Origin of the sequence: Nonomuraea polychroma (genome assembly GCF_004011505.1) — a bacterium.
GTDB lineage: Bacteria > Actinomycetota > Actinomycetes > Streptosporangiales > Streptosporangiaceae > Nonomuraea > Nonomuraea polychroma.
This window is the reverse complement of sequence record NZ_SAUN01000001.1, coordinates 6,324,089-6,781,251: the sequence shown is the minus strand read 5'-3', so window position 1 is coordinate 6,781,251 and position 457,163 is coordinate 6,324,089. Positions and strand designations below refer to the sequence as shown.

At 69.5% G+C, this 457,163-nt stretch carries 411 protein-coding genes, 6 tRNA genes, 3 rRNA genes, 1 other RNA gene, 5 pseudogenes and 1 riboswitch (2 of these 427 running past the window's edge); of the genes and pseudogenes, 215 read left to right on the top strand and 211 right to left on the bottom strand.

The annotated features are described in order from the left end of the window. The 10 genes from EDD27_RS30920 to pepN form a co-directional block, all read right to left on the bottom strand. Window positions 1-738: the 5' portion of a serine/threonine-protein kinase gene (locus EDD27_RS30920; RefSeq protein WP_127935511.1), read on the bottom strand. 546 nt of this gene lie to the left of the window's left edge; the window shows 738 of its 1,284 coding nt (coding positions 1-738); its start codon is at window positions 736-738; the stop codon falls past the left edge of the window. Between the two features lie 76 nt (window positions 739-814). Then, window positions 815-3,643, bottom strand: coding sequence for a TIM-barrel domain-containing protein (locus EDD27_RS30915; RefSeq protein ID WP_127935510.1), 2,829 nt, complete (start codon window positions 3,641-3,643; stop codon window positions 815-817). Next, window positions 3,640-6,915: a TIM-barrel domain-containing protein gene (locus tag EDD27_RS30910; protein ID WP_127935509.1), complete on the bottom strand. Its 3,276-nt coding sequence runs from the start codon at window positions 6,913-6,915 to the stop codon at window positions 3,640-3,642. The genes EDD27_RS30915 and EDD27_RS30910 overlap by 4 nt, the downstream gene beginning before the upstream one ends. Window positions 6,916-6,927: 12 nt before the next feature. Continuing rightward, complete coding sequence (locus EDD27_RS30905; RefSeq protein ID WP_127935508.1) at window positions 6,928-9,225, bottom strand: glycoside hydrolase family 31 protein; 2,298 nt, start codon at window positions 9,223-9,225, stop codon at window positions 6,928-6,930. Then, complete coding sequence (locus tag EDD27_RS30900) at window positions 9,222-10,304, bottom strand: glycoside hydrolase family 15 protein (RefSeq protein WP_127935507.1); 1,083 nt, start codon at window positions 10,302-10,304, stop codon at window positions 9,222-9,224. The genes EDD27_RS30905 and EDD27_RS30900 overlap by 4 nt, the downstream gene beginning before the upstream one ends. Window positions 10,305-10,322: 18 nt before the next feature. Continuing rightward, window positions 10,323-11,585 (bottom strand): ABC transporter substrate-binding protein, encoded by a 1,263-nt coding sequence (locus EDD27_RS30895; protein WP_127935506.1) that lies wholly within the window; start codon window positions 11,583-11,585, stop codon window positions 10,323-10,325. A 13-nt stretch (window positions 11,586-11,598) separates the two neighbouring features. Next, window positions 11,599-12,471: a carbohydrate ABC transporter permease gene (locus EDD27_RS30890; protein WP_127935505.1), complete on the bottom strand. Its 873-nt coding sequence runs from the start codon at window positions 12,469-12,471 to the stop codon at window positions 11,599-11,601. Next, complete coding sequence (locus tag EDD27_RS30885) at window positions 12,464-13,402, bottom strand: carbohydrate ABC transporter permease (RefSeq protein ID WP_127935504.1); 939 nt, start codon at window positions 13,400-13,402, stop codon at window positions 12,464-12,466. The genes EDD27_RS30890 and EDD27_RS30885 overlap by 8 nt, the downstream gene beginning before the upstream one ends. Further along, the gene (locus tag EDD27_RS30880; protein WP_127935503.1) at window positions 13,399-14,646 is read right to left on the bottom strand and encodes an ROK family transcriptional regulator; all 1,248 of its coding nucleotides are present in this window, start codon (window positions 14,644-14,646) and stop codon (window positions 13,399-13,401) included. Before EDD27_RS30880 ends, EDD27_RS30885 begins: the two co-directional genes overlap by 4 nt. 133 nt (window positions 14,647-14,779) lie before the next feature. Continuing rightward, on the bottom strand, window positions 14,780-17,344 hold the full coding sequence (gene pepN / locus EDD27_RS30875; protein ID WP_127935502.1) for an aminopeptidase N: 2,565 nt from the start codon (window positions 17,342-17,344) through the stop codon (window positions 14,780-14,782). Window positions 17,345-17,434: 90 nt separating this feature from the next. Between pepN and EDD27_RS30870 the strand changes: the two genes are divergently transcribed. Together EDD27_RS30870 and EDD27_RS30865 are read left to right on the top strand one after the other, a co-directional pair. Next, complete coding sequence (locus tag EDD27_RS30870) at window positions 17,435-18,055, top strand: mycothiol-dependent nitroreductase Rv2466c family protein (RefSeq protein ID WP_127935501.1); 621 nt, start codon at window positions 17,435-17,437, stop codon at window positions 18,053-18,055. 130 nt (window positions 18,056-18,185) lie between these two features. Next, entirely contained in the window at window positions 18,186-19,589 is a 1,404-nt protein-coding gene (locus EDD27_RS30865) for an aldehyde dehydrogenase family protein (protein WP_127935500.1), read from the top strand. Here the strand turns inward: EDD27_RS30865 and EDD27_RS30860 are convergent. Beyond that, window positions 19,586-20,317: an SDR family oxidoreductase gene (locus tag EDD27_RS30860; protein WP_127935499.1), complete on the bottom strand. Its 732-nt coding sequence runs from the start codon at window positions 20,315-20,317 to the stop codon at window positions 19,586-19,588. The genes EDD27_RS30865 and EDD27_RS30860 overlap by 4 nt on opposite strands. Window positions 20,318-20,326: 9 nt before the next feature. Next, entirely contained in the window at window positions 20,327-20,812 is a 486-nt protein-coding gene (def, locus tag EDD27_RS30855; RefSeq protein ID WP_127935498.1) for a peptide deformylase, read from the bottom strand. 90 nt (window positions 20,813-20,902) lie between these two features. Between def and EDD27_RS30850 the strand changes: the two genes are divergently transcribed. Next, complete coding sequence (locus EDD27_RS30850; RefSeq protein ID WP_127935497.1) at window positions 20,903-21,370, top strand: ribose-5-phosphate isomerase; 468 nt, start codon at window positions 20,903-20,905, stop codon at window positions 21,368-21,370. Here the strand turns inward: EDD27_RS30850 and EDD27_RS54650 are convergent, their stop codons facing one another. Both EDD27_RS54650 and EDD27_RS30845 read right to left on the bottom strand, forming a co-directional pair. Then, the gene (locus tag EDD27_RS54650) at window positions 21,371-21,520 is read right to left on the bottom strand and encodes a hypothetical protein (RefSeq protein ID WP_164903853.1); all 150 of its coding nucleotides are present in this window, start codon (window positions 21,518-21,520) and stop codon (window positions 21,371-21,373) included. Between the two features lie 10 nt (window positions 21,521-21,530). Next, window positions 21,531-22,757, bottom strand: a complete 1,227-nt coding sequence (locus EDD27_RS30845) for a GNAT family N-acetyltransferase (RefSeq protein WP_127935496.1) — start codon at window positions 22,755-22,757, stop codon at window positions 21,531-21,533. Window positions 22,758-22,875: 118 nt separating this feature from the next. On the opposite strand from EDD27_RS30845, the gene EDD27_RS30840 reads away from it, so the two are divergent. The 3 genes from EDD27_RS30840 to EDD27_RS30830 all read left to right on the top strand — a co-directional run bounded on the left by EDD27_RS30840 (window position 22,876) and on the right by EDD27_RS30830 (window position 25,836). Then, window positions 22,876-23,991: a PP2C family protein-serine/threonine phosphatase gene (locus EDD27_RS30840; RefSeq protein WP_127935495.1), complete on the top strand. Its 1,116-nt coding sequence runs from the start codon at window positions 22,876-22,878 to the stop codon at window positions 23,989-23,991. Between the two features lie 177 nt (window positions 23,992-24,168). After that, window positions 24,169-25,473: a M50 family metallopeptidase gene (locus tag EDD27_RS30835; RefSeq protein WP_127935494.1), complete on the top strand. Its 1,305-nt coding sequence runs from the start codon at window positions 24,169-24,171 to the stop codon at window positions 25,471-25,473. Window positions 25,474-25,479: 6 nt separating this feature from the next. Further along, window positions 25,480-25,836, top strand: coding sequence for an MmcQ/YjbR family DNA-binding protein (locus tag EDD27_RS30830; RefSeq protein ID WP_127935493.1), 357 nt, complete (start codon window positions 25,480-25,482; stop codon window positions 25,834-25,836). A 115-nt stretch (window positions 25,837-25,951) separates the two neighbouring features. On the opposite strand, the gene EDD27_RS30825 is transcribed toward EDD27_RS30830, so the two are convergent. Together EDD27_RS30825 and EDD27_RS30820 are read right to left on the bottom strand one after the other, a co-directional pair. Beyond that, a complete protein-coding gene (locus EDD27_RS30825; protein WP_127935492.1) occupies window positions 25,952-26,296 on the bottom strand; it encodes a VOC family protein in 345 nt (114 codons plus the stop codon). 175 nt (window positions 26,297-26,471) lie between these two features. Further along, a tRNA-Pro gene (locus EDD27_RS30820) sits at window positions 26,472-26,548 on the bottom strand. An 89-nt stretch (window positions 26,549-26,637) separates the two neighbouring features. Here EDD27_RS30820 and EDD27_RS30815 point away from each other — a divergent pair. The 4 genes from EDD27_RS30815 to EDD27_RS30800 all read left to right on the top strand — a co-directional run bounded on the left by EDD27_RS30815 (window position 26,638) and on the right by EDD27_RS30800 (window position 29,228). Then, window positions 26,638-26,711: transfer RNA gene (locus EDD27_RS30815), tRNA-Gly, on the top strand. Between the two features lie 139 nt (window positions 26,712-26,850). Beyond that, window positions 26,851-27,099 (top strand): hypothetical protein, encoded by a 249-nt coding sequence (locus EDD27_RS30810; RefSeq protein WP_127935491.1) that lies wholly within the window; start codon window positions 26,851-26,853, stop codon window positions 27,097-27,099. A gap of 107 nt (window positions 27,100-27,206) precedes the next feature. Then, a complete protein-coding gene (locus EDD27_RS30805) occupies window positions 27,207-27,854 on the top strand; it encodes a nucleoside/nucleotide kinase family protein (protein ID WP_127935490.1) in 648 nt (215 codons plus the stop codon). A gap of 63 nt (window positions 27,855-27,917) precedes the next feature. Next, on the top strand, window positions 27,918-29,228 hold the full coding sequence (locus tag EDD27_RS30800; protein WP_127935489.1) for a TrpB-like pyridoxal phosphate-dependent enzyme: 1,311 nt from the start codon (window positions 27,918-27,920) through the stop codon (window positions 29,226-29,228). A 57-nt stretch (window positions 29,229-29,285) separates the two neighbouring features. Here the strand turns inward: EDD27_RS30800 and EDD27_RS58925 are convergent, their stop codons facing one another. Next, window positions 29,286-29,363: a 50S ribosomal protein bL37 gene (locus EDD27_RS58925; protein ID WP_372513659.1), complete on the bottom strand. Its 78-nt coding sequence runs from the start codon at window positions 29,361-29,363 to the stop codon at window positions 29,286-29,288. A gap of 146 nt (window positions 29,364-29,509) precedes the next feature. Here EDD27_RS58925 and EDD27_RS30795 point away from each other — a divergent pair, with 146 nt between their 5' ends. From EDD27_RS30795 to EDD27_RS30775, 5 genes are all read left to right on the top strand, one after another. Continuing rightward, window positions 29,510-30,289 carry a DeoR/GlpR family DNA-binding transcription regulator gene (locus EDD27_RS30795; protein ID WP_127935488.1) on the top strand — a complete coding sequence of 260 codons (780 nt, stop codon included), beginning with the start codon at window positions 29,510-29,512 and terminating at the stop codon, window positions 30,287-30,289. After that, a complete protein-coding gene (galT, locus tag EDD27_RS30790) occupies window positions 30,286-31,359 on the top strand; it encodes a galactose-1-phosphate uridylyltransferase (RefSeq protein ID WP_127935487.1) in 1,074 nt (357 codons plus the stop codon). The genes EDD27_RS30795 and galT overlap by 4 nt, the downstream gene beginning before the upstream one ends. A 68-nt stretch (window positions 31,360-31,427) precedes the next feature. Then, window positions 31,428-31,564, top strand: a riboswitch (cyclic di-AMP (ydaO/yuaA leader). A gap of 5 nt (window positions 31,565-31,569) precedes the next feature. Continuing rightward, a complete protein-coding gene (locus EDD27_RS30785; RefSeq protein ID WP_127935486.1) occupies window positions 31,570-32,532 on the top strand; it encodes a coiled-coil domain-containing protein in 963 nt (320 codons plus the stop codon). 104 nt (window positions 32,533-32,636) lie between these two features. Continuing rightward, the gene (locus EDD27_RS30780; RefSeq protein WP_127935485.1) at window positions 32,637-32,825 is read left to right on the top strand and encodes a hypothetical protein; all 189 of its coding nucleotides are present in this window, start codon (window positions 32,637-32,639) and stop codon (window positions 32,823-32,825) included. 127 nt (window positions 32,826-32,952) lie between these two features. Continuing rightward, window positions 32,953-33,453: a DinB family protein gene (locus EDD27_RS30775; RefSeq protein WP_164903852.1), complete on the top strand. Its 501-nt coding sequence runs from the start codon at window positions 32,953-32,955 to the stop codon at window positions 33,451-33,453. Between the two features lie 26 nt (window positions 33,454-33,479). Here EDD27_RS30775 and EDD27_RS55860 read toward each other — a convergent pair whose 3' ends face one another. The 4 genes and pseudogenes from EDD27_RS55860 to EDD27_RS30760 all read right to left on the bottom strand — a co-directional run bounded on the left by EDD27_RS55860 (window position 33,480) and on the right by EDD27_RS30760 (window position 35,772). Next, on the bottom strand, window positions 33,480-33,767 hold the full coding sequence (locus tag EDD27_RS55860; protein ID WP_206641731.1) for a hypothetical protein: 288 nt from the start codon (window positions 33,765-33,767) through the stop codon (window positions 33,480-33,482). 67 nt (window positions 33,768-33,834) lie between these two features. Further along, a pseudogene (locus EDD27_RS58920) lies at window positions 33,835-34,347 on the bottom strand (VOC family protein); the annotation flags it as partial. Between the two features lie 70 nt (window positions 34,348-34,417). Further along, window positions 34,418-35,113, bottom strand: a complete 696-nt coding sequence (locus tag EDD27_RS30765; protein ID WP_241564341.1) for a TetR/AcrR family transcriptional regulator — start codon at window positions 35,111-35,113, stop codon at window positions 34,418-34,420. 179 nt (window positions 35,114-35,292) lie between these two features. Next, the gene (locus EDD27_RS30760) at window positions 35,293-35,772 is read right to left on the bottom strand and encodes an ATP-binding protein (protein WP_127935483.1); all 480 of its coding nucleotides are present in this window, start codon (window positions 35,770-35,772) and stop codon (window positions 35,293-35,295) included. A 267-nt stretch (window positions 35,773-36,039) separates the two neighbouring features. Here EDD27_RS30760 and EDD27_RS30755 point away from each other — a divergent pair, with 267 nt between their 5' ends. From EDD27_RS30755 to obgE, 29 genes are all read left to right on the top strand, one after another. Next, window positions 36,040-36,906 carry a helix-turn-helix domain-containing protein gene (locus EDD27_RS30755; RefSeq protein ID WP_127935482.1) on the top strand — a complete coding sequence of 289 codons (867 nt, stop codon included), beginning with the start codon at window positions 36,040-36,042 and terminating at the stop codon, window positions 36,904-36,906. Between the two features lie 168 nt (window positions 36,907-37,074). Continuing rightward, entirely contained in the window at window positions 37,075-38,457 is a 1,383-nt protein-coding gene (gene tig / locus EDD27_RS30750; protein WP_127935481.1) for a trigger factor, read from the top strand. Window positions 38,458-38,999: 542 nt separating this feature from the next. Then, on the top strand, window positions 39,000-39,632 hold the full coding sequence (locus tag EDD27_RS30745) for an ATP-dependent Clp protease proteolytic subunit (RefSeq protein WP_127935480.1): 633 nt from the start codon (window positions 39,000-39,002) through the stop codon (window positions 39,630-39,632). An 11-nt stretch (window positions 39,633-39,643) separates the two neighbouring features. Further along, window positions 39,644-40,267 (top strand): ATP-dependent Clp protease proteolytic subunit, encoded by a 624-nt coding sequence (locus tag EDD27_RS30740; protein WP_127935479.1) that lies wholly within the window; start codon window positions 39,644-39,646, stop codon window positions 40,265-40,267. Between the two features lie 184 nt (window positions 40,268-40,451). Beyond that, window positions 40,452-41,735 (top strand): ATP-dependent Clp protease ATP-binding subunit ClpX, encoded by a 1,284-nt coding sequence (clpX, locus tag EDD27_RS30735; RefSeq protein ID WP_127935478.1) that lies wholly within the window; start codon window positions 40,452-40,454, stop codon window positions 41,733-41,735. Window positions 41,736-42,251: 516 nt separating this feature from the next. After that, a complete protein-coding gene (locus EDD27_RS30730; RefSeq protein ID WP_127935477.1) occupies window positions 42,252-42,749 on the top strand; it encodes a pyridoxamine 5'-phosphate oxidase family protein in 498 nt (165 codons plus the stop codon). A 123-nt stretch (window positions 42,750-42,872) separates the two neighbouring features. Continuing rightward, complete coding sequence (locus tag EDD27_RS30725) at window positions 42,873-43,280, top strand: YciI family protein (RefSeq protein ID WP_127935476.1); 408 nt, start codon at window positions 42,873-42,875, stop codon at window positions 43,278-43,280. 6 nt (window positions 43,281-43,286) lie between these two features. Further along, on the top strand, window positions 43,287-44,432 hold the full coding sequence (locus EDD27_RS30720; RefSeq protein ID WP_127935475.1) for an RNA polymerase sigma factor: 1,146 nt from the start codon (window positions 43,287-43,289) through the stop codon (window positions 44,430-44,432). Window positions 44,433-44,497: 65 nt separating this feature from the next. Next, complete coding sequence (locus EDD27_RS30715; RefSeq protein ID WP_127935474.1) at window positions 44,498-44,794, top strand: hypothetical protein; 297 nt, start codon at window positions 44,498-44,500, stop codon at window positions 44,792-44,794. A gap of 2 nt (window positions 44,795-44,796) precedes the next feature. Beyond that, the gene (locus tag EDD27_RS30710) at window positions 44,797-47,370 is read left to right on the top strand and encodes a valine--tRNA ligase (RefSeq protein WP_127935473.1); all 2,574 of its coding nucleotides are present in this window, start codon (window positions 44,797-44,799) and stop codon (window positions 47,368-47,370) included. 429 nt (window positions 47,371-47,799) lie between these two features. Continuing rightward, window positions 47,800-49,320: ribosomal RNA gene (locus tag EDD27_RS30705) — 16S ribosomal RNA — on the top strand. 298 nt (window positions 49,321-49,618) lie between these two features. Beyond that, window positions 49,619-52,724: ribosomal RNA gene (locus tag EDD27_RS30700) — 23S ribosomal RNA — on the top strand. An 81-nt stretch (window positions 52,725-52,805) separates the two neighbouring features. Further along, a 5S ribosomal RNA gene (gene rrf / locus EDD27_RS30695) occupies window positions 52,806-52,922 on the top strand. The 16S, 23S and 5S rRNA genes sit together here, the layout of an rRNA operon. A gap of 141 nt (window positions 52,923-53,063) precedes the next feature. Next, window positions 53,064-54,353, top strand: a complete 1,290-nt coding sequence (locus EDD27_RS30690; protein WP_127941070.1) for a bifunctional folylpolyglutamate synthase/dihydrofolate synthase — start codon at window positions 53,064-53,066, stop codon at window positions 54,351-54,353. Between the two features lie 43 nt (window positions 54,354-54,396). Beyond that, entirely contained in the window at window positions 54,397-54,741 is a 345-nt protein-coding gene (locus EDD27_RS30685) for a DUF4233 domain-containing protein (RefSeq protein WP_241564340.1), read from the top strand. Between the two features lie 11 nt (window positions 54,742-54,752). Next, complete coding sequence (locus EDD27_RS30680; RefSeq protein WP_127935471.1) at window positions 54,753-57,023, top strand: MFS transporter; 2,271 nt, start codon at window positions 54,753-54,755, stop codon at window positions 57,021-57,023. A gap of 160 nt (window positions 57,024-57,183) precedes the next feature. Beyond that, window positions 57,184-57,594 (top strand): nucleoside-diphosphate kinase, encoded by a 411-nt coding sequence (ndk, locus tag EDD27_RS30675; RefSeq protein ID WP_127935470.1) that lies wholly within the window; start codon window positions 57,184-57,186, stop codon window positions 57,592-57,594. Window positions 57,595-57,919: 325 nt separating this feature from the next. Further along, a complete protein-coding gene (locus tag EDD27_RS30670; protein WP_127935469.1) occupies window positions 57,920-58,951 on the top strand; it encodes a rod shape-determining protein in 1,032 nt (343 codons plus the stop codon). Continuing rightward, window positions 58,951-59,829: a rod shape-determining protein MreC gene (gene mreC / locus EDD27_RS30665; protein ID WP_127935468.1), complete on the top strand. Its 879-nt coding sequence runs from the start codon at window positions 58,951-58,953 to the stop codon at window positions 59,827-59,829. The genes EDD27_RS30670 and mreC overlap by 1 nt, the downstream gene beginning before the upstream one ends. A 366-nt stretch (window positions 59,830-60,195) precedes the next feature. After that, window positions 60,196-60,660 carry a rod shape-determining protein MreD gene (mreD, locus tag EDD27_RS30660; protein ID WP_127935467.1) on the top strand — a complete coding sequence of 155 codons (465 nt, stop codon included), beginning with the start codon at window positions 60,196-60,198 and terminating at the stop codon, window positions 60,658-60,660. Next, entirely contained in the window at window positions 60,657-62,702 is a 2,046-nt protein-coding gene (gene mrdA / locus EDD27_RS30655; RefSeq protein ID WP_127935466.1) for a penicillin-binding protein 2, read from the top strand. The genes mreD and mrdA overlap by 4 nt, the downstream gene beginning before the upstream one ends. Then, a complete protein-coding gene (gene rodA / locus EDD27_RS30650; RefSeq protein WP_127935465.1) occupies window positions 62,699-63,865 on the top strand; it encodes a rod shape-determining protein RodA in 1,167 nt (388 codons plus the stop codon). Before mrdA ends, rodA begins: the two co-directional genes overlap by 4 nt. Window positions 63,866-63,868: 3 nt before the next feature. Then, window positions 63,869-64,087 carry a hypothetical protein gene (locus EDD27_RS30645; protein ID WP_127935464.1) on the top strand — a complete coding sequence of 73 codons (219 nt, stop codon included), beginning with the start codon at window positions 63,869-63,871 and terminating at the stop codon, window positions 64,085-64,087. A gap of 121 nt (window positions 64,088-64,208) precedes the next feature. Next, a complete protein-coding gene (locus EDD27_RS30640) occupies window positions 64,209-66,119 on the top strand; it encodes a TIGR03960 family B12-binding radical SAM protein (RefSeq protein WP_127935463.1) in 1,911 nt (636 codons plus the stop codon). Between the two features lie 153 nt (window positions 66,120-66,272). After that, a complete protein-coding gene (locus EDD27_RS30635; RefSeq protein WP_241564339.1) occupies window positions 66,273-67,025 on the top strand; it encodes a TIGR03936 family radical SAM-associated protein in 753 nt (250 codons plus the stop codon). Between the two features lie 146 nt (window positions 67,026-67,171). Beyond that, complete coding sequence (locus EDD27_RS30630) at window positions 67,172-70,279, top strand: Rne/Rng family ribonuclease (RefSeq protein ID WP_241564338.1); 3,108 nt, start codon at window positions 67,172-67,174, stop codon at window positions 70,277-70,279. Window positions 70,280-70,492: 213 nt separating this feature from the next. Next, entirely contained in the window at window positions 70,493-70,795 is a 303-nt protein-coding gene (rplU, locus tag EDD27_RS30625) for a 50S ribosomal protein L21 (protein WP_127935461.1), read from the top strand. A gap of 16 nt (window positions 70,796-70,811) precedes the next feature. After that, window positions 70,812-71,069: a 50S ribosomal protein L27 gene (gene rpmA, locus EDD27_RS30620; RefSeq protein ID WP_012893687.1), complete on the top strand. Its 258-nt coding sequence runs from the start codon at window positions 70,812-70,814 to the stop codon at window positions 71,067-71,069. Between the two features lie 105 nt (window positions 71,070-71,174). Beyond that, window positions 71,175-72,527: a GTPase ObgE gene (gene obgE, locus EDD27_RS30615; protein ID WP_127935460.1), complete on the top strand. Its 1,353-nt coding sequence runs from the start codon at window positions 71,175-71,177 to the stop codon at window positions 72,525-72,527. A gap of 657 nt (window positions 72,528-73,184) precedes the next feature. On the opposite strand, the gene EDD27_RS30610 is transcribed toward obgE, so the two are convergent. Further along, window positions 73,185-73,955 carry an SDR family oxidoreductase gene (locus EDD27_RS30610; protein WP_127935459.1) on the bottom strand — a complete coding sequence of 257 codons (771 nt, stop codon included), beginning with the start codon at window positions 73,953-73,955 and terminating at the stop codon, window positions 73,185-73,187. Window positions 73,956-74,034: 79 nt separating this feature from the next. On the opposite strand from EDD27_RS30610, the gene proB reads away from it, so the two are divergent. The 4 genes from proB to EDD27_RS30595 all read left to right on the top strand — a co-directional run bounded on the left by proB (window position 74,035) and on the right by EDD27_RS30595 (window position 78,644). Beyond that, window positions 74,035-75,153 carry a glutamate 5-kinase gene (proB, locus tag EDD27_RS30605; RefSeq protein ID WP_206641730.1) on the top strand — a complete coding sequence of 373 codons (1,119 nt, stop codon included), beginning with the start codon at window positions 74,035-74,037 and terminating at the stop codon, window positions 75,151-75,153. 32 nt (window positions 75,154-75,185) lie between these two features. Continuing rightward, on the top strand, window positions 75,186-76,460 hold the full coding sequence (locus EDD27_RS30600) for a glutamate-5-semialdehyde dehydrogenase (protein WP_127935458.1): 1,275 nt from the start codon (window positions 75,186-75,188) through the stop codon (window positions 76,458-76,460). Window positions 76,461-76,510: 50 nt separating this feature from the next. Continuing rightward, the gene (locus EDD27_RS54645; RefSeq protein ID WP_164903851.1) at window positions 76,511-76,687 is read left to right on the top strand and encodes a hypothetical protein; all 177 of its coding nucleotides are present in this window, start codon (window positions 76,511-76,513) and stop codon (window positions 76,685-76,687) included. 82 nt (window positions 76,688-76,769) lie between these two features. Then, window positions 76,770-78,644, top strand: coding sequence for a serine/threonine protein kinase (locus tag EDD27_RS30595; RefSeq protein ID WP_127935457.1), 1,875 nt, complete (start codon window positions 76,770-76,772; stop codon window positions 78,642-78,644). Between the two features lie 96 nt (window positions 78,645-78,740). Here the strand turns inward: EDD27_RS30595 and EDD27_RS30590 are convergent, their stop codons facing one another. Beyond that, the gene (locus EDD27_RS30590) at window positions 78,741-79,772 is read right to left on the bottom strand and encodes a M48 family metallopeptidase (protein WP_421916039.1); all 1,032 of its coding nucleotides are present in this window, start codon (window positions 79,770-79,772) and stop codon (window positions 78,741-78,743) included. Window positions 79,773-79,859: 87 nt separating this feature from the next. Here EDD27_RS30590 and nadD point away from each other — a divergent pair, with 87 nt between their 5' ends. The 3 genes from nadD to EDD27_RS30575 all read left to right on the top strand — a co-directional run bounded on the left by nadD (window position 79,860) and on the right by EDD27_RS30575 (window position 81,590). After that, window positions 79,860-80,477: a nicotinate-nucleotide adenylyltransferase gene (gene nadD, locus EDD27_RS30585; protein ID WP_127935455.1), complete on the top strand. Its 618-nt coding sequence runs from the start codon at window positions 79,860-79,862 to the stop codon at window positions 80,475-80,477. A gap of 91 nt (window positions 80,478-80,568) precedes the next feature. Beyond that, window positions 80,569-80,964 carry a ribosome silencing factor gene (rsfS, locus tag EDD27_RS30580; RefSeq protein ID WP_127935454.1) on the top strand — a complete coding sequence of 132 codons (396 nt, stop codon included), beginning with the start codon at window positions 80,569-80,571 and terminating at the stop codon, window positions 80,962-80,964. Continuing rightward, a complete protein-coding gene (locus EDD27_RS30575) occupies window positions 80,961-81,590 on the top strand; it encodes a histidine phosphatase family protein (RefSeq protein WP_127935453.1) in 630 nt (209 codons plus the stop codon). The genes rsfS and EDD27_RS30575 overlap by 4 nt, the downstream gene beginning before the upstream one ends. 124 nt (window positions 81,591-81,714) lie before the next feature. Here EDD27_RS30575 and EDD27_RS30570 read toward each other — a convergent pair whose 3' ends face one another. Then, window positions 81,715-82,929, bottom strand: a complete 1,215-nt coding sequence (locus EDD27_RS30570; protein ID WP_127935452.1) for an FAD-dependent monooxygenase — start codon at window positions 82,927-82,929, stop codon at window positions 81,715-81,717. A 149-nt stretch (window positions 82,930-83,078) separates the two neighbouring features. Between EDD27_RS30570 and EDD27_RS30565 the strand changes: the two genes are divergently transcribed. Together EDD27_RS30565 and EDD27_RS30560 are read left to right on the top strand one after the other, a co-directional pair. Further along, window positions 83,079-84,254, top strand: a complete 1,176-nt coding sequence (locus EDD27_RS30565; protein WP_241564336.1) for a TetR/AcrR family transcriptional regulator C-terminal domain-containing protein — start codon at window positions 83,079-83,081, stop codon at window positions 84,252-84,254. Window positions 84,255-84,320: 66 nt separating this feature from the next. Then, a tRNA-Ala gene (locus tag EDD27_RS30560) sits at window positions 84,321-84,393 on the top strand. Window positions 84,394-84,720: 327 nt separating this feature from the next. On the opposite strand, the gene dctA is transcribed toward EDD27_RS30560, so the two are convergent. The 5 genes from dctA to EDD27_RS30535 all read right to left on the bottom strand — a co-directional run bounded on the left by dctA (window position 84,721) and on the right by EDD27_RS30535 (window position 90,864). Beyond that, window positions 84,721-86,028: a C4-dicarboxylate transporter DctA gene (dctA, locus tag EDD27_RS30555; RefSeq protein ID WP_206641729.1), complete on the bottom strand. Its 1,308-nt coding sequence runs from the start codon at window positions 86,026-86,028 to the stop codon at window positions 84,721-84,723. A 232-nt stretch (window positions 86,029-86,260) separates the two neighbouring features. Then, on the bottom strand, window positions 86,261-87,310 hold the full coding sequence (locus EDD27_RS30550; RefSeq protein ID WP_127935449.1) for a glycosyltransferase family 2 protein: 1,050 nt from the start codon (window positions 87,308-87,310) through the stop codon (window positions 86,261-86,263). 246 nt (window positions 87,311-87,556) lie between these two features. Continuing rightward, window positions 87,557-88,831 carry an extracellular catalytic domain type 1 short-chain-length polyhydroxyalkanoate depolymerase gene (locus tag EDD27_RS30545; protein ID WP_127935448.1) on the bottom strand — a complete coding sequence of 425 codons (1,275 nt, stop codon included), beginning with the start codon at window positions 88,829-88,831 and terminating at the stop codon, window positions 87,557-87,559. A gap of 154 nt (window positions 88,832-88,985) precedes the next feature. Beyond that, on the bottom strand, window positions 88,986-89,828 hold the full coding sequence (locus tag EDD27_RS30540; RefSeq protein WP_127935447.1) for a hypothetical protein: 843 nt from the start codon (window positions 89,826-89,828) through the stop codon (window positions 88,986-88,988). A 58-nt stretch (window positions 89,829-89,886) separates the two neighbouring features. Next, window positions 89,887-90,864, bottom strand: coding sequence for a helix-turn-helix transcriptional regulator (locus EDD27_RS30535; RefSeq protein ID WP_127935446.1), 978 nt, complete (start codon window positions 90,862-90,864; stop codon window positions 89,887-89,889). A gap of 46 nt (window positions 90,865-90,910) precedes the next feature. Between EDD27_RS30535 and EDD27_RS30530 the strand changes: the two genes are divergently transcribed. Continuing rightward, a complete protein-coding gene (locus EDD27_RS30530; protein ID WP_127935445.1) occupies window positions 90,911-91,348 on the top strand; it encodes a hypothetical protein in 438 nt (145 codons plus the stop codon). Here EDD27_RS30530 and EDD27_RS30525 read toward each other — a convergent pair. Beyond that, window positions 91,335-91,643 (bottom strand): hypothetical protein, encoded by a 309-nt coding sequence (locus EDD27_RS30525; RefSeq protein WP_127935444.1) that lies wholly within the window; start codon window positions 91,641-91,643, stop codon window positions 91,335-91,337. The two genes, EDD27_RS30530 and EDD27_RS30525, sit on opposite strands and share 14 nt — an antisense overlap. Before the next feature lie 80 nt (window positions 91,644-91,723). On the opposite strand from EDD27_RS30525, the gene EDD27_RS30520 reads away from it, so the two are divergent. Further along, on the top strand, window positions 91,724-92,497 hold the full coding sequence (locus tag EDD27_RS30520) for an SDR family oxidoreductase (RefSeq protein WP_127935443.1): 774 nt from the start codon (window positions 91,724-91,726) through the stop codon (window positions 92,495-92,497). Here the strand turns inward: EDD27_RS30520 and EDD27_RS30515 are convergent. From EDD27_RS30515 to EDD27_RS30500, 4 genes are all read right to left on the bottom strand, one after another. Then, complete coding sequence (locus EDD27_RS30515; protein WP_127935442.1) at window positions 92,481-92,924, bottom strand: hypothetical protein; 444 nt, start codon at window positions 92,922-92,924, stop codon at window positions 92,481-92,483. The genes EDD27_RS30520 and EDD27_RS30515 overlap by 17 nt on opposite strands. Before the next feature lie 37 nt (window positions 92,925-92,961). Next, window positions 92,962-94,758, bottom strand: a complete 1,797-nt coding sequence (gene nhaA, locus EDD27_RS30510; RefSeq protein WP_127935441.1) for a Na+/H+ antiporter NhaA — start codon at window positions 94,756-94,758, stop codon at window positions 92,962-92,964. A gap of 28 nt (window positions 94,759-94,786) precedes the next feature. Continuing rightward, window positions 94,787-95,476, bottom strand: coding sequence for a GAP family protein (locus EDD27_RS30505; RefSeq protein WP_164903850.1), 690 nt, complete (start codon window positions 95,474-95,476; stop codon window positions 94,787-94,789). A gap of 154 nt (window positions 95,477-95,630) precedes the next feature. After that, complete coding sequence (locus tag EDD27_RS30500; RefSeq protein WP_127935439.1) at window positions 95,631-97,001, bottom strand: Dyp-type peroxidase; 1,371 nt, start codon at window positions 96,999-97,001, stop codon at window positions 95,631-95,633. A 200-nt stretch (window positions 97,002-97,201) separates the two neighbouring features. Between EDD27_RS30500 and EDD27_RS30495 the strand changes: the two genes are divergently transcribed. Further along, window positions 97,202-97,639, top strand: coding sequence for a hypothetical protein (locus EDD27_RS30495; RefSeq protein WP_127935438.1), 438 nt, complete (start codon window positions 97,202-97,204; stop codon window positions 97,637-97,639). Here EDD27_RS30495 and EDD27_RS30490 read toward each other — a convergent pair. Then, a complete protein-coding gene (locus tag EDD27_RS30490; protein WP_127935437.1) occupies window positions 97,584-98,078 on the bottom strand; it encodes a 2-thiouracil desulfurase family protein in 495 nt (164 codons plus the stop codon). The two genes, EDD27_RS30495 and EDD27_RS30490, sit on opposite strands and share 56 nt — an antisense overlap. A gap of 60 nt (window positions 98,079-98,138) precedes the next feature. Between EDD27_RS30490 and EDD27_RS30485 the strand changes: the two genes are divergently transcribed. From EDD27_RS30485 to EDD27_RS30455, 7 genes are all read left to right on the top strand, one after another. Continuing rightward, on the top strand, window positions 98,139-98,501 hold the full coding sequence (locus tag EDD27_RS30485; RefSeq protein ID WP_127935436.1) for a hypothetical protein: 363 nt from the start codon (window positions 98,139-98,141) through the stop codon (window positions 98,499-98,501). Further along, window positions 98,498-98,884: a hypothetical protein gene (locus EDD27_RS30480; protein ID WP_127935435.1), complete on the top strand. Its 387-nt coding sequence runs from the start codon at window positions 98,498-98,500 to the stop codon at window positions 98,882-98,884. The genes EDD27_RS30485 and EDD27_RS30480 overlap by 4 nt, the downstream gene beginning before the upstream one ends. A gap of 31 nt (window positions 98,885-98,915) precedes the next feature. Beyond that, window positions 98,916-99,521: an SRPBCC family protein gene (locus EDD27_RS30475; RefSeq protein WP_127935434.1), complete on the top strand. Its 606-nt coding sequence runs from the start codon at window positions 98,916-98,918 to the stop codon at window positions 99,519-99,521. A 118-nt stretch (window positions 99,522-99,639) separates the two neighbouring features. Further along, window positions 99,640-100,878 carry a CynX/NimT family MFS transporter gene (locus EDD27_RS30470; RefSeq protein WP_127935433.1) on the top strand — a complete coding sequence of 413 codons (1,239 nt, stop codon included), beginning with the start codon at window positions 99,640-99,642 and terminating at the stop codon, window positions 100,876-100,878. Between the two features lie 4 nt (window positions 100,879-100,882). After that, the gene (locus EDD27_RS30465; protein WP_127935432.1) at window positions 100,883-101,722 is read left to right on the top strand and encodes an alanyl-tRNA editing protein; all 840 of its coding nucleotides are present in this window, start codon (window positions 100,883-100,885) and stop codon (window positions 101,720-101,722) included. A gap of 122 nt (window positions 101,723-101,844) precedes the next feature. Continuing rightward, window positions 101,845-102,060: a helix-turn-helix domain-containing protein gene (locus EDD27_RS30460; RefSeq protein WP_127935431.1), complete on the top strand. Its 216-nt coding sequence runs from the start codon at window positions 101,845-101,847 to the stop codon at window positions 102,058-102,060. A gap of 4 nt (window positions 102,061-102,064) precedes the next feature. Then, window positions 102,065-102,595, top strand: a complete 531-nt coding sequence (locus EDD27_RS30455; protein ID WP_127935430.1) for a Clp protease N-terminal domain-containing protein — start codon at window positions 102,065-102,067, stop codon at window positions 102,593-102,595. Window positions 102,596-102,598: 3 nt separating this feature from the next. Here EDD27_RS30455 and EDD27_RS30450 read toward each other — a convergent pair whose 3' ends face one another. Next, on the bottom strand, window positions 102,599-103,492 hold the full coding sequence (locus tag EDD27_RS30450; protein ID WP_127935429.1) for an RNA polymerase sigma-70 factor: 894 nt from the start codon (window positions 103,490-103,492) through the stop codon (window positions 102,599-102,601). Between the two features lie 74 nt (window positions 103,493-103,566). On the opposite strand from EDD27_RS30450, the gene EDD27_RS30445 reads away from it, so the two are divergent. The 3 genes from EDD27_RS30445 (at window position 103,567) to EDD27_RS30435 (ending at window position 106,835) form a co-directional block, all read left to right on the top strand. Then, window positions 103,567-103,639, top strand: a tRNA-Ala gene (locus tag EDD27_RS30445). 166 nt (window positions 103,640-103,805) lie between these two features. After that, the gene (locus EDD27_RS30440) at window positions 103,806-104,783 is read left to right on the top strand and encodes a hypothetical protein (RefSeq protein WP_127935428.1); all 978 of its coding nucleotides are present in this window, start codon (window positions 103,806-103,808) and stop codon (window positions 104,781-104,783) included. 66 nt (window positions 104,784-104,849) lie between these two features. Then, window positions 104,850-106,835, top strand: coding sequence for a sensor histidine kinase (locus tag EDD27_RS30435; RefSeq protein ID WP_206641728.1), 1,986 nt, complete (start codon window positions 104,850-104,852; stop codon window positions 106,833-106,835). On the opposite strand, the gene EDD27_RS30430 is transcribed toward EDD27_RS30435, so the two are convergent. Next, the gene (locus tag EDD27_RS30430) at window positions 106,832-107,440 is read right to left on the bottom strand and encodes a response regulator transcription factor (RefSeq protein WP_127935427.1); all 609 of its coding nucleotides are present in this window, start codon (window positions 107,438-107,440) and stop codon (window positions 106,832-106,834) included. The two genes, EDD27_RS30435 and EDD27_RS30430, sit on opposite strands and share 4 nt — an antisense overlap. Before the next feature lie 100 nt (window positions 107,441-107,540). Here EDD27_RS30430 and EDD27_RS30425 point away from each other — a divergent pair, with 100 nt between their 5' ends. Together EDD27_RS30425 and EDD27_RS30420 are read left to right on the top strand one after the other, a co-directional pair. Further along, the gene (locus tag EDD27_RS30425; RefSeq protein ID WP_127935426.1) at window positions 107,541-108,272 is read left to right on the top strand and encodes an ABC transporter ATP-binding protein; all 732 of its coding nucleotides are present in this window, start codon (window positions 107,541-107,543) and stop codon (window positions 108,270-108,272) included. Continuing rightward, window positions 108,272-110,605, top strand: a complete 2,334-nt coding sequence (locus EDD27_RS30420) for an FtsX-like permease family protein (protein WP_206642227.1) — start codon at window positions 108,272-108,274, stop codon at window positions 110,603-110,605. Before EDD27_RS30425 ends, EDD27_RS30420 begins: the two co-directional genes overlap by 1 nt. A 50-nt stretch (window positions 110,606-110,655) precedes the next feature. Here the strand turns inward: EDD27_RS30420 and EDD27_RS30415 are convergent, their stop codons facing one another. The 5 genes from EDD27_RS30415 to EDD27_RS30395 form a co-directional block, all read right to left on the bottom strand. After that, the gene (locus EDD27_RS30415) at window positions 110,656-111,114 is read right to left on the bottom strand and encodes a P-loop nucleotide/nucleoside kinase family protein (RefSeq protein WP_206641727.1); all 459 of its coding nucleotides are present in this window, start codon (window positions 111,112-111,114) and stop codon (window positions 110,656-110,658) included. A gap of 174 nt (window positions 111,115-111,288) precedes the next feature. Continuing rightward, window positions 111,289-111,810, bottom strand: coding sequence for a nucleoside-triphosphatase (locus EDD27_RS30410; RefSeq protein ID WP_127935423.1), 522 nt, complete (start codon window positions 111,808-111,810; stop codon window positions 111,289-111,291). Between the two features lie 12 nt (window positions 111,811-111,822). Then, entirely contained in the window at window positions 111,823-112,233 is a 411-nt protein-coding gene (locus EDD27_RS30405) for a VOC family protein (RefSeq protein WP_127935422.1), read from the bottom strand. A gap of 170 nt (window positions 112,234-112,403) precedes the next feature. Beyond that, window positions 112,404-112,592 (bottom strand): DUF4236 domain-containing protein, encoded by a 189-nt coding sequence (locus EDD27_RS30400; RefSeq protein WP_127935421.1) that lies wholly within the window; start codon window positions 112,590-112,592, stop codon window positions 112,404-112,406. Between the two features lie 65 nt (window positions 112,593-112,657). Beyond that, complete coding sequence (locus EDD27_RS30395; RefSeq protein WP_127935420.1) at window positions 112,658-112,861, bottom strand: DUF4236 domain-containing protein; 204 nt, start codon at window positions 112,859-112,861, stop codon at window positions 112,658-112,660. Between the two features lie 182 nt (window positions 112,862-113,043). On the opposite strand from EDD27_RS30395, the gene EDD27_RS30390 reads away from it, so the two are divergent. After that, window positions 113,044-113,802, top strand: coding sequence for a metallophosphoesterase (locus EDD27_RS30390; protein ID WP_127935419.1), 759 nt, complete (start codon window positions 113,044-113,046; stop codon window positions 113,800-113,802). Window positions 113,803-113,848: 46 nt separating this feature from the next. Here EDD27_RS30390 and EDD27_RS30385 read toward each other — a convergent pair whose 3' ends face one another. Continuing rightward, a complete protein-coding gene (locus tag EDD27_RS30385; RefSeq protein WP_127935418.1) occupies window positions 113,849-117,241 on the bottom strand; it encodes an alpha-L-arabinofuranosidase C-terminal domain-containing protein in 3,393 nt (1,130 codons plus the stop codon). Window positions 117,242-117,472: 231 nt separating this feature from the next. On the opposite strand from EDD27_RS30385, the gene EDD27_RS30380 reads away from it, so the two are divergent. The 12 genes from EDD27_RS30380 to araA all read left to right on the top strand — a co-directional run bounded on the left by EDD27_RS30380 (window position 117,473) and on the right by araA (window position 132,470). Beyond that, a complete protein-coding gene (locus EDD27_RS30380) occupies window positions 117,473-118,453 on the top strand; it encodes a LacI family DNA-binding transcriptional regulator (protein WP_127941067.1) in 981 nt (326 codons plus the stop codon). Between the two features lie 76 nt (window positions 118,454-118,529). Next, the gene (locus tag EDD27_RS30375) at window positions 118,530-119,516 is read left to right on the top strand and encodes an ABC transporter substrate-binding protein (protein WP_206641726.1); all 987 of its coding nucleotides are present in this window, start codon (window positions 118,530-118,532) and stop codon (window positions 119,514-119,516) included. 331 nt (window positions 119,517-119,847) lie between these two features. Then, the gene (locus EDD27_RS30370; RefSeq protein WP_127935417.1) at window positions 119,848-121,359 is read left to right on the top strand and encodes a sugar ABC transporter ATP-binding protein; all 1,512 of its coding nucleotides are present in this window, start codon (window positions 119,848-119,850) and stop codon (window positions 121,357-121,359) included. Further along, window positions 121,356-122,369 carry an ABC transporter permease gene (locus tag EDD27_RS30365; protein WP_127935416.1) on the top strand — a complete coding sequence of 338 codons (1,014 nt, stop codon included), beginning with the start codon at window positions 121,356-121,358 and terminating at the stop codon, window positions 122,367-122,369. Before EDD27_RS30370 ends, EDD27_RS30365 begins: the two co-directional genes overlap by 4 nt. Beyond that, window positions 122,366-123,349, top strand: coding sequence for a galactofuranose ABC transporter, permease protein YjfF (gene yjfF / locus EDD27_RS30360; protein WP_206641725.1), 984 nt, complete (start codon window positions 122,366-122,368; stop codon window positions 123,347-123,349). The genes EDD27_RS30365 and yjfF overlap by 4 nt, the downstream gene beginning before the upstream one ends. Before the next feature lie 199 nt (window positions 123,350-123,548). Beyond that, window positions 123,549-124,658, top strand: a complete 1,110-nt coding sequence (chvE, locus tag EDD27_RS30355; protein WP_127935415.1) for a multiple monosaccharide ABC transporter substrate-binding protein — start codon at window positions 123,549-123,551, stop codon at window positions 124,656-124,658. A gap of 58 nt (window positions 124,659-124,716) precedes the next feature. Then, window positions 124,717-126,276 (top strand): multiple monosaccharide ABC transporter ATP-binding protein, encoded by a 1,560-nt coding sequence (gene mmsA / locus EDD27_RS30350; protein WP_127935414.1) that lies wholly within the window; start codon window positions 124,717-124,719, stop codon window positions 126,274-126,276. Beyond that, complete coding sequence (gene mmsB, locus EDD27_RS30345; RefSeq protein ID WP_206641724.1) at window positions 126,273-127,532, top strand: multiple monosaccharide ABC transporter permease; 1,260 nt, start codon at window positions 126,273-126,275, stop codon at window positions 127,530-127,532. Before mmsA ends, mmsB begins: the two co-directional genes overlap by 4 nt. A gap of 142 nt (window positions 127,533-127,674) precedes the next feature. Then, complete coding sequence (locus tag EDD27_RS30340; protein ID WP_338324671.1) at window positions 127,675-128,691, top strand: LacI family DNA-binding transcriptional regulator; 1,017 nt, start codon at window positions 127,675-127,677, stop codon at window positions 128,689-128,691. Window positions 128,692-128,749: 58 nt separating this feature from the next. Beyond that, on the top strand, window positions 128,750-130,369 hold the full coding sequence (araB, locus tag EDD27_RS30335; protein WP_127941062.1) for a ribulokinase: 1,620 nt from the start codon (window positions 128,750-128,752) through the stop codon (window positions 130,367-130,369). 2 nt (window positions 130,370-130,371) lie between these two features. Then, window positions 130,372-131,019: an L-ribulose-5-phosphate 4-epimerase gene (locus tag EDD27_RS30330; protein ID WP_127941061.1), complete on the top strand. Its 648-nt coding sequence runs from the start codon at window positions 130,372-130,374 to the stop codon at window positions 131,017-131,019. Next, the gene (araA, locus tag EDD27_RS30325; protein WP_127935413.1) at window positions 131,016-132,470 is read left to right on the top strand and encodes an L-arabinose isomerase; all 1,455 of its coding nucleotides are present in this window, start codon (window positions 131,016-131,018) and stop codon (window positions 132,468-132,470) included. The genes EDD27_RS30330 and araA overlap by 4 nt, the downstream gene beginning before the upstream one ends. Here araA and EDD27_RS30320 read toward each other — a convergent pair. Next, a complete protein-coding gene (locus EDD27_RS30320) occupies window positions 132,467-132,814 on the bottom strand; it encodes a PLD nuclease N-terminal domain-containing protein (RefSeq protein ID WP_127935412.1) in 348 nt (115 codons plus the stop codon). The genes araA and EDD27_RS30320 overlap by 4 nt on opposite strands. Window positions 132,815-132,894: 80 nt before the next feature. Here EDD27_RS30320 and EDD27_RS30315 point away from each other — a divergent pair, with 80 nt between their 5' ends. The 5 genes from EDD27_RS30315 (at window position 132,895) to EDD27_RS30295 (ending at window position 136,567) form a co-directional block, all read left to right on the top strand. After that, entirely contained in the window at window positions 132,895-134,103 is a 1,209-nt protein-coding gene (locus EDD27_RS30315; RefSeq protein ID WP_127935411.1) for an FAD-binding protein, read from the top strand. Window positions 134,104-134,192: 89 nt separating this feature from the next. After that, the gene (locus EDD27_RS30310) at window positions 134,193-134,972 is read left to right on the top strand and encodes an LLM class flavin-dependent oxidoreductase (RefSeq protein ID WP_127935410.1); all 780 of its coding nucleotides are present in this window, start codon (window positions 134,193-134,195) and stop codon (window positions 134,970-134,972) included. 36 nt (window positions 134,973-135,008) lie between these two features. Next, entirely contained in the window at window positions 135,009-135,401 is a 393-nt protein-coding gene (locus EDD27_RS30305) for a DUF3224 domain-containing protein (protein ID WP_241564335.1), read from the top strand. A 307-nt stretch (window positions 135,402-135,708) separates the two neighbouring features. Continuing rightward, window positions 135,709-135,963 (top strand): hypothetical protein, encoded by a 255-nt coding sequence (locus EDD27_RS55855; RefSeq protein WP_206641723.1) that lies wholly within the window; start codon window positions 135,709-135,711, stop codon window positions 135,961-135,963. Between the two features lie 58 nt (window positions 135,964-136,021). Further along, a complete protein-coding gene (locus tag EDD27_RS30295; RefSeq protein WP_127935408.1) occupies window positions 136,022-136,567 on the top strand; it encodes a DUF4262 domain-containing protein in 546 nt (181 codons plus the stop codon). Window positions 136,568-136,855: 288 nt separating this feature from the next. Here the strand turns inward: EDD27_RS30295 and EDD27_RS30290 are convergent, their stop codons facing one another. From EDD27_RS30290 to EDD27_RS30260, 7 genes are all read right to left on the bottom strand, one after another. Further along, window positions 136,856-137,296, bottom strand: coding sequence for a type II toxin-antitoxin system VapC family toxin (locus tag EDD27_RS30290; protein ID WP_127935407.1), 441 nt, complete (start codon window positions 137,294-137,296; stop codon window positions 136,856-136,858). A 7-nt stretch (window positions 137,297-137,303) separates the two neighbouring features. Continuing rightward, window positions 137,304-137,543: a ribbon-helix-helix protein, CopG family gene (locus EDD27_RS30285; protein ID WP_241564334.1), complete on the bottom strand. Its 240-nt coding sequence runs from the start codon at window positions 137,541-137,543 to the stop codon at window positions 137,304-137,306. Between the two features lie 457 nt (window positions 137,544-138,000). Next, window positions 138,001-138,073 (bottom strand) — tRNA-Ala (locus tag EDD27_RS30280). A 113-nt stretch (window positions 138,074-138,186) separates the two neighbouring features. Continuing rightward, entirely contained in the window at window positions 138,187-139,671 is a 1,485-nt protein-coding gene (locus EDD27_RS30275; RefSeq protein WP_127935406.1) for a vWA domain-containing protein, read from the bottom strand. Between the two features lie 142 nt (window positions 139,672-139,813). After that, on the bottom strand, window positions 139,814-140,359 hold the full coding sequence (locus EDD27_RS30270; protein WP_127935405.1) for a TIGR03086 family metal-binding protein: 546 nt from the start codon (window positions 140,357-140,359) through the stop codon (window positions 139,814-139,816). After that, window positions 140,356-140,868 carry an isoprenylcysteine carboxyl methyltransferase family protein gene (locus tag EDD27_RS30265; RefSeq protein ID WP_127935404.1) on the bottom strand — a complete coding sequence of 171 codons (513 nt, stop codon included), beginning with the start codon at window positions 140,866-140,868 and terminating at the stop codon, window positions 140,356-140,358. The genes EDD27_RS30270 and EDD27_RS30265 overlap by 4 nt, the downstream gene beginning before the upstream one ends. Next, complete coding sequence (locus tag EDD27_RS30260; RefSeq protein WP_241564333.1) at window positions 140,865-141,869, bottom strand: type III polyketide synthase; 1,005 nt, start codon at window positions 141,867-141,869, stop codon at window positions 140,865-140,867. Before EDD27_RS30260 ends, EDD27_RS30265 begins: the two co-directional genes overlap by 4 nt. A gap of 57 nt (window positions 141,870-141,926) precedes the next feature. Here EDD27_RS30260 and EDD27_RS30255 point away from each other — a divergent pair, with 57 nt between their 5' ends. Next, window positions 141,927-142,913 carry a helix-turn-helix domain-containing protein gene (locus EDD27_RS30255; RefSeq protein WP_127935402.1) on the top strand — a complete coding sequence of 329 codons (987 nt, stop codon included), beginning with the start codon at window positions 141,927-141,929 and terminating at the stop codon, window positions 142,911-142,913. Here the strand turns inward: EDD27_RS30255 and EDD27_RS30250 are convergent. Continuing rightward, window positions 142,885-143,970 (bottom strand): methyltransferase, encoded by a 1,086-nt coding sequence (locus EDD27_RS30250; RefSeq protein ID WP_127935401.1) that lies wholly within the window; start codon window positions 143,968-143,970, stop codon window positions 142,885-142,887. The two genes, EDD27_RS30255 and EDD27_RS30250, sit on opposite strands and share 29 nt — an antisense overlap. Window positions 143,971-144,065: 95 nt before the next feature. Between EDD27_RS30250 and EDD27_RS30245 the strand changes: the two genes are divergently transcribed. Then, entirely contained in the window at window positions 144,066-144,968 is a 903-nt protein-coding gene (locus EDD27_RS30245) for a bifunctional helix-turn-helix transcriptional regulator/GNAT family N-acetyltransferase (RefSeq protein ID WP_127935400.1), read from the top strand. Here the strand turns inward: EDD27_RS30245 and EDD27_RS30240 are convergent. From EDD27_RS30240 to EDD27_RS30225, 4 genes are all read right to left on the bottom strand, one after another. Further along, on the bottom strand, window positions 144,907-145,824 hold the full coding sequence (locus tag EDD27_RS30240; protein WP_127935399.1) for a pyridoxamine 5'-phosphate oxidase family protein: 918 nt from the start codon (window positions 145,822-145,824) through the stop codon (window positions 144,907-144,909). The two genes, EDD27_RS30245 and EDD27_RS30240, sit on opposite strands and share 62 nt — an antisense overlap. Then, a complete protein-coding gene (locus tag EDD27_RS30235; RefSeq protein WP_127935398.1) occupies window positions 145,825-146,268 on the bottom strand; it encodes a VOC family protein in 444 nt (147 codons plus the stop codon). A gap of 90 nt (window positions 146,269-146,358) precedes the next feature. Continuing rightward, window positions 146,359-146,928: a CGNR zinc finger domain-containing protein gene (locus EDD27_RS30230; RefSeq protein ID WP_127935397.1), complete on the bottom strand. Its 570-nt coding sequence runs from the start codon at window positions 146,926-146,928 to the stop codon at window positions 146,359-146,361. Window positions 146,929-146,937: 9 nt separating this feature from the next. Continuing rightward, on the bottom strand, window positions 146,938-147,156 hold the full coding sequence (locus EDD27_RS30225; RefSeq protein ID WP_127935396.1) for a hypothetical protein: 219 nt from the start codon (window positions 147,154-147,156) through the stop codon (window positions 146,938-146,940). 6 nt (window positions 147,157-147,162) lie between these two features. On the opposite strand from EDD27_RS30225, the gene EDD27_RS54640 reads away from it, so the two are divergent. Continuing rightward, a complete protein-coding gene (locus tag EDD27_RS54640; protein WP_164903849.1) occupies window positions 147,163-147,303 on the top strand; it encodes a hypothetical protein in 141 nt (46 codons plus the stop codon). A gap of 1 nt (window position 147,304) precedes the next feature. On the opposite strand, the gene EDD27_RS30220 is transcribed toward EDD27_RS54640, so the two are convergent. Further along, on the bottom strand, window positions 147,305-148,132 hold the full coding sequence (locus tag EDD27_RS30220; RefSeq protein ID WP_127935395.1) for an SAM-dependent methyltransferase: 828 nt from the start codon (window positions 148,130-148,132) through the stop codon (window positions 147,305-147,307). Window positions 148,133-148,217: 85 nt separating this feature from the next. Beyond that, window positions 148,218-149,168 carry a GlxA family transcriptional regulator gene (locus EDD27_RS30215; RefSeq protein ID WP_127935394.1) on the bottom strand — a complete coding sequence of 317 codons (951 nt, stop codon included), beginning with the start codon at window positions 149,166-149,168 and terminating at the stop codon, window positions 148,218-148,220. Between the two features lie 71 nt (window positions 149,169-149,239). Here EDD27_RS30215 and EDD27_RS30210 point away from each other — a divergent pair, with 71 nt between their 5' ends. Further along, window positions 149,240-150,538: an MFS transporter gene (locus EDD27_RS30210; RefSeq protein WP_127935393.1), complete on the top strand. Its 1,299-nt coding sequence runs from the start codon at window positions 149,240-149,242 to the stop codon at window positions 150,536-150,538. Window positions 150,539-150,600: 62 nt separating this feature from the next. After that, window positions 150,601-151,254, top strand: coding sequence for an aminoacyl-tRNA hydrolase (locus EDD27_RS30205; RefSeq protein ID WP_127935392.1), 654 nt, complete (start codon window positions 150,601-150,603; stop codon window positions 151,252-151,254). Here EDD27_RS30205 and EDD27_RS30200 read toward each other — a convergent pair. Continuing rightward, window positions 151,244-152,209: a DUF3616 domain-containing protein gene (locus EDD27_RS30200; RefSeq protein ID WP_241564332.1), complete on the bottom strand. Its 966-nt coding sequence runs from the start codon at window positions 152,207-152,209 to the stop codon at window positions 151,244-151,246. The two genes, EDD27_RS30205 and EDD27_RS30200, sit on opposite strands and share 11 nt — an antisense overlap. A 170-nt stretch (window positions 152,210-152,379) precedes the next feature. Between EDD27_RS30200 and EDD27_RS54635 the strand changes: the two genes are divergently transcribed. The 6 genes from EDD27_RS54635 (at window position 152,380) to EDD27_RS30165 (ending at window position 158,479) form a co-directional block, all read left to right on the top strand. Continuing rightward, entirely contained in the window at window positions 152,380-153,141 is a 762-nt protein-coding gene (locus tag EDD27_RS54635) for a hypothetical protein (protein ID WP_164903847.1), read from the top strand. A 36-nt stretch (window positions 153,142-153,177) separates the two neighbouring features. Then, window positions 153,178-155,088: an ATP-dependent zinc metalloprotease FtsH gene (ftsH, locus tag EDD27_RS30185; RefSeq protein WP_127935390.1), complete on the top strand. Its 1,911-nt coding sequence runs from the start codon at window positions 153,178-153,180 to the stop codon at window positions 155,086-155,088. An 84-nt stretch (window positions 155,089-155,172) separates the two neighbouring features. Next, entirely contained in the window at window positions 155,173-155,826 is a 654-nt protein-coding gene (locus EDD27_RS30180) for a DUF937 domain-containing protein (RefSeq protein ID WP_164903846.1), read from the top strand. 49 nt (window positions 155,827-155,875) lie between these two features. Continuing rightward, a complete protein-coding gene (locus EDD27_RS30175; RefSeq protein ID WP_127935388.1) occupies window positions 155,876-156,457 on the top strand; it encodes a nucleoside triphosphate pyrophosphatase in 582 nt (193 codons plus the stop codon). Window positions 156,458-156,467: 10 nt separating this feature from the next. Beyond that, window positions 156,468-157,223, top strand: a complete 756-nt coding sequence (locus tag EDD27_RS30170) for an EI24 domain-containing protein (RefSeq protein ID WP_164903845.1) — start codon at window positions 156,468-156,470, stop codon at window positions 157,221-157,223. 128 nt (window positions 157,224-157,351) lie between these two features. Further along, window positions 157,352-158,479 (top strand): DUF4192 domain-containing protein, encoded by a 1,128-nt coding sequence (locus tag EDD27_RS30165; protein ID WP_127935387.1) that lies wholly within the window; start codon window positions 157,352-157,354, stop codon window positions 158,477-158,479. Between the two features lie 211 nt (window positions 158,480-158,690). Here EDD27_RS30165 and EDD27_RS30160 read toward each other — a convergent pair whose 3' ends face one another. Beyond that, a complete protein-coding gene (locus EDD27_RS30160; RefSeq protein WP_127935386.1) occupies window positions 158,691-159,035 on the bottom strand; it encodes a hypothetical protein in 345 nt (114 codons plus the stop codon). A gap of 133 nt (window positions 159,036-159,168) precedes the next feature. Here EDD27_RS30160 and EDD27_RS30155 point away from each other — a divergent pair, with 133 nt between their 5' ends. Then, window positions 159,169-159,762, top strand: a complete 594-nt coding sequence (locus tag EDD27_RS30155) for a DUF1707 and DUF4870 domain-containing protein (protein WP_241564331.1) — start codon at window positions 159,169-159,171, stop codon at window positions 159,760-159,762. Window positions 159,763-159,881: 119 nt separating this feature from the next. Here the strand turns inward: EDD27_RS30155 and EDD27_RS30150 are convergent, their stop codons facing one another. The 3 genes from EDD27_RS30150 to EDD27_RS30135 all read right to left on the bottom strand — a co-directional run bounded on the left by EDD27_RS30150 (window position 159,882) and on the right by EDD27_RS30135 (window position 164,303). Beyond that, window positions 159,882-160,493: a septal ring lytic transglycosylase RlpA family protein gene (locus EDD27_RS30150; protein WP_127935385.1), complete on the bottom strand. Its 612-nt coding sequence runs from the start codon at window positions 160,491-160,493 to the stop codon at window positions 159,882-159,884. Between the two features lie 1,053 nt (window positions 160,494-161,546). Beyond that, entirely contained in the window at window positions 161,547-163,070 is a 1,524-nt protein-coding gene (locus EDD27_RS30140) for an ATP-dependent DNA ligase (RefSeq protein ID WP_127935383.1), read from the bottom strand. A gap of 858 nt (window positions 163,071-163,928) precedes the next feature. Beyond that, window positions 163,929-164,303, bottom strand: coding sequence for an FKBP-type peptidyl-prolyl cis-trans isomerase (locus tag EDD27_RS30135; protein WP_127935382.1), 375 nt, complete (start codon window positions 164,301-164,303; stop codon window positions 163,929-163,931). A 78-nt stretch (window positions 164,304-164,381) separates the two neighbouring features. Between EDD27_RS30135 and EDD27_RS30130 the strand changes: the two genes are divergently transcribed. Then, window positions 164,382-165,143 (top strand): SDR family NAD(P)-dependent oxidoreductase, encoded by a 762-nt coding sequence (locus EDD27_RS30130; protein ID WP_127935381.1) that lies wholly within the window; start codon window positions 164,382-164,384, stop codon window positions 165,141-165,143. A 584-nt stretch (window positions 165,144-165,727) separates the two neighbouring features. Here the strand turns inward: EDD27_RS30130 and EDD27_RS30125 are convergent. Further along, complete coding sequence (locus EDD27_RS30125) at window positions 165,728-167,167, bottom strand: GuaB1 family IMP dehydrogenase-related protein (RefSeq protein WP_127935380.1); 1,440 nt, start codon at window positions 167,165-167,167, stop codon at window positions 165,728-165,730. Window positions 167,168-167,264: 97 nt separating this feature from the next. On the opposite strand from EDD27_RS30125, the gene EDD27_RS30120 reads away from it, so the two are divergent. After that, on the top strand, window positions 167,265-167,717 hold the full coding sequence (locus EDD27_RS30120; protein ID WP_127935379.1) for a GyrI-like domain-containing protein: 453 nt from the start codon (window positions 167,265-167,267) through the stop codon (window positions 167,715-167,717). On the opposite strand, the gene EDD27_RS30115 is transcribed toward EDD27_RS30120, so the two are convergent. Further along, the gene (locus EDD27_RS30115) at window positions 167,714-168,235 is read right to left on the bottom strand and encodes a TetR/AcrR family transcriptional regulator (protein ID WP_127935378.1); all 522 of its coding nucleotides are present in this window, start codon (window positions 168,233-168,235) and stop codon (window positions 167,714-167,716) included. The two genes, EDD27_RS30120 and EDD27_RS30115, sit on opposite strands and share 4 nt — an antisense overlap. Window positions 168,236-168,319: 84 nt before the next feature. Here EDD27_RS30115 and EDD27_RS30110 point away from each other — a divergent pair, with 84 nt between their 5' ends. Continuing rightward, on the top strand, window positions 168,320-169,540 hold the full coding sequence (locus EDD27_RS30110) for an FAD-dependent monooxygenase (RefSeq protein WP_127935377.1): 1,221 nt from the start codon (window positions 168,320-168,322) through the stop codon (window positions 169,538-169,540). Here EDD27_RS30110 and EDD27_RS30105 read toward each other — a convergent pair. Next, entirely contained in the window at window positions 169,518-170,669 is a 1,152-nt protein-coding gene (locus EDD27_RS30105; protein ID WP_127935376.1) for a cytochrome P450, read from the bottom strand. The genes EDD27_RS30110 and EDD27_RS30105 overlap by 23 nt on opposite strands. Next, window positions 170,666-171,787 (bottom strand): CaiB/BaiF CoA transferase family protein, encoded by a 1,122-nt coding sequence (locus EDD27_RS30100; RefSeq protein ID WP_127935375.1) that lies wholly within the window; start codon window positions 171,785-171,787, stop codon window positions 170,666-170,668. The genes EDD27_RS30105 and EDD27_RS30100 overlap by 4 nt, the downstream gene beginning before the upstream one ends. A 109-nt stretch (window positions 171,788-171,896) precedes the next feature. On the opposite strand from EDD27_RS30100, the gene EDD27_RS55850 reads away from it, so the two are divergent. The 4 genes from EDD27_RS55850 to EDD27_RS30080 all read left to right on the top strand — a co-directional run bounded on the left by EDD27_RS55850 (window position 171,897) and on the right by EDD27_RS30080 (window position 177,223). After that, window positions 171,897-173,423: a serine/threonine-protein kinase gene (locus tag EDD27_RS55850; RefSeq protein WP_206641722.1), complete on the top strand. Its 1,527-nt coding sequence runs from the start codon at window positions 171,897-171,899 to the stop codon at window positions 173,421-173,423. Further along, a complete protein-coding gene (locus tag EDD27_RS30090) occupies window positions 173,420-174,406 on the top strand; it encodes an NAD(P)-dependent oxidoreductase (RefSeq protein ID WP_127935374.1) in 987 nt (328 codons plus the stop codon). The genes EDD27_RS55850 and EDD27_RS30090 overlap by 4 nt, the downstream gene beginning before the upstream one ends. 203 nt (window positions 174,407-174,609) lie before the next feature. Beyond that, window positions 174,610-175,959 carry an FAD-binding oxidoreductase gene (locus tag EDD27_RS30085; RefSeq protein WP_127941056.1) on the top strand — a complete coding sequence of 450 codons (1,350 nt, stop codon included), beginning with the start codon at window positions 174,610-174,612 and terminating at the stop codon, window positions 175,957-175,959. Window positions 175,960-175,963: 4 nt separating this feature from the next. Next, a complete protein-coding gene (locus EDD27_RS30080) occupies window positions 175,964-177,223 on the top strand; it encodes a class I SAM-dependent methyltransferase (RefSeq protein ID WP_127935373.1) in 1,260 nt (419 codons plus the stop codon). A gap of 405 nt (window positions 177,224-177,628) precedes the next feature. Here the strand turns inward: EDD27_RS30080 and EDD27_RS57955 are convergent, their stop codons facing one another. The 3 genes from EDD27_RS57955 to EDD27_RS30065 form a co-directional block, all read right to left on the bottom strand. Further along, window positions 177,629-177,754 carry a hypothetical protein gene (locus EDD27_RS57955; protein WP_277750762.1) on the bottom strand — a complete coding sequence of 42 codons (126 nt, stop codon included), beginning with the start codon at window positions 177,752-177,754 and terminating at the stop codon, window positions 177,629-177,631. 90 nt (window positions 177,755-177,844) lie between these two features. After that, a complete protein-coding gene (locus tag EDD27_RS30070; protein ID WP_206641721.1) occupies window positions 177,845-178,786 on the bottom strand; it encodes a phosphotransferase in 942 nt (313 codons plus the stop codon). A 154-nt stretch (window positions 178,787-178,940) separates the two neighbouring features. Then, window positions 178,941-180,479 (bottom strand): long-chain-fatty-acid--CoA ligase, encoded by a 1,539-nt coding sequence (locus EDD27_RS30065; RefSeq protein ID WP_127935372.1) that lies wholly within the window; start codon window positions 180,477-180,479, stop codon window positions 178,941-178,943. Between the two features lie 125 nt (window positions 180,480-180,604). Between EDD27_RS30065 and EDD27_RS30060 the strand changes: the two genes are divergently transcribed. The 3 genes from EDD27_RS30060 (at window position 180,605) to EDD27_RS30050 (ending at window position 184,460) form a co-directional block, all read left to right on the top strand. Next, window positions 180,605-182,146, top strand: coding sequence for a GMC family oxidoreductase (locus EDD27_RS30060; RefSeq protein ID WP_127935371.1), 1,542 nt, complete (start codon window positions 180,605-180,607; stop codon window positions 182,144-182,146). Window positions 182,147-182,179: 33 nt separating this feature from the next. Further along, complete coding sequence (locus EDD27_RS30055; protein ID WP_127935370.1) at window positions 182,180-183,433, top strand: cytochrome P450; 1,254 nt, start codon at window positions 182,180-182,182, stop codon at window positions 183,431-183,433. Window positions 183,434-183,620: 187 nt separating this feature from the next. After that, a complete protein-coding gene (locus EDD27_RS30050) occupies window positions 183,621-184,460 on the top strand; it encodes an alpha/beta fold hydrolase (protein ID WP_127935369.1) in 840 nt (279 codons plus the stop codon). A gap of 3 nt (window positions 184,461-184,463) precedes the next feature. Here EDD27_RS30050 and EDD27_RS30045 read toward each other — a convergent pair whose 3' ends face one another. Then, a complete protein-coding gene (locus tag EDD27_RS30045; protein WP_127935368.1) occupies window positions 184,464-185,597 on the bottom strand; it encodes a TRM11 family SAM-dependent methyltransferase in 1,134 nt (377 codons plus the stop codon). Window positions 185,598-185,826: 229 nt separating this feature from the next. Between EDD27_RS30045 and EDD27_RS30040 the strand changes: the two genes are divergently transcribed. Next, on the top strand, window positions 185,827-187,068 hold the full coding sequence (locus EDD27_RS30040; RefSeq protein WP_127935367.1) for a cytochrome P450: 1,242 nt from the start codon (window positions 185,827-185,829) through the stop codon (window positions 187,066-187,068). A gap of 3 nt (window positions 187,069-187,071) precedes the next feature. Here EDD27_RS30040 and EDD27_RS30035 read toward each other — a convergent pair whose 3' ends face one another. Beyond that, window positions 187,072-188,724, bottom strand: coding sequence for a hypothetical protein (locus EDD27_RS30035; RefSeq protein ID WP_127935366.1), 1,653 nt, complete (start codon window positions 188,722-188,724; stop codon window positions 187,072-187,074). 556 nt (window positions 188,725-189,280) lie between these two features. Between EDD27_RS30035 and leuS the strand changes: the two genes are divergently transcribed. Further along, complete coding sequence (gene leuS / locus EDD27_RS30030) at window positions 189,281-191,761, top strand: leucine--tRNA ligase (RefSeq protein WP_127935365.1); 2,481 nt, start codon at window positions 189,281-189,283, stop codon at window positions 191,759-191,761. 38 nt (window positions 191,762-191,799) lie between these two features. On the opposite strand, the gene EDD27_RS30025 is transcribed toward leuS, so the two are convergent. Both EDD27_RS30025 and EDD27_RS30020 read right to left on the bottom strand, forming a co-directional pair. Beyond that, entirely contained in the window at window positions 191,800-192,768 is a 969-nt protein-coding gene (locus EDD27_RS30025; RefSeq protein ID WP_127935364.1) for a TIGR03557 family F420-dependent LLM class oxidoreductase, read from the bottom strand. Window positions 192,769-192,818: 50 nt separating this feature from the next. Continuing rightward, window positions 192,819-193,172, bottom strand: coding sequence for a hypothetical protein (locus tag EDD27_RS30020; protein WP_206642224.1), 354 nt, complete (start codon window positions 193,170-193,172; stop codon window positions 192,819-192,821). 99 nt (window positions 193,173-193,271) lie between these two features. Here EDD27_RS30020 and EDD27_RS30015 point away from each other — a divergent pair, with 99 nt between their 5' ends. Then, the gene (locus EDD27_RS30015; protein ID WP_127935363.1) at window positions 193,272-196,418 is read left to right on the top strand and encodes a S41 family peptidase; all 3,147 of its coding nucleotides are present in this window, start codon (window positions 193,272-193,274) and stop codon (window positions 196,416-196,418) included. A 666-nt stretch (window positions 196,419-197,084) separates the two neighbouring features. Here EDD27_RS30015 and EDD27_RS30010 read toward each other — a convergent pair. After that, on the bottom strand, window positions 197,085-198,095 hold the full coding sequence (locus EDD27_RS30010) for a MalY/PatB family protein (protein WP_127935362.1): 1,011 nt from the start codon (window positions 198,093-198,095) through the stop codon (window positions 197,085-197,087). 165 nt (window positions 198,096-198,260) lie between these two features. On the opposite strand from EDD27_RS30010, the gene EDD27_RS30005 reads away from it, so the two are divergent. The 3 genes from EDD27_RS30005 to EDD27_RS29995 all read left to right on the top strand — a co-directional run bounded on the left by EDD27_RS30005 (window position 198,261) and on the right by EDD27_RS29995 (window position 201,990). After that, complete coding sequence (locus tag EDD27_RS30005) at window positions 198,261-199,100, top strand: aminoglycoside adenylyltransferase domain-containing protein (RefSeq protein WP_127935361.1); 840 nt, start codon at window positions 198,261-198,263, stop codon at window positions 199,098-199,100. A 95-nt stretch (window positions 199,101-199,195) separates the two neighbouring features. Continuing rightward, entirely contained in the window at window positions 199,196-200,551 is a 1,356-nt protein-coding gene (locus EDD27_RS30000) for a glycoside hydrolase family 43 protein (RefSeq protein WP_127935360.1), read from the top strand. Next, window positions 200,548-201,990: a family 43 glycosylhydrolase gene (locus EDD27_RS29995; protein WP_127935359.1), complete on the top strand. Its 1,443-nt coding sequence runs from the start codon at window positions 200,548-200,550 to the stop codon at window positions 201,988-201,990. Before EDD27_RS30000 ends, EDD27_RS29995 begins: the two co-directional genes overlap by 4 nt. A 342-nt stretch (window positions 201,991-202,332) precedes the next feature. On the opposite strand, the gene lexA is transcribed toward EDD27_RS29995, so the two are convergent. Continuing rightward, on the bottom strand, window positions 202,333-203,040 hold the full coding sequence (lexA, locus tag EDD27_RS29990) for a transcriptional repressor LexA (RefSeq protein ID WP_127935358.1): 708 nt from the start codon (window positions 203,038-203,040) through the stop codon (window positions 202,333-202,335). Between the two features lie 1,041 nt (window positions 203,041-204,081). Here lexA and EDD27_RS29985 point away from each other — a divergent pair. The 3 genes from EDD27_RS29985 to EDD27_RS29975 all read left to right on the top strand — a co-directional run bounded on the left by EDD27_RS29985 (window position 204,082) and on the right by EDD27_RS29975 (window position 208,360). Next, window positions 204,082-204,396 carry a LysM peptidoglycan-binding domain-containing protein gene (locus EDD27_RS29985; protein ID WP_164903843.1) on the top strand — a complete coding sequence of 105 codons (315 nt, stop codon included), beginning with the start codon at window positions 204,082-204,084 and terminating at the stop codon, window positions 204,394-204,396. Between the two features lie 692 nt (window positions 204,397-205,088). Then, on the top strand, window positions 205,089-205,544 hold the full coding sequence (nrdR, locus tag EDD27_RS29980) for a transcriptional regulator NrdR (protein ID WP_090941385.1): 456 nt from the start codon (window positions 205,089-205,091) through the stop codon (window positions 205,542-205,544). After that, window positions 205,541-208,360 (top strand): vitamin B12-dependent ribonucleotide reductase, encoded by a 2,820-nt coding sequence (locus EDD27_RS29975; protein ID WP_127935356.1) that lies wholly within the window; start codon window positions 205,541-205,543, stop codon window positions 208,358-208,360. Before nrdR ends, EDD27_RS29975 begins: the two co-directional genes overlap by 4 nt. A 139-nt stretch (window positions 208,361-208,499) precedes the next feature. On the opposite strand, the gene EDD27_RS29970 is transcribed toward EDD27_RS29975, so the two are convergent. After that, complete coding sequence (locus EDD27_RS29970; RefSeq protein WP_127935355.1) at window positions 208,500-209,327, bottom strand: glycerophosphodiester phosphodiesterase; 828 nt, start codon at window positions 209,325-209,327, stop codon at window positions 208,500-208,502. Between the two features lie 162 nt (window positions 209,328-209,489). On the opposite strand from EDD27_RS29970, the gene EDD27_RS29965 reads away from it, so the two are divergent. Then, window positions 209,490-210,884 (top strand): MFS transporter, encoded by a 1,395-nt coding sequence (locus EDD27_RS29965; RefSeq protein ID WP_206641720.1) that lies wholly within the window; start codon window positions 209,490-209,492, stop codon window positions 210,882-210,884. Here the strand turns inward: EDD27_RS29965 and EDD27_RS29960 are convergent. Both EDD27_RS29960 and EDD27_RS29955 read right to left on the bottom strand, forming a co-directional pair. Further along, window positions 210,844-211,245: a TIGR03618 family F420-dependent PPOX class oxidoreductase gene (locus EDD27_RS29960; RefSeq protein ID WP_127935354.1), complete on the bottom strand. Its 402-nt coding sequence runs from the start codon at window positions 211,243-211,245 to the stop codon at window positions 210,844-210,846. The genes EDD27_RS29965 and EDD27_RS29960 overlap by 41 nt on opposite strands. Before the next feature lie 86 nt (window positions 211,246-211,331). Further along, window positions 211,332-211,730 carry an ester cyclase gene (locus tag EDD27_RS29955; RefSeq protein WP_127935353.1) on the bottom strand — a complete coding sequence of 133 codons (399 nt, stop codon included), beginning with the start codon at window positions 211,728-211,730 and terminating at the stop codon, window positions 211,332-211,334. A gap of 67 nt (window positions 211,731-211,797) precedes the next feature. Here EDD27_RS29955 and EDD27_RS29950 point away from each other — a divergent pair, with 67 nt between their 5' ends. Together EDD27_RS29950 and EDD27_RS29945 are read left to right on the top strand one after the other, a co-directional pair. Then, complete coding sequence (locus EDD27_RS29950; RefSeq protein ID WP_421916006.1) at window positions 211,798-212,979, top strand: amidohydrolase; 1,182 nt, start codon at window positions 211,798-211,800, stop codon at window positions 212,977-212,979. A 60-nt stretch (window positions 212,980-213,039) separates the two neighbouring features. Further along, on the top strand, window positions 213,040-214,125 hold the full coding sequence (locus tag EDD27_RS29945; protein WP_127935351.1) for a PrsW family intramembrane metalloprotease: 1,086 nt from the start codon (window positions 213,040-213,042) through the stop codon (window positions 214,123-214,125). On the opposite strand, the gene EDD27_RS29940 is transcribed toward EDD27_RS29945, so the two are convergent. After that, complete coding sequence (locus tag EDD27_RS29940) at window positions 214,126-214,989, bottom strand: alpha/beta fold hydrolase (protein ID WP_206641719.1); 864 nt, start codon at window positions 214,987-214,989, stop codon at window positions 214,126-214,128. Window positions 214,990-215,045: 56 nt separating this feature from the next. On the opposite strand from EDD27_RS29940, the gene EDD27_RS29935 reads away from it, so the two are divergent. Then, the gene (locus EDD27_RS29935) at window positions 215,046-215,633 is read left to right on the top strand and encodes a winged helix-turn-helix transcriptional regulator (RefSeq protein ID WP_127935350.1); all 588 of its coding nucleotides are present in this window, start codon (window positions 215,046-215,048) and stop codon (window positions 215,631-215,633) included. Next, window positions 215,602-216,225, top strand: a complete 624-nt coding sequence (locus EDD27_RS29930; RefSeq protein WP_127935349.1) for a pyridoxamine 5'-phosphate oxidase family protein — start codon at window positions 215,602-215,604, stop codon at window positions 216,223-216,225. The genes EDD27_RS29935 and EDD27_RS29930 overlap by 32 nt, the downstream gene beginning before the upstream one ends. A 51-nt stretch (window positions 216,226-216,276) precedes the next feature. Here EDD27_RS29930 and EDD27_RS54630 read toward each other — a convergent pair whose 3' ends face one another. From EDD27_RS54630 to EDD27_RS29920, 3 genes are all read right to left on the bottom strand, one after another. After that, window positions 216,277-216,426, bottom strand: a complete 150-nt coding sequence (locus tag EDD27_RS54630) for a hypothetical protein (RefSeq protein WP_164903386.1) — start codon at window positions 216,424-216,426, stop codon at window positions 216,277-216,279. Window positions 216,427-216,765: 339 nt separating this feature from the next. Further along, on the bottom strand, window positions 216,766-217,209 hold the full coding sequence (locus EDD27_RS29925; protein WP_127935348.1) for a carboxymuconolactone decarboxylase family protein: 444 nt from the start codon (window positions 217,207-217,209) through the stop codon (window positions 216,766-216,768). 90 nt (window positions 217,210-217,299) lie between these two features. Continuing rightward, window positions 217,300-217,749: a hypothetical protein gene (locus EDD27_RS29920; RefSeq protein WP_127935347.1), complete on the bottom strand. Its 450-nt coding sequence runs from the start codon at window positions 217,747-217,749 to the stop codon at window positions 217,300-217,302. Window positions 217,750-218,360: 611 nt separating this feature from the next. Here EDD27_RS29920 and EDD27_RS29915 point away from each other — a divergent pair. Beyond that, window positions 218,361-218,612, top strand: coding sequence for a hypothetical protein (locus EDD27_RS29915; RefSeq protein WP_127935346.1), 252 nt, complete (start codon window positions 218,361-218,363; stop codon window positions 218,610-218,612). A gap of 24 nt (window positions 218,613-218,636) precedes the next feature. Here EDD27_RS29915 and EDD27_RS29910 read toward each other — a convergent pair whose 3' ends face one another. The 8 genes from EDD27_RS29910 to EDD27_RS29875 all read right to left on the bottom strand — a co-directional run bounded on the left by EDD27_RS29910 (window position 218,637) and on the right by EDD27_RS29875 (window position 230,952). Beyond that, the gene (locus EDD27_RS29910; RefSeq protein ID WP_127935345.1) at window positions 218,637-219,764 is read right to left on the bottom strand and encodes a winged helix DNA-binding domain-containing protein; all 1,128 of its coding nucleotides are present in this window, start codon (window positions 219,762-219,764) and stop codon (window positions 218,637-218,639) included. A 378-nt stretch (window positions 219,765-220,142) separates the two neighbouring features. Further along, complete coding sequence (locus tag EDD27_RS29905) at window positions 220,143-221,810, bottom strand: ABC transporter family substrate-binding protein (protein ID WP_127935344.1); 1,668 nt, start codon at window positions 221,808-221,810, stop codon at window positions 220,143-220,145. Between the two features lie 39 nt (window positions 221,811-221,849). Continuing rightward, window positions 221,850-223,865, bottom strand: coding sequence for a dipeptide ABC transporter ATP-binding protein (locus tag EDD27_RS29900; RefSeq protein ID WP_127935343.1), 2,016 nt, complete (start codon window positions 223,863-223,865; stop codon window positions 221,850-221,852). Continuing rightward, complete coding sequence (locus EDD27_RS29895; protein WP_127935342.1) at window positions 223,862-224,764, bottom strand: ABC transporter permease; 903 nt, start codon at window positions 224,762-224,764, stop codon at window positions 223,862-223,864. The genes EDD27_RS29900 and EDD27_RS29895 overlap by 4 nt, the downstream gene beginning before the upstream one ends. After that, entirely contained in the window at window positions 224,764-225,747 is a 984-nt protein-coding gene (locus tag EDD27_RS29890) for an ABC transporter permease (protein WP_127935341.1), read from the bottom strand. Before EDD27_RS29890 ends, EDD27_RS29895 begins: the two co-directional genes overlap by 1 nt. A gap of 140 nt (window positions 225,748-225,887) precedes the next feature. Continuing rightward, a complete protein-coding gene (locus EDD27_RS29885) occupies window positions 225,888-228,236 on the bottom strand; it encodes an AAA family ATPase (RefSeq protein ID WP_127935340.1) in 2,349 nt (782 codons plus the stop codon). Between the two features lie 64 nt (window positions 228,237-228,300). Next, on the bottom strand, window positions 228,301-229,197 hold the full coding sequence (locus EDD27_RS29880; protein WP_127935339.1) for a haloalkane dehalogenase: 897 nt from the start codon (window positions 229,195-229,197) through the stop codon (window positions 228,301-228,303). A 15-nt stretch (window positions 229,198-229,212) separates the two neighbouring features. Beyond that, entirely contained in the window at window positions 229,213-230,952 is a 1,740-nt protein-coding gene (locus EDD27_RS29875) for a tetratricopeptide repeat protein (RefSeq protein WP_241564330.1), read from the bottom strand. Between the two features lie 253 nt (window positions 230,953-231,205). Between EDD27_RS29875 and EDD27_RS29870 the strand changes: the two genes are divergently transcribed. Both EDD27_RS29870 and EDD27_RS29865 read left to right on the top strand, forming a co-directional pair. Beyond that, window positions 231,206-232,735, top strand: coding sequence for an MFS transporter (locus EDD27_RS29870; RefSeq protein WP_127935337.1), 1,530 nt, complete (start codon window positions 231,206-231,208; stop codon window positions 232,733-232,735). 35 nt (window positions 232,736-232,770) lie between these two features. Next, window positions 232,771-233,442 carry a DoxX family protein gene (locus EDD27_RS29865; protein ID WP_164903842.1) on the top strand — a complete coding sequence of 224 codons (672 nt, stop codon included), beginning with the start codon at window positions 232,771-232,773 and terminating at the stop codon, window positions 233,440-233,442. 82 nt (window positions 233,443-233,524) lie between these two features. On the opposite strand, the gene EDD27_RS29860 is transcribed toward EDD27_RS29865, so the two are convergent. Continuing rightward, window positions 233,525-234,448 carry a DMT family transporter gene (locus EDD27_RS29860; protein ID WP_206641717.1) on the bottom strand — a complete coding sequence of 308 codons (924 nt, stop codon included), beginning with the start codon at window positions 234,446-234,448 and terminating at the stop codon, window positions 233,525-233,527. 134 nt (window positions 234,449-234,582) lie between these two features. Here EDD27_RS29860 and EDD27_RS29855 point away from each other — a divergent pair, with 134 nt between their 5' ends. Both EDD27_RS29855 and EDD27_RS29850 read left to right on the top strand, forming a co-directional pair. Then, window positions 234,583-235,614 carry a LacI family DNA-binding transcriptional regulator gene (locus EDD27_RS29855; protein WP_127935334.1) on the top strand — a complete coding sequence of 344 codons (1,032 nt, stop codon included), beginning with the start codon at window positions 234,583-234,585 and terminating at the stop codon, window positions 235,612-235,614. 116 nt (window positions 235,615-235,730) lie between these two features. Beyond that, the gene (locus EDD27_RS29850; RefSeq protein WP_206641716.1) at window positions 235,731-237,575 is read left to right on the top strand and encodes a ricin-type beta-trefoil lectin domain protein; all 1,845 of its coding nucleotides are present in this window, start codon (window positions 235,731-235,733) and stop codon (window positions 237,573-237,575) included. 13 nt (window positions 237,576-237,588) lie between these two features. Here the strand turns inward: EDD27_RS29850 and sthA are convergent, their stop codons facing one another. Continuing rightward, entirely contained in the window at window positions 237,589-239,001 is a 1,413-nt protein-coding gene (gene sthA, locus EDD27_RS29845; protein WP_127935332.1) for a Si-specific NAD(P)(+) transhydrogenase, read from the bottom strand. A 60-nt stretch (window positions 239,002-239,061) separates the two neighbouring features. Between sthA and EDD27_RS29840 the strand changes: the two genes are divergently transcribed. Then, window positions 239,062-239,892 carry a PhzF family phenazine biosynthesis protein gene (locus EDD27_RS29840; RefSeq protein WP_127935331.1) on the top strand — a complete coding sequence of 277 codons (831 nt, stop codon included), beginning with the start codon at window positions 239,062-239,064 and terminating at the stop codon, window positions 239,890-239,892. Here EDD27_RS29840 and EDD27_RS29835 read toward each other — a convergent pair. The 6 genes from EDD27_RS29835 to EDD27_RS29810 form a co-directional block, all read right to left on the bottom strand. Next, window positions 239,870-240,718 (bottom strand): 5-oxoprolinase subunit C family protein, encoded by an 849-nt coding sequence (locus EDD27_RS29835; RefSeq protein ID WP_127935330.1) that lies wholly within the window; start codon window positions 240,716-240,718, stop codon window positions 239,870-239,872. The genes EDD27_RS29840 and EDD27_RS29835 overlap by 23 nt on opposite strands. Next, window positions 240,715-241,320, bottom strand: coding sequence for a 5-oxoprolinase subunit B family protein (locus EDD27_RS29830; protein ID WP_127941052.1), 606 nt, complete (start codon window positions 241,318-241,320; stop codon window positions 240,715-240,717). The genes EDD27_RS29835 and EDD27_RS29830 overlap by 4 nt, the downstream gene beginning before the upstream one ends. 5 nt (window positions 241,321-241,325) lie before the next feature. Then, on the bottom strand, window positions 241,326-242,081 hold the full coding sequence (locus tag EDD27_RS29825; protein WP_127941051.1) for a LamB/YcsF family protein: 756 nt from the start codon (window positions 242,079-242,081) through the stop codon (window positions 241,326-241,328). A gap of 24 nt (window positions 242,082-242,105) precedes the next feature. Then, the gene (locus EDD27_RS29820) at window positions 242,106-242,876 is read right to left on the bottom strand and encodes a thioesterase family protein (RefSeq protein WP_127935329.1); all 771 of its coding nucleotides are present in this window, start codon (window positions 242,874-242,876) and stop codon (window positions 242,106-242,108) included. 11 nt (window positions 242,877-242,887) lie between these two features. Next, on the bottom strand, window positions 242,888-244,378 hold the full coding sequence (locus tag EDD27_RS29815; protein WP_241564860.1) for a hypothetical protein: 1,491 nt from the start codon (window positions 244,376-244,378) through the stop codon (window positions 242,888-242,890). Window positions 244,379-244,587: 209 nt separating this feature from the next. After that, entirely contained in the window at window positions 244,588-244,812 is a 225-nt protein-coding gene (locus EDD27_RS29810) for a hypothetical protein (protein WP_127935328.1), read from the bottom strand. A gap of 154 nt (window positions 244,813-244,966) precedes the next feature. Between EDD27_RS29810 and EDD27_RS29805 the strand changes: the two genes are divergently transcribed. The 3 genes from EDD27_RS29805 (at window position 244,967) to EDD27_RS29795 (ending at window position 249,745) form a co-directional block, all read left to right on the top strand. Next, the gene (locus tag EDD27_RS29805; RefSeq protein ID WP_127935327.1) at window positions 244,967-245,536 is read left to right on the top strand and encodes an HhH-GPD-type base excision DNA repair protein; all 570 of its coding nucleotides are present in this window, start codon (window positions 244,967-244,969) and stop codon (window positions 245,534-245,536) included. 217 nt (window positions 245,537-245,753) lie between these two features. After that, window positions 245,754-247,847 carry a SpoIIE family protein phosphatase gene (locus tag EDD27_RS29800; RefSeq protein WP_127935326.1) on the top strand — a complete coding sequence of 698 codons (2,094 nt, stop codon included), beginning with the start codon at window positions 245,754-245,756 and terminating at the stop codon, window positions 247,845-247,847. A 242-nt stretch (window positions 247,848-248,089) separates the two neighbouring features. Next, entirely contained in the window at window positions 248,090-249,745 is a 1,656-nt protein-coding gene (locus EDD27_RS29795; protein ID WP_206641715.1) for an RNA polymerase sigma factor, read from the top strand. A 150-nt stretch (window positions 249,746-249,895) separates the two neighbouring features. Here EDD27_RS29795 and EDD27_RS29790 read toward each other — a convergent pair whose 3' ends face one another. After that, a complete protein-coding gene (locus tag EDD27_RS29790; protein ID WP_164903841.1) occupies window positions 249,896-250,633 on the bottom strand; it encodes a YaaA family protein in 738 nt (245 codons plus the stop codon). A 544-nt stretch (window positions 250,634-251,177) separates the two neighbouring features. On the opposite strand from EDD27_RS29790, the gene EDD27_RS29785 reads away from it, so the two are divergent. After that, on the top strand, window positions 251,178-251,885 hold the full coding sequence (locus tag EDD27_RS29785; RefSeq protein ID WP_241564329.1) for a GNAT family N-acetyltransferase: 708 nt from the start codon (window positions 251,178-251,180) through the stop codon (window positions 251,883-251,885). A 97-nt stretch (window positions 251,886-251,982) separates the two neighbouring features. Here EDD27_RS29785 and EDD27_RS29780 read toward each other — a convergent pair whose 3' ends face one another. After that, entirely contained in the window at window positions 251,983-252,213 is a 231-nt protein-coding gene (locus EDD27_RS29780) for a DUF7455 domain-containing protein (protein ID WP_127935324.1), read from the bottom strand. 249 nt (window positions 252,214-252,462) lie between these two features. Here EDD27_RS29780 and EDD27_RS29775 point away from each other — a divergent pair, with 249 nt between their 5' ends. Continuing rightward, a complete protein-coding gene (locus EDD27_RS29775; protein WP_206641714.1) occupies window positions 252,463-254,529 on the top strand; it encodes a DNA gyrase/topoisomerase IV subunit B in 2,067 nt (688 codons plus the stop codon). Between the two features lie 117 nt (window positions 254,530-254,646). On the opposite strand, the gene EDD27_RS29770 is transcribed toward EDD27_RS29775, so the two are convergent. Next, window positions 254,647-255,141, bottom strand: a complete 495-nt coding sequence (locus EDD27_RS29770) for a beta-class carbonic anhydrase (protein WP_127935323.1) — start codon at window positions 255,139-255,141, stop codon at window positions 254,647-254,649. Window positions 255,142-255,281: 140 nt separating this feature from the next. Here EDD27_RS29770 and EDD27_RS29765 point away from each other — a divergent pair, with 140 nt between their 5' ends. Beyond that, window positions 255,282-255,599 carry a hypothetical protein gene (locus EDD27_RS29765; protein ID WP_127935322.1) on the top strand — a complete coding sequence of 106 codons (318 nt, stop codon included), beginning with the start codon at window positions 255,282-255,284 and terminating at the stop codon, window positions 255,597-255,599. 188 nt (window positions 255,600-255,787) lie between these two features. On the opposite strand, the gene EDD27_RS29760 is transcribed toward EDD27_RS29765, so the two are convergent. Then, entirely contained in the window at window positions 255,788-256,351 is a 564-nt protein-coding gene (locus EDD27_RS29760) for a thioredoxin family protein (protein WP_127935321.1), read from the bottom strand. Window positions 256,352-256,388: 37 nt separating this feature from the next. Here EDD27_RS29760 and EDD27_RS29755 point away from each other — a divergent pair, with 37 nt between their 5' ends. Further along, window positions 256,389-256,763, top strand: coding sequence for a VOC family protein (locus tag EDD27_RS29755; protein WP_421915996.1), 375 nt, complete (start codon window positions 256,389-256,391; stop codon window positions 256,761-256,763). A gap of 339 nt (window positions 256,764-257,102) precedes the next feature. Here the strand turns inward: EDD27_RS29755 and EDD27_RS29750 are convergent, their stop codons facing one another. After that, complete coding sequence (locus tag EDD27_RS29750) at window positions 257,103-259,625, bottom strand: DNA gyrase/topoisomerase IV subunit A (RefSeq protein ID WP_241564328.1); 2,523 nt, start codon at window positions 259,623-259,625, stop codon at window positions 257,103-257,105. 329 nt (window positions 259,626-259,954) lie between these two features. Between EDD27_RS29750 and EDD27_RS29745 the strand changes: the two genes are divergently transcribed. After that, window positions 259,955-260,779, top strand: coding sequence for a TauD/TfdA dioxygenase family protein (locus EDD27_RS29745; RefSeq protein WP_127935319.1), 825 nt, complete (start codon window positions 259,955-259,957; stop codon window positions 260,777-260,779). Between the two features lie 368 nt (window positions 260,780-261,147). Beyond that, complete coding sequence (locus tag EDD27_RS29740) at window positions 261,148-263,262, top strand: RecQ family ATP-dependent DNA helicase (RefSeq protein ID WP_164903840.1); 2,115 nt, start codon at window positions 261,148-261,150, stop codon at window positions 263,260-263,262. Window positions 263,263-263,298: 36 nt separating this feature from the next. Here EDD27_RS29740 and EDD27_RS29735 read toward each other — a convergent pair whose 3' ends face one another. Continuing rightward, window positions 263,299-264,192 (bottom strand): carbohydrate kinase family protein, encoded by an 894-nt coding sequence (locus tag EDD27_RS29735; RefSeq protein WP_127935318.1) that lies wholly within the window; start codon window positions 264,190-264,192, stop codon window positions 263,299-263,301. Between the two features lie 183 nt (window positions 264,193-264,375). Between EDD27_RS29735 and EDD27_RS29730 the strand changes: the two genes are divergently transcribed. From EDD27_RS29730 to EDD27_RS29715, 4 genes are all read left to right on the top strand, one after another. Further along, the gene (locus EDD27_RS29730) at window positions 264,376-267,159 is read left to right on the top strand and encodes a bifunctional acetate--CoA ligase family protein/GNAT family N-acetyltransferase (RefSeq protein WP_127935317.1); all 2,784 of its coding nucleotides are present in this window, start codon (window positions 264,376-264,378) and stop codon (window positions 267,157-267,159) included. Between the two features lie 130 nt (window positions 267,160-267,289). Further along, window positions 267,290-267,880, top strand: coding sequence for a DUF5998 family protein (locus EDD27_RS29725; RefSeq protein WP_127935316.1), 591 nt, complete (start codon window positions 267,290-267,292; stop codon window positions 267,878-267,880). Window positions 267,881-268,251: 371 nt separating this feature from the next. Continuing rightward, window positions 268,252-269,403, top strand: coding sequence for an alkaline phosphatase family protein (locus EDD27_RS29720; protein ID WP_241564327.1), 1,152 nt, complete (start codon window positions 268,252-268,254; stop codon window positions 269,401-269,403). Window positions 269,404-269,440: 37 nt separating this feature from the next. Then, on the top strand, window positions 269,441-270,280 hold the full coding sequence (locus EDD27_RS29715; RefSeq protein ID WP_127935314.1) for a sulfurtransferase: 840 nt from the start codon (window positions 269,441-269,443) through the stop codon (window positions 270,278-270,280). Here EDD27_RS29715 and EDD27_RS29710 read toward each other — a convergent pair. The 4 genes from EDD27_RS29710 to EDD27_RS29695 all read right to left on the bottom strand — a co-directional run bounded on the left by EDD27_RS29710 (window position 270,220) and on the right by EDD27_RS29695 (window position 275,045). Beyond that, on the bottom strand, window positions 270,220-272,928 hold the full coding sequence (locus tag EDD27_RS29710) for a CHAT domain-containing protein (protein ID WP_127935313.1): 2,709 nt from the start codon (window positions 272,926-272,928) through the stop codon (window positions 270,220-270,222). The genes EDD27_RS29715 and EDD27_RS29710 overlap by 61 nt on opposite strands. Window positions 272,929-272,969: 41 nt before the next feature. Next, a complete protein-coding gene (locus tag EDD27_RS29705; RefSeq protein ID WP_127935312.1) occupies window positions 272,970-273,434 on the bottom strand; it encodes a carboxypeptidase regulatory-like domain-containing protein in 465 nt (154 codons plus the stop codon). Continuing rightward, complete coding sequence (locus EDD27_RS29700; RefSeq protein WP_241564326.1) at window positions 273,431-273,961, bottom strand: RNA polymerase sigma factor; 531 nt, start codon at window positions 273,959-273,961, stop codon at window positions 273,431-273,433. The genes EDD27_RS29705 and EDD27_RS29700 overlap by 4 nt, the downstream gene beginning before the upstream one ends. A gap of 70 nt (window positions 273,962-274,031) precedes the next feature. Further along, window positions 274,032-275,045 (bottom strand): S8 family peptidase, encoded by a 1,014-nt coding sequence (locus EDD27_RS29695; RefSeq protein WP_127935311.1) that lies wholly within the window; start codon window positions 275,043-275,045, stop codon window positions 274,032-274,034. A gap of 175 nt (window positions 275,046-275,220) precedes the next feature. On the opposite strand from EDD27_RS29695, the gene EDD27_RS29690 reads away from it, so the two are divergent. Together EDD27_RS29690 and EDD27_RS29685 are read left to right on the top strand one after the other, a co-directional pair. Next, entirely contained in the window at window positions 275,221-275,715 is a 495-nt protein-coding gene (locus EDD27_RS29690) for a DUF3145 domain-containing protein (protein WP_127935310.1), read from the top strand. A 327-nt stretch (window positions 275,716-276,042) separates the two neighbouring features. After that, entirely contained in the window at window positions 276,043-276,651 is a 609-nt protein-coding gene (locus EDD27_RS29685; RefSeq protein ID WP_127935309.1) for a dihydrofolate reductase family protein, read from the top strand. A 134-nt stretch (window positions 276,652-276,785) separates the two neighbouring features. Here the strand turns inward: EDD27_RS29685 and EDD27_RS29680 are convergent, their stop codons facing one another. From EDD27_RS29680 to EDD27_RS29640, 9 genes are all read right to left on the bottom strand, one after another. Next, entirely contained in the window at window positions 276,786-278,210 is a 1,425-nt protein-coding gene (locus EDD27_RS29680) for an acyl-CoA carboxylase subunit beta (RefSeq protein ID WP_127935308.1), read from the bottom strand. After that, window positions 278,211-279,443 (bottom strand): beta-ketoacyl-ACP synthase II, encoded by a 1,233-nt coding sequence (gene fabF, locus EDD27_RS29675; RefSeq protein ID WP_127935307.1) that lies wholly within the window; start codon window positions 279,441-279,443, stop codon window positions 278,211-278,213. Between the two features lie 40 nt (window positions 279,444-279,483). Beyond that, window positions 279,484-279,723: an acyl carrier protein gene (locus EDD27_RS29670; RefSeq protein WP_127935306.1), complete on the bottom strand. Its 240-nt coding sequence runs from the start codon at window positions 279,721-279,723 to the stop codon at window positions 279,484-279,486. A gap of 75 nt (window positions 279,724-279,798) precedes the next feature. Further along, a complete protein-coding gene (locus EDD27_RS29665; RefSeq protein WP_127935305.1) occupies window positions 279,799-280,755 on the bottom strand; it encodes a beta-ketoacyl-ACP synthase III in 957 nt (318 codons plus the stop codon). After that, window positions 280,752-281,648: an ACP S-malonyltransferase gene (locus EDD27_RS29660; RefSeq protein WP_127935304.1), complete on the bottom strand. Its 897-nt coding sequence runs from the start codon at window positions 281,646-281,648 to the stop codon at window positions 280,752-280,754. The genes EDD27_RS29665 and EDD27_RS29660 overlap by 4 nt, the downstream gene beginning before the upstream one ends. 103 nt (window positions 281,649-281,751) lie before the next feature. Further along, window positions 281,752-282,876: a PucR family transcriptional regulator gene (locus tag EDD27_RS29655; protein WP_127941044.1), complete on the bottom strand. Its 1,125-nt coding sequence runs from the start codon at window positions 282,874-282,876 to the stop codon at window positions 281,752-281,754. 91 nt (window positions 282,877-282,967) lie between these two features. Beyond that, window positions 282,968-283,399 carry a DUF350 domain-containing protein gene (locus EDD27_RS29650; RefSeq protein WP_127935303.1) on the bottom strand — a complete coding sequence of 144 codons (432 nt, stop codon included), beginning with the start codon at window positions 283,397-283,399 and terminating at the stop codon, window positions 282,968-282,970. Window positions 283,400-283,424: 25 nt separating this feature from the next. Then, complete coding sequence (locus tag EDD27_RS29645) at window positions 283,425-284,570, bottom strand: glutathionylspermidine synthase family protein (RefSeq protein ID WP_127935302.1); 1,146 nt, start codon at window positions 284,568-284,570, stop codon at window positions 283,425-283,427. Window positions 284,571-284,573: 3 nt separating this feature from the next. Next, window positions 284,574-284,963 (bottom strand): hypothetical protein, encoded by a 390-nt coding sequence (locus EDD27_RS29640; RefSeq protein WP_127935301.1) that lies wholly within the window; start codon window positions 284,961-284,963, stop codon window positions 284,574-284,576. Between the two features lie 101 nt (window positions 284,964-285,064). Between EDD27_RS29640 and EDD27_RS29635 the strand changes: the two genes are divergently transcribed. Further along, window positions 285,065-286,087 (top strand): PHP domain-containing protein, encoded by a 1,023-nt coding sequence (locus EDD27_RS29635; RefSeq protein WP_127935300.1) that lies wholly within the window; start codon window positions 285,065-285,067, stop codon window positions 286,085-286,087. On the opposite strand, the gene EDD27_RS29630 is transcribed toward EDD27_RS29635, so the two are convergent. Further along, complete coding sequence (locus tag EDD27_RS29630; protein WP_127935299.1) at window positions 286,084-286,449, bottom strand: YciI family protein; 366 nt, start codon at window positions 286,447-286,449, stop codon at window positions 286,084-286,086. The two genes, EDD27_RS29635 and EDD27_RS29630, sit on opposite strands and share 4 nt — an antisense overlap. A 354-nt stretch (window positions 286,450-286,803) precedes the next feature. Here EDD27_RS29630 and EDD27_RS29625 point away from each other — a divergent pair, with 354 nt between their 5' ends. Beyond that, window positions 286,804-287,532, top strand: a complete 729-nt coding sequence (locus tag EDD27_RS29625) for a helix-turn-helix transcriptional regulator (protein WP_127935298.1) — start codon at window positions 286,804-286,806, stop codon at window positions 287,530-287,532. A 77-nt stretch (window positions 287,533-287,609) separates the two neighbouring features. Further along, window positions 287,610-287,966, top strand: a complete 357-nt coding sequence (locus tag EDD27_RS29620) for a VOC family protein (protein WP_127935297.1) — start codon at window positions 287,610-287,612, stop codon at window positions 287,964-287,966. A 474-nt stretch (window positions 287,967-288,440) separates the two neighbouring features. Here EDD27_RS29620 and EDD27_RS29615 read toward each other — a convergent pair whose 3' ends face one another. From EDD27_RS29615 to aceE, 3 genes are all read right to left on the bottom strand, one after another. Next, the gene (locus EDD27_RS29615) at window positions 288,441-289,178 is read right to left on the bottom strand and encodes a maleylpyruvate isomerase family mycothiol-dependent enzyme (RefSeq protein WP_164903839.1); all 738 of its coding nucleotides are present in this window, start codon (window positions 289,176-289,178) and stop codon (window positions 288,441-288,443) included. Window positions 289,179-289,188: 10 nt separating this feature from the next. Continuing rightward, the gene (locus EDD27_RS29610) at window positions 289,189-290,685 is read right to left on the bottom strand and encodes an alpha/beta hydrolase (RefSeq protein ID WP_127935295.1); all 1,497 of its coding nucleotides are present in this window, start codon (window positions 290,683-290,685) and stop codon (window positions 289,189-289,191) included. 156 nt (window positions 290,686-290,841) lie between these two features. Continuing rightward, complete coding sequence (aceE, locus tag EDD27_RS29605) at window positions 290,842-293,589, bottom strand: pyruvate dehydrogenase (acetyl-transferring), homodimeric type (RefSeq protein WP_127935294.1); 2,748 nt, start codon at window positions 293,587-293,589, stop codon at window positions 290,842-290,844. Between the two features lie 889 nt (window positions 293,590-294,478). Between aceE and EDD27_RS29600 the strand changes: the two genes are divergently transcribed. The 7 genes from EDD27_RS29600 (at window position 294,479) to EDD27_RS29570 (ending at window position 297,767) form a co-directional block, all read left to right on the top strand. Beyond that, window positions 294,479-294,661 carry a DUF1918 domain-containing protein gene (locus tag EDD27_RS29600; protein WP_127935293.1) on the top strand — a complete coding sequence of 61 codons (183 nt, stop codon included), beginning with the start codon at window positions 294,479-294,481 and terminating at the stop codon, window positions 294,659-294,661. Window positions 294,662-294,670: 9 nt separating this feature from the next. Beyond that, window positions 294,671-295,084 carry a secondary thiamine-phosphate synthase enzyme YjbQ gene (locus tag EDD27_RS29595; RefSeq protein ID WP_127935292.1) on the top strand — a complete coding sequence of 138 codons (414 nt, stop codon included), beginning with the start codon at window positions 294,671-294,673 and terminating at the stop codon, window positions 295,082-295,084. Between the two features lie 117 nt (window positions 295,085-295,201). Next, on the top strand, window positions 295,202-295,630 hold the full coding sequence (locus EDD27_RS29590) for a DUF3052 domain-containing protein (protein WP_127935291.1): 429 nt from the start codon (window positions 295,202-295,204) through the stop codon (window positions 295,628-295,630). Between the two features lie 52 nt (window positions 295,631-295,682). Then, window positions 295,683-296,144 (top strand): peroxiredoxin, encoded by a 462-nt coding sequence (locus EDD27_RS29585; RefSeq protein ID WP_127941043.1) that lies wholly within the window; start codon window positions 295,683-295,685, stop codon window positions 296,142-296,144. A gap of 14 nt (window positions 296,145-296,158) precedes the next feature. Then, window positions 296,159-296,476, top strand: a complete 318-nt coding sequence (locus tag EDD27_RS29580) for a hypothetical protein (protein ID WP_127935290.1) — start codon at window positions 296,159-296,161, stop codon at window positions 296,474-296,476. 230 nt (window positions 296,477-296,706) lie between these two features. Beyond that, on the top strand, window positions 296,707-297,675 hold the full coding sequence (locus tag EDD27_RS29575) for an ROK family protein (RefSeq protein WP_127941042.1): 969 nt from the start codon (window positions 296,707-296,709) through the stop codon (window positions 297,673-297,675). Window positions 297,676-297,692: 17 nt separating this feature from the next. Further along, a tRNA-Val gene (locus tag EDD27_RS29570) sits at window positions 297,693-297,767 on the top strand. A gap of 68 nt (window positions 297,768-297,835) precedes the next feature. On the opposite strand, the gene EDD27_RS29565 is transcribed toward EDD27_RS29570, so the two are convergent. From EDD27_RS29565 to EDD27_RS29515, 12 genes are all read right to left on the bottom strand, one after another. Then, window positions 297,836-299,002 (bottom strand): tyrosine-type recombinase/integrase, encoded by a 1,167-nt coding sequence (locus tag EDD27_RS29565; RefSeq protein WP_127935289.1) that lies wholly within the window; start codon window positions 299,000-299,002, stop codon window positions 297,836-297,838. After that, the gene (locus EDD27_RS29560) at window positions 299,002-299,175 is read right to left on the bottom strand and encodes a helix-turn-helix domain-containing protein (RefSeq protein ID WP_164903838.1); all 174 of its coding nucleotides are present in this window, start codon (window positions 299,173-299,175) and stop codon (window positions 299,002-299,004) included. The genes EDD27_RS29565 and EDD27_RS29560 overlap by 1 nt, the downstream gene beginning before the upstream one ends. Before the next feature lie 73 nt (window positions 299,176-299,248). Further along, a complete protein-coding gene (locus EDD27_RS29555) occupies window positions 299,249-300,853 on the bottom strand; it encodes a replication initiator (protein WP_206641713.1) in 1,605 nt (534 codons plus the stop codon). Beyond that, on the bottom strand, window positions 300,850-301,488 hold the full coding sequence (locus tag EDD27_RS55845; RefSeq protein ID WP_206641712.1) for a hypothetical protein: 639 nt from the start codon (window positions 301,486-301,488) through the stop codon (window positions 300,850-300,852). The genes EDD27_RS29555 and EDD27_RS55845 overlap by 4 nt, the downstream gene beginning before the upstream one ends. 25 nt (window positions 301,489-301,513) lie before the next feature. Then, window positions 301,514-302,002 carry a GIY-YIG nuclease family protein gene (locus EDD27_RS55840; protein ID WP_206641711.1) on the bottom strand — a complete coding sequence of 163 codons (489 nt, stop codon included), beginning with the start codon at window positions 302,000-302,002 and terminating at the stop codon, window positions 301,514-301,516. Then, complete coding sequence (locus EDD27_RS29540; protein ID WP_127935287.1) at window positions 301,999-302,301, bottom strand: hypothetical protein; 303 nt, start codon at window positions 302,299-302,301, stop codon at window positions 301,999-302,001. The genes EDD27_RS55840 and EDD27_RS29540 overlap by 4 nt, the downstream gene beginning before the upstream one ends. Window positions 302,302-302,415: 114 nt before the next feature. Continuing rightward, window positions 302,416-302,625: a hypothetical protein gene (locus EDD27_RS29535; protein ID WP_127935286.1), complete on the bottom strand. Its 210-nt coding sequence runs from the start codon at window positions 302,623-302,625 to the stop codon at window positions 302,416-302,418. Window positions 302,626-302,666: 41 nt separating this feature from the next. Continuing rightward, the gene (locus EDD27_RS29530) at window positions 302,667-303,527 is read right to left on the bottom strand and encodes an FtsK/SpoIIIE domain-containing protein (protein WP_127935285.1); all 861 of its coding nucleotides are present in this window, start codon (window positions 303,525-303,527) and stop codon (window positions 302,667-302,669) included. A gap of 110 nt (window positions 303,528-303,637) precedes the next feature. Beyond that, window positions 303,638-304,606, bottom strand: coding sequence for a hypothetical protein (locus EDD27_RS29525; protein ID WP_127935284.1), 969 nt, complete (start codon window positions 304,604-304,606; stop codon window positions 303,638-303,640). A gap of 354 nt (window positions 304,607-304,960) precedes the next feature. Continuing rightward, entirely contained in the window at window positions 304,961-305,134 is a 174-nt protein-coding gene (locus EDD27_RS54625) for a hypothetical protein (RefSeq protein ID WP_164903837.1), read from the bottom strand. Window positions 305,135-305,265: 131 nt separating this feature from the next. Continuing rightward, window positions 305,266-305,577 carry a hypothetical protein gene (locus EDD27_RS29520; protein ID WP_206641710.1) on the bottom strand — a complete coding sequence of 104 codons (312 nt, stop codon included), beginning with the start codon at window positions 305,575-305,577 and terminating at the stop codon, window positions 305,266-305,268. 129 nt (window positions 305,578-305,706) lie between these two features. After that, the gene (locus tag EDD27_RS29515) at window positions 305,707-306,498 is read right to left on the bottom strand and encodes a GntR family transcriptional regulator (protein ID WP_241564325.1); all 792 of its coding nucleotides are present in this window, start codon (window positions 306,496-306,498) and stop codon (window positions 305,707-305,709) included. Between the two features lie 59 nt (window positions 306,499-306,557). On the opposite strand from EDD27_RS29515, the gene EDD27_RS29510 reads away from it, so the two are divergent. Beyond that, the gene (locus EDD27_RS29510; RefSeq protein ID WP_127935282.1) at window positions 306,558-306,986 is read left to right on the top strand and encodes an NUDIX hydrolase; all 429 of its coding nucleotides are present in this window, start codon (window positions 306,558-306,560) and stop codon (window positions 306,984-306,986) included. Window positions 306,987-307,012: 26 nt separating this feature from the next. Here the strand turns inward: EDD27_RS29510 and EDD27_RS29505 are convergent, their stop codons facing one another. Continuing rightward, window positions 307,013-307,924 carry a hypothetical protein gene (locus tag EDD27_RS29505; protein WP_127935281.1) on the bottom strand — a complete coding sequence of 304 codons (912 nt, stop codon included), beginning with the start codon at window positions 307,922-307,924 and terminating at the stop codon, window positions 307,013-307,015. Window positions 307,925-308,679: 755 nt separating this feature from the next. Here EDD27_RS29505 and EDD27_RS29500 point away from each other — a divergent pair. Together EDD27_RS29500 and EDD27_RS29495 are read left to right on the top strand one after the other, a co-directional pair. After that, window positions 308,680-309,225: a hypothetical protein gene (locus tag EDD27_RS29500; protein ID WP_127935280.1), complete on the top strand. Its 546-nt coding sequence runs from the start codon at window positions 308,680-308,682 to the stop codon at window positions 309,223-309,225. A gap of 301 nt (window positions 309,226-309,526) precedes the next feature. Then, on the top strand, window positions 309,527-309,799 hold the full coding sequence (locus EDD27_RS29495) for a hypothetical protein (protein WP_127935279.1): 273 nt from the start codon (window positions 309,527-309,529) through the stop codon (window positions 309,797-309,799). A 363-nt stretch (window positions 309,800-310,162) separates the two neighbouring features. Here EDD27_RS29495 and EDD27_RS55835 read toward each other — a convergent pair whose 3' ends face one another. From EDD27_RS55835 to EDD27_RS29465, 8 genes and pseudogenes are all read right to left on the bottom strand, one after another. Further along, on the bottom strand, window positions 310,163-310,780 hold the full coding sequence (locus tag EDD27_RS55835) for a tyrosine-type recombinase/integrase (RefSeq protein ID WP_206641709.1): 618 nt from the start codon (window positions 310,778-310,780) through the stop codon (window positions 310,163-310,165). Then, window positions 310,752-311,318: an N-terminal phage integrase SAM-like domain-containing protein gene (locus tag EDD27_RS55830; protein ID WP_206641708.1), complete on the bottom strand. Its 567-nt coding sequence runs from the start codon at window positions 311,316-311,318 to the stop codon at window positions 310,752-310,754. The genes EDD27_RS55835 and EDD27_RS55830 overlap by 29 nt, the downstream gene beginning before the upstream one ends. Further along, window positions 311,318-312,015 (bottom strand): annotated as a pseudogene (locus tag EDD27_RS58405) (replication initiator). The gene EDD27_RS55830 and the pseudogene EDD27_RS58405 overlap by 1 nt, the downstream one beginning before the upstream one ends. A gap of 25 nt (window positions 312,016-312,040) precedes the next feature. Next, window positions 312,041-312,871, bottom strand: a pseudogene (locus EDD27_RS58400) (replication initiator). 202 nt (window positions 312,872-313,073) lie between these two features. Continuing rightward, window positions 313,074-314,492: an FtsK/SpoIIIE domain-containing protein gene (locus EDD27_RS29480; protein ID WP_127935278.1), complete on the bottom strand. Its 1,419-nt coding sequence runs from the start codon at window positions 314,490-314,492 to the stop codon at window positions 313,074-313,076. Between the two features lie 84 nt (window positions 314,493-314,576). Further along, window positions 314,577-314,891 (bottom strand): hypothetical protein, encoded by a 315-nt coding sequence (locus EDD27_RS29475; RefSeq protein WP_127935277.1) that lies wholly within the window; start codon window positions 314,889-314,891, stop codon window positions 314,577-314,579. Further along, window positions 314,888-315,154: a hypothetical protein gene (locus EDD27_RS29470; protein ID WP_127935276.1), complete on the bottom strand. Its 267-nt coding sequence runs from the start codon at window positions 315,152-315,154 to the stop codon at window positions 314,888-314,890. The genes EDD27_RS29475 and EDD27_RS29470 overlap by 4 nt, the downstream gene beginning before the upstream one ends. Then, window positions 315,154-315,567, bottom strand: coding sequence for a plasmid replication, integration and excision activator (locus tag EDD27_RS29465; RefSeq protein WP_127935275.1), 414 nt, complete (start codon window positions 315,565-315,567; stop codon window positions 315,154-315,156). The genes EDD27_RS29470 and EDD27_RS29465 overlap by 1 nt, the downstream gene beginning before the upstream one ends. Before the next feature lie 158 nt (window positions 315,568-315,725). Here EDD27_RS29465 and EDD27_RS29460 point away from each other — a divergent pair, with 158 nt between their 5' ends. Then, on the top strand, window positions 315,726-316,139 hold the full coding sequence (locus EDD27_RS29460; RefSeq protein WP_127935274.1) for a hypothetical protein: 414 nt from the start codon (window positions 315,726-315,728) through the stop codon (window positions 316,137-316,139). Between the two features lie 12 nt (window positions 316,140-316,151). Here the strand turns inward: EDD27_RS29460 and EDD27_RS29455 are convergent, their stop codons facing one another. Next, window positions 316,152-316,868 (bottom strand): GntR family transcriptional regulator, encoded by a 717-nt coding sequence (locus EDD27_RS29455; RefSeq protein ID WP_206641707.1) that lies wholly within the window; start codon window positions 316,866-316,868, stop codon window positions 316,152-316,154. 269 nt (window positions 316,869-317,137) lie between these two features. Next, window positions 317,138-317,407, bottom strand: a complete 270-nt coding sequence (locus tag EDD27_RS29450) for a hypothetical protein (protein ID WP_127935273.1) — start codon at window positions 317,405-317,407, stop codon at window positions 317,138-317,140. Between the two features lie 357 nt (window positions 317,408-317,764). Here EDD27_RS29450 and EDD27_RS29445 point away from each other — a divergent pair, with 357 nt between their 5' ends. Then, on the top strand, window positions 317,765-319,054 hold the full coding sequence (locus EDD27_RS29445) for an NsdA family TPR-like regulatory protein (RefSeq protein ID WP_127935272.1): 1,290 nt from the start codon (window positions 317,765-317,767) through the stop codon (window positions 319,052-319,054). A gap of 77 nt (window positions 319,055-319,131) precedes the next feature. On the opposite strand, the gene EDD27_RS29440 is transcribed toward EDD27_RS29445, so the two are convergent. Then, entirely contained in the window at window positions 319,132-320,835 is a 1,704-nt protein-coding gene (locus EDD27_RS29440) for a pentapeptide repeat-containing protein (protein WP_127935271.1), read from the bottom strand. Between the two features lie 1,407 nt (window positions 320,836-322,242). On the opposite strand from EDD27_RS29440, the pseudogene EDD27_RS58395 reads away from it, so the two are divergent. Together EDD27_RS58395 and EDD27_RS29435 are read left to right on the top strand one after the other, a co-directional pair. Further along, window positions 322,243-322,740: pseudogene (locus tag EDD27_RS58395) on the top strand (IS110 family transposase); the annotation flags it as partial. 3 nt (window positions 322,741-322,743) lie between these two features. Then, a complete protein-coding gene (locus EDD27_RS29435) occupies window positions 322,744-323,346 on the top strand; it encodes a transposase (protein WP_338324762.1) in 603 nt (200 codons plus the stop codon). Between the two features lie 44 nt (window positions 323,347-323,390). Here the strand turns inward: EDD27_RS29435 and EDD27_RS29430 are convergent, their stop codons facing one another. Next, window positions 323,391-323,858 carry a DUF4279 domain-containing protein gene (locus tag EDD27_RS29430; protein WP_127935270.1) on the bottom strand — a complete coding sequence of 156 codons (468 nt, stop codon included), beginning with the start codon at window positions 323,856-323,858 and terminating at the stop codon, window positions 323,391-323,393. A gap of 101 nt (window positions 323,859-323,959) precedes the next feature. Between EDD27_RS29430 and EDD27_RS29425 the strand changes: the two genes are divergently transcribed. From EDD27_RS29425 to EDD27_RS29405, 6 genes are all read left to right on the top strand, one after another. Beyond that, a complete protein-coding gene (locus EDD27_RS29425; protein ID WP_127935269.1) occupies window positions 323,960-324,331 on the top strand; it encodes a hypothetical protein in 372 nt (123 codons plus the stop codon). A gap of 725 nt (window positions 324,332-325,056) precedes the next feature. Further along, on the top strand, window positions 325,057-325,368 hold the full coding sequence (locus EDD27_RS29420) for a hypothetical protein (RefSeq protein WP_127935268.1): 312 nt from the start codon (window positions 325,057-325,059) through the stop codon (window positions 325,366-325,368). 210 nt (window positions 325,369-325,578) lie between these two features. Further along, entirely contained in the window at window positions 325,579-325,761 is a 183-nt protein-coding gene (locus EDD27_RS29415; protein WP_127935267.1) for a hypothetical protein, read from the top strand. A gap of 405 nt (window positions 325,762-326,166) precedes the next feature. After that, window positions 326,167-326,553 (top strand): hypothetical protein, encoded by a 387-nt coding sequence (locus tag EDD27_RS29410; protein WP_127935266.1) that lies wholly within the window; start codon window positions 326,167-326,169, stop codon window positions 326,551-326,553. Between the two features lie 70 nt (window positions 326,554-326,623). Next, window positions 326,624-326,746, top strand: coding sequence for a hypothetical protein (locus EDD27_RS57950; protein ID WP_277750761.1), 123 nt, complete (start codon window positions 326,624-326,626; stop codon window positions 326,744-326,746). Between the two features lie 579 nt (window positions 326,747-327,325). Next, window positions 327,326-327,730, top strand: a complete 405-nt coding sequence (locus EDD27_RS29405; RefSeq protein ID WP_127935265.1) for a hypothetical protein — start codon at window positions 327,326-327,328, stop codon at window positions 327,728-327,730. Here the strand turns inward: EDD27_RS29405 and EDD27_RS58915 are convergent. Both EDD27_RS58915 and EDD27_RS57000 read right to left on the bottom strand, forming a co-directional pair. Further along, window positions 327,704-327,991 (bottom strand): excalibur calcium-binding domain-containing protein, encoded by a 288-nt coding sequence (locus EDD27_RS58915; protein WP_127935264.1) that lies wholly within the window; start codon window positions 327,989-327,991, stop codon window positions 327,704-327,706. The genes EDD27_RS29405 and EDD27_RS58915 overlap by 27 nt on opposite strands. A gap of 197 nt (window positions 327,992-328,188) precedes the next feature. Further along, a pseudogene (locus EDD27_RS57000) lies at window positions 328,189-328,914 on the bottom strand (IS5 family transposase); the annotation flags it as partial. A gap of 155 nt (window positions 328,915-329,069) precedes the next feature. On the opposite strand from EDD27_RS57000, the gene EDD27_RS29390 reads away from it, so the two are divergent. Continuing rightward, a complete protein-coding gene (locus EDD27_RS29390; RefSeq protein ID WP_127935262.1) occupies window positions 329,070-329,864 on the top strand; it encodes a dihydrofolate reductase family protein in 795 nt (264 codons plus the stop codon). Next, a complete protein-coding gene (locus tag EDD27_RS29385) occupies window positions 329,861-330,934 on the top strand; it encodes an RNA polymerase subunit sigma-70 (protein ID WP_241564322.1) in 1,074 nt (357 codons plus the stop codon). The genes EDD27_RS29390 and EDD27_RS29385 overlap by 4 nt, the downstream gene beginning before the upstream one ends. 308 nt (window positions 330,935-331,242) lie before the next feature. Here the strand turns inward: EDD27_RS29385 and EDD27_RS54620 are convergent, their stop codons facing one another. Beyond that, window positions 331,243-331,389: a hypothetical protein gene (locus tag EDD27_RS54620; RefSeq protein ID WP_164903835.1), complete on the bottom strand. Its 147-nt coding sequence runs from the start codon at window positions 331,387-331,389 to the stop codon at window positions 331,243-331,245. A gap of 140 nt (window positions 331,390-331,529) precedes the next feature. On the opposite strand from EDD27_RS54620, the gene EDD27_RS29380 reads away from it, so the two are divergent. Both EDD27_RS29380 and EDD27_RS29375 read left to right on the top strand, forming a co-directional pair. Continuing rightward, window positions 331,530-333,452, top strand: a complete 1,923-nt coding sequence (locus EDD27_RS29380; RefSeq protein ID WP_241564321.1) for a hypothetical protein — start codon at window positions 331,530-331,532, stop codon at window positions 333,450-333,452. A gap of 90 nt (window positions 333,453-333,542) precedes the next feature. Continuing rightward, window positions 333,543-334,520: an aldo/keto reductase gene (locus tag EDD27_RS29375; protein WP_127935261.1), complete on the top strand. Its 978-nt coding sequence runs from the start codon at window positions 333,543-333,545 to the stop codon at window positions 334,518-334,520. Between the two features lie 24 nt (window positions 334,521-334,544). On the opposite strand, the gene EDD27_RS29370 is transcribed toward EDD27_RS29375, so the two are convergent. From EDD27_RS29370 to EDD27_RS29360, 3 genes are read right to left on the bottom strand one after another with little or no spacing between them, the layout of a single operon-like run. Further along, complete coding sequence (locus EDD27_RS29370) at window positions 334,545-335,459, bottom strand: carbohydrate ABC transporter permease (RefSeq protein ID WP_127935260.1); 915 nt, start codon at window positions 335,457-335,459, stop codon at window positions 334,545-334,547. After that, complete coding sequence (locus tag EDD27_RS29365; RefSeq protein WP_127935259.1) at window positions 335,456-336,439, bottom strand: carbohydrate ABC transporter permease; 984 nt, start codon at window positions 336,437-336,439, stop codon at window positions 335,456-335,458. The genes EDD27_RS29370 and EDD27_RS29365 overlap by 4 nt, the downstream gene beginning before the upstream one ends. A gap of 12 nt (window positions 336,440-336,451) precedes the next feature. Beyond that, window positions 336,452-337,771 carry an ABC transporter substrate-binding protein gene (locus EDD27_RS29360; protein WP_127935258.1) on the bottom strand — a complete coding sequence of 440 codons (1,320 nt, stop codon included), beginning with the start codon at window positions 337,769-337,771 and terminating at the stop codon, window positions 336,452-336,454. Window positions 337,772-337,989: 218 nt separating this feature from the next. On the opposite strand from EDD27_RS29360, the gene EDD27_RS29355 reads away from it, so the two are divergent. Further along, on the top strand, window positions 337,990-339,003 hold the full coding sequence (locus EDD27_RS29355) for a LacI family DNA-binding transcriptional regulator (protein ID WP_127935257.1): 1,014 nt from the start codon (window positions 337,990-337,992) through the stop codon (window positions 339,001-339,003). Window positions 339,004-339,021: 18 nt separating this feature from the next. Further along, a complete protein-coding gene (locus EDD27_RS29350) occupies window positions 339,022-339,495 on the top strand; it encodes a GNAT family N-acetyltransferase (RefSeq protein WP_127935256.1) in 474 nt (157 codons plus the stop codon). A 53-nt stretch (window positions 339,496-339,548) separates the two neighbouring features. On the opposite strand, the gene EDD27_RS29345 is transcribed toward EDD27_RS29350, so the two are convergent. After that, complete coding sequence (locus EDD27_RS29345; RefSeq protein ID WP_127935255.1) at window positions 339,549-339,839, bottom strand: hypothetical protein; 291 nt, start codon at window positions 339,837-339,839, stop codon at window positions 339,549-339,551. Window positions 339,840-340,042: 203 nt separating this feature from the next. On the opposite strand from EDD27_RS29345, the gene EDD27_RS29340 reads away from it, so the two are divergent. Genes EDD27_RS29340 through nirD form a run of 5 tightly spaced genes read left to right on the top strand, consistent with a single transcriptional unit; the run spans window position 340,043 to window position 347,514 of the window. Then, window positions 340,043-341,353: an MFS transporter gene (locus EDD27_RS29340; protein ID WP_127935254.1), complete on the top strand. Its 1,311-nt coding sequence runs from the start codon at window positions 340,043-340,045 to the stop codon at window positions 341,351-341,353. A 2-nt stretch (window positions 341,354-341,355) separates the two neighbouring features. Then, window positions 341,356-343,377, top strand: a complete 2,022-nt coding sequence (locus EDD27_RS29335) for a molybdopterin oxidoreductase family protein (RefSeq protein ID WP_127935253.1) — start codon at window positions 341,356-341,358, stop codon at window positions 343,375-343,377. Then, window positions 343,374-344,771 (top strand): FAD-dependent oxidoreductase, encoded by a 1,398-nt coding sequence (locus EDD27_RS29330; protein WP_127935252.1) that lies wholly within the window; start codon window positions 343,374-343,376, stop codon window positions 344,769-344,771. The genes EDD27_RS29335 and EDD27_RS29330 overlap by 4 nt, the downstream gene beginning before the upstream one ends. Beyond that, entirely contained in the window at window positions 344,768-347,197 is a 2,430-nt protein-coding gene (gene nirB / locus EDD27_RS29325) for a nitrite reductase large subunit NirB (RefSeq protein ID WP_127935251.1), read from the top strand. The genes EDD27_RS29330 and nirB overlap by 4 nt, the downstream gene beginning before the upstream one ends. Next, entirely contained in the window at window positions 347,194-347,514 is a 321-nt protein-coding gene (gene nirD, locus EDD27_RS29320; protein WP_127935250.1) for a nitrite reductase small subunit NirD, read from the top strand. Before nirB ends, nirD begins: the two co-directional genes overlap by 4 nt. Window positions 347,515-347,579: 65 nt before the next feature. On the opposite strand, the gene EDD27_RS54615 is transcribed toward nirD, so the two are convergent. Next, window positions 347,580-347,729 (bottom strand): hypothetical protein, encoded by a 150-nt coding sequence (locus EDD27_RS54615; protein WP_164903834.1) that lies wholly within the window; start codon window positions 347,727-347,729, stop codon window positions 347,580-347,582. A 177-nt stretch (window positions 347,730-347,906) separates the two neighbouring features. Here EDD27_RS54615 and EDD27_RS29315 point away from each other — a divergent pair, with 177 nt between their 5' ends. Beyond that, on the top strand, window positions 347,907-348,449 hold the full coding sequence (locus EDD27_RS29315; protein ID WP_127935249.1) for a YybH family protein: 543 nt from the start codon (window positions 347,907-347,909) through the stop codon (window positions 348,447-348,449). A 17-nt stretch (window positions 348,450-348,466) separates the two neighbouring features. On the opposite strand, the gene EDD27_RS29310 is transcribed toward EDD27_RS29315, so the two are convergent. After that, window positions 348,467-348,712, bottom strand: a complete 246-nt coding sequence (locus tag EDD27_RS29310) for a hypothetical protein (protein WP_127935248.1) — start codon at window positions 348,710-348,712, stop codon at window positions 348,467-348,469. A gap of 126 nt (window positions 348,713-348,838) precedes the next feature. On the opposite strand from EDD27_RS29310, the gene EDD27_RS29305 reads away from it, so the two are divergent. Continuing rightward, on the top strand, window positions 348,839-349,606 hold the full coding sequence (locus EDD27_RS29305; RefSeq protein ID WP_127935247.1) for a hypothetical protein: 768 nt from the start codon (window positions 348,839-348,841) through the stop codon (window positions 349,604-349,606). Here the strand turns inward: EDD27_RS29305 and EDD27_RS29300 are convergent. The 3 genes from EDD27_RS29300 to EDD27_RS29290 form a co-directional block, all read right to left on the bottom strand. Next, window positions 349,603-354,276: an SCO7613 C-terminal domain-containing membrane protein gene (locus EDD27_RS29300; RefSeq protein ID WP_127935246.1), complete on the bottom strand. Its 4,674-nt coding sequence runs from the start codon at window positions 354,274-354,276 to the stop codon at window positions 349,603-349,605. The genes EDD27_RS29305 and EDD27_RS29300 overlap by 4 nt on opposite strands. A 114-nt stretch (window positions 354,277-354,390) precedes the next feature. After that, complete coding sequence (locus tag EDD27_RS29295; protein ID WP_127935245.1) at window positions 354,391-355,050, bottom strand: FadR/GntR family transcriptional regulator; 660 nt, start codon at window positions 355,048-355,050, stop codon at window positions 354,391-354,393. Between the two features lie 46 nt (window positions 355,051-355,096). After that, complete coding sequence (locus EDD27_RS29290; protein WP_127935244.1) at window positions 355,097-356,125, bottom strand: ADP-ribosylglycohydrolase family protein; 1,029 nt, start codon at window positions 356,123-356,125, stop codon at window positions 355,097-355,099. Window positions 356,126-356,200: 75 nt separating this feature from the next. Here EDD27_RS29290 and EDD27_RS29285 point away from each other — a divergent pair, with 75 nt between their 5' ends. Further along, window positions 356,201-358,123: a Xaa-Pro dipeptidyl-peptidase gene (locus tag EDD27_RS29285; protein WP_127935243.1), complete on the top strand. Its 1,923-nt coding sequence runs from the start codon at window positions 356,201-356,203 to the stop codon at window positions 358,121-358,123. Between the two features lie 39 nt (window positions 358,124-358,162). Here the strand turns inward: EDD27_RS29285 and EDD27_RS29280 are convergent, their stop codons facing one another. The 6 genes from EDD27_RS29280 to EDD27_RS29255 all read right to left on the bottom strand — a co-directional run bounded on the left by EDD27_RS29280 (window position 358,163) and on the right by EDD27_RS29255 (window position 363,526). Next, the gene (locus EDD27_RS29280) at window positions 358,163-359,977 is read right to left on the bottom strand and encodes an RNA polymerase sigma factor (protein WP_127935242.1); all 1,815 of its coding nucleotides are present in this window, start codon (window positions 359,975-359,977) and stop codon (window positions 358,163-358,165) included. Between the two features lie 15 nt (window positions 359,978-359,992). Then, window positions 359,993-361,162, bottom strand: a complete 1,170-nt coding sequence (locus EDD27_RS29275; RefSeq protein WP_127935241.1) for an FAD-dependent oxidoreductase — start codon at window positions 361,160-361,162, stop codon at window positions 359,993-359,995. After that, entirely contained in the window at window positions 361,159-361,923 is a 765-nt protein-coding gene (locus EDD27_RS29270) for a maleate cis-trans isomerase family protein (RefSeq protein WP_127935240.1), read from the bottom strand. The genes EDD27_RS29275 and EDD27_RS29270 overlap by 4 nt, the downstream gene beginning before the upstream one ends. A 20-nt stretch (window positions 361,924-361,943) precedes the next feature. Next, window positions 361,944-362,132 carry a hypothetical protein gene (locus tag EDD27_RS29265; RefSeq protein ID WP_127935239.1) on the bottom strand — a complete coding sequence of 63 codons (189 nt, stop codon included), beginning with the start codon at window positions 362,130-362,132 and terminating at the stop codon, window positions 361,944-361,946. 12 nt (window positions 362,133-362,144) lie between these two features. Next, the gene (locus tag EDD27_RS29260; RefSeq protein WP_127935238.1) at window positions 362,145-362,747 is read right to left on the bottom strand and encodes a hypothetical protein; all 603 of its coding nucleotides are present in this window, start codon (window positions 362,745-362,747) and stop codon (window positions 362,145-362,147) included. A 68-nt stretch (window positions 362,748-362,815) separates the two neighbouring features. Continuing rightward, window positions 362,816-363,526: a hypothetical protein gene (locus tag EDD27_RS29255; protein WP_127935237.1), complete on the bottom strand. Its 711-nt coding sequence runs from the start codon at window positions 363,524-363,526 to the stop codon at window positions 362,816-362,818. A 219-nt stretch (window positions 363,527-363,745) separates the two neighbouring features. Between EDD27_RS29255 and EDD27_RS29250 the strand changes: the two genes are divergently transcribed. After that, window positions 363,746-365,002 carry a Scr1 family TA system antitoxin-like transcriptional regulator gene (locus tag EDD27_RS29250; RefSeq protein WP_164903833.1) on the top strand — a complete coding sequence of 419 codons (1,257 nt, stop codon included), beginning with the start codon at window positions 363,746-363,748 and terminating at the stop codon, window positions 365,000-365,002. A 183-nt stretch (window positions 365,003-365,185) separates the two neighbouring features. Beyond that, window positions 365,186-366,019: an SAM-dependent methyltransferase gene (locus tag EDD27_RS29245; RefSeq protein WP_338324669.1), complete on the top strand. Its 834-nt coding sequence runs from the start codon at window positions 365,186-365,188 to the stop codon at window positions 366,017-366,019. Between the two features lie 6 nt (window positions 366,020-366,025). On the opposite strand, the gene EDD27_RS29240 is transcribed toward EDD27_RS29245, so the two are convergent. The 4 genes from EDD27_RS29240 to EDD27_RS29225 are packed head-to-tail and all read right to left on the bottom strand — an operon-like array spanning window position 366,026 to window position 370,430. After that, window positions 366,026-367,627, bottom strand: a complete 1,602-nt coding sequence (locus EDD27_RS29240; protein WP_127935235.1) for an MFS transporter — start codon at window positions 367,625-367,627, stop codon at window positions 366,026-366,028. Window positions 367,628-367,646: 19 nt separating this feature from the next. Next, window positions 367,647-368,066 (bottom strand): hypothetical protein, encoded by a 420-nt coding sequence (locus EDD27_RS29235; RefSeq protein WP_127935234.1) that lies wholly within the window; start codon window positions 368,064-368,066, stop codon window positions 367,647-367,649. Then, entirely contained in the window at window positions 368,063-369,580 is a 1,518-nt protein-coding gene (locus tag EDD27_RS29230) for a hypothetical protein (protein WP_127935233.1), read from the bottom strand. Before EDD27_RS29230 ends, EDD27_RS29235 begins: the two co-directional genes overlap by 4 nt. A 31-nt stretch (window positions 369,581-369,611) precedes the next feature. Continuing rightward, window positions 369,612-370,430 carry a DUF4253 domain-containing protein gene (locus EDD27_RS29225; protein WP_127935232.1) on the bottom strand — a complete coding sequence of 273 codons (819 nt, stop codon included), beginning with the start codon at window positions 370,428-370,430 and terminating at the stop codon, window positions 369,612-369,614. Window positions 370,431-370,538: 108 nt separating this feature from the next. On the opposite strand from EDD27_RS29225, the gene EDD27_RS56995 reads away from it, so the two are divergent. After that, complete coding sequence (locus EDD27_RS56995) at window positions 370,539-371,117, top strand: HAD family hydrolase (protein ID WP_241564320.1); 579 nt, start codon at window positions 370,539-370,541, stop codon at window positions 371,115-371,117. Window positions 371,118-371,253: 136 nt separating this feature from the next. Here EDD27_RS56995 and EDD27_RS29215 read toward each other — a convergent pair whose 3' ends face one another. Next, window positions 371,254-372,291, bottom strand: a complete 1,038-nt coding sequence (locus EDD27_RS29215) for a TIGR03118 family protein (RefSeq protein WP_164903832.1) — start codon at window positions 372,289-372,291, stop codon at window positions 371,254-371,256. Window positions 372,292-372,520: 229 nt separating this feature from the next. Between EDD27_RS29215 and ppgK the strand changes: the two genes are divergently transcribed. The 3 genes from ppgK (at window position 372,521) to EDD27_RS29200 (ending at window position 378,032) form a co-directional block, all read left to right on the top strand. Then, window positions 372,521-373,237, top strand: coding sequence for a polyphosphate--glucose phosphotransferase (ppgK, locus tag EDD27_RS29210; RefSeq protein ID WP_127935230.1), 717 nt, complete (start codon window positions 372,521-372,523; stop codon window positions 373,235-373,237). Between the two features lie 84 nt (window positions 373,238-373,321). Next, on the top strand, window positions 373,322-377,191 hold the full coding sequence (gene hrpA / locus EDD27_RS29205) for an ATP-dependent RNA helicase HrpA (protein ID WP_127935229.1): 3,870 nt from the start codon (window positions 373,322-373,324) through the stop codon (window positions 377,189-377,191). 187 nt (window positions 377,192-377,378) lie between these two features. Continuing rightward, the gene (locus tag EDD27_RS29200; RefSeq protein WP_127935228.1) at window positions 377,379-378,032 is read left to right on the top strand and encodes an HAD family hydrolase; all 654 of its coding nucleotides are present in this window, start codon (window positions 377,379-377,381) and stop codon (window positions 378,030-378,032) included. On the opposite strand, the gene EDD27_RS29195 is transcribed toward EDD27_RS29200, so the two are convergent. The 6 genes from EDD27_RS29195 to EDD27_RS29170 all read right to left on the bottom strand — a co-directional run bounded on the left by EDD27_RS29195 (window position 378,025) and on the right by EDD27_RS29170 (window position 382,998). Beyond that, window positions 378,025-378,348 carry a DUF5709 domain-containing protein gene (locus tag EDD27_RS29195; protein ID WP_241564319.1) on the bottom strand — a complete coding sequence of 108 codons (324 nt, stop codon included), beginning with the start codon at window positions 378,346-378,348 and terminating at the stop codon, window positions 378,025-378,027. The two genes, EDD27_RS29200 and EDD27_RS29195, sit on opposite strands and share 8 nt — an antisense overlap. Before the next feature lie 33 nt (window positions 378,349-378,381). Then, complete coding sequence (locus EDD27_RS29190; protein WP_127935227.1) at window positions 378,382-378,960, bottom strand: hemerythrin domain-containing protein; 579 nt, start codon at window positions 378,958-378,960, stop codon at window positions 378,382-378,384. A gap of 30 nt (window positions 378,961-378,990) precedes the next feature. Further along, window positions 378,991-379,305, bottom strand: a complete 315-nt coding sequence (locus tag EDD27_RS29185) for a MerR family transcriptional regulator (RefSeq protein WP_127935226.1) — start codon at window positions 379,303-379,305, stop codon at window positions 378,991-378,993. 58 nt (window positions 379,306-379,363) lie between these two features. After that, window positions 379,364-379,795: an Hsp20/alpha crystallin family protein gene (locus EDD27_RS29180; RefSeq protein ID WP_127935225.1), complete on the bottom strand. Its 432-nt coding sequence runs from the start codon at window positions 379,793-379,795 to the stop codon at window positions 379,364-379,366. Window positions 379,796-379,906: 111 nt separating this feature from the next. Beyond that, window positions 379,907-381,160: an MFS transporter gene (locus tag EDD27_RS29175; protein WP_206641703.1), complete on the bottom strand. Its 1,254-nt coding sequence runs from the start codon at window positions 381,158-381,160 to the stop codon at window positions 379,907-379,909. 104 nt (window positions 381,161-381,264) lie between these two features. Further along, window positions 381,265-382,998, bottom strand: coding sequence for an ABC transporter ATP-binding protein (locus tag EDD27_RS29170; RefSeq protein WP_127935224.1), 1,734 nt, complete (start codon window positions 382,996-382,998; stop codon window positions 381,265-381,267). Between the two features lie 68 nt (window positions 382,999-383,066). Here EDD27_RS29170 and EDD27_RS29165 point away from each other — a divergent pair, with 68 nt between their 5' ends. After that, complete coding sequence (locus tag EDD27_RS29165; protein ID WP_127935223.1) at window positions 383,067-383,492, top strand: MarR family winged helix-turn-helix transcriptional regulator; 426 nt, start codon at window positions 383,067-383,069, stop codon at window positions 383,490-383,492. 12 nt (window positions 383,493-383,504) lie between these two features. On the opposite strand, the gene EDD27_RS29160 is transcribed toward EDD27_RS29165, so the two are convergent. Next, entirely contained in the window at window positions 383,505-384,470 is a 966-nt protein-coding gene (locus EDD27_RS29160; RefSeq protein ID WP_127935222.1) for an amidohydrolase family protein, read from the bottom strand. Window positions 384,471-384,713: 243 nt separating this feature from the next. Between EDD27_RS29160 and EDD27_RS29155 the strand changes: the two genes are divergently transcribed. Both EDD27_RS29155 and EDD27_RS29150 read left to right on the top strand, forming a co-directional pair. Beyond that, complete coding sequence (locus tag EDD27_RS29155) at window positions 384,714-386,810, top strand: M6 family metalloprotease domain-containing protein (protein WP_241564318.1); 2,097 nt, start codon at window positions 384,714-384,716, stop codon at window positions 386,808-386,810. A gap of 138 nt (window positions 386,811-386,948) precedes the next feature. Continuing rightward, window positions 386,949-389,438, top strand: a complete 2,490-nt coding sequence (locus EDD27_RS29150; protein ID WP_127935221.1) for an ATP-binding protein — start codon at window positions 386,949-386,951, stop codon at window positions 389,436-389,438. Window positions 389,439-389,583: 145 nt separating this feature from the next. On the opposite strand, the gene EDD27_RS29145 is transcribed toward EDD27_RS29150, so the two are convergent. Next, a complete protein-coding gene (locus tag EDD27_RS29145) occupies window positions 389,584-390,456 on the bottom strand; it encodes a hypothetical protein (protein WP_127935220.1) in 873 nt (290 codons plus the stop codon). A gap of 73 nt (window positions 390,457-390,529) precedes the next feature. On the opposite strand from EDD27_RS29145, the gene EDD27_RS29140 reads away from it, so the two are divergent. Next, the gene (locus EDD27_RS29140; protein ID WP_338324668.1) at window positions 390,530-391,312 is read left to right on the top strand and encodes a tyrosine-protein phosphatase; all 783 of its coding nucleotides are present in this window, start codon (window positions 390,530-390,532) and stop codon (window positions 391,310-391,312) included. 16 nt (window positions 391,313-391,328) lie between these two features. On the opposite strand, the gene EDD27_RS29135 is transcribed toward EDD27_RS29140, so the two are convergent. Together EDD27_RS29135 and EDD27_RS29130 are read right to left on the bottom strand one after the other, a co-directional pair. Beyond that, window positions 391,329-392,369: a Gfo/Idh/MocA family protein gene (locus EDD27_RS29135; RefSeq protein ID WP_127935218.1), complete on the bottom strand. Its 1,041-nt coding sequence runs from the start codon at window positions 392,367-392,369 to the stop codon at window positions 391,329-391,331. Window positions 392,370-392,667: 298 nt separating this feature from the next. Beyond that, window positions 392,668-393,576, bottom strand: a complete 909-nt coding sequence (locus EDD27_RS29130) for a proteasome assembly chaperone family protein (protein WP_127935217.1) — start codon at window positions 393,574-393,576, stop codon at window positions 392,668-392,670. 113 nt (window positions 393,577-393,689) lie between these two features. Here EDD27_RS29130 and EDD27_RS29125 point away from each other — a divergent pair, with 113 nt between their 5' ends. After that, the gene (locus tag EDD27_RS29125) at window positions 393,690-394,067 is read left to right on the top strand and encodes an ankyrin repeat domain-containing protein (RefSeq protein ID WP_421915963.1); all 378 of its coding nucleotides are present in this window, start codon (window positions 393,690-393,692) and stop codon (window positions 394,065-394,067) included. A gap of 34 nt (window positions 394,068-394,101) precedes the next feature. On the opposite strand, the gene EDD27_RS29120 is transcribed toward EDD27_RS29125, so the two are convergent. After that, window positions 394,102-395,118: a terpene synthase family protein gene (locus EDD27_RS29120; RefSeq protein WP_127935215.1), complete on the bottom strand. Its 1,017-nt coding sequence runs from the start codon at window positions 395,116-395,118 to the stop codon at window positions 394,102-394,104. Between the two features lie 115 nt (window positions 395,119-395,233). Beyond that, window positions 395,234-397,375 (bottom strand): ATP-binding protein, encoded by a 2,142-nt coding sequence (locus EDD27_RS29115; protein ID WP_241564317.1) that lies wholly within the window; start codon window positions 397,373-397,375, stop codon window positions 395,234-395,236. Window positions 397,376-397,659: 284 nt separating this feature from the next. Between EDD27_RS29115 and EDD27_RS29110 the strand changes: the two genes are divergently transcribed. Beyond that, entirely contained in the window at window positions 397,660-398,061 is a 402-nt protein-coding gene (locus tag EDD27_RS29110; protein ID WP_127941030.1) for a GNAT family N-acetyltransferase, read from the top strand. A 43-nt stretch (window positions 398,062-398,104) separates the two neighbouring features. Here EDD27_RS29110 and EDD27_RS29105 read toward each other — a convergent pair whose 3' ends face one another. Then, window positions 398,105-398,803: a hypothetical protein gene (locus EDD27_RS29105; protein WP_127935214.1), complete on the bottom strand. Its 699-nt coding sequence runs from the start codon at window positions 398,801-398,803 to the stop codon at window positions 398,105-398,107. Between the two features lie 191 nt (window positions 398,804-398,994). On the opposite strand from EDD27_RS29105, the gene EDD27_RS29100 reads away from it, so the two are divergent. Together EDD27_RS29100 and EDD27_RS29095 are read left to right on the top strand one after the other, a co-directional pair. Next, on the top strand, window positions 398,995-400,971 hold the full coding sequence (locus EDD27_RS29100) for a sensor histidine kinase (protein WP_206641701.1): 1,977 nt from the start codon (window positions 398,995-398,997) through the stop codon (window positions 400,969-400,971). Then, a complete protein-coding gene (locus tag EDD27_RS29095) occupies window positions 400,968-401,612 on the top strand; it encodes a response regulator transcription factor (RefSeq protein WP_127935212.1) in 645 nt (214 codons plus the stop codon). Before EDD27_RS29100 ends, EDD27_RS29095 begins: the two co-directional genes overlap by 4 nt. Window positions 401,613-401,913: 301 nt before the next feature. On the opposite strand, the gene EDD27_RS29090 is transcribed toward EDD27_RS29095, so the two are convergent. The 3 genes from EDD27_RS29090 to EDD27_RS29075 all read right to left on the bottom strand — a co-directional run bounded on the left by EDD27_RS29090 (window position 401,914) and on the right by EDD27_RS29075 (window position 406,240). Beyond that, window positions 401,914-402,762: an ABC transporter permease gene (locus EDD27_RS29090; protein WP_127935211.1), complete on the bottom strand. Its 849-nt coding sequence runs from the start codon at window positions 402,760-402,762 to the stop codon at window positions 401,914-401,916. After that, window positions 402,759-405,722 carry an alpha/beta fold hydrolase gene (locus tag EDD27_RS56990; protein WP_241564316.1) on the bottom strand — a complete coding sequence of 988 codons (2,964 nt, stop codon included), beginning with the start codon at window positions 405,720-405,722 and terminating at the stop codon, window positions 402,759-402,761. Before EDD27_RS56990 ends, EDD27_RS29090 begins: the two co-directional genes overlap by 4 nt. Before the next feature lie 110 nt (window positions 405,723-405,832). Beyond that, window positions 405,833-406,240, bottom strand: coding sequence for a PaaI family thioesterase (locus EDD27_RS29075; protein WP_206641700.1), 408 nt, complete (start codon window positions 406,238-406,240; stop codon window positions 405,833-405,835). Window positions 406,241-406,550: 310 nt separating this feature from the next. Between EDD27_RS29075 and EDD27_RS29070 the strand changes: the two genes are divergently transcribed. Together EDD27_RS29070 and EDD27_RS29065 are read left to right on the top strand one after the other, a co-directional pair. After that, window positions 406,551-407,348, top strand: a complete 798-nt coding sequence (locus tag EDD27_RS29070; RefSeq protein ID WP_127935210.1) for a class I SAM-dependent methyltransferase — start codon at window positions 406,551-406,553, stop codon at window positions 407,346-407,348. 46 nt (window positions 407,349-407,394) lie between these two features. Beyond that, window positions 407,395-408,573 carry a hypothetical protein gene (locus tag EDD27_RS29065; RefSeq protein ID WP_241564315.1) on the top strand — a complete coding sequence of 393 codons (1,179 nt, stop codon included), beginning with the start codon at window positions 407,395-407,397 and terminating at the stop codon, window positions 408,571-408,573. Here EDD27_RS29065 and EDD27_RS29060 read toward each other — a convergent pair. Both EDD27_RS29060 and EDD27_RS29055 read right to left on the bottom strand, forming a co-directional pair. Continuing rightward, window positions 408,531-409,562 carry a copper resistance D family protein gene (locus tag EDD27_RS29060; protein ID WP_127935209.1) on the bottom strand — a complete coding sequence of 344 codons (1,032 nt, stop codon included), beginning with the start codon at window positions 409,560-409,562 and terminating at the stop codon, window positions 408,531-408,533. The two genes, EDD27_RS29065 and EDD27_RS29060, sit on opposite strands and share 43 nt — an antisense overlap. Continuing rightward, window positions 409,559-410,299, bottom strand: coding sequence for a copper resistance CopC family protein (locus tag EDD27_RS29055; protein WP_127935208.1), 741 nt, complete (start codon window positions 410,297-410,299; stop codon window positions 409,559-409,561). The genes EDD27_RS29060 and EDD27_RS29055 overlap by 4 nt, the downstream gene beginning before the upstream one ends. Window positions 410,300-410,383: 84 nt before the next feature. On the opposite strand from EDD27_RS29055, the gene EDD27_RS29050 reads away from it, so the two are divergent. Next, on the top strand, window positions 410,384-411,148 hold the full coding sequence (locus tag EDD27_RS29050; RefSeq protein ID WP_164903831.1) for a class I SAM-dependent methyltransferase: 765 nt from the start codon (window positions 410,384-410,386) through the stop codon (window positions 411,146-411,148). Between the two features lie 35 nt (window positions 411,149-411,183). Here EDD27_RS29050 and EDD27_RS29045 read toward each other — a convergent pair whose 3' ends face one another. From EDD27_RS29045 to EDD27_RS29035, 3 genes are all read right to left on the bottom strand, one after another. Beyond that, window positions 411,184-412,173 carry an AurF N-oxygenase family protein gene (locus EDD27_RS29045; RefSeq protein WP_127935206.1) on the bottom strand — a complete coding sequence of 330 codons (990 nt, stop codon included), beginning with the start codon at window positions 412,171-412,173 and terminating at the stop codon, window positions 411,184-411,186. Window positions 412,174-412,236: 63 nt separating this feature from the next. After that, window positions 412,237-412,836, bottom strand: a complete 600-nt coding sequence (locus EDD27_RS29040; protein ID WP_127935205.1) for a TetR/AcrR family transcriptional regulator — start codon at window positions 412,834-412,836, stop codon at window positions 412,237-412,239. Between the two features lie 152 nt (window positions 412,837-412,988). Beyond that, entirely contained in the window at window positions 412,989-414,176 is a 1,188-nt protein-coding gene (locus tag EDD27_RS29035) for a sensor histidine kinase (RefSeq protein ID WP_241564314.1), read from the bottom strand. A 159-nt stretch (window positions 414,177-414,335) separates the two neighbouring features. On the opposite strand from EDD27_RS29035, the gene EDD27_RS29030 reads away from it, so the two are divergent. The 3 genes from EDD27_RS29030 to EDD27_RS29020 are packed head-to-tail and all read left to right on the top strand — an operon-like array spanning window position 414,336 to window position 417,999. Beyond that, complete coding sequence (locus EDD27_RS29030) at window positions 414,336-415,502, top strand: acyl-CoA dehydrogenase family protein (protein ID WP_127935204.1); 1,167 nt, start codon at window positions 414,336-414,338, stop codon at window positions 415,500-415,502. Further along, complete coding sequence (locus EDD27_RS29025) at window positions 415,499-416,521, top strand: acyl-CoA dehydrogenase family protein (protein WP_127935203.1); 1,023 nt, start codon at window positions 415,499-415,501, stop codon at window positions 416,519-416,521. Before EDD27_RS29030 ends, EDD27_RS29025 begins: the two co-directional genes overlap by 4 nt. Beyond that, window positions 416,521-417,999: an AMP-binding protein gene (locus EDD27_RS29020; RefSeq protein ID WP_127935202.1), complete on the top strand. Its 1,479-nt coding sequence runs from the start codon at window positions 416,521-416,523 to the stop codon at window positions 417,997-417,999. The genes EDD27_RS29025 and EDD27_RS29020 overlap by 1 nt, the downstream gene beginning before the upstream one ends. Here the strand turns inward: EDD27_RS29020 and EDD27_RS29015 are convergent. The 6 genes from EDD27_RS29015 to EDD27_RS28990 form a co-directional block, all read right to left on the bottom strand. Further along, window positions 417,966-419,081 (bottom strand): C45 family autoproteolytic acyltransferase/hydrolase, encoded by a 1,116-nt coding sequence (locus tag EDD27_RS29015; RefSeq protein ID WP_206641699.1) that lies wholly within the window; start codon window positions 419,079-419,081, stop codon window positions 417,966-417,968. The genes EDD27_RS29020 and EDD27_RS29015 overlap by 34 nt on opposite strands. A gap of 35 nt (window positions 419,082-419,116) precedes the next feature. Then, window positions 419,117-420,073, bottom strand: a complete 957-nt coding sequence (locus EDD27_RS29010) for a helix-turn-helix transcriptional regulator (RefSeq protein WP_127935201.1) — start codon at window positions 420,071-420,073, stop codon at window positions 419,117-419,119. Between the two features lie 17 nt (window positions 420,074-420,090). Beyond that, a complete protein-coding gene (locus EDD27_RS29005) occupies window positions 420,091-421,911 on the bottom strand; it encodes a zinc-binding dehydrogenase (protein ID WP_127935200.1) in 1,821 nt (606 codons plus the stop codon). A 39-nt stretch (window positions 421,912-421,950) separates the two neighbouring features. After that, window positions 421,951-422,097: a hypothetical protein gene (locus EDD27_RS55815; RefSeq protein WP_206641698.1), complete on the bottom strand. Its 147-nt coding sequence runs from the start codon at window positions 422,095-422,097 to the stop codon at window positions 421,951-421,953. A gap of 243 nt (window positions 422,098-422,340) precedes the next feature. After that, window positions 422,341-423,777: an Nramp family divalent metal transporter gene (locus EDD27_RS28995; protein ID WP_127935199.1), complete on the bottom strand. Its 1,437-nt coding sequence runs from the start codon at window positions 423,775-423,777 to the stop codon at window positions 422,341-422,343. Between the two features lie 65 nt (window positions 423,778-423,842). Next, window positions 423,843-424,628, bottom strand: coding sequence for a GNAT family N-acetyltransferase (locus tag EDD27_RS28990; protein ID WP_127935198.1), 786 nt, complete (start codon window positions 424,626-424,628; stop codon window positions 423,843-423,845). Window positions 424,629-424,756: 128 nt separating this feature from the next. On the opposite strand from EDD27_RS28990, the gene EDD27_RS28985 reads away from it, so the two are divergent. Continuing rightward, entirely contained in the window at window positions 424,757-425,158 is a 402-nt protein-coding gene (locus tag EDD27_RS28985) for an SSI family serine proteinase inhibitor (protein WP_127935197.1), read from the top strand. Window positions 425,159-425,200: 42 nt separating this feature from the next. Here EDD27_RS28985 and EDD27_RS28980 read toward each other — a convergent pair whose 3' ends face one another. Continuing rightward, on the bottom strand, window positions 425,201-426,229 hold the full coding sequence (locus EDD27_RS28980; RefSeq protein WP_127935196.1) for a dipeptidase: 1,029 nt from the start codon (window positions 426,227-426,229) through the stop codon (window positions 425,201-425,203). 31 nt (window positions 426,230-426,260) lie between these two features. Beyond that, window positions 426,261-427,736: a flavin-containing monooxygenase gene (locus tag EDD27_RS28975; protein ID WP_127935195.1), complete on the bottom strand. Its 1,476-nt coding sequence runs from the start codon at window positions 427,734-427,736 to the stop codon at window positions 426,261-426,263. 117 nt (window positions 427,737-427,853) lie between these two features. Between EDD27_RS28975 and EDD27_RS28970 the strand changes: the two genes are divergently transcribed. The 5 genes from EDD27_RS28970 (at window position 427,854) to EDD27_RS28945 (ending at window position 432,206) form a co-directional block, all read left to right on the top strand. After that, the gene (locus tag EDD27_RS28970) at window positions 427,854-428,654 is read left to right on the top strand and encodes a Nif3-like dinuclear metal center hexameric protein (RefSeq protein WP_127935194.1); all 801 of its coding nucleotides are present in this window, start codon (window positions 427,854-427,856) and stop codon (window positions 428,652-428,654) included. Between the two features lie 2 nt (window positions 428,655-428,656). Continuing rightward, window positions 428,657-429,397 (top strand): zinc ribbon domain-containing protein, encoded by a 741-nt coding sequence (locus EDD27_RS28965; protein WP_127935193.1) that lies wholly within the window; start codon window positions 428,657-428,659, stop codon window positions 429,395-429,397. Next, window positions 429,394-430,686, top strand: coding sequence for a bifunctional RNase H/acid phosphatase (locus EDD27_RS28960; RefSeq protein WP_127935192.1), 1,293 nt, complete (start codon window positions 429,394-429,396; stop codon window positions 430,684-430,686). Before EDD27_RS28965 ends, EDD27_RS28960 begins: the two co-directional genes overlap by 4 nt. Before the next feature lie 145 nt (window positions 430,687-430,831). Continuing rightward, an RNA gene (gene rnpB / locus EDD27_RS28955) (RNase P RNA component class A) lies at window positions 430,832-431,221 on the top strand. A 523-nt stretch (window positions 431,222-431,744) separates the two neighbouring features. Next, window positions 431,745-432,206, top strand: a complete 462-nt coding sequence (locus EDD27_RS28945; protein ID WP_241564313.1) for a GNAT family N-acetyltransferase — start codon at window positions 431,745-431,747, stop codon at window positions 432,204-432,206. Between the two features lie 400 nt (window positions 432,207-432,606). On the opposite strand, the gene EDD27_RS28940 is transcribed toward EDD27_RS28945, so the two are convergent. Then, window positions 432,607-433,335, bottom strand: a complete 729-nt coding sequence (locus EDD27_RS28940; protein ID WP_127935189.1) for a LysR family substrate-binding domain-containing protein — start codon at window positions 433,333-433,335, stop codon at window positions 432,607-432,609. Between the two features lie 55 nt (window positions 433,336-433,390). Between EDD27_RS28940 and EDD27_RS28935 the strand changes: the two genes are divergently transcribed. The 5 genes from EDD27_RS28935 to EDD27_RS28915 all read left to right on the top strand — a co-directional run bounded on the left by EDD27_RS28935 (window position 433,391) and on the right by EDD27_RS28915 (window position 437,181). After that, on the top strand, window positions 433,391-433,762 hold the full coding sequence (locus EDD27_RS28935; RefSeq protein WP_127935188.1) for a DUF5997 family protein: 372 nt from the start codon (window positions 433,391-433,393) through the stop codon (window positions 433,760-433,762). Window positions 433,763-434,068: 306 nt separating this feature from the next. Beyond that, window positions 434,069-434,482, top strand: a complete 414-nt coding sequence (locus tag EDD27_RS28930; protein WP_127935187.1) for a TOBE domain-containing protein — start codon at window positions 434,069-434,071, stop codon at window positions 434,480-434,482. 10 nt (window positions 434,483-434,492) lie between these two features. After that, entirely contained in the window at window positions 434,493-435,299 is an 807-nt protein-coding gene (gene modA / locus EDD27_RS28925) for a molybdate ABC transporter substrate-binding protein (RefSeq protein WP_241564312.1), read from the top strand. Between the two features lie 5 nt (window positions 435,300-435,304). Then, the gene (locus tag EDD27_RS28920) at window positions 435,305-436,153 is read left to right on the top strand and encodes an ABC transporter permease (protein WP_127935186.1); all 849 of its coding nucleotides are present in this window, start codon (window positions 435,305-435,307) and stop codon (window positions 436,151-436,153) included. Beyond that, complete coding sequence (locus tag EDD27_RS28915) at window positions 436,150-437,181, top strand: ABC transporter ATP-binding protein (protein ID WP_127935185.1); 1,032 nt, start codon at window positions 436,150-436,152, stop codon at window positions 437,179-437,181. Before EDD27_RS28920 ends, EDD27_RS28915 begins: the two co-directional genes overlap by 4 nt. 49 nt (window positions 437,182-437,230) lie before the next feature. Here the strand turns inward: EDD27_RS28915 and EDD27_RS28910 are convergent, their stop codons facing one another. The 5 genes from EDD27_RS28910 to EDD27_RS28890 all read right to left on the bottom strand — a co-directional run bounded on the left by EDD27_RS28910 (window position 437,231) and on the right by EDD27_RS28890 (window position 444,089). Next, the gene (locus EDD27_RS28910; RefSeq protein WP_127935184.1) at window positions 437,231-438,157 is read right to left on the bottom strand and encodes a serine hydrolase; all 927 of its coding nucleotides are present in this window, start codon (window positions 438,155-438,157) and stop codon (window positions 437,231-437,233) included. Window positions 438,158-438,424: 267 nt separating this feature from the next. Further along, the gene (locus EDD27_RS28905; protein WP_127935183.1) at window positions 438,425-439,456 is read right to left on the bottom strand and encodes an NAD-dependent epimerase/dehydratase family protein; all 1,032 of its coding nucleotides are present in this window, start codon (window positions 439,454-439,456) and stop codon (window positions 438,425-438,427) included. Window positions 439,457-439,461: 5 nt separating this feature from the next. Next, window positions 439,462-441,705, bottom strand: a complete 2,244-nt coding sequence (locus tag EDD27_RS28900) for a SulP family inorganic anion transporter (protein ID WP_127935182.1) — start codon at window positions 441,703-441,705, stop codon at window positions 439,462-439,464. 77 nt (window positions 441,706-441,782) lie between these two features. Continuing rightward, the gene (locus EDD27_RS28895; RefSeq protein ID WP_127935181.1) at window positions 441,783-443,363 is read right to left on the bottom strand and encodes a hypothetical protein; all 1,581 of its coding nucleotides are present in this window, start codon (window positions 443,361-443,363) and stop codon (window positions 441,783-441,785) included. 183 nt (window positions 443,364-443,546) lie between these two features. Continuing rightward, a complete protein-coding gene (locus tag EDD27_RS28890; protein ID WP_241564310.1) occupies window positions 443,547-444,089 on the bottom strand; it encodes a YbhB/YbcL family Raf kinase inhibitor-like protein in 543 nt (180 codons plus the stop codon). 653 nt (window positions 444,090-444,742) lie between these two features. On the opposite strand from EDD27_RS28890, the gene EDD27_RS28885 reads away from it, so the two are divergent. Together EDD27_RS28885 and EDD27_RS28880 are read left to right on the top strand one after the other, a co-directional pair. Further along, window positions 444,743-445,264 carry a PH domain-containing protein gene (locus EDD27_RS28885; RefSeq protein WP_206641697.1) on the top strand — a complete coding sequence of 174 codons (522 nt, stop codon included), beginning with the start codon at window positions 444,743-444,745 and terminating at the stop codon, window positions 445,262-445,264. Next, window positions 445,261-447,009, top strand: a complete 1,749-nt coding sequence (locus EDD27_RS28880; RefSeq protein WP_241564309.1) for a PH domain-containing protein — start codon at window positions 445,261-445,263, stop codon at window positions 447,007-447,009. Before EDD27_RS28885 ends, EDD27_RS28880 begins: the two co-directional genes overlap by 4 nt. Window positions 447,010-447,202: 193 nt before the next feature. Here the strand turns inward: EDD27_RS28880 and sepH are convergent, their stop codons facing one another. From sepH to EDD27_RS28850, 5 genes are all read right to left on the bottom strand, one after another. After that, window positions 447,203-449,668 (bottom strand): septation protein SepH, encoded by a 2,466-nt coding sequence (gene sepH / locus EDD27_RS57945; protein WP_277750760.1) that lies wholly within the window; start codon window positions 449,666-449,668, stop codon window positions 447,203-447,205. A 163-nt stretch (window positions 449,669-449,831) separates the two neighbouring features. Beyond that, complete coding sequence (locus EDD27_RS28865; RefSeq protein ID WP_127935179.1) at window positions 449,832-450,779, bottom strand: S8 family serine peptidase; 948 nt, start codon at window positions 450,777-450,779, stop codon at window positions 449,832-449,834. A 96-nt stretch (window positions 450,780-450,875) separates the two neighbouring features. After that, window positions 450,876-452,153 (bottom strand): D-arabinono-1,4-lactone oxidase, encoded by a 1,278-nt coding sequence (locus EDD27_RS28860; protein WP_127935178.1) that lies wholly within the window; start codon window positions 452,151-452,153, stop codon window positions 450,876-450,878. A gap of 47 nt (window positions 452,154-452,200) precedes the next feature. Next, entirely contained in the window at window positions 452,201-452,923 is a 723-nt protein-coding gene (locus tag EDD27_RS28855) for a polysaccharide deacetylase family protein (protein WP_127935177.1), read from the bottom strand. A 54-nt stretch (window positions 452,924-452,977) separates the two neighbouring features. Then, window positions 452,978-454,183 carry an MFS transporter gene (locus tag EDD27_RS28850; protein WP_127935176.1) on the bottom strand — a complete coding sequence of 402 codons (1,206 nt, stop codon included), beginning with the start codon at window positions 454,181-454,183 and terminating at the stop codon, window positions 452,978-452,980. A 92-nt stretch (window positions 454,184-454,275) separates the two neighbouring features. Between EDD27_RS28850 and EDD27_RS28845 the strand changes: the two genes are divergently transcribed. Next, on the top strand, window positions 454,276-455,442 hold the full coding sequence (locus EDD27_RS28845) for a lytic transglycosylase domain-containing protein (RefSeq protein WP_127935175.1): 1,167 nt from the start codon (window positions 454,276-454,278) through the stop codon (window positions 455,440-455,442). Here EDD27_RS28845 and EDD27_RS28840 read toward each other — a convergent pair. After that, on the bottom strand, window positions 455,433-456,383 hold the full coding sequence (locus EDD27_RS28840) for a ferrochelatase (RefSeq protein ID WP_127935174.1): 951 nt from the start codon (window positions 456,381-456,383) through the stop codon (window positions 455,433-455,435). The two genes, EDD27_RS28845 and EDD27_RS28840, sit on opposite strands and share 10 nt — an antisense overlap. A gap of 165 nt (window positions 456,384-456,548) precedes the next feature. Between EDD27_RS28840 and EDD27_RS28835 the strand changes: the two genes are divergently transcribed. Continuing rightward, window positions 456,549-457,163: the 5' portion of a S9 family peptidase gene (locus tag EDD27_RS28835; protein ID WP_164903830.1), read on the top strand. It continues 1,434 nt past the right edge of the window; only the first 615 of its 2,049 coding nucleotides appear in the window; it begins with the start codon at window positions 456,549-456,551; its stop codon lies off the right edge, out of view.

The window sequence follows — 457,163 nt, the reverse complement described above, 5'->3', positions numbered from 1 at the left end:
CACCACCTGCCGCGGCCCCGGCGGCACGTTGCCGGGCAGGGGCGGGACGGGAGAGTTGAGGTGCTTGAAGATGATCTGTACGGGCGTGTCGCCCTGGAACGGCAGGTATCCGGTCAGGCACTCATACGCCACCACGCCGAGCGCGTAGACGTCGACCGCCGGCGTCACCTCGCTGGCGGTGGCCATCTCTGGAGCGCAGTAGCCGGCCGAGCACAACATCGTTCCCGTGGCCGTCAGGTGGCCGGCCGAGACCGAGTGGGCGATGCCGAAGTCGGTGAGGGCCACACCGCCGTCCGGCCTGATCATGAGGTTGGCGGGCTTGACGTCGCGGTGCACGATGCCCTGCGCGTGTGCGGCGGCCAGCGCGTCGCCGACCTCCGCGACCAGGCGCATGGTGGCGTCCGGGCCGAGCGGCCCGCGGCGCAGCACGCGGTCGAGCGACTCGCCCGGCACGTGCTCCATGACCAAGAAGCTCACCCGGCGGCCGTCGACGTCGGCGACGCCGTAGTCGTAGACGTCGACCACGCCGGGGTGGGTCAGCGTGGCCATGGCCCTGGCCTCGTTCTGGAAGCGCTGGGCGAACGTGGGGTTTTCGGTCAGCGCCGGGATGAGCACCTTGACGGCGACGGTGCGCCCCAGGACCGTGTCGTCGGCACGCCACACCTCGCCCATGCCCCCGCTGCCCAGGCGGTGGGCCAGCACGTAGCGGTCATTGAGGGTGGTCCCCGCGCCTAGCACGCCATCGAGGCTAACACCGGGGCTTCGATGACATGGCCAAACACGGGGGCACGTAACGGCGATGTCGCCGTCGGTATCAGAATGCGCCCGTGGTCGTGCCGCCGCTGCCGGTGGCGGGGGTGGTGAAGGAGGTGTTGGCGCCCGGTTGCCACTGGTCAGCGGTGTCCGGGAAGCCAGTTTCCTGGCGCTTGACGCACTTCCACTCGACGGCGGTGTTCGGCGGGAGTTTGCCGATCGTGCCGGTCCAGGCCGGATAGGCCGTGGGCGACAACTTGACCGCACTCGCCACCGACCAGGAGCCGAGCTGCGGGACGCTGCCGACGGCGTAGACCGACTGGCCGGGCGTGGTGGCGCCGTTGTCGCACCTGAACGTCATCGACGCCGGCGCCTGCCCGAGCGTGAACGCGAACGTCTTTGCCGTGGTGACGCTCGCGCTCGCCGCCTTGGCGACGATCAGGTTGCCGCCCGCGTTGTACCAGCCGCTGGCCGCCGCGTCGAAGGCGCTCTTGGTTGCGTGCTGGGTGAGCGGGGAGCCGTTCAGCGTGACGGCGGACGCCTGGGTGTCGGCGACCAGCTCCACCACGGTCGCCCTGCCGGCGGGTGCGCCGGTGTGGGTGCCGCTGGAGGCGGCGACGGTGACGGTGGCCGTGGTGCCGCTGAGCTGCTGGCTGATCTGGGTCGTGCGGACGGAGCCGCTCTGGTAGGCCGTCGTGGCCCCGTCGTCCTCGTAGAGGGTGAAATCGGTGGACGTGGTGTGCGGGTACACGCGCGCGATCAGCTCGTTCCTGGTCGTGCCGTCGGTCCGCTTGCCCATCACGTTCATGGTCTTGTCGTCCACGTGCGCCTTCGGGATGATCGCCCCCGCCCTGGCGAAGGCAGGCAGGCGGAACACCCCGTTCACCCACAGCGGGCGGTCGGTGAACCACTGGCCGGAGCTGGTGAGCTTCTCGCCTGTGGCGTAGTCGTACCAGGTGCCGACGGGCAGGTAGATGTCGCGGTCGCGTTCGCCCGCGCCTGCCACGACGCCGACGAGCAGGTCACGGCCGATGAGCTTCTCGTGGCCCGTCTCGCGCACGTTCGGGTCGTTCTGGTAGTAGTGCACCAGCGGCGGGACCACGGGCTCGCCGTAGCGGTGGGCGCGGTGGGCCAGCGAGTAGTAGTAGGGCGCGAGCTCGTACCGCTGGCGCAGGTTGGCCAGGTTGCTGGCCTTGTGGCCAATCTTGTCCGGCGAGGTCTGGGCGCAGTTGCACAGGTTCTCCGTGTGCGGCCGCACCGGCACCTCGAACCAGGAGCCATTGGCGAACCACTGCGTGTAGAGCTCGTTCAGATCCGAATTGAGCATCTCCCTGCGGAAGCCGCCGATGTCGGAGCCGAAGTAGTCGATGCCGGACATCGACATGTGCATCTGCACGTTCTGCTGCTGGGCCAGCGCGGTCAGCTTGGAGCCGATGTCGGCCGACCACATGGCCACGCCGTGCCGCTGGATGCCGGCCGCGCCGGAGCGGGCGAGCATGAACGGGCGCTTGGTGCCGGAGGCGTAGCCGCGGGCCACGCTCTCGGCCCACTTGAGGTTGTAGACGTTGTGGTAGTCGGCGTGGGCGTGCTTGCCGGGCAGCACGCCGGAGGCCCAGTCCCCGGCGTCGTACATCTCCGGCTCGCCCAGGTCCAGCCAGTGGCCCTGGACGCCCTGGTCGGCGAGGGGCTGCCGCTTGAGCGTGTGCCAGTAGTCGGCGGCCGCGTCCTGCGTCCAGTCGATCATGCCGCCCCGGCCCCACCAGTCGTTGGTCGTCAGGTAGACGGGGGCGCAGCCGGAGCAGCCCGACCTGACGAGATAGCCGCGCGCGGCCAGGTCGGCGTGCTCGGGCAGGTTCTTGCCGACGTACGACTCCTCGATGGTCATCAGGCCGATGCCCTTGTTGGTCGCGTAGTCGTTGATCGTGGCGGAGGTGTTGGGGAAGGCGGTCGTGTCCCAGGAGAGCGTGCCCATGCGGGTGTTGTCCGAGCCGGCCGTCACCCCGCCGAACCAGGGCAGGTCCAGCACGAACCCGTCCACCGGGAACGCGTCGGCACGGAGCCCGCTGAGCCGGTTGTCGATCTCGGCCCAGTTGTCGTAGCCGAACTCCGACACCCACATGCCGAACGCCTTCTTCGGCGGCACCGGCGGCCTGCCGGTCAGTTCCATGTAGTCCTTGCGCAGGTCCGGCAGGTCGGGCCCGGTCATCGTGTACCACCTGAGCTGGTCGCCCCAGGTGTCCACCGTCCAGGGATCGCCCGTCAGGTTCCATTGCTGCTTGTAGACCTGGTCGAGCAGCAGGCCGTAGTTGAGGTTCGACGCACCTACCGCGAACAGGACCGGGATCTGCGTGTTGCCGACCGGGCCGTTGTCGGTGTCGAAGACCATGGCGTTGCCGTACGTGCCGCCGGGGGAGCGGGTGCGGCCCACCCAGTCGCCGTCGGCGCTGCCGCCCATGAAGAACTGCTCGCCCAGGCCGTAGGCGTTCTGCGTCGAGCCCTTCGTGATGGTCAGGCCCTTCCACGGCTGGGCGAGGTTGCGCGGGCACGCCTCGTACAGCAGCCGCGCCGGGTCGGAGACCTTGACGCACAACGTCCCGGCCGTCACCTCGACCTTCATGGCGGGCGTGGTGAGCACGTTGCCCGACTGGGTGAAGTCGCTCGGGCCCAGGTAGTCCTTCTTGGCCACTTGGGGGGTGGTGAAGATCGAGGTGTTCACGCCGGGACTCGTCCCGGCGGCGAGCTCGAAGTGCACGAGGTCGTCGTCGAGGAACTCCACGATCAGGTACGCCGACCCGCTGGTGAACTCCACGCGCTGGACCGCCGCCTGGGCGGAGGAGGCCACCAGCGAGGGCATGAGCAATGCCGCTAAGAAGACGAGCGCGCGTGTCATGGCCGGGCCACCACCAGGTTGTCGAGGTTGATCCCGCCGGTGTTCGCCGCCTCATAGGCGATCTTGACGGTATGGGCGCCTGCCGTCAGGGACGTCGTGAGCGTGGCCGTGCCCCACGTGTCCCAGTTCGCCAGCGCGGGCAGCGAGAGCGTGCCGGCCGGCACGCCGTCCACGTAGACGGTCCTGGTGGCGTTCACGGTGGTCGAGTAGCGGAACGTGAGCTGGTGGCTGCCCGCCGCGTCGGCCTTGACCTGGAACGTGACCGCGTCGCCCGGAGTCGCGAAGCCGTCCGCGAAGCCGGTTCCCGTGTAGCCGGAGTGATCGGTGTTGGTCGAGGTGCCGGTGCCGGTCGCGAACTCGGCCTCGTAGGCGCTCTTGTGCACGCCGTTGAGCGTGACAGTCCTGGTGGCGGCGCTGCTCGCCAGTTTGACGTGGGTGAGCTGCTGGACCGGGTCCCACCACCAGCCCTCGGCGGCGGCCTTGAGGTCGGCCAGGGTGGCACGCGCGGTCGCGCCCGTCACGGAGGCGGGCTTGGTGCTCGCCACCTGCAGGGTGCTGGTCGTGGTCAGCGGCGGCACGGTGACCGTCACCGCGTGCCCGGCCCAGTTCTCCGCCGAGGTGATGGTGCGGGTGGCGTTCGCGGCGTCCTCGAAATAGGCGTAGGACGTGGTGCCTGACGGATAGATGCGGAAGGTCAGGTTGGTGTAGGTGGCCACGCTGTTGCCGATCTCGCCGCCGAGCAGGTAGTCGGCGTTGAGGTTGAGCGGGATGATCGCGCCCGGCTTGGCGTAGACGGGGATCGTGTCCAGGCCGGCGTTGTAGGTCTTGGTGCCGGGGCCGGTGAAGCGGCCGCCGTTCCACAGGTCGTACCACTCGCCGGCGGGCACGTACACGCTCTTCGACGTCGCGCCCTGCGTGGTGATCGGCGCGACGAGCAGCTGCGAGCCGAACATGTACTGCTGGTCCAGGGCCGCGGCCGTCGTGTCGCCGGGGAAGGCGAAGCTCATCGCGCGCATCATCGGCACGCCCGTGGTCGCGCTCGCCTTGGCCTCGGTGTAGAGGTAGGGGATCAGATTCATGCGCACGTTGGCGAACCGCCGGAAGGCCGGCACGACGCTCGTGTCACCGGTGCGTGCCTGCACGTTCCAGGGGGTGCGGGCCTCCGACGTGCCCGGATTCGCCTTCTCCGAGTGATACTGCATGATCGGCGAGAACGTCGCCTGCGCCGCCGAACGCAGGTAGAGCTCCGCGCTCGGGAAACTCCCGGTGAAGCCCGCCAGGTCCCAGGCCGTGTACGGCACCCCCGACTGGCCGGCGCTGAGCTGCGCCCTGACCGCCTCCTGGAAGGCGGAGAAGCTGGAGTTCTGGTCGCCGGCCCAGAAGATCGACCTGGTCTGGGCGCCTGCCGTGCCGGCCCGGCTGAAGACCGTGCCGTCCGGCCTCTTGCCCTTGACGTAGGAGTTGTATGCGCCCGTGTAGCTGTTGGGGTAGGCGTTGTGCATCTCGTCGCCCTTGCGGCCGTCGGCGAACTGCACACCCCGGCCGAAGATCGCCTCGCTGCCGTCGGTCTTGAAGCCGTCGATGCCGATCTCGTCGATCAGGTAGTCGCGCTTGCTCATCCACCAGGTGGTCGCGGCCGTGCTGGTGAAGTCGGGGACCATGCTGTCGCCGAACCACTGGCCGGTCGGGATGCGGTAGGGGCCGTTGGCCGGGTTCTTGGCGACGTAGCCCTGTGCCTCCGCGTACGCCTTGTCGTTGAGGTGCTGCTGCGGCGCGGTCGGCGGGTTGGTGTCGAAGTTCTCCTTGAACACCGGGATCTGCCAGAGGATCACCTTGATCCCCTTGCTGTGGGCGTTGTCCACCATGGCCTTCGGGTCCTGCCACGCCGTGCCGGCGGGGAAGGTCAGATCGCGGTAGGACAGCTTGCCGCTCCCCGGCGTGGGTGTGTACGTCGCGCCGTGCCAGACGTAGAACGTCGCCTCGTCGCTCCACTGCTCCAGCACCATCGCCGTGTGCGGGATCTTGTACGCCGCCACGTCGGCCAGCGCGGCGTTCACCTCGGCCTGGGTGTTCCACTCGTTGGCCGACATCCACACGCCGAAGGCCCACTTGGGCGGGAGCAGCGGACGGCCTGAGGCCGCCGTGTAGTCGTCCAGGATCTCGGCCGGGGTGCCCGCGTAGAAGTGGTAGTCCAGCGTCGAGTCGAGGCCGCCGCCGGTGTCCACGGTGAACCCGGCCAGGTCGCTCAGGTGCGTGCCGAGGTTGAAGATCGCGTACCGGCTGGTCGGGATGTAGATCCCGTAACCGGCCGAGTTCAGGAAGAACGGCACGCTCAGGTAGGTGCGGCGGGTCGCGCCCTGGTCCCGGTACTGGTTGTAGACGTAGTTGTGCACATCGGTGCCGCGCTGGTCGAGCCGGTCGTAACGCTCGCCGAAGCCCTCGAAGCGCTCGCCGGCCGGGGCCATGAAGTGGTCCTCGATCTTGGTGATCGTCGTGGCGCCGTCGCTGGCCCAGCCGATGTTCCTGAACGTCGCGGGGTCGTACTGGCGGGTGATCAGCGTGGTGCCGTCGCCCTTGTAGACCGACAGCCGGTACGGCGACTTCTGGATCTTCAGCACGAGCGAGCTCGTGGAGATCGTGAGCGTGCTCGCCGAGTTTGTCACCGTATATCCAGACACGCCGGAAATGTTCAGACCCTGCCCGCTGGGCGCGATCTGGGTCCTGAACCGGTCGAGCGCCGGGAACGCGAAGCGGATCTTCGGTGTGAAGCTCCCGGCGCTGTCCCCGGTCGTGACGTCCACCGACGTGCCGTTGTCGGTGAATCCGGTCACGTTCGTCACCGTGCTCCAGGAGGTGACCGTGAACGAGAACGGGCCCGCGCTCTTCTGCCCGCCCCCGTTCACGTCCGCGTGGACGGTGTAGGAGATCTTGTCGCCTCGGGCGAACGTGCCTAATCCGATCTTCCAGTAGCTGTTGTTGCCGCTGTTGTAGTCCCAGGCCGCGCCGATCGGGGTCTGGTCCGCCCCGTTCTTGGTCCAGGTGACCCAGACGGTCTGGCCCGGCTCGATCGGCCACGTCGTCGCCTTGATCTGGACCGCCTCGCCGGCCATCGGGTCACGCGGCACCCGTTCCGTCGGCTCGGCCGAGTAGAGATCGTCGATTCCGGTCGGATTGTGGTACACGCCCGCCAGCGCCAGAGCGGCGGGAACGGAGACGAAAGACGCTGACAAGGCGATCACCACCACGATGACGGCCGACCGTAACCGGCTCACGGATACTCCTTCTCAGAGAGCGAACACGGGGGAGAGGCGGGCCCAGTGCTCGGCCGCGCAGAGGACGGGCGGGCGGTCGAGCGGCGCGGGGAGGCGTACCTCCTGGCCGCCGGCCAGCGGGCGTCCCGTCCAGACGTCGATCCACTTACCTTCCGGTAGATAGACGGAAATTTCTGAAATGTCGGGCTCGGTCACGGGCGCGACCAGCAACGCGTCCCCGAGCTTGTACTGCAGCGGATACCGCCACACGTCCGGGTCGTGCGGGTGGTCGAAGAACAACCCGCGCATCAGCGGCGCCCCGCCGCCCACCGCCTTGCGTGCCTGCTCCGCCAGGTACGGCACCAGCCGCTCACGCACCTCCACCAGCCGCCTGAACACCGGGATCACCCGCTCGTCCCCGGTCCGGTCGGCGACGTTCCACGGCGTGCGGTCCCTGATGGGCGTGCGATGGTGGTTGAACTCCGAGTGGTACTGCATGATCGGCATGAACGCCGCCGCCCCGGCCGCCCGCAGGTACAACTCCGCGCCCGGCACCTCGCCGGAGAACCCGGCCAGGTCCCATCCCCAGTAGACGATCCCGCAGGCCGAGGCCGTGATCCCGGCCTTGACGGAGGAGCGGAACGCCTCCCACGTCGAGTCCTCGTCACCGGCCCAGAAAGCCCCGTGCGGCTGCGACCCGGCGAACCCGGCCCTGCTGAAGGTCACCGGCGCCTTCCCGCACGCCCGGAGCAGATCGCCGAAAGCGCGGGCGTAGTGGACGGGGAACAGGTTGTTGCCCTCCGCACCGTCCCGCCCGTCCGCATACCGCAGGTCGTGGCCCCAGGCGTGCTCGCCGCCGTCGGTCTTGAACCCGTCGATCCCGACCTCCTCGACCAGGTAGCGGCGTTTGGCCGTCCACCAGTCGCGGACCTGCTGCGACGACAGGTCGGGCATGAGCGCGAGCGGGAACCACCACCCGCGATTCCGGTACGGGCGGCCGTCCGCCTCACGCACTCCGTAGCCGCGCTCGACGAGCTGCCGGGCGTCCACGGCGGCCTGATGCCGGGGATGCGGGCGCATCTTCTGCAGCGGAATCTGCCAGAGCAGCACCTTGATGTCGCGCTCGTGCAGCTCGTCCACCATGCCCTTGGCGTCGGGCCACGGCCCGTCGGCAGGGAAGGTGTAGTCGGCCAGGCGATGCGGCTCCTCCGACGCCTCGTACGCGGCCCCGCGGAAGGCCGTGAACGTCGTCTCGTCGCTCCACGCCTCGATGACCAGCGCGCCGACGGGGATCCCGTGCTCGCGGTGCCGGTCCATCTCGGCCATCACCCGCTCCTGCGTGTTCCACTCGTTGCCGCTGGCCCACAACCGGAACACCCACGACGGCAACTCGGCAGGCCGGCCGACCTCGTCCAGGAACGCGCTGAGCACGTCCGCCGGCTCGGGCCCGTCGTGGAAGCGCACGCCGAGCACGCCGTCCCGCCCCACCTCCGCCTCCACGCGCAGCCGATCGCCGACGTCGTACCAGGTCCGCCGCGAGGTCGCCACATGCAGGCCCCAGCTCGCCTCGCCCCCCACGACCAGCGCGAACGGCATCGGCAGGTACGTGCGCCCGTGCCGCCCCTGCGCCTTGTACTGCTCGAAGACGACCGCGTCGAGCCGAGCTCCGTCGCGCCCACGCTGGTCCACGGCGTCGAACCGCTCGCCGAACCCGACCACGTGCTCCTCGGGCCGGAGCGCCACGTCGAACCGCACCCGCAGCACGCCGTCGGCGTCCGCGAGCCACCGCACGCTCCCGGGCACGAGCCGGTCGGCCCCCTGGACGTCCAGCTTCCCGCCGTCGCCCGACCAGCTCGCCGCCGACACCTCGAACCATCGGCTGGTACGGCTCCCGCCACCGGCCAGGCCGGCCCGGAAGCGGTAGGAATAGCGGCGCCCGGCCTCCAGGACCGGCGTCCGCACGGCCCACGATCCGGCCGCGGCGCGAGCGGCCCTGGCCTGAGCGGCGGCAAGATGGCCGCCGTCGACCGCCGCGCCCGACCCGCCGTCCGCTGCCGGCTCGGCCTCTGCGCCTGACGCGGTGCCGGCTCCGGACTCCGCCGGCGCGCTCGCCTGCGGTTCGGCCCCAGCCTCGGGGTTGCGACGACCCAGCGGCAGCTCCACCGGCGCGTCCCCGTCCACGGCCCACTCGCACACCACCGACTCGACGCTCGCCGAGGCCCGGACGCGCAGCTCCACGCTCTCGCCGTCCAGGGGCCTGGCGGGCACCCGCTGGTCCTCGGTCGCCGCATACGGATGCCCCGACCCGAACGGCCGATGCCTCATGCTCATGCCCGCACCCCCAGCTCGTCCGCGAGGATCAGATACATGCCGTGCGACCACAGCAGCGGCGTCGCCACCGGGCCCCACCGGTCGAGCCACTCCTGCAGCCGCCCGGGCGCCAGCAGCAGGTCCGACACCTGCTCCGGCAGATCCCCCTCCGGCGTCGCCTGACCGGCCATCCAGTCCAGATAGCGGCGGGCCTCGGCGGGCCGTCCCGCGGCCGCGTGGTTCCAGCCGAGAAACCCGGCCAGCAACACCCACCGGCCTCCGCCGTAGAAGGTGTCGTCGAGGTAGCGGTAGACGCCGCCGTCCCTGGCCAGCTGCCGCTCGACCTCGGCGACCGTCGCCGCCCCGACCGGATGCCCGGCCGGATACAGCCCGAACGGCTCCACGCACGCCAGCAGGCTGCCGTCCACGGCGTCGCTGCCGAGCCACTTCCGCAGCCGCCCGCCGGTGACACCCTCCCGCTCGACCAGCTCGGCGACGGCCTCGACCGCCTCCAGCGCGGCCGCCTCCTCGGCCGCGCTCAGCACGCCGAGCGCGACGGCGGCCCGCAGGCCCGCGTGGATGGAGCCGAGCGTGGCCACGTGCCGCTGCTCGACGTGCTCCTCCCACCAGTCGTAGCAGGGCAGGTGCCAGAACGCCGTCAGGTAGCGGGCCGCCGCCCTGGCCCCCTTCTCGACGCCGGGCACCACCCTGCCGTGGCGGGTGGCGTGCTCGCGCAGCGCCCAGAGCCACGTGCCGTACCCGTCGAGCTGGAAGTCCCACCACTCGTCCGCGCCCTCCACCCCGTCGAGCGTGAAGCGGGTCGGCAACATCTCGGCGACGGGCACGCTCTCGCCGCGCGCGGCCCGGGAGACGAGCGAGTCCACCTGGCCCGCCCGGTCCCCGACCACGCGGGCGCACCAGGCGTGGAAGGCGTCCGCCCCGGCCACGTCGCCGTGCCTGCTCACCCCCTCGGCGATGAACGCCCCGTCCCGCAGCCACGAGTAGCCGCGGTAGGCGGAGAAGGTGGGCGAGGCGGGATAGGCCCCGGTGGGCGACTGCAATCTTCTGATCACGTCGAGGCTGTGCGCGACGAGGGACAACGAATCTCTCCTAGATTTCTATCCGAGCAGGGCGTCGACGTCGGCCGCCGCGGCCTTGAGCGCGTCCTCCACGGACGTGCGGCCGGCGGCGGCCTCGGTGAGGTGCTTGGTCACCGCGTCCTGCATCTCCTGCTGGCGCTTGATGACCGGCGGCAGCGCGATCGACTTGAGCGAGTCGAACACGGCCTGCCGGTTGGCCGGCTTCGGGTCCTTCAGGTAGCCGGAGAGCACCTGCTGGTCGGCGACCGGCGGAAGCTCCCAGGACGACTGGATGCGCGTGGTGGCGGCGACGTTCGACGACGACAGGAAACGGGCCCACGCGTAGGCCTCCTTGCCCGCCTTGGTGCTCGACGAGACCGCGACGGCGTTGTGGAAGACCGCGCTGGCCTTGCCGGCATCACCGGGCTCGACGACCACGTCCCACTCGAACGGCACGTCCTTCAGCCCCGCGAACTGCCAGATGCCGTTGTGCCACATGGCGAGCTTGCCGGACTTGAACAGGTTCGTGTCGTAGTCCGCGGTGCCGCCGATCTCGGCCTCGGTCGGCATCGTCTTGCCCACCTTGCCGATCAGCCACTTAGCGGCCTTGATCCCCTCGGGGCTGTTGAACGTGGACTTCTTGCCGTCGGCCGACAGGAACTCGCCGCCCGCCTGCTTGAGCGTCTTGTAGAACTCGAAGAACTGCACCGGCTGGAAGTCGCCGTAGACGCCCTTCTTCCGGTCCGTCAGCTTGGCCGCGGCGGCCTGCTCGTCGGCCCACGTCCAGTCCGCCGTGGGCGGCTCCACCCCGGCCTTCTCGAACAGGTCCTTGTTGTAGAAGAGCACGACCGTGGAGAAGGAGGCCGGCACGGCGTACTGCTTGCCGTCGCGCTTGAACGCGTTGAGCGACTCCTGCGCGTAGACCGTGGTGTCGCCGTCACCGGCCACCGTGCCGAGGTCGAGCAGGGAGCCGGCGCTGGCGTAGGTGACGAAGTTCTCGTAGTTGAGCTCGAACGCGTCCGGCGCGGTGCCGCCGGCGATGCTGGTCTGGAGCTTGGTGAAGTACTCCTCGAAGGGCGCGGTCTCCACCACCACGTCCACCTTCGGGTTCTCCTTCTCGAAGGCCTTCTCGATCGTGTCCAGGTCCTTGAGGTGGTCGGGGGCCGCGGAGAACGTGAAGTACCGCACGGTGGTCTTGCCGTCGGCGCCGGTGGTGGCCCTGGTGGCCGACCCCTGCGAGCAGGCGGAGGCGAGCAGCGCTATGGCCGCCACAGTGGCAGTAATGACGGTTTTTCTTGACATAGGGGGGATTCCTTTACTTGAGCCCGCTCTGCGCGACGCTGGCGATGACGTGCTTCTGCGCGAAGACGTAGAGGATGAGGATCGGTACGACGCTGATCACCGACCCCGCCATGACCACGTCCCACTGCGTGGTGAACTGGCCGTGCAGCGTGGCCAGGCCCAGCGGGAGCGTCATGAACTCGGGCGACTTGATGATGATCAGCGGCCAGAGGTAGCTGTTCCAGCTGGCCATGAAGCCGAAGATGGCGAACGTGGCCAGCGCCGGCCGGATCAGCGGCAGCACCACGTACATGAAGATCCGGAAATGCCCGGCGCCGTCCAGGACGGCCGCCTCGTCGAACTCCCGCGGCACCTGGTTGATGGCCTGCCGCAGCAGGAACACCCCGAACGCCGAGGCGATCGTCGGCGCGAGCAACGCGAAGTACGTGTCGACGAGCCCGAACGTGCGCATCTCGATGAACAGCGGCACGACCAGCACCGGCAGCGGCATCATCAGCGTCGCCAGGTACACCGCGAACAACGCGCCCCTGCCGGGGAACGGCAGCCGGGCGAACGCGTAGGCGGCCATGGCGCTGGTGATGAGCTGCAGCACGGTGGAGGCCGCGCCGATCCAGGCGCTGTTGAGCACGATCCGCCAGAACGGCAGGGTCTCCAGGAGCTTGCCGTACGCGTCCAGGCTCGCGCCCTCGGGCGTGAAGTCAGGTGGCACGGCCAGGACGGCGTCGCCCGGCGTGACGGAGGTGATCACCGCCCACCCGAACGGGAACAACATCACCAGCGCGCCCAGCCCGACCAGCAGGTAGCGTGCTATTTGGCCGAGCTCCGCTCGGCGGGCTCCGATGGATGTCCTCGCTTCGCTGCGGATCCATCCTCGCGCTCTACCCATAGGTCACCCACCGCTTCTGGCCACGGATCTGGATGATCGTCACGATCAGCACGACCGCGAACAGCAGCCACGACAGCGCCGAGGCCGCGCCGGCCCGGCCGTACCTGAACGTGAGGTCGTAGATCTGCGACACCACGACCTGCGTCGCCCCGCCCGGCCCGCCACCAGTCATGATCTTGACCTGGTCGAAGACCTGGAAGCCGTTGATCAGCGAGATCACCACCACGAAGAACGTCGAGGGGGACAGCAGCGGGAGCGTGATGTGCCGGAACCTGCGCCACGGCGTGGCGCCGTCGACCATGGCGGCCTCCTGGTACTCGCGGGGGATCGCCTGCAGCCCGGCCAGCAGGATGATCATCACGAAGCCCAGGTCCTTCCAGGCCGAGGCCAGGATGACCGAGGGCATCGCCCAGTCCGGGTCGGTCCACCAGCCGGGGCCGCTGACCCCGAACAGGCCGAGAGCCCAGTTGACGATGCCGCTGGCCGGGTTGAGCAGCCACTTCCACATCAGCGCCACGACCACCCAGCTGGTGATCACCGGCAGGAAGTAGATGCCCCGCAGCAGGCTGCGCCCGGCCATCGCCCGGTTGAGCAGCATCGCCAGCCCGAGCCCGCCCGCGTAGACGAGCGGCAGGTAACCGGCGATGAAGGAGAGCGTGTGAAGGAAGGCCGCCCGGGTCTCCGGATCGCCGATCAGCTCGATGTAGTTGCCGAGGCCGACCCAGCGCATCTCGGTGATGAGGTCCCATTCGTGCAGGCTCGTCCAGAGCGAGCCGAGCATCGGGATGATCGTGTAGAGCGTCAGGGGGACGAGGCTCGGCAGCAGGAACACCGCGACGGTGCCGGCGTACCGCCAGCCCTTGCGTTGCTTCCGCGGGGCCGGCGGAGCCGCCTTCGGCCGGGCCGGGGCCAGCGTGTCAGGGGCGGTCATGACGTCGCCCCTATCAGGCGGGCGCGCACCAGGCGGCCCTGCTCTCCCGCGGCGCCTGCCGCGTCGAACGGGGTGGCCAGCACCAGCGCCGCCGCGCCCTGCGCCCAGCTGGTGTCATCCCAGCTCTCCACCTCGATCGAGATGTCGCGCCGCCCCGGATAGAGCTGAGCCCTGAGCGCCCGCTCGAAGCCGTCCTGCCAGAGCGGCCAGTCCGCGGTGCCCTCGCCGAGCACCACCACCACCTCCGGGTCCACGACGTTGATCAGCCCTGCCGTGGCCCGCCCCAGAATGGCCCCGGCCTCCTCGAACACCCCCCGCGCCACAGCGTCTCCGGCCGTGGCGGCGCGCCCGAGCGCCGCCACCGCCCCGAGCGGATCACGCCCGTCGCCGTGCCCGTCCCTCCCGTCGGGCACGGCGCGGACGTCCCCACGGTCGGCGGTCTTGGCGTGGGCCGCCGCGAGCAGGCCGGCCGAGCCCACGAACGCCTCCAGACAGCCACGGGCGCCGCAGCCGCACACCGGGCCGTCCGGGGCCACCGGAAGGTGGCCGAACTCGCCGGCGCCGCCGCGCGCCCCCCGGTACACCCGGCCGTCCGCGACGATCGCGGCGCCGACGCCGCGGCCGATGGTCACCACGAGGAAGTCCCGGTGCGTACGCCCCCGCCCGTAGAGCCGCTCGGCCGCCGCCAGCGCGTTCACGTCGTTCTCCACCAGCACCGGGAGCCGCAGCCGGCGCCGCAGCTGCTCGCCGACCGGCATCGCCTGCCAGCCGAGCGTCGGCGCGTTCACCGTGCCGACCGCCTGGTCGTCCACGCTGCCCGGCACCCCGACCCCGACCCCGAGCAGCGGCGGCCCGTCGCCCGGCACCACCGACTCCACGGCCGCCGCCAGCTCGTCGAGCGCGTCCGCCGAGGACGGGTCGAACGGCCGCTCCCACGACCCCAGCACCTCGCCGTCCAGCCGCACGTCCACCAGCACCAGGTGATCGGCCGTCACCTTGACGCCCAGCGCCCGCCCGGCCCCGCCGACCAGCCCGAGCCGCACGGCGGGCCGCCCGCCACGCGACGGCTTGAGGTCGAGCTCCTCCACCATGCCCTGTCCCATGAGCTCGCGGGTGAGCTGCGTGACGGTGGCGGGGCTGAGATCCAGTTCGCGTGCGATCTCAGTGCGGCTCAGCGGCCCGCCGGTGCCCAGCAGGGCCAGGATCGCCGTCCTGGTGAGGTCGCCGCGATCAGTGGCTGCCATCAAGGTCCAGACTTTCTTTAGAAGTAAAGTTAGTACCGAAATATGGGACTACCGGGCTCCGCTGTCAAGAGCCGGAAATGTCACGGAAACGCAAAGGCCCCCGCCGGCGTGGCGGGGGCCTTCAGGGCGAGGATCAGGCGGAGGCGGCGTCCTTCTCCCGGTTGCGCAGCGCGCGGCGGACGCCGTCGGCGCCCTCCAGGATCATCCTGCGCAGCGCCTGCGGCGGCTGCTCGGCCGCCAGGTAGTCATCCGCGGCCTGCACGGTCGCCTGCTCGATGAGCAGGGAGGGGAAGCAGCCCACCGCGAACGACGACGCCTGGTCGTACGTCCACTCCTTGTAGACGCGCCCGACCTCGGCGAAGTACTTCGCGCGGAACGGCTCCAGCAGCTCGGGGTGGTGCGGGTCCTGGAAGCCGCCGATCGTGGCCCTGGCGATGTGGTTGGCCAGCTTGCCGCTCAGGATCCGCTCCCACGCCGCGTTCTTGGCCTCGGCCGCCGGGATCGCGGCCCGGCAGTGCGCCGCCGACCGCTCACCCGTCGCCGTGGGGTCGCGCTCCAGCTCGGCCGCGATGTCGGCCTCGCCCATCCGCTCGCCGGTGACCAGCGCGTGCACCAGCGTCCAGCGCAGGTCGGCGTCCACGCTCAGCCCGAGGGGCACGTCCGTGCCGTCCAGGATCCCCTGGATCACGTCCAGGTCCTCCGCCGACGTGGCCACAGGCGCGAACGCCTGCACGTACGCCAGCTGGCGGTCCGACCCCGGCTCGGCCGCCCGCAGCAGCGAACGCAGCTCCCCGGCCAGCAGCGCCATGCCCTCCGGCCGCCAGGCCGGGTCCGCGTACTGCTGGGCCGCCATGCGCGCCTGCCGCAGGATCGTCTGCAGCACCGTGATGTCCGTGACCGTGCCCGCGCCCGAGACGACCAGCCTGACGTAGTCGCGCGTGGACATCTCGCCGTCGCGGGTCATGTCCCAGGCCGCCGACCAGCACAGCGCGCGCGGCAGCGACTCGGTGAACTTGACGATGCCGCCGTCCACCAGCGTCCGCAGCGAGTCCTCGTCGAGCCGGACCTTGGCGTAGGTCAGGTCGTCGTCGTTGAGCAGCACCAGGTCGGGCTGCTCCTCGCCGACCAGCTCGGCCACGCCGGTCCGCGCTCCGACCACGTCCAGCTCGACCCGCTTGGTGCGCGTCAGCTTGCCGTCCACCAGGGAGTACAGGCCGATCGCGATGCGGTGCGAGCGCAGGGTCGGGTAGTCGGCCGGCGCCTCCTGCAGGACCTCGAACCTGGTGAACCGGCCGTCGGACACCTCGAACGACGGGCGCAGCGTGTTGACCCAGGAGGTCTCCAGCCACTCCTTCGACCAGGCGGACAGGTCGCGTCCGGAGGTGCGCTCCAGGGCGTCGAGCAGGTCCTTCAGCTCGGTGTTGCCCCAGGCGTGCTCGTTGAAGTAGTCGCGCACGCCGGCCAGGAAGTTGTCCAGCCCCACGTACGCGACCAGCTGCTTGAGCACCGAGGCGCCCTTGGCGTACGTGATGCCGTCGAAGTTGACCTCGACCGCCTGCATGTCCGGGATGTCCGCGGCGATCGGGTGGGTGGACGGCAGCTGGTCCTGGCGGTAGGCCCAGGCCTTCTCCACGTTGGCGAACGTCGTCCACGCGCCCTTGCCCCACCGGGTGGCCTCGGCCTGGGCGAGCACGGACATGTAGGTGGCGAACGACTCGTTCAGCCACAGGTCGTCCCACCAGCGCATGGTGACGAGGTCGCCGAACCACATGTGCGCCATCTCGTGCAGGATCGTCTCGGCGCGCCGCTCGACCACCGCGTCGGTGACGCGGGAGCGGAAGACGTAGTCCTCCAGGAACGTCACACAGCCGGCGTTCTCCATGGCGCCGGCGTTGAACTCCGGCACGAAGGCCTGGTCGTACTTCCCGAACGGGTAACGCACGCCGAACACCTGGTGGAAGAAGTCGAAGCCCTGCCGGGTGAGCTCGAAGAGGTTGTCGGCGTCGAGGTGCTCGGCGAGCGAGGCCCGGCAGTAGAGGCCGAGCGGGATGCCGTCGTGCTCCGAGGTGACCTTGTGGTACGGCCCGGCGACCAGTGCCGTGATGTAGGTCGACATGACCGGCGTGACCGCGAACTCCCACCGCTTGGCCGCCTGCACCGTGCCGTGCTTGCCGGCCTGCTCCGGCAGGTGCTCCACGTGGACGGCGGCGGCGTTGGAGATCACCTCCCAGTCGGCGGGGGCCAGCACGGTCAGCCGGAACGTGGCCTTGAGGTCGGGCTGGTCGAAGCACGCGTACATGCGGTGGGCGTCGGCCGTCTCGAACTGGCTGTGCAGGTAGACGCGCTGGTCGACGGGGTCGACGAACCGGTGCAGGCCCTCGCCGGTGCGCATGTAGGCGCAGTCCGCGTCGATCCGCAGCTCATTGGACTCAGCGAGCGAGGGGAGCGGGAAACGGCCCTGCTCCGCGTCGTATTCGGCCACGTCGAGGTCCTGGCCGTTCAGCGTCACCTTGCGCACGTGCGCGCCGTGCAGGTCGATGAAGGTGGACGCCCCCGGGGTGGCGCTGCTGAAGCGGACGGTCGTGACGCTCTCGAAGCGCTCCTCCCCTTCCGTCAGGTCGAGTGCGACCTCGTACGACTCGACCTTCAGCAGCCGGGCGCGCTCGCGTGCCTCGTCCCGGGTCAGATTGCCTGCCAAGTTGCGCTCCTTTTCACCACTTCGTCGGGGTCGTCCGTCATCCTGTCACGGTGGGAATAGGACCCGAACCCCTTCAGGTTATGGCCAGACATGGCTGAGAAGATTCCCGTGGACCTCTGGTTCGACCCCGCGTGTCCGTTCGCCTGGGTCACGTCGCGGTGGCTGCTCGAAGTCGAGCAGGTCCGCCCCATCGAGCCCCGCTTCCGGTTCATGTCACTGCACTTCCTCAACGAGGACAAAGACGTTCCGGAGGACTACAAGGCCCGGGCCGCCAAGGCCATGGGATCGGTCAGGGTGGTGGCCGCGGCCGCGGCCAAGCACGGCGAGGAGTACGTCGGCCGCCTCTACACCGAGCTCGGCACCCGCCTGCACAACCAGGGAATGAGCAAGGAGCCGGAGCGCCTGCGCGAGGTCAACGAGGCCGCGCTCGAGGCCGTCGGCCTCGACAAGAACCTCGCGGACGCGATGGAGTCCGAGGAGTGGGACGAGACCATCCGCGCCTCGCACGACGAGGGCATCACGCTCGTCGGCCAGGAGGTCGGCACGCCGATCATCCGCGTCGGGGCCAACGCCTTCTTCGGGCCGGTGATCACCAAGATCATCCGCGGTGAGGAGGCAGGCCGGCTGTGGGACGGGGTGCTGGCGGTCACGGAGTTCGATGACTTCTTCGAGTTGAAGCGCACCCGGACCCGACGTCCGGCTTTCGACTGACAAATCGATATTCGTCAGCGCAATAGCCATACCCTGACGGGGGAAAAGAAGCAGGTGGCGGTGTAGAAGACTTATCCCGCGCTCGGACAGGCCCTCGCGGCCGGTCTGAAGCACTGTCAGGATGGTGGCCATGCGTCAGCTGTATATCGGCGGCTCCTGGACCGCGTCGGCGTCCGACGAGCCCATCGAGGTCGTGAACCCGGCCACGGAAGAGATCATCGACCGCGTGCCCGCGGGCTCCCCCGACGATGTGGAGTCGGCCGCCGACGCCGCGAGGCGAGCCTTTCCCGCCTGGTCGCAGACGGCGGCCGCGGAGCGGGGCAAGCTGCTCGGCGACGCGGCGGAGCTGCTCAAACAGCGCTCCCACGAGATCGCCAAGACCATCGCGACGGACATGGGGTCGCCGCTGGGCTTCGCGCTCAAGGTCCAGACGCTGATGCCGGCCGGTGTGCTGGCCTCCTACGCCCAGCTCGCCGAGAGCCACCCGCGCGAGTCCCGTGTCGGCAACTCGCTGGTCGTCAAGGAGCCGATCGGGGTCGTCGCGGCGATCACGCCGTGGAACTACCCGCTGCACCAGATCATCTGCAAGGTCGGTCCCGCGCTGGCCGCCGGCTGCACCGTCGTGCTCAAGCCGAGCGAGGTCGCGCCGCTGGCGGCGTACGCGCTGGCGGAGATCTTCGACGAGGTGGGCCTGCCCCCAGGCGTGTTCAACCTGGTGAGCGGGCGTGGCCCGGTCGTCGGCGAGGCCATGGCCGCCCACCCCGAGGTGGACATGGTCTCCTTCACCGGCTCGACGGCGGCCGGCCGCCGGGTCGCCTCGCTGGCGGCCGAGTCGGTCAAGCGGGTCGCGCTCGAGCTCGGCGGCAAGTCCGCCAACATCATCCTGCCCGATGCCGACCTGGAGACCGCCGTCAAGGTCGGCGTGGCCAACTGCTTCGTCAACGCGGGCCAGACCTGCTCGGCGTGGACCCGCATGCTCGTCCACCGCGACCAGTACGACGCCGCCGTCCGCCTGTCGGTCGAGGCCGCGGGCAAGTACGCCGTCGGCGACCCGTTCGACGAGTCCACCAGGATCGGGCCGCTGGTGTCCCAGGTCCAGCGCGACCGCGTGATCCGCTACATCAACCGGGGCCAGGAGGAAGGCGCCCGGCTGGTGGCCGGGGGGACCGAGCGGCCGCACGAGCGCGGCTACTACGTTGAGCCCACCGTGTTCGCGGCCGTGGAGCCGGGGATGACGATCGAGCAGGAGGAGATCTTCGGCCCGGTCCTGGCGCTGATCCCCTACAGGAACGAGGACGAGGCCGTCCATATCGCCAACGACACCAAGTACGGCCTGGCCGGCGCCGTCTGGTCGGGCACCGAGGACCACGCGGTCGCGGTCGCCCGCCGGCTGCGCACCGGCCAGGTCGCCGTCAACGGCGGCAAGTTCAACCCGCTGGCCCCCTTCGGCGGCTACAAGCAGTCCGGCGTGGGGAGGGAGCTCGGCGGGTACGGTCTGGAGGAATACCTGGAGATCAAGTCACTCCAGCTCTAGACGATCAACCCGCCGCTGGCGAGGAGATTGTGGCCGGTCACCCACCGCCCGTCGGGACCGGCCAGGAACGCGACCACGGCCGCGATGTCGTCGGGCCTTCCGAGCCGCTGCAGGGCCGTGAACGCCCGGGTCTGCTCCAGAGCCTCCGGCGGATTGGCGTTCCGCAGCATGTCGGTGTCGGTGGCGCCGGACGAGACGACGTTGACGGTGATCCCGCGCCCGCCGAGCTCCCGCGCCGCCACCTTGGCGAACTGCTCGATGGCGCCCTTGCTGCCGCAGTAGAGCGACAGCGCCGGCGCGGGCACCTGGGTGTTGAGCGTGGAGATGTTGACGATGCGCCCGCCGTCCCGCATCACCCGCGCCGCCCACTGCATGGCCAGGAACACCGCGCGGGTGTTGACCGCGAACGCCCGCTCGTAGTCCTCGTCCGTGATCTCCGCCATGGGCTTCTGCCCGCTGGTGGTGGCGGCGTTGTTGACCAGGACGTCCAGCCCCGGCAGCCGCGCCTCCGCCTCGGCGAACAGCCGCTCCAGGTCTTCCTTGCTGCCGAGATCCGCCCGCACGGCGTGCGCGCCGGTCTCCTTGGCGACCTGCTGCGCCGCTTCCTCCGAGTGCTCGTAACAGAAGACGACCTCGGCGCCGTCCTCCCTCAGCCGCTCCACGATGGCCCTGCCGATGCCCCTGGAGCCCCCTGTGACCAATGCGCCCTTTCCAGAAAGTACGCTCATGGCCCCAACCTATGCTTTCAGGACGATCTTGCGTGCTTCGTTCTTGGGGAGGCGGTCGACGTACAGCTTGCCGTCGAGGTGCTCGGTCTCGTGCTGGAAACACCGCGCCAGCGAGCCGCGGGCCTTGATCCGCACCGGCCGCTGCAGCCGGTCGAGCCCTTCGACGGTCACGCCCGCGGCCCGGGCGACCGGGGCATAGATCGGCAGGCGCGTCTGGCGGTCCGGCACCGACAGGCACCCTTCCTCGTCGACGATCTCCTCGGGGTCGTCGACCGTCAGCGTCGGGTTGATCACGTGGCCCTTGCGCTTGTTGATGTCGTACACGAACAACCGCCGCGACACGCCGATCTGCGGGCCGGCCAAGCCGACGCCGTTGACCGCGTACATCGCCTGGAACATCTCATCGATCAGGCGGCGCAGCTCGCGGTCGAAGTCCGTGACCGGCTCGGCGGGCGTGCGCAGCACCGGATCTCCGATCACGCGGATCTCTCGCATGGGCTCCTGCTTCCGTAAGGACTGGGCGTCGGGTCAGGTCCTTACTCTAGCCCGCGAGCCCCAGCGTCGGGGCTGTGGAAGACTGGTCGGGTGCGTGTCTACATCGGTGCCGACCATGCCGGCTATGAGCTCAAGAACCACCTGGTGTCCTGGATGAAGGACCACGGGCACGAGGTGACCGACTGCGGTCCCTTCGTCTACGACGCCGAGGATGACTATCCCGCGTTCGTGCTGCGTGCCGCCGAGGGCGTCGCCGGCGACCCCGCCAGCCTCGGGGTGGTGATCGGCGGCTCGGGCAACGGCGAACAGATCGCCGCCAACAAGGTGCGCGGCATCCGCGCGGCCCTGGCCTGGAGTGAGGAGACGGCCAGCCTGGCGCGCGAGCACAACAACGCCAACGTGATCAGCGTCGGCGCGCGCATGCACTCCATCGAGGACGCCACCAGGTTCGTCGAGGTCTTCCTGACCACGACGTTCTCCGGCAGCGAGCGGCACAGCAGGCGGATCGCCCAGCTGGCCACCTACGAGACGATCGGCCAGCTGCCCTCGCTGCCGTAACTATCGCCCCTTGCCCTTGGACTCGCGCCGGGGCATCTCGTCGCGCAGGGGCCGCCGGTCGGCGGCCTCCTGCTGCTCCTTCGACGGTCGCGACACGTCGCGGGCCCGCATGGCGATGGTCGCGGTGATCTGCAAGCTTTGCAGCGCCATGCCGTTCAGGTTAGAACACTCGACCGGCCCATGGCTTCGGACTCCAGGACATCGCGGTGGCCAGCGCGAGCACCGCGCCCTGCCGGCGCTCGCGCACCAGCCCCGCCTCCAGCTGCTGGACCAGCTGCCCGTCGCCCATGTACGCCGACCCGAGCGCGGCCACCGGCACGGTCACGTCGGGCTCGTCGTCGACCGGCTTGCACTCGGCGCCCGTGGTGTCCGCCGTAAGGCGCCAGCGGCCCGCGTTCCACGGGCACACGTCGTCCTCCACCTCGATCACCACGTCGACCGGCGCGGCATAGGCGCGGCCGGCCAGCGCTCGCTCGACGTCGACCAGGCGCACCCACAACTCGTCGCTCCAGCCGGCCCGCAACTGCCGCTGGTCGGCCAGCAAGGAGATCAGCGGGTCGTCCACCGGCCTGGCCGCCCGCACCGTCGTGATGAGGTCGCGATCGAGGACGCTGCGCCACAGCAGGGCGTAGGCCGCCGGGTCCGTCGCCTCCAGCTCGTGCAACTGCAGCTCCCCGGTGGGCAGGTCGTTGTCGTCCCAGGAGCCCTTGACCCTGAACAACGCGTATCCGCGCACGCCCCGATCGTCCTCCGCCAGCACCGAGCGCAGCGCACCCGCCCCTCGCTGGTCGAACTCCTCATCTGCCAGCGTGCTGTCCCAGAAGGCCGCGTTGCGCTCGTAGCGTCCCGGGCGCGCGGTCACCACGGACGCGAACACCTTCTCGAGATCGGCGCGCACGTCGGCGGGCTTGGCCACCCTGATCCTGAGCGAGGGGTCGACCGGCGCGTTCTTGACGAACGCCGAGCTGCGCTTGGGGATGCGGAACGACAGCAGGCTCGCGGCCCTGCCGTACCCGAACCTGCCGTAGATCACCGACTCGGAGGCGTACAACGCGGCGACCGGCTCGCCGCGCTCGCGGATGTCGGCGAGCTGCTTGCGCATCATCGACGACAGCACTCCGCGGCGGCGGTGCGAGGGCAGCACGCTGACGGAGGTCACGCCGCCGACGGGAAGCTGCCCGCCGGGAACCGTCATCCTGAAGCTGAGGACCGAGGTGACCCCCACCATGAGATCGCCGTCGAAGACGGCGAGGGTGCGGTCGAACTCCGTCTCGGCTTTCCAGCGCTCGGCCTGCTGGGCATGCGGAGTCCAGTTGAATGCCTCCTCGAGAACCCCGAGGAACGCGGGCCACTCGGCCTCACCGATGGGACGGATCGGATACGTCATCAGTCCACCGTAGGAGCGGGCGAAGGGGGAGGGCCACTGAATATCCGTGCTTAATGATCAAGGCCTTGGTCAAGTGGGCTGCCCAAACACGGGCCAGACCGATACAGTCAAGCGCATCATGAGTTCCCGTCCGGCGCCGCTGATCCCGCCACGGGTCCGTGCGGTCCTGGTGCGGGTGCCCTTTCTCGTGTCCATTGTCCGCTTCGTCCGCCGGGGTCCGCTGGCCCGCGACCGCAATCTGCTCATCGCGCTCTCCACACTCTCGGTCATCATCGGCGTGCTGGCCGCGAGGGTCTCGACCGAGTGGTTCTCGCCTTCGCTGCTCATCCTCGTCACCTTGGTCGGCGGGCTCCAGCTGCGGCTGCGCAGCCTGATCAAGCTGCTCGTGGCGGTGGGCGCAGCGCTCGGCTTCATCGCGATCACGCTCGGCCTGTCGCGGATCGGGCTGGGGCTGACCGTGACGATCGGATTCACCACCGTGCTCGCGCTGCTCATGGCCCGGACCAGGGGCAAGCTCGGCGTGCAGGGGCTCCGCGGCGACGCGATGCTGCTGGAGCTGCGTGACCGGCTCAAGAGCCAGGGCGAGCTGCCCCCGCTGCCCAAGGACTGGGGCGGCAAGGTGGTGCTCAAGCAGGCCGGCGGGTCCTCGTTCGGCGGTGACTTCCTGGTCTCCATGCGTGACGGAAACACCGTGGAGATCGCCCTCGTGGACGTGTCCGGCAAGGGCGTGGACGCGGGCACCAGGGCGCTGCTGCTGTCCGGCACGTTCGGCGGCCTCCTCGGCTCGGTCGACGACTTCCTGCCCGCCTGCAATGCGTACCTGCACCGCCAGCGGGGCGACGAGGGTTTCGTGACCGCCGTGCACGTGCGCCTCGACCTGGCCACGGGCGACTACACGATCACCTCGGCCGGGCATCCGCCGGTGGTGAAGTTCGACGCCGGCACCGGCAACTGGCAGGTCGCCTCGGCCAAGGGCGTGGTCCTCGGCGTGGTGCCCGATCTGCACTGCGAGCCCGACAGCGGCACGCTGCGCAAGGGCGACGCGCTGCTGCTCTTCACCGACGGGCTGATCGAGCAGCCGGGCCGCGACATCGACGCCGGGCTGGACCGGCTGCTCGGGGAGGCGGAGCGGCTGCTGCCGTCCGGGTTCCGCGACGGCGCGAGAGCCCTGGTCAACGCCATGGCCTCCGGCCACAACGACGACTGCGCCCTGGTCCTGATCTGGCGGCCGTAGCGGCCGGTCGTGCGGCGCTTCCTGGGGCGCCTGGTAGGACGCCTGGTGGGGCGCTTTTCGGGGCGCTTTTCGGGGGCACCGAGCCATGCCTGGCTTCACTGGCACCACGTCGCGTCGTGGGAGTTCGACTACCCTGGGGCTGTCGGGACCGTCCGCCTTGCCCTGGAGCGCGCATAGATGAACTGGCTCTTTCTGGTGGGGATCCTCATCTTCCTGGTCGGGTTGATGCTCTCCATCGCCTTGCACGAGCTGGGCCATCTCGTGCCCGCCAAGCTCTTCGGCGTCAAGGTGACCCAATACATGGTCGGCTTCGGCTCCACCGCGTGGTCACGGCGTAAGGGCGAGACCGAATACGGCATCAAGTGGATCCCGTTCGGCGGCTACATTCGCATGATCGGCATGCTGCCGCCGCGCCCCGGCGATGAGCCGGGGAAGGTCAGGAGCACCTCGACGGGCCCGTTCCAGGCCCTCATCGAGTCGGCCAGGGACGCCGCCCAGGAGGAGGTCCGGCCCGGGGACGAGGATCGCGTCTTCTACCGCAAGAAGTGGTGGCAGAAGGTCATCATCATGTCCGGCGGGCCGCTGATGAACTTCGTGCTCGCGTTCGTGTTCTTCAGCATCCTGCTGGTCGGCATCGGCCTGCCCAGCTGGGCTCCGGTCGTGTCCCCGGAGACCAACACGTGCGTGATCCCGATCGCGGAGCAGCGCACCACGTGCAAGCCCACCGACCCGCTGACCCCCGCGGCCCAGGCCAAGTTGCAGCCCGGCGACCGCATGGTCTCCTTCGACGGCCAGAAGATCAACACCTGGGAGGACGCCACCCGCCTCATCCGCGGCCACGGCCCCGGCCCGGTCAAGCTCGGCATCGTCCGCGACGGCAAGCCGATGACGCTCGACGTCACCCTCATTGCCCAGGATCGCCCCAACCTCCAGGATCCCCAGAAGATCGACAAGAACGTCGGCTTCCTCGGCGTCCTGCCGACGGAGGTCATGGAGCGCCAGAGCATGGGCGAGGTCGTCGGCTACATGGGCGAGCTGACGGCCCGCGTGGCGCAGTCCCTGCTCAACCTGCCGGAGAAGATGGTCGGAGTCTGGCACGCGGCCTTCTCGGGCGACGAACGCGACCCTGAGGGCCCGATCGGCGTCGTGGGCGCAGGCCGCTTGAACGGCGAGATCCTCGCCTCCGACCTGTCCAACGAGAAGAAGCTCGCCTTCGTCGTCAACATACTGGCCGGCTTCAACCTGGCGATCGGCATGTTCAACCTCATCCCGCTGCTGCCGCTCGATGGCGGCCACGTGGCCGGCGGGCTCTGGGAGGGCATCAAGCGGGCGTACGCCAAGATCATGCGCCGTCCCGAGCCGAAGTACGTGGACATCGCGAAGGTGCTGCCGCTGACGTACGCGATCGCCATCGTCATGATCATCATGGCGAGCTTGCTGGTCTACGCCGACCTCGTCAACCCCCTCACGCTGACGGGCTGACCGGCCGTGGACGCCTCCCTGGACCGGCTGCGCGCGCTCTGCCTGGCCCTGCCGGAGGTCACCGAACGGCTCAGCCACGGAGAGCCGACGTGGTTCGTCCGGGGGAAGAAGACGTTCGTGATGTTCGCCGACCACCATCACGACGACCGCCTGGCCTTCTGGTGCGCGGCCCCGTCGGGAGCCCAGGAGGAACTGGTGTCCGAGGACCCCGAGCGCTTCTTCCGGCCACCGTACGTGGGGCATCGCGGCTGGCTCGGCGTCTATCTGGACGTGCCGGAGGTGGACTGGTCGGAGGTGGCCGAGATCGTCGCCGACGCCTACCGCCAGATCGCCCCGAAGTCCCTCATCGCCCGCATGCCCTGAGGGTGGAGAACCGTCACCCGGACCGGCCCGCACCGCGCAGGGCTCGGACATGACTCGGGGGACCTGGGCGGTGGGCGTTGGCATGGCACGGGCGAACGCAGCACAGCTTGACCGGCTACTGGGCGGGTGCCTCCGCGAGCGACAGGCTGTTGCCGTCCGGGTCGAGGACTTCCACGTGGCGGACGCCGTTGCCGTAGGTCTCCACGGGCTCGTGCTCGATGCCGTGCGCGGCCAGCCGGGCCAAGATGTCGTCGAGGTCGGTCACGCCGAGCGTGATCATGGTGCCGCCCACCCGTGCGGCCCGCACGCGCCGGTCGTCGATGACAACCCACGCGTTCTCACCGACCTGCCACAGGTACTCCTCGCCGATGATCTCGTCCGCCGGCCGCCCGAAGAACACTTCGAACCATTTCTGCGATGTCGCCCGGTCACGCACGCACACGACGCTGTACAAGTCCACGGAACCGCTCCTTCCAGCCGTTTCGCAAGAGAGACCACTCCCGCTGTCGAAACTCATCGGCCGTTGACAGCCCGGGGCGGTAGCGATGGATCGCATCGTCGGAACATCCGGGGAACGATAGACAAGCAAATAGACAAGCAACAGGCCCCTTCCATATCGGAGGGGCCTGTTGAGCTGGTCGGGGCGACAGGATTTGAACCTGCGACTTCTTGCTCCCAAAGCAAGCGCGCTGCCAAGCTGCGCCACGCCCCGTCTCGCCGAGTGCGCATACGCTCCGGGACTCCGGTACGCTTACGCCCTGACGACCGGATGAAGTCTAGACCAGACTTCGACCGGTTCGCGCGGACGTAGCTCAATGGTAGAGCCCTAGTCTTCCAAACTAGCTACGCGGGTTCGATTCCCGTCGTCCGCTCCAAGGGCAAAGGCCCAGGTCAGGGAGATGATCCCGAGCCTGGGCCTTACTGTTGCCCGATCTTGATTATTTGTCGTGCCACTCACGTGCCATCCGCCTTGCCGGCGTGGTGTGGGGCCGAGAGCGGCTCTATGATCAACTCATGCGCGGCGGGTACAGCGAGCCATTGGCGATGCTCGGCTACGTGGTGGGGATGCTGATCACGCCGATCGCTGGACAGTGGGCAGCCGCGGTCGGCGATGGCGCCCTGCTCAGCGAGCTGCTCTTCATGTGCGAGGCGCTGTTCTCCATCGCGTTCCTCTTCGGCCTGGTTCGCCTCCTGCTCCGGGCCGTGCGATGGCTTGTCAGGGCATCGGTACGACCCGGACGGAGTCGCGAAGCGTCACCCTGATGGTCGACGCCATGAGCGCCACATGTCATCGACGTGCGGCAGCGCTGACGGCTCGCGGACGGGCCGTGGGCTCCTGCGTGGGTGGCGGCGCTCGTAAGCTGTGGGGGATGCGTGCGCGACCGATCTCCCGTGACGTCCTCGTCGAGGAACTGGCCGAGCTCGTCTTCGGGCGGCCGCGGGACGAATGGGTTCGGGTGGCCGTGGACGGGGCGCCTGCCACGCGCCCCGAGACGCTGGCAGACGAGCTCGTCGCGCCGCTCCGGCTGCGCGGGCGGCCTGTGGTGCGGGTGTCGGCGGGTGACTTCCTCCGGCCCGCCTCCCTGCGCCTGGAGCACGGCAGGACCGATCCCGACGCCTTCTACGAGGACTGGCTCGACGTGAAGGGCCTCCGGAGGGAGGTGCTCGAGCCGCTGGACGCGGGCGGGCCGGGACGGGTGTTGCCGGCGCTGTGGGACAGCCGGGTGGATCGGGCGTACCGGGTCCCGTACCAGGAGCTGCCCGAGGGCGGGGTGGTGCTCGTCGACGGGACGTTGTTGCTGGGCCGCGGATTGACGTTCGACCTCAGCGTGCACCTGTGGCTGTCGGCCAAGGCCCTCGAGCGCGGAACGCCCGACGGCGAGCGGTGGCGGCTGCCCGCCTACGAGCGGTACGAGCGGGAGGCCCGCCCTCAGGAGGCGGCGGACGTCGTCGTCCGGGCCGATCATCCCGATCGGCTCGCCATGCTGGTCGCCGACGATCGAGAAGAACGCCTGTGAAGTCCTTCAACCAACTGGCGTGGAATGCTGGAATGGGGCGCGTTCCAGGCGCAGACTGGGGCGATGATCCCCAGCAACTGGTACAACATCGTTCCCGACCTGCCCGCACCGCCGCCTCCGCCCCTTCATCCCGGGACGCGGCAGCCCGTAGGACCGGACGACCTCGCTCCGCTCTTCCCCATGGAGCTGATCGCGCAGGAAGTCAGCGGGGAGCGGTTCGTCCCGATTCCGCCCGAGGTGCTCGACGTGTACCGGCTCTGGCGGCCCACGCCGCTGATCCGGGCACGCCGCCTGGAGAAGGCGCTCGGCACGCCGGCCAGGATCTACTACAAGTACGAGGGCGTCTCGCCCGCGGGCTCGCACAAACCGAACACGGCCGTGCCACAGGCGTACTACAACGCACAAGAGGGCGTGCGGCTGCTCACCACCGAGACGGGCGCCGGGCAGTGGGGATCGGCGCTGGCGTTCGCCTGCGCCCAGTTCGACGTCGAATGCCAGATCTGGATGGTACGCGCCTCCTACGACCAGAAGCCGTACCGCCGCTCCCTCATGCAGGTGTACGGCGCCACCGTGCACGCCAGCCCGTCGACCCTGACGGGCGCGGGCAGCAAGGTGCTGGCCGACCACCCTGACTCGCCGGGCAGCCTGGGCATCGCGATCAGCGAGGCCGTCGAGGTGGCCGCCGCGACCCCCGACGCCCGCTACGCGCTCGGCTCGGTGCTCAACCACGTGCTCATGCACCAGACGGTGATCGGCGAGGAGGCGCTGCAGCAGCTCCCCGAGATGCCCGACCTGGTCATCGGCTGCACGGGAGGCGGCTCCAACTTCGCCGGGCTGACGTTCCCGTTCCTCCGCGAGAAGCTGGCGGGACGGATCTCGACCGTGTTCCGCGCGGTCGAGCCCGCCGCCTGCCCGTCGTTCACCCGTGGCGTCTACGCCTACGACTTCGGCGACACGGCCGGGCTCACGCCGCTGCTCAAGATGCACACGCTGGGGCACTCGTTCGTGCCCGACCCGATCCACGCGGGCGGCCTGCGGTACCACGGCATGTCGCCGCTGCTGTCGCACATGTACGACCTCGGCCTGTTCGAGGCGGTCACCCGCGCCCAGAGCGAATGCTTCGAGGCCGGTGTGCGCTTCGCCAGGACGGAGGGCATCGTGCCGGCCCCCGAGCCCACGCACGCGCTCGCCGAGACCATCGCCGAGGCGCTGCGCTGCAAGGAGAGCGGCGAGGAGAAGGTCATCCTCACCGCCCTCTGCGGCCACGGGCACTTCGACCTGGCCGCCTACGATCGCCACCTGGCCGGGCGGCTGGAGGACTACACACTCCCGCAGGACCGCATCGACCAGGCCCTCACCGAGCTGCCCGCCTGAAACCAAGACAGGCGGCGGGAAAACCGGGTGGCCGCCGGACTCAGGCGGCCACCCGCGTCAGCGTGCGGTGGGCCGCTTGCCGTGGTTCGCCTTCTTCTTCTTACGTGCCCTGCCCTTGCGTGCGCGCCTGGCCATACGCTCGCCTCCGATGATCGCGTGCTCCGGCATTGATCCTTCACCGTCTCTCGCCTGCGCCGACGAGGCAAGCGACACCAGCCGACCTAACAAACCCCAAACATATTCGTGTCATAATTTGGTGGAATCTGTTGGAAGGAGCGGGCGTGCTAGCACAGCAACGTCAGCAGGCCATCCTCGAGCGTGTCCGCATCGACGGCGGCGTCCGGGTGGCGGACCTCGTCCGCGAGCTCGGCGTCTCCGACATGACCATCCGCCGCGACCTCGAGGTGCTGGCCGAGCGCGGCCTGCTGGAAAAGGTGCACGGCGGCGCGACCGCCGTCGGCCCGGGATCGACCGAAGAGCCGGGTTTCACCGCCAAGTCCGCCCGCCAGCAGCAGGAGAAGCAGGCCATCGCGCGCCGCGCGGCGCAATTGGTGCGCCCCGGCACCGCCGTGGCGCTTTCTGCCGGCACCACGACGTGGGCGCTGGCGCACCACCTCATCGGCGTGCCTGAGCTCACCGTGATCACCAACTCCATCCCCGTTGCCGACGTCTTCCACCGCAACCCGCGCTCCGACCGCACGGTGGTGCTGACCGGCGGCGTACGAACGCCATCGGACGCCTTGGTGGGCCCGGTGGCCGTGGCCGCCATCCGCCGCCTGCACGTGGACACGCTGTTCCTCGGCGTGCACGGGATGAGCGTGCGGGCCGGGTTCACCACGCCCAACCTGCTCGAGTCGGAGACCGACAGGGAACTGGTGGCGGCCGCGACCCGCCTGGTCGTCCCCGCCGACCACACCAAGTGGAACACGGTGGGCATCAGCACCATCGCCGAGCTGACGGAGGCCGACGTGGTCATCAGCGACGCGGGGTTGACCGAGCAAGCACGTACGGAGCTGGCCGACAGGGCCGGAGAACTGATCATCGCGGAGGCCTCGCTTTGAAGCGCACCATCACCCACTTGGCCGACGGCCGGGAGCTGATCTACTTCGACCGGCGGGACGACGCCGAACGGAGTGCGATCGACCGCCGTACGCTCGACCCCCGGCCGTTGGCCTCCGAGCTGCGCTACGACCCGCTGACCGAGGAGTGGATCGCGATCGCGGGCCACCGACAGACGCGGACGTTCCAGCCGAAGGGGACGGCGGCCGAGTGCCCGCTGTGCCCGTCGTCCGAGACGCGGTCGACGGAGATCCCGGCGTACGACTACGACGTGGTGGTGTTCGAGAACCGCTTCCCCTCTTTTTCCGGAAATTTCGGGACCTATGAGGATGTAGGTGGACTGAGCGAGGTCCGTCCGGCGGTGGGGCGGTGCGAGGTGGTCTGCTTCACCTCTGAGCATTCCTCGTCCTTCTCCCAGCTGTCCGACGCCCAGGTCGAGCTGGTCATGGAGGCGTGGGCCGACCGCACGGCCGAGCTGTCCGCCATCGAGGGCGTGGAGCAGGTGTTCTGCTTCGAAAACCGAGGCTCGGAGATCGGCATCACGCTCGCTCACCCGCACGGCCAGATCTACGCCTACCCGTACGTCACCCCGCGCACCAAGCTGCAGCTGGGCGCCGCCTCCCGCTACAAGGGGAACCTGTTCGCCGACGTGCTGGCCGCCGAGCGCGCCGCCGGCACGCGGGTGGTGGCCGCCAACGAGTCGTGGACGGCGTTCGTGCCGGCCGCCGCGCGCTGGCCGTTCGAGGTGCACATCTATCCGCATCGGCAGGTGCCCGACCTGGCGGCGCTGACGGAGTCGGAGCGGGCCGCGTTCGCGCCGCTCTACACGTCGGTGCTGAAGGCGTTCGACGGGTTGTTCGGGGTCGTGATGCCGTACATCGCGGCCTGGCACCAGGCGCCGGTGCGGGAGGGCCGCGACCTGGCGTACCTGCACCTGGAGCTGTTCAGCATCAGGCGGGCGCCGGAGAAGCTGAAGTACCTGGCGGGGTCGGAGTCGGCGATGGGGGCCTTCGTCAACGACGTGCTGCCGGAGGAGGCCGCGCACATGCTTCGATCACAAATAGATCACTAATAGATTTCTCCTTAAGGTCGCATGACTCGTGATCTACCACTAATATCCCGATAAGCACCGACCGTAACGGCCGGTGCCCGCCTAATCCCGGGCGTGTTGCCCGGGAGCCGGGGACCCATCGCAATTGGGGTGAATCCACTTCGGTGGTAGGGACCTCCCATTCCCGAACCCGTCAGCTAACCCGGTCGGCAGAGGGAGAGGAACATCTACGTGGCGGCTTCGTCCCCCGCGAGTCTTGCCATCGGCCTCATCACCGCCGCCGTCGCTCTTTTCCCGGCGACACAGGCGACCGCGGCGGCGTCAGCGCCCAAACCCTCGGAGTCCGAGCTCCGCACCCAGCTCAAGAAGCTCACCAGCAAGGTCGACAAGCTCATCGAGCAGTACAACCTCAAGCGCGTCGAGCTCGCCAAGGCCCAGGAGGCCGCCAAGAAGGCCGACGAGCGACTGGCCACCGCGGAGCAGACGCTGGCCGCGGCCCAGCAACGGGTGGCCGAGATCGCCCGGCTGCGCTACCAGAACGGCAATCCGCCAGTGCCGAGCTTCATGCCGCCGGAGAACGGCGGCAGCGCGGCCGTGCTCAACCAGCTGACCACCGAGCAGCAGGCGTTCGTTCAGGGCGTGGCCAAGGCCCGCGACGACAAGCAGAAGGCCGCCGAGGAGGCCGCCGAGCTGGCGGCCGGCATCCGCCGGGACACGGCCGAGGTCGACAAGCAGCGCGATGAGGCCGAGGACGTCATCGACGACATCAAGAAGAAGCTCGCGGACCTCGTGCCGTACGGCACCGGCCGCAACTCCGACGGCAGCTGGGCCCCCGAACTGCCCTCCGGCTCCGACAACATCACTCCCCGCACCCGGCTCATGCGCGAGCAGGTGCAGAAGAACTTCTCGCTGCCGTACGCGGTGGGCTGCTTCCGCTCGGGCTCCGGCGGCGAGCACCCGCTCGGGCGCGCCTGCGACTTCATGATGAGCACCGGCGGCGCGATGCCGACGGCCGCCAATCTCGCACTCGGCGACCGGATCGCGGAGTGGGCGATCAAGAACATTGACAAGCTCGGCATCAAGTACGTGATCTGGAAGCAGCGCATCAACCACGGCTCGGGCTGGAGCACGATGGGGAACCGGGGCAGCATCACCGAGAACCACTTCGACCACGTGCACATCTCAATGCAATGAAAAGGTGCGGCGCGGAGGCCCGCTAGTATGCAGGGCACCACGAAGGCGGCCACGGAGACGTACATCAGGGCCCTCGTCGGCTGCCTCGCCGACGACTGGTGCTCGTGGAGCAGGAAAGACGGTACGCCTATCAGCAGGCCTGCCTGACAGGCGCCGCCGCCAAGGCGCTCGGCCGCCCGGCCAAGGGCTGGAAGCTGAAGGGCAACGAGCTCTACTGGTTCAACCAGGGCTACAAGGCAGGCGGCCCGAGCGCCTGCAACACCTGGAAGGCCCCAACGTCCAAGGCGGCCTGACAGACCGCGACCATGGCAGGCTCCCCGGCGAGTGGGAGGCCGCGCGGGAGAAGTAGACGAATCCGTGTGCGAATCCGTCTACCGGCCGCTCCAAAGCACACACCGGGCCGAAGTAAGGTCAGAGTTCGTGACTGACTCCCGAACCCCTCCACCCCTCACCGGCGACGAGCTGACGGTGCTCAACAACTGGCTCGAATGGCACCGCGCCACCCTCGCCGTCAAGTGCGCCGGCCTGTCGGACGAGCAGCTGCGCCTGCGCTCCGCGCCGCCCTCGACCCTGTCCCTGCTCGGCCTGGTCAGGCACATGGCGCACGTCGAACGTGCCTGGTTCCGCCGTGTGCTGAACGGGGAGGACATCCCCAAGCTGTGGGACAAGGACCGCGACAACGACGCCGACTTCAATGAGGTCGACACCGCCTCGGTCAAGGAGGCGTTCGCCACGTGGCAGGACGAGATCGCGCATGCCCGCGCCATCTCGGCCGCCAAGCCGCTGGACGCCGTCGGCGACCGCAACGGCCAGGACTGCACGCACCGCTGGATCCTCGTCCACATGATCGAGGAGTACGCCCGTCACAACGGTCACGCCGACCTTCTGCGCGAGCGTATCGACGGCGTGACCGGCGAATAGCGGCCCCGAGCCACCCTTCTCCGCCGTCAGCCTGCCTGGCGGAAGATGATCGCGACGCCGAGTGCCTCGGGCGCGGGCACGAAGACCTCGCCCGCGGAGCTCTCGCGGACCGGCACCCCGGCCTCGCGGAGGAACCGCTCGGTCGCCGCGACGTCCCGCACCGCCACCGCGTACGCCGCGAACCCGGGCAGCGCCGCCATGCCCTCGCCCGGCAGCAGCCCGACCAGCCCCGACGCGCCGACCCAGCGTGACGCGAGCCCGCCCGTCGCCCAGGGCGAACGTTCGTGAGGCCCCGTCCCGCGACGCCGCCGCACTCCCCACATAACGGGCATAACGCCGTTCGGTCTCGTCGAGCTCGTCGTCGGCCACGCACAACACGCATTCGACCAGTTCGACCGCGCCGTTGGGATGGTCGGCGGCGTCATGCGCGGAGGCGTTCTCCGCCAGCCCGACCCGCCCCTCCGCGACGAGCCCGCGCCGGACGCCGTCGATCTCCAGCCACCGCACGGGCTCCATCCGCACTCCGTCCACCGTCTCGACCGGCCGCTGGGCCACCTGCACCCCGCCGTGCCCGACGCCGCTCGCCGCCAGCCGCGCGGCGCCGCCGTCGATGTCGGGCGAGTCGAGCATCAGGATGTGCACGCCCTCGAAGCGCCGCAGGCATGACTCCAGGTTCGCCGCCGTACCCTGGACGGCTTCCTTGAGCGCGGGCAGCCGGTCCGCGGGCACCCGCAGCGGGATCAGCCGCGCGTCGTCGGGCACCCGCCCCGCCCCGGCGACGGCGACCAGCTCGACGAAGTTGCCCTCGAAGTACGCATGCGTGTTGCCCACCCCGACAGGCTCGGGCGGCTCGCCCACCACCGGGTACGCGGGCCCCGGCAGCGCGAACCCCATCCGCCGGTACCGTTCGAGCGCCTGCCCCATGTCGTGGACGATGTGCCCCACATGGTGCAGTCCACGGATGTCATGTCCCATCGCTACCTCCGTACGCCGCGTCGCGGAAGTCACGGGCGAGCCCTTCGAAGATCTCGATCGCCCGCTCGGCCGCCGGCGCGCAATCGGGCAGCCGCTCCGGCTCGAACGTCCTGCGCAGCGTGTCGGCAAGGAAGTCCGCCTTCTCCTCCAGGCCGAGCGTGACCTCCTCCGGCAGCAGCGGCTCGATGGCGAAGAACCCGAACACGATCGTCGGCAGCGGATAGTCCAGGTCCTCGGGCCGCAGGCCCGCCCGCAACAACCCGTGCCGGGCCAGCAGGCCGAGGTATTCGCGTGAGGCGAGCAGCTTGGCCCCCTCGAGCGGCTTCCTGGCCGGGCTGGTGAGGAACTTGTCGAGCGTCTCCGCATCCCTGGTGAAGATCGCGCGGAGCACCGGCCGACCCATCGCCTCCAGGAAGAACCGGCGCATGTACCGGTGCAGCGCGATCTCACCCGGATCCGCCCGCATGCCGGCCACGACCGCGTCCAGCATCGCCACCGCCTCCCTGGCGCCGACCGCGAAGAACAACTGCTCGCGGGTGCGCCAGTGCAGGTAGATCGTGCCCTTGCCGACCCCGGCGCGCTTGGCGATCTCGTCGATCGTCACCCGCCGGTATCCCCAGCGCAGCAGCAGCTCCTTGGCGGCGTCGAGAATCCGGTCGGCCCGCCCGCGGTGATCGGCATGCACCAGTGGCCTCCTCGTGACTGTTGACCGATGACCACTCTAGCATTTTGGTCACGAACGAACCCACGGAAAGGCCCACGAGATGCGCCGTAACGGCGGCGCGCGTGAAGGGGCAGTGCGGCGGGTGGTGGCTCACTCGGCGAAGCCGTAAAAGAAAGGGGTCTTAAAGGGAAAAGGAAGGGTCAGGCTTCCGTGCGGAAGAGCGCCCAGACGGCCTTGCCGCCGCGGTCCAGCGGGTCCCAGCCCCAGCACTGGCTGTACGTCTCGACGATGTAAAGACCGCGCCCGTTCTCGGAGATGAAATCTGGCTCCTTGCGCCGCGGCGCCTCGTCGCTCGGGTCGGCCACGGCCAGCAGCACGTGCGGGGCGACCCGCATCAGCAGCAGCTCGATGTCCCGGTGCCCGGCCGCGCGCATCGCGTACCTGACCGCGTTCGTCACCAGCTCCGACACCACGAGCGCGGCGTCGTCGCTCAGGTCGTGCAACCCCCAGCTCCGTAGCGTGGAGCGGGTCACGTCCCTGGCGGTCTTGACCGAGTCGGCCTGGAAAGGCAAGGGGCACGCGGTCGTGTACGGCTTGCCGCCGCCCATGAGAAGGTGGTCGAAGCCCACTTCGCGGGTGATCTGCAGGCAATCGGCAGTGGTCAGAGGATCCTCCACCATGCCGCCGATACCTCCCCGTTCAGCCTTGATTAGTGCATGTATGGCCCAATATGCACTAAGCCATCATGGGTCACGACCGCTGCGTCTGCAAGACCCAAATGCACGTGCAGCTGCAATGTGCAATAGCAAGCACCGTTTTGGGGGATAGATCTCGGAATCGGTTCGGTGTGGTCCCGCCCGGAGAGCGGCTCGCAGACACGAGGTTGAGACCTTGTCATTCGAGCCGAAGAGGTGTCACTGTGTGTGCGGACCTTGATAGGAGGCAAAGTGACGCAGAACCAGCCGGGTTCCGGGCCGACGGCGCTGCGCATCCTCCTGGGCTCCCAGCTGCGCAAGCTCAGGGAAGCGAAGAACGTCACTCGTGAGGAGGCGGGCCACCTCATCCGTGGCTCAGAATCCAAGATCAGCCGCATGGAGCTGGGACGAGTGGGGTTCAAAGAACGCGACGTGGCCGACCTGCTCACCCTGTACGGGGTCGTGGATCAGCAGGCCCGCTCCGCCGTGCTCGACCTGGTCGCCACCGCCAACGAGCCGGGTTGGTGGCACCGGTTCAACGATGTCCTGCCCACGTGGTTCCAGGCGTACGTCGGCCTCGAAGAGGCCGCCGCCAGGATCAGGACCTACGAAGTCCAGTTCGTGCCAGGACTGTTGCAGACCAAGGAGTACGCACGGGCTGTGGTGACCGCCGGCGCGGCGGGCATCGGGGCCGAGGAGATCGCCAGGCGGGTCGATCTCCGGCTGGAGCGCCAGAGGATCTTGGAGAAGCCGGAAGGGCCGGTCTTCTGGGCGGTGATCGACGAGGCCGCGCTCCGGCGGCCGATAGGCGGTACGGAGGTGATGAGGGCCCAGCTGGAGCACCTCATCGACCTCATGCGCCAGCCGAACATCACGATCCAGATCATGCCGTTCAGCTTCGGCGGGCACAGTGCCGAGGGCGGGGCCTTCAGCATCCTGCGCTTCCCCGATCCCGACCTGCCCGACGTGGTCTACGTCGAGCAGCTCGCCAGCGCGCTCTATCTGGACAAACGTGAGGACGTGGACCGATACACCGAGGTGATGGAACGGCTGTGCGCCGTGAGCACCACCCCGGACGAGACGATCGAGCTACTGCGGACGATCTCGGAGGAATTCTGACGGCGGCGGGGCGTCGTTGTTGGGTGTGCTTCTGCCCTAGACTGGACCATCGGCGTTGGATCCCGCCGTGGCGGAGCATGCCCAACACCGCTCATGTGGGCGCGGCGCGTGAGCCGTACCGATGGACGCGCCCGCGATCACTCGTAGCTTGATCAAGGAGACCATTCCGTGAAGACCGCTGTCGAGGAGCTCAGCCCCACGCGGGTCAAGCTCACTGTCGAGGTGCCGTTCGACGAGCTGCGCCCGAGCATGGATGCGGCGTACAAGAAGGTCGCGCAGCAGGTGCGCGTCCCCGGGTTCCGGCCTGGCAAGGTTCCGGCCCGCATCATCGAGCAGCGCTTCGGCCGGGCGGTAGTGCTGGAGGAGACCCTCAACGACGCGGTGCCCAAGCTGTACGGCCAGGCCGTCGACGAGGTCGATGTCTTCCCCGTCAGCCAGCCCGACATCGAGGTCACGAAGATCGACGACGGTGAGCAGATCGAGTTCACCGCCGAGGTCGACATCCGGCCCAACTTCGAGGTGCCCGACTTCGCCGGCATCGAAGTGACGGTCGACTCCGCCGAGGTCTCCGACGAAGACGTGGACGCGCAGCTCAACGCGCTGCGCCAGCGCTTCGCGACGCTGACCGGCGTCGAGCGGCCGGCCGCCAACGGCGACTTCGTCGTCATGGACCTGCGCGCCGAGATCGACGGCAAGAACATCGAGGAGCAGCAGGCCAGCGAGGTCTCCTACGAGGTCGGCGCCGGCTCCGTGCTGCAGGGCCTCGACACCGCGCTCGAGGGCATGTCCGCGGGCGAGGAGAAGAGCTTCAAGACCGAGCTCGTCGGCGGGGAGAACGCCGGCGAGGAAGCCGACGTGATCATCACCGTCAAGTCGGTCAAGGAGAAGGTCCTGCCGGAGCTGGACGACGAGTTCGCCCAGCTGGCCAGCGAGTTCGACACGCTCGACGAGCTCAAGACCAGCATCCGCGAGCAGGCCCGCCGCAACAAGCTCATCGACCAGGTCGTGCAGGCCCGCGAGAAGGCGCTCGACGCGCTGCTCGAGCAGATCGACATCCCGCTGCCGGACAGCGCGCTCAAGGCCGAGATCGACGCCCGCAAGCACAACCTCGACCACCAGGTGGCCGAGAGCGGCCTGAGCCGCGACGCCTTCTTCCGCCTCTACCAGACGACGGAAGAGGAGCGCCTCGCCGAGTTCGAGAAGAACTCCGCCCGCGCCATCAAGGTCGGCTTCGTGCTCGACAAGATCGTCAAGGCCGAGGAGCTGGGCGTCTCCGAGCAGGAGCTGACCAACTTCGTGGTGCGCCGCGCCATGGAAATGGGCGTCCAGCCCAACGAGCTGGCCAAGCACCTGGCCGACAACGACCAGCTCACGCTGGCCATGGTCGAGATCGTCCGCGACAAGGCCAAGTCCGTGATCGGCGACTCCGCCAAGGTCGTGGACACCGACGGCAACGAGGTCGACCTCAAGGCCATCTACACCGAGATCAACGGTGAAGAGCCCGTCCAGGAGGAGGCCGCGGCCGAGGCCGAGGACAAGCCCGAGGCGTAAGCGCGTCCGCCTCGTCAGGCGACACGAAGCCCCCGGATCAATCCGACTCCGGGGGCTTCCCCGTTTCCCGGCCCACGGGCCTTCTGACTGGCCGACCTCGCCGGCGCGGCTTCGGGACCCGCCTGCCGTACACGGCGACACCTCGCCACCGGCTTTCCAAGGGAAACCGGCTCCCGGGGTGCTGCTCGGCGGTGCCCGCTGGTTTGCCGGGAGCAAGCCCACTGCGAATGTGCAGTGCCGCGCGACACGGCTAGGAAAACCGCTGGGAGCCCGGGCATCGTTTGAGGCGCTCAGACGGCTCATGAGGAGCGCTGAGAGGACGAGGCCGCCCCGGACTGCCGCACCCGGCCCGCTCCGCCAGCACGGCCGTCTCAGGGCGCGCCAGGGGCGTCGTCGTCCCCGGGACGGCGCCGCCGGACGGCGGCAAGGGCCGAACATGCGCCGTCAGCGAACAGTACGGGGGACCGGGCATGACCTGTGCGCAGCGCGCGTTAAGGTCACAAGCAAAGCCAATCGATTACGACGCATCGGAAGGTGACGCTGTGACCAGCCCGCCGACCTTCTATCAGCCTGAGTCTCGAGGCCGTGAGAACGGCTCCGCCTTCCGGCTTGAAGACCAGCTTTACCAGCGCCTGCTCAGGGAGCGCATCATCGTGCTCGGGCAGGAGGTCAACGACGAGATCGCCAACCGGATCTGCGCCGAGCTGCTGCTCCTCGCGGCCGACGACCCTGAGCGCGACATTTCGCTCTACATCAACTCACCGGGGGGCTCGGTGAGTGCCGGCATGGCGATTTACGACATGATGGAATACGTGCCGAACGACGTGTCGACGGTTGTGATGGGCATGGCCGCCTCGATGGGGCAGTTCCTCCTCACCGCCGGGGCCAGGGGCAAGCGCTACGCGCTGCCGCACGCCCGCGTCATGATGCACCAGCCGTCGGGCGGCATCGGGGGCACTGCGGCCGACATCGCCATTCAGGCCGAGCAGATGCTCTACGTGAAGAAGACGCTAGCTGAGCGGATCGCCTTCCACACGGGGCAGCCGCTGGAGCAGATCGAGGCCGATTCCGACCGCGACCGCTGGTTCACGGCCGAGGAAGCCAAGGACTACGGCTTCATCGACCACGTCGTCCGGAGCGCGCGTCAGGTGCCCTCACACGGCCCGGTCTCCTAGGGGGAGCTGACATGAATATCCAGAGCCGTTACGTTCTCCCCTCCTTCGTCGAGCGCACGTCATACGGCGTGAAGGAGATGAACCCGTACAACAAGCTCTTCGAGGACCGCATCATCTTCCTCGGAGTGCAGATCGACGACGCGTCGGCCAACGACGTGATGGCCCAGTTGCTGACGCTGGAGTCGCTCGACCCCGACCGTGACATCAGCATCTACATCAACTCGCCCGGCGGCTCCTTCACGGCCATGACGGCGATCTACGACACGATGCAGTTCGTCCGGCCGGAGATTCAGACCGTCTGCCTCGGCCAGGCCGCGTCCGCGGCGGCCGTGCTGCTGTCCGGCGGCACGCCGGGCAAGCGGTTCGCGCTGCCCAACGCCCGAGTGCTGATCCACCAGCCCTCCACCGAGGGCGGCGGCCAGGGTAGCGACATCGAGATCCAGGCCAGGGAGATTCTGCGCATGCGGACTCTCCTCGAGGACATCGTGGCCCGGCACACGGGCAAGTCCTCCGCCGAAGTCCGCAAGGACATCGAACGCGACAAAATTCTCAACGCGGACGAGGCAAAGGCGTATGGTCTGATCGATGACATCATCCCGTCCAGGAAGAAACGAGCTCAGGCCGTGGCTTCCTAGACGAGACGTGACGCACCGGGGCGCTGCCCAATAGGGCACGTTCCGGTGCGACTCGCCGCTAGGGGGCTCACTGAGGGCCCAGAAGACGGTAACGTCGAAACCTGAGCGGTTCGGCCAAGTCCGGAGGATGTCCGGAGACACTGCTCGCAAGAGCAGGGCGGTCCCACGCAAAGGAGTATCTGGGGTGGCACGCATCGGCGACGGGGGAGACCTGCTGAAGTGCTCTTTCTGCGGAAAGAGCCAGAAGCAAGTCAAGAAGCTCATTGCCGGTCCAGGCGTCTACATCTGCGATGAGTGCATCGATCTCTGCAACGAGATCATCGAGGAGGAGCTGTCGGAGTCCTCCGAGCTCAAGTGGGACAACCTGCCCAAGCCGAGGGAGATCTACGAGTTCCTCGATGCCTATGTCATCGGTCAGGACAAGGCGAAGAAGGCGCTCTCGGTGGCGGTCTACAACCACTACAAGCGGGTGCAGTCCGGCGACCGGGGCAGAGACGACGGTCTGGAGCTGGCCAAGAGCAACATCTTGCTGCTCGGGCCGACCGGCTCAGGCAAGACACTGCTGGCGCAGACCCTGGCGAAGATGCTCAACGTGCCCTTCGCCATCGCCGACGCCACCGCGCTCACGGAGGCGGGCTACGTCGGCGAGGACGTGGAGAACATCCTCCTCAAGCTCATCCAGGCCGCCGACTACGACGTCAAGAAGGCCGAGACCGGCATCATCTACATCGACGAGGTCGACAAGATCGCCCGCAAGAGCGAAAACCCGTCGATCACGCGTGACGTCTCCGGTGAGGGCGTCCAGCAGGCGCTGCTGAAGATACTGGAGGGCACCACGGCCTCGGTGCCTCCGCAGGGCGGTCGCAAACACCCGCACCAGGAGTTCATCCAGATCGACACGACCAACGTGTTGTTCATCTGCGGCGGCGCGTTCGCGGGCCTGGAAAAGATCATCGAGTCGCGCATCGGCAAGAAGGGCATCGGCTTCAACGCCATCATCCGGTCGAAGGAAGAGGTCGACACGGCCGACGTCTTCGCCGACGTGATGCCGGAGGACCTGCTGAAGTTCGGAATGATCCCCGAATTCGTCGGCCGCCTGCCGGTCATCACCTCCGTGCACAACCTCGACCGCGAGGCCCTCATCCAGATCCTCACCGAGCCGCGTAACGCGCTGGTGAAGCAATACCGCAAGCTGCTCGAGCTCGACGGTGTGGAGCTGGAGTTCACCGACGGCGCGCTCGAGGCCATCGCCGACCAGGCCATCCTGCGCGGCACCGGCGCGCGCGGCCTGCGCGCGATCCTGGAGGAGGTGCTCCAGTCGGTGATGTACGAGGTGCCCTCCAGGCAGGACGTCGCCCGGGTGGTCATCACCCGCGAGTCGGTGCTCGAGCACGCGATCCCGACCCTCGTACCACGTGACCAGCTGGCTGCGAAGCAGCAGCGCACGCCTCGCGAGAAGTCGGCCTGAGCCGCCTTTCCCGCACACCGAGCGCCCCGTGGCAGTCCGCCACGCGGGCGCTTTCGGCGTATTGAGCCTTCTTCTGCCCAGGGACGACCGTCACCTTGGGGGGTGACGACGCCGGCCCAGCAGGGTTCCTTGTCGCGGGATCGCTATCGACTGTCCCAATCCCCAAGGCCAACGGCGCCCTCAGGCCGCAGATCGCGATTGGCCATAACAGCTCCAAGCCACCAGGTTGCTCCGCCGTGGCGGCACCAAGGCGCCAGGTTGCTCCAGATCGCGATCCTGGGTCGTACTCACACGCTCCACGCCCGCGCCAGCCCACCAGCACCTGGACCCGGCCCCCATCGGCAGCGACCACCTCCCGACCGCGGCCGGGCTCACGCTCCGCTGAGCACGGCGCTTCCACTCCGGAAGCACATGAGAGAAATTCGGCACGCTTGAGGATGTCGAGAATGCTCTCCCGGCTCCGTCCCAGGGACATCAGCGGCCATCAGGGGCCGCTGCGGACGGAGGAGAGCCACCATGACCCCGCACGAGATCACCGACATCCTGAACCGGCCGATCAGCCAGGAGCTGCTCGCCCGCGACCTGACCCGCTTGGCCTACGTCGCCAAGGACGGCACCCCCCGAAATGTCCCGATCGCGTTCACCTGGAACGGCTCGGAGGTCGTCATGTGCACGACGAAGAACGCCCCGAAGCTCCCGGCCCTGCGCGCGAACCCGGCGGTCGCCCTGACGATCGACACCGAGGTGCACCCGCCCAAGATCCTGCTCATCCGCGGCCGGGCCGAGCTGGACGTCGTCGAGGGCATCCCGGACGAGTACCTCCAGATGAACGGCAGCTACCAGATGACGCCCGAGCAGCGGGTCGAGTGGGAGGCGGAGGTGCGCTCGCTCTACGACGGCATGGTGCGGATCGTGGTGACCCCGACGTGGGCGAAGCTGATCGACTTCGAGACGACCCTGCCGAGCGCGGTCGAGGAGCTCGTCCGGCAGCGCGAAGAACGCCGGAGCGCCTGAGCGGGATCCGCGCACACAGCCGCCGGAAAAATGTCGGGGCGGGATGTCGAGAACCCGCGCGCGACTCCGTCCCCGCAGTGAACACCGGCCACAATGGGCCCGTACCGCACAAAGGAGAACACGATGGCAAAGTACCTGCTCCTCAAGCACTACCGGGGCGCGCCGGCAGCGGTCAACGACGTGCCGATGGACCAGTGGACGCCGGAGGAGGTCTCGGCCCACATGCAGTACATGCGGGACTTCGCCGCTCGGCTCGAGAGCACCGGCGAGTTCGTCGACAGCCAGGCGCTCTCCCCGGAGGGCACGTTCGTCCGCTACGACGGCGAGGGGCGTCCGCCGGTCACCGACGGCCCGTTCGCGGAGACCAAGGATCTGATCGCCGGCTGGATGGTGATCGACGTCGAGAGCTACGAGCGGGCGCTCGAGCTGGCCGCCGAGCTGTCCGCGGCCCCGGGCGCGGGTGGCAAGCCGATCCACGAGTGGCTCGAGGTGCGCCCGTTCCTGTCCGCGCCCCCGACCATCACGGAGTGACGAACGGTGGACGAGTCCCTGCTGCGGACCCTCACCCCCACGGTGATCAGCATCCTCGTCCGTCGCGGAGCCGACTTCGCGGCGGCCGAGGACGCCGTGCAGGACGCCCTGATCGAGGCCGTACGCGTGTGGCGGGACGACCCGCCGCGTGACCCCAAGGGCTGGCTGGTCACCGTGGCCTGGCGCAAGTTCCTCGATGCCGCCCGCGCCGACACCTCCCGGCGGCACCGCGAGGTGCTCGTCGAGGCCGAGCCCGTGCCCGGCCAGGGCGAGATGGCGGACGACACGCTCCAGCTGTACTTCCTGTGCGCGCACCCGTCCCTGACACCGGCCTCGGCCGTCGCGCTGACGCTGCGCGCGGTCGGCGGCCTGACCACGCGTCAGATCGCGCAGGCCTACCTCGTGCCGGAGGCGACCATGGCCCAGCGGATCAGCCGGGCCAAGCGGACCGTCTCGTCCGTCCGGTTCGACCAGCCGGGTGACGTGGCCACGGTGCTGCGCGTGCTCTACCTCGTCTTCAACGAGGGCTACTCCGGCGACGTCGACCTCGCCGCCGAGGCGATCCGGCTCACCCGCCAGCTCGCGGCCAGGACCAGGCACGAGGAGGTGGCGGGGCTGCTCGCGCTCATGCTGCTCCACCACGCGCGGCGCCCGGCACGGACCGGTCCCGACGGCAGGCTCGTCCCTCTCGCCGAGCAAGACCGCAGCCTGTGGGACACCCACCTGATCGCCGAGGGCGTGGACGTGCTGCAGGCCGCCCTCGCCCGCGACCGGCTGGGCGAGTTCCAGGCTCAGGCCGCCATCGCCGCGCTGCACGCCGACGCCCAGACGGCGGAGGAGACCGACTGGGTGCAGATCGTCGAGTGGTACGACGAGCTGGTACGCCTCACCGGCAACCCGGTGGCCCGCCTCAACCGGGCCGTCGCGGTCGGCGAGGCCGACGGCCCGCGGGCCGGCCTGGCCGCCCTCGCGGAGCTCGACCCCTCCCTGCCCCGCTACACCGCCGCCGCGGCGTACCTGCACGAGCGCGATGGTGACCTGGTGACCGCGGCACGGCTCTACGCCGAAGCCGCCCGGTCAGCGCCGAACCTCCCCGAACGCGACCACCTCACCCGGCAGGCCGCCCGCCTCAACGCGAAACACCGCGGTTGAGCGGTCCCCTCAAGGTCTGAACATCCGTCCAAGACACCCGCGCGTGGCAACGGTGACAGGGGTGCATGAGCCACGACATCGTCCAGAACGCCTTCCAGGCGCTCCCCGGCAACGACCCCGACCGCATCGCCACGCTCCTCACCGAGGGCTTCCTCCCGCCTGTTTCCCTGCCAACGCCGGCCTGTGCCGCCCTGCGCTGCGCGGTGCCGCGCCACGTCCCTAGCTGCGTGGAGCCCCCTTTGGCGCGCCGCCTCGGGCCCGAGGTCCTGGTGTGGGCGGGGCGTGGCCTGGCCTGGTCGTGGAGGGTCGGCCGTGGACCGGCTTCGGGGCTTGGGGCCTTTTCCGCTCGCACGCCTCCCTAGAATTGGTCACTGTGACAACGCCAGAGCTGCCTACGCAATACACACCGGCCGACGTCGAGACCCGCAGCTACGATCGCTGGGTATCCGAAGGCTACTTCGGCGCCGACCCGGGCAGCTCGCGCGAGCCATACAGCATTGTCCTGCCGCCGCCCAACGTGACGGGCGTCCTGCACATCGGGCATGCGCTCGACCACTCCATCCAGGACGCGCTCACCCGCCGCGCCCGCATGCAGGGGCGCGAGACGCTCTGGCTGCCCGGCATGGACCACGCCGGCATCGCGACGCAAAACGTCGTCGAGCGTGAGCTGGCCAAGCAGGGGCTGTCGCGGCACGACCTGGGACGTGAGGCGTTCGTCGAGCGGGTCTGGCAGTGGAAGGAGGAGTCCGGCGGCCGCATCCTCGGCCAGATGCGCAAGCTGGGCGACGGCGTCGACTGGTCGCGTGAGCGCTTCACCATGGATACGGGCCTATCGCGCGCCGTGCAGACGATCTTCAAGCGCCTGTTCGACGACGGGCTGATCTACCGGGCCGAGCGCATCATCAACTGGTGCCCGCGCTGCCTCACCGCGCTGTCCGACATCGAGGTCGAGCACAGCGACGACGAGGGCGAGTTGGTCTCGATCCGCTATTCCGACGAGATCGTGGTGGCCACCACGCGAGCCGAGACCATGCTCGGTGACACCGCCGTGGCCGTCCACCCCTCCGACGAGCGTTACGCCCACCTGATCGGCACGATGGTCGAGCTGCCGCTCACCGGCCGGATGATCCCTGTGGTCGGTGACGAGCATGTGGATCCGGCCTTCGGCACCGGCGCGGTCAAGGTCACCCCGGCCCACGACCCCAACGACTTCGAGATCGGACGACGTCATTCGCTGCCGTCGCTGACCGTCATGGACGAGCGCGGCGTGATCACCGCGCATGGGCCGTTCCAGGGACTCGACCGCTTTGAGGCCCGGCCGGCCGTTGTCGCCGCGCTGCGCGCGGATGGCAGGATCGTCGCCGAGAAACGCCCGTACCTGCACTCGGTGGGCCACTGCTCGCGCTGCAAGACCGTTGTCGAGCCGCGGCTGTCGCTGCAGTGGTTCGTCAATGTCGGGCCACTGGCCAAGGCCGCTGGTGACGCCGTTCGCGACGGGCGCACCCGCATTCACCCGCCGGAGCTGGCCAAGCGTTACTTCGACTGGGTCGACGACATGCACGATTGGTGCATCTCCCGTCAGCTGTGGTGGGGTCACCGCATCCCGGTCTGGTACGGGCCCGATGGCGAGGTCGTGTGCGTGGGCCCCGACGAGGAGCCACCCGCCGGCTACACGCAGGACCCCGACGTCCTGGACACCTGGTTCTCGTCCGCGTTGTGGCCGTTCTCGACGATGGGCTGGCCGGACGCCACGCCGGAGCTGGCCCGGTTCTACCCGACCTCCGTGCTGGTCACCGGCTACGACATCCTGTTCTTCTGGGTCGCCCGGATGATGATGTTCGGGCTGTACGCCATGGACGGCGAGCCGCCGTTCCGCGTGGTGGCGCTGCACGGCATGGTCCGCGACCAGTACGGCAAGAAGATGTCCAAGTCGTTCGGCAACGTGGTCGACCCGCTCGACTGGATCGAGCGGTTCGGCGCCGACGCCACGCGCTTCACCCTGCTGCGCGGTGCCAACCCCGGCGCCGACGTCGCGGTGAGCGAAGAGTGGGCGGCCGGCTCACGGAACTTCTGCAACAAGATCTGGAACGCCACCAGATTCGCGCTCATGAACGGCGCGGCCGTCGGATCGCTCGAAGGCGCCGAGCTGACCGCGGCCGACCGGTGGATCCTGTCGCGTCTTCAGTCCGTGGTGAGGGCCGCGGACGCCGCCTTCGAGGAGTTCGAGTTCGCCAAGGCGGCAGACCTGCTCTACCACTTCGCGTGGGACGAGGTGTGCGACTGGTACCTGGAGCTGGCCAAGATCCAGCTCGGCGAAGGACTCGACCACACCAGACTGGTGCTCGGCCACGTATTTGACGCGTTGCTGCGGCTGCTGCATCCGTTGGTGCCGTTCGTGACCGAGGAGTTGTGGCGGGCTGTCACGGGCGGCGAGTCGATCGTCGTGGCACCGTGGCCGGTCGCCGACCCCCGCTACACGGACGCCACCGCCGAGGCCGAGATCGGCGCGCTGCAGGAGTTGGTGACCGAGGTCCGCCGGTTCCGCTCGGACCAGGGTCTCAAGCCGGGCCAGAAGGTGGCCGCGCGACTCGGGCTCGCCAACACGCCCCTGGCCGGCCAGGAGATTGCCGTTCGTGCCCTGCTGCGCCTGACGGAGCCGACGGAGTCGTTCAACGCCACAGCGCGGCTCTCGGTGGGCGACGTGACCGTGGAGATCGACACGGCCGGCGCCATCGACGTCGTGGCCGAGCGCAAGCGGCTGGAGAAGGACCTTGCCGCCGCGCGTAAAGAGGCGGCGCAGGTGGCGGCCAAGCTGGGCAACGAGCAGTTCATGGCCAAGGCTCCGGATGACGTGGTGGCCAAGGTCAGGAGCCGAGCCGAGCAGGCGTCCGCCGACATCGCGCGGCTGGAGGCACAGCTCGCCGGGCTCGGTGTTTGAACCCTACGGACGATGGGAAGGTCCATTCGTTACCGAAGATGGACCTTCCACGCCGTTGAGACTGCTACAGTCTTCAACGCGGGGCTGCTGAGCCCTGACATCCCTGTGATCGAACCCCGGCTTCGGGTTGCGTCCGCCAGGTGGTTGGACAAGGGCCGAAAGTTAGGGTAAGTTAGCAGGGTTGCCTCGAAGAGGGGCAAGTCCGGAAGATCCCGGAACGGGCGGTTTGACAAGATTCGTCCGGATCTGGTAGTCTGAAGAAAAAGACGTATGAGGAGCCTCCACATCAGGGTCTCAAGAGATTCTGATGGGATGACGCGTCCGTTTCTTGAGAACTCAACAGTGTGTTAAAAGCCAGTGCATGTGCATCACATGTATGACCCCGTCATATTTGACGGTTTTGCTTGGATGATTCATCCGGACAGATATTGTTTGGAGAGTTTGATCCTGGCTCAGGACGAACGCTGGCGGCGTGCTTAACACATGCAAGTCGAGCGGAAAGGCCCTTCGGGGTACTCGAGCGGCGAACGGGTGAGTAACACGTGAGCAACCTGCCCCTGACTCTGGGATAAGCCCGGGAAACTGGGTCTAATACCGGATATGACCGCCTTCGGCATCGGATGGTGGTGGAAAGTTTTTCGGTTGGGGATGGGCTCGCGGCCTATCAGCTTGTTGGTGGGGTAGTGGCCTACCAAGGCGACGACGGGTAGCCGGCCTGAGAGGGCGACCGGCCACACTGGGACTGAGACACGGCCCAGACTCCTACGGGAGGCAGCAGTGGGGAATATTGCGCAATGGGCGGAAGCCTGACGCAGCGACGCCGCGTGGGGGATGACGGCCTTCGGGTTGTAAACCTCTTTCAGCAGGGACGAAGTTGACGTGTACCTGCAGAAGAAGCGCCGGCTAACTACGTGCCAGCAGCCGCGGTAATACGTAGGGCGCAAGCGTTGTCCGGAATTATTGGGCGTAAAGAGCTCGTAGGTGGCTGGTCGCGTCTGCCGTGAAAGCCCGCAGCTTAACTGCGGGTCTGCGGTGGATACGGGCCGGCTAGAGGTAGGCAGGGGCAAGTGGAATTCCTGGTGTAGCGGTGAAATGCGCAGATATCAGGAGGAACACCGGTGGCGAAGGCGGCTTGCTGGGCCTTACCTGACGCTGAGGAGCGAAAGCGTGGGGAGCGAACAGGATTAGATACCCTGGTAGTCCACGCTGTAAACGTTGGGCGCTAGGTGTGGGGGTCTTCCACGATCTCCGTGCCGGAGCTAACGCATTAAGCGCCCCGCCTGGGGAGTACGGCCGCAAGGCTAAAACTCAAAGGAATTGACGGGGGCCCGCACAAGCGGCGGAGCATGTTGCTTAATTCGACGCAACGCGAAGAACCTTACCAAGGTTTGACATCACCCGGACAGGTCTAGAGATAGATCCTTCTTCGGACTGGGTGACAGGTGGTGCATGGCTGTCGTCAGCTCGTGTCGTGAGATGTTGGGTTAAGTCCCGCAACGAGCGCAACCCTTGCTCCATGTTGCCAGCACGCCTCTTCGGGGGTGGTGGGGACTCATGGGGGACTGCCGGGGTCAACTCGGAGGAAGGTGGGGATGACGTCAAGTCATCATGCCCCTTATGTCTTGGGCTGCAAACATGCTACAATGGCCGGTACAGAGGGTTGCGATACCGTGAGGTGGAGCGAATCCCTAAAAGCCGGTCTCAGTTCGGATTGGGGTCTGCAACTCGACCCCATGAAGTCGGAGTCGCTAGTAATCGCAGATCAGCAACGCTGCGGTGAATACGTTCCCGGGCCTTGTACACACCGCCCGTCACGTCACGAAAGTCGGCAACACCCGAAGCCCGTGGCCCAACCCGTAAGGGGGGGAGCGGTCGAAGGTGGGGCTGGCGATTGGGACGAAGTCGTAACAAGGTAGCCGTACCGGAAGGTGCGGCTGGATCACCTCCTTTCTAAGGAGCATTTTCACGCGGTCTCGGCGAACGCCCGGGACGCGTGACAGCTCACTAGTGGAGCACTGGCTACTCAGCAGGGATGCATTGCCTGTCCGTTAGTACCGCCGCTGGTGACAGCGGAGTGGGAACGGGGATTGCGGGAGTGCGTGCCGGTTGGACACACTGTTGGGTCCTGAAGGAACGGGCATGGCTCGTCTTCTTCGGACACAGGACCGGTGAACAGCTCGCGTTGCGGGCTGGGATCCGGTTGCTGTTTGTTGTTTGAGATTTGCATAGTGGACGCGAGCATCTTTGTGGCCAAGTTTTTTAGGGCACACGGTGGATGCCTTGGCATCAGGAGCCGATGAAGGACGTGGGAGGCTGCGTTAAGCCTCGGGGAGTCGCCAACCAGACGTTGATCCGGGGATGTCCGAATGGGGAAACCTAGCACCAGTCATGTGGTGTTGCCTCCGCCTGAATGTATAGGGCGGTTGGTGGTAACGCGGGGAAGTGAAACATCTCAGTACCCGTAGGAAGAGAAAACAAGAGTGATTCCGTGAGTAGTGGTGAGCGAAAGCGGATGAGGCTAAACCGGGCGTGTGTGATAGCCGGCAGGCGTTGCACGTTCGGGGTTGTGGGACCTTCTTGGAGTGGCTGCCGCTGCTCCGGGCAGTGATAAATCGATGGGGTAGTTGAAAGCTCTGGGAAGGGCTGCCGTAGACCGTGAGAGCCGGGTAGGCGAAACCTTGTCGACTGCTGGAGGGGATCCCAAGTAGCACGGGGCCCGAGAAATCCTGTGTGAATCTGCCAGGACCACCTGGTAAGCCTAAATACTCCCTGATGACCGATAGTGCACGAGTACCGTGAGGGAAAGGTGAAAAGTGCCCCGGTGAGGGGTCGTGAAATAGTACCTGAAACCGTGTGCCTACAAGCCGTAGGAGCTTAGCCGTTCTTCGGGACGGCTGTGATGTGACTGCGTGCCTTTTGAAGAATGAGCCTGCGAGTTATGGTGTGTGGCGAGGTTAACCCGTGTGGGGTAGCCGTAGCGAAAGCGAGTCTGAAGAGGGCGTTTGAGTCGCATGCTGTAGACCCGAAGCGGAGTGATCTACGCATGGGCAGGTTGAAGCTCAGGTAAGACTGGGTGGAGGACCGAACCCACCAGGGTTGAAAACCTGGGGGATGATCTGTGTGTAGGGGTGAAAGGCCAATCAAACTCCGTGATAGCTGGTTCTCCCCGAAATGCATTTAGGTGCAGCGTTGCGTGTTTCTTGCCGGAGGTAGAGCACTGGATGGCCGATGGGCCCGACAAGGTTACTGACGTCAGCCAAACTCCGAATGCCGGTAAGTGAGAGCGTGGCAGTGAGACTGCGGGCGATAAGGTTCGTAGTCGAGAGGGAAACAGCCCAGATCACCGACTAAGGCCCCTAAGCGTGTGCTAAGTGGGAAAGGATGTGGAGTCGCAGAGACAACCAGGAGGTTGGCTTAGAAGCAGCCACCCTTGAAAGAGTGCGTAATAGCTCACTGGTCAAGTGATTCCGCGCCGACAATGTAGCGGGGCTCAAGCACACCGCCGAAGTCGTGGCACTCAGACCTATGCGGTCTGGGTGGGTAGGGGAGCGTCGTGCAGCCGGCGAAGCAGCAGAGTGATCTAGTTGTGGAGGCTGTGCGAGTGAGAATGCAGGCATGAGTAGCGAATCGAGGGTGAGAAACCCTCGCGCCGGATGACCAAGGGTTCCTGGGGCAGGCTAATCCGCCCAGGGTAAGTCGGGACCTAAGGCGAGGCCGACAGGCGTAGTCGATGGACAACGGGTTGATATTCCCGTACCCGCTTCAACGCGCCCATATCGAACCCCTTGATACTAAGAGTCCTTAAGTCCGCTGGTCCTTCGGGACTGGTGTGAGGCTGAACGCTCGGCCTGATTGGGTAGTAGGTAAGCGATGGGGTGACGCAGGAAGGTAGTCCAGCCCAGGCGATGGTTGTCCTGGGGTAAGCATGTAGGGAGCGAGGTAGGTAAATCCGCCTCGTGTGTATCCTGAGATGTGATGCCGAGCCGATTGTGGTGAAGTGGATGATCCTATGCTGCCGAGAAAAGCCTCTAGCGAGTGTTGTGGCGGCCCGTACCCTAAACCGACTCAGGTGGTCAGGTAGAGAATACTAAGGCGATCGGGTGAACTGTGGTTAAGGAACTCGGCAAATTGCCCCCGTAACTTCGGGAGAAGGGGGACCTCTGCTGGTGATCAGGCTAGCTCTGTGAGCTGGTGGGGGTCGCAGTGGCCAGGGGGAAGCGACTGTTTACTAAAAACACAGGTCCGTGCGAAGTCGTAAGACGATGTATACGGACTGACGCCTGCCCGGTGCCGGAACGTTAAGGGGACCGCTTAGCCAGCTTCGGTTGGCGAAGGTGAGAACTTAAGCGCCGGTAAACGGCGGTGGTAACTATAACCATCCTAAGGTAGCGAAATTCCTTGTCGGGTAAGTTCCGACCTGCACGAATGGCGTAACGACTTCCCCGCTGTCTCAACCACAGACCCGGCGAAATTGCACTACGAGTAAAGATGCTCGTTACGCGCAGCAGGACGGAAAGACCCCGGGACCTTCACTACAGCTTGACATTGGCGTTTGGAGCGTCTTGTGTAGGATAGGTGGGAGACTGGGAAGCTCGGACGCTAGTTCGGGTGGAGTCATTGGTGAAATACCACTCTGGTCGTTTTGAACGTCTAACCCTGGTCCGTGATCCGGATCGGGGACAGTGTCTGGTGGGTAGTTTAACTGGGGCGGTTGCCTCCTAAAGGGTAACGGAGGCGCCCAAAGGTTCCCTCAGCCTGGTTGGCAATCAGGTGTCGAGTGTAAGTGCACAAGGGAGCTTGACTGTGAGACTGACGGGTCGAGCAGGAGCGAAAGCTGGGACTAGTGATCCGGCATCGGCATGTGGAAGCGGTGTCGCTCAACGGCTAAAAGGTACCCCGGGGATAACAGGCTGATCTTCCCCAAGAGTCCATATCGACGGGATGGTTTGGCACCTCGATGTCGGCTCGTCGCATCCTGGGGCTGGAGTAGGTCCCAAGGGTTGGGCTGTTCGCCCATTAAAGCGGTACGCGAGCTGGGTTTAGAACGTCGCGAGACAGTTCGGTCCCTATCCGCTGCGCGCGCAGGAGACTTGAAAGGGGCTGTCCCTAGTACGAGAGGACCGGGACGGACGAACCTCTGGTGTGCCAGTTGTATCGCCAGATGCACGGCTGGTTGGCTACGTTCGGAAGGGATAACCGCTGAAAGCATCTAAGCGGGAAGCTCGCCTTGAGATGAGGTCTCCCTCCCTGTGAAGGGGTAAGGCTCCCGGTAGACGACCGGGTTGATAGGCCGGAGGTGGAAGCGCGGTAACGTGTGGAGCTGACCGGTACTAATAGGCCGAGGACTTGACCACAAAGCAGACTTTTCTGGAAGTCGTTGCTCGCGTCCATTATGCGATTCTGAGACAGCAAACGACTGTGCTGTTTCTCAGGGTTACGGCGGTTATGGCGGGAAGGAAACACCCGGTTACATTCCGAACCCGGAAGTTAAGCTTCCCAGCGCCGATGGTACTGCACTCGGGAGGGTGTGGGAGAGTAGGTCACCGCCGGACAATCTTTGAAGGGAAGGGCCCCGACACATGTGTCGGGGCCCTTTCTTGCGTTGTGGGGCCGGAACCAGGGGCTGAGTACTGACTACCCCCGGCGGTCAGTAGTGTTGAGGTGTGGACTTTCGTGCGGTTGAACGCGCGATCATGGAGCGCGGCGTCGAGTGGGATTTCGAGCCGACGCTCGACAGGATCGCGGCCCTCCTGGATGTGCTTGGCTCGCCGCAGCGGGCGTACCCGGTCATACACATAGCCGGCACCAACGGAAAGACGAGCACGGCGCGGCTCACCGAGGCGCTGCTCAAGGAGCGCAACCTCCGCGTGGGGCGTTTCACCAGCCCTCACCTGGTGTCCGTGCGCGAGCGGATCACCGTGGACGGGGAGCCGCTGAGCGAGGAACGGTTCGCCGAGGTATACGAGGAAATCATCCCGTATGTGGAGCTGACCGACACCCAGGGGCGGCGTATTCAGTTCTTCGAGCTGCTGACCGCCATGGCGTTCGCGGCGTTCGCCGACACTCCCGTCGACGTCGCGGTCGTCGAGGCCGGGATGGGCGGATCGTGGGACGCCACCAATGTCGCGGACGGGCTCGTGTCGGTCATCACGCCTATCTCGCTCGATCACACTGACCGGCTGGGGCCGGACATCCCCAGCATCGCCTCCGAGAAAGCCGGCATCATCAAGCCCGGCGCCACGACCGTCCTGGCTCAGCAGGAGCTGGCCGCGGCCGAGGTGCTGATGCGCCGGGCGGCCGAGGTGGGTGCCGTGGTGGCGCGCGAAGGGCTGGAGTTCGGGGTCATGAGCCGAGAGGTGGCCATCGGCGGACAGCTGCTCACGCTGCGTGGCCTCAAGGGTGTATACGATGAGGTCTACCTGCCTCTCTACGGCGCTCACCAGGCCAGCAACGCGGCCTGCGCGCTGGCGGCGGTCGAGGCTTTGACCGGCGGTGACGAACCGCTCGACGTCGATCTCGTACGGCAAGCCTTCGCCCAGGCGTCCTCGCCCGGGCGTATGGAGGTCGTGCGCCGGACGCCGACCGTGGTGATCGACGCCGCGCACAACCCCGGAGGCATGCAGGCCACCCTCGAGGGGCTGCACGAGGCGTTCGACTTCGCCAAGGTCATCGGTGTGGTCGCGGTCATGCGCGACAAGGACGTCGACGCCCTGCTCGAGCTGCTGGAGCCCATGCTTGACGAGATCATCGTCACGCGGAACTCCTCACCGCGGTCCATGCCGGCCGAGGAGCTGGCGTCTCTCGCCGAGCCTCTCTTCGGCGAGGACCGGGTGCATGTCGAAGAGCGGCTCGACGATGCCATCGACAAGGGGATCGGCATCGCCGACGCGGAAGGCGAGTTCAGCGGCACTGGAGTGCTGATCACCGGGTCCGTCGTCACGGCCGGTGACGCGCGGCAGTTGCTGAAGGCGGATGGTTCCTGATGGCCGGCCATGTCACGACAGTGACGAGGGTGGGTGGTTCTCGATGAAGAACTTCCAGGTCACGCCAGGGATGCGCAGGCTCGGTGCGTCGGTGCTCGGCATGGAGGCCATCGTGGCGGGACTGATCACGCCCGTGGCGATCACCGTGGGCGGCGTGGCGCCCGCGCTCGCCGTGACCGTCGGCATCGGGCTGGCCGTGTTGTGCGTGGTCGCCGCCGGCCTGCTCAAGAGGCCATTCGGCTACGTGCTCGGCAGCCTCGTACAGGTGCTGGCCATCTGCACCGGCTTCCTCGTGACGGCCATGTTCTTCCTCGGAACGATCTTCGCGGCGCTCTGGATCACTGCCATTATCGTCGCTCGCCGTGTCGAGGGCGCTACAACGCGCTAAAGTCGGCCTACATGGCCGTCCCCCCGATCCAGCGGTCGCCTCGTCCGGCAGACGTCAGGCATCCCTGGTTGCTCGACACGGTGCTCGGGCTGCTCGTCGTGGCCGCGCTGCCGCTGGCGATCATCACGATCCCCAACACGCTCTCCGTCGTCGCCAAGCTGTTGCCCGGCGACATTGACCAGGTCGGCTTGATGCGCATGCACGGGCTCGCCCTGCCCGCGCTCATGCTGGCCGTCCCGCTCGGGGCCGTCGCGCTGCGGCGGTTCAAGCCGGCCCATCTCATGCTCGCCGGGCTGGCGCTGATGGCGCTGTCCGACGCCGCAGGTGGATACGCCGCCTCCGAGCTCGTCGTCGGGGCCGTACGCGTGCTGCGCGGCATCGGCGCAGGACTCGTCGTCCCCGCCACGCTCGCAGCCGTCTGGCACCGAGCGCCGGTGCTGCGCGCCCTGTGGGTGGGAGTGTTCAGCCTGAGCATGCTCGCGGCCGAGGCGTTCGCGCTCTGGCCGCTCGACGAGGTGAGCAGCTGGAAGGTGACGCTCCAGCCGTACCCGCTGGTGACGGGGGTGGCGCTGGCCTTGGCGGCCGTCTACCTGATCGCCTGGATGCTGCTGGGCCGTCCTGCCGAGCCCCACCTTCACGTACGGGAGCGCAGCCGGCTGGTGCTGGCGGCCGTGCCGGCCGCCGGCATCGCCGTCGTGGCGATCAGCACCGCGACCGAAGGGTGGCGGGCCCTCCCCGTGATCATGCTGGCGGGCACGGCGGTCGCCGGGTTGCTGGCGTTGGCCTCGATCGGCACGAGAGAGAGCCGCACGCTGGCGTACTCGATGGTGGCGGTCGGCGTTGTGCTGGTCCCCAGTGCGGCGCAGGTCACGCTGGTGGAGATGGGCGGGCTCGGCGGGCCCGGGCTGCGCGGGCTCTGGATCCCGTACGGGGTCGCCGGGCTGCTGGCGGTCGGCGCGTCCGTCGTGGTGCGGCTGTCCGCGCGCGCCTCCGGGCGGTGGCTGGCGCCGCTCGGGCTGTTGTCCATGGTGGTGGGGTTGTGTTCGGTGCGGGTTGTGGTGCCGTCGGCCGACGGGCTCGTTTTGGCGGTGCCGTTCACGCTGCTCGCTGTGGGGGCGGCAGTGGCGTTGACGGCCACGCTGCAGGAAGTGAGCATCGGGACGGCGGCGTTCGGGTTGTCGCTGTGCTTCGCCGGGGTGCTGGCGGGTTTTCTGCTGGGCACGGGCGTGCAGATGGCCATGCTGGACGGGGTGAAGTCGGCTCAGGAGCTGGTCGACAACTTCGTCGGGGCGTTGCACTGGTGGGCATTGATCGGCGGCTTCCTGGTGGTGGCGGTCATCGTGCTCGCGGCTTTGATGGCGCGGCGGCCTGGCGACGAGGCGACGGCCGGGCCGGATGACGGTCCATCAACCGCAGGACCAGGGGCGGAGGACTGCAGGGATGCTCCTACCGGCGACGACGGTGGCGACCCGCGTGATGGCGGAGACGCGTTGCCCGTGCCGGGCCCCGCGGGAGATGGTGCGGGCTTCTCGCAGGATGACGCCCAGGGCGGGCCGGCCGGTGGGGGCGTGGAGTCCTCCGGCGTGGGGGGCGGGCGTAAGTGGGGGGACGTCCCGAGCGCTGATGGCGTAGGTAGCGACGCGGCTCCTCGCGGGAGCACGGGAGACGTAGTCGATCGCGTGGGCTCGGAGGCTGTCGGCGGGCTTGATTGCGCAGTCGGTGGGGCTGCGGTCGGTGGCGGTGATCGCGGAGATGGCGGGGCTGCGGTCGGTGGCGGTGATCGCGGAGACGGTGTGGGTGCGGTCGGCAGAGGGGATCGGGTGGATGCCCGGATTGCCGGGCGTGGCGGCAAGCGGGCCTCCAAGGGAAGCGAGGGCCGTGCCGACCGGAAGGCTGCCGGGCGCGGCGACCGCACGAGCGCCGGGGCCACTGACGGCAGTGCTGATCTGACCGCTGGAGCGGCTGCTGATGGTGGAGAGCGGGGTGCACAGGGTGGCGTGGAGGCGGGAAGCGCGGCTGAAGCGGGAGCGGAGGCCGGAAGTGCGCCTGGTGGTGGCGCTGATGCCGGAGCTCGAAGACTTGGCGGTGGTGAGGCGGCGGGCGGTGGCGACGAGGATGGGCCGACCGGGATCGTTCCGCGGATCGTGCTGCCGGTGTCGTCTCAGGGGGCCTTCGACAAGGTGAGACCGCCGAGCGGCGGCGACGAGCCGGCCGACCCTGAGGGAACGGCCCCGGCTGTGCCGCCGCAAGGGAATTCGCCCGAAGACGCCGCATCCCCATAGACGGCCCAGATCCCCACGGGAAACGAGGATACGGGCGCGGGGCGGTAAGCTGAGGGCCCAGTTACGGCGACGCGCGGGCCCACGGCCCCGTGAAGCGTTCTCGCGGTGAGGCCGGACGCCGACAAGCCGCGACCCCAATCTGTTCGAAGGAGAACTCCAAGTGTCCGAGCGCACTCTTGTCCTGATCAAGCCCGACGGGGTTAAGCGCGGCCTCATCGGTGACGTGATCGCCCGTGTGGAGCGCAAGGGCCTCAAGGTCGTGGCGATGGACCTGCGCACCCTCGACTCCGACACCGCCAAGCTCCACTACGCCGAGCACGCCGAGCGGCCGTTCTTCGGCGAGCTCGTCGAGTTCATCACGTCGGGGCCGCTCGTCGCCATGGTGCTCGAGGGCCCGCGCGCAGTCGAGGCCTTCCGCGCGCTCGCCGGCGCCACCGACCCGGTGAAGTCGGCGCCCGGCACGATCCGCGGCGACCACGCACTCGAGATCGGCGAGAACGTCGTGCACGGCTCCGACTCCCCCGAGTCCGCCGCCAGGGAGATCAAGATCTTCTTCCCGGACCGGTTCTAGTCGTTTCGCGCTCCGCCCGCGCCCGCGCAGCTGATCAGCTGCGCGGGCACGCGGCTTTTCGGCGGCGGGTGGGTAGCGGATTCTGTCGGTGGGCTGCCGTACGGTGTGAGGCGGCTACTTAGGGTGACTAGTTGAGCGTCCTGGAACGTTCCAGACGCTGGTCGGATGTTGTGGTGCAATCCGGGCAAAATTGCGGTTGAGGTTGGGGCTGGAGATTTTTGACGGGCGCGGAGCCTGATCGCACCCATCGGTGGGTACGTCACGTTACGATTCGAATTCGATCCGTAGTCATTTGCGACGACGTTTACGGAGGGCTCCGTTCCCCATGGGCAGCAAGCTCGCGTTCCTCGGCCGTGACATGGCGGTCGACTTGGGCACCGCCAACACGTTGGTCTACGTGCGCGGCCGGGGCATCGTGCTCAACGAGCCGTCAGTCGTGGCGATCAACACCACTACGGGCAAGATCGTTGCGGTTGGCATCGAGGCCAAGCGAATGATCGGTCGTACGCCTGGCAACATCATCGCCATGCGTCCGTTGAAGGACGGCGTGATCGCCGACTTCGACATCACCGGGCGAATGTTGCGCTATTTCATCCAAAGGGCGCACAAGCGGCGGCATTTCGCCAAGCCGCGCATCATCATCGCCGTGCCCAGTGGCATCACCAGCGTCGAGCAGCGGGCGGTGAAGGAAGCCGGCTACCAGTCGGGCGCCAGAAAGGTCTACATCATCGAGGAGCCCATGGCTGCCGCCATCGGGGTGGGGCTTCCGGTGCACGAGCCGACCGGCAACATGGTCGTCGACATCGGCGGCGGCACCACTGACGTGGCGATCATCTCGATGGGGGGCGTGGTCACCAGCCAGTCGATCAGGGTGGGCGGTGACGAGATCGACCAGGCGGTGATCGCCTTCGCCAAGAAGGAGTTCTCGCTGATGCTGGGCGAGCGTACCGCCGAGGAGATCAAGATGGCCATCGGCTCGGCCTTTCCTGCCGACGAGGGCTCGCATGTGGAGATCTGCGGGCGCGACCTGGTCAGCGGGCTGCCTAAGAACGTCATCATCTCGAGCGAGGAGATCAGGAAGGCCATCGAGGAGCCGGTGAACATGATCGTGGACGCGATCAGGGTCACGCTCGACAAGTGCCCGCCCGAGCTGACCGGCGACATCATGGATCGTGGCATCGCGCTCACCGGAGGGGGCGCTCTGCTCAAAGGGCTAGAGGAGCGGGTCAAGGCCGAGACGGGCATGCCGGTGCATCTCGTCGACAACCCTCTCGACTCGGTCGCCATCGGATCGGGCAAGTGTGCCGAGGAGTTCGAGGCGCTGAAAGAGGTCCTGGTGCCGGAGTCGCGACAGTGATGAGAGACTCGCGCCGGGCCCGGCTGATCCTCGGAGTGCTGCTGACGGCGGCTCTGGTCATCCTGACCATCGACCACCGGACCGGCGACAACTCGCCGCTGCGCCCACTGCGTGCGGCGGGGGCGTGGGTCTTCGGCACGGCCGAGCAGTTCGGCGGTGGGCTCCTGCGGCCCGTCGGCGCGTTCGTGCAGGCCATCCTGTCCGCGCCCAGCGCACAGGAACGCATCAGGGCCCTCAGGGAGGAGAACGCGAAGCTGCGCACGGGGCTGCTCGCGGGAAAGCTCGACACGGCTCGCTCCAATGAGCTCAAGAAGCTGCTCGGCCTTGCAGGGGCGGGCGGATACAAGATCGTCCCGGCCAACGTGGTCGCGAGGCGCGGGCAGCCGGGGTTCGAGGACGCCGTCCAGATCGACGCGGGCACCGCTGACGGGGTGCGGACCGAGATGACCGTGCTCAATGGCGACGGGCTGGTCGGGCGGGTGATCCACGCCGCCGCCCGCACCTCGACGGTGGTGCTCCTCAGCGACCCGGCCTCCGCCGCTGGGGCACGGCTGGAACGCGGCAAGGAGATCGGGGTCGTGCACGGGGTGGGAGAGCACGGGAGGCTCGTCCAGTTTCGGCTCCTCGACTCCACGGCGCCGCTGACCAGGGGCGGGCGCATCGTCAGCTTCGGCTCCCAGAACGGGCGGCCTTACGTGCCCGGGGTGCCGATCGGGGTGATCGAGCGGGTGGAGTCGACGCCCGGGGAACTGACCCGCATCGCCTATGCCCGGCCGTACGCCGATCTGACCGCGCTCGACGTGGTGGGTGTGGTGGTGGACGGGCCCGAGCGGGATCCCCGTGACACGGTGCTGCCTCCCAAGGAGAGATCCCGATGACCCGGCGGCGTGCACACGGTGAGCTTGAGGTGTTGCGGAGCTGTGTGCAACATGCGGCGAATGTGGCCGCAGGGACGGAGTGGAGCGGGCGGCGTGCGGTCGTGGTGACCCGGCGGTCTGGGCTACGTGCTGTTGCCGGGACGGAGTGGAGCGGGCGGCGTGCGGTCGTGGTGACCCGGCGGTCTGGGCTACGTGCGGTTGCCCGGACGGAGCGGTGTGGGCGGCGTGCGGTCACGGTGACGCCGGGGTGGGAGCGGGCTGCGGTCGCGGTGACGTGGCTGTTCGGGGGAGTGCAGGTGAAGTGGCCGGGCACTGCGGGCCGGGAGGGGACGCGGTGAGTGGAAGGGCCGGTCGGAAGGGGGCGCAGTGATCGGCGGGGTCTCCGTGCTGCTGGCGTTGCTGGCGCAGGTGATGCTGGTCAATAGGGTGCCGCTGCCGGCCGGTGGCGCACCTGACCTGGTGTTGCTGGCCGTCGTCGGCGCCTCGCTGGGGCGCGGGGCCGCGTCCGGGGCCATGCTCGGGTTCTTCGCGGGGCTGCTGGTCGACATCATGCCGCCGACCGCCCATCTGTTGGGACAGTACGCGTTCGTGCTGGCGCTCGTCGGCTACATCGCCGGGCGCGGCGCGGGCGGACCGGTGACGACCGTGGTGTTGTGCGTGCTGCTGGCGCCGCTACTTGCCGCCACCGTGGGGATGCTGATCTCCGATCCCCGGGTGACCCTGTCCACGCTGATCGAGCAGGTGCCCGTCACCGTCGTGTACACACTGGTCGTCTCCCCGATCGTGATCTGGCTGACCACACGCGGCAGACAGCCGAGGTATTCGACATGATGAGGATGCGAGCCCGGTTGCTGGTGCTGCACGTGCTGGTGGTGGCAATGCTCGTCGTGCTGGCCGTGCGCCTGTGGCAGGTGCAGGTCGTACGCGGGCAGGAGTTCGTGACGCGGGCGACGGAGACCAGGACACGGGCCGTGATCGTGCCGGCCGTGCGCGGGCAGATCCTCGACTCGTCGGGACGGCCGCTGGTGCGCAACAAGACTGCGCTCGTCGTGTCCGTGGACCGTGCCAGGCTGTCGCGGATGCGCGACGAGGGCGTGACGGTGCTGCGCAAGTTGTCCGCGGTGCTCGGCACACCGGTGGCGGACCTGCAGCAGCGGATCACGCCGTGCGGGCCGGGAGTGGGCAAACCGTGCTGGACGGGGTCGCCGTACCAGCCCGTTCCGCTGGACGAGAAGATCGACCCGCGGAAGGCGCTGCAGATCCTGGAGCGGCAGGAGGAGTTTCCTGGCGTGACGGCGGAGATCCACTCGGTCCGGCAATACCCCGGCGGCCGGGCGGGCGCTCAGATGCTCGGCTACCTGCAGCCGGTGACCGAGCAGGAGCTGGAGAAACGGGAAGGGCTCAAAGCCAGCTTCTCGGGCGTGGACCTGGCCGGGCGTGACGGGCTCGAATACGTCTACGACGACGCGCTGCGCGGCAAGTCGGGGCTGCGCCGGGTTCAGGTCGACCGGATGGGCAAGGCGCTCGGTGTGGAGGAGCAGGTGACGCCCATCCCCGGGGATCACCTGGTGACCAGCATCGACTCACGGATTCAGGCCATCACCGAGAGGGCGCTGAACAAGGCGATGAAGAGCGCGCCCGCGGCCGACGGCGGCGCCGGGGTGGTGCTGGACGCGCGCACGGGGCGGGTGGTGGCGCTGGCCAGCGCGCCCGGGTACGACCCGGCGATCTGGGGCGGAGGGATCTCGGCGCGTGGCTACCAGTGGCTGCTGTCGGAGAAGTCGGGCAAGCCGCTGGTGTCGAGGGCGATCAACGGCCAGTTCGCGCCGGGGTCCACGTTCAAGATCTCCTCCGTCGCGGCGATGTTGCGGGCGGGCTATCCGCTCAACGGCAAGTACGGCTGCCCCGGCTCGTACACGGTGGGCGGCCGGGCCTTCAACAACTTCCGCGGCATCGCGCTGGGCACCCTCGACCTGCACACGGCGCTGGTCAAGTCGTGCGACACGATCTTCTACCGGGCGGCCTACGAGCAATACCTCAAGGATGGCGGGCGACACCCGAAGAAGAAGCCGAAAGAGGTGTTCGCCAACATGGCGAGGGCGTTCGGGTTCGGCAGTCCGACCGGCGTGGACCTGCCCGGCGAGTCCGCCGGCCGCATCCCCGACCGGGCCTGGAAGAAGGACCTGTGGAACCAGACCAGCGCCACCAACTGCGAGCGGTCGCGCAAGGGATATCCCGAGGTGAAGGACCGGGCGCGGGCCGAGTTCCTCAAGCGGCTGGCGCTGGAGAACTGCACCGAGGGTTTCCTGCTGCGGCCCGGTGACTCGGCCAACTTCTCCATCGGGCAGGGCGACGTGCTGGTCACGCCGATGCAGCTGGCCAGGGCGTACATGGCGCTGGTGAGCGACGGGAAGCTCCGCAGCCCGCGCATCGGATGGGCGCAGGTGCGGCCCGACGGCAAAGTGGTCAGGACCTTCCCCGTGCCGGTGGTCGGCAAGCTGCCGCTCAGCGAGAAGGAACGCCTCTACATCAAGAACGCACTGAGCCAGGTCGCCCAGGATGGCACCGCGGCGGGTGCGTTCGCCGGATTCCCGATGGACAAGGTCCGCATCGGCGGCAAGACCGGCACCGCGGAGGTGTGGGGCAAGAAGGACACCTCGTGGTTCGCGTCGTTCGCACCGACGAAGAACCCGCAGTACGTGGTGGTCGTCATGGTCTCCCAGGGTGGGATGGGCTCGCAGACCGCGGCGCCGGCCGTACGGGAGATCTATGAGGGCATTTACGGCATCAAGCGTCCGGCGGCCGTGCCCGGCGGGAAGCTGACGACCAAGCTGCCGACGTTCCGTCCGGACGGGACGGTGATCCCGGGATGAGCACCCGTACCGCCGTCGTCCGGCGCCCCTCGCTCCTTCGGCGGATGGCGCAGGAAAACTCGAAGGTACGCAGACTCGACGGGTTGATGCTGGTCGCGGTGGCCGGGCTGTGCGTGATCGGCACCCTGCTCGTGTGGTCGTCCACCAGGACTTGGGCGCCTGGAGCCACGGGCCTGGTGAAGAAGCACCTGCTCAATGAGATCATCGGGGTGGTGCTGTGCGCCGTGGTGGCCACGGTCGACTACCGGGCGATGCGGGCCTACGCGCCGCTGGTGTTCCTGCTGTCGTTGGTGGGGCTGGGGCTGGTGCTCACGCCGCTGGGGGCGACGATCAACGGGTCGCATTCGTGGATCCTGCTGGGCGGGGGATTCGCGGTGCAGCCGTCGGAGTTCGCCAAAGTGGGCCTGGTGCTGATCATCGCGATGCTGCTGGCGCAACCGGCCGAAGGCACTGATCGGCCGCGCTGGCTTGACGTGGTGCTGGCGCTCGTGGCCTCGGCGATCACGATGGGGATGGTCATGCTCCAGCCCGACCTCGGCACGGCCATGGTGCTGGCCGTGATCATGGTATCGGGGCTGATCATCGGGGGCGTGCGCAAGCGGGTGATCGCAGCGATGACCTTGGTGGCCGCCGCCGGGGTTTTCGTGGTGTTCTATTTCCAGATGCTGGAGCCGTACCAGGTGGCGCGGTTCACCGCGTTCGTCGATCCGAGCGTCGATCCGCGCGGCGTGGGCTACAACAGCACGCAGTCGCTGATCGCGATCGGCTCCGGGCAGTTGCTCGGCAAGGGGTTGCTCGGCGGCGGACAGACGACCGGCAGGTTCGTGCCCGAGCAGCACACCGACTTCATCTTCACGGTGGCGGGGGAGGAGTTCGGGTTCCTCGGGTCGGTCACGGTCGTGTTGCTGCTGGGCGTGGTGCTGGTGCGCGGGCTGAAGATCGCCAGAAGGTGCGAGGACCGGTTCGGGACGCTGGTCGCGGGGACGATCGTGTGCTGGTTCGCGTTCCAGTCGTTCATCAATGTCGGAATGACGATCGGGATCATGCCGATCACCGGGTTGCCGCTGCCGTTCGTGTCGTATGGCGGAACCGCGACATTCGCGAATCTCATTGCGGTTGGGCTGCTTCAAGCCATCAAGGTGCGCGGACAGTCGTTTAATTGAAGTATGTTCCTGGCCTATTGCGATGAGTGCGAGGACCGCTTTCTGCTGCCGGCGAATCACGTCGTCGCCGTGCACAATCTGGAAAGCGGCCTGATCGCCGTGGAGCTGACCTGCTACGAGGGGCACCACATCCTGGTGCTCAGCGGAAATGAGGAAGGGACGCCGACAAGAAGTCTGCTCGTCGGCCTGCCGCCCTATGGTCGCGACCGATCGAGGCCGTAGGCGCACGCCCCGCCGCCTATGGCGGACCGCTGAACGCGGCCCACCATAGCGACAGTCCACCTGGCATGTTTCTCATCGGCCCCGGACCTGCCACCGTCTGACCGCCGCTACCCTGGACGGTATGCCTGTCGAGTCGATTTTCCACCGTCTGGAAGCGCTGCTGCCCAAGGTGCAGAAGCCGATCCAGTATGTCGGGGGTGAGCTCAACTCGACCGTCAAGGACTGGGACTCCGCCGACGTGCGATGGGCGTTGATGTACCCGGACGCCTACGAGGTCGGGCTGCCCAACCAGGGCGTGGCGATCCTCTACGAGATCCTCAACGAGCTGCCCAGGACCCTGGCCGAGCGCACCTACGCCGTCTGGCCGGACCTCGAGGCACTCATGCGGGCCGAGGGCGTCCCGCAGTTCACCGTCGACGCGCACCGGCCGGTGCGGGCCTTCGACGTGCTCGGAGTGTCCTTCTCCACCGAGCTCGGCTACACCAACATGCTGACCGCCCTCGACCTGGCCGGCATCCCGCTGCGCGCGGTGGACCGGGGCGAGGACGATCCGATCGTGATCGCGGGCGGCCACGCGGCCTTCAACCCCGAGCCGATCGCCGACTTCCTCGACGCGGCCGTGCTTGGCGACGGCGAGCAGATCTCCATCGCCATCACCGAGGTCGTCCGTGAGTGGAAGGCCGAGGGCCGGCCCGGCGGCCGGGACGAGCTGCTGATGCGGCTGGCCGAGTCCGGCGGCGTCTACGTGCCCAAGTTCTACGACGTCGACTATCACCCGGACGGGCGCATCAAGCGTGTCGCGCCCAACCGGCCCGAGGTGCCGTGGCGGGTGCACAAGCACACCGTGATGGACCTGGACGAGTGGCCTTATCCGAAGAAGCCGCTGGTCCCGCTGGCGGAGACGGTGCACGAGCGGTTCAGCGTGGAGATCTTCCGCGGCTGCACCCGCGGGTGCCGGTTCTGCCAGGCCGGCATGATCACGCGCCCGGTGCGCGAGCGCTCCATCACCACGATCGGCGCGATGGTCGAAAACGGCGTCAAGGAGTCCGGTTTCAACGAGGTCGGTCTGCTGTCGCTGTCGTCGGCGGACCACTCCGAGATCGGCGACATCGCCAAGGGCCTGGCCAACCGCTACGAGGGCACCAACACCTCGCTGTCGTTGCCCTCGACCCGGGTCGACGCCTTCAACATCGACCTGGCCAACGAGTTCTCCAGGAACGGCAGGCGCTCGGGCCTGACGTTCGCACCCGAGGGCGGCTCGGAGCGGATGCGTAAGGTGATCAACAAGATGGTCACCGAGGAGGACTTGATCCGCACCGTCACCACCGCGTATTCGCAGGGGTGGCGGCAGGTCAAGCTCTACTTCATGTGCGGGTTGCCCACTGAGACCGACGAGGACGTGCTCGGCATCGCCGACCTGGCCAAGAAGGTCATCAAGGCGGGCAGGGAGGCCACCGGCAGCCGCGACATCCGCTGCACCGTCTCCATCGGCGGCTTCGTGCCCAAGCCGCACACGCCGTTCCAATGGGCGGGTCAGGCCGACCACGAGACCGTCGACCGGCGGCTCAGGGCGCTGCGTGACGCGCTCAGGAGCGACAAGGAATACGGCCGGGCCATCGGCTACCGCTACCACGACGGCAAACCCTCGATCGTGGAGGGCCTGCTGTCGCGTGGCGACCGCCGGGTCGGCGCCGTGATCCGCGCCGTCTGGGAGGACGGCGGCAGGTTCGACGGCTGGAGCGAGCACTTCTCCTACGAGCGCTGGATGGCGGCCGCCGAGAAGGCCGGCATCGACGTGGACTGGTACACCACGCGCGAGCGGGAGGAAAACGAGGTCCTTCCGTGGGACCACCTCGACGCCGGGCTCGACCGCGAATGGTTGTGGCAGGACTGGCAGGAGGCGGTCTCCGGCGGTGAGGTCGAGGACTGCCGCTGGACTCCGTGCTACGACTGCGGTGTCTGCCCGACCATGGGCACCGAAATCCAAATCGGCCCCACGGGGCGAAAACTCCTTCCTCTTACGGTGGTTTAGCGCGCTCAGTGGGCGAGCCATGCCTCGGCGTACACGTACATACGCTGGGGCGGCTTATCCTGAGACGAAGGAACTCTTACAAGGGAAGGACGACAAGCTCTGAAACCTGTTCCCGAAGGGCCTCCGCCCGCGCCCACGGTGCAGCGCCTTCGCGTGCGTTACGCCAAGCGCGGCCGCCTGCGCTTCACCAGCCACCGCGACATCTCGCGGGCCGTCGAGAGGGCGGTCCGCCGTGCCGGTATACCGGTGGCCTACAGCGCGGGCTTCTCGCCCCACCCGAAGATCTCCTACGCGGGCGCGGCGCCGACCGGTGTCGCGAGCGAAGCCGAATACCTCGAGATCGGTGTCACCACGCCGTGCGACCCCGAGCAGGTCAGGTCCGGTCTGGACGCGTCACTGCCGCCGGGGCTCGATGTGCTCGACGTCGTGGAGGCGGGTCAGGGTGGGCTGGCCGACCGCTTGGAGGTCTCCGACTGGGAGGTGCGGCTGCCTGGTGCCGATCGCGAGCTCGCCGAGGTGGCGGTGGAGAAGTTTCTCGCGGCGGGCACCGTGGAGGTCGAGCGCCTCACCAAGAAGGGCCCCCGTCGCTTCGACGCGCGAGAGGCCGTCCTGGGGCTGACGGTGTCCGAGGGAACAGACAGAACTGCAGCTCAAGTGCCTGGACGACCGTGTGTCATACTGCGCATGGTTGTTCGGCACATGACGCCTGCCGTTCGACCCGACGATGTGCTCACAGGGCTGCGCCTTGTGGCCGACTTCGCGCCGCCGGTTCCCCCCGAGGTGACCAGGCTGGCGCAGGGGCCGCTCGACGTCAGCACCGGTGCGCTTGCCGACCCGCTCGACCTGGACCGCGACAAAACGCGCGGCGGCGAGGCGGGCCCGGCGGGTGAGCACGTCGCCGGTTAAGGACGCGCCCAGCCGTGAGCCGGGCACGACCGCTGACAGGACTTGGCGCCGGCGCCTTCGACATGGAGGTGCTGGCGGACAACTGAGACACGAGGGCTCCTGCGCGGCGCGGCGACGCGCCCGGGAGCTGACGGGAGAGCGCCCGCATGCTCGATAACGAGCCCAACGCCGGGGCCACTGGCCCTGACGGGGAGACAACTGAACAGACCAAGGTGACCACGCGCCGCCGCTCCGCCAGCCGTCCGGCCGGTCCGCCGCCCGAACCGCCCGAGGAGCCGGCGTCCGTTCCGGTCACCGTTATCGCCGCGCAGACCGCGCCTTCGGTCGTCGAGGGGCCGCCGGTGCAGCGCACCGTCGCGCAGCGTGCTGCCGGCGAGCCTGATCCTGACATTCTCGCTGCCGCTGAGGGTGCCAACGGCGCCGTCGGCGCTACGTCCGTCCCCGTTGCCGGCACGACCGGTGGCGAGGTCGCCGGTGCTGGTGAGGCCGAGGTCGAGAGCCCGGTCGAGGGTGTCCTGGCCGAGGCCGTCGCCGAGGCCGAGGAGAAGCCCAAGAGGGCCACGAGGACGCGGTCCACCGCGACCACATCGCGGCGGCGCACTACGAAGGCAGCCGAGGCCCAGACCGAAGAGGCGGCAGCGCCCGCCGAGGCCGGTTCCGAGGCGCCCGTGAAGCGGCGCAGGACCACGCGCAAGAAGGCAGAGCCGGAAGAGATCGTGGCACCCGAGGCTCCCGCGGCCGTCGAAGAGGCGGTTGCGGAGGAGTCGGCCGGGGCCCGTGACGTCGAGGCCGCTGTAGCCGCGGCCGCGTCCCTCGCTGCGCCCGAGGTGGCGCAGGCCGGTGAAGCGGCGGCCGAGGCCGCTGCTGACGCGGAGGCGGGGGCGCCAAGGGCCCGTCGCACGAGGACGCGGGCCGGTCGCGGCGCTGCGGCGCGGGCGGTGACCGGTGCCGAGGAGCCCGAGGCGGCGGTCGCCGGTGCCGAGACGACCAAGGGCGCCGGTGAGGTCCGGGCTGCGGATTCCGGCGCCGGCGTCGAGGACGAAGAGGACATCATCGAGATCCTTCCCGAGGACGAGCCGCTCGACGACGAGCCCGCGGGCGAGGACCTCGACGAGGAGCCCGTGCGTTCGAGCCTGCTCGCCGACCCGTTCGGACTGACGGCACGCAGGCAGGACGAGCCGGGCACCGCGTTCCAGCGGCCGGCTGCCATCTTCGCGCCGCTGTTCCAAGCGCCCGACCCGAGCCAGGCCAAGCCCGCGGCGGTCAGGCGGCCCGAGCCGCAGCCCGCCGTCAGCGCAGAGCCCGAGGAGGCGGAGGAGCCGGTCGAAGAGGTCGTGAGCGAGGACGAGGCCGACGTCGACACCTCCGATGAGCTGGAGGAGGAAGGCGGCGGCAGGCGCCGTCGCCGCCGCCGTGGCGGCCGCGGCCGTGGCAAGGCCCGCGAGCGCGACGAGGCCGAGGACAGCGAGGAGTCCGAGGAGGAGACCGACGAGGAGCAGGGCGAGGAGGCCCAGGACGAGGAGTCCTCCACGTCGCGTCGCCGCCGTCGCCGTCGCCGTCGCGGCTCCGACGAGATCCCCGAGCCGGCCAGCGACGACCCGCCGAACACGGTGGTGCGCATCCGCGCGCCGCGCTCCGGCCGTGCGACCTCGCTCGACACCGCCACCGACGGCGTGCAGAGCGTGCGCGGCTCCACCAGGTTGGAAGCCAAGAAGCAGCGCCGCCGCGAGGGCCGTGAGCTGGGCCGCAGGCGCCCGCCGATCATCACGGAGTCGGAGTTCCTGGCCCGCCGCGAGTCCGTGGACCGGATGATGGTGGTGCGCCGCAACGGCGACCGCACGCAGATCGCGGTGCTGGAGGACGGCGTGCTCGTCGAGCACTACGTCAACCGCGAGGCCAGCCAGTCCTATGTGGGCAACGTCTACCTCGGCAAGGTGCAGAACGTGCTGCCGTCGATGGAGGCGGCGTTCGTGGACATCGGCAAGGGCAGGAACGCTGTCCTGTACGCCGGCGAGGTCAACTTCGACACCGCCGGAATGGAAGGCCAGCCCAAGCGGATCGAGTCGGCGCTGAAGTCGGGCCAGTCCGTGCTCGTGCAGGTCACCAAGGACCCGATCGGGCACAAGGGCGCGCGGCTCACGTCGCAGATCAGCCTGCCCGGACGCTACCTGGTCTACGTGCCCGACGGCTCGATGACCGGCATCAGCCGCAAGCTGCCCGACAAGGAGCGCACGCGGCTCAAGAGCATCCTGAAGAAGGTCATGCCGGAGAACGCCGGCGTGATCGTCCGCACCGCGGCCGAGGGCGCCTCCGAGGACGAGCTGGCCCGCGACGTGGCCCGGCTGTCCGCCCAGTGGGAGAGCATCCAGAAGAAGGCCAAGTCGGCGAGCCCGCCCGAGCTGTTGTCCGCCGAGCCCGACCTGACCATCAGGGTCGTGCGCGACGTCTTCAACGAGGACTTCACCTCGCTGGTCGTGCAGGGCGAGGAGGCCTGGGACACGGTCGACGACTACGTCAAGTACGTCGCGCCGCACCTGGCCGAGCGGCTGTCCAAGTGGGACGGCGAGCAGGGCGGCGGCGACGTCTTCGAGTCCTACCGGATCGACGAGCAGCTCGCCAAGGCAATGGACCGCAAGGTGTGGTTGCCGAGCGGCGGCTCGCTGGTGATCGACCGCACCGAGGCGATGACCGTCGTCGACGTCAACACCGGCAAGTTCACCGGCCACGGCGGCAACCTCGAGGAGACCGTCACCAGGAACAACCTGGAGGCGGCCGAGGAGATCGTGCGCCAGCTCCGGCTGCGCGACATCGGCGGCATCATCGTGATCGACTTCATCGACATGGTGCTGGAGTCGAACCGGGACCTGGTGCTGCGACGGCTCCTGGAGTGCCTGGCGCGCGACAGGACGAAGCATCAGGTGGCCGAGGTCACCTCGCTGGGACTGGTGCAGATGACGCGTAAGCGGGTCGGTCAGGGCCTCCTGGAGGCCTTCTCGACGCCGTGCGAGTGCTGCAACGGGCGTGGCCTGCTGATCTCCGCGGAGCCGGTCGAGACCAAGCCGGAGCCGCGCGGCACGCAGGGGAAGATGGCCGTCGAGAAGGCGGTCTCCGACAAGGTTTCCGCGGCCAAGGACTCCGCCGGTCGTGATACGGTGACCGGTGCGCTTGAAGACGTCCCGGCTGAGGACGACCAAGCCGGTCAGACTTCCGGCAGGGGGCGGCGACGCTCCCGCCGAGCCAAGTCCGCCGAGTAGCCCTCGGCGGACGTCCGACGATCCGTCCGGTTCGCCTAGGGGACCGTTAATCCGGTACCCTGGTGAATCGGTGCGTCAGGTGACGTGCCCTGTTGGCGCGCGCTACTCGGATCGTCGGTTCCAGACAGGACCGAATGACAAGGCGCAGCATTCGGCGGCCATCCCCGTTGGGGGGTGGTCGTGGCAACAGCGAGTCAGTAGAAGGGTTCCGCGGTGTACGCGATCGTTCGTTGCGGCGGCAGGCAGCAGAAGGTCTCCGTCGGTGACGTCCTCGAGGTGGACAAGGTCGCCGGCGAGGTCGGCTCTTCGGTTTCGCTGCCGACGGTGCTCGTCGTCAACGATGGCGACGTGACGACCGAGGCGGGCAAGTTCACGGTCAGCGCCGAGATCATCGGCGAGACCAAGGGCCCCAAGATCCGCATTCTCAAGTACAAGAACAAGACCGGTTACAAGAAGCGCCAGGGTCACCGCCAGCGGTACACCCAGGTGAAGATCACCGGTATCGACCAGGCCTGATCGGGGAGTTTGAGAGATGGCACACAAGAAGGGCGCGTCGTCCACCCGGAACGGCCGTGACTCCAACGCTCAGCGCCTGGGCGTCAAGCGTTTCGGTGGCCAGCTGGTCAACGCGGGCGAGATCATCGTCCGCCAGCGTGGCACCCACTTCCACCCCGGCGACAACGTGGGCCGTGGTGGCGATGACACGCTGTTCGCGCTGGCCGCCGGTCACGTGCAGTTCGGCGTCAAGCGCGGCCGCAGGGCCGTGAGCATCGTTCCCGTCGCGGAGTAGCTTTTCCTGCTCCCGACCGGGGACTGTCTGGGGTGGATCGAGCGGATTCGATCCACCCCTTTTTGCGTTGTATGGGAATTATGAAAGGCCATAGAGGAGTGAGGCATGCCGGACTTCGTGGACCAGGTGGTCCTACACATCAAGGCCGGTGACGGGGGGAACGGGTGTGCCTCCATCCACCGGGAGAAATTCAAGCCGCTCGGCGGCCCCGATGGGGGGAACGGGGGGCGCGGCGGCGACGTGATCCTGGAGGTCGATCCCAACACCGCGACCCTGCTGGACTACCACCGGCGACCCCACCGCAAGGCCGACAACGGCAAGCAGGGGCAGGGCTCGAACCGGGACGGCGCCAACGGGGAGGACGTCGTCCTGCCCGTGCCCAACGGCACTGTCGTCAAGGACGCCGCCACGGGTGAGGTGCTGATCGACCTCGTGGGGGCCGGCACCCGGTACGTGATCGCGCAGGGCGGGCACGGCGGCCTGGGGAACGCGGCCCTGGCCAGCACAAAGCGGAAGGCGCCCGGGTTCGCGCTGCTCGGGGAGCCGGGTGACGAGCTCGACGTCATGCTCGAGATGAAGAGCGTCGCGGACGTGGCGCTGGTGGGGTTCCCGAGCGCGGGCAAGTCGTCGCTGATCGCCGCTCTCAGCGCGGCCAAGCCGAAGATCGCCGACTATCCGTTCACGACCTTGATCCCCAACCTGGGGGTGGTGACGGCGGGGGACAACGTGTTCACCGTGGCGGACGTGCCGGGGCTGATTCCCGGGGCGTCGGAAGGCAAGGGGCTCGGGCACGAGTTCCTGCGGCACGTGGAGCGGTGCGACATGCTCGTCCACGTCATCGACTGCGCCACCATGGAGCCCGGGCGCGATCCGATCACGGATTACGAGGTGATCGAGGCGGAGCTGCGGGCGTACGGGAAACTCGACGACCGGCCGCGGATCGTCGTGCTCAACAAGGCCGATGTGCCGGACGCGCGGGAGCTGGCCGAAATGGTCACGCCCGAGTTCGAGGAGCGGGGGCTGCAGGTCTTCACGATCTCGGCGGCCACGCATGACGGGCTGCGGGAGCTCACGTTCGCCATGGGCGAGTGGGTGGCGGCCGCGCGGGCCAACAAGCCGATCGAGGAGCCGACGCGGCTCGTGATCCGGCCCAAGCAGCTCGGCGACACCGGGTTCCGGGTACGCCGGGTCAACGAAAACCTGTTCCAGGTCACTGGTGAGAAGCCGGAACGGTGGATCAGGCAGACGGACTTCACCAACGACGAGGCGGTCGGGTACCTCGCGGATCGGCTGGAGCGGCTCGGGGTCGAGGAGGAGCTCGCCAAGGCAGGTGCCACCGCGGGGGCCGAGGTGGTCATCGGGTCGATGGAGGGCGGGTACGTCTTCGACTGGCAGCCCACGCTGAACGCCGAGTCGATCCATCGCGGGCCGCGCGGCTCCGACAACCGGCTCGGCTAGGGCGAGAGATACGGCCCTGCTGGCTTGTGGCCCCGGGCCGCACGCCGGCCGGGCACCCGGGGTCCCCTCTCGGCCGGGTCCGCCGATGGTGCCGGGCACCCGGGTTCCGCTCTCGGCCGGGTCCGCCGATGGTGCCGGGCACCCGGGTTCCGCTCTCGGCCGGGTCCGCCGATGGTGCCGGGCACCCGGGTTCCGCTCTCGGCCGGGTCCGCCGATGGTGCCGGGCGTTGCCGATGGCTACGGCCTGCTGAGCTGCCGAGCGGTTGGGGGCGACCCGGAAGGAAGTGCGGGGACAGTCGGGCGTGCAGGGCGCCTAAAGGACTGCCCCACAGGGTGGGGCAAACGGCGTCGTGGGGCTGGGGACGATTGGGCCGGCTCTGGCGGGCCGGCCCCGCGGCGCCGGCGCGCTGGGCCCCGAAAGCGCGGGCAGGCTGACCCCGGCAGCGTGTGGCGGGCTGGGCCCGGCGGTGCCGGCCGGCCCCATGAGAGGTTCGCCGGGGCTCCGGGAATGTCGGCCGCACTGTGGGTCGGCTTGGCCGTGTGGGTCGGCCGGGCCACGAAACCGGTGATGGCGATGTGGGCGGAGCGGGCACAGGGCGCGGTGGTGGTCTGTGCGGTTGGCGGGCCTTGTAAGCGTGGCCGGCGGGCGCGGGCGGGTTAGGAGTTGAGGGTGGCTTCGGCGCCGCCGTCCGCGTACAGGATCTGGCCGGTCATGAAGGAGTTGCCGGCGCTCACCGTCCACGCCAGCAAAGACGCGATGGCCGAGACCGGACCAGGGAAACCGAGGGGCTGCGGCATCGTGGCGGCCACGAGGTCGCTCGTGGCCGGGTCGGCCAGGAACGTCCTGCGGGCGGTCTCCGTGTCCACCACGCCCGGCGCCACCGCGTTCAGCGGGATGCCGGCCCCTGCCCAGTCAGAGGCGACGGCGGCGCTTCTGAGCCACTGGTTGAGCGCCAGTTTGCTGGACGGGTAGACGATGCGGCCCCGGCCCGCTTCCACGGCCGCCGCGGCGGCGGCAGCGGCGGCCTCCTCGTCCAGGGCGAGGCAGGCTTTGACGATGCGCTCGTCCGCGGCCACGATCGCGCTCAGCGAGGACACCGCGACCGCGCGGGGCCGGTCTGACTCGATCAGGAGCGGGCGCAGGCCTTCCAGGGTGGCGAGGGTGCCGAAGAAGTTGAGCCGCACGGTGAGCGGGGACGGCAGGCCGACACCGGCGACGGCGACCACGCCGTCGATCCTTCCGCCCGACACGGCCCTGACCTGAGAGGCGAGCCGTTCGCGGCCCTCCGGGACGGCCAGGTCGGCGATCACCTCGGCGGCGCGCACGTCGCAGCGGATCACTCTCGCTCCCGCAGCCGCCAGATGGTCCGCCGTGGCGGCGCCTATGCCCGAGGCGGCGCCGGTGACTACATAGGTTCGTTCACTCATGAATGAATGACTACATCGAATGAAGTGATGCAGTCAATGTAGTAATGTGCGGAACCCTGGCTCGGATAGGCTTCGAGACGTGCGGGAACAGATCAGCTCAGCGTCGAAGGTCGTTGTCAAGGTCGGCTCCTCCTCGCTCACCACCTCCCAGGGAATGATCGACGTCGATCGTGTGGACGCCCTGGTGGACGTGCTGGCGGCGCGGCGCCGTACCGGGACGCAGCTCATCCTGGTCTCCTCCGGGGCGATCGCGGCGGGCCTCGGCCCGCTCGGGCTGAGCGCGCGACCGCGCGACCTCGCCACCCAGCAGGCGGCCGCGTCGGTCGGCCAGGGTGTGCTGGTGGCCCGCTACACCTCCTCCTTCGCCCGGTACGGCCTGCGCGTCGGCCAGGTCCTGCTGACCGCCGACGACATGATGCGGCGCGCCCACCACGTCAACGCCCAGCGCACGCTGACCCGGCTGCTGGAGCTGGGCATCGTGCCGATCGTCAACGAAAACGACACCGTCGCCACGGACGAGATCCGCTTCGGCGACAACGACCGGCTGGCAGCGCTGGTGTCGCACCTGATCAGGGCGGACGCGCTGGTGCTGCTGTCGGACGTGGACGCGCTCTACGATGGCCCGCCCAGCCGGGGAGGGGCGCGCCGGCTGGCCGAGATCCGCGGTGCCGAGGACCTGGCAGGGGTCGAGCTGGGGAGGAACGGCGCGAGCGTCGGCACCGGCGGCATGGTCACCAAGGTGCAGGCCGCCAGGATCGCCACCGGGGCCGGTGTCCCCGTGGTGCTCACCGCGGCCGCTCACGCGGCCCAGGCGCTGAGCGGTGCAGACGTCGGCACCTACTTCCACCCGGGCGGCCGTCACCCCGGCACGCGCCTGCTGTGGCTCGCGCACGCCACCACGGGGCGCGGCCGGCTCCACCTCGACCAGGGCGCGGTCGAGGCCATCGTGACGCGCCGCAAGTCGCTGCTGCCGGCCGGGGTGACGTCCGTGGAGGGTGAGTTCGCGGCAGGCGATCCCGTGGACCTGTGCGGACCCCAGGGGCTCGTGGTGGCCCGCGGGCTGGTCAACTTCGACGCCGTCGAGATCCCTGACCTGCTCGGACGCTCCACGAGAGAGCTGGCGAGCGCCCTCGGTCCGGAATATGAACGCGAGCTGATCCACCGTGACGACATCGTCATACTGGAAGCCCACAGCTGACCCGTCAAGGCTTTGAACAGCGGAGCGTAGCCATGAGCACAGAGTTCCTGAAGGTCGCCCAGGCGGCACGAGAGGCCGCCGCCGAGCTGGCCCCGTTGCCGCGGGCGCCGAAGGACCGGGCGCTGCGCGCCGTCGCCGACGCCCTGGTCGCGCACGCGGCCGAGATCGTCGAGGCCAACGCCAAGGACGTCGAGCAGGCGAGGGCCCAGGGCACGTCCGAGGCGATGATCGACCGGTTGCGGCTCGACGAGGCCAGGATCGACGCGATCGCCGAGGCCGTGCGGCAAGTGGCCGACCTGCCCGACCCGGTCGGCGAGGTCATCCGCGGCTCCACCCTGCCCAACGGGCTGGAGCTGCGCCAGCTCAGGGTGCCGCTGGGCGTGATCGGCATCATCTACGAGGGCCGTCCCAACGTCACGGTCGACGCTGCCGCGCTCTGCCTCAAAAGCGGCAACGCCGTGCTGCTCAGGGGCTCCTCCAGCGCCTACTCCTCCAACACGGCACTGGTCAGGATCATGCAGGACGCGCTGCAGGACACCGAGGTGCCCGCCGGGGCCGTTCAGCTGGTGCCCGGGCAGACCCGAGACTCCGTCAAGGAGCTGATGCGGGCTCGCGGCCTGGTCGACGTGCTGATCCCGCGCGGGGGCGCGTCGCTGATCAACTCGGTGGTCGAGGAGTCGACGGTGCCGGTGATCGAGACCGGCGTCGGCAACTGCCACGTCTATGTCGACGCCGAGGCCGACGTGGATCTGGCCGTGCAGATCCTGGTCAACGCCAAGGCGCAGCGGCCGTCGGTGTGCAACGCGGCCGAGACGTTCCTCGTGCACGAGGGCATCGCGGACACGTTCGTGCCCAAGGCGCTTGAGGCGCTCGCCGAGGCAGGCGTGACCGTGCACGGCGACGAGCGGATCGCCCGCTACGGCGCGGGCGTCGTGCCCGTCACCGAGGACGACTTCTACGCGGAATACCTCTCGCTCGACATCGCCGCCGCCGTCGTCGGCTCGCTGGAGGAGGCGGTGGCGCACATCAGGCGCTACGGCTCCGCGCACACCGACGCCATCGTCACCCGGTCGCAGAAGGCCGCCCGCAGGTTCGTGGCGCTCGTGGACTCGGCGGCCGTGGCGGTCAACGCCTCGACCAGGTTCACGGACGGAGGCGAGTTCGGCTTCGGGGCCGAGATCGGCATCTCCACGCAGAAGCTGCACGCGCGCGGGCCGATGGGGCTGCCCGAGCTGACCTCCACCAAGTGGGTCTACACCGGTGAGGGGCATATGCGCACGTCAGAAGGCACGGTGATGCCGTGCTGACCGGCGTGTCGGCCTGACCGGCGCCGTTCGCGGCGGCTTGACTGGGAGGCATGGAGATTGTCGTCGCCCTCGTCTTCTCGGCCGCTGTGTTGTTCGGCGCCGACCGGTTGCTGCTCTGGCTGGAAAGCCGCGGCCACGTCAACTGGCGCAGGAAAGGCCGCAGACGGCTGTCGGACGAGCCCGTGGGCCGGCTCGACAGCATGCTCTCCGACCACACAGGCCGATAAACCATCGGCGTGCCGCAAGCGGCAACTCGTTTCCCGGCGCTAGGGTTGTGTCCCTTATGGGCGCGCCCGGCGGGGAGGGACGGTGAGCAAGCTCGGCAAGGTCGGGCCGTACACCCTGGTCGAGCGGCTCGGCCGGGGCGGGATGGGCGAGGTCTACCTCGCGACCACCCGCCGGGGCGAGCGCGTCGCGCTCAAGGTTCTGCACGACCTGGTAGAGGACGAGACCTCGCGTATCAGGCTCGAGCGCGAGGTCCGAGCGCTGCGCAGGGTCGAGAGCCCGTACGTGGCCAAGGTGCTGGACGCCGACCTGGACGGTGCGCGGCCGTACCTGGTCATGGATCACATCGAGGGTGCCACGCTGCTGGAGCGGGTACGCCAGAGCGGCCCTCTCGACGTCTCTGACCTGGTCGACCTGGCACAGGGCATCGCGACGGCGCTGGCGATCATCCATGCGGCCGGAGTCGTGCACCGCGACCTCAAGCCGGGCAACATCATCATGGGCTCCGGCGGGCCCGTGCTCATCGACTTCGGGATCGCGCAGGTGCTCGACGCGACCCGGCTGACCATGACGGGCACGTTCCTCGGCACTCCCGGCTACACCGCTCCGGAGATCTTCGCCGATGAGCACGTCGACTCGCCGGCCGACGTGCACGCGTGGGCCGCCACGGTGGCGTTCGCGGCCACCGGGCGGCCGACGTTCGGGCGGGGCACGGCCGAGGCCCAGATGTACGCGGTGCTGAACGGGCAGGCCGACCTGAAGGGCGTGCCCGTGCAGTTGTTGCCGCTGGTGCGGGCCGCGCTCAACCGGGAGCCGGGCAAGAGGCCGACGGCGGCGTTGCTGGCCGACCGGTTGTCGCGGCTGGCCAAGGCCACCAGCGCCACGGAGACCGAGCCGGCCGCGCCCTCCGACACGGCCGAGGAAGCAGGCCGGGCGACACCCGTGCGCAGCCGTACCGCTGAGGACACCGGCGCCAAGTCCGCCCGTGGCCGGCCCAACAACACAGGCGCGGACGGGAAGGTGCCCGCGCCACGGCGGCGTCCGGCCGCCGACGCCGGTCGTGCCGGTACGGACGGCAAGGCGGCCACGGCACGCAACCGGACGGGGACTGACGGAGCCGCGGCGCGCGGCGGGCGCACGGGCACTGACGGAGCCGCGGCACGCGGCCGTACAGGGTCTGACGGAGCCGCGGCACGCGGTCGCACGGGGGCCGACGGGACCGGGGCACGCGCCAGGACGGGTGGCGCGGACGGGGTCGTGGCGCGCAGCCGGATGGACGGAGCCGTGGCGCGGGCCAGGACGAGCGCGGAAGGCAAAGTCCCCGCGCCCCGCGCCCGGGGAAGCGCGGAGGGGAAGAACACGGGGCCGCGCCAGCGTGCTGCGGCGGCCGTCCGGAGCAGGGCCAGGCCGCAGAGCAAGCGCACGACGGAGTCGCACACCACGCTGCCCGCGGGCAACGGCGCCCTGCTGCTCCTCGCGGTGCTGGCCGTGCCGTGCGTGGTGACCTCGGTGATCTGGCCGATCGCCTCCATCGCGATCACGACCGTATTCGTGGTGCTGACCAGGACGTTGTGGATGAGCCACTGGCTGATCAGGAACCGCAGCTCGCCGCGTACGCGGGTGGCGCTGCGTGTGCTGCTCTTCCCGCTGGCGCTGACCGGGGCGGCGGGGACCGCCGTGGTGTGGCCGGGCGTGCCCGTCGCGGTGGCGTCGGGCGGGGCGCTCTGGGTGACCGGCGGCGGTGAGATCTCCGGCGACTGGTGGCAGCAGCCCGCGCCCGTGACGGTGGCGGGCGTGGTGTTCGGGATGCTGTGCGGCGGCATCACCGGGCGCGAGATCGAGCGGATCGGCGGCCGGCTGCCGGATCTGCGCAGGGAGGGTTTGCGGGCGCTGGCCGTGCTCGGCGGGTTCGTCGCCCTGTGCGCGGCCGCCGTACGCGCGATCGCCCTGCTGCTCTGACCTGGGTCAGCTCGTTCCGGGCCCGCCGCCCGGTAAGGGCGGGCGGCGGGCCGGACGCGGTCGATCAAGCGGGATCGGCCGCGTGCGGCGGTCGGTCTAGCCCTGCCCGCCGTCGCGGCGCGAGAAGCGGTTGAAGATCCGCTCGCCCGCGTTGACGGCGCCCTCGGCCACGTCGCGCAGGACGCCGATGAACGGGTCCTGCGACTGCGACCAGGACGCGCGGTAGGACTCGGCCGCCGCCTTGATCTCGTCGGTCACTCGTGCGTTGGGGTCGTCCTCCCTGCGAGGGTAGTCGCCGCCGATGATCCGGTCGTACTCGCCGCTGCGCTGCCACTTGTCCAGCTCGGCCACGCGCACCACGGCGAACGGGTGCGTGGTGCCGAGCAGGTTGAGCACCTTGAGGAAGCCGTCGCGAAGGTCGCCCGCGGTGTCGTATTCCTGGTACTGCTCCAGGAACGCCTCGATGTTCATCTCGTGGGTGTAGTCGCCGCCGGCGAGCTTCATCAGCGCCCTCTTGCCCGCTTCGGGGTCCTGGCTGACGAGCAGGCCGCCGCGGTCGGAGGACAGCTCCGACTTGCGGTACCACTCCTCCAGACCCGCGACGATCGCCCGCAGGCCGATGTAGCCGAGCGGGATCCACGCGACGCGGGCGGCGAGCATGGTGAGGATGTCGAGCATCGTGCGGTAGACCGCGTGCCCCGACAGGATGTGCGCGGTCTCGTGGCCGATGACGAAGCGCTGCTCCTCCTCGTTCATGAGGTTGAGGAGACCGGTGGTCACGACGATGAACGGGTCGTCGAAGCCGATGGCCTTGGCCTGGACTCGCGGGTCCTGCTGGATGTAGATCTCCGGGATCCGGTGCAGGTCCAGGATGTAGGCGGCGTCGCGGCCCATGTCGTAGACGGAACGGAACTGTGTTTCGCTCACGCGCACGGCCGACGCCAGGTACATCAGGCGAAGGCGGCGTTCGCTTACGAGGCCGGACATCTGCTTGAGAACCGTGTCGAACCCACTCAACTTACGCAGAGCGACCAGCGCGGACCGGTCTGCGGGGTGTTCGTAGGCTCGGGACGAGATGCCGGGCAGTTGGACGCGGTTGCGGTCCGGGGTGGTCGTCATGCCCGGCATGCTACGTCCGCAACGGAAGCGATGCGCGGGCATCGTCAAGGGGGGTGCCATCATGTTGTCGTAAGGTGTCCGCGTAAGGTCCGTTTCATGATGAATGCGCCTGGTGTGCAAGGGATTAGGCGAGTAGGAGTGATGGGCGGGACGTTCGATCCCATCCATCACGGGCACCTGGTCGCCGCCAGCGAGGTCGCCCACCATTTCGAGCTCGACGAAGTCGTCTTCGTGCCGACCGGACGTCCGTACCAGAAGTCGGAGCGCGAGGTGTCGGCCGCCGAGGACCGCTATCTGATGACGGTGATCGCGACCGCGTCGAATCCGCGGTTCTCCGTGAGCAGGGTGGACGTGGATCGGCCGGGGCCGACCTTCACCATCGACACATTGCGCGATGTTGCCGAAATCTACGGTCCCGACGTGGAGCTCTACTTCATCACCGGCGCCGACGCGCTCGGCGCCATTCTCGGCTGGCAGAACGCCGATGAGTTGTTCGAGCTTGCTCACTTCGTCGGCTGCACGCGCCCAGGCCACACGCTCCACGATCCGGGGCTGCCCGAGGGCAGGGTCACGTTGCTGGAAATTCCCGCCCTCGCCATCTCCTCGTCGGAGTGCCGGCAGCGGGTGGCCAAGGGCGAACCGATTTGGTATCTGGTGCCCGACGGAATCGTCCAGTACATCAACAAACGCGGGCTGTATCACAGCCACGGATGAACGTCTCCGTGCCGTAGGTGAGGGGTTTCGGGGCGGAAGGGTACCCTCAACATAAGGGCATGCTGCCGACACAGGAGGACAGACCCGCATCGTGACCGCATCTGACAGATCCGTCCAGCTCGTGCGCATCGCCGCGGAGGCGGCGGCCGACAAGCTGGCCGATGACATCCTCGCCTACGACGTGAGCGAACAGCTCGTCATCACCGACGCCTTCCTGCTCTGCTCCGCCACCAACGACCGCCAGGTCCGCGCCATCGTCGATGAGATAGAGGAGCGGCTGCGCACCGAGGCCGACGCCAAGCCCGTGCGCCGTGAGGGCGAGCGCGAGGGCCGCTGGGTGCTGCTCGACTACATCGACATCGTCGTGCACGTCCAGCACGAAGAGGACCGCACGTTCTACGCGCTCGAGCGCCTGTGGAAGGACTGCCCGGCCATCTCGCTGCCGGAGAGCGTCATGCAGGCCAACCTCCAGCGGGCGCGCACTTGAGCAAAAGGATCGTATGTCTGCGGCATGGGCAGACTTTGTGGAACGTTGAGCAGCGGTTCCAAGGACACTCCGACATCCCGCTGGACGAGACCGGTGTCGCACAGGCTGCGAGGGCCGCGTCGCTGCTGGCCTCGCTGCGGCCTACCCTCATCGTCTCCTCCGACCTGCAACGGGCCAACGACACCGCGCTGGCGCTCGGGCGTGTCGTCGGGCTCGACGTCGCCGTCGACAAGGACTTCCGCGAGCGCGGCGGCGGCCAGTGGGAAGGGCTGACGCGGGAGGAGATCGCCGCACGCTGGCCCGTGGAGTACGCCGCCTGGGAGGCCCCGGACGGCGAGCCGGTCACGGACGTCGCCGCACGTGTGGCGGCGGCCATGCGGCGGTGGGCGGGCCGGCTCGACGACGACGGGCTGCTGGTCGTGGCCTCGCACGGCGCGGCGCTGCGGCTGGGCATCTGCGAGCTGCTCGGGCTGCCCGAGGAGTTGTGGCCGGCGATCGGCGGGCTGGGCAACTGCTCCTGGTCCGTGCTGCAGGAAGGGCGCAAGGGCTGGCGGTTGCTCGAGCACAACGCCGGGACCCTGCCGGAGCCGATCCACAGCGACGACCGGCCGGACGCCGAAGCATAACCATCCCGTACGGCTCGGGGGCCGTACGGCGGCGGATCTCGGGCGAAGGAATCGGCGACAGCGACGGGGCGTGGCGGCCGGGTTCGACGTGCACCCGCCGCTCGGCCCGGTGACACGGTGATGATCAGCGTGGAGCGCCTGGGCGCGCAGCGGTGCCGGGTCGTGGAGGGGCGGGGGCCGGGGGCGCGGCGTAGTCCTTGAGCACGATGGCGTTCGGTGCCGTCAACCTCCTGATGAGGCCCTTCACCGGCAGGTGCGACAGGACGCGCATGGCCTGGTTGCGCCGCCAGATCTGGGACCTCTTCCGGGGGACCAGGTAATCGGCGGCTCCCCGCGCCTGCTTCTGGCACGTTTCGACGTAGGGGCGTAGCTCCCGTTCGTAGCGGTCGAAGGCGGTGCGGTGGTCGGGCGCCGCCGCGAGCTCCCCGGCCAGCACGTACGCGCCGATCATGGCCAGGCCGGTGCCCATCCCGCCCGGGCCGGGGGCGTGCGCCGCGTCGCCCAGCAGGACCACCCGGCCGGACGACCAGCGCGGCAGCACAACCTGGGCGGCGGGGGCGAAGTAGAAGTCCTGCGCCGTCCACATCGCTCTGAGCAGGGACGGGATCTCCCAGCCCAGGCCGTCGAAGGCGGTCGCGATCAGCTCGCGCTGGCGTCGCCGGTCGCGGTGGTCGTACGCCTGAGGGGGTGAGGCGAAGTCAAGCGCGGCCCTTGTCTCACCGCCGGTGCGCATGATGGTGGCGCAGCGGCCGGGGGTGCTGTACATCAGGCCCTCGTGGTCCAGGCCGTACGTGCCCGGGACCGAGAAGATCGCACCGTGCATTCCTAGGTGGCGCAGCTCGGCGGGTTCGTGGAAGGCCAGGTCGCGAACGGTGGAGTGGCTGCCATCCGCGCCCACGACCAGGTCGAACGTGCGGGGCGGCGACTTCTCGAAGGTCACGTGCACGCCGCCGTCAGTCTCGGTCACTGTGGCGATGGAGTCGTCGAAGATCCACTCGGCGTTCGACGTGCCGTGAAGGATGCGGCTCAGCGTGCCGCGAAGGATCTCGACGTCGCCGCTGAACACGACGGACGGGAGGCTCGACAGGCGCTTGCCGTGAGCGTCCACGATCATGATGTCGCCCATGCGGGTCTGGACGTCCTCGACGGCCTGGCGGATGCCCATGCGCGTCAGGATCTCCACCTGCGTGGCGCCGCGGAAGTCGACCGCCTGGCCGCCGGGGCGGAGGGTGGGGGCTCGTTCGATGATCGTGGGGCGGTTGCCGTGGCGGGCGAGCCAGTGGGCGAGGGCCGGTCCGGCGATGCCGCCGCCCGAAATGAGGATGTCGAGGTCGCGCATGACGGGCTCCTAGGCAGCGAATTTACGATGTACGCGGACCATAAGATGCTGGCGCATGATGCGGCAATACGCGATGTATCGCACTAGTGCACCTGATGTCTCCCATGTGGTTGGATGTGGGCTGGTGCACTAGGGCGGAGGAGGCCAGCGTGAAACGGCCGGACATTCCGTACCTCCGGATCGTCGAGGAGATCCGGCGCCGGATTACGAGCGGGGAGCTGGCGGCGGGCGACAAAGTGCCCTCGACCCGGCAGATCGTCCGCGAGTGGGGCGTCGCGATGGCGACCGCCAGCAAGGTGCTTGGCCGGCTCCAGGAGGAGGGGCTGGCCCGGGCCGTGCCGGGAGTCGGGACCGTGGTGGCCGGGGCCGAGCGGCGGCCGCCTCCGGAGGACCTCACCAGGCAGCGCGTCGTGCGGGCCGCCATCAAGATCGCCGACGCGGAGGGTCTGGCCGCCGTCTCCATGCGGCGCATCGCCGCCGAACTGGGTGCCTCCGCCATGTCCCTCTACCGGCACGTGGACGGCAAGGACGAGCTCATCCACCTCATGGCCGACGCCGTCTACGGCGACGACCCGCCCCCCGCGCCGGCGATGAGCGCTTCGCCACACGGCCACCCCGTCAGCCCGCAGACGGCGCCTGCCCAGCCACGCAGCGGTCGGACGCAGTCGGAGACCCGCGCTGTGATGCCGGGTGGACGGGTGCAGTCGGAGACCCGCGCTGTGATGCCCGGTGGACGGGTGCAGCCGGAGACCCGCGCTGCGATGCCCGGTGGACGGGTGCAGCCGGAGACCCGCGCTGCGATGCCCGGTGGACGGGTGCAGCCGGAGGCGGGACGTGCGGTGTCCAGCGGGCCGCGTGGCTGGCGGGCGCAGGTGGAACTGGTGCTGAGGCAACAGTGGCGCATCCACCGCCGCCACCCCTGGCTGACGCAGGCCGTCTCCCTGACCAGGCCGCAGTTCGTACCGAACGGCATGGCCCACACCGACCGGCTGCTGCGCGGGCTGGACGGGCTCGGCCTTGACGCCAACACCATGCTGCACGCCGCCGTCTCCCTCATGAACTTCGTCCGCGGCACCGCAGTGAGTCTGGAGGCCGAGGAGCAGGCGCGGACGGAGACGGGGATCACGGACGACGAGTGGATGCGGGCCCGGGAGGCCGAACTGGGTGAGATGCTCGCCTCCGGCGCCTACCCGACACTGGCCAAAGTGCTGGCACAGCCGGGACTTGACATGGACCTGGACTCCCTCTTCGAGTTCGGCCTGCGCCGCCAGCTCGACGGGCTGGCCGTACTGGTGGCCAGAGCGCGGGACGGGCGGCGCGATTAGGCGAATCGGAGCGGATGGCTATATGCTCTCGGAGCGCCGCAACGGGTGGACTCGGAGCGGTGACCAGGGGCTATAGCGCAGTTGGTAGCGCGCCTCCATGGCATGGAGGAGGTCTGGGGTTCGAATCCCCATAGCTCCACCCACGCTCGATATTCGATCGTGTCGAGCAGATCGTCGAAGGGAGGTCGGAAGGCGCTGTCGCCGATCCGGCCGCCCTTGATCTTTATGTCGACGAAGATGGCCTCGAGCCCGGCCGCTCGGCCCTGTTCCAGCCGACAGCAGTTGCCCCAATACTCGGATCATCAGCATGGACCAGGCAGATCATGCGGTGTCCGGTGATCATCGCCGAGCGTGTCTTGCCGGATTTTCTGGTGCGCAAGCACAGCCGAGCTGGCGGGAGATGTGCTTCGGGCGGGGGCTTATGTCCACTCTGGTCATGGGTTCTCCTGTGGACCGGGCGGCGGTCCTACGCCGGTACGGTCGCCGGCTCGTCTTCTGGACCGGCCGCGGGGACCTCCTGGCCGTCCAGGACCTTCGCGGCGCGGTCCTTGTCGATGTCGCCTTCCCAGGCGGCGATGACCACGGTGGCCACCGAGTTGCCGAGCAGGTTGCCGGCCGCCCGGGCCATGCCCATGAACCAGTCCACGGACAACACCAGGACCAGACCCGCGACCGGGATCGTCGGAATCGAGGCGAGTGTGGCGGCGAGCACCACGATGGCCGAACCGGGGATGCCGTGTGCGCCCTTGGAAGTGACCAGAGCCACGAGCAGCACCACCAGCAGGTCGCCGATGGACAGCGGCACGCCGGTGGCCTGACCGATGAAGACGGCGGCGAGGGTGAGGTAGATCGAGAAGGCGTCCAGGTTGAAGGAGTAGCCGGTCGGGATGACGAGGCCGACCGTGGACTTCTTGATCCCCATGTGCTCCAGCTTCCGCATGACCTGCGGGAGCACGCTGTCGGACGAGGCCGTGCCCAGGACGACCAGGACCTCCTCGCGGAGGTATCCGATCAGCTTGAAGATGTTGAACCCGGCCAGCTTGGCCACGAAACCGAGGATCACCACGACGAAGACCACGACCGCGGCGTAGAACAGCACGACGAGCCAGCCCAGCCGGACCAGAGCGTCGCCACCCGAGTTGCCCGCGGTGACCGCCACCGCGCCGAGCACGCCCAGCGGGGCGAGCCGCACGATCAGCGAGACCACCTTGAACAGCACCTCAGTGGTCGCCTCGATGAACTGCCCCACCGGGCGGGCCTTCTCCCCGACCAGCAGCAGCCCGCAGCCGAACAACACGGCGAACAGCAGCACCTGGAGCACGTTGCCCTCGGCGAAGGCGCCGACCACCGACGAGGGGATGAGCCCGAGGACGAAGCCGACAGGGCCGCCCTCGGCGAGCTCGGCGGCGTTTTCCTGCTGGGCCGCGAGCTTGGAAGCGTCGAGGCTGGCCGGGTCGACGTTCATGCCCGCGCCCGGCTGGAAGACCAGGGCGAGCACCAGGCCGAGCACCAGCGCGATGGTGGTGATGACCTCGAAGTAGACGATCGTCTTGAGGCCGACCCGGCCGACCCGCTTGAGCTCGCCCGCTCCCGCGATGCCCGCGACGACCACGCAGAACACCAGCGGTGCGATGACCATCTTGATGAGGGTGATGAAGCCGTCGCTGAGCGGTTTGAGCTCGGCAGCGAAGGCCGGGAAGAGCAGGCCGATCACCGCGCCGATGACGGCTGCGACGAGGACCTGGCCGAACAGAGACGTGACGAACCTTCGCACGGTGCTCCCTATGCCACACGCCCGCGGCCCCGCCGCGCGCACGCTCGGAAGTGGCCGCTCGAGCGCCATTGCTGATCGGGGGTTACGACGGGAGTACGGAATGTGACTTTCCCGTCGTGGACAGCACCCTACGGACGGGCAAATGCGTCGTCTAGGGGACGAAACCCGCTCGAAACGCAGATAACAGCGAATTTACGTAACTCGACAAACCGGGTGCCGGAGACGGGCATGGTCAGCGGCCTTTCTCGTAGACGAGGAGACCGGGGGACAGGCCCAGGGGGACCATGATCAGCTCTACCGTCATGGCCTTCCAGGCGTAGTAGAGGTTGACGGCCTTGTTCAGGTAGACGAAGGGGAGGTTGAACAGGACCTGGCGCAGGGGGAGACGACGGCGTCTGGCCGCGTAGAGGAGGGCGGGGGTGGTGAGGAGCAGCTCGCTGCCCGCCCACCAGGCCATCGTGCGTGCCACCGGCTCGTGCAGGCCCAATGTCAGGATCAGCGGGGTGGCCCACCACAGCGGGGCCAGGAGGATCTCCAGGAGTGCGACCACGATCCAGGTCGCCAGCATGGGCTTGCCGGTGAGGAGACGGGGGAGATGCAGGCGGACGTTCTGCATGAAGCCCGCCATCCAGCGCCACACCTGCTTGCGGAAGTAGGTGAGGGTTTCCGGATCGGCGGCCCAGGCCATGGCGTCGGAGACGTAGACCGCCCTGCGGCCCTCCAGTTGCCGGCTCCAGGTGAAGTCCATGTCTTCGACGATGGTGCGCTCGGGGAAGCCGCCGAATGCGGTGAGGCTGGCGCGTCTGAACACCGAGCAGCAGCCCGAGCAGACCAGGGGACTGTTGGCGAGCTGTTGGATGGGACGGTGCCAGTGGAAGCCGAAGAGGTATTCGGTGGATCTGCCGCGCTCCCAGGGGGTGCGGGTGAAGCGGGCCTGTACGTTGCCCGCGGCCACGCCCACCTCCGGGTCGTCGAAGGCGGGCTTGATGCGCTCGATGTAGTCGGGGGCGAGCACGGTGTCGGCGTCCACGGCCAGGACCAGGTCGGTGTCGCAGTGCGGGAGCGCATAATTCTGCGCCTTGGCCTTGCTGCCCAGGTTGTGGGGTGGGCGCAGGACCGTCACGCCGTGGGCGGCGGCCACCTCGCTCGTGCGGTCGGTTGAGCCGTCGTCGACGACGATGACCTTCTCGGGCGGGACGGTCTGGGCGGCCATGGACCGGAGGGTTGCGGGGAGGCCGTGCTCCTCGTTGTGGGCCGGGACGATGACGGTCAGGGTCTTCACCTGCGCCTCCTGCGCAGCTTGAGCGCGATCAGGGTCGCCAGGCCTACTGTGGCGTAGATGATCAGGCTGAACCCGAGCATGGGCGGGCCTCCGGGCATCTCGTCATTCCTTTCGACGGAGGGTGGGTGGGTCCGAGGATGCCGGGTTGGGCAGGCTCGCCGTCGCGCCGAATCGCATTCTGTGGAGGACGCGACACAACCGCCCGGCGCCCGTGTGATCAGGCGCCGGGCGGACAAGAGGCGATCGTCAGGTGCAGGCGGCGCCGTTGAGGATGAAGGCCGGCGGCTTGGACGTGTTCCCGTTGTGGGTGGCCTGGAAGCCGAACTGGGTGGAGGCGCCCGGTGCGAGGGTGCCGTTGTAGCCGGCGTTCCTGGCCGTGACCTGACCGGAGTCGGGGGAGATCGTCGCATTCCACGCGGAGGTGACCGTCTGGCCCGCGGGCAGCGTGAAGCCCAGCGACCAGGACGAGAGTTGCGTGCTACTCGTGTTGGTGATCGTGACGGCGGCAGTGAAGCCGGTGTTCCACGTGTTCATCGTGTACGTGACCTTGCACGCCCCCGGAGGCGGCGTGGTCGGGGGCTGCGACGGGCCGCCGCCCCCGGTGTTCAGCCCGAGGAACGCGATCGCGGCCGCGGCCATCCCGCTCTGGGGCACGTTGTGCCCCACGCCCTGCAGGCTGATGCCCTCGACCGCGACGGTCGTGCCGGTGCCGCCGTACCTGGTCCGCGTCCAGTTCGGCTGGGGCTGGTCGGTGAGGCTCGGGGTGTGGCTCAGGCCGTGGACGTTGGTCCACTGCTTGATCTGCTCCTGGAAGTTCGGGTAACGCAGCGTGGAGTCCTCGGTGCCGTGCCACACCTGCATACGCGGGCGGGGGCCGCTGTAGCCGGGGTACGCGGCGCGTACCAGGTCGCCCCACTGCTGCGGGGTCATGATGCGCTGGCCGTTGGCGCACTGGCTGTTCCAGCTCGACCCGTCCGTGGTGGCGAAGCAGCCGAAGGGCACGCCTGCGAAGGCCGCGCCGGCCTTGAACACGTCGGGGTAGGCGCCCAGCAGGACGTTCGTCATCATGGCGCCGGAGGACGCGCCCGTGGCGTAGGTGCGTTCGGGGTCGGTGTTGTAGCGCTGCTGGACGTACCTGACCATCGAGACGATGCCCACCGGGTCGCTGCCGCCGTCGTGCCGCAGCGCCTGCGGCGAGGAGACGTCGTAGCAGGAGCCGCTCCTGGTCGCCGACGGGTAGATCACGATGAACTTGTGCTGGTCGGCCAGTGAGGCGAACTCCGTGCCCGAGAAGAAGGCCGGGCCGGAGCCCGTGCAGTAGTGGACGGCGACGAGCAGCGCCGGGCGGGCGGGAATGCCGTCGGGGACGTAGAGGTGCATCCGTAAGTTCGTGGGGTTCGTGCCGAAGCCGGTCACCTCCGTCAGCTGCGCCGAGGCGGCCGGCGGCGCTGTGATCAGGCTCGCGGCGACGAGCGTCAGCGCGGCGATCACGGCGCCCGCGATTCGGGCTGTCACCTTCATGGGACTCCTTCCTGTCGTGAAATATTGCGACTAGACAATGAAAGTTTCATGGTGGCAACATGCCTGATGGGATCCCTGTGAGTGTCTCTTGTAGGCCGGACGAGGGCAGGGATCGAGCGGTGAGCGGTTAGAAACTTTCGGCGAGCGGTCGTCCTCAGGCCGTCAACTCCCGCCACCACCGCTCCCGGTGCGTGCTGCGCAGCAGCCGGTTGTGCAGGCGGTGCAGGACCTTGGCGTTGTGGGTGTTGACCTCGATCTCCTCCGCCGAGGCCAGGCGGCGCAGGGGGCGGCCACGGCAGGTGGAGCAGTCGCACGTGCCGTCACTGAGCCGCTCGACCGGCACGAACTCCAGCCGCTCCGGCACGAACGCGCTGCGCGCACCACCGCGCCGCCAGCCGCCACGAATTTCGTGAGGTTCCGGGTAGAGGTGACGCAGCACCTCGCGCACGCCGATCGCGGCCCACTCGGCGCCGTGCGCCAGCGCGGCCAGTGCCGGCACGCCCGCCGAGAGCAGGGGGAGCGGCAGCGGCCGGTACGGCGGCCCGTCCTCGACGACCAGCGCCACCGGCGTCCCGTAGTCGGCGATGGTACGCAGGAGAACCGGCCGGTCCTCGGCGACCCACCGCGGGTGCACGGGAAGCACGGCGATCACACTGTCCCACTGGACGGCCTGTTCGAGGGTGGCGTGCAGGGATTCATGATCCCCTTTGCCGATATATCCGGAATCGGTGAGCGGGGCCGTCGCGCCCGCCTCCACCTGGTCCGCGATCCAGTCCGCGGACAGCCGGGCCGTGCCCCGTACTCGCGCCGACCCCGCGTAGCGCCGCCGATCGGCGAGCAGCGGCCCGTCATAACCGCTCCTGCGCGCCATGCGGACGGCGTCGTGCCCGGCCTGTCCGGTGAAGACCAAGCCGGAGCCGGGATGCCCGGCCAGCGTCACCGCGTCATAGACGTCCCTGACGCTGACCTGGACCAGCAGGCGGTCGCGCAGGTCCATGGCGCCCTATCCGGGGCGGGGGAGTCTTTAGAGCGAAATATCCCCATAAATGAGGGGTTCAGGCGCTCCCGTATCGTTCCGCGAGCACCTTCGCCGCGCCCGCCAGCCGATCACGCAGCTCGCCAGGAGCCAGCACCTCGGCGTCCACGCCGAGCCTGAGGAACTCCCCCATCGCATGCTCGATCGACTCGATCGGCACCGTGACCTGCGTCCAGCCCTCATCGTCCGGCGGCCGCGCGGTCTGCCGCGCCGCCGCCACCACGCCGGGCGTCATCAGGTCGGCCAGGCGTTCGAGGCCGCGCGGCGACAGCCGGACCACCGCCTCGCCCCATCGCAGCTTGGCCTCGAACTCGGCCAGGTACCCCTGCCAGTACGCCGCCAGGTCGAAGCCCTCCGGCCGGGTGAAACCCTCCGCGAGCGGCTGCAGGTCGAGGATCTGCGAGACGCGGTACGTACGCACGTCCTCGCCGGCCCGCGCCACCAGATACCACCGCCCTGCCTTGATGACCAGCCCGTACGGATCCAGCCGCCGCTCCACCTCCTGCGGCGCCTTCCACCGCCGGTACCTGACCTGGACGCGCCGCTCGTTCCAGACGGCGTCGGCCACGGCCGGCAGGTACGTGAGCGGCTCCCGCTCCCGGTACCACGTGGGCGCGTCCAGCAGGAAGCGTTCCTGGATGCGCCCGGCCCGATCACGCAGTTCGACCGGCAGCGCGGCCATCAACTTGAGCTGCGCGGCCGTCACCACCGCGCCGAGGCCCAGCTCCGCCGCGGGGCCCGGCAGCCCGGCCAGGAACAACGACTCGGCCTCGTCAGCGGTCAGCCCGGTGAGCCGGGTGCGATAGCCGTCGAGCAACTGGTAACCGCCCTGCGGCCCGGCGTCGCCGTAGAGCGGGATGCCGGCCGCGTGCAGCGACTCGACGTCGCGGTAGATGGTGCGTACAGAGACCTCGAGCCGGCCGGCCAGCTCTCGCGCGGTCATCCGGCCGCGCGTCTGCAGAAGCAGCAGGATCGAAACCAGGCGAGAAGCACGCATATACGCTGACACTACCTGTCAGTGACTCCGGCCTACGGTCGGGCGCATGAACGACTTCGACTTTTTCGCCGGGCGCTGGAACGTGGCGAACCGCCGCCTGGTGAACGGCGCGTGGGACGAGTTCCCCGGGCATTCCGTGGCCACCCGGCACTTCGGCGGGGCGGCGAGCTTCGACGAGATCACCTTCCCGACCAAGGGCTTCAGCGGGCTGACCGTGCGCGTGTACAACCCGGAGACGCGGCAATGGTCCATCTACTGGGCCAGCAGCGCGCGCGGCGTGCTCGACACCCGGCCCATGGTGGGCGCGTTCGAGGGGAACAGGGGCGACTTCTACGGCGAGGAGACCCACGAGGGCAAGCCGGTGCGATGCCGGTTCATCTGGACGGTCATCGACCAGGACACCGCCCGGTGGGAACAGGCCTTCTCTGACGAGGGTCAGGAGAACTGGGAGACGAACTGGATCATGGACTTCACGCGCGCGTGACACCGTGGAGCGTGCCGGCCGGGGCCGCGTCCGCGGAGCTGCGTACCCACAGAACCGCTGCCACCGCCAGGGCCGCGATCAGCACCACGAGCCCGCCGACCACGACCACCCACCACCAGGCCGACCTCGGGGGCTTCGTCTCGTAGTGGGAGACGTCGGGCAACATGTCCGGCGTGTACGGCAGGCGCTGCGTGGATGGCGGGTCCTGTGCGGGCGACTCCGTGGGATGGGGGTAACGGTGCCTGATCGTCTGATCGGGATCCGGTTCCTGCCGGTCAGGCTGATCTGGGTTCATGATCCCCTCGAGCACACTGCGGAGTGTCGGGTTTTCCGCCCACATTGTCACACTCTCGCCTGCTCTCCCGTCCAGGTGGCATGACATCTGTACTCGTAACGGGAGCCAGCGGCCGGCTCGGTCACGCGTTGCTCGAGAGGCTGGTCGAGACCGGGTTCGAGGTACGGGCGGCCAGCCGGGCCGCGCGGGCTCAGGGCGGCCCGGTGCGGTGGGTCGTGGCGGACCTGGTCGCCGGCCGGGGAGTGGCCGACGCGGTGGCCGGGGTGGACGTGGTCGTGCATCTGGCCTCGGCGCCGTACAAGGGCCGCTACACGCGCCGGGTGGAGCTCGACGGCACCTCGGCGCTGCTCGCCGCGGCCCGCCAGGCAGCGGTGGGACACCTGCTCTACGTCTCGATCGTGGGCGCCGACCAGGTGCCCTGGGGGTATTTCCGCACCAAGGTGCGGGCCGAGCGACTCGTCCAGGACGGCGGCGTGCCGTGGACGATCCTGCGGGCGACGCAGTTCCACGAGTTCGTCGAGCAGGCGTTGCGCGGCATGGCCCGGCTCGGCGTGCTGGTCGCCGATCCGGGCATTCCGGCGCAGCCGGTGGACGTCCGGGACGTGGCCCGGCACCTCGTGTCCCTGATCGAGCGCGGGCCGAGCGAGCAGATCGAGGAGTACGGCGGCCCCGAGGTGCTCACCATGGCCGAGGTCGTCGAGCCCTGGCTGCGGGCTCGCGGGCTGCGCAGGAAGGTCCTGCGGGTACGGTTCCCCGGCACGCTGGGCCGGGCCTTCCGTGCCGGCCACCTGACCACGAAGGCCCAGCCCGCAGGCGAGATCACCTGGGACGACTACCTCAGGAACCGTCGCTGAAGGGCGGGCGCTGCGGGTGCTGCCAGCCGGGCGCCTGCTGCTGGAAGGGCGGCTGCGGCGGCTGCCCCCACGCGGGCTGCTGCTGCGGGCGCCCGCCGGGCCCCGGGGAAGGCGCTGGCTGCTGCTGGGGCCGCCGCGCCACCACGGCCCAGATCAGCAAGCCCGTGCCGACCATGCTGAAGATCAGCGAGATCACCGTCGAGACCAGGATTGCGAGTTCGAGGCCGAAAAGGTCGCCCAGCAGCTGGATCACGGGACGCCGCGCGGCGTTGAACACCACCCCCACGATGAGCGCGACGCAGCCCATGATCCCGATGATCGCCGCTCTGCCGTGATCTCGCCGGCGAGCCGCCATCAGGATGATGCCGACGACCGGGAGAAGGCCGAGGAGGAAAAAGCCGAGGTAAGCGACGATGTCGTTCAGCAAAGTGACTCCGAGGGTTGATGCGATGCGGAGGACGACGTTACGAGGGTTTGCGTAGGTCTTCCACGGCCCGGCTGATCGAATCCAGGTCCAGTGGACCCTGGTAACGCACGCCGTTCAGGAAGAGCGTCGGCGTGCCGCGCACCCCGCTGTCGCGCCCCGACGCCTCGTCGAGCGCGATCCTGGAGACGTGTCTCGGCACGTCCGACCACGGCTCGACGTCCAGCTGGGCGGCATAGTGCGCCAGGTCCTCGTCGGTGAGGAAACGCTGGTTGTCGTAGAGGATGTCATGCATCTCCCAGAAGCTGTCCTGATCGGCCGCCGCCTCGGCGACGATCGCGGCAGGCGCGGCCCGGGGGTGCAGGGTCCTGAGCGGGAAGTGCCGGAACACCAGCCGCACGTCGGGGTTCTTCTGCCGGAGCTCCTCCAGGATGGGATGGAGGCGGCCGCAGTAGGGGCACTCGAAGTCCCCGTACTCCACGATCGTGATCCTGGCGGCCTCCGGCCCCCGCACGTGGTCATCAGGCCCGACGGGCACGGACAGGATCTCGGGCAGTTCCTCGCCGGGCTCGGCCTCCGGCGGCGCGCAGACGCCGCCCCGGTCCCACGCCATCCGGAAGATCACCCATCCCAGCGCGGCGGCGAGCAGGGACCCGGCCAGGATCCCGATCTTCGCCTGGGCGTGGATGGCCGGGTCGTCGAAGGCCAGGTCCACGATGAACAGCGCCACCGTGAACCCGATCCCGGACACGGCGGCCCCGCCCAGCAACTGTCCCCACACCAGGTTCCCCGGCAGGATGCCCCATCCGAACCTGAGCGGCAGCCACGTGCCGAGCGAGATGCCGATGAACTTCCCGAGCACCAGCCCCAGCGCCACGCCGATGGCGACCGGGGACGTCAGCGCCGCCCGCAAGGTCTCCCCGTCGAGCCGCACCCCGGCGTTCGCCAGCGCGAACACCGGCACGATCACGTAGCTGGTCCACGGGTGCAGCCGCAGTTGCAGTCGTTCGTTCACGGACACGGCCCTCTGGACCCGCCGGGCGGCCTCCCTGGCCGCCCGGGCGCTCGGCTCGCTCGTGAACTCGTGCACCGCCTCGCCGGCCATCAGCAGTTTCTGGTCGGTCGGCGCGTACACGAAGACCAGGACGCCCAGCGCGATCCCGATGAGCGTGGGGTGGATCCCGCTCTCCAGCGTGGCCACCCAGAGCCCGAACCCCAGCACGATGTACGCCGGCGCCCGCCAGATCCGCAACCACCGCAACGTCATGATCGCGGCCAGCAACACGGCGGCGGTCACGAGCGCGGGCAGCGACAGGGTCTCGGTGTAGAACAGGGCGATGATGATGATCGCCAGCACGTCGTCCACGATGGCCAGCGTCATGAGGAACGCCCGCAGGGGGTCGGGGCACCGGGCGCCGACGACGGCCAGCACGCCCAGCACGAAGGCGGTGTCGGTGGCGATCGGCACGCCCCAGCCGCCGGCACCTGGCCCGCCGGCGTTGAGCAGCAGGTAGATCCCGGCCGGCACCAGCATCCCGCCGAGGGCCGCCACCGCGGGCACCGCGATCAGCCGCCGATCCCGCAGCTGCCCCAGCCGCATCTCGTAGGAGACCTCGAGACCGATGACGAAGAAGAACAGCGTCATGAGGCCGTCGTTGACCCAGTGCCGCAGGTCCAGCGAGAAGACGGCGTCGCCGAAGGACAAGCCCATCGGCGTGTGCCAGAAGGCCTCGTAGGTGTCCCCCCACGGGGAATTCGCCCAGAGCAGGGCCAGGGCGGTGGCGACGAGCAACATGCTCGTGCTGCCGGCCTCGGTCCTGAAGAAGGCTCGCAACATCCCAGATCTCCCCCCCGGAGACCTGATCCTAGGGTTGCTGGAAGAACAAGTTGGACACCGCATCCCTGGCAAGCAGGAAACCGACGATGGCCAGGGACCAGCTGACCATCGAGGCCGAGTTCTTGGTGAGCCACGCCCGCAACCGCTCCAGCTTCGGCTCCAGCCAGGATGCGGCCACCGCGCGCAGGCCCATGAGCGCCAGCGGCGGCACGATCATGATGAGCACGTAGCCGGCGAGCAACGGCAGCCACTGCCCGGTGGGCAGGCCGGAGGTGGTCATGATGCCGACGGCCGCCAGGTACGGCACCATGGTCGCCACCTCGACCACTCCGGCCGTCAGCGCGAGCAGCACCATCACACGGGGGCCGCCCACGCGCGGCTCGAACCGGCGCTCCGGCTTGCCCAGCTTCGCCCGCCTCTTGGGGTCGAACTTGTAGCTGAGTGCGAACAGCCCCACGCCCAGCACGAGCTGCACCCAGTAGGCAGGGCGGCTGCGCAGGGCGTCGCCGAAGTTCTCCATGGTTGCCGACAACCCCAGCATCAGCGCGACCCCGACCAGGAAGTAGAAGGCCGCGATGGTGCCGAGGTAGATCAGCAGCCGTGCCACGCGGGAGCGTTCCGAGGCCAGCAGGAGGTAGATGGGGATGACCAGGGTGCCGAAGCTGGTGCTGTCGATCACCGCCAGGGCGGCGAGGGCGAGCATCAGTCCGATCGTCATGTGACGATCCTCTGGTCGCGGGGGAGCGGGCGCCTCCTCCACCAGGCCGAAACCGGCGTACATCCTTCGATGCACCGACCCGAGCATTTCCTCGAACCGCCGCGCCGGGTCGGCCCGCACCCTCGGCCTCGCCGGGGTGCGGGCCGCCTGACGATCAGAGGTTACGCAAGTACGCCAGCGACGGCGCGAAGAAGTACTCCCCGCCCTTCATCGTGACCGTCTGCGCCACCTGGGTCTGCGGAAGCGACATCTCCGGCTTGCCCCAGACCTTGGGGAAGGTCACCTTGATGTCGCGTTCGCCCTGGCCGATGACCGGGTCGTGACCGGTCGCCGGGTTCTCGAAGTCCGGGTTGTTCGCCCAGGTCTGCTGCGTGAACTCGAACTGGTTGATCAGACTGCCGTTGAACGCCATGAACAGCAGGCCGACCTCACCGCTCGGACGGTTCTCCGGCGGCGAGTCGTCCGACGGGTCGTCGGCGCGCTGCCCGTACGTCTGGCCGCGCCTGGCCATGATCACCTCACGACCGAACGAGCGCGGGTTCGTCTTCCTGACGTGCCCGCTGAACGGGCACTTGCTGCCGTCGTCCCCGTCATAGATGAAGTCGTTGGCCACCGGCCCGCCGCCCGCCTTGGCCTTGCTGGTCAGCGGCGTGCCGTCCTTGAAACGGCCGACCAGCATGGCGCCGGCCCGGTCGCGGTCGGCGTCGGCCAGGCCGAGGCCGTCTGCCAGGTCCCGCTCGATCTCCTTGAACGCTCTGACGTTCTGCTCCAGCTTCCTGAACACGAAGTAGCTGCCGTGGTGACGGACCGGGTTGGGCGCGAGCGGGTCCGGCACCAGCACGTTGGCCAGCGGGAACGCCGGGTCCCATTGCTTGCGCGGCTCCCGTTCCACCTCGTCCTTCAGGAACAGCGGCTGGCTGCGGCCGTCCACGTACCCGAAGTGCTCGATGCCGTCGCCGGCCGGGTTGCGCATGCCCTGCCCGGTCTCCTCGCCGAGCAGGCGGGCGCTGTCCGGCAGCTCAGCGAGGATCTCCTCGCGCAGCGCCGCCACCGACTCGGGCTCGGCGTCGCCGATGAGGATGACGGCGTGGATCTCCCGCTGGAAGACCCACTCCCACTGGTCCACCGGCGGGTCGTCGACCTCGGTGATCCGCCGTTTCATGCCGTCGCGGAACACCTTGTCGCCGAACTTGCGCACCTCGTCCAGTGAATGGCCGAGGTCGATGTACCCGGCCTTGCTGATGCCGATGCCGACGTACGGCGTGCCGGGGCGGCCGCGGGCGGCGAACTCGCGTACCTCCTCCAGGTGCTTACGCGCCGACTTCATCTTGGTGGTCGCGATGTGCCGCAGGAACGCCCGGCCCTCGGCAGGGTTGTTGAACCGGACGAACAGGATGGACATGTGCTCGCGTACGTGCGCGCGCAGGATGTTCGGCTGGAGATTGTCGAGCATCGCCTTGGTGTCCGCGTTGAGCGTGGCCGAGTCCCAGGCCAGGGGTCGTTCATTGTTCAGGTCGACAGGCATTGCCGAATCCCTTTCCCCGTTTCCGAATGAAATCGGGCCCCCAAGCGCGTCCCGGAGATCCAACGCGCCCCACCCAGTAAGACTCCCACACGTCTAAGAAGGTTTCCGGAATATGAGATTTGTTCTACTGCGGAAGTCGTACCGTGACGGCCTCCCTGGGGACGATGGCCCGGGGTCGTTCCGGTGGAACCGTGGTCAGCATGGACGCACTGCGCAAAGCCTTGGGCGGGCTCTCCGCGAGCTACGCTCTGGTCTTCTTCACAGCCGTGTTGCTGCACTCCGGGATCACGCTCGGCCCGCTGAGCCAGCCGGTGATCGTTCCTGCCGTGATCGTGGAGACGCTGTGCGGCCTGGCCATGCTCGCCGGGGCGTACGGCGCGCTGGCCGGGCGGGCGTGGGCTTGGGACGGGCTGATCTACACGCACGCGGCCGCCCTGGGCGGTGTGCTGATGGGCATGCTGGCGGTCGCGATGAATCCGTCGGCCGTGGCCACCACGCTGCTCCTCTGGTATCACGGCACGATGGCGGCCGTGCTGGCCGGCGGCCTCGGCGCCGCCTTCTACGTCTCCCGGGTGCGCCCTGTCACGACTCCAGGGTCCGCAGGTATTCGGCGGCTTCGTCGACGTGCTCCTCGGTGAACACGCGGATGCCGTTCGACTCCAGCAGTGCCGTCGTGACGCCCTGGCCGGGTGTGCGGCGACCGCGGAACGTGCCGTCGTAGATCGACAACGCGCCGCACGACGGGCTGCCCTCTTTCAGGACCGCCAGCCGGATCCCGAAGGACCGGGCGACCGCGAGCGCGGCCTGCGCGCCCGCCAGGAACTCGGCCGTCACGTCCGACCCGTCCGTCGCCAGCACGCGGGCGGCGCCGGAGAGCACGGCCGCCCCACCCGCGCCGCCCTCGATCTCGGCGGCCGGGCGCGGGATCGGCAGCCCGCCCTCCACCTCCGGGCAGAACGGCACCAGCCGCCCCTCCTCGCGCCACCCGGCGAGCCAGGCGTCCGAGCTGGTCTTGGCGCCGCCGTCGTAGCGCACCCGGCGACCCATCAGGCACGCGCTGACGAGGATTTTCTCCACGTCTTCGATCCTATGAGCGCGATCGGGGAGCGACCCACCCGGGCGATACCCTTACCCACGATGAACACCACCGTCTCCACGATCGTCATCGCCGGCTCGCTGCTCCTCATGCTGGCGAGCCTGATCGTCGCGATCCGCGACCGGCCGATGGGCATGGTCCTGCTGATCGGCTTCATCGTGCTCGAGGTGGCGGTGCTGGTGCAGCTGGGGTTCGTGATCGCGGCGGTGGCCAGGGGCGAGGGCCCCGAGGACAAGGTCACGCTGTGGGGTTACCTCATCGGCCAGGCCGTGATCCCGCCGGCCGGGGTGTTCCTGGCGCTGGCGGAGCGGAGCAGGTGGGGGTCGGCGATCCTGGCCGTGGCCGGATTCGCGATCGCGGTGATGACCGGCCGGCTGCTGCAGATCTGGCAGGGTGTGGCATGACCGCGTCGTCCTCCATCGGCACCGGTCCCGGACGTGCCCTGATCGCCGTCTACGGGCTGTTCTCGCTCGCCGCCGGGGCGCGGGCGACCGTGCAGATCGCCGGCAGGTTCCAGGAGGCGCCGCTGGCGTACTCGCTGTCGGCGTTCGCCGCGCTGGTCTACATCGTGCTCACCGTCGCGCTCTGGCGCGGGGCCCGGGGCCTGGCGCTGGTCGCGCTCGGCATCGAGCTGGCGGGCGTGCTCGTCATCGGCACCGCCAGCCTCCTGGACCCGGCCGCCTTCCCCGACGAGACGGTCTGGTCGGCGTACGGCAAGGGTTATCTGTTCATCCCGCTCGTGCTGCCTGTCGTCGGCCTCTACTGGCTGCTGCGGCGAAGGCGTTAGCGTCCGGCGTGCCCGGGCAGTGGCACATCCCATGAGCACGATCGAGCACTCAATAGACGTCGAGGTCCCCATCAGGGTGGCCTACAACCAGTGGACGCAGTTCGAGAGCTTCCCCGAGTTCATGGAAGGCGTGGAGTCGGTCAAGCAGATCAGTGACACGCGGACGGCCTGGATCGCGGAGATCGCCGGAGTGCGGCGCGAGTTCGAGGCCGACATCACCGAGCAGCACCCGGACGAGCGGATCGCCTGGCGCAGCACCGACAAGCCGCACCAGGCCGGGGTGGTCACCTTCCACCGGCTCGACGACAACACGACCAGGGTCACGCTGCAGATGGAGTACGACCCCGAGGGGTTCGTCGAGACCGCCGGCGACTGGCTGCAGCTGGTCCGCCTGCGCGTGGTGGGCGACATGAAGCGCTTCAAGGCCTTCATCGAGTCGCGAGGCGGCGAAACGGGCGGCTGGCGCGGCGACGTACCGGGACCGCATCAGCGCGGCTCGATGTACGGCGACAGCGACGAGCGGGTGCCGCCCGGCACGGTCGGCGGCGACAACCTCCCGCCCTCCGGCACCCTTCCCCCTCCTGGCTCGACGCCTCCCGGCACCGAACCTCCGGAGGGTCCCCGTCCGGTGATGTGAGTCATCCCGCGGGAGCCGGCTAGCCCCTAGCGCGGGCGAGCCAGGAACAAACGTGTGTTTCGGTCCTGTTAAGATAACCATTCATCCCATGATTAGATGAGTGGAGGACCGTGCTCACATGAGCGTGCTCGCCCAGGAGCCAAGAGGCAGGCTCGCCCAGGAGCCACAGGGCAGAACCGCACCCCTTGCCTGGCTTCTCGTTCTGGGGATCGTCCTCGCCGCACTCAATCTCCGCACCGCCGTCACCAGCGTCGGCCCGCTCCTCGACCAGCTGGCCGGCGCGCTCGGCATGTCGAGCGTGGGCACCGGCCTGCTCACCGCCCTCCCCGTCCTGGCCTTCGCCGGCGTGGGCGTCGTGACCCCGGCGCTGGCCGGCCGGGTCGGGGAGCACCGGCTGCTCCTGCTGGCCCTGCTCACGCTGGGCATGGGCATGCTGGTCAGGGCGCTGGTCGAGTCAGCGCCGGTGTTCCTGATCAGCAGCGCGGTCGCGCTGTCCGGCGGGGCCGTCGGCAACGTGCTCATCCCGACGCTTATCAAGCGTCACTTCCCGGCGCGTACCGGGATCATGACCACCGTCTACACCACGGCACTCGCGACGGGCACCATGCTGGCCGCCGCCGCGACCGTGCCGATCGAGCGTGCCTCGGGGGACTGGCACATCGCGCTCGGCGTGTGGGCGGCCCTGGCCGCCGTCGCCGCCATTCCGTGGCTTGCGCTGCTGCGCAGTGAGCCGGAGCGGGACGCGGGCAACAGGGACTCGGGCGTCCGCCGGATGCTCGGCAGCCGGATGGCCTGGGTGATCGCGACGTACTTCGGCACCCAGTCGATGATCGCGTACATCATGCTCGGCTGGTTCGCCACGATTCTCGTCGACGGCGGCTACAGCACCTCACAGGCGGGACTGATCCTCGGGGTGTTCACCGCCCTGAACATTCCCGTCTCGGCCGTCGTGCCCATGGTCGCCGCCCGGTTCCGGGACCAGCGTCCCGTGGTGGTCGGGCTCGTGGCGTTCTACGCGGCGGGGTTCCTCGGGCTCTGGGTGGGGCCGATGTCGTGGGCGCTGGTGTGGGCGGTACTGATCACCGTCGGTATGGGGTCGTTCCCGCTGGCGCTGATGATGCTGGGCCTGCGCACCCGTACGGCGGAGGCCACGGCCGCGTTGTCGGCGTTCGGCCAGAGCGCCGGTTACCTGATGGCGGGTGCCGGCCCGCTGCTGGTCGGCGTGCTGTACGAGCTGACGGGGGGCTGGGCGCTGACGTACACGATGATCTTCGCCGTCCTCGTCGTGCAGCTCCTCACCGGCCTGTACGCCGGCCGCGACCGCTACCTGGAGGACGAGCGGGCGCTGGGACAATGACGAGGTGATATCCACAGCCGTCACCTTCCCCAGCGGCCAGGTCTCGGGCCGCTCTCAGATCGTCGGGACCGTGCCGGCGGGGGACCGGCACGGCCTCGTCGTCGCCGAGACCCCGTTCCACCCCCTCGACCACACCTGGCCCGACCAGCCCGCCGACCGCGGCACGATCGGCGGCGTGCCGGTGCTCGACTGCGTGACAGGGGCCCAGTCGAGCAGCTCGCCGGATTCCGGCGAGATCTTCCTGGGCGACGCCATCCCGGTGCGGCGCGGCGCCGAGGGCTGGGAATGGCTGGTCGTCCACGTGACCGACACGCCGCTGCCCGTGGGCGCCGAGGTGGACCTGGAGGTGGACGCCGGGTTTCGTGCGGCGCTGTCGGCCGGGCACACCGCCTGCCATCTGGCCGCCCTCGCGCTCAACGCGGCACTCGCCGGACGGTGGCGCAAGGAGGCGCCGCTGGACGGGCTCGGCCATCCCGACTTCGACCAGGCGGCGATCTCCTCGTCGCGGATCATCGAGTACGGCAGCGTGGACGTCTACCGCCTGGGCAAGTCGTTGCGCAAGAAGGGCTTCTCCGCGGAGGGCCTGGACCTTGAGCTGGCCGCGCAGCAGGTGAACGACCGGCTCAAGACCTGGGTGGCCGCCGACGCGCCGGTCCGCCTGGACGTGCCGGGGCCCGGTCTGACGGCCCGCCGTACCTGGCACTGCTCGCTGCCCGAAGGCGAGGCGTCGATCCCGTGCGGCGGCACGCACGTCACCCGGACGGCGGAGCTGGGCCGGGTCGAGGTCACCCTCTCCCTGGAGGAGACGACCCTGACCATGCACACCACCACTCGCGCCTTCTAGAGAGCCTGATCACTCCGGCGAACCCGAAACGCGGATCCGAGGCGAAGAACGCGTTGCACCCGCCCGAAAATCCGCGTCAGCATATGCTGACAAGCGGCCGGGTGTCAGCATATGCTGACAGCATGGAAGTCACCGAACTGGCCGAGGCGGCTGCCGATCGCGATCCTGGTGTGGGCCTGGCGGCGGTGGCCGCGCTCAGGACCCTGCTGGAAGAGCTGGAGGCGATGCACGTGTCGAACGCCCGCGCTCAAGGGTGGTCGTGGGAGCAGATCGCCGACGCGCTGGGGGTTCGGCGGCAGACCGCCCATCGTAAGCACGCTCACCGGACAAGGGGGTAGCACGGTGTTCGCCAGGTTCACAGAAGACGCCCGTAAGGCCGTGGTCAGGGCCGGGATCCTCGCGCTCGACGCCGGCCGACCGGCTCTTGAGGCCGATCTGATGGTGCTGGGGCTGGCCGAGGTGCGGCCGTTCACGCTCACGTCGTTCACCGCGTCCGCGAGCGACGTGCGGGAGCGGGTGGACGTCGGCGACGCACGGTCGTTGCTCGCCACGCTGGGGATCGACCTCGACCTGGTGCACCGCCGCACCAGGATCGGCGCCGACGCACCCGGCGCGTGGCGGTTGCGGCGCTCCCGGCTGCGGCCGCTCCGGGTCACGTTGTACGGGCCGCTCGGCCAGATCCCCCTGGCCATGCACGCCAGAAAGGTGATCGAGGTGGCCCAGTGGCGGCCCGGGCCGATCACCGGGGAGCACCTGATCTGGGGACTGCTGGCCGACTGGTCCAACGGCGCCGCCAGGATCCTTCGCGACTCCGGAGTCGACCTCCCGGAGTTGGTACGCGAGATCGGCATGCCGGTCCGCCGGGCCGCCTGACGTTCAGCCCGCCGGACTGAGGTGAGCGATCTTCTCCGGGTTGGCGAGAAGGTAGATGGTCTCGATCTTGCCGTCCGCGACCAGCAGTGAGATGACCGTGATCACCTTGCCTTCCACCGAGATCACGATCGCCGGCCCGTTGTTCACCTCGGCCACCCCGAAGGACAGGCCGGCGATCTCCGCCATGCCGATCGAGGCCATGAAGCGGGCGATGCTCGCCGGTGTGTTGATCGACAACAGGTAGCGGCCGACCTTCTCCGCGCCGGTGATGACCCGCAGTGCCGCCCTGGCCTTGCCGCCGCCGTCGCTGACCATCGTGACCTCGCTGGACAGCAGCTCGATCAGCGCGTCGAGGTCGCCGTTCGCGGAGGCGTTGATGAACCGCTCGGTGATCCGTCTCCGCTCCGTCCCGTCCACGTCGAACCGCGGGCGCTTTTCTTGCACGTGATCCCGCGCCCGCCGCGCCAGCTGCCTGGTGGCCGCCTCACTCCGCCCGATGATCTCGCCGATCTCCGCGAACGGCAGGTCGAACGCCTCCCGTAACACGAACACGGCCCGCTCCAGCGGTGACAGCGTCTCCAGGACCACCAGCAGCGCCAACTCCACCGACTCGGCCAGCTCGGCGCGCTCGGCGGCGTCGGGCGCGGTGCTGATCGGCTCAGGCAGCCACGGGCCGACGTACGACTCCCGCCGCGACTTCGCCCACCGCAGCCGGTCGATCGCCAGGCGCGAGGTCACCCTGATCAGAAAGGCCTTCGGGTCGTCCACCGTCGCCTGATCCACACCCGACCACCGCAACCACGCCTCCTGGACGACGTCCTCGGCGTCGGCGACACTGCCCAGGATTCGGTACGCGACCCCGGTCAACAGGCTGCGATGATCTTCAAAGGCGGACATAAACCTATGACGTATCACATCGTCTTCGGCGTGACACGGGCGCTTCGGGATTCCTATACACTTGGTGATCGCAAGGGGCTATAGCGCAGTTGGTAGCGCGCCTCCATGGCATGGAGGAGGTCTGGGGTTCGAATCCCCATAGCTCCACTCCCTGACGATTGAAGAGCCGCGGCCGCGAGGCCGGGCTCTTTTTTGTTGGCCCCATGGCGAATGTCTGGTTCATGACGAGGTCATGCCGGAGCGGTGATCGCGTCTCTGGTTCATCAGTGCGCTGACCAGCAGAGTTGTGGCCAGTCGATGTGAAGGAGCCATCATGGTCACCCTGCTTCAGCGTCAGGAACACCAGCAGACCACCTCCACCTGGCATGGTCCGCTCAGCTATTGCGCGGCCGCCATGGCGGTGCTCGCCGTGGTCAGCGGGATCGGCCTCGTGGTCGACGGGCGGACGGTGATGGGCGAGGGGGTGTGGCTCAAGCCGTTCAAGTTCGCGGCCTCGTTCGGGCTGTACGCGATCACACTGGCCTGGATGATCAACCAGGTGCGGCGGTGGCGGCGGACGCTGTGGTGGCTGGGCACCGTGACCGTGGCGGGCTTCATCGTCCCGGAGATCTCCGCCATCGTGTTCCAGGCGGCACGGGGGGTCCGCAGCCACTTCAACTTCGCCACCGGGCTGGACGAGACGGTGTTCATGGTCATGGGAGGCGCGGCTTACCTCGGCTGGCTGATGACGTTCGCACTGGGCGTCTTCCTGGTGCTGCAGCGCCGGGTGGACCGCGCCATGGGGTGGGCGGTGCCGCTGGGGCTGATCATCTCGCTGGCCGGCATGTCCGTCGGCTACCTGATGACCGCTCCGACCCCCGAACAGGCGCAGGGGCTGGCCGGCGGACTCGAGCTGGCGACGATCGGCGCGCACAGCGTCGGCGCGTCCGACGGCGGCGCCGGTATGCCGGTCACCGGCTGGGCGACCGGCGCGGGCGACCTGCGGGTCGCGCATTTCTTCGGCTTGCACGCCCTGCAGGTGCTCCCGCTGATCGCCATCGGGCTGCGCCTGCTCTCTCGCCGGTTCACCGTCCTGGACAGCGCCGCCACCCGCAGCGCCCTGGTGATCGTCGCCTCCTTCGGCTACGCGGGACTCACCGGCTTGCTGGTGTGGCAGGCCCAGCGCGGTCAGGCCCTCATCCACCCCGACGGCCTGACCCTGCTTGCCGCCGTCGGCCTGGTCGCCCTCGTTTCGGTGGGCGCCGGCCTGATCCTGGCCGTCTCCGCGCGGCGTGTCCGCCCCGGTGCCTGAGCGGGGGCTGAGTGAGACGCCCCCGGCCGGCGATCACCGGCCGGGGGCGTCTCGTAGGCTTCCGGAGTGCACAAGCGGTCAATGGTGATCACAGCCGTCGTGTTCGCGGCTTTCTCCAGCGTCTACGTGGTGGCCGGCTCACCCCTGGCACTGGTCACGTTCGGCGTGCAGGTCGCCTTCGTCCGACGCCGGTCGTGGTGGTTGCTCGCCGTGCAGGCCGTGGCGGCGTACGGTTCGGTGCTGGTCTTCGACACCTCCGTCGGGATCCTCGGCTTCGTCGGCGGGTCGTTGCTCCTGACCAGGCTGTGGCCGCTGGCCGTGGCGGTGGCGGGCAGCGCCGCCCTGCTCGGCCCGGTCGATCCGGTGATCAGCATGGTGCTGATCTCGCTGCTCGTCTACGGCCTCACCACCATGGTCGACCGCATCGAGCAGGTGAACGCCGCCCGCCTGTCGCTGGCCATGACCGCGGCGGCCGAGGAACGACTGCGTATCGCCGCCGAGCTCAACCAGGGCCTGGGTGAAGCGCTCACCACGATCGCGGCCGGCGCCCGCTCCGGCGCCCCCGATGTGGAGACGGCGCGCCGCTCGCTGGCCGACGCACGGGCCGCGGCGGCGGGCTACCGAGCCATGTCGCTGGCCCCGGAGCTCACCACGGCCAAGGCAATGCTGGTCGCCGCGGGCATCACCGCGGACGTGCGCATGAGTCACGCCGAACCGCTCGGTCCCGCCGGCGCGCTGCTGGCCGCTGTGCTCCGGGAGGCGGTGACCGAGATCGTACGGCGGCGCTCGGCCACCGCCTGCCTGATCGAGACCGTCGCGGAAGGCGCCACCGTACGGCTGCGCGTCTCCAACGACGGCGCGCGGACCGCGGACGACGAGGGCCTGCTCGACCTGCGGCCTCAGGTCGAGGCGGCGGGAGGCACGCTGACCGTCGGGATCACGGCCGACGCCAGGATGGTCGTGGAGGCCACGCTGCCCGGCACGCGACCGCCCGTCCAGCCCTCCTCCGACGCACCGCTGTCGATGGCATTGCTGGCGGCCGTGCTGGCCGGATTCTCGGTGAAGGCGCTGCTGCTCGCCGACTCGTTGTGGCCGCTGCCGTTCCTGCTCGTCATCGTGTTCATGCAGCTGCGCTCGGTCGAGGGACGCCACATGGCGGCACTGTCGATCATGGCGGTGCTGACGTTCGCGCCGCTCCCGCTGTTCGGGCAGGCATGGCTGGGTGTGGCGGGCTTCCTGACGGGGCCGATCCTGCTGGCCTTCCCATGGGCGGTGGCGCTGCCAGTGACGGCGGTGGTAGTGGCGATCGTCACCGTCGTGGGCACGTCGCTCGGCCTGCCGGTCCCGCTGACCGTCAACTACGCGATCAGCACGATCGTGACCGGCCTGGTCGTGTACGGGCTCGTCAGACTGGCGCAGCTGGCCAGGGAACTCCGCGAGTCCAGGGACGGCCTGGCCCGCGCGGCCGTCGTCGAGGAACGGCTGCGTGCCGCCCGGGACCTGCACGACCTGTTAGGACACACTCTGGCCGCGATCCTGCTCAAGAGCGAGCTCGCCCGCCGCGTGGAACCCGCGCGCGCCCGGAAGGAGCTCGATGACGTGCTCACCATGACCGAGCGGGCGATGGAGGACCTGCGGACGGTGTCAGGCGAGCACGGGAAGCTGTCGCTGGGCGCGGAGGCGGAATCCGCACGCTCCGTGCTGGCGGCCGCGGGCATCGAGGTCTCCCTCGAACTCGGTCACTCCGCCCTCGGCCAGGAGGTGGAGACCACGCTCGGCGCCGTGCTGAGGGAGGCCGTCACCAATGTCCTGCGGCACAGCTCCGCGCGCCACTGCTCGATCACGACAGCAGAGGGAGACGGCGTGGTACGGCTGAGCGTGCGCAACGACGGAGCGCGCGCCTCGAAAGGGCGCCATGGTTCGGCCGGGATCGGCAACCTCACCACCCGCCTGGCGGCTCTGGACGGGCGGCTCTCCGTCTCCCAGGAGGACGGCTGGTTCGAGCTGACCGCCACGGCCCCGACCCTCGCCTGGACCCCCGCGCCCGCCTAGATCCACCCGGCTTCCGCGGCGATGCGCGCCGCGTCCGTGCGGTTGCGTGCGTTGAGCTTGGTGACGATCGCGGTGAGATAGTTCCGTACGGTCCCCGCGCTCAAGAACAGCTGGGCGGCGATCTCCGGTGCCTCGGCGCCTCCAGCGGCAAGCCGCAGCACGTCGGCTTCCCGTGGCGTGAGCGGATTGTCGGCCAGGTTCCACGCGGTGACGGCGAGCGAGGGGTCCAGCACCCGCTCGCCCTGGGCGACCTTCCTGATCGCGGCGGTCAGCTCATCCGGCGGAGCGGTCTTCAGCACGAACCCGTCCACCTGGGACGCGAGCGCGCGGCGGAGATGGCCCGGCTTGCCGTGCCCGGTGAGCATGAGCGTGCGGCACTCCGGCAGCCGGGTACGCAGCTCGCCGGCCGCGTCGAGGCCGTCCATCCCCCTTGGCATGTCGATGTCCAGGACGGCCACGTCAGGCCGATGAGCCAGGGCGGCGGCGACCGCCGCGTCCCCGGAATCGACCGCCGCGACCACCTCGATGTCGGGTTCCAGGCCCAGCAGCGTCGCGAGGGCTTCCCTGATGACGTGCTGGTCCTCGGCCAGGAGTATGCGAATCACAAGGTCATGTCTACCAGTTTGTCCGGATCATGATGACGTCATGGCCGGGTCATGATCGGCTCTCTGGTGCGGGAAAGCCCAGATCAGCAGGCTTGTCCGCATGACAGAAGTGGTGCGGTTGAACGCGGTGAGCAAGGTGTACGGCAAGGGCCAGAGCGCGGTGGCGGCCCTGCGTGAGGTGTCCGTCGGCATCCCGAAGGGGACCTTCACCGCGATCATGGGTCCGTCGGGCTCGGGCAAGAGCACGTTCCTGCAGTGCGCGGCCGGGCTCGACCTGCCCACCGCGGGATCGGTGCAGCTCGGCGGCACCGAACTGACGGGCATGACCGAGACCGCGCTGACCGAGCTGCGCAGGCAGCGCGTCGGATTCGTCTTCCAGGCGTTCAACCTGGTCTCCTCGCTGACCGTGATCGAGAACATCACGCTGCCGCTCCGCCTGGCCGGTGTGAAAGCGGACGGGGCCTGGCTGGCGGAGATCGTGCGCAGGGTGGGGCTCGACGGGCGTGCCGGACACCGCCCCGCCCAGCTGTCCGGCGGCCAGCAGCAGCGCGTGGCGCTCGCCAGGGCGCTGGTGACCAGGCCGGAGGTGGTGTTCGGCGACGAGCCGACGGGCGCGCTCGACACCATGACCGCGCGTGAGGTGCTGGTCCTGCTGCGCGAGGTCGTCTCCACGCTGGGTCAGACCGTGGTGATGGTCACCCACGACCCGGTGGCCGCCTCATATGCCGACACCGCGCTGTTCCTGGCGGACGGCCGGATCGTGGACTCGATGAGCATGCCCGCCGCCGAGAAGGTGGCCGAGCGGATGACCAGGCTGGGGGCGTGGAAGTGATGATCTCCATCGCGTTGAAGACGCTCAGGCACCGCCGGGCGGGCTTCACCGGGGCGTTCGTGGCCCTGCTGTTCGCGGCCGCGTTGGTGACGGCGTGCGGGATGCTGCTGGAGACAGGCCTGCGCGGATCGGTGGCGCCCGAGCGGTACGCGGGCACGCCGGTGATCGTCGCGGGCGACCAGTTCGTCAGGGAGACGAAGGCGAGCGGGAAGTCCAAGGCCAAGCCGCTCTCCGAGCGCAGGTGGATCCCGGCCTCGATCGCCGAGGAGGTCAGGCGGATCCCCGGCGTCACCAAGGTCGTGACCGAGGTCACCTTCCCCTTCGCCGGGTTCACCGCGCACGGCTGGGAATCCGCCCAGCTCACTCCGTTCACGCTGGCCGGCGGCCGGGCGCCGGAGGCCGCCGACGAGGTGGTCGTGGACGCCAGGAACGCGGCGACGAAGATTCCCGGCTATCGGGTGGTCGGCGTCACCGCGCAGGCGCTGCCCAGCCAGGACACGATCTTCTTCGCCACCTCGGAGGCGCGTCGCCTGGCCGGGCGCGCCGGCCTGGTCACGGCCATCGGGGTCTTCCCCGAGGTTGACGTCACCGTCAAGGGCGCGCTCGCCTACACCGGCGACGAGCGCGGCGCGCTGGAGTTCCTCGACGCGGAGAGCGCCAGGGTCAAGCTGATCAGCCTGGGCGGCGCGCTCGGCGGCACCTCGCTGCTGGTGGCGATCCTGGTGGTGGTGGGCACGTTCGCCCTGTCCATTCAGCAGCGCCAGCGCGAGATCGCGATGCTGCGGGCCGTCGCCGCCACTCCCAAGCAGATCAGAAAGCTCATCGGCGGCGAGGCGCTGCTGGTCAGCGTGGCCGCCGGGCTGCTCGGCTCGGCCGCGGGAATGCTGCTGGGCTTCTGGTTGCAGGCCAGGTTCGTCGCGCTGGGCGCCATGCCGGCGAACCTGCCCCTGGTCGTCAGCCCGTTCCCGGCGCTCGCCGCGGTGCTCGCCACCCTGGCGGCCGCGTGGACCGCGGGCCGTGTCTCCGCCCGCCGCATCGCCAGGATCCGGCCGGTCGAGGCGCTGGGCGAGGCGGCACTGCCCGGCGGCAGGCTGCCGTGGGCGAGGCTGATCGCGGGTGTGCTCGCCGTCGCGCTCGGCGTGGTGCTGACGGCCGTGCTGTCCTCTCTGTCCACAGAGGCGGCCTCCAGCCCCGTCACCATGCTCACCGCGCTGGTCTGGACGATCGCGGTGGCCCTGCTCGGCCCGATGATCGCCCGGGTGGCCGCAGCGCTGCCGCCGGCCCCGGGAGCCGGTGGTCACCTGGCGTCGAAGAACCTGCGTGCCGGCACCAAACGCCTGGCCTCGGTGATCACGCCGCTCACCCTGATGACCGCGATGACGTGCACGATCCTGTTCGTCCAGGCCACGATGGGGCACGCTGCCCAGAACGAGGTGGACGCCGGAGTCAAGGCCGACTACGTGCTGGGCCCTGGCGCGGCCGCGGCCACCGCCCGCGAGGTGCCGGGCGTTCGCGCGGCCACGGAGGTGCTGCGTACCTCGGCGAGGATCGGCCTGGACAAGTTCAGCGTGCAGGCGGTCACGCCCGAGGGCCTGGACCAGACGATGGACCTGGACGTGACCGCGGGCTCGCTGGCCGGATTCGGCACCACGTCGGCCGCGCTCAGCCGCACCGCCGCCGAGCGACTGAACGCCGGCGTGGGCGACCGGATCGAGCTGACACTCGGCGACGGCACGCCCGCCGTGGTGAAGGTCGCGGCCGTCTACTCCCGCGGTCTCGGCTTCGGTGACCTGACCCTCCCCCACAAGCTGGTCGCGGCACACGTGGACGACCCCCGCGGCACCGTCCTGGTCTCCGGCGGAGACCGCACGGCGCTGGAGCGCGCACTGCCTGCCGTGACCGTACGCACGCAGGCCGAGGCGGCAGAGACCGGCACGTCCGACCCCGCGGTCAACTATGTCGCGATGGGGCTGATCATCGCCTTCTGCGCCATCGCCGTGGTCAACACGCTGGCCATGTCCACCTCGGCCAGGTCCCGGGAGCTCGCCCTGCTGCGTCTGGTGGGCGCCACGCGACGGCAGATCCTGCGGATGCTGCGCACGGAGACGCTGATCGCGACCGCGGCGGCGGTGGCGATCGGGACGGGGATCTCGCTGGTGACGGTGACGGCGTCCAGCGTCGGGATGACCGGGTCGGCCACGCCGTACCTGCCGCCGCTCACCTACCTCGGAGTGATCGCCGCTGCGGCGGCCCTGGCCCTGCTCGCCACCGCGATCCCGGCCAGGCTCGCCCTCCGGACGCACCCGGCCGAGGCACTCGGCGCCCGCGAGTGACCCCGTCAATGAGCGCCGGGCGGAGCGGTTCGAGCGCGGTGACGCCCGGCTCAAGCGTCGTACCGGGCCAGCTCGTCAGGTGTCGGAGGCTCGAAGATCGTCGCCCATTGGTCGAGCAGGTCACGGCTGATCGGCGCCGTACCCGCGTCGCCGGCCGCGTTGCGGCGCTCCAGGCGGCGATGCAGCTCTTCCAGCGGCACCGCGAGATAGCGCAGCTCGACGGTCGCGCCCAGCGCACGCGCGCCGAGCCGCATCGCCTCGCGTTCCGCACGTGCCCAGAAGCCGTACTCCAGGATGACGGTCTGGCCGAGCCTCAGCAGGTCCTGGGCGTGCCGCCAGAGCTGCCTCTCCAGCCGGTCGCGGGCCGGCTCGTCGTAGAGGTCGAGGCCAAGGTGCGCCAGCCATTCGTCCGGGCACAGCCGGACGGCCGGGATCTCGCTGGCCAGCCGCCTGGCCAGCGTGGTCTTCCCGGCGCCCGGCAGCCCGCACAGCAGGATCAACCGCCCCACACCTATGCTCGATCGCGTCACTTCACCCGACATATCAGGGAGCCCCATAAGTGGTGATCATCGCTCAGGAGACGTCGTTCGACGAGGCAGAGATACACGCGCTGCGACTCGGTCGGCTGGGACGTATGGACACGCGACATCGTACGGCCTGCTCGTGCGGAATGCGCAGAGCCGCTAGGCCGACAGCAGGCGGCTGAGCGTGTGGGGCAGCTCGTCGCGGTTCTGCGGGGTGACGGTGATCAGCTCCGCCTCGATGCGTGACTTCAACGACGGCCGGCTGCGCTGGTGGACGGTGGCCACGACGGGGATGTCGGCGTCGAAGAGCGCGACGCAGCGCGGCAGGAACGCGGGCGACAGCAGCTCCATCGGCCCGATCTCGTCGACGAGCGCGACCGCGCCCTTCGTGGCCAGCGCACGCTCGATGGCGGGCAGCGCGATGCGTTCGAACTCCGGCACGTTGACGCCGTACTTCCCCACCCGGGGGCCGGACATCCACGAGACGTGGGCCATGACCGCCTTCTCCCCGCCGAACTCCTCGATCGTGAAGCCGATCCGCCGGCCGTGCTCGCGTACCTCGTCGCTGACGAATCCGCGCACCGGCACGCCCGCTCCCTGCAGCAGCTCCGCCAGGCGGCGGATCACGGTGGTCTTGCCGGTGCGGGGAGGGGCGGTGAGCAGGATGTGCGGGCGCGACACGGGTCCAGGATGTCAGACCGGCCGCTTGCCGGTCAGCACCTCGAGGTAGTGCGGGTTCCGCATGATGCCGAGGATGTTGCCGAACGGGTCCACCACCGACGCGGTCACGAAGCCCTTGCCCTCGCCCTGTTCGGTGATCGGCTGGTATTCCTTGGCCCCCATGCTGAGCAGCCGGTCGAACGCGGCCTGCAGGTCGTCCACGTGCCAGTACATGATCGAGCCCGCGGGCCCGTGCGTCGCGCCCTCGGGGGCGAAGCGGCTGTTGATCAGACCGAGCTCGTGCTGGTAGTCGCCGAGGCGGAACTCGGCGTACGCGCCCGGGATGTCGTAGTACGGCTCGGCGCCGAGCAGCTCGGCGTACCAGCTCTTGGCCGCCTCGAAGTCGGCCGCGTAGAAGTTGAGCGTCGCGAATCCCCGCAGCATGTCGGTGTCCCTTCTCCGGTTCCTGATACTGCGATTCTCCCTGCCAAAGTGCTCACCAAATGAGCACTTTCAGCCGGCCCTGCTCATTCCTCACTCTGACGGCACCGGAGGGTGTGGGAAAGGGGACGGGCCGGAGGTCTTCACCTCCGGCCCGTTTCTATAGGGAGCGGTCAGTGGCGACCGCCGAGGGTCTTGCGCCAGTGCAAGCCGCCGGGCAGGTTGACCGACAACGTACGGCGGCCGTCCGCCGTCCGCGTCACCCGGAACAGCCGGTTGCCCCAGCTGTGTCCCACTCCGCCGCGGGACAGGTTCAGCCGGAACGGCCCGAGCTTGATCGACTTTCGGTAGCTCCAGCCCATCGCATTCCTCCTATGAGATTCGCGAGTGAGCCTCTGCTACCCCGACAAAGCGCGATATATCGGGTTTAGTAATGCCTGTAGTACTTGCGCTTTCCGAACGTCTTACCCACGTGGAAGCCGCCGGGCAGGCGCAGGGACACGTGCCGACGGCCGTCAGGGGTGGCCGTGACGTAGAAACGCCGGTTGCCGAAGCTGTGGCCGACTCCATGCCGTGACAGGTTGATCCGGAACGGTCCCACCTTGATTGACTTGTTGTAGTGCCAGCCCATGTCCCTCCTCGGTGTTCATGGAGAAGAACGACCGGCCGGCCTGCCGAGTTCCAGCCCGTGTCCCGCCAGGGCGTTCTCCGCTCCGGAACTGGTCGTGAGCTTTTCGCCCGGAACTGGATCTACGGTCTGTCCGGAGCCCGGCATACGGTGAGAGGGCTTGTCATAAGGGAAGGACTCCAGTCATGATCGTGATCGCCCATCTGAGCGATATCCACATCGGCGCCACACCCGGCAGCGTCGATCGCGCCAACGCCGTGATGCGCTATCTCGACGCCCTGCCCGGGGACCTCGACATGGTGCTCGTCACCGGCGACATCGCCGACCATGGGGTGGCGGAGGAGTATGAGGAGGCTCGCAAGCTGCTGACCTCCCGCCATCCCGTCCTGGTCGGTCCCGGCAATCACGATGTGCGTGAGGAGTTCCGCCGGGTGCTGCTCGGCCTGCCCGACCCCGGCGGCCGGCCGATCAACCAGGTGTTTCGCAGCTCCAAGGCGGTCTACGCGATGTGCGACTCCTCCATTCCGCCCCGTCAGAATCCGGGGCTTCTGGACGATGAGACGATCGCCTGGCTCGAGGGTGTGCTGGAGGGGGAGCGGGAGCTGCCGGTGTTCGTCGCGTTCCACCATCCGCCGGTGACGCTGCACAGCCCGATCGCGGACGCCATCATGCTGCGGCGGCCGGAGCCCTTGGAGTCATTGATCGCCCGGCACCCGAACGTGGCCGCCGTCCTGGTCGGCCACGCCCACACGGCGGCCGCGACCACCTTCGCCGGGCGTCCGCTGCTGGTCGGCCCGGGGGTCATCTCGACGCTGAAGCTGCCGTGGGAGGAAGGAGGCACGTCACCGGAAAACTGCGCCGACTATGACGTGCCCCCGTCGATCGCCTTCCACGTCTTCGACGACGACGGCCGCCTGACCACCCACTACCGGGTGATCCAGTAATCGGCGGGAGCGGCGCCGTCCGGTTGGAGCGGCGCCGCCCCTTGTCTCACCGTTCCGTGAGCTCCACGAACGTCACCGAGTGGGCGGGGAAGTCGTAGGTGAAGGACGAGGAGAACCCGTTCGCCCGCCACTCCACCGGCGCCACCCGCTCCGGCTCCGCGATCGAGTTCATGTCCGACGGCGCCCCGGTCAGCGACGTGACCTTGGCCGTCGGGCGGACCCGCAGCTCGCCGAGATCGACGGTGCTGCGGACGGCCGTGTCCTGGGCGTTGACGATCTTGAGCGTCACCGCGTCACCGTCCCTGGACGCCACCTGGTACAGCGGCTCCACCCGGCCACTGTCCACGAACTCGTTGACCTTCTGACCGTCCAGCCAGGTCGTGATCTTGCGTCCGCTCACCTCGATCTTCAGCCGGTGGTCCCGGCCGGTCTCGACCGTGGTGGCGGACGTGGCGATCGAGGACTTGCCGCCGTTCACGGCCTTCTCGATGGCGGACTGGGTGTTGTTCCAGCCGCCGACGTTCCACCAGTAGAAGGTGCCGGTGTCCCGCACGCCGAACATCACCAGGAAACCCTCGGCCCCGCCGGTCTTGCGGGCGGTCACCTCCATCGTGTAGTTCGACCAGTCAGCCGAGCCCGCCGTGGACCGGGCGTCCTCGACCAGGGCGGATTGCGCGTACGCGCCGTCCTGCACGGTCCACGTCCCCAGGGCGGGGGTCCACTGGGACGCGCCCGCCGAGAAGTCGTCCGACAGCAGGACGGTCCCGTCCGCCGCGGTCACCTTCACGTCGTCGTAGCGCACCTGGGTACGCCAGGCCCCGAGGCCCACCGCGCCCTTGATGTGCTCCTCCGGCTTCGCCTCGGCCTCGAACGAGCTCGGCACCACTCGGTCACCGACGTTCGTGGAGAAGAGCCGCTGCACGTGGTAGCTGGGAGAGCCGTACGCCTGGTCGTTGTCGAACCAGATGAGGTCGGGCGTCCAGTCCACGTAGTCGACGTTGGCCAGCAGCGGTGCGTACGAGGCCAGCTCGACCACGTCGGAGTTGCGCTCGAGGCCCGTCATGTACGAGGCCTCCGCCAGCGCGTTGTGGAAGGTGTTGCCGCGCGAGGCGTACTCGCCCACGAACACCTTCGGCCCGTTGCGGTCATAGGAGTCGTAGCGGTGGTTGTTGGTCAGGAACCAGTCGGGGTTGTTGTAGTAGTGCTCGTCGACCAGGTCGGCCTTCTGGTCGCGGGCGAACTGCCACATCCGGTCGAACCAGGCGCCTCCCGACGTCTGCCCGGAGTTACTGATGATCTTGATGTCCGGGTACTTGGCCCGGACAGCGTTCGCGAACTTCGGGTAGTTCGTGAAGAACTCGGGATAGATCTCCTCGTTCCCCAGCCCGATGTAGTCCAGCCCGAACGGCTTGGGATGCCCGAGCTCGGCCCGCTTCTTGCCCCACTCGGAGGTGACCGGCCCGTTGGCGAACTCGATCAGGTCGAGCGTGTCCTGCACCCACCTGGCCAGCTTGGCCTCGTCGGTCAGCGGCCGGTTCTCGCCGCAGCCGTTGACGCCCACCGACAACACCGGCAGCGCCTCGGCCCCGATGTCCTCGGCGAACTGGAAGTACTCGTAGTAGCCGATCCCATACGTCTGGTTGTAACCCCAGAAGTTGAAGTTCGTCGGCCGCTCCTCGACCGGGCCGATCGTCTCCTTCCACTGGTAGATGCGCCGCCGGTCCTGGTTCAGCGAGTACGGGTCGTACGTGCCGACGTTGGTCACGCAGCCGCCGGGGAAGCGCAGGAACCGCGGCTTCAGGTCGGCGATCATCCTGGCCAGGTCCGTCCGCATGCCGTGACCCTTGAAGGTGTCATGCGGGAACAGCGAGACCATGTCCAGGTCGGTCCGCCCGGCGGGGGCCTGGACGATCAGGCGACCGGCGTCCGTGGTGGCCGACGCCGTGAACGAGGCCTGGTACTTCGCCCAGCCGCCCGCCTTGACCTGCAGCGTCGCGGTGCCGAGCACGGTGGTCCCTTCCTCGACCGTGACCGTCAGCGGCGCGTCCTGCGCCCGCCTGGCCCACAACGACAGGTCGTACCGCTTGCCCGCCTTGAGCGGCAGGCCGCGGTTGAAGCCCGCGTTGCTCACGCCCGCCGTGCCGTCGCCGGTCACGTCGAGCCGCAGGTAGTTGCGGTTGTTGGGGTTCAGGGGGTCTTCGCCGGTGACCGCGAGGGTGGCGGTGGCGCCGCGCTCGGCCTTGCTCCACGCGGTCAGGCCCGTGTAGGAGCGCTCGTCGACGGAGTTGAACTCGAACGAGCGGTTCTGCACGAGCTCGGCGTAGAGCCCGCCGTCGGCGGCGTGGTTGATGTCCTCGTAGAACACCCCGTAGAGGTTCGGGCTGACCTTGGTGCCCTTGGCCTTGGCGTCCACGGTGAGCTTGCCCGACAGATATCCCTCGACGCGGAACTTCGTCGCCTCCGTCCCCATGACGAGCTTGCCGTCGCTGATGGAGACGTTGCGGCCGCCGGAGGAGAGCGTGACCTTGCCGCCGCCGGCGTCCTTGAGCTGGAAGACCGATGCCGCCCCGCTCAGCCTCACGTCCTCCGTGGCCTGCAGGTATTGGCCCGTGGCCTCGTCCTTGAGCGTCACGCCGTCGCCGCTCGCCGTGGCCGTGACGGCCAGGCCGGCCATCGGCGGCCGCGCCGTGGCACGTACGGCGCCGGACTTGTCGGCCGACAGGTACGGCAGCGCCGCCGCCCGCAGCGTGAACGCGCCCGACGGTACCACGGCCCGGCCCTCGGCCGCCTTGACGGCGATGTAGTCGAAGTCGGCGCGCATGGACGTGCCGTTCTGCGCCGAGAGTGCGAACAGCCCGAGCTGCTTGACGTCGATCCGCGCGGTCGTCTTGGACGCCTGCACCCACGCCGAGCCGTCCCAGTAGGAGGAGGTGAACTCGTCCCCGGTCCGCGCCAGCTTGATGATCTCGCCGGTCGAGCCGGCGCGGGCCGCGAAGGACGAGGTGAAGGCGGCCCCCACCTCGGTGGCCGTCTCGATCACCGGCCCGCCGGCGAACCCGACGTGGGCCAGCCCGGCCCGTACATAGTTGTCCCAGTCCTGCCAGGCGAGCAGGCCCGCGCTCTGGTAGTCGAGCGTGACCGGCGCGCTGAGTTTGGTGACCACCTCGAAGTCGCCCGCGGGGACGTCGACGAGGAAGAGGTTCCTGGCGTTGTTCGTGCCTTGGTGGGTGTCGCCGGTCAGGGTGTCCACATGGAGCGCGCTCGCGGACATCGACCAGCGTGAGTTGTCGGGCGACAGGACCGTCCAGTCCTCACCGAGCGTGGTGCCGTCGAACTGGTCGACGACCGCGCCTTCGGGGATGGGATCCGCCAGCGCGGCCGCCGGTGGTGCCACCAGCAGGCCCGCCACGAGCAGGACGGATAAGGCGATTCGCATCATGAGTTGGGGGGCTCCTCGGGTCTTGTTAGCGCTAACAATTTAGTTAGCGTTAACAACTGCGATTCGCGACAAGTTAAGGACCGCGCGGCCGCCCCGTCAAGAGCCCGGCTCACGTAACCCGACCGTAATGCTGCGACCCTTGACGCGACCCGTTGTTAACGTTCACAGTCGTGGCCAAGCCAGGAAAGGAGCATGGCAGTGGGACCCACCCTGGGGCGCCGCCTACCGGTGATGGCCGACGTGGCCAAGGAGGCCGGTGTGTCGCATCAGACGGTCTCGCGCGTGCTCAACGATCACCCGAACGTGCGCAGCGAGACCCGCACCCGGGTGCTCGAAGCGATCGACAAGCTCGGCTACCGCCGTAATCTCGTCGCCCGCGCCCTGGTCACCAAAAGGTCGAGGACGCTCGGCGTGGTCAGCTTCGACACCACGCTGTACGGCCCGGCCAGCACGGTGTACGGAATCGAGCAGGCGGCCAGGTCGGCCGGCTACTTCGTCAGCATCGTCAGCCTCAAGTCCATCGACAAGAGCGGCGTCCGCGACGCCCTCGACTACCTGGCCGACCAGGCGGTGGACGGGGTCGTGGTGGTCGCGCCGCAGCGCTCGGCCGCCCAGGCCCTGGCCGACCTGCCACTCGGCATTCCCACCGTCGCCGTCGAAGGCGGCCACGCGGGGGATGTGTCGGTGGTCTGCGTGGACCAGGTCGCGGGCGGCAGGCTCGCCACTGAGCACCTGCTGTCGCTGGGCCACGAGACGGTCTGGCATGTCAGCGGCCCCTCCGACTGGCTGGAGGCCGAGGGCCGTGTGGCCGGGTGGCGGGCCGCGCTGGAGCAGGCGGGCCGCGAGGCCCCGCAACCGCTCGCCGGGGACTGGAGCCCGCGCTCGGGATACGAGGCGGGCCGCAGCCTGGCGCGCATGAAGAACGTCACCGCGGTCTTCGTCGCCAACGATCAGATGGCGCTCGGGGTGCTGCGGGCGTTCACCGAGCAGGGGGTGAGGGTGCCCGACCAGGTGAGCGTCGTCGGCTTCGACGACATCCCCGAGTCGGCGTACTTCTCGCCGCCGCTCACGACCATCAGGCAGGACTTCGACGCGGTGGGAAGACACAGCATCGAGGTGCTCGTACGGCAGCTCGAAGGCGGTCCCGAGGAGCGGCAGCGGCTCGTGGTGCCGCCGACGTTCGTACTCCGGGCCAGCACGGTCCGGGTCTGAGCCGTACTGGAAGGTAGCAGGCGCCGGCGTCCGGTCCCCGGACTGTTAGCGTTCACATCAGAAGGGAACCCCCCAAGTGTTCAAGAGGATCTCGGCGTTGGTGGTCGCCGGACTCGCCGCGATGTCGGTGGCGGCCTGTGGCGGTGGCGGCAGCACTACTGCCGGCACGAGCGGTGGCGGCGACAGCACGATCACCATGGGCTTCTCGCAGGTCGGCGCGGAGAGCGGCTGGCGGACGGCGAACACCAAGTCCGTGCAGGACGCGGCCAAGAACGCGGGCATCGAGCTCAAGTTCTCCGACGCCCAGCAGAAGCAGGAGAACCAGATCAAGGCCATTCGCTCCTACATCCAGCAGAAGGTGGACGTCATCGCCTTCTCGCCGGTGGTGGAGTCTGGGTGGGACACGGTGCTCAAGGAGGCGCAGAACGCGAAGATCCCGGTCATCCTGACCGACCGCGCCGTGGACTCCAAGGACACCTCCCTCTACAAGACCTTCCTCGGCTCGGACTTCGTGGAGGAGGGCCGCAAGGCCGGTAAGTGGCTGGTGGAGGAGTACAAGGACAGCACTGACCCGGTGAACATCGTCGAGCTGCAGGGCACGACGGGCTCGGCCCCGGCCAACGACCGCAAGGCGGGCTTCCAGGAGATCATCGGTGCGGAGTCGAAGTTCAAGATCGTCGCTTCGCAGACCGGCGACTTCACCCGGGCCAAGGGCAAGGAGGTCATGGAGGCCTTCCTGAAGGCCCAGCCGGACATCGACGTGCTGTACGCGCACAACGACGACATGGGTCTGGGCGCCATCGAGGCCATCGAGGGCGCGGGCAAGGTGCCCGGCAAGGACATCAAGATCATCACTGTCGACGCCGTCAAGGACGGCATGCAGGCGCTCGCCGACGGGAAGATCAACTACATCGTCGAGTGCTCCCCGCTGCTCGGCCCGCAGCTGATGGACCTGGCCAAGAAGGTCGTCAAGGGCGAGCAGGTGCCGCCCCGCGTGGTGACCGAGGAGACCACGTTCACCCAGGACCAGGCCAAGCAGGTCCTGTCCACCCGCCAGTACTGATCACCGGCCCGGGCCGCCCACCGCACTTCGGCCGGAGTCCTTCGGAAGGGGACGCCGGCCGGGGTACGGGCGGCCCGGGAGTGGTCCGGGTTCCTTCGGAAGGAACGCCCGCCGGAGTGCGGGCCGTGCGAACAGCACAGGAGCGTCGCCGTCTGGACGGCGGGGCGGAGAAAGCGTAGTGACGAGGCAGGGTGCAGACCCCAAACACGCGAGGGAGTGCCGTCGTCTGGAGGAGCGGCGGGAGCGCAGCGACCAGAGCGGAGGAAGACGGCGGCGTCTGGCGACCGAGCCGGCCTCACGGAGTGAGGCCATCAACACAGAAAGGGGCGACATGGCAGTTCCCGCGCCGGTCCTGACGATGAGCGGGATCGGCAAACAGTTCCCGGGGGTGAAGGCCCTGGACGGCGTGGACCTGCGGCTGCTGCCCGGCGAGGTGCACGCGCTCATGGGGGAGAACGGCGCGGGCAAGTCCACCCTGATCAAGGTGCTCACCGGCGTGTACCCCGCCGACGCGGGCACCATCGAGCTGGGCGGCGCGCCCGTCGCGTTCGGCAGCCCCCTGGAGGCGCAGCAGGCCGGCATCAGCACGGTCTACCAGGAGGTCAACCTCTGCACGAACCTGTCTGTGGCCGAGAACATCTTCATCGGCCGCGAGCCGCGCCGCTTCGGGCGCATCGACTGGAAGCGCATGCGGGCCCGGGCGAACGAGCTGCTGTCGCGGCTGGAGCTGAGCCTGGACGTGTCCGCGCCGCTGTCGACGTACTCGCTGGCCATCCAGCAGATGGTGGCCATCGCGCGGGCGATCGACGTCGAGGCCCGGGTGCTGATCCTGGACGAGCCCACGTCCAGCCTGGACGCGGGCGAGGTCGATCAGCTGTTCAGGGTGATGAGGCGGCTGAAGGAGGAAGGCATCGCCATCCTCTTCGTCTCCCACTTTCTCGACCAGATCTATGAAATTTCGGACCGCATGACGATTCTTCGCAACGGGAAGCTCGTCGGCGAGTACCTCACCCGCGAGCTGAGCCAGGTCCAGCTGGTGGCCAAGATGATCGGCCAGGAGCTGGCCGCACTGGAGCGCCTGCACGGGGAGGCCAAGGTCTTCGACCGCCCCCTGGTCGAGGCACGCGAGCTGGGCCGTACCGGGGCGATCGAGCCGTTCACCATGACCATCCACGAGGGCGAGGTCGTCGGCCTGGCCGGGCTCCTCGGCTCCGGCCGTACGGAGATCGCCAGACTGCTCTTCGGCGCCGACCACGCCGGGACGGGCGAGATCACGATCGGCGGGTCGCCGGCGTCGTTGCGCACGCCGCGCGCCGCGATGACCCACAAGATCGCGTTCTGCTCGGAGAACCGCAAGGCGGACGGCCTCATCCCGGACCTCACCGTCCGCGAGAACATCATCCTGGCACTCCAGGCCACCAGAGGCTGGACCAGGCCGGTGCCCCGCGAGCAGCAGGACGAGCTGGTCGGCAAGTACATCAAGGCGCTGAAGATCAGCCCGCCCAACCCCGAGCACCTCGTCCGCAACCTCAGCGGCGGCAACCAGCAGAAGGTCCTGCTGGCCAGATGGCTCATCCTCGAGCCCAAGCTGCTCATCCTCGACGAGCCCACCCGGGGCATCGACGTCGGCGCGAAGACCGAGATCCAGCGGCTCGTGGCGGAGCTCTCCGACGGTGGCATGGCGGTGCTGTTCATCTCCGCCGAGCTGGAGGAGGTGCTGCGGCTCAGCCACAAGGTCGAGGTCCTGCGTGACCGGCGGCTGGTGGCCGAGCTGCCCAACGACGAGTCGCTGACGACGGACGTGCTGATGGAGACCATCGCGAGCGGAGGGCGAGCCTCATGAGACGCCTGCTGTGGCCGGTGGTGGTCCTCGTGCTGCTGCTGGCGCTGAACGTGTTCTTCACGCCCAGCTTCTTCTCGATCGAGGTCAAGGACGGCCACCTCTATGGCAGCCTGATCGACATCCTGCGCTTCGGCGCGCCGCTGATCCTGGTGTCGCTCGGCATGACGCTGGTCATCGCCACCGGCGGCATCGACCTGTCGGTCGGCTCGGTGGTGGCGATCTCGGGCGCGCTGGCGTGCCTGCTGATCAGCCAGGACGCGAGCCTGTTCACCGCTGTGGCGGCGGCGCTCGGGCTGTGCCTGGTGCTGGGGGCCTGGAACGGGTTCCTGGTCGCCGCCGTCGGCATCCAGCCGATCATCGCCACACTCATCCTCATGGTGGCCGGCCGCGGCCTGGCCCAGCTCATCACCGACGGGCAGATCATCACGATCAACAGCCCGGCGTTCAAGGTGATCGGCGGCGGCTACTGGCTGACCCTGCCGTTCGGCGTGATCATCGTGGTCGCCGTGCTGGCGATCACCGCGTTCCTGACCCGGCGGCTGGCGCTGGGCATGCTGCTGGAGTCCGTCGGCGGCAACGCCGAGGCCAGCAGGCTCGCCGGCATCCGGGCGCGCGGGATCATCATCGTGGTGTACGCGTTCGCCGCCCTGTGCGCGGGCGTCGCCGGCCTGATGATCAGCTCGAACGTCTCCAGCGCCGACGGCAACAACGCCGGCCTGTGGATCGAGCTGGACGCCATCCTCGCCGTCGTGATCGGCGGCACGTCTCTGGCCGGCGGCCGGTTCTCGCTCAGCGGCACCGTGCTCGGCGCGCTGATCATCCAGACGCTGACCACGACCATCTACTCGATCGGTGTGCCGCCGGAGACCACGCTGCTGTTCAAGGCGCTGGTCGTGACGGCCGTCTGCCTCATCCAGTCCCCGTCCTTCCGCGCGAAGGCGTTCCGCCGGCGCGGGCGCACCGCACCGCCCAGCCCGGCCCCTGAGGAGAAGGTGCGGGTGACCGCATGACGACGATAGCGATGGGCCGGACGTCCATCCCGGCCAAGTACCTGCCGGTCCTGGTGACCGGCTGCCTGTTCGCCGCCATGTTCGTGGTGGGCGGCATCCGCTACGAGGGTTTCGCCAGCGGGCAGGTCATTCTCAACGTCTTCATCGACAACGGCTTCCTGCTGGTGGTCGCGGTGGGGTTGACGTTCGTGATCCTCACCGGGGGCATCGACCTGTCCGTGGGCTCGGTCGTGGCACTGTCCACGATGGTCTCGGCGAGCCTGATGGCGGGGCCCGGGTGGCCGCCGTACCTGGTGGTGCCGCTGGTGCTGGCCATCGGGTCCGGGCTCGGGCTGGTGATGGGCTACATCATCCACGCCTTCGACATCCAGCCGTTCATCGTGACGCTGGCGGGCATGTTCCTGGCGCGCGGGCTGTGTTACACGATCGGAACGGACTCGATCCCGATCGAGGACCCCACGTTCACGGCGTTCGCGCAGACGCGGATCGACCTGTTCGCGGACCTGTGGATCTCACCGAGCGTGATCATTGCTTTGGTGGTCGTGGGTGTGGCGGCGTATGTCCTGCATTACACGCGCCTGGGCAGGTCCGTGTACGCCACCGGCGGCAGCGAGCAGTCGGCGCTGCTGATGGGGCTGCCCGTGGCACGGACGAAGATCGCGGTCTACACGATCAGCGGCTTCTGCTCGGCGCTCGGCGGGGTGCTGCTGTCGTTCTACATGCTCTCCGGCTACGGCCTGCACGCCGTGGGCATGGAGCTGGACGCGATCGCAGCGGTCGTCATCGGAGGTACGCTGCTCACCGGGGGCAGCGGTTTCGTCCTCGGCACTGTGCTCGGAGTGCTCGTGCTGGGCCTGATCCAGACGATCATCAGCTTCGAGGGCACGCTCAACTCGTGGTGGACAAAGATCTTCATCGGATTGTTGCTCTTCGTCTTCATCTTGCTGCAGCGCTTGTTCTCGGCCCGATCGCGCCGCTGACCTGGTGGAGGCGTTACCGGAACGTTTCCATGAGGTTATGGTCGACCGTTGACATAGACGTTGTTAACGATAACAATCGGCGGAAACGAAACGCGAACTTTGTGCTGATTCGTCACGCTCTGTGATCACACTCGCTGTTTCATTCGGCAGTCGCCGTGTTCCAGCGCTGCCGCGACCCCCATCGCAAGGAGATGCATTCATGAGGTTGGGACGAATCGGGGGCGTGGTGTCCGCCATCGCGCTCGCCGCGACCATGACGGCCTGTGGCTCCAGCCAGAAGACCGTTGACGCCGAGGCCTCCTCCTCGGCCTCCGCCGGCAGTGCGGGCGCCCTGATCGGCGTCACCATGCCCACCAAGTCGTCGGAGCGCTGGATCCACGACGGTGACAACGTCAAGAAGCAGCTGGAGGCGCTCGGCTACAAGGTCGACCTCCAGTACGCCGAGAACGACATCCCCACCCAGGCCAACCAGATCGAGAACCAGATCACCAAGGGCGCCAAGCTCCTGATCATCGCCTCGATCGACGGCACGGCGATCACCTCGCAGCTGCAGCAGGCCGCCGACAACAAGATCCCGGTCATCGCCTACGACCGGCTCATCCGCAACAGCCCCAACGTCGACTACTACGCCACGTTCGACAACTTCAAGGTCGGCGTGCAGCAGGCCACGTCCCTCCTGAAGGGCCTGGGCGTCGAGGACGGCAAGAAGGGCCCGTTCAACGTCGAGCTGTTCGGCGGCTCGCCCGACGACAACAACGCCACGTTCTTCTGGAACGGCGCCATGTCGGTGCTGAAGCCGAAGATCGACGACGGCACGCTCGTGATCAAGAGCGGCCAGACCGACTTCAAGCAGGCCGCCATCCTGCGGTGGGACCCCGCCACGGCGCAGAAGCGCATGGAGGACATCCTCACCAAGACCTACACCGGCAGCACCAAGGTCGACGGCGTGCTCTCCCCGTACGACGGCCTTTCCATCGGCATCCTGTCGGCGCTGAAGAGCTCCGGCTACGGCAAGCCGTACCCGATCGTGACCGGCCAGGACGCCGAGCTCCAGTCGGTCAAGTCGATCATCGCCGACGAGCAGTACTCCACGATCTTCAAGGACACCCGCAAGCTCGCCGAGCAGACCGTGAAGATGGCCGACGCGGTGCTCAAGGGCCAGAAGCCCGAGGTCAACAACGAGAAGGACTACGACAACGGCAACAAGGTCGTCCCGTCGTACCTGCTCGACCCGGTGATCGTCGATAAGGACAACTACAAGGAAGTCATCATCGGCGGCAACTACTACACCGAGGACCAGCTCAAGTAAGGGCCTAAGCCCCGGGGACGCCTGTGCGTCCCCGGGGCTGCTCTGAGTGAGGGGCACTATGACCGAGCACATCTTGCGGATGAGCGGGATCACCAAGACGTTCCCCGGCGTGAAGGCGCTGCAGGACGTCACCCTGTCCGTCCGGCGGGGCGAGATCCATGCCATTTGCGGCGAGAACGGCGCCGGCAAGTCGACGCTGATGAAGGTGCTGTCCGGGGTCTACCCGCACGGCGAGTACGAAGGTGAGATCACCTTCGAGGGCAAGCGCTGCGAGTTCAGCGGCATCCGCGACAGCGAGCACGCCGGCGTCGTCATCATCCACCAGGAGCTGGCGCTCAGCCCGCAGCTGTCGATCGCGGAGAACATCTTCCTCGGCAATGAGCGCGCCAAGCGCGGCGTCATCGACTGGAACCGCACCAACTACGAGGCCGGCGAGCTGATGAAGCGGGTCGGCCTGCGCGAGAACCCGACGACGCCGATCTCCGACATCGGCGTGGGCAAGCAGCAGCTCGTTGAGATCGCCAAGGCGTTGTCGAAGGAGGTCAAGCTCCTCATTCTCGACGAGCCGACCGCCGCGCTCAACGACGACGACTCGGCTCACCTGCTGGGCCTGCTGCGCGGCCTGCGGGACGAGGGCATCACGTGCGTGATCATCTCCCACAAGCTCAACGAGGTCATCGCGATCGCCGACTCCGTCACGATCATCCGCGACGGGCGGACGATCGAGACGCTGGACATGGCGACGGACCAGGTGACCGAGGACCGGATCATCTCCGGCATGGTCGGCCGCGCCCTCGACAACCGTTTCCCGCCGCGCCATGGCATGTCGGCCGATTCCGGGCATGGATCCACGATCGGGGAGGAGGCGCTGCGCATCGAGGACTGGACCGTCCACAGCCCCAGCCAACCAGGCAGGAAGGTAGTCGACGGAGCCAATCTGACGTTGCGTCGCGGTGAGATCGTGGGCCTTGCGGGGCTGATGGGCGCCGGGCGCACCGAGCTGGCGATGAGCGTGTTCGGCCGCGCGTACGGCGTGCACATCTCCGGCAAGATCTTCAAGGACGGCCGTCCGGTGGAGATCCGCAACGTGCAGGATGCGATCAAGCACGGCATCGCCTACGCCACCGAGGACCGCAAGAGGTACGGGCTCAACCTCATCGAGGACATCAAGCGCAACATCAGCGCGGCCGGGCTCAAGGGCCTGTCCAAGCGGGGCTGGGTCAACGAGAACGAGGAGTATCGGGTCGCCGAAGAGTTCCACCGGAGCATGAACATCAAGGCGCCCAGCGTCAACAGCGTCGTCGGCAAGCTCAGCGGCGGCAACCAGCAGAAGGTCGTGCTCTCCAAGTGGATCCTGACCGAGCCCGACGTGCTCATTCTCGATGAGCCGACCCGGGGCATCGACGTCGGCGCCAAGTACGAGATCTACACGATCATCAACCGCCTGGCCGACGAGGGCAAGGCCGTGCTGGTGATCTCCTCTGAGCTGCCCGAGCTGCTGGGCCTGTGCGACCGCATCTACACCCTCTCCGAGGGGCGCATCACCGGCGAGGTGCCGCGCCAGGAGGCCACGCAGGAACACCTCATGTACTTGATGACCAAGGGACAGGAAAGATGAGTAGCATCACGCCCGCCGACGTGCAGGTCGGCGCCAAGGGCGACGGGGGAGCGCCACGGCAGCCGGGACGGGTGTCGCTCGGCGGACTGTCGCTGAACCTGCGTTCGAGCGGTATCTACATCGCCTTCGCGCTGATCGTCGTGCTGTTCTCGGTGCTGACCGACGGCGCGTTGCTCCAGCCGCAGAACATCTCCAACATCATTGTCCAGAACTCCTACGTCCTGATCCTCGCGATCGGGATGATTCTGATCATCATCGCCGGGCACATCGACCTGTCGGTCGGCTCGGTGGTCGCGGTCACCGGGGCGCTGGCCGCCGTGCTCATGGTCAACATGGGCATGTGGTGGCCGCTGGCGATCCTCATCACGCTGGTGGCCGGCGCGCTGATCGGGGCCTGGCAGGGCTACTGGATCGCGTACTTCGGCATCCCCGCGTTCATCGTGACGCTGGCCGGCATGCTGCTGTTCCGGGCGCTGACCCTCACCGTGCTCGGCAACCAGGGCATCGGCCCGTTCCCCGACCAGGTCCGCACGCTGGCCAACGGCTTCACCAACGGCTACCTCGGCAACATCGGTCTGGGCCCGCTCGGTGGCGCCGACCTGTTCAGCCTCCTCATCGGCCTGGTCGCGATCGCCGGCATGGTGATCTCGCAGTGGCGCACGCGGGGTGCCCGCAAGGGCTACGGCCAGACGGTCGAGCCGATGGCGCTGTTCGTGCTGAAGATGGCCGCCGGGGCCGCGCTGATCCTCTTCCTCGTCGTGCAGCTGGCCCGCTTCAAGAACCTGCCGTGGGTGCTGGTGCTTCTGGCGGTGCTGGTGCTGGCGTACTCGCTGATGGCCAACCGTACGGTCTTCGGCCGGCAGATCTACGCCATCGGCGGCAACCTCCAGGCGGCCGTCATGTCCGGCGTGAAGGTCAAGTCGGTGGTCTTCTGGATCTTCGTGAACATGGGCGTGCTGTCGGCGGTCGCCGGCATCATCTTCGCCGGCCGTCTCAACCAGGCGGGTCCGACCGCGGGTAACAGCTTCGAGCTGGACGCCATCGCCGCGGCCTTCATCGGCGGCGCGGCCGTCCAGGGCGGCGTCGGCAAGGTGGTCGGCGCGATCACCGGCGGCCTGATCATGGCGGTCATCAACAACGGCATGTCCCTCATCGGCTCCCCGAGCGAGCGGGTCATGCTCGTCAAGGGTGCCGTGCTCCTGGCGGCCGTCGCCTTCGATGTCTGGACCAAGCGCAGGGCAGGCGCGTCGCGCTGAGTACGAATGGGAAATCTGCCCCCCTGGCCACAGGTAGCAGGCACTGCCCTACGGACGTTTCCCGGCACGGACAGGAGGGCGGCGATCTAGAGAGCAGGTTTCCCGTTCGCCAGATCCACAGAGCCCCGCGAAAGGAGAGACCGTGACCACCCCCAAACGCCGCCTCCCGGTCATGGCCGACGTGGCCAGGGAGGCAGGCGTGTCGCACCAGACGGTCTCCCGGGTGCTCAACGACCATCCGAACGTCCGCCCCGACACCAGGGCCAGGGTGGAGGAGGCGATCTCCCGGCTGGGCTACCGGCGCAACCTGGTCGCCCGCGCCCTGGTCACCAAGCGGTCGCGGACGCTCGGCGTGGTCAGCTTCGACACCACGCTGTACGGCCCGGCCAGCACGATCTACGGCATCGAGCAGGCGGCCAGGACCGCGGGATACTTCGTCAGCATCGTGAGCCTGAAGACGATCGACCCCGACAGCATGCGCGACGCCCTCGACTACCTCACCGAGCAGGGTGTGGACGGGGTCGTGGTGGTCGCGCCGCAACTGTCGGCCACGGCCGCTCTGGAGGGCCTGCCGGTCGGCATGCCGGCGGTGGCGGTCGAGGGCACCACCTATCGGGACGACGTGTCGGCGGTCTGCATCGACCAGATCGAGGGCGCCAAGCTGGCCACGCGGCACCTGCTGGAGCAGGGTCACGAGACGGTCTGGCACGTCAGCGGCCCGCCGGAGTGGCTGGAGACCGAGGGCAGACTCCAGGGCTGGCGTGCCGCCCTGGAGGAGGCCGGCCGGCCGGTGCCCGAGCCGCTGGCCGGCGACTGGAGCCCGCGCGCCGGTTACGAGGCGGGCAAGAGTCTGGCCGCGATGGACGGCGTCACCGCCGTCTTCGCGGCCAACGACCAGATGGCGCTCGGCGTGCTGCGCGCGCTCAGCGAGTTGGGCGTGCGGGTCCCCGACCAGATCAGCGTGGTCGGCTTCGACGACATCCCCGAGTCCGAGTTCTTCTCACCGCCGCTCACGACGGTCAGGCAGGACTTCGACGTGGTGGGCAGGCACTGCATCGAGGTGCTGCTGCGGCAGATCGACGTGGGGCCCACCGCGCTCGAGCGCCTGGTCGTGAGGCCCAGCTTCGTGGTGAGGTCGAGTACAGCCCCTGCTAGGTAGATGATGGTCATGCCCCCGGAAACCCCCTCTGGAGTTCAATGTGAACGCTAACAATTACGTGGTCGGAGTCGACTTCGGCACGCTGTCCGGGCGTGCCGTCGTCGTCCGCGTGAGTGACGGCGCCGAGCTGGGCAGCGCCGTCCACGAGTACACCCACCGCGTCATCGAGCAGACCCTCCCAGGCTCCGACGTGAAGCTGGGCCCTGACTGGGCGCTGCAGTCGCCGCAGGACTGGATCGACGTGCTCAAGATCGCCGTGCCCGCGGCCATCGCCGCCGCCGGCGTCGAGCCCGAGCAGGTCATCGGCATCGGCACCGACTTCACCGCCTGCACCGTGCTCCCGACCACGGCCGACGGCACGCCCTTGTGCTTCGAGACGCCTGAGCTGCCGCACGCCTGGCCGAAGTTGTGGAAGCACCACGCCGCGCAGCCGCACGCCGACCGGATCAACGAGCTGGCCGCGCGCCGCGGCGAGAGCTGGCTGCCGCGCTACGGCGGCAAGATCTCCTCCGAGTGGGAGTTCGCCAAGGGCCTGCAGCTGCTGGAGGAGGCTCCGGACGTCTACGCCAGGACCGAGCGCTGGATCGAGGCGGCCGACTGGATCATCTGGCAGCTCACCGGCGTCGAGAGCCGCAACATCTGCACGGTCGGCTACAAGGGCATCTTCCAGGACGGCGCGTACCCGTCGGAGGAGTTCCTCGCCGAGCTCAACCCCGGCTTCGCCGGCTTCGTCGGCAAGCTCGCCACCGGCAGTGTCGGTGACGACGTCAACGGCGTCACGGTGGCCCCGCTCGGCGGCCTCGCCGGCCGTCTGACCGGCCAGGCGGCCACGTGGACGGGCCTGCCCGAGGGCATCGCCGTGGCCGTCGGCAACGTGGACGCCCACGTCACCAACGCCGCCGCCGACGCCGTGCGCCCCGGCCAGATGGTGGCCATCATGGGCACCTCGACCTGCCACGTCATGCCCAGCGACCAGCACGCCGAGGTGCCCGGCATGTGCGGCGTCGTCCGCGACGGCATCGTGCCGGGCCTGTGGGGGTACGAGGCCGGTCAGTCGGCGGTCGGCGACATCTTCGCCTGGTTCGTGGACAACTTCGGGCACGACGGGCACGAACAGCTCACGGCGCTGGCCGAGAAGCAGGCGGTGGGCCAGCACGGGCTGGTGGCGCTGGACTGGTTCGGCGGCAACCGCTCGGTGCTCGTGGACCACAACCTCTCCGGTGTGATCATCGGTCAGACCTTGGCCACCAAGCCGGAGGACGTCTACCGCGCGCTCATCGAGTCCACCGCGTACGGCGCCCGCATGATCGTGGAGACCTTCGAGAAGTCGGGCGTGCCGGTCGAGGAGTTCATCGTCGCCGGCGGCCTGCTCAAGAACCCCTTCCTCATGCAGGTCTATGCCGACGTGCTGCGCCGCCCGCTGTCGGTCATCGGCTCCGACCAGGGGCCCGCGCTCGGCTCCGCCATCCACGCTGCCGTCGCCGCCGGCGCCTACCCGGGCATCGAGGAGGCCGCCGCGGCCATGGGCAAGCGCACCGAGGCCGCGTACGTGCCCGACGAGGCCCGTGCGGACGCCTACGACCGGCTGTACGCCGAGTACCGCAGGCTCCACGACTTCTTCGCAGACGGACAGATGCTGCACACGCTGCGCGCGATCAGGAACGAGGCCCACGCGTGAACATGAGAAAGATCGTCGCGGACCTGCATGCCGAGCTGGTCCGGTACAACTTGGTCGTCTGGACTGCTGGAAACGTTTCCGGCAGGATCCCGGGCGAGGACCTGTTCGTCATCAAGCCGTCCGGGGTCTCCTATGACGAGCTGACCCCGGAGAACATGGTGGTGTGCGACCTCGACGGCAACCTGGTGGAGGGCGAGCACGCGCCGTCCAGCGACACGGCCGCGCACGCCTACGTCTACCGGAACATGCCGGACGTCGGCGGCGTCGTGCACACCCACTCGACGTACGCCTCCGCCTGGGCCGCCCTCGGCGAGCCCATCCCCTGCGTGCTGACCGCGATGGCCGACGAGTTCGGCGGTGAGATCCCGATCGGCCCGTTCGCGCTGATCGGCGACGACTCCATCGGCCAGGGCATCGTCGAGACGCTCAAGGGCCACCGCTCGAAGGCCGTGCTCATGCAGAACCACGGTGTGTTCAGCATCGGCAAGGACCCGAAGGCCGCGGTGAAGGCGGCCGTGATGTGCGAGGACGTGGCGCGTACCGTGCACGTGGCCCGCCAGCTCGGCACCCCGCTGCCCATCGCGCAGGACGACATCGACCGCCTCTACGACCGCTATCAGAACGTCTACGGACAGAGGAGCCCGCGTTGAAGATCTGGTTTCTGACCGGCAGCCAGGGACTGTACGGCGAGGACACGCTGCGCCAGGTGGCCGAGCAGTCGCAGCATATCGCCGAGCAACTGCCCGTCCCCGTCGAGTGGAAGCCCGTGCTCACCGACGCCGCCGCGATCCGGCGGATCATGCTCGAAGCCAACGCGGACGACTCGTGCGCCGGCGTGATCGCGTGGATGCACACGTTCTCCCCGGCCAAGATGTGGATCGCCGGCCTCGACGCGCTGCGTAAGCCGCTGCTGCACCTGCACACCCAGGCCAATGTCGAGCTCCCGTGGAGCACCATCGACATGGACTTCATGAACCTGAACCAGGCCGCCCACGGCGACCGCGAGTTCGGCCACATCCAGACCCGCGTAGGGGTGCCGCGCAAGACCGTGGCCGGGCACGTCAGCGACCCGGCGGTGGGCGAGCGCATCATGACCTGGGTACGCGCCGCGAAGGGCCTGGCCGAGGTCCGCACACTCAAGCTCGTACGCTTCGGCGACAACATGCGCGACGTGGCCGTCACCGAGGGCGACAAGGTGGAGGCCCAGCTGCGCTTCGGCGTCTCGGTCAACACCTACGGCGTCAACGACCTGGTCGAGGCGGTGGACGCGGTCTCCGACGCCGACGTGACGTCTCTGGTCAAGGAGTACGCCGAGCAGTACACCGTCGCTCCCGAGCTGCTCGGCGAGCGCAACGAGTCGCTGCGGTACGCGGCCCGGATCGAGCTGGGCCTGCGCGGCTTCCTCGAGGCCGGCGGCTACAAGGCGTTCACCACGAACTTCGAGGACCTCGGCGGCCTGCGCCAGCTCCCCGGCCTGGCCGTGCAGCGGCTCATGGCCGACGGATATGGCTTCGGCGGCGAGGGCGACTGGAAGACCTCGGTCCTGCTGCGCACCCTCAAGGCCATGACCCCCGGTGGCACGTCCTTCATGGAGGACTACACCTACGACCTCACGCCCGGCCAGGAGCTCATCCTCGGCGCGCACATGCTGGAGGTCTGCCCGTCCATCGCGGCCGGCACGCCGTCGTGCGAGATCCACCCGCTGGGGATCGGCGGCAGGGAAGACCCGGTCCGCCTGGTGTTCGACGCCGAGCCCGGCCCCGGCATCGTCGTGGGCCTGGCCGACATGGGTGACAGGTTCCGCCTGGTGGCCAACGAGATCGACATCGTGGCGCCGCCTCAGCCGCTGCCCAAGCTGCCGGTGGCCCGCGCGGTGTGGAGCCCCCGCCCCAACCTGCGGACGTCGACGGAGTCGTGGCTCACCGCCGGCGCCCCGCACCACACGGTGCTCTCCACGGCCGTCGGCCGCGAGGAGCTGACCGACCTCGCCGACATGCTCGGCGTTGAGCTGCTGGTCATCGACGCCGACACCACGACCGAGCGGTTCACCAAGGAGCTGCGCTGGAACCAGGCGTACTACCGCCTGGCCCAGGGCCTCTAGTCCTCTTCGGCGGGTTTCTTCGGGGCGTTCTTGCGCTGCTCCTCGGCACGTTCGCGGCAGCGGCGCAGGAACTCCTCGTCGTCGTCCGGGTTGGTCGCGGCGAACCGGCCCGGGCGGTCGTACTCGGGGAACGCGCTGGGCCGCGTCGGCGTCTCGGCCCGCTGCGGCCTGCCCGCCACGAGCCAGATGATCGAGCCGACCAGCGGGAACAACAACACGATCACGACCCACGCGATCTTGGGCAGATTGCGGCAGAGCGCGTCCGGCGTGGTGATCACGTCGAAGAGGCAGTACAGCCAGAGCACGAGCGTGACCAGGCCGAGGGCCTGGGACAGATAGAGCACGGCACACCTCCGTCAGCGGCTCATGAAACTAGCGGCACCCGGCCGGGCTGACAAGGTGCTCGCTGTGGGAAGGTAAGGCCGTGACGCTGACCAACTGGGCGGGAAACACCGCATTTCGGGCACGAGACGTTCACCACCCGACCTCACTCGACGAGCTCCAGCGGCTCGTCGCGGCCAGTCCCCAGGTGCGGGCGCTGGGGAGCGGCCACTCCTTCAACGACGTCGCCGACACCACCGGCGACCTGGTGATCCTCGACCGGATGCCGGACGCGGTGGAGATCGACAGTGCGGCGGCCCAGGTACGGGTGCCGGCGCGCACGACGTACGCGCGGCTCGCGCCGATCGTGCACGAGGCCGGCTTCGCCCTGGCGAACATGGCCTCGCTGCCGCACATCTCCGTGGCCGGCTCGGTCGCGACCGGCACGCACGGCTCCGGCGACACGGTCCAAGGTCTGGCCGCCGCCGTGGCGTCACTCGACCTCGTCACCGCCGACGGCTCGCTGCTGACCCTGTCGCGCGGCGACGCCGACTTTCCCGGCGCGGTGGTGGCGCTGGGCGCGCTCGGCGTCGTGACGTCGCTGACGCTCGACCTCATCCCCGCCTTCGAGGTGCGCCAATACGTCCGCGAGGGCCTGACCGTGGACGCGCTCGCCGACTTCGACGAGATCATGTCGAGCGGCTACAGCGTCAGCCTCTTCACCGACTGGCGTGACACGCGCGTCTGGCTGAAGCGCACCGAGGAGCTGACCAGCCCCGGCTGGTACGGCACCCGCCCCGCGGACGCCCCACGCCACCCCCTGCCGACCATGCCTGCCGACAGCTGCACCCTTCAGCTCGGCGTGCCGGGACCGTGGCACGAGCGGCTGCCGCACTTCCGCCCCGACTTCGAGCCGAGCGGCGCGGGCGACGAGCTGCAGTCGGAGCTGATCGTGCCGAGGGAGCACGCGGTCAAGGCGCTGCGTGAGCTCTACACGATCGGCGACCGGATCCGGCCGGTGCTGCAGATCTCCGAGGTCCGCACGATCGCCGCAGACGACCTGTGGCTCAGCCCCTTCCGCGGGCGCGACAGCGTGGGCATCCACTTCACCTGGGTCAAGGACCCGGCAGGTGTGCGGCCGGTGCTGGAGCTGGTGGAGGAGACGCTGGCGCCGTTCGATCCCCGGCCGCACTGGGGCAAGCTGTTCACCCGGTGGCCCTCCTGCCCTGACCGGTTCCGCTCGCTGGCGCGGCGGCTGGACCCGGCGGGCAAGTTCGCCAACGACTTCACGCGGATACTTCTGGGGGAGTAGCCGGCGCTCCGGGGCTGCGCCGCCGGATGTAGCCGGTCACCGGCCCCCGGGACGATGTCATCGGGGCGGCGGTCGGCGATCGTGGGGGCATGACCGATCACCTGTTCAGGTTCGGCGCGGTCGCCGGACACGCCCCCGACGCCGGCGCGTGGACCCGCCTGGCCCGCCGGGCAGAGGACCTCGGCTACACCACGCTGCTGGTGCCTGACACGCTCGGCACCCTCTCGCCCTTCGCCGCCTGCGCCGCGGCCGCCGCGGTCACGACGACGCTGCGCGTCGGCACGTACGTGCTGAGCGTCGCCAACCGCACCCCGCGTGCCGTGGCGTGGGAGACCACCACCCTGCAGACGCTCACCGGCGGCCGGTTCGAGCTGGGCCTGGGCGCCGGCCGGCCGGACGCCGAACGGGACGCCACAGAGCTCGGCGTCAGGTTCGGCACGCCGAGCGAGCGGCTCGAGCGGCTCGCGCAGACCATCGACGCCGTCAAGGACGTGCCGATCCTGGTCGCGGCGTCCGGCACCCGGCTGCTCAGGCTGGCCGCCGCCAAGGCCGACACGGTCGCGCTGGGCGTGCCGCCGCATGCCACGGAGGCGCAGGTGGCGGCGAAGCTGGACGAGCTGTACGAGCTGGCCGGCGACCGCTTCCACGATCTCGAGCTCGGTATGAACCTGGCCGCTGCCGGCGCCGAGCCGCCCGCCTGGCTCGGCTCTCTCGATGCCACCGCCACTGGCGTGCTCCGGGGCACACCCGACGAGATGGCGGACATCCTGCGGTGGCGCAGGGACCGGCTCGGCGTCTCGTACGTCTCGGTGAACGCCCAATGCCTGGACGCCTTCGCGCCGGTGGTGGAACGTCTCGCCGGTACCTGACGGGATCTGGCAGGTACGCCCGGCACGATGAACGCCATGACCGCCAAAGGAACCTTTGACACCGCCGACTGGAACGCCAAGCCGCCTTACGAGGATCGCGACGGCGTCACGCTCGGACTCGTGACCATGTCCAAGACCTTCCACGGGGACCTGACCGGCACCAGCGTCGTCACCTTGCTGGTGGCGAGCACCCCCGTGGAGGATTCACGTTCGTACGTGGCCCTCGAACGTATCGAGGGCACGCTGCACGGCCTATCCGGCAGCTTCGTCGTCCAGCACAACGCGGTGAGCGACAAGGGCGAGCAGTCGCTGCGCATCTCCGTGGTGCCGGACTCGGCGACGGGGGAGTTGCGCGGCCTGCGGGGCGACATGGGCATCGTCATCGGCCCGGACGGCGGCCACTCCTACACCTTCGACTACCGGCTCTGATCCATTGACTTCCTCGACGGGCTGCACCGGCTGGACCTCGTGCCGCAGGTGGGGATGCTCGTTGTTCTCCTATTTCCGCGACTGCTCGCCACCGTCGGCGCGGCCATCGACTCGCCGATCCATGGGCCGCTCCGTGGCGACCTCGGCCCGAACGCCGCCAGGCGGTGGTCGACGCTTTCACGGCGGCGCGGGGTCACGCGGTGCTGCTCGCGCAGATCCAGACCGGCGGGGTGGGGCTCAACCTGCAGGCGGCCTCGATCGTGATCATCTGTGAGCCGCAGGTCAAGCCGACGGTGGAGACCAGGCGGTGGCCCGTGCCCACCGCATCGGCCAGGTGCGCCGGGTCCAGGTGCATCGGCTGCTCACGCCCGGCAGCGTGGACGAACGGCTGCTGCGGATCCTCCATGCGAAGGCGGAGCTGTTCGACGCCTACGCCAGGCGCAGCCACCTCGCCGAGTCCACGCCCGACGCGATCGACGTCTCGGACGAGGCCCTGGCCGAGCGGATCGTCAAGGACGAGCGGGAGCGTCTCGCCGTCGTCGCGAAGCCCACGCAAACGTGAACAAGCCGCCCAGCCACCACCAGGTGGGTTTAAATGATCACCTTGCCGCTCCACCGCCATGCCGTTCATTACTGTCGTCTTGCTATCCGGCACAATCATGCAGGTGACACAGCAGCACTGCAGGTGCATCATCTGCGAGCCCGTCAACGATCCCCTGAACCGGTTCCAGGAAGCCATGATGGGATACATCGGCGAACACGGTTGGGGCGTCAGCGACATCGCCGATGACGACATCGGGCCGGGCTGGGCCTACACCGTCGGGCTCTGGCACACCTTCGGCCTGCCGGAGGTCGCCATCTTCGGATTGGACACCGACCTGCGGCAGTCTTGTCTCAACTTCTTGGCCGACGACATCCAGGCCGGATATCCGATCGCTACGGAGCAGGAACGGTCCGAAATCCTTGAAGGCGTACGAGTCCTGCTCAAGAGCATGCACCCCAGCTGGTACGAGCCCTTGTTCGGAGAGTACGGATCGCTGTTCAGCTTCTACCAGCGCACGCCGCGATTCCCGATCCTCCAACTCGTCTGGCCGGACACGGAAGGGCTCTTCGCCTGGCAGTCAGGCAGTGATCCGTTGCTGGCGCAGCTGCAGCCATCACTCTGATCCCCAGAGACCAGCATGCGCCTGAGACGTGGACACAGTAGTAAGTTCTCCGGAAGCAGCGGCCCTCCACCACAGCCACCCCCGCAGGCCTGAACGCCCACCGCGGGGCTCACGCCCCTGAAACGACAACTTCAGCCCACCGTCTCGAGAACGGCCATGGATGGACTTTCGTTGTGGCCTTTCGAACCCCACCGAACTCCATGAGCAGCTTGCTGCCCTGAGGAACGCCCTCGCGGACGCATGATCTCCATCTCGGCCGTAGCAGCTTGAGTTCGCCGGACATCCCAGCTACCGATCGAAGGGGAGAATCCGGAAGGCCGGGGAGCCGGTCAAGGGCTTGATGGCGCGGAAGTCCCGCTGGTCGAGGGTGAGGATGGCATCGGTGCGGTAGTCGGCTGCGAGCACCGCATTCACGCAGTCGGCCAGGTCGAGCTGAAGCTGGCCGTACCGGGACCGGATGGCCAGGGCGGCCTCCAGCTTGTCGGCGTCCAGCTCGGGCATTTGGAAGCGCATACGACGCACCTGGGCGACGATGAACCCGACCAGGACGTCGCGCTCCTTCAGGCCGAACCGCTGGGAGGCAACATGGTCCACCTCGGCCAGCACCAGAGGGGACACGACGACCGTACTGGCCTCGGACAGGACGTGACGGCAGGCCTCCCGCTCGGAGGAATCCAGCTTGCGATCCACTGAAGCGATCAACCCGGACGTGTCGGCAACGACGATCACCTCCCGTTCACCTCGTGGCCCCGCCGACGACGGCCTGGTGAACGGCCTCGGAGGTGAGGGGGCTACCGTCGCTGTCGAACTCGGGGAAGTCGAGCGGCTCGTCCCAGACTCTGGTGGACATGGCGGCCAGCTTGATGCCGCGCCGGATCAGCTCAGCCTCGGAAACGCCAAGCTTCTGGGCGTTCTCCTTGATTTGGGCCAGGTCCTCGGGGTCGGCGTAGACGTTGGTGCGCTGCATCTTTGACATGTACCAAGTCTAGTACACGTGATTCAGGGACAGGCGCGGTCCGACGCCTACCCGACAAGGCTCGGTGGGCCCGAAGATCGTGGTGCTGCCTCACCGCCGTTTTAGACGAGAAAGTGCCTTCGATCATCTGCTTCACCGCAGGTCAGAGGCGCTTTTTCCTGGTATACCTTCGTTGTGCCTATTCGACTCCCGCCGAGCTCTGTCAGCGTCTGGTGGCCCAGCAAGGCGGCTCGACACCCTGGACGCCAGCGCCACCGAATGGCAGCAGATCCTCACCCTGGCCGCCAACTCGCCACCCGCATCGGCGACGCCTACCGGATCGGCGCCACACGCACCCGAACCCAACTCAACAAAGCGATCTTCACCCAGATAAAGATCAAGGGCGGTCGGATCAGCGATGTCGCCTACCGACCGCCCTTCGGCGATCTCTTCCGCATGTTCGAATACGGACCTCAGGTGGAGCTATGGGGATTCGAACCCCAGACCTCCTCCATGCCATGGAGGCGCGCTACCAACTGCGCTATAGCCCCTTGCCACGTACGAGTTTATCGGACTCCACGACTCCTAAAGCACGCTCTGGACCATCTCCTGGGGAGAAGGGCCCGCGGCCCAGCCGGACGAGCGGCCGGGCCGGGGCGGCCGTCTAACCGACCGAGCCGGCCTTCTCGATGAGGGTGGCCAGCTCCGACACCATCGGGTCCTCGGAGGTCGCGGCCAGCCGCGCAGCGTGCTCGCCGAGCTGGGCCAGGTCCATGCCGAACGCCTTCTTGTCCCGCAGATAGACGGCGAACGCCGCCACGACCACGTCCACCTGGAGGCGGACCGGCGTCGCCTTGGCCCACACGTCCTCGGCCAGGTCCCCGTCCTGGAGCGACTTGCCGGCCTCGGAGGCGGCGCGGGTGTCGGGGTCCTGCCAGCGCACGGTGGCCTGGGCGAGTTGCCCGGAAGCGCCGGGCTTGAGGCGGACCGAGTAGAGGGCCGTGACCGAGTGGCCGGGGCCGATCTCGCCGCCGTCCTTGCTGTCGTCACGAAACTCCTCGGTGGCCAGGGCGCGGTTCTCGTACCCGATGAGCCGGTAGCTCTCGACGACCGACGGATTGAACACCACCTGCGCCTTGGCGTCGCGGGCCCGCAGTTCGATGGTGGCGGGCAGCTGGGTGGTGAAGATCTTGTCGGCCTCTTCCTGGCTGCTGACGTAGACGGCCATGCCGTCGCCGTTGTCGGCCAGCTGCTCCATCAGCTCGTCGCCGTACTCTCGGCCGACGCCGACCGTGAGCAGCGCGACCTGCTTGCCCGCGTGCTCCTTGACCCGGTCGAGGATCTCCTGCCACTCGGTGCTGCCCTGGTTGGCCAGGCCGTCGGAGAGCAGGATGACCCGGTTCGTGGCGGCGGGGCGGAACGCCTTGGACGCCTCCTCGTAGCCGGTGACCAGGCCGGCCTCCAGGTTCGTGCCGCCGTCGGTGACCAGGCGGTCCACCGCGCTCTTCAGCTCGTCCCTGGCGGTCAGCGGCGTCATCGACGCCAGCACCTCGGCCTCGTCGTCGAACGCCACGATCGACACCTGGTCGCCGGGCGCGAGCTGGTCGAGCAGCGTGCGCAGCGCCGACTTGACCAGGTCGAGGCGTCCGGGCTCGGCCATCGAGCCGGACACGTCGACCACGAACGTGAGGTTGGCGGGCCGCCGTGCCGCCGCGTCGGACGCGCGTGTCTGCAGGCCCACGCGCAGGACGGCCTCGTCGCTGCCGGGCAGCTTCGCGCCGTCCACGTGCACGGCGAAGCCGTCGTCCGCCGGCTGCGCGTAGTCCTGCCTGAACGCGTTGACCCACTCCTCAGGGCGGATCTCGCCGGGCGCGGGCCAGCGGCCCGCCTGCAGGGTACGGCGGGCGTAGCCGTACGAGGCGGTGTCCACGTCGAGCGCGAACGTGGAGATCTGGGCAGTGGTGGTGTCCTGCTCCTCGTTCTCCTGGATGGGCGAGCTCGAGGGAGCCGGCCGGTACGGTGACGCGGCCGGCTTCCTGTCGCCGGCGGGAGCGTTCTGGCTGCTCGTCACGTTTCCCGAGCCGCCGCAGGCGGCGACGGCGAGGAGCGCGGCGAGCCCGACCCCGACCGCTAAAGGGCGAATTCTCATCTGAACCACCTCCGCCCCGTACGACGGAACTGGATCTCCAGCAGGCGGGCCGGTGACTCAAGCGAGCACAAACCGCGATCGATACGTGATCAGTTGTGACGGATGGTGAAGCTGAGGCGACACCCGCGGGCCCTGGATCACCTCAGGGTTTCCAAGCCGGATCCCGCCCGATGACTCCCAGAAACCTCTCCAGCGTGGACGCGTCGTCCGGCACCGCGACCTCGTCCCCGAACGCGCCCTTCTGCCGGCCCATCGGCGCCATGTCCTTGGCGAAGGCCAGCAGCCTGGCCGCCGTCTCCTCCGCCACCTCGTAGTCCCGGCCGGTGGCTCTGGCGAGGTCCCAGCCATGGCCGACCAGGTCGGTCAGCGCCATGTGGGCGAGCACGGTCTTCGGCAGGCCCATGCCCTCGCTCACGCCCTCCCACGACTCCGGCTTCTCCCAGGCGGCCAGCATGTGCTCGACCCGCTCGGCGAAGTCGCCGGTGTAGTCCTTCGGCGGCAGGAACCCGCCGCCGCCCGCGAGCGACTCGAACAGCGACGCGACCCACTCCAGGTGGTTGATCAGCTCTTTGACGTCGTAGTCGGCGCAGGGCGTGGGCAGTCCGAACTGCTCCTCCGGGACGCTCTGCACCAGCTCGATCGTCCGGTCTGCGGCGCCGCGCAGCATCGGCAGCAACTCTTCTCTCATGGGTTACAGGATGCCAGCGCGGCATCCTCCACTGTGATGCGAATCGCGAGCAACACGGCGTTGACCGCGGTGAAGACCAGCGCGGTGAGCCAGGCCGTGTGCACGAGCGGCAGCGCCAGGCCCTCCGCGACGACGGCCACGTAGTTGGGGTGCCGCATCCACCGGTACGGCCCTCCGGTGACCAGCGGCAGGCCCGGCACCACGACGACGCGCGTGTTCCACTGCCGGCCCAGCGTGGTGATGCACCACCAGCGCAGCGCCTGGGCCAGGAGCACGATCGCGAGCATGGGCCAGCCGAGCGCCGGGAGGAAGGGGCGGCCGAGCAGCCACACCTCGGCGGGCGCCGCCCCCAGGAGCGCGACGTGGGCGGTGACGATCCAGGGGTAGTGCCGCCTGCCGTACTCGACGCCGCCCTTCAACCTGGCCCAGGCCAGGTTGCGGCGGGCCACGGCCAGCTCCGCCAGGCGTTCGAGCACGACCAGCCCGATCAGGATCAGGTACGCGCTCACCAGTGCAGCAGCAGCAACTCGGCGGAGAAGCCCGGTCCCAGGGCGAGGAGCACGGCGGGCGCGTCCGGCCGCCCGCGGGTCTCCTGCAGCACGTGGAGCACCGAGACCGACGACAGGTTGCCGTGCTCACGCAGCGAGCGCCAGGTGATGTCGAGGGCCCTGGGCGGCAGGCCCAGCGTGTCCACGATCTTCTCGATGACCTTGGGCCCGCCGGGATGGCAGATCCAGGTGGCCACCTGGTCCGGGGTCAGGCCGTAGTCGGTGAGAAAGGCCCGGATGTCGGCGGCCAGCTCCTGCTCCACGAAGGCGGTCAGCTCCGGGTCCAGCACGATGCGGAAGCCGTGCTCGCCCACCTCCCATCCCATGAGATGTTCGGTGCCGGGATAGAGGCGGCTGCGGGTGGCCACGACCTCGGGCCCCGGCCCGCGCCCCGTCGCCACGACGGCCGCCGCGCCGTCCCCGAACAGGCCGCTGGCCACGAGGTTCGCGATCGAGGTGTCGTCCCGCTGGATCGTCAGCGAGCACAACTCCACGCAGACCAGCGCCGCCGCGTGTCCCGGCCAGCCGCGCAGGTAGTCGTGCAGGCGCGCCAGCCCGGACGCGCCTGCCGCGCAGCCGAGGCCGAACACGGGCATGCGCTTGACGTCGGGCCGCAGCCCCACACGCTGGGCCAGGCGGGCGTCGAGCGAGGGCGTGGCCAGGCCGGTGGTGGAGCAGAACAGCAGGTGGTCCACCTTCTCGGGACGCACGCCGGCCTTGTCGAGAGCGCCGCGCAGCGCCTGCTCGGACAGGTCGAGGGCGATCTCGACGTACATGTCGTTGGCGCGGGCGAAGGAGTCGAGTTTGGTGTAGTCCGCGAGTGGGAGAGCCAGATTGCGGCCAGTCACGCCCGTCGCGGTATGGAACCGCCGCAGGAGATCCTCGTCGCAGTCGGTCAGCCGGGAGAAGGCCTCGGTGATCTCCGCCTGGTCGTAGCGGTGATCGGGCAAAACCGTCTGCACTCCCGAAATATGCATATATAACTCATGCCGCGGAGAGGGCCCGGCTAACATGCGGGCATGCCGCTGCCCGCTCCTTACCTGCCTCACCGGGTGGCCGTGCTGGCCTTCGACGGGATGGCGCCGTTCGAGCTCGGCTGCGTCGTGGAGCTGTTCGGACTGCCCCGGCCCGAGCTGGACGTGCCCTGGTACGACCTCACGGTGTGCGCCGAGACGCTGGAGCCGCTCAGGGTCGTGGGCGGGTTCACCATGCGGGCCGAGCACGGGCTGGACGTGCTGGCGAGCGCCGACACCGTGATCGTGCCCGGGGCTGACGTGCACGCGCCTGTGTCCGGAGAGCTGGTCGCGGCATTGCGGCTGGCGCACTCGCGTGGCGCCCGCATGGTGTCCATCTGCTCGGGAGCGTTCGCGCTGGCCGCCGCCGGGCTGCTGGACGGGCGCACGGTGACCACGCACTGGAGATACGCCGGCCTGCTCCAGGAACGTTTTCCCGCCGTGCGGGTCAACCCGTCGGTCCTGTACGTGGACGAGGGCGACGTGCTGACCAGCGCCGGCAGCGCCGCGGGGCTCGACCTGCTGATCCACCTCGTCCGTACCGACCACGGCCCCGGCGTGGCCAACACCGTGGCCCGCCGCCTGGTCGTGCCGCCGCACCGGGAAGGCGGGCAGGCGCAGTTCATCGAGGCCGCGGTCACGGCGGTCGAGGACGACGACGCGGTGGCCAGGGCGATGTCGTGGGCGCTGGACAACCTGGCCCGGCCCCTTGCCGTGGCGGATCTGGCCAGGGTGGCGAACATGTCGCAACGCTCGTTCATCCGGCATTTCAGGCGGCAGACCGGCACCAGCCCCTTGCGATGGGTGATCTCGCAGCGGGTGGCCGCCAGCCTGACGATGCTGGAGTCCACGGCGGCGCCGGTGGAGGAGATCGGGGCGGCGGTGGGCTTCGAGAGTCCGGTGACGTTCCGGCACCATTTCACCAAGGCCATGCGCACATCGCCGTCGGCGTACCGGAAGGCGTTCAGCGGATCAGCCGCCACAGGGACGTGACCTCGGCGGCGCGCGCCGCGTGCAGCGGATCCGCCGCGTCCTTCGCCCGGTTGTGCCGCGGGGCGACATCCCGGCGCCCGGCCACCCGCAGCCCCGCCCGCGTGAACGCGCCCAGCAACTGCTCCCGGGTGCGCAGTCCCAGGTGCTCGGCCAGATCGGACAGGATCAGCCAGCCCTCGCCCCCAGGCTCGAGATGCTCGGCCAGCCCGCTCAGGAACCCCTCGAGCATCCGCCCGTCCGGGTCGTAAACGGCCTGGTCGAGGGGCGAGATGGGGATGGCGGGCAGCCACGGCGGATTGCACACGACGAGCGGTGCCCGCCCCGGCGGGAACAGATCGGCCCGCACGACCTCCACGCGGCCTTCCAGGCCCAGCCGCGTGACGTTGTCCTCGGCGCACTCCACCGCCCGCCGGTCGAGGTCGGTGGCCACGACATGCCGGATGCCGCGCCTGGCAAGGACCGCCGCCAGCACGCCCGTGCCCGTGCCGACGTCGAACGCCAGCCGGTCGCCCGGCAGCGGCTCCTCTGCGACCAGGTCGACGTATTCGCCCCTGACGGGGGAGAAGACGCCGTGGTGCGGGTGGACGCGTGCGCCGAGCGCGGGGACGTACACCCCCTTCTTGCGCCACTCGTGGGCGCCGATCAGGCCGAGCAACTCGCGGAGCGGCCCCACACCAGGCGCCGCCGTCGGTCCGTAGACCTCGGCACAGGCCTCCTTGACGTCCGGCGCCCTGCGCAGCGGCACCACGTGGTCGGCGTCATAGGGAATGAGCAGCATGCCGAGCGTGCGGGCACGCTGGGACTGGGCCTGGCGGTGACGGTGGAACCCCGCTCCCGGGGCGGCGGCCTCGCAGCGCCGGCCCATGGCGCTGAGCAGCTGACGGGCGTTGTGGAAGTCGCCCCGCCATAGCAGCGCGGTGCCCTCGCAGGCCAGACGGTATGCGGTGGCGGCCTTCGTGCGGTCGTCGGCGATCACGACACGCTGGGGCGGTGGCACCCCGAGCGCCGAACGCCAGACCGCCGACCGTTCCCGCCCTGACTCCGTCCATCGAATCATCAGGACTCGACCGTTTCACGGACCGTGCTCGGAGGCGAGCCATTTACCTCAACGACCCCCTTCCCGACCAAAGATTCTCTGACTAAAGTCAGACAATGAACATCACAGCGATCGCGCTGGTGCGCCGGTTCCAGCGGACCGTGACGCAACGGATCGGAGCGCTCGACGACAGGTTCCTCGCCAGGGATCGCCCGCTCGGACAGGCTCGGGTGCTCTGGGAGATCGGCGCCGCAGGCAGCGAGGTGCGCGCCCTGCGTGCGCGGCTGGAGCTCGACTCGGGATACCTGAGCCGGCTGCTGCGTTCGCTGGAGGCCGACGGGCTGGTCGTCGTCGACGACGGTGGCGGCTCCGACGGGCGGGTGCGCACGGCCCGGCTCACCCCTGCGGGCCTCGCCGAGCGGGAGGAGCTGGACCGCAGGTCCGACGAGGCGGCCACGTCGATCCTGGCGCCGCTCTCCGACCGGCAGCGCGAGCGCCTCATGGCCGCGATGTCGGAGGTCGAACGCCTGCTCCTCGCCTCGACGGTCGCCGTCGACGTGCTCGACCCGCGCCACCCGCACGCCCGCCACTGCTTCCAGGCGTACGTCGACGAGCTGGCCCGCCGGTTCGACGGCGGCTTCGACCCGGCCCGCAGCATCTCCGCCGACGACCACGAACTCCGCCCGCCGGCCGGGATGCTGCTGGTGGCCACGCTCCGCGCCGAGCCGGTCGGATGCGTGGCACTCAAGCTGCACCCCGGCAGCGGGTACGTCCAGCTCAAGCGCATGTGGGTGGACCCCTCCACGCGCGGCCTCGGGCTGGGCCGCCGGCTGCTCGCCGAGGCCGAGGGCCGGGCGGCCGCGAACGGCCTGCGTACGGTGCGGCTGGAGACCAACCGGGCGCTCACCGAGGCCATCGCCCTGTACCGGGCGTCGGGCTATCGCGAGGTGGAGCCCTTCAACGACGAGCCGTACGCTCACCACTGGTTCGAGAAGCGTCTCCAGGAACCGGCGGGTTGAAACGGTGGTAGCCCGGGGCCGTCCAGCCCGGCGCAACGGTCCCGGCGACGTGGACATACTCGTCCAGCTCGAACCGCACCAGCCGCTGCGCGCCCGGCACGTCGCCCGGATCCCAGTCCACCCGGGCCCGCCCGGTCAGGTGCAGCGTCTCCCCGCGTTCCCAGTCCACGAACAGCAACCCGGCGGCCGGATTCAGCTCCAGGTTGCCGAGCGTCATGTACATCGAGTTGCCGACGTAGTCCGGGAACACCAGTGATGCCGGCCCCGTGACCTGGACGAACCCCGGATTGCCGCCGCGGTGCGACACGTCCGCGCCGAGCTCTTCGACGCCGGTGGCGATGAAGAACGTGTCCGCCGTGCCGATCCACTCCTGGTGATGGGCCGGGAGTGCGGTGCCGCCACCGAGTCTCGCCGGGGTGCCGGCGGGCTTGGAGGTGGGCTCGCGGGTCTGGATGTACTTGGGGCAGTTCGAGTAGACCTGCTCCGTCCACACCACCAGCGCATCTTTCGCCTGTACGGCAGTGCCGTTCACGCGCATCCTGCGCCGCGTGTGCGGTTCGATGGCCAGCAGCCCGATGGCGCGTTCCCCGGCGAACAGCCCATCCAGCGGCGGACCGGGCAGGGCGTGCACCACGATCGTGCGGTCGTCCTCGGGCGAGGCGAAGCCGGGCGGGCCGGTCAGCACACCGGCCCAGAAGCGGCCCCGGTCGTCGGCGGCGCCCGCGACGAGCAGGTGCTGCTCGCGCAGGAAGGCGGCCGCCACGTCCGGAATCTCGGGACGGGTGCGCGAGCTGCCGCGGTCTTCTCCGCGCACCCCGGCCCGCCGCTGCACGGCGATCTCGCCTGGGTGTCGCATTTAGAAGAACCCGCAGGTCGGCGCGCCGGACGTGGGAGCGGGCCGGTCGCCGGCGGCATCCGGAGCGTAGATCTCCAGGCGGATGCCGTCAGGGTCCTCGAAGAACACGCCGCCCGACGAGGCGCCCTCGCCGTGCGGCACGACGCCGTCGTGGTGCAGGGTCGCCCCGATCTCCCTGATGACCGCCTCGGCCTCGCGTACCGCGGCGAGGTCGGCGACCTGGAACGACAGGTGGTGCAGCCCCGGCAGGGCGGCGGCGAAGCGTCCCTCGCTCTGCTGCCAGAGGGTCAGCACCAGCGTGCCGTCCTGTGCCAGGAACGCGTAGCGGCGATCGTCCTGCCGCGACTCGCCCGCCACCGTGAAGCCGAAGATTCGCCGGTAGAACTCCTTGGACTTGTCGAGGTCGGTGACGTTGAGCCCGATGTGCCCTGTCTGGAACGACATTCCGCACTCCTTCAGATCTAACGGACGTATGGCCGGTTAGCCGTTAGGAATAATATAACGGCAAATCGGGTCGGCAAACGTTAGATGGAGTCATTTCTTGTGTTCCCGGTAGTGCCTGGCCGCTCTCGCGCGGTTGCCGCAGGCCGTCGAGCACCACTCCTGACGTGGATGTTCCTTGATGAAATAGAGCACGCAGCGCGGCGCCTGACAGGTGCGCACCTGCGTGCGATCCGGCCCCGCCAGGAACTCCACGGCGGCCGTGGCGAGCGCACCACGCAGCTGTACGGACGGCTCGGCCTCCACAGCGGGAACGGTGACGAGGGCCGGCTGCCCGTTCCAGGACAGTTGCGGGGCCCGGGGCGCGGCCAGGGCGGTGGCGTTGACCAGGGCCAGCGACTCCGCGAACGCGGGCAGGCCGGCCGCGTCCGCCCGGCTCGGCGGTTCGGGGGCCACGGCTCTGGCGAACAGCGAGCGTACGGCCTGGCGTAGCCGCACGGTCTCCTCGCGCGCCTCCTCCGTCGCGGTGAAGCCGGGATCGACGTCCAGTTCGGCCGCATGCTCGCGTACCCACGCCGTCATGGCGTCCACGTCGGCCAGGAGGTCGATCAATCCGGAACGATCGGCCCTGATCGTGCTGACGAAATCGAGAGTCAGGGACATGCCCTCAATCTAACGCGTGCGGGCACCCTGACCCGTGAGGGTCCACGGAAGCAGCACGCTCGCCGCACTTCTAGAGAGTGGTTCGGCCAGCGGCAGGAGCTCCGACAACATCGGCTCGACACCCTCGGCCCGCTCGTCCTCGCCCTGGGCGGCCGGCAGCGGGCCGACCCGCTCCGTCAGCCGGGCGTCCACCCGGTCGAGCGAGGGGCATGTTGTCTCGGCGCGCACGGCCTCGTGCCGGCGGTCGCGACCGGCATGCACCCGGAGGCCACGTCCATGCCGCTGTCGATCGGGGTCGGACTGGTGGGCGAGGCGCTGGTCGTCCTGCTCAGGTCGAGAGCGGCAGGTGTCCCGCTCGCGTCCGACAAAAGATGATTTATCCGCGTACGCGGCCTACGCCGGCCAGGATGCCGGACCTGACGAGGTCGTACGAGCCGTCAGGGGAGGCGTCCTGAGCCCAGTCGGCGACCGGCACGACGCCGGGTCCGAGCAGGTCGAGGCCGTCGAAGTAGGCGGCGATCTCGTCGTAGCCGCGCCGCGCCAGGCCGCCCGGTGCGGTGCTCGAATAGACCTGCTGGCCGGCCGCGGCGACGTCGTCCGTGGCGTTGCCCGCGTACAGGTGCGACAGCACCAGATAGCCGCCCGGCCCCAGGCGCTCGCGGATGCGCGCCACGATCCGGCGGGCCTCGGCATCGTCCGTGATGAAGTGGAGCACGGCGACCAGCAGGACCGCGTACGGCTGGGACAGGTCGACGTGCCCGGCCACGAGCGGGTGGTCCAGGATCGCGTCCGGGTCGCGCAGGTCGCCCTCCAGGGCGAGGACGTCCGGATCCCTGGCCAGCAGCGCACGGGCGTGGACCAGGACGATCGGATCGTTGTCCACGTAGACGACACGTGAGCCGGGGCCGTGCTGCCGCGCCACCTGGTGCACGTTGTCCTGGGTGGGCAGCCCCGCGCCGATGTCGATGAACTGGCGCACGCCCGCCTCGGCGAGCATGCGCACGGCCCGGCCGAGGAAGCCGCGGTTGGCCAGGGCGATCTCACGGGCGTCGTTGCCCATCTGCCGGCCGATCTCGATCATCTTCTCGGCCGCCTCGCGGTCGGCGGCGAAGTTGTCGCGGCCCCCGAGGTAGTAGTCGTACATGCGGGCGACGCTCGGCACGTTCGGGTTGATCCCGGCAGGTACGCGGTCCGCCTCGGTCATGTGACGACCCCTTCTTGTCGATCTTACTGGCGCCGATTGTAGGGGCATAGGGGAGGATTCGGGCAAGAGTCGTGACGCAAGGGGATCAGACGCGGCGGAACGTGTGCCGGTAGGCCAGCGGCGCCACCCCCACCGCCGCATGCAGGTGCTGGCGCAGCGAGACCGCCGTGCCGAAGCCCGACCGCCTGGCCACCTCCTCCACCCCGAGATCCGTCGTCTCCAGGAGGCGCCTGGCGTGCTGCACCCGCTGCCCGATCAGCCACTTGGCCGGGCTCACGCCGGTCTCCTCGCGAAACCGCCTGGTGAACGTGCGCACGCTCATCCTGGCGTGCTCGGCCAGCGCGTTCAGGTCGAGCGGGGCGTCGAGGTGGGCCAGCATCCAGGCGCGGGTGGCGGCGGTGCCGCCGTCGGCCTCGGGCGGAAGGGGGCGTTCGACGTACTGTGCCTGGCCGCCGTCCCGCCACGGCGGCATGACGCAGCGGCGGGCGGCCCGGTTGGCCACCTCGCTGCCGTGATCGCGCCTGATCACGTGCAGGCACAGGTCCATCCCCGCCGCCACCCCGGCCGAGGTCAGCACGTCGCCGTCGTCCACGAACAACACGTCGGGGTCCAGCTTCACCTCCGGGAACAACGCGGCGAAACGGGCCGCGTCTCGCCAGTGCGTAGTCGCCGGGCGCCCGTCCAGCAGGCCGGCCGCCGCCAGCACGAACGATCCCGTGCAGATCGACATCGTGCGCGGGCGGCCCTGCAGCGCCGCGCGGAGGGTGTCCGAGATCGTGCCGTCCTTCAGCGCCCGGCCCGCGTGAATGCCGGGCACCAGGACCGTGTCGGCCGTGTCCAGCACGTCGAGATCGTCATCGGGCAGCACGCTGTAACCGGCCGAGCAGCGGACCGGCCGGCGGCCCTCGGAGCAGGTCACCACCTCGTACAACTTCTCGCCCTCCGGCGTCTCGGCCGACCAGAACACCTGGCCGGGCACGCCGAGGTCGAGCGGGGCGAAGTGGTTGAGCACCACGACGGCGATGCGATGCGGCATGGCCTGATTCTTTCACATATTGGCTTTCCGGCCACTCGCAACCAGGTAAGGAGATAAATCAGGATTGGCGCATGACGTTGAGCACCACCCCAGCCGCCCCCACCCGTCGCAGGCTGCACCGTGCCTGGTTCGTGGCGGCCGTCGCCTTCGTGGCGATCCTGGGCGCCGCCGGCTTCCGCGCCACCCCGGGCGTGCTGATCACGCCGCTGCGCGAGGAGTTCGGCTGGTCCACCGGCACCATCTCGCTGGCCGTGTCGATCAACCTGGTCCTCTACGGGCTGACCGCGCCGTTCGCCGCCGCGCTGATGGACCGCTTCGGCATGCGGCGCGTGGTCGCGATCGCCCTGCTGCTGATCGCCGTGGGCAGCGGGTTGACCGTCTTGATGACGGCGAGCTGGCAGTTGCTGCTGCTCTGGGGTGTGTTCGTCGGGCTCGGGACGGGGTCGATGGCGCTGGTGTTCGCCGCGACCGTGGTCGACCGGTGGTTCGTCAGGCATCGCGGGCTGGTGACCGGCATCCTCACCGCGGCGGGTGCCACCGGGCAGCTGATCTTCCTGCCGGTCCTGGCTCACCTCGCCCAGGGGCCGGGGTGGCGGGTCGCCTCGCTCGCCGTCGCCGGGTCGGCGCTGGCGGTGGTGCCGTTCGTCTGGTGGCTGCTGCGCGACCATCCGGAGGACGTGGGCACGACGGCCTTGGGGGCCGAACCCGGCGCGGTGCGTACCGAACCCAGCAAGACCAACGCCGCCCTCAGGGCGGTCACCGTGCTCGCTCAGGCGGCCAGAACGCGGCCGTTCTGGCTGCTCGCGGGCGGTTTCGCGATCTGCGGGATGAGCACGAACGGGCTGGTCGGCACCCACTTCATCCCCGCCGCGCACGACCACGGCATGGCCGAGCCGGTCGCGGCCTCCCTGCTGGCGGTCATCGGGATCTTCGACATCGTGGGCACCGTCGCCTCCGGCTGGCTCAGCGACCGGGTCGATCCCAAGGTGCTGCTCGGCGTCTACTACGGGCTGCGCGGATTGTCGCTGATGGTGTTGCCCAGCCTGTTCGCGGCCACGACCGAGCCCAGCATGCTGATCTTCATCATCTTCTACGGGCTGGACTGGGTGGCGACCGTGCCGCCCACGGTGGCACTGTGCCGGCGCATCTATGGCGCCGACGGGGCCGTGGTGTTCGGATGGGTGTTCGGCTCGCACCAGATCGGCGCCGCGATCGCGGCCGTCGGCGCCGGCCTCACCCGCGACCACCTGGGCGCTTACGACCTCGCCTGGTACGGCGCCGGCGCACTCTGCCTCCTGGCGGCCGGCATGTCCCTGGCGATCAGGCAACCGAACGAGAAATCTGCCAAGCAGACTGCCGCTATGGTCTGAACCAGGAACGACAGTAGGGCGGCAGGCTGATTGTGCAGGTTTCTTGTTCGGAAGAGCCGATGATGAACGAACTGTATGTGCTGCCGCTCGTGGTCAGGATCGAGCGGGCCACGCCCCCTGAGCGCACCGACGCGCTGGAAGCCGCCGCCATGGCCGTGCTGAGCCTGCTCGACGACCCGGGGGAGTGGGCCGCCGAACTCCACGCCTGGCAGTCCACCGGCAAGATCCGCAAGGTCGTGCGCCGCGCCAGGGGCGCGGAGTGGCGCCGCGCGATCGCGCTGCCCGGGCGCACCGTCGAGCACCGGACGGCGGAGGTGCGCGTGCACCCGCCCGTGCCGCTCGACGACTGGCCGAGGGACCTCGCGCGGCTCCAGGTGGGAGGCACCGAGCTGGCCGACACCGCCGAGCCGCCGCCTGCCGAGCCGCCGATCCTGTGGGCCAACCCGGACCTGGACATGTCCGCGGGCAAAGCCATGGCGCAGGCCGGGCACGCCGCGCAGCTCGCCTGGTGGGCCAGCGACGCGGACGAGCGGGCGGCCTGGCGCGCGGGCGGGCTCGCCGTCTCGGTCCGCACGGCCGCCCAGGAGGACTTCCAGGCCAAGGTGACCGCCGGGCTGCCCGTGGTGCGCGACGCCGGGTTCACCGAGATCGAGCCGGGCTCGTGCACGTTCGTGGCGGACGCGCCCTGGCTTTATGGGCGGGTCGCTAGATCGTGAACACGTCGGCCAGCACGCCGCCCGCCGGGGTGATCCGCGCGGGCGACGGGCTGTCGTACACGACCATGAGCCTGCCGTCGTCCAGCCGCGTCAGACCCTCGGGATGGTCGCAGCCCACGCCGTAAGGCAGCTCGAGCACGATCTCCAGCTCGCCCTTGGGCACGACGCCCTGCCGCTCGGCCGGCCGCCAGCGCACGATGCGCACCGGGCCGTCGAGGTCCATGGTCGGGCCGGTGAGCAGCAGCAGCGAGTCGCCGTCCGGGCACAGGTCCCGGACGCCCAGCCCGTCCAGGTCCAGGAAGTGCTTGCGGTACGGCTCCCGTACCCGCAGCCGCCGGCCGGAGTCGTCGAGCCGGCGGAGCTCGAGCTCCAGCACCACCGCCCAGCCCCGCAACACCGGCCCGCGCAAGCCGATGTAGATCTGCTCCCCGACGACGGCGATCCCCTCGACGTCGAACCCGTTGTCCTTGCCCGGCAGCGCCAGGAACGGTCCAAGGTGCCGGTCATCACGCAGGTACGCGGTGAGGTTGTGACCGCCGGCCAGGATCGCTCCGGGACCGGGGACCTCCTCGCGCAGCGGCAGGCGGGCCAGGATGAACCGGTTCTCCTCCCTGACCACCGTGGCGAGCCGGTCAGCGGCCTTGTCCGGGTCCTTCGACTTGACCCGCTTGCGCTTGAGGCTGTGCGAGCCGACCAGCCAGAGCCAGCCGTTCGCCCGGGCCATGCCCTCGATGTCGGCCTCGTCCTCCGGGCCTGCGGGGAGGTCGACATAATCGGCCAGCCGGTAGGTGCGCTGCTCGCCGAAGTGGTCGCCTGACCAGCTCAGATGCTCGAAGGTCGCGGTCTCGTCGCCGGCCACCCAGAGACCGCTCGAGCTCTGCCGGATCGCTGAGAGGTTCGTGTGCGTTTGTGCCGCCTGAGACGCATGGTCGAATCGCAGCTCCACCTGTTCCACGAGGCCATGATTGCACTTCGGTAGCTTCTCGGGCGTAATGGCGGGATATGTCGTACGCTCCCGTCGTGCTCGATGGGGAAGATGAGATCAAGGGTTCCGGAGTGAGAACCGCCACCAAGCCAGGAACCCTTGCTTCTCCGCCCAAACGCTCTCGCATCGGAGACCTCCGCATGCGGGATCTGTACCGGGGGCTCGCCGTGGTCGCCGTCGTCGCGGCCGCCGCCGTGACGCTGGTCGTGGTGCTCCCGTCGGAGCCGGACGAGGTCGTCGCGGGGCCGGTAACCGCGCCGCCGGCCGCGCCCTCCTCGTCCGGCTCCACCGCTCCGCCCAGCCCCGCGGCCGGCGACACCCCTGCGGAACCGGCCACGCCGAAGCCCGGCGCGACCCTCGCGCCCGGCTACACGGCCATGGAGGCTCTGTACGCCGACCCGCGCGTCCCGAAGCTGACCGGCAAGGTCAAGCGCATGTCCCTGTCGGCGCCGTCCCGGCGGGTCGTCAAGGACAAGCGCACCGGGCTCGCCGTCCCCGATCTCCCCAAGCCGTGGAAGACGCACGGGGCGGCGCCGTTCACCACCAAGCAGGTGCTCCCCAAAGTGCGCGGGACGAGCCTGCGCGGCATGTTCGTCACCTGCCCGCTGCCGATCATGGAGCAGGAGTCCGCGCGCGACACGGCGCTGCTGGCCGCCCGCTGGACGCTCAACCACCACCCCCAAGGCGCCAAGATCAGCTGGCTTGCCTCCCAGCCGGTCAAGCGCGGCTGGATGCTCGTCTACCGCGTCACGTACGGCAAGCACACCTCGCGCGCGGCCGTCGTGATCGTGGATGGGGGAATGAGTAAGCCCGGTCTGGCGTTCGTCACAGTGCCTGACGCGCAGCGAAAGCAGTGGCGGGACATCAGCCGCGTGGTCTCCGGGGTGCGTGTTCTAGGCTAGAAAGATCATGGTTGCGGCGATATGGGGAGTGACGCCGTGGAACGCTCTGGACCGCCGCAGTCAGCGGAGAAGGGCAAGGGCAAGCCGCCCTGGCGCTCTGAAGGGCTGCCGGGAGGCAAGCCCAAGATCAACTGGTGGCGATTCGTCGTCACCTTGCTTGTTGTGTACGCGGCCTTTTTCGTCGTGTCGTCCTTCGTCGACAGCGGATCCGTCGAGACGATCTCGTACACCGAGTTCACCAAGCAGGTGAACGGCAAGAACGTCAAGGACATCTACGCCCAGGGCCTCTCGGTCGAGGGCGACCTGAGGTCGGCGGCGAAGAACCCCGAGACCGGTGAGTCGTACACCAAGTTCGCCACCGAGATCCCGGCCTTCGCCAACACCGACCAGCTCGACCAGCAGCTCGCCACCGGCCAGGTCGAGATCACCTCGCAGCCGATCACCCGCGGCTTCTTCTCGAACCTGCTGCTGTCGCTGCTGCCCGTGCTGCTGCTGGCCGGCCTGTGGATCTGGATCATGCGGCGTGGCGCCAGCATGATGGGCGGCGGCCTGGGCGGCCTCGGCAAGTCCAAGGCGGCCAAGCCGGTCGAGGCCGCGAAGGTGCGGGTGACGTTCGAGGACGTCGCGGGCATCGACGAGGTCGAGAACGAGCTCGTCGAGGTCGTCGACTACCTCAAGGACCCCGACAAGTACCGCAGGCTCGGCGCCAAGCTGCCCAAGGGCGTGCTGCTCGCCGGCCCTCCCGGCACCGGCAAGACGCTGCTGGCCAGGGCGGTCGCCGGCGAGGCCAAGGTGCCTTACTTCTCGGCCTCCGCCTCCGAGTTCATCGAGATGATCGTCGGCGTGGGCGCCTCGCGGGTGCGCGACCTGTTCGAGGAAGCGCGGAAGGTGGCGCCGTCGATCGTGTTCATCGACGAGATCGACGCCATCGGGCGCGCCCGGGGCGGCGCCGGCGGCATCGGCGGGCACGACGAGCGCGAGCAGACGCTCAACCAGATCCTCACCGAGATGGACGGCTTCTCCGGAGCCGAGGGCGTGATCGTCATCGGGGCCACCAACCGTCCCGAGGTCCTCGACCCGGCGCTGCTGCGTCCCGGGCGCTTCGACCGTACGGTGCAGGTGGGCCTGCCCGACGCGGCGGGACGTACCGCGATCCTCGGCGTGCACTCGCGCGGCGTGCCGCTGGACGGCGAGGTCAGCCTCGAGCAGCTCGCCAAGACCACGCCCGGCATGACCGGCGCCGACCTGGCGAACCTGGTCAACGAGGCCGCCCTGCTCGCCGCCAAGCGCGGCAAGGAGAAGGTCACGATGGCCGACTTCGCCGACGCGCTGGAGAAGCTGCAGCTCGGCGCGGCCCGCAGCATCGTGATGCCCGAGGACGAGCGCGTCAGGACCGCCTACCACGAGGCCGGCCACGCGCTGCTCGGCATGCTCCAGCCGGGCGCCGACCCGGTCAGGAAGATCTCGATCATCCCGCGTGGCCGGGCGCTCGGCGTCACGCTGTCCACCCCGGACACCGACCGGTACGCCTACGACGAGCAGTACCTCCGCGGCCGCATCACCGGCGCGCTCGGCGGCATGGCGGCCGAGCAGGTCGTGTACGGCGTCATCACCACCGGCGCCGAGAACGACCTCGAGCAGGTCACCATGATCGCCCGTGGCATGGTGGGCCGCTGGGGCATGTCGGAGAAGATCGGCCCGCTGACCATCCTGCCCAACGACGGCCAGCAGCCGCAGGCCTCGCCCGTCACCCTCGCCATGGTCGACGAGGAGGCGCGGCGCATCGTGGACGAGTGCTACGAACGCGCCATCCAGGTGCTCTCCGACAACCGCGACAAGCTCGACGGCATCGTGGCCGCCCTGCTGGAGCACGAGACGCTCGATGAGGTGAGCGCGTACGCCGCCGCCGGCCTGACCAGCGGATCCACGGCCGCCATAGAGCGGTAGTTTTTCCCGAGAATTAGCGCAAGACGGGCATTGGCTCGATGCTGTCTCGGGAAGCTCTCCCCCGACAAGGATCGGGGGAGAGCCGTGACGCTGCACGACGAGCTGATCGAGCAGCTCGGAGAGCCGGGCCTTGACGAGGTCGCCGGGATGCTCGGCACGGACCCCACCCAGGCCCGTGACGTCGTCCGAGCCGTGACCGGCATCATCGTCGGCGGCCTGGCGCGCAATGCCCAGCACCCGGACGGTGCCGAAGCGTTGCGTGCGGCGCTGGAGGACCACGTGGACGCCGACCCGTTCAACGGCGACGTGGCCTCGCTGACCCGCGACGGGCACAGCATCCTCGCGCACGTGCTCGGCGGTCAGGGGACCGAGCAGGCTGCGGCGGGGCTGGCACGGCTCGTCGGTATCGACACCGGCGCCGTCATGAAGCTGCTGCCGCTGATCGCCCCCATGGTGATGTTCCTGCTGGCCGACCGGGCCGCGCGCCTGGACATGGACGCCAGGGACGTGGCCGGCCTCCTGGACAGGGAACGGACGGCGGTGTCCGGCGGGCTGGGGGAGGCGCTCGACGGGCTGCTGGCGAACATCTTCGGCAGCGCCGTGCCGGGCTGGCCGTACGTGGGCAGGGAACTCGCGGCGGACCGGTCGTACGGGGCGCACGGCGAGCTGGAGCCCGGACCGTCGGGCGAAGCGGACCCCGGTGAGCCCGCGCCGGGCAGGTCGAACCCCGACTGGTGATGAGGACCCTCGCCAGGGAACGGCTGGTGAGGACCGGTAGGCTGGTGCGGTGATCGTTCTGGCCTCTGCTTCCGCCGCCCGCCTGGCACTGCTGCGCAGTGCCGGTCTCGACCCCAAGGTGATCGTCAGCGGGGTCGACGAGGACGCCTTCACGGCACACAGCCCCGCCGCGCTCAGCCTCGTGCTGGCCAAGGCGAAGGCGGAGGCGGTGGCGAGCGGGCTCGACGAGGGACTGGTCATCGGGTGCGACTCGATCCTGGAGCTCGACGGCCGGCCCTACGGCAAGCCCGCCTCCGAGGAGGAGGTCGTGGAGCGGTGGCGGCTCATGCGCGGCCGCACCGGCCGCCTCGTGACCGGCCACTGCGTGATCGACGTCGCGACGGGCGGGCAGGCGGCGGAGGTGGCCAGGACCGTGGTGCACTTCGGCCAGCCGTCCGACGAGGAGATCGCCGCCTACGCCGCCACCGGCGAGCCGCTCAACCTGGCCGGGGCGTTCAGCATCGACGGGCGCGGCGGGTGGTTCGTCGAGGGCATCGAGGGCGACCACGGCAACGTGCTCGGCATCTCGTTGCCGCTGCTTCGCGACCTGTTCGCGGAGCTGGGCTACGCGGTGACGGCATTCTGGCGCTAGCCTGCCGGGCATGCGATCACTGCGTGACTTCACCTCCGGCGTCGGGTTCTTCTTCCAGGGGTTCGGCTGGGTGGCCAGGCATGGGCGGTGGTGGGCGTTCGGGCTGATCCCGGCGCTGATCGCGTTCTCCGTGTACGTGGTGGCGCTGATCTTCCTCGGCACCAACGCCAATGATGTGGCCGCGTTCCTGACGCCGTTCGCGGACTCGTGGAGCTGGCGCGAGCTGTTCCGCACGCTGGTGGGGATCGCGTTGTTCCTTGGAGGGCTGGCGCTGGCGGTGGTGACGTTCGCGGCGGTCACACTGGCGATCGGGGAGCCGTTCTACGAGAAGTTGTCATCGGCTGTGGACGTGCTCGCGCACGAGGTCGACCAGCCGTTCTGGCGGACGCTGCCACGCTCGATCAGGGACAGCCTGGTGACGCTGTTCTATGTGCTGCTGTTCACGGTGCCGCTGTTCATCATGGGCTTCGTGCCCGTCGTCGGGCAGACCGTGGTGCCGGTGCTGGGCGCGGCTGTGTCCGGATTTTTCCTGACAGTTGAGCTCACCACGCTGGCCCTGGAGCGGCGGGGCATGGCCCGCAAGCAGCGGTTCGCGCTGCTGCGCGCCAACAAGGCGAGCGCGCTGGGGTTCGGGGTCGCGGTGTTCGTGCTGTTCCTGGTGCCGTTCGTCGCGGTGATCGCCATGCCGGCCGCGGTGGCGGGCGCCGCGCTCCTCGTACGCAACCGGCTGGCCCCCGTCCCGCCCGGACCCGCCACGCCCGCGTGACGCCGGAGGGTGTTGGGTGCTTGGAGAACGGCGTCGTCGTCCACAGACAGAACAAGCCGAGCATCTTCATCCCCAGAATGCCGTTCGGCCCCACGCCGTGACCCGCCCGCCCGGCACCCTTACGGTCCATGACGACCAACACCTCCCCGTCGGCCTCCTCTGCTTCCCCGCTTCCTCCGCCCTTCTCCGAGTCCTGCCTCACGCTCACCAGCCCCGCTGACATCCTGGCCGCCGTCCCCTACCTCGTCGGCTTCCACCCGCACACCAGCCTGGTCATCATCGGGCTGGACCGCGGCCAGGCCAAGATGGTGGTCAGGTGGGGTCTGCCGCTCCCACCGGGCGCCCTCGCCCCTCTGACGCCGCTGTTCGAGCGGGAGGGCGTCACCCAGGTCGTCATCGTCGGCTATGGCTCAGGAGACGTGGTCACGCCCGCGGTGGACGAGACCAGGGTCCTGGCGGCCAAGGCCGACGTCCACGTCGGTGAGGCACTGCGCGCCCACGAGGGCCGCTACTGGTCCTACGTCTGCGATCTCCCGATGTGCTGCCCGGCGGAGGGCACGCCCTACGACCCTTCGACGAGCCAGATCGCTGCGGAGGCGACCGTGCGAGGCCTGGTCGCCCTTCCCGACCGCGAGTCCCTGGAGCGCACGGTGGCCCCCGTCACGGGGCCCGTACGGATGTCGATGCGCCGCGCCACCGCCGACGCGATCGCGGAGCTGAGGACGGGGCTCGCAGCCACAGCGGACCTGGACGCCTTCGCCCAGCAGTGTGTGGCGGACGGCGTGGCACGCGTGCGATCAGCGCTGACCATCCACACCGAAGGCGGCCGGTTGCGCGACGCGGAGGCGGCGAGACTGGGCCTCGACCTCGCGATCGTTCGGGTGCGCGACGAGGCATGGACGCTCATGCACGAGTCCCACGCCGCCCTGTGGAGAGACCTGACCCGCCGGCTCGAGCCCCGTTTCGTGCCGCCTGCCGCGTCCCTGCTGGCCATGGCGGCCTGGCGGGCGGGAAACAGCGTGCAAGCCACCATCGCCGTCGAACGCGCCCTGACGATCGACCCCGCCTACTCGATGGCGAACCTTCTCATGCACGCGGTGCAAAACCTGCTGTCCCCGGCCATCATGCGCGACCGCATGCCCACCTCCGCCGAACTCGACGCGGCCATGGGCTCCGCCCACGCGGGCTGGCTGCTCCCGCTGGTCAACCTCCTCGACGAGGATGACCCGTCCTTCCCGCCGCCGGATGACCACTGATCGCGCCTCGCTCGCACCCCCTTCGCCCGCCACCGCCCGAGCGGCCGCGTGTTCATCATCAACACACGCAGCCGGCAAAGGTCGAATCACGCGACGGGGAAGGCCGGGCGAGGTGGGACGGGGACTGAGGGCTGGGGACATTCGGACGGGGACTGGGCAAAAGCCGTGAATTTGCGTATTGGATGGGTGGACGGATGGATGAGCTTCTGTGTTAGAGGGTGTCCTCCTCGCGGCGGCGACGCTCGTTATAGGCACGCATTCGGGGCGGATATCCCGTGAGCTGGACGTCGTACACCGGCAAGGCAAGATCTCGAGCGACCTTGTGAATCACCGCGGGGGATCCGACCCGTCGCCTGGTCCACTCGCCGTCGTCGGCCACCGCCACCGCCGTCGTATCGGTGGCGAACGTCTCAGGCTCGACATAAAACTCGACGCCACGCCGCGAACGGGCAAAGGCGATAAGCGCCTCGATGTCGGCGTCTGTCGCCTCGCGGTCGAACTTCGCGATCTTAGGGCCGCGTTGCCGACGAAGGCCGTAGCGGTCTCGCCATCTCATGAATCCTTTTTATACCGTCTGGGGCCCGCGTGCGTCGGGGATGATCTAGGGGACACATCCGGGATTCTCCCGATGGCACCCGCGACATTGGCGACGCAGTATGAGGGGGACTGCTCATTACCTAAGGAGAGGCATGGCGACTATGGCTGGGGTACCGACAACCCCCGGGCCGGGACAGGTGCCGCCAGCTCATTTGCGCGTCACCAACCAGGACCGAGAGCGCGTGGTCGAGCACGTCAAGGCGGCGTACGCGGAAGGCCGCTTCGACAAGCTCGAGTTCGACGACCGGCTGGAGCGCGCGATGACGGCGCGCACCCACGGGGACCTGATGCCCATCATGACCGAGCTCTACGGCACCCAGGTCGTGCCTCAGCTCACTCCGCGGCCGGCTCCGGTTCGTTCGGAGTCCGCACCGGACAGCAACGAGCGCCTCGGGGCGGCCGCCGCCCATCTCCTGGTGCTCCTCGGGATCCCGATCGTCGGCCCGCTCATTCTGCTGCTCACCGGAGGCAAGACGTCGCCCTACATCCGTAGGCACGCCCTGGAGGCGCTCAACTTCCAGATCACGGTGACCGGCGCGACGGTCTTGCTGCCGTTCACCGTCATCGGCATCGTGCTGCTGCCGTTCATCTGGGTCGCGTCCGTCGTCCTCGCCATCGTCGGTGGTGTCTCCGCGTTGCAGGAGGGCAACTTCCGCTATCCGATGACGATTCGCCTGGTGAAGTAGCGCCTCTCACTCCGTATTTCGCATGATCGTGGTGGCCGCGCCCGTGCCTGTCCTTTCTCGGGAAGGGCAGGCAGCGAGGGGAGGCACTGCCGAGCCGATCATGCGACATGCGGGTGAGATCAGCGGGCCAGGACCTCGTACTTCACTCTCATGACGCCCGCGCTGGTGTTGCCGATGGCCTCGAAGGCGGCGGCGGAGAGGTCGAGGCAACGGCCGCCGACGTACGGACCCCGGTCGTTGATGCGGACCTTGACCGACTCGCCGGTGTTGGGGTTCGTCACGCGGACCTTGCTGCCCAGGGGGAGAGTCTTGTGGGCGGCGGTCATGGCCGACGGGTTGAAGCGCTCGCCGCTGGCCGTCATCTGGGGTTCGTCGTAGAACGAGGCGCCGCACGAGCCGGACGACAGGACGCGGACCTTGGGCTTCACGGCGTCCGTCCTGGCCCTGACCGGTTGCTGCGAGGGCTTGGCCGGCTCGTCGGTGCCCTTGGTCGGCTGCCCGGTGGGTTTGGCCGAGTGCTCTGCGGGCTTGGTCGGGCTCGGGTGGGCGGCCGACGGTGGCTTGGGGGCGGGGGAGGGGCTCTTCGGAGTGGATTGGCGGGCGGCTTCGTTGGCCGTCGCCGGTTCGGTGGCGCGAGTCGATGCCTGGGCGGCGGTGGAAGCGGGAGTGCGCTTGGGCGAGTCGTCGTTGGCGATGGCCGCCCAGGCGGCGGACGAGGCGGTGGCGATCATGGCGGTACCCACTGCGATGGCGGTCCAGCGGCGCCTGCCGGTGGGGGACGGCTTGTGGGAGTGCTGACCCAAAGTAAACCACGGTCCTAGATAGGGGATAGGGCAGGGAAAGGCCGATCAAGAGGGGTGGGACACGGGGATGCGGCCGATCCGCCGGCGCGGCAGGGGATCCGCGCGGTGAGGACGAACATATGCGACAAACAGCGGGTAAAAACAACTTAATGCGACATTCAGTGATATATCTCACCCAGCACGCAAGATCGCCCATAACGCCCATCGGGGAGCCATAGATCGTGGAACCCCTGGAAGAACGTCCGCGTCGCCAAGGCCGGCACTGCGCGCAGAGCGTCCGGAAGAGGTCAGCCAGCCCCGGGGAGGAGTCATGCCCCATGGCCAACGTCATGTCCGGCGGCCAGTGCCATGCTCGGGGGCCAGGTGTCATGCCCTGTGGCGCCTGAGGGCCGCGCCCCACGGGCCAGTGGGGCGTGCCGGTGGCGGGGCGGTGCCGCGAGGGCCTGAGGGCCGTGCCCCGTGGGCCAGTGGGGCGGGGCGGTGCCGCGAGGGCCTGAGGGCCGTGCCCCGCGGGGTCAGGGCCGCGCCATGGGGCCAGAGGGGTGTGCCAGCAGGGCGAATGCCGTGTCGCGCGGGCGAGAGGACGTGCCCGGAGGGTCGGCGCCGTGCCGCGCGCCAGCGCCGTGCCGGGAGGGCCAGAGGGGCGTGCCGGGGCTTGGCGATGCCGCGCCGTGCCGTGCTGGGGCTGGGCGATGCCGCGCCGCGCCGCGCCGTGCCGGGGCTGGGCGATGCCGCGTGCGCCAGCGCCGTGCCGGGAGGTCAGGGCCGTGCCGCGCGGGACAGAGGGCCGTGCCGGGAAGGGCAGCGCCGTGCCGCGCGGGACAGAGGGCCGTGCCAGGAGGGCCCAATTGCCCATGCCGCGCGGGTCAGACGGGCAGGTTACGAGGGGCGGACCCATGCCGCGCGGGCCAGAGCATGCCTCAGCATCAGGACCATGCCTTCGGCTGGCTGCCCCACGGTCAGAGCGTGCCTCAGGACGGGTCAGAACATGAGTGAGCGGACCGTGTCCACCGTGTCGGCGTCCTCCACCCGCTTGTCCAGGCGGTAGCGCAGCACCCGGGCGAAGCGCAGGGCCATGCCCCCCGGGTAGCGGGGCGAGCGCTGGACACCGTCGAAGGCGATCTCCACCACCAGCTCGGGCCGGAGGTTGACCGTCCAGGTGTCGGTCGGCCCCTCGGCCAGTTCCAGGAAGCGCTGAGTCTGCCAGGCCAGCAGCTCGTCCGTCAGGCCCTTGAAGGTCTTGCCGAGCATCACGAAGCCGCCCTCCGGGTCGCGAGCGCCCAGATGGAGGTTGGACAGCTTGCCCTCACGCCGGCCATGGCCCCACTCGGCGGCCAGCACCACCAGGTCGAGGGTGTGACGGGGTTTGACCTTGATCCAGCCTGCGCCCCGGCGGCCCGCCGCGTACGGCGACGAAAGGGACTTGACGACCAGGCCCTCATGGCCGGCCTTCACCACATCGGTGAAGAACTTCTCCGCCTCCGACACGTCCCCCGTGACCAGCCGCGGCGTCAGCAGTCCCTGCGGGACCGTGCGAGCCAGCGCCTCCTGGCGTTGCGCATAGGGCAGATCGAGCAGGTCGGCGCCGTCCACCCGCAGCGCGTCGAAGAAGAACACGCTCAGCGGCGTCTGCTCGCGCAGCTGAGCGACGTTGGTCTTGCTGGAGGCCCGGCTCGCTGTGACCTGGAACGGGTGCGGGCGGCCGTCAGGGCGCAAGGCGATCACCTCGCCGTCCAGCACCAGATCCTCCGACGGCATCTCCAGCACGGCCTCGACCAGCTCGGGCACTTGCGGCGTGATGTCGTCGAGCGTGCGGGTGAAGACCTTCACCTCGGAGCCGGAGCGGTGGGCCTGGACGCGTACGCCATCGAGCTTCCACTCCAGCGCCGCCGGCGTGCCCGCCTTGTCCAGGGCTGCGGCGACGTTGGGCGCGCTGCCGGCCAGCATGGGGGCGACCGCCCGCCCCACCTCCAGGCGGAACGCGTGCAGCGCCGGCACCCCGCCGCGCAGCGCCGCCGCCCCCACGGCGGGGAGCCAGCCGCGCAAGGTCAGGGCGCGGCGCACGTCCGCCGAGGGCGCGCCGGACGCCTTGGCCACCGCCTCGATCATGACGCCGTCGAGCGCGCCCTGCCGCAACTCGCCATGCAGCAGCCGACGCATGAACTGCTGCTCCTGACTCGTCAGGGCGGCGAACAGCTCGGCCACCAGGGCCTTGCGTGCGGCTTGCGAGCCCGGGCCCGAGACGGACTTGATCCTTGTCAGCAGCTCGTCGACCGCGGTGAGTGTGGCCGTGGCGGCCAGCTTGGGCTGGGGCAGGTCCTCCAGCGTGCGCCAGCCGACGCCCACCTGCCGTTGGGGCAGCTCGCCGGAAAGGTAGGAGATCGCGATCTCCGCCTCGTCGGGGCCGACCCGGCCCAGCAACTCCGCCAGGTGTGCGATCTTGCCTAGCCTTGCGGACGTGCGCGTCACCGCCTCGGAAACCCGGACCACGTCGATCAGAAGCACACGCCTATCGTGCCTCACGGCGCCGACATTCCCTACCCAGTATCGGTGCAGTGTGTCGAGCATTATGTGGTGGTCGGCCACGTCCCGGCGGATGCGCGTTGGCGGATCGTGCCGGCGGGTCACACACCACCCACCACGCAAGCGCCGAATTCCCTGCTGCCGCCCCACCCCGCGCCGCCGGTCCCGCCCGGTCCCGCCCGGTCCCGCCCGGTCGCGCCCGGTCGCGCCCGGTCCCGCCAGGTCCCGCTCGGTCCCGCTCGGTCCCGCCCGCCCAGTCCCGCCCGCCCGGCCGCGTCGGCCTGGCCGCATCGGCCCGGTCCCGCCCGCCCGGCCGCGTCGGGCCGGCTCCGCGCTGTCGGTCGCGTCCACCCCGCTCTCCGCTGGCGGTCCCTTCACCCACCCTGCGCCGCCGGTCCTGCCCGCGGTCCGTCCGCCAGGCCACGTCCGCCAGGCCACGTCCGCCCGGTCCCGTCCGTCGGGCGTCCGTCCCTCGTGCCTGGGGTCGCGTGCCCTGGGCAGGTGCCTCGGGTCGCGTGCCTCTCCAGTGCGTCCCGTCCGCTTGTCATCTCTCCGGTCCGCCTGGCCTCATCCGGGCGGAGCTTCCCTTGCGCGACATATATGCGACCTGCCTACCCACAGGAAGTCCGATGGTGAGGTAGCGAGCGACGGATGATCCATCGCGCTGAGCGGACGGATGACCTCCGCTGCCGGAGTTCAGCGGCCCGGGAGGGGCCGTAGGTGGCCCGGCTGATGTCGTCGTGCGGCGTGGGGACGAGGGCCCGTCGGAGGACGTCAGGCGGGGGAGGAGTCCGTCAGCTGACGGTGATGCTGGTCGTCAGCTGACGGACGAGACGCGTGTCAGCTGACGCCGAGCAGGTCGACGACGAAGATGAGCGTCTCGTTCGGCTTGATGCGCGCGCCCGCGCCCCGGCTGCCGTACCCCAGGTGCGGCGGGATGACGAGCTTGCGCCGGCCGCCGACCTTCATGCCGGCGACCCCCTGGTCCCAGCCCGCGATGACGCGCCCCCCGCCGAGCGGGAACTCGAACGCCTCCCCGCGGTTCCAGGAGGCGTCGAACTCCTCCCCGGTCGAGAAGGCGACGCCCACGTAGTGGACGCGGACGCGGTGCCCGGGCTTGGCCTCGGGGCCGTCGCCCTCCACCAGGTCAACGATCTCCAGGTCAGCGGGCGGGTTGCCCTCAGGGAAGTCGATCTCGGGCTTTTCGAGTGCCACGACGTGCTCCTGATAATGATGATGGACGATGAGATATGGACCCGACGACTCTATGCGTTCGGGATAAGGTCATCGTTCATGGCCGCCCTCACGCCCGACGCGATCCTGCTCACCGGGCGCGTCGCCGTGGTCACCGGGGCGGCCAGGGGCATCGGGCTGGCGATCGCGGAGGCGTTCGCCGCCTTCGGGGCTCATGTGGCCGGCTGCGACCGTGACAAACCGCACGCCGAGCTCGCGATGACGCTCGACGTGCGCGATCAGGCGGCGGTGGAGGTGTTCGCCCAGGCCGTACGCGAGCGCTGGGGCCGCGTCGACGTGCTGGTCAACAACGCCGGCGGCACCTTCCACGCCGCCTTCTCCGACACCTCGCCACGCGGCGAGCAGACCCTCATCGAGGAGAACTTCACGCAGGTCACCGGCATGATCCGGCACGTGTTGCCGATGATGCCCGCCGGCTCCTCGATCATCAACGTGACGTCGAGCGAGGCGCACCAGGCGGCGCCGGGGTTCGCGGTGTACGCGGCGATGAAGGCCGCCCTCGAGAGCCTGACGAAGTCACTGGCCCTGGAGTTGGCGCCCAGAGGCATCAGGGTGAACGCGATCGCGCCCGACGCGCTGCCGACCGAGGGCGAGGCGGGTGTGCGCGAGCGTATGCTGGCCCGCCCGCTGCCCTTTGATCCGGTACGCATCCCGCCGCTCGGCCACCTCGGTGACCCCTCGGAGGCGGCGGGTGCGGCCGTGTTCTTGGCGAGTGACCTGGCGAGGTTCGTCACGGGGACGACGGTGCATGTGGACGGCGGGATCAACGCGGCGGGCGGCTGGCGGCGCACTGTCCCCTGACCTGCCGGCCGTGGGCTGCTGATCCGCCCATCCGGCCGTGACACGGCCCATCGGGCGTCGGGACGGCCCATCTGGCGTCGGGGCGGTCCATCCGGCCGTGGCACGGCCCATCTGGCGTCGGGTCGGTCGATCCGGCTCCGGCACGGCCCATCTGGCGTCGGGGCGGTCCATCCGGCCGTGGCACGGCCTATCTGGCGTCGGGTCGGTCGATCCGGCTCCGGCACGGCCCATCTGGCGTCGGGGCGGTCCATCCGGCCGTGGCACGGCCTATCCGGCGTCGGGTCGGTCGATCCGGCTCCGGCACGGCTTATCCGGTGTCGGGACGGCCCATCCGGCCTCGGCCCGCCCCATCCGGCCTCGGGGCGGTCCATTCGGCCACAGTCCGGCCCATCCGGCCTCGGGACGGCCCATCCGGCCACAGCCCAGCCCATCCGACCTCGGCCGGCCGGACCAAGGGCGGATGGGGCGCTGGGCCGCGGTGCGGTGGCGGTGGCAGTGGGCCTTGGTCCGGTGGCCGGCTGGTGAGCCGAGGGGCTTGGCATTCGGGCCGAGCCGGTGGGAAGGATGGCCGCGCCGCCGGGGTGTCACCAGCTCTGGTGCAGCGGCATCCCCTCGGCGTAGCCCGACGAGCTCTGGACCCCCACGACCGCCTGCGCGTGGAACTCCTCCAGGTTCGAGGCCCCCGCGTACGTGCACGCCGACCGCAGCCCCGCCACGATCGCGTCGATCTGGTCCTCCACACTCGGCCGCTTCGGATCCAGGTACATCCTGGACGTCGAGATGCCCTCCTCGAACAACGCCTTCCTGGCCCGCTCGAACGCCGAGTCGTCGGCCGTCCTGAGCCGCACGGCCCGCGCCGAGGCCATGCCGTAGTTCTCCTTGTACTTGCGCCCGTTCGCGTCGGTGTGGGTGTCGCCGGGTGACTCGTACGTGCCGGCGAACCACGACCCGATCATCACGTTGGAGGCCCCGGCCGCCAGCGCGAGTGCCACGTCGCGCGGGTGCCGCACGCCGCCGTCAGCCCACACGTGCCGCCCCAGCCGGCGGGCCTCGGCGGAGCACTCGAGCACGGCGGAGAACTGCGGCCGGCCCACCCCGGTCATCATTCGCGTCGTGCACATGGCGCCCGGGCCCACCCCGACCTTGATGATGTCCGCCCCGGCCTCCACCAGATCGCGTACGCCCGCGGCCGTCACCACGTTGCCCGCCGCGACGGGCACGCCGGGGTCGAGGGCCTTGACGGAGCGCAACGCCAAGAGCATCTTCTCCTGGTGGCCGTGCGCGGTGTCCACGACCAGGCAGTCGATCCCGGCCTCCAGCAGCTCCTTGGCCCTGGCGGGCACGTCGCCGTTCACGCCGACCGCCGCGGCGATGCGCAGCCGGCCCTGGGCGTCGACCGCGGGTTGGTAGAGGGTGGCGCGCAGGGCGCCGGTGCGGGTGAGGATGCCGACCAGCCGCCCCCCGTCGTCCACGATGGGCGCCAGCCGGTGCCGGCCCTCGTGCAGCCGGTCGAACGCGGTCCGCGGGTCGAGGCCGGCCGGCAGCGTCAGCAGTTCGCTGGACATGACCTGCGACAGTTGCGTGTACATGTCCACGCCCTGGCAGTCGGCCTCGGTGACGACGCCGACGGGCCGGTTGTCCCAGTCGACCACGATGATCGCGTTGTGCGCCCGCTTGGGCAGGAGCTGCAGTGCCTCGCCCACGGTGTCGTGCGGCGTCAGCGTCAGTGGCGTGTCGTGGACGAGGTCGCGCTTCTTGACCCAGTCGACGACGTTCGCCACCACGTCCATCGGTATGTCCTGCGGGATGACGGCGATGCCGCCCCGCCGGGCCACGGTCTCGGCCATGCGCCGGCCGGCGACCGCGGTCATGTTGGCCACGACGATGGGGATGGTCGTGCCCGTGCCGTCGTGGGTGGACAGGTCGACTGCGAGCCGTGACCCGACCGAGGAACGCGACGGGACCATGAACACATCGCTGTAGGTCAGGTCGTGGTGCGGCTCGAGGCCATTAAGAAATTTCACGTTCGTCCATCTTATGTGGTGGTACGTCACCAAGGAGTTTCCCCCTTTCGCGGGGGCTTATGATCGGCCGGGACACTTTTTGGGGGAGGGAGGGTCTGTGGACGTCACCGAACGGACCGAGCTGACAGTGGTCGGCTACGTCGTACGCACCAACAATGCCGACGAGATGGATCCAGCACGGGCGAAACTGCCCGCTTTGTGGCAGCGGGCGGGCGCGCCCGGGGCCTTCGCGCACGTGCCCGGCCGGGTCGACGAGAATCTCTATGCCGTGCTGACCGATTACGAGAGCGACCACAACGGGGCCTACACGCAGATTGTCGGTATCGGCGTGCGTACGGTGCCGCGGCTGCCCGAGGGCATGGTGGCCGTACGCGTGCCGGCCGTGCAGGCGCTGAGGGTGGAGGCGCGCGGTCAGATGCCGCAGGCCCTCGTCGAGGCGTGGCAGCGGGTGTGGAAGCACACCGAGTCGGGCGGCACGCCGCCGCGCGCGTTCACGACGGATCTCGAGGTGCACCACCCGGAGGGCGTGGATCTCTACGTCGCGGTCTAGGAGAGTCCGAGCGCGGCGGCCGCCGACTCGACGGCCGTCGGCTTGACCTCCTCCACCGGCAGGTGGGCGTACTCGACCGAGCAGTCGGACATCCCGCCCAGCGCCATCGTCGCCCTGATCTGCTGCTCCGGCGTGACGCCGGGGCCGAACAGCAGCAGGATCAGCCGTCGCCGCCAGCTGAACATGCGCTCGGCCATGTCCGTGTAGCCCAGCGTCTCCAGCTCCCGCATGAGCATGACGAGCACCTCGCGGTGCCGCCAGATCAGGTCGAAGTAGTCCTTCAGCAGCTCGCGCGCGTCTCCGGGCTCCCGTGTGGTGACGAACCGCTCGATGTCCTCCACCATCGGCTGCACGATGCTGCGCACGAGGTCCTCGCGCGAGGAGAAGTGGTAGTAGAGCGCGGGCTTGGTGATGCCCAGCCGTTCCGAGATCTGGCGCAGGCTCGTGTTCTGCACGCCCTGCTGGACGAACAGCTCACGGGCCACCGCCTGGATGCGGGCCTTGGTGTCACTGGGCATGGATCAAAGAATATCCCTTACCTATCGTTAAGTAAGGACGTATGCTGAAAGCCACTTACCTATCGTTAAGTAAGGGAGATCGGCATGAGGATCCTCATCTCGGGCGCGAGCGTCGCGGGACCGGCCCTCGCTTACTGGCTCAACCGGTACGGCTTCGCCGTCACCGTCGTGGAGCGGGCCCCGACGCTCCGCAAGACGGGCGGCCACGCGATCGACCTGTTCAGACCGGCGATGGACATCGTCGAGCAGATGGGGATCCTGGAGCGGGTCCTGGCCAAGAAGACCGGAACGGAACACCTGGCCATGTACCGGGAGGGCCACGACAGGCCCATCGAGCTGGAGATCCGCCGCGTGTTGAGCGCCGTCTCGGACCGGCACGTCGAGATCATGCGCGACGACCTGAGCGAGATCCTCTACGACGCCACCCGCGACGACGTCGAGTACGTCTTCGGCGACTCGATCGCCGCGATCTCCGACGACGGTGAGGTGAGATTCGACAGCGGCCGCGAGGCCGCGTACGACCTGGTGATCGGCGCGGACGGCCTGCACTCCAACGTGCGCCGCCTCGTCTTCGGTCCCGAGTCGCAATTCTCCACGTGGATCGGCGCCTACCTGGCCGTCGCCTCGGTCCCCAACCATCTGGGCCTCGACGGTCGCATGGAAGGCATCACGGGCGTCGGCCGGATGGCCGGCATGTACGGCGCCGCCCACATGGACGACGCCCGGGCGCTGTTCCTGTTCAGGACACCGCGGCAGCTCGACTACCACCACCGGGACGTCGCCGGGCAGAAGCGGCTGCTGCGCGAGCGCTTCGCGGGCGTCGGCTGGGAGGTGCCGCGGCTCATGGACGAGGTGGACCGGACGTCCGCGTTCTACTTCGACTCGATCACCCAGCTCCGCCTGGACACCTGGTCACGCGGCCGGGTGACGCTGGTGGGCGACGCCGGCTACTGCCCGGGACCCGCCGTCGGCGGCAGCACGAGCCTGGCGGTCGTGGGGGCGTACATCCTGGCGGGGGAGCTGGCCACCTACGGCGGCGACCACCTGCGGGCCTTCCCCGCCTACGAGGCGGAGATCGGCGACTACGTGCGCCGCAGCCGCACGTTCGCGATCAACGCGGCCAAGCGCATCGTGCCGGGCAGCAGCTTCGACCTGTCGGCGCTGGCCGCGACGGTGTGGCTGATCGACCACCTGCCGGTCGGGCTGACCAGGGCCGCCGCCAAGATCAGCAGCAAGGGCGTGCGCCTGCACGACTCGATCGCGCTGAAGGACTACTCGGCCTTCACCGTGGCCGGAGCTCGATAGGGAACGACGTCACGCCGCGGACGAAGGCGTTGGGCTGGATCCGCGGCCCGGCGTCGTCCGCCCAGGAGGCCTCCGCCACCCGGTCGAGCCACTCCTCGAAGAAGATCCGCAGCTCCAGCCTGGCCAGTGCCGCGCCCAGGCAGAAGTGCGTGCCGAGGCCGAAGGCGATGTGCCCGCCCGGTTTCCTGGTCACATCGAACACGCCGGGCTCGGCGAACACCTCCGGATCCCGGTTCGCCGACCCGTACATGAGCAGGACCTGCTGCCCCTCCGGGATCAGCTGCCCGTGCAGCGAGGTGTCGCGGGTGGCCGCGCGGCACATGTTGAGAATCGGTGTCGTCCACCGGATGAACTCCTCGATCGCGCCCTCCATCAGGTCGCGGTCCTCGCGGAGCAGCCGCCACTGATCGGGATGGCGGATGAGCGCGTCGATCGCGGTGGCGATGACGGTCCTGGTGGTCTCGGCGCCGCCGTCGAGCAGCAGCAGCGCCTCGTTCGCCAGATGCTCGTCGTCGTAGTCCGGGCTGGCGGACCACAACGACAGCAGGTCGTCGCGGGGGTGGGCGCGGCGCTCGGCGGCCAGAGTCAGCACGGCCTGCCCGTACTCGGCGGCCGCGACCGCGGCCTCGTGCGTCACGTACCGCAGCCCGCCCCCGGCCACGATCGTGCTCTCCGACCAGTGCTTGAGCCGTGGCCACTCCTCGTCGGGGAAGCCGAGCAGCCAGCCGATCACGCGAGCCGGCAGCGGCGCGGCCAGCTCGGCCACCGCGTCCACCGTGCCGCGCGACAGCGCCCGGTCGAGTTGCTCGACGACGACCTCGCGGATTCGGGGGGCGTAGCGTTCGCGCACGTGGCGGGGCGTGAAGCGGCGGTAGACGAGGCGGCGGCGAGCGGCGTGCTCGGGGTCGTCCATGCCGATCATCGAAGGATCGGACCGCAGCTGCGGGCGGTAGCCGACGGTGCTGGTCCACAGGCGGGGGTCGCGTTCGATCGCCGAGATGTCGGCGTGGCGGGAAACGCCCCACAGGCCGTTGGCCGTGTCGTGGTAGACGGGGGCGTGCTCGCGGAGCCAGGCATAGACCGGGGAGGGGTCGCCGGCGTACAGGTCGCCGTCGAGTAAGTCGATCATGCGAGCACCCCTTGGCTTCGTAGCTTGTCCGCCTCCTCCTGAGGCAGGCCCCAACCGGACAGGTCGGTCAGGCGGGTGGCGGGAGAGAGGTCCTGGGCGGGCTCGCCCTGCAGGCGGGGCGCGGGCAGCGGCATGGTGACGCCGCCGATCTCGACGAAGCTGCCGCGGGCGACGTTGTGCGGATGAGAGGCGGCCTCGGACATGGACAACACGGGCGCGACACATGCGTCGGAGCCCTCGAAGAGCGCCTCCCACTCGGCCCGGGTCCGGGTCCTGAACTCCGCGGCCAGGCGGGCCTTCAGCGCGGGCCACTGGGCCTTGTCGTTCCTGTCGGGCAGGTCCGTCAGGCCCATCAAGGACACCATCGTGTCCCAGAACTGCGGCTCCAGCGATCCCACGGCCACGTACCGGCCGTCGGCGGTCTCGTACGTGTCGTACTGCGGGGCGCCCGTGTCCAGCAGGTTCGTGCCGCGCGGACCCCAGAAGCCGCTCTGCACACCCTGGTAGAACATCGCGAACAGGATCGCCGCCCCGTCCACCATGGCCGCGTCGATCACCCGGCCCTTGCCGGTGCGCTCCCGCTCGAACAGGGCGAGCAGCACCCCGTACGCGAGCATGAGGCCGCCGCCGGCGAAGTCACCCAGGATGTTGATCGGCGGCGTCGGTTTGTCGCCTGCGCGGCCCAGCATCGACAGGATGCCGGAGATCGCGATGTAGTCGATGTCGTGCCCGGCCGACGGCGCCAGCGGCCCGTCCTGGCCCCAGCCGGTCATCCGGCCATAGATCAGCCGCTCGTTCACCGCGTGCAGGTCGGCGGGACCGATGCCGAGCCGCTCGGCCACTCCCGGACGGAACACCTCGATCACCACGTCGGCGTGCCTGGCCAGCTCCTTGAACGCCGCCACGCCCTCGGGCGCCTTCAGGTCAAGCCCGATCGTGCGCTTGCCCCGATCCATGACGTCCCTGCGCGGCTGGTCCGACACCGCCCTGACGCGGTCCACCCGCAACACCTCGGCGCCGTGGTCGGCCAGCATCATCCCGGCGAACGGCCCGGGAGCCAGGCCCGCGAGCTCCAGCACGCGGACACCGGCCAGCGGCCCTCGGCGAACTTCAGACATACGCACAGTAGAACAACATTCGGTGATCTCTGGCAAGCGGCTCCCCGGCGAAGCCTTATCAGGTATGGGAAACTTGCCCACTGTTCGTGGTGGTCTACAGGGGACGGACATGGTTTCGGAAGACAACCGGCTCATCGCCAGGCGCTACGAGTTAGTGCGCGAACTGGGCCGCGGGGGAATGGGCGTGGTCTGGGAAGGCCGGGACACGCTGCTCAACCGGCAGGTCGCCATCAAGGAAGTCGTGCTGCCCGACGGACTGTCGCCCGGCGACCAGGAACGCCAGCTCATGCGCACCGTCCGCGAGGCCCGCACCGCCGCCAAGCTCAACCACCCGTCCGTCGTGGCCATCTACGACGTCGTCGAGGAGGGCGGCCGCCCCTGGATCGTCATGGAGCTGCTGAGCCACCCCACGGTCGAGCAGGTCGTGCTCAGCACCGGCGCCCTGCCCGTGCGCGAGGCGGCCGACGTCGGCCGGCAGGTGTTGTCGGCGCTCAAGGCCGCCCACGCGGCCGGGATCCTGCACCGCGACGTCAAGCCCAGCAACATCCTCATCACGGACGACGGCCGCGCGGTGCTCACCGACTTCGGCATCGCCACCGTCGAGGGCGACGCGTCGCTCACCAGGACCGGCATGGTCACCGGCTCCCCGAGCTTCCTCGCCCCGGAACGTGTCCGCGCCGCGGAGGCCGGACCGGCCTCGGACCTGTGGTCGCTGGGCGCCACGCTGTACGCGTGCATGGTGGGGCGCTCGCCGTTCGAGCGGGGCGACCCCATGGCGACGCTCAACGCGCTGCTCAGCGAGGAGCCCGACTACCGGCGCATCCCGCCGATCATGCATCCGATCCTGCGCGGCCTGCTGCAGAAGGAGCCCGAGGAGCGGGTGGACGCCGAGGAAGCCGACCGGCTGCTCGCGGCCATCGCCGCGGCCAAGCCCGCCGCCGCCGACCGTGACGTGCCCAAGCGGAGCGGCGGGCGCGGGCGGGCGCTGCTCGCGGCCGGCGCGGCGGCGGCCGTCGTGATCGCCGGCGGCTCGGTCGCCTACTTCAAGTTCGCCACCCCCGCCGAGGGCGCGCCGCGCGCGACCGCCGTGCCCGCCGCGGCGACCAGCCCGCTCACGCCGAGCGCCAGCCAGACGCCGGAGCCGAGCGCCACCCGCACTCCGACGCCCAGCGTGACGCAGCCGGTCGTGCGGGCGTGGAAGTCGCGGGCCGGATGGTCGATCCTGCGGCCGGTCCGCTGGAGGGGCGCGCTCCAAGAGGCCTACACGGAATGGACGCGCCGGGACGGGAACGCCCATCTCGGGGTCGAGGCCGTCTACTCCAACCTCGACGTCAACGAGCTCCTGCGCACCCAGGAGGACACGGTCCGGCAGAACGCCGAAGGCGTGGTGACCCGTGGCCGGCGTACCGTCACGCACCAGGGCGTCAAGGCCGTGGAGTGGGAGTTCTCCTGGACGGCGGGCGCGGCGGGCGACACGCCGTGGGCCACCGCCGGCATCCGTTACCGGGAGGTACGCCGGGCGGTGTCGATCGGCGACACCGCGTACGTCGTGTCCTGGACGGTCGCCGAGAACCAGTGGCTGCGCAACAGGGCACTCATGCGACAGGTGATGAGCAGTTTTACGGTGGGGACATGACGACGCCCTGGAACCTGCTCGCGCTTCCTCCGCTCCCGGAGGAGCTGATGCGGCACCTGCTCGCCCCGCTGGGCGACCGGGTGGACGTCCGCGTGCCCGCGGCTCGCGACAGGGACGCGCTCCTGGCGGCGCTGCCTGAGGCGGAGATCGTGCTCGGCGACTGGACGAGCACCCTGGTCATGGACGCCGCGGCGGTCGCGGCGGCGCCCCGGCTGGCCTTCGTCCAGCAGCCGTCCGTGGGCGTGGACGGCCACGACCTCGACGCCCTGGCCGCGTCCGGGGTGCCGCTGGCCAACACGCCCGGTGTCAGCGCCGTCGCGGTCTCGGAATGGTGCCTGGCCGCCACGCTCTCGCTGTCGCGCAAGCTCGGCGCGGCCGACGCCGCCGTACGCGCGGGGGAGTGGCCGCAGCAGGGCCTCCAACCGTATGAGCTGCGTGGGCGCCGCGTCGGCATCGTCGGCTACGGCCCGATCGGCGTCTCCTGCGCCGAGATGTTCCGGGCGCTCGGCTGCCACGTCACGTTCTGGACCCGCACGCCCCGCGCGGACCCCGCCTTCGAAGACCTGGAGACGCTCGTCTCCGGCAGCGACGTCGTGGTGGTCGTCATCGCGCTGTCCGACGAGACCCGCGGCCTGATCGACCCGGCCCGCATGAAGCAGGGCGCCCTGCTCGTGAACGCGGCCAGAGGCGGCGTCGTCGACCAGCAGGCATTGGTCGCCTCGTTGCGTGACGGGCATCTCGGCGGCGCGGCGCTGGACGTGTTCGACGTCGAGCCGCTGCCCGCCGGCGACCCGCTGCGCGACCTGCCGAACGTCCTGCTCTCCCCGCACGTCGCCGGCGTCACCCCCGAGGCCACCGGCCGGCTGCTCACCGCCACCCTCGCCAACCTCACCGCCGCCCTCGAAGGCCGGGAGGTGGAAGCGGTGCTGAATGGCGTATCGCCCCTAGTGCGTAGGAAGTTTACGGAATCGTCTACCACATAGGCATTTCACCTGGCACGATGAACAGTTTTCGTGTCTTTAACGACCCCGGTCTGTTCGAGGTCGCGTACGAGAGATACCTTCTTACGGACGATCTCTACCGGCTCTAGGGGGTGCTTCGTGAACGAGCGTAGCGAGCGAACAAATCGAACGCAGTACGACCTCGTCGTCACGGCACCGACGAAGGAGTGGCCGTGACGACGACGATGTCGACACACCGGCGGGCAGTAGAGCAGATCCGGCACTCGTACGCGGAGATCCCGGGCGGCGCCGCGCCCCGGCTGGCCAAGTCGACGTCCAACCTGTTCAGGTTCCGCGACCCAGCGAAGACGGCCAAGCTCTCGGCCAGGGATCTCGACGAGGTCATCAGCGTCGACCCCGAGACCATGACGGCCGAGGTCCAGGGCATGACCACGTACGAGCACCTGGTCGACGCCACCCTGCCGCACGGCCTCATGCCGTACGTGGTGCCGCAGCTCAAGACCATCACGCTCGGCGGCGCCGTGACCGGGCTCGGCATCGAGTCCACCAGCTTCAGAGACGGGCTGCCGCACGAGTCGGTCGAGGAGCTCGAGATCCTCACCGGCGACGGGCGGATCGTCGTGGCCCGCGACGACAACGAGCACCGCGACCTCTTCCGCACCTTCCCCAACTCCTACGGCACGCTCGGCTACGCGCTGCGCATCAGGATCAAGCTGCGCAAGGTCCAGCCGTACGTGCACCTCACGCACGTCAAGTTCACCGACGCCGCCAAGTGCATGCTCGCCATGCAGGAGATCTGCGACAGCATGGTCCACGACGGCGAGCGCGTCGACTTCGTGGACGGGGTCTTCTTCAGCCCGGGCGAGATGTACCTCACGGTCGGGCGTTTCGCCGACCGTGCGCCCTACGTGTCCGACTACACCGGCATGCGCATCTACTACCAGTCGATCAGGCACCGCACCCGCGACTGGTTGTCCGTGCGCGACTACCTGTGGCGCTGGGACACCGACTGGTTCTGGTGCTCGCGCGCGTTCGGCGTGCAGCAGCCGGTGGTGCGCTCGCTCATGCCGCGCCGCTGGATGCGCTCCGACGTCTACCGTCGCCTGGTCGCCCTCGACCGCAAATACGGCGTGACCGCCCGCATCGACCGGTGGCGCAACCAGCCGGTCCAGGAATCGGTCATCCAGGACGTGGAGGTGCCGGTCGAGCGCGGGGCGGAGTTCCTGGAGTTCTTCCACGACAAGGTCGGCATGACGCCGGTGTGGATGTGCCCGCTGCGGGCAGCCTCCCGCTGGCCGCTCTATCCTCTCGAGCCCGGCAAGCTCTACGTCAACTTCGGCTTCTGGGGAATGGTGCCGCTGCCACGGGGGCAGTTCGACGGCTACTACAACCGGCTCATCGAGCGTGCGGTGCACGACCTCGACGGCCACAAGTCGCTCTACTCGACGTCCTTCTATGCCCGTGAGCAGTTCTGGCAGTTGTACAACGGCGACGGCTACTGGCCGGTCAAGCGGGAATACGACCCGAACGGGCGCCTGCTGGACCTGTACGACAAGTGTGTGCGGGGAAGGTGAGTGGATGGCTCTCGCAACCATCTTTGAGAAGATCGTCGGTGCGGACGCGAACATCGCGTTCCTGGCTTACGACGGAAGCAAGGCAGGGCCGGACGGGGCTGACGTCACCATTGAGGTGAAGTCCCCGATCGCGGTGGCCTACCTGGCCCAGGCCCCGGGGGAACTGGGCTTGGCCAGGGCGTACATCGCCGGTCACATGGACGTGCACGGCGACATGTACACGTTGCTCGACCGTATGTGGAACATCACGACCAATGACCTGACAGCATCTGAAAAGCTTGCCGCGGTCCGCTCGCTGGGCGTCAAGCCGCTCCTCATGCGGGTGCCGCCGCCCCCGCAGGAGATGCGGCAGAGCACTTTGGCCAAGCTCGGCTCCCGGCACGCCAAACAACGCGACGCCGAGGCCATTCACCACCACTACGACGTCTCCAACCGTTTCTATGAGTGGGTCCTGGGCCCGTCGATGGCCTACACCTGCGCCGTCTTCCCCGAGGAGGATTCGACGCTGGAGGAGGCCCAGTACACGAAATTCGACCTGGTGGCCCACAAGCTTGACCTCAAGCCCGGCATGCGGCTGCTGGACGTGGGCTGCGGCTGGGGCGGCATGGCCATGCACGCCGCCAAGCACTACGGCGTCAAGGTGCTCGGCGTGACGCTGAGCAAGCAGCAGGCGGAGTGGGGCCAGCAGGCCATCGCCGACGCGGGCCTGCAGGACCTGGCCGAAGTCCGCCACATGGACTACCGCGACGTCCGGGAGACCGGTTTCGACGCGGTCAGCTCCATCGGCCTCACCGAGCACATCGGCAAGGCGAACCTCCCGTCGTACTTCGCCTTCCTGTACGGCAAGCTGAAGGCCGGCGGCCGCCTCCTGAACCACTGCATCACGAGGCCGACCGGCAAGGAGAAGACGTTCAACAAGGGCGGCTTCATCAACAAATACGTCTTCCCTGACGGCGAGCTGGAGTCGGTGGGCCACCTCATCAGGGAGATGGAGGATCTGGGCTTCGAGATCCGCCACGAGGAGAACCTCCGGGAGCACTACGCGAAGACCCTGCGGCACTGGTGCGACAACCTGGACGCCAACTGGGAGGACGCGGTCCAGGAGGTCGGCATGGGCACGGCCCGCGTGTGGGCCCTGTACATGGCCGGCTGCATCGTCGGCTTCGAGCGCAACAAGGTCCAGCTCCACCAGGTGCTGGGCGTGAAACTGGACGAGCAGGGCCGCTCCGGCGTCCCCCTCCGCCCGTCCGTCAACTGGCCCTAGTGCCGCTCGGTGTGAGAGGGCTCGCCGGCCCTCTCACACCGGCCCGCTAGGCGACGTCCAGCACCGCCTTGCCGGCGATCCGCCGGTCGAGCAGCGCCTGCGCGGCCTCGGTGACGCGCTCCCACGAGGCGCGCCAGTCCACTTCCGGCGACAGTTTGCCGGCCGCGACGAACCCGAGCAGGGTGGCCAGGTCAGGGCCGCGACCCGCGCCGCTTCACCCGTTCAGTCCAGGAAATGGTCATGACCCTGCTCAGCGCCACCTCGGCGGGGACGGGAGAACTTCCGCCCAGGCGGCGGGCTCGCTGATCGAGCGCGGCTGACCGGTGCGCGCCTGGCGCGGGCACCGCCCCGAAACCGGACGGCCCGGAGAGGCGCGTCGGCGCGCCTATGTGTTGCTGGTGGGGATTACTTCTTGTCCTTGGCCGGGGCGGCATGTTTGCCGCGGCTCGCCTGGTGCTCGTTGGCGCTGGAGCCTTCTTTGGGCTCGTCCGGCGTGTCCTTGGGGGTGTGGGGCTTTTCGTGCCGGCCCACGCGACCTCCTCTTGCCTGGCTTGGTTGCTTAACGTTGCCACAAGATTACCGTCAGTGCGTGCCGATGGCGAATCGGTCGCACGGACGTGCTCACGCCTCGCGCACCAGAGCTTCGAGCGTGCCCGTGAGGGCGTCCCAGGACTGCTCGGCGTCCGGCGTGCGGCCGTGCGGCGACCGGAACCAGGCCACGAACTCGGCCACGTCGTCGAGAGCCCATCGCAGCCGGTAAAGCTCCAGGGAGGCCGGATCCGGGGTGCGGCCCGCGGCGTCGGCGTACCTGGCGAGGTCGGAGGGGTCCTTGGCGACGAGCCACAGGTCGCGCTCGGGGACGGCCATGCCGACCGTGTCCCAGTCCACGAGCAGCAACCGCCCGTCTCTCCTCCGCAACAGGTTGCCGGGGTGGGGCTCGCCGTGCGTGACGACGGGCTCGCCGCCCTTCTCGGCCATCCGGTCGAGCTCCTCCAGGCGGCGGCGCAGCGTCGGGGCGTGCTCGGCGATCAGGCCCCGCGCCGGCTCGGCGTACGGGCCGCCCAGCCACGAGCGATTCGTCTCCCTGAGGGCGTCCTCCAGCCGGCTCCGCCCCGCCAGCTCGACCGGCCGGGCGGGGGTCGAGAGCGGCGGCGGCGTCCGGTGCAGCTCGGCCAGCAGGTCGATGAGCAGGCCGCGTTCCTCGGGCGACTGCTCGTCGCCGAAGTCGCCGGGGGTGCCGTCCTCGAACGGGAACACGCTCATGGCGTAGCGGTGGTGGTCGAGCTGCCGCAGCGTGGTGCCGTCGCCGGCACGCAGCGGTGCGACGACGAAGTCGAGCCGTGCCTGCTCGCGCAGGGCTGCCGCCGTCTCCATGGCGTGCACGAGCCCGTCGTACGATCTGCGCCGCACGTCCACGACGGTGACGAACCACCGCCCGTCGGCGACCCAGTGATAGTCCCCGAACCCCACCGGCGCGTAGTCGAGCGCGACGGCGTCGATGCCCCACTCGCGCAGCGCGGGCCGCAACAGCCCTTCGTCCAACCCTTCTGGCCGATCTCGCATGCCGATCACGCTATAGGCCCGGGCTGTCCGCCTTCATCCCCATTACCAGCCCCATGCCGGCGACGACGCCCTCTGCCCCCGGAGATCGCCATGATCGCCAGTCCAGACACGCGGAAGGCGCGGACAGACCCGCCCGCGCCTTCCGAAGGACCGGTTACCGGAGCTCGCGCTTGAGGATCTTGCCCGTGGCCGTCATCGGCAGGCTGTCGCGGAACTCGATGATCCGCGGGTACTTGTAGGCGGCCATGTTCTCCTTGGCCCAGGCGATCAGCTCGTCCTCGGTGATCGTGACGCCCGGCGTGCGGATCACGTACGCCTTGACCTCCTCGCCGAGTGACTCGTGCGCGACCCCCACCACGGCGGCCAGCGACACGGCCTCGTGGGTCGTCAGGACCTCTTCGAGCTCGCGCGGGTAGACGTTGAACCCGCCGCGGATGATCATGTCCTTGGCCCGGTCGATGATGGAGTAGTAGCCGTCCGCGTCCCGCGTCGCGATGTCGCCGGTGCGGAACCAGCCGTCCTTCATGACCTCCGCCGTCGCCTCCTGACGGCCGTAGTAGCCCTTCATGATGTTGTGCCCGCGGATGGCGATCTCGCCGGGGCCCTCGCCCTCCACGGTCTTCCAGTCGCCGTCGATCAGCTTCATCTCCACGCCCCAGATCGGGGTGCCGACCGTACCCGGCTTGGTCGGCCGGCCGGGCTGGTTGAAGCTGGCCACCGGCGAGGTCTCCGACAGCCCGTACCCCTCAAGGATGCCGATGCCGAACGTCGTCTCGAAGTCCTTGAGCACCTCCACCGGCGACGACGCGCCGCCCGCGACCGCCACGCGCAGCGACCGGGGCACCTCCGCTCCCTCGGCGTGGATCTTGGTGAGCATGCTCCAGTACATGGTGGGCACCCCGGCGAAGAAGGTCACGTTCTCCTTGACCATGATCGCCAGCGCCTCGCCCGGGTCGAAGCGCGGCATCAGCACGACGGTGGCGCCGCGCAGGAAGCCGGTGTTCATGACGACGGTCTGGCCGAAGGAGTGGAACAGCGGCAGCACGGCCAGGTACGTGTCGCCGTCCTCCCCGCCGGACGGGAACATCTTGTCGCTGACCATGGCGTTCATCAGCATGTTCTGATGGCTGAGCTCGGCGCCCTTGGGCTGGCCGGTGGTGCCTGAGGTGTAGAGGATCACCGCGGTGTCGTCGGGCGCCGTCTGCACGGTCTCGAACGTGTTCGCCGTCCCGCCCAGCGCCGCCCAGATCGACTCGCCGTATTCGGACTCGGTCGCGAGCGGCGTCGCGGGCAGCACGAAGAAGTGCTCGCATCCCGCCGCGGCCTCGAACCCGCTCTTGCCACGCTCGCCCAGCGGCAGCTCGGGCGTGCCCTCGAAGCAGAACAGCGCCTTGGCGTCACTGTCGTCGAGATGGTAGGCGATCTCGCGCGACTGGAGCAGCACGTTCAGCGGCACCACCGTCGCGCCGGCCTTCAGGATGCCGAAATAGACGAACGGGAAGTACGGCAGGTTCGGGCAGGCCAGCGCGACCTTGTCGCCCTTCTGAATCCCGCGCGCCACCAGCAGGTTCGCGACCTGGTTGGCGATCGTGTCGATCATCGAGTACGGCAGTCGCATGTCGCCGAAGACGATGGCCGTGCCGTCCGGATTGTTCCTGGCGCTGTCCTCCAGGACGATCGACAGGTTGAGCATGACGCCTTCCTCCCTCTTCAGCCGCCTTCGGCGCCATCTAACCAGCGACCTCATACCGACTGGTAGGTAACAGAGGTTACAACTGCATATGGACGCGCCCGGTCGCCTGGAGTAAGCAAGGGGTCATGGAGTACGACTACGTGATCGTCGGCGCCGGTTCCGCGGGTTGCGTGCTGGCCAACAGGCTCTCTGTGGACCCAAACGTCTCGGTCGCGCTGGTCGAGGCGGGCGGCCAGGACGACAAGCTGGAGATCCGCATGCCCGCGGGCTTCGCCAAGCTGTTCAAGACCGAATACGACTGGAACTACACGACGGCCAAGCAGGGCGAGATGTCCGGCCGGGAGCTCTACTGGCCGCGCGGCCGGGTCATCGGCGGCTCCTCTTCGCTCAACGCCCAGATGTGGGTGCGCGGCTGCCAGCTGGACTACGACCAGTGGGGCATCCCCGGCTGGTCGTACGACGACGTCCTGCCGTACTTCACCAAGGCCGAGCACCGCGTCGGCAGCAACCAGGGCAACGTCTACGGCACCTCCGGCCCGCTGTACATCTCGGAGCTGCGCAGCCCCAACGTCACCACCGCGGCCTTCCTCAAAGCCTGTGAGGAGCTCGGCTTCGAGCGGCTGGGCGAACTCAACGGGCGCTCCAACGAGGGCTACAGCCCCACCCCCGTCACCCAGAACCGCGGCCGCAGGTGGAGCGCCGCCGACGCGTACCTGCGTCCGGCGGCCGGGCGGCCGAACCTCACGGTGATCACGGGGACGACCGTCGACCGGGTGTTGTTCGACGGCCGGCGTGCGATCGGCATCCAGCACGGCGGCGGCGCCCAGGTCAAGGCCAGGCGCGAGGTCATCCTGTCCGCGGGCGCGATCGGCTCGCCGTACCTGCTCATGCGCTCCGGCGTGGGCGCGGCGAGCGAGTTGCGGGACGCCGGGGTCGAGGTCGTGCACGACCTGCCCGAGGTCGGCAAGAACCTGCAGGACCACCTCGCGAGCGGCGTCTACATCGAGTGCAGGCAACCGGTCACGCTGACCAAGGCCGAGTCCATCGGCAACCTGCTGCGGTACATCGTGCTGCGCTCCGGCATGCTCACCTCCAACGTGGGGGAGGCGGTCGCGTTCATCAGGACCTCGGCCGAGGAGCCCGCGCCCGACGTCGAGTTGATCTTCGCCCCGGTGCCCTTCAAGGACCACGGCCTCACCCCGCCGACCGGTCACGGGATCACCGTCGGCGTCGTGCTGCTGCAGCCGGAGAGCCGCGGCAGGATCGGGCTGAACGGCAGGGACGTGGTGATCGACCCCGCCTACCTGAGCGAGGAGGCCGACGTCAAGCGGCTGGTCGCGGGCCTGAAGACGGCCAAGCAGGTGTTCGCCACCACCGCGATGAAGCCGTACGCGGGCGGGCCGATGGCACCGTACTGGGGTCCGGAGAGCGATGAGGAGCTCGCCCAGTGGGTACGCGAGCGCGGCGAGACCCTCTACCACCCGGTCGGCACGTGCCGCATGGGCGCCGACGACGCCTCGGTCGTTGACCCCTCCCTGCGGGTGCGCGGGGTCGAGGGGCTGCGCGTGGTGGACGTGTCGATCATGCCGACGCTGAACCGCGGCCACACCCATGCCCCCGCTATCATGATCGGCGAAAAGGGGGCCGATCTGATCCATTCCTCTTGACGTAAGTGACCACTTGCAGAAGGCTTGTCTGGTATGACGCTGTCCGCAGACCTGGACCTGTCGCAGATCCCGTTCTGGGGGTTGCCGCAGTCCGAGCGTATGGAGGCCTTCCGCAGGCTGAGGCAGATGGACCGCCCGGTCTTCATGCGGGAGCAGATCGTGCCGTTCATCGGCGGCGGGCCGGGTTTCTACGCCCTCGTCCGCCACGCCGACGTGATCGAGGCCAGCAGGAATGCGGCCGTGTTCAGCAGCGAGCCGTGCTCCAACAGCATCCCCGACATGCCACGCTGGCTGAGCGTGTACTTCGGCTCGATGATCAACATGGACGACCCGCGGCACGCTCGGTTACGTCGGATCGTGTCGAGGGCGTTCACGCCGCGCATCCTGGCGAAGATGGAGGAGGACCTCGCCCGGGCCGCCGCGGAGATCGTGGATCGGGCGATCGAGGAAGGGCCGCGCGACTTCGTCGCCCAAGTGGCCGCGAAGCTCCCCGTGCGGGTCATCTGCGACATGATGGGGATCCCGGCGGAAGCTCATGACATGGTGCTGCAGCAGACCAACGTCATCCTGGGCAACTCCGACCCCGAGTACACCGGCGTCGCCCCCGACCTCACCCGCCGCAACGTCGCCAAGGGCCTGGCCAAGCTGCTGCGCGCCGGATACACGCTCAACCGGCTGGCCGCCCGCCTGGGCGACGAGCGGCGCAAGCGGCCCACGGGCGACCTGGTCAGCCTGCTGGTCAACGGCGAGGAGAGGCTCACCCCGCAACAACTGGGGTCGTTCTTCATCCTCCTCGTGGTGGCGGGCAGCGAGACCACCCGCAACGCGATCGCGTACGGGCTCAAGCTCTTCACCGACCATCCCGACCAGCGCGCGTTCCTGCTCGGGAATTTCGAAGGGCTCATCGGCACCGCGTGCGACGAGGTCATCCGATATGCCACGCCGGTGATTCAGTTCCGCCGCACGCTGACGCAGGACTACGAGATGAACGGCACCTCGTACCGGAAGGGCGACAAGGTGCTGCTCTTCTACAACTCCGCCAACCGCGACGAGGCGGTCTTCTCGGACCCGGACACGTTCGACATCACCCGCGACCCCAACCCGCACGTCGGGTTCGGCGGGCCCGGGCCGCACTACTGCCTGGGCGCGCACCTGGCGCGCAGGGAGATGACCGTGATGTTCCGCGAGCTGTTCACTCGGTTGCCCCGCCTCAGGTCCATCGGCGAACCCGACTTCCTGCTGTCCAACTTCATCAACGGCGTCAAACACCTGCGTTACACCTTCTGACCGCCTCTGTGATCGATTCTCGCCGCTGACCCCGGACATCACGGCGGTCATGTCCACCACCACGAGCACGATCGTCATGGAGGCGAGAGCGAGCACCCATCCCCGTCGGATGCGCGTCTCCTCGTGATGAGGGGACCCCTTGAATAGTGGTACTCCCGGGACTGACCGAATGCTAGGTTTCGCAGTCATGGAGATCAGGACTATCCACGCCAATGGGGTGGAGTTCGCGTATCTAACCGTCGGTGAAGGGCCGCTCGCGCTGTGCCTGCACGGCTTTCCCGACACCGCGCACACGTGGCGCCACCTGATGCCGGCGCTGGCCGAGCGCGGTTACCGCGCGGTCGCGCCGTTCATGCGCGGTTACGCGCCCACCGAGGTCCCGGCCGACGGCGCGTACGAGGACGCCGCGCTGGTCGCCGACGTCCGTGCCCTGCACGAGGAGCTCGGCGGTGACGCCGACGCGGTCATCATCGGGCACGACTGGGGCGCCTTCCCCGTCTACCCCCTGGCCGGCCGCTTCCGCCGCGCGGTCACGCTCGCGGTGCCGCCGCCCGGATCGCTGGCCGGCACGTTCCTCGACTACGAACAGCTCAAGCGCTCGTTCTACATCTTCCTCTTCCAGACCGCCCTGGCGGAGACGGCCGCCGCGGGCCCGGGCTTCCTCGAGAACCTGTGGCGCGACTGGTCCCCGGGATACGACGCGAGCGAGGACCTGGAGTTCGTACGGCGCAGCATCGGCGCGCCCGCCAACCTGAGCGCGGCCCTCGGCTACTACCGGGCCATGCTGGGCACCACGCCGCGGTCCGGCCGCTACCCCGCCGTCGAGCCCGGGGTGACGGGGCCCGTCCTCTACCTGCACGGCGCCAAGGACGGCTGCCTGGGCGCCGACCTGGTCAAGGACGTGCTCAGCCACCTTCCGGCAGGCTCGCGGGCCGAGCTGGTGGGGGACGTCGGTCACTTCCTCCACCTCGAACGGCCCGCCGAGGTCAACCGCCTGATCCTGGACTGGCTCGGCCCCGCCTCCTGAGCATCATCCGCGGCCCTTGCGCAGGACCGCGATCACCGGGTGCCGGCCCGACAGGCTCACCCGGATCGCCTCCTCCACGGCGAACCCGTGCGGGATCCCGTCGTGGACCAGCGCCACGGCCAGCCCGTCGGCGGCCAGGACCCGCCGCACCTCACGCCACAGCAGGCCGAGGTCCCGGGCGAGCAGCCCCCTCGGCGGCACCTGGCGTCCCCAGGGCGGGTTCACCAGCACCCGATCGGCGCTGCCGTCGGGCGCCGGGATCCGCCCCCCATCCGCCAGGACCCACCCGAACGCCGCCCCGTCGCCCTGGGATGGTGACGCGCTCGCCGCACGCCGCCCGTCCCGGGCCGAAGGATCAGAGGCGTCCAGGGCGGCGCGTGCGTTGGCGGCGGCGGCCGCGAGCGCGGCCGGGTCGTGATCGAAGCCCAGCAGCCGCACCTGCGGCGCGAGAGCGTGGGCCTCGATGAGCGTGGTGCCCGCGCCACAGCACGGGTCGAGCACCGTGCCGGCGCCCTCCAGCCGCGCCAGCTCCGCCATGGCGGCCGCTACCGGCGGATGGAGCGTGCCCCGGATGGACGCCGTCTTGTACGGCCTGCGGTGCAGCGGCCGGTGGGCCGGCCGCAGCGCGATGACCGCCTGCTCGCCCTCGATCGTGACCCGCCACGACATCGCGTCCGACGGCGGCCGCCCTCCCGCCGCCCTGGAGTGGTACCGCACCCGCAGCGACCGCGCCAGCTCGCCCCCGACCGCGTCCTCGATCTCGAACCTCGTGTAATTGCGCCGCCCGACGAACGACGCCGACACCTCCAGCCCGCCACCGCCCGCGCCCGGCCGCCCGCCGCCCAGACGCGCCAGCCGGACCGCGTCCACGCCCCGCGCCGCCTCCGCCAGCCGGGCGAGCGCCGAGCGGCGCGGGCCGATCCCGTCCACCACCGCGCCGGCCAGCAGGACATCGTCCGCCGTACGCAGTCCCATGGATGCCGTACGCAATCCCAGGAGCCCGGCTTCGTCCGTGGCCTCGAACCACACCTCTCGATGCCGCACCCCGCGCACCACGCCCAGCCGGGAACGCCGAATCTCCGTGGCCACCAGGGGCTCGATGCCGTGCACCGCCCTGGCCACGGCAAAAGTATGCACGTGTCCTTCTCCCACGTCGCGACCTCGGGACGGCGGTCGCTCAGCCGTCCCGCATCGCCGGCGGTGGGATGTCCGCGAACCGCCGACGGGATCGCTAACGCAGGTAGAAGAAGGTCATGGAGATCACCTTAGGGCCGGGCCGCCACGGGCTGCCACGGGTTTTCCACCCTACGTACGGCGTACGTCATAACCATTGACGTAAGTAGCCACTTTTCCGAATGATGGCCCTATGAGCGTCCTCGACTTCGACCTGTCGGACCGTGACTTCTGGGCCAGGCCCATGGAGCAGCGCGGGGAGGCCTTCGACCGACTGCGATCCCGCGCGACCCCCGCGTTCTTCGAGGAGATGGACATCGGCTTCGCCCCCAAGGGGCCGGGTTACTACGCGCTGGTCAAGCACGCCGACATCCTGGAGGCCAGCCGCAATCCGGAGATCTTCTGCTCGGGCGACGGCGGCGCCACGGGCATCCCGGACATGCCGGCGGAGTTCGCCGAGTACTTCGGCTCGATGATCAACATGGACGACCCGCGGCACGCCAGGCTCCGCAGGATCGTCTCCCGCGCGTTCACCCCCAAGATGATCAAGCAGTTCGAGTCGGACGTCGAGGCGGCGGCCGTCGGCATCGTGGACGACCTCCTCGCCAAGGGGCCCGGTTGCGACTTCGTGACGGAGGTGGCCGCCCGCCTGCCCCTGAAGATCATCTGCGACATGATGGGCATCCCGGAGCGCGACTACAAGTTCGTCTTCGACCGCTCGAACACGATCCTCGGCGGCTTCGACGCCGAATACGGCGGCGCCGACGTCAGCGAGATCGCCACCCGCCTGCTCAACGCCGGCATGGAGCTGCAGCAGCTGGTGCAGGACCTGGCCGCGCACCGTGCCGACCACCCCACCGACGACCTGACGTCGTCCCTGGTCAACGCCAACATCGACGGCGAGCGGCTGTCGATGCAGGAGCTCGGGTCGTTCTTCATCCTGCTGGTCGTGGCCGGCAACGAGACCACGAGGAACGCCATCTCGTACGGCCTGCGCCTGCTCACCAAGAACCCCGACCAGCGCGCGCTCTGGCTGCGGGACCTCGACGGGCATGCCCCCGGGGCCGTGGAGGAGATTGTCCGCCTCGCGTCCCCGGTGAACTTCATGCGCCGCAAGGTCACCAGGGACTTCGAGATGAACGGCAACCTCTACCGCAAGGGCGAGAAGGCGGTGCTGTTCTACTGGGCCGCGAACCGGGACGAGTCCGTGTTCGACAACCCGTACCGCTTCGACATCACCCGCACCCCCAACCCGCACGTCGGGTTCGGCGGACCGGGCCCGCACTTCTGCCTCGGCTCGCACCTGGCCCGGCGAGAGATCACGATGATGTTCCGCGAGCTGCTGCGCCGGATCCCGCACATCGAGGCGGGCAAGCCGGACCGGCTGCACTCCATGTTCATCAACGGCATCAAGCACATGGAGTGCACGTTCTAGCGGCTAGCCCTGCGTGGAGAGCCTGAGCTGGTTCATCACCGTGCGGATGTCGGGCAGGAGCTGCTTGCTGTCCGACGGGATCGACATGTAGACGATCGCCGGGACGCTGCCGCCCGTGTTGATCGCCATCGTGACGATCGTGGCCTTCTCGGTCTCCGACGTCAGCGAGTACGCGATGAGCCGGCCCGTCTGGTCGCCCACCTTGATCGACTGCTGGGCGATCTTGCGGACCTTGTTGTCCGCCGGGAAGAAACGTTTGCGGGCGGTCAGCACCACCTGCTTGATGACCGGCTCCAGGTTGTCCTGCTCGTAATACGAGGCCAGCTTCGGCATGAGCGGGCCCGACATGATCTGGGCGTACCGTTCGGGCGCGACCTGGACGTACTGGCGGGTGTCGAAGCCGTAGGTGGCCTTGACCGTGGCACGCTGGTCGAGCTGCCACTTGCCGCCGAGACGGGGGACGGAGATCCCCGCGGCGGCGTCCGGCACCCTGCCGAGGACGGGAGAGGCCTTGCCGGGATATGCGGGCAGCTTGCCGATCGTCGTCGAGGACTTGGTGGCGCTCGGCTTCGCCGCGGCCGTGGGCTGGCCGGAGGTGACGGCGGAGCTGGGCTCCTCGCCGGCCAGCGGGCCCGCGAGGAACGCCCACAACAGCGCGATGACCAGGGCCACCGCCACCGAACCGCCGAGCGCGTAGATCCAGACCGGCCTGCCCTCGTCCTCGTCGTCCAGGGACTCCTGATCGCCCATGGCCTGGTAGTTCTCGCCGAAGACGGTGTTCCAGAGCTCCTGCTGGCGCTCGGGCGGAGGGGTGCGGGAGCCGCTGATCTGGCCCGCCGTCACGAACCGGTGCTCCGGGTCGGAGGGGTCACGGCTCAGGTTCGAGCCCGGGCGGGGGCCCTGAGGCTGGTTGCCGTCCTCGGTGGGGGGCGTGCCTATCTGGGTGGAGTCCATAGGGGTGGAGGGGACCGCGCGTTCGTTGAGCAGGTTCTCGGGATGCTGGGCGTACATGGCCGTACGTTCGTCGGCGGGGTGGGGCTGGGGCGGTGGGCCGTGGGGTGCGGACGGCGCGTCGTGCGGCGGGAGTCCGGCCGAGGCGGCCTGGTCGTACGCTGCCGCGCGCTGGTCCGGCGCCTCGGTTCCCTGGCCGCGCTCGCCCTGCGGCCAGGGGGCCGGGGCGGACAGGTTGGACCAGGCGCCGGGGGCCGGGGTCGGCGGCTGGGCCCACGCGGGCACCGGATCCGGCACGGGAGGCTGCGCGCCGCCAGAGTCGATCAAGGCATCGGCACGGGGGCCGGTCTGGGCATCGGCACGCGGGGCGGACGGCCCGGCGGCACCCTGCGGCGCGGCCTCGGGCCACGACGTCGGCACGTCCTGCGGCTCCGGCCAGGACATCGGCACGTCCTGCGGCTCCGGCCAGGACATCGGCACGTCCTGGCGCGGCGGCTCCGGCCAGTCGGCGTCCTTCCGCGGCGCCTCGGGCCAGCCGGCGTCCTGACGGGGTGGCTCGGGCCAGGACGGGCCGGTGTCCTGGCGAGGGGCGTCACGACGGGGCTCGGCGCGCGGCGGCTCGGGCCAGGCGCCGTCCTGGCGCGGCGGTTCCGGCCAGGCGGGGCTCTGGTGCGCGGCCGGTCTCGGGGCCTCCGGCCACGACATGGGCACCTCGGAGGCCGGGGAGCCGGACCGGGAGGAAGGGCCCTCGGCCGCGGACGAGCCGGGCCATGGGGAAGCTGGCGACTCCGGCCAGGGCAGGTGAGGTCCGGAATTATCCGTTGCCATTGCTGCCGGCCCTCCCGAAGTTGTGTCCGGATCAACCCTTATATCCGGATTTGACGTACCAGGCATGATCTCATGGGATTTTCCAGGAGATGCAGGTGGTTCCGCAGGGAAACGAGCGAAGCCATAAGGATCGGTGGGCGGATCCTGCATGGGCAGGGCCTCCTCCGGTCGATCAGGCTCAGCTCGGTACACCACGGTGACAAGGGTATTCTTGAGGGACGAATGAGGTCACAACGGATACATCACCATCAGGTCTCGCCGGACCTGAAGGACCCATTGTGCCCTCGCACCTCGATCGAGTGCCTGCATTCATCCGAAGAGGTGCGCTAGGCTTGACACATGCGTTCCGCGACCCTGCTTCTTAGCGGGCCGCGACGGCCCTGAGATCTCGCCGTCGCGGCTACCCCTCGTTGTCTGTACGGGGGGTTTTCTTATGGGTCCGAGTCAAGCCAGAAGGACATTAGCCGTGAGTGAGTACGACCCGCAGGCTCTGCAGGCCAAGTGGCTGCAGCGCTGGGAGGAGCAGGAGCCCTACCGGGCAAGCGAAGACCCCGCCGACCCCCGCGAGCGGCGCTACATGCTCGACATGTTCCCCTACCCGTCGGGCGACCTGCACATGGGCCACGGTGAGGTGTTCGCCATCGGCGACGTCGTCGCGCGCTACTGGATGCAGAAGGGCTACAACGTCCTGCACCCGATCGGCTGGGACTCCTTCGGCCTGCCCGCGGAAAACGCAGCGATCAAGCGCAACGCCCACCCGGCCGAGTGGACCTACGCCAACATCGAGACGCAGGCCCATTCGTTCAGGCGCTACGGGATCGCCTTCGACTGGTCGCGCCGCCTGCACACGAGCGACCCCGACTACTACCGCTGGAACCAGTGGCTGTTCAACCGCTTCTTCGAGCGCGGCCTGGCCTACCGCAAGGGCGGACTGGTCAACTGGTGCCCCAACGACCAGACGGTGCTGGCCAACGAGCAGGTCGTGGCCGGCAAGTGCGAGCGTTGCGGCGCCGACGTCATCCGCCGCGAGCTGACGCAGTGGTACTTCAAGATCACTGACTACGCGCAGCGGCTGCTGGACGACATGGACCTGCTGGACGGCTGGCCGGAGCGGCTGCTGACCATGCAGCGCAACTGGATCGGCCGCTCCGAGGGCGCCGACGTGCTGTTCGAGATCGAGGGGCGCGAGGAGCCGGTCCACGTCTACACGACGCGCCCCGACACGTTGTTCGGGGCCACGTTCTTCGTCGTCGCCGCGGACGCCGCGCTGGCCGAAGAGATCGTCACCGACGAGCAGCGGGAGGCGTTCGAGGCCTACCGCGCCGAGGTCGCCCGGCTGAGCGACATCGAGCGGCTGGCCACCGACAAGGAGAAGACCGGCGTCTTCCTGGGCCGCTACGCGATCAACCCGGTCAACGGCGAGCGCATCCCGGTCTGGGCGGCCGACTACGTGCTGTCCGACTACGGCCACGGCGCCATCATGGCCGTGCCCGCCCACGACCAGCGCGACCTGGACTTCGCCCTGAAGTTCGATCTGCCGGTGAAGGTCGTCGTGCACACCGGCCTGGCCGATCCCGGTGAGACGGGCGAGGCCACGCCCGGCGAGGGCACGCTGGTCAACTCGGGGCCGCTGGACGGGCTGAGCAAGACCGAGGCCATCCGCAAGATCATCGAGGTCTTGGAGCGCGACGGCAAGGGCACCGGCGCGATCAACTTCCGGCTGCGCGACTGGCTGCTGTCCCGGCAGCGCTACTGGGGCACGCCGATCCCGATCATCCACTGCCCCGACTGCGGTGAGGTCCCCGTACCGGACGAGCAGCTGCCCGTCACGCTGCCCGACCTGCGCGGCGAGGCGCTGTCGCCCAAGGGCGTGTCCCCGCTGGCCAGTGCTACCGACTGGGTCAACGTCGAGTGCCCCAAGTGCGGCGGGCGCGCCCAGCGCGACACCGACACGATGGACACGTTCGTCGACTCGTCCTGGTATTTTCTGCGCTACTGCTCCCCGGGCTACACCGACGGCCCGTTCGACCCCGAGCAGGTGCGCAAGTGGGGTCCGATCAACCAATACGTGGGCGGCATCGAGCACGCGGTGCTGCACCTGCTGTACTCGCGCTTCTTCACCAAGGTCCTGTTCGACATGGGCATGGTGGACTTCAGCGAGCCGTTCGAGCGCATGCTGAACCAGGGGCAGGTGATCAACGGCGGCAAGGCCATGTCGAAGTCCCTGGGCAACGGCGTGGACCTGGGCCAGCAGATCGACGCGTTCGGCGTCGACGCCGTGCGGTTCACCATGGTGTTCGCCGGGCCGCCCGAGGACGACATCGACTGGGCGGACGTCTCGCCGCTGGGCTCGCAGAAGTTCCTGGCCAGGGCGCTGCGGGTGATGTCGGAGGTGACCAGCGAGCCCGGCGTGCCGGTCGAGGGCGGCGACGTCGAGCTGCGCAAGGTCACGCACCGCACGATCGACGAGGTCACCAAGCAGGTCGAGGCCTACAAGTTCAACGTGGCCGTCGCGCGGATGATGGAGCTGACCACGGCCACGCGCCGGGCCATCGACGCGGGCCCCGGCCCCGGCGACCCCGCCGTCCGCGAGGCCGCCGAGACGCTGGCGATCATGCTGTCGCTGGTGGCTCCCTACACCGCCGAGGAGGGCTGGGAGCGGCTGGGCCGCACCGGCCCGGTCGCCTTCGGCGGCTGGCCGAGCGCCGACCCCGCGCTGCTGGTGCGGGAGTCGGTCACCTGCGTGGTGCAGGTGGCGGGCAAGGTACGCGACCGCCTGGAGGTGTCGCCGGACATCTCCGAGGACGAGCTGCGGGAGCTGGCCCTGGCCTCGGAGAAGGTGTCCGCTTACCTGACGGGCATGCCCCGCAAGGTGATCGTCCGGGCGCCCAAGCTGGTCAACATCGTCCCGTAACACCCGCGGAGCCGGCACTGCGCCGGCTCCGCTCGGTTTCAGAGGGCGCGCAAGGCCGGGAGCAGCTCCTTCTCCGCCCAGTCGAAGAAGGGCTGCTGCTGGTCGTGCCCGATCTGGACCAGCGCCACGTGCGTGTAGCCCGCGTCGGCGAACTTCCGCACGCCCTGCACGACCGCGTCCACGTCGTTGCCGCACGGCACGGTCTCGGCCACGTCCTCGGGCCGTACCGCGCTGGCCGCGGCGGCGAAGTTGACCGGCCCGGGCAGCTCGGCCATGACCTTCCAGCCGCCGGCCGCCGCCCAGCGCCACAATTGGTGAGCGCGCTGCCTGGCGGCCTCCGGGTCGGTGTCGTAGGCGAGCGAAAGCTGGCCGTAGACCGGCTTGCCCTGGCCGCCCGCCGCGTTGAACTGCTGGACGACGTCCGGCATCGGCTCGTTGACGACCAGCACGTCGCCGTACGCGGCGGCGATCTCCGCCGACTGCCCGCCCGAGGCGGCGATGCCGATCGGCACGGGCTCCTCCGGAAGGTCGTAGAGCTTGGCCGAGTCCACGTCGAAGAACTCGCCTTGGTACGTCACGTATCCGCCGCCGAAGAGCTCCTTGATGATCTCGATGGCCTCGGCGAACATCCGGTGCCTGGTGTCGACGGGCGGCCACCCCTCGCCGATGACGTGCTCGTTCAGGTTCTCGCCCGAGCCGAGGCCGAGCGTGAACCTGCCCTGGCTCAGCACGCCCATCGTGGCGGCCTTCTGCGCCACCACGGCCGGGTGATACCGCATGATGGGGCAGGTCACGTACGTCATGAGCGGGATCCGCTCGGTGACCTGGGCTGCCGCGCCGAGCACCGACCAGCAGTAGGGCGAGTGCCCCATCTCCTCGAGCCACGGGAAGTAGTGGTCGGAGATGACCGCGTAGTCGAAGCCGATCCGCTCGGCGGTCGCCGCGTAGTCGACGAGCTCGCGGGCCGGCGTCTGTTCGGACATCAACGTGTAGCCGATTTGTACCATGCGTCCGCGCCTACCCGGGGCTGTCTGGATTAGTGACGGCGGGCCGGAGATCATCGATGGCCGAGCTCCTCCAGCACCAACCCCAGGCCGATGCCCGGCAGCCAGATGTCCTTGGAGATGGCGAGCTCGGACGGGCGCAGGCTCCCCTCGCGGCGCATGCCTGGTGTCTTGAGATACAGGCCGAGCAGCCCGCCCGCGAACCCGGTCAGCGCGGCTCCGGCCGGCAACGACGGCACGAACGGCAGCAGCAGGGCGGTGCCGAGCGCGATCTCTGCCCGCGACAGCAGCCTGGTGAAGTCCGCCGGGTCCATGCGGCCGAGGAACGGGTACGTGCCCGTGGCCATGCCGTGCAGGCCGGCGGCGGCGTCGTCGGCGGCGCTGGTCTTGTCCTCCTTCCCCCACATTTCCGGCACAGCCCGTTCTTGACCGTTCGCATGACTCGCCAGGTCCGCCAGGAGGAGAATTCATGGGCTGGCCTTGGTGTCGGGCATTAGGGTTCAGCTGTGACGAACGGCGCATACCTGAGATATCCGCATCTGTACGGTGACCTGGTCACCTTCGTTGCCGACGACGATGTCTGGCTGGCTCCGCTGGCGGGAGGAAGAGCCTGGCGTTTCACCGCGGACCGGGTGCCCGTGTCGGGGCCGCGGTTCTCGCCCGACGGCAGCCGCATCGCGTGGACCGGCGGCAGAGAGGGCGCTCCCGAGGTGTTCGCGGCCGAGATCGACGGGCCTGAGGGAGAGCGGCTCACCTACTGGGGCAGCGCGACCACCGCGGTGCGCGGCTGGACCGATGACGGAAACGTGCTGGCGATCAGCTCGACCGGGCAGAGCTCTCGCGTCAGGACCTGGGCCAACGCGGTGCCGCTCGACGGGGGACCCGCGGTGCGGCTCCCGTACGGATGGGTCAGCGACGTCGCCGTCAGCGACGGGCGGGTCGCCACCGTGTCGCCGATGTGGCGCGAGCCGTCGATGTGGAAGCGCTACCGGGGCGGCACCGCGGGCAAGCTCTGGGTGGACGCCGACGGAAGCGGGGAGTTCGCCAGGTTGTTCGCCGACAGCACGGCGCAATACTGGTCCGTCAGCTGGGTGGGGGACCGGATCGTCTTCCTGGCCGACATCGACGGGGTCGGAAACGTCTACTCCGCCCTGCCTGACGGCTCCGACCTGCGCAAGCACAGCTCCCATGAGGAGTTCTACGCGCGTCACGCCACCAGCGACGGGCAGCGGGTGATCTACAGCCACGCTGGGGACCTGTGGCTGCTGGAGAGCCTGGACGCGGAGCCGTACCGGCTGGACGTCCGGCTTGGAGGGCCGCGGCCGGGGCGGGCCACGCGGCCGGCGCCCCTGCGGGTCGGCTCGTACGCGCCCGACGCCACCGGGCGGGCCAGCGTGGTCGAGATCCGTGGCACCGCGCACTGGGTGCCCCATCGCGACGGTCCCGCGGGCGCGCTGCGTGTCCAGCCCGGCGTTCGCGTACGGCTGCCGCGCGTCCTCGACGGCGACGGCCGCGCCATCTGGGTGTCGGACGCCGGCGGCGAGGACGGGCTGGAGATCGGCACGCCCGGCGGCGAGATCCGCACGCTGGCCGCCGGGCAGCTCGGGCGGGTGCTGGAGCTGGAGGCCGCGCCCGACGGCAAGCACGCGGCCGTCGCCACGCACGACGGGCGGCTGCTGGTCGTCGACCTCGAGTCCGGCGCCATCCGGGAGCTCGACCGCACCACGCAGGGGGACGTCAGCGGGCTGACGTTCTCGCCCGACTCGAGCTGGCTGGCCTGGGAGCACCCGCATGACCGGCCGCTGTCGCAGATCAGGATGGGACGGGTGGACGGCACGTCGGTGATCGACGTGACGCCGGTGCGGTTCGCCGACTACGACCCGGTGTTCACCAAGGACGGCAAGTATCTGGCGTTCCTGTCGGCGCGGACGTTCGACCCCGTGTACGACACGCACGTCTTCGACATGTCCTTCCTCTACGCCTGCCGGCCGTACATCGTGCCGTTGCGGGCCGACACGCCCTCGCCGTTCGACCCGTCGCTGTTGGGCCGCGGGTTCAACGGCGAGGACGACAAGCCGCACAAGGACGATAAACAGGACGACGCGCCACCGCGGACCGACGTGGATCCGGACGGGCTCTCCGCGCGCGTGGTGCCCGTGCCGGTGCCCGCCGGGCGGTACGGCAACCTGCGCACCGCCAAGGACGCCCTGCTCTGGCTGCGTTACCCGATCAGCGGTCAGGTCGGGGACGGCAGCGAGCCGGCGAACGAGACGGTGCTGGAACGCTACGACCTGAAGAAGCGGGCCAAGAGCGAGCTGGCGAAGGAGGTGCGCTCGTTCCAGGTCACCGGCGACGGCTCCAGGCTGGTCACCAACGGCAAGAACGGCCTGCAGACCCGCGCCGCCGGCGAAAGCGACGAGACCGTCACCATCGACCTGGACCGGATCACCGTCCAGATCGACCCGGTCGCCGAGTGGCGCCAGGGCTTCCAGGAGGCCGGGCGGCTCATGCGCGACCACTTCTGGCGCGAGGACATGGGCGGGGTCGACTGGCAGGGAGTCCTCGACCGGTACGCGGCGTTCGTCGAGCGCATCGGCGCCCACTCCGAGCTGATCGACCTGCTCTGGGAGGCACAGGGCGAGCTGGGCACCTCCCACGCCTACGCCGCCGCCCCCAACGGCGGCGCCGACCCCCGACGCCGCCAGGGACTGCTCGGCGCCGACCTGACCAGGGACGCCGACGGTGTGTGGCGGGTCGAACGCATCCTGCCCGGGGAGTCCTCCGACCACGCCGCCCGCTCGCCCCTGCTCGCCCCCGGCGTCGCCGTCCGTCCGGGCGACGCGATCATCGCGGTGGGCGGACGTCCGGTCGATCCCGTACGCGGACCGCTCGCGCTCCTGGCGGGCACCGCCAACCAGCCCATCGAGCTCACCGTGCGGCCTGCCGCCGGCGGCGACCCGCGCCGCGTCGTGGTCAGCCCGATCGCGGACGAGACGCAGCTGCGGTACCACGACTGGGTGGAGAGCCGGCGATCGATGGTGCGGGAGGCGTCGGACGGGCGGCTCGGGTACCTGCACGTGCCGGACATGGTGGGGACCGGGTGGGCGCAGTTCCACCGCGACCTGCGTACCGAGATGGCCTTCGACGGGCTGATCGTGGACATGCGGGAGAACAGCGGCGGGCACCTGTCGGAGCTGGTCCTGGAGAAGTTGTCCCGAAAGGTCACCGGGTGGGCGCGGGCCCGCGGGTACGAGCCCATGCGGTATCCGAAGGACTCACCCCGGGGGCCGATCGTGACGATCGCCGACGAGTTCGCGGGCTCGGACGGGGACATCGTGAGCGCGGGGATCAAGAACCGCGGCCTCGGGCCGCTGGTGGGAACGCGGACGTGGGGCGGGGTGATCGGGATCGACTCCCGGTACAACCTCGTCGACGGGACCCGGGTCACCCAGCCCCGGTACTCGTTCTGGCTCGACGGGCCGGGGTGGGGAGTGGAGAATTACGGGGTGGATCCGGACATCGAGGTGGTGATCACGCCGCAGGATCGGGTGGCGGGGCGGGATCCGCAGCTGGAGAAGGCGATCGAGCTCGCGCTCGCCGCCCTGGCCGAAAACCCGCCCGCCACCCCACCCGACCTGCCACCCCTGCCCTGACGCCCTGGGGCGGCGCGCCGCGACGGCCCGGAGCGCCGCCCGCGCCGCCCGAGCCGCCCACGCCGCCTGCGATGCGATGCCCGCGCCGCCTGCGCCGCGACGCGGCGGCGCATCGCGATGGCCCGCGGCGGCGCGCCGTGATGCCTGCGCCGCCCACGTGGCAACGCCCGTGACGCCTGCGCCGCCCACGTGGCGACGTCCGCGCCGCATCGCGCCGCCCGTGCTACGCCGCCCGCCCGCGGCGCGACGGCCTGCGACGCGTCGCCCGCGCCGCTATGGCCTGCGGCGGCGCGCCGTGGCTGCATGCGGTCGGGCACTGCCGCTGTCCAGGCGTCTGCGGTCAGTGCTGGACGCGAATGCCGCGACGGATGCCTCTGCCGCAGGCTCGGCTGCAACGCTCGCGGACACAACCCGGCCGCGGCCGTGCATGCCGACCGCCGCATGTGGGAGGCCGGTTCCCTATGCGGCTGCTCTTACGCCGGGGGAGCACCGGACTCGGCGCCACCGCCCGATTCCGCTCGCAGCTGCCGAAAGCCGCCGTTTCCGCCTTTGGCCGGTGCGCCTGACCGGTGCGCCCACGAGATCGCATCGCTCCCACAGCCCGTCCGGTATGCCCGGCAGCAGCGGCCGACCCGGTGCCGGCGGGCGGGTGGCCAGCGGACGATGTCAGCCGATGCCGGACAGGCGGTTGAGGATCTCGCCGAGGATGGACTCGCTGGTGGCGAAGTTCAGGCGGACGTACTCCGCCCCACCGGGCCCGAAGCCCTCCCCGTCCGTCAGCAGCACCTTGGCCTCCCGTTCGATGACCTCTGCCATCCCCGTCCGCCCCACATGCAGCCACGCCAGATATGTCGCCTGAGGGATCCGATAGCGGAAGGTGTCGGGCAGGCGGGCGGCGATCGTGTGCCGGTGACGATCCAGCAGGGCACGAACGTCCTCCAGCCAGGCGTCCCCGTGCCGCCACGCCGCCACGGTCGCCTCGACCCCGAACAGGTTGGCGGACCCGTACACGAAGGGCGGCTGCGCCTCCAGGGCCTTTCGGACCCCGTGGTGCCCGAGGTGGGCGACCGAGACCCGGATGCCGCCCAGGTTGAACGCCTTCGTCGCGGACGTGAGGGTGACGGTGCGTTCGGGGAGGATCGTGGCGAACGGGATGTGCCGGTGCGGCTCGAAAGTGAGGTCGGCATGGATCTCGTCCGAGATGACGAGCAGATCGTGGCGTTCGGCCTGCTCGGCCAGGTCGGTGAGCTCCTCGCGGGTGAACACCCGGCCGGTCGGGTTGTGCGGGTTCACCAGGAGCAGCACCCGGCAGCCCGACAGGTCGGGCACCTCGAAACGCCACGATTCGCCGTCGGGCTCGGCCTGGATGGGCGTCAGGGGACGCTCCATGAGCTGCAGCGTCGTCAGGAACGGGTGGTAGGCGGGGGTGTGCACGGCCACGCCGTCGCCTGGCTTGGTCCAGACGTGGAGCAGCACCTGGAGTGCCTGGTTGAGGTCGCTGAACGATCGCACCAGCGACGGGTCGGCCGACCAGCCATACCGGCCCGCCATACGTTCGGCGAACGCCTCCGCCAGCGGCCCTGCGTTGGGCTTGTCCAGCCAGGCCGGGTAGCCGAGGTCGGCGCCGGCCCGGCGCCGGAGCGCCTCGATGACCTCGGGCGCGGTGGGGAGGTCCATGTCGGCGATCCATGCAGGAATGACCCCAGGACCCGCCTTTGCCCACTTAAATCCATCATTTCGTGCCTTGAGGTCTTCTGGGCGGTATGCGGTATTCACCCAGACATTCTAGGATTTTGGATTGTGATGAGGTCGCGGCATCGATGTGTGGCAGGCTGAGCTGTGATGACGCCCCACCCGAAGATCGACGCGATCGTTGAGACGTACCTGTCAGTGGCTGACGCGGCGGCGCCCGGGCTGGTCGAAGGACTCTACCTGGAGGGGTCGGCGGCGCTGGACGACTACCGGCCTGTCACGAGCGACGTCGACTTCGTCGCGGTGACGGCCGCCGGGCCGCCGATCGAGACGCTGGAACGCATCCACACCAGCCTCGGCGCCCACCCGTTCGAAGGCGTCTACCTGACCTGGGACGACCTCCGTCGCAACCCCTTGGACCTGGGGACGCGCCCGTGGGCACTCGCGGGCAAGTTCAATCCCCAGGGCGGCGTCAATCCGGTCACGTGGCACACGCTGGCCCGCTACGGCGTCGCCTGCCGCGGTCCCAAGCCGGCGGAGATCGACATCTGGAGCGATCCGGCCGTCCTCGCCGCCTGGACCGACGCCAATCTCGACCGCTACTGGCGGCGGCTGGTGACCCGGGCCTCACGCCTGCTCTCCCCGTGGGGGCTGGCCTCGCTGGGCGGGTACGCCACCGTGTGGATCGTCACGGGCGTCTCCCGGCTGCACTACACGCTGGCGACCGGCGACCTCACCTCCAAGTCGGGTGCGGCCCGGCATGCGCGGGAGGCGTTCCCCGAGCGCTGGCACCGCGTGATCGACGAGGCGCTGCGGCTACGTGCGGACGACACCGCGACCCCCTCGCTCGGAAGCCTGGTCGCGGGGCTGGGCGAGCACTTCGGCACACCCCGGCGCTCGCTGTACGGCTCCCCGTTCGAGCGGCGGCGAGACGTGCTGGCCTTCGCCGACCAGGTGATCAGTGCAGGTCACGAGCTGTACGCCCGTTAGGGATTGACGGCGGCCCGCCCCAGGGGTACGAATGCGCTCACCCGCCCACGATGGCGAGGTGAGATGTTAACGCTAACACCACAGAGGGGCGCTTGATGCGTACACGTGGAGGCATTCGGAAGGCGTTCACCGGCGTCGTCGCGTTATTCGCCGCCATCGCGGCCGCCGTGTTCGCGCCGACCGGCCCGGCTCACGCCGCCGGCCCGGCGCCGCACTACCTGATGACCGCGTTCACCAACAGCAGCGAGTCGAACATGTACGTCTACGACTCGGTGAACGCCACCACCTTCTCGCTCGTCCGCGCCAACGCCTACACCCCGCCGTCCGGCCTGATCCGCGACCCGAGCGTGCTGCGGCACACCGACGGCTACTACTACCTCGTCTACACCACCAACTGGACCGGCGACACCATCGGCTTCGCCCGCAGCGCCGACACCGTGACCTGGACCTTCCTCCGCAACGTCACCGTCGGCCTGAACGGCGCCACCGGCAGCACCTGGGCTCCGGAGTGGTTCAGAGACTCCGACGGCAGCGTCCATGTGATCTACTCGGCGTCCACGACCGGCACGGCGGGGCAGTTCCGACCGTACCGGATCACCGCCACGAACAGCGCCCTGTCCACCTGGAGCGCGCCGACGCCCCTCGGCATCCCGGCGAACTACATCGACAGCTTCGTCGTCAAGGTCGGCTCCACCTACCACAACTTCCTCAAGAACGAGACGACCAAATACATCGAACACGCCACCGCCACCTCGCTCAACGGCCCCTGGCAGTTCACCGGCACAGGCAACTGGGCCGGCTGGGGCTCGGGTCTGGAGGGTCCGGCGCTGACGCGGCTGCCGGACGGCCGGTGGCGCATCTACTTCGACAACTACACCGGCGGCCGCTACTACTACGCCGACAGTTCGAACCTCACCTCGTTCGGCGCCAAGGTCGAACTGCCCGGCCTGTCCGGCACCGCCAGGCACTTCACCGTGCTGCGCGAGGACGTCGGCGACACGACCGCGGTGCCCACAGGCAACCGCTCACTCCGCTCGGCCAACTTCCCCGATCGGTACGTGCGCCACCGCGACTACCTCGCCTACGTGGACCCGCTCAGCTCCGCGAGCCCGCTCGCCGACCGCCGGGACGCCACGTTCACCGTCGTCGCCGGGCTGGCGCACGCCGGCTGCTACTCCTTCCAGTCCGTCAACCAGCCCGGCTACTACTTGCGGCACTACAACATGCGGCTGACCCTGCAACGCGACGACGGATCGGCGATCTTCAAGGGCGACGCCACGTACTGCGGGCGCACCGGACTGGCGGGCGCGGGCACGATCTCCTTCGAGTCGTACAACCTGCCCGGCCGCTTCCTGCGCCACTACAACTACGAGATGCGCCTGGACCTGCGAGCCTCCGGCTCGGTGTTCGCCGGCGACGCCTCCTACACCGTGACCTCGCCGCTGTCATGAACAGACACCTGCGTAGGGTCGCCGCCCTCGTCCTGGCTACGCTGCTCGCCGTGATGACGCTTCCCGCCGGAGCCGCCCACGCCTCGCCGGCCGTGCAGTACACCAACCCGTTGGCCGCCCAGCGCGCCGACCCGCACATCTTCCGCCACACCGACGGCTACTACTACTTCACCGCGACCGTCCCCGAGTACGACCGCATCGTGCTGCGCCGGGCCACCACCATCCAGGGCCTCGCCAGCGCTCCGGAGACGGTCATCTGGCGCAAACATGCGACCGGCGAGATGGGCGCGCACATCTGGGCGCCGGAGATCCACTTCATCAACGGCAGGTGGTACGTGTACTTCGCGGCGGGCCGAGCCGACGACGTGTGGCGGATCCGCATGTACGTCCTGGAGAACTCCAGCGCCAACCCACTGACCGGCACCTGGACCGAGCGCGGCCGGATCACTACTCCGTGGGACACCTTCTCCCTGGACGCCACCACCTTCGTCGCGAACGGCGTGCGCTACCTGCTCTGGGCGCAGCAGGAACCGGGCATCGCGACCAACTCCAACCTGTACATCGCCCGCATGGGCGCCAACCCCTGGACGATCACCGGCCCCACGACCCGGCTGACCGTGCCCACGCTGGCCTGGGAGACCCGCGGTTACAAAGTGGCCGAAGGTCCCTCGGTGCTGCAGCGCAATGGACGGCTCTTCCTCACCTACTCCGCCAGCGCCACGGACGCCAACTACTGCCTCGGACTGCTGACCGCCTCGGCATCGGCGGATCCGCTGCAGGCCTCCGCCTGGACGAAGAGCCCGAACCCGGTCTTCGCCTCCAGCGCCGCGACCAGCCAGTACGGTCCCGGCCACAACTCCTTCACGGTGTCGGAGGATGGGCAGAGCGACATCCTCGTCTACCATGATCGCAACTACCGCGATATTTCAGGCGATCCCCTGAATGATCCGAACCGGCGCACCCGAGTTCAGAAGATCTACTGGCGGGCCGACGGCACCCCGGACTTCGGCATCCCGGTCCCCGACGGAGCGACGCCGGTGCGGCTGATGTCGTACGACATGCCCGTATCCGCGATCAGACACTACGACTTCAGGGCGCGACTGGAGGCGAACGTCACCCCGCTGGCGGACTCCCAGTTCAGGATGACCACCGGGCTGTCCGGATCCGGCACGGTCTCACTGGAGTCGACCAACTTCCCTGGGTATTACCTGCGGCATCGCTCGTACGAGGCGTGGGTGGAGCGGCGAGACGGCACGAGCCTGTTCAACGCCGACGCCGGCTTCCATCGGCGGGCCGGTCTGTCGGGCTCGGGCACGGTGTCGTTCGAGTCGGTGAACTTCCCCGGGTATTTCCTGCGCCATCGCGCCGGCCAGGTGTGGCTCGAGCAGAACGACGGCACGAGCGCCTTCCGCGGCAGCGCCAGTTTCCTCCTGGAGTGAACGCCGGCCTGAAACGAACGCCATCCACAGACCCGCTTCCGCAGCGTCCAGACGACGCCGCGCGAGCACGCCGCTCACCCGAGCGGGCGCACGACATCCCCTAGGGGTGACTGTCTGTGTGCAGCTTGATTGGTGACTCGACGCCCGAGACCCATCTGTCGATGGGCTGTGCGACGTTCGAGAGTGGGAGCGTCGAGTCACGTATTCGCGTAGGAGGTTGAGGGACGAGCATGACGAATGGCGGGGTCGGCGGTGCGGTGCCGTGCCTCGTCGGCGTGTGTATTTTGGCGCGCGCCGGAACGCGGCGCGGCGATGTGGCGCGCGCCCAAGCCGCCGACCCGATTAGAGCCGGCGCAGGACCGCTACGACCTTGCCCAGGACGGTGGCCTCGTCACCGGGGATGGGCTCGTAGTTGGGGTTGTGCGGGACGAGCCAGACATGGCCGTCCTTGCGCTTGAAGGTCTTGACGGTGGCCTCGCCGTCGATCATGGCGGCTACGATGTCGCCGCTCTCCGCCACTGGCTGCTGGCGGACGACCACCCAGTCGCCGTCGGCGATGGCGGCCTCGATCATCGAATCACCGGCGACCTGCAGGAGGAACAGCGTGCCTTCGCCGACGAGCTGCTTGGGCAGCGCGAAGACGTCCTCGACGCTCTCCTCGGCCAGGATCGGGCCACCGGCGGCGATGCGGCCGACAAGCGGAACGTAGGCGGCCGTGGGACGGCTCACCGGAGGCTCGTCGTTTGCCGCGTCTGGGTCGACCCACAACACCGGCTCGCCCGGCAGGCGCACCTCGAGGGCGCGCGGCCGGTGGGGGTCGCGCCTGAGGTAGCCCTTGCGCTGGAGCGCCGTGAGCTGATGCGACACGCTGGAGGTGCTGGTCAGCTGCACCGCTTCGCCGATTTCCCGCATGGAGGGCGGATATCCGCGCTGTTGCACCGAGTCGCGAATCACTTCGAGGATCTTGCGCTGCCTGGGCGTCAGACCCAGGGAGTCGCGTCTGCGCACCGCGAGGTCGCTGACCCCGTTTGCGTCATCCCGCTCGGTCATGCTCTGCCTCCTAGCCCAGCCGCCCGCCCTACCGGCGGACCTGCCGTTCTGTGGTCTCGATGTCGCACACAGCGACGTTATCGCTGTTGAAGATCATCTTCAAACAATTGTTCGAGTCTTCCTCGAAATTGTCGCCAGTGTGGTGTACAACATCGTACGGGAGTTCGATCGACACCGTGTTCGATTTGCTGATCTTTATTCGGCCTTTTCCTCAGGCCACACGGCAGGAGGTCATCCATGCGAGCGACCACAAACACGGACACGACCAGCGAAGACACCAAACAGCTCACACTCATTGCCGATGCTACGCAGAGTAAGGACCGACGGGGAGACAATACGCGGGCCGAGGGCGGCTCCCGTGGAAATTCCGGTAAGAGGTTGGGGCTCCGTTCGAGTGGTCCCGCAAGGCGCGGAGGAGCATCGTCGGAGGGGATTGCGGGCCGGGGTCAGGGGAGGCCCCGCCTGCGGCTGGTCCCGCCGCCTCGGTCCGACACGGATGCGGACGAGCCGAGCCGGCCGGGCCCGTCGGCAGCCGCAGGCGTCGACGCCGCGAAGAGCCCTCCGGCCGCCGTGCGACGGCGGTCTTCCGGCATGGGCCAAGGTCGCCGAGAGCAGGGAGCCGGTACGGGTCGGGGAGGGCCCGGAACCGGCACACACCTCGGCGCCGGCGCAGGTCGCGGTCGGATGGGGCGGAGCGGCGGGGTCGATGGCGGGGCTGGTCGTGGTGGGGGGCCCAGTGTCGGGAGGCCCAGTGGCGGGGCGGTCCGTGGTCGGTTTGGGACGAGCGGTGGAGCCGGCGGTGGGCCCGGCGGTGGAGCCGGTCGCGGCGTGTCCGGGGTGGGGACGCCACATGGCTTGCCTGGCGCCGGCAGGGCGCGGGCCAAGCTTGCGGCAGGCAACGGGCCGGGGATGCCCGGGGCGCGCCGGTGGCGGGGAAGGGCCGACACGGCGAAGGGGGTTGGCCGGCGATGGAAGCGCAGGGCCATCGGGCGGCGTGATCGTCGAAGGCTGTCACGGCGTGACCGCCGGTCCGCGCCGCCCGTGCGGCTGACTCGCCGAGGGCGGGTCGTGCTCGTGGTGGCGGTGGCGTTACTGTCGCTCGGCGGATTCTGGCTCGGGACGCGCGCCGCCGGTCATGCGGCGGTGCAGGTCGTCGTTCCCGGTCACGCCGGCCTGCCGTGGGTGGAGGTCCGTCAGGGGGACACGTTGTGGGCGATCGCCGACGTGCTCTCCGGGGGAGAGGATCCCGGAGTGGTGGTCGAGGAGATCAAGCGCCTGAACGGGCTCCCCGACTCGATCATCCATCCCGGCACTCGTCTCTATGTCCCGAGGGACATCGCCAGGGTGGGGCCCTGAATCGCGCGACGCTGACGACGTCGAGGTCGCCATGCCGAGGGGCCTGCGACGCCGAGGGTCGCCACGTCGTGAGGTGACGGCGTCGAGCATTGCCACGTCGTGAGGCGGCGTCGTGAGGGTCGCCAGCGTCGTGAGGCGACGTCGTGAGGGTCGCCAGCGTCGTGAGGCGACGTCGTGAGTGCGATGTCTGATCGGTCGTGCTGGTCTGATCGGGTGCTCCCTGTTGCGCCGCGCCAGAGTCGGGGCGGTTGGCCGCGCGCGGTCGGGCGATGCCGGGGAACGCCTTAGGGCGTTGTGCTGCGATGCGGTGCCGGAGGGTGCGTCGAGCACGGAGGGCCCTCCGGTACTGTTGTGAGGTTTGTTCACGGCCGTGACCGCCAGCAATGCATGTGACAAGGCCGGGCCTTCGTCCCGCCGCTCGGGAAGGCCGACACGCCCGAGGCTCGAGGCGACTACGGGCTGATCAGCGACTTCAGCCGGATGGGCCCGCTCAACTTGCGTTCATGGTCGCACGCTTCTACGGTTGGACCACAACATCTAGTAGTTACACCGATGTAGTTCACCACACCTTGTGTTTTCGTGACCGCTCCATGGCCAGCCGTGGAGTGTGCGCAAGCGTCCCGTGACGGCGGTTTCGTCCGGGTGATGACGTATGGGCGCGTGTGGTGGCCGCGGGTCGAGGAGGCGAAAGCGTGCACTGTCCGTTCTGTCGCCACCCCGACACGAGGGTCATCGACAGCCGCTCGACGGACGACGGCGCGGCCATCAGGCGCCGCCGCACCTGCCCGGAGTGCGGGCGCCGGTTCACCACGCAGGAGACCGTGCTGCTCATGGTCAGCAAGCGCAGCGGGGTGACGGAGCCGTTCTCGCGGGACAAGGTCGTCGCGGGCGTACGGCGGGCCTGCCAGGGAAGACCGGTCAGCGAGGACTCGCTGGCGCAGCTCGGGCAGCGGGTGGAGGAGGCCATCAGGGCCAAGGGCGCGGCCGAGATCCCCTCCAACGAGGTGGGCCTGGCGATCTTGGGCCCGCTGCGGGAGCTCGACGAGGTGGCCTATCTGCGATTCGCATCGGTATATCGCGGTTTCGAGAGCCTGGCGGACTTCGAGGCCGAGATCTCACAGTTGAAGGCGGAGAAGGGGGAGTCATGACGGAGACGGCCAGCGGTTCAGTGGCGCGCGGGGGTAAGCGTCCGCGTAAGGGACTGAAGATGAAGCGGATCTTCACCAAGCCCGGCGTGCACCCGTATGACGAGATCCAGTGGGAGCGCCGCGACGTCGTCATGACGAACTGGCGCGACGGCTCGGTCAACTTCGAGCAGCGGGGCGTCGAGTTCCCCGCGTTCTGGTCGGTCAACGCGGCCAACATCGTGACGACGAAATACTTCCGCGGCGCCGTGGGCACCCCGCAGCGCGAGTGGAGCCTGAAGCAGCTGATCGACCGGGTCGTCGGCGTCTACACCCGTACCGGCCTCGAGCACGGCTACTTCGCCAGCGACGAGGACGCCGAGATCTTCGACCACGAGCTGAAGCACGCACTGGCGCACCAGGTGTTCGCGTTCAACTCGCCGGTGTGGTTCAACGTGGGCACCCAGTCGCCTCAGCAGGTAAGCGCTTGTTTCATTCTCTCCGTGGACGACCAGATGGAGTCGATCCTGGAGTGGTACAAGGAAGAGGGTGTGATCTTCAAGGGCGGTTCCGGGTCGGGCGTCAACCTGTCCAGGATCCGTTCCTCGAAGGAGTTGCTCAGCAGCGGCGGCACGGCCAGCGGGCCGGTGTCGTTCATGCGCGGCGCGGACGCGTCCGCGGGGACGATCAAGTCCGGTGGCGCCACCCGCCGGGCCGCCAAGATGGTCGTCCTCGACGTCGATCACCCCGACATCGAGGAGTTCATCGAGACCAAGGCGCGCGAGGAGGACAAGATCCGCGCGCTGCGGGACGCCGGCTTCGACATGGACCTGGGCGGCAAGGACATCGTCTCCGTCCAATACCAGAACGCCAACAACTCGGTGCGCGTCTCCGACGAGTTCATGCGGGCCGTCGAGAAGGGCGAGAAGTTCGGCCTGCGCGCCCGGCTCACCGGCGAGGTGATCGAGACGGTCGACGCCAAGGACTTGTTCCGCAAGATGGCCAAGGCCGCCTGGGAGTGCGCCGACCCCGGTCTGCAGTACGACGACACGATCAACGACTGGCACACCACCCCCGAGACGGGGCGGATCACCGCCAGCAACCCGTGCAGCGAATACGTCCACCTGGACAACTCCTCCTGCAACCTGGCCAGCATCAACCTGCTGAAGTTCCTGAAGGACGACAACACCTTCAACGTCGCCGACTTCGTCAAGCTGACCGAGCTGATCATCACCGCGATGGACATCTCGATCACGTTCGCCGACTTCCCGACGGAGAAGATCGGCGAGACCACGCGGGCGTACCGGCAGCTCGGCATCGGCTACGCCAACCTCGGCGCGCTGCTGATGGCGACCGGCCACGCCTACGACTCCGACGGCGGCCGGGCCGTGGCGGGGGCGATCACGTCGCTGATGACCGGCGTGTCCTACCGCCGCAGCGCCGAGCTGGCCGGGGTCGTGGGGGCGTACGACGGTTATGCGAGAAACGCCGAGCCGCACAAGCGGGTCATGCGCAAGCACTCGGCGGCGAACGACTCCCTGCGCACGATCGGCTCGATGGACGCCAAGATCCACGCCGAGGCGTCGCGCCAGTGGGCGGAGTGCCTCAAGCTCGGCGAGAAGAACGGCTACCGCAACGCCCAGGCCAGCCTCCTGGCCCCGACCGGCACGATCGGGCTCATGATGGACTGCGACACGACCGGCATCGAGCCGGACCTGGCGCTGGTCAAGTTCAAGAAGCTCGTCGGCGGCGGCTCGATGCAGATCGTCAACCAGACGATCCCGCGGGCGCTCAAGCAGCTCGGCTACCAGCAGGAGCAGATCGAGGCCATCGTCGAGTACATCGCCGAGCACGGCCACGTCGTCGACGCGCCGGGCCTGCGCAAGGAGCACTACGAGGTGTTCGACTGCGCGATGGGCGAGCGGGCGATCGCGCCGATGGGGCACGTCCGCATGATGGCGGCCACCCAGCCGTTCCTGTCCGGCGCCATCTCCAAGACGGTCAACCTGCCCGAGTCGGCCACGATCGACGACATCGAGCAGGTTTACATGGAGGGCTGGACGCTCGGGCTCAAGGCCCTGGCCGTCTACCGCGACAACTGCAAGGTCGGCCAGCCGCTGTCGGCCGGCAACGGCGCCAAGAAGGAGGAGGCGGCCAAGGAGCCCGAGGTCAAGGTCATCGAGGTCAACCGGCCGACCCGGCGGCGCATGCCCAACCAGCGGCCGAGCATGACCACCCGCTTCACGGTGGGCGGCGCCAAGGGCTACATGACCGCTTCGTCCTACCCCGACGACGGGCTCGGCGAGGTCTTCCTCAAGATGTCCAAGCAGGGTTCGACCCTGGCGGGCGTCATGGACGCGTTCTCCGTCGCGATCTCCATCGGTCTCCAGTACGGGGTGCCGCTGGAGACGTACATGAGCAAGTTCGTGAACATGCGGTTCGAGCCGGCGGGCATGACGGACGACCCGGACATCCGGATGGCGACGTCGGTGATGGACTACATCTTCCGCCGCCTGGCCCTGGACCACCTGCCCTATGAGGAGCGGGCTGCCCTGGGCATCTTCTCGGCGGCGGAGCGGGCCGCGCAGCAGCGCGGGGAGGACCCCGCGGCGTTGCAGGAGACGGTGGACCGGGAGGCGCTGGCCCAGTCGGCGCCGATCGAGGAGAAGCCGAGGGAGACCGGCCTGAGCCCGGCGGCGGCCAAGGAGGAGCTGACGCTGGAGAGCCACCAGCGCTTCACGGCCGACGCACCGCTCTGCATGACCTGCGGCACCAAGATGCGTCCCGCCGGCAGCTGCTACGTCTGCGAAGGCTGCGGCTCCACCAGCGGCTGCAGCTGAGCCAGAAGCTCTCGGGGAGACGGCTGAGGCCGTCTCCCCGAGAGCTCTCGAGACGGCGCCGGCGGGCTACGCGACGCACCCGGATGTCGATGTGCGTCCTGTTCCTGGCCGCCCGCCGGACCGTCTTGCCGTCCGGTCGTCAGGTGTCGAGCAACTCGTCCAGCACGTCCGGCTTGTTGGTGATGATCCCGTCCACTCGGTAGGTCAGCATCCGGCGCATGACATCCGGATTGTCCACCGTCCAGGTGAGGACCTGCATCCCGAGACCCTGCACGCGGCGCACGTATGACGGCGTGAGCGTGGTGTACTGCGGGTTGATCTGGTCGGCGAACGTCGCCAGCTCGGGCAGCGCGGAGGTGGAGGGTGTGCCGAGGAGCCCGATCGGCACGTCGGGCAGCAGCCGGTGGAACCTCCGCATCGACTCGAAGTCGAACGACTGCACCACCAGCCGCCCCGGCGAGAGCCAGCTCGAGTGGCGGCGCAGCTCGTCGGCGATGCGCCGCTCGATCCCCGGGTAGAGCTCCGGTTTCTTGACCTCCAGAAGGAGTCCCATGCCGGAGCCGCTCATCGCGCGCAGCGCCTCACCCAGCGTGGGCACTCGTTCGCCTGCGTACTCGTCGCTGAGCCAGGAGCCGGCGTCCAGCTTGCCGATCTGCGCGAGCGTGAGGTCGCCGACGTTCCAGGGCGACAGGCCGGGGAAGACCCGTTCCACGTTCGTGGTGCGGGACAGGGTGGTGTCGTGCATGAGGACCAGTTCGTGGTCCTTGGTCTCTTGGACGTCGAGCTCGAACATGTCGGCCCGGTGCTTGCCGGCCAGCTCGAAGGCGGCGATCGTGTTCTCGGGAGCGTACGCGGACGCGCCCCGATGCGCGACGTTGAGCACCGCCGGGGCGGCGGTGGCCGCGGTGGCGGGGGCCGCGAGAGCGGACAGTACGGTGGCGAGGACGAGCACAACACATCGGAACATGGGTCTCCTCCTGTGGAGAGGGGCCTACGAACCGACGGTGACAAGATTGCATGACCAACAGTTGAGAGAAGAGTAGACCCGCGATGCCGGGGTGATGAGCAAACGACACGCCCGCACGGGTCAATGGGGATCATGTAGCGGCGACGATCTAGCCTGAATGTCGTGAGATCTGCCGGTACGCTGGCCATCCTCCTCTCCGCATGGTTCATGGCCCAGTTCGACTTCTTCGTCGTCAACGTGGCCGCCCCTTCCATCGAGCACGACCTGCACACCGGGCCCGCCGCCCTGGAGTTGATCGTCGGCGGCTACGCCTTCACGTACGCGGCCGGCATGATCACTGGCGGCCGGCTGGGCGACCGCTACGGCTATCGGCGCGTGTTCATCTGGGGCGTGGCCGCGTTCACCGTCGCCTCGGTGCTGTGCGGGATCGCCGTGAACCCGGCCCAACTGGTCGTCGCCCGCCTGCTGCAAGGCCTGGCGGGTGCGGCGATGGTGCCGCAGGTGCTGGCGACGATCTCGGCCGTGTACCCGCCGGCGGAGCGGAGCAGGGCAGTCGGCTGGTACGGCGCGGTCGGCGGTGTGGGCTCCATCGCGGGGCAGGTGCTCGGCGGCTTACTGCTGACGGCCGACGTGCTGGGCCTCGGCTGGCGGGTCGTCTTCCTCATCAACCTGCCCGTCGGCCTGTTCGTCGTGCCGCTGGCGGCGTGGCTGCTGCCGCACGTCGACACGGCCCGCAGGCCGAAGCTGGACCTGCCGGGCGCGGCCGGCCTGGCCGCGGGCCTGGCGTTGGTGCTGGTGCCGCTCGGCCTCGGCAACAGCCTGGGCTGGCCCGCCTGGACCTGGGTCAGCATGGCGGCGAGCGTGCCGGTGTTCGCGCTGACCTGGCGGTGGCAGCGGCGGCTCGGGGCGCGCGGCGGGCAGCCGGTGCTCGACCTGGCGCTGCTCAAGGTCCACTCCTACCTGGCGGGTGTCGGGTCGATCGTGGCCTTCATGGCGTACTTCGCCGCGTTCATGTTCACGCTGACGCTGCTGCTGCAGGGCGGGATGGGGCTGACGGCGTTCCAGGCGGGGCTGGCGTTCGCGCCGATGGGGGTGCTGTTCTCGCTCACCTCGGTGCTCGGGACGCGGCTGGTCAGGAGGTACGGGCTGATCGTCGTCATGATCGGCGGCACGGTGACGGCGCTCGGGCTCGGCCTGCTGGTGGCCACGGCCGGGCTCGGGCTGCCGTACGTCATGGGCGCGCTCATGCTCGTCGGCGCGGGCAACGGGCTGGTCCTGCCGCAGCTCATCGGGGCGGCGCTGGTGGAGGTCGAGCCGCACCAGGCCGGCATCGGCTCCGGCATGCTGAGCACGGCGCAGCAGTTCGCGGGGGCGGGCGGAGTGGCCGTGATCGGCGCGGTGTTCTTCGCGGCCGCGCGGGACGGCGGCCACGTCGCCGCAATGCGCTGGTCGGCCGCCATCGACCTGGGGCTCGTGCTGATCGTGATCGCGACCGTGGCCTACAACCGGCGCCGGGCTAGTCGCCGAGAGCGGTCCCGTACAGCCGTGACGCCCTGAGCCTGATCACCAGCCGGCGGTCGGTCACCATCTGCTGCAGGAACGCCACCTCGTCGGTCAGCGCCGTCTGCATGGCGAGCAGCTCCATGCCCACCTCGTCTCCGGGCTCCGTGGTCACCGGCGACAACTCCGCCTCGCCCTCGGCCACGGCGTAGGACCAGAAGTCGTTGCTGGTCACGTACAGGGCGCAGAGCGGGTCCTTGTGCAGATCCCGCACTTTGAGCCGGTCGGCGATGGTCGAGATCCGCACGACGCGCTGGCGCGGGTCCCACGTGTAGAGGACGGTGGACAGGTGGGGGTGGCCGCTGCTCTGGTTGGTGGCCAGCGCGCCGAAACGCTGCTGCGCCAGCAGCTGCGACATCTCCTCGTCCGTCAACGATCTCGGTCCCGTGCCCGAGCCGTGTTCCTGCGGCACCTGACAAGTCCTCCATCGGGGTTGGAGACGTATCACCCTATCCGAAGCTGCTGGTTGAACGTCTGCGCGTCCGAGATCACCCAGTATTCGGCGAACCTGTCACCTTCGGCTCGCAGGATGTCGTGACCGCTGAAGGCCACCCTCGTCCCCACCGGCGCTCCGGCGCCGGGCAGACCGCCCCGGTACGCCCCGCTGAAGGTCCACCGGGCCGCCACCCGGTCCCCGTCCACGATCGGGCCCACGTCCAGCGTGACCGTGACGTCGCCGAACGGGGCGTGCCCCTGCTCCAGCGCTTCAACCAGTCCGCCGGGCCCGTGCACGTCCATGCCGGGCCAGTGGCCGACGAAGCCGGGGGTGACGAGGTCGTGGGCGAGCTTGAAGTCACCGTTCCACATCTCGAGCAGCCATCGCTCGTACAAGTCGGGGATCATTCCGGCCTCCTACCCGCTGCCCGATAAGTTACGAGCCGTGAATTTTGCTATTTCTGGCGGATATGTCGTGCCTGTCGACAGTGCCCCCATCGACGGCGGAGTCGTTCTCATCGCGGACGGGAAGATCGCCGAGGTGGGCGCGGACGTGCGGATCCCCGACGGCTTCGAGATCGTGGACGCCGCGGGTGGCTGGGTGCTGCCCGGCTTCGTGGAGGCCCACGGGCACCTGGGCGTGCACGAGGAGGCCGAGGGGTGGGCCGGCAGCGACACCAACGAGATGACCGACCCCAACGGCGCCCGCCTGCGTGCGCTCGACGCGATCAACCCCGCCGACCTCGCCTTCGCCGACGCGCTCTCCGGCGGCGTGACGACCGCGGTGATCAAGCCGGGCTCCGGCAACCCCATCGGCGGCCAGACGGTCGCGGTCAAGTGCTGGGGCAGGACCGTCGACGAGATGCTGATCAAGGAGCCGGTGAGCGTCAAGAGCGCACTCGGCGAGAACCCCAAGCGGGTGTACGGCGACCAGAAGAAACTGCCCTCCACCCGCCAGGGCATCGCCGCGGTGATCCGCGAGGCGCTCATGAAGGCCGAGGACTACAAGGCCAGGAAGGCCGCCGCGGCGGACGAGGGCAAGCCGTTCGACCGCGACGCCACCCTCGAGATCCTCGTCCGCGTGCTGGACGGTGAGCTGCCGTGGTGCCAGCACACCCACCGGGCCGACGACATCGCGACCGCGCTGCGGCTGGCGGCCGAGTTCGGCTACCGGCTGGTGATCAACCACGGCACCGAAGGTCATCTGCTGGCCGACACGCTGGCCGCCAGGAACGTCCCGGTGATCATCGGGCCGCTTTTCACCAGCCGGTCCAAGGTGGAGCTGCGGCAGCGCAGCCTGCGTAACCCCGGCATCCTGGCGCGGGCCGGGGTCGAGCTGGCCATCACCACCGACCATCCCGTCGTGCCGATCCACTTCCTCGTCCACCAGGCCACACTGGCGGTCAAGGAAGGACTCGACCGTGACACGGCGCTGCGCTCGATCACCGTGAACCCGGCCCGCATCATGGGCATCGACGACCGGGTGGGCGCGCTGCGGCCGGGGCTCGACGGCGACGTGGTCATCTGGTCCGGTGATCCGCTGGACGTCATGAGCCGCGCGTTGAGGGTGTTCATTTCCGGCCGGGAGGTGTATTCGTACACGGAGGGTGAGCCCATCGTGGCGGATCCGTACTACCGGGATTCAAGCAATCGTTAAGCGTCTGTAGATGCGTGGCGCGCATAGTGGGCGGACCTGACGGAAAGAGAGGCGCCAACCATGACAGCCCCCCTGCTTGCTCAGCGTCCCAGCAAGGCGCTTCTGATCGGCCTGGTCGTCTCGGGAATCCTCGCGTTGCTCGTCCTGGGCATCATGCTGCTCTCGGGCGGGCCTCTCGGGTTCGGGCTGTCGGCGTTGCTCGCTGTGGCGCCGCTGCCGGTGCTGCTGGCCGCGGTGCTCTCCCTTGATCGCCTGGAGCCGGAGCCGAAGCTGCATCTGGCGTTCGCGTTCGCGTGGGGCGCAGGGGTGGCCGTCGTGGTGGCCGTGGGGTTCACGCTCCTCGGCCAGGAGTTGTTCGTCAGGGCGGGGTACGGCGCCGCGGTCGTCGAGAACGTGGGCACCGTCCTGCTCGCCCCCGTGGTCGAGGAGGCGCTCAAAGGCTCGGCACTGCTGCTGCTCCTGCGCAGGAGGCACGAGATCGACGGCCTGACCGACGGCATCGTGTACGCCTCCATGGCCGGCCTCGGCTTCGCCGCCGTCGAAAACGTCGGCTACTACCTGCTCGCGTTCGGTGAGGACGGCGTCAGCGGCGCGATCCAGCTGTTCGTGTTGCGCGGCCTGATCGACCCCCTCGGTCACCCCGTCTACACCTCGATGATCGGACTCGGCGTCGCCTACGCGCTGACGCGCCGCTCGCCCGCCAGGCTCGCCGCGATCCCGCTCGGCTATCTCGGCGCGGTCTTCCTGCACGCGCTCTGGAACGGCTCGGCCACCACGGGCTCGCTGGCCTGGCTGGGCATGGCGTACCTGGTGATCATGGCGGCGCTCGTCCTGCTCATCGTCGTGACCGTCGTCGAACGCCGGCAGTTCGTCGGCAAGATGAGCGTCTACCTGCCCGGCTACCAGCAGACCGGGCTCGTCACCGACCAGGACGTCCGGATGCTCAGCACGTTGTCGGCGCGCAAGGCGGCCCGCAAATGGGCCAGGGGAGTCGGGCTCGGCCGGGCCATGAGCGACTACCAGCAGGCGGCGACCGAGCTGACCATGCTGCACCTGCGGGCCGAACGGCAGGGCATGGACCCGGCCAGGTTCGCGGTGGAGCGCGACGCCTACCTCGGGGCGATGGCGCAGGCCCGCCGCTGGTGATCAGCGGGGCAGGAGGAAGTTCCACAGGTGTGCGAGCACCGCGTCCGGCTGCTCCTCGGCCAGGAAGTGCCCGCACTCGGGGATTTCGGCTCCTCGCACGTCGAGGGCGTAATCCCGCCAGATGTCCAGCACCGGCACCCTGCTCGGCAGCCCGGCGGCGCCCCAGAGCGCGAGGACCGGCATCTCCAGCCGCCGGCCCGCGTTGTAGTCGGCGTCGTCGTGCTCGGCGTCGTACGGGAACGAGGCCCGGTAGTCCTCGAACCCGGCCCGCAGCGCGCCCGGTTGCTCGAACGCGCGCACGTACTCCTCGACCTCCAGCCGCGACCGCTGCACCGTCCATTTCTCGAAGAAATAGCCCAAGTAGCCGCGCACGTCCTGGCCCGCCAGCCGCTCCGGCAGATCGGGCTGCAGGTGGAACGTCCAGTGCCAGGTGCCTGACGCCAGGCCGGTCGTCATGTCGAACCTGCGCCACATCTCCCTTGTCGGGATGATGTCCATGACCACCAGCCGCTCCACCTCGCCTGGGTGGTCGAGCGCGTAGCGGTGGGCGACCCTGGCGCCCCGGTCGTGGCCGGCGAGCACGAGCGTGGAGTGTCCGAGCGAGCGTGCCAGGGCTCGGATGTCGGCCGCCATCGTGCGCTTGTCGTAGCCGGCGACCGGCTTGTCCGTGCGGCCGTACCCGCGCAGGTCGGGGGCGACGACGGTGAAGCGGCCGGCCAAGGCGGGGATGAGCCGCCGCCAGCAGTAGGAGCTCTGCGGCCAGCCGTGCAGCAGGACCAGCAGAGGTCCTTCGCCGGCGATCACGTAGTGCATGCGCAGGCCGTCGAGGTCGGCCATGCGCGATTCGATAGTCGGTTCGGTCATTGAACTCATGGTGCCGCACGCTAGCACGGTTCGGTGAATGAACTAACATGCGCCCCATGGCGCTCGGCAAGAACTACGACGGTCAGGACTGCTCCCTCGCCAAGGCCCTGGAGGTGATCGGCGAGCGGTGGACGCTGCTCGTGGTCCGCGACGCCATGTACGGCGTGCGGCGCTTCGGCGACTTCCAGGCCCACCTCGACATCCCGCGAGCCGTTCTCTCCCAGCGGCTCGCCACGCTCGTCGCGGCCGGCGTCCTCGACCGGCGCCGCTACCAGGACGCGCCGCCGCGCGACGAGTACGTCCTGACCCCCATGGGCCGCGAGCTCTGGCCGCCCGTGCTGGCCCTGACGCAGTGGGGCGAGCGCCATCTCGCCGCGCACGGCCCCCGTCGCCTGTACCACCACGTGACCTGCCGGGCCCGGCTCGACCCGCAGTCCGGCTGCCCGGCCTGCCGCCGGAGCGTCCCGCTGGAGGAGGTCGAGGTCCGCCCGGGGCCGGGCCTGCGCCACGACACGCGCGAGGACCTGGTCAGTCTCGCCCTTCGGACGCCACACCGGATGTTGGCTCCCATTCCTGACAAAATCATCAGGGAAACCCTCGAAGGGAGATCACATGAGCTGGGCGGAGATCGAGTCCGAGGCTGAGCTGCGCGACCTGCTGGGGGAGGTCATGCCGCGGGCGGCCACCAAGGAGCGGGTACGCCTGCACGAGCGTGACCGGCAGTGGCTGGCGGCTTCGCCGTTCTGCCTGATCGCCACCTCCGACGATCAGGGCAACTGTGACGTCTCGCCCAAGGGCGACCCCGCCGGGTTCGTCCATGTCATCGACGACGCCACGATCGCCATCCCTGACCGCCCAGGAAACCGCAGAGCGGATGGATTCCTCAATATCCTGAAAAATCCGCATGTGGGGTTGATCTTTCTCATTCCCGGCCGCAACGAGACCCTCCGTATCAACGGCCGCGCCCGGCTCGTCCGCGAAGCCCCGTTCTTCGACGAGTTGATCGTCAAGGGCCACCGCCCGCATCTCGCCCTCGTCGTGGAGATCGAGCAGATCTTCTTCCACTGCGCCAAGGCGTTCCTGCGCTCGGGGTTGTGGAAGCCGGACACCTGGGGCGACGGCGGCCTGCCCTCGCACGCGAGGCTGGTCAAGGACGTGCAGAAGGTCGAGGAGACCGTCGAGGAGCTCGAGAGCTACTACGGCGAGACGTACGCCAAGAAGCTCTATGCCTCCTGACATGCAAAGACCCAGGCCGCAGCGCAGGTCGGCCTGGGTCGTCCGGTGGGGCTAGGCGGCAGGCGTGGGGCCGCCGGGGAAGCGGATCACGTTTCTGCCGGTGTAGGCCCGCAAATCGATCACCTTGGGATCGGCGGGCGGCTTGCGGCGGTCTGCCGACCGAATGTCGCGGACCTTGTGCCTGACAACGTGTGGCGGCACCACCACAAGCCTTTTCACAGTCAGCCCCCCGTGATGTTTCTGTTACCTATGTTATCTACAGATACCCCCGTAAGTTTGCTGTAAGGAGCAAGTCAGTAGGGAAGCTTGCGACCCGCGGGTGAACGCAGGTCCAACTCCATGGCCGGCCGCGGACGCCGCATGGCCGTCGCCTTGGTGACTTTGACGCGTTTCATGGTGTATCCCCTTTCCGAAGCGCGTCGTTCTCCTTTCAACGACTGTGCGCCGCTCGACTTGATGGCGGCCTGGCGGGCGCTTTCCGCCTGCCATGCGCGCCAACCTAGCCGGAGCGCCGGGCCGGCTCAATGCATTTCTACGAGATCAGCTGCCGGGAGTGAGGCGGGCGGGGACGGCGATCCGGTTCCAGGCGTTGATCATCGCGATGGCGGCGAGCAGCAGAGCGAGCTGCTTCTCGCTGTAGTGCTCGCTCGCCTCCTGCCACACCTCGTCCGACACAGTCTGCCGGTCCGGCAGCCTGGTCGCCTCCTCCGTCAACGCGAGCGCAGCCCGCTCGGCCGGGGTGAAGACCGTGGCCTCGCGCCAGGTCGCCACCATCCACAGGCGTTCGTCGCTCTCACCGTCCTTCTTCATGTGGTGGCTGTGCATGTCGACGCAGTAGGCGCAGCCGTTGATCTGGCTGGCGCGCAGCTTGATCAGCAGAATGGTGCTGGTCGGCAGCTCGCTGTCGTGCAAGATCTTCTCCACCCCCAGGAGGTGGTGGTACACCTCGGGGATGTTCTTGGCGACATTGATCCGCTGGGACATGTGAACCTCCTCAGTTCTTCTGTTCGCAGAGACAGGACGGGGGAGGTGGCCCGGTTGTGACAGCTTCGCGGAAAAACTTCGGATGAGGTCTCAGCCCTGGCAGTTGCCCCAGGACTGGCGGCCGCCCCACGCCTCGACCCGGCCGTCGGGGTCGCGGGTCCACCCGGAGTACCGCACGCACTTCCAGCTGCCGTCGAGATGACCGGTCTCAGCGTAGTAGCGGTACTTCTGCACGTCCTGCGACGTGCCGCCGCCCCGTACCTCGAGATAGGCGCCGGTGACGGAGCGGATGCCCCGGTACGCGGTCTTGATCGCGGCCACGCAGTTCTTGCCGGAGCGTTTGCTGTACATGAGGTAGACATGCCCGAACACGGCGCCGCCCTGCGTCTTCATCGCCCGGTGCCCGTCCTTGACGCGGTGGAAGCCGGGGCCGCAGATGCGCTCGGGGGTATAGCGCGCCGTGGCCGCGTACGCGGAGGAGGGGATGGCGGCGATCCCGGCGGCGACTAGGGCGGCCGCTATGACCGTTCGCGTGAGCACGGTTTTCCCTTCGACAGGGGATATAAGGACATCGTTGATCTTTACTGTGGCCTTACCGTAATTGCAAGGGGTTGGATGCCGCTCATCGCGGTCCGCGCCGCTTGGGCCGTGTTCTGGGGCTCCTGGTCGGGCCTGCTGCCGGCCATCAAGCTGGAGCTGGGCGGGGACTCTGGGGACTCGCCGTCGTGCTGGGGGCGCTGGCCGCCTGTCTGCTCATCATCGAGAACTCGGTCGAGCAGTGGTCGGTGCTGCTGCTGGAGGACCATCGCGGCGCCACGCCGCCGCTGTCGAGCGCCGCGCCCGCCGTCTACATGGGTGCCCTCACGGCCGGGCGGCCCATCGTGCAGGCGGTGTCACGGATTCCGCTCAAGGTGATGTACCTCGTACACGGGATTCGTGGTCAGCCCGTTGCTCGTGGCTGGTCTGAGCGGGTGGCTCGGCCTGCCCGTGGCGCTCGCCGCGCTCGGGCTGCTGGCATTGCCGCTGGTGGCGCGTTTCGCGGTGGAACGGTCGTGACAGACGGGACGGCCGGAATATGGCGGTTCTTTGAGGAAAGGGGACCACGGAACGGGGTATCCCCCCGGGCGGACTCGACTGCAAAGGGGATCACCATGGCTGTCTGCGAGACCTGCGGCAACGACTACGACATGGCGTTCGAGGTGCACGCGCAGGGAGCGGTGCACACCTTCGACTGCTTCCAGTGCGCGATCGAGGCCATGGCGCCGGTGTGCGAGCACTGCGGCACCAAGGTCATCGGGCACGGAGTGCAGGCGGGTGAGCATTGGTACTGCTGCGCGCACTGCGCCCGCGAGGAAGGCACCAAGGGCATCGTCGACCGCGTCATGGCGGGCAGCGCGTCCTAGGGCTCAGGAGAGCGCGTACGCCTCCTAGGACCCTGGGAGGCCGCGCGCCTGAAACCGCAGGAGGCTGCGCATGCGGTCGACGGCCTCCTCCAGCGGACCCTGAGGCACCGGGGCGGCCAGGTCCAGGGTGATGTCGCCGTTCCTGGCCTCCCAGACGCCCGCCACCCGGCCCTCGTGGACGACCACGGGGGAGATCCAGCCTGCCTGGCGGCTGACCTTGGGTTTGAGTGGCGGCGGGATGAGCGGGGCGAGCGCGCGCGGGGCGGCCAGAATGTATTGGTCGAAGCCGGGCAGCAGGTGGACCTTTGTGGACGGCCGGATGCTCGCCAGGTCGTCCAGATGCTCGGTCAGCGCGAGCAAAGTCATCCCGTCGTCGGTCTCCACCTCGGTCAGCTCGGGCGCCAGATCGCGGAACCAGCCCTTGAGCACCGCCTTCCTGGCCACGCCGCCGAACAGCCAGGTGTCGAACATCTCCGGCGTCGCCGGGCCGTGCGCGCCGAGGAACGCCCGCACCACCCGAACGCCGGCCTCCTCGAACGGCGGCGGCTCGGACGGCCAGCCCGGAATCCAGGCGCGCGGGGCGGTGAACGTCACCCTGCCCTCGCGGGGCGGGCCGTAGCACAGCTCGCCCAGGCGGCTCAGCGGCTTGAGCAGGGCGCCCCAGCCGGACGTCAGCGCCTCCCGCAAGTGGGCGTTGCCAGTCACCGCCACCACGGCGTCGACCAGCTCCTCGCGGGTCAGCGGCCGCTGAGCTCCGTCACTCAGCGCCTGCGGGACCGCCTCGATGATCGCCGCGATCTCGGCGGCGGTGACGCCGTGGCCGCGCTGCCACGACCCCTTCTCCCAGAACCGCAGCGTGCCCAGGGCGGCGCAGTATGCTGCCAGCTCGTCGGCGGGGACCAGGTGCAGGGTGCCGCGCATGATCCACGTCTTGGCCAGGGTCCGGTCGGTCCACAGGGCACGGTCGACCTCGTCCGGGTCCGGCTTCGCGCTCCTGACCGCCACCGCCAGCTGCGCCGACGAGGCCACCTGCGTCTGCACGCCGCACAACCTGCGGGCCACGGTCACGACATCGGGGGCGTCGGCTCCGCTCACGAACTGCCGGTGCAGGCGCCATGCCAGGATCTGAGGCCAGGTGAGTTTGGTCGTCACCCGCCCACTTCTACACCACCCCACCGACGATTCCCTTGCGGCCTTGCGGCCTTGCGGCCTTGCGGCCTTGCGGCCTTGCGGCCTTGCGGCCTCGATCGTGTCGGGCTGTGGGCCGTCTGCGGCGAGTCCAGCGGGCCGAAGGCACGCAGTGCGGCGCCCAGCCCGAGGGGGTTCCCAAAGGCTCTTAAAAGGGCGGCAGGGGGCGCCGGGCCGCCACGATCACGGGCCCGCTGGACACGACCGTCGTACAGGAGCAACTCACCGGCTACCACGCCTCCTGCCGACGTGTGAGCGGTGCCCGGTGGGTTTGCGCTTGAGGCCGATGTTGTGGTGCCGGGTGGGTTTGCGCTTGAGGCCGATGTTGTGGTGCCGGGCGGGTCAGCGCATGAAGCCGATGTTCTCGTAGCGGAGGTCGTAGAAGCCGCGTGCCCCCACGTTCGCCAGTGTCGCCTTGGTCGCGACCATCTGCGGCCGCTGGTAGAGCGGCAACACGTTCACCTCCTCCCAGATCAGCTTGTCGGCCGCGTTGGTGGCCGCACGCGCCTGCACCGGGTCCAGGCTCTGCGCGGCCCGGCTCATGGCCTTGTCGATGGCCGCCGACCCGGTACGCCCGAAGTTCGCGTTCCACGTCTTCCCGTCCGCCGAGTTCACGTAGATGCCGTAACTGCTGGACACCGGGAACGGCGTGCCGATGTACGCGAACGGCGTGATGTCGAAGTTCCCCGGGATCACGTAATTGGTGAAGAAGTCGTCACTCGGCACCGCCTTGATCGTCAGCTTCACCCCGATCTGCGCGAGCATGCTCTGCGCCAGCTCGCCCTCCGACTTGCTGAGCTGCACCCCGGACGGCACCACGAACCGCAGATCCAGAGTCTTGCCGTTCTTCTGTCTGACCGTCCCGTTCAGCTTCCACCCGGCCGCGTCCAGCAACTGCCGCGCCCGCTGCGGGTTGTACACCCCCAGAGCCCCCGCATTGTCCTGGTAACCCTCCTGGGTGTTCATGAAGAAGTGGTTGTTCAGCAGCGCGATCGGCCAGCTCAGCCCCTGCAGGTCGGACTGCGCGATGGCCTGCCGATTGATGCCCAGCTGGATGGCCTGCCGCACGTTCCGGTCCCGCAGCAGCTCGCTCGACCCGTTGAAGGTGAAATGCCGGAAGTCGGGCCCCGCCGCCTGGCGTACCTGTGCCCCCGCCGTGGCCTTCGCCCGCGCGTAGTCGGGGGCGGACGGGCCCACGTCGATGATGTCGAGCTCGCCGTTGCTGAACGCCCCGATCAGCGAGTCCTGCTCAGATGCGCGAAAAATGATCTTGTCGAGCTTGGCCCGCTCGCCCCACCAGGCATCGTCCCGGACCAGCGTGATCGTCTTGGCCGTCTGATCGAAACCCCCGAACTTGAACGGCCCGGCCGTCACGGGGATCTTGTTCAGCCAGGAGGTGTTGAAGGCCTCCGGCGTGCGGTTGGTCGCGGCGGGCAGCAGCGGCCCGAAGAGCGACTTCCAGTCCGCGAACGGCCGGACGAACGTGACGATCACCTCGAAGTCGTCCTTCCCCCGCGCCACCTTCTCGATGTCCTGGTAGCCGGTGGGTGAGACGATGCGGTAATCCGAGTCCCGGCCGTTCAGCGCCTGCCACTGCGCCTGGTAGTCGGCCCACGTGATCGGTCGCCCGTCGGACCAGTGCGCCTTCGGGTTCAGCGTGTACGTCACCACCTGCTTGGGCCGCTGATCGCTGACCTTCGCGTCCAGCACATAGTCCCGGTTGACGGAGATCTCCGCCTTCTCGTCCGACAGGAACGGCGACGGCAGCAGTGCGTTGCTGACCGAGGCGGCCACGGCCAGGTTGCCGTCCACGTGGTTCCTGTTCCACTGCGCGGGGAACTCGTTGATGCCCCACCGCAGCGTCCCGCCGTCCTTGAGCTTGTCACGTGGCTGCGGATTGATGTCGGAGGCCTTGACCGTACGGTCGTCGCCGGCGCTGTCTCTGCCCCCCGGACCGATTCCCGCCCCGCCGCCGCACCCTCCCAGGGCCACGACCATGGTGGCGGCCACAATAAGACATGCTGCCTTCATTGAGCGATTCCTCCCCCTTTATACGATTTCACGCCGCTCGGCGTAGTGGCAGGCCGCGCCCTGGTCCCCGCCCACCGGCCGCACCTCGGGCTCGACGTCCACGCAGAGCTTGCGTTCTTCGTCGGTCAGCTCGGCACGGAACTTGGGACACCTGGTGCGGAAACGGCAGCCCGTCGGGGGATGAGCCGGGCTGGGCAGATCGCCGTGGAGCAGGATCCGCTGCCGTGACCGCTCGCGTACCGGATCGGGCAGCGGGATCGCCGACAACAAAGCCTGTGTGTACGGATGCGCCGGAGCCTCATAGAGCGCATCCACCTGTCCGATCTCGGCAATCTTGCCGAGATGCATCACGGCGACCCGGTCGGCGATGTACCGCACCACGGCCAGGTCGTGCGCCACGAACAGATAGGACAGCCCGAGCCTGGCCTTCAGCGCGTCGAGCAGGTTGATGATCCCGGCCTGGATCGACACGTCGAGCGCCGAGACGGGCTCGTCCAGCACGACCAGCTTGGGCTCCAGCGCGAGCGCCCGGGCGATGCCGATGCGCTGCCGCTGCCCGCCCGAGAAGTCCTGCGGGTAGCGGGCGGCGTGCGAGACCTCGAGCCCGACCAGGGACAGCAACTCGGTGACCCGCCGCCCGGGGGAGCGCAGCCCGTGCGTGCGCAGCGGCTCGGCCAGGATGTCGTGCACGGTCATGCGCGGGTCGAGCGAGGCCATCGGATCCTGGAAGACGACCTGCATGTCCCGCCTGATCGCGGTGCGCTCCGCCCGGCCGAGCCGGGCCGTGTCGTGCCCGAGCACGACGATGCGGCCCTCCTGCGGCTTGGCCAGCTCCAGGATCTGCGTCAGCGTGGTCGTCTTGCCGCTGCCCGACTCGCCGACCAGCCCGAGCGTCTCACCCTGCCGGACGTCGAACCCGACCCCGGCCACGGCGTGCACGGTGCCCACCCGGCGCTTGAACACCGCCCCGCGTACCAGCGGATAGTCCTTGACGAGGCCGCGGACCTCCAGCACGGTGCGCTCGCCGCGGGCCACCCGGGGCTCCCGCGGCCCTGCGGGCTCCGGCGGCCCCGGCGGATGGACCTCGTCCCAGCGGATGCACGCGGCCCGATGCCCGGCCCCGACCTCGAACAGCGGCGGCTCTCCCTCGTCGCACGCGTCCACCTTCAAAGGGCAGCGCGGCGCGAACGGGCACCCCGGCGGCAGCGCCGCCGGGGAGGGCGGGTTGCCCTCGATCGGCACGAGCGGCCGCCGTCCGCCCCGGTCCACGCGCGGCACGGAGCTCAGCAGGCCCACGGTGTACGGCATGCGCGGCCCGTAATAGATGTCGTCCACGTCGCCCACCTCGACCGGGCGGCCGGCGTACATGACCAGCACCCGGTCGGCGAAACCGGCCACCACCCCGAGATCGTGCGTGATCATGATGATCGCGGCGCCGGTCTTCCGCTGCGCTGTCTTCAGCACCTCCAGCACCTGCGCCTGGATGGTGACGTCGAGCGCCGTGGTCGGCTCATCGCAGATGATCACGTCGGGGTCGTTGGCGATGGCCATCGCGATCACCACGCGCTGCCGCATGCCGCCGGAGAACTCGTGCGGGAAGGCCAGCGCCCGCTCGGCCGGACGCGGGATGCCGACGAGCTCCAGCAACTCGATGGCCTTGACCAGGGCGGTCTCCTTGCTGACCCGCTGGTGCACGCGCACGGCCTCGGCGATCTGGTCGCCGACCCGGTAGACCGGTGTGAGCGCCGACAGCGGATCCTGGAACACCATCGACATGGTCTTGCCGCGGAAGGCGGTCAGCTCTCGCTCCGGGGCCCCGATCAGCTCCTTGCCGTGCAGCCGTACGGACCCGGAGACGCGCGCTCCGGGCGGCAGCAGCCCCATGACGGCGGCCGAGGTGACCGACTTGCCCGAGCCGGACTCGCCGACGATGCCGAGGACCTCGCCGGGCTGCAGGGCGTAGCTGACCCCGCGTACGGCGGGCACGTCGCCGAACCACACGTTGAGGTCGCTCACCTCGAGGACCGGGCTCATCGTTTCGCCGCCGGGTCGAACGCGTCACGGAGCGCGTCGCCGATGAGGTTGACCGCGAGCACCGTGACCACCAGCAGCCCGGCCACGAACCAGAACGTCCACGGCGCGTACGTGGCCGTCTTGGAGCCGTCGGCGATGAGCGTGCCGAACGACACGTCCGGCGGCTGGATGCCGAACCCGAAGTACGACAGCGAGGTCTCAGTGAGAATCGCGGCGCTGACGTTGAGCGTGGCGTCCACGATCAGCAGCGACGACAGGTTGGGGATCACGTGACGGAACACGATCCGCGTCGCCGGCACCCCCATGTAGCGGGCCGCCTGGATGAACTCCCGCTCCTTCAGCGAGATCGCCATCCCTCTGACGATCTTGGAGGTGACCATCCACAGGAACAACGCCAGCATGATCACGAAGAGTGGCCACTGCCCCGACTCGAACAGCGGCGACATGATCGCCAGGATCAGGAACGCGGGCAACACGAGCAGCAGGTCGGTCACCCAGCTCAGCACCCGGTCGGTCCACCCCAGGAAGTAGCCGGCGAACGCCCCGACCACGGCCGCGAGCGCCGTGGACACCAGAGCCGCCAGGAGGCCCACGACCAGCGACTTCTGCATGCCGCGCAGGGTCACCGCGTAGACATCGGCACCCGTCTGGAGCGTTCCGAACCAATGGGAGGACGACGGAGGCTGCAGGAACGCCGTGAAATCCTTGTCCGTGTAGCTCCACCGGCTGAACAGCGGCCCGGCGAACGCCAGCAGGAACATCAGCGCCAGCACCACGAACCCGGCCAGCCCCTGACGGGAGCGGAAGAACCGCCCGGCGACCACCCGTGTCCGCGACGGGTTCCTGATCAGGACGCCGTCGGACAGTTCCTCGGCCACCTCCTCCTCGTGCAGCGTCATCAGGCCCGCACCCTGGGATCGAGCGCCGCGTGCAGCAGATCGGAGGCGAGCGAGGCGCACAACACGGAGATCGCGGCGAGGAGGGAGATGGCCGCGACGGTGTTGACGTCGTTGCTGAAGATCGAGTTGATCAGCTGCTCGCCGAGCCCGTGCCAGCCGAAGATCTTCTCCGTGAACGTCGCCCCGGTCAGCAGCGCCCCGAACATGAACGCGAAATAGGTCACCACGGGGATCAACGCGGTCCGCAGCGCGTGCCTGACGAGCGCCTTGCGCCTGCTCAGGCCCTTGGCCATGGCCGTGCGCAGGAAGTCGGCGCCCAGCACGTCGAGCATCATGTTGCGCTGGTAGCGGCTGAAGACCGCGATGAGCCCGATCGACAGTGAGATCGTCGGCAGGATCAGGTGTTGCAGCCGGTCCACCACCTGTCCCCAGAACCCGGCGTCGAGACCGGAGCTGTATTCGCCGCTGACCAGGAACACCTGGCGGCCGAAGACCTGTTCGTTGGCCCATGTCGCCACCAGGATCAGCATGTTGGCCAGCACGACCACGGGCACCGCGAGCACCAGGAACGACAGGCCGGTCGAGAGCCGGTCGAACCATCCGTACTGCCGGACCGCCGCCAGCGCCCCGAGGAGCACCCCGAGCACGCTCCCGAACACCAGCCCGAGCACGACCAGCCGGAACGTGACGCCCATGCGGCGCTTGAGATCCTCGTTGACCGGTGAGCCCACGACCGACTTGCCGAAGTCGCCGCGCAGCACGCCGGCCGCCCATGTGGCGTAACGCTGCAGCAGGGGCGTCTTGTCGTTGAGGTTGAGCGCGCTGAGCTGGGCGTCGACCACGGCGGGCGGCGGCTTCGGCGTGCGGTCGGCGTAGTTGGAGCGCGGGTCGAGGGCCGTCGCCGCCAGGAGGTAGGCGAGACTGGCGGCCACCGCGACGAGCACGGCGTACGAGAGGAGTCTGCGAACCAGGAATCCGGCCATCGTCCCCCTCCGACGCGCACGGCATGCGGGCGAGCCGCTGAAAATGGCACACCGTAGTCATATAGCTACACCATGCGAGCGGCTCCGCGCACGCAACCGCCGGAGAACGTCAGTGCCGGGAGAGCCGGAGCCGGAGGACGTCAGCGTCCGGAAAGTTCGTCCACCGCCGTGGCGACGTCCTCGCTCGTGATCGTGGTGAGGTCGGCCGAGCTGGCGGACCCGCCGCGCGCGGCGTGCGCGGCCAGCCGGACGTCGCGGCGCATGGCCGCGCGCTCGAACAGGGACCTGGCGAAACGCCCGTTGCCGAGCCCGTCGATGAGCCGCTCCTCGCACACCCAGGCGAACACCTCGTCGAGGTTGCGCAGCGCGTCCTCGTCGAACGAGTCGCCCGACTTCTCGGCGAGCAGCACCGCGATCTCGGTCAGCTCCTGCGGCGAGTAGCTGGGGAAGGCGACACGCTGGTTGAACCGGCTGGCCAGGCCGGGGTTGGTGGCCAGGAACGCGTCCATCTCGCGCTCGTAGCCGGCCAGCACGATGACGAGCCGGTCGCGGTCGTCCTCGGCCCGTTTGAGCAGCGTCTGCACGGCTTCGGCGCCGAACGCGTCGCCGCCTTGGTAGCCGGGGTTGACCAGGCTGTAGGCCTCGTCGATGAACAACACCCCGCCGAGCGCCCGGTCGACCAGCTCGTTGGTCTTGATCGCGGTGGCGCCGAGATGCTGGCCCACCAGGTCGGCCCGGTGCGCCTCGACCACGTCGGGCCGGGCCAGCAGGCCCAGCGCGGCGAAGATCCGGCCCAGCACTCTGGCGACCGTGGTCTTGCCGGTGCCGGGCGGGCCGGCGAACACGAAGTGCCGCATCTGCTGTGGCGTGGGCAGGCCCCGCTCCTGCCGCATGCGCGCCACCTGGAGCTGGGCGGCGATCGCGTGGACCTGCCGCTTGACCGGCGCGAGGCCGGCCATCCTGTCGAGGTCGGCCAGCGCCTCCTCCAGCGTCGGGGTGGCGACGTAGCCGCGGAACCGCGCGGTCAGCTCCTCGAACGCCTTCGTGACGTCCGCCGTCGTGGTGGTCACCAGGTCCTGCGTGCTCGGCGTGCCGCCGGCGCCCACCACGCGCACGTCGCGGGCCTGCGCGGCGGCCTCGACCAGGCTGCGCGCGAACCTGGCGTTGCCCAGCTCGTCGACCAGGCCGCGCCGGTGCACGTCCTCGTACATGCCGAGCAGCGCGCGCCGGGTGTCCTGGCCCATCGCGTCGCCCCTGCGCCGCTGGAGCAGCTCGGTGACCTCGACCAGCTCGGCGGGGGAGTAGCCGGGGAAACGCACCCTCGTGGCGAACCTGCTGGCCAGGCCCGGGTTGCTGGACAGGAACCCGCTCATCTCCTGCTCGTAGCCGGCCAGGATGATGATCAGTCGGTCGCGGTCGTCCTCGGCCCGCTTGAGCAGGGTCTGCACGGCCTCGGCGCCGAACCGGTCGGGCTGGCCGTCGGAGGAGTTGACCAGCCCGTACGCCTCGTCGATGAACAACACGCCGCCGAGCGCCCGGTCGACCAGCTCGTTGGTCTTGATCGCGGTCGCGCCCAGGAACTCGCCCACCAGGTCGGCCCGCTGCGCCTCGACCACGTAAGGGGTCTCCAGCAGGCCGAACGCGTAGAAGATCTTGGCGAGCGCGCGGGCCACGCTGGTCTTGCCGGTGCCCGGCGGGCCGACGAACACGAAGTGCCTGGTGGGCCGCTCGCTGGTGTAGCCGGCCTCGGCCCGCAGCCTGGACGCCTCGATGGAGGCGGCGATCGAGCGCACCTGCTCCTTGACCGGAGCCAGCCCGATCATGCTCTCCAGCTCGCCGAGCGCCTCCTCCACGGAGATCTGCGGCGGCGCGCCGCCCCTGTCGTGCGGCGCGTCCGGCCTGCCCTCCCGCACCCTCACCCGGACCTGTTCCTCGACCGCGGCGCTCGCCGCCTTGGCCTGGCGGGCGAGCACGAAACGGTAGACGAGCACGGTCAGTGCCGCGCCGTAGCCCACCCACACCGAGACGTTGGGCGACACGGGCGCCAGCGCGGCGGCGAGCATGCCCGCGGGAATGAGCGCCGCCAGCGTGGTCACCCACGGCGGCACCCAGCGGATGAGATGTGCGGCGGCGGCCACGAGGAGCGCCAGCCCGACCATGAGGTGCACGGCCATGGAGCCGGGCGGATAGAGCGCGCTGAACAGCCACAGCGCCACCACGACCCAGCCCGCGACCACGAGCGTGGTGGCGGCGGCCCGGGGGAAACGCATGGTCAGCGCGATGAAGGCGAGGAGCACCAGCGTGATGACGAACGTCGCGCCCAGGTTCCAGCCGAGCGCCGCGCCCACCCCCATGGTGGCCACCAGCGCGACCACGTAGAGCACGCGCCGTATGGCCGGGGGAATCCGGTCATAACGCTCCCGCACCTGCTCGAACAGATCCCGCGCTGCGGCCCGCCCCGCGGCCTGGGCCCTGCCGGACTCACGCATCACGCCTCCCCGGTCCGCCCCCGGTTATACCGCACGGGACCGAAGAGTGGGGGCTCCTGACACGCTAGGTGGAGGTCACGAAAGCGGCGATCCGCCGCCCGAGTTCCGCCCCCGCGTCCTCCTGGAGGAAGTGTCCCGCACCGTGGATCACAGGGTGGGCCAGGCCGGACGTGCCCGAGATCGATTTGAGGAGAATGGGCGCCATGCCGCCGGTGATCGGATCTCCGTCGGAGAACGCCACCAGGAACGGCCGATCGAGCGTCGTGAGGACCTCCCAGGCAGCGCGGTTGGCCGGTGCGGCGGGATCGTCGGGGCTGATCGGCACGAGCCCCGGCATGGCCCGCGGACCCGCCTTGTACGACTCGTCGGGGAACGGCGCGTCGTAGGCCGCCCGCACCTCCGCGGGCAGCTCGCTCTTGCAGCCCGCCTGGACCAATCTGGCGATGTCGAGCACCGGGGCCTTCAGCACCGCGTCCTTGAACCGGTGCCACACCTCGGGCATGGGAATGTCACCCGTGGGCAAGCCCGTGTTGGCCGCCACGATCCTGGCGACGCTCCCGGGGTGCTCGGCCGCGATCCGCAATCCGATCAGCCCGCCCCAGTCCTGGCCGACCACGGTGACGCCGCTCAGTGTGAGCGCGTCCAGCAGCAGGGCGCGGGTCCATTCGACGTGCCTGGCGTAGGTGTGGTCGGAGATGTCGGCAGGCTTGTCGGAGCGGCCGAACCCGACCAGGTCGACCGCGATCGCGCGCAGCCCGGCCGCGGCCAGCTCGGGCATGACGTGCCGGTAGAGGAAGGACCAGGTCGGCTCACCGTGCAGCAGCACGACGGGCTGGCCGTCACCGGGTCCCGCCTCCACGTAGGCCATGCGCAGGCCGTCGGCCACCTCTGCGTACCGAGGCTCGTAGGGGAAATCGGGCAGATCCGCGAAACGTTCCTCGGGCGTGCGCAAGGTTCGCATAGAACTATATTCTAGTCAGCGGCGCTGGTGTCGCCCAGGGAATTCGCCGACGAGCACCTCTTTCGGGGTGACGCGCAGGATGTCCGAGTCAGGCAGGGCGATGCCCCGCACCTCCACCCAGAACCGCCGCTGCAGCGGGTCGGCCGCGAACACCGCCACCCGGGGGTCGGCCTCGATCGCCTCCCACGCCTCGGTCTCCGCGATCAGCCGCAGCTCGCCGGTGGACGTGACGGACGCGGCCGCCCCCACGACCCGGGGACCCAGCTGGTCGCCGTAGGACAGGACGATGCTGCGGGCGTACGAGAAGGTCTGGCGCACCTCAGGGGTCAGCGGGACGGACGGCGCGGCGCCCATGGGCAGGTCGCACATGATCAGTGAGGACCGCCACGGCCCCGGCCCGCCCCGCCACCACGCCCGCAACGCCCGCGCCGCGAACACGGCCACGGCCGCCCCGAGGGCGCCGAGACCGATGCGCCAGGCCCACGCCGAGCCCAGAACCCCGCCCGCCGCGCAGGCCACGGCGGCGAGCACGACCAACCCCGTCGCGGTGACCAGCCACGCGTCGTCGCGGTGCCGGGCGCGCAGGTAGCCGCGCACCATCGGGTACGGCACGGCCAGCGCCGCCAGGGCGGCCCGCGGCTCCACCACGAGCGCCCCGCCGACCACCGGCACCAGCACCGACCAGGTCCTGCAGAGCAGGATCCAGAGCGTGACACCCACGTTCCTCCTGGCGGTGCGGTCGGCGCCGGCCAGCAGCGACTGCTCCAGCGCCGCCAGCGGCCGGCCCCGCCACGCCTCCGCCAGCGCCCGGACGGCCGCCAGAGCCGGCCAGCCCAGCACCACGATGCCCGCCAGCCCCGCCCACACCGGATCGAACGAGGTCGGCACCGAGGGCATCGCCCCCAGCACCAACCACGCGGCGAACGCGAGCACCGACACCGCGGCCGACACGACGCCCGCGCCCAGCCACGGGTCCCTGCCGAACATGGCGGGCACGTACGACCAGAGGCCGACCCGCCGCGCCTGCCTGATCGTCAGCGGCACCAGCAGGACGAGCACCGCGAACCCGCCGAGCTGCGCCTGCGCGCCCCAGTCGAAGAACAACGCCGACACCGCGATCGCCACTGTGGCGAGAGCGACGAGCAGCCGCGACTGCCGTGACCACACCTCCAGCGCCCGCCGGGCCCGGCCGGTGTCGCGCGGGTCCACCGGCCAGGCCGGATCGTGGTGCGGGCGCGGACGGTCCCAGCGCAGCAGCGACAGGCCCAGATTGACGCGGGCCTGCCGATGCCGGGGGTCGGCGGCGAGCGCCTCCAGGTAGGAGGACTCGGCGCCGGCGTGGTCGCCCCGCAGCAGCGCCAGGTCGCCCAGCATGACCTCGGGGTCGGCCTCCTCCGGCGCGAACTTCCTGGCCAGCTCCGCGTGCCCGGCCGCCTCCTGCCAGCGGCCCGGCGTCCTGCGCAGGATCGCGGCCAGCCGCAGGCGGGCCGGCCAGGAGCCGCGGGCCAGCTCCACCGCCCGCTCCGCCGCCGGCACCGCGTCCGCGTCACGGCCCAGCCGCTCGTGGGCGAGGCTGATGAGCCGGTACGCCCACTCGGCGCCCGGATCCAGGTCCACCGCCCGGCGCGCGGCGTCCAGCGCGGACTCCGGGCGACCTGCGTTGAGCCTGGTCAGGGCCTCGACACACCAGTCGCGTGAGGACCTATCGGGAATATCGTCATTGCTGCCACTTCCATGGGTCCCCACGTGACCCATGATCGGCTGACGGATGAATGTTGGATAGATACCGACATATGGCTGTATCTCTCTAGAGAGGTACGGGCCACCGTGGATCAGGCGATACCGCTATGACAAGCGCGTCGCATAGCCTAAGCTGCCACGCAAGCCGGAGCGCGCGAGCCGGGGCGCCAGTGCTCGAAAGGAGCGAGCGTCGTCAGGCGCGGTTCGCAAGCGGCCGACCGAATAGCACGTGCGGGCCCTGTCAACGGATTGGCCTGCAAGGAGGCCCATGACCGTCACACAGGCCGCACCCCCCGTACGGACTGCCGATCGCGGGCGCGGAGACAACCGCTGGTCCATTCTCGTACTGCTCTGTCTGAGCCTGCTGCTGATCACGGTCGACGCCACGGTCCTGCACATCGCGGTGCCCGCGCTCACGGCCGCGCTGGAGCCCTCGGCGGTGCAGCTGCTGTGGATCATCGACATTTACTCGCTGGTGGTCGCGCCGCTGCTGATCATGTTCGGCACGCTAGGCGACAAGTACGGGCGCAAACGGCTGGTGTTGTGCGGCTACGTCCTGTTCGGCGTGGCCTCGGCCGCGGCCGCCTTCGCCCCGACGCCGCTGACGCTGATCCTCGCCAGGGCACTGCTCGGCATCGGCGGCGCCATGATCATGCCGGCCACGCTCTCGCTCATCCGCCAGGTGTTCACCGACCGGCGCGAGCGGGCCATCGCCCTGGGCGTCTGGAGCGCGGTCGCCGCGGCCGGGGCGGCGGTCGGGCCGCTCGTCGGCGGCGTGCTGGTCGGCATCTGGTGGGGCTCGGTGTTCCTCATCAACGTGCCGATCCTGCTGGTGCTCCTGCCCGCCGCCGTCCGCCTGCTGCCCGAGTCGCCGGTGCGCAAGGGCCGGCCCTGGGACGCCGTCAGCGCGGTGTTGTCGGTGCTCGGGATCCTGGCGCTGGCGTTCGGGCTCAAGGAGGCCGGTTCGGGCAGCCTGATGCCGCTGTGGGCGTCCGTGCTGGTGTTCCTGGCCGGGCTGGCCCTGCTGATCGTGTTCGTCCGGCGGCAGACCCGGCTGCGGGTGCCGCTGCTGGAGGTCGGGCTGTTCCGGCGGCGCGAGTTCACCACCGGTGTGGCCGGGGTGCTGCTCGGCGTGTTCGCGCTGGTGGGGCTGCAGCTCATGCTCGCCCAATACCTGCAACTGGTGCTCGGCGACAGCCCGCTGCGCGCCGCGGTCAGGATGTTGCCGCTGGTGTTGTCGGCCATCGGCGGCGGGCTCGCCGCGGCCCACATCCTGCCCAGGATCGGCATGCGGGCGACGATGAGCGGCGGCCTCGGGCTCGTGGCGCTGTCCCTGACCCCCACGCTGGGCTGGGGCGTCGAGAGCCATCCCCTGATGCTGGCGATCTGCTTCGTCGGCATCGGGTTCGGAGTGCAGGTCGCGCTGCTCGCCGCCTCCGACACGATCATGTCCTCGGCCACGGAGTCCCAGGCGGGCGGTGCCGCGGCCATCGAGGAGACCGCGTACGAGCTGGGCGCGGGCATGGGCGTGGCCGTGCTCGGCACGATCACCACGATCGTCTACGCCCCTGGACTGCCCGCCGTGCCCGGAGTGACCGAGGGCGGCATGGACAAGGCCAGGCAGTCGCTCGCGGCGGCCGCGCACGTCGCGCACGAGGTCGGCGGCAGCACGGGCGGCGCGCTGCTCGACGCCGCCCGATGGGCCTTCGTCAACGCCCTGCACACGACCGTGGTCGTGAGCGTCGTTCTGCTGAGCCTGACCGCCGTGGCGGTGGCCATGCTGCTCAGCCGTGATTGAGGTGTGCCATGTCCCCGTTAGGGCAGACAATTACCGTGAAACAGGTCCTTCGTGATCTTGCCGCTTTAGTCGCCCGCGTCGGAGTGGGCGGCATTTTCTTCGCCAACGGCTGGACCAAGCTGGAAAACGGTCTCATCAACACCGGGGCGAAATTTCTCGAGCAGGGCGCGCCCGCGCCCCAAGCCTGGGCCACGGTCACCATGCTCTCCGAACTCATCGGCGGCGCGCTGCTGATCGCCGGCCTGGCGGTGTCCATCACCGGGCTCATCCTGTTCGCCGAGGCCCTGGCGGTGTTCCTGGTCGCGACACCGCTCAACCCGATCACCACGAACGAGCTGATCCTCCTGGGAGCCGCGTCCCTCCTGCTCGCCGTCGTCGGAGCCGGGCGGGTGTCGGTGGACCATATGGTGGTGATCCGGCGGAGGGAATCGGAGGCGGCTGAGGAGTTCGCCGCCGACAACGAGGCGGACCGCGTCATCGCCTCGCTCCGCGACCCGGCCACGTCCACCCCGGCCAAGGCTCAGGACGACGAACCGCCTTCGGAGGCGTCACCGACGGACGACACGGCCCCGCACCCCCGCCCCCGCGGCCAGGCGTCCGAATCCAAGCGGGGCGACGACCCGGCTCCCGCTCCGGCGCCGGGTGACACGCTGGTGGCGGGCCGCAAGAAACCCGCCCCCCGCGGCCGCCGCCCCACCACCGACTGACCCACTCTCGCGAGATCGCCGTCCCCCGCCCGCCCGCGCCGTGCTCCAGCTGCCCGCCGGGCTGGCGTGCCCGGAGCCCGGCTCAGGCGGCCGGGGCCGTGGTGCGTTCGCGGGACCTCCTCAGGGCGCCCTGCGTGAGAGCGATGGCGGCGAGGATGATGACCGCCCCCACGGGCTGGTTCCAGCTGATCGTCTCACCCAGCACCACCACGCCGGACGCCGCAGCGAACACCGGCAGCAGGTACGTCACCGTCGACGTCGTCGTCACCCCCGCCCGCGCCTGCACCCAGTACAGCAACAGATACGCCAGCCCCGTCCCGAGCCCGCCGAGGGCCGCCAGGCTCCACCACACCGGGGCAGGCGCCCCGAAGTCCACCAGCGGCACCCCCGCCATCACCGTGATGGCGGCGAGCTGGAAGGTTCCCGTGACGAGCTGCCCGGCCGCCAGCGCCACAGCGGGCTCGGAACGGCGCCCGATGATGAATCGTCCCATGTACGCGCCCCCGACCCCGTAGCACAACGCCGCTCCGAAGCAGGCCAGGCTGCCGCCCAGTTGCCCGCCGTCCATCGGCTGCCACACCCCGAGCACCACCATGACCCCGGCGAATCCCAGCCCGAGCCCCGTCACCCGGCCGGGCGTCGATCGCTCGGCACGCAGCATGAGCGTGAAGGCCAGCGTGCACAGCGGCGTCGTGGCGTTCCAGATCGCGGCCACCACCGACGAGACGTACTGCTCGCCGTACGCGAACAGCGTGAAGGGCAGCGTGGTGAGCACCACGGAGGCGATGAGGAAGTGTCCCCAGAGTCGGGGATCGCGGGGGAGCGGCCGCCGGGAGATCGCGAGCGCGACGAGCAGGACGGCGGCCCCGATGGCCATCCGGCCGAACGACACCTGCAGCGGATGCAGCGACCCCACCGCGACCTTGATGAAGAAGAAACTGTTGCCCCAGATGGCCGCCAGCAGCAGAAATCCCGGCAGCCACCCGGTCACGGTCTTGCTCTGCACACACGCCTCCCGTCGATGAACCATCGAGAGCGTAGTGATTGGAGCGCCGGAGCGCGTAGGGATATATCCCTATTTCGCGCCCTCAGATCGCGCAGGCACGTATGGCTATCCTGAGCGGCGGAGAGGGGGTGCGGATGGCCGGGGCTCGGAGGGCACGGGCGACGGTGCGCGACGTCGCCGCCGAGACGGGGCTGTCCATCGCCACGGTCTCCCGGGTGCTCAACGGCGGTGCCAACGTCGCGCCCCACACTCGCGAGCTGGTGCTGCGCGCCGTCGGCAGGCTCGGCGACCAGGCGCCCCGACCGCGCACCGGCCCGGGGGCCGACGCCGTGCCGGGAGCCGTGTACGTCCGCTGCCCGTACCTGCTGACCGACTACTTCGGGCTCATCGTCTCTTCCGTGGGGGAGACGATCGAGCTGCATGGTCGTCAGATGGTCCTCGGCGCGGGCGAGGCCGCCCAAGGCGCCGCCGTGCTGCCCGGACTGCCCGACCGGCCAGGTGTCGCCGGCGCGATCCTGATCCTGCCTCCTGAGCCGGGCGAGGAGCTCGTACGCCTGCGCGACCGCGGTTTCCCGTTCGTGGTGATCGACCCGAGCACCCCGGCGCCGAAGGACGTCCCCGCGGTGTCGGCCGCCCATTTCGCGGGCGCGCGGGGGCTGATGGCGCACGTCGTCGGGCTGGGCCACCGCCGGGTCGGGATCATCGGCGGCCCGGTGGCGTGGTTGTCCAGCGAGGCCAGGCTGGCCGGCTACACCGCCTCGCTGGCCGACGCGGGCGTGCTGCCCGAGCCCGGCCTGCTGCGCAGCGTGCCGGAGCCGACCATCGAGCACGGTCACCGGGCGGCCGGCGAGCTGCTCGACCTGCCGGAGCGGCCGACGGCGCTGGTGGCGTTCAACGACAAGATGGCGGTCGGTGCGTTGCGGGCGGCCGCCGAGCGCGGGCTGAGCGTGCCCGGCGACCTGTCGGTGGCGGGTTTCGACGACATCGACGTCAGCCGGGCGACGTCGCCGCCGCTCACCACCGTCCGCCAGCCCTTGCAGGAGATGGGCCGGATGGCGGTCACGCTGCTCATGCGCCTGCTCAGCAGGCACGCCGTGGAGGCACTGCACGTGTCCTTGGCCACGGAGCTGATCGTCCGCGGCTCCACCGGGCCCGCCCGGCGCTGATTGTTTCATTAGTTACACGGCTTGACGGCGCACTTTACTCATGTTCTTCTAAGTAAAGTTTGTTGCCTGTTTCATTTGTTTCAAGGGCATCACCCCCCGCCCGAAAGGACTCAGCCGTGTCCAGAATCCTTCTCGCGCTGGCCTGCGCCGCCGCCTTATGGCTGGCCGTGCCCGCCCCGGCGCTCGCCGCCGGCGAGCAGGTGAACATCTGGCTCACCACCACCTCCGACTCCGGAGGCCGGAACGTCACCCGCGGCCTGCAGCAGCAGAGCCCCATCGCCTTCGGCCCCGCGGGCGGCAGCGCCAATCACACGATCACGGTCAACGAGAGCACCACGTACCAGCAGTTCGAAGGCGGCGGCGCGTCGATCACGGACACCACCGCCTACCTGCTGCGCGGCGGCCCGGTCAGTGCGGCCACCCGCGACGCGGCGATGCGCAAGCTGTTCTCCCCGGCCGACGGCATCGGCCTGTCGTTCGTCCGCAACCCGATCGGCGCCTCCGACCTGTCCCGCCCCGGCATGGTCTCGCTCGACGACACCTGCTGCGACCTGAACGACTTCGGCGCCAACGGCTACGACACCAATGTCCGCCTGCTCACCGCCCAGGCCAAGCAGCTCAACCCGGCGCTGCGGGTCAAGGGCGTGCCGTGGAGCGCCCCCGGCTGGATGAAGGACAACGGCCGGATGGACCAGATGGGCTGGCTGAAGTGGGAGTACTACGGCATGTACGCCCAGTACCTGGTCAAGTACATCCAGAGCTACCGGGCCGCCGGCATCCCGGTGGACTACATCTCGGTCCAGAACGAGCCCAACTGCTGCCAGGCGTCCAACCCGACCGCCATGAACTACCCGGGCATGTCCTGGAACGCCTCCGGCCTCATCGAGTTCACCAAGAACTTCGTCTACCCGGCCTTCCGGGCCGCGGGGATCACCACCAAGGTGCTCGTCCACGACTGGAACTACGGCGACTACGGCCAGATCGGCCAGCCCATCCTCGCTGACGCGGGGATCCGCAACGACCCGCTGTTCGGCGGCATCGCCTGGCACGGCTACTGGGGTGACCCGGCCGTCGGCACGCAGGTGCACGACCAGTACCCGGCGGTGTCGCAGTTCAGCACCGAGCATTCGGGCGGCACCTGGATCGCCAACCAGCACAACGAGGACATGGCCGACATCGTGACCTATGCCCGTAACTGGAGCCGCAGCCTGGTCAAGTGGAGTCTGGCGCTCAACCAGCACATGGGCCCGCACAACGGCGGCTGCGGCACCTGCACCGGCCTGATCACGGTCCAGGAGGGCGGCGAGCGAGCGGGCCAGGTCGACTACACGATCGAGTACTACACGACCGGCCACCTGACCAAGTTCGTCAAGCCGGGCGCGTACCGGATCGCCTCGACCGCCAACAACACGGTCCAGAACGTCGCCTGGCGCAACCCCGACGGCTCCAAGGCCCTGATCGCCCACAACGGCGGCACGTCGCCCCAGTCGATCAGGGTCGACTGGGGCGGCCAGTCCTTCGTCTACACGCTGCCTGCCCGTACCACCGCGACCTTCACCTGGTCGGGCAGCCAGGGCACGAGCGGCGGGCCGATCACCGGCCTGGCCGGCAAGTGCATCGACGTGGCCGGCGCCAGCAGCGCCGACGGCACCCCCGTCCAGCTCTACACCTGCAACGGCACGCCCGCCCAGCAGTGGACCCGCCCCGGCGATGGCACGCTCCGCGCCCTCGGCAAGTGTCTCGACGTGGTCGACCACGGCACCGCCGACGGCAGCAAGCTGCAGTTGTGGTCGTGCACCGGCGGCGCCAACCAGCAGTGGACCCACACCGCCGGCCGCGACCTGGTGAACCCGGCCGCCGCCAAATGCGCCGACGTCACCGGCAACACCAGCGCCGACGGCACCCGCCTGCAGATCTGGACCTGCACGGGCGCCGCCAACCAGAAGTGGACCCTCTCTTAGGAAGGAGCCCGGCTCACATGCCTGCCGTGAGCCGGGCCACCACCCGCATCTTGTTCATCGCGTCCAGCGCCGCCACCTTGTACGACTCCGCCAGCGTCGGATAGTTGAACACCGCGTTGACCAGGTAGTCCACCGTCCCGCCGCACCCCATCACGGTCTGCCCGATGTGCACCAGCTCCGTCGCGCCCGTGCCGAACACGTGCACGCCCAGCAGCCGCCGGTCCTCGGAGGACACCAGCAGCTTGAGCATCCCGTACGAGTCACCGATGATCTGTCCCCTGGCCAGCTCGCGGTAGCGCGAGATGCCCACCTCGAAGGGGATCTTGTCCCGGGTCAGCTCGTCCTCCGACTTCCCGACGAAGCTGATCTCCGGGATCGTGTAGATGCCGATGGGTGGCAGGTCGGCCAGCTCCTCGACCGGCTCGCCGCACGCGTGCTGGGCGGCCAGCCGGCCCTGCTCCATCGACGTGGCCGCCAGCGCGGGGAAGCCGATCACGTCGCCGACCGCGTAAATGTGCGGGACGGGCGTGGCGTAGTTCTCGTCCACCTTGATCCGGCCCCGCGCGTCGGCGGCCAGGCCGGCCGCCTCCAGGCACAGCTCGGTGGTCTTGCCCTGGCGGCCGGCCGAGTACATGACGCAGTCGGCGGGGATCTTCTTGCCGCTCTCCAGCAGGGTCAGCGCGCCGCCGGGGCGGCGCTCGACGGCCGCCACGTTCTCGCCGAACCTGAAGGTCACCGCCAGGTCCCGCAAGTGGTACTTGAGCGCCTCGACGATCTCCAGGTCGCAGAACTCCAGCATGCGCTCGCGCCGCTCCACGACCGTCACCTTGGTGCCGAGCGCGGCGAACATGGAGGCGTACTCGATGCCGATGACCCCGGCACCCACCACGACGAGCGTCTCGGGCACCTGCTCCAGGTGCAGGATCGCGTCGGAGTCGATGACCGTCCTGCCGTCGAACTCGACGCTGTCCGGGCGGGCAGGGGACGTGCCGGTGGCGATCACGATCTTCTCCGCGGTGACCTTCTTCTCCGCGCTCTCGTCGTCGTGGGTGATCCCGATCGTGTGCGGGTCCAGGAACCGGCCGGTGCCGTGCAGGACGGTCACGTGGTTGCGGGCGAGCTGGCTGCGGATGACCTGGATCTCCCGGCCGATGACGTGCTGCGTGCGCATCCCCAGGTCCGCTACCGTGATCTCCTCCTTCACGCGGTAGCTTGCGCCGTAGAGCTCGCGCTGGTTGAGCCCCGTGAGGTAGAGGACCGCCTCGCGCAGGGTCTTCGACGGGATGGTGCCCGTGTTGATGCACACGCCGCCGATCATGTGCCTTTTCTCGACTATCGCGACACGCTTGCCGAGTTTCGCCGCCGCGATCGCGGCCTTCTGCCCACCAGGTCCGGAACCCAGGACCACAACATCAAAGTCCGCCACACCGTACAGTCTGGGGGCGGCATGTTAACGGGGAAAGCCCTCTCTGGGAGACTTCGACGTATGTCGCGTGCTTTCACCCAGGTTGATGTGTTCCCCGCCACGCCGTTCCACGGCAACGCCCTGGCGGTCGTGCTGGACGGCGAGGGGCTGGGCACGGAAGAGATGCAGCGGTTCGCCAAGTGGACGAACCTGGCCGAGACCACCTTCCTGCTTCCCCCGACCACTCCCGAGGCCGACTACCGGGTGCGGATCTTCACCACGGAGACCGAGCTGCCCTTCGCCGGGCACCCCACACTGGGGTCCTGCCACGCCTGGCTGGAGGCGGGCGGCGTGTCCCGCGTGGACGGGGAGATCGTCCAGGAGTGCGGCGCCGGGCTGGTACGGCTGCGCAGGATCGACGGGCGCCTTGCCTTCCAGGCGCCGCCGCTGGTGCGCTCCGGGCCCGTGGAGGAAGAGCTCGTCGAGCGCATCGCCGAGTCACTCGGGATCGAGCGCGATGACATCGTGGCCGCCGAATGGGCCGACAACGGTCCCGGCTGGGTCGGCGTGCTGCTCGCGGACGCCGCGTCGGTGCTCGCGCTGCGGCCGGGACCGGTGCCGTGCACCGTGGGCGTGGCCGGACCGTACCTGGATGGCGCGCCGTGCGCGTTCGAGGTGCGCGCCTTCATCCCGCACCAGGGCTCCACCGTGGAAGACCCCGTGACGGGCAGCCTGAACGCCTCGCTGGCCCAGTGGCTCCTGCGCACCGGCCGCGCCAAGGCCCCCTACGTGGCCGCCCAGGGCACCGCGATCGGGCGCGGGGGGCGGATCCACATCTCCGCCGGCTCCCCGGACGACGTCTGGGTGGGCGGCTCGGTCGTCACGTGCGTCACCGGCCGGGTCGAGTTGTGAACCACACCTCGTCGCCCGGCCTGAGCTGGGCGGCGACCGCCAGGTCCGCGGCGCGTACGACGCCGATGACCGGATAGCCGCCCGTCGGCGGATGGTCGGCCAGGAACACGATGGGCTGCCCGCTCGGCGGCACCTGGATCGCCCCGGTCACCATGCCCTCGCTCGGCAGCTCGCCCTCCTTCGCGCGGGCCAGCTCCGGCCCGTGCAGCCGCACGCCGACGCGGTTGCTGTCCTGGCTCACGGTGTACGGCCGCGCGCACATCTCCTCCAGCGCCTCGGGCGCGAACCAGTCGTCGCGCGGCCCCGGCAGCACCCGCAGCACGGCCGGCCGCCGCTCCGGCGGCGGCGCCACATCCACCGCGATCACGCCCTCCGGCCGCCCCACCGGCAGCAGCGTGCCGGCCCGCAGCGGCTCCGGCCCCAGTCCCGAGAGCGAGTCTGTGGACCGGCTGCCGAGCACCGGCTCGACCGCGATCCCGCCGCGCACCGCCAGATACGTGCGCAACCCCCACTCCGGCGCGCCCAGCCGCAGCTCCGCGCCCTCCGGAACCCAGAACGGCGCCCCCATGCCCGCCCCGCGGACGGGACCGGCAGGCACCGGCGCCCCGGCCAACGCCACCCACGCCCCCTGGAGGAACCGCAGCCGCGCCATGCCGAAGGTCAGCTCGATCCCCGCCAGCGCCTCGGCGTTGCCCACGAGCCGGTTCGCCAGCCGCAGGCTCGCCGCGTCCGCCGCCCCCGAGCGCGGCACCCCCAGGTGGGCGTATCCGGGCCGCCCGAGGTCCTGGACGGTCGCGTACGGACCGGGCGCGAGAACCTCGATCATGCCTGCTCGAACCGCACACGCGTACCCGGCTGGAACAACGACGGCGGGTCCGCCGCCACGTCCCACACCCGCACGGACGTGCGCCCCAGCAGCCGCCACCCACCGGGGGATGCACTCGGATAGACCGCCGAGTACGGTCCCGCGATCGCCACCGACCCGGCGGGCACCGACGTGCGCGGCGTGTCCAGCCTCGGCGTCTCCAGCACCGGATCCAGTCCGGTGAGATAGGCGAACCCCGGCGCGAACCCCAGCCACCCCACGACCAGCTCCCGCCCCAGATGCCGCTGGATCACCTCTGCCACGGAGATCCCGGCCAGTGCCGCCACGGAATCGAGATCCGCGCCGTCATAGACCACGGGAATCGTCACGACCGGCCCCGCGGCCACGCCGGCCCGCTCCCTGCCGCGCTCCCCGGCGACGACCGCCTCCAGCCGCGCCCGCAACCGCGCCTGATCCGCACCAGGAGCCACCACCAGGACGGTGTCCGGCCCCGGCACGATCTCCACGACCCCCTCCGGCCGGTCCGCCCGCAGCGCCGCATCCAGCCGGTGCGACAACTCCAGCGAGCCCGTCTCCACGAGCAGCCCGTGCTCCCCGGCCATCCGGATCACGCGAACGCCTGCAGGACCACTCCGGCCGCCAGCAACGTGTCCCGCACCCCCTGAGCCAGCCGGACGGCGTCAGGCGTGTCTCCGTGGACGCAGATGGAACGGGCGGAAATCGGTACGGAACTGCCGTCCACGGCCGTCACAGAGCCTTCCACGGCCATCTGGAGGGCACGGTGGGCCACCGCCGCGGGGTCGTGGAGCACGGCGTCCGGCTCCCTGCGCGGGACGAGCGTCCCGGCCGGCGTGTACGCGCGGTCCGCGAACGCCTCGTTCACCGTCGGCACACCCTCGGCCGCCGCCACCTTGTGCACGACCGAACCCGGCAGCGTCAGCACCGGCAGGGACGGGTCGTAGTCGGCCACCGCGTCGATCACCGCCGCGGCCTGGACCTCGTCGCGGCAGATCCGGTTGTAGAGCGCGCCGTGCGGCTTGACGTACGACACCCGGCCGCCCATCGCCCTGGCGATGCCGTCGACCGCGGCGAGCTGGTAGAGGACCTCCGCACACAGCTCCTCGGGCTCGACGTCCATCTCCCTGCGGCCGAAGTGCGCCAGGTCGCGGTAGGACACCTGCGCCCCGATCGTCACGCCCCGGTCCACGGCCGCCGCGCAGGTGCGCCTGATCGTGACGGGGTCACCGGCATGGAAGCCGCAGGCCACGTTGGCGCTCGTGACGATGTCGAGCAGCGCCAGGTCGTCGCCGAGGCGCCAGATGCCGAAGCCTTCGCCCAGGTCCGCGTTGAGGTCGATCACCATGGCATCCATCATGGCAACTCCCCGTCATCTTGGCGCGACGAACAGGGTCTGAGTCGCCGTCCCGACCTGGCCGCTCTCGTCGTACAGGGTGGAGCGGGTCAGCCCTCTGCCGGACGGGCCGATGACGGTCTCGGCGTCCAGGCAGATCCACTCGCCCTCGGGGGAGCGGAACAGGGAGATCGTCAGGTCCACGTTCACGAACACGTGGGTGGCGAAGTCGACGGCGAAGCTGACCCCGTTGCCGCTGTCGGCGAACACCGCCAGCCGCTCCAGCGGGGTCATCTCCTCGCCTTCGACCAGCGGGATCGTGAGCCTGCCCCACACCGTTGCAGGGCCGAGCTCCATGGGGCCGCCGGTGACGAAACGCCAGTCGAGCGCCTTGCCGTACCCGAAACCGGAGCCCAGCCACGAGCGCGCGTGCTCATCCGAGCGCGGCGGCACGGGGGCGGGCGGGCCGGGGACCGGCGTCGCGGGCGTGTCCGCCTCGCGGATGCGCCAGGCACTCGCCCTGGCGTATTCACGGCCGCCGGACGACACGCTCGCGGTGAGGCATTGCACGCGCTTGCCGTCACGCGCCACGTCGGTCGCGATCTCCAGCTCGGCGACGGGCACCGGCGCGAACACGTCCACCACGAGCCGGGACGGCTCCAATCCCGGACGCGGCGCGGTCCGGGCCAGCTCGTGGACGATGAGCGCGGTGACCGGGCCCATGTGCTGAGTGGCCGGGTCCCAGGGCCCCTGCGTGTGCTCCGACGCCAGGTAGCGGCCCTCGGCCAGGCGGGTGTACATCGACATAGAAGAATATTCTAGATTTCGTCGGGGATGTCGGCGATGTCGTCGAGGGCCGCGGCCAGCTCGTCCGGGTCGCCGCCGATCCGCTCGGCGATCTCGATCAGCACATGGAGCACGTCGTGACGGTCGTGGCCGAGATCGAGCAGGCGCTGCGCGGCCTCCCACAGCTGCGGCGGGTCGCCCTCCCACAACCGGGTGGCGATCTCCTCGTGCCACGCCAGATGCTCCTGGTCGATCGTGCCGCCGTGGTCGATCTCCAGTAACGTGCGCCGGTCCGCCTCGTCGGCCGGGTTGAGCGTGTCGAGCTCGATCCCGTTGTGCGTCCCCTGCAGATAGGGGAACGCGAAGACCCGCCTGGCCAGCGCCGACAGGTCGCCGTCCGGGAGCAGCCGCTCCAGCAGCGGCAGGTCCAGCCCGAACGACGTCGGATCCCGATAGGCCTCGGGGAACTTGCCCGTGGCCTCCCACACCGCGTCCAGCGTGGCCTTGAGCCCCTGCTCGGGCAGCCCCGTGCGGTGCGCGGCGAAGCGCACCCACGCCGAGAGCACGTGCGGCATCGCCTCCTGCTCGGCCACACTGAGCAGCACTTTGCGCGGCAGCCAGTCGAGCAGGAACGTCTCGCACTTGGTCGGGCTGACCCGCAGCGGCCGGTTGAAGTCCTGCTCGCAGCCGTAATCGATGATGTGGTCGGCGCACCGCGAGGCGGCCGACGGGTCGGACAGGTGCTCGGCCGCGTCCGAGGCCAGGAACTCCGCCGCCAGCATGGCCCGCCGCTCGCGGCTGTAGGGGGCCTCGATGTGCAGCGGGGCCGGGCGCTTGCGGCCCGGCGGCAGCGCCTTGAGCCGGGCGCGGGCGAAGGCGTGGTAGGCGCTGTAGCTGTCGCTCACCGGGGGCGGGGTCTTGGGCTCCCTCGTGGCCTTCATCGCAGACTCGAGCAGCGCCCGGGCCTGCTCGGGCTGGATCTCCTCGAACAGCAGCATGGGGTTGCCCGCCGCCTCGGCGTTGGCCTGCTCCAGCAGCTTGTCGACCTGGGAGGACACCCAGGCGTCGCGGGCCATGCCGCTCATGTTGTAGTCGACGACCATGACCAGCGCGTGCCGGTCCTTCAGCTGCGATGTTTCGTTCCAGCGGTAGGCGAAGGTGCAGATCACCGTGTCCTGGTCGCCGTAGGCGTCGCGGGAGACGTAGCAGCCGGCGGGCTTGACGGCGCCGACCTTGTCGGCCCAGCCGGGCCGGGCCACTCCGGACTCCATCATCGCCAGGGCCGCGCCCTCGGCCTTGGCGCCCTGGCGGGCGGTGCCCAGATAGGCCAGGCACATGAGCAACGTCAGCGAGGCCGGTGTGCCGGCCTTGGCGGCGTAGTCGACGAGCCCCTCGCCGAGCACCTGCTCCACGTCGCCGCCTCTGACCCGCCTGCCCCACCAGGCTCCGATCATGTCGGAGACCATCAGCTCCGCGTCGAGGGGAGTGCGTACGGCGAGCAGCTCACGGGCCGCCTGCACCATCTCCTTGAACACGTCGTCTGGTGGGGTGCTCTCCCGGGGATCTCGTCGGTGTCGGCGCACACCCTCACTCTCTCGTATTCCAGGCCCAAACGGTGCGGAGAACCCGGCCCGGTAACCCCGATGTTATCGGGGGTTGCTGCCGTGCCGAAGGCGTGCTGTACCAAAGGCGGCGCCAGGGGCGCTGCGGCGCTGCCACGCGGCCGTCGTCGCTATCGCAGGCCGCGCGGCGGAGGCGCCGAGTTGACGATCGCGAGCAGGTGCTCTCGCGCGATGCGTTCCACGATCTCGGGCGTCGCGGAGATGCCCAGATGCTGCGTGCACGCGCACACGTCCGCAACACAGCGGTCGATCGTGTCCACGGGCACGGTCAGGAACTCTTCGGCCAGCCTGAGACTGACCGGCTCCCGCAGGAACCGTGTGGCCAGAGCGAGCATAGGTGTGAGATTCCTCTGGAGACCCAGGGGCAAACCCCCAGGAATGTCTGCAGGGCGACTTGCGCTCTCATTTCACCTTTTCTCGGCCGAGTGTCAAGCCTCCGCGGAGGCTGTGTTCACATCACCGAGGGCCCATTCATGCGAAGCTGTCTCCATGCGCATCCAGCTCGCCCAGCAAAGCGAGGCAGACGAGCTCCTCGGCCGCAGCCCGCTCGCGCTGCTCGTCGGCATGCTCCTCGACCAGCAGATTCCCATGGAGTGGGCGTTCACGGGGCCTTACACCATCTCCCAGCGGCTGGGGCACGACCTCACGGCCGCGGAGATTGCCTCGTATGATCCTGAGGCGTTCGCCGCGCTGCTCGCCGAGAAGCCGGCCGTGCACCGCTACCCGAAGTCTATGGCGGCCAGGGTCCAGCAGCTCGCGGCCTACCTCGTCGAACACCACGACGGGCAGCCGGAGAAGATCTGGGCGGATGCGGCGGATGGCAAAGAGTTGCTGAAACGACTCATGGCCCTTCCGGGATACGGCAAGCAGAAGGCCCAGATTTTTTTGGCATTGCTGGGGAAGCAGTTGGGGGTCCAACCTTCAGGCTGGCGTGAGGCAGCCGGAGCCTACGGCGAGGAGGGGTCACACCGATCGGTCGCCGACGTCGTCGACGCCGAGAGCCTGGTCCGCGTGCGTGTCGCCAAGCAAGAGGCCAAGCGCGCGGCGAAGGCCGAGTAGCTGCGCTGTAACCTGATCTTGCTGCGCGACGTGGAGCGATTTTGACAGGATGCGTTGACCTTAGAGGCGACCGGGCCGCGGCGGGGGCTTCCGTCCGCACATGCCCATCGCCGATGATGTACTGCAGAATCCGGTCGCCCGGAGCTGCGCTACGCCGATACACGACTATGGAGATGTGCCGCGTGGGAGACCCTGGCACGCGACGGAGGTGCCGACCATGAGCGCCGAGACCTCCGTTCCCCGTCCCCGGGAGTCGGATGTGGACATCTCAGACTCCGCCCTCTTCCAGGGCCTGCTGTCGGAGGCCGAGTTCGCCTTCGCGTTCTTCGACGGCGACAGCCGCGTCCAGCGGGTCAACGACGTGTTCTGCGACGTCGTCGCCGTGCCTGCCGAGCGCATGCTCGGCCGGCAGCCCGTCGAGGTGCTCGCCCCCGATCTCAGCCAGATCGTCACCCATGCCGTGCAGGCGGTCATCGAGACCGACGCGCCGGTCACCGAGGGCCGCGTGCGCGTGCGCTCGGCGGAGGGCGACACCAGGCACTGGTCGCTGTCGTTCTCGCCGGTCCACGACGAGGCGGGCGACCTGCGGGCGATCGCGCTGGTCGGGCTGGACGTGACCGAGAGCCGCCAGACCGAGGAGGCGCTGCGCCGCAGCGAGGAGCGCTACCGCTCGCTGGTGGAGGCGCAGTCTCAGCTCGTCTGGATCACCTCGCCCACCGGCGCCGTCGTCGAGGACGCACCGCAGTGGCGCGCCATCACCGGCCAGGGCCTGGAGGAATACCTCGCCAACGGCTGGCTGGAGGTCGTGCACCCCGAGGAGCGCCAGCAGACCGAGGAGGCGTGGCGCGAGGCGCTGCGCGGCCGCACCATGTTCGAGTGGAACTACCGGGTGCGCACCCGGGCCAGCGGCTACCGCCACTTCGAGGTGCGGGCCGTGCCGATCATCAGGCACGGCAGGGTCGTCGAGTGGGTCGGTGCCAACACCGACGTCACCCCGCAGCGCGAGGCCGAGGAGATGCGCGGCAGGCTGACCGACCAGCTCGGCGCCGCGGCCCTGCGGACCGCCAGACTGCAGGGCGCCACCGCCATGCTCGCCGAGGCGCTGACCGTCGAGCAGGTGGTGCAGGTCATCATCGACGTGGGCCGCACCGCCCTGGCCGCCGACCGCTCCGCTGTGGCGCTGCTCGACACCGACCGCGCGGCGCTCAAGCTGATCAACGGTGAGGGCATCCCCGAGGCGTCCGGCGCCTTCGGTGAGGAGATCCCGCTGTCGAGCTCCAGCGTGATGACCATGGCGGTCAACAGCCGCAGGCCTGTGTTCGCCGAGTCGACCGACAGCCTCAAGGCGCAGCTGCTCGAGGCCGGCGGTGACGAGGAGGTCCTGGCCAACTATTTGGCCAACAGCGATGAGCGGGCTTGGGTCGGGCTGCCCCTGCTGGCCGCAGGGCGGGCGCTGGGAGCGCTCCGATTCTCCTTCACCCGGCCGGTGAAGATCTCCCAGGAGGACGGCGTCTTCCTGGAGGCGCTGGCCGGCCAGTGCGCTCTGGCGGTCGAGCGGGCCACGCTGTTCGAGCGTGAGCACCGCACCGCCGAGACGCTCCAGCGCAGCCTGCTGCCCGACCGCCTGCCGGTGGTCAAGGGCCTGGTGCTGGCCCAGCGTTTCCGCTCGGGCAGCCGCCACGTGCAGGTCGGCGGCGACTGGTACGACGCGTTCGTGCTGCAGGACGGGCGTGTCGCGGCCGTCGTGGGCGACGTCATGGGCAAGGGTGTCAAGGCCGCGGCGGGCATGGGCCGCATCCGCAACGCCATGCGGGCGCTGGCGCTGACCAACCCGCCGCCCGCGGCCGTGCTCACCGGGCTCGACCGCGTCTTCGAGGCCACCGAGGAGGAGGAGCAGGTCACGACCCTGGCCTACATGGTCGTGGAGCCTGTGACCGGCGAGGGCACGCTGGCCCTGGCCGGCCACCCGCCACCCGTGCTGGTCTCTCCGCAGGGCACGGCGATCCTGTGCGACGCCGAGCCGGGCACTCCGCTAGGCTGGCCGACCAGCCGAAGGCAGTTCCGGTTCGTGGTGCCGCCCGGTCACACCGCCGTGCTCTACTCCGACGGCCTCGTGGAGAACAGGAAGCGCGGTCTGGACGCCGGTTTGGCAGAGCTTTGCAGTGTTGTGACCGAAGCACCGCCTGAGGTCGTAAGTAGTCCGCACATGTTGCTGGACTTCCTGGTTGACCGGATGTTGTCTGGATATGAACAGGATGATGACGTTACTGCCCTAGCAATTCACGTCCCGCCAGCCACGAAGAGTGACTGAATGAAACAGTCATAACGGTTGCTTTCGGGTATCAGTGCCCCGCTTACGTACGCACTACTGTCTCGGTCGGCCTAGGGTGGAGGTCAACCGCCGGGAGGTGGCCGTATGGAGTGCGGGGTCGTGCCACAATGCTGTGCAGGTCCGTCGCGGTCCGCACGGCCTCACCGATCTCCGAGAGAGGGAGCAGCCCCCCAGCGGGCATCTGGGTCCATTGTCGCCACGCGTTCGTTCGAGAGGTGTTCGTGTCGCCTGCAAGTTCGACTCGCTCGAAGCCACAAGAGCTGAACGAGCCCGTCATTCAGCGACTGCTCGAGCGTGGGCGCTCGCAGGGTTTCCTCGAGTCTGAGGATGTCCGTCAGGCCTTCGAGGAGGCGGACATCCCCATGTCGCACGCCGCCGCATTCTTGCGGAACCTCAGCAAAGAGGGCGTGACCGTGGTGGTGACCGCCGCGGATTCGGCTGCGCCGAAGAAGTCTCGTGGTCCAGCAAAGCGCCGCACCGCCGCCCCCGTCAAGACCAAGACGGCGGCGGCCGCCAAAGAGCAGCAGCCCGAGACCGTGACCGCGGTCGTGGGCGCCGCTGAAGCCGAGTCGGCCGCCAAGAAGGCGGCCCCTGCGAAGAAGGCCGCTCCGGCGGCCAAGAAGGCCGCGGCACCCGCCGCCGCCAAGAAGGCCGAGCCGAAGAACGCTGGGCCTGCCGAGACCAAGCCGAAGGCGCCCGAGGCCGCCGACGCGGACAACGACGACGAGGACATCGAGCTCGACGGCGACGTGGAGCTGGAGGACCTCGAGGACATCGTGGTCGACGACGAGGAGATCGTCGCCGAGGAGTCCGACGCCGAGGGTGACTCCGACACCGACGACGAGACCGAGGAGGAGCCCAAGCCCTCCGAGATCGCGGCGACGGAGAAGACCGAGGACGAGGTCCTCATCCTGTCCGACGACGACGATGACGCCCCGGTCGCGCAGGTCGCCGCCGCCGGCGCCACCGCCGACCCGGTCAAGGACTACCTCAAGCAGATCGGCAAGGTCCCCCTGCTCAACGCCGAGCAGGAGGTCGAGCTGGCCAAGCGCATCGAGGCGGGGCTGTTCGCCGAGGAGCAGCTGGGCGGCACCGAGGCCGACGGCCTGCCGGTCGACGTCCGGGCCGAGCTGGAGTGGATCGCCGAGGACGGCCGCCGGGCCAAGAACCATCTGCTGGAGGCCAACCTCCGGCTCGTGGTCTCGCTGGCCAAGCGTTACACCGGCCGCGGCATGTTGTTCCTCGACCTGATCCAGGAAGGCAACCTGGGCCTGATCAGGGCCGTGGAGAAGTTCGACTACACCAAGGGTTACAAGTTCTCCACCTACGCCACGTGGTGGATCAGGCAGGCGATCACGCGTGCCATGGCCGACCAGGCGCGGACCATCCGCATCCCGGTCCACATGGTCGAAGTGATCAACAAGCTGGCCCGCGTCCAGCGGCAGATGCTGCAGGACCTGGGCCGCGAGCCCACGCCGGAAGAGCTGGCCCGCGAGCTGGACATGACGCCCGAGAAGGTCGTCGAGGTCCAGAAGTACGGCCGCGAGCCCATCTCGCTCCACACGCCGCTGGGCGAGGAGGGCGACAGCGAGTTCGGCGACCTCATCGAGGACTCCGAGGCCATCGTCCCGGCCGACGCCGTCAGCTTCACGCTGCTCCAGGAGCAGCTGCACTCCGTTCTCGACACCTTGTCGGAGCGGGAGGCGGGCGTCGTGTCGATGCGGTTCGGTCTCACCGACGGGCAGCCGAAGACGCTGGACGAGATCGGCAAGGTTTACGGGGTGACCCGTGAGCGCATCCGCCAGATCGAGTCCAAGACCATGTCCAAGCTGCGCCACCCGTCCCGGTCCCAGGTGCTCCGCGACTACCTGGACTGAGGTTTCACGCGGCGGAAGAGCCCTGTCCCGAGGAGACTCGGGGCGGGGCTTTTCTGCTGCCGGGGGTGAGATCGTCGCCTGCTGCGGTGGCGAGATCGCCATCCACGTGGGCGACGCGCCGTCCGTGACCGGGGGAGGTCCACGCCGGGGTCAGGACAGACGCACGTCCATGGTCCACTGGCGGGTGGGACGGGGTGGCGGCGTGAGGTCGACCGCGTATCCCAGGTCGGTGAGAAGCTTGGCCAGCTCCTCGGGGGTGTCCGGGGCGGTGTCCTGCTGGAGGAGGGCACGGGCGATCTCGCCTCGGGTGGCCTTGGCCATGTGGCTGACGACCTTGCCGTCCCTGAACACCCGTACCGTCACCGAACGCTCGCCCGGCTGCCAGGCGGCCGCGTACGTGGCCGAGCGGAGGTCCACGACCAGCCCCGGGACAGGGTCCAGCGCCTTGGCGATCTGGGGACGCCAGAACGCGGCCAGCCCGCCCACGGGCGGCAGGTTGACGCCCATCGAGAGGCGGTACGGCGGGATCCGGTCGGTGATCCGCACCACGCCCCACAGGCCGGAGAAGATCAGTACGGACTCCTCCGCCCGTTTCCTGGCGTCGGAATCCAAGGTGTTCAGGCTGAGGTTGTCGTAGAGCACGCCGGTGTAGAGCTCGGCGGCGGGGAGCGTGGGGGCCGTCGTCAGCGCCGTGTTCTTGGCCGTCTCGCCTGCCAGGCCGGGCGTGAGGCCGAGCACGTCGAGGGCGTCGCGGCGTTTGCAGGCCCGGATGAGGGCGGTCTGCACTCGTTTGCGGGGCTTGTCGAGCGACGGGAAGGACAACGCTCCGACGGGCGGACCGCTCCCCTCAGCGGCCTTCCCCTCCGACGGCGGCAACACAATCAGCACGCCGCTAACCCTATGGGGGCCGTCTCGATGCTCATTCGCCGCCGGGCGCTATTCTCCATCCTTTACGGCGGGGCCGCGTGGGCTCCATCCGCCCGACCGTGGCTCTGTGGTCCATCCTTTACGGCGGGGCCACGTAGGCTCCATCCGCCCGACCGTGGCTCTGTGGTCCATCCTTTACGCCGGGGCCGCGTGGGCTCCATCCGCCCGACCGTGGCTCTGTGATCCATCCTTTACGGCGGGGCCACGTAGGCTCCAACCGCCGACCGGGGCTGGGGTCTGTCCAGGGAGACGCTTCTGACTCGTTCACCGGCGGGCCGCCGTTACGGCGAGATGTGGGCCGTCCGCTTCGCCGAAACCTCGGCCACGGCCGGATCGGTGGAGTCCGCAACTGTCGCCGGTTGCCGGGATCCTTTGGCATTGGTCAGGCTGCCGGTCTCGTTGAACCCTTGGCCGGGCTGTCGGAGTCCTCCCCCTGCTCTTGGAGATGGTGTTGTCGGCTCGAGGCGGAGCCCTGTCGGTGGGGTGGGCTGGTTAGGCTGCGCGGGTGGATTTCGACATGCTTGTGCACCAGGCGTGGCCCGCCTATGAGCAGCGCGTTTATGACGGGTGGGTGTTGCGTTACGCGGGGGGCGTGACCAAGCGGGCCAACTCGGTGCTCGCGCTGGGACGGCCGGTTGATCTGGGCGGCGCCATCGAGACGGCCGAGCGGTTCTACCAGGAGCGCGGGCAGCGTTGCGTCTTCTCGGTGGGGCTGGGGGCCGCGCCTGGCCTTGACAAGGAGCTGGAGGCGAGGGGCTACGAGCTGGTCGACCCGACGCTCGTCATGGCCGGCTCACTCCGTCCCGAGGCGCTGGACGGGGTGGCGCCCGAGGTCAGGATCGAGCAGCGGCCGTGGCCCGGGTGGCTCGAGACGTGGTGGGCCGTGGACGGGCGGTTCGGGAGCGGGCTGGAAGATGCCGAGCGCATTTGCACGGGCGTACCGGCCTGGTATGGGGCGTACGAGGAGGACGGCGTGGCGCTCGCCGTCGGGCGGGCCGTCCCGCAGGGTGACACGCTCGGGATCTACTGCATGGCCACCCGGCCGGAGGCGCGCCGGCGTGGGCTGGCCCGTGCCGTGCTGCGGGCGCTGGCGCGACACGCGGGCACGGACTCCGCGTATCTGGTCACCACCGCGCCCAACCAGGCCGCGCAGGCGCTGTATCGCGGCGAGGGTTTCGAGATCGCGGGCCGGTATCACTACCGGGTGCGCTGACCGTCCGCGTCTTTACGCAGGACGGCGACCCCGGGCATGCCCGGGGTCGCCGTCCTGTTAGGCAATATGTGGTTATCTCAGCACGACAAGCGCGGGGTCAGCGCTCGTCGTTGTGGGTTATCGAAGGGGTCTTGCTGAGGCGAGCCGACTCGTCCAGGATGTCGGCGCCCTTTTCGCGCAGCGCCGCAATGTGCTGACGCCCGTGGTGGGCGCAGAACAGCAGCTCCCCGCCTACAGGCAGGGTCGCGCGAATGTAGGCCTGGGCGCCGCAGCGGTCGCAGCGGTCGAGGGCCGTCAGCGGCTTAACGGGGGCGAGAGCTCCAGTCACGTATCGCCTTTCGGGTCACCCCCGCCGAAGCGAGGATCTGGCGTCAGTCACTTGGAACAACATCTAACCGGACGTGGAGCTTCCCAACCTCCCCGTCTCTACGCCCAGAGCGGAATGTGTCCCAAAGTAATGACGATCAGCCGGTTGGTAACGGGAAACATGTCGCCGTGGCAAGCTTGTACGCGTGCGCCAGGGAAGAACGGTAAGCTGCGCACACGTGTTCGATGCTTAAGGATCAGGGGAGCTGGAGTGACGCTAGTGGAGGCGGGTTACACGGCTCGTCACCTGTCGGTGCTTGAGGGGCTCGAGGCCGTCCGCAAGCGCCCGGGCATGTACATCGGGTCCACCGACAGCCGCGGGCTCATGCACTGCCTCTGGGAGATCGTGGACAACGGCGTCGACGAGGCGCTGGCGGGGCACTGCGACCGGATCGAGGTCGAGCTCTACCCCGACGGCTCCATCGAGGTGCGCGACAACGGCCGCGGCATCCCGGTCGACATCGAGCCCAAGACCGGCCTGGCCGGTGTGGAGCTCGTCTACACCAAGCTGCACGCGGGCGGGAAGTTCGGCGGCGGCTCCTATGGCGCCTCCGGCGGCCTGCACGGTGTGGGCGCGTCCGTGGTCAACGCCCTGTCGGCGAGGCTCGACGTCGAGGTGGACAGGGACGGGCGCGTTCACGAGATCAGCTTCCGCCGCGGCGTCACCGGGATCTTCGACGGTGACGGGCCGACCGCGAAGTTCAAGAAGAAGTCCGGGCTGCGGGTCGGCGCCACGCTTCCGCGTAAGGTCACCGGCACCCGGGTGCGCTTCTGGGCCGACAAGCAGATCTTCCTGCCCGAGGCCGAGGTCTCGCTGGACGAGATCCACGTGCGTCTGCGGCAGACGGCGTTCCTGGTGCCCGGGCTGACCCTGGCCCTCTATGACAGCAGGCACGAGGAGCGGGTGGAGGAGGAGTTCCGCTTCGACGGCGGCATCTCCGAGTTCACCGAGTTCCTGGCCCGTGACGAGCCCGTCTGCGACGTGCTGCGGCTGCAGGGCGTGGGGCACTTCCACGAGACCGTGCCGGTCCTCGACGACCAGGGCCACATGACGCCCACCGAGGTGCAGCGCGAGCTGACCGTGGACGTGGCGGTCCGCTGGGGCAAGGGCTACGAGTCCACCGTGCGGTCGTTCGTCAACGTGATCGCCACCCCCAAGGGCGGCACCCACCTCACCGGGTTCGAGCGCGGCCTGGTGCGTACGATCAACGAGCTGCTGCGCGAGACGCGCCTGCTGAAGAACGGCGACGACCCCGTCACCAAGGACGACATCCAGGAGGGCCTGACCGGCGTGGTCACGGTCCGGGTGCCCGAGCCGCAGTTCGAGGGCCAGACCAAGGAGGTGCTGGGCACCTCCGCGGCCACCCGCATCGTCTCCCACGTCGTCTCGCGCGAGCTCAAGGAGATCTTCACCAACCCGCCGCGCGGCTACAAGCAGCCGCTGCGCGCCGTGCTGGAGAAGATCGTGGCCGCCGCCAAGGCCCGCATCGCCGCCCGCGAGCACCGTGACAACCAGCGGCGCAAGAGCGCCCTGGAGAGCTCCGCGCTGCCCGCCAAGCTGGTCGACTGCCGCAGCGAGGGCGTGGACCGCAGCGAGTTGTTCATCGTCGAGGGTGACTCGGCGCTGGGCACCGCCAAGCTGGCCCGCGACTCGGAGTTCCAGGCGCTGCTGCCGATCCGCGGCAAGATCCTCAACGTCCAGAAGGCGTCCGTGAGCGACATGCTCAAGAACGCCGAGTGCGCCGCCATCATCCAGGTCGTCGGCGCCGGCTCCGGGCGCTCGTTCGACATCGAGGCCGCCCGCTACGGCAAGGTCATCCTCATGGCCGACGCCGACGTGGACGGCGCCCACATCCGCACCCTGCTGCTGACGCTCTTCCACCGCTACATGCGGCCGATGCTGGAGGCCGGGCGGGTGTTCGCGGCCGTACCGCCGCTGCACCGCATCGAGCTCACCAACCCCGGCAAGGGCAAGGAGAAATACATCTACTGCTACTCCGACGGCGAGCTGCAGAGGGTGCTGCGGGACCTGGAGCGGCGCGGCAAGCGCTGGAAGGACCCCGTGCAGCGCTACAAGGGTCTGGGTGAGATGGACGCCGACCAACTGGCGGAGACCACCATGGACCCGCGGCACCGGATCCTGCGCCGGGTGCGCATCGAGGACGCCGAGGGCGCCGAGGGCATCTTCAGCCTCCTCATGGGGAGCGACGTGGCGCCGCGGCGGGAGTTCATCGTCAACAGCGCCGCCGAAGTCGACCGCGACCACATCGACGCCTGACGGCCCCCCGAGCCCCCACGGCCCACCAGGGCAGGCAGAGGCCATGGGGGCCGTCTGGACGTTTCTGAGGCCGTCCTGGGCCCCCTCAGAGGTGTCTCAGAACGCCGAAGGGGTGTCTCAGAACTCCGACGGAGTCAGGCGGCCCGTCCGGACGTCGTAGATCGCGCCGGCCACCGGCATGTCGGCAGGCAGAAACGGGCTGGTGCGGATACGGGTCAGATCGTGGCGCAGCGCCTCAAACTGGTCGGGCACCGTATGGAACTCCAGGCTGCGGGTGTCCACCCCGCGCCCACTGGTGAGAGCGTGCACGTCCGTGTCCGTCACCTTCGCCATGCCGCAGTCCGTGTGCGGCATGACCAGCACCCGCTCGACGCCCAGCAGGTAAACGGCCAGCACCAGCGTCCGCAGCACGTCATCGGTCACGCGCGCCCCGGCGTTGCGGAGAATCTTGGCGTCACCCGCCTGCAGCCCCAGCAGGCCGAGCGGGTCGATGCGCGAGTCCATGCAGGTCACGACGGCCAGCCCGCGCGCTGCCCGGCCGGTGAGATCAGAGCTTCCGAAGTTCTTCGCAAACTTAGCGTTGGCCGCATACAGGTCGTCGAACGCACTCATGCCCCAGATGATGGCAGCACCCTCAAAGATGGCCGCTGCCGGGGTGGCGACATGCTGGAGATGGCAAACCTCCCACGAAACGACGTCACCTTGCGTGATGATGTCGTAGCCGCTTGTACGTGATCGAAGAAGGTTTAGTCGTGACCAGGTCCGAATCGCTCGCCGCGTATCTCCGCGCCCAAGCCTGGCGCCGCCTCGACCGCGTGGAGTCCAACGACGACGGCCGCAACGCCAGGTGTGCGCTGGCCCTGCTCGACACCGCTGCCTACGCCGCCAGCCTGCCCGACGACGATCCGCTCATTTTGATGCTGGACAAGGCGGGCTGCTTCGGGCCGCTGGGATGTGAGGAGTTCGATCCCGGGGAGGCCGGCACCCGGCTGATCCGGCACTGGCAAGGTGGCGAGCCGCACGAGCTCCTGCTCGCGCTCCCGAACGCGATCACCGCCTCCGCCGGGTAAACCGGCCACGGCCGGCGGAAAATCAAAAGCTCTTTTGGGAACCCCCTCGGGCCGGCCGCCGCACTGCGTGCCTTCGGCCCGCTGGACTCACCGTAGATCCGGCATCGGAACTAGCCTGGCGGGCATGCCCGGTGGTCCCGGGCATGCCACGCGGCGGCACGAGGCGCGAGCGCAGCGCTCGAAGCCGTTCACTTGGGCTCGTTGCCCGGCTTCCACTTGATGCCGCAGCCGATCGACGGGTTCTGCTCGGAGGGCACATCGCCGCCCTCCAACAGGGCGTCGATGGCCGCCCGCAGCGACGAGCCGGTCACCGGCACCGAGTTGCCCGGGCGGGAACCGTCGAACTCTCCCCGGTAGACGAGCCTGAGCTGGGAGTCGTACAGGAAGAAATCGGGCGTGCAGGCCGCCTTGTACGCCTTGGCCACCTCCTGGGTGTCGTCCAGCAGGTACGGGAACGTGAAGCCGGCCCTGGCGGCCTGTTCGGCCAGGTGTGTGGGATCGTCGTCCGGGTAGTTCACGCTGTCGTTGCTGCAGATGGCGACGATCGACAGCCTGGCGCCGTAGTCTGCGGCCAGCGCGCCCAGGCCCTTCTCGATGTGCCGCACGTAGGGGCAGTGATTGGACAGGAAGACCACTAGCGTGGCGGGGGAGTCCTTGAGGTCTTCCAGTGAGACGCTGCCGCCGTCGATGGCGGTGAGATCGAAATCGGGCGCGGGAGCGCCGAGCGGAACCATGAACGAGTTGACAGCCATGGCATCCATTCTCGCAACCCCACGGTCCGAGAGGTGAATGATGAGGGGCATCGCGGAATTCCGGAGCATCGTACTCGACACACCCGACCCCCAAGGGCTCGCGGAGTTCTACTCCCGGCTGCTGGGCTGGCCGATCGCGTCGGTCGAGGAGGACTGGGTGGTGGTGACCGACGGCGGGCCGCCCCGGCGGCTGGCGTTCCAGCTCGCACCGGACTTCCGGCGGCCGACCTGGCCCGACCCCGAGCGGCCGCAGCAGCTCCACCTCGACCTCCACGTGGACGACATCGAGGAGGCGGAGAAGCGGGCGCTCGAGATCGGCGCCGTCAAACATGAGCACCAGCCCAGCGAGGACGACAGCTTCCGGGTGTTCCTCGATCCGGCCGGGCACACGTTCTGCCTCTGCCGCGACTGACCCGGCCGACCGGCCCACACCCTGCCGTGCTGGCCCGTGCCGCGCTCACCCCACCGCGCTCACCCCACCGCGCTGACCCCGCCCGGCGGCGGGGCCCAGCGGTCTGTGAAGCGCCAGCGGCCGCTTGGACCGGTGCGACGCGTCAGCGACCGCATCCCCCATGGAGGTGTAAGCGGCCGCTCGGGGCCCGTTCGAGGCGTCAGCCAGGTCGCCTGGGCCAGGAGGGTCAACGCCTGGCGCCCTCAGGACACGCGTGCCCGCGCCCCTGTCCGGAAGCCGGATCGGGGCGCGGGCGTGAGTCGTGTGCTCGAGGAAGCCCTGACCTGAAGTCGGCGAGACCTAGAGCGTCGTCTGCTCGTCGCCAGGCGGCAACTCGCCTGGAGCGCCGCCGCTGGAAGGCGGATCCACCTCGGGTCCGGAGCCGAGGGCGCCGCCGATCGCGCCGATGGTGTGCGTCAGGCGGACGCCCGAGCCGTCCCGCCGCCCGAGCTCCTCCGGCAGCGGCACCGGCTTGCCCACCGCGGACACCGCCTTGGCCGGCGCGGGTCCCGCCCACGCCAGCAGCAACTCGTCCTCGCCCTTCAGGAACCGCTGCGCCCGCACCCCACCGGTGGCCCGGCCCTTGGCCGGGAACTCGGCGTAGTCGGACACCTTGCCGCCGCCCACCTGTGTCCCCGGCAGCGCGGTGGACGACCCGGCGACCGTGACGACCTGCGCGGGCCGGTCGGGATCGACGACGCCGAACCAGATCACCCTCGCCCCGTCCTCCAGCCGGATCCCCGCCATGCCGCCCGCCGGGCGCCCCTGCGGGCGTACCAGCGAGGCCGGGTAGCGCAGCAGCTGGGCGTTGGAGGCGATGAACACCAGATCGTGGGACTCCGACACCAGCTCGACCGCGCCCACCACGGTGTCGCCGTCCTTCAAGGTGATCACTTCGAAGTCGTCGCGGTTGGCCGGGTAGTCGGGCACCACCCGCTTGACCACGCCCTGTGCCGTGCCCAGCGCCAGCCCCGGCCCGTCGGGATCCAGCGACCCCAGACCGATGACCTTCTCGTCCGGCTCCAGCGAGACGTATTCGGAGACCGGGTGACCGCCCGACAACGACGGCGGATTGGCCACGGACGGGAGCGTCGGCAGGTCCACGACCTGGACCCGGATCAGCCGGCCCAGCGACGTCACCACGCCGACCTCGCCCCGCACCGACGTGCGCACCACCGAGATCAGCACGTCATGCGCCGAACGTTCGCCCTCGCCAGGCAGCGGCGCGGCGTCGGAGGTGCGGGCCAGCAGGCCGGTCGACGACAGCAGCGCCAGGCACGGGTCGTCGGCCACCTGGAGCGAGGCGACGGGAGTGCGGGCCACGCCGGGCGACTCCAGCAGGACCGTGCGGCGCGGCGTGCCGTACTTCTTGGCCACCTCGGCCAGCTCGCCGGAGACGACCTGGCGCAGCTTGGTCTCCGAGGACAGGATCTCGGTCAGCTTGGCGATCTCGTCGCTCAGCGTCTCCTTCTCCCGGTCCAGCTCCAGCTTGTCGTAGCGGGTCAGGCGGCGCAGCGGCGTGTCGAGGATGTAGGCGGCCTGGATCTCGGTCAGGTCGAACACGTCCATGAGCCGCGTCCGCGCCTGCGCCGAGTCGTCGGAGGAGCGGATGACCTGGATGACCTCGTCGATGTTGAGCAGCGCGGTGATCAGGCCGTCGACCAGGTGCAGGCGTTCCTCGCGCTTGCGGCGCCGGTATTCGGACCTGCGGCGCACGACCTCGATCCGGTGGTCGACGTAGACCTGGAGCAGCTCGCGCAGGCCGAGCGTACGCGGCTCGCCGTCCACCAGGGCGACGTTGTTGATGCCGAACGTCTCCTCCATCGGCGTCAGCCGGTAGAGCTCCTCGAGGACCGCCTCGGGGATGAAGCCGTTCTTGATCTCGATGACCAGCCGCAGGCCCTTGTGCCGGTCGGTGAGGTCCTTCAGGTCGGCGATGCCCTGGAGCTTCTTGGAGGTCACCAGCTCCTTGATCTTGGTGACCACGCGCTCGGGGCCGACGTTGTAGGGCAGCTCGGTGACGATGATGCCCTTGCGGCGCGGGGTGATCTGCTCGACGACGCACTTGGCCCGCATCCGGAACGTGCCACGCCCGGTCTCGTACGCGTCCCGCACCCCCTGCAGCCCGATGATCGAGCCGCCGGTCGGCAGGTCGGGACCCGGCACGAACCTCATCAGCTCGTCCAGCGTCGCGTCCGGCTTCTTGATCAGATGACGGGCGGCCGCCACGACCTCGGTGAGATTGTGCGGCGCCATGTTGGTCGCCATGCCGACCGCGATGCCGCTCGTGCCGTTGACCAGCAGGTTGGGGAACGCCGACGGCATGACGACGGGCTCGGTCTCCTGCCCGTCGTAGTTGGGCTTGAAGCCGACGGTCTCCTCGTCGAGCGACTCCACCATGAGCATGGCCGCCGGCGCCAGCCTGGCCTCGGTGTATCGCATGGCGGCGGGCAGGTCGTCGGGCGAGCCGAAGTTGCCGTGGCCGTCCACCAGCGGCAGCCGCATGGAGAACGGCTGTGCCAGCCGCACCAGCGCGTCGTAAATGGCGGAGTCGCCGTGCGGGTGGAGCTTGCCCATCACGTCGCCGACGACCCGCGAGGACTTGACGTGTCCCCGATCGGGGCGCAGGCCCATCTCGCTCATCGAGTAGAGGATGCGACGCTGCACGGGCTTGAGGCCGTCACGCGCGTCGGGCAGGGCCCGCTGGTAGATCACCGAGTACGCGTACTCGAGAAAGCTCGTGCGCATTTCGGAGGAGACGTCGATGTCGACGATCCGCTCCTCGAAGTCCTCAGGCGGGGGTGCAGTCGTACGTCGGGCCATCTTGTGCTGCGCGGCTGCCTCGGCCGTCGCGCCGAGGGGAAGCGCATCCTCCTTCTGTCCTTGTGCTGTAACCGTATCCGTCGGCTCGCCGAAGAAGCGTCAGATAGGCGTGCGAGGCGATGACGGCCAGGCGACCGGGTGGGTTCCGGCATGTTCGCCCCTGGAGATGATGGCACGAGCCGGATACCCCTGGGGCAAATCCTACGCGACCTTCTCCGGTTTCGTAGATGTGTTCGATCGGCGCGCCTTCAACCTACAGAATGCTTGACCAAGCAATTGCTTGGGTCGTACGTTCGGAGCGTGGGTTCCGACCTGTCTCCGGAGGCGTCATGATCGAGTTTCATCCTGTGACCAAGCACATCGGCGCCGAGGTCACCGGGGTCGATCTGCGCAAGCCGCTGTCGCAGGAAGAGGTTGCGACGTTGCGGGAGGGCTGGCTCAAGCACCTCGTGCTGTTCTTCCGCGACCAGCACATCGACGACGAGCAGCACCTGCAGTTCGCCCTGAACTTCGGCACGCTCAACCACCCGGCCTTCAAGAAGGACGCCGCCAGCCCCATCCACGTGCTCGACCAGACCTCCCCCAAGAGCGAGGGCGCCGACGAGTGGCACAGCGACAACACCTTCGAGCCCACACCGCCCATGGGCTCCCTGCTGCGTTGCGTCCAGCTGCCCAGCGTGGGCGGCGACACGTGCTGGGCCAACACCTACCTGGCGTACGAGACCCTGTCCCCGCCGCTGCAACGGCTGTGCGACGAGCTGACGGCCGTGCACGACATCACGATGTCGATGAAGAAGGCGATCGCGAAGGGGCACCCGTTCGACCTGGCCGAGATCCAGGCCAAATGGCCGCCCATCGAGCGGCCGGTGGTGCGCGTGCACGCGGAGACGGGCAGGAAGGCCCTCTTCGTGAACCGGTCCTCGACGACCCGCCTGGTCGGGCTGTCGGACCGGGAGAACGAGGCGCTGCTGCCGCTGCTGATCGACCACATCCGCTCCCCTGAGTACCAGTGCCGGCTCAAATGGGCGCCCGGCACACTGGCCTTCTGGGACAACCGTCCCACCCAGCACTACGCGGTCGCGGACTACACCGAACGCCGCCGCATGCACAGGGTCACCATCAACGCCTTCCCTGAGCACGCCGACCCGTCCTGAGACCCGGGACACGCGCGGCTCGTTTCTCGTTGCCGGCTTTCCCGCCGCGATCAGCGCGCCTCCTTTCCACCCCCATCCTGTACGGCTTCGCCGGCTGGGCCGCCACTCGCCGCACTCCGGCTGAGGGCCCTCCAGGAACACGGCCTCTGAGCCCTTCAGTGGCGGGCCGCCGTTACGGCGCGCACAGTGGGCCGGCCGCGTGGTGAATCGTGAGCCGGCCGGCCCCATTTGGGGGAAGCCTGCAACGAGAAGCGAGGCACCTACCAGGGCCGGTAGGCCGGCAAGGGAAACCGGCCGCACCCATCGGGTGGGAAGACGGCAACGGTAGCTAGCCGCACCAGGGGCGGAAAGCTGGTAACAAGGAGAGCATGATTGACGCGCCCGACGCGGCCATGCTCAGAGAAGAGGCCGAGGAACGCCTTCAGGCGCTCGCCGGACAGCACGCGCGACTGCGCGACGACCAGTGGGCCGCCATCGAGGCGCTCGTCCTGGATCGGCGCAGGGTCCTCGTCGTCCAGCGCACCGGCTGGGGCAAGTCGGCCGTCTACTTCGTGGCCACCGCGCTCCTGCGGGAGCTGGGTGAGGGCCCCACGGTCATCGTCTCGCCGCTGCTGGCGCTGATGCGCAACCAGATCGCCGCCGCCGAGCGGGCCGGCATCAGGGCCGTGACGATCAACTCCGCCAACCCCGAGGCGTGGGAGGAGATCTACGGCCAGGTCGCCGAGGGCATGGTCGATGTGCTGCTGGTCAGCCCAGAGCGGCTCAACAACCCCGATTTCCGCGACAACGTGCTTCCCGAGCTGGCGGAGAGCGCCGGGCTCGTGGTGGTCGACGAGGCGCACTGCATCTCCGACTGGGGCCACGACTTCAGGCCCGACTACCGCAGGCTGGCGCGGCTGTTCGAGGACCTGCCGCCCGGCATCCCCGTCCTGGCGACCACCGCCACCGCCAACGCCCGTGTCACCCGCGACGTGGCCGAGCAGATGCGCCTTCCCGCGGAGCTGCGCCCCGACGGGGACGACACGCTCGTGCTGCGCGGGCCGCTGGAGCGGGAGAGCCTGCATCTGTCCGTCGTACGCCTTCCCACGGCCGAGCAGCGACTGGCGTGGCTGGCCCAGACGTTGCGCGAGCTGCCCGGCTCCGGCATCGTCTACACGCTGACCGTGGCCGCCGCCCACGAGATCGCCGGCTATCTGCGTGAGCAGGGGCACGAGGTGGCCGCCTATTCCGGGCAGACCGATCCGGCCGAGCGGCTGGCGGCCGAGGAGGCGCTGCTCAGCAACAAGATCAAGGCGTTGGTGGCGACGAGCGCGCTCGGGATGGGCTTCGACAAGCCGGACCTGGGATTCGTGGTGCACGTGGGCGCGCCGCAGTCGCCGGTCGCCTACTACCAGCAGGTGGGCCGGGCCGGCCGCGGGGTGGAGCGGGCGGAGGTGATCCTGCTGCCCGGCGTCGAGGACCGCGACATCTGGGCCTATTTCGCCTCGCTGGCCTTTCCGCCCGAGCCGGTGGTCCGCGCCACCCTCCAGACCCTCGAAGAACGCGGCGTCATGTCGACCCCGGCACTCGAGACCGCCGTCGACCTGAGCCGCAGCCGCCTGGAGATGATGCTCAAGGTCCTCGACGTGGACGGCGCCGTCCGGCGGGTCAAGGGCGGCTGGGAGGCCACCGGGGAGCCGTGGGCGTACGACACCGAGCGTTACAGCCGCATCGCCGCCGAGCGCAGGGCCGAGCAGGAGGCCATGCTCGGCTACCTGACCACGACCGAGTGCCGGGAGCATTACCTGCGCAGGCACCTCGACGACGAGGCCGCCCGGCCGTGCGGGCGCTGCGACAACTGCACCGGCAGGCACCGCTCCCCGGAGATCGCCGCGCAGGCCGTCGAGCAGGCCCGCGAGCGCCTGAGCAGGCCCGGCGTCGAGATCGAGGCCCGCAGGCAGTGGCCGACCGGCCTTGCCGACCTGTCCGGGCGGATCAAGCCCGAGCTGGGGGCGGAGCCCGGCCGGGCGCTCGGACGGCTGACCGACATCGGGTGGGGCAACCGGCTGCGTGAGCTGTTCAACGGTGAGGACGCGCCGATGGCCGACGACATGTTCGCGGCCGTGGTGAAGGTGCTGTCCGCGTGGGAGTGGCGGGAGCGTCCCGTGGCCGTGGTCAATCTTCCGTCCGCGACGCGGCCGAAGCTCGTGCGCTCGTTCGCCGAGCGGCTGGCACAGGTGGGGCGGCTGGCCTATCTCGGGGAGCTGGGCTATCGGGCGGGAGCGCCTGGGCAGCAGTTCAACAGCGCCAAGCGGGTGCAGGCGGTCAGGGCCACCCTTGCCATGCCCAAGGACCTCAGTGCCCAGATCGCCCAGTGCGGCGGGCCCGTCCTGCTCATCGACGACCGCGTCGACACCGGATGGACGATGACGCTGGCGGCGGCACTCGTACGGCACGCGGGCGCCCCGGCGGTGCTCCCGCTGGCCCTGGCCACCACGTCCTGACCGCTGCTCGGAGGCCGGCGACGCCGGCCGCCACGCCTAGAAGGGCGGGCGGGCACCCAGGTGCATGATCGCCTTGGCGGCCAGCCGGCATCCCGAGGTCAGCGACTCGGCCGGGGGCTTGCCCTCCAGCCACGGCGGCAGGAATCCGGCGGAGAACGCGTCGCCCGCCCCCGTGCCGTCCACGATCTTGTCGACCGGCTCGGCGGCCACGTGGACCGGCTCGGGGCGGCCGTTGCCGAACCACAGCGCGCCCTCGGCGTTCATCTTGATCACGACCTGCGGGAACCACGCCGTCAGCACCTTGGCCGCGGCCTCCGCGTCGTCGCGCCCGGTCAGCACCTTCGCCTGGTCGGTGTTGGCGAACAGCAGCTTGGCGCCGTCGGTCCACTCCAGGAACGGCTCGGCCCCGGTGCGCTCGAGCGGCGCGGAGGAGGCGCAGTCGACCGAGATCGACATCCCGCTGCGCCTGGCCATGTCGAGCGCCGCGAGACCGGCGTCCCGCGAACCCTCGTTGATCAGCGTGTAGCCGGAAAGGTGGAGGTGCGAGCCTGACGTGAACAGGTCACGCGGCAGGTCCTCGGGCGACAGCGCGGCGTTGGCACCGGGATCGGAGAGCATCGTGCGCTCGCCCTTGTGCGTCACGAGCACCACGCAGGTGCCGGTGGGCCGCTCGGGATCCATGACGAGCCGCGCGTCCACGCCGTAGCCCATCAGCTCCATGTCGCGGTTTCGCCCGGTGATGTCGGCGCCCCTGCGGCCGATGAAGGCCACCTCGGCGCCTTCGACGGCGAGCCACGAGGCGATGTTGGCCCCGGAGCCGCCACCGTGCATCGTCACGATCGCCGGGGTGTCGCTGGCCCTGGCGAGGGCATAACGGGCGCGCGCGACCGCGTCGGTCATGAGATCGCCCACCACGACGACCCGCGTCATGATGTCCACCACCTTGCTGCCTTCGGAACGAGCCTGGCCACGGCAAAACGCCACGGCAAAACTAACAGCTTCCGGGCTGCTCGTGGGGCGGACCCATGACACCAGGCTGGAGTCGATGCACAAGCGTTGCCCAAACGGGGGCTCCGGTCTTGGGATGTGGGATGCGGGTTTACGCTCGTTGCTGTGGAGGCACAATATCCGGCTCACTGGGAGGCCGACGTCGTCCTGGCCGACGGCGGCACCGCTCACGTACGCCCGATCCGGCCCGCCGACGCGGGCCGCCTCCGCTCCTTCTACTCGCGACTGTCCGACGAGTCGATCTATTTCCGGTTCTTCGGGCCGCGGCCGCGGTTGTCGGACAGGGAAGTCGAGCGGTTCACGAACGTCGACTACGTCAACAGGGTCGCGCTGATCGCCACCATCGGCGCCGAGATGGTCGCCGTGATCCGCTACGACCGCACCGGACCGGGCGAGGCCGAGGTGGCGTTTCTCGTCGAGGACGCCCACCAGGGCAGGGGAGTGGCCTCCGTGCTCCTGGAGCACCTGGCCGCCACCGCGCGCGAAAACGGCATCGAGCGGTTCATCGCCGACGTCCTGCCCGCCAACATGCGCATGATGGGCGTGCTGCGCCAGGCGGGCTACACCGCCCAGAGCCAGTTCGCCGACGGCGTCGTACGCATGACGCTCGACCTCACCCCCACCGAGACCTCCACCGAGGTGACGGCGGCACGCGAGCACCGGGCCGAGTCCAGGTCCATCGCCAGGCTGCTCACCCCGGGCTCGGTCGCGGTCATCGGCGCCTCCCGCGAGCCCGGCGGGGTGGGCCAGACCGTCCTTCGCCACCTGCTGGCCGCCGACTTCACCGGCCCCGTCTACCCGGTGCACCGGGAGGTGCGGGCGGTGGCGGGCGTGCGGGCCTACCCGAGTGTCACCGCCATCGACGGCGACGTGGACCTGGCCGTGGTCGCCGTGCCCGCGGAAAGCGTGATCGACGTGGTCAAGGAGTGCGCGGAGAAGGGGGTGCACGGGCTGGTCGTGGTCTCCTCCGGGTTCGGCGAGACCGGCGCGCCCGGCCGGGCCAGGCAGGACGAGCTGGCCCGCATCGCCCGCGCCTACGGCCTGCGCGTGGTCGGGCCCAACTGCCTCGGCATCGCCAACACCGACGCCGCCGTCCGGCTCAACGCCACCCTCGCCGACACCGTGCCCGGGCCGGGCACGGTCGGCTTCTTCAGCCAGTCGGGCGCGCTCGGCACCGCACTGCTGCAGCGGGTGGCGCAGCGCGGCATGGGCATCTCGTCGTTCGTCTCCGCGGGCAACCGGGCCGACGTCTCCGGCAACGACCTCCTGCAGTACTGGGAGGAGGACGACGCCACCGAGGTGATCCTGCTCTACCTGGAATCGCTCGGCAATCCGCGTAAGTTCACCCGGCTGGCCAGGCGCATCGCACGTGCCAAGCCGATCGTCGTGGTCAAGAGCGGCGGCACCCCGTCAGGGCACTCGGCGGAGGAGCTGGGGCTGCCGGACTCCGCGATCAGCTCCCTCTTCGCGCAGGCCGGGCTGATCAGGGTCGACGACCTCATCCAGCTGTTCGACGTGGGGCAGCTGCTGGCGTACCAGCCGCTGCCCGCCGGGCCCAGGGTCGCGCTCGTGACCAACTCCGACGCGCTCGGCCTGCTCGCCGCCGACGCCTGCCGGGCCGCCGGGCTCGAGCCCCGGCCGCCGGTCAACCTGGGGCCCGCCGCGGGGGCCTCCGAATTCGGCACGGCGCTCTCCGGGGAGCTCGCCTCGTCCGGCGTGGACGCCGCCGTCGTGATCTACATGCCGCCCCTTCCCGGTGACACGGAGGCGGTGGCCGCCGAGCTGGTGCGGGTGTCGAAGGACGTGCCCAAGCCGGTGCTGACGACGTTCGGCGGCCATCTCGGCATGCATCCGGCGCTGCGGCTGGAAGGCCCGTCCGGCTCGCAGGCCCCGCCCGCGCGCGGGTCCATCCCCTCGTACGCGGCCCCCGAGGAGGCGGTCCGGGCGCTGGCGCACGTGGTGCGGTACGCCACGTGGCGCGCGCAACCGGCGATGCCGCCTCCGGAGCTCGACACCATCGACACCGACCGCGCCCGCACCCTGGCCCGCAGCCTCCTGGCAGGCACCGCCCCAGCGGATGAGGACACGTCGGCGACTCCGGCCGCCACCCACCCGGAAGGCCTCATGAGCGGGCCGGCCGATCCGGTGACGGTCCCTGCCGGGCAGGCGTCAGCGTCGCCGGGGGCGCGCCCGCGGCCGGGGTTTTTCGCGGAGCCGGGGCCGCCGGTCGAGATCGACGCCTCCGACCTGTTGTCCTGCTACGGCCTCACCGTGTGGCCCGCCGAGGTGGTGCGTTCGCCCGACGAGGCCGTGGCGGCCGCGGAACGCCTTGGCTGGCCCGTGGTGCTGAAGGTGGCCGACCCGGGCGCCTCGCGCCGCGCCGGCACCGTGCGCCTGGGGCTGACGGGCCCTGAGATGGTGCGCCACGCGTTCGCCGAGTTCGCCGACCAGTTGGGCGAGGAGGTGCGGCTGGCGGTCCAGCGCATGGCGCCGCAGCCGGCCGTGCCGACCGTGGTGGGCGTCATCGAGGATCCGGCGTTCGGCCCGGTGGTGTCGTTCGGGCTGGGCGAGGTGACCGCGCGTCTCCTCCTCGACCAGGGTTTCCGCCTCGCCCCGCTGACGAGGGAGGACGCCGCCGCCCTGGTGCGTTCCGTACGCGCCGCCCCGTTGCTGTTCGGCCAGTACGGCTACCCGCCCGTGGCGGTCGACGCCCTGGAGGACCTGCTCGTACGCGTCGGCCGCCTGGCCAACGACCTGCCCGAGGTGGCCCGCCTGGACCTGGATCAGGTGCTCGTGGGGGAGTCGGACGTCCTGATACTCGGCGCCCGCGCCACCCTCCGCACCCCGGCGGGCCCGCGCCTGGACGGCGGCCCACGCAGGTTGTCCTGACGGCACCCGTCAGACGAGGAAGCCGAGTGAGGCCAGTGTTCAGCAGTGGTCCTTGTTACCTATCTAAAGACGTTATAGAGCGTTATGTCCGGCGGGTGAGTGCATCGCCCGGCCCTGGCAGGATGGACCCATGAGGGAAACCCGAGTCTCAGCCGCGGGCCTGCGTGAAGCGATCGAGCGCAGCGGCTATTATCCCGACCTCGTCACCGATGCGGTCGAATCCGCGCTGGGCAAGGAAGCCGTGACCGCGTTCGTGGTCCACCACGAGGCCACGTTCGATCCCGCGATGGAGGTGCGCAGACACGTCACCGTGCTGGTGCTGACCGCGACGCGGCTGCTCGTCTGCCACACCGACGAGCATCCCGCGGTGGAGGGCGTCTCGACGTCCCACGCTTCCACGACCACGGAGGCCGTGCGCCTGAGCCGCATCCAATCGGTCGCCGTGACCCGTGTCGTGCCCGACCCCGCCTCCTACGTCCCGGGCGTGCCTCCCACGGAGGTGACGCTCACCATCGGCTGGGGTGCGATCTCCCACGTGGACCTGGAGCCGGCCACGTGCGGCGACGAAAACTGCGAGGCCGACCACGGCTACACGGGCGCCATCACCGCCGATGACCTGTCCCTCCGGGTCAGCGAGGCGGCCGACGGCCCCGAGGCGGTCACCCACGTCCTGGCCTTCGCCAAGAGCCTCTCCGAGGCCACCGCCCGCGCCGCCGCCTGACCCGGCCTCGGCCCTCCCCCCGGCGCCTTCCTCGGCATCCTCATCTTCCGGCTCATCTTCCGGCCGGGCACGTTCCGGCCGGGCCGCGGCCGCCTGCGCCGATACGCCCGCCGCGGGCCGACACGAAGACGATGGCCGAGATGTCAGCGAAGACGCAGGTCAAGGATGCGCTCGTCACGGCGAGCACCCCGTGAGCCTTCACGACCGGCCATGACAGACGGAAACCAGCGACGGCGAGTGCGGGCAACCCGGCCGGCCGTAAAGGAAGATGGGCGAGATCCCCGCGAAAACGGAGAGGATCGCGATGCCTGGCGAAAGAGGGGTAACGCGAGCCTCATGAAGATGGAGAGATCCGGCCTAGGATGAGGGGCATGCTGGTGCCAGGGTATGGTGGCGGGTCGCTGGCAGACCTGCCGGGCGCGCTGCTGGCCGCGCTGGGTGTCCGCGGCGCCGATCCGGAGACTCCGCTGGGTGTTCGCGGCGCTGATCCGGAGACTCCGCTGGTGCTGACGCCTGCCGAGCGCGTCTGCCTGTTCCTGGTAGACGGCCTCGGGGCTGAGCTGCTGCGGGCGCACGCTGAGGCGGCACCGTTCCTCTCCGGGCTCAAGAGCCGGACGCTCACGGCCGGATTCCCCGCCACCACCGTCACCAGCCTCTGCTCCCTGGGCACGGGCCTGCCGCCGGGCGAGCACGGGATGCTGGGCCTGACGCTGGCCGTGCCAGGCACCGGGCAGCTGTTCAACTGCCTGCGATGGACGCTGCCCGACGGCCTCACGATGGACCCCGAGCAGTGGCAGCCCGCCCAGACCGTCTACCAGCGGGCCGCCGGCGCCGGCATCGAGCCCGCTTACGTCGCCCCCGCCGAGTTCGAGGGCACGGGCCTGACCAGGGCCGTCTACCGGGGCGTGCGCTACTTCGCGGCCGACACCGTGGACGAGCGCGTCGCCCGCACGCACGAGGCGATGCGCGCACGGCCCGCCCACGTCACCGTCTATTACGGCGACCTGGACTCCGCCGGGCACCTGACGGGCTGGGGCAGCGAGGAGTGGCTGCGGCAACTGGCCATCGTGGACGACATGGCCCAGCGGCTGGCCGAAGGGCTGCCGCCCGGCTCGGCGATGTACGTCACCGCCGACCACGGCATGGTCAACGCCACCGAGAAGGTCGACGCGGAGACCGTGCCCGAGCTGACCGAAGGCGTGGCGCTGATCGGCGGCGAGGCCAGGGCCAGGCACGTTTACGCCGCGCCTGGCGCCGCGCGGCACGTGCTGGAGGCGTGGCGTGAGACCTTCCAGGGCAAGGCATGGGTAGTGTCCAGGCAGGAGGCGGTGGAGTCCGGCTGGTTCGGGCCGCGGGTACGCGAGGCGTGGCTGCAGCGCATCGGCGACGTCGTCGCCGTCCCCTACACCGACCTGGCCATCCTCGCGCCGAGCGCGCACCCGATCGAGGCCATCTTCATCGGGTACCACGGTTCGATGACGCCGGCCGAGCAGAACATCCCGCTCCTGGAGGTCCGCACGTGACCGGTCCGGGGCGGTCAATGATCCTGGAGGTACGCCTGTGACGAGCTTCCCGACGAACCCGTCGGCGGGTCCGCTGATCACTCCGGAGGGACTCGCCGCGCTCGGCGACGTGACGCTGCTGGACGTACGCTGGCGGCTCGGCGGCCCGCCCGGGATCGAGCTCTACCGTGAAGGTCACATTCCGGGCGCCGTCTACTGCGACCTCGACACCGATCTCGCGGCCCCTCCCGGCGCGGGCGGCCGGCACCCCCTGCCTGAGGCGGAGGCGTTCCAGAGCGCGATGCGCCGCCTCGGGGTGCGCGACGACCGGCCGGTGGTGGTCTATGACGACGTCGGCTCCACCGTCGCCGCCAGGGCGTGGTGGGCACTGCGGTATTTCGGGCACCAGGACGTCCGCGTGCTTGACGGCGGCCTGTCCGCGTGGACCGCGGCCCGGCTGCCGACCACGAAGGAGACACCGTCGGTGAAGGAAGGGGACTTCACGGCGCGGCCCGGCGGGATGCCGGTGCTGACCGCTGAGCAGGCGGCCGCGCTGGCGGCCGAGGGCGTGCTGCTCGACGCGAGGGCGGCCGAACGCTACCGGGGCGAGGTGGAGCCGGTCGATCCGGTGGCCGGGCACGTTCCCGGGGCCGTCAGCGCGCCGACCATGGACAACGTCGGGCCCGACGGCAGGTTCCTCGATCCTGCCGCGCTCCGGGCCAGGTTCGCGGAGCTGGGCGTGGGCGAGGGGGTCCAGGCGGGGGCGTACTGCGGCTCGGGGGTGACGGCCGCGCACGAGGTGCTCGCGCTCGAGGTGGCGGGCCTGCCCGCCGCACTCTACGTGGGCTCCTGGTCCAACTGGGTGGCCGACCCTTCGAGACCCGTGGCCACCGGCTGATACAGCGGCCGGTCGCCGGCGCCGAAGCACGTGAACTCGTAGACTCCGGTCTTCGCCGAGGCGTGGGCCAGGGCCGCGTCCGGCGGCTGTCCGGCCGCGACGAGCTCGTGGAACATGCTCATCACCGCCCGCGCCGCCTCGTCCCGCACGGGCACCAGGCCGGCGATCACGCAGGATGATCCCTTGGCCAGGAAGGTTCCGGGCAGTCCCAGAGGTGCGCCCTCCACCGGTGTGCGGGACATGCCCGAATTGCAGGCGGAAAGCACCGCGAGCTCCGGCGATCGAGCCACGTTCAGCACGTCGTACGCCATGAGCGAGCCGTCCTCCAGCGTGATCCCGGACACCAGCGGGCTACGCGCGTGGAACACTCCGTGCGCCGCCAGATGCAGCACGTCCGCGACCGCCAGCGCCTCCAGTACCGCCTCGGTGCGCCCCGGCACCTCCCGCCCGCCCGGATGGCAGGCCAGCACATGCGCCACCTCGGCATGCGCGTGAGCCAGCGCCGGTCCGGCCGCCGCGACCACCACGGGAGACCCGTCCCGGCGAGGGGCTTGCCGTGCCCGGATCCAGGCGGCCGCGCTGGCCGCCACGTTCACCGGGCGTTCGCGCAGGAACGGCAGCGCTCCCCACGGCAGCGTGTGCAGCGCACCCACGGGCACCACCACCAGCGGCGCGTCACCCACGTCCGCCGCCAGTGGCCCGAACACCAGCCGCTCGAGCTCCCCGGCCGCGACCTCGAGATCCTTGTCCCCATCCGGCCGCAGCCCCAGAACGCCGGTCGAGCCCGGGCCTGGGATGCCGGTCGAGCTCAGCCCTGGAACGCCGGTCGAGCCCTGCCCCGGGGTCTCCTGCTCGTGTAGCCGGTCTCGCGCCTCCGCCCGCCGCCGGACCGCGTACCGCAGCCGCACGATGGCCTCCTCGACCGCCCGCACCGCCCCCAGCCACCGCAGCAGCACCCGATCCGCGGCGATCACCACCGCCAGCAGCGACTCCCCGTCGACCACATACTCCACCAGAGCCCGCCGCCCCAGCTCCGCCCGCACCCGCTCGGGATCCGCCAGCGCGCAGGCATGGGCGGGCGCCGTGACGGCCCGCCACCGCTCCGCCCACTCGAACACGTCACCGGGCCCTCCAGAGCGCACGGCCAGCCCCAGCCCGAACGCCGCCAGCCGCTCCCCGGCCCTGGCGACGTGGGCCCGCAACGACGGGTCGGCGAACGTCCCCACCTGCTCGGTCACCTCCGCCAGCCCGTCACACACCGCCAGAAAGGCCCCGGGGATGTCCTCCTGCAGCGCCGCCTCCAGCGCGAGCGCGTGCTGGCGTACCGGGACCGGGATCTGCGACGCCCGTGCCGGCCGCCTGGCCCGCGGCTCGGCGGCGGGCGAGGTCAGCGAGGTGAGCCGCGCGCCCGGGGGTGGGCACTGATCGCCCGGGTCGTCGTGTTCCTCCCGATCGGCGTGCCGGGTGAGGCGGGCCAGCTGCGCCGAGGCCGTCGGATGATCGTCCACGGCGAGCGCCGCTTCGGCCGCGACCAGCCGCAGCGCTGCCGCCGCTGCCAGGTGGGCTCCTCCGCCCTCCAGCTCGTCCGCACCCGCGATCAACTCGGCGACCAGGGCCGGCGTGACGGGTTCGAGGGCCAGGCGGGAGCGCAGCACCACCTCCCTGGCCAGCGGCAGCCACGACGTGCGGTCCTGCGCGGCAAGCTCGTCCGCCGCCTGCTCGGCCACCTGCCGGGCCCGGTGCGGGTCGCCGGTCAGCAGCTCCACCTGGGCGAGCTTCAGCCGCGCCTCCGCCAGCGCCGCCCGGGCACCGCACGCCTCGAGGTCGGGCACGGCGAGGTTCAGCATGGCCCTGGCCTCGCCGGGCAGGTGGGCAGCCAGCAAGGCGCCGGCGAAGTCGGCCCGCATCGTGGCCAGCCGCTCGGGGTAGCCGAACAGCGTGTCCTCGGCGTCCCGGTAGTGGTGGAACGCCCCGGCGATGTCGCCCCGCCGTACCGCGAGGAAGGGCAGGTTCGCGGCGGACAACCGGGCCAGGTGATGCAGCCCGGCGTGCTGGGAGATCTGCAGGCAGGCGGTGAGGTCGCGCATGGCGGCGTCCCAGTCGTCCCGGTAGGAGTGGACGAGGCCGCGGTTGAGCAGGCCGCCCGCCAGGAATCTGCGGTTGTCGAGGGTGCCGGGCGCGGACGCCAGGATCCGCAGCGCGCGGTCGCAGGCGGCGACGGCCTCCTGATGGCGGCCGAGGTGAGCCAGCGCCACGGCGCGCTGGGTGTCGAGCTTGGCGCGATCGAGCGGGGACAGATCGGCCCAGGCCAGAGCGGCCAGGCGCAGCGCCTGCACGGGGTGACCACGCTCGGTGCGTACGGTGACGAGCGACAGCCGGGCCTGCGCCACCCGCTCCCGCGGGACTCCCGGGGTGGCGATGGCCTGGCGCAGATGCCGTTCGGCGCCTTCCAGATCGCCCAGCTCACGGGCGGCCAGCGCCATCGCCCGGAGCGCGATGGCCGCGGCCTCGGGAGAGCCGGTACGGCGGGCCGCGTCGAGCACGACCTGCCCCGCGTGCATGGCATGCCCGGGATCGACCAGCGAACGGAGCATGGCGGCCTCGGCGGCCGTGACGAGGGGGTCGAGTTCCTCCGAGGTGTCCCTCATGGCGGACCTTGATGGATGCGGCCGGGAGGCCCGGCGGGAGGTCAGGGCCGGACGCGCACCCATCCGGTCTGCACGGGCTTGTGCCCGGGCCGGTGGCACACCACGCTCACCCAGCCGGGAGGCAGGCCCGTGGCGGCGAACTGGCCGTTGTGAGTGATGCGCGTGGTCAGTGTCAGATGCGGGGTTTTCACATCGACGAGGGCGCCTTCACCCGGATACGGGGCGACCTGCCCCGCGACGTCGATGAGACCGTCGTCCACGGACACCTCCACATCGAAGGTGAGGCCGGTCGTGACGAAGCGCATCACGTGCGAGCCGTCGTCGTCGCGCGTGCAGGAGCTCGCCGAGCTCATGCCCATCGCGGCGCACTCGACGTGGTCGGCGGTCCGCGCCTGGGGGACCCGGAGCCCGTAGACGTCACGCGCGGCGGCCGACACGTGACTGGGGATGGGGTCGTTTCCAGCGGCGAGCCGGAGTGCCGCGAGGAAGTATTCGTCATTGATCATCGCGCCGTCTCCTGTGCCGAGATCAAAGTGCGCAGTCTCTCCAGGCAGCGGGCCCTGGTCGGGCCGACGCTGCCCATGGGCAGACCGAGTCGCATCGCCGTCTGCCGGCTCCCGAGATCGATCGCGACCAGCTGGAGCAGCGTGCGGCAGGGCTCGTGCAGGGCGGAGACCGACTTCCAGAGCAGCTGCCTGCCGTCGGTCTCCAGAACGGCGGCGGCCGGGTCAGGCTCCTCGACGACCTCGGCGGAGAAGACCCGCGGACGGTCCTTGCGCAGGAGCAGCATGGCCTCGCGGCGTACGGTCGTCGCGAGCCACCCGCCCACCCTCGCCGGGTCCTTGAGGCTCTCCAGATGCTGCAGCAGGCGCAGCCAGGCACCCTGGACCACGTCCGCCGCATCGGCCGGGCTCAGGCCGCACGCGCGGGCCACGGCCCACATGTGCGGCCCGAACCGGGACTCGAGCTCTTCCCACGCCGACCGGTCGCCGTCGGCCGCGGCGTGGACGAGCTCCGCGGGATCGCGGTGCACGCGGCCTCCTCTCGCCCGGCACGGAGAGGATCATGCCTCACCGTGATTGAATGGGAACTGAGCGTCAACTCTACAGACTCGAGGGGAAGGGCACTCCCAGATCCGGAATTTGCCGGGCGCCCTCGCCGTCGAGAAGCCGGCGCACCACGTCCTTCGCCGGTTCCTTCTTGGCCGCGTCCGCGATGGTTCCGGACACCAGGGCGGTGGCGAACGATGTGCCACACCACGCCGCGAAGCCCCCGAACTGCTCCGTGTCGAGATAGCTGCTGGCCAGCCAGTCGCCGCGGGCGCAGGCGTCCACCCAGGTGCCGTACCCGGAGTACGGGGCCCGGCTCTCCTGCGCGGCGTCGAGGGCTGCCACGCCGATCACGCTGGGCAGCGCGGCGGGCCAGAACGGCCGGTCGGAGGCGGTGTTGCCGGCGCAGGCCACCGTCACCGTGCTGGTCAGCTCGGCGATGGCGTCGGCCACCAGCTGCGGCGGGCGGTCGTCGAAGGTGTGGCCGCCGAAGGACAGGTTGAGCACCTGAGGGGGCCGCTCCCGCAGGCGATGGAGCGCGCGGACGACGGACGCCTCGTCGCCGAGGCCGTCGCCGTCCAGCACCCGGTCCACGCGCAGGGCGGCACCGGGCGCGCCGCGGACCAGCAGGCCGGCGATGAACGTCCCGTGGCCGGCCTGCAGGCCCTCGCTCGCGTCGGCCGCCTCGGGGCCGATGTCGTCATACCAGTCGCTGGCCGCCCACCACGGGTGCTCGGCGACGCCGGTGTCGAGCAGGCCCACCGTCACGTCGGAGCGAGACCTGCCAGGTTTGTAGGAAATGGGCGGGGTGGGGAACGGTCTGGACGCGGGACCGCCGAAGAACAGCGGCTGGCCGCGGAAGACGTGGTTCGGCGAGGCTCTCAGACCTTGATCGCGCAACTCGGCCGTGAGCTCACAGGGGTCGACGCCTGCCGCCAGGTGGACGACGCAGACCCCGTCCGCCTCGGAGACGGCCTGGGTCCAGCGCGCTGCGGCGGACAGCGAGCTGCGATCGGTCAGCAGCTGACCTGGCCGGATGAACGCCTCGCCGACTTGTTGCATTTCCATGGCCCGGTATGTTTCCCGTCTGCAACAGGTGTCACGCGGCACTCCGGCACCAACTTGGTATGGCCCCCCTCTGGTGTCGAGTAGCGACCGACGGTAGTCTCTCCCTAGTCACTTGTGATCATCCCGGGGCGAGGCCGTTGGGGAAGGCGCACCTCGTACCGAAACGGGAGGTCCGGTGTCTGCTCGTGGCGTCCTTTACGTCCACTCGGCTCAGCCCGCGCTGTGCCCTCACATCGAATGGGCAGTCGCGGGTGTCCTTGGCGTGCCCGTAGATCTGACGTGGACTCCGCAACCCGCCGCGCCAAACGTCGTGCGCGCGCAGGCGGAGTGGGAGGGCCGCGCGGGCATCGCGGCGTCCATCGCCTCCTCGCTCATGGGCTGGCAGCGTCTCAGGTTCGAGATCACTGAGGACGCCTCGCCCGGGGTGGACGGCTCCCGGCATGCGTACACGCCGACGCTCGGCGCCTTCACCGCGGTCATCGGCGCCTCCGGCGACATCATGATCCCCGAGGACCGCCTCCGCGCCGCCATGATGATGGCCGCTCAGGGGCGGTGCGTGCTGGAGGAGGAGATCGACAAGATGCTCGGGCGTCCTTGGGACGAGGAGCTGGAGCCGTTCAGGTACGCCGGCGACGGCGCCCCGGTCCGCTGGCTGCACGCCGCGGTCTGACCCGGGCACGTGTCCATGGTCGCACTCGCGACGGGTCCTCGCTGGTTACGCGGTGTTGCCGCTCTCGGACCCTGCTCGTTGCGCGTGTCTATGGTCGCACTCGCGACGGGTCCTCGCTGGTTACGCGGTGTTGCCGCTCTCGGACCCTGCTCGTTGCGCGTGTCTATGGTCGCACTCGCGACGGGTCCTCGCTGGTTACGCGGTGCTGCCGCTCTCGGACCCTGCTCGTTGCTCCGTAGGAAAGCATTAAGGATTCCGTAACAGGCTGTTGCGAGGCTGAAGGCGCAGGAAAGGAAAGCAACCTCACCTCGAAAGAAGGAACGGCAGATGGCGAGCAAGCTCGTAGTCGGGACGTTTGTGACGCTGGACGGGATCATGCAGGCGCCGGGTGCACCCGGTGAGGACCCTTCCAACGGCTTCCCGCACGAAGGATGGTTGCCCCCGCACGTGGACGAGGGGTTCGGCCGCATCATGGGTCCCCTGCTGGACCGCGCGGACGGGATGCTCCTGGGCCGCAGGTCGTATGACATCCTCGCCGCCCACTGGCCCAACGTGCCGGACGAGGAGGGCGGCGCCAAGATCAACAGCATGCCGAAGTATGTCACCACGAGGACCCCGATGACCGCCGAGTGGCGCAACACCGAGGTCCTGGTGGGCGAGGCCGCAGAGACGGTCGCCGAGCTCAAGCGGCGCACCGACGGCATGATCCTCGTCCAGGGCAGCAGCGATCTCCTGCGCACGCTGCAGCAGGCCGAGCTGGTCGACGAATACCACCTGCTGGTCTTCCCCGTCGTCCTCGGCCAGGGCAAGCGCCTCTTCGCCGAGGGGACCGTCCCGGCCGGGCTGAAGCTCACCGGCTCGTCCACCACGGACGCCGGCGTCGTGTACATCACCTACGAGTGGGCGGGCAAGCCCGCGTACGGCTCCGTCGTCTAGCACGGGACAGCGGCACCAATGGCCCCGTACCGCCGCTCACCATCCCTTGGCCTGTCGCTCACTCACCATCCCTCCCTCCGGGACAGCACGAAGGCCCCGCACCGGTGTCGGTGCGGGGCCTTCGTCAAGACGGATTACAGCGGGATGTTGCCGTGGGCGCCGCGGGCCGGGGTGGCCTGGGCGAGAAGCTTGGCGATCGCGCCGCGCGTCTCCTCGGGCTTGATCACCTCGTCGATGACCCCCAGCTCCTGCGCCCGGGCGAGCCCGCCGGCCAGCTTCTCGTGCTCGGTGGCCAGCCGCTGCTCCAGCTCGGCCCGCTCCTCCTCCGGAGCGGCCGCGAGCTCGCGCCGCTTGAGAATGCGCACGGCCGCCACCGGGCCCATGACCGCGATCTGGGTCGTCGGCCAGGCGAACACCTTGGTGGCGCCCAGGGCACGCGAGTTCATCGCGATGTACGCCCCGCCGTACGCCTTCCGCGTCACCAGCGTGACCCGCGGCACCGACGCCTCGGCGAAGGCGTGCAGCAGCTTGGCGCCGCGCCGTACCACGCCGTCATGCTCCTGCCCGACGCCCGGCAGATAACCCGGCACGTCCACGAGGACAACCAATGGCACGCCGAACGCGTCACACATACGTACGAAGCGAGCGGCTTTCTCGGCGGACGTGGCGTCGAGGCAGCCGCCGAGCCGTATCGGGTTGTTGGCGATCACACCGACCGTCCGGCCCCCGAGGCGGCCGAGCGACGTGACGATGTTCGGCGCCCACTTGGGGTGCAGCTCGATGCCGGGCTCGTCGAGCAGGCCGTTGACCAGCGGCTTGACGTCGTATGCGCGCCGTGCGGAGTTGGGCAGCAGCGTGGAGAAGTCCACGTCCTCGACCTCGGAGGTGCGCACCCGGCCCTGGTGGCCGAGCAGCGTGGCGAGCTGGCGCGCCTTGACGTACGCGTCGGTCTCGGTCTTGGTGACGATGTGCACGACGCCGCTGCGCTTGCTGTGGGGCTCGGGGCCGCCCAGGGCCGCGGCGTCGACGTTCTCGCCGGTGACGCTGCGGACCACGTCGGGGCCCGTGACGAAGATGCGGCCGGAGTCGGCCAGGATGACGAGGTCGGTGAGCGCGGGGCCGTACGCGGCCCCGCCGGCGGCCGCGCCGACGACCACGGAGATCTGCGGCACGATGCCGGACGCCTTGGTCATGGCGGCGAAGACCCGGCCGACGGCGTGCAGCGACTCGACGCCTTCGGCGAGTCGCGCACCGCCGGAGTGCCAGATCCCGATGACCGGCACCCGTTCGCGGACGGCCACGTCATAGGCGTGGACGATGTGCTCGCAACCTTCGCTGCCCATCGCGCCGCCCTGGATGCGAGCGTCGCTGCAGAAGGCGACGACGGGCACGCCCTCCACGCGGCCCGTGGCGGCCAGGGCGCCGCTCTTGTCCTCAGGGGTGATCAGCCGCAGCGAGCCCTCGTCGAGCAGCGCGGCCAGGCGGACGATGGGATCGCGGGGATCGGCAGGCTCCTGATCGGAGTCCTGCGTCACCACCCGGTTGTCGAGCACGGTCATTTAAGCCCCCTTAAACACGACGGACACGTTGTGCCCGCCGAATCCGAACGAGTTGTTGACCGCGGCGATGTCGCCGTCCGGCAGCGTGCGGTTCTCGCCGTGGACGAGGTCCACTTCGATGCCGTCGTCGGGGTTGTCGAGGTTGATGGTGGCGGGGACGATCCGCTCCTGCAGCGCCTTGATCGTGAACACGGACTCGATGCCGCCCGCGCCGCCGAGCAGGTGCCCGGTCATCGACTTGGTGGAGGTCACCAGCGGGTGGGTGCCGATGGCCTTGGCCACCGCCTGGACCTCGCCCACGTCACCCGCGGGGGTCGAGGTGGCGTGCGCGTTGACGTGCTTGACGTCGAGGCCGGTGATGCCCGCGTCGTTGAGCGCGTGGGTCATCGCCATGATGATGCCCCGGCCCTCGGGCTCGGGCTGGGTGATGTGGTGCGCGTCGGCGGAGTAGCCGACGCCGGCGCAGTAGGCGTAGATCCGCGCGCCGCGCGCCTTGGCGTGCTCCTCGGACTCCAGCACCACGATGCCGGCGCCCTCACCGAGCACGAACCCGTCACGGTCGCGGTCCCACGGCCGGGAGGCGCCCGCAGGGTCGTCGTTGCGGGTGGACATGGCCCGCGCGGCGGCGAAGGCCGCCATGTTGAGCCCATGGATCGCCGCCTCGGTGCCACCGGCCACCACCACGTCGGCGCGGCCGGCCCTGATCATGTCCAGGGCGTAGCCGATGGCCTCGGCGCCGGACGCGCAGGCCGACACCGTGGCGTGCACGCCTGCCTGGGCGCGCAGGTCGAGGCCGATCCACGCGGCCGGGCCGTTGGGCATGAGCATCGGCACCGTGAAGGGCGACAGGCGGTTCCAGCCGCGCTCCCGGTAGGTGTCGTATGCCGCCAGGGTGGTGTTGATGCCGCCGATGCCGCTGGAGACCACGACGCCGAGCCGCTCGGGCGCCACCTCGGGGGCGCCGGCGTCCTGCCACGCCTCCCGGGCGGCGACCATGGCGAACTGCTCGCTGCGGTCGAGCCTGCGGGCCTCGGGCCGCGGCAGCACCTCGGCGGGGTCCACCGCGGCCGTCCCCGCGAACTTCACGGGGACGGTGTCGATCCAGTCCGTGGCGAGAGTCTCGACACCCGACTGACCGGCGAGGAGCGCCGTCCAGGTCGAGGTGACGTCTCCACCGACGGGCGTCGTCGCGCCAAGCCCGGTGACGACGACACGTACCCGGTTCGCACTCACAGTTCGCGCTCCTTGCTAGTCAGAAGGTGTGGTCTTGTCTTCAGGCCTGGATGAAGGTGAGGACGTCCTTGACCGTCTTCAGGTTCTTGAGCTGGTCATCCGGGATCTCGACGCCGAACTCGTCCTGGGCGGCCACGGCGATCTCGACCATGGACAGGGAGTCGATGTCGAGGTCGTCCACGAAGCTCTTCTCGGGCGTCACGTCGGAGGCCGGAATGCCGGTGATCTCGTTGATGATCTTGCCGAGGCCTTCGAGGATCTCCTGCTCGCTGGCTGCCATGTTGTTGGTTCTCCTTTGATTTCCTGGTTTCTGTGCAGCTGCGCCGCACAAGCTTTGAGTGGTACGGGCGTGATCCTACGGAATCTCGATCACTTGGCCCGCGTAGGTGAGCCCCGCGCCGAAACCGAGGACGAGCGCGAGCCCGCCCGAGCGGACCTCGCCACGCTCCAGCATGCGCGACAGCGCGAGCGGGATGGACGCGGCCGAGGTGTTTCCGGCGTGGACGATGTCACGCGCCACCACGGCCTTGTCAGCGCCCAGCTTGCGGGCGATGGCCTCGATGATGCGCAGGTTGGCCTGGTGCGGGACGAACGCCGACAGCTCTGCCGGGTCCACCCCCGCGCGTGAGCAGGCCTCCAGGGCCACCGGGTGCAACGTGGTGGTGGCCCAGCGGAAGACGGTCTGCCCCTCCTGGTGGAGGAACGTGGTGCGGTCCTGGATGTGGATGGCCTCGGCCTTGTCACCGGAGCTGCCCCAGACGACGGGGCCGATGCCGGGCGTGTCGGAAGGGCCCACAACCGCCGCTCCCGCACCGTCGGCGAAGATCACGGCGGTGGACCTGTCGGTCCAGTCGACCCACTGCGACAACTTCTCCGCGCCGATGACCAGCACGTTTCTGGCCGACCCCGCGCGTACGGCGGCGTCGGCGGTGGCGAGCGCGTAGCAGAACCCGGCGCAGGCGGCGTTGACGTCGAACGCGCCCGGCGCCTTGATGCCGAGGCGGTGCGCCACGACGGCGGAGGCGTTGGGGATCTGCGACTCGAGCGTGCAGGTGGCGACGATGACCAGGTCGATGTCCTCGGGCGACAGACCGCTCGCGGCCAGCGCCTTGCCGCCGGCGATGGTGGCCATGTCCTCGAGCGACTCGCTCGAGGGCGCGACCCTGCGCTCCTTGATGCCGACGCGCGACTGGATCCACTCGTCGTTGGTGTCCATGGTCTTGGCCAGGTCGTCGTTGGTGACGACGTTGGCCGGCTGGTAGTGGCCGAGCGCCAGCACCCTGCTGCCAGGGGCGATGCCGGAGATCTTCATTTGATCAGCTCCCTGGCCGCGTCGAGGTCGTCCGGTGTCTTCAGCGCCACCGTCTGCACGCCCCGCAGGCCGCGCCTGGCGAGGCCGGTCAGCGTGCCGCCGGGCAGCAGCTCGATCATGGTGGTGACGCCGAGCTCCGCCATGGTCTCCGAGCAGGCGTCCCACCTGACGGGGCTGCTGACCTGCTTGACCAGCCGCTCGACGAACTCGGCGCCGGAGGCGACGGGCTTGCCGTCGGAGTTGGACAGGAGCGTGACCCGCGGGTCGGCGGGCACGATGTTCTTGGCGGCTTCGCGCAGGCTCTCCACGGCCGGCGCCATGTGGTGCGTGTGGAACGCGCCCGCCACGGACAGCGGGATGAGCCGGGCGCGGGCCGGCGCGTCCTCCTTGAACGCGGCCAGCTGCTCCGTCGTGCCTCCGGCCACGATCTGGCCGGAGCCGTTGATGTTGGCGGGCGTCAGCCCGTGCCGCTCGATCGCGGCGAGCACCTCGTCCTCCGCGCCGCCGAGCACGGCGGTCATGCCGGTCTCGGTGACGGCGGCGGCCTTGGCCATGGCCTGGGCGCGCTCGCGGACAAGGGTGAGAGCCTGCTCGGCGGTGAGCACCCCGGCCAGCGCCGCTGCGGCGAACTCGCCCACGCTGTGGCCGGCGAGCACGTCGGGGGCCGCGCCGAGCGCCTCGGCGGAGGCCAAGGCGGCGGCGACGAGCAGCGGCTGGGCGACGGCCGTGTCGCGGATCTCGTCGGCGCCGGCGGTCGTCCCGTAGGCGATCAGGTCGATCCCGACGACTTCCGACCAGGCACCGAGCCGGTCCGCGAGACCGGGCAACTCGAGCCAGGGAGTCAGGAAGCCTGGACTTTGGGCACCTTGGCCCGGAGCGACGACTACAAGCACGAAATCCACCATGCCCTGTAGAACTCCGACACGCGGATAGAGATCCGTACGAACTTTGTCCAGGGCGATTTGTAGGAACCCCACAGTGGGGATTTCGGGGGCATTACGTTAGGGCCCGCCAGGTTACGGCGCTCTCCGCGAGCCTGCCGAGGATCAGGCCGACCTGGAGCGTGAAGGCGGACCGGCCCTCGGTCGGCTGGTATCCGGTCAGCTCGGTGATCTTCTTGAGCCGGTAGCGGACGGTGTTGGGGTGGACGAACAACAGCCGCGCCGTCGCCTCCAGCGAGGTGCCCTGCTCCAGGTACGTGGCCAGCGTGTCGAGCAGCGGGGTGCCGGCGAGCGGCAGGTAGACGTTCTCGATCAGCTGCGCCCTGGCGTCGTCGTCGCCGTCGAGCGCCCGCTCGGCCAGCAGGTCCTCGGCGTGCACCGGACGGGGCGCGTCCGGCCAGCCGGCGGACGCCTTCAGCCCGGCGAGCGCGGCCCTGGCCGACCTGGCGGCCGCGTGCAGGTCGGGGACCTCAGGGCCGATCACGATGGGCCCCATGCCGAAGCGGGACACGACCTGCTTGGCCGCGGCATCGACGCTGTCGGCGCCGCCGACGATCACGATGAGGCGGTCGGCCTGCACGCCGGCGAGCAGGTCCATGCCGATGCGGCGGCCCTTCTCCCGCAGGCCGTCGATGACCGCGCGGGGGTCGCCCTCAGGGGCGTGGCCGGCGATGACGACCACGGGGGAGGAGGTCCAGCCGAGGGCGGCGGCCCACGAGTGGAGCCCGTCGTCCACCTCGCCGCGCACGAGGGCGTCCACGATCAACGCCTCCAGCCGGGCGTCCCATGAGCCCCTGGCCTCGGCCTCGCGAGCGTAGACGTGGGCGGCGGCGAAGGCGACGTCCCGGGTGTAGCGGAGCATGGCCTGCTGCAGCTGGTCCTCGCCGCCGGGGGCGGCCAGTTCGTGGGTGCGGGCCTCGACGATCTCGACCACGACCCTGACGATGTCGACGGTCTGCTGGAGCGAGATCGAGCGCTTCAGCTCGCGCGGGGCGGTGCCGAAGAATTCGATGCTGGGCGTGGGCGGGTCCTCCCCGGCGGTCGAGAACCACTCCACGAACGCCGCGATGCCGGCCTGGGCAACGAGCCCCACCCACGACCGGTCCTCGGCGCTGAGCGCGCGAAACCACGGCAACTGGTCGTCCATGCGTGCCATCGCCGCGGTGCCGAGCGAGCCCATGGCCCGCTCGAGCCTGCGCGTGGTGTCCTCCCGGGTCCGGTCTGTCACGTCTCCTAGAGTGCCAGTTCGGCCCAGGTGAATGCGACGCCGGTCAAATGACCGCGACGGCGGTGATCAGTCCGATCGCCACATGCGTCACGGCAAGCAGTCGCGCGCCTGGCTGCAACTCCTTCTCCTTGATCAGATCGCGCACCGAGATGCCGACGATCCTGTCGAAGATGAGCATCGCCACCGTCTGCACCACGATGCCGACCAGGCCGAACACCGCGGTGCCCGCCAGGCCCTCGGCGAGGCGGCCGCCGGAGGACCAGATGGAGGCGGCCACGATGAGGCCGACGGCGGCCAGGGCGGACGTGGCGAGCAGGGTGGCGTTCGGGTTGCGCTCGGAGCGGATGATCTCGCTCAGCTTGCCGGGGGTGGCCCAGTCGATCACGTAGAAGCCGACGATCATCAGGATCACGCCGACGGCGGCGTATGAGGCGATGGCACCCGCGCCGCGGGCGAGGGTTTCGAGAAGCGTCACGTCAGTTCCTATCACGTGGAGGGTGTCAGCCCGCGATGCGATGCGGGACAAAGGAGGAGGTGTCATCGGTGATCAGGCCGGTCGTCTCCCTGATGCCGAGGCCCGCGGACTCGTCGGCGACCACCCAGGCGCCGAGCACCGGCCGCTGCCCCTCGAACACGGGCAGCGCCTCGAAGCCCTGGAAGACGTAGCCCTCCTGGCCGTATCTGCCGGGCGTCTCCTGGGTGCCCTCCGGGGTGACGATCCGCATGGAGGCGCCCTCCCTGCCGAGCAGCGGCTTGGCGATGTAGGAGGTCAGCTCGCGCGGGCCGTCCAGGTAGGCGGGCAGCAGCGAGGGGTGCCCAGGATAGAGCTCCCACAGCACAGCCAGCAGCGCCTTGTTCGACAGCAGCGCCTTCCACAGCGGCTCGATCCAGGAGGAGTGCCGCACCGCGTGCCGGCCGAACTCGTCGGCCAGCATCCACTCCCACGGGTAGAGCTTGAACACCGAGCGGATCATCTGCTCGTCGAGGTCGACGAAGCACCGGTTGAGCGAGTCCCAGCCGATGTCCTCCATGGCGATGGCGACCGTCTGCAGCCCCGCCTGGTCGGCGGTCTCCTGCAGGTACGCCACCGTCATGGCCTCCTCGCCGGTCTCGTCCGCGTTGGTGAAGGAGAAGTGCACCGGACCGGGCGGCAGCCGCAGCTCGCGCCAGCGGTCGATGAGCCTCTCGTGCACCGAGTTCCACTGGTCGTCGTCGGGGAACACGTCCTGCAGCCAGAACCACTGCACGACGGACGACTCCACCAGCGAGGTGGGCGTGTCGGCGTTGTACTCCAGCAGCTTGGCCGGGCCGGTGCCGTCGTAGCGCAGGTCGAAGCGGCCGTACAGATGCGGGTCGCGGCGCTCCCACGAGCGCGCCACCTCCTCCCACGCCCACTCGGGGATGGCGAAGTCGGCGAATCGCCCGGCGGAGATCACGTGCTCGACGGCTCGCAGGCACATGCCGTGGAGCTCCTCGACCTGCTCCTCCAGCGCCTCGACCTCGTCCATCGAGAAGACGTAGTGCACGGACTCGTCCCAGTAGGGCCGGCTCAGGCCCTCGGGGTGTGCGGCCCGGTGGTAGGCCAGGCCGTGGCTCTCGATCGTCTTCTCCCAGTCGTCCCTGGGAGTGCCATGCTCACGGCGCATGTCTCAGCTCCCGCCGCTCCAGCTGTTGCCGAACCCGCCACGCTGGATCGACTTGCCGTTGCGCGAGGTGATGTTGACGTCGGAAGGCCGGTAGGTGGTGCCGCCCTCGATCCGGTTGCCGACCCTGCGGCCGCCGTAATACCAGATGTACGCCCCGCGCGAGCCACCGTAGTAATGCGTGTGGCCGTCGTCGTCCTCGCAGTAGTCGTCGTCCACCGCCTGATAGGTGCCGTCCGCAAGCTGGATGACGCAGTCCGCCGTCACCTCGTCGTCGTCCTGCACGGCGGAGCAGTATCCGACCACCATCACGGACAGGACGCCGAGGACGACCAGTGGGACGACCTTGGACGACTTGCGCGGCTGCTCTGTTGGCGCCTGCGGCGGTTTTGCCATCAACTCCTGCTTTCCTGGGCCGATCAGCCTAGCGGTGGGCCTTGCCCCTGATCAATGTGTAGTGGCCGGCGGTTGCCGTTGGCTTGGGTATGACTTAACGCATGGAACCGACTGAGGCGCTGCGCGAGATCGCCTTCCTGCTGGAGCGCGCCGGCGAGCCCACATACCGCGTGCGTGCCTTCCGTCGCGCCGCCGCGGTCGTCGCCGACCTCCCCAGGGACGAGCTCGTGCGGCTTGCCCGCACCGGCGGACTCGGCGACCTGCCCGGCATCGGGAAGGTCACCGCCCTTGTTGTGAACGAAAGCCTGGGCGGCCAGGTTCCTACGTACTTGAGAAGGATGCGGGCCACCGCCGGGGTTGAGCTGGACGCCGAGACCGCCGCCCTGCGGACCGCGCTCAAAGGTGACCTGCACAGCCACTCGGACTGGTCGGACGGCGGCTCGCCGATCGAGGAGATGGCCGAGGCGGCCATCGGGCTCGGCCACGAATACTGGGCGCTGACCGACCACTCGCCGCGGCTGACCGTCGCCAAAGGGCTGTCGGCGGAGCGGCTGGAGCGGCAGCTGGAGGTGGTCGGCAAGCTCAACGAGCGGCTGGCGCCGTTCAGGATCCTCACCGGCATCGAGGTGGACATCAACGTGGACGGATCGCTCGACCAGGAGCCCGAGCTGCTGAAGCGGCTGGACGTCGTGGTCGCCAGCGTGCACTCCAAGCTGCGCATGGGAGGGGACGACATGACGCGGCGGATGGTCACGGCGATCGCCAACCCCCTCGTGGACGTGCTCGGGCACTGCACGGGGCGCGTCGTCCAGGCCGGGGGGAAGCGGGGGGTCAAACGGCCGGAGTCTGAGTTCGATGCCGAGCTGGTCTTCGAGGCCTGCCGGCGGTTCGGGGTGGCGGTCGAGATCAACTCTCGTCCCGATCGGCTCGACCCGCCGAAGCGGCTGATGCGGCTGGCGTACGAGATGGGCTGCGTGTTCGCGATCGACTCCGACGCGCACGCACCCGGGCAACTCGACTGGCAGCGGTACGGCTGCGAGCGAGCGGCCAGGTGCGGCATCGACGCCCAGCGCATCGTCAACACCTGGCCGCTGGACCGGGTCTTGGACTGGGCCCGCGCCTAGAGCTTGTTGCCCGGGGCCTCGTGCGGGATCGGCCAGACCTCGACCGCGCCGACCGAGGCGAACGGTATCTCCGCGGCGAGGTCCAGGGCGCGCTGCTCGTCGTCGACCTCAAGCAGATACCAGCTGGCCAGGTATTCCTTGGACTCCAGGTAGGGGCCGTCGGTCACGGCGGGCAGGCCGTTGCGCACGCGCACCGTCTTGGCCTGGCCGGCGTCGGCGGTGCCGTAGGCGCCCAGCAGCTCGCCGGTCTCGGCGTACTTGCGGTTGAACGCGTCCTGCTCGACGATGTTCCGCTGCGCCTCCTCGGGCGAGAACGACTCCCACAGCTCCTGGTTGCCGTAAATGATGATCATGTACTTCATGGCGTGCCTCCTTCGGATGCTTTCGCGAGAGGGTCGGAGCCGCCGCGACGCTCTTGACATTGTCAGCGGAAATCGTCCGGCCGGAATTCTCGACGGAGGTCGTGACGGAGGTCGTGACGTAGGTCGTCGATGGAGCCGGAGGGCGAGCGCGTCGGCGGAGAAAAGGCGGATCGTTTGCCCAGGCGTGAAAGCGAAGACGCCACCGCGCGCGGTTCCGCTGCGGTGTGAGATGCGCCACACGGATGGCGGACACTGACCGAAACCGGGAGAGCCTTATGACCAGAGGGTGAGGGCGGTGTGCCGGGGCCATCGGGCGCCCGGCGATTGTCGGTGGCCCGGCGTAGCGTCACGGCTGTGAATCGTACCGACCGGCTCTACGCACTCGTCGAGGACCTGCGTGCCATCGCGCCCCGCCGCCGTTCCGCGCGGGAGCTGGCCAAGCGGTTCGAGGTCAGCGTACGCACGATCGAGCGCGACATCACCGCGCTGCAGGAGTCGGGCGTGCCGATCTACGCCGAGCCGGGCCGCAAGGGCGGCTACGCCATCGACAAGAAGATGTCCCTCCCCCCGCTCAACTTCACCCCCGCCGAGGCGGTGGCCATCGCGGTGGCCCTCAGCCAGGCCGGCGACCAGCCGTTCGGCCGGCAGGCACGCAGCGCCTTACGCAAGGTGGTCGCCGCCATGCCGGGTCCGGAGGGCGATCTGGCCAGAGAGCTCGCCCGCCGGGTGCAGCTCATGCGCCTGCCGGACGAGCCCGGCAACGAGATCCAGCCGCTGGGCGGCGAGGGCATCTCCCGGGCCATCGAGGAGGCGCTGCTGCGCCGCCGCGTGCTCAGGCTCGAATACGCCGACGCCAAGGGGGCGCTCACCTCCCGCGACGTCGAGCCCGGGGTGTTCCTGGGCGGGCGTGGCGGGTTCTGGTATCTCGTGGCGTGGTGCCGGCTGCGCGACGACGTACGCGTCTTCCGTCTCGATCGCATCGCGACCGCCATCGTCACCGCCGAGCGGTGTCCCGACCGGCCGTTGGAGGGCTTCACCGCCGACGTGCCCGAGATGGTCGTGCACGGCACTGTGCTCGATTAGTCAATCGAAAACACCGACATAGGGTTGTCGCCCGCACGTTACATCGTTGTCTTGTTCGAGAAAGCAAGGAGACAGTGATGGACAACACGGTGACGTGGTTCGAGGTCGCTACCGACGACCCGGAGGGCGCCCAGGAGTTTTACGGTGGGCTGTTCGGCTGGACGTTCGCGCGTGACGAGGGGCCGATCGACTACCGGCTGATCGGCTACCCGGGCGGCGAGCAGCCGGCGGGCGGGCTCTACAACACCAAGGGCGAGTTCCCCAACCACGCGATCTTCCACGTTCAGGTGGCCGACGTGGAGGATGCCTGCGCCAAGAGCGAGGCGCTCGGCGGAAAAGTGATCATGAAGGTGATCGACGACGGCGCGGGCACCGACTTCGCCTATCTGCGTGACACGTCCGGCAGCGTCTTCGGGATCTTCCACCGCAGGTGATGACCCGTGGCCGGGCCGGGGAACGCGCCTTCCCCGCCGACCCCGGCCTTGCCACGGGCCGCGCCGGGCCGCTTCCGGATGCCGGGAGCGGTGCCATGGAGCGGTTCACCCCCTCGCCCTGGGCACGCCGCCGCCCGCCGAGCGGCAGCGCGCCCAGGGCCATCCCACGACCGCCCGGCGGCCGGATCCGCGCGCGGGTCCGTCCCACGGGCGGATCGCTGCCGGGCTCGCGTCCCAGCAGCGCCGCACCGAGGGCTCGCCTCGGCCGCACGTGACGGGCAGGCAACTGCCCAGCCCGCCCCCATGCGGTGCCCGGTTTCCCGCACATGCCGCTTCCTGTCCGTCCCGCCCCAAAAGGGACCACCACCGAAGTACGGCGGGTGAGGGAGGGCGCTCAGGTCAGTAGCGGCGACGTGGGGAAAACGGGGCCGGCCGCTCGGAAGCGCTCTGAGATCGGGGGACGGGCGCCAGCGGTCAGAAGGCGGCTGCGGTCAGCCAGCGGTCCAGCAAGGCGCGGTCACCGTACACGGTGAGCGCGTCGGGGGAGCGCCGACCGTAGATCATGAGCAGCAACTCGCTCACCGGCCCCTGGACGGCGACATCACCTTTGGCGTGGCCTCGGGCCCATTCGATCGTCCCTGCGGGCCCCTGTGTGATCGTCCACTCGCCGTCGGCGTCGTTCGCGTGGAGGTGGATCGTGGCCCCCTCCACGCCGAGCTCGGCCAGGGGCCGGGTGACCCAGGCCGCGTACGGCAGGTTGTGCAGGAACTCCTCGATGCCGTCCACAGCGGTCGCCGCCGGGACCACCGGGTCGATGCCGAGGGCGAGCTCGGCATCGACCCGGTGGATCACCAGCTCGAACAGCATCCGCGGCGGCCACCAGGACGCCCGCTTGTCGGGCCCCCAGGTCCACACCACCATCTCGGGATCGGTCTCGCGCAACGTCCTCAGCAGCTCGCCGGCCCCGGAAAGAAGCCAGGCGGCGTCGCCGCTCTGGCCCTCGGCCAGCCCGCTGGGCACCTCACGCGACCAGATCCGCTCCTGCGCCCGGTTGCGCAGCACGTGGACCGCCCACCGATGTGTGCGGCCCACATGTGTGACCAGTTCAGCCAGCGTCCAGCCCGGGCACGTGGGCACCGGGACCGACAGGTCGCCCGCCAACTCCGCGAGGCGGGCGACCTCCGCCTCGATCTTCGGCTCGTAGTCCTTCACGTGCCCCACATTAAGCCGCCGGGCAGGTGGCCCCCTTCTGCGGCACCTTGCCGTTGATCAGGTACGCGTCCACGAGCCCCTGCACGCACTTGCTGCCCGACAGGTAGGCGCCGTGCCCCTCGCCCATGTACGTGACCAGCGTGGCGGTCCTGAGCTGGGCGGTGAGCTTGGGCGCCCACTCGTACGGCGTGGCCGGGTCGTTCTTGCCACCCACCACCACGATCGGCGCCGACCCGGTGGCGTTCACGTGCCGCGCCTGGTCGCTGCCGCTGGCCGGCCACACCCGGCACAAGCCGCCCGAGCCCTCGCTGCCGAACAGCGGCGAGATCTTCATCGCGGCCTGCTCGGTGCGCCGCAGCTGCTCCACGGTGGGCCGCTCGGCGGTGTCCACGCAGGTGATCGCCGGGAAGCTGGTCATCTGCGTGGAGTACGTGCCGTCCGGGTTACGCCCGGTGTAGGAGTCGGCCAGGTACATCAGAGCATTGCCCTTGCCCTTGAGCGCGTCGCTCAGCGCCTGCTCCAGGAACGGCCAGGTCAGCTCCGAGTACAGAGCGGCGGCCACGCCCGTGGCGCCCAGCCCCTGGGTGAGCTGACGGTTGCCGACCTTCAGCGGATCGGCCGTCAGCTCGTTCATGAGGTTCTCGACGTTGGCGTTGGCCGTGGCCTTGTCCTTGCCGAGCGCGCACGAGTTCTTGACGCAGGCCTCGAGGAAATTCTCGTACGTGTCCTGGAAGCCGCGCGTCTGGGCCAGCGTCCGCTGTTCGAACGAGACCGTCGGGTCGAGCGGCGCGTCGAGCACCATGCGGCCCACATTCTTCGGGAACAGCGTGGCGTAGACGCCGCCGAGCTGGGTCCCGTACGACATGCCGACGTAGTTGAGCTTGGTGTCGCCCAGGGCGCCGCGGATGCGGTCCATGTCGCGGGCGGCGTTCACGGTGCCGACGTACGGAAGGACCTTGCCGGAGTGTTTCTCGCAGAGTTGAGCGAACTCCTTGTTGGCCGCCTCGGTCCGCCGGTGTGTCTCCTCGTTGGGCGGCAACGTGTCCAAGGAGGTGAACCGGTCCAAATCAGCACCGGTGCCGCAGCGCACCCCGGAGCTGCGGTCGACACCGCGCGGGTCGAAGCTGATCAAGTCGTAGCGGGTCCGCAGCGTGGTGAGCGCCTTCGCGGCCTGGTCGAGCGTGTCCACCCCAGAGGCGCCTGGGCCGCCGAAGTTGAAGACCACCGACCCGAGCCGGCTGCCCGTGGCCGGCAGCTTGATCAGCGCAAGGTCGATCTTCTCGCCCTCCGGCTTGGCATAGTCCAGAGGCACCGTGAGTTTCCCGCAGCGCACCGAGGTGTCCTGGCGGGCCGGCGGCTCGCCGTCAGGGCGCTTGATGTCGGTGCATGGTCCCCATTCGATGGGGTCGAGGTTCCCGCCACCGTACTTCGTGGCGGGCTGGGCGGCGGGCACACTGGAACAGCCGGCGGCCGCCAGGAGCAGGGTGGCGGCTAGAACGCGTCGCATGGCACAAACTTCCCTCGTCTCTCGGGGGGAAGTACTGCCCACAATACGCGACGGCGCACCCAAACAGGGTGAGGCGGCACGTAACGCAGGCGCAGACCTCTCCACACCTGCGCCAGGTCGCCGGACGCGACCTGGCATGCCGCCTCACCAGGGGGTTCAGACCCCCATGGACTGGGTGTCGTTGCTCTCGGCGCCGCCGGCCTCGGTGACGCCGTTCTTGAGGTGGTAGCGGGCGATGGCCTCGCGCAGCACCTCGCCGTCCAGTTCGCCGCGCTTGACGAGCTGGGTGAGCACGGCCAGCGTGATCGAGGCCGCGTCCACGTGGAAGTGGCGGCGCAGCGCCGAGCGGGTGTCGGACAGGCCGAACCCGTCGGTGCCCAGCGAGGACCAGTCTCCCGGCACCCACTGCGCGATCTGGTCCTGCACGGCCTTCATGTAGTCGCTGACGCCCACGATCGGCCCCTGGGCCTGGGAGAGAACCTGCGTGACGTACGGGACGCGCTGCTCGGCGTCCGGGTTGAGCAGGTTGTGCTCGTCGCACGCCAGCGCCTCGCGGCGCAGCTCGGACCACGACGTCGCCGACCACACGTCGGCCGACACGCCCCAGTCCTCGGCCAGCAGCCGCTGCGCCTCCATCGCCCACGGGCCCGCCACGCCGGAGGCCAGGATGTTGGCCTTCGGCCCCTGCGTCTGCGGCCCGTCGGCGAACTTGTACAGGCCCTTGAGCAGGCCTTGCACGTCGAGGTTCGCGGGCTGGGCCGGCTGCAGGTAAGGCTCGTTGTAGACGGTCAGGTAGTAGAAGACGTCCTCGGGCTGGTCGCCGTACATCCTCCTGAGGCCGTCCTTGACGATGTGCGCCACCTCGAACGCCCAGGACGGGTCGTACGAGACCGCCGCCGGGTTGGTCGAGGCGATCAGCGGCGTGTGGCCGTCCTCGTGCTGCAGGCCCTCACCGTTGAGCGTGGTGCGGCCGGCGGTGGCGCCGAGCAGGAAGCCACGGCCCATCTGGTCGCCCATCTGCCACATCTGGTCGCCGGTGCGCTGCCAGCCGAACATCGAGTAGAAGATGTAGATCGGGATCATGTGCTCGCCGTGCGTGGCGTAGGCGGTGCCGGCCGCGATGGCCGAGGCCATCGAGCCCGACTCGCTGATGCCCTCGTGCAGGATCTGCCCCTGCACGGCCTCCTTGTACGACAGCAGCAGCTCCCTGTCGACGGCCTCGTACGTCTGGCCGTGCGGCGAGTAGATCTTCGCCGTCGGGAACATGGCGTCCAGACCGAACGTCCGGGCCTCGTCCGGGATGATCGGCACGAACCGGTGGCCGATCTCCTTGTCGCGCATGAGGTCCTTGAGCAGCCGCACGAACGCCATCGTGGTGGCCACCTGCTGCTTGCCGGAGCCCTTGGCGAAGCCGCCGTAGACGTCGTCGCCGGGCAGCTTGATCGGCTTGGCCCGCATGATCCGCTTGGGCAGCACGCCGCCGAGCGCCGCGCGGCGCTCCTTCATGTACTGGATCTCGGGGTCGTTCTCGCCCGGGTGGAAGTACGGCGGCAGGTCGCCTTCCAGGGCCGAGTCCGGGATCGGCAGGTAGAGCCGGTCGCGGAACTCCTTGAGCTCGGCCTTGGTGAGCTTCTTCATCTGGTGGGTGGCGTTGCGCGCCTCGAAGTCCTTGCCGAGCGTCCAGCCCTTGATGGTCTGGGCGAGGATCACGGTCGGCTGGCCGACGTGCTCGCGGGCCGCCTTGAACGCCGCGTAGACCTTGCGGTAGTCGTGGCCGCCGCGCGACAGCTTGCGGATGTCGTCGTCGGTCAGGTGCTCGACCATCTTGCGCAGGCGCGGGTCGGAGCCGAAGAAGTGCTCGCGGATGTAGGCGCCCGACTCGACCGAGTAGGTCTGGAACTGGCCGTCCGGCGTGGTGTTCATCTGGTTGACGAGCACGCCGTCCACGTCGGCCGCCAGCAGCGGGTCCCAGTCACGGCCCCAGACGACCTTGATCACGTTCCAGCCGGCGCCGCGGAAGTACGACTCCAGCTCCTGGATGATCTTGCCGTTGCCGCGTACCGGGCCGTCGAGCCGCTGCAGGTTGCAGTTGATCACGAACGTCAGGTTGTCGAGCTCCTCGCGGGCGGCCAGGCCGATCGCGCCGAGCGACTCGGGCTCGTCCATCTCGCCGTCGCCCAGGAACGCCCACACGTGGCTGCGGCTGGTGTCCTTGACCTGGCGGTTGAGCAGGTAGCGGTTGAACCGCGCCTGGTAGATCGCGCCGATCGGGCCCAGGCCCATGGAGACCGTGGGGAACTCCCAGAAGTCGGGCATGAGCCGCGGGTGCGGGTAGGAGGGCAGGCCGCGGAAGCCGTGGGACAGCTCCTGACGGAACGCGTCGAGCTGGGCCTCATTGAGGCGGCCCTCGAGGAAGGCGCGGGCGTAGATGCCGGGGGCGGCGTGCCCCTGGAAGAAGACCTGGTCGCCCGACTCGCCGTGATCCTTGCCGCGGAAGAAGTGGTTGAAGCCCACCTCGTAGAGCGAGGCCGCCGAGGCGTAGGTGGCGATGTGGCCACCCACGTTGGTTCGGGCGTTGGCCCTGGACACCATGATCGCCGCGTTCCAACGGATGTAGGCGCGGATGCGGCGCTCGACGTGCTCGTCACCGGGGAACCAGGGCTCGCGCTCCGGCGGGATCGTGTTGATGTAGTCGGTGCTGCGCAGGCCCGGCACGCCGACCTGATGCTCGCGGGCCCGCTCCAGCATGCGGAGCATGAGGTAGCGGGCTCTGGTGCGGCCTTCGGTCTTGACGACGTTGTCGAGAGACTCGAGCCACTCGTTGGTCTCGCTGGGGTCGACATCAGGCAGCTGGCTGGGTAGGCCGTCGCTGATGATCGAGAATCGCTGGCGTCCGGAAGCCACTGGGTCTCGCCTTCCGAGAATGACTGATGTCTGGTCTGGGTCGCCTTCCATCCTGGTCGCTAGCCGTAGAAAACGCATCTCTACTGACCGGTAACCAGAGTGTCCCTGCTGGCAGGGCCATCTCCGATGGCCTAGACCACCGATGGTAGGACGAATCGCATCAAAGGTTACATCGCCTAAGCAATTTAACAAGACGGGAAAACGAACGAAAATTTCGCCCGCGTGTCCCCGCCGTGTCCGCCCGTGCGCTGGCCCTCGTACGACGACATCCCCCGAAGCGGGGAGATCCTCACCCGCCCGGGCACGATGTGCCGCGCGAGTCTAACCGCCGGCCTCTGAGTACGGCCGCTCTGGGGTCCGTTCAAGGTGGGGAGCGGCGGACCAGGCCATGACGGTGATGCGGGAACTCGTTCAGTGCATGCGGTAGAACGGTGGCACCGGACGTCCCCGGACCGGTCCGCAACCAGACCGGTCCATATAGTGGCACCGGACGTCCCCGGACCAGTCCGCAACCAGACCGGTCCATATATACGCGAACAAGGCATCGCCGTCAGAGCGCCAGGTCGAGCAGCGCGATGTCCGGCCGCAGCCTGCGCATGATCCACACCGCCTCGTCGCCGTTCGCCGCCCACCCGACGGGTCGAACCGCAGTCGTCGTCCGCGACGTCAACCGTGAAGTAGACCGTCGGCCCGCCCGCAGCCCTGCCCCAGATCTTCGCGAGGCCGGCGTGTCCGACGGTGTTCCCGGCCAGGTGGCCCGAAACGTCACTTCTGTGCAACGTAACGTTTTGGTCATGGTTCTGACCTCCCTCGAAAGAGGGAGACAAAATTCCTCCGATCTTGGGATTCGGTCTTTTCGTAGGGCCATCCGCGTACCAGTGTGGGAGATATGAACGCGACGGTGGGCGACCGCCTCCTGGTGCACGGGAGCACCGTGGGTGAAAGGGACCATGGAGGCGAAATCGTGGAGGTCAAGGGCCCGGACGGTGAGCCTCCCTACATGGTGCGGTTCGACGACGGGCACACCGGGCTGGTGTTTCCCGGCCCTGATGCCGTGGTGGTGCATAAGTAAGATTTCCGTGTGAGATCTGAAATCATCTCTGTGGCCACGGGTTCGAGAGAGACGGTGCACGACATCACCGCCCAATGCGCCGATTTCGTGCGCGCTCAGGGCGAACGCGAGGACGGGCTGTTGCACATTTTCGTGCCGCATGCCACCGCCGGCGTCGCTCTGCTGGAGCTAGGCTCGGGCAGCGACGACGACCTCCTCGCGGCTCTGCGCGACGTCCTGCCCGCCGACGACCGCTGGCGTCATGCCCACGGCTCGCGCGGCCACGGCAGGTCGCACGTCATGCCCGCGCTGATTCCGCCCTACGCCACCATCCCGGTGCTGGGCGGGCGGATGGCGTTGGGCACCTGGCAGTCGGTGGCGCTCGTGGACCTGAACGTCGACAACCCGCAACGCCAGGTTCGGCTGTCGTTTTTGTCTGATTGATTCTGGCCGACTAGGGCCGTACCCGTGGCGACCGTTGACGACTGAGGGTCACAGCGTGTGGACTGTGCCGAAGCGATAAACCGCATAAGCGGGGCCACTCAAGCAGGAGGGATAAACGTGAGCGCGACCGCGGGTCAGGCGCAGGGCGAGCGCGGCCTGGCCGAACGACTCGGCCTCAAGCCGGGTCAGGTGGTGCAGGAGATCGGTTGGGACGAGGACGTCGACGACGAGCTCCGCGACTCCATCGAGGAACTGACCGGCAACGAACTGCTGGACGAGGAGAGCGACGACGTCGTGGACGTGGTGCTGCTGTGGTGGCGCGACGGGGACGGCGATCTCTTCGACGCTCTCAGCGACGCCATGCGAGCACTCGCCGACGGTGGCCAGATCTGGCTGCTGACTCCCAAGGCCGGGCGCGATGGCCACGTGGAGCCGAGCGACATCGGGGAGGATGCCGCCACCGCGGGTCTTTCGCAGACCAGCAGCATCTCCGCCGCACCCGACTGGTCCGGGACCAGGCTCGTGACGCCCAAGGGCCGACGGTAGCCCGTGACAGGCCGACGTTAGGGAGCCCGAGCGCCTGCCATGCGGCAGGATGATGCCCGTGAACGCACATCCTGTCGAGGTCGGCGCCCTGGCTCCGGATTTCGAGCTTCAGGACCAGCACGGCACTCCGGTGCGCCTGTCCCAGTTCCGGGGCAGGAAGGTCGTGCTGGTCTTCTATCCGCTCGCCTTCACCGGCGTGTGCAACAGCGAGCTTTCCGCGCTGCGCGATCATCCGTTCGACGACGCCCAAGTGCTGACGGTTTCCGTGGACTCGGTGTTCACGCACCGTGCGTGGGCGGAACGCGAGGGTTACACGTTTCCGCTGCTCTCTGATTTCTGGCCACACGGACAGGTCGCGCAGGCGTACGGTGTGTTCGATGAGGCGAAGGGGCTCGCTCTACGGGGGACCTTCATCATCGACGGCGAGGGCGTGATCCGGTGGTCGGTGGTCAATCCGATCTCCTCGGCACGTGACGTCGCCGACTACGTCAAGGCACTCGCCGACATTCGCTGACTTCGGAGGGAACGATGCCCTGCTACCGGTGCGGGGCCCGGCAGACGGACCCCGTCCGCGGCGCCAGCCCGTGGCAGCGCGGGGTGCGCAACGAGTCCCAGGTCCTGATCTGCCCGGACTGTCAACGGCTGCACGACCTCGAGCTCGACGCCTGCGAGACCTGCGGGTCCACGGCGCTGATCTGCCGGCTGGGTGAGGTGGAGTGCCGGTCCTGCGGGGCCGTGTGGATGGCACGTTCGGACACTCCGCTCTCCGGCTCCACGGCCCCACCGCCGCCGGGGTTGTCGGCGGAGGTGGAGGCGGCGCTCAACCGGGTGCTGGGACGCGCCTGAGCGGCTCTGTGCGCCGGTCCCACGTCCCGGAGCCCCGCGATCCGGACAGGGATCTTCGTCGCCGCGAAACGCGGGACGAAAGTCGCCCGAAACGCGGGACGAAAGGGGAACGTGGACATTTGCCCTGCGTTGACAGCACGGGAAACAGCGGTGCCGGCAGGGGGTAGGCGGACACTCCAGACATTCCAGACATCTACTGAGCTGCGCTATCGTCTCTTTCCGTGTCCGCAATGAGCACCAGCAGCAGTGGTACTACGAGCAGTGGGTTCGTTGTCGCGCTCGACGTCGGCGGCACGTCCATGAAGGGCGGCCTGGTCAGCGACTCCGGTGCGGTGCTGCTGAGCGAGCGGCGCCCCACCCCTCGAGCGGACGGCCCGGAGGCGGTCGTCACCGCCATCTCCGACTTCATCAGCCACCTGGCCGCCGCCGGCGACGGCGCCCCGGCGGGCGTGGGCTTGGCCGTGCCGGGCCTGGTGTCCGAAGACGCCGCCCTCTACGCGGCCAACCTGGGCTGGCGCGACGTCCCCGCCACGGACTTCACCACCCTGGACATCCCGGTAATGCTGGGACACGACGTCCGTACCGGCGGACTCGCCGAAAGCATCCTGGGCGCCGGTCGCGGCCTCTCCGACTTCCTCTTCCTCCCCATCGGCACCGGTATCGCGGGCGCCTCCATCATCCGCGGCGAACCGTACGGCGGCTCTTCCGGCTGGGCCGGCGAGATCGGCCACACCCCGGTCTTCCCCGACGGCGAACAGTGCGCCTGCGGCCAGTTCGGGTGCCTGGAGACGTACGCTTCGGCCGCCTCGGTGGGCCGCCGCTACAGCCAGCGGGCGGGCGTGGAAGGCGTCAAGGCCGAGCAGGTGGTCACCTCTGACGATCCCATCGCCATCGAAGTATGGGACGAGGCCGTGGAGGCCTTGTCCTTGGCCCTGGCCACGTACACATTGCTGCTCGACCCTTCGGTCATCGTCCTGGGCGGCGGCCTCGCCGAAGCCGGCCCCGCCCTCTTCGACCCTGTACGCACCCGCCTCGTCAAGCGCCTGGCCTTCCGCGAGGCGCCACCGCTGATCCCGGCCGCGCTGGGCGTGGACGCCGGCATGCTCGGCGCCGCCCTCCTGGGCTGGCGCGCCGCAGGCCGTCCCGAACTGGGCCCTGACTGGACGGTGGATGTGCGATCGGCCCCTCTGGTGTCGTAAGGTGTAGTGCCGATCAGGGGCGGTTAGCTCAGCGGTAGAGCACTCGCCTTACAAGCGAGGGGTCACTGGTTCGAACCCAGTACCGCCCACCAGAAAAAACGCCCCGTCTCCGATCTTGGAAACGGGGCGTGAGTGACAAACTGAGTGACATGCCACACGGCTATGCCTCATCAGCCCTGGGGAAGATGCGGTCCATCGCGATCGCGCCTTCTTGGATCACCGGCCGTATCTGCTGACGGTAGACCGTCTCCGTGACGACCGTGTTGGAGTGTCCGACCAGGCGCGAGATGTCCTCGATCGGGATGTCGTGATCAGAGAGCAGGGACACGAAGCTGTGTCGGAGCTCCCTTGGCGCCCAGTCCTTGCCGGCGAGCTTGGCGCTATCGAGCACCTTCCTGAAGTCACGGCGGATGTTGTGGGCGGTCATCTTCGAGCCGTTCCGAGTGGAGAACACCAGCTCGCGATCGTCATTCTGAGCTTCTTTGAGGGCCTTGAGAGCGTCCACGCAGCGTTTCGGCAGAGCCAGGCTGCGCCGGGACTTCGGGGTTTTGGTCTCGCCCTTCTTGCGCACCGAGCGCCAGACGTACAGGGCGAATTCCTTGTGGTCCCAGCCGATCTCAGCCACTGATCGCCATGCCTTGGTCGTCTCGTCGCAGGCGACCACATGACTCCAGCGAAGTGCCCGCACTTCCTCTGTTCGTGCTCCGGATAGCAGTGAGATCACGATATAGGCCCGGATGCGGGGCTGTGCGTTCTCGGCCGCCTTCAAGACAGCTTCGGCCTGGGCCAGTGTAAGCGCCTTGGAATTACGGCCCGCTCGGCCTTCCGGGACCTCGCAGAGGTCGACCACATTACGTTTGACCTTGTCACGCCGCATGGCGTTCTTGACGGAGCGGTTCAGAACGTTGTGGAGGATCTTGAGGGAACGAGTGCTGAGATCACTCGTCTTGCCCTGCAACCACTGATCCACGTCTTCGACGGAGAGATCCCGAAGCTTCCGTTTGCCCAGCTCAGGGAGAAGATGTGTCCGGGCGTACGTTCGATACATCTCGACTGTCGCGGCCTCACGTCCCGGTAGACCGTTGTCCAACCAGTAAGCCACCGCGTCGGCAACCGTGTAGTTGGTTGGCGCGATGGCCAATCCGTCCTCATGATCGCGTAGAACCTCCTTGAGCTTGGCTTTGGCTTCGGTCTTGGTTCGTCCGGCGGCTTTGCGGGTGATGCGTCGGCCTGCCGGGGTGTAGCCGATGGTGATTTCGGCGATCCATCGCTGGCGGGTTTCGCTCCAGTACAGGCCACCGTCGCCGTGTGCACGTTGTTTGGGCATCACGCAACCTGTGCTTCCTGTTCTAGGAGCTTGACGTAGTCAGCGATGGCATCAGCTGGGACGCGTCGAGCCCTCCCAGCCTTGACGCTGCGCAAACGTCCAGACCGGATCTCTTGGTACAGGTACCGTCGGGACAGGCGGAGGACGACGCCAGCCTCATCGACGTCGTACATGGCTCGCCCCGGGTACACGACGGTCTTGCCATGGGTTGGCATGGTGGTACTCCGTTCACAGTCTGAAGGTTGATCAGGCGGCGAGCGGTGTGGACGAACTGCATGCCTGCTCAAAGGCGAGTTCTTCGCGTCCGGCTCGGGTGTATTCGCGGGCTTGTGCCGCTGCCGTGTTGGCGAGGAGGGCGTCTCCGGTGGTTTTCCAGCCGCTCCCGGCGTAGGTGAGGTCGCCGATGATGAGCGTCGTTTCGTCGTCAAGGTCGGGTTGACGGTGGAATGCGTCGGGGGCGTAGTCGTTGCCGGTGTCTTGGGCGCGGCGGTAGTGGACGCGTGCGGCGCGTAGAGCGGCGAAGGTGGTGGAGTAGCGGCGGGCTTTGGTGAAGAAGTGTCCGCCGAAGCCGAGCATGTGTGCCCATCGGCGTAGGCCGTCGAATCCTGCGTGGTTGGGGTGTCCGAGGTCCCAGCAGGCGGCGATGAGTCGTTCGGTGTGGGTGCCGGTGCGGTTGGCGTGTTGCTCGATCGAGGTGTGGTCGAGTCGGCGGGAGGCGTGTCCGGTGATCTCGGTGCCTTTGGTGGCGTACTTGGCCAGGTAGGCAGCGACCATGACATCGGTGACGGGGTTGTCTCCTCGAAGAGTGAGCGGGCGTATGTCGAGCTGGTCACCCCAGGTGATAGGCCAGCCGCCGGGCTTCTCCTCGTGCTCGTCAGTGGTGAACCGGGTGACGGTGGCGGCGTGCTGGACTGCGTTTTGAAGGTCATCGACAGTGAGCCCGTCTGGTGGGGGAACGACGGCGGTAGGGTCGTCGGAATCCAGGCCATCCAGGCGCAACAGGACGTGGAAGTGGACGGCTCCACGTCGCTGGTATTCAGCGGCTTTGCCGTGGGCGATGCGGATGCGAGGCAGTCCGCGGCTGCGGGCGATGCGATTGAGATGGCGTTCCATGGTCTGCTTGGTGCGGCGCCAGAGTTCTCCGGCGTGGTTGTTCCAGACGACGTGATGATCGTGGTCGTAGCAGTCCAGGCAGAGCGGTTGCCCGATGCGTTGGTCGGCGAGCTCGTGGCGGGCGAAGCAGGCTTGCCGGATGCCGTGGGGGCAGGTGTCGATGGTTCGGCGGGCATGGCAGGGTTCTGGCCGGCACGTGCACCGGGTCTTGTCCTTGCAGGTGTGGGTGCGGACGTGCCGGGTGTGGACGGGGCCGAAGGTGGGGGCGGTGAAGGTGGCGAAGACGGCCGGGTGAGTTGAGACCGACTCGGGCGTGCCTTTGCCGCCGGTCAGCCCGGACCGAACAAGGTGGTAGGCGTCGCGGCGGTAGGTTTCGGCGCAGGAGGGGCAGACGGTGGCGCGGCGGTTTCCGCAGGCTTTGTAGATGATGCCGTCGGGCAGGGCCGAGGTGGGCAGCGTGGCCAGGATGGCGCCGGTGTGGGTGTCGACGGTGTGCATCTGGCCGTGCAGGCGGATGGGGGCAGTGCATCCGGCGGCGGACCAAACATGGTCGAGCCAGGTGAAGTAGCCGTCACCGGCGCGGGTGATTGCGCTGTCGTGGGCGAAGAGTGGGGCATCGCCGTAGCGCCGGGTGGTGTCGGTTTCGGTGTTCGCCCCCGTGCCCGGGAGGGTGAGCTGGTGCCCAGTCTTCCCGGGGACGAGAGCCAGCGTCGAAGGTGCCGACGAGCTGGGGGTCATGGGCGGCTCCCGTGGGTGCCGTCGAGGTGGTGAAGCAGGGCGGTGGCCGTGCCGGTGTCTACGCCGAGGTGTTCGGCGAGGATGGCCGGGGTGATGGGTTCTTCGCTGCGTTGCCGGTGGGCGAAGACGGCCATGCGAGCGCCCTGGAGGAGTTCGTCAGGGATGGAGGCGACAGGTTCGATCGCAGGAGCCTCGATGCGAGGGACTTCCGCTGTCACGGTGGTGATTGCCGGGTTGGCTCGCTCTTCGGTAGTGGTGTTGTGGTCACCGATGCGTTCGCTGGCCGGGGTGCTGGAGAGGGCAAGTTTGGTGAGGGCGAGGAAGGCGAGCGCGGGGACGGCGCTGAGGAGCCATCCGCTGGGGCTGGGTTTGGCGACCGCGAGTTGTGCGGCGATGGACAGCGCGGCGGCGGCGATGAGGACGACCATCGGGTAGATGACGGAGCCGCCGTTGCGTTTGCGTCGGCGGATCTCCAGGCCGGCGGCGGTGGGGGTGAGTTCGGAGATGATGGCGTTGGCCCAGCCGAACCAGTCGCCGGTGCCGGCGGGGACGTGTTGCATGGTCCAGTCGTGGACGTGAGTAAAGGAGGCGAGGCCGGCCATGCCGCCGATAACGAGCAGGATGAGGATTTGCACGGCGGATTCGATGCGTTCAGCTCGGTTAGACGGTGAGGACATGATGGGTTTCCTCGCTGTCGAGGTGGATGGGAACGAGTGATTGATGGCACTGACTGCAGGTGAAAGAGGCAGTGGCCAGTAGAGATGCGGCGATGCTGGTGACTCGGTTGCAGCCGCAGGTGGCGGACACGAGGGTGATCTCGTGCGGCATGGTGATGTCTGCGGGGCTCGTGTCCTGGCCGGGGTGGTCCCAGCCGGTGACGCGGGGTGTGACGCCGCACAGAGGGCAGCTGCGTGATGCTCCGCCGCGTCGTTTGAGGGAGCGTTCGAGGTTGCGTCCGCCGTCCCAGATGCGGGCGACGACGAAGCCGATTCCAGCGGCGGTGACGACTTCCATCAGGCGGGCACCGCTGCCGTTGCGGTGCTGGTGAAGTCGGCGGTTCAGGTCGCCGGGGGTCCAGCCGATGTAGTGGCGTGCGTGTTTGTAAGGCCGGTCGAAGTGCAGGAGATAGACGGTTCCGCTGGCGCTCATGCGGTCTCACCGCCCCAGCGCTGTTGCGCGGCTTGGCGGGTGATGGCTAACGGCCGGGCGATGTCGGCCCAGGAGTAGCCCTGTGCGCGTAGGCCGGTGACGGCGCGGGCGATGGTGTCGTCAAGGTCGTCGATGAGGGCGATGACGTCGGCGAGTGCTTCGACGTCGCCGGAGGCGATACGACGGCCGTAGGCGCGAATGGCGCGCCGGAGGAACGCGGCGTACTGGTCGTTTTCGACGACGCGTCGTGGGCTGTCGGGTGTCAAGGATGGCTTGTCGGTGCAGTCGGCTTTGGGCATGCCGGACTGGCTGCAGGTAGGCTGCATAGATCCACGTCCTTCGCTTTGAGGTGGAGTCGTGGGGATGCAGGGGCCGGGAACGCTGTAGGAGGCAAGTCCGGCCCCTGTATGGGTTCAGGCGCTGCGCGTCAGGCTGGTGATGAGTAGCTGCGCGATATGCTCGACGCACGGCGGGCAGTACGTGTGGACTCTCGACTTGGGATGGTCGGGAATGAGCCAGCCATTGATGGTGCCGATGGTGTGGCGACAGTGACAGCGGTCACATTCGAAGATCCACCGCAGGAGGTCCGGGGTGCCGTTACGGCGAAATCGTTTGTGGATCACCAGGGGTGTTCCTTCCAGTTCGTGACCAGCTCGCCACGAGGTCAGGCAGCGAGTTGGTGTGTGGACAAGGGTGAGCCGTTGCGGCCGTTACGGCGGATGGCGACGGCGTAGTCAGCAATGTGCGCGATGTCGCTGTCAGTGAGGTAAGCGACCTTGATCTTTCGGGGGGTGCCGCCTTCGGCGATGAGGTAGCACACGCCCTGGCTGGTCGGCAGGATGTCGGTGGCGCTGTAGCCGGAGCCGGACCAGCCGTCGCCGAGGATGATGTCGCTGGAGCCGGAAGAGGTGCAGCGGAACGCGGCGCGGTAGCCGAACAGGTCGCGCATCGATTTGGGGATGATGTCGACGCTGGGGCGTTGGGTGGCGGCGACGACGATGATGCCGGCGGCTCGGCCGCGTGCGACCAGGTCGCGCAGGAGAGCGATGAATTCGCGTTGCTGGCGCTCATCGCCCACGGTGGCCGAGAAGTAGGCGATCTCATCGATGATGACGACGATGACGTTGACGTCGTCGTACTGGTCGATCTTGCGGCGGCGGCGGGCAGTCAGCCACGTGTAGCGGTTGTTCATCACCTGCTGGAGACGGCGCAGGGTGATGATGGCTTCGTCGATGTCGGGGCCGACGAACTTGTCAGCGGCGGGGGCGAGCATGCCGAGCTCGACTTGTTTGCCGTCCAGGAGGACGAGCCGGGTGCGGTCGCACAGGGCGGCGTGGCAGCCGATGCATTGGACCAGGCCGGACTTTCCGCCGCCCGGTTCACCGGCGGCGAGGATGTTGCGGTAGATGAGCGGCAGGTAGACCGGCCGGCGCATCTCGTCGATCCCGATGAAGATCGGGTCATACATCGACAGCATCGGCCCTATCGGCACCCTCGCACTGGTGGGCGCGTCGGTGATGGTCATGAGCGTGTCTCTTTCTGCGAGCCTGGCGTACCGGAGGACGGCCGGGCCGGGGAAGTGCTCGGCCGCCCACGCATGGGTGTGATGGGTTGGTGCAGCGGGAAGCGGCTGCGTCAGTCGATGTAGTCGCTGATGTCTTCCGCGCCGCGTGCGGCCGGGACCGTGACGGCCGCCCGAGCAGGAGCAGGCTTGTTGCCGTTGTCGGTCCGGCCGTTCTTGGTGGTGTTCTTGGGTGTGTCGGTGACGGACGCTTCGGTGACGTCGTCCAGGTCCAGCCCGCCGGTTCCGGTGTCGAGGACGAGTGTTGACGGCTGGTTGATCGTGTCGTCCGCCGCGTTGATCTCGTCGGTGAGCGGGGAGACGACGCGTCCGGTGAGGGCGTCGCGTCGGCTGATGTCGACCCGCACGAGGGCGGAGTTGGATTGCGAGGCGCGCTCGACGGTGACTTTGTCGGCCCAGCAGGCGGCAGCGATCTGTTCGAGTCGGCCCTCCAGGTCCGACATGGCCAGGCCGGGGCGAAGCCACAGCCAGACGGATTCGCCCACCAGGGTGGGACGTGCCCATAGGACGAACGGCAGCGAGGCGCGGTTGTTGCCGATGATGAAGGCGGCGAAGCAGGTTCGTAGACGGTGCCGGGAGATGACGCACCAGGCCACTTTCATGACCTGGCGGCGGACCACAGGGAGCGCGAACGGCAGCGCGAGCGTGCCGATGACCGTCAAGCGGATGGCCAGGGTGGTGTGCTGGGCCAGGATCATGAAGCCGTAGACGAGGCCGGCGGCGGCGTGGATTTCCGGCAGCCACCAGACGATGACCCGCAGCACGGGCCAGATGGCGATCACGGCGGCGATGGGCAGAGCTACCAGTGCGCCGATGGCGCCGCCGAGGATGAGAGCGATGATGGGGTGCCAGTGGTCGGCCAGGATGGTGGCGGCCAGCAGGCCGGCCACGACGGAGACCACCCAGAAGGCGATTTTGGCGTTGCGGGTGTAGGACCGGGACACGTGGTCCTCGATCACCGTGACCGAGCCACGGCGGCCGGAGTCTCGCCGGGACGGCGTGCGGCGGCTATTCTTGGCCATGGGTCGACTTCCTTCCACGAGGGATGTCGGTTTTGGAGTGATTGCGGCGGGGCCGGATCTGGGCAGATTGGCGGCCCCGCGCATTTTTCTGTGATCAGCGGCTTTCGCCAGCGGTTGGCTGGGAGTCGGAATCGGTCTCCTGTGCCTGTTGTGTGAGCATGACGTCGTAGGCGTCTCGCACCGATTGCGGTTCACCGTTCGGCCAAATGCCTGGCTTACCCGGGTGGTAAATGTGAGATCGGTACGCCATTGCTGGTCCCTCCTCTGCCAGGACCGTGTCGGTTTGGAGTGATTGCGGCGGGGCCGGATCAGGGCAGATTGGCGACCCCGCGCGCTTCCAGGTTGGACGGTCGGTCAGGTCCAAGGCTTGAGCAGCCTGTCGAGTTCCGACGTGGTGACGTCGCCCTTGAGGTCACGTGCGCGCTCGCGCAGCGTCTTTTCCGCTGTGGGGTGGATTTCGTAGTGCGACGCCTGAATCAGCCACTTCTGGGCCAGACCTTTGAGCACGATTCTCTCGTTTTTGCTCATCTCGATCGTTCTCTCTGTGATGAGGAGAAGATGGATAGGCCATTGGGCCTGGGTGTGATGCATCCGAATCCGTTTCGGCGTGGCATCACGGAGCGGACACCTCGGGTGAACTGTGAGCGTCTGGAGCTAGGTCAGGCGGACTTGACCGACGAAACCGTCGCTGCCTTGATCTCCTGCGCGCGAAACGCAACGCCGCTGCGCCCGTTGGTCGACCACGGCAGGGCCTCCAGCTTGGAGAGAGTGACGACCTGACCCACCTTCACCTCGGGCCGGACACCGGCCGTAGTGATGGTGATGACCTCGCCACCGTCGTCGTCCAGGATGAACACCTGCGTCGACCACATCGGCCGGCCCGTGTCGCGCTCGGCCTTCTGGCGACCGGTCTGATCGGTCTTCTCGACCGCTCCCTTCGACACCGTCACCTGCTTGTTGCTCGTGTCCACGTAGAGCTTCATGGAGCCCTTCCCTTCGATCTTGGGCGCACCGCCTCTCGATGCGATCCCGCTCTCTAGGCGTCTACTCGTCTAGAGGAGTATGGCTACCTGTATAGAGGAGTCGAAGGGAGGTGTCAACTAATGCGCGGGAAGTTCGTACGACAAAACGTAGGCGTCTGCCGCCATGATCGTGTCGCAAACCTCCACAGCCCGCCCATTCAGGTCATAAGCAGTGCGAATCAGGCGAAACACCGGCACTCCGGGCGCAAGTCTCAGAAGCCGTGTCTCCTCCTGGGTAGGCATCCGGGAATGCACATCTTCCGTGAACCGCTCCAGGGTGTGTCCGAGATCCTCAAGACGTCCGTAAATTCCACCCGGCCCGGGATTCGGCTCTTCTATCGGTGTGCCTCGCGCAATATCCACCGGAAGATAAGAGATCGCTGTCTCTACAGGCTTCCCGTTGAGCGAGTACCGGCGACTCCTAGCTGTGGTCACCTCACCGCTACGCAGCCGCAACCGCTCCGCGATCTCCGGGGGAGGCGTCACTTCCTGCACGGAGATCATGTCAACATCCGCTTTCGCGCCGACCTGACTCGATTCGGCAAGGAACGCAGCTTTACCCTCTTTGCGATGACGTCGAGCAAACCGGTCCGAGGCAAGTCGTCTCACCATTGGGCGGGTTCGGACGTAAACGCCACGCCCATGCTCCGAAACGATCAGGCCTTCGGTCTGCAAAGCTTGGAGCGCGTTCCTCACCGTCATGCGTGCCACACCGTAGTGCTCCATCAGCCTGGCTTCCGAGGGAAGCTTGTCACCCTCGCTCAGCCGTCCGCGCTCAATCGCATCACGAAGTTGATCAGCGATCTGTCGGAATACGGCACGGTCACTGGTCGGATCCACAGATCCAAGGCCCACCATCTCCGTGCCCACCGCAACTCCTCAACTCGTACAGACGTCTACTAGTGTCTAGGATACGCTTGGAGGTCAACATGAACGATGGCCAGCAGAAACACTCAGTCAGCGTCGCTGGCGTCGTCGTCGATCCTGCCGGCCGTGCGCTCCTTATCCGACGACGGGACAACTCCCACTGGGAACCGCCAGGCGGAGTTCTGGAGCTCGGTGAGTCCATCCAGGACGGTCTCCGTCGTGAGGTCAAGGAAGAGACTGGCCTTGACGTCGAACCAATCGCCCTGACTGGTGTCTACAAGAACATGGCCCGTGGCATCGTGGCCCTCGTCTTCCGTTGCGTCAAGACCGGAGGCGAGCTGACGAACAACGATGAGGTGAGCGGGTTCCTGTGGGCCACCCCTGAAGAAGTGATATCCATGGCCGACGAAGCTTTCGCTGTCCGCGTGCTTGACGCCCTTCACGACGGCAAGCCCGCCGTACGTCAACACAACGGGATCACAGTCTTCTGACGAGGTCGACCGGCACCGCAGCGCGGTCAGCTGACAGCAGGAACGACCCGGACACGGGATCCGGCATCCACGGTCGCGGACAGCACAAGCTGGTTGTCGCCGAGTGCGTAGGCCAGCAGAGACCGTCGCTGTCGCGCCATGACACCAGGAGACTGTGACCATTCCTGGTCCATGGCCCTGTCCTCCAAAGGCTGCCGTGCCGGACCTGAGTACTGCCAGTCAGTCTCCTTCAGCAGGTCCCACAGCCGAGTCTGCCGCTGCTCCCAATCGTCGTCGATCTCCTGCAGAGCCCGGCGTCCGAGCATGCGACGCACCTGCCGTCGTTTCAGCCGGTGGATGTCGAGCCACAGATAGGTCCACTCCCTCTCCGCTTGCACCAACTCTCCGACGGAGCGGCCCCGCTGCGGCTCCGCAACCGTTCTGGCCCGCTCCACGATGAGATCCGTCAGCTCGGTTCCGAAGAAGTACAGGTAATGCCTGGATCCGCTCGTGCACGTGTATGGGGTGAACAGCCATTCGCTGGGTGCCAGCCTACGGCTCAGTTGTCTGCGTCGCCGTTGATCCCAGCACCACGGGAGAATGGGGCGGGCGTCGGCGATTTGCTCATCCAGCTCTGCCAGGCGGGTGGCCCGCCATGCGGCGACGACCGCGGGCTCCTTCAGGCGTCGCCGGGTGAACTCCTCCAGCTCACGATCCACTTCGGCTACTGGTAGGGCGCCTTGACCACAGCCGGGGTCGGCGCAGGAATAGGAGAAGCTCGCGGCATACCAGCCCTTGTCTTCCTGGGCTACAACCAGCGTCGTGCCGCATAGTGCACATCGCAGAACTCCCTCTCCGACATGCGCGACGCCGCGCGTGTCGGCCTCCGTATTGCTCTTCCGCCAGTTCCGCAGGCTCTTCGCGGCCTCGCGCGCCGTTAATTCAAGATCCGCAGTCATGGTGCCGCTTCCCTTCCGGTCCGGCCGTGCTGGCAGCGTACAGCCGATCATGGAACCGGTCATGGGACGTCAGCAGTGCCGGGCGGAGCTCGGGGCAGCAGCAGACGCGGGTGGCTGGCCTAGGGTGGCGGAGAGGATCTTGGTCCACCCGCAGCAAAATCACCGCGCTGCCTGAGCTCACCTGATCTCACCGCGATCTCACCACGTGTCTCACCGCGCATCTGTGAGAAGTTTCTGTACGTCTTCAAGGCGGCCCCGAGGGGGCCGCACGCGCCGCCGTCTCGGCAACGCCGCCGCCTCCCGCTGGCGCTCCCGGCGGACGGCTAAGAGCGCGCCGGACGGCTGGCGCGGACGAGTGGAAGGGGGCCGCCGTGCGACGGTACAGACTGATCACAGGGGGCGCACTTCTCGGGTCACGGAGCCGGACCAGTCAGCGCACGCGTGCGCTATCACGAAGCCGGCCTTACTGCACGCCTCCGGCGGGGGCGCTCCGGCTCCGGGCAGCCAAGATCGTCCCGGCCCGTCTGAGGGGGTTGCCGTGGAAGCCTGCCCGCCTGCCGTCATCCCAGGGCAAGCCCTAGCAGACCAGCCGCGGGGCCGCCTACGCTCCATCACGGGCCCTGGCACCGGGCTCGCGGCCAGGGCAGCCCCGCGGCTGGCCCGCTACCCCTGCGGGTGGGACGACGGCATACGGGCAGGTCAAGGGTGCCGGCCCTTACAATGTCGCTTGTTGACGCACGATGGGTTGGGGTCACATGCGGGAATTCTTCCTTGGAGTGATCGTCTTCTTCGGCACCATGGGATTACTCATGGGTGGCGGGGCCTTGATAATCATGGGCGGCTCCGAGATGTCGGCCGAGGCTGATAGGTACGCAGTGCAGTTCGGCAACCCCGGCGACGACTGCAATTGGAGGGCACCGCTTCACATCGATATCAAAGACGGGGCACGGACGTACTGTGGACGGCGGGGTGCAGCCCCTCCGCCGTGGCGGCAATCAGTCGACACGACCACGTTCAAGGGCTTCAAGGGGTTCACCGACGGCCAGCGCAAGGAAGTGCTCACCCTGTCTAGTCAGCTCGGTAGCGACGGGCTGTCGGAGACCGAGCAACAGCAGATCCAGAACCGAGTCGACGAGATCGCAGCCACGGTTTCCGTGCCCCCGGTGAACGAGTTCCCTGGAGTTCCGGGCCCGCCGGGTCTCGGCCGGATCCTGCTCGGCGTCCTAGCATGGGTAATCCTCGGCATCCCGTATCTCATCCGCCACTGGCGGGAACGCCGGTGGCGCCGATGGTCCTACTGAGTACGTGGAGTGATCGAAACCGTGCGCGGATCGAACGTGCGGGCCGTGATTGGCTGAGCGCCCCAAGGGGAGCCAAGACGGGAGCCACGCCACGTAACCGGGTCCGAACGGATCTGGACTCGGGTGACTGGGCCGACCTTGCATTGGGACCGACGTGAACTGACCCAAACGGTGGGAAGCTGGTTCGAGTCCTATCGCCAGGCCAGGCTTCCACCTTCCATCACCTGCCAGCTGCGGGACCACGCCACCGAGTCGACCATGATCTGTACCGCAGGGCAGCGGACATACATAATGACGCCTCATGACAAGAAGCGGACGGTGGATCTCATACAGCCTGCTCGGACTCGCAATTCTGTGGCTTGCCGCCACGTTCCAGCTATCCAGACAGCTCTATGGCACGATCGCCATGCCTGACCCGTTGATTGTCGCGACGGGGTTGGTGTGGCTGTTTGCTCCACCGCTGGCCTTCGTACTCGCCCTCATCTACCGCAGAGACGCCGCTGCCATCCTGTCCGGCATCGCCATGGGTCTGGTGAGTCTACTGACACTGTCGTTCTTCGCATCCCTGGACTGATGAGCTGATCGGGCAAGCACCTTACATAGAAATCGCTGATTCGCTCTCAGCACTGCCGCCGGCCCCGCTCCCGCCCTTCGAATAGAGTCGACGGCAGGCGAGCAGCCAAGAAGCGTGGTTCTAACGCTCGAGGTTTTGCAGAATTGAGTGCCAAACTGAGTGACATCAGCGACGCCCAGCACAACGCGACCATGCACATGAGTGCACACCGAATGTAGACCTGAGCAGCGAAAACGCCGATCCAGTGATCGAATGGCTACTCTTACAAGCGAGGGGTCACTGGTTCGAACCCAGTACCGCCCACCAGCAGAAAGAGCCCCGTCTCCGATCATGGAAACGGGGCTTCGTGGCATTAACGTGCCATTAGCTCACGCGGACGAGCGCTCCTGAAGATCCATCGTCGTCCGAGTTGCTCTCGTTGATCTTGTCGTTCATGGAATCGGCGATCTTCCGGTTGGCTTGTGCCGTGCTGTGCTGGTAGATCAGGGCGGCGCGGACGGAGTCGTGTCCCATCCCTTGCATGAGATCTTTGAGACTTGCGCCGGCGTTGGCGGCGATCGTGTTGCCGGTGTGTCGGAGATCGTGGAAGTGCAGGCCGGGGAAGCCGATCTTCCTTGTGCTCGCGTCCCACTTGGCCGCGCGCCGGAAATTGCTGCGGCGAAGGATGCCGCCTCGTGCACCCGTGAAGATCAGCGCGTCGGGTTCTGGTTCCGTGAACTGGTCGAGGTGTTCGCGGAGTGCCGGGATGATCGCTTCCGGGATGGCCACCGTGCGGACTCCCGCGCGGGACTTGGGCGTGCCGACGAGGAGTTCGTCCGTGTCGAGTTCGCCGTGCTGTTGCCGAACGCTGACGGTCCGGGCTGCGAGGTCCAGGTCCATCCGCCGCAGAGCCGCCACTTCGCCCCAACGCAGGCTGGCGAAGGTGGCGAGGAGGACCAAAGCACGCAGGCGTTCAGGCATCAGGCCGGCCAGCTCGAACACCTTCCCCACGGTGAGGACCGGCCGCTCTTCTGGCTTCTCCTCGCCCGCGCCTCGAATGCGGCACGGGTTGCGCGGGATGATCTGATCGTCTGCCGCCGTCATGAGAACGGCCCGCAGGAAGCGGTACGCCTTGGCCACCTGACGGGCCGACACCATTGCCGAGCAGCAGGACCCGCCACTCACGGATCGCAGCCGTGTCCACCTTGCCGATGGGCACGCCTCCAAGGTGAGGACGGATGTAGCGCTTGAGCAGGCCCTTGTAGATCTCGACGGTTCGAGGCCGGAGATTCGTCCGTTCCCTGATCCACTTGTCCGCGTAGTCGCCGAGCTTGACCTTGGCGCGCTGTGGGTCAGTCCAGTCGCCCGTGATCAGCTTGGCCTCGATCAGCGAGAGTGCCTTCTCGGCGTCGCGTTCACGCGCGTAGGTGGTCTCACCCAGGCGGATCTTGCCGTCAGGGCCGGGATAACGGATCTGGAATCTGCCGGACGGGAGTTGGCGGATGCTCCCGAAGCGCCGCTTGCCTGGCTTGTTGGCCATCAGGCCGCCCTCCCGAGGTCAGTTGCCGAGAGATCTCCTGCTGCTCTGGCCTCCAGTTCGCGGAGGTGGGCTCGCCAGCGTTGGCGTTCATGGACGGACCGGAGGAGCCGGACGGCAAGGGGTGGCACGTTGGCGTCTCCGGCCGGTACGGGGCGCCAGACGTAGCGGTGCGGGTCGGTAGGTTCGTCGGCCTGGCCGAGGGCCTCCAGGACCCAGGTGCGGCGGTCCTGCTTGTGCTCGGCGAGGGTCTTGTTGCTCCACTTGCGGGAGACGAGGATGCGGCGTCCGGCGTAGCCGAGGTGTTCCGGCTTGTGGGCCTTGCCCCGGCAACGGCCGGGCTGCATGCCGGGCTTGGCGTCCTTGGCTGGATGCTGTAGCGCAGCCAGTTCGGGCAGGTGGGTGAGCAGGGCTCGTAACGAAGAGCGTCGAGCATGCGGGCGGCGTGCTTTTGCTGCGCCTGGCCGCCGTCGAGGGCGTCACCGATGGACTTGGTGAGGTACTTGGACAGGTACCGGATGCACTGGTCGGCGTCCGGGGTACCGGCGAGCACGCCTTGCACATCGACCTGTTCGCCGAAGCGGATGACGTGCAGCGGTTCGGCGTCCTCGTCGATCGCGTCGAGGGCTTCGTCCCAGGTGGGAAGGACCTCGCCGGTTGCCGGGTTCAGGTAGCCGGTGCCGTCCTGCCAGACGGGCATGTGCTCGCCGTCGAAGACGACTTCGTCAGCCTGTGGCCACCACACCTGGTGGTAGGTGGCGGCGGCGATCTGCTTGATCTCTGCTCGTGGGGAGCGTTCCACGGATGGCCATGTGCAGGTGCGGCGCGAGCCGCTTCTGAGGCTCCACCGAGGCGAAGTACTGCACGTCATAGCCCGCGACTCGGCGCAGATTCTGCACGAAGCGATCCACCAGCTTGGAGAAGTGCAGCGCGTCTCGGGCGGCGCGCCGGTAGTCGTAGGCGTCCGGATCGATGGGTACGCCGTCGCGAACCTTGCCGTACGAGGGCAAGGTGAGCGTGACGAACAGGGACGGCCGGTAGATCTTGCCGTCAGTGCCTCGGAAGGTGCGTCCAAGGGTGGTGTTGGTCATCTTGCGCTTGGGCAGGTCGGGAGCGTCCTGCCGCCGCCTGGTTGAGCGGGAGCGCTTGGCGGCGGTACGGCCGAGGACGTTGCCGCGCATCCCGGCGGCGTTGATCTCCTCGTCGAGGCCAGCGATCAGCGCATCCAGCTCGGCGGTGTCCTGGCCGGCCTTGTCAGCGGCGTCACGCTGGGCTTGGACGTCGGCGCGGAACTCGATGAGCCAGCGCTGTTCCTCGTTGGCCTCGTCGGGTGTGATGGTGGGTTCTTCGTCGAGGTGTCAGCCCTCGCGGCACTGGGCCTTGCAGAGCTGCTTGTTGCGCTTGGCACAGGGCGGGCACTTGCTGTCGAGGGTGGCTCCGCACGGTACGTCGATGATCTCCCACTTGCCGGTGTGGGTGTCGAGCCGCTTGAGCGGGATCGGCCGGATGCAGACGCCCTGGAGCTTGGCGACCTCTACGAGCACGTCTCGGGCCATCGGCATGGCCTGTCGGACAGCTCGAGGGAGGGCGGGGTCTTGCGCATGGGTCATGCGGTCCTCCCTTCATCGGGTTCAGTGACGATGAGCGCGGTCTGGCCGCATTCGGAGCACTTGACCAGGGCGCGGACGGGATCGAGCCAGAGAACGTTCAGGGTGAGGCAGGTGGCGCAGCGAAGGCCGTCGAGGAAGTGGGCGAGTGTCATGCGGCCTGCCCGTAGTAGGCGACCATGGCGCGGATGTCGGTGTCGGAGACGTAGGCGGCTCTCACTCTGATCGGTTCGGGTGATGTCTCTAGCCGCATGTAGGCGACGCCGGCCCCTTGCTCGGGGATGGGCGAGATGTGGTCGGCGAGTGCGCCTCGATCGCGTGCGCCGTCGCCGAGGACCATGTCCACCTGCTCCGACTCGTCGAGTTGGAGGGCGATCTTGTCGGGGAACAGGTTGCGGATGTTCATGACCTCCTTGCGTGGGTCTTGGAGGGCGGCCATGACGCCGACGCCGACCGAGCGGCCTTGGGTGGCGAGGGTGGCCAGGGCGGCGGAGATGCGCTGCCGGAGTTGCCGGTCGGGTTGGTAGCCGGTCAGGAACGCCACCTCGTCCACGAGCACCAGGACGAACGGGTCCTCGATCGTCGGGACGTGGGAGCGTTGGAGACCGGCGAAGCGGGCCGCTCGCTTCTGCATGACGGAGACGGCCTCGTCGAGCAGGTCGGCGCAGTCGGACGGATCGGCGGCGTACCGGCCCTGGAACAGCTCGCGTCCGAAGGACAGCTCCATCAGCTTGGGATCCAGCGCCCAGACCTCGGCCAGGCCCGCCCGCATGGCGGGAAGCAGCCCGCGGATGGTGTCCCACAGGAACGAACCCTTGCCCGCCCCGGTCGCGCCCGCGATCAGGACGTGCGTGCCGTGGACCTTGAGCCGGAGCGGTCGGCCGTCCTCTTGCTTGCCGATCTCGACCGGTCCGACCGATGGTTCGTCCGGGATGGGAAGGGCGGGCATGGGCGCGGCGAGCGGATCGCTGCGCGGGAAGGTCAGCAGCAATCGGCCACCCTTGACGAGCGCGACCCGGCAGGAGGTTGCGCCGAAGCCTTGGGCGAGGTTGTCGATGCGGTCGGACCAGTCTTTGACCGCCTGGCCGCCGAGCATCCGGACCGTGATGCGGTCGGCCCAGCTGTCGCAGGTGACGCGGAGCAGACGCGGCATGTAGACGCGACCGTTGATGCGCTTGGCCAGTCCGGAGACGTCCATGACGCCATGCCAGTGACGCCGGTAGACCGACACCAGCCGCCACAGGGCAAGCAACCGGAAGCCGACGATGCGGGAGAAGAGATCGCCGTCGGTGCAGGCCCAGGCGAGCATGGACAGGACGACGAAGCCAAGGGTGGATGCCGCAGCAGGCCAGCCGTACCAGTACCCGATGCCGCCGAGGACGACGGGGACGGCGACGGCGACAGGATGCCGCCATGTCGTGCGGACGAGGGCAGCCAGGAAGCGCCAACCGTAGACGAGGAAGGTGATGATGGCGGGAGTCTGGAGCACGGCCGGTCGGAAGACGACGGCCGTATCCGGCGTGGTGGAGACGAGGTTGCGCGCCTCATCGCCAGGCAGCCGCTTGAACATAAGCTGGGAACCTCTCGTGATGTGGAGTCAGGGGAGAACCGAGGGGCCGCCGGAAGTTGCCGCTTCCAGCGGCCCCGCTTCGCGTCAGGCCGCCGTGTCGGTGGCGTCCTTGGCCGACTCTTCGGCGTGCAGCAGCTCGCAGTCGGCCAGGTAACGAGCGGCGGCGTTGAAGATCTCGCGAGCGATGTTCAGGTCGGCGTCGGTGACCGGCCCGGCCCCGGTGGTGGAGATGTGCACGTTGGCCTCGTGGGAGGCGAATTCCAGGTACGGCCGGGGATTGCTGACCAGCAGTCGGGCGCGGATCTGGAGGCGCGGCGTGTGGAAGGAGACGCCGACGTGCGGGTCGGAGTCGGGTCGTATGGACAAGGCGACGTAGGTGTAGGGCCGGTGTTCGCTCATGCCGCCACTCCCTGATCGTCGGTAAGGCCGTAGAAGCTGCGTTCCAGGGAGTGGGCGAAGCGGTGGGCCTCGCGGGCGAGCTGGCGCGCGAACTCCAGGTCTTCCGCCGTCACCGGCCCGCTCGTGGTGACCAGGACGGAGGTGGCGCCGAAGTCGAGCGCCAGGACGGGCTCACGGCGGGCGAACGGGTGGTTCATGGTGCGGGCGGCGTGTCCGGTGGTCAGCCGGATCACGCTGTTACGCGGGGTGCGGCGTCGGGTCATCAGGCGGCTTCCTTTCCGGCCTTGGCGGGTTGGGCGGTCTGTCGGGGAGCGTGCATGTCGTGGACCTTGATGGAGTAGGCCAGACGGCCGGCCGCGTTGACGTACGGCGTGACCGAGATGCCGTCGAACTCGACCGGCGTGAACGGCAGCCCCGGCATCGGCTGCGGAGGCACCGGCTGAACCGGGGCCAGGATCTTGACCGCCACCGTCTTCTGGGCGGGCTTGAGGGTCGGGTCACCGTCCATGACCGCGACCTGCCAGACCAGCTCTGCGGTCTGCTTGTCGCGGGCCTGCACGAACCGGCCGTTGGACGAGGCGTCGAAGTCCTTGACGGGCTCGACCTCGCCGACGATGTAGCAGCCGTGCGGGAAGACCATGGCGAAGGTGACCGGGATGGGGCCTTGCAGAGCCATAACGGTCTCTTGAATGACAGGCACTCGACCTATCAAGTAGTTAGACCGTAACTCTGTGTAGCTTGCTAGGTCAAGTGACTAGGTGTGAGGTGACGGGCGTGTCACCTGTGCGATAGACAGGCGCCCAAGCCGATGGTCGGACATCTGGGGAGGATCTGATGCGAATCCTGTGGGGCTGCTTAGCCGTGGCCGTGATCGCCCCGCTGGTCGGGCTGTTCCTGCTGATCATGAAGCCGGTGTGGCGCGACGATGCCCGGCTCGACGACTTTCATGAGCGAGTGCTGGCCATCCCGCTGCCGCCTGAGACACGCAGCAATGGCGACACCGAAGCCGAATTCGGCAAGAACTCCGGTGGAAGTGGCGACTACTGCCACTATGAGATCCGACTGCCTCTCAGCACCGGCCTGTCGGCGGGGGAGATCGGTGCCTACTACCGCAAGGCCGCGATTGCCGGAGTGGAGAACGAGGCCAACGTCCGTCTGACCTGGGGCGAGGACACCGGAGACGGTAGAGCCGTCGTTGTGGAGTTCAGCGACATCAGCTCTAGCGATTGGGACCACCGCTGCACATAGACGGCAGCCCGATCACGTGATCGGGTAGGCGTCTTCCAACTCGTGCCGGTCAGCAGGGAGCAGGACCTCGACGACAGCAAGGGGCCGGCCGGAGGCATCACGGACAGCGCCGAAGACCGCTAGGAGCGGGATGTTCTTGGGCATGGCCAGTTGCTTGGCCTCGTCGGACGCAGGCATGCGCGCGGTGATCTGCTCCACGATGTGGTCGAACCGGACGCCCTTACGAGCCTGAAGATGCTCCCGGAACCCCTGCCGCAACGGCTCACCACTGGTGAGATCCGTACCTCCGGAGAGATCCAACGGCAGCCAGAGCGACACCAGCTCGGTCGGCTCGCCGTCACGCACGATGAGCCGCCGCCGGACGAACACCTTGCTCTTGGGCTGTACGTCCAGCAGCACACCAACGCGGTTCGGGGCCGCCACAGCGCCCACTTCGACAACCTCGCCCGTAGTGTCGGCCTCCGGCTTGGTCAGGTACGCCTGTCCAGGCCGCTTCTGCTCAATGGAGGCCATGGCCGGACGGCCGCGCACGAAGCGCCCCTTGCCCTGCTGGGACTCGATCCAGCCCTGCTCACGCAGCACCCGCAGGGCGGCGACCACGGTGGGACGGGAGACGCTGAACTCTTGGATGAGCTGGTTCTCACTGGGGAGAAGCGTGCCCGGTGGGTAGTCTCCTGCCTCGATGCGCCTCTGGAGAGTCTGGACAAGCTGCGCATACTTAGGCGGCACGGACTCCAGCGACATCATGACCGTCCAACAGCCGACAGGTTGTTTTACTAAGTTTGAGAGTAACCGGCCAGCCACAGCCTGTCCACGAAGTTGCCACAAGGCGGGAGGCCGTACAGAGAGAACCGGCAGGCAGCACAGCAGCCGGGCGGGGAAAGGTCGCCGCGGGGGCACACCACTGCAACTGCCTGCCGGGAGCGGCGCGACGAGACGAGGCGGCGGCGTCCCTACCCCCTCCGACAGGGAACGCGCTCGTCTCGCCGCGCCGGTCATCACCTGGCGATGTACTCAGCCAGGAGCTTCGCCGCACCCTCCGGATCACTGGTCGGGTGCCGCTGCTCGGCGCTCTGCCAGGAGTAGTAGGCCCCGCCGAACCCGACGAACACCCACACCGGTATCCCCGGCTCCCGCTTGTGCACCATGAGCGCGGTGTTGTTGTCCCGCAGCTCGGCGTTGACACCGAGGTTCGTGAGCTGGTCGCGCAGCCGGACGAGCATGTCGCCCTCTTCCTGCTTCTGCGGGAAGTTCAGCGCCGCTTGCATGATCGAGTTCGTTTCCCGTTCCCTTCGGCCTGGCCGCCTCCGAGGCAGTCGAGACATTCCCGCTCCTCACTAGGGGTCTGATCTGTGTCGCTGTCGCCGATGAGGAGCGCACGGCGCGAGTCGCGCAGCTTGATCCCGCGTCCCCGGCAGCCGGGGCACGGCGACGTCTTGCTTGTCTCGTCTGGCCGGCTCACCGTCGCCATCTCCTCGTTCATCCGGTGTTCCCTGTGGCGGGAGGCCGCGTGACGTACCGTGGTTGATTGATGACAAGTCCACCGGCAACCGAGTCTGAGCAGGACCCCTGAACGGCCCACTCATTTCCCCTTTCGAGCCCCCAGCCGGGAGGAAGACCCGAAGATGCCCGACTACATCCCAAACGTTCGCCTCCGCGCCTGGCGCAACGAAAACAGGCTGACGCGTGCGGAAATGGCCGATCGCATCAACGCCACCCCGGTAGGCATCGCCGAATGCCTGACGTGTGACGAGGAACGGGTCCGTCGCTGGGAGGCCGGCGAGGTCCGATGGCCACGCACGCCGTACCGGCTGGCGCTCACCCAACTGACCGGCATGGAGCCGGAAATGCTCGGGTTCTCCCAGAACAAGCACACTGGCAGCGGCCTCATCGAGGCCCGCGTGATCCCCGCCGACGCCCTCCGAGCCGAGGCCGACCTGTACGGGACCATGGAACTCGCCCAGCAACTCCAGGCATCGGATGTTGGCGCGGGAACCCTGGAGGCCCTCGCCGAGGCCGTCGATCTCCTGTGCCGCGCCTACCCCGTCGTCCTCGCAGGCACGCTACGAGACCGCACGCAAAAACGTCTCGCCCAGATCAACCACCTGCTTGCCGGACGCCTCACCTTGGACCAGCACCGCGAACTGCTCGTGATCACCGGTTGGCTCACTGCCCTGCTGGGCTGCGTCCACTACGACCTGGGCGAAAGGGAAGAAGCCGAAACAGCCCGACGCGCCGCATTCGAGATGGGCCGCCAGGTCGGACACGGCGAACTCATGGGCTGGGCACACGAGATGTCAGCCTGGTTCGCCCTCGTCGAAGGCCGCTACGAAGACGTCGTCACCGCCGCCCGCATGGGCCAAGCCGTGGCCGGTACCAGCAGCGCCATGGTCCAACTCACTCTCCAAGAAGCCCGCGGCCTTGCCCGCATCGGAGACCGCCGCGAAGCCGACCGAGCCCTGACCCGCGGAGCTGAAGTACTCGGCAGCCTGCCCATACCCGACCACCAAGACCACCACTTCGTCTTCGACCACGCCAAATGGGTCTTCTACGCCGCCACCTGCTACACCTGGCTCGCTGATGATGACCGCGCCGAAGAACACGCCCGCGAAACCATCCAAATGCACACCCGCCCAGACGGCACCTCCAACGCTCCCATGCGAGTCGCCGACGCACACATAGACCTCGGCATCGTCCATGCCCGACGGGGCGACCTCGACGCCGCGGTGCAGGAGGGCATGGCCGCTTTTGACATCGACCGACGCTCCCTCAGCGATCTCGTCAACCGAGCTGGGGATCTCGACCGCGTATTGCGGCAGCGATATCGTCGAGAGGCCCTTGCAAGTGAATTTCATGATCGGTTGGTTGTGGCCAGACGTGCACTGTTGACACGCAATGTAGAACTGCTGGACTAGCGGCATGTATTCGTATGAATAAGCTGTCGGAGGCGATCTATAAGTGAGTTGCCCGCAAACGGGCGACCGTCTCGCTGCTAGTTTCCGCGTTTGATCCGACCACGAATCGCCAGTATTCCCAGCGCTAGAAGAGCTGGCTGGACAATCCGTGATGCCATCTCTATGTACGTCCCAGCCCTTGTAAGATCTTGCCCACTGGAACGGAATACTGCAGAGTTAAGTGTTACGTTTATTGCCTTCTCAAGGCGTTTGCTGGTAAATCTCGCTCCGCTCGGATTTTTTGGGGCTTGCTTCTCAATCTCGAGTGTGACTCTCCTTCCGGCATCGGAAATGGTTCCGATTGCTTCCTGTTTTATAGGGTCTTGAGGAAGGCCGAATCCCATCATCAGGATAATAGTAAGGGCCATGGTGATGCCGAGCCAGGCAAAAGCCCGAGAGGCGCGGAGGCCATAGCCAGACAGGAGCCAGTAGGCCTGCAGTAGCCATCGTTCCGCCTTTCGCCATTCTTGGCTGTGGCGACGCATCTCCATCTCGCCATAATAGAAATCGTTGGCGCCTGGCTCGTCTTTGGCATCTTCCCGACCCTTGCGAAGTTGTCTATAGATGGTCGTCAACGCGGCGAGTCCAGGAACGTCCTGCTCGTGGGATGGAGGATCGCCCCATCCAGATCTTAGCGGTCGTGAGTGTCTATGAAGCGCGCGCCACTGGCGCTCCTCTTCGATGATCTTTCGTTTTGTCCAGATGAATGGCGTCAACCCGATGCGTTTGCTCGGTGGGTTGTTGAAAGTCCACGCACCTTCGAGTCGAAGCTTATCCAAATTGAAAGCCCCGGCGAATCGACAGTGCGTCAGGTCTATATCAGTTAGTGTCAGGCTGCTTGTGTCAACGCTATTCACATCGACTAGCTTCACGCGCGGATCGCCAGCTAACTGTGCAGACTCCTCCAGGGGCTCGTTAAAGAGTCCCTGAAAAGGGCGACTAAGGGCAACTAGATTGGTTGGGCCAGCAAGGACTGCGCCCGACATGTCAACGGTTGCGTAACGGAGAAGTAAAGTAGTCCCTGCCTCAAATCTTGTTTCTCGCAAGTCCACTCCGCGTACGCAGGCACGTATTGTGGTGGGGGATCGAAAAATTGTGCGAGTAAAGCTGGCCTCTCCGTGAAAAATGGCTGTGCCCTCTATGAAGCCGAACATGTCCGCCTTATCAAAAATTGCATTCTGCTGGAAAATCGCCCCATCCCAAATCAGGTCATGTGCAACACGCAATCCTTCGCAATCCACCCTGTCGAGAAAACGGCAATCCGATATATCCATGCTACGGTTAGAGACTGTGTAGAAGCATTGAACATCTCCAGAAAATGACAGATTGCGGATTGAGATATCGCCTTCGACTAGCATGCCCGACAGAAATGCGGGACCAGACACGGTCATGTCATAGCATTCAAGCTCGCCGCCTATTTCGCAGCCTCTCAATACAAGAGATCCATTGATAGTGCCGCAGCGGGCAATTCTAAGTCGGTCGCCAATTTTCGAACCTTCTAGGTCTAATCCTCCACCCAGTGTGGCGCGATAGAAGTCGACGCCTTGCGGCGCTTCCATGGAGCTTGCTTTAATTCCTTTCTCTAGGATTGCTCCTTCGAGATCAATATAAGAAGATGTCTTCAAGCGAAAGAAGTCGGGCTTCGTCGCGAATCGGGAATACCTCAAGTCTATAGGTCCATCAATTTCGGCCTGCCTCAAGGAGAGGTGGCCGAAATTAGGATGGTCTTTCTGGTCGCTCACGGACTCCTTGATTCTTTCTAAGACCTTCTCGGTTAATTGAGTCTTTCCCAAATATATCTTCGATCCCGGGCCGATCCGTGCAAGCCAGGCTTCGAATTCTTCCTTGGACGCGTGTGTGACGCATTTGTCGCAACCATGGCCTGCTTGGTCAGCCTCGCAGCTGTCCAAGCTGCACTGCGGCCATGTCGGCATGTTTCGGAAGGGCATGACTTGATTCTGCACCGATGACCTCGGGGCTGCAGCAGACTTACCACACTTCGTTGTTATGCTTCATCCCTGCCGAATAGCGCTTGTAGGGATCAAGCGGCGGCGCGGCGCGCCGCCGTACCCCCCGGCCCTCCGCCCGCCCGCCGTCCGGGCGTGCGGCCTGGGGGCCGGTCCCGGACGGCGGCGGGACACCGGGCCGGGCACCGCACGCCGCGCCCGCCGTACCGACCGAACACTTCGACCGGGGTTGCCGCGCCGCCTGAGCGCGCCAGCACGTTCCGCCTCTACACGCTCCGATCCTCACCCAACGACGTCGTTGCCACCGCGCCCAATCCGAATCGGGCGACGTAGGCGGCATCGGTGAGGTTCGGCGGAGGTAATACAGGTCAACGGGCAGGACCAAGGCATACAGATGCGCCCTGGCCCACGGCGGTAAGCCGATGAGAGCCTGTTGAAGTCGCCGGCGGGGCGCATCACCGGTGCACTCATGGCACTCGCACCTGAAGAAGACGCGGTCAGCGGTCCCCATCAGGGCCGCCTCTTGCCAAGCCGCCAGGGCTGCCGCCACCGCGCCGGGCCACATGCGGGTGTGTTCGAGGGCGATCACCGCGGCCATGGGACGACGGCCAAGCCCGGGAACATGATGGATCACAGCTCTGTGGGTCCCACACGCCGATCCCCGTGTACGGACCTCGGAAGGGCGCCTACGCGGCATGGCCCTTTCTGATCGATGGCATAACCACGATGATCGCATACGAGGGCGTGTCATCTAAGCCCCCAGCGCCGAGGAAACCCATGCCTCCGGCGGGGGCGCTCCAGCTCCGGGATGATGGCCATGCGCCACGCCGGGGTCGTAGGTGGTTGAGGTGGAAGCCTGATCATCCCGTCCGCCATCGACCCGGGACAAGCCGAGCAGACCAGGGCCACGGGGTCAAGGTCGTTCGTCCAGTGGGGCGCTCCACCTTGACCCCGTGGCCCTGGTCTGCTTCCCCCTCGGGCGGGTCGACAGCAGACGGGATGATCTCAGTGTCACGCTTGTAGTGCCCGCTCGTGCGGGTCCAGGACGCCTGGTGACTCAGGGATGATCTGCCGGAAGGTGTATGGCTTGTGCCTGACCTGTCCAGGGCGGCCTGGTCCTCGACATTGGCCGGGCCGGACGGCATGACTTGATAGGAGCCTGGCAGTTCCCTCAACTGAGATATGTCCGCCGACCAGCCCGGATGTCGTCCCCCTTGTATGAAGGAGACAATGTCCATGATGGTGATCGGTATCGATTCGCACAAGCGCACCCACACCGCAGTCGCCGTCGATGAAGTCGGCCGCAAGAAGGGCGACCGCACCGTCCAGGCCCGCGACCACGGACACGTCCAACTCCTGGTCTGGGCCCGCAAACTCGCTCCCGAAGAGCGCGTGTGGGCGGTGGAAGATGTCCGGCACGTCGCCGGCGGCCTGGTCCGCGACCTGCTGGCCGCCGGCTAGACCGTGATCCCCGTGCCGCCCAACCGCACCGCAGGCGAGCGTCGCGGCGGTCGCGAACGCGGCAAGTCCGACCCGATCGACGCCCTTGCCATCGCACGTCTGGCCCTGCGCGAGCCCGACCTGCCGACCGCGCGACTGGATGAGCAGACCCGGCCGATCCGCCTGCTCGTCGATCACCGTGAGGCCCTCGTCGCCGAGCGCACCAGACTGATCAACCGCGTGATGTGGCTGGTCCACGACCTCAACCCGGACCTGGCGGCCGCGGTGACCAAACTCAAGCAGGTCACCACCCGGCGCAAGCTCACCGCGCAGCTCCAAGCCCTGCCAGCCAGCACGGTCAGCCGCGTCGCGCTAGCGCAGATCGCCCTCATCGACTCGCTCAGCATCGAGATCGACGCGATCGAAAAGGAGCTCAAGCCACTGGTTCAGGCCCGCGTTCCGCGCCTGATGGCGATCGTCGGCGTGAACGTGGTGACCGCCGCCAAACTCCTGGGAGAGGTCGGCGACATCACCCGCTTCCGCAGCTCGGCGGCCTTCGCCCGGCACAACGGAACCGCCCCGATCCCCGTCTGGAACGGCAACGACGACCGTCACCGGCTCAATCGTGGCGGCAACCGGCAGCTCAACACCACCTTGCACCGCATCGCCATCACCCAGGCCCGCTGCCACGAAGGCGCCCGAGCGCTGCTCAAACGGCGCCAGGAAACCACCCGAGACACCACCAAGGGCAGCTTCCGTGTCCTGAAACGGCACCTCTCCGACGTGATCTATCGCGCCCTTGTCCACGACCACGACCAGGCCGCACCCGATCGATTGGCTTCTTAAGGCGACAGTCCACACGGTGGCATCATCTCTGCCTGGCGGGCCTCTTAGCCGTATTCATCCACATCAAGCTCGGCGCCGGTCGAGACCAAGAACCGCACCACTCGGCCGTCCAAGTGCCAGCCCAGCAGTTGATGCTGCCCCGGTATCTTCTCCAAGGCCGGGTCCGGCGAACGCAGGTCCTCCACCTCACCCTCCTCATCGTCGAAGTAGCGAACGACCTGCAAAACGGCACATGAACCGCTGTGACCGCGGTTCAACTCCTCCACAAGCCCGCCGATGGCCTCACTGAACGGCTCAAGCCGGTCAACCACACGAGAGATCATTTCATTGACGGTCAACCCCGGATCGCGGCACGCAACCTTCCAGGCATGCACGGCCGGACGGAGCGGCTGCATGCTTCGGCTCCCTTGGACCATGACTTCGTCCGGGTCCAAGCCGATCCGAGCCGACATCTCCTCAGCCGTGAGGATGTCGCTTCTCATAACGAAGTAGACGTACTGACGGACACGCACACGACGACCCTAACGATCTACAAGCTGATCGGACTTGACATAGGAGCGTCAAGGCAGGCGGGAGCTTGCGCAGGTGCGCCCATCCCAGAAACGCTGCGGTCATGCTCACCGTACGGCAGCTCCTCGACTACCTCGAAGGTCTACCCGACGACACCCCCGTAGTGATCGACGTCCGCCCTGGCGATGAATACGTCCAAGTTGAAGGCGTCACCACCACCAAGGAAAGCGGACCCGGAAGCCACACACCCATGCGCATCGAGCTGGCGACACGCAGAGTTCAGCGAGACGCGATCCAACGAGAGCTTGGCGAACTACGTGCGGCGCTCTGCCACACCCTGGGCAAGTTCCACAGGGAACCTGGTCCCCAAGGGTTGACGGTCATCTCAGTGCTCTCCGACGAGGAGATATTCAACGAGATCCAGAGACTTCGCGCGATCGCCGAGTCCGTTGAGAAGCAGAACTCAGAGCCGTGATCGCCGTGCCATTAGCGTGCCATTAGCTCCAGGGTGGTCACTTCCAAGTAGGTGGCGACGACGTTGGGGAAGCCCAGGCCAGCAGCACGCAAAGCGGATCATGGCTCCTTATAAGCGAGGGGTCACTGGCTCGAACCCAGTACCGCCCACCCAGGTCAGACCACCCTTTTTGGTCGGGTCGAAGATCCGAAACGGTCGCTTGGGAGAGATTCGGAGATGATCTCCTGAGCGATCTTCCGGAAAGGCTCCAAGAGATCATTCGGGAGCGGCACCGGAGACCGTCCATCATGCATCGCCGCCCGCTCCCGAAGCGACTTCTCCCACCGACCCTGTAGGAATCCACGATGCGGCGGATCACTCCAGCGACGTGTGCGAGTAGGTGTCGATGATCCCCGGGAGCTCGTGCCCGAGACGCTCCTCCGTCGCCACCATGGGGATGTCCGTCCTCGTCGTGCCACACCTTGTGGCCGTGCCGAATCCCGTGCACCTTCAACCCGTTCAGGACCGGCAGCCAGGCCACCACGTGATGCAGCTTGGGATGGTAGGACCAAAAGCCGCGTTGCCGCGGCGGGGCGAACTCCTCACCTGGGACGGCGGCGGGCCAGGGGCGCCGTACCCGGCCCGGCCACGGCGCGTCCGCCAGATCAGCAAGGACCGGATAATCGGGACGGGCCCCCGACCCAATTCACGGCTGCTTTGCCGTATGACCCAGCTAAGAGCCGTGAGTGACGCAGATAAACCCGTTGGCCGGCGTACAGATCGGAGCCCGAGAGATTTACGACGAACTCCGCACCGCGTGCGGCAAAGTCGACCAGCTCGGCAGCAAGGCCGACCAGGTGGCGTCCGCTCACGACGACATGCGCAGTGATCTGACCGACCACGAGGCGCGGCTGCGGGTGTTGGAGCGCAGCCGCTGGCTGCTGCCGTCGCTAGCTGCGCTGATCGCTGTGGGGTCGCTCGTTTTGGCCGTCGTGACATTCATGCAAGGAGCGGGGGGACGGCCGGGGGCCGTCGACTCGCGCCCCCACCCTGGCTGACCCGAGGCCAACCGTGTCGCCGCGCCGTGGAAACCCGCGAGTGGGGCCCGTCCGAGGACGACGAAGAGGCGATCCTGGCAAGCCTGTACGACCCTCCCGACGCTGACGGCATCTACCGCGGCGAGAGGGACACGTGACGGCTGCAGGGATGCTCGGTGCGGCGCGCAAGAGCCTCAGCCCGAACTTCGCCGCGGCGACAAGGGCTGGCGCGTGAAGGCCCTCACCTACCTGCTCGCCGCCCGCGGCTTCGCGATCGACAGGGACGCGGTGGACGACACCGTGTTCACCGAGTACCACGAGCCGGGCGTCAAGGGCCTGCAGAACGCTGCGAGCATCGAGGAGGACGGCATCGTCGGCTCCAAGGCGTGGGCTGTGCTGCTGAAGGTCGCATGAGCGACGGCCTGTGGCTGCGTTACTGACCATGGCTAGCCACGCGACCGGTCACGGATGGCGGCTTCGATTCGAAGGCCTACACCTACCAGGGCCACGCCGATGAAGATGGTCACCCAGGGCGAGTCATCAGGGCCGGAGTTTGCCTGGACGACGGCTAGGATGACGCCCCCGACGATGGCGATGAGTCCCGCGAACCCGATGACCTCGGACGTCTCCATGTCGCGGCCGCGAGCCTTGGGGTGTTCTTCTGATTCGGTCACGGCGGAGAGCTTCCCACGCTGATATCAAGATCCGATAGCAGTCGGAAATCCGGCCTACCAGTTCCCATCACATGAGGCCTGCAGCCCTCACCGAGGCGTCCTAGCTGGATGCGGGCGCCTTTCGTGTGTCCCCTGATAGAGGAGCATGCGCTACAAGAGCGCTGCCATCCTGTCCGCTCTCGTCCTCACGTTCGGCATCGGCGGTGCCGCCACCGTGTCGGCCGCCGCGCCGGCCAAGCCGAACCAGTACGGCGTGTGCGTCAACGCCAAGACCGGCGGCATGCGACTGCTGGAGCCGCTGAACCTGCGCCGGTCCCAGTTCAGCAAGTGCAAGAGCAGCGAGCGGCGGGTCTTCCTGCCGACGAAGCACGCCATCCCCGTCGCCCTGCTCGTGCCCGCGACCGTGGTCTTCAAGCGCGGCGGCGCGGTCGAGACATGCACGAAGACGACGGACACCACGCTCACGTACGAGTGCGAAACCGTCCCGCCCCGACCCCCACCCCGACCTGCGCGTACTGAGGAGGACTCGTGATCAAGGTAGGTAGCTTCGCCAAGGCCATCGTGTCGGCGTTCGCGCTGGTACGGCCTCGCTCATCACCGCGATGGGTGACGACGTCATTGTGACCGGCGAGTGGGTCACCGTCGCCCTGGCCGTGCTCGACGCGCTCGGGATCATGTATGTGGCGCTGAACGGTTTGCAGTCGGATCAGCGACAGCCATACTGACAATGCCCTGATAGGGCCGCTCTCGTCTAGTGGCCCGGGACGTGGCCGCGGTAGGGCTTGGCTCCCTGCTGGCTGAAACACCGGTTCGAATCCGGTCGGGAGCGACAGGCCGGGGTCGGTTCGCCTATGGGCCGCCCGGCCCCTCTTTCGTCATTTCTACGCTGGCGAAGATGCGGCGGAGCGTCTGCATCTGATCGGCCCTCAGTGGCGGAGCGTCACCCACGATCCGCGTCAAGGCGTCGATCAGGCCGACCTTCCGAGCGGCGGCCACGACGTGCACGGCGCCCGGCAGCGCGGGCGCTCTGCGTCGGCGGCGCCACCATACGCTCGGCCGCACACTGCACGTGTGGGCTGGTGTCCGCTTCGGCGGAGAGCCATGGATGTTGGCTGGATGGAATGCCGCATAGTCGACACACGCCGAGCCAGACCCGGTACATGGAGGTGTCGATCTACCGGCAAGTGACCAAGGCCGCCGCGAGCACATCTTCTGCAGGCGTTACACGGGCGACCAGCCAACGGCATCCTGTACGCGGTTGGTTAATAATGATCATCGAGTAGGCCCTGCAGAGGAGCGACACCGTGACCCCGCACCAGTGCGCCTGTCCTTCCGCCCCGGAGGGCACCACCAAGCCGTGGAGATGCCCCCACTGCGGCCTGCTGTGGGAGCCGCTCCCCTCATCGCCTGTCAGACAAGCCAAGCGAAAGATCAGTATCAACAAGGATGTCGTCGTCATCACGGTTCTCCTTGCTGCTGGCGCGGTCTGCCTGGGGCTGTTGGCGGTGTCGCTAGAGGCAGCCATCGCCGCCATGTGTGTCATTGGGTTGGGCTCCCTCGTTCAGGCAGCCGTGGGCGCATTCCGCCGAGGCGAGGACCCAGGCCGGATGCTCGGCGGGGAAGACTCCGGATCCGAGCCCGGCGAACCCGAGACTGAAGAGGAAGAAGATCAGGGCGACACTTCAGAAGACGACGAAAAGGAGACCTAACGCGGCCCAGACGCGTCCATCGCCATCTCGGTCCTGATACCACTCGTACTCAGGATCTTGGCCCTTCACGTACGGGCCGAGTCCCTGGGCGTTCGCTTCCGCGCAGGTGCGGTACCTCGGATCGATGCCGCCGGTCTCCTCCCGTGTGGGCTGCCTCGTGGCCTGGGGGCCGTTCTCGCGCGGGAGCCGCGCGGCCAAATTGCGCTGATGCCCATGCCAGAACCTGTCAGACTCGACCCATGGGCAGTGACTGGGCCTCACTTGACGACTGCATCCTCAACTGGGCACACCTCCGTGGCATCCGACTCATTCGTGACAGGTTCGCTTGCTCAATCCCCGAAGCGATCGACTTCTTGGCCGCCCGCATCGAGGAACTGCGGCAGACACGTCCTGAGGATTTTGCGCCCAGGCCCGAAGGCTATGAGTTCTACTCCTAAACTGTGCCCCCGGCGGGGACTCAGCCGGTTGATCGCATGCTCCACAACGTTGCGCTTGGTGTAGTGCTCGCGGTGCAACCCGGGCGGGCGGCCACCGCATCGACAGCGGCGGCCACGGGAGTCCGGGGCCGGCCCGGGCCTACACGCGGCACCCTGATCCTATCCAAGGCAGGCCGGAACTGTCGGCTGTCGCCGTACTGGCCCAGGGTCAGCACCAGCGACAGCGCGCGGCAGCGGTCCGCTGCCGACAGGTGCAGCTTGGTGGTGATCAAGCCACCGCGTGAACCGCCTAAGCATTCGCCGATTTGATCATTGCCGCCAGCCGGTTGCACAGGCTGGTCAGCGTCGATCGCCCCCATATGTCCCCATCGGCTCTCCTCTATCGCCCGCTGGAGGCGGCGGGGTCTGGCGTGGCGCAGTGGCGGCGTGCTGGTGCGCCCGCACGGTGGTGGAGTCCACCGCGACATCGCCGTCGGTGCGGCCGGCCGCCTCCTCGGCGGCCTGCATCGCGGCCACGAGTCGTTGCCAGGTGCCGTCCGCCGCCCAGCGGCGGTGCCGCTTGTAGACGGTCACCCAGCAGCCGTAACGCCTGGGCAGATCGCGCCAGGGCACGCCGGTTCGGGCCCGATACAGCACTCCGTTGATCACCGTGCGGTGGTCGTTCCATCGACCGCCGCGCTTGCTGCCCGCGGGCAGCAGTGGCGCCAGCCGTGCCCACTCGGCGTTCGTCAAGTCACCACGACCCATACGCCAAGAGTGACAAGATGCGCACGCATTGTCAGCAGATCTAAGAAACAGGTCTTGGGTAACCCGTGGCCGAACGCTCCCCGCACGCCACCGTCGACTCGCGCGAGCCAAACCCCCGTCGTACGGCGGTGCCGGTCGGCCCTGGAGGATCTCCCATGCGCCGACCGCTCCTGTCCACCGGGTTCGGGCTCGGGGGCGCGGGGACCCGCCTTTCTGTGGGAGCGGAGCTGCCGAAGGACGCCTCAGACTCCACCCGCTGCGGACACAGCCACTGGGTCGTGGGGGCTGCCGGCGGCTACAACGCGTGTAGGTGCGATGAGTTTTCTGTGCTCATGCCGTCAGTGGTGGACGTCGGCACCTCGCCGACCTACCCCCTGGCAAGGAGCTGCAAAGTGGTTCATATCAGTGCGTCCATATTCCTGACCCTCGACGGAGTCATGGAGGAGCCTCACGTGTGGCATCCCCCATACGCCAGCCAGGAGAGCCTGGCGCTGCTCGATGAGCAGATGGCCAACGCCACCGCGATGCTGCTCGGTCGCCGCACCTACGAGGAGTTCGCCAGTTACTGGCCGCACCAGACGAACGACGTCCCGCTCGCGGAGGCCACCAACGCCATCCGGAAGTATGTGATCTCCCGAATGCTGTCGAAGCCGGTATGGGACAACACCACGGTGCTGACGAAAGGAATGGTCGCCGCCGTGCGCACGCTGGCAGGACGGGAGTCCAGCGTCATCGTGCCGGGTAGCGCTCAGCTCGTTCACGGGCTGCTGCGCGCGGGGCTGCTCAGCGAACTACGGATCATGCTCGATCCGCTCGTCGTCGGCCGCGGTCACCGGCTCTTCCCTGAAGGATCAGCCCTCACCGAGCTCCAGTTGATCGACTCGCGCCGACTCCCGCGTGGAGTGACGTATCTGGTGTACCGCCCCGTCGAGGGGACCGATCGCTCGTGACCTGGAGCAGCGACCACACCGGCGCGCACATGGGCGAGGCGGAGCTGGTCGAGGCAGCGCGCCGTGGCGACGACGACGCCTTCGCCCAGATCGTGGCACGCTATCGGCCGGATCTGCGGCTGCACTGCTACCGGATGCTCGGCTCCTTGGAGGAAGCCGAGGACATGACCCAGGAGACGCTGGTACGCGCCTGGCAGGCGCTGGGCCGCTACGAAGGGCGTGCCGGCGTCCGCACCTGGCTGCACCGCATTGCCACCAACGCATGCCTGGACCTGCTCGCACGTCAACAGCGCCGCCGCCGGCTGCTGGCAGAGAGCGGCGCGTCGCAGGTACCCGCCGCCGCGGCGGTGCCGTGGCTGCAGCCGTACCCGGACAGCCTGCTCGACCAGGTCACCGAACCAGCCACCGCCGCGGTGACCCGAGAGACCGTCGAATTGGTCTTCATCGCCGCACTGCAATTCCTGCCGGACGCCCAACGTGCCGCGTTGATCCTGCGCGACATCCTCGGCTGGCCGGCCACGGAATGCGCGCAGTTGCTCGGGGTGTCGGTAGCAGCGGTGACCAGCGCCGTGCAGCGCGCACGGACGAAGCTACGCGAACGCCTCGGCCCAGACAGGTCCCAATGGACAGGCAGTACGACCCTTACTGATCGCGAGGCCGCAGTGCTGAACCGCTACATGAAAGCGATCGAGACGGCGGACGACCATGCCATCGCGAGCCTGCTCGCCCCGACCGTCCGTGTCAGCCACCAAGCGGGCGCCGGGGGCCACTACGGAACCGAACCGATGTGGTACACCGGACGCGAGACCATCCTCGCCCGATGGGCGCCGGCGCTGCACGGCCCGCACAACCTCCGCATGAGGATGGTGGCCACCGCAGCCAACCGCCAGCCCGCCGCGGCTACTTACATCCACATCCCCGGCGATCCCGTATACCGGCCTTTCTCGCTGTCCGTGGTCGCCATCGACAACGGCTTCCTCACCGAACTCGCGCAGTTCGGCCCCGACCTTTTCCCGCTGTTCCACCTGCCCGCCACTCTCGACCCGCCCACCGGCCGGCCGGCGGCCTGACGACCGGACGGAGCCATCTTGCTTCCGCCGGGAGGCGGGCTGTTGTCGAACGAGCCGACGCGCTGCGCGGAAACGGTGCCAATCGTGACTGCGGCGCACACGGCGCGACCACGACGTGGCAGACGTAACATGCTGCTCCTCGAAATGGTCAACCGGAATGGCAGGAACGGTTGACATGAATCAGGTCGCCGGTGCGCGGCGAACTCCCCGTGAGGATGGTGCTGAAACCCCGTTATGAAGCGCATCCGAATGCGCCGGGACGCGTGGCCTCATCATGAGCGCCTGCCGCCCGTCTGTAAAGCATGCACTCAGCGGGCCGGGTGCGTCTCCGTGGCGAGGGCGCGGAGTTGCTCGGCGAAGGCCAGGGCCTGCTCGGAGGTCAGGCGGGGCTCGGCGCCCACGTAGAAGACCACGATGTCGCCCGCGGGCGATCGCACGGCATTGAAAGGAATCATGATGCCGACGATTCTGCCCGGCGATACCGACAATTTCCGGGGGTCGAACCTGCCGGCGGGCTCGCACGTCTTACCGCGCAACGGTATCCGGCGGGCCAGTCGCGCCCTCTGCCCAGATGACCGACTGGGGAGCGGGAAACATGGGCGTCGCACAACGGCCGGAGGTGCTGCCGGTCACGGGCTCAGACCTCAGGGTCGCGCTCGTGCTGGGCGAGCGCGCGCTGCGGGTGAACGGGGATCTGCAGACCGCGCGGCGCTGGTTCGACGTGGCCTATCGGCAGGCGGAGCTGTGCGGCGATCCGATCGCGCTGGCCGCGGCCGCGCTGGGGCTGGGCGGGGTGTGGGCGCACGAGCACCGTACGTCCGCCGACTCCGAGATGGTGCGAGCGCGGCAGCGGCACGCCCTGTCGCTGCTCGATCCCGCGTCACCGCTGGCACTGCGGCTCCGCGTTCGGATGCGAGGTGAGGAGGACTACCGCTCCGGCGAGCACGCGGCCATCACGGGGTTGCTGCGGGAGACGAGGGACTCCGGGGACCCGGTGGCGCTGGCGGAGGCGTTGAGCCTGGCGCACCACTGCCTGCTCGGACCCGAGCACGGGACGACCCGGCTGGAGCTGGCCAGGGAGCTGATCGGCCAGGCCGCGGTCACGGAGCGCCGAGGCGACCTGATGATGGGGTTGCTGTGGCGAACGGTCGACCTCTATCTGGCCGCTGACCCGCATGCAGGGAGGTGCCTGGAGGAGCTGCGCGGCCTGCTGCACGAGCACGCCCATCTCGCGGTGGGCTATGTCGTCAACGCCATCGAGGTCATGCTGACCATCCGGGCCGGACGATTCCGGGAGGCGGAGCAGCTGGCGGGGGAGTGCTTCGAACGCGGCGTCGCGGCCGGCGACATGGACGCCACCGGCTGGTACGGCGGCCAGCTCGGCGCCATCCGCTGGTACCAGGGCCGGGCCGCCGAGCTGTTGCCCGCCCTCCAGGACCTGGTCAGCTCGCCCACGCTCAGCCCGATCGACAACTCGTACGTGGCGGGACTGGCGCTGGCCGCGGCGACGGCGGGGGACCGGCGGTCGGCGGCCGGGCACCTGGCGCGGCTGTGCGGCCGCGACCTGGCGGAGCTTCCCAGGTCGAGCAGCTGGCTGGTCGCGATGTACTGCGCCGTGGAGACCGCGCACCTGCTCCAGGACGCCGCTACGGCGGGGCAGGCGTACGCGTTGCTGAGCCCGTTCGCGGACCTGCCGGTGATCGGCAGCCTCGGCGTGGTCTGTTTCGGCTCGGTGCACCACTCCCTGGGCATGGCCGCGCTCACCATCGGCGACCTGGAGCGGGCGGTCGGGCACCTGCGGGCCGCCGTAAGGGCGAACCTGGCACTGGGGCACTGGCCGGCGGCGGCGCTGTCCAGGTCCCGGCTCGGGCAGGCGCTGGCGCTGCGCGACGGGCCGCAGGACGAGGCGGCGCTCGCCGAGCGGGCCGCGGCCGCGCGAGAGGCGGCGGAGCTGGGCATGGTGCTGCCCGCCGCGGTGGGGTGGGCGGACGGCGCGGGGCAGGCCTGCCGGTTCCGCAGGCAGGGACGGTACTGGCAGGTCGAGCTGGGCGGGCGCGTCGCGCAGGTGGACCACAGCGTGGGCATGGCGCACCTGGCCGTGCTGGTCGCCAATCCCGGTCGCGAGATCCTGGCCACCGATCTCGCCGCGGGGACGTGGTCGCGCGAGGTCGAGTTCAGCTCGGAGCAGCAGGTGCTCGACGAGCCGGCCAGGGACGCCTACCGGGAGCGGCTGGCGCAGTTGCAGGCCGAGATCGACGAGATCGAGGCCATGAACGACGTGGAACGGGTGACGGCGTTGCGGCTGGAGCACGAGTGGCTGGTGGCCGAGTTGTCCGCGGCGACCGGCCTCGGCGGGCGGTCGCGGCCGTTCGCGGGGAGCGAGGAACGCGCCAGGATCGCCGTCGGCAAGGCCATCAGGCGGGCGCTGTCCCGCATCGCGGCCATGGACCCGGTGATGGGGGAGGACCTGCGGGCCGCCGTGCGGACCGGGCTGCGCTGCTGCTACCTCCCCCGGTAGCGCCCGGCCGAGTAACCCCTGCTCAGGCAAGCGGCGAGCTCCATGGTGGAATACAGGGCGGGCAGTGTTGAACAGGAAAGTGAGCCACCCATGGAGAACCGCACGTTGGGACGTACCGGACGTCAGATCGGCGTCGTCGGCCTAGGAGCCTGGCAACTCGGCGCCGACTGGGGCGAGGTGTCCGAGGACGAAGCCTTCGCCACGCTGGGGGCCGCCGTGGACGCGGGCGTCACCTTCATCGACACCGCGGACGTGTACGGCGACGGGCGCAGCGAGCAGATCGTCGGCCGCTTCGCCAAGGGCCACCCGGAGCTCACCGTGGCCACCAAGATGGGCCGGCGGCTGGAACAGATCCCCTCGAACTACGTGATGTCCAACTTCCGCGCCTGGAACGAGCGCTCCCGCCAGAACCTCGGCATGGACACGCTCGACCTGGTCCAGCTGCACTGCCCGCCGACCCCGGTCTATTCGACGGACGCCGTGTTCGACGCCCTGGACACGCTGGTGGCCGAGGAGAAGATCGCCGCGTACGGGGTCAGCGTCGAGACGTGCGACGAGGCACTGACCGCGATCGCCCGGCCGGGCGTGGCGAGCGTGCAGATCATCCTGAACGCGTTCCGCCTCAAGCCCCTGGAACAGGTGCTGCCGGCCGCGCGGGCCGCCGGGGTGGGCATCATCGCCCGGGTCCCGCTGGCCAGCGGCCTGCTGTCGGGCCGGTACGACGAGCACACCACCTTCGCCCCCGACGACCACAGGGCCTACAACCGGCAAGGTGAGGCCTTCGACGTCGGCGAGACCTTCTCGGGCGTGGACTTCTCCACCGGCCTGGAGGCGGTCCGCCGCCTGGCGCCCCTGGTGCCGGAGGGCGTCACCATGGCGCAGTTCGCGCTGCGCTGGATCCTGGACCAGGAGGGCGTCTCGGTGGTCATCCCGGGCGCCCGCAACCCCGCCCAGGCGACGGCGAACGCGGCGGCGGCCTCTGTCGCGCCGCTTTCGGCCAAGACGCTCGACGCGGTGCGGGCCGTCTACGACGAGCTGATCCGCCCCCAGGTCCACCACCGCTGGTAGGCCGACGACAGCACGATCGGCCGGTCAGCCCTTGACGGAGCCGGCCGTCAGACCGCGGACGAAGAACCGCTGCAGGGCCAGGAAGAACAGGATCGGCATGACCATGGAGATGAACCCTCCGGCCGTCACAAGCTGCCACCCCTGGCCCTGCTGGCCCATGAGCCCCTGGACCGCCACCGTGATCGGCTGGTTCTCGCCGGGCCCGATGAAGACGAGCGCGACCAGCAGGTCGTTCCAGACCCACAGGAACTGGAAGATCGCGAAGGACGCGAGCGCCGGCACCGACATCGGCATGATGAGGCGCCAGAACATCGTGAAGTGCGTGGCACCGTCGATCCTGGCCGATTCGAGCACCGCCTGCGGCAGCGTCGCCATGTAGTTGCGGAGGATGTAGATCGCCAGTGACATGCCGAAGCCGATGTGCGCGAGCCAGGCAGCGGGGAACGTCCCGTTGATGCCGAAGTCCCCGTACACCTGCAGGATCGGGACGAGCGCCACGTAGTTCGGCACGACGAGCAGGCTGACGATCACGATGAAGAGCGCGTTGCGCCCGGGGAACCTCATGAACGCGAACGCGTACGCCGCGAACGCCGCGATGAGCAGTGGGATGAACGTCGCGGGCAGGGCGATGGCGAAGCTGTTGACGAAGGCCTGGTCGAGGTTCGCCTGCGCGGTGACCTCGCGGTAGGCGGCGGTCGTGAGGCGCCCCAGCGAGGCCGGGTCGGTGAAGACGGTCCACCAGCCGAGGGAGTTGGCGTCGTCCTTGGTGCGGAACGACGTGATCAGCAAGCCGAGCGTCGGGATGATCCACAGCGTGCAGACGAACACCACTGTGAGCTTGGCGACCGGGGTGGCTTCCCCCCGGCGGAGGGCGCCGCGGCGCGCGGCGGCCCGCCCGCCCGCGGCAGGACGGGCGGCCACACGTTCCGTGATGCTCATCGGCCGGCCTCCTCGGTGCGGAAGTGGCGCACCTGGTAGATCATGATGGGGATGATGGCGATCATGAGCATGACGACGATCGCGGCGGCCTTGCCGTTCTCGAAGTTCGTGAACAGCTCGTTGAAGAACTGCACGCCGATGACGTTCGTGTCGAAGTCGCCGTTCGTCATGACGTAGACGATGTCGAACAACTTCATGACCCCGATCGTCACCGTGACGAAAACCGTGATGATCGTGCCGCGGATCTGCGGGACGATCACCCTGAAGAAGATCTGCCGCTCGCTCGCCCCGTCGATCCTGGCCGCCTCCAGCGTGTCTGCGGGCACGCCCTTGATCGCGGCCGAGAGCAGGACCATGGAGAAGCCGACCTGCGCCCACAGCAGCATCACCATGAGCTCGAGGCTGTTGAACTTGAAGTCGGAGATCTGCAGCCAGTTGACCGGGTCGAAGCCCAGGCCGGTCACGATCGCGTTCTGCACGCCGATCTGCGGCTCGCCGGGCGGGTTCGTCGCGTAGACGAAACGCCAGATGGTGCCTGCTCCGACCGCGGAGATGGCCATGGGCATGAAGATCGCCGTCTTGGCCAGCTTCTCCGCGCGTGGTCTGAGCCGGTCGGCCAGCACGGCGATGCCGAGCCCCAGCGCGATCGTCACCGCGGGCACGATGACGATCCACAGCAGCGTGTTGACCAGGGTGGAGCGGAAGCCGGCCGAGCCCAGTAGCGAGGTGTAGTTGTCGAGCCCCACGTAGGCCGTGCTGTCGGCGTTGGCGAAGCTGAAGTTGATCGTCTGGATGGCCGGGTAGATCAGGTAGAGGCTGATCGCCAGGAATGCCGGGCCGATGTAGACGTACGGCTTGAGGCGGTCCTCCCACTTGCCGGGCAGCAGCCCCACCAGCCGGTTGAGCAGCCAGAACAGCGCCAGGGCGCCGCCCACTCCGGCGATGACGGCCAGGACGGCGTTGATCGTCTTGATCAGCATGGCGGCGCCTCCTCAGCTCGCCGGCCAGCTGCCGTCGATCGTCTTGAGCGCCTGGTCAAGGGACTGCTGGCCGCTGATCCACCCCGTCATGCCCTTCCAGAAGCTGCCGGAGCCGACGGCTCCGGGCATGGCGTCCGAGCCGTCGAAGGCCAGCGAGGTCGAGCCGTACGCGATCTTCGCGATGTCCCTGATCGTGTTCGTGGGGTAGTTGGCGACGTCGAAGTCCTTGTGGGGCGACATCCACGAGCCCATCTTGGCGCCGGCCGTGCCGAAGTCCTTGGTGCTCATGTACTGCAGGAGCTTCTTGGCCGCCGCGTTGTCCTTGCTGAACAGGCCGGCGAGGTCGCCGCCGCCCTCGATGGAGTTCTCGCCGTCTGGGGTGGCGGGCGGGAAGCCGAAGACGCCGACGCGGTTGTCGATGTCGGCCACCACGTCGTCGGGGAAGATGCCCTTCTCGGCGACGAAGTTGCCCTGCTTGAACAGGTAGCAGCCGGGCGGGGTGCGGAACATCGGGTTGCCGGCCGTGCCGAAGTTGTTGCTGGAGATGGACTTGCGGCCGCCCAGGACGTTCCCCTCGGTGAAGGCGATCTTCTCGAACGTTCCGGCGGCCTGGCGGACCAGCGGCGAGTCGAACTTGATCTTGTGGGTGACCCAGTCGTCGTACTTGGCGCGGCCGCCGTACTTCAGCACCAGCTCCTCCATCCAGTCGGTCGCCGGCCAGCCGGTCGCAGGCCCGGACTCGATGCCCAGGCACCAGGGGGTCTTGCCCTCGGAGCGGATCTTGTCGGTGAGCGCGAGGAGCTCGGGGATGGACTTCGGCGCCTCGTACCCGGCGGACTCGAAGGCCTGCTTGGGGTAGAAGACCAGGCTCTTGACGTTCATGCTCATCATGAGCCCGTAGAGCTTGCCGTCCTGGGTGCCGACCTCGAGGGCGCCGGGCGTCATGCTGTTCTTCAGCGTGGGCATGTCGAGGATGTCGTCGAGCGGGGCGAGCTTGCCCTTGGCCGCGAGGTCCTTCATGATGCCGGGCTGCGGGAACAGCGCGATGTCGGGCAGGTTGTTGCCCTGCACCCGGGTGACGATGAGCTGATTGAAGTTGTCCGAGGGCGACCACTTGATCGTGATGCCCTGCTCCTTCGCGTACGGGTCCAGCGACGCCTTCACCGCTTGGAGGAGGCCGCCTCCCATTCCTGTCATGATCTCGACGGTCGTACTGGTGTTCCCGCTGCCGGATCCGGTCTGGGCCGAGCCTCCGTCGTTCAGGCATCCGCTGGTCAGCAGCGCGACCGCGGTGATCGGCGCGAGTGTGGTGAAGAGCTTCTTCCGTCGCATCCATGACTCCCTTGCAGTGACGCGGGCCCCCCTCCAGCGGCCCGCCGGCGCGCCCGTCGGTAGGGGCGCTGACAGCGGCGAGCCCGGCCCCGATATCGAATTGACGCGAGTCAAAAATAGGTATGCTGGACGGAAAAGCTGAACCTTCCAGCCGGTAACATTTACGTAACATGTCGTAGTTGTTGGTCCCCACCCCCGACCTCCAGGACACTTCTCGCATGGTCACCAGAGCTGACGTCGCTCGCCTCGCCGGTGTCTCGACCGGCACCGTCTCGCATGTGCTCACCGGGGCGCGGTCGATCCGCCCCGAGACCCGCCGCAAGGTGCTCGACGCCATGGAACAGCTCGGATACACCCCCAACGCCATGGCCAGCGCCCTCGCCGGGGGCCGCAGCCGGATCATCGCGATCGTCTTCCCGTCCCAGCCGCGCACGATCGTGGGGTCGGACCTGGAATACGTCCTGGCGGCCACCGACGCCGCCCGTGCGCGGGGCTTCCATGTGGTCCTGTGGACCTCCGGACCGGACGACCTGCACGAGCTCCGCCAGCTGGCCAAGGCCGGGCTCGTCCAGGGGTTCCTGCTCATGCAGGTCACGCTCACGGACGAGCGGGTGAAGTTCCTCGAGTCGGCCGGCATCCCGGTCGCGCTGATCGGGCGCACCCAGACGCCCGGCCACGTGCCCTACGCGGACGCCGACTTCACGCAGATCGCGCGCATGGTGGCCGAGCACCTCGCCGGGCTCGGGCACCGGACGATCGGGATGCTCAACGCCCCGTACGAGCGGGGCACGCACGGCATCGGCGCGGCCGTACGTTTCGCCGACGACGTCCGCCGCACGTGCGCGGACCTCGGGCTCGGCTGCACGATCGTGGCCAGCGCGCACACCGTCAGGGCGGGCCGGGCCGCACTGCGCGAGCTGCTGGACGCCGCGCCGGAGACCACGGCGATCATCTCCTACAACTGGGAGGCCACGCTGGGTGCGATGCACGAGGCACGCGCGCTCGGCCGGCCCATCCCCGAGCGGCTGTCGCTCGTGTTGTGCTCCAACGGCGAGCCCGAGTCGACCGACCCTGAGCTGACGACGGCCACCCCGCCCGCCACGGAGATCGCCACCGCCGCCGTGGAGGCCCTCATCGACCACCTGGCCGATCCGGACACCCCGCCGGCACAACGCCTGGTGCCGAGCGTGCTGGTGGAGCGCAACAGCACGGCGCCGCCGTACGGGTCGTGAGCCCCTACGCTGAAGGGCATGATTCGTCCCGCGACCCCTGCCGACGTGCCCGCGATCCTCGACATGATCCACGAGCTCGCCGCATACGAGAAGGCCGCCCACGAGGTCCGCGCCACCGAGGAGGACCTGCACGCCGCGCTGTTCGGTGACCGCCCCGCTGCCTTCGTGCACATCGCCGAACAGGACGGCGAGGCCGTCGGCTTCACCCTGTGGTTCCTCACCTTCTCCACCTGGAGAGGCGTGCACGGCATCTACATGGAGGACCTCTACGTACGCCCCCAGCACCGCGGCGGCGGCCACGGCCTGGCGCTCATGGGGGAACTGGCCGGGATCTGTGCCGAGCGCGGATACCAGCGGCTCGAATGGTCGGTGCTCGACTGGAACGAGCCGAGCATCGGCTTCTACGACAAGCTCGGCGCGCTCCGGCAGGACGAGTGGCTGAAGTACCGGCTGACCGACGAGCCGCTCCGGCGCCTGGCCGGGCGCGACTGAAGCGCCAGATCACACAGGTCACGCACGGTGACGTGACCTGCGTGACACATGCGCTAAACCCCGGCGTGCGTCCTGGGCCTGACGGCCTGGGGCTCCTCGAACCTCTCCATGCGCGGCTCCTCGAAGTCGCGGTGCGTCTCCTCCATGCGCAGCGCGACCCCGATCGCGAAGAACGTGGGCGCCCACTCGCCGACGAAGATCCCCCACCGGTCGGCGCGATCAAGGCCTGCTCGCTCGGTGGTCCGCGAGACCATCCAGGATGCGCAGGCCAGGCCGATCGAGCACAGCCCGGCGAAATACATGTGATTGGACTTGATGCCCATCTTGTGCATTGTTTTGATCATGGTTCCCCCCTTGCTGTGAGAGCTGGTACCCGAGGGGGGAGGCCGTAACCGAAGATTACGAGTTTGTTTCCGCTGTGACGCTTGTGCGGAGCTTGTTACAGCGGTGAATCACATGTAACGAGCGCACAGCCACGGACTGTCAAAGTGCGTAACGAGCCATTCCTACCTTGGAGATCCCCGGACGCCGAGTGTAGGAGAGATCGATGGCGCGCTGGATCGCCGAGTGGCACCCCGATGACCCAGCCTTCTGGGAGAGTTCAGGCAAGCGCGTGGCGCGCCGCAACCTGATCTTCTCGATCGCTGCCGAGCACCTCGGCTTCACTGTGTGGACGTTGTGGAGCATCGTGGCCACCAAGATGGGGGCCTACGAGTTCACCACGGACCAGTTGTTCTGGCTGGTGGCCCTGCCGAACCTGATCGGGTCCGTGCTGCGGATCCCGTACACCTTCGGCCCGGCCAAGTTCGGCGGCCGCAACTTCACCGTGGTGAGCGCGCTGCTGCTGCTCATCCCGGCCATCGGCCTCGGGATCGCGGTCAGCGACCCGAACACGCCGTATTGGCTGTTCCTCGTGATCGCGGCCCTCGCCGGATTCGGTGGCGGCAACTTCGCCTCCAGCATGGCCAACATCACCTACTTCTACCCCCGTAGCAAGCAGGGGGTGGCGCTGGGGCTGAACGCCGCGGGCGGCAACATCGGCGTCAGCTCCGTGCAGCTCGTCATGCCGCTGGTCATCGGCTCGCTCGGGCTGGCCGCCGCCGGCTGGTTCTGGCTTCCGCTCATCGTCGTGGCCGCCGTCTGCGCCTGGTTCTTCATGGACAACCTGACCAGCGCCAAGGCCAGCCCGCGTCAGCAGCTCGCGGTGGCCGGCAAGGCCCAGACGTGGATCATGTCGTTCCTGTACATCGGCACGTTCGGCTCGTTCATCGGCTACTCCACCGCGTTCCCGCTGCTCAGCAAGAGCCTGTTCCCCGAGGCTCCGTTCGCGGTCGTGGCGTTCGTCGGGCCGCTGGTCGGCTCGCTGATCCGGCCGGTCGGCGGCTGGCTGGCCGACAAGCTCGGCGGCGCCCCCGTCACCCTGTGGAACTTCGCCGTCATGGGCGGCGGCGTGCTGCTGGTCTGGGCGGCCAGCTCCTCCGGCAACTTCTGGTTGTTCTTCCTGTCCTTCCAGCTGCTGTTCCTCACCGCCGGCATCGGCAACGGCTCCACGTACCGCATGATCCCGGCGATCTTCCAGGCCAAGGCCGTGGCCGAGCGCGGTGAGAGCGAGGAAGCCCTCCTGTACGGCAAGCGGCAGGCCTCGGCCGCCATCGGCATCATCTCGGCCGTCGGAGCGCTCGGCGGGTTCCTCATCAACCGGGCGTTCGGAATGGCGTTCGCGGCGGCCGGCACCCCCGCCCCCGCCTTCCTCGCCTTCGGGATCTTCTACGCCTCGTGCTTCGCGCTCACCTGGTGGTGCTACACGCGCAAGGTCGGCGTGAAGGTCGTGGCCAGCCTCGCCCACGCCCGGGTCTGATCGTGACTGACGCGGTGAAGACGCACTGCCCGTACTGCGCTCTGCAGTGCGGCATGGAGATCAGTCCTGAGCTGGCCATCAAGCCCAGGACCGACATCCCGGCCAACGCCTCGGGCGCGCTGTGCCAGAAGGGATGGACGGCAGGCGAGCTGCTCACCAACGGCGAGCGCCTGACCACCCCCCTCCTGCACGGCGAGCCCGCGGAGTGGGATGTGGCGCTCGACTACGTCGCGTCCCGGTTGTCCGCCATCCGCGCCGAGCACGGCCCCGACGCCGTGGCCGTGTTCGGCGGGGGCGGCCTGACGAACGAGAAGGCCTACACGCTCGGCAAGTTCGCCAGGGTCGCGCTGGGCACCAGCCAGATCGACTACAACGGCCGCTTCTGCATGTCGTCGGCCGCCGCGGCATCGATCAAGGCGTTCGGCATGGACCGCGGGATGCCGTTCCCGATCACCGACCTGGCCGAGGCCGACATCGTGCTGCTGGCCGGCGGGAACGTCGCCGAGACCATGCCGCCGTTCGTCCGCCACCTGTCGGGCCCGCGCATGATCGTCATCGACCCGCGGCGCAGCCAGACCGCCAAGCTGGCCTGGCTGCACCTGCAGCCCACGCCCGGCACCGACCTGGCGCTCGCGCTGGGGCTCCTGCACATGCTGATCGCCGAAGAGCTCGTGGACGAGGAGTACGTCGCCGCCCGCACCACCGGGTTCGACGAGGTACGCACCTCGCTCGCCTCCTGGTGGCCGGAGCGGGTCGAGCGGATCACCGGGGTGCCCGTCTACCGGATGCGGCAGGCCGTCCGGGCCATGGCCGCGGCCGGCAAGGCGTACATCCTGACCGGGCGCGGCGCCGAGCAGCACGCCAAGGGCACCGACACCGTCACCGCGTTCATCAACCTCGCCCTCGCGCTCGGCCTGCCGGGCAGGCACGGCTCCGGCTACGGCTGCGTGACCGGGCAGGGCAACGGGCAGGGCGGCAGGGAACACGGCCAGAAGGCCGACCAGCTGCCCGGCTATCGCAAGATCGACGACCCGGCGGCACGCGAGTACGTCGCCGGCGTGTGGGGCGTGCCCGCCGAGTCGCTGCCGGGGCCGGGGCGGTCGGCGTACGAGCTGCTCGACGCCCTCGGCACCCCGGAAGGGCCGAAGGCGATGCTGCTGTTCGGGTCCAACCCGGTGATCTCCGCGCCGGCCGCGGAGCACATCGCCGAGCGCATCGCGTCGCTGGATCTGCTCGTGACCTGCGACTTCGTCATGTCGGAGACCGCGGCGATGGCCGATGTGGTCTTCCCGGTGACGCAGTGGGCCGAGGAGACCGGCACCATGACCAACCTCGAGGGCCGCGTCCTGCTGCGCAACCGGGCCGTCACGCCGCCCGAGGGCGTCAGGAGCGACCTGGACGTCCTCGCCGGTCTCGCCGAGCGGCTCGGGCACCGCCTGGAGACCGACCCGCCCAAGGTGTTCGACGAGCTGCGCCGCGCCAGCAAGGGCGGGGCCGCGGACTACTCCGGCATCACCTACGAGCGCATCACCGAGGAGAAGGGCGTGTTCTGGCCCTGCCCCTCGACCGAGCACCCGGGCACGCCCCGGCCGTTCCTCGACTCCTTCGCCACTCCGGACGGGCGCGCCAGGTTCGTGCCCGTCCAGCACCGGCCGGCGGCCGAGGAGACCGACGAGGACTACCCCGTGTACCTGAGCACGGGACGGGTGCTGGCGCACTACCAGAGCGGCGCGCAGACCCGCAGGATCGCCTCGCTCGTCAAGGCCGCGCCCGAGCCGTTCGTCGAGATCCACCCGGACCTCGCCGAGCAGCTCGACATCACGGCCGGTGACGTGGTGCGGGTCAGCAGCAGGAGAGGCGAGGCCAAGGCCGTCGCCAGGATCAGCGACGCCATCAGGCGCGACACCGTGTTCATGCCCTTCCACTGGGAGGGCGCCAACCGGCTCACCAACCCGGCCCTCGACCCGACGTCGAGGATGCCGGAGTTCAAGGTCTGCGCGGTCAGGGTGGAGAGGGACTCATGAGGCTCGTCGTCGTGGGGAACGGGATGGCCGGATCGCGGCTTGTCAGCGAGGTGCGCACCCGCGACCCCCACATGAAGATCACCATTTTCGGCGCGGAGACGTGCCAGCCGTACAACCGGGTGCTGCTGTCCAACGTGCTCGCCGGCAGCTCGCGCCCGGAGCAGGTGCGGCTGCTCGACTCCTCCTGGTACGCCGCCCACAACGTCGAAGCCGCTTTCGGCAGCGCGGTCGCCCACATCGACAGGGACACCAGGCACGTCGTCACCGAGGACGGGCGGCGCGAGCCGTACGACCTGCTGGTGCTGGCCACCGGCAGCGACGCCATCGTGCCGCCGATCCCCGGCGTGGAGCGGGCGATCCCGTTCCGCACCCTCGACGACTGCGAGCGCATCATGCACAAGGCCGAGCAGGCCCGCCGGGCGGTGGTCATCGGTGGCGGGCTGCTCGGCATCGAGGCCGCCCGCGGCCTGGCCGGGCGCGGCCTGCCCGTCACGCTGCTGCACCTGGCCGGGCACCTCATGGAGCGCCAGCTCGACGTCGAGGCCGGCGAAGTGCTCGGCGAGACGCTGGCCGGGCTCGGCGTCGACATCCGCACCGGCGTCTCCACCTCGTCCGTGGACGACGACGGCGTCCGGCTCGACGACGGCGAGCTGATCGAGGCCGATCTGGTCGTGCTGGCCTGCGGCGTGCGCCCCATCACGGGCCTGGCCGCCGAGGCCGGGCTGGAGGTGCGCCGCGGCGTCGTCGTGGACGACGAGCTGCGCACCGACGACCCGTCGATCTTCGCCATCGGCGAGTGCGCCGAGCACGACGGCACCGTGTACGGCCTCGTCGCCCCCGCCTGGGAGCAGGCCTCCGTGGCCGCCGACGTCATCACCGGCGGCAAGAGCCTCTACCGCGGCTCGCGGCTCGTCACCCGGCTCAAGGCCAGGAGCGTCGAGCTGGCCGCCATGGGCGAGACCCACCTCACCGAGGAGCACGCCGAGGTCGTGCGCTTCAGTCACCGGGCCCGCGGCACCTACCGCAAGCTCGTCATCCGCGACGGCCGCCTGGTCGGCGCGATCGTGCTGGGCGAGAGCGACGCCGTCGGCACGCTCACCCAGCTCTTCGACCGTGGCGGGCCGGTGCCGGGGGATCGGGCGGGGCTGCTGTTCCCCGGGTTGTCGTCGGCGACGCCCGTGGCCGACAGCCCGACGCTCATGCCCGACGCGGCCAAGGTCTGCCAGTGCAACAACGTGACCAAGGGTCAGATCAGGGCGTGCTGGGAGGCGGGGGCGCGCGACGTGGCCGGCGTCGCGGCCGCGACCAGGGCCACCACCGGGTGCGGAACCTGCCGCGACGCCGTGGAAGGCATCGTGAGCTGGCTGTGCGAGCAGGAAGGGATTTCAGTATGAGCAGGATCGTCGTCGTTGGGTACGGGCCGACGGCCCACCGGCTCGTCGAAACCCTCACGAGCAAGGGCTTCGACGGGCGGATCACCGTGATCGGGGAGGAGCCCCGGCCCGCGTACGACCGGGTGGCCCTGACCTCCTACCTGTCGGGCACCACCGCGGAAGACCTCACCTACGACGTGCCCGCGGGCACGGTGACCAGGCTGAACACCCGGGTCACCGTCATCGACAGGGACGCCAAGCACGTGGTCACCGCCGACGGTGACACCGAGCCGTACGACGTGCTCGTGCTGGCCACCGGCTCCGCGCCGTTCGTCCCGCCGGTGCCCGGGGCCGAGCACGCCTTCGTCTACCGCACGCTCGAGGACCTGGACGCGATCAGGGTGGCCGCCAAGGACGCGGCCGAAGGCGTCGTGGTCGGCGGCGGGCTGCTCGGCCTGGAGGCCGCCGACGCGTTGCGGGCGCTCGGGTTGAAGGCGCACATCGTCGAGATGAGCCCGTGGCTGATGCCGCGGCAGGTCGACGAGGGCGGCGGCTCGGTGCTCAAGCAGCACATCGAGGGGCTCGGGCTGAGCGTGCACGCCGGGGCCGGCGTCCAGGAGATCGTCACCGACCACGACGGCCAGGTCACCGGGCTGCGCAAGCCGGACGGGACGCTCGTGGAGGCGCAGGTCGTGGTGTTCTCGGCCGGCATCCGGCCGCGGGACGAGCTGGCCAGGTCGAGCGGGCTGGAGGTGGGCGAGCGGGGTGGCATCGTGGTCGACTCCGCGATGCTCACGTCCGACCCCGCCATTTACGCCGTGGGCGAGTGCGCGCTGGCCGGTGGGATGATCTACGGACTGGTCGGGCCGTGCAACACGATGGCCGAGGTGGCGGCCGACCGGATCATGGGCGGGTCCTCGACATTCGAGGGCGCCGACATGTCCACGAAGCTCAAGCTGCTCGGCGTGGAGGTCGCGCAGTTCGGGTCCATGACCGGGGCGCTGGACGTCACCTACATGGACCCGGTGGGCGGCGTCTACAAGAAGCTGTTCATCAGCGACGACGCGCAGACGCTGCTCGGCGGCATCTGCGTGGGCGACGCCTCGCCGTACACGCAGCTGCGGCCCTTCGTCGGCAAGGCGCTGCCGGCCTCGCCGTCCGACCTGCTCTTCAGCGGTGCCGGAGCCAACCTGGACCTGCCGGACGAGGCGCAGGTCTGCTCCTGCAACAACGTGTGCGCGGGCGACATCCGCACCGCCATCGCCGACAAGGGCTGCACCGACGTCCCCGGGCTCAAGGCCTGCACCCGCGCCGGCACCACCTGCGGCAGCTGCGTGCCGATGCTCAAGCAGCTGCTGGAGAAGTCGGGCGTCGAGGTCAGCAAGGCGCTGTGCGAGCACTTCACGTACTCGCGGGCCGAGCTGTTCGACATCGTCCGCGTCCGCAACATCACGACGTTCTCCCAGCTCATCACCGAGCACGGGCAGGGCAGGGGCTGCGACATCTGCAAGCCGGCCGTGGCCTCGATCCTGGCCTCGCTGCACAACGGGCACGTGCTGGAGGGCGAGCGGGCCGCGCTGCAGGACACCAACGACGCCTTCCTGGCCAACATGCAGAAGAACGGCACCTACTCGGTCGTGCCGCGCATCCCCGGCGGCGAGATCACCCCGGAGAAGCTCATCGTGATCGGCGAGGTCGCCCGCGACTTCGGCCTCTACACGAAGATCACCGGTGGGCAGCGGATCGACCTGTTCGGCGCCCGCGTCGACCAGCTGCCGGAGATCTGGCGGCGGCTGGTGGAGGCCGGGTTCGAATCCGGGCACGCCTACGGCAAGGCCCTGCGGACGGTGAAGTCCTGCGTGGGCTCGACCTGGTGCCGCTACGGCGTGCAGGACTCCGTCGGCCTGGCCATCGCACTGGAGCTGAGGTATCGCGGCCTGCGCTCGCCGCACAAGCTCAAGTCCGCCGTCTCCGGCTGCGCCCGCGAATGCGCCGAGGCCCGGTCGAAGGACTTCGGCATCATCGCCACCGAGAAGGGCTGGAACCTGTACGTCGCCGGCAACGGCGGCTTCAAGCCCCGCCACGCCGACCTGCTGGCCGGCGACCTGTCCACCGAAGAGCTCATCAGGACCATCGACCGGTTCCTGATGTTCTACATCCGCACGGCCGACCGGCTCCAGCGCACCTCGACCTGGCTGGAGTCCCTGGAAGGCGGGCTCGACTACCTACGGGAGGTGATCATGGAGGACTCGCTCGGGATCTGCGCCGACCTCGACGCGCAGATGGAGCACCACACCGCGACCTACGCCGATGAGTGGGCCGCCACCCTGGACGACCCGGAGAAGCTGAGCAGGTTCGTCAGCTTCGTCAACGCACCCGGCGTCCCCGACCCGTCGATCGTCTTCGAGCAGGAGCGCGGCCAGATCAAGCCGGTGATGGCCCGATGAGCTGGACGCCGATCTGCGACTACGACAAGCTGCTGCCGGAGCGCGGCGTCTGCGCACTGGTGGACGGCCGGCAGGTGGCCGTCTTCCGGACCTACGACGGCACGCTGCACGCGCTGGACAACCTCGACCCGTTCAGCGGGGCGTACGTGCTCTCGCGCGGCATCGTCGGCACCAGGAAGGGGGAGCCCACGGTGGCCTCGCCGCTGCACAAGCAGGTGTTCTCGCTGGTGTCCGGCGTGTGCCTGGACGAGAAGGACGTGGCGGTGCCCGTCTATTCGGTACGGGTGGCCGGCGGGCACGTAGAGGTGAGCGTCTAGGACGCACGAGGACCAGGCCCAAGCCGTTCGCTCGCACGACGGCTTGGGCCTTTTTCGCTGGCTCGTCAGTCCCTGCCCGTCTCCGCCGGTGGGTAGACGTGCGGGCTGCGGTGGGCCGCAGGCAGCACACAGCGCCGTCCCGCCTCCACGCTGTCACAGCGCTCGGCGTCCTCGCGCTGGGGGAGAGGCTCGGGGTTCACCTGTGTACGCGACACTGGACGGACGCTATCGGCGACACTCGGTGCTCTGGTCTCGTAGTGGCAACGATCGCAGCTCTGAACGGTCTCGCTAAAACCGGTCATTTGGTCTAGTAATACCGGTCGAGGTAAAGGAGGCGTGCAAAGTGCCTAAATCGCGCATTCGGCCACGAGTGTCGCGGGCATCTAGCGGCCATGAGCACGATTTCTCAGCGCAGGGCGCTTCTGATGGCCGCGATCATTCCCGCCATGCTGCTGGCGGGCTGTGCCGCGGGGGGTAGCGGCACTCAAGCCATGAAGGGGGCGGCGAGTCCGGCGACGCCGACCGAGGACATGATGTCGCCACCAGAGGAAACGCCAACCGAGACGGACGCCACCGACACCGCCTCGCCGGGCGCCGCCGAGCCGCGGCAGGCCGTCGAAGGGTTCTTCAACGCGCTCAAATCGGGGAACCTGGACCAGGTCGCAGGCGCGTTCGCCGACGACGCGGTGGTCGCCGTGGACGGGCAGGCCACGGCGGAGGGCACCGACGCGATCCGCACGCTCTTCCAGGGCAAGCTCAACGAGATGAAGCAGGCCACCCACACCATCGAAGAGGACCGCACGCTCGGCACCGAGGACGCCGTCGTCACCGCGACGAGCAAGCAGGGGCAGGCCAACCTCCGCGAGCTGTTCCTGCTCTCCAAGGACGGCGAGCAGTGGAAGATCTCGCACTACATGAACAACCAGGCCGGCTGAACGCCGGGGGAGCGGCGCTAATGCTGCGCCGTGTCGCCGGGGATGCGGGGCGTGATTCGCTGCTGGTCGACCAGTGCGAGATAGACGGCGAAGGCGCCCCGCGCCCACATGTCGGCTTGTCGCGTGGTCAGCCTGATCTCCTCGCCCTCATGCGAGACGATCACATATCCGCCCAGAGGCATCCGGCGCCATGCGACGAGGACGTTTTCGTAGACGAGCACGTCGAGCATCGCACCCAGGTATCGACGTCCGGCGGCGGACACGGCGTAAGCCTCCTCGCTCCTCGCCGAATTCTCGCCTTGCCTCCATTGTGCGCGTCGTATCGGAAAATGGCGCGTTTTCTGGAACCTCGTCCTCCCAGGCGGTGTATCACCGTCGGAGGTGGTCCCATGAAGAGGATGCTGGCGGTGTTACCCGCCATGTTGGCCGCCATGGTGGCGGCTCTGGTCACAGGGACTGTTCCGGCCGGTGCGGCGGGGAATTGGGCGGTCACGTACATGGATCCGCTGCCGGGCGGCCTCGCCGGCGGCAAGCCGTACACGCTGGGGTTCTGGGTGCTGCAGCACGGCAACCACCCCTTCGAGGGGGAGCTCGGGACCGTCGGGCTGCGGCTCACCGGGGAGGACGGGAAGAGCTTGATGTTCGAGGGCACAGCCCTTCCCGAAGCGGGGCACTACGCCACGTCGGTGGTCGTGCCGGAGGGCGTGTGGAAGGTCGAGGGCATCCAGGGGATCTTCCAGCCGCACGAGGTGGGAGACCTCAGCGTGCCGGGCGGGCTGAAGGTCAAGCCCGTGCAGCAGGGGCCGATCGAGGCCTTCGTGCAGCAGCGGACGGACTACTGGGATGCCGTGCGCCCGCCAGGGTTCCCTGACCTGCCCGGCGACAAGGTGACGGTCCGGACCGGCCAGGGACTGCCCACGGCGGCGCCTCCGGTGGAGACGGCGGCGCCTCAGCAAGCGACGGCGCCTGAGCAAGCGGCGGCGAAGGAGCAGGCGCGGGGCTCCGGTGGGGTGCCCGCCTACACCCTGGCGCTCGCGGCCCTCGGAGGCGCGCTGCTCGCGGTGGCGGCGCTGCGCCTTCCCCGGCGGAAGGACAGAAAGGACGACCGGCAGGATCCGCCCGTGGACTCGTCGTCGGAGACGATCGTCATCGGCTAGCGCATCCTCACGATGAACCGGCGGATCTTGCGGAGGTCGCGTAGCCGGTGCTCGTACGTCGCACCGGTGAACAGCAGGAACGCGCCTGCCAGCGCGATCGGCACCCAGCGTGGGCCCTCGCCCATCAGCTCGGCGAGGGCCGGCGCGAACTCGTGCGCCGCCGTCACCACCAGCACCGCCCCGCCGAGGATCAGTGGCGCCTGCAGCCGCGCCCATGCCCCGGCCATGGTCGCGGCGAAGGCGGCCACGCCCAGCAGCAGCGGCCTGGTCAGGCCGGGGTCGTTCCAGGCCGCGTACGCGCTCGGCAGGAACGTCAGCGCCAGCGCCGTGCCGTAGCCGAGCCAGGAGGACATTCCGGGATCGCGCCGCCTGGCCAGCCACGCCGCCACCAGCCCGGCCACGGACAGGGAAACGGTGTACGCCTCGGGAGCCGTGACGTCCGAGATCGCCAGCCGGAGCCAGAGGGCGAACTGCAACAGGATGAGCCCGCCCCAGGCGACCGGCCGTCGATCGGGCCGCAGGGCGACGGCGAGCGCGAGCACGCCGGTGCAGGTCAGTGCGAGGCTCAGCCAGTCGGGGTCGGCCTGGGTCAGGATCAGCCCGATCGCGGCCAGGGACCACCCGGGCACCTCCACCGCGACCGCCACACCACCCCCGGTTCCTGTCCCCGGTGCCGCCGCATCGCCGTCGTCGGCGGCGGGGCGGCGGGCCAGGGCGGCGGACACGACGGCGGACAACGCCGCGACGGCGAGTGCCCCGAAGCCCGCCCCCTCCGCCCGGAACCCCGCCGACAACGCTGAGGCGATCGCCAGCGCGCCCGTCGCGACGGTGGCCGAGGCGGCGGCGCCGGTACGCGCCTTGTCGTTGCGGGCCAGGACCGCGGTCACGACTCCCAGCACCGCGACCCCGGCCGGCACCACCAGCGTGGACGTCTCCGCGTCCAGCGACCAGACGACCAGATGCACACCGAGGCCGACCGCCAGCACCCCGGCGGCTCCCGCCCGCGGGCCGAGCGCGGCCTGCGCGGCCAGCGCCACCAGCATGACCCCGTAGAACGCCAGTGTCCCCGGGTACGGCAGGTCCGCCACGGCGGGCACGAGCACGAGGCACAAGGCCGCCCCCACCGTGGCCGCCGCCCGCCCGGCGAGCGCCCCGGCCAGCCCTCGAGCAACGATCACGCCGGTGACCGCCACGAAGACCCCCACCCCCAAAGCGGTCTCCACCCCCGACAAAGCGAACCCCTCCGGCTCGAACTCGAGCGGCTCCCCCCGCGGCCCGACCCACACATGGGCCAGCGCGCTGGTGGACCACCCATCGAACCGCTCGCCCCACGGATGGCCGGCCCCTGCGTAGGGCCGCAGCAAAACCGTCCCCCAACTCGCCAGATGCGGCAGGACGGCCGCCCCCGACACCACCCCCGCCAGCACGTACGCGCCCGTCCTCGTGCTGTTCCGCAGCCGCCCCGCCGCACCGGCCAGTGCGAGCGCGCCCACCGCCAGCACCAGCGACAGCCGTGCCGGATCATCCCCGGTCAGCACCATGGTGACCAGCCACAGCACCAGCGCCGTCGCACCCGCCGGGGCCGCGACGGCGCCGGGCAGGACCGGCAGCGCGGCGGCCCGCGACAACAGCACCGCCACCAGCAGCAGGACCAGCGCGGCGTTCTCGGGGCCGAGCCCACCGCCGAGCGCGGCGGCCACGCTCTCCGCCCCCACGGCCAGCCCGGTCACGGCCGAGGCGACGCTCGTGACCGGCGAGCCCTTGCCCCGGATCGCGCAGAACACGCCGGTCACCACGATCGCCGCCAGCACGGCGAGCGTCGCCGTACGGTCGGCCAGCGACCAGGAGACGGCCAGCGTCGCCGTCCACAGCCCGGCGCTGCCCACGGCCGACCGGCTCACCGCCGACCAGAGCGCCAGCCCGGCCGTGAGCGCGACGAGGAAGGCCAGCGCCGTCCAGTACGGCAGGTCCGCCGCCACCGGCAGCGTCGTGGCCGCCAGCGGGAACACGATCCTCGCCACCCCCATCGCCGCCGGCCTCCCCCAGCGTGCCCAGGCGGCGAGCGTCCCGGCGGCGCCCGCCAGCACCAGCACGGGGAGCAACAGGGGCTGCTCCTGCCACGGACCCGAAGGGCTGAGCGCCTGCCTGGCCCCTTCCGCGGCGCCCGCCCACGCGTGCGTCACCCATTGGTACGGGCCCACGAGCGCCGGCACGACGGCCGTGCTCACCGCCAGGGGCGCGAGTGCGGCCAGCACGCACGCCTCGATCGCCGCCGCCGTGCGCCACGGGCCCCTGGGCCGCCGCCACGCCGAGGCCGCCGCCAGGACCGCGCCGATCGCCAGCACGAGCGACACCAGCTCACCGCGCATGCCCTGCTGCGCGAGCGTGAACAACCCCACGGCCACGGCCGCGGCCTCGACCGCCGTACGCCCGCCCGGCTTGACCGTCCTGGTGAGCCGGTCCAGGCAGCCGAGCGCGAGCGTGACGGTGGTGCGGCGCGCCCGTACGACGGCGGCCGCCAGCTTGCGGGACGGCCGCGTCACGACCAGCGTCGCCGCGCGGACGCCGAGCAGCACGAACGCCGCCGCAGGCCGGTTTTCGAACAACCCCCAGACGAGCAGGCCCGCCGCCAGCGTCGCCCCGGCGCCGCCCACGGCCTGCACCGCCTGCGGGCGGGCGGCGACGGCACCGGCCGCCAGAATCAGCATGAGCCCGGCCGCCACCCCGATGGTGGCCTCCCGATCGGCCACCGCCCAGCACATCGCCAGCACGGCCACATACCCGCCCAGCCACAGCGCAGTCCGGCCGTGCGGCGTCAGCGTCCCCGGCGTGCCGGTCTGCCGGGCGGCCGTCAGGAGCAGCGCGCCGGCCAGGGCGACGAGCACCGCCAGCGCCGCCTCGTACGGCATGCCCGTCGCCACCGGGGTCGTCAGCACGGCGAGCGAGACGAACTCCAGCCGGACCGTGCGGCGGACCCCGGCGGTCCACGTCTGAGCCCTGGACGGCACCAGGGTCACCGCCAGCGCCACCGCACCCATCACCAGCGGGGTGGCGGCCGTGTCGTTCCACAGGGAGTCGTCGGGCCCGAGCACGTTCGCGGCAAGGCCGCCCACGTCCGACCAGACCGACGACAGCCAGGTCAACGGCGCCAGCGCGGCCGTGGCCACGGCAGGCACCTTCGACAGGACCGAGGCGACCAGAGCCAGCACGGCGCCGGTACGCATGCCGTCGCGCAGCCGTACCGGGAAGGTGAGCGTGGCGGCGAGGACGAGGCACGCGCCGTACGCGGTGACGGCGGCCTGCCAGGAGGCGGGCACCAGCGACGCGGGCACCACGCAGATCGCGCCCATCGCGGCGAGAGAGCCGCAGGTGGCGATCAGCTGGCGTGCCGCCTGCCCGCGTGTCGAGGCAGCCCAGAGCAGTGCCACCACGGAGGCGGCGGCCAGGATGAGGGCGGCGACCGGCGGCGGCGTCGTGGACCAGGGGTCGCCGCCGCCGATCTCCTGGAGCAGGATCAGGCCTGTGCCGAGGAGCCAGGCGAAGGAGCCCGCGACGGCCGCGGTCACGTACTCGATGGCCGCTCGCGTCCGGCGGGCCCACTGCCACAGGATCAGGTCGACGGCGGCGGTCGCGATCAGCGCCGCGTGGTACCAGGCCGATCCGGTGTGGCCCTCCGCCTCCATGGCGAGTCCGGCCAGCGGGAGCGGCACCTGGGCCAGGACGATCGCGACCGGGGTGGGCAGGCGCAGCGGGGCCCACCAGCCGTACAGTGCCCAGCCCAAGGCGAGCGCGGCACCGCCGAGCGACAACCCCCAGAGCGGGTCCAGGCCCGGCCCGCCGGATGAGCCGCCGCCGTCGAAGACCTGCATGACCGCGACGCCGTCCAGAGGGACCAGCACGAGGCCGACCAGGGCCACGGTCTCGGCGGTCGCGACCAGCCGGCGGCGGGCCAGCAGCCAGGGGGCGGCCAGCACGGCGAGCGTGAACACGCTCAGGATGAGCGCACGCAGCGCGGGGACCTGCCAGCTCACCAGCGTGAACACCACGGCGGCGATCGACAGGAGCACGCCGCCGAGCAGCAGCAACAGGTTCTGCACCGCCCGATGCGACAGATCCCGCCGTGGCGCCTTCCCACCGGTCTCGACCCTCGCTTCCGCGCCGTGCCGAGCTTCCGCGCCGTGCCGAGCGTCCGTGCCGGTCCGCGCGCCCTTGTCGGTCCGCGCGCCGGCGTGCGTTGTGGCGGCGTGCGTTGTGGCGGCGTTCGTTGTGGTGGTGCCGGTCGCAGAGGCGGTGGCCGGCGTCCCGGTGTCTGTGGCGCGCGTCCGATCAAAGTGGGCGGGTGCGGGCGCTCGGCTGGCGGCGCGCAGGGCGGCGAGGGCCTCGTCGCGGCGGGTCACCAGCGCCGCCCGGCGCTCCTCCCACTCGGTGAGCGCGGCCACCGCGGCGAGATAGGCGTCGGCGGCGGGGCCGCGCAGGAGCAGCCGGCACTCGGGACAGGCGGCAGGCAGCGGGCGGCCGGGCAGGGCAGCACCGCTCCTCGGCACGGCGGCGTCGGGCCCTGGCGGGGCGGTACGGGGCCGGGGCGAGGTGGTGCGGGCGCCGGGTAGAGCCGGGTCGAGGCCGGGCAGCATGGTGCCGCAGCCGGGACAGGTAGGCGTCGTCCCATCCATGCGGTGAACCTCCCGAAGATCGGGTCGTTCACGACCTTGCCGCACGAGATCACGCTTTGTCTGGTAATCAGAAAAGCCGCTATGCGCTCGTGACAGAAGCCGGCGGGCGCGGCGTCAGAGCTCGCGTTCCTGGGCGTCCAAGATGGCGACCGACACCGCGACCGCCCGCGCCGGGTCCCCGTCCTCGATTGCCCGCAGCAACTCCCCGTGCGAGGTGTCCGGCTCCAGCATCGCCTCCTCCTGATCCCGCACACTGTCGCGCAGCGCGTCGCTCATGCTCCGGTAGAGGTCGGCAAGCAGCGCGTTGTGCGCCGCGTCGGCCACCAGCACATGGAAGGCGACGTCCGCGTCCGCGTAGCCGTCCAGATCGCCGGCCCGCCCCGCCGCGTCCCGCCGGGCCAGCGTCTCGCGCAGCGCGACCAGGTCCTCCTCGGTGCGCCGGCCGGCCGCCAGGCGGGCCGCGACGAGGTCGAGCCCGCGGCGCACGTCGATGATGTCCATGGCGGCCGCCGTGTCCAGCCGCCGGCGCAGCGCGACCTTGGACTCGTCGGTGGCGGTCACGTACGTGCCGTCGCCCTGCCGGGTGTGCAGCAGCCCGGCATGGGCCAGCACCCGGACCGCCTCGCGCACGGACAGCCGGCTCATGCCCAGGCTCTGGGCGAGCTGGCTCTCGGACGGGATCTTCGTGCCGACGGGCCACGCCCCGCGGGCGATCTCCCGGCGGAGCTCGTCGATGGCGGCGTCAACGAGCGAGGTCCGAGCGACGTTTCGCATGCAATCCTCTTCCCATTTCGGCTGGGGAGTCCACCCTAAGCGCTGATCAGGCCAGCTCGGCGGCCAGGCGCTCGATCGTGTCGCGGCCCTCGAGCGGACGCAGCCAGGCGGGCGGCAGGGCGGCGGCGCCGTGCAGTGTGCCCAGCAGGTTGCCGCACACCGAGCCGGTCGAGTCGCTGTCCCCGGAGTGGTTGACCGACAGCAGCAGCGCACGTTCGACGGAGGTCTCGGCCAGCGCGCAGTAGACGCCTATGGCCAGCGCCTCCTCGGCGACCCACGCGCCGCCCAGGGACTCCACCCGCTCGGGTGAGGGCGGGCCACCGAGCTCGAGCGCCGCGCGCAGCGCCGCCGTGGTCTCCTCGTGCGCCGGGTAGCCGGCCAGCAGCTCCAGCGCGCGGTGCACGGCGGGTTCGAGGGCCTCGCCCGACATCAGGTACGCGATGATCGCCGCGAACGCCCCCGCCGCCAGATAGCCGGTGGGATGGCCGTGGGTGATCTGCGCACACGCCGCCGCCGTCTCGAAGGCGGCCCGGGGGTCGGACGCCGCCCGGACCAGGCCGAACGGGGCCGAGCGCATCACGGTCCCGCAGCCCTTCGAATCCGGGTTGACCGGCCCGGGCTCGCCCAGCGGCGCCGGACCGGGGAAGTGCCGGTGCAGCCCCGACAGGCAGGCGTTGCCCGGCGCCCGGCGGGAGTAGAGCCAGCCCTCCTCCCGCAGCCGCCCCGTGCGGTGGGGGAGATCGGCGGGCGGGGAAGCGTGGTGGCTCTGCGTGTCCAGCCAGCGCAGGTACGCCTCCCGCACGGCCTCGACAACCGGCGCGTCGCCAGCCCCTGCGGCCGGTGATCCGTTAGCGTGATCGGCGCGGACGAGACCCTCGACGGTGAAGAGGGTCATCTGGGTGTCGTCGGTGATAAGGCCGGTCTTGCCGCGCCAATCGGCGACATATCCGGAAATGCCGTCCGTGCCGTGATGCTTGCGGATCTCCCGCAACGATTGAAACTCGATCGGCGCACCGAGCGCGTCACCGATCGCGCCGCCGAGGAGGCAACCCCGGACTCGATCCTGACCATCCATACCCCGGATCTTGTCAGGTCCGGAACCGTCTGAGAGATTGCCATGTATTTTCGCTCACTCGCACGGAGGTCACGCGTGCCACAATTACGCCCGGCCCTCATCGCCGTCGCCCTCACCCTGGCGATCGCGACCCCAGCGCAGGCCACTGCCGGACCTGCCATCACCGTCGAGAACGACCGTACGCAGCCGGTCTTCTCCTACGCGGACGCGATCCGCGAACACGTGTACGTCGAGTCCACCGTCGACAGCGACCTGGACGGCAAGCTCGACAAGGTCCGCGTGGACATCATCAGGCCCAAGGAGTCCGGTCCCGGGCTCAAGGTGCCGGTGATCATCGACGAGAGCCCGTACTACGACAACTCGGGCCGCGGCAACGAAGGCGAGCGGAAGGTCTACGACGCCGCCGGAAATGTCGCGAAATTCCCCCTCTTCTATGACAACTACTTCGTCCCGCGCGGCTACGCCGTCCTCAACGTCGACATGCTCGGCACCACCAAGTCCGAGGGCTGCCCCGACATCGGTGGCAAGGCCGACGTGCTGGGCGGCAAGGCCGTCATCGACTGGCTGAACGGCCGCGCCAAGGCGTACAAGGCCGACGGCACCCCGGCCGTGGCCGACTGGACGACCGGCAACGCCGCCATGATCGGCAAGTCGTACGACGGCACGCTGGCCAACGCCGTCGCCGCCACCGGCGTCGAGGGCCTGAAGACCATCGTGCCGATCTCGGCGATCAGCTCCTGGTACAAGTACCAGCGCTCGAACGGCGTGATCTACAACTACGACTACGCCTCCTGGCTCGCCAACTACGTCGACACCGACCCCGAGGCCAAGTGCCAGCCGGTACGCGACAAGATGGACGCCGAGGACGGTGACGACACCGGCAACTACAACCCGTTCTGGGCCGAGCGCGACTACATCAAGGGCCTGCTCGGCGACGCCTCCCAGGTCAAGGCCAGCGTCTTCGTCATCCACACGGTCAACGACCTCAACGTCAAGCCCGACAACTTCTCCGTCTGGTGGAAGGCCCTGGCCGACCGGGACGTGCCGCGCAAGATCTGGGTCGGCCAGACCCAGCACGTGGACCCGTTCGACTTCGAAGGCCGCAGAGGGGTCTGGGTGGACACCCTGCACCGCTGGTTCGACCACTGGCTGCACGGCGTCAGCAACGGGATCATGCAGGAGCCCCGCGCCGACGTCGAGGTCGGGCCGGCGAAGTGGATCAGCCAGCGCGACTGGCCGGCGCCGTTCGCGATGAAGGCGACGCTGCGTCCGGCGCCCGACGGCTCGCTCGGGCTCAAGCCCGCCGCCAAGGACAGCACCGCGTCGTTCACCGACGTGGCCATGAGCGAGACCGACATGGTGGCCGACGTGGGCACCCCCAAGGCGGGACGGGTGGCGTTCACCACGGGCGCGCTCCCGCTCGACCTGCGCCTGTCCGGCACGCCCACCGCTGACCTGCGGGTCAAGCTCGACAAGCCCACCTCCAACCTGACCGCCCTGCTCGTCGACTTCGGCGAGGACACCCGCGTCGACTGGCGCCGCGGCCAGGGCATCACCACGCTCGCCGAGGAGGACTGCTACGGCGAGAGCACCGCGGCCGACGACGCCTGCTACAAGAAGGTCGTCACCAACGTGGCCACCCGCCCGCTGGAGATCGTCGCCCGCGGCTGGATAGACGTGCAGAACCGTTACTCGCTCAGCCAGGCCGCGCCGCTGCCCGTCGGCACGTACGGCACGGTCAAGTGGCTGACGTTGCCGCAGGACTACATCTTCAAGAAGGGCCACAGGATCGGCCTGGTGATCGCGGGCACCGACGCCACCTACAGCGACGAGGCCGGAACCGGCGCCAACGTCACCGTCGATCTGGCCAAGAGCAGTGTCGTCGTGCCGTTCGCGCTGACCACGCCGCTGGCCGACGTACCGCAGGACAAGGCCAGGTTCCACGGACCCGACCGGATCGAGCTGCCCAAGCCCGAACCCGAGTTCCAGTTCTTCTAAACCGTCCGCGGCCTCGGGCTCTCCGGAGCCCGGGGCCCCTCACCGGCAGTTGCTCCAGCGCACGCCGTCCGCGTCGAGCAGCCGCACGCCCTTGTCCTGGGCCACGGTCCAGGTCACGGAGAGGGCCAAGGTGCCCTTCGCGGTGGTCGTGCCACCGGTACGGGTGCCGTCGCCGGTGGTCTCGCCGGCCCACTGGACGACGTTCCCGCGCCGCACGGTCGCCCGCTCGCCGCAGCCCGGCCGGGTGACCGGCTCCCGCACCCGGAACCGCGTGCCCGACACCGCGATGCCGTCCGTGCCGACCGCCGAGGTGATGGCGCAGCGTCCCGTGCAGGACAGCGCGAACGACCCGGTGCGCTGCGATCCCAGCCACACCGACGCCGGCGACAGCCGCGCCGCTGGTGGCGCGGGTCTGGGCAGATCCGCTTTCCTCGGCACGCTCGTCAGGCCGGCCTTGGCGGCCGTGGTGACCTCCGCCACCCAACGAGACGGAGCTCGGGGCTCCTCCAGCAGCACGCTCGTCTGCGAGGCGGCCTTGGTGATCGTGGCCGGGTGCTCGCGGGCGTTCAGCATCGCCCACACCAGCCCGGCCGCCAGCAGGCCCACACCGAAGATCAGAGCGAGCCTGACCACCGCCCTGACGGGCGCCCCGGCCTCGGGATCGTCGTCGTTGGCGCGGTCGCGCCAGTACTCCTGCCACTGCCGGCCCTGCAGCTCGTCCAGCTCGCCGCTCAGGGTGATCCCGCCGTACCGGATGATCTCGCCGGACGGCTTGTGGAACCCGTTGCTCTCGCCCTTCAGCGCCGCGCTGTAGACGAGCTTGTCGCCGTGAGCGCCGCCGCGGAAGGCCCGGGTGCGGCTCGGCGGCGTGAAGGGATGCCGCCCGCGCACCGGGCGTGCGGCGAGGTGCTCCTGGTCGGCGGCAGCCGCGCCCGCCGCCGACCAGGGCTCTCCCGGATTCGCCGTCGTGGGGTCGGCGATCGGGACGTGCGGCGTGGCCTCCGCGGCCGGAGGCACCGCCGCTGGGCCGGTCCTCGCGGGGCCGGCGTCCAAGGGGCCGGTATCCGCTGGGCCGGCCGCCATCGGGCCGGTGTCCGCGGGGCCGGGCTCGACCAGCAGGCGAGCCTGCGCGGGAAAGCCGTCCACCCGCCACACCGGCCCCTCGCCGGGCAGCGGCTGCGCCGACGCCAGCCGGCTGGGAAGCGTGCCGGGCACCGTCGTGATCGGCAGGCGGCGCAGCAGGGCGCCCGCCGTCATGGTCCTGGGCGCGGCCCGGCAGGTCGAACAGGACTGGATGTGGCGGCCGATCCTGGCCCTGGCCCGCCGGCCGGGGGCCGCGACCCACTCCGCCATCCGCGCCGTCAGATCGGGGCAGCCGTCGCGGCCCCGGGCGGCCATGATCGCGGCGAACCACCCTTCGAGGCCGGCCGCGGCCTGCGCCACGACCGCCCCCACCCGGGCCGCGTCCAGCTCGAAGATCACGGCCAGCTCGGCGTCGGACAGCCCGTGCCGCACCGACAGGTCCAGCAGCTCGCGCTGAGGGCGATCCAGGGACAGCAGGGCCTCGGGCAGCAGCTCCGACATGCGGCCGGGACGCGACCAGGAGCCGATGCTGGCGGGCTTGGCCACGATCGCGCGGTGCGCCCTGGCCAGCCCGTACAACCAGGGCCGGCGCAGGCCCAGGTCCGTGACGCGGTCGGCGTACAGGTGCGCCGTCAGCAGCGCGCCGGCGACGGCTTGCTCGGCGTCGCCCGCGGCGAGCTCCGTGCGGCAGTAGTCGTAGAGCCTGGCTCCATGCTTGTCGCACAGGTCGCGAATGGCCTGGCGAGACTCGTCAGACAGAGTTCGCCACATCCGGCGCACCTCCTCTCAGGTCTTCCCCGGCACCGTCGTGTCCAGCAGGGACGCCTGCGCCAGGTAGGCGCGGGTCGCGTCCGGGTCGCCGGCGATCGCCCGCAGCCCCGCCATGGCCGCGGCCAGCCTGGCGTTGTCGTGCTCGCGCACGCCCGCCAGCCGCGTCTCTCCGCGCGGCACCACCCGCTGCATCAGCACCGAGCGCCGCCGCCAGGCCCACGCCTCCAGCGCGGCAGGCGGGGCGAAGCCGCCGAGCACCGCGGCGATCACCTGGCCGACCTCGGCCGCGTCGTGGATGCCGGCGTTCATGTTCAGGCCGCCGACGGTGGAGGTCAGGTGCGCGGCATCGCCGACGAACATGACCCGCCCGCACCGGTAGGAGGTCAGCACGCCCCTCGACAGGCCGAACCGGTCCGCGCCCGTCACGTGGATCGGCTCACGGGCTCCCGGCAGCGCCCGGCGGATCAGCAGCGACAGGTTCGCCGGCGACAGCGGCTCGTGCGAGTCGACGGGGATCTTGAAGATGATCCGCCAGTGGTCCGGCAGTCCGAGCAGGGTGCACGACTGCTGCACGTCCCGCACGTACGTCAGCGGCGCCAGGCTCGGCAGCAGCCGGTCCAGCGGCGAGTCGGTGAACACCCGCAGCGCCTGCGTCGGATATCCCGACCTCGGGAACGGCAGCCCCAGCGAGCCGCGCACCGTGCTGTGCGCGCCGTCGGCGGCGATCATGTACCGGGCCCGCGTCCAGGTGTGGCCGACGCGGACCCGGATGCCTGTGCCGCCTTCCGCCACGCCGTCCACACGAGTGCCGAACCGCACGTCGACGCCGGGGTAGACATTGAGGGCCGCGAGCAGCAGCGGCGTGAGCGCGGTCTGGTCGGCGTGGATCCTGAACGGATGCCTGGTCAGCCCGTCCAAGCGGTTCATGCCCATCTCGGCCAGCACGATCCCCGACCGATCCCGCCACTGCACCCGGTCGACCACACGGCCCTTGGCCACGAGCTGCGAGGCCACGCCGAGCTCGTCGAGCAGGTCCAGGGTGGCCGGATGGAACGTGCAGGCCCGCGGCTGCCGGATCGGCTCGCTCTCGCGTTCCAGGACGGTGACCGGGATCCCCGCCCTGGCCAGGGAGAGCGCCGCGGTCAACCCCGCCGGCCCCGCTCCCACCACGATGACGCCGTTCATGCCCTGCCTCCCGCATGCGCCACCCCTGGAGCCGCCATGGGGCGGCGATAGGGCACGCGGCCGAGCGTCACGTGCTGTCCGACCGCGTGGGACAGGGCCCACCAGGCGGTGCAGAGGTTGGAGGTGAGCAGCAGCCGGTCGTTGCCGGCGCTGAGCGGGCCGAGCACGGGCAGCGTGGCCATGCCGGTGCCGGTGAACAACAGCACCGCGTCCCCGGGCACCTCGGCCAGCTCGACCTGGGTGATCAGCTCGGCCGGGGTGACCGCGTACGAGGAGTAGCCCTCCTTGGCGCGTACCTGGATCACCTGGGTGACGTTGAGGCCCGCGGTCTTCCAGAACCGCTCGGCCAGCTCGGTCAGCCACGGCTGGTACGGCGACACCAGCACGATGTCGCCCACATCGACGTGCTCCATCGCCGCGCGCGTGGCCTGCGTGGCCGAGGCGAACGGGACCCCGGCCGCGGCACTCAGCGCGGCGCACTGGTCGCGGTCCTCGTCGGGGCCGAGCAGATAGCGAGGTTCGCTGCAGGCCATGACCATGGCGTTGAGCGGCAGGCCGTCGAACGCGGAGACCATGAGGGGCAGGTCGTCGTTGTAACCCTCCAGCCGTTCGGCCAGGGGCAGCCTGGGGCGTACGGGAAGGCGGGCGACATGCATGTCGGCCCGTGACCCGAGCAGGCGGGTCAGCTCTGGCTCCGCGGACGGGTTCGCGGGCGCGACGATCACGCCCACCCGGCCGCGGCTCACCGAACCGTTGCGCATGGGGTGTCCTCCGGAGGGGATCAGGAGGCGCGGTGCCGCAGCGCCTGGTCGATCTCGGTGATGGCCTGCACGGACACCTGGCGGATGCGGCGCAGCCGATGCACGGTCCGCGCTGATGTCGACTCGTCCCGATCTTGCGGTGTGCCGGCCCTCGCGCCCCGCGTGGGGACTTCGTGGGGTTGTGACCTGCGCATCTCGTCGGCGAGCATGATCGCTCCTGTCTATCGCGGGTTGACGACTCGGAAGTCGCTTGCGGGGTCGCGGGCCGGTTGCCTCCCGGCCGCGCTCCGTACGTTGTCGGATCGTTCGCGCGGTCCGGCGAGGAGCCGGCCGGGAACGGCCGGCTCCTCTTCCGCCGCGCATTGAGATCGAAGGTCGGTCTCACGGCCCGACGCCCCGGCGACCCGCACCAGCGCCGCGGCGGCGAGCAAAACGGCGGCCGGGAAGGCCACCAGCAAAGAGGCGTGCACAGGCGCCGGCTCCCGCAGGGGCCGGCCGATCAGCACCGTGGCGCCTGTCACGCCGATCGCCCCACCGAGCACCACCCCAGTGCTGATGGCTCCGATCGCGGAGACGTGCCGAGCCGGCACGCCTCCGCCCAGGGCATAAAGCCAGCCCCAGGCGCTACCCCTCGAGTTGGCCAGCACGCCAGCCGCTACCGCGCTGGCCATCAGCACCGCGCCGACCAGGTCGGGCACGTGCCGCACGGTGCCGGGGGGGCGGGGAAGCGCCGGGGCCAGCGCCAAGGGCGCCGCCACCAGTCCCGCGCAGGGGACGAGCAGACCGCGTCGGCCATGCTCGGCCGGCGGCGGCGTGTACATCATCGCGGCACCCGGCATCTGCCTCGGCGCTCGCGTCGCCGGGGCAGGGTGCTCGCGAAGGAGGGCCGGCGTCATAGCGCCGTTCCCGCGCTCAAGGCCATGTTGGGCACGCTGACGCAGACCATGCGCTCCGTCAGCCCCGCTCGTGGCCCGGCCGCGCGTGACCTGGCCGGCACCGCACCGCCGGCCACCATCCGCGCGACCCTCGAAGCGAGCGCGAGGTGCTCGCCGCAGCGGCGGGCCACCTTGGCCTCCAGCCCGGCCACCTGGGCCAGCCTGAGCCTCAGCGGCTCCAGTGACGACCGGCGTTCGAGGCCGTCGAGGTCGGCCAGCCGGGCAGGCCAGCACAACGCGTCGCCGCAGCGGGCTTCCACCTCGGCCGGGAGCTCCTCCACCGGGAACCCCGCGTGACGCAGCCGGGTGGCGATCATGACGGCCATGAACGCCGTCTTGTCGAAATGGGCAAGCCGTCCCGTGAGGGCCGCGCTCAGCATCCTGGCGCGGTGGCTCAGGCAGACCGAGCTCCACCCGAGCAACAACAGCCGATCCGGGCCCGTCTCCGTGTGCCAGCCGGCCAGCCGCAGCTCGCGAGCCATCCGGTGGTAGTAGCGCCAACGGTTACGGGGACTCTCCAGCCAGACCTGGACCCCGCCGAGCGGCAGGCTCGCGACGCGTACCTCCGGCCCGATGAGCGGACCGGCCACGCGGGCGCAGATGTGCTTGACCACCTGCTCCTGCCCAGGGGAGACCGGATCGCTGAGGAACCAGGAATCCGTGGTCATGTCCGGCCACCTCCTCGACGGGACTCTCCAGAACCGCCTTGCTGTTAAGCCTCAGTTACCACACGCTCCGATACTGTGCTTAGCCCGGGGACTATGTCAACTGACAGTTTCCGCATAAGTTGATACCTTCCCGCGTGGCAGAGCTTGCCCGCATGGCAGGGGACAGTGGGGCTCGCGTCCCTTACGCTGGAAAAGTTCACGGGCAGTAGGAGGTGTGCCGTGGCGAACTTCGCCGAGCGGCTCGATCTCGCGCTGACCAAGCGCGGCTTCACCGGCGCGCAGGTCGCCTCCGCCCTGACGGAGGCGGGCATCCCCATCACCCGTGCCTACGTCAGCCAGTTGCGCACCGGCAAGCAGACCAACCCGACGCTCCAGGTGCTGCGGGCGCTGGCCTCCTGCCTGCAGGTGAGCGTCGGCTGGCTGGTCGGCGACGACCACCTGGAGTCGGGCGCCGTCGAGGATCTGCAGCTGCGCGCAGCGACCATCGGGCTGTCGGCCTCCGGGTTGTCGGAGAGCTCCCTGGCCGTCCTGCGCGGCGTGGTCGAGCTCGCCCGCAAGGCCGAGGGCCTGCCCGACGAGCCCGAGACCACCTCTGAGATCCCCGACGCCGCCGGGCCTCTGAGAGGGCCGCAGCGCCGGGCGCTCGGCCGCCGGCTGCACGGGCTGCGGCTGGCCGCGCAGCTGTCGGAGGAGCAGGTCGAGACCGCGATCGGCAAGGGCGCGGCGGCCATCCCCGCCATCGAGGAAGGCCGCATCGCCCCTGCGCCGATCACCGTGGAGCGTCTGCTCACCGTCTATGGCATCGCCTCGCCGCCGATCCGCGAATACGTGTTGTCACTGGCCAGGGGCGAGCGTGAGGCCGCCTGGTACGACGCGCCGTCCATCCCGGTCTGGCTGGCCACCACCTACGCGCTGGAGCAGCGCGCCACCCTCATCCGCACCTTCCACACCCAGTTCGTCCCGCCGCTGCTGCAGACCGAGGACTACGCCAGGGCCGCGATCGCCGCGGCCGGACCCGCCACCCTGGGGCAGCTGACGGTGGACGAGGCGCTGGCCCTCGTGATGGCCAGGCAGGAGGCCCTGGCGCGGGACGCCGGGATCGTGGTGTGGGCGGTGATCGACGAGAGCGTGCTGATGCGCACGATCGTCGGCGGGCACGTGCAGCTACGCCAGCTCGAGACGTTGCTGGAGCACGCCAAGCGGCCCAATGTCTCGCTGCACGTGGTGCCCATGGAGGATCCGGCGTACGTGCCGCGCACCGGCCCGTTCACGCTCTGGCGCTTCGCCGAGGCGTTCGAGCCCGACATCGCGTGCGCCCACGGCATCGAGGGTGACGAGCTGGTCACCGACACGGGCGCGGTGGAGGCGTACCACCAGGCATTCACGAAGTTGTCGGTGACGACGACCACCCGCGAGGAGACCGTCGAGGTGTTGAATTGCCACCGCGAAAGGCTCTCGCGTGCACTGGGAAAGTGATCTCTTTCCCGGGTAAATGATCGTTATGCGCGAACTTCGGTGATGCACATATACCCAAAACTAATGGCTTTTCGTGTTGTGTTCTCGCGAGTAGCGAGGATCATATGGTCTGGGTCATCGAGTGGGGTCCGCAAGGATCAGCTTTTCCCGAGATAGTGGGCGAGGGGAAAGGGGCAACACTCAATGCGTCAGCGTGCCATCCGAAACCTGGCGAAGCTGGAGATGACCCAAGCAAGTGTCACTCGGATTCTTGACGCCGCGGCGGGTGGAAAGAACAACTTCGTAGCGGACCGAGATGCGATGCGCCGCTACGATCTGGCCGCCCCCGTCACGACGACGGCCGCGCGGGCCGTGCTCGACTATGTGTGCCGCGTGGTGCGTCATCTGGGGACCGAGGGCGTGGACCAGTTCCTGATCGTCGGCAGTGGCGTCCCCAGCGGTCTGCCCTTGGGCAGGCAGCTGCATGACGTGGCCCGTGACGCCCTGGGCGCCTCCGTGCCCCGGGTGGTCTACGTGGAGAGCGACCCCATGGTGCTGGCCGGGGCGCGGGCGACCATCGAGCCCGTCACCGACCTCGTACGCGTTGTAGAGGGCGACGTGCGCGAGATCGACGACATTCTCGATGACAGGGTCGTCCAGACGTTCCTGGAGTGGGACCGGCCCATGGCGGTGCTGCTGCTGTCGACTCATAGCCTGAACGACGACGAGTACTTCCATTTCGTGATCAAGCGGATCAGGCAGGAGGTGCCGGAAGGCAGTTATCTGTCATTGCTGCAGACCACGTTCGACGCGATTCCCGCGGAGTTGTTGCCGGCCATTCATGAGCTGCTGGCGATGACGCTGCCCGGGCACGCGATTCGCGCCCGGGAGGAGGTTGAGGCGTTGCTCGAGGGTCTGGCGCTGGTGGATCCGGGATTGGTGTGGGTCCCGGAATGGCGGCCGAACGGCCACGACACCGCCTGCCTCGAAGATCCGAGTTCGTCCGGCAATTACGGTGCCGTGGCCTGCATTCCGTGAATCAGGTCAGGGCATGGCCGGGAGTTCGGCCGGCTCGCCGGCCGGGCTCTTGGCCGGCTCGACGCCGAACGCGAGCACCGCCAGCACCGCCAGCACGAGGGGCACCGCCCCCAGCAGCGCGGTCGTGCCGATGGAGGGTGCCCCCATGCCTATGAACGGGCCCGCGACCAGCACGCCGGTGACGGCCACGCCGCCGAACTTGCCGACGCCGGCCGACAACCCCGAGCCGCGCGAGCGGACCCGGGTCGGGTAGATCTCCGAGCTGTAGGCCGCCAGGACCGCCGCGATCGCCGCCGTCCCTACGATCGGACCGGCCAGCACCACGTAGAGCCATGTGCGGTCCTGCGCCAGGGTCTCGCCCGAGAACGACAGGACCAGCAGGGCCGCGCCGACCAGCGCCGAGAGTGTGATGATCGTCTTCTTGGCGCTCCACAGGCCGTACATCGCGGCCGAGACGAAGATCAGCGGCAGGCCCAGCAGCGTCGAGTCGCGTAGCGCGCGGTCGGCGGTCTGCTGGTCGAGGCCGAGCCGCTGCAGGTTCGACGGAATCCACAACTGGAAGCCGTACGTGACCAGGCCGATGCTCAGGCCGAGGATGACCACGGCCACCGTGAGCCCGGTGAACGGGCGGCGGAACAGCCGTGAGTAGCCGCCGTCGTGCTCGTCCGCGACCCGCTCCACGTCCTCGGCGGAGACCGCGGCGGCCCCGTACCTGGACATGATCGCCCGGGCCTCGTCGTCGCGGCCGTGCGCGAACAGGAAGCGCGGCGACTCGGGGATGAAACGGTTGAGCAGGATCAGGAAGACGCCGGTCGGCAGGCCGACCAGCCACAGCACCCGCCAGGAGAACTCCGGCACCAGCGCGGCCGACAGCCAGCTCGCCGCCAGGTAGGCGACGGCCAGGTTGCCGCCGATCAGCACCATCACCCAGCCCTTGTGCCGGGGCGGGATCGTCTCGGCGAGCAGCGAGAACGTGATCGGCAACATGCCGCCCGCGCCCAGTCCCATGGCCAGGCACATGGCCAGGTTCCACTCGAAGTCCGGCATGACGCCGCAGATGGCGGTGCCGATGAACAGCACGCCGGCGAACAGGATCGACGGCTTGCGGCCGATCTTGTCGCCCATCCACCCCCACAGCAGCGAGCCGAGCACGGTCCCGGTGAGGCCGGCCAGCGGCAGCAGCGCGACGGGCAGCTCGCCGCCCGGGTTGAGCGCGGACTTCAGCCCGTACTCCTTGGCCATGCCGGGCGCGACGAAGCCGAGCGTGATCGGCTTCATGGCGTCGATCACCACGGCGACGGACATGACGACGATGAGCCCGATGTGGGCCGGCCGCATCCGCGCGTCGTCGAGCGCGCGCACCCGCACCTCCCCGGCCGGCTTGGCGGTGAACGCGCCAGGCGGCACCAGACCGTACGCGGTGACGACCAGCCCCACGACGATCAGCACCATGCCGATCGTCATCGGCAGGTCCATCGGCATCCCGGCCAGCCGGTAATGCGTGTCCGCGCCGTGCAGGTACATCGGCAGATGCAGCACCACCCCCGCGACGATGGCCAGTGTGCCCAGCCAGAAGTACAGCGGACGAGCTAACGCGACCCCGCCCACGAATTCCCCCTTCGATCGATCACAACAGGCGGCCACCCCGAAGCCGCCACTTGACGAACAGCACCCGCATGGGGCCGTTCACGAACAGCCACTGGCCCAGCCAGACGACGGCGAACATGGTCGCGAACGCCCACCAGGACAGCGGCCCCTGGACGCCCGGCACCAGGCCGGCGTCCAGCAGCACCCACATGACCAGCCCCTCCGGCACGGCGGTGACCAGCCCGAACATCGTCGGCCAGTCCTTGTCCCAGCGGAACTGCATGAGCAGGTGGTACAGCAGCTCCCAGCCGACGCCGACGAGGGCGACGGCCAGCAGCACGAGGTAGGCGTCGGCGAAGGACATCGGCAGCAGCAGGGTGAGCAGGGCGGTCAGCACCGCGCCCACCGTGGCCAGCACGAACAGCCGGGTCTGCACGCGCCCGGCCAGCGTGGGGATCAAGCGAGCCTCCTGTTCGCCGCCCACTTGAACCACTGGGACACCGACCTGGCGGGGCCGAGCCCCTTGCAGAACCCGCGGCCGGCCAGGTCGTCGGCGATGTCGAGGGCCGCGGTCTGCATGCCGAGAAAGCTGTCCACGGCCAGGAAGTGGTTGCCCGCGGTGGCCGCGCCGGAGGCGTAGAGCACGCCGTGCCCGCTCTCCGCGCCGAGCACCTCGAAGTTCGGGCCGACCGCCAGCCGGCCCGCCTTGTTGGGCCGCGCGCCGCCGTGCTTGAGCAGGTCGTCCAGCACCCGGTGCTCGGGCATGTCGGCCTCGAGCCCGGTGCAGTCGATGATGAAGTCGGACACGTACTGCATGGCTGCCGAGTTCGCGCTGCGGGTGTGGGTGACCAGCAGGCCGTCGGGCTGCTGGTCGATACGGTCGACCACGGCCTGGACGGGGTGGTACCAACGGCCCTGCCTGGCGCGGTGCATCTGGTCCTGCCAGCGGGCGAGCTTGGGGGTGGTGGTGCCGGCGACCAGCGCGGCCAGCTGGGCCCGCCGCTCGGGGGGCGCCTTGCGGAACTGGGCCTTCAGCTGCCCCCCGAACGCCGACTTCGGCATGGTGAACGCCTGGTAGGCCCAGCCGTCGCCGCCCTTGCGCCGCATGAACGGATGCGGCCCGTGCGGCCCGGCGACGTAGGTGCGGAAGAGGTGGACGATCTGCGTCCGCAGGTTGTACCGCTCCCTGTCGTCCATGAGCCGCTGCAGCACGCGCGAGGCCACGATCCCGGCGCCGCGCACGACCACCACGCCGGGCCGCTTCCGCAGCTGGTCGTAGACGTGCTCATGCGGCTCGTACGCGTTGACGACGCGATACCGCTCGCCCTGCCGCTGCCGGAACTCCTGCAGGTCGTCCAGGAACTTCAGCCCCGGATAGCCGACGGCCAGATGCACGTAATGGGAGCGCAGCACCACCCGCTTCGTCTGCGCGACGCCCGCCGGCGGCGTCAGCACGGTGAAGTAGCCGCCGCCCAGCCGCTTCCTGACCATGCGCACCTGGCCCTTGGCCAGCATCTCCCAGTAGCCGATGCGATCGGCCTCCCGCCGCACGGTCTGCATGACCATCCCGGCCTTCGGCGCGTAGAAGTCGGCCAGGATCGGCTCGGTGAGGACCTGGAGCAGCGGCTTGACCGAGCGCTCCGTCCACGCCTCCTGCACCGCGTACGACGGGAAGCCCCAGATGTTGTCGGGCCGCGCGCTCGCGTCGGATCGGATGCGCTCGTGGGCGGGCAGCTGCGAGACGCGGGTGAGGTATTCCCAGGTCTGCCAGGGCGAGTCGCTGGTCGACAACACCCGCATGGCCGATGCCGCCACGCCGCGAATGCGCAGCACGTCCACGAGCGTGAACGAACCCAGCCCGCCGCCCACCGACACCAGCGGCATGTCGTAGACGGGGATGCCCGCCGCCTCCACCAGCTCGTCGGCCCAGACGGAGGAGTGGAGTAACTCCGGCGTGAGATCTCCCCAGGACACGAGAGCTAAAGGTAGCGTAAAACGCGAAAAATCAGTCCCACCAGAACGACCAGGCGTGTCCCCCGATGATCTGGTCGGCGTACCCCTGGAGATCGCCGGGGCCCTGGACGACGTTGTCGGGGCAGAACGTCCAGTGCTCGGCCGCCACGTGCAACGCGTGCTCGCGATCGACCGGCGGCGCGGCCACGCTCAGGTCCAGCGTGTTGAACCCGACGCTCACCACCCGCGCCCCGAACCTGTCCTCCCAGCTGCGCACCACGGCCGCCATCGGCACCATCCACTCGTTGTGGTGCAGCGCGCCCTGCCAGCCCATGACCGCCAGCGCGTCGGCGCCCCGGCTCGCGGCGACCAGACCGAGCGGCATGCCCCTGGCCGCGAGCTCGCCGGCGTACCAGTCGGCGACCTTCTCCGGGTCGGCCTTCAGCACGCCGGGCGGCGCCGGGCCCGGGCAGATCGCGCCGTACGGCTCCAGCTCGTCGAGCGCGTCCTGCGGCATCTGCCTCACCCACTCCTGCCACACCTCGGTCATGAATCCCTCGGCGGTGAAGTGGTCGATCTGGCGGGGATCATCCGGCACGACCTGCCCGACCGCCCAGGGCTGCGCCGATTCGTCCAGCAGCACCGGCCATAACCCGCTCTGCGGATGCCAGGCGCGCAGGCGAGCCCAGTCCTCACCGCTCGCCGGTTCCTCGCTCATCCAGAACGCCGGCCTGGCCGCCTCGCCCTGCCGCGTGTACCCGGGATCGGGCCAGACCACGTCACCCGGGGGCAGGGCGGCGGGCAACACGCGGCCCGCGCCGCCGTCGGGGAACAGCTGGCACAGCTCACGTGGCAGCCGGTGATCGTTCATGCCCTACCGTTCCGATACCGAATCCTGTCTCGGAGATGGTAGTGCGGCCGATCGCTCCAGCACCGTCAGCGGTACGCGAAAAGCTCAGTGCTGCGAGAATGTAGGGCTGTGATCCCCTTTGCCGCGGTTCTGACTGACCTCGATGGCGTGCTGCGCCACTTCGACCACGCCGTCCAGGCCGACATCGAGGCTCGCTACGGACTGCCCCTCATGAAGACCGCTTTCGACCCCGAGCTGATCCTGCCTCCCACACTCGGCCAGGTCACCGAGGCGCAGTGGGCGGAGGCGATCGTCGCCGCCCTCGGCGGGGACGACCGCGCACGCCAGGCCGTCGCCGAGTTCATGGAGGTGCCGTTCTGGGTGGACGAGCAGGTCAGGGAGCTGCTGGCCAGGGCACAGCAGCACGTTCCCGTGATCATCGTGACGAACGCCATGGACACGGTGGAGGAGCACCTCGACCGTCTGGGGCTCACCTACTTCGCCGACGACCTGGTCAGCAGCGCCAGGGTCGGCGTGGCCAAGCCGGACCGGCGGATTTACGAGATCGCCGCCGAGCGCGCCGGGGTCGCGCCCGAGAGCTGCCTGTTCGTCGACGACCGGCTCCCGAACGTGGAGGCGGCCAGGGCGCTCGGCATGACCGGCGTCCACTACCGGACGATTCAGGACCTGGCGGCGGTGCTGGGCTGACGCGATGCGCACGTGGTTGTTTCCGGCGCGGCTCGCGCCAACCGCGCCGGAAACGTCAGGTGGACCGCCGCCCCCGGCCTTCTGCCGGCGAGCTGCGCTCCTCGCCTGGCCGGGGGCGACGGCGCGAGAGCGCCGGTCAGTACCCGCCGTAAGGGTTGTTCTGGGAGGGCGGCTGGGTAGCTGGGGCGCTCGACTTGTGGCCGGAGGGGTGCGTCGGCGTAGCCGACGGGGCTCCCGTCCCGGTGGAGGTGGGCTTCGTGCCCTGTGGGGCGATGACGCCGATCAGGCCGTGCTTGGTGCCGTCGATGCCGGCGGAGAACCACAGGGCCTTCTCGCCGCCGGTGGCCGCGGTGCCCGGCTCCAGGTCCCACAGGCCCGGCAGCACGATCGGCTTGCCGCTGGAGTCACGCAGCGAGCCGAGGTGCCGGCCCTGCTTGTACGCGTGCACGGTGCCGTCGCCGAAGTTGCCGACCAGCAGCGAGCCGGCGTACGGGCCCCAGCCCTGCGGCGCGGCCGTGAGGCCCCAGGGGGCGTTGAGCCCGGTCCGGGAGATGCGGCCGGTCAGGCGGCCGGAGGCGTTGAAGCGGCTGACGAAGCCCTTGCCCCTGCCGAAGACCGGCTTGCCGGTGGCCGGGTCGCGCAGCGCGTACGACACCCAGATGTTGCCGTTGGCCACCGCGACGTTGTAGGGGTGGTAGCCGTCGGGCAGAGAGCTGTCATGGAACTGCCAGCGGGCCAGGCGGATGCGCCGGAAGTCCTCGTCGAAGGCGTGGATGCGGCCGCCGGCGAAGTCGGCGGCCAGCAGGAATGCCTCGTCTTCGGTCTCGACGAGCTCCAGGCCCTTGTAGTCGGCGCCGCGGGTGAACGCCGCGATGATCGCGTTCTTCGGGTCCACCTCGGCGTTCCAGCCGGTGATGGCGCCGCTCGGGCTGGAGAAGATGAACGTGGCGGGCTTGCCCTTCACGGTGAAGCCTTCGCCGGGGTTGAACACCTGGCCGGTGGGGGCTCCGCCGGGGATCCACACCTCGGTCTGCTCCTTCTTGCCCGTGCCGGAGTAGACGGTGGCGGTGCCGGTGCCCGTGTTGGAGACCCATAGTGTCTTGCCCATGGCCAGGCCCCACGGGTTGACGACCTTGGGGTCGGTGACCGGGGCTTTGCCCTGAACATCCGACACAAGGGGGATGACGTCGAAACGAGTCCTGGTGGTGGCGTGTGCGGGAGTGGTGAGAGTCGCTCCCAAGACGACCGCAACAGCGCAGAGTGTGATGATGCGTGGCCGCATCCGTTGCCTCCTAGTTAGCGCTTGTGACGCGAGATACGCGGAGGGCGGGAGACCGGTTCAGCCGGGTGTCGGAAATATCGGTACAAGAGTTTCCCCGCGTCACGCGGGGGAGAGGGAAAGCATGAACGTGTTGGGCATCGACATCGGCGGCTCGGGGATCAAGGGCGCCCCCGTGGACACCGAGGCGGGCCGGCTGGCCGAGGAGCGCCTGCGCGTTCCGACACCCCAGCCGTCGAGCCCGGATGACGTGGCTGACGTGGTGGCGTCGATCGTCAAGCATTTCAACTGGATCGGTCCGGTCGGTGTGACGTTCCCCGGCGTCGTCATGGACGGTGTCGTGCTGTCGGCCGCCAACGTCGACCGCTCGTGGATCGGCATGGACGCGGCCGGGTTGTTCGGCGGCGCGAGCGTGGTCAACGACGCCGACGCGGCCGGCGTGGCCGAGATGACCTTCGGCCGCGGGCGCGAGCAGCGGGGGACCGTGCTCGTGCTGACGTTCGGCACGGGGATCGGCAGCGCGTTGTTCACGGACGGGACGCTGGTGCGCAACACCGAGCTGGGGCACCTGCAGCTGCACGGCAAGGACGCCGAGCACCGGGCCTCGGACCGGGCCCGCCAAGAGCACGACCTGAGCTGGGAGAAGTGGGCCGAGCGGGTGCAGGAATACCTGGAGCACGTCGAGATGTTGTTCTCGCCGTCGCTGATCGTGATCGGCGGGGGAGCGAGCAAGAAGGCGGAGAAGTTCCTGCCGCACATCACGCTCCGCACGCCGGTCGTGCCCGCCGCCCTGCAGAACGAGGCGGGCATCATCGGCGCGGCCCTGGCGGCACGCCCCTGAAATTGGGATGCGCCGAGCTCGGCCGGTGGTGCACGATGGGCCGTTGGCTCCGGGGAAGCGGAGCTCAAATATCCTTGAAGCAGTATGGGAACGTCTTCCTTGTCCTCTCCACTCGCCGAGCTCCAGTCCCGCCTGCCCGAGCTCATGCCGCGCGACCAGCGGCGACTGCGGCGCAGGCTCGACGGCATGCGCCGGGTGCGCTCACGTGACACCCGAGACAAGATCGTCGCGGAGATCCTCGCGGACGTGGAGCGGGCCGAGCAACGACTGGCCCGCCGCCGCGAAGCCGTGCCCCAGGTGCGTTATCCGGAAAACCTGCCGGTCTCGCAGCGTAAGGACGACATCCTCGAGGCGATCCGCGACCACCAGATCGTGATCATCGCCGGCGAGACCGGGTCGGGCAAGACCACCCAGATTCCCAAGATCTGCCTGGAGCTGGGCCGTGGCGTACGCGGGCTGATCGGCCACACCCAGCCCCGCCGCATCGCCGCCCGCACGGTCGCCGAGCGCATCGCCGAGGAGCTCGGCACCGAGCTGGGCGAGGTGGTCGGCTACAAGGTGCGCTTCACCGACCAGGCGAGCGACCGCACCCTGGTCAAGCTGATGACCGACGGCATCCTGCTGGCCGAGCTACAGAACGACCGCCTGCTCGACCAGTACGACACGCTGATCATCGACGAGGCCCACGAACGCAGCCTCAACATCGACTTCATCCTCGGCTACCTGAAACAACTCCTGCCCAAACGCCCCGATCTCAAGGTCGTCATCACCAGCGCCACCATCGACCCCGAGCGGTTCTCCCGCCACTTCGGCGACGCGCCGATCATCGAGGTCTCCGGCCGCACCTACCCCGTCGAAGTGCGTTACCGGCCGCTCGACGAGGACGACGACCAGACCCAGGGCATCGTGAACGCCTGCCAGGAGCTCGTCACCGAGGGCCCCGGCGACATCCTCGTCTTCCTGTCCGGCGAGCGGGAGATCCGCGACGCCGCCGACGCCCTGACCAAGGCGGACTTCCGCAACACCGAGATCCTCCCGCTCTACGCCCGCCTCAGCGCCGCCGAGCAGCACCGCGTGTTCCAGCGCCACACCGGCCGCCGCATCGTGCTGGCCACCAACGTGGCCGAGACCTCGCTCACGGTCCCCGGCATCAAATACGTCGTCGATCCCGGCTACGCCCGCATCTCCCGCTACAGCCACCGCACCAAGGTTCAGCGCCTGCCGATCGAGCCCATCTCGCAGGCCAGCGCCAACCAGCGCAAGGGCCGCTCGGGGCGCACCTCCGACGGCATCTGCATCCGGCTCTACGAGGAGGAGGACTTCCTCAGCCGGCCGGAGTTCACCGACCCGGAGATCCTGCGGACCAACCTGGCCTCCGTCATCCTGCAGATGACCTCCATCGGGCTCGGCGACATCGAGGCGTTCCCCTTCGTCGAGCCGCCGGACCGCCGCCAGGTCAAGGACGGCGTCAATCTGCTGCACGAGCTGGGCGCCTTCGACGTGCACGGCAAGCTCACGCCCATCGGTCGCAAGCTGGCGAACCTGCCGGTGGACCCGCGGCTGGGCCGCATGGTGCTGGAGGCCGAGAAGAACGGCTGCCTGCGCGAAGTCATGGTGATCGCCGCCGCCCTGTCCATCCAGGACCCCCGCGAGCGCCCTGCCGACAAGCAGCAGCAGGCCGACGAGAAGCACCGCCGCTTCGCCGACCCCGACTCGGACTTCCTGGCCTACCTCAACCTGTGGAACTACCTGCGTGACAAGCAGAAGGAGCTGTCCTCCAGCGCCTTCAGGCGGCTCTGCAAGGCGGAGTTCCTCAACTACCTGCGCGTCCGCGAGTGGCAGGACATCTACAGCCAGCTGCGCCAGTCGCTCGGCGCCCAGCCCAACAGCGCGCCCGCGGACCCTCAGCACGTGCACGCGTCCCTGCTGGTCGGGCTGCTGTCGCACATCGGCGTCAAGGACGTCATGGAGAAGCGCGGCGCCGACGGGCGCCGCCCGATCCAGGAATACATCGGCGCCCGCAACGCCCGCTTCGCCATCTTCCCCGGCTCCACGCTGGCCAAGAAGCAGCCGCAGTGGGTCATGTCGGCCGAACTGGTCGAGACCTCCCGCCTCTGGGCCCGGGTCAACGCCAAGATCGAGCCCGACTGGGTCGAGCCGCTCGCCCAGCACCTGGTCAAGCGCACCTACTCCGAGCCGCACTGGGAGAAGAACCAGGGCGCGGTGATCGCCCTGGAGAAGGTCACACTCTACGGCGTGCCCCTCGTCGTCGGCCGCAAGGTCAACTACGGCCGCATCGACCCCGACCTGTCACGCGAGCTGTTCATCAGGCACGCGCTGGTCGAGGGCGACTGGGACACCCACCACCGCTTCCTGAAGGAGAACCGCAAGCTCCTCGAGGAGGTCGAGGAGCTGGAAAACCGGGCCCGCCGCCGCGACATCCTGGTGGACGACGAGGCGCTGTTCGACTTCTACGACCAGCGCGTCCCCGCCGACGTGGTCTCCGCCCGGCACTTCGACTCCTGGTGGAAGAAGGCCGGGCGCGAGACGCCGGAGCTGCTGACGTTCTCGCCGGAGATGCTGGTCAACGAGGGCGCCGACATCAGCGCCCGCGACTACCCGGACACCTGGAAGCAGCTGGGGCAGCGGATGAAGCTGACCTACCAGTTCGAGCCGGGCGCGGACGCCGACGGCGTGACCGTGCACGTGCCGCTCCAGGTCCTCAACCAGGTCAGCTCCGACGGCTTCGACTGGCAGATCCCTGGGCTGCGCGAAGAGCTGATCACCGCGTTGATCCGGTCGCTGCCGAAGCACCTGCGCCGCAACTTCGTGCCCGCCCCCAACTACGCCAAGCAGGTGCTGGCCGGGGTCAGGCAGGGTGGTGAGCCGCTGCTGGCGGCCGTGGAGCGCGAGCTGCTGCGGCTCACCGGGGTCCGGGTGCCGCGTGAGGCCTGGCAGCTGGACCAGGTGCCGGACCATCTGCGCATCACGTACCGGGTGATCGACGAGCGCCGGCGCACCGTGGCCGAGGACAAAGACCTCGACGCGCTCAAACGCCGTCTGGCTCCGAAGCTGCGCCAGACGTTGTCGCAGGCCGGCGACGACCTGGAGCAGACGGGCCTGCACACGTGGAGCTTCGGCCGCCTGCCGAAGGTGTTCGAGCAGGGCCGGATGAAGGGCTACCCGGCGCTGGTGGACGCGGGCGACTCGGTCTCGATCAAGATCTACGAGACGGAGGCGGAGCAGCGGCGCTCCCACTGGCCCGGCGTGCGCCGCCTGCTGCTCCTCAACGTGACCAACCCGGCCAAGTCCCTGCTCGGCGGCCTGTCCAACCAGGCCAAGCTGGCCCTGTCCCGCAGCCCGCACGGCGGGGCGGTGGCGTTGTTCGACGACGTGGTCAACGCGGCCGTGGACAAGCTCATGCTCGACGTCGGGGGACCCGCCTGGGACCCGGTCGGTTTCGACCGCCTCTACCAGCACGTACGCGCTCATCTTCACGACACGGCGGCGGACGTGCTCGGCAAGGTGGAGCAGATCCTGGCGGTCTGGCACGAGGCCGGTGCGCGGCTCGACGCGTTGCGCCCGAGCGCCTCCACCGATGACATCCGCGACCAGCTGAGCAAGCTCGTCTATCCGGGTTTCGTCACGGCCACCGGCTACCGGCGGCTGTCCGACATCCTCCGCTACATCCGAGCCATCGACCGCCGCCTGACCAAGCTCCCCGAGGAGCCTTGGCGTGACCAGGAGTGGATGGATCGGGTGCACAAGGTGGAGGACGACTACCACGATCTGCTGGAGAAGCTCCATCCGGCGCGGCGTGGGGATCCGGACGTGGTGGAGATCCGGTGGATGATCGAGGAGCTGAGGGTGAGCTTCTTCGCGCAGACGCTGGGGACGCCTACGCCGGTTTCCGAGAAGCGGATCGCGAAGACGATGGAGAAGCTCACCCCCTGAAGAACGAGCTCACGCCGGCACGCTGAACGCCTCCTGGACGAAGAACTGCGGGGATGCGCTCGTGGTCGAACCGGCGGTCCTTCGCGTCACGCTCCGGTTGCATGAAAAAATCCCCCTTACGGTAGTTGTCGGGCTTTCACCTGGTGCCCGAAGAACTGAGCTGAAACAGGTTCAAGCGGGGGGATCGATGATCAAGGCTGTGGTGTTCGACGTCGGGGAGACGCTCATCGACGAGACGCGGATCTGGTCGCGCTGGGCCGAGCGGCTGGGCGTGAGCAGCTTCGTGCTGATGGGCGCGCTCGGCGGTATGGCCGCGCTCGACCGTCCGCACGTGGACGCGTTCGAGCTCGTCCGGCCGGGCTTCGACCTGAGCGCGGAGGAGGCTGCCTGGGAGCGTGACGACCCGGACGGCCTCCGTAACCGCTTCGACGCCGGCGACCTCTACCCGGACGTGCGCGAGGCGCTGGCAGAGCTCCGCGCGGCCGGATACCAGGTGATCATCGCGGGCAACCAGCCGCGCCGGGCCTACGAGGCGCTGGTCGCGATGGACCTGCCGGCCGACTCGGTGCACACCTCCGAGGACTGGGGCGTGGAGAAGCCGCAGCCGGAGTTCTTCGCCAAAGTGGCCGCGGTCGCGGGACGGGAGCCCGCAGAGATCCTGTACGTGGGGGACCGGCTCGACAACGACGTACTACCGGCGGCGCGGGCGGGCATGCGCACCGCGTTGCTGCGCCGCGGCCCGTGGGGCTACCTGCACGCCGCGCGCCCGGAAGCCGCGACCGCCGACGTGGTCGTCGACGACCTGCATGCCGTCCTGCCCGCGGCGCGGCGGCTCACCTGAGGCCTTCGCCGGGATCGATGCGGACCGCCCGCTCCTCGGCCGACAGGTCCGAGTCGTCGTCGCCCCAGTCCTCGCCGAGTTCCTCGTCCTCGACGTCCGGCTCCAGGCCCGCGTCAGGCTGGGTCAGCCGGTGCTTGGGACGGGGCTGGCGGAGCCGGTCCGGGGCCTCGCGGCGCAGCCGCTCGTCGAGCGTGTCCCTGCGCCGCGGGTCGTCCTCGACGACTTCATGATGGAGCCCGAGATCGTCGGTCCACTCGCTGACCTCGATCGCCTGCTCATCACTCATGCCGTACCGGTTCGGAGGTTTTTCGGTCATATGTGCCCCCTACCCAGGGAGCGGCCCGAAATCCTAGGACTTGGCGTGCCTCAGAGCCTCGGCCAACTCTTCCTTGCCCATCTGGGATCGGCCCGGAATGTCGGCCTTCTGGGCCTGCTCGTACAGCTCGGCCCTGGTCGCGCCGGACGGCTTGGCCTGCTTGGGGACTCCGGTCGGCTTGGCCTGCTTGGGGACGCTGAGCGCCTTCAGCTCCTCCGCCCTGCGCTCCTGGAACGCCTTGCCGAGTTCCTTCAGCCGCTTCTCGCCGGCCGACTTCTTCAGGGCGGGGAGGATCTTGCTCTCTTCCTCCTCGACGTGGTGCGTGACGGAGGTGATGAGCTCCTCCAGCGTCTTGCGGAACTCCGGAGTCCCCGGCTGCGACCTGACGAGCGCGTCGAGGAGGATTTCGGCCTGCTTGTGCTCCTCGACGCTGTGGTGCGCGTCGATGCCTGGATAGACCCGGTCCTCCTCGGCGCGGGCGTGGGCGATGAGGAGCGCATGCAGCTCGGCCACGGTGGCCTTCTGGTCGCCCTGCTGCTTCTTCAGCCGTTCGAAGAGGGACTCAACGGTCCTGTGGTCTTTGGTGATCAGAGTGATGACGTCGGTTGCCATGGTGACCACTGCTACCCGGAGGGGCGGCGGTCATTCGGACTCGCCGAGGCGTGCCCGGGCCTCCCTCAGCTCCTGGCGGAGCGCGGCGAGCTCCCGCTCGAGCTCGAGGATGCGCCGGATGGCGATGAGCGTCATGCCTTCCTCGGCCATCCGCGTGACGTGCTGGACGGTCATGATGTCGCGGCGGGAGTAGCGCCGCTGACCGCCGCTCGACCGGCTCGGGCTGATCACGTCGTGCCGGTCCAGCCGCCGCAGGTAGGCCTGCTGCACCTGGAGCATTTCCGCCACCTGTCCGAGGGAGTAGAGAGGGGCGTGCTCGTCGTCGAACGGCAGATCGGGCATCATGATCTCCTCATGGTTCGGGGGCGGACCCAGCCGCGCCCGCCCCCGGTCACCGTCCCGGTCAGGCTTTGATGGCCTTCGTCTCGCCCTTGTGGATCTCCACCTTGCGCGGCTTGGCCCGCTCCAGCACCGGGATGCGAACGGTCAGCACGCCGTTGGCGTAACCGGCGTCGATCTGGTCGCTGTCGAGGTGCTCGGAGAGGTAGACGCGCCGGGTGAACGTGCCCATGGGCCGCTCGCGTACGAAGAGGCGCTCGTTCTCGGCGACCTCCTCCTCGCGATGTGCGCTGACGCTGAGGACGCCGCGGTCGACCGTGACCTCGATGGATTCAGGGTCGATGCCGGGCAGGTCGAAGCGCAGGAGCACGTCGTCCTCGCGGCGCAGCCCGTCCATGGGCATGACCGCTCCGCCGACGTCGAAGGTCTGCTGAGCCAGGCGGTTGAACTGGCGCTCGAATTCCTGGAAGAACGGGTCGATCGAAGTCAAGAGCATTTCCGAACCTCCTGCTGCTGGTGGCCTTATAGCTAACCTCCAACTACACTTACAGGTTAACTATAGGACCGCATGTAAAGCAAATCAGGTCAGGGGTTACTCGCCCTGGGGTCAGGCCTGCTCGAGACGGGGGCGCAGCCGGGCGGCCTGCCTGATCGTCCGGCCGGAGAGCCTGGCCAGCGCCACGGCTGCGAGCAGCGACGCCGCCACGCACGCCACGCCGCCGATCTCCAGTGCGAGCCGCGGCCCGAGCGTGTCGCTGAGCCGGCCCAGCAGCGGCCCGCCGAGCGCGCCCGATCCGGCGCTGACGATGGACAGCGCGGCGATGACCCGGCCGCGCATCGGCTCGGGGCTGTCGAGCTGCGCACGTGCCGAGACGGTGGTGTCGAGGGTCACCGCGCCGGCCGCGATCGGCAACATCAACGCCGCGAACGACCACAACTCCGGCATCAGCCCGCTCAGTGCCTGCGCCACCCCGATCGCGAACGCGGTGATCAGCAGCAGCCGGATCGTCAAGTGCGGCCTCGCGGCGACGAGGAAGCCGCCGAGCACCGTGCCGACGGCGAACACCGTGGACAGCAGGCCGTACCCGCCGGCGCCCGCCTCCAGAGGGCCGGCGCTCATCGCGGCCATGGTGACCTGGTAGTTGCGGCCGACGCTGCCCGAGACGAACCACAGCGCCAGCACCACGAGCAGCCAGGGGGTGCGCAGGACGTACCGCAGCCCTTCGAGTACGGCGCCCGGCTGCCGCTCGGCGGCGGCGAGCGGGTGGAACTCCTTGCGCCGCATGGCCGCCACCGCCGCGATCACCACGAAGAAACTGGTCGCGTTGATGACGAACAGGCCGGTGTTCCCGGTGACCGGCAGCAGCACGCCGGCCAGGCTCATGCCCAGGATGCGGCCGGCCGAGCTCAGGAGGGAGCCGAGCGCCATCGCGTTCGACAGGTCGGCAGGGGGCACGACCTGGGCTCCGAACCGGCCGAGCGCCGGACCGCCCAGTGCGGTCACCACGCCGCCCGCCAGCGCCACCGCGTAGATCGGCACCACGGAGTCGACGCCCGTCACGACGATGGTCGCGAGCACGGCCGCCAGTGCGGCCTGCGCGAGCTGCGCGGCGATCACGACCGGCCGGCTGGGCAGCCGGTCCGCCAGGGCCCCGCCCCACATGCCCAGCAACAACGTCGGCAGCGCCTGCATGACGAGGCTGAGCCCGACGCTGGTCGCCGAGCCCGTCATCTCGAGGATGAGCCAGTTGAGGCCGAGCACCTGCATCCAGGTGCCGGTCACGGAGATGATGTCCGCTCCTGCCCAGAGCCGGTAGTTATGATGACGCAGGGCTCTGAACGTGGAGGAAGTCAGAGACAAAACATGTCCTTGCCTTGAAGATTCGCCGGGGGGTCCAACGCACCGTTCCGGCGAACGGATTCCGGTCCTGCCGGAATGTGAGGCAACACACGTTTAAAATTGAATCAAACTAGTTCTGCGGGATAGTCCCTGCTCACGAGCGCCGCGTAGTGGCCGCCGCGCGCCATCAGCTCGTCGTGGGTACCGCGCTCGACGATCCTTCCGTGGTCGAGCACGACGATCTGGTCGGCGTCGCGCACGGTGGACAGGCGGTGCGCGATCGTGATCGTGGTGCGGCCCCGAGCCAGCGCGTCGAGCGCCTCCTGCACGGCCCGCTCGGTCTGCGTGTCCAGCGCGCTGGTGGCCTCGTCGAGTATCAGCACCGGCGGGTCGCGCAGCAGCGTGCGCGCGATGGCGAGGCGCTGTTTCTCACCGCCGGAGAACCGGTAGCCGCGCTCGCCCACCAGCGTGTCGTAGCCGTCGGGCAGCGCCGCGATGTGATCGTGGATGCGCGCGGCCCGCGCCGCCGCCTCCAGCTCCTCGTCCGTGGCCTCCGGGCGGGCGAAGCGCAGGTTGTCCGCGATCGAGGCGTGGAACAGGTAAGTCTCCTGCGCGACCACGCCGACCGTCGCGCTCAGCGTCTCGAACGTCAGCTCCCGCACGTCCACCCCGTCGATCGTCACCCGCCCGCCCGTGACGTCGTAGAGCCGGGGTGGCAGGTAGCTGAGCGTGGTCTTGCCCGCGCCCGTCTCGCCCACGACGGCGAGGCTTGTGCCGGCCGGGACGACGAGGTCCACGCCGGTGAGCGTGGGGCTCTCGCCGTAGGAGAAGTCGACGTTCTCGAAGCGCACCTCGCCGCGCACCCGATCGAGCGTACGGGCGCCGGGGTGAATGTCCACCGGCAGGTCCAGATACTCGAAGATGCGGCCGAACAACGCCAGCGAGGTCTGCACCTCGACGCCCAGCCGCAGCAGCGACACCGCAGGCCGGAACAGGCTCGTCTGCAACGTCGTGAACGCCACCAGCGTGCCGACGGAGATCGCGCCGGTGTAGCCGACGGCCCAGTAGATCATCGCGGGCATCGCGGCCATGATGATCTGGATGGACGACTGCCGCCAGCGCCCTGCCATGCTCATGCGCACCCCGAGGTCGGCCAGCTCGTCCGAGGCCCGACCGAAGCGCTCGGTCTGCCCGGCGGCCTGCCCCATCGTGCGGCCGAGCAGGATGCCGCTGATCGACAGCGACTCCTGCACCATCGAGGCGATCTTCGCCAGCTTGCGCTGCCGCTCGGCGGTGATGCGCTTGCGCTCCGTGCCCACCTTGCGGCTGATCCACACGAACACCGGCAGCAGCAGGAGCGAGATCACGGTCAGCCGCCAGTCGAGCGCGGCCATGGCGGCGATCGTGGCGATCACGGTGGTGAGGTTCGAGACCAGGGAGGAGGCGGTCGAGGTGACGACCTGCTGCATGCCGCCGATGTCGTTGGCGATGCGCGACTGCACCTCGCCGGTCTTGGTGCGGGTGAAGAAGGCCAGCGACATGCGCTGCAGGTGCGAGTACACCGCGATGCGCAGATCGTGCATGACCCGCTGGCCGATCGTGGTGGAGATCAGCGTCTGCAGCACGTCGAAGACACTGGTGGTGACCGCGACCGCGATCATGCCGAGGGCGAGCAGCGCCAGCAGCCCGGCATCCCTGGACGGGATCGCCACGTCCAGGACTTCGCGCAGCAGGAACGGCTGGGCGAGGGACACGAGCGAGGCGAGCAGGATGAGAGAGCCCACCACGGCCAGGCGGCCACGGTAGGCGCGGAACAGCGTGATGATGCGCCGCAGCGGCGCCCGTGGTTCCTCCGCCAAGTGGTTCTCCTTTCAGATGTCGACTCAAACAGAGGTTAACTCATATTTGTTCCGGCTAAACTTATGGCATGGAGGAAAGGGAGCTCGCGGAGCTCTTGCACCTGGTGAGCAGGCGGCTGCGGCACGGCTACGTGCGGCGGCTGGTCCCGCTCGGGCTCAGCCCGAGCCAGGCGCGGGCGTTGCGCGTGCTCGCCGATGCCGGGCCCGAGCACCCGCTGCGGATGGTGCGACTGGCCGAGGAGCTGCGGATCGTGCCGCGGTCCCTCACGCCCGTCGTGGACGCGCTGGAGGAGGCGGGGCTGGTGCGCCGGCAGGTCGATCCAGGAAACCGCCGTTCCACGCTGGTCGTCATCACGCCTGAGGGGCGCGCCGCCGCCGGGCGGGCGCGCGACGCCCGCAGGCTGGCGGGCGAGGAGTTGTTCGCGGTGTTGTCGGAGGAGCAGCGTGATCAGCTGAGGGAGCTGCTGAGCGTGGTGGACCGCCAGTTCAGGTGACTGTGGAGGCCTTCAGCGTTCCACGCCGCCGACGACCGTGCCGATGCAGGGCGGCCCGCCCAGGAGCGCGGCGTACGGGTAGCGGCCGCGTGCGTCGAAGACGGCGAAGTCGGCCCGGGCGCCGGGGCCCAGTGACCCGATCCGGCCCGGCCCGCGATCCATGCCCAGCGCCCTGGCGCCGCCCATCGTGGCCGCCTCGACCAGCCGGCGATCCAGCCCTCGGGGCCGCAGCCCGAGCTCGCGCACGTGCCGCCTGATGGCGGTCGCCAGCCCGAGCGGCCCGGTGCCCGCCGCCTCAGAATCCGTTGTCCCGGTGCCGAGGGCGAGCGGGTTCCCCTCCTCCAGCAGGGCCAGCACGTCGGTCGCGGACGACGTCCCCGGCGGGCACAGGGCGACCACGGTCTCGCGCAGCCGGAGCAGCTTGCGCTCGCCGGGATCGAGCGGCCGCGAGCAGATGACGTGGCACAACGGCCCCAGCACGCCGGCCTCGTCCAGCTCGGCGGGGGAGTGCCGGTCCAGATCGGCCAGCAGCCGCAGCCCGAACGTCCTGGCCAGCACGGCCACGTCCTCCAGCACGTGCGGGTTCCTGGTGCGAGCCGCGATCCCCACCGCGTACGGCCGCTCGACCTCCCGGATGGCCGTGATGACGGCGTCGCGCTCGCGTTCCTCCCACTCCTCCTCGCTGGCGGCGCGCACTTCGACGTACGCGATGCCGCGTGTCACCGCGGGATCGGCCACGTCCGCCATCACACTCGCCCGCGCGGTCACGCCCAACGCCGCAGAGGGCACGACAGAACAGGCGTCGACCGGTCCCGCCACGATCATCCCCGGCCACCGGCGCTCCTCGGTGACGGGAAAGCACGAGAGCAGCTCGCCCCGCACGCCGACCTGGAGCACCCGATCGCCCCTGATCACCACGGCGCCGTCGCGGATGGGCTCGTCGCACACGGGGAGCACGAGCGGCGCGGAGTGGAGCACGATCGGCGCAGACCCGCGCTGTCCTGGGATCGGCCGGGCAGGCCGTCTTGCCGTCGGTCCAGCACGCGTCTTTGCAGAGGGCATCAGCACTCCCCGTCGGATTGACCCTTCAGGGCATTAAACGTGAGCGACGCCAGGGAATCAATTAGGTCGAACCAGGCAAATCCCGAGGTAAGTAGCCTCCGGAGAGACCGGCGGGGCCCGTTCATTGATCTCCCTCGACAACGTCTATACCGTCGATCCGTGAATGCCCCGAAGAAGTTGCTGATGGGGTTAGCCGCGGCCATCGTGATGATCCCGGTGAGCCTGCTGGCGACCCCTGCTTCCGCAGCACCCCCTGCCGATCCTGAGCACCCATGGCGGCGAGACCACTGGCCGCAAACGCAGCCCTGGCAGAGCGACACCCCGCTCGACGCCCAGACGCTGCGCGGCCGCCCCGCGGGCGGCATCCAGCCCATCGACCCGCAGAACTGGGAAAATCCCGACAACATGACGTGGGCGGACTACAAGAAGCCGCCCGGCACCAACTGGAACGACCCCGCGGTGAAGGGGTCGAAGCGCACGTTCAAGGGCGCGCTCATCCTGCTGGACTATCCCAACCAGCCGTTCGTCGTCACCCAGCCCAAGGGCTCGACGATATACGCCAACCCGAGCGCCGAGGCCCACGACATCCCGCGCGACCAGGTCGCCAAGTTCTACCAGGACTTCCTCAACACCCCGAACGAGCTCAACAAGGGCCACACCATCCACGAGTACTGGATGGAGGACTCGGGCGGTCGCTTCGGTGTGGAGCTCACCGGGTTCGGCCCGTACACGATGCCGGGCAAGGACCACGAGTACGCCATGGAGTACCAGCGGGACGCCTGCCCGGCCGGCGACACCTGCACCAGGAACCTGCGTACCGACGGCAACGCCGCCTGGCTCGCCGCCGTCGGCCCGGACGTGGCCGCGCAGTTCGACTTCGTCTTCTACCTGAGCGCCGGTCAGGACGAATCGTCCACGTGGCAGGAGTTCGGCATGATGAAGTTCCCCACCAAGGAGGACGTGCCGGACGAGTGGGGCCCGCCCGACCCCAACCTGACCAACTGGTCCAGGACCCGCTACGTCGAGTGGACCTCCTGGCAGGCCGGCTCCAACTTCTGGCCCAACGCCCGCTTCGGCGTCGACTCGGTCCAGGCCGAGAGCTCCGGCATGGCGGTCTACGCCCATGAGTTGAGCCACATCATGGGCATCGCCGACAACTACAACAACCCGTACGCCGTGCCGCCCAAGCGGGCGTACACCGGCATCTGGGAGATGCTCAGCCGCGGCAGCTTCAACGGCCCCGGCGGCCCGCACTCACGCTGGCTGATCCCGCCCACCGGCGGCGCGTCCATGGGCGCCCAGCACATGCTCCGCAACAAGATCAAGCTGGAGATGGTCGACGAGCAGAACGTCCTGCGCCTGTCGCGCGAGGCGCTGGACGAGTCCGGCCTGGTCACCGCCAAGGTCCTGGCGCGGGCCGTGCAGCCGGGCCAGGACGAGCTGGCCGGGATCAACATCTCCTTCGACACCGGCGACAAGAGCTCGTGCGTCGCGGCCGATCCGCTCTGCGACGGCGGCGGCTACGAGAACTACACGGTCGAGGTCGTGGACCGCATGGGCACCGACTCCTTCACCCCCGACTCCGGCGTGCTCCTGGCCAAGACCAAGAACCAGGACCGGGCCCCGTTCGAGTGGGTGATCGACGCCAACCCGCAGGACATCGGCATGACCGACTACGTGCTGCCGGACGGCACCAAGGTGCCCATCACGATCGGCGACTACCGGCAGCTGTCCGACGCCCTCTTCCACGCGGGCACCGACTCGGGCAGCGAGTACGAGTTCGTCGACGCGGCCAACCGCCTGCACTTCTACATCACCGACGTCAAGCGGAACCGCGAGGGTGAGCTGTCCTACACGGTCGCCGTGCGCTCGCTCGACGGCTCGGGCCCGCAGCGACGCGGCGTCAAGCTGCTCCCCGCGGCCGGCGTCCCCGCCGGCACGAACATCTCCTCCTGCACGTTCCCGCTGTTCAACACCGGTAAGGCGGCCCCGGCGCAGGGTCAGCATCCGGAGGACGTCAGCGCCTACCTCGACTCCGACGTCTACCGGCTCAAGGCCGAGGTCCAGGGCAAGGGCTGGACCACGCAGGTGCCGAACGCGCTCGCCTCGGTCGCATTCGGCAAGCAGGCGCTCGTGACCGTGAACGCGGTCCGCGAGTCCGGCGGCGACCGGCTGGCCAGGGTCAAGCTCACCGCCACCTCGGAGAGCGACCCGACCAAGACCATGACCGCCACCTGCCACGTGATCGGTCTGTAGCGGAAAGCCTGGGGTACGGCTGGCGCGGGCCGTACCCCATCGGCTTGAATCACCCTCATAAGGGGGTGTTCGTTGACCGGGGACCTGTCTGACAGGACAGACAATCTTCCAGAGAAGCCGAAGAAGCGCCGAAGAAAGGTGCCGTGGGCCGCATCCGTCTCCGCGGGCCTGGCGGCGGCCGCGGCGAGCGTGCTGGCGGCGTCCGTCGAGTGGGAGATCCCACCGGTAGCCAAGGTCGGCGTGACCTTGGCGGCGGCCGTCCTCGTCGGGCTCGCCACGTGGGCCACCACCGAGTCGCGGCCCAAACGTCCGGAGATCGGCGGCGGCGGCGCCGGCGGTGTCGCGCCCGACCAGTGGCCGCCCGTGCCAGAACATTTCACCGGCCGCGCCGAAGCCCTCGCCGAGCTGCGTGACGTCTTCGCCGCCCGCCGCAAGGCCACGGACCTCTCCCCGCCCCTGGTCGTCTCCGTGTACGGCCGCGGCGGCGTGGGCAAGTCGGCGCTCATGACCAGGTTCGGGCAGGAGGTCGCGGACTGGTTCCCGGACGGCCGGCTCTACGCCGACCTGCGCGGCGGCGTCGACGCCCCGGTCCGCCCCGACGAGGTCCTCATCGGCTTCCTCCGCGCGCTGGACGTGCGCCTGACCACCGACCCCGGCGGCCTGGACGAGTTACGCAAGCTCTGGCTGACCTGGACCAAGGGCCGCAAGATCCTCATCGGCCTGGACAACGCCCACGACGCCGCCCAGGTCAAGCCCCTCATCCCGGCCGAGCCGGGGTGCGCGGTGCTGGTGACCTCCCGCGCGCCGCTGTTCCTGAACGGCACGCATGACACGCGGCTCGGCCCGTTCAGCGAGGCGCACGGCGTGGAGCTGCTGGCCAGGCTGAGTGGCGGCGCCAGGATCGTCGACGACCTCGACTCCGCCAAGGAGATCGTGCGGCTGTGCGACTACCTGCCACTGGCGATCAACATCTGCGGCGGCCGCCTCGCCACCCGCGAGCAGTGGACGTTACGCGAGATGGCCGGCCGGCTGGCCGACACGCGCCGCATCCTCGACCAGCTGGAGCTGGCCCCGACCGTCGACAAGAGCGTGCGCGCGTCGGTGCAGCTCAGCTACGACGACTGCACCGGCATGCAGCGCCGCCTGCTGCGCCTGCTCAGCGCGCTGCCCGCCCCTGACGTGCAGGGCTGGGTGGCGGGGGAGCTGCTCGACATCTCCGGCCTCGACGGCGCCGACCAGCTGGAGGCGCTCATCGACGCCCAGCTCGCCGAGTGCTCGGGCACCGACCAGACCGGCGCCATGCGCTACCGGCTGCACGACCTGGTCCGGGTGTTCGCCGCCGAGCTGACCGAGCAGGACGAGAGCGAGCGGCGCAGGGCCGCGATCGAGCGCGTGCTCTACGGCTACCGCCGCCGTGCCGAGGAGGCCGCGCAGAACCGCTGGCCGCAGGACTGGAGCCGGGGCGGGCGCCGCGCCAGCGCGGACGGGCAGCTGCGGGCCGGCGACTGGCTCAACGCCGAACGCCTCTCGCTGCTGGCCATGATCAACCTCGCCATGCAGCTGGAGATGTGGGAGCTGACGTGGGGCCTGGCCCGGGCGTTCTGCTCGCTGTGCCACTCCCTGCGCGCCTACTGGGCCGACTGGAAGGCCGTCGCGGAGATCGGCTGCGTGGCCGCCGAGCGGTCCGGCGACCGGCGCTCCCTGGCCATCGCCCTGCTCGACAGCGCTTCCGTGCACGGCGGCCTCGGCCTGCGCGATCGGGCCCTGGAGGAGGCCCAGCTGGCCCTGAAGACCTTCACCGAGCTGGGCGAGTCGTGGTGGGCGGCCAGGTCCATGCGCACGATCGGGATGACGCTGTTCAGCGACGGACACCTGGACCGCGCGCAGGACTACCTGATCGGGGCGATCACCGCGTTCAGGGGTGAGGAGGACCTGTGGTGGATGGCCCGCACCCAGCGCAACCTGGCCGAGATGCGGATGGCCGAGCGGCGGCCCGAGGAGGCCAGGGAGCTGCTCGAGGACGCGCTGGAGATCTTCAAACGCGAGGGCAACCGTTACTCCGAAGCCCAGACGCTGCGTGTCTACGGTGAGGTGCTGGCCGCGCAGGCGCGGGGCGAGCTCGCGGCGGGCGACCACCGGGTCGCGACGCACCTCTTCACCCGGGCTGGCTTCAGCCTCGACCGGGCGGCCGAGATGTTCCGGCAACGCGGCGAGTTGTGGGAGGAGGCCCGCTGCCTGCGGGCGGCCGGCGAGGTCGGCGACCCGGCCAACGGGCTGCGCGAGCTGGAGTACGTCCGGCGGGCCGAGGAGATCCTCGTGGCTCTGGGCGACTCGTGGGGGGTGGCCCGCAACGCCGTGTCGGCGGGCCGGGGGCTGGCCCGGCTGGGGCGGATGGCGGAGTCGGAGGCGGAGCTGCGCCGCGCCGTCCAGGGGTTCGAGGAGCTGCAGGATCGGTGGTGGATGGCGAGGAGCCTGCGCTACCTGGGCGAGGCGCACCTGGACGCGGGCGGGCGCCAGGCGGCCGTGGGGCCGCTGGAGCAGGCCAGGGACATCTACCGCAGCCTGGGCAACGAGGCCGGCATGCGCCGGACCCTGGAACTCCTCAGACGCGCGACACCCTCCACGTAGCTTGTCCCCCACACCGCGCACCCCGCGAGCGACCTGCACGCCCCTCAGGGGCCTGTGGCGGTGTGCGGCGGGCAGGCGCCGCTGCCACTTGACCCTCTTCCCGAAAGGACCTGTGGCGGAGTGCGGCGGGCACGCGCCGAGCGGCCTAGGTGAGCGGGGTCCTGAGCAGCTCTCCGGCCGCCAGCCTGGCCTGGCTGATGCTCTCCTCGAACATCTTGCGCGCGTGCGCCGCCTGGTCGGCCAGCTCCTTGATGTGCTGGCGAGCGTGCTGGTCGTGCACCGTCTCGGCGATCAGCTGCTGGTACTCCGGGGTCTTGGCGGCCAACGCCTCCAGCCGCTTGTGCGTGTGGTAGACCTTGTCGGCCTTGATCACCTGTTTGGCGTACTTCTCCAGGTGGCGCACCCGCTGCGACAAGGACGTCCAGGCCGCGTCCAGCGCGGTCGTGTACGGCTTGAACGCGTCCTCCATGCCGGGCGGCAGCTCGCGGGGGATGAGTTTGCCGTGCTCGGCGTGCATGGACGACAACTTGCGCAGCCGCTGCGCGATCTGCCAGACCTCCTCCGGCAGCGTCACCTGGTTGTCGATGCTGTCGATCAGGCCGGCCCGGTGCACCTTGGAGTTGAGTATCGCCTCGACCGCGTTCTGCGCGCGACGCAACAACATCTGGCAGGGATAGTCGAGGTCCTCGGCCATGATGTAGTGCTCGGCGTGCGTCTGCGCCAGCCGGAGTCTTCGTTTGGTCGTGCGATGGGAGCTGTCCAACGCCATCCACCGGAGCAGCACGATCATGCCGATGCCGAGACTCGCCACGAAAACGCCCTTCCAGTCGGTCACCAGGAAGGTCAGCAAGAGAAAGCCGGGGAGCACGAACAGCAGGGCGGGGTTGTACGTAGTGTCCATTCGCTTGCCGGTTCGAGCCATGCGGAGGATGTGCGGGCTCGACCGCAGCTCTACCGAGATCTCGGGGGGCAGCGAGGGATCGATCACCAGCCTTGGAGGCAGAGCTCGTGGATCCATACGTTCATGCTGCGTTATGAACCTCGAATCCGCTCATATTTGGCGGACATATAGGGTCGAGATGATGAGCGAGATGACGAGGTGGATCGATCTGGAAGGCGCGGTGAACGCGCGTGACCTGGGCGGGCTTCCAACGCGTGACGGCGGCGTCACTCGGCGCGGGCGGATCTTCCGCGCCGACAATCTGCAGGGACTCACGCCGCGGGACGTGGACCTCCTGGTCGGTGAGCTGAAACTGCGGCACGTCGTGGACCTCCGCTCCAACGCGGAGGTTTCTCTTGAGGGCCCGGGCCCGCTGACCTTGGTGCCGGAGGTGCGGCATCACTATTTGACGCTGTTCGCCGAGGGAGGCAGGCACACCGACGTCGAGGCCGACACCATCGACGGCGACCGGGTGCTGCCGTGGGCGGAGCGGGTGATGGACGAGGAGCTGCGGGTGACCGGCTTCTACTTCGGCTACCTGCGTGACCGCCCGTCCGCGGTGGTGGCGGCCCTGCGCGCGATGGCGCTGGACGACGGGGCGGCGCTGGTGCACTGCGCGGCGGGCAAGGACCGCACGGGCGTGTTGTCGGCGTTGGCGCTCGAGGTGGCCGGCGCCACCAGAGAGGCCATCGTGGAGGACTATGTCGCCACGGGGGAGCGGCTGGAGCTGATCCTCACGCGGCTGCGCGGCAGCGACACCTACCGCGGCGACCTGGATTCCAGGCCGGCGGACGATCACAAGCCGCGGGAGAAGTACATCGAGCAGTTCCTGGGCGTCCTGGACGACCGCTTCGGCGGCCCGATGGGCTGGCTGACCCAGCACGGCTGGACGACCACCGACACCGAAGCCCTGCGCTCTCGCCTGCGTGACTGAGGTGCCGGCCGGACGTTCAGGACAACCGGACGACGATGCCCCGATCGGCCGACATCCGCGCCGCCTCGATGACGGAGAGCGCCTCGACCGCGCTCTCCGGATCCACGGGCGGCGCTGTGCCGTCCCGCAACGCGGCCACGACGCCGCGGTAGAAGTCCCCGTACGCGCCCGGTTCGGTACGCACGACGCGATGCTCGTCGTCCGTGCCGAGCACCCCCCAGCGCGCCTCGTCGTCCTCCCCGAACCCGGATGAATCGGGCGCGACCCCGGCCCGCAACCCCTCCTCCTGCACGTCCATCCCGTACTTCACGTACGCGGCCGCCGAGCCCAGCACCCGAAAGCGTGGCCCATGCTGTGCCGCCACGGAACTGACCCACAGATGCGAGCGCACCCCACCGGCATGCGTCAACACCACGAACGTGTCGTCATCCGCGGCCACCCCGTCACGCCGCACGTCACTCTCGCAGTAGACCTCTCGCACCGGCCCGAACAACTGAAGGGCCTGATCGACAAGATGGCTCCCGAGGTCGTAGAGCAGTCCGCCGACCTCCTCAGGGCCGCCGGACTCCCGCCATCCGCCTTTGGGCACCGGCCGCCACCGCTCGAACCGCGACTCGAACCGCCGCACGCCGCCCAGCGCCCTCTCACCGATCAGCCGCCGCACCGTGAGGAAGTCGCCATCCCACCGCCGGTTCTGGAACACGGTGAGCATGACCCCCCGCTCCTTGGCCAGCCGCACCAGCCCCCACCCTTCCTCAGCGGTCCTGGCCAGTGGCTTGTCCACGACAACAGGCAGCCCTCGCTCGATGGCCGCCGCGGCAAGGGAAACATGCGTCCGGTTGGGCGAAGCGACCACCACAAGATCACACCGCTCCCAAAGCTCCCCGACCTCGCCCAGCCCGACAGCCCCATAACGAGCACGGACTTCAGCCTGCCGCTCGGCATTCCCGGTCACGACAGCAGCCAGCGTCAACCCAGGAGTGGCCTGGATCAGCGGCGCATGAAAGACCGCCCCCGCAACGCCGTAACCAATCAGCCCCACCCGGATGTCGCTCATCGGCCCAGGCTACCGAAACCACTTAGCCGGCCCACTGTGCGCTCCGTAGCGGCGGCCCGCCGGTGAAGGGCTCAGAGGCCGTGTTCCTGGAGGGCCCTCAGGCGAAGTACGTCGGGTGGCGGCCCGCTCGGCACCGCCGTAAACCCATAGGGGTTTTGGGTTTGCGGTGGGCCCGCTGTGCGCTCTGTAACGGCGGGTGAAGGGCTCAGAGGCCGTGTTCCTGGAGGGCCGTCAGCCGAAGTACGTCGGGTGGCGGCCCGCTCGGCACCGCCGTAAAACAAGAAGGCGTCTATTGGTTCTACGGGTTTTGGGGGTCGTCACGCTCGGCGAGGAAGCGCTCGAACTGGGCAGCGAGTTCATCCCCCGTCGGCATGGGGGTTGACTCGGCGATGAGGTTTTCGCGGTCGGCGCCGCCGGCGAAGGCGTCGTACTGCTGCTCGAGCCCCTTGATGGCCGTCGACAGCTCGGCCGAGGCCTGGATCTGCTCCTCGATCTCCACGTTCGTACGCTGGGCCGCGTCACGTAGCGCGTCCATCGGGAACACCAGCCCCGTCCCCCGCGTCACGGCCTCCAGCGCGGCCACAGCGGCCGTCGGGTATTCGGCCTGCGACAGATAGTGCGGCACGTGCACCGCATAGCCCAGCGCGTCGTGCCCCTCGGCCCCGAGCCGGAACTCGATCAGCGCCGCCACGCTCCCCGGCACCTGGACACGCCCGAACGCGCTCGTTTGCGAATTTATTAGCTCAGGCCTGCTCGCGTGCATCGTCAGGCCCAGCGGCCGGGTGTGCGGCACCGCCATGGGGATGCCGTGCATCGTCACCAGCTTGCTCACCCCCAGCCGCGTCGCCAGCGTCCCCACGGCCTTGGTGAACAGCTCCCACTCCCGGTCGGGCTCGGGCCCGCTCATCACCAGGAACTGCGTCCCCGTCGAGTCCCTCATGACATGGACGGCCAACTCGGGGCTCTCACACTCGACCCAGCGGTCGGTGTCGAAGGTCATGATGGGCCGGCGTGATCGGTAGTCGAGCAACCGGTCCACGTCGAACGTCGCCACGACCCGGTGCTCCAGCTCGGCCAGCAGGTGGCCCAGCGCGAGACGTCCGGCGCCGCCCGCGTCGACGAAGCCGTCGAAGTGGTACAGCAACACCGGATCATGCAGCTCGGGCGCGTCTTCTGCGAGCGTGTAGAGATCCTTCGGGTCGAACACGGTTGGACAGCCTTTCCGTAGGTACTTTCTCTCAGAACCTATGGCGAGCCGGAACGATTCCGCCTCCATGGTGGGGCGGAGCGAGCCCGTGGGGGGCACCCTATCGGGGCACAATGAGGTGCATGGACGGGGACCCGGAGGTGGAAGAGTTCGCCGGCAGGATGTTCGACCTGGCCAGGGCGGGCGACACCGAGACGCTGCGCGCGTACGTCGAGGCTGGGGTGCCGGTGAACCTGACCAACGGCAAAGGTGACACTTTGCTGATGCTGGCAGCTTATTACGGCCACACGCCGACGGTGCGGATGCTCATCGAGCTGGGCGCCGATGTCGACCGGCCCAACGACCGCGGCCAGACGCCCTTGGCCGGAGCGGTATTCAAGAAGGAGCTGGAGGTCGTCAAAGCGCTGGTCGACGCGGGCGCCGACCCCCATGCGGGCGTGCCCTCGGCCGTGGACACCGCCCGCATGGTCGGTATGGAGAATGTGTTCTAGCGAACAGAGAGGGCTTGTCCCCGTCGACAGAGGTTCAGTCGACCAACTCGCCCTGGAAGCCGGCGACCTGCCCCCGTAACACCGGGTCGGCGAAGCGGCGCGTCTCTTTGGCCCAGTCAAGGTAGCCGCGCATCCAGTTCTCGAGCCCCATGACGCAGCGCAGGGTGCCGTGCCGCCGGTTCTGGTCGGTGCCGAGCTCGTCGAAGAGGCGCAGGAGGTCCACCTTGGCCGCCTCGAAGACGTCGATGCGCTCGGAGATCGTCTGGTTGACCATCTCGACGGCCTCCTGGAGCGGGCAGCTCAAGGCCTTCCAGTAGACGATGACCAGATTGTGGAACTCGCCCTGCAGCAGCTCCCGACGCAGGCCGATGAGATCGTTGGTGCAGACGACCACGTGCCCGGCCTCGTGGACGAGGGTGCTGTACGGGGCCGATGCGCGGATCTCGTCCGGCACCTCGAACTGCTCGGCGAGCTCGATGAGGTCGAACGAGGGCGGGACGTAGGCGATGTTGAGCTTGTGCTCGACATAGCTGTCGGGATCGGGGATCCGGCCCCTCGTGCGGTTGTCCACCTCCCACTGGGCGGTCTCGAAGCAGTCCTGGAGGTGGGTGGAGAAGCGGTGCCACCACTGCGCGGTGGCGTGCAGGCGCATGCGGTCACGGACGTCGGCCAGGCCGTGGAGGATCGGTCCTGCGGTGTCGTCGAGCGGTGCGCCGTCCAGCACCGCGCGGAACTTGTCCGCCATGCGCCGCGCCAGGTCCGGGTCGGAGCCCACCTCGGCGAGCTCGAACTGGTCGTCATAGACGTGGAACCAGCTGTTGAGATCCGCGGCCAGCGCGAGCACCGGCACCGAGGCCTCCGGGTAGAGCCTCGCGACGAGGCGGGAGTAGGACTCACCTGCGAAGCGCGAGGTTGCGGTCTCGCCTTCGATGAGCCTCAACCTCCGCGCCCAGGTGATGGTGTGCTCGGCCGCCACAGACTCGAAGGGATTGAGCTTGGCCGGATACGGGATGGAAGGGTCGGGAAGGGATACGGGTGGTATATCGGGCATGAGTGCGCAGCCTCCCCACGAGAAACCGTGGCAAATGCCCCCTCGTCGGGACAGATGTCGTTCTCGTGGGGCGTACCCGGACCAGAATTTGTCCAATCGCGCCGGTATTTACGGGTTAGGAGCCGAAATTATTGCGGTCTGAGCCCTGTGGGGTATCGAAGTCTTCCTGTGCAAGAGTGACCGCTTCGTCCAGGTCTAGTTTTGCGCCCGCCTCAAATTCCAGTTTGTAGCCGTCCTCGCCGAGAGCCCTCTTGCACTCTTGGACGCACTTCTCGTGCTCTGTCGTGGGGAAAGGCGCGCCCAGCATGGGCAGGCCGGAGGAGCGCCAGTTCTGATGCAGCGCCCCGAGCAGCCGCGAGGCGCGCTCGATCTCGCCCTGAGTCGAGTAGATCTTGGCGACGGTCTCGAGCACCATCAGTGTGCCGACGGTGTCGTGGAAGTGACGCTTGATCCGCAACCCTTCCAAGGCGGTGCGCAGCGCCTCGTCCGTCCTGCCCATCGCCAGCATCGGCAGCGACAGCGCCCAGTGCGCGTACGAGCTCAGCCACAGCTCGCCGCGCTCCCTGCAGACCTGGAGGCAGTCCTGCAGCAGTGACTCGGCCTCATTCACCTCCCCCTGGGTGGTGAGGACGATGGACAGCTCCACGATGGCCGGGAGGAGCCCCGGGTTGAGCTCCTTGTTGTCGGGGTTGAACTCGATCGCCACGCCCAGCAGGGCGCTGGCCTTCTGGAGGTCGCCCTGCAGCATCGCGGCCGTGCCCTGCATCTTGGAGGCCAGGATCACGGCGCGGGAGTCCCCGACCCGGACGGCCTCGGTGCTGCACGTCTCGGCCGCCTCCCGCGCACCCACGCTGTCTCCCTGGGCGCTGCGCACGTACGAGAGCACCCACAGCGCCTTGCAACGCTCCTTGCTGAGATCCGGGTTGGCCGCCAGCGCCCGCTCGAGGTAGAGGCGGCCCTCGCGGGCGAAGCCGCAGCACACCCACATGAACCACAACGACGACAGCAGGTTCAGCGCCAGGACCTCCTTGCCCGGCGTCTTGAGTGCATGCTCCAGCGCCACCCGCACGTTGTCGTGCTCCTGGCGCATGCGGACGAACCAGTAGATCTGCCGTTGCCCCGACCAGGCGTCCTCGCCGCGCTCGGCCAGGCTCAGGTAGTACTCAAGATGGCGCTGGCGCATCCGGTCCTTCTCGCCGAGCTTGTCCAGCCACTCGTCGCCGTAGTCCGCCAGGGTGTCGATCAACTTGTATCTGACCCCGGCGTGGCTGCTCCTGATCAGCAGGATCGACTTCTCCACCAGGCCGGTGACCAGGTCGGTGATCTGCCCGGGCGGCAGCCGCGCGTCCGAGCACACGAAGCGCGCCGCGTCGAGCTCGAAGTCGCCCGCGAACACCGACAACCGCGCCCACAGCAGCCGCTCGGCCGGCTCGCACAGCTCATGGCTCCAGCCGATGGCCGCACGCAGCGTCTGGTGCCGCGGCAGCGCCGTACGGCTGGCCCCGGCCAGCAGGCTGAACCGGTCGGCCAGCAGGCCCAGGATCTGCTCCACCGACAGCGCCCGCAGCCGCACCGCCGCCAGCTCGATCGCCAGCGGGATGCCGTCGAGCCGCCGGCACAGCTCGGCCACCGCGTTGATGTTGTCCTCGTCGAGCTGGAACTCGGGCACGCTCGCCCCGGCCCGGGCCGCGAACAGCTGCACGGACTCGTTGAGGAAATAGGTCTCCGTCGGATCCTCGCCCGGCACCTGCAGCGGCGGCACGGGGACCACCTGCTCGTAGGGCAGGTTCAGCGACTGCCGGCTGGTGGCCAGCACCTTGAGGTTGGGCGCGGCCTCGAGCAGCTCCTGCACCAGCTCCGCGGCTCCCGACACCACGCGGTCGCAGGTGTCGATGATGAGCAGCATGTCCCGCTCGCCCACCCACTCCGACAGCGTCTCGGACTCCGCGCGCGTGGACTGGTCGGCGATGCGCAGCGCCGAGGCGATGGTGTGCTTGACCATGCCCGTGTCCTGCAGGCGGGCGAGATCGGCGAACCAGACGCCGTCGAGGTATTGAGCGCGCACCTGGTGGGCCAGCCGCAGCACTGTGCGCGACTTGCCCACACCCCCGATGCCCGTGACGGTCACCAGGCGTGAATCACCGAGGTGCCGTTTGAGGTTGGCGAGGAGACGCGTACGACCGATGAAGCTGGTGAGCTCCGCCGGCAGATTGCCTTCTCGCCGCCAGCCTGTAGGGGTGGCCATGGGCAGCCTCACGAGGGGTAGGCGACACCTGCCCCCGCATCGTACCGCCGCAGCCGCGACATGTCCCTGGACCTGCGGACACACCGGGTGTTGGTTTGTCCGTCTGGGTACCATGTCAGCCGTGGAAGATTTCTACCCCGAGCAGACGGCGGACGACAGGGACCTGGGCTGGGGCGACGACCTCCCGGACGAGGACCCGGACGACTTCTTCGTGGAAAACAGACCGCCGCACTGGGAATGACGCGGTGCCGACCGGCCACGCGTTGCGCCCCGCCACCCCTGCCGACTACGACGCCATGGCGGCCGTGGTCGACGAGTGGTGGGGCCGTCCCATCCTGAGCTCCCTGCCCAGGCTGTTCCTCGACCACTTCCACCGCACGAGCCTGGTCGCCGAGGGCCCCGAGGGCATGGCGGGATTCCTCGTCGGCTTCCTGTCGCCGTCGGCCGAGGACGAGGCGTACATCCATTTCGTCGGCGTCTCTCCCGCCGCCCGAGGCGGAGGGTTGGCACGGGCGATGTACGAGCGTTTCTTCGCCCTGGCCCGCGCCCACGACCGGCACGTCGTCAAGGCCATAACCTCGACGGTCAACGAGGCGTCCATCGCCTTCCACCGCCGCATGGGCTTCACGGTGAGCGACCCGGTCCCGGACTACAACGGCCCCGGCACGCGCCTGGTCACCTTCTCCCGCGCCATCTGACGGATGCCCCGGCCCCAGGAGTCGTCCTGGAACCGGGGACCGCTCACCGCCATGCCTGCGGTTCGTACTCCTCATCGCTCATCCTGGCCAGCGTGAGCGCCGCGGCGGCGAACCCGAGCGCCGTCAGCCCCCACGCGCCCCCATCAAGGATCTTGGGTGCGCCGGTCAGCACGAAGGCCAGGTGCAGCGGCTGCGAGGCGACCAGCGCCACTCCCGCCCAGGCAGGGACCACCCGCGCCCGCCACAGGGCGGTGCCCAGCAGCACGGTGCCCACGACGTGGCCGAGCACGAAGAGGCCGACGGAGACCGAGAGGGCGGGCTGGGCCGCCAGCGCCTCCAGCAGCGCCGTGCCGTCCGAAGGGCTCAGCCCGGCCGTCACCGCGGCCAGCGCGGCGGCGTCCGAGACGCCGAGCGCGGCCATCCCCAGATAACCGGGCAGAGCCAGGGTGATCGCGATGATCGCCAGGACCGGTGCCCCGCGCAGCGCCAGCCGCGTCAGCACGAACAGGGCCGGGACCAGCGTGAGAACGGCGATCGGAACCAGCCAGAGCACCGCACCCTGTGCCCCCTGCCCGGTCGCCACCCCGGCCAGCTGGGCGGCGGCGTCGTCGGTCGTGCCGTAGGGGAGGACGGTGCGGATGACGGCCACGCACAGCGGGCCGAGCGGCAGGAGCACGGCGAGAGCGCGGCGGCGGAAGGCTCGTGTGTCACGCACCCGCACGGCGGCGGAGCCGATGGTCATGATGTCTCCCATGAAGTAGGGCTTGGGCCGTCCGAGGGCTAGGACTTCGGCCGGCCGGGCAGGCTCATGGTCGGCCGCAGACCGGTCCTCGCGGCACGGCGCACGCCCCTGGCCGGGCCGGGCGATCTTCCCGGCCGATCTGGGGGTCCGCCCCTATGCGCCGGGCTCCGCGAACGCTCATCATGACCCTTATGAAGGTGCTGGCCTGGGGCCTGTTCGCGGTGGCGGTGACCGAGGCGGTCACCGGCGTGACGGCCGCCATAGCAGCGGGAACGACCTTCGAGGCGGCCATCGAGAGCTTCATCGTCACGAACTCCGCCATCGGCCTCTCCCTCGCCTGCGCCGGCGTCCTGCTCGCCTGGCATCGTCCCCGCAACCCCATCGGCTGGCTCCTGCTGGCCGCCGCCGTAGTACAGGGCGGCACTGCCGCCGGGGCGGGTCTGCTGGCGTTCGGCGAGGTCCACGGCTGGGCCACCGCCGCGTCCCGGACGCTCGCCACGTTCGCCGCCTACTCCTGGCCGTGGTCGATCGCGTTGTGCCTGCCGCTCGTCCTCCTGCTCTTCCCCGACGGCCGCCCGCCGGGCCCTCGCTGGATCTGGCTGGTCCCCGTGACGGTGGTGACCGCCCCGCTCTTCGTCCTGGAGATGGGCGCCTCCCCGAGCAGCCTGTCGCCCGGCTCGGACGTCGTCGGCTATCTCACCATCCCCTTCCACGACGACCTGGCCGCGCTCTGGACCGCGACCGAGGTGCGCGGCGCCGTACTCGTCCTGGCCGCCCTCGCCGGACTGGGACTTCGCTACCGCCGGGGCGGCGAGCGGGAGCGCCGTCAGCTCCTGTGGCTCCTGCTCGCCGTGCTGCTGCTCGCAGCGGTCATGGTGGTGTGGGGGGTGTTCCAGACCGGGCCGGTGCTGATGTTGCTGGCCATCCCGCTCGTCCCGATCGCGATCACCGTCGCCATCCTGCGTCACGGCCTGCTCGACATCCGCCTGATCGTCTCGCGGACGGTGCTGTACGCGCTGCTCACCTCGGGCGTGATCGCCGTCTACGCCCTGCTGGTGGCCGTCCTGGACCGTGCCGGGCCAGGAGACTCGGTGCTCGCCACCGTGCTCATCGCCGTCGGCTTCAACCCGGTCAGGGTACGCCTGCAGCGGATCGTCGACCGGCTCCTGTACGGCTACCGCGACGACCCGGCCCGCGCCCTGTCACGCATCGGCCGCCGCTTGGCCGACCCGGCCCCAGGGCTGGCGGGAGCCGTGGCCGCACTGTGCACGGTCCTGCGCCTGCCCTTCGCCGCGCTGCGCTCGGCCGACGCCGGTGACAGCGGGGGAGCGGTGGTCGAACGCACCTCGTACGGCACCGCCCCCGAACGCCTCCACACCATCCCCCTCGTCTACGGCGGCGACCGCGTGGGCGAGCTGATCGTCGGCTTGCGGCCGGGGGAGAAGACGATCTCCGTGGCCGACACCCAGGTCCTGGAACTGCTGGCCGTGCCGCTGGCGGTGGCCGTGCACGCCACCGGCCTGTCCGAAGAGCTGCAGCGGATCCGCGAGCAGATCGTGGTGGCCCGCGAGGACGAGCGCCGCAGGCTCCGCCGCGACCTGCACGACGGGCTCGGCCCCACCCTCACCGGCGTGGTGTACCAGGCCGACGCGGCCGGGAACGTGCTCGCCGACGACCCCGCCCGAGCCAAGGACCTGCTCCTCAGGCTGCGGGCCGAGGTGACGTCGGCCATCGAGGACATCAGGCGGCTGGTGTACGGCCTGCGCCCGCCCGCGCTCGACGACCTCGGCCTGGTGGGCGCGCTGCGGCAGCAGGCCGAACGGCTGTCGCTCGACGTCAGCATCCGCGCTTCCGGCCACCTGGCCGTGCTGCCCGCCGCCGTGGAGGTGGCCGCGTACCGCATCGTCACCGAAGCGCTGAACAACGTCGCCCGGCACGCCCGTGCCACCACCGCCCGCGTCGACCTCACGCTCGGGGACCGCCTCCGTGTCGAGGTGAGTGACGACGGCGCGGGCGGCGGCGCGTGGCGGCCGGGGGTGGGCCTGCGGTCCATGCGGGAGCGGGCCGAGGAACTCGGCGGCACCTGCCAGGCGGGCCCGGGAGACGGCGGCGGGGGACGGGTGGTGGCGTTGCTGCCGCTGGCGGTGACGGTGGCGGTGGCGCCATGACGCTGCGCGTCGTCATCGCCGACGATCACCCAGTGGTCCGCGACGGGCTCGCGGCCCTGCTGTCCACCGTCCCGGGCATGGAAGTGGCCGGGACCGCGTCCAGCGGGCGCGAAGCCGTGCGGGCGGCGGTCACCCTGGCGCCTGATGTCCTCGTCCTCGACATCCAGATGCCTGAAATGTCGGGCATCGACGCCGCCCGCGACGTGGCCACGGCCGCGCCGGGGGTGGCGGTGCTGATGCTGACGATGTACGAGGACGATGAGTCCGTGTTCGCGGCCATGCGCGCGGGGGCCCGCGGATACGTGCTCAAAGGCGCCGAACAGGACGAGATCGTACGCGCGATCCGCGCCGTCGCCGCCGGCGAAGCGATCTTCGGGCCCGGCGTGGCCCGCCGCGTGCTCGGCCACCTGACGGCCCCCCGGCCCGCGGGCGAGCCGTTCCCTGAGCTCACGCCGCGGGAGCGGGAAGTGCTCGGCCTGATCGCCGCCGGCCACGGCAACGCCTTCATCGGCACCCGGCTCTCGCTGGCCCCCAAGACGGTCGGCAACCACATCTCCAGCATCTTCGCCAAGCTCCAGGTCGCCTCCCGCGCCGAGGCCATCATCCGCGCCCGAGACGCCGGCCTGGGCCACACTGACTAACCGGCCCCCGCCCTGCCCGAGCCGGGGCTCGAGGCCGCAGCCACCAACCGGCCCACACCCCGCCCTGCCTGAGAACGGACGGGCCGCCCGCCCCGTGCGGCCCGCCCTCTGCGACCGACCCCGCCCAGCCGGCCAGCCGCCGCCCGCGTGCCGGCCGCCCGCGCGCGTGCCGGCCGCCCGCGCGCCGGCCGACTGCCGCCGCTGCGCGCCCGTCGGCCGGGCGCTTCCGTTGCGGTGGCGCCCTCTCCGCGCGACCGCCGGGGCGCCCCTCGGATCTCGCGCTCCCGCTCGCCGCGATCCGCTAGCTGACCACGTCCTTGCGGCGGAAGCGGCGGAAGGCCACCGCGATCAGGATGGCCGCGTACGTGATCGACACCGAAGCGCCCTTGGCCATGCCGCTCCAGTCCAGCTCCGGCGCCAGGGCGTCGAGCCAGGCGTTGTTCCAGAACGTGGGCAGGAACTCGCGCAGCACGCCCAGCGCCTCGACCGCCTGCAGGATGTTGCAGACGATCCAGAGCCCGACCGCCCCGCCGACCGCGCCCAGCGGCGAGTCGGTGACGGTCGAGATGAAGAACGCCAGCGCCGCCACCACGAGCTGGCTCACCAGGGCGTAGCCGATCACGATGCCGAAGCGCGGCAGCACGTCGAGCGCCGGGATCATCTCACCCGTGCCGGGCACCTGGATGTCGTTCCACCCGAACGCCAGCGTGCCCGCCAGCAGCGCCATCAGCGGCAGACAGATCACGGCCGCCGCCGAGTAGCCCAGCGCCACGATCAGCTTCTGCCGCAGCAGCCGGTCCCGCGGAATCGGCGCGGCCAGCAGATAACGCAGCGACGACCAGTTGGCCTCGCTGGCGACGGTGTCGCCGCAGAACAGGGCGACCGCCACCACCAGCAGGAAACTGGCCGACACCGACAGGGCGAACGCCGCGAAGTTGAGCCCGCTCGCCGTCGCCAGGTCCGAGATGCGCAGCGACGACTGCTGCTGACCGCTGGACTGCGGCCCGAACTGGAAGGCGATCACCAGGATCCACGGCAGCGCCAGCAGCAGCCCGAACATGACCATCGTCCGCCGCCGCTTGAACTGCCTGATGATCTCCACCCGCAGCGGCAGCGTGCGGCGGGGCGCGTAGCCCGGCGCGGCGGTCATGACTTGTCTCCAATGAGGTCGAGGAACACGTCTTCCAGCCGCGGCCCGTGCCCATTGCCGGTGGAGGCCCCAGCGGAGGCCGACGTGAGCAGCCGCGACACCGGCCCGCTGGAGACCAGCCGGCCGCGGTGCATGACCACGACGTGGCTGCAGGTCTGCTCCACTTCGGCGAGCATGTGACTGGAGACGATCACGGTACGGCCGTCGCGCGCGTAGCGTTTGAGCACCTCGCGCATCTCCCTGATCTGGGGTGGGTCGAGACCGTTGGTGGGCTCGTCGAGCACGAGCAGGTCCGGCAGTCCAAGCATGGCTTGCGCGATGGCCAGCCGCTGCCGCATGCCCTGGGAGTAGGTGCGTACGGCACGTTCCAGCGCCTTGCCCAGGCCCGCGATCTCCAGCGCCTCGTCGAAGTGCGCGTCGGCGGCCGGGCGTCCGGTGGCGGCCCAGTAGAGCTCGATGTTGTCCCGGCCGGACAGGTGCGGCAGGAAACCGGGTCCCTCGACGAACGACCCGAGCCTGGACAGCACCGGCGCCCCGGGCGTCACCCGGTCGCCGAAGATCCGGATCTCGCCGTCGTCCGGCCGGATGAGTCCCATCATCATCCGCATCGTGGTCGTCTTGCCCGCGCCGTTCGGCCCGAGCAGGCCCAGCACCTGGCCCTTCTCGACCCGGAACGACAGCCCGTCGACGGCCGGCTCCCCGTTCCTGTAAGCCTTCGTCAGGCCCCTGATCTCCAGCGGCACCGGCTCGCCACCCTGTGCGGGCGGGTCGTCGTGGGCGCTTCGGGCGGTGACGACGGCGGGCACATCCCGCGACGCGCCAGTCCCGTTGCCCGTCCCGTCGTGGTCATCGCTGCCGTGCGGCGCATGTGCGGTCGTGTCGGTCGCGTGGCCTGCCGAGTCGTCCTTCGCGCTGCCGGTCGCGTGGCCGGCCGAGTCGTCCTTCGCGCTGCCGGTCGCTCGGACGATCGTGTCGTCCTTCGCGTGTCCGTTTGTGTGGCCGGTCGTGTCGTGGGTCTGGCCGTTGGGGCTGAGATCGAGCGCATCGAGCTTCTGGCCGTTCGGGCTGCCGTCCGCTGTGGGCACGGCCCTGCGGCGCACCCGGGCGCCTGCCGGCGCGAGGGTCGAGGCGCGGCCGGTCGCCAGCAGGGCGGCGGCGATCACCACGGCGGCCAGCGGCATCGCCCACACCCACCACGCGACCCCGGCCGGCGGGGCGGCGAGCGTGCGCACCGTCGGGACGGCGAGGGCGGGGGAGGCCAGCGACACCTGATAGGTGGCGGGCTCGGCAGGAGTGGCGAACCCCATGTCCGTCGTGGTCACCACCAGGCGGACCCGGTGGCCGACGGCGAAGCGGTGGTCCACGGCGGGCAGGGTGATCGTGGCTTCCACGCTGCCTGCGCCCTCCGGGATCGTCACCCGGATGGGCGCCACCAGCCCGGCGGGCAAGGTCGGCGGCTGCGTGGTGTCGGCCACGTCGTATACCTTCGCGAACAGCGTCGCCTCGCCCTTGCCCGACACCGTGATCTTGGCTGTGGTGCTGCCCGTCAGCTGGAGCGGGGCGGTGAGGGGCGCCGATTCGAACGCGGCGCTCTGGCCGGGCATGTCGATCGAGATGCCGCCGGTGTTCTGGCCGCCCAGCAGGCCGCCGATGCCCGGCACGGTCGAGATGGAGGCGGGGGCGCCGCCGGGCGGGTTGACGATGCTCTGCTCGGGGCCGCTCAGCTCCACGGTCGTGGTGTCGGTGCCCGCGAGGCCGGGGTAGGAGGCGGCCTCCGGGTGCAGGCGGATGCGCTGGCGCGTGCCGGGGTCGCGGCCGCCGTCGCGCGTCACCGTGAAGGCGCTGACCGGCGAGGCCGTCTGAGCCGAGCCGTCGCCCTTCAGATAGCGGGCGAACCAGGCCGAGGACTGCTCGAAGAGCCAGTCGGCCTCCCCGTTGCCGCCGTCGTGCCCGCCGTCGAACCACGCCAGGCTGACCGGGGTGCCGGCGGCGGCGATCGCCTTGGCGTTGGCGTCGGCGTGGCTGATCGGGAACAACGAGTCCCGCTGGCCCTGCAGGAGCAGCGTGGGCGCCTTGATCTGGCCGGCCACGGTGATGGGGCTCGACTTGCGCAGCAGGGCGACGGCCTCCGGTGTGGCCTTTCCGTCCTTGGCGACCTGCTGGTAGATGTCGCAGATCGCCGGCAGGAACCTGCCGCAGCGCGCCTGCTGGGGCGTCAGCGGCGCGGCCGCCTGCCGCTGCCCCTGGCCCTGCAGCGCGAAGCTCTCCAGTGAGACGCCCTGACCGAAGAAGATGCCTGCCCACATGCGCTTGAACACGCCGCTCTCAGGCTGTCCCAAGCCGGCGGCGGTGGTCGTGGCCGAGGCGGCCTGGCTCGTGGTGGTCGTGGCCGAGGGAGTCTGGACGGCCGCGTTGGGGAAGAGGGCGTCGGCCAGGTCGGACCAGGTGATCTGCGGCACGATCGCGTCGACCCGCTGGTCGTGGGCCGCCGTCATGAGGGCGATGGCGCCGCCGTACGAGCCTCCCACGATGCCCACGCGCGGGTCGTTCGTGGCGTCGAGCAGGACCTCGGGACGCTTGGCCAGCCAGTCGATCAGCTGCTTGACGTCCTTGACCTCATAGTCGGGCGAGTTGAGCGCGATCTCGCCGGTCGAGCGGCCGAATCCGCGCGCCGACCACGTCAGCACCGCGTAGCCGTCCTGCGCGACGCGGATCGCCTGCTCCCTGACGCTCTGCTTGCTTCCGCCGAAACCGTGGCCGATCAGCACGGCAGGCGCCTTCCCGCCCCCTGGCGGCGGGAAGAACGTCGTGTCGAGCTCTATCCGTTGGTCGTCGGCTGGTCCGTCGACGACGGTTATCTTCTGGTCCTGGGCCCGCACCTCAGGATCCGACGGCCACACCAGCCACGTCGTCACCCCGATGAGGGCGAGTGCCGCTACCAGCGCGGCCACACGCTTCATGACGAGGAGCCTACTTTCCGCACCTGAGAGATCCCTGAGACGAGCTCGCCGCCGCGTCGCCCGTGTGCCGTCCGATGCTGTTGAGCTGCGAAATCGCGAAGATCACAACGTCAGCCCAGGATGGCGTAGACCGCCGTGGCGCGGGCGGCCGTCTCCGCGCTGCCCTCGGCCGTGAGCGTGATCTCCGAGAAGGCCAGGGTGCGCCCCAGTTTCGTGATGCGGACGTCGATCAGCACGTCCTTGCCCACCACGGGCCGCTGGAACGTCGTGGACTGCTGCACCGTGGTCATCGGCACGAACTCGCCCCGAGCCGAGGCGATGGCGAGCGCCGTGGCCGTGTCGGCGGCCGCCATCATCGCCTGGCCGGACAGCCCGCCGCCCTCGCGTGCCAGGTCGTCGGACCACGGCAGCCGCACGACCGTATGGCGCTCGCCCACCTCCTCCACGAGCAATCCGAGCTGCTGGATCCAGGGGGCGAAGTAGTCCTGGAGCATCGCCTCTGCGTCTTCGGGAGTCACGCGCTCATCATGCACGCCCGGCCGCCCCCGCGAGCCGCGGAGCAACCGTCCTGTGGACAAGTGGGAAGAGTCCCGCACCCGAACGACCACGTCAGCTTCGGCTTCGGCCCGCACTTCTGCCTCGGCGCCCCACCTGGCCCGCGCCCAGTTCCACGCGATCTTCAGTGAGCTGCTCTCCTGGGACGTCGAACTCGCGGGCGCCCCGAGCCGCCTACGTCCAACTACGGACTCAAACACCTCCCCGTACGCCTGCGCCCCCGATGAATAACCGGAGGCGCCCTGATCCGCCCCTCCTTTACGCTCGGGCGCCATGGATTACCTCGAGACGAACAGGGCCAACTGGAACGCGCGCGTCCCCATCCACGTCAGCAGCGCCTTCTACGACGTCGAGGACTTCACGGCGAGCGGCCGGAGCGTTCTGAGGCCGTTCGAGGTCGCGGAGGTGGGCGACGTGTCCGGCCGCCGCCTGGCGCACCTGCAGTGCCACTTCGGCCTGGACACGCTCTCCTGGGCCAGGCTCGGCGCCGAGGTTACCGGTCTCGACTTCTCGCCCGCCGCCATCGACCAGGCCAGGCGGATCGCGGCCGGGTGCGGCATCCGGGCGAGGTTCGTCACCGCTGACGTCTACGACGCGGCCGAGGCGCTCGGCGAGACCTACGACGTCGTCTACACCGGCATCGGCGCCCTGGTGTGGCTCCCCGACCTCACCCGGTGGGCCGAGACGGTCGCCGCGCTCCTCAAGCCTGGCGGGTTCCTCTACCTCGCGGAGTTCCACCCGTTCGCCGACATCCTGGACGACGAGACCGGCACCAAGGTCACCCACGACTACTTCGCCCGTGGCCCACAGGTCTGGGAGGAGCCGTACACCTACACCGGCGGCGAGCTGGCCGAGCACCGGACCTCCGTGCAGTTCCAGCACGGTCTCGGCGAGGTCGTCAGCGCGGTGGCGGCGGCCGGGCTGCGGGTGGAGTTCGTGCACGAGCACGATCGCACGCTCTTCCGCCGCTTCGCCACGTTGGCCGACGACGGCACCGGCTACCGCCTGCCGGATGGCGCGCCCAAGATCCCTCTCATGTACTCGTTGCGAGCCGCCGCCCCGGCTACCTGAACGGTCATCGCAGACCGGCCCCGCGATGACCGTAAGATTCGTTCCCGTGAAGTCTCCAGCATCGTTCAAGAAGGCCGCAGAGTGGGCCTTGCCGTACTGGACCAGAGGCCAGGCGGGGCGCGAGACGCCGCAGGACCTGTTCAGAGTGCTCTACTTCGGCTGGCTGGGGGCGTTCACGCTCAAGGTGCTCGGCTCGGCCTGGGACGTCTCGTGGCACTTCAAGTGGCTGCGTGACGACCTCGCCCCGCCGCACCTGCTCAACTCCGCCGGCACGGCCCTCGCACTCGCACTGACGATCATCCACGGCTACACCGGCTACGGCGTCGACAAGGTCGCGCTCAGGACGATCCAGTGGGGCACCGGGATCTTCCTCGTCGCGGTCCCGCTCGACCTGATCAACCACCGCGTCAACGGGCTCGACATCACCTCGTGGAGCCCGTCGCACATCATGTTGTACGTTGGAACGTTCTTCATGATCGCCGGGGTGATCCGCGGCTGGTTCATGGGAGCACCCCCGGGCAGGGAACGTACGGTCGTGTTGGGGGCGTTCTTCGCGTTCTTCCTGGAAAACGTGCACTTCCCCGAGCAGCACCAGGAATACGGCATCCTGTCGATCGGCGCCTGGGACAACGGGGCCACCTACGCCGAGCCGATCCTGCTCCAGTTCGCCGCCGACCAGATGGGACGGCCGGTGGACCGGATGATGATGACCGCCTTCGCCCTGCCCGTGCCGGACTTCCTCTACCCGGTCTACGCGGTGGTGGCCGGGGTGTCGGTGCTGGTCGTGGCGCGGTTACTCGTCGGCAGGTTCGGCGCGGCCACCCTCGTGGCCGCCGGCTACGTGGGGTTCAGGACGCTGATCTGGCCGCTGCTGACGTTCACCGGGTTCCCGCCGTCGGCGGTGCCGTTCTTCTTGATCGTGGCCGGGCTCCTGGTCGACGTCGCATTCCTGGTACGGATGCCGGTGGCGCGCGCCGTCCTGGGAGCCGTCGGCGCCACCGCCGCCGCGTACGGCACGCTGATGGCGCAGAGCGCGGTCATGGGTCCGGTGTACGGCGCCGCCACGGGCCAGGACGGGCTGCTGGGCGCGCCTCCCCTGGCCACGTCGTCCGCCCTCTGGGCCGGGCTCGGCCTGCTGGCCGCTTGGCTGGCCGTCGAGTGGATCGCGCAGAGACGCGACCGTCAGACGATGGAGGCCCGCGTGATCGCCACCGCCACCCCGTAAGCCAGTCCCATCACGGACGCCTCGGCCGCCGCCCACCCCACCAGGGCGGTGGGCCGGCCCTGGCGTACGGCGGGGAGCAGACGGAACCGGATGTGCGCGGCCAGCGGCACCAACGCCGCCACCAGCACCGTCTTGACCACCACCAGCACTCCGTACGGGCTGGTCACGATCGCGCCGGGCAACGTCACACCCGGCGTCAGCGCCATCGTGCCCAGCCCGGTGATCAGACCTGACAGGCCTACCAGGAGCAGGCACACCGTCGCCATCCTGGAGAACTTCGGCAGCACCACGGCCAGGAGCTCCCTGTGCGGCGCCAGGAACACGGCCGTCGCCACCAGCCCGCCGGTCCACGCCGCCGCGCCCATCACGTGGATCTCCATCGAGACCATGATGGGGTCGTGCCAGACCGAGTTCACGGCGTGCCCGGTGACGGGGATCGGCAGCAACCCGAACAGCGCCACGATCACCCGCAGTTCGGCCGGCACCTTCTCGCCGAACCGCACCGCCATCAGCCCGATGCCGGCCGCCGCCAGCGCGCATGCGGCACTGAACAGCAGGCCCTGGCCTGTGCCGACATCGCCGACATATGCGGCGATCATCCCGAACGTCGGCACAGCACCCGGGTTCAGCTCCGCCGTCTGGAACACGATCGTCAGCAAGGCGCAGATCGCCCACGCCCAGGCGGCCATGACGGCCAGCGGCCGCACCCTGAGCAGTACCGGCTCCGTACGCTCGGGGTCGTCGAACCCGAGCAGCTTCGGCAGCAGACTGAGCCCGACCACCGCCACGGCGGCCACGTCGAGCAGGACCCGGACGATCGGCAGGCCCGCCGACACGAGGGGACCCGGCAGGGGAATGCCGGGCACCGGCTCCTGACCGGTGAACGAACTCGCCGCCACGGCCGCGACGACGGCGCACACCCCGAACCCGCCGGCCACCAGCCGGCCGCCGACGCGCTCGCGGGGGAGAGGCGGAGCACTGACCGTCACGACCGCCTCCTAGGCACCTGCACGTCGCCCGCCGCCTCATCGGGCTTGCCACCCGGTGCGTAGGCTTCGCCGCCCGGAGCGGTGGCGGTGAGGCCGGTCGGGGCGGTGAGGCTGGTCGGGGCGGTGCGGGGCGAAGGAGCGCGGCGTAGGGCCACGGCCGTGCCTGCGGCCAGTACCAGCAGCGCGCCCACGATCCACACCACGGCCATCCCGGCCCCGCCGTTCGCCGCCGCCTCAGTGGCCTCCGCGCTGGAGTCTCCGGCGACCTCCCCGGTGCCGGCCCCGGACGCGTCGGCGCCGGAGCTCTGGGGGATCTCGCCGGCGGTGGTTCCGGGTGCAGTGGCGGCGGAGCTGGGGGACGGTTGACCAGAGGCGTCCGCGGTCAGCCTGAAGGTGATCTTCCCGGTCACCGGATGGCCGTCGGCCGACAGGATCCGGTACCCCACCACGTACGACCCCCCGGCCGGCAACGGCTTGACCTTCACGGACACGCGCTCGGCGGCGACCACCGCCTCCCCGTCGGCCCACGCGGACCCGTCCGCCCCCGTCACGCCCACCTGCGCGTACCCCTGCCGCACCGCCTGGTCGAACAGCAGCGTCACCCGCTCGGGCGAGGCCGTCAGCGTGGCCCCGTCCTTGGGATCGCTGCCGATCAGCACGTTGTGCGCGTGGGCGGCGGGCGGGAGGAGCCCCACCGCGACGCAGGCGAGCAGCAGGACCATCAGTAGCCGCCTCAAAAGCTGAAGCCTTCCGTCGAACGAACTTCCGAACCAAACCGCTGGGACATCTGACGTGTCCCGAACCCGTATATGGTGCCACCCATGACCGACCTGTTCGGCGGCGCGGCGCCGTATTACGCCAGATACCGGGCCGGCCACGGCGAGCAGGCCATCGAGCACCTGGCCACCACGTTCGGCCCGGACAGCAGTGTGCTCGACCTCGGCTGCGGTCCAGGAACGGTGGCGATCCCGCTGGCCCGCCACGTCCGGGAGGTCACGGCCGTCGACCCGGACGAGGAGATGCTCGCCGAGGGCAGGCGCCTGGCCGCGGAGGTGCCCGACATCCGCTGGTTGCGCGGCGACTCCACGATGCTGCGCACGTTGCCGCCGTTCGACCACGTGGTCATGGGCAGGTCGTTCCACTGGATGGACCGCAGGACGGTGCTGGCCGAACTCGATGAGCTGCTCCCGCCGGACGGCGTCGTGGCGCTCGTCGGCCCTGGCCGCGATCCCGGCGAGGACCCATGGGAGCCCACGATGCGGCGGGTACGCGCGGAGTTCGGCCTGGGCCCGATGAGGGCCACGAACTCCTACCAGGCGACCGGCGAGCACCATCACGACGTGCTGGCGACCTCGCCCTTCCGGGACCTGAGCTCGACCGTGTACGAGCGCCGCCTCGCCTATGACCTGGACGCCGTGATCGGCCTGCAGCTGTCCTACTCCTTCTCCGCCCCCGCCCACCTCGGCGACCGGCTGGAGGCGTTCACCGACGCGGTGCGGAAAGCGCTGCTCGCGAGCAACCCGTCAGGCAGGTGGGAGCACGTGGAGGCGACGGAGGTCCTGATCGCCAGGCGCGCCCCCGCCTGAGGCGTCCCAGCCGGGCCCGGAACGCGCCAAGCCGGTCAGTGCGGATCCGCCCAGATCCCCATGGCTCGCCAGATCCGCCGGGTGAGCGCGTTGACCAGCCCCAGCTCGGCGCACAGCTCCCGTGTCTTGCCGACGGACTCGCGGATCTCGTTCTTGGCGGCCGTGTTGCGCAGGTAGACCTCGGAGACCACGTTCGAGGGGATCCTGAAGTGCTTGATCATCGCGAGCGGAGGCGCCAGCATGATGCGGGCCATCACGCCGAGGACGATCGGCGCGGCGATGCCGAGCATGAAGCGCCGGTACGCGGGCATCCGGGGCACCCGGTCACGCAGGTAGTGCCGGGCGAACGAGATGTGCCTGGCCTCCTCCGCGATGTGGATGCGCATGATCGTCTCTTCGAGCGGGTGGTGCGCCCGGCCGTCCTTCAGCACCTTGCGCTGCACGTGGTCGATCGGGTCCTCGCCGCCCAGCACGAACACGAAGAACAGCTCGGTCGAGATCAGCGGGATCCACGGCGCCACCTGGGCGACCGCCGACAGCGGCCCCGGCATGCCGCGGATCGGCAGACCGGTACGGTTCACGAACTCCTGGAACATCATCCCGTGATGTCCCTCTTCGATGGTCTCGTGGTAGACGTACCGGAACTCGGGCGACCCGTTCGGCAACCGGTAGGCGTAGTTGAGCAGGCCGCGCTTGAGCAGGTTCTCGAACTGCAGCCCGATCTTCATGGCGGTGGCCACCCGCCACAACCCGATCGTGGCGCGCACCTCCGGAGGACGGCTGCGGTACCAGGGATGGCCGCCGAGCTTGTCCACCTCGGGCAGCTCCCACCGCGGGTCGGCAGGGTCCACCAGGAACTCCGGATCGTCCCACGGGATGTCCCGGTACGGCTCCCAGTGTTTGTCGACCGACGCCTTCGAGAGGCGTTCGATGACCGCTTCGTAGGCGCTGCGGTTCGCGACCCGCTCGTCGCGTTCCCTGGCGGCAGTAGAGCTCGGTGCAGGTGTGCTCGGTGCAGGTGTCATCGCGTGCACTCCTCTCCTTGCCGAGTATTGTATGCAGCGTCCAATAACTCGGAAAGGGAGGCGTCACAGCTTTTCCGGCGGCACCCCGAGCTCGTGCGCCGCCGCCTCGCGGATGAGCACGTTGACGCGCCGCCGCGACAGTGCTTTGGGATGCACATGCGTCTGGATCGCGAACCCGTCGATGAGGGCGAAGAGCCGCCACGCCGCCCCGTCGGGGTCGCCGCAGTCGAACTCGCCGCACTCCACGCCGGCCTCGATGATCGCGCGCAGCAGCAGTCGGCCCTGCGTGTCGATGCGCCGCGAGATCTCTTCCAGCTCCGGGCTGCGCATCGCCTCGCCCCAGGCGTCGATCCACAACCGCCAGCCTTCCGTGGGGATGGCGGGGGAGCAGAGCCTGAGCAGGGTGACCAGCCGTTGGTGCGGTGTGCCCGTGGAGCGTTCGATGTCGTCGAGCGCGTTCATGTGGAGGCGGGCCGCATACGTGAAGGCCTGCGCGAACAGCCGTTCCTTGGTCTCGAAATGGTAGAAGAGGAGGGCCTGGCTGACGCCGGCGGCTCTGGCGATGTCGATGGTCCTGGTGTGGCCGAACCCCTGCTCCGCGATCACCTCGCAGGCCGTCTTGAGAAGATCCTCACGCCTTAATCGGCTGAAACCTGACGTCACAGCGAGTAACTCTTACTTCTAGTCATTGGTGTTTATGGGACAAACCGGGCATGATTGCCGCTTTTTGGTCGGTCCGCTCCTCCTTCGGGTCGTCGTCCTGATCAGGGTAATGGCACGGTCGAAAACCTTTCATTACCCGTTCTTGGGCCCCGTCAGTCCTTTCTGGTCGGTATTCGCAGCACGAATCGGGCACTCCTCTCGGAGTCCTCGATCGTGAGCGTGCCCCCGTGGGCCTCCGCGATCTGGCGGGCGATGGGCAGCCCCAGCCCGGTGCCGCCGACGTCGCGATTGCGTGCCGCGTCCAGCCGGGCGAAGCGCCTGAAGACGACCTCGCGGTGTTCGGGGGCGATGCCCGCCCCGTCGTCGAGGACCTCCAGCACGGCCTCGCCGTCCCGCCGGACGGTCACGGCGATCGTGCTCTCGGCGTGCCGCTCGGCGTTGTCGAGCAGGTTCGTCAGCAGGCGGGCCAGCCTGAGCCGGTCTCCCATGACGATCACGCCGGGCTGCAGCGTGGTGAGGACCCGTTTCGAGCGCGGCCTGGCGGCCTCGGCGGTGGCCGGCAGGGCCTCCTCCAGCTCCGCGCGCATCGCGGTGATCGGGCTGCGCAGGTCGTGCGAGGCGTCGGAGGTGAACCTGCGCTGCTGCTCCATCGAGTCCCCGAGCCGGGCGAGCGTGCGATTCGCCGTCTCCGCCAGTGCCTTGATCTCCTCGGCGTTCTCGGGCACGGGCACGCGCATGCTCTGGTCGCCGCCGGTGATCTCGGAGAGCCGCTCGGTGATCTCGTTCACCGGCGCGAGCGTCCCGGCCACCACCCGGGAGGCCCCGAACCAGGCCAGCGCGACCAGCGCGACGGAGGTGCAGGCCAGGACACCGAGCACCGCCGGATGGACGTACCAGGGGACCATGGAGCCGAAGGCGTAGACCATCCAGTCGCCCTCCGGCTCGTACACGCGCAAAGTGATCAGGATGTGGCAATCGCCGGAGAACTGGGGCAGGTCGCATACCGTGCTCATCCGGTTGGTGTTGTCCGGGGCGGGGATGACTGTGGTCATGCGGGGTGAGCCGGCGAGGTTCGGCGTCGAGGCCGCGACCTGGCCGTTCGCGTCGACGACCTGGAGTCCCTCCAGGTCCAAGGAGAGGATGGTGGGGAGCTCGTCCGTCTTGATCAAGTGGACCACGCGCAGGGCGGCGCCGATCACCTCGTTCCTGCGGATGTCGACGGCCGTGCTGTGCACCGCCCACAGCAGCAGCGAGCTCGACACCAGGCAGACCAGCGCTGTGGCGACGCCGGCGAACAACGCCAGCCGCGTGCGGATGGAACGTGTCAGCCGTGCGATCACTCCTATCCTCCCGTAATCAGATGATCACACTAGGTGGCTTTGCATCGAATTAGCGGAGATTTCGGGATAGATCCGGCTAAAAGAGCAACAGAGCAATGCTCTATGCGTGGTGCGGTCGCCTGACTAAAGTAAGTGGACACTGATACCAAGGAGGACGACGTGGACCTTGCTGAGTATCGGCGTGCCGCCAGGGCCTGGCTCCAGGAAAACGTCCCGGCGGACGAGCCGCCCGAGGGGGACGCCATCACCCGGGCCAAGCACTTCATGGCCAAGCTCTACGACGCCGGTTATTCGGGCATCACCTGGCCCAAGCAATGGGGCGGTCAGGGGCTGACGCAGGCGGAGGAGCGCGCGTTCGCCGCCGAGGCGCGCGACTTCACGCTCCCCACGTACGTCTTCTCGATCGGCCTCGGCATGACCGGCCCGACGGTGATGGACCGGGGCACAGACGCGCAACGCGAGCGGTTCCTGAGACCGCTGCTGCGCGGCGAGGAGATCTGGTGCCAGCTCTTCTCGGAGCCGGGCGCGGGCAGCGACGTGGCCAGCCTGCAGACCAGGGCGGTCCGTGACGGGGACCAATGGGTGGTCAACGGCCAGAAGGTGTGGACCTCCGTCGCCCACCACGCCGACTGGGGCCTCCTGCTGGCCCGCACCGACGTGGACGTGCCCAAGCACAAGGGGCTCACCATGTTCGTGGTGGACATGCACCACCCGGGCGTGACGGTCAGGCCGCTCAAGGACATGTCGGGCAGGGCCAACTTCAACGAGATCTTCTTCGACAACGTGACGATCCCCGACGAGCACCGCGTGGGCGAGGTCAACGACGGCTGGAGCGTGGCCGTCACGACGTTGCTGCACGAGCGCCTGTCGATCTCGGCCGGCGTCGGCATGGGCGGGCAGAAGGACAATCCGGCCTCGTTCGAGGCGCTGCGCAAGGCCGTGGACACCAGCGATCCGCTGGTTCGCGACCAGCTCGTCGAGCTGCACATCCGCAGCCGCGCGCTCGCGCTGTTCAACCAGCGCCTGGCCCAGGAGACCGAGGCCGGCCTCTTCCCCGGCGCCCGCGGCAGCGCGGCCAAGCTGCTGCTGGCCGAGCTCACGTTGTTCCAGGCGGATGTGGCCACGCAACTGGTCGGGCCGGAGTCCGTGCTGGCCGGCCACCCGCTCGCCCAGGCGATCTCCCTGGCTCCGGGTATGGCGCTGGGCGGCGGCACCAACGAGATCATGCGCAACATCGTGGGCGACCGGGTGCTCGGCCTGCCGCCCGAGCCCCGGGTGGACAAGACCGTGCCGTTCAAGGACCTGAAGGTGGGGACGCAGGCGTGAAACTCACACTCAGCCAGGAACAGCAGCAGCTGCGCGAGTCCGTGCGCTCCTTCCTGCGCACCGCCTCGCCGCTCCCCAAGGTCCGCCAGGGCTACGACCGGCGGGTCTACGCCCGGCTCAACGGCGAGCTCGGCCTGTCGGGGCTGATCGTTCCCGAGGAGTACGGCGGCGCCGGCGCGGGCCTGGCCGACCTGGCCGTCGCGCTGGAGGAGACAGGTGCGGCCCTGCTGCCGGGGCCGTTCCTCGCCACCACGTTCGCCGCGATCGCCCTGACCAAGGTGCCCGACAAGGAGCTGTTGACGGGCATCGCCGAGGGCCGGATCACGGCCACGCTGTCCGGCGAGGAGATCGCCGGCGACGGCGCCACCGTGCGCGGGACGCTCGCCCAGGTCCTCAGCGGCATGGAGGCCGACGTGCTGGTGGCCCCGGCGCGGACGGCCGGCGGCGTCGTGATGGTGGCCGTCGAGCTGGCCGGCCCCGGCGTGACCAGGACCGCCCTGGAGACGCTCGACCTCACGCGCGGCCAGGCCCAGGTGGTCATGGACGGCGCGCCGTGCCGGGTGCTCGGGCCGCAGCCGGAGACGGGCATCGGCGACCGGCTGTGCGTGGCGCTCGCGGCCGAGCAGCTCGGCGTGATGCGAGCGGCGCTGGACGCCATCGTCGCGTACGCCAAGATCCGCGTCGCCTTCGGCCGCTACATCGGCTCCTATCAGGGCGTCAAACACAAGCTCGCCGACATGCACTGCAAGCTCGAACAGGCCGAGTCCATCGTCAGGTACGCGGCCTGGGCCGCCGACGAGTCACCCGCCGAGCTGCCGGGCGCGGCCGCGCTCGCCCAGGCGTACGTGGGACGCGCCTGCTTCGAGGTGGCCCGCGACCACCTGCTGCTGCACGGCGGCATCGGCTTCACCTGGGAGCACGACGCGCACCTGTTCTACAAGCGGGCCAAGGCCGACGAGGTGCTGATGGGCCCGCCCCGCATCCACCGCGCACGCCTGGCCGAGCTGCTGGAGCTGTGATGGACCTGAGCGAGATTCCCGGTTTCTACGCCATCGCCGCCGCCGACCCCGACCGCCTCGCCGTGATCGACGCCGACGGCACCCACACCACGTACGGGCAGCTGCTCGCCTGGGTCAACCAGGTGTCCCACGGGCTCAGGGCCCGCGGGCTCGGCTCCGGGGACGTGGTGGCGGGTGTGCTGCCCAACGGCATCGACGCGGTGATCATGCTGATGGCGACCGGCCAGATCGGCCTCTACTACGTGCCGATCAACTGGCATCTGACCGCGTCCGAGATCGCGTACATCCTCCAGGACTGCGACGCCAAGGTCGTCGTCACCGACGAGACCGGCACGGCGGAGCTGGCCGAAGGGCAGCCCTCGGACACACCTCCGGACCGCACGATGGGTGCGGTGATGTGGTACACCTCGGGCACCACCGGCTTCCCCAAGGGCGTGCAGCGGCCGCTGCCCGGCTCCCCGCCGGAGGCGATCGTGCCGCTGTACACGTGGTTCCTCGGCGAGGTCGTGGATCTCAAGCCGGGCGACGAGGTGCACCTGGTGACCTCGCCGATGTACCACTCCTCGCCCTGCGCGCACACCCAGTTCGCGCTGCACCTCGGGCACACCGTCGTGATCGCGCCGCGGTTCGACCCGGTCAACATCCTGGAGCTCGTCGAGCGGCACCGGGTGTCCAACGCGATGATGGTCCCGACCATGTTCCACCGCATGCTGCAGCTGCCGGAGGACGTCCGTGCCAAATACGACGTCTCCAGCCTGCGCCAGGTGATCCACACGGCCGCGGCCTGCCCGGTCGCGGTCAAGCAGCGGATCATGGACTGGTGGGGGCCGGTGCTCTACGAGTACTACGGCTCGACCGAGTCGACGATCGCGTTCGCCGTCAAGCCCCAGGAGTGGCTGGCCAAGCCGGGCACCGTGGGGCGGCCGGCGCCCACGTTCGAGGTCAGGATCCTCGACGAGTCGGGCGAGGCACTGCCGCCCGGCGAGCCCGGCATGATCTACGTCAAGTCCAGCCTCGGCACGTTCGAGTACCGCAAGGACCCGGCCAAGACGGCCGCCAGCATGCGCGGGGAGTGGTACGCCCCGGGCGACATCGGCTACCTGGACGAGGACGGCTACCTGTTCCTGTGCGACCGGCGGACGGACCTGATCGTCTCCGGCGGGGTGAACATCTACCCCGCCGAGATCGAGGCGGCCCTGCTCGAGCACCCCGCGGTGGCCGACGTGGCCGTCATCGGAGTGCCCGACGAGGAGTGGGGTCACAACGTGGTCGCGCTCGTGCAGCCCGCCGAGGGGATCGAGCCGGGGCCCGAGCTCACCGCCGAGCTGCTGGAGCACTGCGGGCCCCGCATCGCCAGGTTCAAGCAGCCGAAGGTGATCGAATACCGCTCGCAGCTGCCGCGCACGCCCACCGGCAAGTTGTCGCGCTCCAAGGTGCGCGCCGCCTACCTGGCGGAGAACACCAGCTCCTCGCTGTAGCGCCCGCCGTCGCCCAGGTAGAAGCGGGTCGACAGGGTACGGTCGGCGGTGTCGAAGACGGTGCTCCACAACGTGCGGAACGGCACGGCGGGGTCCTCGGCCTGCGCGACCGCCCGCAGGCTGTCCCGCAGGTCCTGAGGTGACAGGGTGGCTCCCTTGCTGCGCTCGTACAAGGTGCGCAGCCGGCCGAACGTGCCGAACGACGCCTCGCTGTCCGCGGGGAGGTTCATCGGGTCCGGGTTGCGGTGCAGCAGATGGTTCGTGACGCACAGCGGGCCGTCGCCGACGTCGATGATGTGCTCGCTGCCGTCCTTGCCGCGCTCCCACACGAACGCCTGCCCGCCCGCGTCGGCCACCAGGTAATGCAGGGGCGTGCCGTAGTCGTAGTGCTTGGCGCCCAGCAGCGCCTGCTTGGCCTGGTCGACGTTCTCGCACGTCTCGACCAGGAACCGGGGCAGCTGCACGCTGGCCAGCCCGACCTGCGGCGAGACGTTCTCCGGCGGCGCCGCGGTCTCGAAGTCGGCGATCAGCAGCATGACCGCGAGGCCCGCCGCGTTGATGCCGTCCATGCAGCCGTCGAACTCGTTCATGGTGATCACGGTCGAGGACAGCCCTTCGTCGGGCACCGTCGTGATCACGTAGGGGCGGGAGGCCATCGGCAGCTCGTCGGGCCGCGGGGTGCCGCCCATGATCTCGCTGGTGGTCCAGGGGAAGAAGTCGTAGTTGCGGCCCACCCGGCCGTGGCCGTCCGTGGCCGCCGACGGCGGGATCCACAGGGCCGAGCAGCCCGAGCCCTCCGGGACGAAGCTCAGGCCGTCCAGGGCCAGCTCGTCCTGGTCGGGGTCGAGGCCGAGGACCGCCGCCGCGCCGTCCATGCGGGCGTGCTGCTGCGGCCAGTGCCGTTCGAACCAGGTCCTGCGGGCCCGGCCCACGACCGGATCGACCGGCATGGGGGACCAGCCGAGCCTGCGGGCCTCCTCGGTGAGCGCCTGGCCGATCTCGAACTGGCTCCCGGTGAGCGTGACGTGGTGGACGAGCTGGAAGTCGCCCGCGCTGCCGGCGACCTGCGTCATGTTCTTCATGCCCTCGAGCGTGCGGGTGCGCGCTGACCGGGGCCTTACCGGTCGCTGACCGCCCGCCGGTAACGCTCGGCCAGTTGCAGCACGGTCTCGGCCAGCTCTGGCGGGTCGAGCACCTCGAAGTCCACGCCGATGAACCCGATCCACACGGCCATGCCGTTCAGGTCGTCACCGCCGAGCTTGAGCAGGCAGGTCGAGTCGTCGAGCGGCTCCACCTCCAGCCCGAGCGGCAGCGCGGCGACCTGCTCGGCCGGGGCGTGCAGCAGCACCGTGCCGCGGTGACGCCACATGGCCGTGTTGACGCCCTTCTCCACGTACGCCGCCACGTCGCCGTTCTCGGGCAGCTCCCGTGGGACGAACCGGGGCCCGCCCGGCGTGCGCAGGCTCACCCTGTCCACCCGGAACGTCCGCCAGTCCTGCCGCTCGACGTCGTATCCCACGAGGTACCAGCGGCCCCGCCGGTGCACCAGGCGGTACGGGTCGACGTTCCGCACGGAGGTCTCGCCGTCGTGGCCCGTGTAGTCGAAACGCAGGCGCTCGTGGTCGCGGGCCGCGTTCGCGATCGTGGTCAGCACCTCCGGGGACACCAACGGGCCGTTGCCGGGGATCTGCACGGTGTAGGCGTTCAGCGCGTTCACCCTGCGGCGCAGCCGGGACGGCAGCACCTGCTCCAGCTTGACCAGGGCGCGTACCGACGTCTCCTCGATGCCCTCGACGCCGCCGCCCGCCGCCCTGCCGAGCCCGACCGCGACCGCCACGGCCTCCTCGTCGTCGAGCAGCAGCGGCGGAAGCGCGGCCCCCGCGCCCAGCCGGTAGCCGCCCGCGACCCCCGGCGTGGCGTGCACGGGGTACCCGAGCGAGCGCAGGCGCTCGATGTCGTTGCGGATCGTCCTGGTGGAGACCCCGAGCCGGGCCGACAACTCGGGGCCTGACCATTCGCGGTGCGCCTGGAGGAGGGAGAGCAGTTTGAGCAGGCGGGCGGAGGTTTCCAGCATGGCACCCAGTGTGCCGGTCAATGCGGCAAGAATGCTTCCGCGGTGAGGACGATCTTGCCCAGGAAGTGGCCGTCCTCGCTGCGGCGATGCGCGTCGGCGGCCCGCTCCAGCGGGACCACCTCCGCGACCGGCACCCGCACGCCGTCCGCGGCGGGACGGGTGGTTCCTCCTGTGGAGAACCGCACGCCCAGCGTGCCCGCGCCGACCGGGTCCGCGATCGTGATCACCTTGCCGGGGTCGCCGGTGAGCTCGACGGACAGCTCCAGCTCGCCCCTGCCGGAGGCGTCCAGCACCCGGTCGATCGGCCCGGGGAGGCGTTCCTTCAGCCCTTCGCCATAGACGACCGGGTGGACCCCGAGGCCGCGCAGGAAGTCATGGTGGCGTTCGCTCGCCGTGCCGACGACCTTGGCCCCTCGCGCGCGGGCCAGCTGCGCGGCGGCCAGGCCGACGCCGCCCGCGACCGCGTGGATCAGCAGCGTGTGGCCGCTCCGCACGCCGAGCGCGTCCAGCGTGCGGTGGGCGGTCTCGACCGCGACCGGGAGCGCGGCGGCCTCCTCGTACGACAGGTCGTCCGGCTTGGCGCTCAGCGCGTCCGCATCGGCGATCGCGTGCGTGGCCGCCGCCCCCGACGGGACCTGGCCGTACACCGGCAGGCCCAGCCGCCGGCCCTCGACGCCAGGACCGAGCGCGTCGATCGTGCCCGCCAGCTCGATCCCGGTGCTCTGCGGGCCGTCGATCGGGGTGCCCAGGAGACCCTTGCGGATCTTCCAGTCGAGGGCGTTCACGCCGGCCGCCTTGACCGCCACCCGCACCTGGCCCGGGCCGGGCTGCGGCATCGGGATCTCCTCCAACGCCAGCACCTCGGGGCCGCCGTGCGCCCGGTACCGCACGGCCTGCGCGGTGACCAGCAGGATCGCCTTGCCCACCAGCTCGCGAGCCGCCAGGGCGGCGTGCGCCTCGCGGGCGCGCTCCAGCGGCACGGCCAGCCCGACGACGGTGCCGATCCGGCCGGCGGCCGCCTCCGCCATGGTCCGCTCGGCCAGGCGCCGGAACGTGTCCGGCGCGAGCTGGACCTGCTCCATGCCGACCAGGCGCACGCCCCGCCGGTCCGCCTCGGCCGGATCCACCGCCGCGGTCGAACCGCTCGGCACCCCGTAGGCGAAGAACCTGCCACCCGGTCCGACGAGCCGGAACGCGGCTGCGCCGACGTCCCCGCCGACACCGTCGAAGACCACGTCGAACCCGCGATCAGGCAGATCCGCATAGTCGATCACCTCGTCCGCGCCCGCGTCGCGTGCGGCGGCCCGCTTGGCCGCGCCGTGCGCGGCGGCGGTGACCCGGGCCCCTGCGGCGGCCGCCAGCCGCACGAGCACCAGGCCCAGCGCCCCGCCGGCCCCGGTGACCAGCACCCGCGCTCCGGGCTTCAGCTGGGCCGCCCCGATCAGGCTCAGCGCGGCGGGCCCCACCTGCACGAGCGCCGCCGCCCGCCACGAGGGGAGCCCGTCGGGCACCGCGACGACGGTCGCCGTGTCGGCGGCGACCTGCTCGGCGTAGCCGCCGCCGGGCACCAGCGCGGCCACCCGCCGTCCTGCCCATCCGGCGTCGACCCCGTCGCCCACCGACAGCACGCGGCCGGCCACGCCGGTGCCCGGCACGAACGGCGGCTCATGGGCGAACCACTCACGCCCCCAGCCGCTGCGTACCTGCGCGTCGATGGACATGACGTCCACCGCCGACACACCGATCAGGACCTGCCCGGGCCCGGCGACCGGCTCCGGCGCCTCGCGGACCTGGAGGGTCTCCGGCCCGCCGAACTGCGTCACCTCGACAACTCTCATGAGGCCGAGTGTGCTTCCTCAACCAAAGTTGAGGTCAAGTCAGCCGAGATCGTACGCCGTCGCGTGGCGCGGCTCGTACAGCCCGAGGCGTCCGCCGCCGGGCAACATGATCGCCGTGAGGAGTCCCCATCCCTGGTCGCTGACCGGGTCGGCGAACTCCACGCCCTTGGCCCGAAGCTCGGCCATCGTGCGCGCTCCAGGTCGTCGCACATCAGGTAGAGCTGGTGCGTCTCGGTCGCCTCCGTGGGATGCACGGCGACCTCAGCGGGCGGCAACTTGAAGATCAGCCAGCCACCGCCCGCGTCGACGTTCGGACAGCCGAGGACGTCACGGAGGAACGCCCGGTCGGCGTCCGCGTCGCGGCTGTAAAGGATCAGGTGCACTCCGTTGATCACCTGTCCGACCCTACGCCGCGGCCTCAGAGGATCGTCATGACCCGCCGAGCAGCTTCTGTGCCTGCTGAATGACGACGATCACGGTCAGCGTGCCGAAGAAGGCCACCGACCAGATCAGCGCCCCCAGCCGGAACGAGCGCACCCTGATGGCCTCGGGCAGCGCCTTCCGGTTCAGGCGGATCAGCAGGATCGAGTACACGAACATCATCACGGCCGCGAAGCTCGCCGAGAACACCAGCAGGAGCAGCGGCTGGTCGAAGCCCAGCAGCAGGATCCCGATCCCGACCAGCACCATCGCCCAGACGGTGTAGAAGTAGATCTTGTTCACCGACATGGGCTTGTCGCGCAGGTAGACCGTCTTGATCGTGTCGGAGGCCAGCCGCGAGGTGTAGTCGACGATGCCCATGGCCGAGGCGAACAGTGCCAGCGCCCCGATCAGCCAGAACAGCACCCCGAACCAGGGGCCGACGAGGCTCTGCAGCGCCTCTCCCTCGGCCTTCAGGAAGGTGATGCTGTTGGCGAGCCCTTCCTTGCCGAAGACGGTGGAGTACGCCAGCATCGACATGAGCGCGATCGTCACGAACGACACCATCGCGAACGTCCATGCCTGCTCGACGTTCGCGAAGCGCCACCACTGCCGCCAGCGCGCCAGGTTCTCCTTGGTGGGCGCGAACTGGAAGCCGGTCGACGCGGCCGCCTCCTCGTGCCCGGTCACCGGGCTGACCAGGCGCGGGACGTACGCACCCATGCCGAAGCCCTTGTCGCGGATCCAGTTGCTCTGGCACAGGTTCTGGCCGCCGCCCGCGCCGGCGTAGGCGATGGCGCCCATCAGGAGCGCGAAGTCCAGCGGCGGCACCGGGAACCCGGCACCGACGGTGAGCCCCTTGCCGAGCTCGACCCAGCTCTCGGCCGTGATCGCGACCGCGATGGCGACCAGGATCAGCGTCGCCACCAGCGCGATCTTCACGAAGATCACACGTTCCAGCGCGGTGTAAATCACTGGTGCCAGCGTCAGACCGAGCGCGATCACGATCAGCATGCCGATGGCGATCCACCGCACGCTGTCCGCACCCGTGCCGGTCAGATAACTCACCATGGTCGCCGAGCTGGTCACCCAGCCCGGCCACAGGTTGGAACCGAGCGTCATCAGCACGAAGACGAGTCCCCAGTGCCGCCACATCCGGCTGAAACCGGTGAGCGCGGTCTCGCCGGTGGCCAGCGTGTAGCGCTCGATCTCCATGTTGAGGAACCACTGCGTGAGGATTCCGATCGCGGCTCCCCAGATGAAGATGAGCCCGACTTGTGAGGCGATGTACGGCCAGAGGATGAACTCTCCCGACGCCAGCCCGACCCCGGCGCCCACCAGGCCGGGGCCGATGATGCGCCACTTGGAGGAGGGTGGGTCGGGCAGGTCACGGATGGTGACGGGGGGCAGGACGCGCGCAGGAACGGTGGGGGTGAACTCCGCCATGCGGATCTCCTTGTTCGACTTACCTATCCGTCACATTACAGAGACCCGAAACGCTCGTGGAATAGCTAGTTAACCGCTATCACGTATTCTCCGCGGCCGGTGAATCCCACCACCCGTGCACCGCCGCTCATGAGGCCGCCGAGCGTGGTCCGCACCGCCGTCCGCCACTCCTTCGCGGCCGCCGGATCCGTCCGCCGCAACGCCTCGATGTCTCGCGGTGTCCCCACCAGCAACCTGTCGCCGTGCACCCCTCTGATGACGGGCCGCTCGCCCTCGGAGGCCAGCAGGACGGGCAACGCCTCCACGGGCGCCTCATCCGGACCATGATCCTCCGGCGTCACCTGCCACACCGCGAGCAGCCGGTCGGACACGTCCCCCTCGTTGATCGCATCCGCCATCGCCCCGTAGAAGTCCTCCAGGTACGCCTCCGGCATCGCGCCCAGCTTGACGAGGTTGAACCGGGCGTTCCTCCGTACGAGCGGATCGAACGTCCACGTGATCCGCTTCAGCCCGCGCTCCCGGCACCAGTCCCGTTGGTGCAGCTTCAGCGCGTACCCGATGCCCCGGGCGGTCTGGGCGGCGCCGGTCACGTGCGAGTGCAACGTCCGGCCGGCGGCCAGGAACCCGACGGACGCGCCGACGAGCGTGCTCCCGTCGAAGGCGCCGGCCACGTAGTTGCCGGTGTGCGCGAACCCGATCATCAACTCCACGGAGACGGGCGCATTGTGCGGATCGGGGTGCCATATGTGATCGAAGAGCCGGTAGACCGCACGGAACTCGTCGATCTCGTGCAACTCCCTGATCACCACGCCGGCCTTCGCCGCCGCTTCCTCGCTGCTCTGCCTGGTCATGCCCCCCATTGTGGCCGTGCCGCCGCGATGAAACGGCCACCCACCTTCAGTCATGATCCCATCACTGTCTGTAGTATCCATGGGTGTGTCGTCCCACGTCGGGACACCCGTAAAGCAGGGGGGTTTCCATGAACTTCGGGCTCACCGCCGCCCGCAGGACGGCCGCGCTCGGGATCTGCGTCGCCGCGTTCCTGTCCGCACCGTCCGGCACACATCCCGCCGGCGCCGCCGTCGCGGCCGCGAGACTGCACATCTCCGTCACTCCCGACGGCGGTGGCGGCGCGTACGCGATGCGGCTCATGTGCGACCCGGACAAGGGTGGCCACCCGCGTCCGGCCGCGGTGTGCGACGCGCTGCGCGCAGTCGACGGGCACATCGAGCGCCTGGACGTCAATCCCGGCGCCTGCCCGATGGTCTATCAACCGGTCCAGGTCAAGGTGCGCGGGGTCTGGCACGGCCGGCCGGTCGCGTACCACCAGGAGTTCTCCAACACCTGCGCGATGGACAGGGCCCTGAGCCCGCTCGTCTAGCCGCGTTCGCGTCCTGGCCTGGTCGGAGGTTTGCGCCGCCGATCAGGCCAGCAGCTCGCCGAAGAACCGGTGCACGTTCTCCCCGATGATCTTCATGACGTCCTTCTCCGGCAGGCCGCGGGCGAGCAGGCCCTCGGTGACCATGGGCAGGCCGGCCGGGCCCTCCAGGCCTGGCACCGCGGACTTCGGGTTCACGCCCCGTGAGAACACGTCCTCGCAGCACGGCGGCGTCAGGTCCTCCATGACCTCGCGGATGAAGTCCGGGCCGAGGCCCACGTGGTCGATGCCGGCGACCTCGGCGATGTGCTCGATGTGGTCGAGCAGGCGGTCGAGGGTCATGTCCTCCTCGCGCTCGGCCAGGAAGGGGGCGAAGAAGTTGACGCAGACCACGCCTCCGGTGGCGGCCACCCCGCGCAACTGCTCGTCCGTGAGGTTGCGGTGGTGGTCGCGCAGGGCGCGTGCGGAGGAGTGGGTGGCCATCACGGGCTTGGTGGCCAGCTCCAGCACGTGTGCCACACCGGAGGCGCCCAGGTGGGAGACGTCGAAGACCATGCCGAGCCGCTCCATCTCCGCCAGCGCGGCGACGCCGTGCGAGGTCAGGCCGCTTCCCGTGGCGTCCTCGCCGCTGCCGTCGGCCAGCGGCGTGCGGCCGAAGTGCGCGATGGAGGCCACCCGCACGCCGAGGCGGTGCATGGTCGAGATCAGCTCGACGTTCGCGTCCAGGCCCGGCATGCTCTCCAGCGCCAGCAGCAGGGCGATCTTGCCGTCGGCGAGCGTCCTGTCGATGCCGTCGGCGTCGAGGCAGATGCGGACGTGGTCGGCGTTGGCCTCGGCGAGCACGTGCGCGCACTCGATCATCCGCAGCGTCTGCCGCAGCGCGCCCTCCGGCCGATATTGGTCGTCGATGAAGACCGGCAGCACCTGCAGATCGACCCCGCCCTTGAGGAGCTGGGGCAACCATCGCTCGCGGAAGAACGAGGCCCACTGCTGCGGCGGCCGGGCGGAGACGGCCATCAGCAGATCGTTGTGCGTGTCGGCCACGACGGCACGCTGGTGCAGGGCAAGCGTCATGATTGGACGTTATCGCGGGCGCTCGCCCTGCTCATAGCCCGGCGTCGCGCACCGCTTGATCGGCGACCGGCTGGTAGGCGGGCAGCGGCGGCTTGGCCGTCAGCCTGCGGTAGAGCGTCGTCGGGCCGGGCCAGTTGTTCGTGATGCGGCCCTCCGGCGTCTTGTACCAGCTCTGGCAGCCTCCGCCCCACACCATCCGATCCATCGCCGCGTCGAGTTGCCTGCTCCACGCCGCCATGGCCGCGGGCCGCACCTCGATGGGGCCGTGTGCCGTGAGGTGCGGCAGGCACGACATGACGTGGTTCACCTGGCATTCGATCATGAAGACGATGGAGTTGTGGCCGAGATTCGTGTTCGGGCCGTACAGCAGGAACATGTTCGGGAAGTTCGGCACGGAGATGCCCAGGTATGCCTCCGCCCTGCCGGCCCACTGCTCCCGCAGCGACCGGCCGCCGCGGCCGACGATCTCCATCGGGGCCAGGAAGTCGGTGCTCAGGAAGCCGGTCGCGTACACGATCGTGTCGGCCTCGCGCAGGCCCTCGGTGGTCTCGACGCCGTCCGGCCTGATCCGGACGATCTTGTCGGTGACCACCTCGACGTTGTCCCTGACCAGTGCCGGATAGAAGGTGCTGTCGATGACGACCCGCTTGCAGCCCGGCGGGTAGTCGGGCGTGAGCTTGGCCCGCAGGTCCGGGTCGGGAACCTGGTCGCGCAGGTGCCGCAGGGCCCGCTTCTTCAGCAGCCCGGCGCTCCAGCCCTGGGCGAGCGCGGGGTAGAGGGTGGCCTCGGCGTACCGGTAGATCCACTCGCGGTAGGCCCGCTGGAGGCCGGGGACGAAGCGGAACGCGAGCCTCGGGAGCGGTCCGAACGTGGCGTCCGGCTTGGGGATCACCCAGTTGGGGGTGCGCTGGAAGACGTGCAGCCGCTCGACCTGCTCGGCGATGCGCGGGACGAACTGGGCTGCCGACGATCCGTTCCCGATCACCGCGACGCGCCTGCCGGTGAGGTCGTGGTCGTGGTTCCAGCGGGCGGAGTGGAAGGAGACACCCGTGAAATCCGACAATCCCGGGATGTCCGGGAGGCGGGGCCGGTTGAGCTGCCCGACTCCCAGGACCATCACGTCGAACGTCTCCGTACGCTCGTCGCCGGCGTCTGGGGCGGTGGTGAGCCGCCATTGGGAGTCGTGGAAGACGGCTCGGCGCACCTCCGTACCGAAGCGGATTTTCCGCCTGATGTCGTATTTATCGGCGCAATGCTCTAGATATCCGAGGATTTCTGGCTGTTCTGGGTAACGGCGGGTCCAGCTCGCGTACTTCTCGAAGGAGTAGGAGTACAAGTGCGAGGGAATGTCGCAGCCCGCCCCGGGATAGCTGTTGTCCCGCCACGTGCCGCCGAGGTCCTGCGCCTTCTCGAACACGGTGTACGAGCGGATCCCCGCCCTTTCGAGCTGAATCGCCATGCACAGACCGCCGAACCCCGCTCCAACGATCGCGACGTTTGGTGCCATGCCGCCCTCCGCGTGTCAGGATCCACTTACAGTACGCCGAACCCCCGTACCGGCGACACCCCTTCCAGAGCCCCGCGAACCCCTCCCGCGTGCCGATAGTCTTCGCAGGTGGCTGCTGTGACGTTGACGGACGTGATCGAGGTGCTCGAGGCGGCCTACCCGCCCGCCCAGGCCGAGTCGTGGGACGCGGTCGGCCTGGTCTGTGGAGACCCCGCCCAGAAGGTGCGGCGGGTGTTGTTCGCCGTCGACCCGGTCGCGGCCGTGGCCGATGAGGCCCTGGAGTGGGGCGCCGACCTGGTCGTCACCCACCACCCTCTCTACCTGCGCGGCACCACCAGCGTGGCCGCGACCACCCCCAAGGGGCGGCTCGTCCACAGCCTGATCAAGAACGACGTCGCCCTCTACACCGCCCACACCAACGCCGACGTCGCCAATCCCGGCGTGTCGGACGCGCTGGCCAGAGCCGTCGGCCTGACCGGCGACCTGGTGCCGCTCCAGCCCTTCGCCGACGACCCGTGGCGTGGCCTGGGCCGCATCGGGGAGTTGCCGGAGCCGTCGACGCTGGGCGAGTTCGCGGCCCAGGCCGCCCAAGGGCTGCCGCGGACCTCGTGGGGGATCCGCGTGGCAGGCGACCTGTCCCGGCCGGTACGCCGCGTGGCGGTCAGCGGCGGGGCGGGCGACTCGCTCCTCGGCACGGCGGCGGCCGCCGGAGTGGACGTCTTCCTCACGGCCGACCTGCGCCATCACCCGTCGAGCGAGTTCATCGAGGCAGACGGCCCGGCACTGATCGACGCCGCGCACTGGGCCACCGAGTGGCCATGGCTGGACAGCGCGGCGTCCATCCTGCACGCCAGTGGCGTTACCGTTGAAACGCGTGTCTCCGCCACGGTCACCGATGCTTGGACAAGAGGATATTGATCATGAAAGCAGCCCCTGAAGCCCAGAAGAGACTGCTCGACCTGGCAGAGCTGGACTCCGTGATTGATCGGCTGGCCCACCGCCGCCGCACCCTTCCCGAGCTGGCCGAGATCGACGAGCGGTCGAAGCAGTACGCCAGGCTGGCCACGCAGGTCATCGAGGCCCAGACCGAGGCCAGCGACCTGGCCCGCGAGCAGGCCAAGGCGGAGAGCGACGTGGACGCGGTGCGCACACGCGCCGACCGTGACCAAAAGCGCCTCGACTCCGGCGCCGTGACCTCGCCGCGCGACCTGGCGAGCCTGCAGTCCGAGATCGCCTCGCTGCAGAAGCGCCAGGGCGATCTGGAAGAGATCGTCCTGGAGATCATGGAACGCCGGGAGGCCGCGGACACCAAGGTGACCGACCTGGTGGCGCAGCGTGACGAGGTGGCCGCTGTCGTGTCCGCCGCGGAGGGCCGGCGTGACGCCGCGCTCAACGAGATCGACAAGGAGGCGGCCGAGGTCCAGGGCCGACGCTCCGCCGTCGTCGGCGAGATCCCTGCCGACCTGCTGGCGCTTTACGAGAAGCTCAGGGCCCAATACGGCGTGGGCGCCGCCATGCTGCGCGGCGGCCGGTGCCAGGGCTGCAAGGTGGCCCTGTCCATCGCCGAGATGAATCGCATCAAGGCCGCCCCTCACGACGAGGTGCTCCGCTGCGACGAGTGCCGCCGCATCCTCGTACGCACGGCAGAGTCCGGGCTGTGACTCAGTACGTCATCGAGGCGGACGGCGGCTCGCGCGGCAACCCCGGGCCGGCCGGCTACGGCGCGGTGGTCACGGACGCCGCGGACGGTCAGGTGCTGGCGGAGGCGGCGGAGGCGATCGGCGTCACCACCAACAACGTCGCCGAATACCGCGGGCTGATCGCCGGCCTCCAGGCTGTGCTCCGGCTCGGCGGCGAGGGCGTCCCGGTGGCCGTGCGCATGGACTCGAAGCTGGTCATCGAGCAGATGGCGGGCCGCTGGAAAATCAAGAACGAAGGGCTGCGCCCGCTCGCGCTGGAGGCGGCGGCGCTGGCCCGGCGGCTGCGGGTGACGGAGTGGACCTGGATCCCGCGCGAACGCAACAAGCACGCCGACCGCCTGGCCAATGAGGCGATGGACGCCGCCGCCAAAGGCCTGACCTGGAAGGCGGGCGGCACCACGGAGGCAGCCGGCGGCACCGCCGACCTGATGGGCGGCCCGGCCGGAGCCGCGGACCTCGGGAGCGGGGCGCGCGCACCGGAACGGGCACGCACCCAGGTGACCCGCCAGACGGACCTCCTCGACGCCGGCGACATTTCCGGAATATCCGCACCAGCCGCATCCATCGCCGCAGCCCAGCAGCGCGTCAAACGCACCGGCGCGGCCACCGGCACCGGCTGGGCCCCACCCACCCGCGTGGCCACCTCGCTGCTCCTGCTCAGGCACGGTGAGACGGAGCTGTCCCTGGAACGCCGGTTCTCCGGCCTGGGCGACCCCGAGCTCACCCCCAACGGCCTTGCCCAGGCGTCGGCCGCCGCCGATCGGCTGTCGCGGGAGCCGTACCGGCCGGATGTGATCATCACCTCCCCGCTCAAGCGCGCCCGCCAGACCGCGGCCGTCGTCGCCGAGCGGACCGGCCTCGACGTCGAGGTGGCCGACGACCTCAGGGAGGCCGACTTCGGCGCCTGGGAGGGCCACACGTTCACCGAGGTACAACGCCGCTGGCCGGCCGAGCTCGCAGCCTGGCTCGCCGACCCCGCCGCCGCCCCGCCCGGCGGCGAGAGCTTCGCCACGACCGCGCGTCGCGTCGAGGCGGCGGGGGAGCGGCTGGTGGAGCAGTACGCGGGCAAGACCGTGCTGGCGGTCTCGCACGTGACCCCCATCAAGATGCTCCTGAGGCTCGCCCTCATGGCCCCGCTGGAGTCGCTCTACCGGATGCACCTCGACCTGGCGTGCCTGTCGCTGATCGAGTACTACGCGGACGGCCCGGCCGTGGTGAAGTCCTTCAACGACACCTCGCACCTGCGCTGAGAAGTCGGGGCCGTGCCGGGTTCCGCCAGGACACCCGGCACGGCCGCCGGCGCATCGCCCCCCTCAGGCGATGACGTGCCCATTCCAGCGGGTCGATCTTGCGGCTGGGTTGGGAATAGCTTGAGACTTGATAGGGTTTTGCAGACGAGTCGGCCGGGCGACCGCGTCGAGCCCGCGAGGGCTCGCCGAGGAAGGTCCGGGCTCCACAGGGCAGGGTGGTCGGTAACGCCGACCCGGGGTGACCCGCGGGACAGTGCCACAGAAAGCAGACCGCCTCCCGGTTCACGGGAGGTAAGGGTGAAAGGGTGGTGTAAGAGACCACCAGCGCCCACGGTGACGTGGGCGGCTAGGTAAACCCCACCCGGAGCAAGGTCAAGAAGGGACGCTCTCCGGAGCGTTCCGCGCGCGACGTTCGAGGGCGGCCCGCCCGAGCCGCGCGGGTAGACCGCTTGAGGCCGCCGGCAACGGCGGTCCTAGATGGATGGTCGCCCCTTCACACGAAGGACAGAACCCGGCCTACAGGCCGACTCGTCACTCTCCGCCCCTTTGACCAGGGGCGGAGCGCCCTTTAAGATCTCCTGTTCCGTCCCTGTTCCGTGATCTTGGGAAGTAGATGCGCGTCAATCGCTCCGCGTCCGAGATCGCCTTGGTCCGGAAAAAGGTGACCGTAGGTGTCCATTGTCTCCGCGATGGTGGCGTGACCGAGACGAGTTTGGATCACCTTTGGGTTGAGGTTGGCCTTGATCAGCCCGGAGGCGTAGAAGTGCCTCAGATTTCGCTGAGCGATGCGGTGGTGGAGTGGTTGCGGTGGAAGCCTGCCCGCCTGTCGTCGCCCCAGGACGAGCCCTAGCAGACCAGCCGCAGGACGGCCCATGCTCCATCACGACTCTGGCATCGGGTGCGCGGTCGGGGCGGCCCGGGGGCTGGCCCGCTATCCCTGCGGGTGGGACGACGGCAGACGTTGCGGCAGGCAAGCTCTGGTGACATTTATTGATATGCGCGACCGGCTTCCTGATGCGCGCCCAACGCAGACCTGACCGTACGGCAGGATGGGCGCCATGTTGGAGATCAACTTCCTGTCTGAATCCGACCGCGCCTGCTGGGAATTGCTGGCCCGTGGTAAAGACGCATACTTCGAGGTCGAACGCAGCGACGACGACTACGAACGGACCTGGCGACGCCTACTCGACGACGAACAGATACGCGGGATCGCCGCCCGGCTGGACGGCAAAATGGTCGGCATCGCGCACTACCTGTTCCACGCCAGTGTTTGGTACTCCGGGAGATGCTATCTAGCGGACTTGTTCGTGGACCCGGAAGTCCGGCGGCGGGGTATCGCGACGGCAGTGATCGAGTGGGTGGCGCGGGACGCCAAGGAGCACGGCTTCCCAGGCCTCTACTGGAACACGTTGGAAGACGCCCCGGCTCGCGCGCTGTACGACAAGGTGGGCAAGTTCCACAAGGGGCTCATCCTCTACACCTACCGGCGTGACGCGAATCAGACCTCCACCCAGCACTGAGAGGCGACCAGGATGGGTGGTCACCATGCGTTGCGCCTCACCACCCGCGATTGGCTGGCATCCCGAACGGGAGCCAGTCCGTGAGCCACGCAGGGTGCACAAGTGTGAACGGATCAGGACTCGCCTGACCGGCCTGACCGCCCTAAGATCCCTGGACTCTAGGTGATCACCCTCTCGTTGGAGGACTTGTTCCGTCTCTGTTCCGCCACAGCGCGGAAGATGCCGAAAGCTACTGGCAACTGCTGAGAAGCACTTCTGCAGCTCAGAGCCGAGATCAAGGATCAGCCCAAGGTCAGCGAATCGCCTTGAACAGGACGAGGCCTACAGGCCGACTCGTCACCCTTCAACTCTCTGGCCAGGAGTTATCCGGTTCAGGTGCCGGCTGAGTTCGGGCTGCAGGTCACCGAGGCCGGTGGCCCTTCCTTTTGCGGCCGGCCGGCACGGCCCGGCGGCCGGAGCGATTCTGTGCGGGCTTTTGTGCCTGTCGCTGTGCCGGTTTCTCCGCGGGGGAGGCGGGGGTACGGCCCCGCGAGCTGTTCACTGTCCGGCCGCGGACGATGCCGATGAAATCTTCCACCAGGTCAGTGGTTGCGTCCGTGGGCCAGGTCAGCGCGACCTGAGACTGCGGCGCGTCCCGCACCGGCCGGTAAGTGAGATCCCTGCGGTGGTGGAGGCGCGCCAGCGACTGCGGAACCAGGAGAAGCCCGGTGCCGGCCGCTACCAGCTCGACGGCCTCCGCCGTTGTGGCCGGGCGGGTGAACGCGGGAAGCCCGGGCCGGACCGTCCACTCGATGGTGTCGTCCAGAGGACGGAACACCGTGTCGTCGGTCAAGTCGGCGATGTCCACCTCGTCGGCGGCGGCCACCGCGTGGTCCTTGGGCACCACGACCACCGTGGTCTCCACGTAGAGAGGAATCACGCTGAGCCCGTCCCGATCGATCGGCAGCCTGACGAATCCGGCGTCGGCGCCGCCGTCCCGCAGGAGTCTCACCACCTCGGCGGCGGGAACGGGGACCAGGGTAACCGGCACGCCGGGCATCCTCTCGGCCCAGATGTTGACCCATTTCGCGGGTGTCACCCCGGGCACGTAAGCCAGCCGAAACACTCTGCCGGTTTCTCCATCAGTCACTTCCTCAGGGTACCGATGTCAGGGGAACCCGTTCCGACTGACTACGCTTGGCGCCATGACCTCGTCCAAACCGAAGACCACCCAGACGATGAAGCCCGAGACCGCGGCCAAGAAGCTGGGTGTCCTCCTCTCGGCCACTCCCGCCGAGTTCCAGGCGGGTGTCGTCTCCAGGGACGAGCTGAACGAGTTGCAGTCGGCGCCACCCGCCTGGCTCGTTGACCTGCGCCGGAACGGCCCGCACCCCAAACAGGTCGTCGCCGCGAAGCTCGGGGTCTCCATTTCCGGCCTGATCAGAGGCGGGATCACTGGACCGCTCACCACCGCTGAGATTGATGCGCTGAAAGCGGAGAACCCGGAGTGGCTGGAGCGCGAGCGGGCCGTCCAGGCCGAGGCCCGCAAAGAAGCACTCCGCCTCAAGCAACGCTAGACGGCTGGATCCTGCACGCCTCGTTTCGTTGGCCATGAGGCAGTGCTGACGACAACACCATGGACGAGGGCCTGCGGCCGGCTCTGGCCGACATGACGCGGCCTACCGGCCGACTCGTCACTTTCTTCAGCCGTCATCGGCGGGCCGGTCTCGCCGTGGCGCCGTGCCTTCCCGTGACCGAAGCCGACCCTTGCGGGCGCTCTTCCCGCACCTCGTGGATGCCATAGCAGGGCCCCGGCCTGCGCCGCTGTTGCAGCGGAAGAGCGGTATTCAGGCTGGCATGTGCGAGGGGTAAGGTGGGGCTTTGTGACGACGTTTCGGATCAGCGAGGCCGCCGCGCTGCTGGGGGTCAGCTCCGACACCGTACGCCGCTGGGTGGATGCGGGACGGCTGACGGCCGAGCGGGACGAGCACGGCCACCGGCAGGTGAACGGCGCAGATCTGGCCGCGTTCGCCCGCGCCCAGGTCGGGGTCATCGGCGACGGCGGTCGTTCCTCGGCGCGTAACCGGTTTCGCGGGATCGTCACCGAGGTGATCCGCGATGCGGTGATGGCGCAGGTGGAGATCGCCGCGGGGCCGTTCCGGGTGGTGTCGCTGATGAGCCGCCAGGCTGCCGACGAGCTCGGCCTGGAGGCGGGGGTGGTGGCGGTCGCCGTGATCAAGTCCACCAACGTCGTCGTCGAGATCCCCGGCCAGGAACGCGTGGCCGGCAGCCCGTGAAGGAGCCCTCTTGGTGTCCAAGCGTCTTTCCCGATGGGCCCTCGCCGTTCCCGTCGCGCTCATGATCGCCGGGCTGGCGGGCTGCGGATCCAGCCAGCCGGCCGGCACGTCGGCGTCCGATGCGTCCTCTGCCGCGGGTGGGGGCGCCAAGGAGGTGACGGTGTTCGCGGCGGCGTCGCTGACCGGCACCTTCACCGAGCTCGGCAAGACGTTCGAGGCCGCTCATCCGGGCACGACGGTGAGGTTCAACTTCGGCTCCAGCGCGACCCTGGCCCAGCAGATCATCCAGGGGGCGCCGGCTGACGTGTTCGCCGCCGCCAGCCCCGCCATCATGAAGACGGTGACCGACGCCGGGCTGGCCGGTTCGCCGACCACGTTCGTGCGTAACAAGCTGCAGATCGCCGTGCCCGCGGACAACCCGGGCAAGGTGGAGGAGCTGAAGGATCTGGCCGACCCGAAGGTGAAGGTGGCGCTGTGCGCCGAGCAGGTGCCCTGCGGGGCAGCCGCGATCAAGGCGTTGGGCGCGGCGGGGCTCAAGGTCACTCCCGTCACCCTGGAACAGGACGTCAAGGCCACGCTCACGAAGGTCGAGCTGGGTGAGGTGGACGCGGCGCTGGTCTACAAGACCGACGTGATCGCCTCGGCGGGCAAGGCGAAGGGCATCGACTTCCCCGAAGCCGACCAGGCGATCAACGACTACCCGATCGCCCCGCTGACCAGAGCGCCCGCCGGTGACCTGGCACGGCAGTTCGTGGACCTCGTGCTGTCGCAGCAGGGCAAGGACGTGCTGGCCAAGAGCGGCTTCGAGGCACCCTGATCCGCATGGTCACTCCTCAGCGCACCGATCCGCCTGACGGGGCCGCGCGACGTTCGGCGTCCGCCCGCCAGAGGTCCGGCCGCCTGCCCTGGATGCTGGTGGTGCCCGCGCTGCTCGGGCTGGCGTTCCTGGTGCTGCCGCTGGCCGGGCTGCTGATCCGCGCTCCCTGGTCCACGCTGCCGCAGCGGCTGGCCCAGCCGCACGTGCTGGAGGCGCTGCGGCTGTCACTGGTGTGCGCCACCATCGCCACGGCGCTGTGCCTGCTGCTCGGCGTGCCGCTGGCCTGGCTGCTGGCCCGGGTCGACTTCCCCGGCCGGCGGGTGGTGCGGGCCCTGGTGACCGTCCCGCTGGTGCTGCCCCCAGTGGTCGGCGGTGTGGCGCTGCTGCTGGTGCTGGGGCGGCGCGGCCTGCTCGGGCAGTGGCTGGAATCCACGTTCGGGATCACGCTGCCCTTCACCACGGCCGGGGTCGTCGTGGCCGAGGCGTTCGTGGCGATGCCGTTCCTGGTCATCAGCGTCGAGGGCGCGTTGCGCGGCGCCGACCAGCGTTTCGAGGAGGCCGCCGCGACGCTCGGGGCCTCGCGCTGGGTCGTCTTCCGCCGCGTCACCCTGCCGCTCATCATGCCGGGCGTGGTGGCCGGGGCGGTGCTGTGCTGGGCTCGGGCGCTGGGCGAGTTCGGCGCCACGATCACGTTCGCGGGCAACTTCCCCGGCACCACCCGCACCATGCCGCTGGCCGTCTACCTCGCCCTGGAGACCGACCCGGAGGCGGCCATCGTGCTGAGCCTCGTCCTGCTGGCCGTCTCGGTCATCATCCTGGCCAGCCTGCGGGACCGGTGGGTGAACAGCCCATGACCCTCGACGCTCACCTGGTGGTCACCCGGCCCGCCTTCGCCCTCGACATCGCCCTGGAGGTCGCCGCCGGAGAGGTGGTGGCGCTGCTCGGCCCCAACGGCGCGGGCAAGACCACCGCGCTGCGCGCCCTGGCCGGCCTGACCGCCATGACGGGCGGGCACGTGGTCCTGGACGGCGGCCCCGTGCACGAGCTGGCCGCCGAGCTGCGCCCGATCGGCATGGTCTTCCAGGATTACCTGCTCTTCCCGCACCTGTCCGCCCTGGACAACGTCGCGTTCGGGCCGCGCTGCCAGGGCGCCTCCAAGAGCGAGGCCCGCCGCACCGCCGCCACCCTGCTGGAGCGCGTCGGCCTGGCCGATCATGCCGCCGCCAAACCGCGGCGCCTGTCCGGCGGCCAGGCCCAGCGCGTCGCCCTGGCCCGTGCGCTGGCCGTACGACCACGCCTGCTGCTGCTGGATGAGCCGCTGGCCGCGCTGGACGCCCACACCCGGCTGGAGGTCCGCTCCCAGCTACGCCGCCACCTGGCCGACTTCGACGGCGCCACTGTCCTGGTCACCCACGACCCCCTCGATGCCATGGTGCTGGCCGACCGGCTGATCGTCATCGAGCACGGGGCGGTCGTCCAGCAGGGCCCCCCGGCCGAGGTCTCCCGCCGGCCACGCACCGACTATGTCGCCCGCCTGGTCGGGCTCAACCTGTACCGAGGGACGGCCGACGGGCCTCGGGTCAAGGTGGGCGACCTGGTGATCACCACGTCGGACCGCGTGGAGGGGCCGGCGTTCGTCGCGTTCCCGCCGGCGGCCGTGGCCCTGTATCGCACCCGGCCGGACGGCAGCCCCCGCAATGTCTGGCAGGCCCGCATCGACGGCATCGAACGCCACGGCGACAACGTCCGCGTGCACCTCGACGGCCCGATCACCGCCTTCGCCGACATCACGCCCGCTGCCGTGGCGGACCTCGACCTGACCCCCGGCCAGCAGGTGTGGGCCTCGGTCAAGGCCACCGAGACCCACACCTATCCCGCATGAGCGCCGATCAGCCGGGTAACGGACACGTTCGCGTGCTACGGGAGGACGGCTACGAAGCCGCCCGGGACATGGCCTTGGTGACGAGCCGGCTGACACGCTCCACCGTCTTGACGCCCGCCCCCATCGAGCCGTGCCGCTCGGAGATCACCGCGATCAGGTACGTGTGCCCGCGATCCCGTACCTGACCGATGCTGTTGACCGTCCACAGCCCTCCGTGCCACTCGCGCGGCAACCAGCCGTTCTTGAGCGCCACCTCCGCCCCCTTGCGCCCCGACGCGCTGACGCCCCACGACTGCTCGGGCGCCACGTCGGACATCAGGCCCAGCACGTACCTGCGGTTCTTCGCGGAGAGCGGGCTCTTGCGCGAGGTGAGCGCGGTCAGCAGGCGGACCTGGTCGGCGGCGCTGGTGGTGGTCGCGCCCCATGCCCCGCCCGGTCCCGGACGCGTGTCGCGCAGCCCGAACTTCTTGTTGGCGGCGGCCAGCCCGGACGCGCCGCCGATGGCCGACCACAGCGCCGAGGCGGCGGCGTTGTCGCTGACCTTGATGGCCCTCGCCGCCGCGCGCCGCTCCCAGGAGCTGAGGCCGCGGCGCTGGCGCTGGGCCCGCAGCAGCAGCGCCATCACGATGTCCACCTTGACGATGCTGGCCGTGGCCGTCCTCAGCCCGCGGTTGTAGGTGTAGGACCTACCGGTGGTCAGATCGTGGGCCGACACCGCGAAACGGCCTGGGAGGTCCTCCAGGGAGCGGGTCAGGGCCTTCTTGTACGAGGAGGACGACCGCTTCGGCGGCTTGGCCTTCACCGCAGCGGGGGCCGGGGCCGGAGTCGTGGTCATGGCGACGGGAACGGGGTCGAGGGGGACGGGGTCAGGCAGGGGGACGCTCGAGGTGAGGACGACCAGCGGCGCGACCGCGGCCACGACCGATCCCAGCGTCGTACGCCACCTCGCCACCGGCGCCCCGAGCTTGGGCGGCACGGCCGGACTACCCGGAGGCGGACAGGTGAGGCGGCAGAGAACGGGGAGCCCGCGGAGCTGGGGAACTCATGGCAGGCAGCATTCCGATATGGGTGTTTCCACCGTGTTAGCTCTACGTGCGCTCCCTGGAAATTCGCTTGCAGAAAGCGCAAAAAGGGGAGAGGGGCGGAGGTATCGGCACCTCCGCCCCTCTTTTGGTACGGCCCCTGGGAGTCAGGACCGGCGCCGCGACACTAACCCCGCCCGCACGGCCTGGTCTGCGCAGAACTACTCAGAACCGGATGAATCCGCATGGGACGCCCACGCGGCGAGAATCGCGGCCTCCTTCTCCGGCGCGATCCCGTGCGTGGTGTTGTTGCCGAAATTGCGGCGCTTCTCCGGGATCTCCCGCAACCACTCCCACGTGTCGCGCACCGTCTCCGCGACGGGACGGATGCGCAGCCCGGCCGCCTGTGCCTTGGCCGTCGGCACGCTCCAGAACGTCTCGGTCTCCGCCGACGGCGGTCCGCCCCACAACGGCAGCTCCACGAACGTCCCCGCCCCCTGCTCGGCCAGGAAGGCGCTGTCCACCCACACGAACTCCGCGTCGGACCCGGTCGCCTCCTTGCACGACTCCAGCCACTCCCCGTACGTGGTCTGGCCGACCGGACCCGTCACCAGGAACCGGCCGCTCGCGCCGCCTTCGGCCTGGTCGAGCGTGAAGATGCCCAGGTCGCGCGCGTCCACGAACTGCAGCGGCGCGTCCGGCTCGCCCGGCGCCAGCACCTGCCCGCCCCGCGCGATCCTGGTCAGCCACCACGGCAGCCTGGCCACGTCCTCGTGCGGACCGAGGATGATGCCGGGCTGGACGATCAGCACGTTGCCGTCGAACCCCTGCTCGACCGCCCGCTCGCACCCCGCCTTCAGCACCCCGTAGTTGCCGTCGTCGGGCCCGGCGTCCGGCTCGCACGGCCAGATCTCCGCGTCTTCCCCGGCCGGCTTGCCGGGGAAGCCGGCCAGTGCCGAGATGGTGGAGATGAACGCGTACGTTCCCACGTGCCCGGACAACGCCCGGGCCGACGCACCCACCACCCGCGGTACGTAGCCGGACGTGTCCACCACGAAGTCCCACGTGCGCCCGTCCACGAGCCGCTCGAGGTCACCCGGCGCCTCCCGGTCGCCGCGCACCGCCTCGACCCCGGGCACGTCAACGCCACTGCGCCCTCTGTTGAATGTCGTGACCTCGTGCCCCCGGGCCAGCGCCTCCTCCACGACGGCGCGCCCCAGGAAGCCGGAACCACCGATGACAAGAACCCTCATAAGGGTCATTCTTCGCCTGCGGGGACCCTCCGATCATGCATCTTCACCGAGGGCGTAGAGCGCAGCGGCGGCACGAGATGCACCCTGGCCGTGGCGATGTCGAAGTACAACCCCACCAGCTCCAGCTTCCCCGCCCTGACCTGCTCGTCCACCTTCCGGTACGTCCGCAGGTTCTCCAGCTGCTGCTGCACGTTGACCCGGCACAACACGTCCAGCGCCCCGCTGTGCAGCCGACCGCCCTCGGTCTCGATGAACGTGGCCAGGCTGTGGTTGCCGTGCCGCAACCACCGGCGCAGCCCCGGCAGGCTGCCTGCCTGCACGCCCGCGCTCAGCACCCCAGCCATCGCGCCGCACCCGGAGTGGCCGCACACCGTGATCGTGTGCACCCCCAGCACCTGCGTCGCGTATTCGATCGCCGCCACCACCGAGTCGTCGTGCGGCTCCGATCCTCTGCGCGGCACCAGGTTGCCGATGTTGCGCACCGTGAACAGGTCGCCGGGCCCGCTCGCCGTGATCAGGCTCGGCACGATCCTGGAGTCCGCGCACGTGATGAACAGGTGCGTCGGCTGCTGCTTGCGGGCCAGCTCGCTGAAGATGGGCTTCACCAGCGGCGCCGTACGCCGGTGGTATTCGCGGGCGCCCGCCGTCAGCTGGCACTCCACCCGCATGGCTCCGCCGATCGACGGCACCATACGGTGCCCGGGCCGCCGGTGCCGCTGCGCCCACGGCAACCACCAGCGGTCCGGCGCCACCGGCGGCGACTTCACCGGGAACATGCGTGCTCCGCTGGCCGCCAGCGTGTACCACTCGTCGTGCAGCTCGTCGATGTCGATCGTGCCGCCCATCCGCTCGTGGTCCAGCCGCCAGGAGTGGATGGCCTCGAAGGCGGCGTTGTCCATGAAGTCGATGTTCAGGTCCAGATCCACGGGCGTGCCCGCGGGGATCGCGCGAAGCTCGTGCGTCAGCCGGGGCACGCCCAGGAACGTCAGCGACCCGGAGATCGTCACGTGCAGCCGGCCGTCCTTGTCCGGACGTTTCAGCACGGTGACCCACGTCAGGCGGCGCAGGGCGAGCAGCGCGGCCAGGGCCAGCCCGGCCAGCACGCCTTCGGCCAGCCCCAGCAGGATCACCGCGGCCAGCGTCACCACGTACACCGGCACCTCGCCGTGTCCGTGCACCTTCTTGATGTGGCCCAGGTTCACCATCTGCACGCCGATGAACACCAGCAGCGCTGCCAGCGCCTCCATCGGGATCAGCGTGATCGTCCAGCCGAACCCGATCGCGAACACCAGCACCCACACCCCGTGCAGGATCGTCGAGGCCCGGGTACGGGCGCCGGCCCGCGCGTTCGCCGTGCTCCGCACGATCACCCCGGCGACCGGCAGCCCGCCGAGCGCGCCCGTGACCATGTTGGCCACACCCTGACCGGTCAGCTCCTGGTCGAGGTCGGCGCGGCGGCCGCCGTGCATGCCGTCGACGGCGACACAGCACAGCAGCGACTCGCACCCGGCCAGCAGCGCCACCAGCAGCACCGATGCCACCACCAAATGCCAGTCGCCCTGCGGCAGCACGGGGAACGCCCACTCGGTGAGGCTGTCGGAGAGGTCCACTCGAGTGACGTCCCAGCCGAACGCCCACGCCGTGACCGCCGCCACCAGCAGCGCGGCCAGCGGGGCGGGGATCACCTTGATCGCTGCGGGCAGCCGCGTCCACACCGCCAGCACCGTGATCGTGAGCAGCCCGACCGCCACCTTGTGCCCGTGCAGGTCGGCGATCTGGCCGGGCAGCTCGACCAGGTTCGCCACGGCCGAATGCTGCGAGCTGCCGCCCAGCACCACGTGGAGCTGGGACAGCGCGATGATCACGCCGACGCCCGCCAGCATGCCGTGGATCACGGCCGGCGACACCGCGAGCGCCGCCCTGGCCGCTCTGAAGACCCCCAGCAGGAGCTGTACCGCCCCGGCCAGCAAGGTGATCATGCAGGTGGCGCGCCATCCGTATGTGTGCACCAGATCCACGACCACCAGGGACAACCCGGCGGCGGGACCGCTGACCTGCACGGCTGAGCCGCCCAGCGCGCCCGCCACGATGCCGCCCACCACGGCGGCGATCAGCCCCGCGGCGAGCGGCGCGCCCGAGGCCATCGCGATGCCCAGAGACAGGGGCACCGCGACGAGGAAAACCACGAGCGAGGCTGGCACGTCATGCCGGAGGGTGCTCAGCCAGCTACTCTTTGTGTCGCGCAACATGGAGCAAACCCTAATGCTCCACCCTCCGCGCTTTAGCTGTGCGTCACACGGGTTTTACCTATTCCTGGCGGCCGTGATCAGCGGTAGTAGTCGTGCGGATAGTCCTGTTCCGAGGGGCGCCGATGACCGTTGCCGTTGCCGGGGGAAGCCGGCGGCTGGTTGCCGTACACATCGCCGCCGTACCCCGGCCAGGCCGACGGAGAACCGTTCGACGACAACGACTCAGGCCACACGGATGCGGGGGCGGTGGTGATGTCACCCGTCTCGTACGCGGGGTACGAGGACGGAGGCGTCGGCGCCGCCAACATGTCGTCGTGGTTGGCGTTCGCCGAGACCGCCCGGCGGGGCGTGGTCGGGGCGCCGGTGAGCGGGTCGGAGTCGTCGGCCACGGCCCAGCCAGGGCGGACCTCGTAGGAGGCCGGGTAGGACGAGCGGTCGGGCTGTTCGAACGCCGGCCAGGAGCTTCCCGAGTCGAACGAGGGGGCTGAGGAGGCCGGGGTGGGGTCGTCCAGGATGTCCGGCGAGGGAGTGGCCGGCCACGAACCCGACGGGCTGGCCGCCGGCGGAGTGGTCCAGGTCGTTTCGAGCGGGTCGGCCACGCCGTTGTAGGCGGGGAACGGATCGCTCGTCGGGGCGCTGTGGAGGGGCGCGGGCTGGGCGATCGGGAACGAGCCGCTGGACGCCGGGCCCGAGGCGGGGAACGAGCCGCTGCCGGCCGAGGGAGAAGCCGGGAAGGACCCGCTGCCGCTCACCTGAGAGGCGGGGAAGGACCCGCTGCCGCTCACTGGAGAGGCCGGGAAGGACCCGCTGCCGTTGGAGGCCGTGAACGAGCTGCTGCCGCCTGAGTAGGAGCCGGTGCCGTTGGCGTGCGAGCCGCCGCCGTTCGCGGTCGCCGGCTGCGGGCGGGAGGCGGGCATCGGCTCGGGGCGGGAGGACGGGACGACCGGCTGGGCGCCGGCGCCGAGGATGCTCATCACGTCGGCCGTCGGGGCCGCGAAGGTCACGGTGCGCTGTTCGGAAAGATCGGCCTGCGAGGGTCCCCGCCCGCCCCCTGTGGCGCGCTTGGCGGGTTCGACGAGGTCTGCCAGGTTGGCCGCCGCGGCCGCCGCCGGCTGGCGCTGCGGCAGGGGACCTTGGAGGGTGGTCGCGTCGGGGTCCGCGGCCACGGGCTGGGGGTTGGCCTTGCGCTCGCTGCGCCGCTCGGACCGGCTCGGGAGCTCGGCGGCACGCTGCGCCTCTCGCTCCCGGTCGTCCGGGCGGGCCGCTGCCTTCCTGGCCGCCACGGTGCCGCCGGCGCCGAAGCCGCCCTGCTCCGCGTCGCTGCGGATGTTGGCCCAGAACTCCTCGTCCTCATCGTCCGACGTCGGGTTGCCCCACTCGTCGACACCACGCCTGCCACGCTGGCCGGTCCGCACCGGTTTCGGCGTCTTGGGCGCGTCAATGGGGCTGAAGTCAGGGCTGAAGTTGTTCATCCGCGGCTCGTGCGCGGCGAACTCGTCGGTCGAGCGCGCGTGGGTCTTCTCCTCCTTCTCGGCCATCTCCTTCAGCCGTTCCGGAGGCAAGGAGCTCTCCCGCCGGCTCATCGAACGCATGCCCAGTGCCACGACGACGAGCACGAGGAGCACGACGGCGACCAAACTCACGATAACCGCAGTCATTGCACCACCCTCAAAGCCATGGCCTCCCTCTGGCATCGGTGAGATCGCGCGGCCATCGACGCGACCTGCCCCCTTTGATCACCAATGCCTAACAATTGGATCTGATTGTGTCGGACCACTATGAGCGTTGTCACACCCTACGTGAAGAATTGGTACACCGTATTACCTGCGGTGTTCGGCCTATCACTCAAGGTCAACGGCTGTGAGGCGGCCGCGGGCTATGGTCTTGTCCGCGATCTTCTTCAAGATCGTGGGGAGCGGCGTGCCCTCCGAGACGTCGACCTTGCCGTTCAGCGTGTAAACCGTGAAGCGGTAGCTTCCCGGAGACTTGCACGGGGGGTCGTATCCCGTCTTGCCGCTGGTCACCTTGGCCTGCCCGGTCCCTTCCGGGGGATCGTCGGCGGCGTTGGGCCCCAGCTCGGTCGTGGTCGCGGGAATGTTGTAGAGCACCCAGTTCACGGTCGCTTCCGACGACTCACGCGAGTCGACCACGATCGCGATCGACTTGGCCTCCGGCAGCGGCTGGCTCGACCAGCGCAGCGGAGGGCTGACCCCGTCTCCCCGGCAGGAGTACTCGCGCGGCAGCGGCTTGCCGTCGCGCAACTCCGGGCTCGAAACGTTGATCTCCGCGATGTCCTGGGCTTGTGATCTGCCGATGAGGCCGGCGCAACCCGACAGCGCGAACGCCGCGACCACCGTCGTCACAGTGACGGTGGTGCGTCGCACGAGTGATGCCGTGTTACACAGCCCCATGCCGGACGATGCTACGCGGCTCTCGGCGGTGCGCAGACCGTTTCTCGATGGTCCGTGCTCGGTAAAGGATCCGAAATGCGCTGGAATCGAGGCATTCGGAGGGTGACGTTGACCACATCCGTGTCCTCCGCCCCACCCGTCCGGCCGCGTCGGGGCGGGCCGGAAGACCCATACTGGCCTGCCGCGTCGCCGTGACGGGATGCGGGGCGGGATGCCGTCGGGCGAGCCGACAAAACGGACACTCGTTTCGGACGCCGGCGTCGGCAGAAACCAGGTGCCCAGCTTGCGGCACGCGGTAAAAGCCCCGGATCCGGCGGAACGGGTCGAGCCGCCTGCCGGCGCGCAGGCACCTGGCGTGATGGGGAGGCGGGCCCGTCGCTGTGCGGACGGCGGCTGCCACGTTACGTGAGGCGCTTGCGTGGTGTGCGGTCCCGCACGCGCCCCCGGGCCTGGCTGGCACGAACGTGGCGCCGCCGACGTGGCCATGCACGACAGCCTGCGGCCGGCCGCCACCGAGCATGGCACCCCCGCTCCAGCCCCGGAAGGCAGACACGCCGCCGCGATCGCCGGATCTTTGACGGCCCGCGGACAGATCACCGTACGGGTCCGCGTCCTAAGCTGGCCTTGTGACCTCAACAGGCCCGCTACGCGATCCGGCGAACCGCGTCTCGCCCAAGGCCGTGCGCCTGTGGCTGCTCGAAGCGCTGATCGGCTTCGCGTTCTTCCTGGGCGGCTCGCTCCTGGTGTCGCGGTGGGTCGGCGGCAGCGGGTGGTCGTGGGTGCCCGGCTGGTTCGCCGCGAACTCCTGGCTGCTGCCCGCGGCCGTCGTCGTGGTGACGCTGCCGTTGCTGGTGGCCGAGCCGTTCGTACGGTACTCCGTGCATCGCTGGGAGCTCTCAGGCGACGTCGTCTACGCCAGGTCGGGGTTCCTGACCAGGGAGTGGGTCTTCGTGCCCGTGAGCCGCATCCAGACGGTCGACAAGGGGCAAGGATGGTTCGAGCGGATGCTCGGGCTCGCCACCCTGGAGATCCGCACCGCGTCCCACGCCGGCTCCTCGACGATCAAGGGGCTGGACTACGAGGTGGCCGCCGGGCTCGCCGAGCAGCTGGCCCACCGGGCTGAAGCGCTCAGGGACGACGCCACATGACCGACCCAGGGCCGCGCGGCGACTCCCCGCCCGAGGAGGGCGCGCCGCCACCGGCGTTCAGGCCCGAGCAGGCGTCGCGGCCGGCGGGGGCGGCCGATGGACAGGCCGCGCCCGGGCAGGCGGGGCCTCCTCCATTCCCCCTTCGGGCCCCGTTGCGGCTGAGCCCGAAGGTTCTGCTCATCGACCCGGTACGCATGTTGCCCTCGCTGCTGCTGCCCCTCCTCGGCGTGCTGTTCGTGGGCGGCTTCTCCGCGAGGTCGTACGGCTGGGCGCTGCTCGGCATCGTCGGCACCGTGGTCTTCGCCATCATCAGGTGGGCCACCTTCACGTACGAGATCGCCGGTGACCGCCTGGAGACGAAACGGTCGCTGATCAGCCGTTCCGTGCGCACCATCCCGCTGGAACGCATCCGCGGCGTCGACGTGTCCACGCCGCCCATGCACCGGCTGCTCCGCCTGGCCGTACTGAAGATCGACACAGGCGCGAGCGGCGGCGACGAGGAGGCCGAGCTCGACGGGGTCACGGTGGAGGAGGCCGATCGGCTCAAGGCGTTGCTGCTGCGGCGCGCGCCCCGGCAGGAGGGGCCCGTGCCCGAGGCCGCCGCGGCCGGGCCGGCGGAGCGGCCGATCATCAAGGTGCCACGCAGGTGGCTGCTGTACGGGCCGCTGTCCGGCGCGTACCTGCTCACTCCGTTCGCGCTGGTCGGCGGTGCCGTGGGGCTGGCGTTCCAGTTGGGCAACGAGCTGGGGTTCGGCCAGGACGCCGCCTGGAACCTCGGCCAGTGGCTCTGGGAACGCCCCTACCTGCTGCTGGCCGCAGCCGTGCTCCTCGTCCTGGCGATGCCCGTGCTCGGCGCGCTCATGTACGCCGTCTTCACCTGGGACTTCGAGCTCAAGCGGCGCGACGGCTACCTGGTGGCGGAGCGCGGTCTGATCAACCGGCGCAGCGTGTCGCTGGAGTCGGCGCGGGTGCGCGGCTACGAGATCGTGGACGGCCTCGCCGAGCGGTGGGCCGGGGTGGTGCGCGTGTGGGCCATCGTGACGGGGCTCGGCGACTCGCAGACCCGGGGGCAACTGCTGCCCGACGTGCCGCGTGCGGTCGCGCACCAGGTGACCGAGGATGCGATCGGTCCCTATACGGCTGCCCTGCGCCCGCACCCGCCCGTGGCGCGCAACCGCCGCCTCTTCCGCGCCATCTTCCCCTGGGCGCTGATCGCACTGGTCAGCGGCGTGGCGGCGGGGGCGACGGGCACGACGGTGTGGTGGATCCTGCTGGTCCTGTCGCTCCTGCTGGCCGGCGTGGGGATCCCGCTGGGGCTTGATCGGTACGCGTCTCTGGGGCACGGCTACGACGGGGTCCGGGTGGCGGTGCGGTCGGGCTCGCTGCGGCGGTCCCAGGCCGTGGTGGAACGCCGCGCCGTGGTGGGGTGGCGGCTGCGTCAGACGTGGTTCCAGCGGCGGGCCGGGGTGCTCACGCTGATCGCCGGGGTCGGGGCCGGCAAGGGCGGGTACGAGGCGATCGACGTCTCGGAAGCCCAAGGGGCAGACTTCCCCGCCGAGGTGACCCCGGAATGGCTCGCCCCGTTCCGCGAGCCCGCACCCCCAGAGCCGCCCTTCATCCCCAAGCCTCAAACCCCGCCTGCCGGGCCGCACGTGACGCCGCATGCCGGGTCGCCTGAGATGCCGCCTGCCGGGTCTTCTGAACCGCCACCTGCCGGCTCTGCTGGGGCGCCGTCCGCGGAGTGAACCGCGGCACTCCGAAACCGCCCATGTCCAGAACGTTGCGGGCGGTGCGTTCCGTGCACCTAGGGCGCCACCCGGCGTGCAGGGGCGGCCTGCGGATGCTGCCGTGCCCGGTCGCCGTGGGCATCGTCTCGGATGCTCATCGGCTCATGCTGCGAGACCGATGGCAGGTCTCGGCGGTGGGACGGTGGAGAAGTCAGTCCTGGCGGCGGGCGCCGAACATGATCTCGTCCCAGGTCGGGACAGAGGCCCGGCGGCCACGCGAACCCTTGCGCGGCTGGCGGGCGGCCGGAGCGGGCGGCGGGGACGGCACCGGCACGGCCGGCTCCTCCTTGGCCTCGTCCTTGCCCGCCCGGGCCGCCGGCACCTTGGGCTCGGCGGGGGCGGGCTTCGGCTTGGGCACAGGCGCGGGCGGCGTCGCCTTCTTCGCCGCCTGTGCCGGCTTGCTCGGCTTGGCCTCAGGCTCGGCGCCCGCGCTCTCGCGCTTCGGCTCCGCTACGTCTTGCGCCGGCTCGGCCTCGGGCGTCGCGTCCGCCTCAGCGGCATCGGCCTCCGCCGCTGCGGCGGCGCTGCCCTCCGCGGTTGCCTGTGTCTCCGCGCCCTGGCCGTCTGTCACCTCGGACGTGGCCTGGGCAGCCGCTGCCGTGGACTCAGTCGGCTGGTCCGCGCTTTCAACCGTGACGTCCCCCGCCGCCGGGGCAGGGGCATCCGTCGGTTCGGCCGCGTCCACGGAGGGCGAGGCGGTCGTGGGTGAGGCGGTGGTGCCGCTCTCAGCGGACGTCTCGGGATCGGCCGCCACGTCGGAGGGCGCCTCCTTAGCCGTCTGGGCGTCGGAAACGGCCTCGGAACCAGCCTGAGCAACGGCCAAGGAGTCCGCCTCCGCAACAGGAGCCGGCCGACCGTCGGTGGCCGATTGGCTGCCGCCCGCCGGCTCGGCGTCGGCGGCTGGCTGGCTGGTCGGCTCGGGCTCGGGCTCAGGCTCGGAGGTCGCGTCAGTGACAGGCGTCGCCTCCAGAGCCGCGCCAGGCTGTGCCGCCGATGCCGGTGCGGGCGCCGTCTCGGCGACGGCGGACTGTGCGGCAGGCTGAGACGCCGTGATCGGCGGCTCCTGGATGGCGATCGGTTCCGGTGCGGAAGGCTGCTCCCGCGGCAGGCCATGGGCGTCCGCGGGGTCGTGCGCCTGCGGCGGGATGTGCTCGCCGGCGGACGTCTCGCCCTGGGCGACGGTAAGCGGCTCCTCGGCGGAGGCCTGGGGAGCCGCGCCGACATCCGCAGGAGCGGAAGCCTGAGAAGCGGAAGCCTGGGGAGCAGAGTGCCCGTCCGCAACGGCGGACCGCTGGGCAGCAGGCTGCGCCTCGGCAGGTGCGGGCGCCTGAGAAGGGGAGTGCCCGTCGGCAGGTGGGGGTGCCTGAGGAGCGGGGTGCCGCTCGGCAGGTGCGGGTGCCTGAGGAGGCGGGTACGCGTCGGCCGGGGACGACGGCTCAGGAGCGGCACGGGTGTCCGAAGGCGCGGCGGGCGCGTAGATGGTGGGATCGGTGTCGCGCTCGGCCGGGCGGCCGGAGCCGAAGTCGGGCAGCCACGGCGAAGGCCCGCCGCGGCGCGAGGGGGTCTCGCCGGGGCGGGCATGGCCGGTCTCGCGGGCAGGCGCCTCAGACCGAGAGGAGCCGTCACGGGACGGTGTCTCAGGCCGGAAAGAGCCGTCGGGGGACGGTGCGTCGGGCCGGAAGGAGCTGTCGCGCGATGGTGGTTCCTCGCGGAGCGCGGTCTCGCGGGACGGCGGCTCGTGGCGGAGGGTGGTCTCGGGAGGCGAGGAGGCCGTTTCGCGTGAGGGGGAGGACGGTTCGCGGGAAGGCGCGGCGCGGTCGAAGGGTGCCTCGCGAGAGGGCACGTCCGAGGCGCGCGGGTAGCCGGTCTCGGCGGCCCTGGGCGGCGGGTTGTAGCCGACCGCCGGCTCCTCGGGCTCACGCCGCACCACCGACGGGAACGGCATCGCGTCGGAGGCGAGCGGCGGCACCGGCTGCAGCTTGGCGACCCGCGGCGCGAACGGCGTCACGGTCGTGTCCTCGACGACGGGCGGCTCCGGGTCGAAGTCGGCCGACGACAGCCGCATGGCCTCGTCGCCGTGTGGCGTCACGTGCCGCTTGCGCGGGTCGAAGAGCCACTCGGCGTGCCGAGTGTGGCCGTTCCACACGTAGCCGAGCTTGACGCGCCACAACCCGTCGTCACGCTTGGCGGAGTCCCAGTCGATCTCTTCTGTGGGCACACCGCGTCTGGTGAGCCGCTCGGCGACGAGATCGCCGAGGGTAGGACCGGGCGCGGTTTCGCCCGGCATGCGCACGGCCACCCGCTGGGCCTGTTGGGCGACGTACTCCCGCTCCTGCAGCACCGGCCCCTCGAACCAGCGCACGCGCTCGACCGGGATGCCGGCGGTCGCGGCGATCTCCTCCGCCGTCTCTCCGGCGCGAATGCGGGCCTGGATCTCCTTGGGGCGCAACGGACTCTCCACTTCGATCTCGTACTGGCCGAGACGGGAGAAGTTGCCGCGGACGGCAGCACGGAGCCGGTCGTCCACGGGAAGAGTGAAACGGGTGCCTCGCCCGGCCGTTGCCAGCACGAGATAGGTGCCGTCCTCACTCACCGCGACGAGTCGGAGCTCCTGCATGCGAGTCCCTTCGTCAGCGTCGTCGCCATTCTTCCCCCGGACCCTTGAGTCTCTCGCGTGTGCCGGTTGCCTGCCAGCACCGTACCCGGCATGTCCGAACATCGCCTTCCTGGGATAGCCCCGGGGCGATGTGACGCCGGTCACACTTGTCGAATCCATGCCTCTAGAGCCCGCCCCTGTGCCTCAGGAGGTTAGAGGCCCTGCCTGGGTTCTGGCGAATCGCATCGTGGGTTGAGGTGCAGTTGAGGCGAGACGCCAGGATGGCCGGGTTCGTGCCTGGATGGCGCTCCAGGTAGCGGGCGGCGGCTCCCGCTGAGTACGGGGCGAGCGCCGAGTACGCCGCCCCGCCCGGCTCCACCCGGCACCGGGCGGCATCGGCCGCCCCCGCCACGAACACCCCCGACCGCACCAGCGAACGTACGGCGGCGTCGAGGGAGGGCGAGCCGGATCCGTCGACCGCGAGAGTGGCGACGGATGGGCCGCGCGCGTGCCGGCGGATCCAGTCGAGCCCCGCCAGCACGTCGGCCAGTGTGCCGGAGTTGCCGCAATCGAGCACGCGTACCGAGGCGATCCCGGCGCCCGGCGCGGCGGCGTGGACGCGGCCGGCGACCTGTGTGCCGTGGCCGCCGCAGTCCCGCCCGGCGCCGCCGGTGGCGTCGAAGGCGCGCCAGGCGCGGTCTCCGAACTCGGCCCGGCCGGCGTCCACGCCGCTGTCCACGACGTACACGGTGGCGCCCGTCCCGGTGCCCGGGCCGGCCGGTGGGCGGGCAAGTCTCCTGATGGGCACGGCGTGGAGCCGCCGGTCGGGCTCGATCGTGCGGACCCGCGGGTCGGCACGTAGTGAGGCGAGCTCGGCGGCGCTGAGGAAGGCGGCGAACCCGGGCAGCGCCGCGGTGTAGTAACGCCGCACCCGCCACCGCACCTCGCCGACGAGATCGCGGGCGGCCGCCGGGCCGCGCGCGATGACGATGTAGGGGTGGGCGGGTTCGGTGGCCGCGGGGCGCAGGGCGAGTCCCGAGGCGGGTGTCATGGCCAGTGGGACGGCGGTCGTGGCGGCCGTCGCCACGGCCGCGGCGAGGTATACGGAGGGCAGGCCGAGTCGTCGGGACACGGGTGTCGAGGGTGCACGCCGCGCGTGTCATCCGGGCGGCGGGACACGCCCTCACGGTCGTTCGCGAGCCAGTTCTTTACCGAAAGAACGACGGCTCTAGCCGAGTACCAGGTCCAGGTAGTCGTTGGTGAACAGGCGGCGCGGGTCGAGCCGGTCGCGCAGCGCGGCGAAGTCCGCGAAGCGCGGATAGACCTTGCCCAGGTAAGCGGCGTCCCTGGTGTGCAGCTTGCCCCAGTGCGGCCGTCCGTCCAGCCGCACCATGATCTCCTCCACGCCCTCGAAGTACGCCGGGTTCGGCGTCGGGCGGTAGATGTGGCACGCGATGTACGCCGATGCCCGCCCGTACGCCGTGGACAACCAGGCGTCGCTGGGCGGCGTCACCCGCACCTCCACCGGGAAGGTGATCAGCCACCCCATGCGGTCGATGAGGTCACGCGTCTCGCGTAACGCCTGCGCCAGGCGCTCACGCGGCACGGCGTACTCCATCTCGAGGAACCGCACGTCCCGCCGGGCCGTGAAGATCTTGTACGAGGTGTCGACCGACGCGGAGTCCCCCAGCGCCGCCGCGCTGACCTCGTTGATCCGCGGGATCAGCCCGGGGAAGCGGGCCCCGGTCGCGCAGGCCGCGCCGAACACGGTGTTCTCCAGGAACACGTTCTCCAGCCAGCGCTTGACCACGCTCGGCGGCGACGCGGGACCGGGATGCCGGTTGTTGGTCTTGACCAGGCAGGCGTCGGTGTGCGGCAGCCAGAAGAAGTCCAGATGCTCGTTGGCGGAGGTCAGCTCGTCGAGCGAGTCCAGGATCTCGCCGAGCGCCATCTTGCGCCGCCTGTTGTGCAGCAGGAACGCGGGCTCGACCCGGAACGTCACGGCCGTCACCACCCCGAGCGCGCCCAGCCCGACCCGGGCCGCGTCGAACAGGTCGTCGCCGGGGGAGGCGGTGGCCACCGACCCGTCGGCCAGCACCAGCTCCAGTTCGGCGACCTGGTCGGCGAGCCCGCCGCTGTCGCGCCCGGTGCCGTGGGTGCCGGTCTGGATGGCGCCCGCGACGGTCTGCTCGGTGATGTCGCCCATGTTGGCCAGCGCGAGCTCGCGCTCGTCGAGCAGCTCGTTCAGGACCTTGAGCGGGGTGCCGGCCCGCACGGTGACGCGGTCGTCGGCGTACGAGGTGATTCCGGTCAGCGCGTCAGGGCGCAACATGATGCCGTCGGTGAGGGCCACTCCCGTGAAGGAGTGACCCGTTCCGACCATGCGGACCCGCCGCCCGGAGGCGGCGGCGTCCCGCACGGCGCGTACGACGTCCGCGACGGACTCCGGCGCACGCACCTCGACAGGGCTGCTCGACTGGTTCTTCGCCCAGTTCGTGAAGACCATTGAGCGCCCCTCAAAAGAGTTCTCGTTCTGGTGAACGTGAACGATACTCAGTTCTCCCAGCCCTCGGGAAGCGGGAAAACGTCGCCGGGCTTGAGGTTCTGCCGCTTCACGATGTCGGACACGGTCACCAGGTGGTAGCCCTTGCCCTGCAGGGTTTTGATGATCGACGGCATGGCCTCGACGGTCTGCTTCACCCAGTCGTGCATGAGGATGATGCCGTCCTGCTTGGCCACCTCGAGGGTCTTCTTCTTGATGGCCTCGACGTTCTTGCTCTTCCAGTCCTCCGAGCCGCCGGTCCAGAGGATGATCGGCATGTCGAACTCGGCGGCTATGTCGGAGACCTGCAGGTCGTCCATCCCGTACGGGGGCCGCAGCAGCTTGGGCTCGACGCCCGCCGCCTTCTTGACGGCGTCCTGGGTCTTCTTGATCTCGGCCCTGATCTCCCAAGGCTCGAGCTTCCTGAAGTCAGGGTGGGTGTAGCTGTGGTTGCCGAGCTCGTGGCCCTCGGCGACCATGCGCTTGACGTACGTGGGGCGGCTCTTCGCGTACTGGCCCTCGAGGAAGAACGTCGCCTTGGCGTTGTGCTTCTTCAACGTGTCGAGCAGGATGCCCGCGTACTTGCCCGGCCCGTCGTCGAAGGTCAGCGCGATGCACTTGACCTGCTCGCAGTCGACCGGGGCCTTCTTCGGTGCCTGGGCTAACGCGGGCGCCGGGGTGAGGGTGACGCATACAGCCGCAATTGCTAGAAGTGAACTGATTTGTCGGGACATAAGTAAAGCTTCCATAGTGATGGATGATGCGAGGGATGTCCCGACGTTAGCGGATCAACTCTGCGCGGGTGAAGACGCCTCGGGCACTCTCAGGAAACCCGAACCTCCGAGTCCCACGATCACGGCCAGGATCGCCGCACCCAGACTGAAGACGTAGGCGTTGGACGCGCCGTACGTCTCGGTGAGCCGCCCGCCCGCCCACGCGCCGATCGCCACGCCGAAGCCGAGGGCGGTGGAGATCCACGCCATGCCCTCGGTGAGCAGGGACGGAGGCACCAGCCGCTCGGTGAGCGAGAAGCCGGTGATGAGCGTCGGCGAGATCGCGAACCCGGCCAGGAAGAGCGCCCCCGCCATGATCAGCGCGTCGCCGATGAACATGATCGGCAGCAACCCCAGCGCGAACACGAACAGCGCCCGCACGAACCGGCCCCGCAGCGAGATCCGCCAGTGCCTGGACCCGAACCAGAGCCCCGACACCATCGAACCGCCCGCGAACGAGGCGAGCAGGAACCCCGCGGCCCCCTTCGCCCCCTGCTCCTCGGCGAACGCCACCGTGATCAGGTCCACGGACCCGAACACCGCCCCCATCGCCAGGAAGACGCATGACAGCAGGGCGATCCCGGGGATCAGGATGGGCGTGCCGCCCCCGCCGGACTTGCCCGGCTGGACGGGCGGCTGCGTCCGCCGCTGCGCCGCCAGCGCCAGGCAGCCGACGAACATGAAGACCAGCGCCACGGCCAGCCCCATGTACGGGCTCACGCCGGTGGCCAGCACCGTGACCAGGGCTGGCCCGGTGACGAAGATGACCTCGTCGACCACGGACTCGAAGGCGAAGGCGGTGTGCAGCTTGCTGGAGCCGCCGTGGATGACTGACCATCTGGCGCGTACCAGCGAGCCGACCGACAGCGACGTGGCCCCGACCACCAGGCCCGAGGCGTACAACGTCCACTCGGGCAGCCCCAGACCGGCAGAGAACAGCAGAGCGGCCAGCCCCAGGGCGTTGACCACGGCGAACGGCGGGATCACCCGGCTCTGGCCGAACCGGTCCATGAGGCGCCCGGACAGTGGAGCGCCGACGGCGAAGGCCACGTTGGTGGTGGCGGCTACGGCGCCGGCGGTGGCGTAGTTGTCCGTGAGCGCGGAGATCAGTAAGACGATCCCGATCCCGATCATCGACATCGGCATCCGCCCGACGAAGCCCGCCAGCACGAACGCCTTGATGCCAGGCCCGTTGAACAGCCCCCGGTAAGGCCCGACCACCCCGTTTCCCCCTTACTTCCGCCAGCTAACCATTGCGCACCGATGCCCGGTTAGCAAGTCGATTTTCGGCTGCCTGGACTAACCTGTCCCGAGTGTCCGGACTTCCCACGTTCCGCGCGGTCATGCTCATGGTCATCGCCGTGCTCGCGGTCACCGCCGCGGCCGGTGGAGTCGTCGTGTTCCTGGACGATGACCTGCTCAAAACCGCTCAAGAGCCGGTACGCAGACCGACACGCCAGCCCACGGCCGCCCCCCGTCTCGACCAGATCGTGCCCAAGGCGGAACCGATCAAAGACTTCGGCTCCGGCGGCCCCGGTGTCACCTCGACCCCGCCGCGCGTGCTGGCGATCGCGCCGTCCGCCGTGCCCAAGGAGACCAGGCTCAGGCTCGGCGGGCTGAAGCACGTGCAGAAGGTGACCGTGGTCGACGCCGGCGCGGTCAAGGTCTCGGGCACCGCGCTGAACCTGCTGGCCGTCGACCCGGCCCAGTTCCGCTCGTGGACGCCGCAGCCGGTCGCCGACCAGCCGGCCGTGTGGAGCGCGCTGGCCAGGGGAGAGCTGGTGGCCGACGCGAGCGCGATCGGCAAGTTCGGGATGATCCTGGGCGCCATGTACCAGGTGGACGGCGGTCCCACGCTCCGCGTCGCGGCCTCGGCCCCGCTCGGCCTGCACGGCGTGGACGGGCTGGTGAGCGCCGACCTGGGCAGGTCGCTCGGGTTCGCGCCGGAGGTCGCGGTGCTGCTGCACGGCAAGCCGGGCAAGATCGGCGAGTCGGGCGTGCGCAAGCTGCTCGGCAAAGGCGCCCAGGTCGTCGTGCTGGACTCCGCCGCCCGGGCCAAGAAGCGGGACCAGCCGAGCCCGCAGACGGTCAACGTCGGCCGCCCGGGCAGCTACCTCGAGCTCTACAAGGCCTCCGCCACCCGCTGCCCAGGGCTGTCGTGGACGGTGCTGGCCGCGATCGGCCAGGTCGAGAGCAGCCACGGCCGCAACAACGGCCCGTCCAGCGCCGGGGCGCTCGGGCCCATGCAGTTCATGCCCGCCACCTGGAAGGCCTACGGCGTGGACGGCGACGGCGACGGCAAGGCCGACATCTGGAGCCCGTACGACGCGGTGCCGGGCGCGGCCAACTACCTGTGCGCCAACGGCGCCGGCAAGGGCGGCGAGAAGCTACGCAAGGCGATCTGGTTCTACAACCACTCCTGGGACTACGTGAACAAGGTCATGGGCATCGCCGAGGCGTACGCCCGCACCTACGCCTGAGGACGCCTTCTGGGCGGCGGGCAGCAGGTGACGGCACACGGGACGGGCTCCGGCTCGTCCATCAGCTCGCGAACCATGCGCACGAAACGCGGGTGCGTGCCGACCGTCGCCGCCCGCTCCAACGGCAGGCCGATCTCCGCGGCCACGTCCCTCGCCTCGGTGTCGAGGTCGTAGACGACCTCCATGTGGTCGGAGACGAACCCGATCGGCACCAGCACGACCGCGCGGGCCTCCGTCTTGCGCAGGAAGTCGCAGACGTCCGGCTCCAGCCACGGCACCTGCGGCGGCCCGCTGCGCGACTGCCACACCAGGTCCCACGGCTGGGTGCGGCCGAGCGCCTGGTTGACCAGCTCGGCGCTCCGGCGCAGCTGCGCCTCGTAGAGGCCGCCGGACGGGCCGGCGGTCTCGGCCATCGACACCGGGATGCTGTGCGCGGTGAACACGAGCCTGGCGTCGTCGCGGCCGAGCCGCTCCAGCGCCGCCCGCGTGTGGTCGGCCATGGCGGCCACGAACCCGGGGTGGTCCCCGAAATGCCGCATCTTGACCAGCTCGGGACCGTCCTCGACGGAGATCCTGGCGATGTCCTCGTAGTACTGACGGCAGCTGGAGTAGCCCGCGAACGCCGACGTGGGGAAGACGGCCGCCTTGCGGATCCCGTCGGCCTTCATCTGGCGCACGGTGTCCTCGCCGAACGGGTGCCAGTTGCGATTGCCCCAGTAGACCGGCACGTCCAGGACCGGGCGCAGCGCCTCGATCAGGTCGCGGTTCTGCTGGTTGATCGGGCTGACCCCGCCGAAGCTCTGGTAGTGCTCGGCCACCTCGAGCAGCCGCTCGCGCGGCACGCCGCGGCCGCGCACGACGTTTTCCAGGAACGGCATCACATCGTCGGGACCCTCGGGACCTCCGAACGACAGGACCAGCAGAGCGTCGTAATCTCCCACGTGACCAACCCTATTAGCGCGAGGGAGTGCCGTCGTCTGGAGGAGCGGCGGGAGCGTAGTGACCAGAGCGGGGGAAGACGGCGGCGTCTGGCGACCGAGCCCGCCTCACGGAGTGAGGCCATAAGCACGCGCCGGGGGTCCTGGGTGCGCGGTAGGTTCGGGTGAGTGAGCGCATTTACCGACATACGTGAATATGTGGCCATTCCCCGGGTTCTCTCGCTCCGGCTCTCCCCTGACGGTTCCAGGCTCATCTCGACAGTCCAGTCACTCAACCCCGACGGCAAGTCGTACGGCACCGCGCTCTGGGCGATCCCGCTCGACGGCGAGCCCTACCGCCTGACCCGCTCCGCCAAGGGCGAGACGGCCGCCGTCTTCACCGCCGCCGGCGACGTGCTGTTCACCTCCGCCCGCCCCGACCCCACTGTCAAGGACTCCACCGACGAGGTCCCCGCACTCTGGCTGCTGCCCCGCGCCGGTGGCGAGGCCCGGCAGGTGGCCGCCAGGCCCGGCGGGATCGCCGCGGTACGCACCGCGGGAGACGTGGTCGTGTTCGCCTCCGACGTGCTGGACGGCGAGGAGGCGGCCGAGGAGGAGAAGCGCAGGGCCCGCAAGGAGGCCGGGATCAGCGCGATCCTGCACGAGGGCTCACCGGTCCGCTACTGGGACCACGACCTCGGGCCCGGCCGCACCCGGCTGTTCGCCGCGCGGCTCGGCGACGACCGGCTCGAGGACGTGCGCGACCTGACGCCCGACGCCGGCGACGCGCTGCGCGACGCCTCG

What these genes read in the sequence shown, in the direction of transcription:
- EDD27_RS29890 (WP_127935341.1), bottom strand. Translation starts at nt 225,747, where the DNA reads ATGGCCGGATTCCTGGTTCGCAGACTCCTCTCGTACGCCGTGCTCGTC.
- obgE (WP_127935460.1), top strand. Translation starts at nt 71,175, where the DNA reads ATGCCGGACTTCGTGGACCAGGTGGTCCTACACATCAAGGCCGGTGAC.
- EDD27_RS29360 (WP_127935258.1), bottom strand. Translation starts at nt 337,771, where the DNA reads ATGCGACGGAAGAAGCTCTTCACCACACTCGCGCCGATCACCGCGGTC.
- EDD27_RS30085 (WP_127941056.1), top strand. Translation starts at nt 174,610, where the DNA reads ATGTCGACACACCGGCGGGCAGTAGAGCAGATCCGGCACTCGTACGCG.
- EDD27_RS29245 (WP_338324669.1), top strand. Translation starts at nt 365,186, where the DNA reads ATGCGTCAGCGTGCCATCCGAAACCTGGCGAAGCTGGAGATGACCCAA.
- EDD27_RS30480 (WP_127935435.1), top strand. Translation starts at nt 98,498, where the DNA reads ATGACCGCGTCGTCCTCCATCGGCACCGGTCCCGGACGTGCCCTGATC.
- EDD27_RS55840 (WP_206641711.1), bottom strand. Translation starts at nt 302,002, where the DNA reads ATGAGCGCCAGCGGAACCGTCTATCTCCTGCACTTCGACCGGCCTTAC.
- EDD27_RS30150 (WP_127935385.1), bottom strand. Translation starts at nt 160,493, where the DNA reads ATGATCGCCACCGCCTCGTCCGCCGCCTGGGCGGCCATCGCCAACGAC.
- EDD27_RS30160 (WP_127935386.1), bottom strand. Translation starts at nt 159,035, where the DNA reads ATGAGATGGCGAGACCGCTACGGCCTTCGTCGGCAACGCGGCCCTAAG.
- EDD27_RS30505 (WP_164903850.1), bottom strand. Translation starts at nt 95,476, where the DNA reads ATGACGATCGGACTGATGCTCGCCCTCGCCGCCCTGGCGGTGATCGAC.
- EDD27_RS30725 (WP_127935476.1), top strand. Translation starts at nt 42,873, where the DNA reads ATGGCAAAGTACCTGCTCCTCAAGCACTACCGGGGCGCGCCGGCAGCG.
- EDD27_RS29665 (WP_127935305.1), bottom strand. Translation starts at nt 280,755, where the DNA reads ATGAAGATCTCCGGCATCGCCCCTGGCAGCAGGGTGCTGGCGCTCGGC.
- EDD27_RS30535 (WP_127935446.1), bottom strand. Translation starts at nt 90,864, where the DNA reads ATGCGTGCTTCTCGCCTGGTTTCGATCCTGCTGCTTCTGCAGACGCGC.
- EDD27_RS29800 (WP_127935326.1), top strand. Translation starts at nt 245,754, where the DNA reads ATGAGCGCCGAGACCTCCGTTCCCCGTCCCCGGGAGTCGGATGTGGAC.
- EDD27_RS30295 (WP_127935408.1), top strand. Translation starts at nt 136,022, where the DNA reads ATGCCGTTCATTACTGTCGTCTTGCTATCCGGCACAATCATGCAGGTG.
- EDD27_RS29505 (WP_127935281.1), bottom strand. Translation starts at nt 307,924, where the DNA reads ATGACTGCGGATCTTGAATTAACGGCGCGCGAGGCCGCGAAGAGCCTG.
- EDD27_RS29225 (WP_127935232.1), bottom strand. Translation starts at nt 370,430, where the DNA reads ATGAACGATCACCGGCTGCCACGTGAGCTGTGCCAGCTGTTCCCCGAC.
- mrdA (WP_127935466.1), top strand. Translation starts at nt 60,657, where the DNA reads ATGATGAGGATGCGAGCCCGGTTGCTGGTGCTGCACGTGCTGGTGGTG.
- EDD27_RS30690 (WP_127941070.1), top strand. Translation starts at nt 53,064, where the DNA reads ATGGAGCGCGGCGTCGAGTGGGATTTCGAGCCGACGCTCGACAGGATC.
- EDD27_RS29100 (WP_206641701.1), top strand. Translation starts at nt 398,995, where the DNA reads ATGAAGGTGCTGGCCTGGGGCCTGTTCGCGGTGGCGGTGACCGAGGCG.
- leuS (WP_127935365.1), top strand. Translation starts at nt 189,281, where the DNA reads ATGGGTCCGAGTCAAGCCAGAAGGACATTAGCCGTGAGTGAGTACGAC.
- EDD27_RS30800 (WP_127935489.1), top strand. Translation starts at nt 27,918, where the DNA reads ATGATCCCCAGCAACTGGTACAACATCGTTCCCGACCTGCCCGCACCG.
- EDD27_RS30270 (WP_127935405.1), bottom strand. Translation starts at nt 140,359, where the DNA reads ATGAGAGAAGAGTTGCTGCCGATGCTGCGCGGCGCCGCAGACCGGACG.
- EDD27_RS29755 (WP_421915996.1), top strand. Translation starts at nt 256,389, where the DNA reads ATGATGAGGGGCATCGCGGAATTCCGGAGCATCGTACTCGACACACCC.
- EDD27_RS30040 (WP_127935367.1), top strand. Translation starts at nt 185,827, where the DNA reads ATGAGCGTCCTCGACTTCGACCTGTCGGACCGTGACTTCTGGGCCAGG.
- EDD27_RS30035 (WP_127935366.1), bottom strand. Translation starts at nt 188,724, where the DNA reads ATGTCGTGGCCGGAGGCCCCGAGACCGGCCGCGCACCAGAGCCCCGCC.
- EDD27_RS29255 (WP_127935237.1), bottom strand. Translation starts at nt 363,526, where the DNA reads ATGACCACGGATTCCTGGTTCCTCAGCGATCCGGTCTCCCCTGGGCAG.
- EDD27_RS30475 (WP_127935434.1), top strand. Translation starts at nt 98,916, where the DNA reads ATGAGCACGATCGAGCACTCAATAGACGTCGAGGTCCCCATCAGGGTG.
- EDD27_RS29610 (WP_127935295.1), bottom strand. Translation starts at nt 290,685, where the DNA reads ATGCGACGCGTTCTAGCCGCCACCCTGCTCCTGGCGGCCGCCGGCTGT.
- EDD27_RS29685 (WP_127935309.1), top strand. Translation starts at nt 276,043, where the DNA reads ATGGCGAGCAAGCTCGTAGTCGGGACGTTTGTGACGCTGGACGGGATC.
- mmsA (WP_127935414.1), top strand. Translation starts at nt 124,717, where the DNA reads ATGACCGAGCACATCTTGCGGATGAGCGGGATCACCAAGACGTTCCCC.
- EDD27_RS30525 (WP_127935444.1), bottom strand. Translation starts at nt 91,643, where the DNA reads ATGAACCCAGATCAGCCTGACCGGCAGGAACCGGATCCCGATCAGACG.
- nirD (WP_127935250.1), top strand. Translation starts at nt 347,194, where the DNA reads ATGAGCTGGACGCCGATCTGCGACTACGACAAGCTGCTGCCGGAGCGC.
- EDD27_RS29475 (WP_127935277.1), bottom strand. Translation starts at nt 314,891, where the DNA reads ATGAGCGAACACCGGCCCTACACCTACGTCGCCTTGTCCATACGACCC.
- EDD27_RS30240 (WP_127935399.1), bottom strand. Translation starts at nt 145,824, where the DNA reads ATGCGACACCCAGGCGAGATCGCCGTGCAGCGGCGGGCCGGGGTGCGC.
- EDD27_RS30365 (WP_127935416.1), top strand. Translation starts at nt 121,356, where the DNA reads ATGAGACGCCTGCTGTGGCCGGTGGTGGTCCTCGTGCTGCTGCTGGCG.
- EDD27_RS29940 (WP_206641719.1), bottom strand. Translation starts at nt 214,989, where the DNA reads ATGACCGAACCGACTATCGAATCGCGCATGGCCGACCTCGACGGCCTG.
- EDD27_RS29635 (WP_127935300.1), top strand. Translation starts at nt 285,065, where the DNA reads ATGGAACCGACTGAGGCGCTGCGCGAGATCGCCTTCCTGCTGGAGCGC.
- EDD27_RS30885 (WP_127935504.1), bottom strand. Translation starts at nt 13,402, where the DNA reads ATGACCGCCCCTGACACGCTGGCCCCGGCCCGGCCGAAGGCGGCTCCG.
- EDD27_RS29465 (WP_127935275.1), bottom strand. Translation starts at nt 315,567, where the DNA reads ATGGCTCTGCAAGGCCCCATCCCGGTCACCTTCGCCATGGTCTTCCCG.
- EDD27_RS30285 (WP_241564334.1), bottom strand. Translation starts at nt 137,543, where the DNA reads ATGTCAAAGATGCAGCGCACCAACGTCTACGCCGACCCCGAGGACCTG.
- EDD27_RS30080 (WP_127935373.1), top strand. Translation starts at nt 175,964, where the DNA reads ATGGCTCTCGCAACCATCTTTGAGAAGATCGTCGGTGCGGACGCGAAC.
- EDD27_RS29045 (WP_127935206.1), bottom strand. Translation starts at nt 412,173, where the DNA reads ATGACACCTGCACCGAGCACACCTGCACCGAGCTCTACTGCCGCCAGG.
- EDD27_RS30255 (WP_127935402.1), top strand. Translation starts at nt 141,927, where the DNA reads ATGCCGCTGCCCGCTCCTTACCTGCCTCACCGGGTGGCCGTGCTGGCC.
- EDD27_RS30235 (WP_127935398.1), bottom strand. Translation starts at nt 146,268, where the DNA reads ATGTCGTTCCAGACAGGGCACATCGGGCTCAACGTCACCGACCTCGAC.
- EDD27_RS30440 (WP_127935428.1), top strand. Translation starts at nt 103,806, where the DNA reads ATGGTCACCCTGCTTCAGCGTCAGGAACACCAGCAGACCACCTCCACC.
- EDD27_RS30100 (WP_127935375.1), bottom strand. Translation starts at nt 171,787, where the DNA reads ATGTCTGAAGTTCGCCGAGGGCCGCTGGCCGGTGTCCGCGTGCTGGAG.
- EDD27_RS28860 (WP_127935178.1), bottom strand. Translation starts at nt 452,153, where the DNA reads ATGGTCTTCACGAACTGGGCGAAGAACCAGTCGAGCAGCCCTGTCGAG.
- rpmA (WP_012893687.1), top strand. Translation starts at nt 70,812, where the DNA reads ATGGCACACAAGAAGGGCGCGTCGTCCACCCGGAACGGCCGTGACTCC.
- EDD27_RS29295 (WP_127935245.1), bottom strand. Translation starts at nt 355,050, where the DNA reads ATGCGAAACGTCGCTCGGACCTCGCTCGTTGACGCCGCCATCGACGAG.
- EDD27_RS28945 (WP_241564313.1), top strand. Translation starts at nt 431,745, where the DNA reads ATGTTGGAGATCAACTTCCTGTCTGAATCCGACCGCGCCTGCTGGGAA.
- EDD27_RS29815 (WP_241564860.1), bottom strand. Translation starts at nt 244,378, where the DNA reads ATGGTGCAGGCGGCCCGTGAGCTGCTCGCCGTACGCACTCCCCTCGAC.
- EDD27_RS29380 (WP_241564321.1), top strand. Translation starts at nt 331,530, where the DNA reads ATGGGCGTCGCACAACGGCCGGAGGTGCTGCCGGTCACGGGCTCAGAC.
- nirB (WP_127935251.1), top strand. Translation starts at nt 344,768, where the DNA reads ATGAGCAGGATCGTCGTCGTTGGGTACGGGCCGACGGCCCACCGGCTC.
- EDD27_RS30245 (WP_127935400.1), top strand. Translation starts at nt 144,066, where the DNA reads ATGAACATCACAGCGATCGCGCTGGTGCGCCGGTTCCAGCGGACCGTG.
- EDD27_RS29745 (WP_127935319.1), top strand. Translation starts at nt 259,955, where the DNA reads ATGATCGAGTTTCATCCTGTGACCAAGCACATCGGCGCCGAGGTCACC.
- EDD27_RS30460 (WP_127935431.1), top strand. Translation starts at nt 101,845, where the DNA reads ATGGAAGTCACCGAACTGGCCGAGGCGGCTGCCGATCGCGATCCTGGT.
- EDD27_RS28990 (WP_127935198.1), bottom strand. Translation starts at nt 424,628, where the DNA reads ATGACCAGGCAGAGCAGCGAGGAAGCGGCGGCGAAGGCCGGCGTGGTG.
- EDD27_RS58925 (WP_372513659.1), bottom strand. Translation starts at nt 29,363, where the DNA reads ATGGCCAGGCGCGCACGCAAGGGCAGGGCACGTAAGAAGAAGAAGGCG.
- EDD27_RS29110 (WP_127941030.1), top strand. Translation starts at nt 397,660, where the DNA reads ATGGCGGCCGTGGTCGACGAGTGGTGGGGCCGTCCCATCCTGAGCTCC.
- EDD27_RS30520 (WP_127935443.1), top strand. Translation starts at nt 91,724, where the DNA reads ATGACATCTGTACTCGTAACGGGAGCCAGCGGCCGGCTCGGTCACGCG.
- EDD27_RS30805 (WP_127935490.1), top strand. Translation starts at nt 27,207, where the DNA reads ATGCGTGCGCGACCGATCTCCCGTGACGTCCTCGTCGAGGAACTGGCC.
- EDD27_RS29345 (WP_127935255.1), bottom strand. Translation starts at nt 339,839, where the DNA reads ATGATCAAAACAATGCACAAGATGGGCATCAAGTCCAATCACATGTAT.
- EDD27_RS29835 (WP_127935330.1), bottom strand. Translation starts at nt 240,718, where the DNA reads ATGATCGAGGTTCTCGCGCCCGGTCCGTACGCGACCGTCCAGGACCTC.
- EDD27_RS29120 (WP_127935215.1), bottom strand. Translation starts at nt 395,118, where the DNA reads ATGCCCGATATACCACCCGTATCCCTTCCCGACCCTTCCATCCCGTAT.
- EDD27_RS29935 (WP_127935350.1), top strand. Translation starts at nt 215,046, where the DNA reads ATGGCGCTCGGCAAGAACTACGACGGTCAGGACTGCTCCCTCGCCAAG.
- EDD27_RS30425 (WP_127935426.1), top strand. Translation starts at nt 107,541, where the DNA reads ATGACAGAAGTGGTGCGGTTGAACGCGGTGAGCAAGGTGTACGGCAAG.
- EDD27_RS29970 (WP_127935355.1), bottom strand. Translation starts at nt 209,327, where the DNA reads ATGTTCCGATGTGTTGTGCTCGTCCTCGCCACCGTACTGTCCGCTCTC.
- EDD27_RS29565 (WP_127935289.1), bottom strand. Translation starts at nt 299,002, where the DNA reads ATGCCCAAACAACGTGCACACGGCGACGGTGGCCTGTACTGGAGCGAA.
- rodA (WP_127935465.1), top strand. Translation starts at nt 62,699, where the DNA reads ATGAGCACCCGTACCGCCGTCGTCCGGCGCCCCTCGCTCCTTCGGCGG.
- EDD27_RS30865 (WP_127935500.1), top strand. Translation starts at nt 18,186, where the DNA reads ATGCGTCAGCTGTATATCGGCGGCTCCTGGACCGCGTCGGCGTCCGAC.
- EDD27_RS30890 (WP_127935505.1), bottom strand. Translation starts at nt 12,471, where the DNA reads ATGGGTAGAGCGCGAGGATGGATCCGCAGCGAAGCGAGGACATCCATC.
- EDD27_RS29975 (WP_127935356.1), top strand. Translation starts at nt 205,541, where the DNA reads ATGACGGAGACGGCCAGCGGTTCAGTGGCGCGCGGGGGTAAGCGTCCG.
- EDD27_RS30110 (WP_127935377.1), top strand. Translation starts at nt 168,320, where the DNA reads ATGAGGATCCTCATCTCGGGCGCGAGCGTCGCGGGACCGGCCCTCGCT.
- EDD27_RS30060 (WP_127935371.1), top strand. Translation starts at nt 180,605, where the DNA reads ATGGAGTACGACTACGTGATCGTCGGCGCCGGTTCCGCGGGTTGCGTG.
- EDD27_RS30370 (WP_127935417.1), top strand. Translation starts at nt 119,848, where the DNA reads ATGGCAGTTCCCGCGCCGGTCCTGACGATGAGCGGGATCGGCAAACAG.
- mmsB (WP_206641724.1), top strand. Translation starts at nt 126,273, where the DNA reads ATGAGTAGCATCACGCCCGCCGACGTGCAGGTCGGCGCCAAGGGCGAC.
- EDD27_RS30450 (WP_127935429.1), bottom strand. Translation starts at nt 103,492, where the DNA reads ATGTCCGCCTTTGAAGATCATCGCAGCCTGTTGACCGGGGTCGCGTAC.
- EDD27_RS30680 (WP_127935471.1), top strand. Translation starts at nt 54,753, where the DNA reads ATGGCCGTCCCCCCGATCCAGCGGTCGCCTCGTCCGGCAGACGTCAGG.
- EDD27_RS30020 (WP_206642224.1), bottom strand. Translation starts at nt 193,172, where the DNA reads ATGTGGGGGAAGGAGGACAAGACCAGCGCCGCCGACGACGCCGCCGCC.
- EDD27_RS29105 (WP_127935214.1), bottom strand. Translation starts at nt 398,803, where the DNA reads ATGACCATCGGCTCCGCCGCCGTGCGGGTGCGTGACACACGAGCCTTC.
- EDD27_RS30385 (WP_127935418.1), bottom strand. Translation starts at nt 117,241, where the DNA reads ATGATGCGAATCGCCTTATCCGTCCTGCTCGTGGCGGGCCTGCTGGTG.
- EDD27_RS30400 (WP_127935421.1), bottom strand. Translation starts at nt 112,592, where the DNA reads ATGGGCTGGAGCTACCGAAAGTCGATCAAGCTCGGGCCGTTCCGGCTG.
- EDD27_RS29050 (WP_164903831.1), top strand. Translation starts at nt 410,384, where the DNA reads ATGACCGACCTGTTCGGCGGCGCGGCGCCGTATTACGCCAGATACCGG.
- EDD27_RS29870 (WP_127935337.1), top strand. Translation starts at nt 231,206, where the DNA reads ATGACCGTCACACAGGCCGCACCCCCCGTACGGACTGCCGATCGCGGG.
- EDD27_RS30390 (WP_127935419.1), top strand. Translation starts at nt 113,044, where the DNA reads ATGATCGTGATCGCCCATCTGAGCGATATCCACATCGGCGCCACACCC.
- EDD27_RS29955 (WP_127935353.1), bottom strand. Translation starts at nt 211,730, where the DNA reads ATGATCCCCGACTTGTACGAGCGATGGCTGCTCGAGATGTGGAACGGT.
- EDD27_RS28915 (WP_127935185.1), top strand. Translation starts at nt 436,150, where the DNA reads ATGACCCTCGACGCTCACCTGGTGGTCACCCGGCCCGCCTTCGCCCTC.
- EDD27_RS29620 (WP_127935297.1), top strand. Translation starts at nt 287,610, where the DNA reads ATGGACAACACGGTGACGTGGTTCGAGGTCGCTACCGACGACCCGGAG.
- EDD27_RS29840 (WP_127935331.1), top strand. Translation starts at nt 239,062, where the DNA reads ATGTCGCGTGCTTTCACCCAGGTTGATGTGTTCCCCGCCACGCCGTTC.
- EDD27_RS29145 (WP_127935220.1), bottom strand. Translation starts at nt 390,456, where the DNA reads ATGGATCCACGAGCTCTGCCTCCAAGGCTGGTGATCGATCCCTCGCTG.
- EDD27_RS30055 (WP_127935370.1), top strand. Translation starts at nt 182,180, where the DNA reads ATGACGCTGTCCGCAGACCTGGACCTGTCGCAGATCCCGTTCTGGGGG.
- EDD27_RS29140 (WP_338324668.1), top strand. Translation starts at nt 390,530, where the DNA reads ATGACGAGGTGGATCGATCTGGAAGGCGCGGTGAACGCGCGTGACCTG.
- EDD27_RS30275 (WP_127935406.1), bottom strand. Translation starts at nt 139,671, where the DNA reads ATGAGAATTCGCCCTTTAGCGGTCGGGGTCGGGCTCGCCGCGCTCCTC.
- EDD27_RS29265 (WP_127935239.1), bottom strand. Translation starts at nt 362,132, where the DNA reads ATGCTCGCCGACGAGATGCGCAGGTCACAACCCCACGAAGTCCCCACG.
- EDD27_RS30730 (WP_127935477.1), top strand. Translation starts at nt 42,252, where the DNA reads ATGACCCCGCACGAGATCACCGACATCCTGAACCGGCCGATCAGCCAG.
- EDD27_RS29305 (WP_127935247.1), top strand. Translation starts at nt 348,839, where the DNA reads ATGAAGAGGATGCTGGCGGTGTTACCCGCCATGTTGGCCGCCATGGTG.
- EDD27_RS30645 (WP_127935464.1), top strand. Translation starts at nt 63,869, where the DNA reads ATGTTCCTGGCCTATTGCGATGAGTGCGAGGACCGCTTTCTGCTGCCG.
- EDD27_RS29525 (WP_127935284.1), bottom strand. Translation starts at nt 304,606, where the DNA reads ATGGCCAAGAATAGCCGCCGCACGCCGTCCCGGCGAGACTCCGGCCGC.
- EDD27_RS30025 (WP_127935364.1), bottom strand. Translation starts at nt 192,768, where the DNA reads ATGGTACAAATCGGCTACACGTTGATGTCCGAACAGACGCCGGCCCGC.
- EDD27_RS29190 (WP_127935227.1), bottom strand. Translation starts at nt 378,960, where the DNA reads ATGGCAACCGACGTCATCACTCTGATCACCAAAGACCACAGGACCGTT.
- EDD27_RS28905 (WP_127935183.1), bottom strand. Translation starts at nt 439,456, where the DNA reads ATGAGGGTTCTTGTCATCGGTGGTTCCGGCTTCCTGGGGCGCGCCGTC.
- EDD27_RS30485 (WP_127935436.1), top strand. Translation starts at nt 98,139, where the DNA reads ATGAACACCACCGTCTCCACGATCGTCATCGCCGGCTCGCTGCTCCTC.
- EDD27_RS28895 (WP_127935181.1), bottom strand. Translation starts at nt 443,363, where the DNA reads ATGACTGCGGTTATCGTGAGTTTGGTCGCCGTCGTGCTCCTCGTGCTC.
- EDD27_RS29290 (WP_127935244.1), bottom strand. Translation starts at nt 356,125, where the DNA reads ATGGATGGTCAGGATCGAGTCCGGGGTTGCCTCCTCGGCGGCGCGATC.
- EDD27_RS30590 (WP_421916039.1), bottom strand. Translation starts at nt 79,772, where the DNA reads ATGCCGGGCATGACGACCACCCCGGACCGCAACCGCGTCCAACTGCCC.
- EDD27_RS29135 (WP_127935218.1), bottom strand. Translation starts at nt 392,369, where the DNA reads ATGAGCGACATCCGGGTGGGGCTGATTGGTTACGGCGTTGCGGGGGCG.
- EDD27_RS29810 (WP_127935328.1), bottom strand. Translation starts at nt 244,812, where the DNA reads ATGCTCGCTCTGGCCACACGGTTCCTGCGGGAGCCGGTCAGTCTCAGG.
- EDD27_RS29640 (WP_127935301.1), bottom strand. Translation starts at nt 284,963, where the DNA reads ATGGCAAAACCGCCGCAGGCGCCAACAGAGCAGCCGCGCAAGTCGTCC.
- chvE (WP_127935415.1), top strand. Translation starts at nt 123,549, where the DNA reads ATGAGGTTGGGACGAATCGGGGGCGTGGTGTCCGCCATCGCGCTCGCC.
- mreC (WP_127935468.1), top strand. Translation starts at nt 58,951, where the DNA reads ATGAGAGACTCGCGCCGGGCCCGGCTGATCCTCGGAGTGCTGCTGACG.
- EDD27_RS29875 (WP_241564330.1), bottom strand. Translation starts at nt 230,952, where the DNA reads ATGGGTCACGTGGGGACCCATGGAAGTGGCAGCAATGACGATATTCCC.
- EDD27_RS30170 (WP_164903845.1), top strand. Translation starts at nt 156,468, where the DNA reads ATGCGATCACTGCGTGACTTCACCTCCGGCGTCGGGTTCTTCTTCCAG.
- EDD27_RS30330 (WP_127941061.1), top strand. Translation starts at nt 130,372, where the DNA reads ATGAGAAAGATCGTCGCGGACCTGCATGCCGAGCTGGTCCGGTACAAC.
- EDD27_RS29005 (WP_127935200.1), bottom strand. Translation starts at nt 421,911, where the DNA reads ATGAGAGTTGTCGAGGTGACGCAGTTCGGCGGGCCGGAGACCCTCCAG.
- EDD27_RS29470 (WP_127935276.1), bottom strand. Translation starts at nt 315,154, where the DNA reads ATGACCCGACGCCGCACCCCGCGTAACAGCGTGATCCGGCTGACCACC.
- EDD27_RS29580 (WP_127935290.1), top strand. Translation starts at nt 296,159, where the DNA reads ATGCCCTGCTACCGGTGCGGGGCCCGGCAGACGGACCCCGTCCGCGGC.
- EDD27_RS30530 (WP_127935445.1), top strand. Translation starts at nt 90,911, where the DNA reads ATGAACGACTTCGACTTTTTCGCCGGGCGCTGGAACGTGGCGAACCGC.
- EDD27_RS30630 (WP_241564338.1), top strand. Translation starts at nt 67,172, where the DNA reads ATGCTCGATAACGAGCCCAACGCCGGGGCCACTGGCCCTGACGGGGAG.
- EDD27_RS30310 (WP_127935410.1), top strand. Translation starts at nt 134,193, where the DNA reads ATGACCGATCACCTGTTCAGGTTCGGCGCGGTCGCCGGACACGCCCCC.
- EDD27_RS54635 (WP_164903847.1), top strand. Translation starts at nt 152,380, where the DNA reads ATGCGGGATCTGTACCGGGGGCTCGCCGTGGTCGCCGTCGTCGCGGCC.
- EDD27_RS29125 (WP_421915963.1), top strand. Translation starts at nt 393,690, where the DNA reads ATGAGGTGCATGGACGGGGACCCGGAGGTGGAAGAGTTCGCCGGCAGG.
- EDD27_RS29510 (WP_127935282.1), top strand. Translation starts at nt 306,558, where the DNA reads ATGAACGATGGCCAGCAGAAACACTCAGTCAGCGTCGCTGGCGTCGTC.
- EDD27_RS29895 (WP_127935342.1), bottom strand. Translation starts at nt 224,764, where the DNA reads ATGACGCTGCACGAGGAGGAGGTGGCCGAGGAACTGTCCGACGGCGTC.
- EDD27_RS29720 (WP_241564327.1), top strand. Translation starts at nt 268,252, where the DNA reads ATGCTGGTGCCAGGGTATGGTGGCGGGTCGCTGGCAGACCTGCCGGGC.
- EDD27_RS28980 (WP_127935196.1), bottom strand. Translation starts at nt 426,229, where the DNA reads ATGACGCTTGCCCTGCACCAGCGTGCCGTCGTGGCCGACACGCACAAC.
- EDD27_RS30810 (WP_127935491.1), top strand. Translation starts at nt 26,851, where the DNA reads ATGCGCGGCGGGTACAGCGAGCCATTGGCGATGCTCGGCTACGTGGTG.
- EDD27_RS30715 (WP_127935474.1), top strand. Translation starts at nt 44,498, where the DNA reads ATGAGCCACGACATCGTCCAGAACGCCTTCCAGGCGCTCCCCGGCAAC.
- EDD27_RS29735 (WP_127935318.1), bottom strand. Translation starts at nt 264,192, where the DNA reads ATGACGCGGGTCGTCGTGGTGGGCGATCTCATGACCGACGCGGTCGCG.
- EDD27_RS30610 (WP_127935459.1), bottom strand. Translation starts at nt 73,955, where the DNA reads ATGAGTGAACGAACCTATGTAGTCACCGGCGCCGCCTCGGGCATAGGC.
- sepH (WP_277750760.1), bottom strand. Translation starts at nt 449,668, where the DNA reads ATGCAGGAGCTCCGACTCGTCGCGGTGAGTGAGGACGGCACCTATCTC.
- EDD27_RS30870 (WP_127935501.1), top strand. Translation starts at nt 17,435, where the DNA reads ATGGCTGAGAAGATTCCCGTGGACCTCTGGTTCGACCCCGCGTGTCCG.
- EDD27_RS29070 (WP_127935210.1), top strand. Translation starts at nt 406,551, where the DNA reads ATGGATTACCTCGAGACGAACAGGGCCAACTGGAACGCGCGCGTCCCC.
- EDD27_RS29340 (WP_127935254.1), top strand. Translation starts at nt 340,043, where the DNA reads ATGGCGCGCTGGATCGCCGAGTGGCACCCCGATGACCCAGCCTTCTGG.
- EDD27_RS29760 (WP_127935321.1), bottom strand. Translation starts at nt 256,351, where the DNA reads ATGGCTGTCAACTCGTTCATGGTTCCGCTCGGCGCTCCCGCGCCCGAT.
- EDD27_RS29260 (WP_127935238.1), bottom strand. Translation starts at nt 362,747, where the DNA reads ATGATGTACACGCCGCCGCCGGCCGAGCATGGCCGACGCGGTCTGCTC.
- EDD27_RS30500 (WP_127935439.1), bottom strand. Translation starts at nt 97,001, where the DNA reads ATGCCTGTCGACCTGAACAATGAACGACCCCTGGCCTGGGACTCGGCC.
- EDD27_RS30115 (WP_127935378.1), bottom strand. Translation starts at nt 168,235, where the DNA reads ATGCCCAGTGACACCAAGGCCCGCATCCAGGCGGTGGCCCGTGAGCTG.
- EDD27_RS28855 (WP_127935177.1), bottom strand. Translation starts at nt 452,923, where the DNA reads ATGTCCCGACAAATCAGTTCACTTCTAGCAATTGCGGCTGTATGCGTC.
- EDD27_RS29995 (WP_127935359.1), top strand. Translation starts at nt 200,548, where the DNA reads ATGAACAGACACCTGCGTAGGGTCGCCGCCCTCGTCCTGGCTACGCTG.
- EDD27_RS30050 (WP_127935369.1), top strand. Translation starts at nt 183,621, where the DNA reads ATGGAGATCAGGACTATCCACGCCAATGGGGTGGAGTTCGCGTATCTA.
- EDD27_RS30405 (WP_127935422.1), bottom strand. Translation starts at nt 112,233, where the DNA reads ATGCTGCGGGGATTCGCGACGCTCAACTTCTACGCGGCCGACTTCGAG.
- EDD27_RS28900 (WP_127935182.1), bottom strand. Translation starts at nt 441,705, where the DNA reads ATGTTGCGCGACACAAAGAGTAGCTGGCTGAGCACCCTCCGGCATGAC.
- EDD27_RS29695 (WP_127935311.1), bottom strand. Translation starts at nt 275,045, where the DNA reads ATGGAAATGCAACAAGTCGGCGAGGCGTTCATCCGGCCAGGTCAGCTG.
- EDD27_RS56990 (WP_241564316.1), bottom strand. Translation starts at nt 405,722, where the DNA reads ATGAAGCGTGTGGCCGCGCTGGTAGCGGCACTCGCCCTCATCGGGGTG.
- EDD27_RS29365 (WP_127935259.1), bottom strand. Translation starts at nt 336,439, where the DNA reads ATGCTGATCAAGACGATCAACGCCGTCCTGGCCGTCATCGCCGGAGTG.
- EDD27_RS29480 (WP_127935278.1), bottom strand. Translation starts at nt 314,492, where the DNA reads ATGTTCAAGCGGCTGCCTGGCGATGAGGCGCGCAACCTCGTCTCCACC.
- EDD27_RS30000 (WP_127935360.1), top strand. Translation starts at nt 199,196, where the DNA reads ATGCGTACACGTGGAGGCATTCGGAAGGCGTTCACCGGCGTCGTCGCG.
- EDD27_RS29630 (WP_127935299.1), bottom strand. Translation starts at nt 286,449, where the DNA reads ATGAAGTACATGATCATCATTTACGGCAACCAGGAGCTGTGGGAGTCG.
- EDD27_RS29820 (WP_127935329.1), bottom strand. Translation starts at nt 242,876, where the DNA reads ATGTCGATGTACACCCGCCTGGCCGAGGGCCGCTACCTGGCGTCGGAG.
- EDD27_RS57950 (WP_277750761.1), top strand. Translation starts at nt 326,624, where the DNA reads ATGGGTGACGACGTCATTGTGACCGGCGAGTGGGTCACCGTCGCCCTG.
- EDD27_RS29020 (WP_127935202.1), top strand. Translation starts at nt 416,521, where the DNA reads ATGGACCTGAGCGAGATTCCCGGTTTCTACGCCATCGCCGCCGCCGAC.
- EDD27_RS29015 (WP_206641699.1), bottom strand. Translation starts at nt 419,081, where the DNA reads ATGAAGAACATGACGCAGGTCGCCGGCAGCGCGGGCGACTTCCAGCTC.
- EDD27_RS29410 (WP_127935266.1), top strand. Translation starts at nt 326,167, where the DNA reads ATGCGCTACAAGAGCGCTGCCATCCTGTCCGCTCTCGTCCTCACGTTC.
- EDD27_RS29435 (WP_338324762.1), top strand. Translation starts at nt 322,744, where the DNA reads ATGTGGCTGGTCCACGACCTCAACCCGGACCTGGCGGCCGCGGTGACC.
- EDD27_RS30740 (WP_127935479.1), top strand. Translation starts at nt 39,644, where the DNA reads ATGAATATCCAGAGCCGTTACGTTCTCCCCTCCTTCGTCGAGCGCACG.
- EDD27_RS29275 (WP_127935241.1), bottom strand. Translation starts at nt 361,162, where the DNA reads ATGAACGGCGTCATCGTGGTGGGAGCGGGGCCGGCGGGGTTGACCGCG.
- EDD27_RS29830 (WP_127941052.1), bottom strand. Translation starts at nt 241,320, where the DNA reads ATGGCCGGGGAGCACGGGCTGCTCGTGGAGACGGGCTCGCTGGAGTTG.
- EDD27_RS29925 (WP_127935348.1), bottom strand. Translation starts at nt 217,209, where the DNA reads ATGTCCCAGCGGATCAATGTCGCCAAGAACATCCCCGAGGTGTACCAC.
- EDD27_RS29680 (WP_127935308.1), bottom strand. Translation starts at nt 278,210, where the DNA reads ATGACCGTGCTCGACAACCGGGTGGTGACGCAGGACTCCGATCAGGAG.
- EDD27_RS29740 (WP_164903840.1), top strand. Translation starts at nt 261,148, where the DNA reads ATGATTGACGCGCCCGACGCGGCCATGCTCAGAGAAGAGGCCGAGGAA.
- EDD27_RS28935 (WP_127935188.1), top strand. Translation starts at nt 433,391, where the DNA reads ATGACCTCGTCCAAACCGAAGACCACCCAGACGATGAAGCCCGAGACC.
- EDD27_RS30600 (WP_127935458.1), top strand. Translation starts at nt 75,186, where the DNA reads ATGAGCACAGAGTTCCTGAAGGTCGCCCAGGCGGCACGAGAGGCCGCC.
- EDD27_RS30210 (WP_127935393.1), top strand. Translation starts at nt 149,240, where the DNA reads ATGACGTTGAGCACCACCCCAGCCGCCCCCACCCGTCGCAGGCTGCAC.
- EDD27_RS30155 (WP_241564331.1), top strand. Translation starts at nt 159,169, where the DNA reads ATGGCGACTATGGCTGGGGTACCGACAACCCCCGGGCCGGGACAGGTG.
- EDD27_RS29560 (WP_164903838.1), bottom strand. Translation starts at nt 299,175, where the DNA reads ATGTACGACGTCGATGAGGCTGGCGTCGTCCTCCGCCTGTCCCGACGG.
- EDD27_RS29095 (WP_127935212.1), top strand. Translation starts at nt 400,968, where the DNA reads ATGACGCTGCGCGTCGTCATCGCCGACGATCACCCAGTGGTCCGCGAC.
- EDD27_RS29090 (WP_127935211.1), bottom strand. Translation starts at nt 402,762, where the DNA reads ATGACCGCCGCGCCGGGCTACGCGCCCCGCCGCACGCTGCCGCTGCGG.
- EDD27_RS28920 (WP_127935186.1), top strand. Translation starts at nt 435,305, where the DNA reads ATGGTCACTCCTCAGCGCACCGATCCGCCTGACGGGGCCGCGCGACGT.
- EDD27_RS29770 (WP_127935323.1), bottom strand. Translation starts at nt 255,141, where the DNA reads ATGAGTGCGTTCGACGACCTGTATGCGGCCAACGCTAAGTTTGCGAAG.
- EDD27_RS29900 (WP_127935343.1), bottom strand. Translation starts at nt 223,865, where the DNA reads ATGAGCCCGGTCCTCGAGGTGAGCGACCTCAACGTGTGGTTCGGCGAC.
- EDD27_RS30895 (WP_127935506.1), bottom strand. Translation starts at nt 11,585, where the DNA reads ATGTCAAGAAAAACCGTCATTACTGCCACTGTGGCGGCCATAGCGCTG.
- EDD27_RS28985 (WP_127935197.1), top strand. Translation starts at nt 424,757, where the DNA reads ATGAACTTCGGGCTCACCGCCGCCCGCAGGACGGCCGCGCTCGGGATC.
- EDD27_RS29705 (WP_127935312.1), bottom strand. Translation starts at nt 273,434, where the DNA reads ATGATCAATGACGAATACTTCCTCGCGGCACTCCGGCTCGCCGCTGGA.
- EDD27_RS30470 (WP_127935433.1), top strand. Translation starts at nt 99,640, where the DNA reads ATGAGCGTGCTCGCCCAGGAGCCAAGAGGCAGGCTCGCCCAGGAGCCA.
- EDD27_RS54645 (WP_164903851.1), top strand. Translation starts at nt 76,511, where the DNA reads ATGGAGATTGTCGTCGCCCTCGTCTTCTCGGCCGCTGTGTTGTTCGGC.
- EDD27_RS30760 (WP_127935483.1), bottom strand. Translation starts at nt 35,772, where the DNA reads ATGGTGGAGGATCCTCTGACCACTGCCGATTGCCTGCAGATCACCCGC.
- EDD27_RS29600 (WP_127935293.1), top strand. Translation starts at nt 294,479, where the DNA reads ATGAACGCGACGGTGGGCGACCGCCTCCTGGTGCACGGGAGCACCGTG.
- EDD27_RS29010 (WP_127935201.1), bottom strand. Translation starts at nt 420,073, where the DNA reads ATGCTGGAAACCTCCGCCCGCCTGCTCAAACTGCTCTCCCTCCTCCAG.
- EDD27_RS29825 (WP_127941051.1), bottom strand. Translation starts at nt 242,081, where the DNA reads ATGGTGATCGACCTCAACGCGGACCTGGGCGAAGGCTTCGGCATCTGG.
- EDD27_RS30065 (WP_127935372.1), bottom strand. Translation starts at nt 180,479, where the DNA reads ATGCTCAACCTGTCGATCGTCCTGGAGGACAGCGCCAGGAACAATCCG.
- EDD27_RS29575 (WP_127941042.1), top strand. Translation starts at nt 296,707, where the DNA reads ATGAGCACCAGCAGCAGTGGTACTACGAGCAGTGGGTTCGTTGTCGCG.
- EDD27_RS30495 (WP_127935438.1), top strand. Translation starts at nt 97,202, where the DNA reads ATGGACGCACTGCGCAAAGCCTTGGGCGGGCTCTCCGCGAGCTACGCT.
- EDD27_RS29555 (WP_206641713.1), bottom strand. Translation starts at nt 300,853, where the DNA reads ATGACCCCCAGCTCGTCGGCACCTTCGACGCTGGCTCTCGTCCCCGGG.
- EDD27_RS29180 (WP_127935225.1), bottom strand. Translation starts at nt 379,795, where the DNA reads ATGCTCTTGACTTCGATCGACCCGTTCTTCCAGGAATTCGAGCGCCAG.
- EDD27_RS30420 (WP_206642227.1), top strand. Translation starts at nt 108,272, where the DNA reads ATGATCTCCATCGCGTTGAAGACGCTCAGGCACCGCCGGGCGGGCTTC.
- EDD27_RS29185 (WP_127935226.1), bottom strand. Translation starts at nt 379,305, where the DNA reads ATGATGCCCGATCTGCCGTTCGACGACGAGCACGCCCCTCTCTACTCC.
- EDD27_RS29855 (WP_127935334.1), top strand. Translation starts at nt 234,583, where the DNA reads ATGGCCGGGGCTCGGAGGGCACGGGCGACGGTGCGCGACGTCGCCGCC.
- EDD27_RS29390 (WP_127935262.1), top strand. Translation starts at nt 329,070, where the DNA reads ATGCGCCGACCGCTCCTGTCCACCGGGTTCGGGCTCGGGGGCGCGGGG.
- EDD27_RS30005 (WP_127935361.1), top strand. Translation starts at nt 198,261, where the DNA reads ATGACGCCCCACCCGAAGATCGACGCGATCGTTGAGACGTACCTGTCA.
- EDD27_RS30685 (WP_241564340.1), top strand. Translation starts at nt 54,397, where the DNA reads ATGAAGAACTTCCAGGTCACGCCAGGGATGCGCAGGCTCGGTGCGTCG.
- EDD27_RS30305 (WP_241564335.1), top strand. Translation starts at nt 135,009, where the DNA reads ATGACCGCCAAAGGAACCTTTGACACCGCCGACTGGAACGCCAAGCCG.
- EDD27_RS30670 (WP_127935469.1), top strand. Translation starts at nt 57,920, where the DNA reads ATGGGCAGCAAGCTCGCGTTCCTCGGCCGTGACATGGCGGTCGACTTG.
- EDD27_RS29370 (WP_127935260.1), bottom strand. Translation starts at nt 335,459, where the DNA reads ATGAGCATCACGGAACGTGTGGCCGCCCGTCCTGCCGCGGGCGGGCGG.
- EDD27_RS29330 (WP_127935252.1), top strand. Translation starts at nt 343,374, where the DNA reads ATGAGGCTCGTCGTCGTGGGGAACGGGATGGCCGGATCGCGGCTTGTC.
- EDD27_RS29445 (WP_127935272.1), top strand. Translation starts at nt 317,765, where the DNA reads ATGCCCGACTACATCCCAAACGTTCGCCTCCGCGCCTGGCGCAACGAA.
- EDD27_RS29350 (WP_127935256.1), top strand. Translation starts at nt 339,022, where the DNA reads ATGATTCGTCCCGCGACCCCTGCCGACGTGCCCGCGATCCTCGACATG.
- EDD27_RS29425 (WP_127935269.1), top strand. Translation starts at nt 323,960, where the DNA reads ATGCTCACCGTACGGCAGCTCCTCGACTACCTCGAAGGTCTACCCGAC.
- EDD27_RS29880 (WP_127935339.1), bottom strand. Translation starts at nt 229,197, where the DNA reads ATGCGAACCTTGCGCACGCCCGAGGAACGTTTCGCGGATCTGCCCGAT.
- EDD27_RS29500 (WP_127935280.1), top strand. Translation starts at nt 308,680, where the DNA reads ATGCGGGAATTCTTCCTTGGAGTGATCGTCTTCTTCGGCACCATGGGA.
- EDD27_RS54625 (WP_164903837.1), bottom strand. Translation starts at nt 305,134, where the DNA reads ATGAGCAAAAACGAGAGAATCGTGCTCAAAGGTCTGGCCCAGAAGTGG.
- EDD27_RS30215 (WP_127935394.1), bottom strand. Translation starts at nt 149,168, where the DNA reads ATGCCGCATCGCATCGCCGTCGTGGTGCTCAACCACTTCGCCCCGCTC.
- EDD27_RS30105 (WP_127935376.1), bottom strand. Translation starts at nt 170,669, where the DNA reads ATGATCGACTTACTCGACGGCGACCTGTACGCCGGCGACCCCTCCCCG.
- EDD27_RS28965 (WP_127935193.1), top strand. Translation starts at nt 428,657, where the DNA reads ATGAAAGCAGCCCCTGAAGCCCAGAAGAGACTGCTCGACCTGGCAGAG.
- EDD27_RS30640 (WP_127935463.1), top strand. Translation starts at nt 64,209, where the DNA reads ATGCCTGTCGAGTCGATTTTCCACCGTCTGGAAGCGCTGCTGCCCAAG.
- EDD27_RS30380 (WP_127941067.1), top strand. Translation starts at nt 117,473, where the DNA reads ATGGCCGACGTGGCCAAGGAGGCCGGTGTGTCGCATCAGACGGTCTCG.
- EDD27_RS55850 (WP_206641722.1), top strand. Translation starts at nt 171,897, where the DNA reads ATGGTTTCGGAAGACAACCGGCTCATCGCCAGGCGCTACGAGTTAGTG.
- EDD27_RS54620 (WP_164903835.1), bottom strand. Translation starts at nt 331,389, where the DNA reads ATGATTCCTTTCAATGCCGTGCGATCGCCCGCGGGCGACATCGTGGTC.
- EDD27_RS29585 (WP_127941043.1), top strand. Translation starts at nt 295,683, where the DNA reads ATGCCCGTGAACGCACATCCTGTCGAGGTCGGCGCCCTGGCTCCGGAT.
- EDD27_RS29450 (WP_127935273.1), bottom strand. Translation starts at nt 317,407, where the DNA reads ATGCAAGCGGCGCTGAACTTCCCGCAGAAGCAGGAAGAGGGCGACATG.
- EDD27_RS30070 (WP_206641721.1), bottom strand. Translation starts at nt 178,786, where the DNA reads ATGCGAGATCGGCCAGAAGGGTTGGACGAAGGGCTGTTGCGGCCCGCG.
- EDD27_RS29315 (WP_127935249.1), top strand. Translation starts at nt 347,907, where the DNA reads ATGAGCACGATTTCTCAGCGCAGGGCGCTTCTGATGGCCGCGATCATT.
- EDD27_RS28975 (WP_127935195.1), bottom strand. Translation starts at nt 427,736, where the DNA reads ATGGCACCAAACGTCGCGATCGTTGGAGCGGGGTTCGGCGGTCTGTGC.
- nhaA (WP_127935441.1), bottom strand. Translation starts at nt 94,758, where the DNA reads ATGTTGCGAGCCTTCTTCAGGACCGAGGCCGGCAGCACGAGCATGTTG.
- EDD27_RS29460 (WP_127935274.1), top strand. Translation starts at nt 315,726, where the DNA reads ATGCGAATCCTGTGGGGCTGCTTAGCCGTGGCCGTGATCGCCCCGCTG.
- EDD27_RS29270 (WP_127935240.1), bottom strand. Translation starts at nt 361,923, where the DNA reads ATGCGCAACGGTTCGGTGAGCCGCGGCCGGGTGGGCGTGATCGTCGCG.
- EDD27_RS29725 (WP_127935316.1), top strand. Translation starts at nt 267,290, where the DNA reads ATGAGGGAAACCCGAGTCTCAGCCGCGGGCCTGCGTGAAGCGATCGAG.
- EDD27_RS54650 (WP_164903853.1), bottom strand. Translation starts at nt 21,520, where the DNA reads ATGGCGCTGCAAAGCTTGCAGATCACCGCGACCATCGCCATGCGGGCC.
- EDD27_RS29200 (WP_127935228.1), top strand. Translation starts at nt 377,379, where the DNA reads ATGATCAAGGCTGTGGTGTTCGACGTCGGGGAGACGCTCATCGACGAG.
- EDD27_RS30905 (WP_127935508.1), bottom strand. Translation starts at nt 9,225, where the DNA reads ATGAGCATGAGGCATCGGCCGTTCGGGTCGGGGCATCCGTATGCGGCG.
- EDD27_RS29915 (WP_127935346.1), top strand. Translation starts at nt 218,361, where the DNA reads ATGGCTGTCTGCGAGACCTGCGGCAACGACTACGACATGGCGTTCGAG.
- EDD27_RS30130 (WP_127935381.1), top strand. Translation starts at nt 164,382, where the DNA reads ATGGCCGCCCTCACGCCCGACGCGATCCTGCTCACCGGGCGCGTCGCC.
- EDD27_RS29750 (WP_241564328.1), bottom strand. Translation starts at nt 259,625, where the DNA reads ATGGCCCGACGTACGACTGCACCCCCGCCTGAGGACTTCGAGGAGCGG.
- EDD27_RS29655 (WP_127941044.1), bottom strand. Translation starts at nt 282,876, where the DNA reads ATGGGCTCGCTCGGCACCGCGGCGATGGCACGCATGGACGACCAGTTG.
- EDD27_RS30545 (WP_127935448.1), bottom strand. Translation starts at nt 88,831, where the DNA reads ATGAAGGTGACAGCCCGAATCGCGGGCGCCGTGATCGCCGCGCTGACG.
- EDD27_RS29530 (WP_127935285.1), bottom strand. Translation starts at nt 303,527, where the DNA reads ATGACCATCACCGACGCGCCCACCAGTGCGAGGGTGCCGATAGGGCCG.
- EDD27_RS30570 (WP_127935452.1), bottom strand. Translation starts at nt 82,929, where the DNA reads ATGCGCGACCTCGACATCCTCATTTCGGGCGGCGGCATCGCCGGACCG.
- EDD27_RS29805 (WP_127935327.1), top strand. Translation starts at nt 244,967, where the DNA reads ATGCGCATCCAGCTCGCCCAGCAAAGCGAGGCAGACGAGCTCCTCGGC.
- yjfF (WP_206641725.1), top strand. Translation starts at nt 122,366, where the DNA reads ATGACGACGATAGCGATGGGCCGGACGTCCATCCCGGCCAAGTACCTG.
- lexA (WP_127935358.1), bottom strand. Translation starts at nt 203,040, where the DNA reads ATGACCGAGCGGGATGACGCAAACGGGGTCAGCGACCTCGCGGTGCGC.
- EDD27_RS30395 (WP_127935420.1), bottom strand. Translation starts at nt 112,861, where the DNA reads ATGGGCTGGCACTACAACAAGTCAATCAAGGTGGGACCGTTCCGGATC.
- EDD27_RS29375 (WP_127935261.1), top strand. Translation starts at nt 333,543, where the DNA reads ATGGAGAACCGCACGTTGGGACGTACCGGACGTCAGATCGGCGTCGTC.
- ppgK (WP_127935230.1), top strand. Translation starts at nt 372,521, where the DNA reads ATGAACGTGTTGGGCATCGACATCGGCGGCTCGGGGATCAAGGGCGCC.
- EDD27_RS30010 (WP_127935362.1), bottom strand. Translation starts at nt 198,095, where the DNA reads ATGGACCTCCCCACCGCGCCCGAGGTCATCGAGGCGCTCCGGCGCCGG.
- EDD27_RS29945 (WP_127935351.1), top strand. Translation starts at nt 213,040, where the DNA reads ATGACAGCCCCCCTGCTTGCTCAGCGTCCCAGCAAGGCGCTTCTGATC.
- EDD27_RS55830 (WP_206641708.1), bottom strand. Translation starts at nt 311,318, where the DNA reads ATGGCCAACAAGCCAGGCAAGCGGCGCTTCGGGAGCATCCGCCAACTC.
- EDD27_RS55815 (WP_206641698.1), bottom strand. Translation starts at nt 422,097, where the DNA reads ATGGCCGAGCTTCGGGCCAAGGGCGTGGAGTTCGCCGACCCGGTCAGC.
- EDD27_RS30165 (WP_127935387.1), top strand. Translation starts at nt 157,352, where the DNA reads ATGACGACCAACACCTCCCCGTCGGCCTCCTCTGCTTCCCCGCTTCCT.
- EDD27_RS30915 (WP_127935510.1), bottom strand. Translation starts at nt 3,643, where the DNA reads ATGACACGCGCGCTCGTCTTCTTAGCGGCATTGCTCATGCCCTCGCTG.
- EDD27_RS29300 (WP_127935246.1), bottom strand. Translation starts at nt 354,276, where the DNA reads ATGGATGGGACGACGCCTACCTGTCCCGGCTGCGGCACCATGCTGCCC.
- EDD27_RS30250 (WP_127935401.1), bottom strand. Translation starts at nt 143,970, where the DNA reads ATGATTCGATGGACGGAGTCAGGGCGGGAACGGTCGGCGGTCTGGCGT.
- EDD27_RS29885 (WP_127935340.1), bottom strand. Translation starts at nt 228,236, where the DNA reads ATGCGTGAGTCCGGCAGGGCCCAGGCCGCGGGGCGGGCCGCAGCGCGG.
- EDD27_RS29195 (WP_241564319.1), bottom strand. Translation starts at nt 378,348, where the DNA reads ATGACCGAAAAACCTCCGAACCGGTACGGCATGAGTGATGAGCAGGCG.
- EDD27_RS30860 (WP_127935499.1), bottom strand. Translation starts at nt 20,317, where the DNA reads ATGAGCGTACTTTCTGGAAAGGGCGCATTGGTCACAGGGGGCTCCAGG.
- EDD27_RS30835 (WP_127935494.1), top strand. Translation starts at nt 24,169, where the DNA reads ATGAACTGGCTCTTTCTGGTGGGGATCCTCATCTTCCTGGTCGGGTTG.
- EDD27_RS29960 (WP_127935354.1), bottom strand. Translation starts at nt 211,245, where the DNA reads ATGTCGCAGCTGCTGGCGCAGCAGCGTTTCGGCGCGCTGGCCACCAAC.
- EDD27_RS30540 (WP_127935447.1), bottom strand. Translation starts at nt 89,828, where the DNA reads ATGGACCTGCGCGACCGCCTGCTGGTCCAGGTCAGCGTCAGGGACGTC.
- EDD27_RS29355 (WP_127935257.1), top strand. Translation starts at nt 337,990, where the DNA reads ATGGTCACCAGAGCTGACGTCGCTCGCCTCGCCGGTGTCTCGACCGGC.
- EDD27_RS29495 (WP_127935279.1), top strand. Translation starts at nt 309,527, where the DNA reads ATGACAAGAAGCGGACGGTGGATCTCATACAGCCTGCTCGGACTCGCA.
- def (WP_127935498.1), bottom strand. Translation starts at nt 20,812, where the DNA reads ATGCGAGAGATCCGCGTGATCGGAGATCCGGTGCTGCGCACGCCCGCC.
- EDD27_RS29930 (WP_127935349.1), top strand. Translation starts at nt 215,602, where the DNA reads ATGAGCTGGGCGGAGATCGAGTCCGAGGCTGAGCTGCGCGACCTGCTG.
- nadD (WP_127935455.1), top strand. Translation starts at nt 79,860, where the DNA reads ATGATGAATGCGCCTGGTGTGCAAGGGATTAGGCGAGTAGGAGTGATG.
- EDD27_RS29645 (WP_127935302.1), bottom strand. Translation starts at nt 284,570, where the DNA reads ATGCGCCGTGAGCATGGCACTCCCAGGGACGACTGGGAGAAGACGATC.
- EDD27_RS30845 (WP_127935496.1), bottom strand. Translation starts at nt 22,757, where the DNA reads ATGACGTATCCGATCCGTCCCATCGGTGAGGCCGAGTGGCCCGCGTTC.
- EDD27_RS29280 (WP_127935242.1), bottom strand. Translation starts at nt 359,977, where the DNA reads ATGTGGCGAACTCTGTCTGACGAGTCTCGCCAGGCCATTCGCGACCTG.
- EDD27_RS29540 (WP_127935287.1), bottom strand. Translation starts at nt 302,301, where the DNA reads ATGCCCAAAGCCGACTGCACCGACAAGCCATCCTTGACACCCGACAGC.
- EDD27_RS30230 (WP_127935397.1), bottom strand. Translation starts at nt 146,928, where the DNA reads ATGTCCCTGACTCTCGATTTCGTCAGCACGATCAGGGCCGATCGTTCC.
- EDD27_RS29165 (WP_127935223.1), top strand. Translation starts at nt 383,067, where the DNA reads ATGGAGGAAAGGGAGCTCGCGGAGCTCTTGCACCTGGTGAGCAGGCGG.
- EDD27_RS30220 (WP_127935395.1), bottom strand. Translation starts at nt 148,132, where the DNA reads ATGACCGAGGCGGACCGCGTACCTGCCGGGATCAACCCGAACGTGCCG.
- EDD27_RS28995 (WP_127935199.1), bottom strand. Translation starts at nt 423,777, where the DNA reads ATGGCGGAGTTCACCCCCACCGTTCCTGCGCGCGTCCTGCCCCCCGTC.
- EDD27_RS30840 (WP_127935495.1), top strand. Translation starts at nt 22,876, where the DNA reads ATGAGTTCCCGTCCGGCGCCGCTGATCCCGCCACGGGTCCGTGCGGTC.
- EDD27_RS29710 (WP_127935313.1), bottom strand. Translation starts at nt 272,928, where the DNA reads ATGAGGGACACCTCGGAGGAACTCGACCCCCTCGTCACGGCCGCCGAG.
- EDD27_RS29670 (WP_127935306.1), bottom strand. Translation starts at nt 279,723, where the DNA reads ATGGCAGCCAGCGAGCAGGAGATCCTCGAAGGCCTCGGCAAGATCATC.
- EDD27_RS30205 (WP_127935392.1), top strand. Translation starts at nt 150,601, where the DNA reads ATGAACGAACTGTATGTGCTGCCGCTCGTGGTCAGGATCGAGCGGGCC.
- EDD27_RS28880 (WP_241564309.1), top strand. Translation starts at nt 445,261, where the DNA reads ATGACCGACCCAGGGCCGCGCGGCGACTCCCCGCCCGAGGAGGGCGCG.
- EDD27_RS30090 (WP_127935374.1), top strand. Translation starts at nt 173,420, where the DNA reads ATGACGACGCCCTGGAACCTGCTCGCGCTTCCTCCGCTCCCGGAGGAG.
- hrpA (WP_127935229.1), top strand. Translation starts at nt 373,322, where the DNA reads ATGGGAACGTCTTCCTTGTCCTCTCCACTCGCCGAGCTCCAGTCCCGC.
- EDD27_RS30880 (WP_127935503.1), bottom strand. Translation starts at nt 14,646, where the DNA reads ATGGCAGCCACTGATCGCGGCGACCTCACCAGGACGGCGATCCTGGCC.